General features: G+C 59.3%; 399 protein-coding genes, 5 tRNA genes, 1 other RNA gene, 2 pseudogenes and 1 riboswitch (1 of these 408 running past the window's edge). Of the genes and pseudogenes, 158 read left to right on the forward strand and 249 right to left on the reverse strand.

The features are described 5' to 3' along the window. Positions 1–1,291, forward strand: the end of a protein-coding gene (locus J2X66_RS02500; protein WP_310260434.1) for a DEAD/DEAH box helicase. 1,403 nt of this gene lie to the left of the window's left edge; 1,291 of the gene's 2,694 nt are visible here — the last part of the coding sequence; its start codon lies beyond the left edge, outside the window; its stop codon occupies positions 1,289–1,291. A 116-nt stretch (positions 1,292–1,407) separates the two neighbouring features. Here J2X66_RS02500 and J2X66_RS02505 read toward each other — a convergent pair whose 3' ends face one another. The 3 genes from J2X66_RS02505 to J2X66_RS02515 all read right to left on the reverse strand — a co-directional run bounded on the left by J2X66_RS02505 (position 1,408) and on the right by J2X66_RS02515 (position 4,034). Continuing rightward, entirely contained in the window at positions 1,408–2,145 is a 738-nt protein-coding gene (locus tag J2X66_RS02505) for an S-methyl-5'-thioinosine phosphorylase (protein WP_310260437.1), read from the reverse strand. A gap of 12 nt (positions 2,146–2,157) precedes the next feature. Further along, on the reverse strand, positions 2,158–3,168 hold the full coding sequence (gene nagZ / locus J2X66_RS02510) for a beta-N-acetylhexosaminidase (protein ID WP_310260441.1): 1,011 nt from the start codon (positions 3,166–3,168) through the stop codon (positions 2,158–2,160). A gap of 158 nt (positions 3,169–3,326) precedes the next feature. Continuing rightward, positions 3,327–4,034, reverse strand: coding sequence for a TetR/AcrR family transcriptional regulator (locus J2X66_RS02515; RefSeq protein ID WP_059181302.1), 708 nt, complete (start codon positions 4,032–4,034; stop codon positions 3,327–3,329). Between the two features lie 229 nt (positions 4,035–4,263). Here J2X66_RS02515 and lexA point away from each other — a divergent pair, with 229 nt between their 5' ends. After that, the gene (gene lexA / locus J2X66_RS02520; RefSeq protein ID WP_007944149.1) at positions 4,264–4,872 is read left to right on the forward strand and encodes a transcriptional repressor LexA; all 609 of its coding nucleotides are present in this window, start codon (positions 4,264–4,266) and stop codon (positions 4,870–4,872) included. Between the two features lie 10 nt (positions 4,873–4,882). Beyond that, entirely contained in the window at positions 4,883–5,356 is a 474-nt protein-coding gene (sulA, locus tag J2X66_RS02525; RefSeq protein WP_027921685.1) for an SOS-induced cell division inhibitor SulA, read from the forward strand. Between the two features lie 86 nt (positions 5,357–5,442). Here the strand turns inward: sulA and J2X66_RS02530 are convergent, their stop codons facing one another. The 7 genes from J2X66_RS02530 to J2X66_RS02560 form a co-directional block, all read right to left on the reverse strand. Beyond that, on the reverse strand, positions 5,443–5,676 hold the full coding sequence (locus J2X66_RS02530; RefSeq protein ID WP_027921686.1) for a hypothetical protein: 234 nt from the start codon (positions 5,674–5,676) through the stop codon (positions 5,443–5,445). Positions 5,677–5,828: 152 nt separating this feature from the next. Beyond that, the gene (locus tag J2X66_RS02535) at positions 5,829–6,353 is read right to left on the reverse strand and encodes a DUF6586 family protein (RefSeq protein WP_027921687.1); all 525 of its coding nucleotides are present in this window, start codon (positions 6,351–6,353) and stop codon (positions 5,829–5,831) included. Between the two features lie 141 nt (positions 6,354–6,494). Beyond that, entirely contained in the window at positions 6,495–9,122 is a 2,628-nt protein-coding gene (topA, locus tag J2X66_RS02540; RefSeq protein WP_310260452.1) for a type I DNA topoisomerase, read from the reverse strand. Positions 9,123–9,236: 114 nt separating this feature from the next. Continuing rightward, positions 9,237–9,473 (reverse strand): DUF1653 domain-containing protein, encoded by a 237-nt coding sequence (locus J2X66_RS02545; protein ID WP_007953059.1) that lies wholly within the window; start codon positions 9,471–9,473, stop codon positions 9,237–9,239. Between the two features lie 99 nt (positions 9,474–9,572). Beyond that, positions 9,573–10,748, reverse strand: coding sequence for an acetyl-CoA C-acyltransferase FadA (gene fadA / locus J2X66_RS02550; RefSeq protein ID WP_008007076.1), 1,176 nt, complete (start codon positions 10,746–10,748; stop codon positions 9,573–9,575). 32 nt (positions 10,749–10,780) lie between these two features. Then, on the reverse strand, positions 10,781–12,928 hold the full coding sequence (gene fadB, locus J2X66_RS02555; RefSeq protein WP_310260455.1) for a fatty acid oxidation complex subunit alpha FadB: 2,148 nt from the start codon (positions 12,926–12,928) through the stop codon (positions 10,781–10,783). Between the two features lie 538 nt (positions 12,929–13,466). Further along, complete coding sequence (locus tag J2X66_RS02560) at positions 13,467–13,904, reverse strand: hypothetical protein (protein ID WP_310260457.1); 438 nt, start codon at positions 13,902–13,904, stop codon at positions 13,467–13,469. 104 nt (positions 13,905–14,008) lie between these two features. On the opposite strand from J2X66_RS02560, the gene J2X66_RS02565 reads away from it, so the two are divergent. Continuing rightward, entirely contained in the window at positions 14,009–14,446 is a 438-nt protein-coding gene (locus tag J2X66_RS02565; RefSeq protein ID WP_310260459.1) for a universal stress protein, read from the forward strand. An 82-nt stretch (positions 14,447–14,528) separates the two neighbouring features. Here the strand turns inward: J2X66_RS02565 and J2X66_RS02570 are convergent, their stop codons facing one another. Beyond that, positions 14,529–16,448: an ATP-binding cassette domain-containing protein gene (locus tag J2X66_RS02570; protein WP_027921693.1), complete on the reverse strand. Its 1,920-nt coding sequence runs from the start codon at positions 16,446–16,448 to the stop codon at positions 14,529–14,531. 216 nt (positions 16,449–16,664) lie between these two features. On the opposite strand from J2X66_RS02570, the gene J2X66_RS02575 reads away from it, so the two are divergent. Further along, the gene (locus J2X66_RS02575) at positions 16,665–18,593 is read left to right on the forward strand and encodes a transglycosylase SLT domain-containing protein (protein ID WP_310260461.1); all 1,929 of its coding nucleotides are present in this window, start codon (positions 16,665–16,667) and stop codon (positions 18,591–18,593) included. A 69-nt stretch (positions 18,594–18,662) separates the two neighbouring features. Here the strand turns inward: J2X66_RS02575 and J2X66_RS02580 are convergent, their stop codons facing one another. After that, positions 18,663–20,447 (reverse strand): ABC transporter transmembrane domain-containing protein, encoded by a 1,785-nt coding sequence (locus tag J2X66_RS02580; RefSeq protein WP_310260463.1) that lies wholly within the window; start codon positions 20,445–20,447, stop codon positions 18,663–18,665. Positions 20,448–20,701: 254 nt separating this feature from the next. On the opposite strand from J2X66_RS02580, the gene J2X66_RS02585 reads away from it, so the two are divergent. Next, positions 20,702–20,881, forward strand: a complete 180-nt coding sequence (locus J2X66_RS02585) for a PA1571 family protein (protein ID WP_310260465.1) — start codon at positions 20,702–20,704, stop codon at positions 20,879–20,881. Positions 20,882–21,040: 159 nt separating this feature from the next. Here the strand turns inward: J2X66_RS02585 and pdxB are convergent, their stop codons facing one another. Then, positions 21,041–22,183: a 4-phosphoerythronate dehydrogenase PdxB gene (gene pdxB, locus J2X66_RS02590; protein ID WP_310260468.1), complete on the reverse strand. Its 1,143-nt coding sequence runs from the start codon at positions 22,181–22,183 to the stop codon at positions 21,041–21,043. Positions 22,184–22,370: 187 nt separating this feature from the next. Here pdxB and J2X66_RS02595 point away from each other — a divergent pair, with 187 nt between their 5' ends. Then, complete coding sequence (locus J2X66_RS02595) at positions 22,371–23,780, forward strand: MATE family efflux transporter (protein ID WP_310260470.1); 1,410 nt, start codon at positions 22,371–22,373, stop codon at positions 23,778–23,780. Here the strand turns inward: J2X66_RS02595 and tusA are convergent. Next, positions 23,777–24,028: a sulfurtransferase TusA gene (gene tusA, locus J2X66_RS02600; protein ID WP_310261433.1), complete on the reverse strand. Its 252-nt coding sequence runs from the start codon at positions 24,026–24,028 to the stop codon at positions 23,777–23,779. The genes J2X66_RS02595 and tusA overlap by 4 nt on opposite strands. Positions 24,029–24,148: 120 nt before the next feature. Continuing rightward, positions 24,149–25,222 carry a 23S rRNA (cytidine(2498)-2'-O)-methyltransferase RlmM gene (gene rlmM, locus J2X66_RS02605; protein WP_007945067.1) on the reverse strand — a complete coding sequence of 358 codons (1,074 nt, stop codon included), beginning with the start codon at positions 25,220–25,222 and terminating at the stop codon, positions 24,149–24,151. A 210-nt stretch (positions 25,223–25,432) separates the two neighbouring features. Here rlmM and acnA point away from each other — a divergent pair, with 210 nt between their 5' ends. From acnA to J2X66_RS02620, 3 genes are all read left to right on the forward strand, one after another. Continuing rightward, entirely contained in the window at positions 25,433–28,174 is a 2,742-nt protein-coding gene (acnA, locus tag J2X66_RS02610; protein ID WP_310260473.1) for an aconitate hydratase AcnA, read from the forward strand. Positions 28,175–28,315: 141 nt separating this feature from the next. Further along, on the forward strand, positions 28,316–29,107 hold the full coding sequence (locus tag J2X66_RS02615) for a CPBP family intramembrane glutamic endopeptidase (RefSeq protein ID WP_310260476.1): 792 nt from the start codon (positions 28,316–28,318) through the stop codon (positions 29,105–29,107). Between the two features lie 103 nt (positions 29,108–29,210). After that, complete coding sequence (locus J2X66_RS02620) at positions 29,211–30,776, forward strand: PAS domain-containing methyl-accepting chemotaxis protein (RefSeq protein WP_310260479.1); 1,566 nt, start codon at positions 29,211–29,213, stop codon at positions 30,774–30,776. 90 nt (positions 30,777–30,866) lie between these two features. Here J2X66_RS02620 and J2X66_RS02625 read toward each other — a convergent pair whose 3' ends face one another. After that, positions 30,867–31,544, reverse strand: a complete 678-nt coding sequence (locus tag J2X66_RS02625; protein ID WP_310260482.1) for an alpha/beta family hydrolase — start codon at positions 31,542–31,544, stop codon at positions 30,867–30,869. A 98-nt stretch (positions 31,545–31,642) separates the two neighbouring features. Here J2X66_RS02625 and ccoN (J2X66_RS02630) point away from each other — a divergent pair, with 98 nt between their 5' ends. The 16 genes from ccoN (J2X66_RS02630) to J2X66_RS02705 all read left to right on the forward strand — a co-directional run bounded on the left by ccoN (J2X66_RS02630) (position 31,643) and on the right by J2X66_RS02705 (position 47,427). Beyond that, on the forward strand, positions 31,643–33,067 hold the full coding sequence (gene ccoN / locus J2X66_RS02630; RefSeq protein WP_310260484.1) for a cytochrome-c oxidase, cbb3-type subunit I: 1,425 nt from the start codon (positions 31,643–31,645) through the stop codon (positions 33,065–33,067). 10 nt (positions 33,068–33,077) lie between these two features. After that, positions 33,078–33,686: a cytochrome-c oxidase, cbb3-type subunit II gene (ccoO, locus tag J2X66_RS02635; protein WP_027921705.1), complete on the forward strand. Its 609-nt coding sequence runs from the start codon at positions 33,078–33,080 to the stop codon at positions 33,684–33,686. A gap of 3 nt (positions 33,687–33,689) precedes the next feature. Continuing rightward, positions 33,690–33,890: a CcoQ/FixQ family Cbb3-type cytochrome c oxidase assembly chaperone gene (locus J2X66_RS02640; RefSeq protein WP_310260489.1), complete on the forward strand. Its 201-nt coding sequence runs from the start codon at positions 33,690–33,692 to the stop codon at positions 33,888–33,890. Beyond that, entirely contained in the window at positions 33,887–34,840 is a 954-nt protein-coding gene (gene ccoP / locus J2X66_RS02645) for a cytochrome-c oxidase, cbb3-type subunit III (protein WP_310260492.1), read from the forward strand. Before J2X66_RS02640 ends, ccoP (J2X66_RS02645) begins: the two co-directional genes overlap by 4 nt. A gap of 482 nt (positions 34,841–35,322) precedes the next feature. Next, positions 35,323–36,765, forward strand: a complete 1,443-nt coding sequence (ccoN, locus tag J2X66_RS02650; protein WP_027921708.1) for a cytochrome-c oxidase, cbb3-type subunit I — start codon at positions 35,323–35,325, stop codon at positions 36,763–36,765. Then, positions 36,765–37,373, forward strand: a complete 609-nt coding sequence (ccoO, locus tag J2X66_RS02655; RefSeq protein ID WP_027921709.1) for a cytochrome-c oxidase, cbb3-type subunit II — start codon at positions 36,765–36,767, stop codon at positions 37,371–37,373. The genes ccoN (J2X66_RS02650) and ccoO (J2X66_RS02655) overlap by 1 nt, the downstream gene beginning before the upstream one ends. 5 nt (positions 37,374–37,378) lie before the next feature. Next, on the forward strand, positions 37,379–37,564 hold the full coding sequence (locus J2X66_RS02660; RefSeq protein WP_003175465.1) for a CcoQ/FixQ family Cbb3-type cytochrome c oxidase assembly chaperone: 186 nt from the start codon (positions 37,379–37,381) through the stop codon (positions 37,562–37,564). Then, positions 37,561–38,544, forward strand: coding sequence for a cytochrome-c oxidase, cbb3-type subunit III (ccoP, locus tag J2X66_RS02665; RefSeq protein WP_027921710.1), 984 nt, complete (start codon positions 37,561–37,563; stop codon positions 38,542–38,544). The genes J2X66_RS02660 and ccoP (J2X66_RS02665) overlap by 4 nt, the downstream gene beginning before the upstream one ends. Before the next feature lie 342 nt (positions 38,545–38,886). Then, positions 38,887–40,302: a cytochrome c oxidase accessory protein CcoG gene (ccoG, locus tag J2X66_RS02670; protein ID WP_310260498.1), complete on the forward strand. Its 1,416-nt coding sequence runs from the start codon at positions 38,887–38,889 to the stop codon at positions 40,300–40,302. Between the two features lie 11 nt (positions 40,303–40,313). After that, positions 40,314–40,853 (forward strand): FixH family protein, encoded by a 540-nt coding sequence (locus J2X66_RS02675; RefSeq protein ID WP_310260502.1) that lies wholly within the window; start codon positions 40,314–40,316, stop codon positions 40,851–40,853. A 67-nt stretch (positions 40,854–40,920) separates the two neighbouring features. Beyond that, complete coding sequence (locus J2X66_RS02680; RefSeq protein ID WP_310260505.1) at positions 40,921–43,371, forward strand: heavy metal translocating P-type ATPase; 2,451 nt, start codon at positions 40,921–40,923, stop codon at positions 43,369–43,371. 24 nt (positions 43,372–43,395) lie between these two features. Further along, positions 43,396–43,614 carry a cbb3-type cytochrome oxidase assembly protein CcoS gene (gene ccoS / locus J2X66_RS02685; RefSeq protein WP_027921715.1) on the forward strand — a complete coding sequence of 73 codons (219 nt, stop codon included), beginning with the start codon at positions 43,396–43,398 and terminating at the stop codon, positions 43,612–43,614. After that, on the forward strand, positions 43,607–44,290 hold the full coding sequence (locus tag J2X66_RS02690) for a sulfite exporter TauE/SafE family protein (protein ID WP_027921716.1): 684 nt from the start codon (positions 43,607–43,609) through the stop codon (positions 44,288–44,290). Before ccoS ends, J2X66_RS02690 begins: the two co-directional genes overlap by 8 nt. A gap of 235 nt (positions 44,291–44,525) precedes the next feature. Then, the gene (gene hemN, locus J2X66_RS02695) at positions 44,526–45,908 is read left to right on the forward strand and encodes an oxygen-independent coproporphyrinogen III oxidase (protein ID WP_310261436.1); all 1,383 of its coding nucleotides are present in this window, start codon (positions 44,526–44,528) and stop codon (positions 45,906–45,908) included. 156 nt (positions 45,909–46,064) lie between these two features. Further along, positions 46,065–46,799, forward strand: coding sequence for a fumarate/nitrate reduction transcriptional regulator Fnr (gene fnr / locus J2X66_RS02700; protein WP_123434283.1), 735 nt, complete (start codon positions 46,065–46,067; stop codon positions 46,797–46,799). Between the two features lie 79 nt (positions 46,800–46,878). Next, complete coding sequence (locus J2X66_RS02705) at positions 46,879–47,427, forward strand: adenine phosphoribosyltransferase (protein WP_008057870.1); 549 nt, start codon at positions 46,879–46,881, stop codon at positions 47,425–47,427. A 140-nt stretch (positions 47,428–47,567) separates the two neighbouring features. On the opposite strand, the gene J2X66_RS02710 is transcribed toward J2X66_RS02705, so the two are convergent. From J2X66_RS02710 to dnaX, 5 genes are all read right to left on the reverse strand, one after another. Then, positions 47,568–48,716 carry an acyl-CoA dehydrogenase family protein gene (locus J2X66_RS02710; RefSeq protein ID WP_027921720.1) on the reverse strand — a complete coding sequence of 383 codons (1,149 nt, stop codon included), beginning with the start codon at positions 48,714–48,716 and terminating at the stop codon, positions 47,568–47,570. Positions 48,717–48,832: 116 nt separating this feature from the next. After that, positions 48,833–49,435: a recombination mediator RecR gene (recR, locus tag J2X66_RS02715; RefSeq protein ID WP_310260522.1), complete on the reverse strand. Its 603-nt coding sequence runs from the start codon at positions 49,433–49,435 to the stop codon at positions 48,833–48,835. Positions 49,436–49,500: 65 nt separating this feature from the next. Further along, positions 49,501–50,535 carry an NADP-dependent oxidoreductase gene (locus tag J2X66_RS02720; protein ID WP_310260525.1) on the reverse strand — a complete coding sequence of 345 codons (1,035 nt, stop codon included), beginning with the start codon at positions 50,533–50,535 and terminating at the stop codon, positions 49,501–49,503. 196 nt (positions 50,536–50,731) lie between these two features. Continuing rightward, a complete protein-coding gene (locus J2X66_RS02725) occupies positions 50,732–51,070 on the reverse strand; it encodes a YbaB/EbfC family nucleoid-associated protein (protein WP_027921723.1) in 339 nt (112 codons plus the stop codon). A 66-nt stretch (positions 51,071–51,136) separates the two neighbouring features. Then, positions 51,137–53,206: a DNA polymerase III subunit gamma/tau gene (dnaX, locus tag J2X66_RS02730; RefSeq protein WP_310260529.1), complete on the reverse strand. Its 2,070-nt coding sequence runs from the start codon at positions 53,204–53,206 to the stop codon at positions 51,137–51,139. 143 nt (positions 53,207–53,349) lie between these two features. On the opposite strand from dnaX, the gene J2X66_RS02735 reads away from it, so the two are divergent. After that, complete coding sequence (locus J2X66_RS02735) at positions 53,350–54,096, forward strand: transporter substrate-binding domain-containing protein (protein ID WP_310260532.1); 747 nt, start codon at positions 53,350–53,352, stop codon at positions 54,094–54,096. Positions 54,097–54,113: 17 nt separating this feature from the next. Here the strand turns inward: J2X66_RS02735 and J2X66_RS02740 are convergent, their stop codons facing one another. After that, positions 54,114–55,814 carry an EAL domain-containing protein gene (locus J2X66_RS02740; RefSeq protein WP_310260535.1) on the reverse strand — a complete coding sequence of 567 codons (1,701 nt, stop codon included), beginning with the start codon at positions 55,812–55,814 and terminating at the stop codon, positions 54,114–54,116. Positions 55,815–56,357: 543 nt separating this feature from the next. Between J2X66_RS02740 and J2X66_RS02745 the strand changes: the two genes are divergently transcribed. The 5 genes from J2X66_RS02745 to J2X66_RS02765 all read left to right on the forward strand — a co-directional run bounded on the left by J2X66_RS02745 (position 56,358) and on the right by J2X66_RS02765 (position 60,114). Continuing rightward, the gene (locus tag J2X66_RS02745; protein ID WP_310260538.1) at positions 56,358–57,671 is read left to right on the forward strand and encodes a site-specific integrase; all 1,314 of its coding nucleotides are present in this window, start codon (positions 56,358–56,360) and stop codon (positions 57,669–57,671) included. Between the two features lie 590 nt (positions 57,672–58,261). Beyond that, positions 58,262–58,510, forward strand: a complete 249-nt coding sequence (locus tag J2X66_RS02750) for a hypothetical protein (protein WP_310260540.1) — start codon at positions 58,262–58,264, stop codon at positions 58,508–58,510. A gap of 14 nt (positions 58,511–58,524) precedes the next feature. Next, positions 58,525–58,776: a hypothetical protein gene (locus J2X66_RS02755; protein ID WP_310260544.1), complete on the forward strand. Its 252-nt coding sequence runs from the start codon at positions 58,525–58,527 to the stop codon at positions 58,774–58,776. Between the two features lie 187 nt (positions 58,777–58,963). Beyond that, positions 58,964–59,701 carry a hypothetical protein gene (locus J2X66_RS02760; protein ID WP_310260546.1) on the forward strand — a complete coding sequence of 246 codons (738 nt, stop codon included), beginning with the start codon at positions 58,964–58,966 and terminating at the stop codon, positions 59,699–59,701. Positions 59,702–59,742: 41 nt separating this feature from the next. Beyond that, positions 59,743–60,114: a Rap1a/Tai family immunity protein gene (locus tag J2X66_RS02765; protein ID WP_310260550.1), complete on the forward strand. Its 372-nt coding sequence runs from the start codon at positions 59,743–59,745 to the stop codon at positions 60,112–60,114. Between the two features lie 342 nt (positions 60,115–60,456). Here the strand turns inward: J2X66_RS02765 and J2X66_RS02770 are convergent, their stop codons facing one another. The 3 genes from J2X66_RS02770 to J2X66_RS02780 form a co-directional block, all read right to left on the reverse strand. Next, a complete protein-coding gene (locus J2X66_RS02770; RefSeq protein ID WP_310260553.1) occupies positions 60,457–61,080 on the reverse strand; it encodes a recombinase family protein in 624 nt (207 codons plus the stop codon). Between the two features lie 133 nt (positions 61,081–61,213). Beyond that, the gene (locus tag J2X66_RS02775; protein WP_310260557.1) at positions 61,214–61,429 is read right to left on the reverse strand and encodes a hypothetical protein; all 216 of its coding nucleotides are present in this window, start codon (positions 61,427–61,429) and stop codon (positions 61,214–61,216) included. Between the two features lie 287 nt (positions 61,430–61,716). Then, positions 61,717–62,538 carry a hypothetical protein gene (locus tag J2X66_RS02780; RefSeq protein WP_310260559.1) on the reverse strand — a complete coding sequence of 274 codons (822 nt, stop codon included), beginning with the start codon at positions 62,536–62,538 and terminating at the stop codon, positions 61,717–61,719. A gap of 409 nt (positions 62,539–62,947) precedes the next feature. Here J2X66_RS02780 and J2X66_RS02785 point away from each other — a divergent pair, with 409 nt between their 5' ends. Beyond that, positions 62,948–63,127 carry a hypothetical protein gene (locus J2X66_RS02785; protein ID WP_310260562.1) on the forward strand — a complete coding sequence of 60 codons (180 nt, stop codon included), beginning with the start codon at positions 62,948–62,950 and terminating at the stop codon, positions 63,125–63,127. Positions 63,128–63,429: 302 nt separating this feature from the next. Here the strand turns inward: J2X66_RS02785 and J2X66_RS02790 are convergent, their stop codons facing one another. The 8 genes from J2X66_RS02790 to J2X66_RS02825 all read right to left on the reverse strand — a co-directional run bounded on the left by J2X66_RS02790 (position 63,430) and on the right by J2X66_RS02825 (position 74,462). Further along, positions 63,430–64,191, reverse strand: a complete 762-nt coding sequence (locus tag J2X66_RS02790) for a hypothetical protein (protein ID WP_310260565.1) — start codon at positions 64,189–64,191, stop codon at positions 63,430–63,432. A gap of 334 nt (positions 64,192–64,525) precedes the next feature. Further along, positions 64,526–64,834, reverse strand: a complete 309-nt coding sequence (locus J2X66_RS02795) for a hypothetical protein (RefSeq protein WP_310260568.1) — start codon at positions 64,832–64,834, stop codon at positions 64,526–64,528. Between the two features lie 309 nt (positions 64,835–65,143). Beyond that, positions 65,144–65,240: signal recognition particle sRNA small type (gene ffs / locus J2X66_RS02800), an RNA gene on the reverse strand. A 260-nt stretch (positions 65,241–65,500) separates the two neighbouring features. Further along, positions 65,501–66,667 carry a putative zinc-binding metallopeptidase gene (locus J2X66_RS02805; RefSeq protein WP_310260571.1) on the reverse strand — a complete coding sequence of 389 codons (1,167 nt, stop codon included), beginning with the start codon at positions 66,665–66,667 and terminating at the stop codon, positions 65,501–65,503. Positions 66,668–66,744: 77 nt separating this feature from the next. Beyond that, positions 66,745–69,108, reverse strand: coding sequence for an NAD-dependent DNA ligase LigA (gene ligA, locus J2X66_RS02810; RefSeq protein ID WP_310260573.1), 2,364 nt, complete (start codon positions 69,106–69,108; stop codon positions 66,745–66,747). Between the two features lie 90 nt (positions 69,109–69,198). Next, on the reverse strand, positions 69,199–70,053 hold the full coding sequence (gene zipA / locus J2X66_RS02815; RefSeq protein WP_027921742.1) for a cell division protein ZipA: 855 nt from the start codon (positions 70,051–70,053) through the stop codon (positions 69,199–69,201). A gap of 258 nt (positions 70,054–70,311) precedes the next feature. Further along, positions 70,312–73,800, reverse strand: a complete 3,489-nt coding sequence (gene smc / locus J2X66_RS02820) for a chromosome segregation protein SMC (protein WP_310260576.1) — start codon at positions 73,798–73,800, stop codon at positions 70,312–70,314. A gap of 2 nt (positions 73,801–73,802) precedes the next feature. Next, positions 73,803–74,462, reverse strand: coding sequence for a GntR family transcriptional regulator (locus tag J2X66_RS02825; RefSeq protein ID WP_027921744.1), 660 nt, complete (start codon positions 74,460–74,462; stop codon positions 73,803–73,805). A gap of 266 nt (positions 74,463–74,728) precedes the next feature. On the opposite strand from J2X66_RS02825, the gene xdhA reads away from it, so the two are divergent. The 4 genes from xdhA to guaD all read left to right on the forward strand — a co-directional run bounded on the left by xdhA (position 74,729) and on the right by guaD (position 80,850). Then, positions 74,729–76,183 (forward strand): xanthine dehydrogenase small subunit, encoded by a 1,455-nt coding sequence (xdhA, locus tag J2X66_RS02830; protein WP_310260578.1) that lies wholly within the window; start codon positions 74,729–74,731, stop codon positions 76,181–76,183. Continuing rightward, the gene (gene xdhB, locus J2X66_RS02835) at positions 76,176–78,575 is read left to right on the forward strand and encodes a xanthine dehydrogenase molybdopterin binding subunit (RefSeq protein ID WP_310260581.1); all 2,400 of its coding nucleotides are present in this window, start codon (positions 76,176–76,178) and stop codon (positions 78,573–78,575) included. The genes xdhA and xdhB overlap by 8 nt, the downstream gene beginning before the upstream one ends. Before the next feature lie 116 nt (positions 78,576–78,691). Beyond that, positions 78,692–79,537: a xanthine dehydrogenase accessory protein XdhC gene (gene xdhC, locus J2X66_RS02840; protein WP_310260584.1), complete on the forward strand. Its 846-nt coding sequence runs from the start codon at positions 78,692–78,694 to the stop codon at positions 79,535–79,537. 8 nt (positions 79,538–79,545) lie between these two features. After that, positions 79,546–80,850: a guanine deaminase gene (gene guaD, locus J2X66_RS02845; protein WP_310260587.1), complete on the forward strand. Its 1,305-nt coding sequence runs from the start codon at positions 79,546–79,548 to the stop codon at positions 80,848–80,850. A gap of 108 nt (positions 80,851–80,958) precedes the next feature. On the opposite strand, the gene J2X66_RS02850 is transcribed toward guaD, so the two are convergent. Continuing rightward, the gene (locus J2X66_RS02850) at positions 80,959–81,723 is read right to left on the reverse strand and encodes a GntR family transcriptional regulator (protein ID WP_010456474.1); all 765 of its coding nucleotides are present in this window, start codon (positions 81,721–81,723) and stop codon (positions 80,959–80,961) included. A gap of 293 nt (positions 81,724–82,016) precedes the next feature. Here J2X66_RS02850 and J2X66_RS02855 point away from each other — a divergent pair, with 293 nt between their 5' ends. Beyond that, on the forward strand, positions 82,017–83,207 hold the full coding sequence (locus J2X66_RS02855; RefSeq protein WP_310260591.1) for a benzoate/H(+) symporter BenE family transporter: 1,191 nt from the start codon (positions 82,017–82,019) through the stop codon (positions 83,205–83,207). 74 nt (positions 83,208–83,281) lie between these two features. Here J2X66_RS02855 and J2X66_RS02860 read toward each other — a convergent pair whose 3' ends face one another. Beyond that, positions 83,282–83,626, reverse strand: a complete 345-nt coding sequence (locus J2X66_RS02860) for a YggL family protein (protein ID WP_007896965.1) — start codon at positions 83,624–83,626, stop codon at positions 83,282–83,284. A gap of 234 nt (positions 83,627–83,860) precedes the next feature. On the opposite strand from J2X66_RS02860, the gene dacB reads away from it, so the two are divergent. Then, positions 83,861–85,321, forward strand: a complete 1,461-nt coding sequence (gene dacB, locus J2X66_RS02865; protein ID WP_027922570.1) for a D-alanyl-D-alanine carboxypeptidase/D-alanyl-D-alanine-endopeptidase — start codon at positions 83,861–83,863, stop codon at positions 85,319–85,321. A gap of 136 nt (positions 85,322–85,457) precedes the next feature. On the opposite strand, the gene J2X66_RS02870 is transcribed toward dacB, so the two are convergent. Next, positions 85,458–87,857: a diguanylate cyclase gene (locus J2X66_RS02870; RefSeq protein WP_310260595.1), complete on the reverse strand. Its 2,400-nt coding sequence runs from the start codon at positions 87,855–87,857 to the stop codon at positions 85,458–85,460. A 142-nt stretch (positions 87,858–87,999) separates the two neighbouring features. After that, on the reverse strand, positions 88,000–90,270 hold the full coding sequence (gene rlmKL, locus J2X66_RS02875; protein ID WP_310260598.1) for a bifunctional 23S rRNA (guanine(2069)-N(7))-methyltransferase RlmK/23S rRNA (guanine(2445)-N(2))-methyltransferase RlmL: 2,271 nt from the start codon (positions 90,268–90,270) through the stop codon (positions 88,000–88,002). A gap of 531 nt (positions 90,271–90,801) precedes the next feature. Here rlmKL and rmf point away from each other — a divergent pair. Then, positions 90,802–91,017 (forward strand): ribosome modulation factor, encoded by a 216-nt coding sequence (gene rmf / locus J2X66_RS02880; protein ID WP_003223300.1) that lies wholly within the window; start codon positions 90,802–90,804, stop codon positions 91,015–91,017. A 139-nt stretch (positions 91,018–91,156) separates the two neighbouring features. Here the strand turns inward: rmf and J2X66_RS02885 are convergent, their stop codons facing one another. Continuing rightward, complete coding sequence (locus J2X66_RS02885; protein WP_310260600.1) at positions 91,157–92,176, reverse strand: quinone-dependent dihydroorotate dehydrogenase; 1,020 nt, start codon at positions 92,174–92,176, stop codon at positions 91,157–91,159. Positions 92,177–92,405: 229 nt separating this feature from the next. On the opposite strand from J2X66_RS02885, the gene J2X66_RS02890 reads away from it, so the two are divergent. The 8 genes from J2X66_RS02890 to cobA all read left to right on the forward strand — a co-directional run bounded on the left by J2X66_RS02890 (position 92,406) and on the right by cobA (position 103,948). Next, complete coding sequence (locus J2X66_RS02890) at positions 92,406–93,617, forward strand: CmpA/NrtA family ABC transporter substrate-binding protein (protein WP_310260603.1); 1,212 nt, start codon at positions 92,406–92,408, stop codon at positions 93,615–93,617. A 15-nt stretch (positions 93,618–93,632) separates the two neighbouring features. After that, positions 93,633–94,208, forward strand: coding sequence for an ANTAR domain-containing protein (locus J2X66_RS02895; RefSeq protein ID WP_310260607.1), 576 nt, complete (start codon positions 93,633–93,635; stop codon positions 94,206–94,208). A gap of 249 nt (positions 94,209–94,457) precedes the next feature. After that, the gene (locus J2X66_RS02900; RefSeq protein WP_310260610.1) at positions 94,458–95,669 is read left to right on the forward strand and encodes a nitrate/nitrite transporter; all 1,212 of its coding nucleotides are present in this window, start codon (positions 94,458–94,460) and stop codon (positions 95,667–95,669) included. Positions 95,670–95,676: 7 nt separating this feature from the next. Beyond that, complete coding sequence (locus J2X66_RS02905) at positions 95,677–97,347, forward strand: bifunctional protein-serine/threonine kinase/phosphatase (protein ID WP_310260614.1); 1,671 nt, start codon at positions 95,677–95,679, stop codon at positions 97,345–97,347. A 332-nt stretch (positions 97,348–97,679) separates the two neighbouring features. Beyond that, positions 97,680–100,133: a nitrite reductase large subunit NirB gene (gene nirB, locus J2X66_RS02910; protein WP_310260617.1), complete on the forward strand. Its 2,454-nt coding sequence runs from the start codon at positions 97,680–97,682 to the stop codon at positions 100,131–100,133. After that, positions 100,130–100,447, forward strand: coding sequence for a nitrite reductase small subunit NirD (nirD, locus tag J2X66_RS02915; RefSeq protein WP_027922561.1), 318 nt, complete (start codon positions 100,130–100,132; stop codon positions 100,445–100,447). The genes nirB and nirD overlap by 4 nt, the downstream gene beginning before the upstream one ends. Continuing rightward, the gene (locus J2X66_RS02920; RefSeq protein ID WP_310260623.1) at positions 100,447–103,164 is read left to right on the forward strand and encodes a molybdopterin-dependent oxidoreductase; all 2,718 of its coding nucleotides are present in this window, start codon (positions 100,447–100,449) and stop codon (positions 103,162–103,164) included. The genes nirD and J2X66_RS02920 overlap by 1 nt, the downstream gene beginning before the upstream one ends. Before the next feature lie 10 nt (positions 103,165–103,174). Then, positions 103,175–103,948 (forward strand): uroporphyrinogen-III C-methyltransferase, encoded by a 774-nt coding sequence (gene cobA, locus J2X66_RS02925; RefSeq protein WP_310260626.1) that lies wholly within the window; start codon positions 103,175–103,177, stop codon positions 103,946–103,948. 74 nt (positions 103,949–104,022) lie between these two features. Here the strand turns inward: cobA and J2X66_RS02930 are convergent, their stop codons facing one another. The 8 genes from J2X66_RS02930 to ppsA form a co-directional block, all read right to left on the reverse strand. Further along, positions 104,023–105,066 carry an OmpA family protein gene (locus J2X66_RS02930; protein WP_310260628.1) on the reverse strand — a complete coding sequence of 348 codons (1,044 nt, stop codon included), beginning with the start codon at positions 105,064–105,066 and terminating at the stop codon, positions 104,023–104,025. A 107-nt stretch (positions 105,067–105,173) separates the two neighbouring features. After that, positions 105,174–105,764: an RNA polymerase sigma factor SigX gene (gene sigX / locus J2X66_RS02935; protein WP_008146300.1), complete on the reverse strand. Its 591-nt coding sequence runs from the start codon at positions 105,762–105,764 to the stop codon at positions 105,174–105,176. 87 nt (positions 105,765–105,851) lie between these two features. Next, positions 105,852–106,676, reverse strand: coding sequence for a mechanosensitive ion channel family protein (locus tag J2X66_RS02940; RefSeq protein ID WP_008048604.1), 825 nt, complete (start codon positions 106,674–106,676; stop codon positions 105,852–105,854). 2 nt (positions 106,677–106,678) lie between these two features. Next, positions 106,679–106,927 (reverse strand): hypothetical protein, encoded by a 249-nt coding sequence (locus J2X66_RS02945; RefSeq protein ID WP_027922557.1) that lies wholly within the window; start codon positions 106,925–106,927, stop codon positions 106,679–106,681. A gap of 63 nt (positions 106,928–106,990) precedes the next feature. Continuing rightward, positions 106,991–107,986 (reverse strand): zinc transporter ZntB, encoded by a 996-nt coding sequence (locus J2X66_RS02950; RefSeq protein WP_310260639.1) that lies wholly within the window; start codon positions 107,984–107,986, stop codon positions 106,991–106,993. Positions 107,987–108,010: 24 nt separating this feature from the next. After that, positions 108,011–108,502 carry a ribonuclease E activity regulator RraA gene (gene rraA, locus J2X66_RS02955; RefSeq protein WP_027922555.1) on the reverse strand — a complete coding sequence of 164 codons (492 nt, stop codon included), beginning with the start codon at positions 108,500–108,502 and terminating at the stop codon, positions 108,011–108,013. Positions 108,503–108,623: 121 nt separating this feature from the next. Next, entirely contained in the window at positions 108,624–109,613 is a 990-nt protein-coding gene (locus tag J2X66_RS02960; RefSeq protein ID WP_027922554.1) for an alpha/beta fold hydrolase, read from the reverse strand. 91 nt (positions 109,614–109,704) lie between these two features. After that, positions 109,705–112,080: a phosphoenolpyruvate synthase gene (gene ppsA / locus J2X66_RS02965; protein WP_027922553.1), complete on the reverse strand. Its 2,376-nt coding sequence runs from the start codon at positions 112,078–112,080 to the stop codon at positions 109,705–109,707. Between the two features lie 174 nt (positions 112,081–112,254). Between ppsA and J2X66_RS02970 the strand changes: the two genes are divergently transcribed. Next, a complete protein-coding gene (locus J2X66_RS02970; protein WP_027922552.1) occupies positions 112,255–113,073 on the forward strand; it encodes a pyruvate, water dikinase regulatory protein in 819 nt (272 codons plus the stop codon). Between the two features lie 124 nt (positions 113,074–113,197). Here the strand turns inward: J2X66_RS02970 and J2X66_RS02975 are convergent, their stop codons facing one another. Next, positions 113,198–114,607 (reverse strand): PLP-dependent aminotransferase family protein, encoded by a 1,410-nt coding sequence (locus tag J2X66_RS02975; RefSeq protein WP_310260647.1) that lies wholly within the window; start codon positions 114,605–114,607, stop codon positions 113,198–113,200. Positions 114,608–114,698: 91 nt separating this feature from the next. Between J2X66_RS02975 and J2X66_RS02980 the strand changes: the two genes are divergently transcribed. Then, complete coding sequence (locus J2X66_RS02980; RefSeq protein ID WP_310260651.1) at positions 114,699–115,652, forward strand: EamA family transporter; 954 nt, start codon at positions 114,699–114,701, stop codon at positions 115,650–115,652. On the opposite strand, the gene prpD is transcribed toward J2X66_RS02980, so the two are convergent. The 6 genes from prpD to J2X66_RS03010 form a co-directional block, all read right to left on the reverse strand. After that, positions 115,621–117,105: a 2-methylcitrate dehydratase gene (prpD, locus tag J2X66_RS02985; protein ID WP_310260653.1), complete on the reverse strand. Its 1,485-nt coding sequence runs from the start codon at positions 117,103–117,105 to the stop codon at positions 115,621–115,623. The two genes, J2X66_RS02980 and prpD, sit on opposite strands and share 32 nt — an antisense overlap. Before the next feature lie 185 nt (positions 117,106–117,290). Then, the gene (gene prpF, locus J2X66_RS02990; protein WP_310260656.1) at positions 117,291–118,481 is read right to left on the reverse strand and encodes a 2-methylaconitate cis-trans isomerase PrpF; all 1,191 of its coding nucleotides are present in this window, start codon (positions 118,479–118,481) and stop codon (positions 117,291–117,293) included. Between the two features lie 65 nt (positions 118,482–118,546). Then, positions 118,547–121,141 carry a Fe/S-dependent 2-methylisocitrate dehydratase AcnD gene (acnD, locus tag J2X66_RS02995; RefSeq protein WP_310260659.1) on the reverse strand — a complete coding sequence of 865 codons (2,595 nt, stop codon included), beginning with the start codon at positions 121,139–121,141 and terminating at the stop codon, positions 118,547–118,549. 183 nt (positions 121,142–121,324) lie between these two features. Beyond that, on the reverse strand, positions 121,325–122,452 hold the full coding sequence (gene prpC / locus J2X66_RS03000) for a 2-methylcitrate synthase (RefSeq protein WP_027922546.1): 1,128 nt from the start codon (positions 122,450–122,452) through the stop codon (positions 121,325–121,327). 42 nt (positions 122,453–122,494) lie between these two features. Then, positions 122,495–123,385 carry a methylisocitrate lyase gene (prpB, locus tag J2X66_RS03005; protein ID WP_027922545.1) on the reverse strand — a complete coding sequence of 297 codons (891 nt, stop codon included), beginning with the start codon at positions 123,383–123,385 and terminating at the stop codon, positions 122,495–122,497. Then, complete coding sequence (locus J2X66_RS03010) at positions 123,382–124,098, reverse strand: GntR family transcriptional regulator (protein WP_172825947.1); 717 nt, start codon at positions 124,096–124,098, stop codon at positions 123,382–123,384. Before J2X66_RS03010 ends, prpB begins: the two co-directional genes overlap by 4 nt. 302 nt (positions 124,099–124,400) lie before the next feature. Between J2X66_RS03010 and J2X66_RS03015 the strand changes: the two genes are divergently transcribed. The 4 genes from J2X66_RS03015 (at position 124,401) to pabB (ending at position 128,956) form a co-directional block, all read left to right on the forward strand. After that, positions 124,401–124,937: an ATP-dependent zinc protease gene (locus J2X66_RS03015; RefSeq protein ID WP_046047911.1), complete on the forward strand. Its 537-nt coding sequence runs from the start codon at positions 124,401–124,403 to the stop codon at positions 124,935–124,937. A gap of 5 nt (positions 124,938–124,942) precedes the next feature. Beyond that, positions 124,943–126,475, forward strand: a complete 1,533-nt coding sequence (locus J2X66_RS03020) for an inactive transglutaminase family protein (RefSeq protein WP_027922542.1) — start codon at positions 124,943–124,945, stop codon at positions 126,473–126,475. Next, positions 126,475–127,461: an alpha-L-glutamate ligase-like protein gene (locus tag J2X66_RS03025; protein ID WP_310260663.1), complete on the forward strand. Its 987-nt coding sequence runs from the start codon at positions 126,475–126,477 to the stop codon at positions 127,459–127,461. Before J2X66_RS03020 ends, J2X66_RS03025 begins: the two co-directional genes overlap by 1 nt. 157 nt (positions 127,462–127,618) lie before the next feature. After that, entirely contained in the window at positions 127,619–128,956 is a 1,338-nt protein-coding gene (gene pabB, locus J2X66_RS03030) for an aminodeoxychorismate synthase component I (protein ID WP_027922540.1), read from the forward strand. A gap of 95 nt (positions 128,957–129,051) precedes the next feature. Here the strand turns inward: pabB and thrH are convergent, their stop codons facing one another. After that, positions 129,052–129,669 (reverse strand): bifunctional phosphoserine phosphatase/homoserine phosphotransferase ThrH, encoded by a 618-nt coding sequence (thrH, locus tag J2X66_RS03035; protein ID WP_027922539.1) that lies wholly within the window; start codon positions 129,667–129,669, stop codon positions 129,052–129,054. 173 nt (positions 129,670–129,842) lie between these two features. Here thrH and J2X66_RS03040 point away from each other — a divergent pair, with 173 nt between their 5' ends. Beyond that, positions 129,843–130,583: a phosphoadenylyl-sulfate reductase gene (locus tag J2X66_RS03040; RefSeq protein WP_008027340.1), complete on the forward strand. Its 741-nt coding sequence runs from the start codon at positions 129,843–129,845 to the stop codon at positions 130,581–130,583. 154 nt (positions 130,584–130,737) lie between these two features. On the opposite strand, the gene J2X66_RS03045 is transcribed toward J2X66_RS03040, so the two are convergent. Next, positions 130,738–131,661: a LysR family transcriptional regulator gene (locus J2X66_RS03045; protein WP_310260669.1), complete on the reverse strand. Its 924-nt coding sequence runs from the start codon at positions 131,659–131,661 to the stop codon at positions 130,738–130,740. 125 nt (positions 131,662–131,786) lie between these two features. Here J2X66_RS03045 and J2X66_RS03050 point away from each other — a divergent pair, with 125 nt between their 5' ends. After that, positions 131,787–132,533 carry a 3-oxoacyl-ACP reductase family protein gene (locus J2X66_RS03050; protein WP_310260671.1) on the forward strand — a complete coding sequence of 249 codons (747 nt, stop codon included), beginning with the start codon at positions 131,787–131,789 and terminating at the stop codon, positions 132,531–132,533. A gap of 64 nt (positions 132,534–132,597) precedes the next feature. Here the strand turns inward: J2X66_RS03050 and J2X66_RS03055 are convergent, their stop codons facing one another. After that, complete coding sequence (locus tag J2X66_RS03055; protein ID WP_310260674.1) at positions 132,598–133,293, reverse strand: HAD-IA family hydrolase; 696 nt, start codon at positions 133,291–133,293, stop codon at positions 132,598–132,600. Between the two features lie 252 nt (positions 133,294–133,545). Between J2X66_RS03055 and J2X66_RS03060 the strand changes: the two genes are divergently transcribed. From J2X66_RS03060 to J2X66_RS03070, 3 genes are all read left to right on the forward strand, one after another. Beyond that, a complete protein-coding gene (locus J2X66_RS03060) occupies positions 133,546–138,408 on the forward strand; it encodes an RHS repeat-associated core domain-containing protein (RefSeq protein WP_310260677.1) in 4,863 nt (1,620 codons plus the stop codon). Beyond that, positions 138,395–138,817 carry a hypothetical protein gene (locus J2X66_RS03065; RefSeq protein WP_310260680.1) on the forward strand — a complete coding sequence of 141 codons (423 nt, stop codon included), beginning with the start codon at positions 138,395–138,397 and terminating at the stop codon, positions 138,815–138,817. The genes J2X66_RS03060 and J2X66_RS03065 overlap by 14 nt, the downstream gene beginning before the upstream one ends. A 63-nt stretch (positions 138,818–138,880) precedes the next feature. Further along, a complete protein-coding gene (locus tag J2X66_RS03070; protein WP_310260685.1) occupies positions 138,881–139,279 on the forward strand; it encodes a hypothetical protein in 399 nt (132 codons plus the stop codon). A gap of 575 nt (positions 139,280–139,854) precedes the next feature. Here J2X66_RS03070 and J2X66_RS03075 read toward each other — a convergent pair. The 10 genes and pseudogenes from J2X66_RS03075 to J2X66_RS03120 all read right to left on the reverse strand — a co-directional run bounded on the left by J2X66_RS03075 (position 139,855) and on the right by J2X66_RS03120 (position 143,602). Further along, the gene (locus J2X66_RS03075) at positions 139,855–140,067 is read right to left on the reverse strand and encodes a hypothetical protein (protein WP_310260688.1); all 213 of its coding nucleotides are present in this window, start codon (positions 140,065–140,067) and stop codon (positions 139,855–139,857) included. An 83-nt stretch (positions 140,068–140,150) separates the two neighbouring features. After that, positions 140,151–140,357: a hypothetical protein gene (locus J2X66_RS03080; protein WP_310260691.1), complete on the reverse strand. Its 207-nt coding sequence runs from the start codon at positions 140,355–140,357 to the stop codon at positions 140,151–140,153. A gap of 98 nt (positions 140,358–140,455) precedes the next feature. Next, entirely contained in the window at positions 140,456–140,626 is a 171-nt protein-coding gene (locus tag J2X66_RS03085; protein ID WP_310260694.1) for a hypothetical protein, read from the reverse strand. Between the two features lie 122 nt (positions 140,627–140,748). After that, the gene (locus J2X66_RS03090; RefSeq protein ID WP_050590149.1) at positions 140,749–141,222 is read right to left on the reverse strand and encodes a glycine zipper domain-containing protein; all 474 of its coding nucleotides are present in this window, start codon (positions 141,220–141,222) and stop codon (positions 140,749–140,751) included. Between the two features lie 113 nt (positions 141,223–141,335). Beyond that, entirely contained in the window at positions 141,336–141,707 is a 372-nt protein-coding gene (locus tag J2X66_RS03095) for a hypothetical protein (RefSeq protein WP_027922529.1), read from the reverse strand. A 336-nt stretch (positions 141,708–142,043) separates the two neighbouring features. Beyond that, complete coding sequence (locus J2X66_RS03100; RefSeq protein WP_027922528.1) at positions 142,044–142,232, reverse strand: hypothetical protein; 189 nt, start codon at positions 142,230–142,232, stop codon at positions 142,044–142,046. 177 nt (positions 142,233–142,409) lie between these two features. Continuing rightward, positions 142,410–142,730 (reverse strand): YbjQ family protein, encoded by a 321-nt coding sequence (locus J2X66_RS03105; RefSeq protein WP_027922527.1) that lies wholly within the window; start codon positions 142,728–142,730, stop codon positions 142,410–142,412. A 27-nt stretch (positions 142,731–142,757) separates the two neighbouring features. Beyond that, a pseudogene (locus J2X66_RS03110) lies at positions 142,758–143,072 on the reverse strand (hypothetical protein); the annotation flags it as partial. Beyond that, positions 143,071–143,439: pseudogene (locus J2X66_RS03115) on the reverse strand (SDR family NAD(P)-dependent oxidoreductase); the annotation flags it as partial. The pseudogenes J2X66_RS03110 and J2X66_RS03115, both read right to left, overlap by 2 nt. A 73-nt stretch (positions 143,440–143,512) precedes the next feature. Next, positions 143,513–143,602 (reverse strand) — tRNA-Ser (locus tag J2X66_RS03120). A 308-nt stretch (positions 143,603–143,910) separates the two neighbouring features. Between J2X66_RS03120 and J2X66_RS03125 the strand changes: the two genes are divergently transcribed. The 3 genes from J2X66_RS03125 to J2X66_RS03135 all read left to right on the forward strand — a co-directional run bounded on the left by J2X66_RS03125 (position 143,911) and on the right by J2X66_RS03135 (position 146,657). After that, on the forward strand, positions 143,911–144,600 hold the full coding sequence (locus J2X66_RS03125) for a crotonase/enoyl-CoA hydratase family protein (protein WP_027922523.1): 690 nt from the start codon (positions 143,911–143,913) through the stop codon (positions 144,598–144,600). A 214-nt stretch (positions 144,601–144,814) separates the two neighbouring features. Continuing rightward, the gene (locus J2X66_RS03130; protein WP_310260699.1) at positions 144,815–145,537 is read left to right on the forward strand and encodes a 1-acylglycerol-3-phosphate O-acyltransferase; all 723 of its coding nucleotides are present in this window, start codon (positions 144,815–144,817) and stop codon (positions 145,535–145,537) included. A 148-nt stretch (positions 145,538–145,685) separates the two neighbouring features. Continuing rightward, positions 145,686–146,657: a magnesium and cobalt transport protein CorA gene (locus J2X66_RS03135; protein ID WP_310260702.1), complete on the forward strand. Its 972-nt coding sequence runs from the start codon at positions 145,686–145,688 to the stop codon at positions 146,655–146,657. 84 nt (positions 146,658–146,741) lie between these two features. On the opposite strand, the gene J2X66_RS03140 is transcribed toward J2X66_RS03135, so the two are convergent. The 3 genes from J2X66_RS03140 to J2X66_RS03150 all read right to left on the reverse strand — a co-directional run bounded on the left by J2X66_RS03140 (position 146,742) and on the right by J2X66_RS03150 (position 150,937). Further along, a complete protein-coding gene (locus tag J2X66_RS03140) occupies positions 146,742–147,464 on the reverse strand; it encodes an amidotransferase (protein WP_310260705.1) in 723 nt (240 codons plus the stop codon). Between the two features lie 95 nt (positions 147,465–147,559). Further along, positions 147,560–149,704: a 3-hydroxyacyl-CoA dehydrogenase NAD-binding domain-containing protein gene (locus tag J2X66_RS03145; protein WP_310260709.1), complete on the reverse strand. Its 2,145-nt coding sequence runs from the start codon at positions 149,702–149,704 to the stop codon at positions 147,560–147,562. Positions 149,705–149,731: 27 nt separating this feature from the next. Continuing rightward, positions 149,732–150,937, reverse strand: coding sequence for an acetyl-CoA C-acetyltransferase (locus J2X66_RS03150; protein WP_310260711.1), 1,206 nt, complete (start codon positions 150,935–150,937; stop codon positions 149,732–149,734). 593 nt (positions 150,938–151,530) lie between these two features. Between J2X66_RS03150 and J2X66_RS03155 the strand changes: the two genes are divergently transcribed. Further along, positions 151,531–152,352 carry a cytochrome c gene (locus J2X66_RS03155; protein WP_310260714.1) on the forward strand — a complete coding sequence of 274 codons (822 nt, stop codon included), beginning with the start codon at positions 151,531–151,533 and terminating at the stop codon, positions 152,350–152,352. 130 nt (positions 152,353–152,482) lie between these two features. Here the strand turns inward: J2X66_RS03155 and J2X66_RS03160 are convergent, their stop codons facing one another. The 10 genes from J2X66_RS03160 to J2X66_RS03205 form a co-directional block, all read right to left on the reverse strand. Continuing rightward, positions 152,483–153,298 (reverse strand): transglutaminase family protein, encoded by an 816-nt coding sequence (locus tag J2X66_RS03160; protein WP_310260717.1) that lies wholly within the window; start codon positions 153,296–153,298, stop codon positions 152,483–152,485. Further along, positions 153,295–154,245 carry an alpha-E domain-containing protein gene (locus tag J2X66_RS03165; protein ID WP_310260720.1) on the reverse strand — a complete coding sequence of 317 codons (951 nt, stop codon included), beginning with the start codon at positions 154,243–154,245 and terminating at the stop codon, positions 153,295–153,297. Before J2X66_RS03165 ends, J2X66_RS03160 begins: the two co-directional genes overlap by 4 nt. 12 nt (positions 154,246–154,257) lie before the next feature. Further along, positions 154,258–155,667: a circularly permuted type 2 ATP-grasp protein gene (locus J2X66_RS03170; protein WP_027922514.1), complete on the reverse strand. Its 1,410-nt coding sequence runs from the start codon at positions 155,665–155,667 to the stop codon at positions 154,258–154,260. Positions 155,668–156,062: 395 nt separating this feature from the next. Continuing rightward, positions 156,063–156,404 carry a ribonuclease E inhibitor RraB gene (locus J2X66_RS03175; protein ID WP_027922513.1) on the reverse strand — a complete coding sequence of 114 codons (342 nt, stop codon included), beginning with the start codon at positions 156,402–156,404 and terminating at the stop codon, positions 156,063–156,065. A gap of 213 nt (positions 156,405–156,617) precedes the next feature. Next, the gene (locus J2X66_RS03180) at positions 156,618–156,851 is read right to left on the reverse strand and encodes a hypothetical protein (RefSeq protein ID WP_310260726.1); all 234 of its coding nucleotides are present in this window, start codon (positions 156,849–156,851) and stop codon (positions 156,618–156,620) included. A 217-nt stretch (positions 156,852–157,068) separates the two neighbouring features. Then, positions 157,069–157,944 carry a polyamine aminopropyltransferase gene (gene speE, locus J2X66_RS03185; protein WP_310260728.1) on the reverse strand — a complete coding sequence of 292 codons (876 nt, stop codon included), beginning with the start codon at positions 157,942–157,944 and terminating at the stop codon, positions 157,069–157,071. Between the two features lie 164 nt (positions 157,945–158,108). Next, positions 158,109–158,300 (reverse strand): PLD nuclease N-terminal domain-containing protein, encoded by a 192-nt coding sequence (locus J2X66_RS03190; RefSeq protein ID WP_310260732.1) that lies wholly within the window; start codon positions 158,298–158,300, stop codon positions 158,109–158,111. A gap of 64 nt (positions 158,301–158,364) precedes the next feature. After that, complete coding sequence (locus J2X66_RS03195) at positions 158,365–158,895, reverse strand: hypothetical protein (RefSeq protein WP_310260735.1); 531 nt, start codon at positions 158,893–158,895, stop codon at positions 158,365–158,367. Positions 158,896–159,009: 114 nt separating this feature from the next. Continuing rightward, a complete protein-coding gene (locus tag J2X66_RS03200; protein ID WP_027922508.1) occupies positions 159,010–159,528 on the reverse strand; it encodes an ankyrin repeat domain-containing protein in 519 nt (172 codons plus the stop codon). A gap of 96 nt (positions 159,529–159,624) precedes the next feature. Next, the gene (locus tag J2X66_RS03205) at positions 159,625–161,463 is read right to left on the reverse strand and encodes a long-chain-acyl-CoA synthetase (RefSeq protein WP_310260738.1); all 1,839 of its coding nucleotides are present in this window, start codon (positions 161,461–161,463) and stop codon (positions 159,625–159,627) included. A 341-nt stretch (positions 161,464–161,804) separates the two neighbouring features. On the opposite strand from J2X66_RS03205, the gene J2X66_RS03210 reads away from it, so the two are divergent. Then, a complete protein-coding gene (locus J2X66_RS03210; RefSeq protein WP_027922506.1) occupies positions 161,805–162,083 on the forward strand; it encodes a DUF3509 domain-containing protein in 279 nt (92 codons plus the stop codon). A gap of 71 nt (positions 162,084–162,154) precedes the next feature. Here the strand turns inward: J2X66_RS03210 and mtnC are convergent, their stop codons facing one another. Genes mtnC through aroC form a run of 5 tightly spaced genes read right to left on the reverse strand, consistent with a single transcriptional unit; the run spans position 162,155 to position 166,303 of the window. Further along, the gene (gene mtnC, locus J2X66_RS03215; protein WP_310260743.1) at positions 162,155–162,838 is read right to left on the reverse strand and encodes an acireductone synthase; all 684 of its coding nucleotides are present in this window, start codon (positions 162,836–162,838) and stop codon (positions 162,155–162,157) included. Positions 162,839–162,842: 4 nt separating this feature from the next. Beyond that, positions 162,843–163,388, reverse strand: coding sequence for an acireductone dioxygenase (locus J2X66_RS03220; RefSeq protein WP_310260746.1), 546 nt, complete (start codon positions 163,386–163,388; stop codon positions 162,843–162,845). 20 nt (positions 163,389–163,408) lie between these two features. Continuing rightward, positions 163,409–164,035, reverse strand: coding sequence for a methylthioribulose 1-phosphate dehydratase (locus J2X66_RS03225; RefSeq protein WP_310260749.1), 627 nt, complete (start codon positions 164,033–164,035; stop codon positions 163,409–163,411). Then, positions 164,032–165,177, reverse strand: a complete 1,146-nt coding sequence (locus tag J2X66_RS03230) for an MFS transporter (protein WP_310260752.1) — start codon at positions 165,175–165,177, stop codon at positions 164,032–164,034. The genes J2X66_RS03225 and J2X66_RS03230 overlap by 4 nt, the downstream gene beginning before the upstream one ends. Positions 165,178–165,211: 34 nt before the next feature. Beyond that, positions 165,212–166,303: a chorismate synthase gene (aroC, locus tag J2X66_RS03235; RefSeq protein WP_310260755.1), complete on the reverse strand. Its 1,092-nt coding sequence runs from the start codon at positions 166,301–166,303 to the stop codon at positions 165,212–165,214. 130 nt (positions 166,304–166,433) lie between these two features. On the opposite strand from aroC, the gene J2X66_RS03240 reads away from it, so the two are divergent. After that, positions 166,434–167,387 (forward strand): alpha/beta fold hydrolase, encoded by a 954-nt coding sequence (locus tag J2X66_RS03240; protein WP_310261440.1) that lies wholly within the window; start codon positions 166,434–166,436, stop codon positions 167,385–167,387. A gap of 95 nt (positions 167,388–167,482) precedes the next feature. Continuing rightward, entirely contained in the window at positions 167,483–168,274 is a 792-nt protein-coding gene (locus tag J2X66_RS03245; protein WP_310260758.1) for a hypothetical protein, read from the forward strand. A 42-nt stretch (positions 168,275–168,316) separates the two neighbouring features. On the opposite strand, the gene prmB is transcribed toward J2X66_RS03245, so the two are convergent. After that, positions 168,317–169,225 carry a 50S ribosomal protein L3 N(5)-glutamine methyltransferase gene (gene prmB / locus J2X66_RS03250; RefSeq protein WP_310260761.1) on the reverse strand — a complete coding sequence of 303 codons (909 nt, stop codon included), beginning with the start codon at positions 169,223–169,225 and terminating at the stop codon, positions 168,317–168,319. Between the two features lie 239 nt (positions 169,226–169,464). Here prmB and J2X66_RS03255 point away from each other — a divergent pair, with 239 nt between their 5' ends. The 5 genes from J2X66_RS03255 to J2X66_RS03275 all read left to right on the forward strand — a co-directional run bounded on the left by J2X66_RS03255 (position 169,465) and on the right by J2X66_RS03275 (position 172,249). Next, positions 169,465–170,055 (forward strand): cysteine hydrolase family protein, encoded by a 591-nt coding sequence (locus tag J2X66_RS03255; RefSeq protein WP_027922498.1) that lies wholly within the window; start codon positions 169,465–169,467, stop codon positions 170,053–170,055. A 131-nt stretch (positions 170,056–170,186) separates the two neighbouring features. Beyond that, positions 170,187–170,507 carry a hypothetical protein gene (locus J2X66_RS03260; protein ID WP_310260764.1) on the forward strand — a complete coding sequence of 107 codons (321 nt, stop codon included), beginning with the start codon at positions 170,187–170,189 and terminating at the stop codon, positions 170,505–170,507. Between the two features lie 85 nt (positions 170,508–170,592). After that, positions 170,593–171,150 carry a Smr/MutS family protein gene (locus tag J2X66_RS03265; RefSeq protein ID WP_123434159.1) on the forward strand — a complete coding sequence of 186 codons (558 nt, stop codon included), beginning with the start codon at positions 170,593–170,595 and terminating at the stop codon, positions 171,148–171,150. Between the two features lie 77 nt (positions 171,151–171,227). Beyond that, a complete protein-coding gene (folE, locus tag J2X66_RS03270) occupies positions 171,228–171,773 on the forward strand; it encodes a GTP cyclohydrolase I FolE (RefSeq protein WP_003204506.1) in 546 nt (181 codons plus the stop codon). A gap of 104 nt (positions 171,774–171,877) precedes the next feature. Next, positions 171,878–172,249, forward strand: coding sequence for a glutathione S-transferase N-terminal domain-containing protein (locus J2X66_RS03275; protein WP_310260799.1), 372 nt, complete (start codon positions 171,878–171,880; stop codon positions 172,247–172,249). A gap of 83 nt (positions 172,250–172,332) precedes the next feature. On the opposite strand, the gene J2X66_RS03280 is transcribed toward J2X66_RS03275, so the two are convergent. After that, positions 172,333–173,499, reverse strand: a complete 1,167-nt coding sequence (locus J2X66_RS03280; protein ID WP_310260802.1) for a PLP-dependent aminotransferase family protein — start codon at positions 173,497–173,499, stop codon at positions 172,333–172,335. An 81-nt stretch (positions 173,500–173,580) separates the two neighbouring features. Here J2X66_RS03280 and J2X66_RS03285 point away from each other — a divergent pair, with 81 nt between their 5' ends. The 6 genes from J2X66_RS03285 (at position 173,581) to J2X66_RS03310 (ending at position 184,286) form a co-directional block, all read left to right on the forward strand. Beyond that, on the forward strand, positions 173,581–174,027 hold the full coding sequence (locus J2X66_RS03285; RefSeq protein WP_310260804.1) for a MarR family transcriptional regulator: 447 nt from the start codon (positions 173,581–173,583) through the stop codon (positions 174,025–174,027). 306 nt (positions 174,028–174,333) lie between these two features. Beyond that, complete coding sequence (locus J2X66_RS03290) at positions 174,334–175,683, forward strand: NCS2 family permease (protein ID WP_310260807.1); 1,350 nt, start codon at positions 174,334–174,336, stop codon at positions 175,681–175,683. A gap of 75 nt (positions 175,684–175,758) precedes the next feature. Further along, positions 175,759–176,388 (forward strand): LysE family translocator, encoded by a 630-nt coding sequence (locus J2X66_RS03295; RefSeq protein WP_310260812.1) that lies wholly within the window; start codon positions 175,759–175,761, stop codon positions 176,386–176,388. 209 nt (positions 176,389–176,597) lie between these two features. Next, a complete protein-coding gene (locus J2X66_RS03300; RefSeq protein ID WP_310260814.1) occupies positions 176,598–180,197 on the forward strand; it encodes a calcium-binding protein in 3,600 nt (1,199 codons plus the stop codon). A 230-nt stretch (positions 180,198–180,427) separates the two neighbouring features. Beyond that, positions 180,428–182,317 carry a hypothetical protein gene (locus tag J2X66_RS03305; RefSeq protein ID WP_310260817.1) on the forward strand — a complete coding sequence of 630 codons (1,890 nt, stop codon included), beginning with the start codon at positions 180,428–180,430 and terminating at the stop codon, positions 182,315–182,317. Positions 182,318–182,426: 109 nt separating this feature from the next. Beyond that, a complete protein-coding gene (locus J2X66_RS03310) occupies positions 182,427–184,286 on the forward strand; it encodes a hypothetical protein (RefSeq protein ID WP_310260820.1) in 1,860 nt (619 codons plus the stop codon). Positions 184,287–184,441: 155 nt separating this feature from the next. On the opposite strand, the gene uraH is transcribed toward J2X66_RS03310, so the two are convergent. Then, positions 184,442–184,795 carry a hydroxyisourate hydrolase gene (gene uraH / locus J2X66_RS03315; RefSeq protein WP_007944445.1) on the reverse strand — a complete coding sequence of 118 codons (354 nt, stop codon included), beginning with the start codon at positions 184,793–184,795 and terminating at the stop codon, positions 184,442–184,444. 420 nt (positions 184,796–185,215) lie between these two features. Here uraH and puuE point away from each other — a divergent pair, with 420 nt between their 5' ends. The 7 genes from puuE to J2X66_RS03350 all read left to right on the forward strand — a co-directional run bounded on the left by puuE (position 185,216) and on the right by J2X66_RS03350 (position 192,547). Next, positions 185,216–186,142: an allantoinase PuuE gene (puuE, locus tag J2X66_RS03320; protein WP_310260823.1), complete on the forward strand. Its 927-nt coding sequence runs from the start codon at positions 185,216–185,218 to the stop codon at positions 186,140–186,142. Next, complete coding sequence (uraD, locus tag J2X66_RS03325; RefSeq protein WP_310260826.1) at positions 186,139–186,654, forward strand: 2-oxo-4-hydroxy-4-carboxy-5-ureidoimidazoline decarboxylase; 516 nt, start codon at positions 186,139–186,141, stop codon at positions 186,652–186,654. Before puuE ends, uraD begins: the two co-directional genes overlap by 4 nt. 92 nt (positions 186,655–186,746) lie before the next feature. Beyond that, complete coding sequence (gene alc / locus J2X66_RS03330; RefSeq protein WP_121733428.1) at positions 186,747–187,742, forward strand: allantoicase; 996 nt, start codon at positions 186,747–186,749, stop codon at positions 187,740–187,742. Between the two features lie 139 nt (positions 187,743–187,881). Further along, complete coding sequence (locus J2X66_RS03335) at positions 187,882–188,385, forward strand: ureidoglycolate lyase (protein ID WP_007988150.1); 504 nt, start codon at positions 187,882–187,884, stop codon at positions 188,383–188,385. A 50-nt stretch (positions 188,386–188,435) separates the two neighbouring features. Then, positions 188,436–189,737: a urate hydroxylase PuuD gene (locus tag J2X66_RS03340; RefSeq protein WP_310260829.1), complete on the forward strand. Its 1,302-nt coding sequence runs from the start codon at positions 188,436–188,438 to the stop codon at positions 189,735–189,737. A 165-nt stretch (positions 189,738–189,902) separates the two neighbouring features. Then, entirely contained in the window at positions 189,903–191,261 is a 1,359-nt protein-coding gene (locus J2X66_RS03345; protein WP_310260832.1) for a nucleobase:cation symporter-2 family protein, read from the forward strand. Positions 191,262–191,761: 500 nt separating this feature from the next. Continuing rightward, positions 191,762–192,547 carry an outer membrane protein OmpK gene (locus tag J2X66_RS03350; RefSeq protein WP_310260835.1) on the forward strand — a complete coding sequence of 262 codons (786 nt, stop codon included), beginning with the start codon at positions 191,762–191,764 and terminating at the stop codon, positions 192,545–192,547. Between the two features lie 140 nt (positions 192,548–192,687). On the opposite strand, the gene J2X66_RS03355 is transcribed toward J2X66_RS03350, so the two are convergent. Beyond that, on the reverse strand, positions 192,688–193,860 hold the full coding sequence (locus J2X66_RS03355) for a patatin-like phospholipase family protein (RefSeq protein ID WP_310260840.1): 1,173 nt from the start codon (positions 193,858–193,860) through the stop codon (positions 192,688–192,690). Positions 193,861–193,887: 27 nt separating this feature from the next. Further along, positions 193,888–194,820 carry a lipid A biosynthesis lauroyl acyltransferase gene (locus J2X66_RS03360; RefSeq protein ID WP_310260843.1) on the reverse strand — a complete coding sequence of 311 codons (933 nt, stop codon included), beginning with the start codon at positions 194,818–194,820 and terminating at the stop codon, positions 193,888–193,890. Positions 194,821–194,938: 118 nt separating this feature from the next. Here J2X66_RS03360 and minC point away from each other — a divergent pair, with 118 nt between their 5' ends. The 7 genes from minC (at position 194,939) to J2X66_RS03395 (ending at position 201,716) form a co-directional block, all read left to right on the forward strand. After that, positions 194,939–195,676: a septum site-determining protein MinC gene (minC, locus tag J2X66_RS03365; protein WP_310260845.1), complete on the forward strand. Its 738-nt coding sequence runs from the start codon at positions 194,939–194,941 to the stop codon at positions 195,674–195,676. 201 nt (positions 195,677–195,877) lie between these two features. Beyond that, complete coding sequence (gene minD / locus J2X66_RS03370) at positions 195,878–196,690, forward strand: septum site-determining protein MinD (protein ID WP_310260847.1); 813 nt, start codon at positions 195,878–195,880, stop codon at positions 196,688–196,690. Next, positions 196,690–196,944 (forward strand): cell division topological specificity factor MinE, encoded by a 255-nt coding sequence (gene minE / locus J2X66_RS03375; protein ID WP_007944431.1) that lies wholly within the window; start codon positions 196,690–196,692, stop codon positions 196,942–196,944. Before minD ends, minE begins: the two co-directional genes overlap by 1 nt. Before the next feature lie 90 nt (positions 196,945–197,034). After that, positions 197,035–197,670 carry an RluA family pseudouridine synthase gene (locus tag J2X66_RS03380; protein ID WP_027922481.1) on the forward strand — a complete coding sequence of 212 codons (636 nt, stop codon included), beginning with the start codon at positions 197,035–197,037 and terminating at the stop codon, positions 197,668–197,670. 188 nt (positions 197,671–197,858) lie between these two features. After that, on the forward strand, positions 197,859–199,148 hold the full coding sequence (locus J2X66_RS03385) for a M18 family aminopeptidase (protein WP_310260851.1): 1,290 nt from the start codon (positions 197,859–197,861) through the stop codon (positions 199,146–199,148). A gap of 157 nt (positions 199,149–199,305) precedes the next feature. Then, positions 199,306–199,482, forward strand: a complete 177-nt coding sequence (locus tag J2X66_RS03390; RefSeq protein WP_172825912.1) for a hypothetical protein — start codon at positions 199,306–199,308, stop codon at positions 199,480–199,482. A gap of 77 nt (positions 199,483–199,559) precedes the next feature. Further along, positions 199,560–201,716 carry a mechanosensitive ion channel family protein gene (locus tag J2X66_RS03395; protein ID WP_310260855.1) on the forward strand — a complete coding sequence of 719 codons (2,157 nt, stop codon included), beginning with the start codon at positions 199,560–199,562 and terminating at the stop codon, positions 201,714–201,716. 106 nt (positions 201,717–201,822) lie between these two features. Here J2X66_RS03395 and J2X66_RS03400 read toward each other — a convergent pair whose 3' ends face one another. Continuing rightward, positions 201,823–202,536: a UTRA domain-containing protein gene (locus tag J2X66_RS03400; RefSeq protein ID WP_027922478.1), complete on the reverse strand. Its 714-nt coding sequence runs from the start codon at positions 202,534–202,536 to the stop codon at positions 201,823–201,825. 361 nt (positions 202,537–202,897) lie between these two features. Between J2X66_RS03400 and J2X66_RS03405 the strand changes: the two genes are divergently transcribed. From J2X66_RS03405 to J2X66_RS03430, 6 genes are all read left to right on the forward strand, one after another. Further along, a complete protein-coding gene (locus tag J2X66_RS03405; protein ID WP_027922477.1) occupies positions 202,898–203,962 on the forward strand; it encodes an ABC transporter substrate-binding protein in 1,065 nt (354 codons plus the stop codon). Positions 203,963–204,144: 182 nt separating this feature from the next. Continuing rightward, positions 204,145–204,951, forward strand: a complete 807-nt coding sequence (locus J2X66_RS03410) for an alkaline phosphatase family protein (RefSeq protein WP_310260859.1) — start codon at positions 204,145–204,147, stop codon at positions 204,949–204,951. Next, entirely contained in the window at positions 204,948–205,793 is an 846-nt protein-coding gene (locus tag J2X66_RS03415) for an ABC transporter permease subunit (RefSeq protein ID WP_027922475.1), read from the forward strand. The genes J2X66_RS03410 and J2X66_RS03415 overlap by 4 nt, the downstream gene beginning before the upstream one ends. Next, positions 205,780–206,580: an ABC transporter permease gene (locus J2X66_RS03420; RefSeq protein ID WP_310260862.1), complete on the forward strand. Its 801-nt coding sequence runs from the start codon at positions 205,780–205,782 to the stop codon at positions 206,578–206,580. The genes J2X66_RS03415 and J2X66_RS03420 overlap by 14 nt, the downstream gene beginning before the upstream one ends. After that, positions 206,577–207,566 (forward strand): ABC transporter ATP-binding protein, encoded by a 990-nt coding sequence (locus tag J2X66_RS03425; protein WP_310260866.1) that lies wholly within the window; start codon positions 206,577–206,579, stop codon positions 207,564–207,566. The genes J2X66_RS03420 and J2X66_RS03425 overlap by 4 nt, the downstream gene beginning before the upstream one ends. 34 nt (positions 207,567–207,600) lie before the next feature. Further along, positions 207,601–208,254 (forward strand): HAD family hydrolase, encoded by a 654-nt coding sequence (locus J2X66_RS03430; RefSeq protein WP_310260869.1) that lies wholly within the window; start codon positions 207,601–207,603, stop codon positions 208,252–208,254. A 113-nt stretch (positions 208,255–208,367) separates the two neighbouring features. On the opposite strand, the gene J2X66_RS03435 is transcribed toward J2X66_RS03430, so the two are convergent. Then, positions 208,368–209,330, reverse strand: a complete 963-nt coding sequence (locus J2X66_RS03435) for a zinc-binding dehydrogenase (protein WP_310260871.1) — start codon at positions 209,328–209,330, stop codon at positions 208,368–208,370. 139 nt (positions 209,331–209,469) lie between these two features. On the opposite strand from J2X66_RS03435, the gene J2X66_RS03440 reads away from it, so the two are divergent. Both J2X66_RS03440 and J2X66_RS03445 read left to right on the forward strand, forming a co-directional pair. Beyond that, positions 209,470–211,551, forward strand: a complete 2,082-nt coding sequence (locus J2X66_RS03440; protein WP_310260874.1) for a carboxy terminal-processing peptidase — start codon at positions 209,470–209,472, stop codon at positions 211,549–211,551. A 146-nt stretch (positions 211,552–211,697) separates the two neighbouring features. Then, positions 211,698–213,488 (forward strand): bifunctional diguanylate cyclase/phosphodiesterase, encoded by a 1,791-nt coding sequence (locus tag J2X66_RS03445; protein WP_310260877.1) that lies wholly within the window; start codon positions 211,698–211,700, stop codon positions 213,486–213,488. 54 nt (positions 213,489–213,542) lie between these two features. Here J2X66_RS03445 and J2X66_RS03450 read toward each other — a convergent pair whose 3' ends face one another. From J2X66_RS03450 to J2X66_RS03485, 8 genes are all read right to left on the reverse strand, one after another. Beyond that, positions 213,543–213,866, reverse strand: coding sequence for a hypothetical protein (locus J2X66_RS03450; RefSeq protein WP_310260880.1), 324 nt, complete (start codon positions 213,864–213,866; stop codon positions 213,543–213,545). A 349-nt stretch (positions 213,867–214,215) separates the two neighbouring features. Then, positions 214,216–214,524 (reverse strand): contact-dependent growth inhibition system immunity protein, encoded by a 309-nt coding sequence (locus J2X66_RS03455; protein ID WP_310260883.1) that lies wholly within the window; start codon positions 214,522–214,524, stop codon positions 214,216–214,218. Further along, positions 214,521–219,179, reverse strand: coding sequence for an RHS repeat protein (locus J2X66_RS03460; RefSeq protein WP_310260886.1), 4,659 nt, complete (start codon positions 219,177–219,179; stop codon positions 214,521–214,523). Before J2X66_RS03460 ends, J2X66_RS03455 begins: the two co-directional genes overlap by 4 nt. 240 nt (positions 219,180–219,419) lie before the next feature. Next, a complete protein-coding gene (locus J2X66_RS03465; protein WP_310260889.1) occupies positions 219,420–219,827 on the reverse strand; it encodes a sel1 repeat family protein in 408 nt (135 codons plus the stop codon). Next, positions 219,828–220,199 carry a hypothetical protein gene (locus J2X66_RS03470; protein WP_007898892.1) on the reverse strand — a complete coding sequence of 124 codons (372 nt, stop codon included), beginning with the start codon at positions 220,197–220,199 and terminating at the stop codon, positions 219,828–219,830. It lies immediately after the preceding gene. Then, complete coding sequence (locus J2X66_RS03475; RefSeq protein ID WP_140667220.1) at positions 220,196–220,537, reverse strand: helix-turn-helix transcriptional regulator; 342 nt, start codon at positions 220,535–220,537, stop codon at positions 220,196–220,198. The genes J2X66_RS03470 and J2X66_RS03475 overlap by 4 nt, the downstream gene beginning before the upstream one ends. A gap of 104 nt (positions 220,538–220,641) precedes the next feature. After that, positions 220,642–221,106 carry a YkvA family protein gene (locus tag J2X66_RS03480; RefSeq protein WP_310260894.1) on the reverse strand — a complete coding sequence of 155 codons (465 nt, stop codon included), beginning with the start codon at positions 221,104–221,106 and terminating at the stop codon, positions 220,642–220,644. Positions 221,107–221,399: 293 nt separating this feature from the next. Further along, on the reverse strand, positions 221,400–222,113 hold the full coding sequence (locus J2X66_RS03485) for an FKBP-type peptidyl-prolyl cis-trans isomerase (RefSeq protein ID WP_027922465.1): 714 nt from the start codon (positions 222,111–222,113) through the stop codon (positions 221,400–221,402). 269 nt (positions 222,114–222,382) lie between these two features. Between J2X66_RS03485 and J2X66_RS03490 the strand changes: the two genes are divergently transcribed. After that, a complete protein-coding gene (locus J2X66_RS03490; RefSeq protein WP_310260897.1) occupies positions 222,383–224,191 on the forward strand; it encodes a di-heme-cytochrome C peroxidase in 1,809 nt (602 codons plus the stop codon). After that, entirely contained in the window at positions 224,188–225,321 is a 1,134-nt protein-coding gene (locus tag J2X66_RS03495; protein WP_310260900.1) for a catalase family protein, read from the forward strand. Before J2X66_RS03490 ends, J2X66_RS03495 begins: the two co-directional genes overlap by 4 nt. A gap of 144 nt (positions 225,322–225,465) precedes the next feature. On the opposite strand, the gene J2X66_RS03500 is transcribed toward J2X66_RS03495, so the two are convergent. From J2X66_RS03500 to J2X66_RS03515, 4 genes are all read right to left on the reverse strand, one after another. Next, a tRNA-Asp gene (locus J2X66_RS03500) sits at positions 225,466–225,542 on the reverse strand. A 15-nt stretch (positions 225,543–225,557) separates the two neighbouring features. Further along, positions 225,558–225,633: transfer RNA gene (locus tag J2X66_RS03505), tRNA-Val, on the reverse strand. Between the two features lie 199 nt (positions 225,634–225,832). Further along, positions 225,833–225,909 (reverse strand) — tRNA-Asp (locus tag J2X66_RS03510). A 19-nt stretch (positions 225,910–225,928) separates the two neighbouring features. Continuing rightward, positions 225,929–226,004, reverse strand: a tRNA-Val gene (locus J2X66_RS03515). A gap of 161 nt (positions 226,005–226,165) precedes the next feature. Here J2X66_RS03515 and rdgC point away from each other — a divergent pair. The 3 genes from rdgC (at position 226,166) to sugE (ending at position 228,602) form a co-directional block, all read left to right on the forward strand. Continuing rightward, positions 226,166–227,086: a recombination-associated protein RdgC gene (gene rdgC, locus J2X66_RS03520; protein WP_007945202.1), complete on the forward strand. Its 921-nt coding sequence runs from the start codon at positions 226,166–226,168 to the stop codon at positions 227,084–227,086. Between the two features lie 116 nt (positions 227,087–227,202). After that, positions 227,203–228,168 carry a bile acid:sodium symporter family protein gene (locus tag J2X66_RS03525; RefSeq protein WP_310260903.1) on the forward strand — a complete coding sequence of 322 codons (966 nt, stop codon included), beginning with the start codon at positions 227,203–227,205 and terminating at the stop codon, positions 228,166–228,168. A gap of 119 nt (positions 228,169–228,287) precedes the next feature. Then, positions 228,288–228,602 (forward strand): quaternary ammonium compound efflux SMR transporter SugE, encoded by a 315-nt coding sequence (sugE, locus tag J2X66_RS03530; RefSeq protein WP_027922462.1) that lies wholly within the window; start codon positions 228,288–228,290, stop codon positions 228,600–228,602. A 115-nt stretch (positions 228,603–228,717) separates the two neighbouring features. Here sugE and J2X66_RS03535 read toward each other — a convergent pair whose 3' ends face one another. The 4 genes from J2X66_RS03535 to J2X66_RS03550 form a co-directional block, all read right to left on the reverse strand. Next, on the reverse strand, positions 228,718–230,592 hold the full coding sequence (locus J2X66_RS03535) for an MFS transporter (protein WP_310260906.1): 1,875 nt from the start codon (positions 230,590–230,592) through the stop codon (positions 228,718–228,720). A gap of 98 nt (positions 230,593–230,690) precedes the next feature. Next, a complete protein-coding gene (locus J2X66_RS03540) occupies positions 230,691–231,842 on the reverse strand; it encodes a TDT family transporter (RefSeq protein ID WP_310260909.1) in 1,152 nt (383 codons plus the stop codon). Between the two features lie 105 nt (positions 231,843–231,947). After that, positions 231,948–232,259 (reverse strand): cupin, encoded by a 312-nt coding sequence (locus J2X66_RS03545; RefSeq protein ID WP_310260910.1) that lies wholly within the window; start codon positions 232,257–232,259, stop codon positions 231,948–231,950. Between the two features lie 42 nt (positions 232,260–232,301). Then, positions 232,302–233,495: an MFS transporter gene (locus J2X66_RS03550; RefSeq protein WP_310260913.1), complete on the reverse strand. Its 1,194-nt coding sequence runs from the start codon at positions 233,493–233,495 to the stop codon at positions 232,302–232,304. Positions 233,496–233,648: 153 nt separating this feature from the next. Here J2X66_RS03550 and J2X66_RS03555 point away from each other — a divergent pair, with 153 nt between their 5' ends. Together J2X66_RS03555 and J2X66_RS03560 are read left to right on the forward strand one after the other, a co-directional pair. Further along, positions 233,649–234,185, forward strand: a complete 537-nt coding sequence (locus J2X66_RS03555; RefSeq protein WP_310260916.1) for a TetR/AcrR family transcriptional regulator — start codon at positions 233,649–233,651, stop codon at positions 234,183–234,185. 149 nt (positions 234,186–234,334) lie between these two features. Continuing rightward, positions 234,335–237,805 (forward strand): NahK/ErcS family hybrid sensor histidine kinase/response regulator, encoded by a 3,471-nt coding sequence (locus J2X66_RS03560; protein WP_310260920.1) that lies wholly within the window; start codon positions 234,335–234,337, stop codon positions 237,803–237,805. A gap of 114 nt (positions 237,806–237,919) precedes the next feature. Here the strand turns inward: J2X66_RS03560 and rmuC are convergent, their stop codons facing one another. From rmuC to J2X66_RS03575, 3 genes are all read right to left on the reverse strand, one after another. After that, positions 237,920–239,284: a DNA recombination protein RmuC gene (gene rmuC / locus J2X66_RS03565; protein ID WP_310261443.1), complete on the reverse strand. Its 1,365-nt coding sequence runs from the start codon at positions 239,282–239,284 to the stop codon at positions 237,920–237,922. 175 nt (positions 239,285–239,459) lie between these two features. Next, positions 239,460–239,783, reverse strand: a complete 324-nt coding sequence (locus J2X66_RS03570) for a sel1 repeat family protein (protein ID WP_310260923.1) — start codon at positions 239,781–239,783, stop codon at positions 239,460–239,462. Between the two features lie 398 nt (positions 239,784–240,181). After that, positions 240,182–240,529, reverse strand: coding sequence for a hypothetical protein (locus J2X66_RS03575; RefSeq protein ID WP_310260925.1), 348 nt, complete (start codon positions 240,527–240,529; stop codon positions 240,182–240,184). A gap of 205 nt (positions 240,530–240,734) precedes the next feature. On the opposite strand from J2X66_RS03575, the gene J2X66_RS03580 reads away from it, so the two are divergent. The 3 genes from J2X66_RS03580 to J2X66_RS03590 all read left to right on the forward strand — a co-directional run bounded on the left by J2X66_RS03580 (position 240,735) and on the right by J2X66_RS03590 (position 243,135). Continuing rightward, a complete protein-coding gene (locus tag J2X66_RS03580) occupies positions 240,735–240,959 on the forward strand; it encodes a hypothetical protein (RefSeq protein ID WP_019407963.1) in 225 nt (74 codons plus the stop codon). 275 nt (positions 240,960–241,234) lie between these two features. Continuing rightward, complete coding sequence (locus tag J2X66_RS03585) at positions 241,235–241,717, forward strand: hypothetical protein (RefSeq protein WP_310260946.1); 483 nt, start codon at positions 241,235–241,237, stop codon at positions 241,715–241,717. 146 nt (positions 241,718–241,863) lie between these two features. Next, positions 241,864–243,135, forward strand: a complete 1,272-nt coding sequence (locus tag J2X66_RS03590) for an outer membrane protein transport protein (protein WP_310260951.1) — start codon at positions 241,864–241,866, stop codon at positions 243,133–243,135. A gap of 89 nt (positions 243,136–243,224) precedes the next feature. Here the strand turns inward: J2X66_RS03590 and J2X66_RS03595 are convergent, their stop codons facing one another. The 14 genes from J2X66_RS03595 to cobO form a co-directional block, all read right to left on the reverse strand. Next, entirely contained in the window at positions 243,225–243,773 is a 549-nt protein-coding gene (locus tag J2X66_RS03595) for a glutathione peroxidase (protein WP_310260954.1), read from the reverse strand. A gap of 54 nt (positions 243,774–243,827) precedes the next feature. Continuing rightward, positions 243,828–243,950, reverse strand: coding sequence for a hypothetical protein (locus J2X66_RS03600; protein ID WP_007977581.1), 123 nt, complete (start codon positions 243,948–243,950; stop codon positions 243,828–243,830). Next, positions 243,947–245,155, reverse strand: a complete 1,209-nt coding sequence (locus J2X66_RS03605; RefSeq protein ID WP_310260959.1) for an MFS transporter — start codon at positions 245,153–245,155, stop codon at positions 243,947–243,949. The genes J2X66_RS03600 and J2X66_RS03605 overlap by 4 nt, the downstream gene beginning before the upstream one ends. A gap of 52 nt (positions 245,156–245,207) precedes the next feature. After that, positions 245,208–245,612, reverse strand: a complete 405-nt coding sequence (locus tag J2X66_RS03610; protein WP_310260962.1) for a MarR family transcriptional regulator — start codon at positions 245,610–245,612, stop codon at positions 245,208–245,210. 109 nt (positions 245,613–245,721) lie between these two features. Further along, positions 245,722–246,453, reverse strand: coding sequence for an adenosylcobinamide-GDP ribazoletransferase (locus J2X66_RS03615; protein ID WP_310260965.1), 732 nt, complete (start codon positions 246,451–246,453; stop codon positions 245,722–245,724). 2 nt (positions 246,454–246,455) lie between these two features. After that, on the reverse strand, positions 246,456–247,031 hold the full coding sequence (gene cobC, locus J2X66_RS03620; protein ID WP_310260967.1) for an alpha-ribazole phosphatase family protein: 576 nt from the start codon (positions 247,029–247,031) through the stop codon (positions 246,456–246,458). Beyond that, the gene (gene cobT, locus J2X66_RS03625) at positions 247,028–248,083 is read right to left on the reverse strand and encodes a nicotinate-nucleotide--dimethylbenzimidazole phosphoribosyltransferase (protein ID WP_310260970.1); all 1,056 of its coding nucleotides are present in this window, start codon (positions 248,081–248,083) and stop codon (positions 247,028–247,030) included. Before cobT ends, cobC begins: the two co-directional genes overlap by 4 nt. After that, positions 248,080–248,601, reverse strand: coding sequence for a bifunctional adenosylcobinamide kinase/adenosylcobinamide-phosphate guanylyltransferase (gene cobU / locus J2X66_RS03630; RefSeq protein ID WP_310260973.1), 522 nt, complete (start codon positions 248,599–248,601; stop codon positions 248,080–248,082). The genes cobT and cobU overlap by 4 nt, the downstream gene beginning before the upstream one ends. Before the next feature lie 42 nt (positions 248,602–248,643). Next, entirely contained in the window at positions 248,644–250,095 is a 1,452-nt protein-coding gene (locus J2X66_RS03635) for a cobyric acid synthase (protein WP_310260976.1), read from the reverse strand. Further along, positions 250,092–251,084 (reverse strand): threonine-phosphate decarboxylase CobD, encoded by a 993-nt coding sequence (cobD, locus tag J2X66_RS03640; protein ID WP_310260979.1) that lies wholly within the window; start codon positions 251,082–251,084, stop codon positions 250,092–250,094. The genes J2X66_RS03635 and cobD overlap by 4 nt, the downstream gene beginning before the upstream one ends. Continuing rightward, complete coding sequence (gene cbiB / locus J2X66_RS03645) at positions 251,077–251,985, reverse strand: adenosylcobinamide-phosphate synthase CbiB (RefSeq protein WP_310260982.1); 909 nt, start codon at positions 251,983–251,985, stop codon at positions 251,077–251,079. The genes cobD and cbiB overlap by 8 nt, the downstream gene beginning before the upstream one ends. Further along, positions 251,982–252,632: a 5,6-dimethylbenzimidazole synthase gene (gene bluB / locus J2X66_RS03650; protein ID WP_310260985.1), complete on the reverse strand. Its 651-nt coding sequence runs from the start codon at positions 252,630–252,632 to the stop codon at positions 251,982–251,984. Before bluB ends, cbiB begins: the two co-directional genes overlap by 4 nt. After that, complete coding sequence (locus tag J2X66_RS03655) at positions 252,629–254,011, reverse strand: cobyrinate a,c-diamide synthase (RefSeq protein ID WP_310260988.1); 1,383 nt, start codon at positions 254,009–254,011, stop codon at positions 252,629–252,631. Before J2X66_RS03655 ends, bluB begins: the two co-directional genes overlap by 4 nt. Next, positions 254,008–254,619 (reverse strand): cob(I)yrinic acid a,c-diamide adenosyltransferase, encoded by a 612-nt coding sequence (cobO, locus tag J2X66_RS03660; RefSeq protein WP_140670593.1) that lies wholly within the window; start codon positions 254,617–254,619, stop codon positions 254,008–254,010. Before cobO ends, J2X66_RS03655 begins: the two co-directional genes overlap by 4 nt. 80 nt (positions 254,620–254,699) lie before the next feature. Beyond that, positions 254,700–254,933: riboswitch (cobalamin riboswitch) on the reverse strand. Positions 254,934–255,088: 155 nt separating this feature from the next. Here cobO and J2X66_RS03665 point away from each other — a divergent pair. Together J2X66_RS03665 and J2X66_RS03670 are read left to right on the forward strand one after the other, a co-directional pair. Beyond that, complete coding sequence (locus tag J2X66_RS03665) at positions 255,089–255,673, forward strand: hypothetical protein (RefSeq protein WP_310260993.1); 585 nt, start codon at positions 255,089–255,091, stop codon at positions 255,671–255,673. Between the two features lie 68 nt (positions 255,674–255,741). Continuing rightward, positions 255,742–257,055, forward strand: a complete 1,314-nt coding sequence (locus tag J2X66_RS03670; protein ID WP_310260996.1) for a sorbosone dehydrogenase family protein — start codon at positions 255,742–255,744, stop codon at positions 257,053–257,055. Between the two features lie 112 nt (positions 257,056–257,167). Here the strand turns inward: J2X66_RS03670 and J2X66_RS03675 are convergent, their stop codons facing one another. From J2X66_RS03675 to J2X66_RS03695, 5 genes are all read right to left on the reverse strand, one after another. Then, positions 257,168–257,704, reverse strand: a complete 537-nt coding sequence (locus J2X66_RS03675; protein ID WP_310260998.1) for a C40 family peptidase — start codon at positions 257,702–257,704, stop codon at positions 257,168–257,170. Between the two features lie 165 nt (positions 257,705–257,869). Continuing rightward, positions 257,870–258,496, reverse strand: coding sequence for a C40 family peptidase (locus J2X66_RS03680; protein ID WP_027922435.1), 627 nt, complete (start codon positions 258,494–258,496; stop codon positions 257,870–257,872). Between the two features lie 214 nt (positions 258,497–258,710). After that, positions 258,711–259,415, reverse strand: a complete 705-nt coding sequence (gene hda / locus J2X66_RS03685; RefSeq protein ID WP_010456804.1) for a DnaA regulatory inactivator Hda — start codon at positions 259,413–259,415, stop codon at positions 258,711–258,713. 230 nt (positions 259,416–259,645) lie between these two features. After that, a complete protein-coding gene (locus J2X66_RS03690) occupies positions 259,646–260,719 on the reverse strand; it encodes an AI-2E family transporter (RefSeq protein WP_027922434.1) in 1,074 nt (357 codons plus the stop codon). Positions 260,720–260,757: 38 nt separating this feature from the next. Continuing rightward, on the reverse strand, positions 260,758–261,819 hold the full coding sequence (locus tag J2X66_RS03695) for a DUF2066 domain-containing protein (protein ID WP_310261005.1): 1,062 nt from the start codon (positions 261,817–261,819) through the stop codon (positions 260,758–260,760). Positions 261,820–262,201: 382 nt separating this feature from the next. On the opposite strand from J2X66_RS03695, the gene purM reads away from it, so the two are divergent. Genes purM through J2X66_RS03710 form a run of 3 tightly spaced genes read left to right on the forward strand, consistent with a single transcriptional unit; the run spans position 262,202 to position 264,632 of the window. After that, a complete protein-coding gene (purM, locus tag J2X66_RS03700) occupies positions 262,202–263,260 on the forward strand; it encodes a phosphoribosylformylglycinamidine cyclo-ligase (protein WP_010456810.1) in 1,059 nt (352 codons plus the stop codon). Continuing rightward, entirely contained in the window at positions 263,260–263,910 is a 651-nt protein-coding gene (gene purN / locus J2X66_RS03705; protein WP_027922431.1) for a phosphoribosylglycinamide formyltransferase, read from the forward strand. Before purM ends, purN begins: the two co-directional genes overlap by 1 nt. A gap of 8 nt (positions 263,911–263,918) precedes the next feature. Continuing rightward, positions 263,919–264,632, forward strand: a complete 714-nt coding sequence (locus tag J2X66_RS03710) for a DUF3108 domain-containing protein (RefSeq protein ID WP_310261010.1) — start codon at positions 263,919–263,921, stop codon at positions 264,630–264,632. Between the two features lie 65 nt (positions 264,633–264,697). On the opposite strand, the gene J2X66_RS03715 is transcribed toward J2X66_RS03710, so the two are convergent. Next, complete coding sequence (locus J2X66_RS03715) at positions 264,698–265,873, reverse strand: PLP-dependent aspartate aminotransferase family protein (protein WP_310261014.1); 1,176 nt, start codon at positions 265,871–265,873, stop codon at positions 264,698–264,700. Further along, a complete protein-coding gene (locus J2X66_RS03720) occupies positions 265,870–267,246 on the reverse strand; it encodes a cystathionine beta-synthase (protein WP_310261017.1) in 1,377 nt (458 codons plus the stop codon). The genes J2X66_RS03715 and J2X66_RS03720 overlap by 4 nt, the downstream gene beginning before the upstream one ends. Positions 267,247–267,507: 261 nt before the next feature. Between J2X66_RS03720 and J2X66_RS03725 the strand changes: the two genes are divergently transcribed. Together J2X66_RS03725 and J2X66_RS03730 are read left to right on the forward strand one after the other, a co-directional pair. Beyond that, entirely contained in the window at positions 267,508–267,924 is a 417-nt protein-coding gene (locus J2X66_RS03725; protein WP_310261019.1) for an OsmC family protein, read from the forward strand. A 61-nt stretch (positions 267,925–267,985) separates the two neighbouring features. Beyond that, positions 267,986–268,858, forward strand: a complete 873-nt coding sequence (locus J2X66_RS03730; protein ID WP_310261022.1) for a pirin family protein — start codon at positions 267,986–267,988, stop codon at positions 268,856–268,858. A gap of 117 nt (positions 268,859–268,975) precedes the next feature. Here J2X66_RS03730 and J2X66_RS03735 read toward each other — a convergent pair whose 3' ends face one another. From J2X66_RS03735 to J2X66_RS03750, 4 genes are all read right to left on the reverse strand, one after another. Continuing rightward, positions 268,976–269,704 (reverse strand): dienelactone hydrolase family protein, encoded by a 729-nt coding sequence (locus J2X66_RS03735; RefSeq protein ID WP_310261025.1) that lies wholly within the window; start codon positions 269,702–269,704, stop codon positions 268,976–268,978. A gap of 68 nt (positions 269,705–269,772) precedes the next feature. After that, positions 269,773–271,677 (reverse strand): molecular chaperone HtpG, encoded by a 1,905-nt coding sequence (gene htpG, locus J2X66_RS03740; RefSeq protein WP_310261028.1) that lies wholly within the window; start codon positions 271,675–271,677, stop codon positions 269,773–269,775. A gap of 80 nt (positions 271,678–271,757) precedes the next feature. Further along, complete coding sequence (locus J2X66_RS03745) at positions 271,758–272,210, reverse strand: PaaI family thioesterase (protein WP_310261031.1); 453 nt, start codon at positions 272,208–272,210, stop codon at positions 271,758–271,760. Further along, positions 272,207–272,683, reverse strand: coding sequence for a PaaI family thioesterase (locus tag J2X66_RS03750; RefSeq protein ID WP_310261034.1), 477 nt, complete (start codon positions 272,681–272,683; stop codon positions 272,207–272,209). The genes J2X66_RS03745 and J2X66_RS03750 overlap by 4 nt, the downstream gene beginning before the upstream one ends. Before the next feature lie 156 nt (positions 272,684–272,839). On the opposite strand from J2X66_RS03750, the gene J2X66_RS03755 reads away from it, so the two are divergent. Beyond that, positions 272,840–273,073, forward strand: coding sequence for a hypothetical protein (locus J2X66_RS03755; protein WP_123434097.1), 234 nt, complete (start codon positions 272,840–272,842; stop codon positions 273,071–273,073). Positions 273,074–273,140: 67 nt separating this feature from the next. Here J2X66_RS03755 and J2X66_RS03760 read toward each other — a convergent pair whose 3' ends face one another. The 12 genes from J2X66_RS03760 to sdhC form a co-directional block, all read right to left on the reverse strand. Beyond that, positions 273,141–273,542, reverse strand: a complete 402-nt coding sequence (locus tag J2X66_RS03760; RefSeq protein ID WP_027922421.1) for an MAPEG family protein — start codon at positions 273,540–273,542, stop codon at positions 273,141–273,143. Beyond that, positions 273,542–274,279: a DUF599 domain-containing protein gene (locus J2X66_RS03765; protein WP_027922420.1), complete on the reverse strand. Its 738-nt coding sequence runs from the start codon at positions 274,277–274,279 to the stop codon at positions 273,542–273,544. The genes J2X66_RS03760 and J2X66_RS03765 overlap by 1 nt, the downstream gene beginning before the upstream one ends. A 226-nt stretch (positions 274,280–274,505) precedes the next feature. Continuing rightward, a complete protein-coding gene (gene brnQ / locus J2X66_RS03770; protein WP_310261040.1) occupies positions 274,506–275,819 on the reverse strand; it encodes a branched-chain amino acid transport system II carrier protein in 1,314 nt (437 codons plus the stop codon). Between the two features lie 322 nt (positions 275,820–276,141). Then, positions 276,142–277,023, reverse strand: a complete 882-nt coding sequence (sucD, locus tag J2X66_RS03775; protein ID WP_027922418.1) for a succinate--CoA ligase subunit alpha — start codon at positions 277,021–277,023, stop codon at positions 276,142–276,144. After that, on the reverse strand, positions 277,023–278,189 hold the full coding sequence (gene sucC / locus J2X66_RS03780) for an ADP-forming succinate--CoA ligase subunit beta (RefSeq protein ID WP_007898980.1): 1,167 nt from the start codon (positions 278,187–278,189) through the stop codon (positions 277,023–277,025). Before sucC ends, sucD begins: the two co-directional genes overlap by 1 nt. A gap of 195 nt (positions 278,190–278,384) precedes the next feature. Further along, complete coding sequence (lpdA, locus tag J2X66_RS03785) at positions 278,385–279,821, reverse strand: dihydrolipoyl dehydrogenase (RefSeq protein WP_310261045.1); 1,437 nt, start codon at positions 279,819–279,821, stop codon at positions 278,385–278,387. Positions 279,822–279,917: 96 nt separating this feature from the next. Beyond that, positions 279,918–281,138, reverse strand: coding sequence for a 2-oxoglutarate dehydrogenase complex dihydrolipoyllysine-residue succinyltransferase (gene odhB / locus J2X66_RS03790; RefSeq protein ID WP_033056077.1), 1,221 nt, complete (start codon positions 281,136–281,138; stop codon positions 279,918–279,920). 42 nt (positions 281,139–281,180) lie between these two features. Beyond that, positions 281,181–284,012: a 2-oxoglutarate dehydrogenase E1 component gene (locus J2X66_RS03795; protein ID WP_310261048.1), complete on the reverse strand. Its 2,832-nt coding sequence runs from the start codon at positions 284,010–284,012 to the stop codon at positions 281,181–281,183. Between the two features lie 261 nt (positions 284,013–284,273). Then, positions 284,274–284,978 carry a succinate dehydrogenase iron-sulfur subunit gene (locus tag J2X66_RS03800; RefSeq protein ID WP_010456852.1) on the reverse strand — a complete coding sequence of 235 codons (705 nt, stop codon included), beginning with the start codon at positions 284,976–284,978 and terminating at the stop codon, positions 284,274–284,276. 11 nt (positions 284,979–284,989) lie between these two features. Beyond that, positions 284,990–286,765 carry a succinate dehydrogenase flavoprotein subunit gene (sdhA, locus tag J2X66_RS03805; protein WP_027922415.1) on the reverse strand — a complete coding sequence of 592 codons (1,776 nt, stop codon included), beginning with the start codon at positions 286,763–286,765 and terminating at the stop codon, positions 284,990–284,992. Positions 286,766–286,768: 3 nt separating this feature from the next. Further along, entirely contained in the window at positions 286,769–287,137 is a 369-nt protein-coding gene (gene sdhD / locus J2X66_RS03810) for a succinate dehydrogenase, hydrophobic membrane anchor protein (protein WP_027922414.1), read from the reverse strand. Then, complete coding sequence (sdhC, locus tag J2X66_RS03815; RefSeq protein WP_027922413.1) at positions 287,131–287,505, reverse strand: succinate dehydrogenase, cytochrome b556 subunit; 375 nt, start codon at positions 287,503–287,505, stop codon at positions 287,131–287,133. Before sdhC ends, sdhD begins: the two co-directional genes overlap by 7 nt. A gap of 363 nt (positions 287,506–287,868) precedes the next feature. Between sdhC and gltA the strand changes: the two genes are divergently transcribed. Beyond that, positions 287,869–289,158, forward strand: a complete 1,290-nt coding sequence (gene gltA / locus J2X66_RS03820; protein WP_007945132.1) for a citrate synthase — start codon at positions 287,869–287,871, stop codon at positions 289,156–289,158. Between the two features lie 271 nt (positions 289,159–289,429). Here gltA and J2X66_RS03825 read toward each other — a convergent pair whose 3' ends face one another. The 3 genes from J2X66_RS03825 to J2X66_RS03835 all read right to left on the reverse strand — a co-directional run bounded on the left by J2X66_RS03825 (position 289,430) and on the right by J2X66_RS03835 (position 292,453). Next, on the reverse strand, positions 289,430–291,088 hold the full coding sequence (locus J2X66_RS03825) for a cation acetate symporter (protein ID WP_310261058.1): 1,659 nt from the start codon (positions 291,086–291,088) through the stop codon (positions 289,430–289,432). After that, positions 291,085–291,396, reverse strand: a complete 312-nt coding sequence (locus tag J2X66_RS03830) for a DUF485 domain-containing protein (protein WP_027922411.1) — start codon at positions 291,394–291,396, stop codon at positions 291,085–291,087. Before J2X66_RS03830 ends, J2X66_RS03825 begins: the two co-directional genes overlap by 4 nt. A gap of 205 nt (positions 291,397–291,601) precedes the next feature. After that, positions 291,602–292,453 carry a glycine betaine ABC transporter substrate-binding protein gene (locus tag J2X66_RS03835; protein WP_027922410.1) on the reverse strand — a complete coding sequence of 284 codons (852 nt, stop codon included), beginning with the start codon at positions 292,451–292,453 and terminating at the stop codon, positions 291,602–291,604. Between the two features lie 300 nt (positions 292,454–292,753). Between J2X66_RS03835 and J2X66_RS03840 the strand changes: the two genes are divergently transcribed. Then, complete coding sequence (locus tag J2X66_RS03840; RefSeq protein ID WP_310261064.1) at positions 292,754–294,349, forward strand: beta (1-6) glucans synthase; 1,596 nt, start codon at positions 292,754–292,756, stop codon at positions 294,347–294,349. 125 nt (positions 294,350–294,474) lie between these two features. Here J2X66_RS03840 and J2X66_RS03845 read toward each other — a convergent pair whose 3' ends face one another. Beyond that, positions 294,475–294,843, reverse strand: coding sequence for a hypothetical protein (locus J2X66_RS03845; RefSeq protein ID WP_310261067.1), 369 nt, complete (start codon positions 294,841–294,843; stop codon positions 294,475–294,477). A 223-nt stretch (positions 294,844–295,066) separates the two neighbouring features. On the opposite strand from J2X66_RS03845, the gene J2X66_RS03850 reads away from it, so the two are divergent. Continuing rightward, positions 295,067–296,365, forward strand: a complete 1,299-nt coding sequence (locus J2X66_RS03850) for a serine/threonine protein kinase (RefSeq protein WP_310261070.1) — start codon at positions 295,067–295,069, stop codon at positions 296,363–296,365. Next, positions 296,358–297,146 carry a VacJ family lipoprotein gene (locus J2X66_RS03855; RefSeq protein ID WP_310261073.1) on the forward strand — a complete coding sequence of 263 codons (789 nt, stop codon included), beginning with the start codon at positions 296,358–296,360 and terminating at the stop codon, positions 297,144–297,146. The genes J2X66_RS03850 and J2X66_RS03855 overlap by 8 nt, the downstream gene beginning before the upstream one ends. Positions 297,147–297,225: 79 nt before the next feature. Here the strand turns inward: J2X66_RS03855 and J2X66_RS03860 are convergent, their stop codons facing one another. Further along, positions 297,226–298,140 (reverse strand): DUF808 domain-containing protein, encoded by a 915-nt coding sequence (locus J2X66_RS03860; RefSeq protein ID WP_310261075.1) that lies wholly within the window; start codon positions 298,138–298,140, stop codon positions 297,226–297,228. Positions 298,141–298,274: 134 nt separating this feature from the next. On the opposite strand from J2X66_RS03860, the gene J2X66_RS03865 reads away from it, so the two are divergent. After that, positions 298,275–298,883, forward strand: a complete 609-nt coding sequence (locus tag J2X66_RS03865) for a TetR/AcrR family transcriptional regulator (RefSeq protein WP_310261078.1) — start codon at positions 298,275–298,277, stop codon at positions 298,881–298,883. A 131-nt stretch (positions 298,884–299,014) separates the two neighbouring features. Here J2X66_RS03865 and J2X66_RS03870 read toward each other — a convergent pair whose 3' ends face one another. Then, positions 299,015–299,455, reverse strand: coding sequence for a heme-binding protein (locus J2X66_RS03870; RefSeq protein ID WP_310261081.1), 441 nt, complete (start codon positions 299,453–299,455; stop codon positions 299,015–299,017). 267 nt (positions 299,456–299,722) lie between these two features. Between J2X66_RS03870 and gcl the strand changes: the two genes are divergently transcribed. From gcl to J2X66_RS03910, 8 genes are all read left to right on the forward strand, one after another. Then, complete coding sequence (gene gcl / locus J2X66_RS03875; protein ID WP_027922401.1) at positions 299,723–301,498, forward strand: glyoxylate carboligase; 1,776 nt, start codon at positions 299,723–299,725, stop codon at positions 301,496–301,498. 174 nt (positions 301,499–301,672) lie between these two features. Then, positions 301,673–302,455, forward strand: coding sequence for a hydroxypyruvate isomerase (gene hyi, locus J2X66_RS03880; RefSeq protein ID WP_310261085.1), 783 nt, complete (start codon positions 301,673–301,675; stop codon positions 302,453–302,455). Between the two features lie 157 nt (positions 302,456–302,612). After that, the gene (locus tag J2X66_RS03885; protein ID WP_310261087.1) at positions 302,613–303,503 is read left to right on the forward strand and encodes a 2-hydroxy-3-oxopropionate reductase; all 891 of its coding nucleotides are present in this window, start codon (positions 302,613–302,615) and stop codon (positions 303,501–303,503) included. 86 nt (positions 303,504–303,589) lie between these two features. Next, positions 303,590–304,870, forward strand: a complete 1,281-nt coding sequence (locus J2X66_RS03890; protein WP_310261091.1) for a glycerate kinase — start codon at positions 303,590–303,592, stop codon at positions 304,868–304,870. Beyond that, positions 304,860–306,275 (forward strand): pyruvate kinase, encoded by a 1,416-nt coding sequence (gene pyk / locus J2X66_RS03895; protein ID WP_310261094.1) that lies wholly within the window; start codon positions 304,860–304,862, stop codon positions 306,273–306,275. Before J2X66_RS03890 ends, pyk begins: the two co-directional genes overlap by 11 nt. A 138-nt stretch (positions 306,276–306,413) precedes the next feature. Continuing rightward, positions 306,414–307,328: an urea transporter gene (locus J2X66_RS03900; protein WP_310261097.1), complete on the forward strand. Its 915-nt coding sequence runs from the start codon at positions 306,414–306,416 to the stop codon at positions 307,326–307,328. Between the two features lie 21 nt (positions 307,329–307,349). Then, positions 307,350–308,174, forward strand: coding sequence for an ion transporter (locus J2X66_RS03905; protein ID WP_310261100.1), 825 nt, complete (start codon positions 307,350–307,352; stop codon positions 308,172–308,174). A gap of 93 nt (positions 308,175–308,267) precedes the next feature. Continuing rightward, entirely contained in the window at positions 308,268–309,266 is a 999-nt protein-coding gene (locus J2X66_RS03910) for a sulfate ABC transporter substrate-binding protein (protein WP_310261102.1), read from the forward strand. A gap of 101 nt (positions 309,267–309,367) precedes the next feature. Here the strand turns inward: J2X66_RS03910 and J2X66_RS03915 are convergent, their stop codons facing one another. Then, positions 309,368–309,997 (reverse strand): DUF5666 domain-containing protein, encoded by a 630-nt coding sequence (locus J2X66_RS03915; RefSeq protein ID WP_310261104.1) that lies wholly within the window; start codon positions 309,995–309,997, stop codon positions 309,368–309,370. A 236-nt stretch (positions 309,998–310,233) separates the two neighbouring features. Here J2X66_RS03915 and J2X66_RS03920 point away from each other — a divergent pair, with 236 nt between their 5' ends. From J2X66_RS03920 to J2X66_RS03930, 3 genes are all read left to right on the forward strand, one after another. Next, positions 310,234–311,439, forward strand: coding sequence for an MFS transporter (locus tag J2X66_RS03920; RefSeq protein ID WP_310261107.1), 1,206 nt, complete (start codon positions 310,234–310,236; stop codon positions 311,437–311,439). Between the two features lie 225 nt (positions 311,440–311,664). Then, a complete protein-coding gene (locus J2X66_RS03925; RefSeq protein ID WP_310261108.1) occupies positions 311,665–312,384 on the forward strand; it encodes an SDR family oxidoreductase in 720 nt (239 codons plus the stop codon). Between the two features lie 62 nt (positions 312,385–312,446). After that, positions 312,447–313,334, forward strand: a complete 888-nt coding sequence (locus J2X66_RS03930; protein WP_310261111.1) for a LysR family transcriptional regulator — start codon at positions 312,447–312,449, stop codon at positions 313,332–313,334. A 47-nt stretch (positions 313,335–313,381) separates the two neighbouring features. Here the strand turns inward: J2X66_RS03930 and J2X66_RS03935 are convergent, their stop codons facing one another. The 10 genes from J2X66_RS03935 to ccmA form a co-directional block, all read right to left on the reverse strand. Further along, positions 313,382–313,786, reverse strand: a complete 405-nt coding sequence (locus tag J2X66_RS03935; protein ID WP_310261115.1) for a hypothetical protein — start codon at positions 313,784–313,786, stop codon at positions 313,382–313,384. A 14-nt stretch (positions 313,787–313,800) separates the two neighbouring features. Further along, positions 313,801–315,003, reverse strand: a complete 1,203-nt coding sequence (ccmI, locus tag J2X66_RS03940) for a c-type cytochrome biogenesis protein CcmI (RefSeq protein ID WP_310261118.1) — start codon at positions 315,001–315,003, stop codon at positions 313,801–313,803. Further along, positions 315,000–315,470, reverse strand: a complete 471-nt coding sequence (locus J2X66_RS03945; RefSeq protein ID WP_310261120.1) for a cytochrome c-type biogenesis protein — start codon at positions 315,468–315,470, stop codon at positions 315,000–315,002. The genes ccmI and J2X66_RS03945 overlap by 4 nt, the downstream gene beginning before the upstream one ends. Continuing rightward, positions 315,467–316,003, reverse strand: a complete 537-nt coding sequence (locus J2X66_RS03950) for a DsbE family thiol:disulfide interchange protein (protein ID WP_310261121.1) — start codon at positions 316,001–316,003, stop codon at positions 315,467–315,469. Before J2X66_RS03950 ends, J2X66_RS03945 begins: the two co-directional genes overlap by 4 nt. Then, positions 316,000–317,988, reverse strand: a complete 1,989-nt coding sequence (locus tag J2X66_RS03955) for a heme lyase CcmF/NrfE family subunit (RefSeq protein WP_310261122.1) — start codon at positions 317,986–317,988, stop codon at positions 316,000–316,002. Before J2X66_RS03955 ends, J2X66_RS03950 begins: the two co-directional genes overlap by 4 nt. A 3-nt stretch (positions 317,989–317,991) precedes the next feature. Then, the gene (ccmE, locus tag J2X66_RS03960; RefSeq protein ID WP_123434059.1) at positions 317,992–318,447 is read right to left on the reverse strand and encodes a cytochrome c maturation protein CcmE; all 456 of its coding nucleotides are present in this window, start codon (positions 318,445–318,447) and stop codon (positions 317,992–317,994) included. Continuing rightward, entirely contained in the window at positions 318,444–318,620 is a 177-nt protein-coding gene (gene ccmD, locus J2X66_RS03965) for a heme exporter protein CcmD (RefSeq protein WP_008145547.1), read from the reverse strand. The genes ccmE and ccmD overlap by 4 nt, the downstream gene beginning before the upstream one ends. Further along, on the reverse strand, positions 318,617–319,372 hold the full coding sequence (locus J2X66_RS03970) for a heme ABC transporter permease (RefSeq protein WP_007946756.1): 756 nt from the start codon (positions 319,370–319,372) through the stop codon (positions 318,617–318,619). The genes ccmD and J2X66_RS03970 overlap by 4 nt, the downstream gene beginning before the upstream one ends. A gap of 72 nt (positions 319,373–319,444) precedes the next feature. After that, the gene (gene ccmB / locus J2X66_RS03975; RefSeq protein WP_310261127.1) at positions 319,445–320,113 is read right to left on the reverse strand and encodes a heme exporter protein CcmB; all 669 of its coding nucleotides are present in this window, start codon (positions 320,111–320,113) and stop codon (positions 319,445–319,447) included. Continuing rightward, positions 320,110–320,745: a cytochrome c biogenesis heme-transporting ATPase CcmA gene (gene ccmA, locus J2X66_RS03980; protein WP_027922382.1), complete on the reverse strand. Its 636-nt coding sequence runs from the start codon at positions 320,743–320,745 to the stop codon at positions 320,110–320,112. Before ccmA ends, ccmB begins: the two co-directional genes overlap by 4 nt. 197 nt (positions 320,746–320,942) lie before the next feature. Between ccmA and J2X66_RS03985 the strand changes: the two genes are divergently transcribed. Then, entirely contained in the window at positions 320,943–322,529 is a 1,587-nt protein-coding gene (locus J2X66_RS03985) for a flagellar hook-length control protein FliK (protein WP_310261131.1), read from the forward strand. Continuing rightward, positions 322,526–322,855, forward strand: coding sequence for an EscU/YscU/HrcU family type III secretion system export apparatus switch protein (locus J2X66_RS03990; RefSeq protein WP_310261134.1), 330 nt, complete (start codon positions 322,526–322,528; stop codon positions 322,853–322,855). Before J2X66_RS03985 ends, J2X66_RS03990 begins: the two co-directional genes overlap by 4 nt. A gap of 115 nt (positions 322,856–322,970) precedes the next feature. Here J2X66_RS03990 and J2X66_RS03995 read toward each other — a convergent pair whose 3' ends face one another. The 70 genes from J2X66_RS03995 to J2X66_RS04340 form a co-directional block, all read right to left on the reverse strand. After that, on the reverse strand, positions 322,971–323,363 hold the full coding sequence (locus tag J2X66_RS03995) for a DUF2802 domain-containing protein (protein WP_027922379.1): 393 nt from the start codon (positions 323,361–323,363) through the stop codon (positions 322,971–322,973). Further along, positions 323,364–323,849 carry a chemotaxis protein CheW gene (locus J2X66_RS04000; protein ID WP_007946765.1) on the reverse strand — a complete coding sequence of 162 codons (486 nt, stop codon included), beginning with the start codon at positions 323,847–323,849 and terminating at the stop codon, positions 323,364–323,366. Positions 323,850–323,922: 73 nt separating this feature from the next. Then, positions 323,923–324,795: a CheW domain-containing protein gene (locus tag J2X66_RS04005; RefSeq protein WP_310261138.1), complete on the reverse strand. Its 873-nt coding sequence runs from the start codon at positions 324,793–324,795 to the stop codon at positions 323,923–323,925. 27 nt (positions 324,796–324,822) lie between these two features. Beyond that, positions 324,823–325,611 carry a ParA family protein gene (locus J2X66_RS04010; protein WP_027922376.1) on the reverse strand — a complete coding sequence of 263 codons (789 nt, stop codon included), beginning with the start codon at positions 325,609–325,611 and terminating at the stop codon, positions 324,823–324,825. 43 nt (positions 325,612–325,654) lie between these two features. After that, a complete protein-coding gene (motD, locus tag J2X66_RS04015) occupies positions 325,655–326,545 on the reverse strand; it encodes a flagellar motor protein MotD (RefSeq protein WP_310261141.1) in 891 nt (296 codons plus the stop codon). Positions 326,546–326,560: 15 nt separating this feature from the next. Beyond that, complete coding sequence (locus tag J2X66_RS04020) at positions 326,561–327,301, reverse strand: flagellar motor protein (RefSeq protein WP_027922374.1); 741 nt, start codon at positions 327,299–327,301, stop codon at positions 326,561–326,563. Beyond that, positions 327,301–328,440, reverse strand: a complete 1,140-nt coding sequence (locus J2X66_RS04025; RefSeq protein WP_310261146.1) for a chemotaxis response regulator protein-glutamate methylesterase — start codon at positions 328,438–328,440, stop codon at positions 327,301–327,303. Before J2X66_RS04025 ends, J2X66_RS04020 begins: the two co-directional genes overlap by 1 nt. Before the next feature lie 49 nt (positions 328,441–328,489). Then, positions 328,490–330,730 (reverse strand): chemotaxis protein CheA, encoded by a 2,241-nt coding sequence (locus J2X66_RS04030; RefSeq protein ID WP_310261148.1) that lies wholly within the window; start codon positions 330,728–330,730, stop codon positions 328,490–328,492. Positions 330,731–330,784: 54 nt separating this feature from the next. Then, a complete protein-coding gene (locus J2X66_RS04035; protein ID WP_310261151.1) occupies positions 330,785–331,573 on the reverse strand; it encodes a protein phosphatase CheZ in 789 nt (262 codons plus the stop codon). A 22-nt stretch (positions 331,574–331,595) separates the two neighbouring features. After that, positions 331,596–331,967, reverse strand: coding sequence for a chemotaxis response regulator CheY (locus J2X66_RS04040; protein ID WP_003183998.1), 372 nt, complete (start codon positions 331,965–331,967; stop codon positions 331,596–331,598). Between the two features lie 167 nt (positions 331,968–332,134). Further along, positions 332,135–332,875, reverse strand: a complete 741-nt coding sequence (gene fliA, locus J2X66_RS04045) for an RNA polymerase sigma factor FliA (protein ID WP_007894214.1) — start codon at positions 332,873–332,875, stop codon at positions 332,135–332,137. Beyond that, positions 332,872–333,702 carry a flagellar synthesis regulator FleN gene (gene fleN, locus J2X66_RS04050; RefSeq protein ID WP_003222917.1) on the reverse strand — a complete coding sequence of 277 codons (831 nt, stop codon included), beginning with the start codon at positions 333,700–333,702 and terminating at the stop codon, positions 332,872–332,874. Before fleN ends, fliA begins: the two co-directional genes overlap by 4 nt. Positions 333,703–333,818: 116 nt before the next feature. Further along, positions 333,819–335,153 carry a flagellar biosynthesis protein FlhF gene (flhF, locus tag J2X66_RS04055; protein ID WP_059181376.1) on the reverse strand — a complete coding sequence of 445 codons (1,335 nt, stop codon included), beginning with the start codon at positions 335,151–335,153 and terminating at the stop codon, positions 333,819–333,821. 11 nt (positions 335,154–335,164) lie between these two features. Beyond that, positions 335,165–337,294 (reverse strand): flagellar biosynthesis protein FlhA, encoded by a 2,130-nt coding sequence (flhA, locus tag J2X66_RS04060; protein WP_027922369.1) that lies wholly within the window; start codon positions 337,292–337,294, stop codon positions 335,165–335,167. A gap of 154 nt (positions 337,295–337,448) precedes the next feature. Then, positions 337,449–338,588, reverse strand: a complete 1,140-nt coding sequence (flhB, locus tag J2X66_RS04065; protein WP_310261165.1) for a flagellar biosynthesis protein FlhB — start codon at positions 338,586–338,588, stop codon at positions 337,449–337,451. Between the two features lie 3 nt (positions 338,589–338,591). Continuing rightward, entirely contained in the window at positions 338,592–339,377 is a 786-nt protein-coding gene (fliR, locus tag J2X66_RS04070; protein ID WP_310261168.1) for a flagellar biosynthetic protein FliR, read from the reverse strand. A 3-nt stretch (positions 339,378–339,380) separates the two neighbouring features. Further along, a complete protein-coding gene (gene fliQ, locus J2X66_RS04075; RefSeq protein WP_007948918.1) occupies positions 339,381–339,650 on the reverse strand; it encodes a flagellar biosynthesis protein FliQ in 270 nt (89 codons plus the stop codon). Further along, the gene (gene fliP, locus J2X66_RS04080; protein WP_027922366.1) at positions 339,647–340,405 is read right to left on the reverse strand and encodes a flagellar type III secretion system pore protein FliP; all 759 of its coding nucleotides are present in this window, start codon (positions 340,403–340,405) and stop codon (positions 339,647–339,649) included. Before fliP ends, fliQ begins: the two co-directional genes overlap by 4 nt. Then, the gene (fliO, locus tag J2X66_RS04085; protein ID WP_059181378.1) at positions 340,405–340,851 is read right to left on the reverse strand and encodes a flagellar biosynthetic protein FliO; all 447 of its coding nucleotides are present in this window, start codon (positions 340,849–340,851) and stop codon (positions 340,405–340,407) included. Before fliO ends, fliP begins: the two co-directional genes overlap by 1 nt. Beyond that, on the reverse strand, positions 340,852–341,310 hold the full coding sequence (gene fliN / locus J2X66_RS04090; protein ID WP_027922364.1) for a flagellar motor switch protein FliN: 459 nt from the start codon (positions 341,308–341,310) through the stop codon (positions 340,852–340,854). Positions 341,311–341,378: 68 nt separating this feature from the next. Further along, positions 341,379–342,347 (reverse strand): flagellar motor switch protein FliM, encoded by a 969-nt coding sequence (gene fliM, locus J2X66_RS04095; RefSeq protein ID WP_027922363.1) that lies wholly within the window; start codon positions 342,345–342,347, stop codon positions 341,379–341,381. Between the two features lie 9 nt (positions 342,348–342,356). Further along, a complete protein-coding gene (gene fliL / locus J2X66_RS04100) occupies positions 342,357–342,854 on the reverse strand; it encodes a flagellar basal body-associated protein FliL (protein WP_310261175.1) in 498 nt (165 codons plus the stop codon). A gap of 225 nt (positions 342,855–343,079) precedes the next feature. Further along, complete coding sequence (locus J2X66_RS04105; RefSeq protein ID WP_310261178.1) at positions 343,080–344,462, reverse strand: flagellar hook-length control protein FliK; 1,383 nt, start codon at positions 344,460–344,462, stop codon at positions 343,080–343,082. Positions 344,463–344,567: 105 nt separating this feature from the next. Then, complete coding sequence (locus J2X66_RS04110) at positions 344,568–344,915, reverse strand: Hpt domain-containing protein (protein WP_310261181.1); 348 nt, start codon at positions 344,913–344,915, stop codon at positions 344,568–344,570. 30 nt (positions 344,916–344,945) lie between these two features. Then, positions 344,946–346,649, reverse strand: coding sequence for a fused response regulator/phosphatase (locus J2X66_RS04115; protein ID WP_310261184.1), 1,704 nt, complete (start codon positions 346,647–346,649; stop codon positions 344,946–344,948). Positions 346,650–346,654: 5 nt separating this feature from the next. Next, positions 346,655–346,954: an STAS domain-containing protein gene (locus tag J2X66_RS04120; RefSeq protein WP_310261188.1), complete on the reverse strand. Its 300-nt coding sequence runs from the start codon at positions 346,952–346,954 to the stop codon at positions 346,655–346,657. Positions 346,955–347,035: 81 nt separating this feature from the next. After that, on the reverse strand, positions 347,036–347,485 hold the full coding sequence (fliJ, locus tag J2X66_RS04125) for a flagellar export protein FliJ (protein WP_310261191.1): 450 nt from the start codon (positions 347,483–347,485) through the stop codon (positions 347,036–347,038). A 6-nt stretch (positions 347,486–347,491) separates the two neighbouring features. After that, entirely contained in the window at positions 347,492–348,850 is a 1,359-nt protein-coding gene (fliI, locus tag J2X66_RS04130) for a flagellar protein export ATPase FliI (RefSeq protein ID WP_027922356.1), read from the reverse strand. After that, on the reverse strand, positions 348,840–349,649 hold the full coding sequence (gene fliH, locus J2X66_RS04135) for a flagellar assembly protein FliH (protein WP_310261195.1): 810 nt from the start codon (positions 349,647–349,649) through the stop codon (positions 348,840–348,842). Before fliH ends, fliI begins: the two co-directional genes overlap by 11 nt. Before the next feature lie 7 nt (positions 349,650–349,656). Continuing rightward, on the reverse strand, positions 349,657–350,676 hold the full coding sequence (gene fliG, locus J2X66_RS04140) for a flagellar motor switch protein FliG (protein ID WP_007894195.1): 1,020 nt from the start codon (positions 350,674–350,676) through the stop codon (positions 349,657–349,659). Next, positions 350,669–352,456: a flagellar basal-body MS-ring/collar protein FliF gene (gene fliF / locus J2X66_RS04145; protein WP_310261200.1), complete on the reverse strand. Its 1,788-nt coding sequence runs from the start codon at positions 352,454–352,456 to the stop codon at positions 350,669–350,671. Before fliF ends, fliG begins: the two co-directional genes overlap by 8 nt. A 14-nt stretch (positions 352,457–352,470) precedes the next feature. Beyond that, a complete protein-coding gene (fliE, locus tag J2X66_RS04150; protein ID WP_008072611.1) occupies positions 352,471–352,800 on the reverse strand; it encodes a flagellar hook-basal body complex protein FliE in 330 nt (109 codons plus the stop codon). 171 nt (positions 352,801–352,971) lie between these two features. Further along, positions 352,972–354,357, reverse strand: coding sequence for a sigma-54-dependent response regulator transcription factor FleR (fleR, locus tag J2X66_RS04155; RefSeq protein WP_310261445.1), 1,386 nt, complete (start codon positions 354,355–354,357; stop codon positions 352,972–352,974). A 5-nt stretch (positions 354,358–354,362) separates the two neighbouring features. After that, positions 354,363–355,568: an ATP-binding protein gene (locus tag J2X66_RS04160; protein WP_310261448.1), complete on the reverse strand. Its 1,206-nt coding sequence runs from the start codon at positions 355,566–355,568 to the stop codon at positions 354,363–354,365. A gap of 128 nt (positions 355,569–355,696) precedes the next feature. Then, on the reverse strand, positions 355,697–357,172 hold the full coding sequence (locus J2X66_RS04165; RefSeq protein ID WP_027922351.1) for a sigma-54 dependent transcriptional regulator: 1,476 nt from the start codon (positions 357,170–357,172) through the stop codon (positions 355,697–355,699). Positions 357,173–357,346: 174 nt separating this feature from the next. Further along, a complete protein-coding gene (locus J2X66_RS04170; RefSeq protein ID WP_008044601.1) occupies positions 357,347–357,643 on the reverse strand; it encodes a hypothetical protein in 297 nt (98 codons plus the stop codon). A gap of 10 nt (positions 357,644–357,653) precedes the next feature. Beyond that, complete coding sequence (gene fliS / locus J2X66_RS04175; RefSeq protein WP_027922350.1) at positions 357,654–358,049, reverse strand: flagellar export chaperone FliS; 396 nt, start codon at positions 358,047–358,049, stop codon at positions 357,654–357,656. 128 nt (positions 358,050–358,177) lie between these two features. Beyond that, the gene (gene fliD / locus J2X66_RS04180) at positions 358,178–359,584 is read right to left on the reverse strand and encodes a flagellar filament capping protein FliD (RefSeq protein WP_310261208.1); all 1,407 of its coding nucleotides are present in this window, start codon (positions 359,582–359,584) and stop codon (positions 358,178–358,180) included. 82 nt (positions 359,585–359,666) lie between these two features. Next, positions 359,667–360,032, reverse strand: a complete 366-nt coding sequence (locus J2X66_RS04185) for a flagellar protein FlaG (RefSeq protein ID WP_140670833.1) — start codon at positions 360,030–360,032, stop codon at positions 359,667–359,669. A 74-nt stretch (positions 360,033–360,106) separates the two neighbouring features. Further along, positions 360,107–360,958, reverse strand: coding sequence for a flagellin domain-containing protein (locus J2X66_RS04190; RefSeq protein ID WP_310261213.1), 852 nt, complete (start codon positions 360,956–360,958; stop codon positions 360,107–360,109). Between the two features lie 254 nt (positions 360,959–361,212). Continuing rightward, positions 361,213–361,482 carry a hypothetical protein gene (locus J2X66_RS04195; protein ID WP_310261215.1) on the reverse strand — a complete coding sequence of 90 codons (270 nt, stop codon included), beginning with the start codon at positions 361,480–361,482 and terminating at the stop codon, positions 361,213–361,215. Further along, positions 361,479–362,771 (reverse strand): 6-hydroxymethylpterin diphosphokinase MptE-like protein, encoded by a 1,293-nt coding sequence (locus J2X66_RS04200; RefSeq protein ID WP_310261218.1) that lies wholly within the window; start codon positions 362,769–362,771, stop codon positions 361,479–361,481. The genes J2X66_RS04195 and J2X66_RS04200 overlap by 4 nt, the downstream gene beginning before the upstream one ends. Positions 362,772–362,867: 96 nt before the next feature. Further along, entirely contained in the window at positions 362,868–363,794 is a 927-nt protein-coding gene (locus J2X66_RS04205) for a ketoacyl-ACP synthase III (protein ID WP_310261221.1), read from the reverse strand. A gap of 227 nt (positions 363,795–364,021) precedes the next feature. Then, on the reverse strand, positions 364,022–365,074 hold the full coding sequence (gene pseI, locus J2X66_RS04210; RefSeq protein WP_310261224.1) for a pseudaminic acid synthase: 1,053 nt from the start codon (positions 365,072–365,074) through the stop codon (positions 364,022–364,024). Continuing rightward, the gene (gene pseG, locus J2X66_RS04215; RefSeq protein ID WP_310261227.1) at positions 365,067–366,572 is read right to left on the reverse strand and encodes a UDP-2,4-diacetamido-2,4,6-trideoxy-beta-L-altropyranose hydrolase; all 1,506 of its coding nucleotides are present in this window, start codon (positions 366,570–366,572) and stop codon (positions 365,067–365,069) included. Before pseG ends, pseI begins: the two co-directional genes overlap by 8 nt. After that, positions 366,569–367,264, reverse strand: a complete 696-nt coding sequence (gene pseF / locus J2X66_RS04220) for a pseudaminic acid cytidylyltransferase (RefSeq protein WP_310261230.1) — start codon at positions 367,262–367,264, stop codon at positions 366,569–366,571. The genes pseG and pseF overlap by 4 nt, the downstream gene beginning before the upstream one ends. Before the next feature lie 4 nt (positions 367,265–367,268). After that, a complete protein-coding gene (gene pseC, locus J2X66_RS04225; protein ID WP_310261233.1) occupies positions 367,269–368,432 on the reverse strand; it encodes a UDP-4-amino-4,6-dideoxy-N-acetyl-beta-L-altrosamine transaminase in 1,164 nt (387 codons plus the stop codon). Next, positions 368,429–369,430 (reverse strand): UDP-N-acetylglucosamine 4,6-dehydratase (inverting), encoded by a 1,002-nt coding sequence (pseB, locus tag J2X66_RS04230; RefSeq protein ID WP_310261236.1) that lies wholly within the window; start codon positions 369,428–369,430, stop codon positions 368,429–368,431. The genes pseC and pseB overlap by 4 nt, the downstream gene beginning before the upstream one ends. A 30-nt stretch (positions 369,431–369,460) precedes the next feature. Beyond that, a complete protein-coding gene (locus J2X66_RS04235) occupies positions 369,461–372,394 on the reverse strand; it encodes a TIGR00180 family glycosyltransferase (RefSeq protein WP_310261241.1) in 2,934 nt (977 codons plus the stop codon). Between the two features lie 56 nt (positions 372,395–372,450). After that, entirely contained in the window at positions 372,451–373,188 is a 738-nt protein-coding gene (locus J2X66_RS04240) for a cephalosporin hydroxylase family protein (RefSeq protein ID WP_027922337.1), read from the reverse strand. A 17-nt stretch (positions 373,189–373,205) separates the two neighbouring features. Further along, positions 373,206–374,276, reverse strand: a complete 1,071-nt coding sequence (locus J2X66_RS04245; protein WP_310261245.1) for a class I SAM-dependent methyltransferase — start codon at positions 374,274–374,276, stop codon at positions 373,206–373,208. Beyond that, a complete protein-coding gene (locus tag J2X66_RS04250) occupies positions 374,266–375,123 on the reverse strand; it encodes an NAD(P)-dependent oxidoreductase (RefSeq protein ID WP_310261248.1) in 858 nt (285 codons plus the stop codon). Before J2X66_RS04250 ends, J2X66_RS04245 begins: the two co-directional genes overlap by 11 nt. Beyond that, the gene (locus J2X66_RS04255) at positions 375,120–376,346 is read right to left on the reverse strand and encodes a class I SAM-dependent methyltransferase (protein ID WP_310261251.1); all 1,227 of its coding nucleotides are present in this window, start codon (positions 376,344–376,346) and stop codon (positions 375,120–375,122) included. The genes J2X66_RS04250 and J2X66_RS04255 overlap by 4 nt, the downstream gene beginning before the upstream one ends. Further along, entirely contained in the window at positions 376,343–376,903 is a 561-nt protein-coding gene (locus tag J2X66_RS04260; RefSeq protein ID WP_310261253.1) for a dTDP-4-dehydrorhamnose 3,5-epimerase family protein, read from the reverse strand. Before J2X66_RS04260 ends, J2X66_RS04255 begins: the two co-directional genes overlap by 4 nt. Further along, a complete protein-coding gene (rfbG, locus tag J2X66_RS04265; protein WP_310261256.1) occupies positions 376,900–377,982 on the reverse strand; it encodes a CDP-glucose 4,6-dehydratase in 1,083 nt (360 codons plus the stop codon). The genes J2X66_RS04260 and rfbG overlap by 4 nt, the downstream gene beginning before the upstream one ends. Continuing rightward, the gene (gene rfbF, locus J2X66_RS04270) at positions 377,964–378,737 is read right to left on the reverse strand and encodes a glucose-1-phosphate cytidylyltransferase (RefSeq protein ID WP_123434018.1); all 774 of its coding nucleotides are present in this window, start codon (positions 378,735–378,737) and stop codon (positions 377,964–377,966) included. Before rfbF ends, rfbG begins: the two co-directional genes overlap by 19 nt. 462 nt (positions 378,738–379,199) lie before the next feature. Then, on the reverse strand, positions 379,200–382,772 hold the full coding sequence (locus J2X66_RS04275) for a glycosyltransferase (protein WP_310261259.1): 3,573 nt from the start codon (positions 382,770–382,772) through the stop codon (positions 379,200–379,202). Between the two features lie 93 nt (positions 382,773–382,865). Continuing rightward, positions 382,866–384,431: a flagellar hook-associated protein 3 gene (locus tag J2X66_RS04280; RefSeq protein ID WP_310261262.1), complete on the reverse strand. Its 1,566-nt coding sequence runs from the start codon at positions 384,429–384,431 to the stop codon at positions 382,866–382,868. A gap of 13 nt (positions 384,432–384,444) precedes the next feature. Then, positions 384,445–386,511, reverse strand: a complete 2,067-nt coding sequence (gene flgK, locus J2X66_RS04285; protein WP_310261265.1) for a flagellar hook-associated protein FlgK — start codon at positions 386,509–386,511, stop codon at positions 384,445–384,447. 23 nt (positions 386,512–386,534) lie between these two features. Next, on the reverse strand, positions 386,535–387,830 hold the full coding sequence (gene flgJ / locus J2X66_RS04290) for a flagellar assembly peptidoglycan hydrolase FlgJ (protein ID WP_310261269.1): 1,296 nt from the start codon (positions 387,828–387,830) through the stop codon (positions 386,535–386,537). Between the two features lie 11 nt (positions 387,831–387,841). Continuing rightward, positions 387,842–388,930: a flagellar basal body P-ring protein FlgI gene (locus J2X66_RS04295; RefSeq protein WP_032833447.1), complete on the reverse strand. Its 1,089-nt coding sequence runs from the start codon at positions 388,928–388,930 to the stop codon at positions 387,842–387,844. A 27-nt stretch (positions 388,931–388,957) separates the two neighbouring features. Continuing rightward, entirely contained in the window at positions 388,958–389,653 is a 696-nt protein-coding gene (gene flgH, locus J2X66_RS04300) for a flagellar basal body L-ring protein FlgH (RefSeq protein WP_027922325.1), read from the reverse strand. 52 nt (positions 389,654–389,705) lie between these two features. Next, entirely contained in the window at positions 389,706–390,491 is a 786-nt protein-coding gene (gene flgG, locus J2X66_RS04305) for a flagellar basal-body rod protein FlgG (protein ID WP_027922324.1), read from the reverse strand. 45 nt (positions 390,492–390,536) lie between these two features. Further along, complete coding sequence (locus tag J2X66_RS04310) at positions 390,537–391,277, reverse strand: flagellar basal body rod protein FlgF (protein WP_059181392.1); 741 nt, start codon at positions 391,275–391,277, stop codon at positions 390,537–390,539. A gap of 212 nt (positions 391,278–391,489) precedes the next feature. Beyond that, complete coding sequence (locus J2X66_RS04315; RefSeq protein WP_310261278.1) at positions 391,490–392,086, reverse strand: cytochrome c3 family protein; 597 nt, start codon at positions 392,084–392,086, stop codon at positions 391,490–391,492. Positions 392,087–392,095: 9 nt separating this feature from the next. Then, the gene (locus tag J2X66_RS04320; RefSeq protein WP_310261281.1) at positions 392,096–392,587 is read right to left on the reverse strand and encodes a nitrate reductase cytochrome c-type subunit; all 492 of its coding nucleotides are present in this window, start codon (positions 392,585–392,587) and stop codon (positions 392,096–392,098) included. An 11-nt stretch (positions 392,588–392,598) separates the two neighbouring features. Continuing rightward, on the reverse strand, positions 392,599–395,103 hold the full coding sequence (gene napA, locus J2X66_RS04325; protein ID WP_310261284.1) for a nitrate reductase catalytic subunit NapA: 2,505 nt from the start codon (positions 395,101–395,103) through the stop codon (positions 392,599–392,601). Further along, a complete protein-coding gene (locus J2X66_RS04330) occupies positions 395,094–395,360 on the reverse strand; it encodes a chaperone NapD (RefSeq protein WP_310261285.1) in 267 nt (88 codons plus the stop codon). The genes napA and J2X66_RS04330 overlap by 10 nt, the downstream gene beginning before the upstream one ends. A 39-nt stretch (positions 395,361–395,399) precedes the next feature. Beyond that, a complete protein-coding gene (locus J2X66_RS04335) occupies positions 395,400–395,567 on the reverse strand; it encodes a periplasmic nitrate reductase, NapE protein (RefSeq protein WP_310261452.1) in 168 nt (55 codons plus the stop codon). Between the two features lie 175 nt (positions 395,568–395,742). Beyond that, complete coding sequence (locus J2X66_RS04340) at positions 395,743–397,296, reverse strand: sigma-54-dependent transcriptional regulator (protein WP_310261288.1); 1,554 nt, start codon at positions 397,294–397,296, stop codon at positions 395,743–395,745. A gap of 278 nt (positions 397,297–397,574) precedes the next feature. Between J2X66_RS04340 and phhA the strand changes: the two genes are divergently transcribed. The 6 genes from phhA (at position 397,575) to J2X66_RS04370 (ending at position 401,966) form a co-directional block, all read left to right on the forward strand. After that, on the forward strand, positions 397,575–398,360 hold the full coding sequence (gene phhA / locus J2X66_RS04345) for a phenylalanine 4-monooxygenase (RefSeq protein WP_027922317.1): 786 nt from the start codon (positions 397,575–397,577) through the stop codon (positions 398,358–398,360). A gap of 104 nt (positions 398,361–398,464) precedes the next feature. Then, the gene (locus J2X66_RS04350) at positions 398,465–398,821 is read left to right on the forward strand and encodes a 4a-hydroxytetrahydrobiopterin dehydratase (RefSeq protein ID WP_027922316.1); all 357 of its coding nucleotides are present in this window, start codon (positions 398,465–398,467) and stop codon (positions 398,819–398,821) included. Further along, on the forward strand, positions 398,821–400,014 hold the full coding sequence (locus J2X66_RS04355; RefSeq protein WP_405046760.1) for an amino acid aminotransferase: 1,194 nt from the start codon (positions 398,821–398,823) through the stop codon (positions 400,012–400,014). The genes J2X66_RS04350 and J2X66_RS04355 overlap by 1 nt, the downstream gene beginning before the upstream one ends. Positions 400,015–400,274: 260 nt before the next feature. After that, the gene (locus J2X66_RS04360; protein ID WP_010461912.1) at positions 400,275–400,406 is read left to right on the forward strand and encodes a hypothetical protein; all 132 of its coding nucleotides are present in this window, start codon (positions 400,275–400,277) and stop codon (positions 400,404–400,406) included. Positions 400,407–400,483: 77 nt separating this feature from the next. Then, positions 400,484–400,666, forward strand: a complete 183-nt coding sequence (locus J2X66_RS04365; RefSeq protein WP_027922314.1) for a hypothetical protein — start codon at positions 400,484–400,486, stop codon at positions 400,664–400,666. A 103-nt stretch (positions 400,667–400,769) separates the two neighbouring features. Then, complete coding sequence (locus J2X66_RS04370) at positions 400,770–401,966, forward strand: MFS transporter (RefSeq protein WP_310261296.1); 1,197 nt, start codon at positions 400,770–400,772, stop codon at positions 401,964–401,966. Here J2X66_RS04370 and arfB read toward each other — a convergent pair. Then, positions 401,963–402,376, reverse strand: coding sequence for an alternative ribosome rescue aminoacyl-tRNA hydrolase ArfB (arfB, locus tag J2X66_RS04375; RefSeq protein ID WP_017337147.1), 414 nt, complete (start codon positions 402,374–402,376; stop codon positions 401,963–401,965). The two genes, J2X66_RS04370 and arfB, sit on opposite strands and share 4 nt — an antisense overlap. Before the next feature lie 126 nt (positions 402,377–402,502). Then, entirely contained in the window at positions 402,503–403,915 is a 1,413-nt protein-coding gene (locus J2X66_RS04380) for an amino acid permease (RefSeq protein WP_027922312.1), read from the reverse strand. A gap of 809 nt (positions 403,916–404,724) precedes the next feature. On the opposite strand from J2X66_RS04380, the gene J2X66_RS04385 reads away from it, so the two are divergent. Continuing rightward, a complete protein-coding gene (locus J2X66_RS04385) occupies positions 404,725–404,862 on the forward strand; it encodes a hypothetical protein (protein WP_003178782.1) in 138 nt (45 codons plus the stop codon). A 69-nt stretch (positions 404,863–404,931) separates the two neighbouring features. After that, on the forward strand, positions 404,932–405,897 hold the full coding sequence (locus J2X66_RS04390) for a leucyl aminopeptidase (protein WP_310261329.1): 966 nt from the start codon (positions 404,932–404,934) through the stop codon (positions 405,895–405,897). A gap of 151 nt (positions 405,898–406,048) precedes the next feature. Here J2X66_RS04390 and rluB read toward each other — a convergent pair whose 3' ends face one another. The 5 genes from rluB to J2X66_RS04415 form a co-directional block, all read right to left on the reverse strand. Continuing rightward, a complete protein-coding gene (gene rluB, locus J2X66_RS04395; protein ID WP_310261332.1) occupies positions 406,049–407,335 on the reverse strand; it encodes a 23S rRNA pseudouridine(2605) synthase RluB in 1,287 nt (428 codons plus the stop codon). 230 nt (positions 407,336–407,565) lie between these two features. Next, positions 407,566–408,555 carry an SMC-Scp complex subunit ScpB gene (scpB, locus tag J2X66_RS04400; protein WP_310261335.1) on the reverse strand — a complete coding sequence of 330 codons (990 nt, stop codon included), beginning with the start codon at positions 408,553–408,555 and terminating at the stop codon, positions 407,566–407,568. Positions 408,556–408,566: 11 nt separating this feature from the next. Next, complete coding sequence (locus J2X66_RS04405) at positions 408,567–409,388, reverse strand: ScpA family protein (RefSeq protein ID WP_027922306.1); 822 nt, start codon at positions 409,386–409,388, stop codon at positions 408,567–408,569. Continuing rightward, positions 409,389–410,018, reverse strand: a complete 630-nt coding sequence (locus J2X66_RS04410) for an L-threonylcarbamoyladenylate synthase (protein ID WP_032833461.1) — start codon at positions 410,016–410,018, stop codon at positions 409,389–409,391. Positions 410,019–410,031: 13 nt separating this feature from the next. Further along, positions 410,032–410,895 (reverse strand): PHP domain-containing protein, encoded by an 864-nt coding sequence (locus J2X66_RS04415; protein WP_310261340.1) that lies wholly within the window; start codon positions 410,893–410,895, stop codon positions 410,032–410,034. An 87-nt stretch (positions 410,896–410,982) separates the two neighbouring features. Here J2X66_RS04415 and J2X66_RS04420 point away from each other — a divergent pair, with 87 nt between their 5' ends. From J2X66_RS04420 to J2X66_RS04445, 6 genes are all read left to right on the forward strand, one after another. After that, on the forward strand, positions 410,983–411,579 hold the full coding sequence (locus J2X66_RS04420; protein WP_027922303.1) for a septation protein A: 597 nt from the start codon (positions 410,983–410,985) through the stop codon (positions 411,577–411,579). A gap of 1 nt (position 411,580) precedes the next feature. Next, positions 411,581–411,880: a YciI family protein gene (locus tag J2X66_RS04425; RefSeq protein WP_310261345.1), complete on the forward strand. Its 300-nt coding sequence runs from the start codon at positions 411,581–411,583 to the stop codon at positions 411,878–411,880. 122 nt (positions 411,881–412,002) lie between these two features. Next, positions 412,003–412,416 carry a translation initiation factor 2 gene (locus J2X66_RS04430; RefSeq protein ID WP_310261347.1) on the forward strand — a complete coding sequence of 138 codons (414 nt, stop codon included), beginning with the start codon at positions 412,003–412,005 and terminating at the stop codon, positions 412,414–412,416. Between the two features lie 7 nt (positions 412,417–412,423). Next, entirely contained in the window at positions 412,424–413,101 is a 678-nt protein-coding gene (locus tag J2X66_RS04435) for a response regulator transcription factor (protein WP_027922300.1), read from the forward strand. A gap of 151 nt (positions 413,102–413,252) precedes the next feature. Continuing rightward, the gene (locus J2X66_RS04440; protein WP_310261351.1) at positions 413,253–413,702 is read left to right on the forward strand and encodes a Spy/CpxP family protein refolding chaperone; all 450 of its coding nucleotides are present in this window, start codon (positions 413,253–413,255) and stop codon (positions 413,700–413,702) included. Between the two features lie 89 nt (positions 413,703–413,791). Further along, entirely contained in the window at positions 413,792–415,132 is a 1,341-nt protein-coding gene (locus J2X66_RS04445) for a HAMP domain-containing sensor histidine kinase (protein WP_310261354.1), read from the forward strand. A gap of 97 nt (positions 415,133–415,229) precedes the next feature. Here J2X66_RS04445 and J2X66_RS04450 read toward each other — a convergent pair whose 3' ends face one another. After that, entirely contained in the window at positions 415,230–415,796 is a 567-nt protein-coding gene (locus J2X66_RS04450) for a nitroreductase family protein (RefSeq protein WP_310261357.1), read from the reverse strand. 121 nt (positions 415,797–415,917) lie between these two features. Between J2X66_RS04450 and J2X66_RS04455 the strand changes: the two genes are divergently transcribed. After that, on the forward strand, positions 415,918–417,372 hold the full coding sequence (locus J2X66_RS04455; RefSeq protein WP_310261360.1) for a TrkH family potassium uptake protein: 1,455 nt from the start codon (positions 415,918–415,920) through the stop codon (positions 417,370–417,372). On the opposite strand, the gene J2X66_RS04460 is transcribed toward J2X66_RS04455, so the two are convergent. Next, positions 417,329–418,390 (reverse strand): AraC family transcriptional regulator, encoded by a 1,062-nt coding sequence (locus J2X66_RS04460; protein WP_310261363.1) that lies wholly within the window; start codon positions 418,388–418,390, stop codon positions 417,329–417,331. The genes J2X66_RS04455 and J2X66_RS04460 overlap by 44 nt on opposite strands. Before the next feature lie 163 nt (positions 418,391–418,553). On the opposite strand from J2X66_RS04460, the gene J2X66_RS04465 reads away from it, so the two are divergent. Both J2X66_RS04465 and J2X66_RS04470 read left to right on the forward strand, forming a co-directional pair. After that, on the forward strand, positions 418,554–418,865 hold the full coding sequence (locus J2X66_RS04465; protein ID WP_310261364.1) for a DUF962 domain-containing protein: 312 nt from the start codon (positions 418,554–418,556) through the stop codon (positions 418,863–418,865). Positions 418,866–418,894: 29 nt separating this feature from the next. Next, complete coding sequence (locus J2X66_RS04470) at positions 418,895–419,485, forward strand: phosphohydrolase (protein ID WP_310261367.1); 591 nt, start codon at positions 418,895–418,897, stop codon at positions 419,483–419,485. A gap of 61 nt (positions 419,486–419,546) precedes the next feature. On the opposite strand, the gene J2X66_RS04475 is transcribed toward J2X66_RS04470, so the two are convergent. Next, on the reverse strand, positions 419,547–420,362 hold the full coding sequence (locus J2X66_RS04475) for a UDP-2,3-diacylglucosamine diphosphatase (protein WP_310261370.1): 816 nt from the start codon (positions 420,360–420,362) through the stop codon (positions 419,547–419,549). A gap of 129 nt (positions 420,363–420,491) precedes the next feature. Between J2X66_RS04475 and J2X66_RS04480 the strand changes: the two genes are divergently transcribed. Together J2X66_RS04480 and J2X66_RS04485 are read left to right on the forward strand one after the other, a co-directional pair. Continuing rightward, positions 420,492–421,250: an AraC family transcriptional regulator gene (locus tag J2X66_RS04480; protein WP_310261373.1), complete on the forward strand. Its 759-nt coding sequence runs from the start codon at positions 420,492–420,494 to the stop codon at positions 421,248–421,250. 78 nt (positions 421,251–421,328) lie between these two features. Next, on the forward strand, positions 421,329–422,222 hold the full coding sequence (locus tag J2X66_RS04485; protein ID WP_310261376.1) for a DMT family transporter: 894 nt from the start codon (positions 421,329–421,331) through the stop codon (positions 422,220–422,222). On the opposite strand, the gene J2X66_RS04490 is transcribed toward J2X66_RS04485, so the two are convergent. The 4 genes from J2X66_RS04490 to recQ all read right to left on the reverse strand — a co-directional run bounded on the left by J2X66_RS04490 (position 422,216) and on the right by recQ (position 427,092). Continuing rightward, positions 422,216–422,503 carry a SelT/SelW/SelH family protein gene (locus tag J2X66_RS04490; RefSeq protein WP_140666852.1) on the reverse strand — a complete coding sequence of 96 codons (288 nt, stop codon included), beginning with the start codon at positions 422,501–422,503 and terminating at the stop codon, positions 422,216–422,218. The genes J2X66_RS04485 and J2X66_RS04490 overlap by 7 nt on opposite strands. Positions 422,504–422,547: 44 nt before the next feature. Further along, a complete protein-coding gene (locus J2X66_RS04495; RefSeq protein WP_310261382.1) occupies positions 422,548–424,284 on the reverse strand; it encodes a FimV/HubP family polar landmark protein in 1,737 nt (578 codons plus the stop codon). Between the two features lie 127 nt (positions 424,285–424,411). Further along, the gene (locus J2X66_RS04500; protein WP_310261385.1) at positions 424,412–424,846 is read right to left on the reverse strand and encodes a MarR family transcriptional regulator; all 435 of its coding nucleotides are present in this window, start codon (positions 424,844–424,846) and stop codon (positions 424,412–424,414) included. 119 nt (positions 424,847–424,965) lie between these two features. Continuing rightward, the gene (gene recQ, locus J2X66_RS04505; protein ID WP_027922286.1) at positions 424,966–427,092 is read right to left on the reverse strand and encodes a DNA helicase RecQ; all 2,127 of its coding nucleotides are present in this window, start codon (positions 427,090–427,092) and stop codon (positions 424,966–424,968) included. Between the two features lie 328 nt (positions 427,093–427,420). Between recQ and J2X66_RS04510 the strand changes: the two genes are divergently transcribed. The 4 genes from J2X66_RS04510 (at position 427,421) to lapD (ending at position 431,205) form a co-directional block, all read left to right on the forward strand. Further along, complete coding sequence (locus J2X66_RS04510; RefSeq protein WP_027922285.1) at positions 427,421–428,008, forward strand: YecA family protein; 588 nt, start codon at positions 427,421–427,423, stop codon at positions 428,006–428,008. 10 nt (positions 428,009–428,018) lie between these two features. Next, a complete protein-coding gene (locus J2X66_RS04515; protein ID WP_310261391.1) occupies positions 428,019–428,423 on the forward strand; it encodes a YbaN family protein in 405 nt (134 codons plus the stop codon). A gap of 111 nt (positions 428,424–428,534) precedes the next feature. Beyond that, positions 428,535–429,242: a cysteine protease LapG gene (gene lapG, locus J2X66_RS04520; protein ID WP_310261394.1), complete on the forward strand. Its 708-nt coding sequence runs from the start codon at positions 428,535–428,537 to the stop codon at positions 429,240–429,242. Between the two features lie 22 nt (positions 429,243–429,264). Further along, positions 429,265–431,205 (forward strand): cyclic di-GMP receptor LapD, encoded by a 1,941-nt coding sequence (gene lapD, locus J2X66_RS04525; protein WP_310261395.1) that lies wholly within the window; start codon positions 429,265–429,267, stop codon positions 431,203–431,205. 454 nt (positions 431,206–431,659) lie between these two features. On the opposite strand, the gene J2X66_RS04530 is transcribed toward lapD, so the two are convergent. Continuing rightward, on the reverse strand, positions 431,660–437,149 hold a 5,490-nt coding region (locus J2X66_RS04530; RefSeq protein ID WP_310261398.1), incomplete at its 5' end, for an Ig-like domain-containing protein.

The following is a 437,149-nucleotide window of genomic DNA, read 5'->3' on the forward strand; positions in this document are numbered from 1 at the left end:
AAAAGCGGCTGGACGCCTCGATCGCCCCTGCATGGTGGTGATGCCCACCAGTCTGATCCCGAACTGGCTCGACGAAGCAGCGCACTTCACGCCGCAACTCAAAGTGCTGGCGCTGTACGGTGCCAGTCGCAAAAAGCATTTTGACCAGTTGGCCGACTACGACCTGATCCTGACCACGTATGCGCTGCTGCCCAAGGACGTCGAACGCCTGGCCGCGCAGCCGTTGCACGTGCTGGTGCTGGATGAAGCCCAGTACATCAAAAACCCCAATAGCAAGGCGGCCCAGGCAGCCCGCGAGCTGAACGCACGCCAGCGTTTGTGCCTGAGCGGCACGCCGCTGGAAAACCACCTCGGCGAGCTGTGGTCGCTGTTCCACTTTCTGCTGCCCGGTTGGCTGGGCGACGTGAAAAGCTTCAACCGCGATTACCGGGTGCCGATTGAAAAGCGTGCCAGTGAAGTCAGGCTTCAGCACCTCAATGGCCGGATCAAACCGTTCCTTTTACGCAGGACCAAGGAACAGGTCGCGACGGAATTGCCACCGAAGACCGAGATCATTCACTGGGTCGAACTCAACGAAGCCCAGCGCGATGTGTATGAAACCATGCGCCTGGCGATGGACAAGAAAGTTCGCGACGAGATCACCCGCAAAGGGGTGGCGCGCAGCCAGATCATCATTCTCGAGGCACTGCTGAAGCTGCGTCAGGTGTGTTGTGATTTGCGCCTGGTCAACGATGCCGCCCTGCCGACGCGTGGCAGCACATCAGGCAAGCTCGACAGCCTGATGGAAATGCTTGATGAATTGTTTGAAGAAGGTCGACGGATTCTGTTGTTCTCGCAGTTCACGTCGATGCTGGCGCTTATCGAAGTCGAACTGAAGAAACGTGGCGTCGAGTATGCCCTGCTAACGGGACAAACCCGCGACCGACGCGCACCCGTGAAGGACTTTCAGAGCGGCAAGCGTCAGATTTTTCTGATCAGCCTGAAGGCTGGCGGTGTTGGTTTGAACCTGACCGAAGCGGATACGGTGATTCACTACGATCCGTGGTGGAACCCGGCGACGGAAAACCAGGCGACTGACCGGGCATATCGTATCGGTCAGGAAAAACCGGTATTCGTCTACAAGATGATTGCCCGAGGCACGGTGGAAGAGAAGATTCAGCATCTGCAGAAAGAAAAATCCGACCTGGCGGCTGGCGTATTGGATGGACGCAAGACCGGGGACTGGAAGTTGCAGAGTGATGATATTGAAGCGTTGTTTGCGCCGTTGCCGGATAAGCTCGAAAAGCGCTGAAATTTGCGTTGCCAGTTTCATAGCCATCGCGGGCAAGCCACGCTCCCCCAGGAAATCACTGAATCTGTGGGAGCGTGGCTTGCCCGCGATTGAATCAACTCGGTGCAAAGGCTGACTTACCCCTTCAACACCCGCGCCAACGTCGACTTCACCTTCCCCATCCCGTCATGCAACGCCTGCTCGATCTCGGCCATGGTAATCACCGCCGTCGACTTACCTGCCGCCGGATTCACCACCAACGCCAGGCACGCGTAATCCAGCGCCAGCTCACGCGCGAGTGCCGCTTCCGGCATGCCGGTCATGCCGACAATGTCGCAGCCATCACGCTCAAGTCGCGCGATTTCAGCAACGGTTTCCAGCCGAGGGCCCTGGGTGCAGGCATACACGCCATGACTGCTGTAACCCACGCCTTCAGCCGCCAGCGCCGCGATCAACTGCTGACGCACCGGTTCGCTGTAGGGATAGCTGAAGTCGATGTGGGTGACGTGCTCAAGATCATCGGCGAAATAGGTGTGTTCACGACCACTGGTATAGTCGATCAGCTGATGCGGCACGCAAAAATGCCCGGTGCCCATCGCCGCATGAATGCCGCCCACGGCGTTGACCGCAAGAATCGCTTCGGCGCCCGCCTGCTTCAATGCCCAGAGGTTGGCGCGGTAGTTCACCTGATGCGGCGGCAAACGGTGCGGATGACCATGACGCGCGAGGAACAACACTTCCTTGCCGGCGTATTCGCCGATATGAACCTCGGCCGAAGGCGGACCATAAGGAGTGTCCACCGCCAGTGACTGACGAATGTTCAGGCCTTCGAGTTGAGTCAGGCCGGTGCCACCGATAATCGCGTAAACCGTCATAACGTAAAGTCCTTATTCAATCAGTTGAGCGTCTTTGAGCGCACCGACAGCCGCCAGCCAGCGCGGGTTCTGCCGGTATTCAGTATTGGCGTAGGACTGGCCGCGCATCCGCGCAATTCGCTCCGACGGTTTGACCTTCAGGCGCTGAGCAGCGCTCAGCGCCAATTCCGCAGCTGCGCGGTCGTTGCACACCAGGCCCATGTCGCAGCCAGCGGTCAACGCGGCTTCGATACGGCTGGCGGCGTCGCCCACCACATGGGCGCCGGCCATCGACAGGTCGTCGCTGAAGATCACGCCATCGAATTGCAACTCGCCACGCAGGATGTCCTGCAACCAGCGCCGAGAGAAGCCGGCAGGCTGGGAGTCGACTTGTGGATAAATCACGTGAGCCGGCATGACAGCGGCCAGTTGCTTGCTCAGTTTGGCGAACGGCACCAGGTCATTGGCGCGGATCTCGTCGAGGCTGCGCTCATCATTCGGAATGGCGACGTGGGAATCAGCTTCGGCCCAGCCATGACCGGGAAAATGCTTGCCGGTGGCCGCCATGCCGGCGCTGTTCATGCCGCGGATGAATGCGCCGGCCAGCAGTGCTGCGCGCTCGGGATCACCTTCAAATGAACGGGTGCCGACGACGGCACTGCGCTGATAATCCAGATCCAGCACCGGGGCAAAACTCAGGTCGAGGCCGACGGCCAGCACTTCGGTGGCCATGATCCAGCCACATTGCTCGGCCAGGTATTCCGCGTTCGGATTGTCGGCGATTGCACGCATGGCTGGCAGGCGCACGAACCCTTGGCGCAAACGTTGAACGCGACCGCCCTCCTGGTCCACCGCCAGCAGCAGATCGGGGCGAATGGCACGAATCGAAGCGCTCAACTCGCGCACTTGGCGCGGAGTTTCGATGTTACGTGCGAAAATGATCAGGCCGCCCACTTCGGGCTGGCGCAACAATTGGCGATCTTCCGCCGTCAGCCAAGTACCGGCGACGTCCACCATCAACGAGCCTTGCAGGCCAGCAGTCATAGAGATTCCTTGATAACGAGAAACCCGACCCGCACGTATTCGCCGCCATGGGCGATACCCGGCAGGTCGGCGATACGAATGGGGAACGGGTTCAGAACGAGAGTCGGCATGGGCGGCTAGCTTAGCGGATGTCAGCTGCCGCGCCCACCCGTGTGCGGTTAAACCTTGGCGCCAGCCGGGACTGATTTGCTACGTGGACGCAGCTGAGCGGTGGCCATGGCGGTGTCGGTCACGCCGGTTTCCGCACGCATGCCTGCGGCCAGGAACGGCACCATCAGACGCATCACTTGCTCAATGGAGGTGTTGACGCCGAAATCGGTCTCGGCAATCGCGCGCAAGGCCTTGATCCCCGACATGCTGAACGCCGCAGCGCCGAGCATGAAGTGCACGCGCCAGAACAGTTCGATCGGCGGAATGCGCGGCGCGGCTTCGTTGACCAGCATCATGTAGCGGCGGAACACCTTGCCGTACATGTCTTCCAGGTAACGGCGCAAGTGGCCTTGGCTCTGACTGAATGCCAGACCCAACAGACGCATGAAGATGGAGAGATCGTTGCCGCTGCGTGGCTGTACCACCAGGGCTTGCTCGACGAGGATTTCCAGCAGTTCTTCGAGGGTCGGCTTGTTTTCAGGCTTGGCCTGACGCCGCTCCAGCTCTTTATCAAGGCTCAGGCAGAACGGTCCGAGGAAGCGCGAAAAGACCGCCTGGATCAGCGCCTTCTTGGAGCCGAAGTGATAGTTCACCGCCGCCAGATTGACACCGGCCTTGCTGGTGATCAGACGCAATGAGGTTTCAGCGAAACCTTTTTCCGCGAACAACTGCTCGGCAGCATCAAGAATGCGTTCAACGGTTTCCGACTGGGCCATGGCTACTCCGCCTGACAAACACTTGTTTGAAACATACGTTTCAGCCTGTGTCTTGTCAAGCTTGGCCGTTCGTTTTGGGAATGGTCGGTCAGCTATTTAACCATACAACGGCGAAGCTTCAATCAGCGGGTGGCTCGACCGTCCGGCGGCCGATAAAAAAAGGGGCATTGCCAAGACGCTTTCACTGTATATAATCCCAGTCACTGTATAAAAAGACAGAGCGACCAAAATGCTAAAGCTGACGCCACGCCAAGCAGAGATTCTGGCCTTCATCAAACGCTGCCTCGAAGACAACGGCTACCCGCCGACTCGCGCGGAAATCGCTCAGGAACTGGGCTTCAAATCACCCAACGCAGCGGAAGAACACCTTAAGGCGCTGGCCCGCAAAGGCGCCATCGAGATGACCCCGGGCGCTTCCCGTGGCATTCGTATTCCAGGTTTCGAAGCCAAGGCCGACGAATCCACCCTGCCAATCATTGGTCGAGTGGCTGCCGGCGCCCCCATTCTGGCCCAGCAGCACATCGAAGAGTCCTGCAACATCAACCCTGCTTTCTTCCATCCGCGCGCCGACTATTTACTGCGCGTTCATGGCATGAGCATGAAGGACGTCGGTATTTTCGACGGCGACCTGCTGGCCGTACACACCACGCGTGAAGCCCGTAACGGCCAGATCGTGGTCGCACGTATCGGCGATGAAGTGACGGTCAAGCGCTTCAAGCGTGATGGCAGCAAGGTCTGGTTGATTGCCGAAAACCCTGAATTTGCCCCTATCGAAGTGAACCTGAAAGATCAGGAACTGGTGATTGAAGGCTTGAGTGTCGGCGTGATTCGCCGCTAAAGGAGGCTTTATGCAGTTCCCACACACATCACAGCAAGCCCAATTGCCACTGTTCGAGGCATTCATGGCGCAACCCCTGGCGCCGATCCTGAAAGACGTGGTCGAGTCGCCCTGGAGCGCCGAGCCCGAAGTCTTCAGTGAGCTGTCGCTACGTGGTGCAGCGGGAAACTGCCTGAACCTTCTGGCACCGATTCTCAGGGAGTTGAGCCAAGACCAGGACGCACGCTGGCTGACACTGATTGCCCCACCAGCGAGCCTGACCCAGGCTTGGCTGCGGGACGCCGGCCTCAATCGCGAACGCATTCTGCTGCTGCAACCTCGCGGCACTCAAAGCGCTCAGCAGTTGACCTGCGAAGCCTTGCGCCTGGGCCGCAGCCACACAGTGGTCAGCTGGCTCAACCCATTGAACACAACATCACGGCAACAGTTGATCAGCGCCGCCCGGACCGGGGACGCACAAAGCTTGAATATTCGACTGGGTTGAAACAACGGGCGCTTAGAACTGCGCAGGGCTTCTCCAAGGATAGAGAAGCCGACCTGTAGCGATACCCGTATTACCGACGGGCGGAATCAATGAAGGACGCGAGTCCCTTGATCCTTTTCAAATTCGCCTTCAACCAGACGCCCCGCCATCTGAACGCCGACGCTCAACATCGCCTTGGCGACTTCCACGTATTGGCCTTGCAGGAACGCCTTGGCATCCTCGGAGAAATCCAAAGTAACCAGAGAACCCTCGTCCTCGGCCCTGCGCAGCTCGATACGGCCGTCTGGTAACTCGACAATTTCTAGAAAGGACGTTGGCATAAAGGTCTGTTCTCCACGAAAGGCGGGGATTATATAGGCATCGGTCAGGCTTCGCTCAGCAAGTTGACCAGATGTCATTGCAGTGAAATATCTTTTTGCACTCATCCCTGAGCGGACACCCTGTCGGGGCATCCGTCTTTACGCTTAATCCTTCAGCACTCGTTCAATCCTTCGCGAAACCGGATCGCCAGACCTTTCAGGTTCTGACGCCAGCTTTCCAGCTCTTCCCGGCTCAATTCTTCAGGCGCCTCTTCTGCATCCAGGTTAACGGCCAGGATCAGCGGCTGAGTCACGTCGCCTTTAGGCTTGTGCGGCGCGCGGGGCGGTTGAAACAACGCCGCATGGGCCGCCAGCAATTTGGCCAACCAGGTTTCAGGATTTTGCGCGAGCTCGACCATCTCCGCCATTTCAGGAATCGCGATGGCTTCGAGGACCTCTCGAGTCAGCAACAACTCAGCCCGAGGCGCGTTGGCTTGTGGCAAGCGATAGAACCCGGCGATTTCATGGCACAGCCCCAGCAAGGCACCGTACAGGTGAAACAACGCCGATTCGCGCCCTGCCTGGATCAGCGCCAGCGAGTTCATTGCCCGCCCCTCTTCGGCCTTGGCGAGCGCTTCAAGCGACAGGCCGGCGAAATAAATCTTCTGATTGGTACGGGTATAAAGTTCGTGGGCCATGACGGCAGCCTCCACAACGAAATAATTGCTTCACGCAGGTCAGACAGTGTCGTGGATCACCCGCGGCGACCGCAAGCACAAAACAAAAAGGCCACATGAAAACCCGAGGGTTGTCATGCGGCCTTTTGTGTACAGCTGTATTTAAGCCTTGGCTGCCGGACGCTTGTCTTCAACCGTCCACTTGCCGCCGTCGTAGTACGCCTTCCAGCCAGTCGGCTTACCGTCGACTTCTGTCTGCACATACTGCTCTTTGGTCTTGCGGCTGTAACGAATCACGGAAGGGAGACCGTCCGGATCTTTCTTCGGCGCTTCACAGAGGAAGTGGTACTTCGGATCGATCTCATCTTTGTGCGGCACAATTTCCATAACCAGCGGAGCACGAGTTTCGCGGTTTTTCGGGAATTGGCTGGCCGCCAGGAACAGGCCGGAAGCACCGTCGCGCAGGATGTAGGTGTCGTTGACCTTTTCGCATTTCAGCTCAGGCATCTTCACCGGGTCCATCTTCGGCGGTGCCGCGTCACCGCTCTTCAGCAGCTTGCGGGTGTTCTTGCAGGTCGGGTTGGTGCAACCGAAGAACTTGCCGAACCGGCCGGTCTTGAGCTGCATCTCGCTGCCGCACTTGTCACATTCCAGGCTCGGACCTTCATAGCCTTTGATGCGATAGGTGCCCTCTTCGATTTCGTAGCCCGAGCAATCCGGATTGTTACCGCAGATGTGCAGCTTGCGCTTCTCATCGAGCAGGTAAGCGTCCATCGCCGTGCTGCAGATCGGGCATCGATGCTTGCCACGCAGCACCAGGGATTCCGACTCACCTTCGTCGTCCGCGGCGATTTCATCACCCGGCACCAGGTTGACGGTGGCCTTGCAGCGCTCTTTCGGTGGCAGGCTGTAACCCGAGCAGCCGAGGAACACGCCAGTCGACGCCGTACGAATCTGCATTGGACGGCCGCAGGTCAGGCACGGAATGTCGGTCATGACCGGCTGGTTGGCACGCATGCCGTTTTCGGCGCTTTCGGCTACTTCGAGTTTTTTCTTGAAGTCACCATAGAACTCGTCCAGAACGTTTTTCCAGTCACGTTCGCCCTGGGCCACGTCATCGAGGTTCTCTTCCATGCCGGCGGTGAAGCCGTAGTCCATGAGGTTGGAGAAGCTCTCGGACAGACGCTCGGTGACGATGTCACCCATCTTTTCCGAATAGAAACGACGGTTGTGCAGCGCGACGTAGCCGCGGTCCTGGATGGTCGAAATGATCGCCGCGTAGGTCGAAGGACGACCGATGCCGCGTTTTTCCATTTCTTTAACCAGGCTCGCTTCCGAGTAACGTGCAGGTGGCTTGGTGAAGTGCTGGGTCGGATCAAGCTTGATCAGCTTCATCGCATCGCCCTGAGCCATGTCTGGCAGCACGTCGTCATCGCCCGGCTTGGTAATTTGCGGCATCACGCGGGTGTAACCGTCGAACTTGAGGATGCGGCCCTTGGCACGCAGCTCGAAATCGCCGGCACCCACGGTGACGGTGGTCGACAGGTATTGCGCCGGCAGCATCTGGCAGGCGAGGAACTGGCGCCAGATCAGCTCGTAGAGCCGCTCTGCATCACGCTCCATGCCCGACAACTTGCTTGGCTCGGTGTTGGCGTCGGAGGGACGAATCGCTTCGTGAGCCTCTTGTGCGCCTTCCTTGCTGCTGTAGACGTTCGGGGTTTCCGGCAGGTACTTCTTGCCGAATTCGCCTTCGATATAACTGCGCGCCATCGTCACGGCATCGGCCGAGAGGTTGGTGGAGTCGGTACGCATGTAAGTGATGTAGCCGGCTTCGTACAGACGCTGGGCCATCATCATGGTTTTCTTCACGCCGAAGCCCAGGCGATTGCTCGCTGCCTGCTGCAGGGTGGACGTGATGAAAGGAGCCGACGGCTTGCTGCTGGTCGGTTTGTCTTCGCGCTTGACGATGCTGTAGCTGGAAGCCTTGAGCTTTTCCAGCGCGGCCATGGCCTGGGCTTCGTTAAGCGGCTTGAAGGCCTCGCCTTTCTCACGCGCCACGTCAAAGCGCACAGTTGCGCCTTTGGCGGTGCCGAGGTCAGCGTGAACTTCCCAGTATTCTTCCGGGTTGAACGCACGGATTTCGCGTTCGCGCTCAACCACCAGTTTTACCGCAACCGACTGCACGCGACCGGCGGACAGGCCACGGGCGATCTTGGCCCACAGCAGCGGCGAAACCATGTAACCCACCACGCGGTCGAGAAAACGACGTGCCTGTTGGGCATTTACACGATCAATGTCCAGCTCGCCCGGCTTGGAGAAGGCTTCCTGGATCGCCTTCTTGGTGATTTCGTTGAATACCACGCGCTTGTAGCGGCTGTCGTCACCACCGATGGCTTCGCGCAGGTGCCAGGCAATGGCTTCCCCCTCGCGGTCCAAGTCGGTTGCGAGATAGATGGTGTCAGCATCTTTGGCGAGCCGGCGCAGCTCTTCGATGACTTTTTCCTTGCCCGGGAGGATCTCGTACTTGGCTTTCCAGCCATGATCGGGATCGACACCCATGCGCGAGACCAGCTGCTTGCGCGCTTTCTCTTTCGGCGTGAGCACCGGACCTTCACCCGCGGCAGCCTTGCCGCGCTTGGCGGCTGGCTCTTTGCTGGCGCTAGCCGAACCGCTGGTGGGCAGGTCTCGGATATGGCCGATACTCGACTTCACCACGTATTGGTTACCCAGATACTTGTTGATGGTCTTGGCCTTAGCCGGGGATTCCACAATGACCAGCGATTTGCCCATGGATCAGAAAATTCCTGAATTCTAGAAGTGAAAGGCGGTTGGCGCCTGACGCGGCACCGCTATATATAGTGGCTACAAGGCGAGGTCAAGCGCAGGGTTTTGCGCGCACTCAGCTTATGGCTTCGAAAAAAGGCTCGGTTCGGCTTGCACCAAAGCAAAGCGTGGCACCTGTTCGCCGTCAACTTCGACCGACTCCAGGAACATGCTCAAGGGACGCACCCAAAAGCCGTAATCGCCATACAGGGCTTGGTAGAAGACCACTTCTTCTTCGGTTTCCGAATGCCGCGCAACACTGAATACGCGGTACTGCGGACCTTTGTAATGTTGGTAGAGCCCAGGTTGTATCGGCATGGTTTGGCCCTCACTCAAATCTTTTCAAAATAAAAACAAAAATAAATTCAGAAAAACAAAAACCGGGGCACTTGGCCCCGGCTTCCGTCAACGGAACGCTTAAACGCGTTCGAAGACGGTGGAGATGCCTTGGCCGAGACCAATGCACATGGTAGCCACCCCGAAGGTGCCGCCATTTTGCTTCATCACGTTCAACAGCGTGCCGGAGATACGTGCACCGGAGCAACCGAACGGGTGACCCAGGGCGATTGCGCCGCCGTGCAGGTTAACCTTCTCGTTCATCTTGTCGAGCACTTTCAGATCTTTCAGCACTGGCAGGGCCTGTGCGGCGAAAGCTTCGTTGAGCTCGAAGAAGTCGATATCGTTAATGCCAAGTCCCGCGCGCTTCAGTGCTTTTTGTGTAGCCGGTACTGGACCATAGCCCATGATTGCAGGATCCACACCTGCCACTGCCATCGAACGAATCACGGCCATAGGCTGGATGCCCAGGTCCTGAGCACGCTGCGCCGACATCACGATCATGCACGAAGCACCGTCAGTGATTTGCGACGAAGTACCCGCCGTCACGGTGCCGCCCTTCGGGTTAAACGCTGGCTTCAGTGCCGCCAGGCTTTCCAGGGTAGTTTCCGGACGAATGGTTTCGTCGTAATCGAACAGTTTCAGGAAACCGTTCTCGTCGTAGCCCTGCATCGGGATTATTTCGTCTTTGAACTTGCCTTCCAGGGTCGCCTTGTGGGCGAGCTGGTGGGAACGTACGCCGAAAGCGTCCTGTTGTTCGCGAGTGATGCCGTGCATTTTGCCCAGCATTTCAGCGGTCAGGCCCATCATGCCCGAGGCTTTCGCCGCGTACAGGGACATGTGCGGGTTCGGATCGACACCGTGCATCATGCTCACGTGGCCCATATGCTCGACGCCGCCGACGACAAACACGTCACCATTGCCGGTCATGATCGCTTGCGCTGCAGTGTGCAGTGCGCTCATCGACGAGCCACACAGGCGGCTGACGGTCTGACCGGCAGCAGTGTGCGGGATCTGAGTCATCAGGGACGCCATGCGCGCGATGTTCCAGCCCTGTTCCAGGGTCTGGTTTACGCAGCCCCAGATCACGTCTTCGACTTCGCTCGGGTCAACCTTGACGTTGCGTTCCAGCAATTTGCTGATCAGGTGCGCCGACATGTCTTCGGCGCGGGTGTTGCGGTGCATGCCGCCCTTGGAGCGGCCCATCGGAGTACGACCGAAGTCGACAATCACGACGTCTCTTGGATTCAAGCTCATAAAATTTCACTCTCGCTCAAGTGTTGGGACGCTTAACCGAAGAACCGTTGGCCGGTTTTGGCCATTTCACGCAGTTTTGCGGTCGGGTGGTACAGCGCGCCCAAATCAGCGTACTGGTCAGCCAGGGCAACGAACTCGGCAACACCGATCGAATCGATGTAGCGCAGCGCACCGCCACGGAATGGAGGGAAACCAATACCGTAGACCAGACCCATGTCGGCTTCGGCAGCGGTTTCGACGATGCCGTCTTCCAGGCAACGCACGGTTTCCAGGCACAGCGGGATCATCATCCAATTGATGATGTCTTCGTCAGTGACTTCGCGCTGCTCGTAAACGATCGGCTTGAGCACTTCCAGCACCGATGGGTCGGCGACTTTCTTCTGCTTGCCGCGCTTGTCAGTCTCGTAGGCGTAGAAGCCCTTGCCGTTCTTCTGGCCAAGGCGCTTGGCTTCGTAGAGCACGTCGATCGCGGTACGGCGGTCGTCCTTCATGCGGTCCGGGAAGCCTTCAGCCATCACGTCACGACCGTGGTGACCGGTGTCGATGCCGACCACGTCCATCAGGTACGCCGGGCCCATTGGCCAGCCGAATTTTTCCATGACCTTATCGATACGGACGAAGTCCACACCGGCGCTGACCAGTTTGGCGAAACCGCCGAAATACGGGAACAGTACGCGGTTGACCAGAAAGCCCGGGCAGTCATTGACGACGATCGGGTTCTTGCCCATTTTCTTGGCGTAGGCAACGGTGGTGGCAACAGCCAGCTCGCTGGACTTCTCGCCACGAATCACTTCAACCAGCGGCATCATGTGCACAGGGTTGAAGAAGTGCATGCCGACAAAATTTTCCGGACGCTTGAGAGCTTTGGCCAGCAAGGTGATGGAAATGGTCGAGGTGTTGGACGCGAGGATGGTGTCCTCTTTGACCTTGTCTTCGACTTCAGCCAGTACGGCTTGCTTGACCTTAGGGTTTTCGACGACCGCTTCAACCACCAGATCCACGTGACCGAAATCACCGTAGGACAGGGTCGGACGAATGCCGTTGAGCACTTCAGCCATTTTCGCGGCGGTCATGCGACCTTTATCAACGCGGCCGACCAGCAGCTTGGCGGCTTCAGCCAAGCCTTGCTCAATACCGTGCTCGTTGATGTCCTTCATCAGGATCGGCGTACCTTTGGAGGCCGACTGATAAGCGATACCGCCACCCATGATGCCGGCGCCCAATACGGCAGCCTGCTTCACGTCTTTGGCGATTTCGTCGTAGGCCTTGGCCTTTTTCTTCAGCTCCTGATCGTTCAGGAACAGACCGATCAAGCTCTGCGCGGCAGAGGTCTTGGCCAGTTTGACGAAACCGGCGGCTTCGACTTCCAGCGCTTTGTCACGACCGAAGTTCGCGGCTTTCTGGATGGTCTTGATCGCTTCAACCGGCGCCGGGTAGTTCGGGCCAGCCTGACCGGCCACGAAACCTTTGGCGGTTTCGAAAGCCATCATTTGTTCGATTGCGTTCAGCTTCAGCTTTTCCAGCTTCGGTTGACGCTTGGCCTTGTAGTCAAACTCGCCGGAGATGGCGCGCTTGATCAATTCAAGGGCCGCTTCCTGCAGCTTCTCAGGGGCAACCACTGCGTCCACTGCGCCGACTTTCAGCGCGTCTTCAGGACGGTTTTCTTTGCCTGCTGCAATCCACTCGATGGCGTTGTCGGCACCGATCAGGCGCGGCAGACGCACAGTGCCGCCGAAGCCCGGGTAGATGCCCAGCTTGACTTCCGGCAGGCCGATCTTGGCCTTGGTGGACATGACGCGGTAATCCGCTGCCAGGCACATTTCCAGACCGCCACCCAAGGCAATACCGTTGATTGCTGCGACAGTCGGGACGTTGAGGTCTTCGAAATCGCTGAAAATCTTGTTGGCTTCCAGATTGCCAGCAACAAGCTCGGCATCAGGCAGCTTGAAATTTTCGACAAATTCGGTGATGTCGGCGCCGACGATGAACACGTCCTTGCCACTGCTGACGATCACGCCCTTGATCGAAGCATCTGCCTTGATGGCGTCTACAGCCTGACGCAGTTCGTTCAGGGTTAGACGGTTGAACTTGTTGACGGACTCACCCTTGAGGTCGAATTTCAATTCGACGATGCCACTTTCAAGAGCCTTAACCGTGATGGCTTTACCTTCGTAAATCATCAACTGATCTCCACGATATGGAAGCTGAACAGTACACGTCGGACGCAGGCGAATGGCTCGGCAGGACGTTAAACGTCAATGCTACGCCAATCCACCCGGCACACCCTCCAACGCGATAGTCGGGATTCTGTAGGAGCGATCTGAAATACAAACGCTCAATTCATACGCCCGTTTGATTTGGGTACGCCACCTTCACGGAATTTCCGACAATTGTCAATCGCCCAAAATACGGGTTGAAACGCGACTTTGCGGTCACTTCCGTACTGCGAAGATCTTCAACACGCACATGCATGTGAACTCATTCATAGAATCAATAGTTAGAAAAGTCGCCCTAATTCGCTGCAGCCCGCGTTTAACAAGCTACGCTGGCATGAACCTGAAAAAAAAAGATGACCGCGCTTGGCGAATGTCTGGCGTAAGATCCGCCCTACAGCGAATTACCGGCCTGCCTGGCCAACCCCAGCCCGATGATGATGTCGGGCTTTTTATTGCCTGTCTGTCCGCATTGCGCCCCCTTGCAGAGCGCAATGCTCTCATTTCATGCCAGCGCTTTGAGCACCGAATCAATGTCCTGTAAAACGGCTGCCTCGCCCTTCTCGCCCCAATACAAGGTGATCATCTGTTTGTCCGCCTCGACCTTGTAGACATTGGCTGGCAATTTTTCGAAATGATTGAGCAACGCTCGATCCTCGCAAACCTCCTGCCACTGATTCACCCATACACCCGGTGATTTTTGCCAGTAGCTCCAGCATGCAGACTGATTGCCACGGCGTGGCCGATGGTACTGCGCACACGGGCTCGGCGGCTCCTGGCTTAGCCAGTGCGGCCACTCCTGAGGCGCCAGCTGCATGGCCAGGCCGATGCGTCGTGCCTCCATGCGCAGGGCCATGCGCCCGCTCTGACCACGCGACGGTCGCAACCATGCCAGTGGACTCAGCACCACCAGCAGGATTGACACCACTATCCAGACCGTCATATCTGTACTCCCGATTCTTGATGGGCGCTTTGGCTCACTGTGGAACCATTGCGCTTGAAACCAGCCATACTTACCAATATTGCAATCCTCAGGAGGAGCACCTCATGCCCTACAACCATATTCTGGTCGCTGTAGATCTAACCGAAGAGTGCGACCCTGTAATCCACCGCGCTCGCGAGCTGGCGGTAAGCAACGGGGCGAAGTTGTCCCTGGTGCACATTGTCGAGCCAATGGCCATGGCCTTTGGCGGCGACGTGCCGATGGACCTGTCACAACTGCAACAACAGCAGTTCGATCAGGCCAAGGAGCGACTGGACCGATTGATTGTGAAGTATCCGGAACTCTCCAAGGAATACAGCCACCTGACTTACGGCCAGCCGCGTCAAGAGATTCACCATCTGGCCAAGGAACAGACTTGCGACCTGATCGTGGTGGGCAGCCATGGGCGACACGGCCTAGCCTTGCTGCTGGGTTCGACCGCCAATGACGTGCTGCACGGCGCGCCATGCGATGTGCTCGCAGTGCACCTGATCAAACGCTGAAACATAGAACCTGCAGATCGCCTTTCATACGAAAAGCCCGACGCTCATCACTGAACGCCGGGCTTTTTTGTTACGGGATCAATCAGGCATCCAGCTCGGCCCAGCGCTCGACCATCACGTCCAGCTCGGCCTGCAACTGCTCCAGCTGCGCAATTACCGCAGCCGTCTCGGCAGCAGGACGTTGATAAAAACCTGCATCGGCCATTTGCGCTTCAACCGCCGCAATCTGCTGCTCCATGGCTTCGATCTGAGCCGGCAGCATTTCCAGCTCACGCTGATGCTTGTAGCTAAGCTTCTTCTTAGCCACCGGCGCTTCAGCAGCTGCAACGACAGGTGCTGCCTGCGCCGTTACAACCGCGGAGGTCAGGTCGGCCTTGCCGGATTTGCTTTCGGTCACGCCCAGCAGGCGCGGCGAACCGCCCTGACGCAGCCAGTCCTGATAACCACCGACGTACTCGCGAACCTTGCCTTCACCTTCGAAGACCAGAGTGCTGGTGACCACGTTGTCGAGGAATGCCCGGTCGTGACTGACCATCAGCACGGTGCCGTTGAAGGTCAGCAAGACCTCTTCCAGCAGTTCGAGGGTTTCCACATCGAGGTCGTTGGTCGGTTCGTCGAGGACCAGCAGGTTCGCCGGCTTGCTGAACAGTTTGGCCAGCAACAGACGGGCACGCTCACCACCGGACAGCGCCTTGACCGGCGTGCGGGCACGCTGCGGGCTGAACAGGAAATCGCCGAGGTAGCTCAGCACGTGACGGCTCTGACCATCGATATCGATGAAGTCGCGACCTTCGGCTACGTTGTCGATTACAGTCTTTTCCAGGTCCAGCTGATGGCGCAACTGGTCGAAGTAGGCCACGTCGATGCGCGTCCCCTCTTCCACTGTGCCGCTGGTTGGCTGTAGACCACTGAGCATCAGCTTCAGCAGTGTGGTCTTGCCGGTACCGTTGGCGCCGAGCAGACCGATACGGTCGCCACGCGTCAGGACCATCGAGAAATCCTTGATCAGGAACGGGCCACCCGGGTGAGCGAAGCTCACGTTCTCGAGGACCATCACCTGCTTGCCGGACTTGTCAGCGGTGTCCAGCTGAATGTTGGCCTTGCCGGTGCGCTCACGGCGCTCGCTGCGCTCGACACGCAAGGCTTTCAATGCGCGGACGCGGCCTTCGTTACGGGTGCGACGGGCCTTGATGCCCTGACGGATCCAGACTTCTTCCTGAGCCAGCTTCTTGTCGAACAGCGCGTTGGCGGTTTCTTCAGCCGCCAGCGAGGCTTCTTTGTGCACGAGGAAACTGGCGTAGTCGCCGTTCCAGTCGATCAGACCACCGCGATCCAGTTCGAGGATGCGGGTCGCGAGGTTTTGCAGGAATGAACGGTCGTGCGTGATGAACAGCACAGCGCCCTGGAAATCCTTCAGCGCTTCTTCGAGCCAGGCAATGGCACCGATGTCCAGGTGGTTGGTCGGTTCGTCGAGCAGCAGCAGGTCCGGTTCGGAGACGAGGGCCTGAGCCAGCAGGACGCGACGACGCCAGCCGCCGGACAATTCGGCGAGGGTCTTGTCGGCCGGCAACTGCAGACGGCTCAACGTACTGTCGACCAGTTGCTGCAAACGCCAGCCATCGCGGGCTTCGAGGTCATGCTGGACGTGCATCAGTTTGTCCAGGTCGGCGTCGGTGACGATGTTCTGGCTCAGGTGGTGATACTGCGCGAGCAGCTCGCCCACACCGTCCAGCCCCTCGGCAACCACGTCGAACACGGTCCGCTCGTCGGCTACCGGCAATTCTTGCGGCAATTCGCCAATCTTGAGGCCGGGTGCACGCCAAACGGAGCCCTCGTCGGGCTTCTGGTCGCCCTTGACGAGCTTCATCATGCTGGACTTGCCAGTGCCGTTGCGGCCGATGATGCACACCCGCTCACCACGGGCGATCTGCCAGGACACCTTGTCCAACAACGGCATAGCGCCGAAAGCAAGGGACACATCGCTGAATTTGAGCAGGGTCATGAGCTTCTCCAAAAACCGGGGGCGCATTCTACCTGACTTGAGGCTCCAGAAGTCCGGCAATTTCACTCTCGAAGCACTCTGAATAACAAATGTTACGAACTTGGGCTGACAGGCCTGCAAAGCTTTCGCCCATTGCTGGCAAAAGGCTAAGCTACAGACTATTCAGTGCGCGTAATCCCCCGCACTTGTCTCATGATTTCTCTGCCCGGACGTCTCATGCGCAGTCGCCTTTTCAGTCTTTTATCTTGCTTGCTACTTTCAGCTACTGCCGTTCAATCAGCGCAGGCAGTAGACCTGTCCACCCAGCGCCAATATTACGATGAAGCCAAGCGCGCCCTGGCCAAAGGCGATACCGGTCCTTACTTTCGCTACAGCCAGGCCCTCCGTGATTACCCACTGGAGCCGTACCTGGCCTATGACGAGTTGACCGCTCGCCTGAAAACCGCCAGCAATGCCGAAATCGAGAAATTCCTCGCCGACCACGGTGACCTGCCGCAAGCCAACTGGATGAAATTGCGCTGGCTGCGCTGGCTGGCCGACCGTGGCGACTGGGCCACCTTCGTCAAGTATTACGACCCCAAGCTCAATTTCACCGAACTGGACTGCCTGAATGCGCAGTATCAGATTGGTCACAACCAGAAGGCCGAAGGCTATGCCAACGCCAACAAGCTCTGGCTGACCGGCAAATCCCAGCCGTCTTCTTGCGATGCGCTGTTCGGGCAATGGGCTGCCGAAGGTCAACTGACCGAGCAAAAACGCTGGGAGCGCGCCAAGCTCGCCGCCCAGGCGCGCAATTATCCGCTGGCCAACAGCCTGGTTAACGGCCTGACCACCCTCGCCCCTCGCGGACGACTGCTGATCGATGTGGCGCAAAAGCCCGAGCTGCTCAACCAGCCTTCGCGCTTCACCCCGGCTGACGAACCAATGTCCGACGTGGTCAGCCTTGGCCTGCGCCGCCTGGCCAAGCAGGACCCGGACAAGGCCATGGACTTGCTCGACGGTTATGCCAGCAGCATGCACTTCTCTCGCGACGAAAAAGTGGCGATCGCCCGGGAAATCGGCCTGACGCTGGCGCGACGCTACGACCCTCGTGCGCTTGATGTCATGACCAAGTACGACCCGGAACTGCGCGACAACACTGTGTCCGAATGGCGTCTGCGCCTGCTGCTTCGCCTGGCTCGCTGGGACGACGCCTATCAGTTGTCTCGCCGCTTGCCACAGGACCTGGCGACCACAAACCGCTGGCGCTACTGGCAGGCCCGCGCCCTTGAGCTGGCGCAGCCACAAAACCCGGAAGCGCAGACGCTGTACAAGAGCCTTGCCCGTGAACGTGATTTTTATGGCTTCCTTGCCGCCGACCGTTCGCAGCAACCGTACTCGCTGCTCAACAAACCGCTGGTACTCAGCCAGGCCACCATCAACAAGGTGCGCAACACGCCGGGTATCCGTCGGGCACTGGAGTTCCACGCCCGCGGGCAGATCGTCGACGGTCGCCGCGAGTGGTATTACGTCAGTCGGCACTTCAACCGTGACGAGATGGTCGCCCAGGCGAAACTGGCCTATGACCTGAAATGGTATTTCCCGGCGATCCGCACCATCAGTCAGGCGCAGTACTGGGACGATCTGGACATCCGCTTCCCGATGGCCCACCGCGAAACCCTGGTCCGCGAAGCCAAGGTCCGTGGTTTGCACTCGAGCTGGGTGTTCGCCATCACGCGCCAGGAAAGCGCCTTCATGGACGACGCCCGCTCCGGCGTCGGCGCCAGCGGCCTGATGCAACTGATGCCCGGCACCGCCAAGGAAACCGCGCGCAAGTTCAGCATTCCGCTGGCCTCGCCGCAGCAAGTGATCGACCCGGACAAAAACATCCAGCTCGGCGCCGCGTACCTGAGCCAGGTCCATGCCCAGTTCAACGGCAACCGCGTCCTCGCCTCCGCTGCCTACAACGCCGGCCCCGGCCGCGTGCGCCAGTGGCTGCGCGGTGCAGACCACCTGAGCTTCGACGTCTGGGTGGAAAGCATCCCGTTCGACGAAACCCGTCAGTATGTGCAGAACGTGCTCTCGTATTCGGTGATCTACGGCCAGAAGCTCAACTCGCCACAGCCGCTGGTGGATTGGCATGAGCGGTATTTTGACGATCAGTGATCCCGCGTTGACCCACTGACAAAAAAAAGCCCGCATCGATTGATGCGGGCATTTTTTTGGGTCCTCGACTTAGTCGGTAACCGGGTCGGTCACCGTGTTGTGCCCATCACTAAACTGCAACGCCGCCAATCGTGCATACAGCGCATTGCTCGCAATCAACGCCTGATGCGTCCCCACCGCCACCAGTTTCCCTTGGTCCATGACCGCGATCCGATCAGCATTTTTCACCGTGGCCAAACGGTGAGCGATCACCAGCGTGGTGCGGTCTTTCATCAGGCTGGGCAGGGCTTGCTGGATCAGGTGTTCGCTCTGGGCATCGAGGGCGCTGGTGGCTTCGTCGAGCAACAGGATCGGCGCGTCCACCAGCAATGCGCGAGCAATGGCGAGGCGTTGGCGCTGGCCGCCAGACAGACCGAGGCCGCCGTCGCCAAGATGCGTCTGGTAACCGTGGGGCATTTGCTCAATGAAATCGTGGGCATAGGCGATTTTTGCTGCGTCCTGGACCTGGGCCAGGGTTGCCCCCGGATTACCGTAGCGGATGTTCTCTTCGATGCTGCCGAAGAACAGCGCAGGATTTTGCGAAACCAGCGCGAAGCAACGGCGCAGGTCGAGCGGATCGAGTTGGGTCAACGGCACGCCATCGAGCAGGATCTGTCCGGCGGCCGGATCGTAAAAGCGCAGCAGCAAGTCATACACCGTGGATTTTCCGGCCCCGGATGGCCCCACCAGCGCAAGGGTTTCGCCCGCGTTTATGGTCAGACTCAAGCCATCGACTGCGTAACTTTCGGGCCGCGACGGGTAGGAAAAATGCACGTCCTGTAGAACCAGATCGCCCTTCACCCGCTCCGGCAAGGTCACCAGGCCGGTGGTCGGTGGCTGGATGATATTTTCCGACCGCAGCAATTCGGCAATCCGCTCGGCCGCCCCCGCCGCGCGCTGCAACTCACCGATTACTTCGCTCAAGGTGCCAAAGGCACTGCCGACGATCAGGCTGTAGAAAACAAACGCCGCCAGTTCACCGGCCGAGATCCTCCCGGCGATCACGTCCATGCCACCGACCCACAGCATGACGCCGACGGCACCCAGTACCAGCACGATCACCAGCGTGATCAACCAGGCGCGCTGAAAGATGCGTTTACGCGCGGTGTCGAACGCCTGCTCCACGGTCAGGGCAAAGCGCTGCTCGTCCTGGACCTGATGGTTGTAAGCCTGCACGGTTTTGATCTGGCCGAGGGTTTCGGAGACATAGCTGCCGATATCGGCAATCCGGTCCTGGCTCAGGCGCGACAGGTTGCGCACCCGTCGGCCGAAAATCAGGATCGGGGCAATCACCAGCGGCAATGCGATCACCACGATGCTGGTGAGTTTGGGGTTAGTGATGAACAACAACACAATCCCGCCGATGACCATCAGCAGATTGCGCAGGAACAGCGACAACGACGAGCCGATCACCGATTGCAGCAATGTGGTGTCGGCGGTCAGCCGCGACTGGATTTCGGAACTGCGATTGTTTTCGTAGAACCCCGGATGCAGATAAACCAGGTGATTGAAGACCTGCCGACGGATGTCTGCGACCACACGCTCGCCGATCCACGACACCAGGTAAAAACGCGCAAAGGTGCCGATTGCCAGCCCAACCACCAATACCATGAACAAACCGATGGATTGATTGAGCAGGTGCGGTGACTGGGTCATGAACCCCTGATCCACCAGCAGGCGGATGCCCTGCCCCATCGACAAGGTAATGCCGGCGGTGACAATCAAGGCGAGCAAGGCGCCAAAGGCTTGCCAGCGATACGGCGCAAGAAAGCGAAGGGTCAGGCGGATCGCGCGGCGGTGACGGGCAGAGAGCATTGAGGGTTATCCAGTACGCCATTGATATCGCCAGCCTACACGGTCAGCGGGTGAACGCTGTAAATCACAATGAGTCAGGTTAATTATGACCGCGATGACTAGCCCCTAGACGCTATTGGTCTAAAGTCCGGGTGGCAACGTTTGTAAATTTCTGATGGACTGACATTGCCGTTCGGGAAAGATCGCAGGGAGTTGTCATAGCCCGGTCACCTGAAGGTTCTAAAGTAAGCACACACCTGAAGAGGAGACAGGCCATGTCCTTGCAAAACAGCAGCGAAGACAAGATTCAAGTGATCCGCACACAGCCAAACCAGTCTCTGGGGTGCTCGATTATCGAAGCCGATGGGCGTGAAGTACCGATCACTGAAGACATGATCCAGAAAGCGTGCAGCGAACTGGAAAAGCGATTGGTCAAGCCTGCCGAACAAGAGTGATATAGCCACCGTCTTCTTGACCCGGCCCTGGTTGGCCGGGTTTTTTATGGGTGCTTATCCGGTATTTGCGGGGCGGCTATCGCGAGCAGGCGCACTCCTACACTGGAAGGCGTACACCTGTGGGAGCGTGACTTGCCCGCGATGGGGCCAACTCGGTGCTCAAATGAGCGAAGCCCCCAACGCCACCACAATCTTCTGCAACTCGGGTGAATCCCCCTCAATCCGCACCTGCAACCCATCAATCTCGCGACGCGACGGGTAATGCTTACGCAATGCATCAAACGCCGCACGCTGTTCGCTCACACTGCCTACAAGACTGCGGCGAAAATCCGCATCGTCACGGCGCGGGTCGTACACACCACGGCACAGCATGGCCAGCGCCCACGCCGGATCAGCCTGCGCATGCAGGGTCACTTGCGACAACCACGGTGCCGGCAGCCAATCACTCAGGCTGACCTGAGCCGACTGTCCGAGAAACTCGCAATACGCCTGATAGATCTGCGACGTCCCACGCTGTTTGCCATCAAGGCTGTAACCGGCAATGTGCGGCGTCGCCAGCACGCACAACTCCGCCAGCGCCACGTCGACCTCAGGTTCACCTTCCCAAACGTCGAGCACCGCTTGCAGGTCTTCGCGCTCAAGCAGCACCTGGCGCAGGGCAGCGTTATCGACCACCGGGCCACGACTGGCGTTGATCAGCCAGGTGCCGGGTTTGAGCTGACCCAAGCGTCTTTTATCGAACAAATGCCAGGTCGACTGCGCGCCGTGCTTCTTCAAAGGCGTGTGCAGGCTGATGACGTCGCACTGCTCGATGATCTGTTCGAGGCTGACAAAGTCTGCGCCTTCAGACGCCTGCCGGGGCGGATCGCACACCAGCACGTTCCAGCCCAGACCTTGCAGGACCTTGACGAGACGACCGCCAACTTCGCCTGCACCGACCACGCCATACGTGCGCCGAGTCAGGTCAGCGCCTTCGATTTCAGCCAGGGTCAGCAGACTGCCGAGCACATAGTCGACCACACCCCGGGCATTGCAGCCGGGCGCGCTGGACCAGGTGATCCCGGCTTGCTGAAAGTAATCCAGGTCCAGGTGATCGGTGCCGATGGTGCACGTGCCGACAAAGCGCACGTTGCTGCCTTCGAGCAAGGCCCGATTGACGTTGGTCACCGAGCGGACCAGCAGCACATCGGCTTGTTCGACGGTGGCGCGGTCGATTGAACGTCCCGGTACCCGGCGGATGTCACCGAAACCGGAGAAGAAGGCATCGAGCAGCGGGATATTTTCGTCGGCAACAATCAGCATGGCAGGCTCCTTTGGCGGATCGGCAGTGTAGGCGGAGATGACCTTAGTGAGCCAGCAAGCATTGCGCAGGGAATCTCGCAACGTCCGAAATACGATTACAAATCCCTAACACAGGATTTTTCCTGACCACTGCGTCAGGGCGTAGAATGCATCGCCTTGCGCATCAACACCTTTGGACGTTTCGCCTTTGAATTCCGTGACTGACCGCCTTGCCGCTACCCCCCTCACCCGCCCGACCCGGGTTCGCCTGGAGCTGAGAAACCTGCTCACCCTGGCGCTGCCGATCATGATCGCGCAGCTGGCAACCACCGCCATGGGGTTCGTCGATGCGGTGATGGCGGGCCGGGTCGGGCCTCGGGATCTGGCGGCGGTCGCACTGGGCAACTCCATCTGGGTGCCGGTGTTTCTGCTGATGACCGGCACCTTGCTGGCCACCACGCCAAAAGTCGCCCAGCGCTTTGGCGCCGGCACCCACAATGAAATCGGCCCGATTGTGCGCCAGGCACTGTGGCTCGCCCTGGTGGTGGGTTTGATGGCCACCGGCATGCTGTTCAGCGCCGAGCCGATCCTGCACATGATGAAGGTTGATCCCGAATTGATCGACCCGTGCATGCAATACCTGCACGGCATCGCCAGCGGCTTGCCCGCCGTCGCCTTCTATCATGTGTTGCGCTGCTTCAGTGATGGCCTGGGGCGTACGCGTCCGGCGATGGTGCTGGGCCTGTGCGGGTTGGCGCTGAACATTCCACTCAATTACATCTTCATCTATGGCCACTTCGGTGTACCGGCGATGGGCGGTGTCGGCTGCGGCTGGGCCACGGCGATTGTGATGTGGGTAATGGCGCTGGGCATGGCCGGCTGGGAACGCTGGGCACCGGCGTATCAGTCGAGCCAGTTGTTCAGCCGTTTCGACTGGCCGCAATGGTCGGTGATCAAGCGCTTGCTGGGCATCGGCCTGCCGATCGGCATCGCGGTGTTCGCCGAATCGAGCATCTTTGCCGTCATTGCGCTGCTGATCGGCAGCCTCGGCGCCACTGTGGTCGCCGGCCATCAGATCGCCCTGAACTTCAGCTCGCTGGTGTTCATGATCCCTTACTCCCTCGGCATGGCCGTAACGGTGCGGGTCGGCCAGGCCCTCGGTCGACAGGAACCACGCGAGGCACGTTTCGCCGCCGGTGTCGGCATGGGCACGGCGCTGGCGTATGCCTGCCTGTCCGCGAGCATGATGCTGTTGCTGCGCGAGCACATTGCAGCGATCTACACCGCTGACCCGACGGTGATTCGAGTAGCCGCGATGCTGATCGTGTACTCGGCGCTGTTCCAGTTTTCCGATGCCATCCAGGTGACGGCAGCCGGTGCATTACGCGGTTACCAGGACACGCGGGTCACGATGATCCTGACCCTGTTCGCCTATTGGGGGATTGGTTTGCCGGTGGGTTACGCGCTGGGCCTGACCGATTGGCTGGGCGCGCCAAGCGGCCCGAGCGGGCTGTGGCAAGGTTTGATCGTGGGCTTGAGCTGCGCGGCGCTGATGCTGTCGATCCGCCTGGCGCGCAGCGCACGCAAGCGGATCCGCATCAGTCATTCAGCGGGTTAAGCGAGTTTCTTGCGGATCCAGTACAGGTAGGTGCCCGCCTCTTCGTGCTGCGCCACCAATTCGTGGTCAAGAAACACGCAGAACTTGGGGATGTCGCGACGGGTCGACGGATCGGTCGCGATCACCTTGAGCAGGCCGCCGGGCACCAGGTCACGGATGTGCTGGTGCAGCATCATGACGGGTTCCGGACAATTGAGGCCGGTGGCGTCGAGGGTGCCGTCTACCGGCTTATCAAGCATTTCATTCATGATTAACTCCTGAAACTGGCCGGCATTGTCGCGCATTGCCGGGTCTTCGGTCATCTGTGGCATACCGCCGCCCCGGTGGGGGCTCCCACAAAGCTCTTTCCCATAAATGGGTTGTGTGGATCAGCGGGATTTCGGTTTCTTTACGTCCAGCCGGCGCAGGTGGCACGTCACTTCTTCGCGGTCGTGGTACAGCTGCTTACAACCGATCTCGACCCGAATGCCGCGCTCCTTGAACCCATCGGCGATGCGTTCCAGCAAGCGCTTCACTTCGGCGTAACGCTGTTTCATCGGCAGTTTGAGGTTGACCACCGCTTCGCGGCAATGCCCCTCGCCAATCCACTCTTCCAGCATTGCGGCGTTGCGCGCTGGCTTCTCGACGATGTCGCACACCATCCAGTCCACCGGCTGCCGGGGCTTGAAGGTAAAACCGTCAGCCATCAGATGCTGAACCAGGCCAGTGTCCATCAGGCTTTCGGCCATCGGGCCGTTGTCGATGGCGGTCACCAGCATTCCGCGGTTAACCAGTTGCCAGGTCCACCCGCCGGGAGCTGCGCCCAAATCAACGCCGGTCATGTCACTGTGCAGACGCTCATCCCACTGATCGCGCGGGATGAAGTGATGCCAGGCCTCTTCCAGTTTCAGCGTCGAACGGCTTGGTGCCTCACGCGGGAACTTCAGGCGTGGAATGCCCATTGGCCACATCGCCGAGTTGTTCGACTCGGCCAGGCCCATGAACACTTCACGGCCACTCTTGAACGTCAGCAGCAGACGGGGTTTGTGCGCATCTTCCACCAGTTTGCCAGCGGCCATCAGCGCCTTGCGCAGGTGACCTTCAAACTTCTTGCAGAAGTTCGACAGCTCCTTGCCATCGTTGGTGTCGACCATTTCCAGCCACAGGCTGCCGCACAGCGGAAAGTCCGCCATGTGCGCGAGGATCACGCTGATGCGGTCGGTTTCCGGCAGATCAATAAAGATTCCACGCGCCCATTGGCGCGGGAAGATCAGCTCGGCGAAACGCTGACCACGCATCAGGCGCTCCGCGCCGTCTTCTTCGGTGCAGATGAATTCGGCGCAGGCGCTGGCGGTTTTGGCCTTGGCATAACCGGCCACGTTCAGGCGGGCTGCGTGTTCGGCAATCTCGGAACAGACTTCGCCTTCGAAGCCCGGCCGGCAATGCATAAAGAGGGTGTTCATTGAATCTCCTGGGCAATCGGCAATGAATCGATGCGCAAACTTGCCCTGTAGCAAAGCCTGTCACGAAAACCGGCGCATGATAGCCGAGTTCGGAACCTTGGACTTAACCATAGAGTCCAGTTATTAGCCTTAACATCCAAACAGGGCTAGGTTAAGAGCTCTGTCCGTCCCGCCAGTCCGACGCCGTGCGGACCCAAAGGAGTCATTTCAATGCCGTCCCTCGATAGCCTGAAAACCCTTAAAACCCTGCAAGTCGACGACAAGACCTACCATTATTTCAGTCTGCCCGACGCTGCCAAAAGCCTCGGTGATCTCGACAAGCTGCCCATGTCGTTGAAAGTGCTGCTGGAAAACCTGCTGCGCTGGGAAGACGAAAAAACCGTCACCGGCGCCGACCTCAAGGCGATTGCCGCGTGGCTCAAGGAACGTCGCTCCGATCGCGAAATCCAGTACCGCCCCGCCCGGGTGTTAATGCAGGACTTTACCGGCGTGCCCGCCGTGGTCGACCTGGCCGCCATGCGCGCCGCCATGGCCAAGGCCGGCGGCGACCCGCAGCGTATCAATCCGCTCTCCCCCGTGGATCTGGTGATCGACCACTCGGTGATGGTCGATAAATTCGCCAGTGCCAGCGCCTTCGAACAAAACGTCGACATCGAAATGCAGCGCAATGGCGAACGTTATGCGTTCCTGCGCTGGGGCCAAAGCGCCTTCCACAACTTCAGCGTGGTGCCGCCGGGCACCGGGATCTGCCACCAGGTCAACCTTGAATACCTCGGCCGCACGGTCTGGACCAAGGACGAGGATGGCCGCACCTACGCTTTCCCCGACACCCTGGTCGGCACCGACTCCCACACCACCATGATCAACGGCCTCGGGGTTCTCGGCTGGGGGGTTGGCGGGATCGAAGCGGAAGCGGCGATGCTCGGCCAACCGGTGTCGATGCTGATTCCCGAAGTCATCGGTTTCAAACTCACCGGCAAGCTCAAGGAAGGCATCACCGCCACCGACCTGGTGTTGACCGTCACCCAGATGCTGCGCAAGAAAGGCGTGGTCGGCAAGTTCGTCGAGTTCTACGGCGACGGCCTCGCCGACCTGCCGCTGGCCGACCGCGCGACCATCGCCAACATGGCCCCCGAGTACGGCGCCACCTGCGGCTTCTTCCCGGTGGACGATGTGACGCTGGAGTATTTGCGCCTGTCCGGCCGACCAGCGGAAACGGTGAAACTGGTCGAGGCCTACTGCAAGGCTCAAGGCCTGTGGCGCCTGTCGGGCAAGGAGCCGATATTCACCGACAGCCTGGCGCTGGACATGACCAGCGTCGAAGCCAGCCTCGCCGGCCCCAAACGTCCGCAGGACCGTGTTTCCCTGCCCGATGTCGCGCAGGCGTTCACGGACTTCATCGACCTGCAATTCAAACCCACCAGCAAAGAAGTAGGACGCCTGGAAAGTGAGGGCGGCGGCGGTGTCGCGGTGGGCAACGCGGACCTGGCCGGTGAAGCCGATTACGAACACGGCGGGCAGACCTACCGTCTGAAAAACGGCGCGGTGGTGATTGCCGCGATCACGTCCTGCACCAACACCTCCAACCCGAGCGTGATGATGGCGGCGGGTCTGGTGGCGAAAAAGGCTGTGGAGAAAGGCCTCAAGCGCAAACCGTGGGTCAAGAGTTCACTGGCGCCCGGTTCGAAAGTGGTCACCGACTACTACAAGGCAGCGGGCCTGACCCAATACCTTGATGAACTGGGTTTTGCGCTGGTCGGCTACGGTTGCACCACGTGCATCGGCAACTCCGGCCCATTGGCGGAGCCGATTGAAAAAGCCATCCAGGCCGCCGACCTGACCGTTGCTTCGGTGTTGTCGGGCAACCGCAACTTTGAGGGACGCGTGCATCCACTGGTGAAAACCAACTGGCTGGCCTCCCCGCCGCTGGTCGTTGCCTATGCGCTGGCCGGTACGGTGCGCATTGACATCAGCCGTGAGCCGCTGGGCGATGACAAGGACGGCAATCCGGTGTACTTGCGGGACATCTGGCCGAGCAGCAAGGAAATTGCCGATTCAGTGAGTCAGGTCAACACGGCGATGTTCCACAAGGAATACGCCGAAGTGTTTGCCGGCGACGAGCAATGGCAAGCCATCCAGGTGCCACAAGCGGCGACCTATGTGTGGCAGGACGATTCGACCTACATCCAGCATCCGCCGTTCTTTGACGACATCGGCGGCCCGCCGCCGGAAGTCAAGGACGTCGCCGGGGCGCGGGTACTGGCGCTGCTCGGCGACTCGGTGACCACCGACCACATCTCCCCCGCCGGCAATATCAAGGCCGACAGCCCGGCCGGTGAGTACTTGCGCGACAAAGGCGTGGAGCCGCGGGACTTCAACTCCTACGGTTCACGCCGCGGCAACCATGAAGTGATGATGCGCGGCACCTTCGCCAACATTCGTATCCGCAACGAAATGCTTGGCGGCGAGGAAGGCGGCAACACTTTCTATATTCCTACGATGGAGAAAATGCCGATCTACGACGCGGCCATGCGTTATCAAACGTCAGGCACGCCGCTGGTGGTAATTGCCGGTCAAGAATACGGCACCGGTTCAAGCCGCGACTGGGCGGCCAAGGGCACCAATCTGCTGGGCGTGAAAGCGGTCATCGCGGAAAGTTTCGAGCGAATTCACCGCTCCAACCTGGTAGGCATGGGCGTGTTGCCGTTGCAGTTCAAGCTGGATCAGAACCGCAAGAGCCTGAACCTGACCGGCAAGGAAACCCTGGATATCCTAGGGTTGACCGGTGTGGAGCTGACGCCGCGGATGAACCTGACGCTGGTGATCACCCGTGAAGATGGCAGTAAGGAAAAGATCGACGTGCTGTGCCGCATCGATACGCTCAATGAGGTCGAGTACTTCAAGTCCGGCGGGATTTTGCACTATGTGCTGCGCCAGTTGATTGCCTCATAAAGGCCTGCTGACAAAGACACCGCCTTCGGGCGGTGTTTTTGTTTGTGCCGCGAAGGTCCCATAATCCCCCGCTTTCACACCCCCAACTCCTACAGGGGGCCGGGGTATGCCGCAAATTTTTTTGCACATTAAGGATGCTCAATGATCGCCCTGCCATGGACCTACCTGGCCCTTCTTTCCCTTGGCTTCAGCCTCGCCTTGACCTTCGGCCAACTCAGCTGGCTGGCCTTGATCACCATCGCCTTGCTGATAGTGGCCGGTGTCGCCGTCCGCCAGCAAAAACTCCCGATCGTCCGTTACTTTGGTCACGGCCTGTTCATCTTCCTGGCCATGTCGCTGGCGATGCACTGGCTCCCCGGGTTCTTCAACGGTCGCGCGATAGCCCCTCAATACCTCACCACCGATGCTGTGCGGTTTTCCATGTACTTGAATCAGGACAAACCGCTGATCGGTTTCTGGCTGCTGCTGGTATGTCCATGGATTGTCGGCCAGCGCTCCTGGCGCCTGGGCGTTTACGCCACCGCCCAGGCCCTGACGCTGTGTGCCGTACTTGCGTTGGGGGGCGCGCTGTTGCTGGGCATGATCAGTTGGGCGCCGAAGTGGCCGGACCAGGCCTGGCTGTGGCTGCTGAACAATCTGTTGCTAGTCACGCTGGTTGAGGAAGCGCTGTTCCGAGGCTACATCCAGGGCGGCCTGAGCCGTAGTTTCAAACACCTGCCCTATGGCGAAAACCTCGCCCTGCTGCTCGCGTCGTTGCTGTTCGGCCTGGTGCATGTGGGTGCTGGTTGGCAATGGGTGCTGTTGGCGAGCCTCGCCGGTGCCGGCTATGGCCTGGCCTATCGTTTTGGCGGTTTGGGCGCAGCCATCGCCACCCATTTCGGCCTGAACCTGCTGCACTTCGCGCTGTTCACCTATCCGATGCTCGCAGGTTGAGGCAATGCTGGTTTTGCGACGCAGCGCTGATTATTGAAAAATAATTTCAACTAATTCCTGACACCGCCGACAACCTGTCAAAGCCTTGCGGATTGAAAAAGCCATGCGTAACAACCAGCCCATTACTCAGCGCGAACGGACCTTCCCGGCACAGCAGCGGTTGATTTCGACCACCGATGCCAAGGGAATGATCACCTACTGCAACGACGCGTTCGTCGAGATCAGCGGGTTTTCTCGTGAGGAACTGGTCCGCGCACCGCACAACCTGGTCCGTCACCCCGACGTCCCGGCCGCCGTGTTCGCGCACATGTGGGGCACTCTGAAACAAGGCTTGCCATGGATGGGTATCGTCAAGAATCGCTGCAAGAACGGTGATCACTATTGGGTTAACGCCTACGTGACACCGGTGTTCGAGGGCAACCAGGTGATCGGTTACGAGTCGGTGCGGATCAAACCCACCACCGAACAGATCCAGCGTGCCGAAGCGCTCTACCAACGCATCAACCAGGGCAAGTCCGCCATTCCATCGAGTGATAAGTGGCTGCCGGTGCTTCAGGACTGGCTGCCGTTCATTCTGGTCAGCCAATTGAGTTTCATGATCGGTGCGACGCTGAATTCCCATTGGGGCTTTGCATTGGCGGCCGGCCTCTCGGTGCCGTTGGGCCTGATGGGGTTGAGCTGGCAGCAGCGTGGTCTCAAGCGCCTGCTGGTCCTGGCCGGGCAAACCACGTCCGACCCGTTGATCGCACAGATGTACACCGACAGCCGCGGCGCCCAGGCGCGCCTGGAAATGTCGATCCTCAGCCAGGAAGCCCGTCTGAAAACCTGCCTGACCCGCCTGCAGGACACCGCCGAGCACCTGACCGAACAAGCGAAACAGTCCGATACCCTGGCGCACAACAGCTCCAGCGGCCTGGAACGTCAGCGCGTCGAAACCGAGCAAGTGGCCACCGCCGTCAACCAGATGGCCGCCACCACTCAGGAAGTCGCCAGCCATGTACAGCGCACCGCCGACGCCACCCAGGAGGCCAATCGCCTGACCGGTCGCGGTCGCGACATCGCCGGGGAAACCCGCGATGCCATCCAGCGTCTGTCGGTCGTGGTGGGTGAAACCGGCCTGACCGTGACGCAACTGGCCAAGGACAGTGACGAGATCGGCGGCGTGGTCGATGTGATCAAAGGCATCGCCGACCAGACCAACCTGCTGGCCTTGAACGCCGCCATCGAAGCCGCCCGCGCCGGGGAGATGGGCCGTGGTTTTGCGGTGGTGGCTGACGAAGTTCGCCAACTGGCGCAACGCACCAGCGAATCCACCGGGCAGATCCACGCCCTGATCGCCAAGCTGCAGCAAACGGCGAGCACTGCGGTACAAACCATGGAAGCCGGACATCGTCAGGCCGAAGAAGGGGTGGCACGGGTACTGGAGGCGGATCAGGCGCTAGTGGGGATCAGCGAAGCGGTAGCCAACATCACCGACATGACCACCCAGATTGCGGCGGCGACCGAAGAACAAAGTGCAGTAGCCGAAGAGATCAGCCGCAACATCAGCAACATTTCACAGCTGGCGGACCAGACCTCGGAACAAGCGCAGAACTCGGCGCTGTTGAGTGAAGAACTGACGAAAACCGCGAATACCCAGTATTCGTTGGTGGAGCGGTTTAACCGCTGATTGTTGCTGGAAGCGCAAAAGCCCGGGAGGTGAAACTCCCGGGTTTTTTATTGCCTGCTCGCGATGAGGCAATGTGCAGCGCCACAAAAATCACCGAAGGAATGAGGCGACCTTCTGCGCCGCAGCCGCCAAATGCTGCTCATGCGTAAACCCCGAAACCTTCAGCGGTTTCAAATCATGATCCCCCGCCACCAGCCAGAACACCTCGATCCCCCGCGCCAAGGTGTAAGCCTCGACCGCCTCCCGATTACCCAACGCATCGCGTTCGCCCTGCACAATCAACGTCCGCGTCTTCAGCCCGGCCAGATGCTCAACCCGAGGTTTCTCCGGTTTGCCCACCGCATAAAACGGATAACCCAGGCACACCAGCGCATCCGCACCGAGTTCATCAGCCAACAGACTGGCCATCCGCCCGCCCATGGACTTGCCGCCAATGGCCAGGTGCCCAGTGACATGGCGTCGCACCACGGCATACACCTCACGCCAGCATTCCAGCAGTTTTGGCGCCGGGTTTGGCGGTCGTTTGCCCCCATCAACACGCCGTAGCGCCATGTATGGAAACTCGAAGCGCAACACGTTGACGCCTTGATCGGCGAGGCGTGCCGCCATGTCGTTCATCCAGATACTGTCCATCGGCGCACCGGCACCGTGGGCGAGGATCAGGGTCGGCGACCCCGCTGTCGAGGCGGCATTCCACAGCCATCCATGTTCCCGCACGCACCGCGCCCATTGATCCCCGTCAATACCGGCTTTTTGCTGTTTGTCCATGCTTGCCTCGCTTTTAGTCTGCCTATAACTCCGGCCGAAGGGAGCGTCATTGCCTTGCGCAGACGACTTCACTTCAGCTGAACCGTGGATGGGGAACCATGAACACTTCTATCAGTACCGCCTACAACTACAAGGTGGTCCGCCAATTCGCCATTATGACGGTGGTGTGGGGCATCGTCGGCATGGGGCTCGGGGTTTTTCTCGCGGCCCAGTTGGTGTGGCCCGAACTCAACTTCAATTTGCCGTGGACCAGTTTCGGCCGGTTGCGCCCGCTGCACACCAACGCGGTGATCTTCGCGTTCGGCGGTTGCGCCCTGTTCGCCAGCTCGTTCTATTCGGTGCAACGCACCTGCCAGACGCAACTTTTCGCGCCGAAGATCGCCGCGTTCTGCTTCTGGGGCTGGCAACTGGTGATCCTGCTGGCGGCGATCAGCCTGCCGCTGGGTTACACCAGCTCCAAGGAATACGCCGAGCTGGAATGGCCGATCGACATTCTGATCACCATCGTCTGGGTCGCCTACGCCATTGTGTTCTTCGGTACGCTGGCCAAGCGCAAGACTAAACACATCTATGTCGGCAACTGGTTCTTCGGTGCGTTCATCATCACCGTGGCGATTCTGCATATCGTCAACAACCTTGAGTTGCCGGTGAGTTTCACCAAGTCCTACTCGGTGTATTCCGGTGCGACCGACGCCATGGTCCAGTGGTGGTATGGCCACAACGCGGTGGGCTTTTTCCTCACCGCCGGTTTCCTCGGGATGATGTATTACTTCGTGCCGAAACAGGCCGAGCGCCCGGTGTATTCCTATCGCTTGTCGATCGTGCACTTCTGGGCGCTGATCACCCTGTACATCTGGGCCGGCCCGCACCACTTGCACTACACCGCACTGCCGGACTGGGCACAGTCACTGGGCATGGTGATGTCGCTGATCCTGCTGGCGCCAAGCTGGGGCGGGATGATCAACGGCATGATGACGCTCTCGGGCGCCTGGCATAAGTTGCGCAGCGACCCGATCCTGCGCTTCCTCGTGGTGTCGCTGGCGTTCTACGGCATGTCGACCTTCGAAGGGCCGATGATGGCGATCAAGACGGTTAACGCCCTCTCCCACTACACCGACTGGACCATCGGCCACGTTCACGCCGGAGCACTCGGCTGGGTGGCGATGATTTCCATCGGCGCGCTGTACCACATGATCCCGAAAATCTTTGGCCGCGAGCAGATGCACAGCATCGGCCTGATCAACGCGCATTTCTGGCTCGCCACCATCGGCACCGTACTTTACATCGCCTCGATGTGGGTCAACGGCATCGCCCAGGGCCTGATGTGGCGCGCAGTCAACGAAGACGGCACGCTGACCTACTCCTTCGTCGAAACCCTGGTGGCCAGCCACCCAGGCTTCATCGTGAGACTGGTGGGCGGGGCGATCTTCCTCAGCGGCATGTTCCTGATGGCTTACAACACCTGGCGCACCGTACGGGCCTCGCAGCCTGCCGACGTCGCCGCTGCCGCGCAGATGGCTTGAGGAGTCCGCCATGAAACACGAAACAATCGAGAAAAACGTCGGCCTGCTGCTGTTGTTGATGGTGCTGGCCGTGAGCATCGGCGGCCTGACCCAGATCGTCCCGTTGTTCTTTCAGGACGTGACCAACAAACCGGTGGAAGGCATGAAGCCCTACACCGCCCTGCAACTGGAAGGTCGCGACATTTACATCCGCGAAGGGTGCGTGGGTTGTCACTCGCAGATGATCCGCCCGTTCCGGGCTGAGACCGAACGCTACGGCCACTACTCGGTCGCCGGCGAAAGCGTCTGGGATCACCCGTTCCTCTGGGGCTCGAAACGTACCGGGCCGGACCTGGCGCGGGTCGGCGGTCGCTACTCGGAAGACTGGCACCGCGCGCACTTGTATAACCCGCGCAACGTGGTGCCGGAATCGAAAATGCCTGCCTATCCATGGCTGGTGGCCAATCAGCTCGACAGCAGCCACACCGAAACCAAGATTCGCGCCATGCGCACCTTGGGCGTGCCGTACACCGACGATGACATCGCCGGGGCCACCGCTTCGCTCAAGGGCAAGACCGAAATGGACGCCTTGGTCGCTTACCTGCAAGTGCTCGGCACTGCCATCAAGAGCAAGAGGTGAGCCATGGTCATTGAATGGAGCAGTGGAATGATTCGCGGCCTGGGCACGGTCGTGGTGTTTGTGGCCTTCGTCGGCCTGACGCTGTGGGTGTTCAACAGCAAGCGCAACCCGGAATTCGCCGAAGCGCGCCTGTTGCCGTTCGCCGACGAACCGAAACCCGATGACGCCACCCAAGAACCTGAAACAAGGAGTACCCGGCCATGACCACCTTCTGGAGTACGTGGATCTGCGTACTGACTATCGGCAGCCTGATCGGCCTGACCTGGTTGCTGATCGGTACCCGCAAGGGCGAAACCAAGGGCAGCGTCGACCAGACCATGGGCCACAGCTTCGACGGCATCGAGGAGTACGACAACCCGCTGCCGCAGTGGTGGTTCATGCTGTTCGCCGGCACGCTGGTGTTTGCCGTGGGTTATTTGATTCTTTACCCGGGCCTGGGCAACTGGAAAGGCATTCTGCCGGGCTATGAAAACGGCTGGACTGGCGTGCACGAATGGGAAAAGGAGATGGACAAGGCCGACGCGAAGTTTGGGCCGATCTTCGCCAAGTTTGCCGCGATGCCCGTGGAAGAAGTGGCCAAGGATCCGCAAGCGCTGAAAATGGGCGGGCGCCTGTTTGCCTCCAATTGCTCGGTCTGCCACGGCTCGGACGCCAAGGGTGCATTTGGTTTCCCGAACCTGGCGGACAGCAATTGGCGCTGGGGGGGTACGGCCGACACGATCAAAACCACGATCATGGGCGGGCGTATGGCCGCGATGCCGGCCTGGGGTGAAATCCTCGGTGAGACCGGCGTGAAGAATGTCGCCGCTTATGTGCGTCACGACCTTGCCGGCCTGCCGTTGCCTGCCGACAGCGGTGCCGACCTGCAAGCCGGGCAGCAACTGTTCAGTACCACCTGCGTCGCCTGTCATGGGGCAAACGGCCAGGGCACAGAAGCCATGGGCGCGCCGAACCTGACGCACCCGGCGGGTTTTATTTACGGTACAAGCCTGGCGCAACTGCAACAGACCATTCGCCATGGTCGCCAAGGCCATATGCCAGCGCAGAACGAATTGCTCGGCAACGATAAGGTGCAATTGCTGGCCGCTTACGTGTACAGCTTGTCGCACGGTGCCGGCACCGAGCGTTTGCAGGCTGAAGGCAAGCAGGAATAATTCTCGACCGCTCTGCTGCCGCATTCTCCCGGATGCGGCAGTTCCCTGCCTCTTTGCGACCCATTGTCGCACCCTCCCCTTGGTCTTTCTTTCGGTTCACCAGATTCGGGTCTAAGCTTGCTCGGTGCGGACTGGCATGAGCCGGTTCCAGGTCGTTTTTAGCCGATGTGTTCGACGATTCTGCTCAATGGCAAGCCGCAAAGGCTGGTAGATACCGGCTGTCGCGCCAATTGCCATCGGTCACCCGATCGTTGCGTTTTAACACACCCCGTTACATCTGACCGGACCCCCTCCTCATTTTCGTCCGCTGCGACATTTTGCCCTTGGGTGATTTTGTCCTTACGCGGCGCATGGAAAGGCCGCAGAATCAGCTTTTGAAAGCATTGACCCAGGTCATGGCGCGTTGCAATGACCCCCTGCTTTCTCCATACTTGCGGCCGATTTTTACTCCTAATAAAACACCCAAACCGTGGAACCTTAGAATGAGCACAGCAATCAGTCCGACTGCTTATAACTATAAGGTAGTCCGCCAGTTCGCCATCATGACGGTGGTCTGGGGGATCCTTGGCATGGGGCTCGGTGTCTTCATCGCCTCACAGCTTGTATGGCCGGAATTGAACTTCGGTCTGCCGTGGACGACTTTTGGACGCTTACGCCCGTTGCACACCAACCTGGTGATTTTCGCCTTCGGTGGTTGTGCACTGTTTGCCACTTCTTATTACGTCGTGCAGCGAACCTGCCAAACGCGACTGATTTCCGACAGCCTCGCGGCCTTCCACTTCTGGGGATGGCAAGCGGTGATCGTCGGTGCCGGCATTACATTGCCGCTGGGTTACACCACGACCAAGGAATACGCGGAACTGGAATGGCCGCTGGCAATTTTGCTGGCTATTGTCTGGATCGTTTACGCACTGGTGTTCTTTGGCACCATCGTCAAGCGCAAGACCAAACACATCTATGTCGGTAACTGGTTCTACGGCGCGTTCATTGTCGTGACCGCGATGCTGCACATCGTCAACCACATGTCGCTGCCGGTCAGCCTGTTCAAGTCTTACTCCGCTTACTCCGGTGCGACTGACGCGATGATCCAGTGGTGGTACGGCCACAACGCCGTAGGTTTCTTCCTGACCACCGGCTTCCTGGGGATGATGTACTACTTCGTTCCGAAGCAGGCCGAGCGTCCGATCTACTCCTATCGCCTGTCGATCGTGCACTTCTGGGCGTTGATCACCCTGTACATCTGGGCCGGTCCGCACCACCTGCACTACACCGCGCTGCCGGACTGGGCTCAATCCCTGGGCATGGCGATGTCGATCATCCTGCTGGCTCCGAGCTGGGGCGGCATGATCAACGGCATGATGACCCTCTCGGGCGCCTGGCATAAGCTGCGCACCGACCCGATCCTGCGCTTCCTGGTCGTGTCGCTGGCGTTCTACGGCATGTCGACCTTTGAAGGCCCGATGATGGCCATCAAGACCGTCAACTCGCTGTCTCACTACACCGACTGGACCATTGGCCACGTACACGCCGGCGCCTTGGGCTGGGTAGCGATGATCTCGATCGGCGCGATCTACCACATGATCCCGAAACTGTTCGGTCGTGCGCAGATGCACAGCGTCGGCCTGATCAACACGCACTTCTGGCTCGCGACCATCGGTACCGTTCTGTACATCGCTTCGATGTGGGTCAACGGCATTACCCAGGGTCTGATGTGGCGCGCAATCAACGACGACGGCACCCTCACCTACTCGTTCGTCGAAGCGCTGCAAGCCAGCCATCCTGGTTTTATCGTTCGCGCCCTGGGCGGTGCGTTCTTCGCCAGCGGCATGCTGTTCATGGCCTACAACGTATGGCGTACCGTACGTGCCTCGAACCCGGCTGAAGCCAAAGCTGCTGAACAGATTGCTGTAGTTGGAGCTCACTGATGAAGCATGAAGCAGTCGAGAAGAATATTGGCCTGCTGGCCTTCTTCATGGTTATCGCCGTCAGCATCGGCGGCCTGACCCAGATCGTTCCGCTGTTTTTCCAGGACGTTACCAACAAGCCGGTCGAAGGCATGAAGCCCCGCCCTGCGCTTGAACTGGAAGGCCGCGACATTTACATCGCCAACGGTTGTGTCGGCTGCCACTCGCAGATGATCCGTCCGTTCCGCGCTGAAACCGAACGTTACGGCCACTACTCGGTTGCCGGTGAAAGCGTCTGGGACCACCCGTTCCTGTGGGGCTCCAAGCGTACCGGTCCGGACCTGGCCCGCGTCGGCGGTCGTTACTCCGATGACTGGCAGCGTGCGCACTTGTACAACCCGCGCAACGTAGTGCCTGAGTCGAAAATGCCGGCCTACCCGTTCCTCGTGGAAAACAAGCTCGACGGCAAAGACACCGCTAAGAAAATGGAAGTCTTGCGCACGCTCGGCGTCCCTTACACCGACGAAGATATCGCCGGCGCCAAGGATGCTGTGAAGGGCAAAACCGAAATGGACGCGCTGGTGGCCTATCTGCAAGGCCTGGGCACCATCATCAAAAGCAAACGGTGATTTAGATGGATATCGGGATGATTCGTGGCCTGGGCACCGTTGTAGTGATGGTTGCCTTCATCGGTCTGGCGTTGTGGGTGTTCAGCCCCAAGCGCAAGTCGGAGTTTGAAGACGCGACCTTGCTGCCTTTCGCGGATGATCCCGAAGCCATCAAGCACGTCGAGCAAGCTTCTAGGAGTAACAAAGAATGACTACGTTCTGGAGTCTGTACGTCACAGTCCTCAGTCTCGGCACCATCTTCGCCCTGACCTGGCTGCTGCTGTCCACCCGCAAGGGCCAGCGCGCCGAGCAGACGGAAGAAACGGTTGGCCACTCCTTCGACGGGATCGAGGAGTACGACAACCCACTGCCAAAATGGTGGTTCATGCTGTTCGTGGGCACCATCATTTTTGCCTTGGGCTATCTGGTGCTGTACCCGGGCCTGGGCAACTGGAAAGGCCTGCTGCCGGGTTACAACTACCTCGATAACGAGAAACAGACTGCGTTCGCCAACGGCCAGACCGGCTGGACCGGCGTTCACGAGTGGGAAAAGGAAATGGCCAAGTCGGACGCCAAGTTCGGTCCGATCTTCGCCAAGTTCGCCTCCATGCCAATCGAAGAAGTCGCCAAAGACCCACAAGCCCTGAAGATGGGTGGTCGCCTGTTCGCCTCCAACTGCTCGGTTTGCCACGGTTCCGACGCCAAAGGCGCTTACGGCTTCCCTAATCTGACCGACGCCGACTGGCGCTGGGGCGGCGAGCCTGCCACCATCAAGACCACCATCATGGGCGGCCGTCACGCCGTCATGCCGGCGTGGGCTGACGTGATCGGCGAGCAAGGCGTTTCCGATGTCGCTGCCTTTGTCCTGACCAACCTCGATGGCCGCAAACTGCCGGAAGGCACCAAGGCTGACCCGGTTGCCGGCCAGAAGTTGTTCGCCGCCAACTGCGTGGCTTGCCACGGTCCGGAAGGTAAAGGTACGCCAGCAATGGGCGCCCCTAACCTGACCCACCCGGCCGCGTTCATCTACGGTTCGAGCTTCGCTCAACTGCAGCAGACCATCCGTTACGGCCGTCAGGGCCAGATGCCTGCGCAAGAGCAACTGCAAGGCAACGACAAGGTTCACTTGCTGGCCGCTTACGTCTACAGCCTGTCTCACGGTGAGAAGGCTCCGGCGGCAGACGCTCAGTAAGACAAACGCTTGAAGCAACAAAAAAAGGCCCCGCCAATGAGAATTGGCGGGGCCATTTTGTTTGAATAGCACTATTCATTGGACTTGCACCTGGCGAGCTATTAAACATTCCCGATCATTCCATGAAACATGGATTGACGGCTCGGCCAGGAAAAGTCGTCCATAATTCACAAGTCAATTGATTCAAGTCATTACACCGTCCGTTGATTTCCACCAACGTGACCAAAGGTCGCACCCCTGTGCTAGAGCTTCAGGCGTATCATTGCGCCACTGCAACACCCTTTTTGACCGCGGTCGGCATGCACTGACCGAGGCATTTTTCCACTGCCGTGGGATGCAATGATGAGCAACCAGATTCCGGTACACGACGTCACGCCACCTGCCAAAGACGCGAAACAAACCGTCGACCTCTACGCTTCTAGAGAAAAGATCTACACCCGCGCCTTCACTGGCCTGTTCCGCAACCTGCGGATGATGGGCGGCGCGTTTTTGTTTCTGTTGTATTTCGGCACGGTGTGGCTGAACTGGGGCGGCCATCAAGCCGTCTGGTGGAACCTGCCGGAGCGTAAATTCTTTATTTTTGGCGCAACCTTCTGGCCGCAGGATTTCATCCTGCTGTCGGGGATTCTGATCATCAGTGCCTTCGGCCTGTTCTTCATTACGGTCTACGCCGGTCGCGTATGGTGCGGCTACACCTGCCCGCAGAGCGTCTGGACATGGATTTTCATGTGGTGCGAAAAGGTCACCGAAGGCGACCGCAACCAACGCATCAAGCTCGACAAAGCGTCCATGAGCGCCAACAAACTCCTGCGCAAGCTCAGCAAGCATTCGATGTGGCTCTTGATCGGTTTTGTCACCGGCCTGACCTTCGTCGGTTACTTCTCGCCGATCCGTGAACTGGTGTTCGACTTCTTCACCGGCGAAGCGGATGGCTGGTCGTATTTCTGGGTCGGTTTCTTCACCCTCGCCACCTACGGCAACGCCGGCTGGTTGCGCGAGCAGGTGTGCATTTACATGTGCCCGTACGCGCGTTTCCAAAGCGTGATGTTCGACAAGGACACGCTGATCGTTTCCTACGATCCACGCCGCGGCGAGTCCCGTGGGCCGCGCAAGAAAGGCATCGACTACAAGGCTCAAGGCCTGGGCGATTGCATCGATTGCACCATGTGCGTACAGGTTTGCCCGACCGGCATCGATATCCGCGATGGCCTGCAAATCGAGTGCATCGGCTGCGCCGCCTGTATCGACGCCTGCGACGCCATCATGGACAAGATGGATTACCCGCGCGGCCTGATCAGCTACACCACCGAGCACAACCTGTCCGGGCAAAAAACCCATAAACTGCGCCCGCGCCTGATCGGCTATGCCGTGGTGCTGCTGGTGATGATCTCGTTGTTGATCACCGCGTTCTTCATGCGCTCGCTGGTCGGTTTCGACGTCAGCAAAGACCGCGTGCTGTACCGCGAGAACGCCGAGGGCCGGATCGAAAACGTCTACAGCCTGAAGATCATGAACAAGGATCAACGCGACCACACCTACGTGCTGGAAGCCACCGGGCTGCCGGACCTCAAGCTGCAAGGCAAGCGCGAGATCAAAGTCGCCGCCGGGGAAATTTTCAGCCAGCCAGTGGAGCTGTCCAGTGCACCGGAACAACTGCCATCGAGCACCAACGAGGTGAAATTCATCCTCAAGGATGCCGATGACGACAGCGTTCATGTTGAAGCCAAGAGCCGATTCATCGGCCCACAAATTCGTTGAGAGAAGTGATCATGCCCGCAGCAACTGCCGCAAGTCCCTGGTACAAGCACCTTTGGCCATGGATCATCATCGGGATTCTGGCCTGCTCGGTGACCCTCACCTTGTCCATGGTGACCATCGCGGTGAACAACCCGGACAACTTGGTGAACGACAATTACTACGAGGCCGGCAAAGGCATCAACCGCTCCCTCGACCGTGAACTGCTGGCCCAGACCCTGCTGTTACGTGCCAGCGTGCATCTGGATGGCGTGACCGGTGAAGTCGACCTTCACTTGAGCGGCAACAGCCAACCGAAAACCCTCGAGCTGAACCTGATCTCGCCGACGCAACCGGAGAAGGACCGCAAGATCACCCTCGCTCACAGCGACACGGAACAGGGCCGCTACATCGGTCAACTGAGCGACAAGGTCGAAGGCCGTCGCTTTGTAGAATTGCTGGGCATCGAGGGCGACAAGACCTGGCGCCTGTTCGAAGAAGAACAGGTCAGCCATGACAAGGACCTGCTCCTGGGCGATGAGCCGCTGCAAGGCGCGGAAGACCTGAAAAAGTAAGCCCGACTCTGATCGTTCCCACGCTCTGCGTGGGAACGATCATCGGACAACCCCCTGTGAAAACCGAATGACCACTCCAACCCCCTGCTACCACTGTGCCCTGCCCGTCCCGGCTGGCAGCCGCTTCACCGCGGCGGTCCTGGGTGATACCCGCGAGTTCTGCTGCCCGGGTTGCCAGGCCGTCGCCGAGGCGATTGTGGCGGGCGGATTGGAAAGTTATTACCAGCATCGCAGCGAGTCATCGGCCAACCCCGAAGCCTTGCCGGTGCAGTTGGTGGACGAACTGGCGCTGTACGACCGCGCCGACGTGCAAGCGCCGTTCGTGCGCCACGACGGCGACCTCGCCGAAACCACCCTGCTGATGGAAGGCATCAGCTGCGCCGCGTGCGGCTGGTTGATCGAGAAACACCTGCGTGGCTTGCCGGCGGTGGCCGAAGCGCGCCTCAACCTGTCCAACCATCGCCTGCACGTACGCTGGGCCGACGCGCAATTTCCGTTGAGCAAAGTGCTCAGTGAGTTGCGCCATATCGGCTACGCCGCCCACCCCTATCAAGCCGACCGCGCCAGTGAACAACTGGCCAGTGAAAACCGCCTGGCCCTGCGCCAACTCGGCGTGGCCGGGCTGCTGTGGTTCCAGGCGATGATGGCGACGATGGCCACTTGGCCGGAATTCAACATCGACCTCAGCCCCGAACTGCACACCATCCTGCGTTGGGTCGCGCTGTTCCTGACCACGCCAATCGTGTTCTACAGCTGTGCGCCGTTCTTCAAAGGCGCGATGCGCGACCTGCGCACCCGCCACCTGACCATGGACGTGTCGGTGTCGCTGGCGATTGGCAGCGCCTACCTCGCCGGGATCTGGACGTCGATCAGCGGCGTTGGTGAGCTGTATTTCGATGCAGTCGGCATGTTTGCGCTGTTCCTGCTGGCCGGTCGTTATCTGGAACGCCGCGCCCGAGAGCGTACCGCTGCGGCCACGGCACAGCTTGTAAATCTATTGCCCGCTTCATGCCTGCGCCTGAGCGCGGATGGCCAGAGCGAGCGGATCCTGCTCAGCGAATTGCGCGTCGACGATCAAGTGCTGGTCCATCCGGGGGCGATTCTGCCGGCGGACGGCAAGATCCTCGACGGTCAGTCGAGCATCGATGAATCGTTGCTGACCGGTGAATACTTGCCGCAACCGCGAATGCCAGGCGATGCAGTCACCGCCGGCACGCTGAACGTTGAAGGCGCGCTGACCGTGCAAGTGTTGGCCCTGGGCCAGGACACACGACTGTCTGCCATCGTCCGTCTGCTGGATCGCGCGCAAGCCGAAAAGCCGCGTCTGGCGGAAATCGCCGACCGCGCCGCGCAGTGGTTTTTGCTCTTGTCGCTGATTGCCGCTGCCGCCATTGGCCTGTTGTGGTGGGAACTCGATTCATCCCGGGCCTTCTGGATTGTGCTGGCCATGCTCGTCGCCACTTGCCCGTGTGCCTTGTCCCTCGCGACGCCCACCGCGCTGACCGCCGCCACCGGTACGCTGCATAAACTCGGCCTGCTGTTGACGCGTGGACATGTTTTGGAAGGCCTGAATCAGATCGACACGGTAATCTTCGACAAGACCGGGACCCTGACTGAAGGGCGCCTCGCCTTGCGTTCAATCCGCCCGCTGGGCGCCCTCAACAGCGACCAATGCCTGAGCCTGGCGGCTGCGCTGGAAAACCGCTCCGAACACCCGATCGCCCGCGCCTTCGGCCGCGCGCCACTGGCCGCCGAAGAAGTCCACAGCACACCGGGTCTGGGGCTTGAAGGCCTGGTCGGCGTACAACGCCTGCGCATTGGCCAACCGGGGTTTGTCTGCGAACTCAGTGGTGCAGCCGTGCCTTGGATGCCCGATGAACCGGGCCAATGGCTGCTACTCGGCGACAGTCAGGGCCCTCTGGCGTGGTTTGTCCTCGACGACCGTTTGCGCGCAGATGCCCCTGCGTTGCTGCAAGCCTGCAAGGCGCGGGGATGGCGCACATTGCTGCTGTCCGGAGACAGCTCGCCGATGGTCGCCAGTGTTGCCGCCGAGTTGGGTATCGACGAGGCTCGTGGCGGTTTGCGTCCCGACGACAAATTGCAAGTCCTGCAACAACTGCACAAGGAAGGCCGCAAGGTGTTGATGCTCGGAGACGGGGTCAACGACGTGCCGGTGCTGGCCGCGGCCGACATCAGCGTGGCGATGGGTTCGGCCACCGACCTGGCGAAAACCAGTGCCGATGCCGTGTTACTGTCCAACCGCCTCGACGCACTGGTGCAAGCCTTCAGTCTGGCCCGGCGAACCCGTCGGGTAATCATCGAGAACCTGCTGTGGGCCGGGCTGTACAATGGCCTCATGTTGCCGTTCGCTGCCCTCGGCTGGATCACTCCGGTGTGGGCTGCAGTCGGCATGTCGATCAGTTCGTTGACCGTGGTGCTCAATGCCCTGCGCCTGACTCGCTTGCCGAGCTCGCCAGCCACCCGCGCCACGCCAGAAACCCGCCCGCTGCCGGCCTGAGCCGCGCGGGCATGGAGTCCACCCATGCCAGCTCTTTACGTGATGATTCCGGCCGCGCTACTGATCGTGGCCATCGCCGTCTACATCTTCTTCTGGGCGGTGGACAGCGGTCAGTACGATGACCTCGACGGCCCGGCCCACAGCATTCTGTTCGACGACCAGGACCCGGCCCACAAAGCTGCGGTCGACGAAGCCAGCGGCCATCCGGCCAAACCCGACGACAAGGCGCCGCCTCATGCTTGAATTGGCGCCACTGCTGGTGTCTGCGGTGATTCTCGGCTTGCTCGGCGGCGGCCATTGCCTGGGTATGTGCGGCGGCTTGATGGGCGCGTTGACCCTGGCGATTCCCAAGGAACAACGCAGCCGACGCTTTCGCTTGCTGCTGGCCTACAACCTGGGACGCATCCTCAGCTACGCCACCGCCGGCCTCTTGATCGGCCTTGCCGGCTGGGCCGTGGCCAACAGCCCGGCAGCGATGTTTATGCGGGTCATCGCCGGTCTGCTGCTGATTGCCATGGGCCTGTACCTCGCCGGTTGGTGGAGCGGCCTGACCCGCATCGAAAGCCTGGGTCGCGGCCTGTGGCGGCATATCCAGCCGATTGCCAACAAACTGCTGCCCGTGTCGAGCCTGCCCCGCGCCTTGCTGCTGGGTGCGCTCTGGGGCTGGTTGCCGTGCGGGTTGGTTTACAGCACTTTGCTGTGGTCGGCGAGTCAGGGGAATGCGCTGGACAGCGCTTTGTTGATGCTCGCGTTCGGCCTGGGCACCTGGCCGGTGTTGCTGGCCACAGGCCTGGCGGCTGAGCGGGTGACGGCGCTGTTGCGTAAACGCAGCGTACGCATGGCCGGTGGGCTGCTGGTGATGCTGTTCGGCCTCTGGACCTTGCCGGGGCCGCATCAGCATTGGTTGATGGGTCACTAGCCCGCCCTGTAGCAGCTGCCGCAGGCTGCGTTCGAGGACAAAGTCCTCGCCTATACAAAGCATGCAAATCCCCTGAGAGCCCGAGGTGAAAGGTTTACAACTGCTTAGCAGCCGGACGCAGCCTTCGGCAGCGGCTACACGTCCGTGCTCACCGTTGATGCAAATCAAGATGCCCCAACGCCTCCCCCCCTAGACTCGCCCACACTGCAAGCCTATCCGGGGGAATGCCCGCATGATGCTCGACGCCATTCGTTGGGACACCGATCTGATCCGCCGTTACGACTTGGCGGGACCGCGCTACACCTCTTACCCGACGGCTGTGCAATTCCACAGTCAAGTCGGCTCGTTCGACCTGTTCCACGCACTGCGCGACAGCCGCAAGGCCCTGCGCCCGTTGTCGCTGTACGTGCATGTGCCGTTCTGCGCGAACATTTGCTACTACTGCGCCTGCAACAAAGTCATCACCAAGGATCGCGGCCGCGCCCTGCCCTACTTGCAGCGTCTTGAGCAGGAAATCCAGCTGATCGCCTGTCACCTCGACCCGGCACAGAAGGTCGAACAGCTGCACTTCGGCGGCGGCACCCCGACGTTTCTCAGCCACGATGAACTGCGCCAGTTAATGGCTCAACTGCGCAAGAGCTTCAACTTGCTGGACGATGATTCCGGCGACTACGGCATTGAAATCGACCCTCGCGAAGCCGACTGGTCAACCATGGGCCTATTGCGCGAGCTGGGGTTCAATCGTGTCAGCATTGGCCTGCAAGACCTCGACCCGGCCGTGCAACGGGCGGTCAATCGTCTGCAAAGCCTGGAAGAAACCCGCGCGGTGATCGACGCGGCCCGGACCCTGCAATTTCGCTCGATCAACATCGACCTGATCTACGGCTTGCCCCGGCAGACGCCCGAAAACTTCGCCCGCACGGTGGATGAAGTGATCAACCTGCAACCGGATCGGCTCTCGGTGTTCAACTACGCGCACCTGCCCGAACGCTTCATGCCGCAGCGACGCATCAACAGCGACGAGCTGCCGACTCCGGCGCAGAAGCTGGAAATGCTCCAGCGCACCATCGAGCAACTGACCACGGCCGGGTACCGCTACATCGGCATGGACCACTTCGCCCTGCCCGACGACGAGCTGGCGATCGCCCAGGAAGAATCAACCCTGCAGCGCAATTTTCAAGGCTACACCACCCACGGCCATTGCGATTTGATCGGTTTGGGGGTGTCAGCCATCAGCCAGATCGGTGATCTGTACTGCCAGAACACCAGCGACCTGGCTCAATACCAGAACACCCTGGCCACGGGTCAACTGGCCACCAGCCGTGGCCTGGTGTGCAACGTCGATGACCGGTTGCGGCGGGCGGTGATACAGCAGCTGATCTGCAGGTTCAGCCTGGAATTCGTCGAGATCGAGCAAGCGTTCAACATCGACTTTCGCGGTTACTTCGGCCAGTTGTGGCCGCAGTTGCTGACCATGGCCGATGACGGTTTGATCAGCCTCGACAACGAGCGAATCACTGTACTGCCGGCCGGTCGCTTGCTGGTGCGCTCGGTGTGCATGGTGTTCGACGCTTATCTGCAGCAACTCAACCACCAACGTTTTTCCCGGGTGATCTAATTCTTCATCGTCATGGAGGCGGATTTCAGCGTTTACACAGGACCGCCTGCATCACGCGGTATCGTGGCGTGACAATATCTGCACAAACTGGCCGGAATACCATCCCGTGGGTTACCCTTACGTCTTATGTGTGATTTTCCCACAAGGATTGAAGAAATGTCCGAGCCAGTCAAACTGCGTGCTCATAACCAGGCCCATTGCAAGGATTGCAGCCTCGCCCCCCTGTGTTTACCGCTGTCTCTGAACCTGGAGGACATGGACGCGCTGGACGACATCGTCAAGCGTGGCCGTCCGCTGAAAAAAGGTGAGTTCCTGTTTCGCCAGGGCGACACCTTCGATTGCGTCTATGCGGTGCGCTCCGGCGCCCTCAAGACCTTCAGCCTGAGCGACGGCGGTGAAGAGCAGCTCACCGGTTTCCACTTACCGAGTGAACTGGTCGGCCTGTCGGGCATGGACACTGAAAAGCACCCCGTGTCCGCGCAAGCGCTGGAAACCACCTCAGTGTGCGAAATCCCTTTCGATCGCCTCGACGAACTGTCCGTGCAACTGCCACAACTGCGTCGCCAGCTGATGCGCGTCATGAGTCGCGAGATTCGCGACGATCAACAAATGATGTTGCTGTTGTCGAAAAAAACCGCCGACGAGCGCATCGCCACGTTCCTGGTCAACCTGTCGGCACGTTTCCGCGCCCGCGGTTTCTCGGCCAACCAGTTCCGCCTGAGCATGTCGCGCAACGAAATCGGCAATTACCTGGGGCTGGCGGTCGAAACCGTGTCCCGGGTGTTCACCCGTTTTCAGCAGAGCGAATTGATCGCCGCTGAAGGCAAGGAAATTCATATCCTCGACCCGATCCAGCTCTGCGCACTGGCTGGCGGCTCTCTCGAAGGCTGAATGTCACCCTTGCGGCTGAGCGAAACGGTTCAGCCGCCGTTATACTGCGACGTTTGCAGCCTGCCAGGACACCTCGACGATGGTCTTCGACTCCTTCGACATCAAATCCCTGATCCGCCCGGTAATAGACTTCCCCAAGCCGGGCGTGATCTTTCGTGATATCACGCCGTTGTTCCAGTCACCCACGGCGCTGCGCCTGGTGATGGACAGCTTCGCCCATCGCTACGTCGAAGCCGATTTCACCCACATCGGCGCGATGGATGCCCGTGGCTTCCTGATCGGTTCGGTGCTGGCGTATCAGTTGAACAAGCCACTGGTGCTGTTCCGCAAGCAAGGCAAACTGCCGGCCGACGTGTTGGCCGAGGGTTACGCGACCGAGTACGGTGAAGCGTTCCTCGAGGTCCACGCCGACAGCCTGTGCGAGGGCGATTCGGTGGTGATGTTCGATGACCTGATTGCCACGGGCGGCACGCTGATTGCGGCGGCGAACCTGATTCGACGCATGGGCGCACGGGTTCATGAAGCGGCGGCGATTATTGATCTGCCCGAACTGGGCGGGTCGCAGCGGTTGGAAGATATGGGGATTCCTACGTTCTGCCTGACGCAGTTTGCGTTGTCCGATAAGTAAGGCGGCGTCTGTACTGACGCCATCGCGGGCAAAGCCCGGCTCCCACAGTGATCTATGTCGAATACACGATGTGTGTCCGGTGACAGCCCCCTGTGGGAGCCGAGCTTTGCTCGCGATGACGTCAGCCGCTACCCCGCCAATCAAAGCCCCATCTGCTTACTGATAATCTCGTTCATCACTTCCCGCGTCCCGCCACCAATCGACAGAATCCGGTTATCCCGGTACAGCCGCTCCACAAGGCTGTCACGCATGTAACCCAAGCCTCCCAGAATCTGCACCGCATCATTGACGATCCGGTCCGCCGTGTCGGTGGCAAAGTTCTTGGCCATCGAAATTTCCTTGATCACACTCTGCCCCGCTGCCATCTTCGCCGCCTGGCGATAGGTAAATTCCCGGGACACTTCCAGCGCTGTCGCCATCTCGGCGAGGCGATGCTTGAGTACCTGGAACTTGCCGATGGGTTTACCGAAGGCTTCGCGCTGACGGGCCCATTTCAGGCTCTCCTCCAGCGCCAGCTGCGCAGTCATGTTGGCCATCAATGCCAACGCCAGCCGCTCACTCTGAAAGTTACCCATGATGCAGGCGAAACCCATGTTTTGCGCGCCAATCAGATTGCCCACCGGCACCCGACAGTCGTCGAAGAACAACTCTGCGGTGTCCGACGCCCACCAGCCCATTTTCTTCAACTGACGGCCGACGGTGAAACCGGGTGTGCCCTTCTCGATCAACAACAGGCTGATGCCGCCAAAACCGGGCTCGCCAGTGCGCACCGCGACGGTGTAGTAATCGGCACGAACGCCGCTGGTGATGAAGGTTTTGCTGCCGCTGACGCGATAGAAGTCGCCGTCACGCACGGCGCGGGTTTGCAGGTTGGCGACGTCGGAACCGCCGCTGGGTTCGGTGACTGCCAGGGCGCTGATCTTCTCGCCGGTCAGCACCTGCGGCACCACGCGATCACGCACTTCGGGCCGGGCCCACTTGAGGATCGGTGGCAAGCCGATATCCAGCGACCCCAAACCGGCCACCAGTCCACCCGAGCCACAGCGCATCAGCTCTTCGCTGGCAGCGACCTTGGCGAACAGATCACCTTCATGGCTGCCGCCCAGCGCTTCGGGATAGCCAATGCCCAGAATCCCGGCAGCACCGGCCTTGAGGTAGAGCTCACGGGGAAAGCTTTCAGCTTCCTCCCACTGATCAATGTCCGGAAGGATCTCCCGCTCGACGAAACGTCTGACGCTGTCACGGACCAATTGGTGGCTGGGATCGAAGTATTCCTGAAAGGCAGGCATCGGCGAACTCCACTGAAGGTTCAGCGACGTTAACCGAGCGCTTGCTTGGTTTTCAACAGGAATGTGTGAATCAGATGGACCGAGGCGCTTCCATCACGGGCAAGCCCGTTCAGCCACTACAAGGCTATCGGCTTACGCCCGGCAAACGAATGCGCCAACGTCCCGCCATCCACCAATTCCAGCTCCCCCCCCAACGGCACACCGTGAGCAATACGCGAAGCAATCAGCCCCTTATTGCTAAGCAACTGCGCAATGTAATGCGCCGTCGCCTCACCTTCCACCGTCGGGTTGGTCGCAAGAATGACTTCGGTAAAAGTCCCGGCCTCTTCAATCCGCGCCATCAACTGCGGAATACCAATCGCCTCAGGCCCAAGGCCATCAAGCGGCGACAAATGCCCCTTGAGCACGAAGTAGCGACCACGGAAACCGGTCTGCTCCACCGCATACACATCCATCGGCCCTTCCACCACGCACAGCAACGTGTCGTCACGGCGAGTATCCGCGCACTGCGGGCACAGGTCGTCCTCGGTCAGCGTGCGGCACAAACGGCAATGGCCCACCCCTTCCATGGCCTGACTCAAGGCCGACGCCAGTCGCGAACCACCGCTGCGATCACGTTCAAGCAGTTGCAGCGCCATGCGCTGGGCGGTTTTCTGACCCACACCCGGCAAAATTCGCAGGGCATCGATCAGTTGGCGAATCAAAGGGCTGAAGCTCATGGGGAAACGTCCGACAAAACAACGAGACGCGGTTTATACCCGCGCCTCTCTTTAGCGTCAAATACTCAGTCTTGCGCGACCCGCACCACCAGTTTGCCGAAGTTGCGCCCTTCAAGCAGACCAATGAATGCTTCGGGTGCCTGCTCGAGACCATCGACCACGTCTTCGCGGAATTTCACCTTGCCGTCGCGCACCCACGGCGCCATGGCACTGACGAATTCCGGCTGTCGATCGCCGTAGTCGTCGAACACGATGAAGCCCTGGATTCGCACGCGCCTGGTCAAAATCGTCCGCTGCAATTGCGGCAGACGATCCGGGCCGCTCGGGGCTTCGTGGGCGTTGTAGGAAGCGATCAGGCCGCACAGCGGAATTCGCGCCTTGGGGTTGAGCAGCGGCAATACCGCGTCGAACACCTTGCCACCGACGTTCTCGTAATAGATGTCGATGCCGTTGGGGCACGCCTTCGCCAGCTCTTGGGCGAAGTCCGGACTCTTGTGGTCGACGCAGGCATCAAAACCTAATTCGTCGACGACATAACGGCATTTTTCCGCGCCACCGGCGACGCCGACCGCGCGTAAACCCTTGATCTTCGCTACCTGACCGACCACGGACCCCACGGCACCGGATGCCGCCGCGACCACCAGGGTTTCGCCGGACTTCGGCTGGCCAATGTCCATCAGCCCCATATAGGCCGTCATGCCCGGCATCCCCAGCACGCCCAAGGCCATCGACGGGCTCGGCAACCCGGACGGCACCGGGATGATGTTGCGACCGTCGCTAATGCTGTGGCTCTGCCAGCCGGTGGAGCCGACGACCACATCACCTTCCTGGAATTTTGGATTCAACGAACGCTCGACCCGACTGACAGCGCCGCCGGTCATGACCTCTCCGATTTCGACCGGGGCGGCATAGGACGGCGCGTCACTCATGCGACCGCGCATGTACGGGTCCAGCGACAGGTAAAGGGTCTTGAGCAGGACCTGACCGTCAGCGAGCTCCGGCAACGCTTCCCTTTCCAGGCGAAAATTCTCCGGCGTCGGCGCGCCAACCGGGCGGGACGCCAGGACGATACGTTGGTTGAGGGTCAATGCTTGTGGCATGTGAGCGTCTCCTTTGGTCGAGAATCGAGTGGTATAGGGGAGCAGACCGTTAGGGTGGTGTGGCGTTCGAAGTTTCTGAACCCGATCGTTCCCACGCTCTGCGTGGGAACGATCAAAACTTCCAACAGGCAGAAACAAAAATGCCAGGCGCGATGCCTGGCATTTTTTTGTAGCTCATCCGATGCGCTTTAGCGAATCAGAATGGCAGCTTCATGCCCGGCGGCAGTTGCATGCCCGCGGTCATGCCGGACATTTTGTCCTGGCTGTTGGCTTCGATCTTGCGCACGGCATCGTTGACGGCGGCGGCGACGACGGCTTCCAGCATCTCTTTGTCGTCTTCGCTCAGGCCTTCAACCAGGCTTGGGTCGATGGTCACGCTCTTGACGTCGTGACGACCGGTCATCACCACGGTGACCATATCGCCGCCCGCTTTACCGATGACTTCGGCGTTGGCCAGCTCTTCCTGCATCTTGGCCATTTTTTCCTGCATCTGCTGTGCCTGCTTCATCAGGCCGGCCATGCCACCTTTCATCATGGGAATCACCTCAAAAGTACTTGGATTAAACAGCATCCGGCCCTGTTGACCGAACACCTTCAGTTATTAGCCCTGACTGACCAGAGCGTCGACAGGTTCAATAGTATCGTGACGGATCACCGCACCGAACTGTTGCATCATTTGCTGGATGAGCGGATCGCCGTGGATCGACTCCTCGGCCTCGCGCTGACGGTTGGCACGGCGCCGGGACGCCGCCTGGGCCGGAGTTTCCTGTTCAGGCTTGATCAGTTCCATGCTCAGGGTCAGCGTGCGCCCGTGAAACTGGTTCAGCGCATCGTTGAGACGACGTTGCTGGGTCGCATTGAACAAGGCGCTGTGGGCCGGGTCCAGGTGCATCAGCCAGTGATCGCCCTCGACGGATATCAGCGTGCAGTTGGCGGCAATACTGCCCGTCATGCCGGAGATCGGCAGTTTCGGGAACATTTCCAGCCATTGCAGCGCCAGACCGGTGGCCGGCATCGCAGCGGGTTCCGGCTCCGGTTCCGGCGCGGGTTCGGCGGTATGTTCGCTGGCCAGTTCATCAAGGTAACTGTAGGCCGAATCCATGTCCGGCTCGATGTAATCCTCGTCCAGCGGCGGTTCGTCGTCTTGGTCGATACCAGGGGTAGCGGCATCGACGTCGGCAACGGACGGTTCCGGGATCGGCGCAGCGGCCCACTCCGGCGCGTCTGGCACCACGCTGTCCGGCGTTGGCAACGGCATTGGCGGCAATTCGGGCTGCTCGCTGGCGGTTTCCAGTACCGGCTCGACGGCGGGTTGCTGGACGACCTCGGGAGCGACCGGGTCGTTCCACGGCAGGTCGACGACTTCCTCGACCGCTACGGGCTCAACCACGGGTTCACGCACGACTACGGGCGCAACCGGTTCAGGTTCCGGCGCGGGAACTGGAGCGGCAACAACGGGAGCCGGTGCAACTGCCGCAGCGACTACCGGCGCAACAACCGGCGCGGCAGCCACTGAATTTGCGGAATCAACTGTGGCCTGGCTGATCCCCACTGGCTTTAGCGGTTGCCTCGGGGCGTCCGCCGTGTCCGCAGGCCGGAAGGCCAGCATCCGCAGCAGGACCATTTCAAAGCCACCACGCGGGTCCGGTGCCAGCGGCAAATCACGCCGGCCGATCAGGCCCATCTGGTAATAAAACTGCACGTCTTCGGCCGGCAAGGCCTGGGCCAGCGCCAATACCCGGTCACGGTCGCCGTGACCGTTGTCGACGCCTTCAGGCAAGGCCTGGGCGATGGCGACACGGTGCAGCACGTTGAGAATTTCCGAGAGCACGCCGTTCCAGTCCGGGCCTTGTTCGGCCAGATGACGGACACCTTCGAGCAACGCCTTGGCGTCACCTTCGATCAATGCATGCAAAACGTCGTAGACCTGACCGTGATCCAGCGTACCGAGCATCGCTCGCACGTCGGCGGCCATGACATTGCCTTCACCGAAGGCGATGGCCTGGTCGGTGAGGCTCATGGCGTCACGCATCGAGCCATCGGCGGCACGGCCCAGCAGCCACAATGCGTCGTCTTCGAACGGCACGTTCTCGACACCCAGTACGTGGGTCAAATGCTCCACCACGCGTTCCGGCGTCATGTTCTTCAGGGAGAACTGCAGGCACCGCGACAGAATGGTTGCAGGAAGTTTCTGCGGATCGGTCGTCGCCAGGATGAACTTGACGTAGGGTGGCGGCTCTTCGAGGGTTTTCAGCAGCGCATTGAAGGAATGGCTGGAGAGCATGTGCACTTCGTCGATCAGGTAGACCTTGAAGCGCCCGCGGCTCGGGGCGTACTGCACGTTGTCGAGCAGTTCGCGGGTGTCTTCGACCTTGGTCCGGCTCGCGGCGTCGATCTCGATCAGGTCGACAAAGCGCCCTTCATCGATTTCGCGGCACACCGAGCACTCGCCGCACGGCGTCGAAGTGATACCTGTTTCACAGTTCAGGCATTTGGCGATGATCCGCGCAATGGTGGTCTTGCCCACCCCGCGCGTACCGGTAAACAGGTAGGCATGGTGCAGCCGCTGACTGTCCAAGGCATTGATCAGAGCCTTGAGCACATGGGTCTGGCCGACCATTTCGCGGAACGAGCGCGGACGCCATTTACGTGCAAGAACCTGATAACTCATCGAAAACCGTCGCAACGAAGGAACAGAAGCGGCTAATGCTAGCGGAGCAAGGCCAAAATTGCATCCGGTGTGCTCGTCTAATCTGGCTAAGCTGCACTTTGGGGGCTTTAATCGGCTCGGGTTTCAGCTGTACCGGAGCGTTTATGCGTTGTGCCTTGGGGGCATTGCTGTGGATAAGTGTGAGCGCCGCCGCTGCCGAAGCGCCGTTGCGATTTGTCGTGCCCGACAGTTGGGCGATGCCGATGGTGCAACTGGATCATGGCCGCCTGACCCAGGGCATCCTGTATGACGTGATGCTCAGCCTGGCCACTCAGGTGGGAGTGCCGGCGGAATTTCAGGTACTGCCCCGGGCGCGAGTGCAAAACGCCATGGAACACGGCGAGGTCGATGTGCGCTGCTATGCCGCGCAGTCATGGCTACCGAATCAGTCGGGCGACTACATCTGGAGCATCCCGCTGTGGTTTCAGCGTGACGTGCTGGTCAGTCAGCAAGACTCGCCCGCCCAGGTGTTACCTGCGAACCTGTCACGCCAACCCGTCGGCACAGTGCTCGGCTATTACTACTCGACGCTGCAACCGCTGTTCGATGCCGATCGCCTGCGCCGCGAAGACGCGCGCAATCAGGAACAAGTACTGGAAAAACTCAATGCCGGGCGTTATCGCTATGCCGTGAGCAATCAATGGACACTGGACTGGTTCAATCAGCGCCTGCTGCCCGACCGACAATTGAAAGCGGTCGCCGTGTTACAGGAACAGAATGTCGGTTGCTACGTGCGCAATGCCCCCAAGGTGCCGGTGCAGCGCATTCTGCGCACGTTGTTGCGGATGAAAATGTCCGGGGAGATTGATGACATTATCCGGCTCTATATCGGCAGCCCCGCAAACTTGTAGCAGCCGGACGCAGGCTGCTACAGGGACATGGTCACTGCCTGCCATTGCGGCGGCACTACAAACCCCGCCACCCAGCCTGGCACCGCTTCGGGCGGCATTGGTCGGGCGATGAAATAGCCTTGGGCGACCTCGCAACCCAGTTTCAGCAACAACTCACCGTGCTCGATGCTTTCCAGCCCTTCGGCAATCACCTGCCGGCCAAATGCGCGGGCCAGACCGATCACAGCGGTGGTCAGCGCCAGGTCATCGCGATCCTCCAGCATGTCGCGCACGAACGTCTTATCAATCTTGATGGTTTGCGTACGCAGACGCTTGAGATAGCTCAATGATGAATAACCGGTGCCAAAGTCGCCCAGCGAAAACTGCACCCCCAGCGCCTGACAAGCCTGTAAACAGACGCTGACATGGTGGATATTCTCGATGGCTACCGACTCGACGATTTCCAGGTCAAGCATCTGTGCAGGAACCTCGGCGTGCCGAGCGAGCATTTGCTTGAGCCGGTCAACAAAATCCGCCCGCTGAAAATGCCGTGCCGCGATGTTCAGACTGATCGGCCAGCACTGCCCCGCCTGCTGCCAGCGGTGCAATTGCGCCAGGACCTGATCCATCACCCACTCGCCGATGTCGACGATCAGGTCCGTCTCTTCCACCGCGGGCAAGAAATCCCTGGCCCGCATCAGGCCGTTTTGCGGATGCGCCCAGCGCAACAGCGCCTCGAAACCAACGACCCTACCCAGGCGCATGTTGACCTTGGGCTGAAAATGCAGACACAACTCACCGGCTGCCAACGCCTGACGCACGCGCTGGACGGTCTGGTGCGTCGCCTTGACCTCTTGATCCCGCGTCACGTCGAACAGGTGAAAACGGTTGCGTCCGCGCTGCTTGGCCACATACATGGCTTGGTCGGCGTGACGCAGCAGGGTTTCAGCATCTTCATTGTCGAGGGGAAACAGCGTGACCCCGATGCTGGCGAACACATGGACGTCCTTGCCATGCAGCACGTACGGCGCCGAAATCGCACCCAGCACCCGGTTCAGCGCCGCACGCAATTCGGGCAGATCACGCACATGACGCAACACCAGCACGAACTCGTCGCCTGCCAGGCGCGCCACCACATCTTCGCCCCGCACGATGCCACGTAAACGCCTGGCCACCTCCACCAGCAACACATCACCACTGGCATGGCCGTAGCCGTCGTTGACCGCTTTAAACCCGTCGAGATCGAGCATGCACACCGCCAGCGGGGTGTCTTCCAGCCGTGAGAACTCCAGCGCCTGATCCAGCAAGTCCGAGAGGTACGCGCGATTGGGCAGTCCGGTCAGCACGTCATGCCCGACCCGCCACTGCAAGGTATGCAGCAACTCGCGCTTTTCACTGATGTCGAACCGGATCGACAGGTATCGATCGATCCGCCCTGTGTGATCATCAAGCACCGGCACCATGGTGCTGTCGACCCAATACAGGCTGCCGTCCTTGGCGCGATTGCAGATCTCGCCTTTCCATACACTGCCCAGCGCAATGGTGCGCCACATCACAGAAAAGAATTCGGAAGAATGCACGCCGGAATTGAGCAGACGATGATTCTGGCCGACCAGCTCTTCACGGCTATAGCCGGACACGGCACAGAACTGGTCATTGACGTAGGTGATCCGGCCGTTCAGGTCGGTCTCGGAAAAAATCGCGGCGGCATCCACAGCCCTGCGGTACTTCTCATCCATGAATCAGGCTCGCTGTCGCTAGCGGAAGAATGGCGTGTCATCCCGGACGCGCATTTGATGGCCCTGCAAGACTGCAGATCAATCTGACTGAAACACCTCGCGCCAGTCTGACGAGGGTGCGCAATGCTCGCAGCTTGACCAGGCCTTGTCCAAGCCTTCGTGCAGCAGTGAATATCGGTGCATAAGTGAAATGTTCGTTCTGAAAAACCGCAAACGACGAGAAACCACCCTGGAGATGATCCATGGCAGAACGACAAAAATATTTTCAGAGAGAAAACGCGAAAGAGGATTCGCGGTGCGTTATGGAGGCAACCCTACCAGCCACACCCCGGCACACAATGTCACCGCTGCGGCTGCTCCCTTCCAGGCCTGACCGGGTGGCATGCCAGCATGCTCGGTAATCGTTGCGGGCCTTACAGGGCAAGGGTTTCAGGCTTTTTGGGGTGCAATATTTCTACCGTGCAAACTCGCTGCACGGGCAGTTAGAACTCGGGGTGTAGCCAGCACTGTCACACTTTGCTGTAACACTTTGGTGTCACACCCATGGCCTATCTGATCAAGCGCGGGGCGCTCTACTACCTGAATCTCAAGCTGCCCAAGCACCTCTTCCCGAGGTGTCACACTTTACGTTTGAGCCTGAACATTCGGCAGCGACAAAGCGCCCTGTTCCTTGCAGCCTCACTCGCCCAGCAAGTCCACAGCCACCTGAACGCACACCCTATGGCAGACCTTCAGACGCTGCGTAGGCTGTGTTCGGAGTGGCGAGACTCTGCCCCCTCACCAACGACCCAACCAGCTATGCGGAAGACGCCAACCAATGCAGTGATGCGGCACAGCGGCGGCCCTACGCTCGCTACCTTATCCAAGCTCTATATAGAAGAAGGGAAACGTGGTGGCACGTGGCGTGAGGTCAGCACGCATGAAGTTGAACGCTCATTACGAGATTTGTTTGAACTGATGGGCGACATGCCCGTTGAAGCCTTCGACGCTCAGCAAGCCCGCCTACTGAAAGATCGTCTGAGTCGCTGTCCGCAGTACTTCGGGCTACGCCCCGAATATGAAGGCAAGACCCTGAAGCAGGTCGTCGAGTCAGGCGCCACTTACAAGACCATCACCGCCGTTACCGTAAACAACCGACTACGCAAACTCTCGGCATTCATGAACTGGTGCAAGTCGAATGGGTACATCACGGACAACCCACTGGTAGGACTGAAGGTGATGACGGGATCAGCTAAGGAAGCACGACTGTCTTTCGATCCACATGATCTAACCACCCTGCTCAATCTGAACACTCTCGAAACAGAAGCCCGCAAGCATCCGTGGCGTTACTGGTTACCACTCCTGGGGCGTGCCACCGGGGCACGACTGGAAGAACTCTGCCAGCTCCGAGTAAATGACTTTATTCAACAACAGGACATCCCGTGCATCCGCATTGACGATAGTCAGAACGGCCAGAACCTGAAGAACTCAAGTAGCCGACGTGTGCTGCCCATCCATCCTGCCCTGATCAAACTGGGACTTCCGCTGTATGTTGAATCTGTGCGGGCGACTGGAGCAGATCGACTGTTCCCTGAACTCGAAGCAGTTCGCGGAAAGCTTGGGCATGCACCGTCGAAGTGGTTCGGACGCTACAAGATCAAGCAGGGGATCGCCGATCCGAAGAAAACCTTTCATAGCTTCCGCCACACCTTGATCGATGAGTTACGGGATGCAGGCGTGCAAGACTCCCTCATTAAACGGATCGCTGGCCACGAGGACGGCTCTGTGACGTTCGGCATCTACGGGAGTAGGACTCCGCTGAGAGCGATGATGGAAGCTCTCAGCAATGTACACCTTTTATTACATACAACCTCGTAACCAGTTCGACAGAACGTTGAACGAGTAACAAACGTTTAGATGTTCAACCGAAGTGATACTGGATGCATCCCCAATAGGCCCTCAAAAGGCCCTCAAATGGCCTCTAAGCGCTTCTTTGCCGTTAACGCTGACATAGAGTAGTGACGATGCTATCTACGCCCCTACGGACGTACAGGAGGTTCAATTCGAAAAAAAATAGCACATGCCGACGAACGGTATGATTCGCCAACATCCTTGATATAGAAGGGCTGCACGCAAGCCTAGATACAGTTATCCACAGGCTTATCCACAGAAAGACCAGTGTATATACACAGAATCGAGTTGCTATTTGACAGGACGCTCAAGTAGTCTTGGCACACAAACGCAAAAACGACCAGTTAAGGTCGTTTAGCTGAAGAATGCATGCAAGTAGTCACGTTTCTGTCGCCAAACGTAGCGCGACTACCTGCACCCTCTGACGCACGCATTTGTTAATGCACGTATCAAGAGAAGGTCGCCATTTAGCCCACTACTGACGATTTCGTCAATAGGTAGCCGATTGGTGGTCTCTGGATAAGTGCGCCCAAATCGCAATTATCAGGAAATCACCCATGTCAAAGAACACCAAGCAATCCTCTGCGAAGGTAGCCAAACTGGCTTCTGAAACCCTCCGCGATCCACAGTCCTCTGCAATTGCCAAAAGCCTAGCCGCGTCCGCGCTTTCCCAATCGTCTTCCACCAAAGAGACCGGCAAAGCAATGGAATCGAAAGCATCACAGGTACTCAAATCCGAAAAGTACAGCGAGATAACAAAGACTCTCGCAGCGTCCGTCCTATCTCAATCTGACAAGCAACGTTAACGAGGGAGATGAATATGGCCCTGTACTTCTTGGAATACGACCTGCGTAAACAACGCGACTACAAGCCCCTGTACGATGAGCTGGCTCGCTTCAAAGCGGTCCGCATCCTTGAGTCGCTATGGTGCTTCAATCGCTTCGAAACGAACGTAACCGGCCTACGGGACCACTTCAGGAAGCTGATTGATAGCGATGATGGCGTCATTGTGTCCGAGGTAAGTAACTGGGCGAGCTATGGCGCCCAAGGAACGCCAAGCGACCTAAAGTAGCGCGCTGGATCGAGCCTCATTATATGAGGCTCTATTTTCATGCGGAGGCGTTTAATAGTGTGGTCTTGCTCCGCAGAATCCATCCCCCCCGCCCCGGAAACAAGTGCAACTTTTGAAGCGATCAAATTCAGACTGACCAAATAAACTAGGGCGACACTGAGAGCCTGTGCGATGCAGGTTCCCTCATATGGGACTTCGTCTCGCTGAGTCCGCAGCGCCCACAATGAGCTCAACTCTTCAGTCATCAGGTGCCGCTTTGGACCCTCTGTTCAAGTACCTTCCTTCCAAATACCTGGATGCCTTCATCGGTAAGGGTGAAGTTCTCTTCCGCTCCCTGTCCTATTACAGCAACTACGAGGAAATGCAGGTTCGCGGTGATCCATACGAAGGTAAGCGCGTTTTCAAACCGGTGGGTGGCCTCGAACTGACGAACACGACAACTGGAAAAAAATCGCAATTCCACGGGACTTTCAAATCAACCGTCCAGGACCACGAAATCTTCGTCTTCTGCATGAGCAAAGTGCTCTCTCCCGAACTGGCAAGGGAGTTCAAATCTGATGTCTGTGTAGAGATTACGGAGCCTGCATACCTGATTGCTCAAATCCGCTCGGCACTACGGCTTCGCAAATGGGTGAAACAAGGTCGTTTGTTGCATGACTCAGTTGACTACTACTCGCCGGTAACAGAGCCGCTGGCTGAGTGGGCAGTACCTGAACGCATGGTTATGCGGAAGACCACCGATTACACCGATCAAGCGGAGTACCGACTTGCCTTCGCTCGCGGGAATGCGCTTCAGGTAGAGAACGTAGTGACCCAGATTAAGACAGACCAAGACATCACACTGCCCACGCTGGACGGACACCCTGAGCACGTACTCAAGCTGGGCAGCCTGAAGAAGCTGTGCAAGGTGCATCGCATCGAGTAGGGCCAGGTGCAATCTGCAAACTCACTCAGAGGGGATTCAAGATGAACGCATGGATTGGGGCGGTTGCACTGGCGGGGACTCTAGCAAGCGGCTCAGCAACAGCGGCGCCAGTGGCAACAGGGAATGAGCTGCTCCAATGGTGCAAGAAGGTGTTATCGGACAACGAGGCGGAATCCACCAGTTACACTGCCGGGTACTGCACCGCAGTCGTAGTGACTGTTGGCGATCTGGTTAAAAGCATTAACCACGACCTCGGGCCAAAACTCCAAATCTGTGTTCCCAGCGGAGTAAGCAATGGGCAAATGGTTCGGGTACTGGTGAAGTATCTGGAAGCGAACCCGGAGAAACTCCACATCAACGCTACCGCCCTAACTATCTTTGCAACCCAACAAGCATTCCCCTGCAAGGGCTGACCAAGGAACCCCCTACCGGGGAGACCGTTTTCCACAGAATCCATGTCCCGCCCCGAAAATTTCGGACCACTTCGAAGGCGGTTTGATAATCGGGCTGGAAATATAAGCTGGGGCACATATCCGTAAGAGTCACTCAGCCCTACCCGAACCTCTTAACCCAGTGCACCGTGCCTCACTAAAAAGCCAAGTGATTTTTAAATAAGAACAACCCTCAATTGAGATGAACCCAGACAGCCTACACCCCACTACCGACGACCTACAGCGGTACTTCCTCTTGGGTCAAAGCTGTGACGGATCATCACTAGAATGACCCTGTAGAACGTCCCAGAAGGCGTATCAGTCTCAACCCTTCATCTCACGTTTGATCCTGTACACAGTGGCAACGCCACACTCAGCGAGCTTAGCAACATCATCAGCAGACATGCCGGGATGCTTGGTCATGATGGTGGCAACCTTGTCCCACATCGCTGTGTTCTTGGACTTCCCGGCTGGCTTCCACTCAGGGTCAGCGAGTCTCTTGTTCTTCAATCCTTCATTGATACGCTCAACGCGCTTCACCTGATCCAGACGAGCCATCGTCGCCATCAGGTCGAGCAACATGTTGTTGATCACCTCCATGATTTGGCCTGTGATGCCCTTGTCCTCAACCATCATGTGGCTGGTGGGCAGGTCAGCAATCACCAGACGTAGGCCCTTGGCCTTGATCGTGGCCTTGAGTGTTTCCCAATCTTCTTGGGAAAGTCGCGAGAGCCTGTCTACGGATTCAACCAACAGCACTTCACCCTTCTCGGCTGTAGCCAGCAAACGCATTAGCTCAGGGCGGTTGAGCTTGGTGCCACTGATGTTCTCGCTATAGGTGCCAGCGAGGGCCAGGCTCTTGTCAGCCGCAAACGCCTCAAGCGATGCCTTGGCACGTAGTGCGTCTTGATCCTTGGTCGATGCTCTCAGATAGAGATGGGCGTTCATGGCTGACTATCCTTTAATATCTGTTTCGATAGATTAATGATAATACGATCATTAGCCTATCTGCAATAGATATTTGATAGTATCTTGAGGGCAATTATCGGACTACCGGAGAAGTAGACTTCTTTGATAGCGGCTATTGCCTCAGTTTGAGAATCCCAGCTGTGATGGCGGATGCGTTTGTGTCGAGGGTATTCAGCGCTGAGATGGCGTTGTCATGAGCCTCGGGCGAACCATTCGCCCTCACCCACAAGGCCAACTCTTCAATCGCTGCTGCAAGCGCGTGCTGGTTGTGAAGTAGCAGGGTAAGCACGTCGGCTGTGGCGATATTGACTTCGTTCTGGTCTGCCATGGGCGTTCATCCTTGAGGGTTGGAACCAGCAGCCTAGACCAGCTCAGGGCATCTGCGGATATCCAGTGTCTGACCAAGGCACAGGATGCAGATCTTCTTTCGCAATGCACGAATCCAACGACTCAGATCAGATATCGTCAGTCTGTTGCGAAAACCCAGCGACTAGCGCTCACACAAGGCCTTGCCTAGCTTCCAGCACCTACGTGCCCCACAAAATGCGGCCTCCAGTCATGGACACCCTCTCTGCTCCAGGTCAATCGTGTGAGGGAAGTAGAAGTTTTGGCAGGTTAAAGGAGGGTTTCCGAGGGAGTTCCATCTGGCTGACTGGATACAACCCGATAGCACAGCGCTGTGCCGACCTCGATTGGCTTGTGCCTGAGTACGTCGACGATGCCTTTTCTCTCGAACTCATTCAACACCGCCTTGGCTCCGGCATCACAGAGTCGAATCATTGCGTTGGCAAACGTCGCTGAACTATCGCTTGAGGCGTACAGGAATTTCATTTTGGGCGGCAGGTAACTTGTTGTGTAGTACGGCTCCTTCCCTGCGTTGATGTCGAGATGCATACCCAGTTCGCTATCAACGATTACCCCAATCCTCTCGTCTCTTATTAGCGGATGGATGCTCTGGGTAATCGCTAGGTGCCATCCAATGGGTTCGCTCTTGGCCTGATGGTCCGCATTCAAGATGAGGAAGGTGGCATGGTGGCCGTAGGGACTCTCGGCATTCAAAGAGCTGAGATGATCCTTCACTACGTAGATGCAACAAGCACTAACCCGATAACCCTGATGGATTTCGTCGAGCGTATTAGTGTCAACGGCCATCAGGTAATCGAAGCGAGCCTTGAGTTCTGCGACATGATCCAAGGACATCGAGAAGTCATCAGCCGGGGCTGAATAGAGCACCTTGTCATCCTTGTTCTGCCGCACATACGTAATCTGACGCCTGATACTGCTGGGATCAATCTCACGGATACTCAGCTGCTGGGTTACTGGGTCCATCTCTACAGTCAGCGATTTGACATTGCCGAGAGTGTGCCCGTAGACGTAGTGATCACGCGGAATCGTGACCTGACCTTTCCTGCGCCTCTTCTTACCATTCTTCGCCATGGGGCAGCTTCCTTGTTGGTGAGGTGGTGACATTGTAGCCGCACTGACTGGGCTGATCGCCCCTAGAAGGCTTGACCCTTTCCCTTGCCACTGTTGTGAACTGCCGCTCACGATCCTGAACAGCCTTTGATTGTCAGTCATCGGCTGTGCCCTGTTCGGGATGTTAGGCGTGAGTGGTCAGCTCCCTTCTACCACCCCACGTAATAGCTGACTCTCTTCCAAATGGGCGGATAATTGATAATTATCTATCCGCCAACTCCAAGAGAGATACACCGCTGTGAATGACGCTCACAGAAATACTGTTGTGAGCTAGGCTCACAGGGATGCTGTTTACAGCTCCGCTGTAAGGGTAGTCAACGCTCTTGCACAGTTAGTCTTTCCAGTAGCACTGGTAAGCGGAGCTTACGGCATGTCCACTTCGAGCGTCGCTCGCCGTTATTGCACGACCAAGCGTCAGCTTGAAGCTCAACCATTCCAGTTAGCTGGCGGATATATTGATATATATCAATCCGCCCACACCCATGAACTGCCGTTCATTGCAGGAAACACCGTAGACCTTCCGGTCTTGCACATACACAATAAAAAATAACCACAATCCAGCTTCGCTGTTGCCCTTGATCTTCTTTACTGTGCAAGACGAATGCGTGAGCATTCAGGGTGATCCCCTGTCAGCGTCGCTGACGATAGTAGCTACTCAAACGGAAGCTTACATTCTCACTTGCTGGGGATACTATGTATCAATATCCCAGCTACACCTTTAGGCTATCGCCTTTCTACAGAGTATACAGTCGTGAAGTCCCTTCACTGGAGTACTACTGTAAGCTGTCGCTTACCGTGCAAGGCAACGTCAACAGCGTCGTTCGCTTCGCTCTCTTATAGACCTTCGTTAATTCAAGCCGCTTGCTCGTAGTGATCGTAATCGTAGCCTTCAGGGTCACAACACACTGCAAAACCTGAAGCTGCACGTCCAGCGTCGTGAAACTCTACCTCGAACTTCAGGCGATTCCACTCAGCCTGGTTCTTTTCCAGATAGAGTTGGATACCTCCAAGTGCAATGCGTGCCGCTTCGATAATGTATTGGGCTGTTCGGACAATGATGGTTTCTCCGCTACGCTCCTCGACCATTGCAATGACCCCTGCTGTTGATAGCGTTTCCATGCACAGGGCCCAGTGGACATGGGTAGAGTTAACATTGAATCGGCCTTGGCTCCGTTTGGGACCAGCAGCACACCCACCAATCACGTAATCGTTAACCCAGCCCAACCGTTCGAACTCTGCAAGCCGAATCACGGAGGCCAATGGGTTATCGATTTGTTGTGCTGGACGACCCCGTTTCGGTTTGACCGGGAGCGTGACAACATTGCTAGTAGTTCCAATGTCAGCACGATCAAACAAAAAACTCAGGTTACGGTATTTGCCCGAGCGTCGCGGACGCACATCGTAGGCGCGTAGAAACTCATCGGTGGTTGCGATATCGTGATCTGCAAGATGCTTCTGGGCAACCGGGTAGTCATACGGGCCATGAACGCATTCAACATAGGTGTGGTGTGCGTAGATCTCGCCGGTGCTAGTATCGAACACCAGTGCATCCACGCCGTTGGAAATTCGAAAAGTGCTTTTGTTGGCGATTAGCGGGCGTACGTCGTTATTCAAGTTAATTCTCCTTGGCTAGTTCTGTTCAATAGGCAGTTCCTCACGGGTAGTGCCGGGTTAGGTTATCAAATCGCAGGCACGACAAAACCGCGCTCTGAGATCACCTTGGTTGGTGGCAGATGCGGTCTGGTTGTTGCGAAGAGGTGCCCATCATACTAGGGCGACCGAAAGAAGTCAAGTAGCAGCACTCTAAGAGCGTTCACAATGCGTTATGAGCAACGCTCTTCGTGGAGGCTGCTAGGTTCTAGCAATGCACTTATTGCAGCCCCTGTGCGACCTCAGAGGCCTTCCTGCCGGCTTTCAGATTGCCTACCATCTATTGAACTTCGTCTATTCACCGTAGTGCGAAGTAGACGAACACCACTGCAATGATGACGAATACAATTCTGATAGTCGCAAGATTGTTTGCACTGGTGTCCGTCTTCAGTTGTTGATAACTCTCGTTGTCATTCATTCCTTGTGACTTGTAGTGCATCAAACTGTTGATCTTGTGATCGATTCGAGCATTCTTGCCATGATTGACCGACGCAACAATGATCCAGACAATCGCCCAAAAACCGAGCGTTGGTATGCACAGTAACAAATGAAGCACGAGGTTCGTTTTCTTCTTCTGGCTGGTCAGAATAAAAAGCTGTTCGTTCATTATCCACACCCCTTTGAGCTGGAACTCGTCACATTACGATAGCGTATCGCCATCATCATTGCAGAACGAATAGGCTGCTACAAGAGAGTGATCGGCTTGGCGTAGTTACACAGCCTCATGTCGCTCGCTCAGCCAACAAGAACTCACCGAAGACAGGGGCACCCTGTACGGCTTTGATAGCGAGAGAAAAGTGATCAAGGTAAGATCGCCAGCACAGTGCACCACTTAGGTGTACCTACACGCTGTCACACTTCGAGATTTTTGACTGAGAAATCCTTGTGAAATCAAGGACTTAGAGAAAGGTGGTAACCCCACCAGCCACACCCCGGCACACAATGTTCCCGCTGTGGCTGCTTCCTTCCGGATCTGACCAGGTTCACGGGTAATCGTTGCGGGGGGACCGATGGGGTCACCATAACGACGCTCACCTGACGGCGAGCCGCGCCATTGTACCTATCTGAGACGAAGTTACAACCGTTGGGGCGGATTAAAAAACATGAACGGCTTCAAGGACATGCAATCCCCGTGAAACACCTCCCCCTGTAGCAGCTGACGAGCAGCGCGAGGCTGCGTCCGCGGTTCACCTGAAACACCGCGCTGGTAGATTTCACGACTGCTTCGCAGCCGGACGCAGCCTCGCGCTGCTCGTCGTCGGCTACAGGATGGTCAGAGATCCTGCAGCACTTCATCTGCCCTGCCGCCCTCTTGCTGGATCACCAGGTGGATAAAGTGCAGCTTGGCGATCACGGCCGGCGGCAGGACGAACGGGTAGAAATCCGGCTGGCCCATGCTGCGCGACAGCTCATTGAGCATGCCCGCCAACTCGATCCACGCATTGACGAACGACAGAAACGCCGCGCCGCCGGGATGCTGCGGGTCGTAGAGCGTGCTCGACGGGAATGGCTGGTAATCGAAATCCATTTCCCGCGCGCTCATGCCGAATCCCAGTGCGGTGTCCACCGCATCCATCATGTGCAGGTAATGCGCCCAGGTTTCCGCCCAGTCCTCCCACGGGTGCATGGTCGCGTAGGCGCTGACGCATTGCTGTTGCCAGTCGAGTGGCGCACCTTGCTGGTAATGCCGCTCCAGCGCCTCGGCGTAGCTGGCGCGCTCATCACCGAACAACCCACGAAAAGGCTCCAGCCAATGGCTGCTGGCGATCAACCGGTCCCAGTAATAATGCCCGACCTCATGCCGAAAATGCCCGAGCAATGTGCGATAGGGCTCGTGCATTTGCACCCGGACCTGCTCGCGGTGGGCGTCATCGGCTTCGTTGATGTCGAGGGTGATCAAGCCGTTGGCGTGACCGGTGGTCGGTGATTTGCCTTCGAGGTCGACACCGATAAAATCAAACGCCAGGCCGGTTTCTTCGTCGACGGTTTTGGGTATCACCTGCAAACCGAGGCTGACCAACTGCGCGACCAGTCGTCGCTTCGCCGTTTCGACCTTGCGCCAGCGTTCGTGGTTTTCGGGAATCGACAGGTCGGGAATGGTGTGATTCAGGCTGCAGGCGATGCAAAGCGCATCGTGGTCATTGGCCGGGAGCAGCCAGTTGCAGGCGGCCGGGGAATCGAGGTTGACGCAGCGGCGGAACACGCCGGCTTGCGGGTCGGCATCGAGCAGCCAGGTGTCGGCCTGCAGACCCGGTTGCAGCGAGGACAAGCGACTCTGCTCAGGCTGATAGCCCAGCGCTGCCGAACAGGCCAGACACTGGCTGTTGCGAAAGAACAGCGACTGCCCGCAGCGACATTGCCAGACCTTGCTGTTGCGCGAGTTGTCGCCCATCAAAGGCGCGGCGATGCGCGAGCTGAGCTGTTCGAAGAAGCGGTACATGGCGATCTCTCCCTGGGGCTTGCCAAGACTAGATCATCGCCACGCAACGATCGTTCCCACGCTCCGCGTGGGAACGATCACGACTCGACCGCTATACCGTGGTGTTTCAGGAATTCGACGAACGCCTCTTCATCGAGCACCTTCAACCCCAGTTCATTGGCCTTGGCCAACTTGGAACCCGCTCCCGGCCCCGCCACCACGCAATGAGTCTTGGCCGACACCGAGCCCGCTACCTTCGCCCCCAGGCTTTCAAGTTTTTCCTTGGCAACGTCGCGACTCATCAACTCCAGCGAACCGGTCAGCACCCAGGTCTGCCCGGCCAGCGGCAGCCCTTCGACGACCTTCTTCTCGCTCAGCCAGTGCATGCCGAAATCGCGCAACTGCTTCTCGGCAGCCTCAGCGAGCTGGCGATTGTCTTCGACCGCAAAAAACTCGCGAACCGAATTGGCCTGTTTCTCCGGCAGCGCCTGGCGCATGTCCAGCCAGTCGGCGCTCATCACCCCTTCCAGTGAACCAAACCGATCCGCCAGCTTCTGCGCCCCGCCCGGTCCGACCGAAGGGATGTGCAGCTTGTCGAGAAACCCGCCCAGCGTCGTGCTGGCCGCAAACTCGGCCCCAAGCTCGCCCTGATCCTGAATCTGCAGACCGTGCTTGAGCAGCTCCTTGATCACTTGCTGGTTATGCGCATCTTCAAAGAAGCTGTGAATTTCATGAGCCACTTCAAGGCCGACATCCGGCAAGTACGTGAGCACATGCGGCAACGCCTGCTGAACCCACTCCAGCGACCCCAGGGAACGCGCCAGCACCTTGGCCGTCTCTTCGCCGACATCGGGAATCCCGAGGGCATAGATAAACCGCGCCAGGCTTGGCTTTTTGCTGTCCTCGATGGCACTCAGCAACTTGTTACTCGAGACCTCGGCAAAGCCTTCCAGATCGACAATGTCGTCGAACTTCAGGGCATACAGATCGGCCGGCGAGCTCACCAGGCCTTCGTCGACCAGTTGCTCGACGCTCTTGTCCCCCAGGCCTTCGATGTCCATGGCACGGCGGGAAACGAAATGAATGATCGCCTGCTTGAGTTGCGCACCGCAGGCCAGACGACCGACGCAGCGGTACACCGCGCCTTCGCTGACGGTCTCGCGGCCCTTGCTGCGTTTGACCAGTTGCGTGCGCTCGACCTGCGAACCGCACACGGGGCACTGCTCGGGAATGTGTACCGGCCGGGCATTATCCGGACGACGCTCAAGCACCACTTGCACCACTTGCGGAATCACGTCGCCCGCGCGGCGGATGATGACGGTGTCGCCAATCATCAGGCCCAGTCGCGCGACCTCATCCATGTTGTGCAAGGTCGCGTTGGCCACAGTGACACCGGCGACCTTGACCGGTTTCAAACGCGCCACCGGCGTGACGGCGCCGGTGCGACCGACCTGGAACTCGACGTCGAGCAACTCAGTGAGTTCTTCCATGGCCGGGAATTTGTGCGCGATCGCCCATCGAGGTTCGCGAGCGCGGAAACCCAGCTCGCGCTGAGAGGCGATGCTGTTGACCTTGAACACCACACCGTCGATTTCATATGCCAGCCCGTTGCGGCGTTCGCCGATGTCGCGGTAGTAATCCAGGCATTCGTCGATGCCGTGCGCCAGCTTCAGCTCATGGCTGATCGGCAAGCCCCACACCTGAAGCTGCTTGAGATTACCAATGTGCGTGTCGGCAATATCGGCCGAAATCTGGCCGATGCCGTAGCAGCAGAATTCCAATGGGCGGTTGGCGGTGATTTTCGAATCGAGCTGGCGCAAGCTGCCGGCTGCCGCGTTACGCGGGTTGGCAAAGGTTTTACCGCCGACTTCCAGCTGGGTAGCGTTGAGTCGCTCGAAACCGGCCTTGGACATGAACACTTCGCCGCGCACTTCCAGGGTCGCCGGCCAGCCAGTGCCGTGCAGCTTGAGCGGAATGTTGCGCACAGTACGGACGTTGACGCTGATGTCTTCGCCAGTGGTACCGTCGCCGCGAGTCGCGCCGCGCACCAACACGCCGTCCTGATACAGCAGGCTGACCGCCAGGCCGTCGAGCTTGGGCTCGCAGCTGTATTCCACCGCCGCACCGCCGCCAAACAAGTCGCCAGCCGGCAAATCGAGGCCTTCCGTCACCCGGCGATCGAACTCGCGCATGTCGGTTTCTTCGAAGGCGTTGCCGAGGCTGAGCATCGGCACTTCATGACGCACCTGGGTGAACGCCGACAACGCCGCACTGCCGACGCGCTGGGTCGGTGAATCGCTGGTGATCAGTTCAGGATTAGCCGCTTCAAGGGCCTTGAGCTCGTGGAACAAACGATCGTATTCAGCATCCGGAATACTCGGCTCGTCCAGCACGTGATAGCGGTAGTTGTGCTGATCCAGCTCAGCGCGCAGCTCTAGAATGCGGTTTTTGACGGCGGTCATGGGTGTTCTCTCATAAAGCAAAAGAGCAGCCGAGGCTGCTCAATCTATTTTGCCGATCGTCCCGCGCACGGCGCGGGAGCAACCTTTGAATCAACGCTTCTGGGTCAACGCGCGGCGTTCGAACTCAACGATGCGCTGACGGTAATGCTCAATCGTCTGGGCGGTCAGCACGCTACGCTGGTCGTCTTTCAGTTCGCCGTTCAGCTCCTGGGACAGTTTGCGCGCCGCAGCCACCATCACGTCGAAGGCTTGCTTGGGATGACGCGGTCCAGGCAGACCGAGGAAGAAGCTCACGGCCGGGGTGCTGAAGTGGTCGATGTCGTCCAGATCAAAGATGCCCGGCTTGACCGCATTGGCCATGGAGAACAGGACTTCGCCATTACCGGCCATGCTTTCGTGACGGTGGAAGATGTCCATCTCGCCGAAACGCAAACCGCTTTCCAGAATGTTCTGCAACAACGCAGGGCCTTTGAAACCGGCGGCGTCGCGGCAGATCACGCTGATCACCAGCACTTCTTCAGCTTGTGGTTGATCTTTTTCAGTCACGGCTGGCGAGGCTTTGGTGTCATCCGGGAAATCGTCGTCACGACTGCTGAAGCTCGGGCCGCCATCCAGATCAAGGCTGAGGTTCATGTCGCCTTGCGACGGTTCGCCATGACCACGCTTGCCGCGCTTGGAACCCGACTCACGCGGTTCACGGGCAGGCATGCTCACCGACGGCAGATCGTGCTCATCCAGTTGCGGTTCCTTGTGTGTGTCCAGCACGCGGGGCGGGCCCAACAGCTCGGCGCTGGTGTCCTCGTCCGGCAGATTGGACAAACTTCGGTCAAGACGGAATTTCAGTTTTCCCTTGCCGCCGCGCATACGGCGCCAGCCATCAAAAAGAATACCGGCAATAACAATAATGCCGATGACGATCAGCCACTCGCGCAGACCGATTTCCATGTAATCCCGTGCCTCTATAAAAAATGCTGAAAAATAAGGGGTTTACAACTCGTAAACCGCTTTAAAACGTGGCGCCAACTCTATGTTCTGACAGGCGTTTTGCCCACGTATACGAAAAATTGACATTAAACTAGCACGACCAAAGGCAACTTTACACCGTCTGTCATCATGGCTTTAGCGAATATGTCGATTGGCCAGCAAGTCAGGGCCGGTTAAAACATCCTACAGCCTCGCAATACCTGCCCTACAGACGCCGACTCAGGCATCCACCATCGCCATTGCCTCCTCGACATCCACCGCCACCAGACGTGAGCAGCCCGGTTCGTGCATCGTCACCCCCATCAGTTGATCGGCCATTTCCATGGCGATCTTGTTGTGGGTGATGTAAATGAACTGCACCGTCTGCGACATTTCCTTGACCAGCCGTGCGTAGCGTCCAACGTTAGCGTCATCCAGTGGTGCGTCAACTTCATCGAGCATGCAGAACGGCGCCGGGTTCAACTTGAAGATCGCAAAAACCAGCGCCAATGCGGTCAGGGCTTTTTCGCCACCGGAGAGCAAATGGATGGTGCTGTTCTTCTTCCCTGGCGGCTGCGCCATGATCGTCACCCCTGTATCGAGTAGATCTTCGCCCGTCAGTTCCAAATACGCGCGTCCTCCACCGAAAACTTTTGGGAAAAGCGCCTGTAAACCACCATTGATCTGATCAAAGGTATCTTTGAAGCGGTTGCGGGTTTCCTTGTCGATCTTGCGAATCACGTTCTCGAGGGTGTCCAGCGCTTCCACCAGATCATCGTTCTGCGCATCCAGATAACGTTTACGCTCGGATTGTTGTTGGTATTCGTCGATGGCCGCGAGGTTGATCGCACCAAGACGCTGAATACGCGCGGCAATGCGTTCAAGTTCTTCTTCGGCGTCCTTCTCGCTGGCCTCGGCTGTCAGCGTGGCGAGCACGCCGTGCAGGTCGTAGCCGTCTTCCAGCAACTGATCTTCGAGGGTCTTGCGGCGTACGGTCAGGGCTTGCCATTCCATGCGCTGGGTTTCCATCTGGCCGCGAATCAACTGCGACTGCTGCTCGGCCTGGTTACGTCGTTTTTCCGCATCACGCAGTTCACGGTCAGCGTCTTCCAGAGCGATTTGTGCGGTCTTGAGTTCTTCGTCGACGGTCATGCGCTTGTCGAGCAATTCTTCCAGTTTCAGCCGCAGCTCTTCCAGCGGTGCCTCACCCTCCTCCAGATTGAGGCTGAGCTGTTCGCGTTTTTCGGTCAGGCGCTCGGACTGCATCTCCAGCCGTTCCAGCGCCTGACGCGTCGAGTCGTGTTGCGCCTTGAGCGAACCGAGACGCACCGCCAATTGATGCGCGTGATCCTTGTGCTGCCGGGCTTCCTGGCGCACCCGATCGAGGCGTTCGCGCAAGCTGTCGCGCTGGGCCAGCAGCAATTCACGCTGCTCGGTGTCGAGCGCCATGGCGTCGAGGGCTTCCTGCAATTGCAGGCGTGCCTCACCGATGTTTTCGTGTTCCAGCGCGCGCTGTTCGCTCAGTTCAGCGAGCTCTTCGTCGAGGCGCGTACGACGCAGCGTCAGCTGTTCAGCCTTGGCTTTGCCGGCGGACAGTTGAGCTTTCAATTCACCTTGCTGACGCGCTTCGTCTTGCAGCAGACGGCGCAGATGTTCGCGTCCGTTTTCCTGCTGGCGCTGTTGCGCCCTGAGCGTTTGAAGCTGGGTTTCCAGGGTTTCGACCGTGGCTTCGCGCTCTTCACGCTCCTCGGTCAACCGCTGGATTTCCTGACCGCGCGCCAGCACACCGCTTTCGGCTTCGCTGGCCCGTCGCACCCGTAAAAAGTGCCGACCGACCCAGTAACCATCACGGCTGATCAGACTCTGCCCCGCGGTCAATTGACTGCGCAACGCCAGCGCCTGTTCAAGGCTGTCGACCGGCTTGACCTGCCCCAGCCACGGCGACAGATCGATCTGCGCCTCGACCTTGTCGAGCAAACTGCCCGGCACGCGCACGCCATCAGTGGCCGGGCTGAGCAAGCGCAAATCGCCCTGAGCAAAACCGGCCAGATCGAAATCGCCGAAGTCGTCCACCAGCACCGCTTGCAGGTCGGCGCCGAGCACGGTTTCCACCGCCAGCTCCCAACCCGCTTCCACCTTCAGGCCTTCGGCCAGACGCGGGCGATCCGCCAGATGCTGCTCACGCAACCATTCGGCAGTGCCGGTGCCTGGATCGAGCGCGGCTTGCTGCAAGGCTTCAAGGGAAGCGAGACGACCGTTGAGGCGTTGCAAATCGCCTTGCGCCTGCTGCTGATTGTGCAACGCAAGCTGCAATTCCTGACGCAGGTGCTCAAGGCGTTCGACCTGGGCTTCTTCGCTGGCCTGCAAATCTTCAAGCGTGGCTTCACTGGCCGCCAGTTGCTCGCTGAGTTCCATGATCGCCGCGTCTTCCGGGTCCGCCGAGAGCAACGCGCGCTCTTCCCCGAGGCGCTTCTGACGATCGGCCAGACGCTCCATGCTGGTTTCCAGCTGCTGGATGCGTGACTGCTGCACTTCGGACTGGCGCCGCGGCTCGGCGGCGGTCAGGTTGAACGTGTCCCACTGCTCCTGCCAGCCGTGCATGGTGGTTTCGGATTCTTCCAGCGCGGCGGCCGCTTCTTCGGCGGCGGCGCTGGTGACTTCCTGCTCTGGCGTGAGCATGTCGAGCTCTTCGCCGAGGGTCAGCAACAGCGTGCGGTCGTGGCCCAGGTGCGATTCGGTTTCCAGACGTGCGCGCTCGGCTTCCTTCAGATCGTCCTGCAACTGACGCAGACGCTGCTGACCGTGCTGGATGCTCTGCTCGACCCGGGCGATGTCGCCGCCGACCGAATAGAAACGTCCTTGCACCAGATTGAAGCGCTCGGACAGGTCATGGTGCCCGTCCCGGAAGCGTTCGATGGCGGCATCGGCGTTGCGTTGCTCGGCGACCAGCGCTTCGAAGGTGACTTCCTGATTGCCGATCACCGCTTCGCGCTGACCGACCTGTTCGTTCAATGCCTGCCAGCGCAGGGCCGACAACTGGGCCTTGAGCTGACGCTCTTCGCCTTTGTATTCCTGATACTTCTTCGCGGCCTCGGCCTGGCGATGCAAACGCTCAAGTTGACGCTCGAGCTCCTCGCGCAGGTCGGTCAGGCGCGCAAGGTTTTCGTGGGTGCGGCGGATGCGGTTTTCGGTTTCGCGCCGCCGCTCCTTGTACTTGGAGATGCCCGCCGCTTCTTCAATAAAGTTGCGCAGGTCTTCGGGCTTGGACTCGATCAGCTTGGAGATCATCCCCTGCTCGATGATCGAGTAGCTGCGCGGGCCGAGGCCGGTGCCGAGGAAGATGTCGGTGATGTCGCGACGCCGGCATTTGGTGCCGTTGAGGTAATAAGTGGTCTGGCTGTCGCGGGTCACTTTGCGGCGAATGGAAATTTCCGCATAGGCGGCATATTCGCCGAGCAGCGTGCCGTCGGAGTTATCGAACACCAGCTCGATGCTGGCCTGACTCACCGGTTTACGACTGGTGGAGCCATTGAAGATGACGTCCGTCATCGACTCGCCGCGCAAGTTCTTGGCCGAGCTTTCGCCCATCACCCAGCGCACGGCGTCGATGATGTTCGACTTGCCGCAACCATTGGGCCCGACCACGGCCGCCATGTTGCTGGGGAAGTTCACCGTGGTCGGATCGACGAAGGACTTGAACCCCGCCAGCTTGATGCACTTGAGCCGCACGCTTAAGCGTCCGTCAGGGCAGAAACCACCAGATCGCAGCTGCGCTGGGCATACGCCGTCAGCACTTCGCGGATCTGCGGAAAGTCACGGGCCAGCACGGCAGCGAGCAGGCGCTCGAACAGTTCGAGGAATTCGCTCATCGACGCCTTGCGCTGGTCCAGGGCGAGGAAATACGCGCGGCTCATGGCCGGCTGCAGATTCTCGACGGTTTCCTGCAAGTACGGGTTGTTGGCGAACGGGTACGCAGCGCGCATCACATTGAAGCTGTCGTCGACGAAGGTGCGGATGTCCTGACGCTCGTAGCTGGCGGCCAGGCGTTGCTGGATCTGCACGAACGGCGCCATGTCAGCCTGGACTTTCCAGCCGCTGGCAACGGCGTTACCGAGCAGGATGTACAGCTCGCTCATCAGCGTGCACAGGCTCTGGACCTTGTGCGCCGTGAGTTCGGTGACATGGGCGCCCCGTCGCGGCAGGATCGCGATCAGGTGGCGACGTTCGAGGATCAGCAAGGCTTCACGGACCGAGCCGCGGCTGACATTGAGCGCCAGCGTGACCTTCTGTTCCTGAATGCGCTCCCCGGGCTTCATTTCGCCGCGAATGATGCGTTCGGCGAGGTGGTGAGCGATTTGCTCGGCGAGGCTGTCCGGCGCCTTGAACGTCATGGTTGTCCTTCAAACTCTTCGATCTGCACAAGCGGCGCAGTGTAACCCACTTGATAGGTCATGGCGCAGGGCCCACTCGGCGGTTTTGGCACGATTCAAGCAAAAAAGCAGGTGTGTGCGTGAGGGTCAATACTGAAGAAATGAGGTGTTTGTCGACAAAATGCTATTTCCTGACCTTTAAGTCAGAAAATCATTGACCGAAAAGTCAGACCTGCTAAATTCGGTTCAAGTCGGTTAACAACAATAATGAGTCTGCGAGGCCTTCCGTGATCCAGTTTTTACTTAACCAGGAACTCCGTAGCGAGCACGCCCTGGACCCAAACCTGACCGTGCTCAATTATCTGCGCGACCATGTGGGCAAACCCGGCACCAAAGAAGGCTGTGCCAGCGGTGACTGCGGCGCCTGCACTGTGGTGGTCGGCGAGCTACAAACGGATGACGACGGCCGCGAACACATTCGCTATCGCAGCCTCAACTCGTGCCTGACGTTCGTGTCGTCGTTGCACGGTAAACAATTGATCAGCGTCGAAGACCTCAAGCATCAGGGCGAACTGCACAGCGTGCAGAAAGCCATGGTCGAGTGCCACGGTTCGCAATGCGGCTTCTGCACCCCGGGTTTCGTGATGTCACTGTTCGCCCTGCAAAAGAACAGCGATGCACCCGACTCTCACAAGGCGCACGAAGCGCTGGCCGGCAATCTGTGCCGTTGCACCGGTTATCGGCCGATCCTGCAAGCCGCCGAACAGTCTTGCTGCGGCAAGCAACCGGACCAGTTCGATGCGCGTGAAGCCGACACCATCGCGCGCTTGAAAGCGATTGCCCCGACGTCCATCGGCGAGCTCAACAGTGGCGACAAGCGCTGCCTGGTGCCGCTGACCGTTGCCGATCTGGCTGACCTCTATGACGCTTATCCACAGGCTCGCCTGCTGGCCGGTGGTACAGACCTGGCCCTTGAAGTCACACAATTCCACCGCACCTTGCCGGTGATGATTTACGTCGGCAACGTGGCCGAGATGAAGCGCATCGAGCGTTTCGATGATCGCCTGGAAATCGGCGCCGCCACCGCCCTCTCCGACTGCTACGAAGCATTAAAGGCCGAGTACCCGGATTTCGGTGAGCTGCTGCAACGTTTTGCCTCGCTGCAGATCCGCAACCAGGGCACCCTCGGCGGCAACATCGGCAACGCCTCGCCCATCGGTGACTCGCCGCCCCTGCTGATCGCCCTGGGCGCGCAAATCGTCCTGTGCAAAGGCGAAACCCGGCGCACCCTGGCCCTGGAAGATTACTTCATCGATTACCGGGTCACCGCGCGTCAGGAAAGCGAGTTCATCGAGAAGATCATTGTGCCGCGGGCCCGCGCCGAACAACTGTTCCGTGCCTACAAGGTGTCCAAGCGTCTGGACGATGATATTTCCGCCGTGTGCGCCGCGTTCCAGATCCGTCTGGAAAACGGTGTGATCGCCGATGCCCGCGTCGCCTTCGGTGGCATGGCGGCCATCCCGAAACGCGCCGGCGCCTGCGAAAAAACATTGCTCGGTGCGCCGTTCAACAACGCCACCGTCGAACGCGCCTGCGCCGCACTGGCCGAAGATTTCACCCCGCTGTCGGACTTCCGCGCCAGCAAAGAGTACCGCCTGCTCAGCGCGCAAAACCTGCTGCGTAAATACTTCATCGAACTGCAAACACCGCACATCGAGACTCGGGTGACCGCTTATGTCTAATCATCACGCTGTAGAGAAGACCCAAGCCGAACTGGCTGAACTGTTCGCCAAGGACCTGACCACCGGTGTCGGCCGCAGCGTCAAGCACGACAGCGCCGCCAAGCACGTGTCCGGTGAAGCGCAGTACATCGACGACCGCCTGGAGTTTCCGAACCAGCTGCACGTATATGCACGCCTGTCGGACCGCGCCCACGCGAAAATCATCAGCATTGACACCAAGCCCTGCTACGCCTTCGAAGGCGTGCGCATCGCGATCACCCACGAAGACGTGCCGGGCCTGAAGGACATCGGGCCACTGTTGCCCGGCGACCCGCTACTGGCGATTGATGACGTACAATTTGTCGGTCAGCCGGTACTCGCCGTGGCGGCGAAAGACCTCGAAACCGCACGCAAGGCCGCGATGGCCGCGATCATCGAATACGAAGATCTCGAGCCGGTGCTGGACGTGGTCGAAGCCCTGCGCAAACGCCACTTCGTGCTCGACAGCCACACCCATCAGCGCGGCGATTCGGCCAATGCCTTGGCGACTGCCGAGCACCGCATCCAGGGCACGCTGCACATCGGCGGCCAGGAACATTTCTACCTCGAAACCCAGATCTCTTCGGTGATGCCGACGGAAGACGGCGGCATGATCGTCTACTGCTCGACGCAGAACCCGACGGAAGTGCAGAAGCTTGTCGCCGAAGTGCTTGATGTGTCGATGAACAAGATCGTGGTCGACATGCGCCGCATGGGCGGCGGTTTCGGTGGCAAGGAAACGCAAGCCGCCAGCCCGGCCTGTTTGTGCGCCGTGATCGCGCACCTCACCGGCCAGCCGACCAAAATGCGCCTGCCGCGCGTCGAAGACATGTTGATGACCGGCAAGCGTCACCCGTTTTACGTCGAGTACGACGTCGGCTTCGACAGCACCGGCCGCCTGCATGGCATCGCCCTGGAACTGGCCGGCAACTGCGGTTGTTCGCCGGACCTGTCGGCGTCGATTGTCGACCGCGCGATGTTTCACGCCGACAACTCATACTATCTGGGCGACGCGACCATCAACGGTCACCGCTGCAAAACCAACACCGCGTCGAACACCGCGTATCGTGGCTTCGGCGGCCCGCAAGGCATGGTCGCCATCGAAGAAGTGATGGACGCGATTGCCCGTCATCTGGCCCTCGATCCATTGGCGGTGCGCAAGGCCAACTACTATGGCAAGACCGAGCGCAACGTCACGCATTATTACCAGACCGTCGAGCACAACATGCTCGAAGAAATGACCGCCGAACTGGAAGAAAGCAGCCAGTACGCCGAGCGTCGTGAAGCGATTCGTCGCTACAACGCCAACAGCCCGATCCTGAAAAAAGGCCTGGCGCTGACCCCGGTCAAATTCGGCATTTCGTTTACCGCGAGCTTCCTCAACCAGGCCGGTGCGCTGATCCACGTCTACACCGACGGCAGCATCCACCTGAACCACGGCGGCACCGAAATGGGCCAGGGCTTGAACACCAAAGTCGCGCAAGTCGTGGCTGAAGTGTTCCAGGTGGAAATGGACCGTGTGCAGATCACCGCAACCAACACCGACAAGGTGCCAAACACCTCGCCGACGGCCGCTTCCAGCGGTGCTGACCTGAACGGTAAAGCGGCGCAGAACGCCGCAGAAATCATCAAGAAACGTTTGGTTGAATTCGCGGCCCGCCAGTACAAGGTCAGTGAAGAAGACGTCGAATTCCATAACGGCCACGTGCGGGTTCGTGATCACATCCTGACGTTTGAAGCGCTGATCCAGCAGGCGTATTTCGCCCAGGTGTCACTGTCGAGCACCGGGTTCTACAAAACCCCGAAAATCTTCTACGAACGCAGCCAGGCCCGTGGTCGTCCGTTCTACTACTACGCCTTCGGTGCAGCCTGTTGCGAGGTGATCATCGACACCCTCACCGGTGAGTACAAGATGCTGCGCACCGACATCCTCCACGACGTCGGCGCCTCGTTGAACCCGGCCATCGACATCGGCCAGGTCGAGGGTGGTTTCATCCAGGGCATGGGGTGGCTGACCATGGAAGAACTGGTGTGGAACAACAAGGGCAAGCTGATGACCAACGGCCCGGCCAGCTACAAGATCCCGGCCGTGGCGGACATGCCGCTGGACCTGCGGGTGAAGCTGGTGGAAAACCGCAAGAACCCGGAAGACACGGTGTTCCATTCCAAGGCCGTGGGTGAGCCGCCGTTCATGCTCGGCATCGCCTCGTGGTGTGCGATCAAGGACGCCGTGGCGAGCCTTGGCGACTACAAGCATCAACCGAAAATCGATGCGCCGGCGACCCCGGAGCGGGTGTTGTGGGGCTGTGAGCAGATGCGGCAGTTGAAGGCGGTGAAAACCTTGGAAGCTGAAACCGAACTGGCTTCGCTCTAAGACCGCGTCGCGGCCATCGCAGGCAAACCAGCTCCCACAGGTACGATGCAATCCTTGTGGGAGCGGGCTTGCCCGCGAAGAGGCCCGAACAGACAACAGAGATGTTGAGGTGAAACATGTACAACTGGATCGACGCCCTCGCCGACCTGCAATCCCGGGGTGAGCCCTGCGTGTTGGTGACCATCATCGAAGAGCTTGGCTCGACGCCGCGCAATGCCGGTTCGAAGATGGTCATCAGCGCCATCCAGGCCTTCGACACCATCGGTGGCGGGCATCTGGAATACAAGGCCATGCAGATCGCCCGCGACCTGCTGGCCAGCGGCAAACAGGACACACACCTGGAGCGCTTCAGCCTCGGCGCGAGCCTCGGCCAGTGCTGCGGTGGCGCGACCGTGTTGCTGTTCGAGCCGATGGGCCAGGTCCAGGCGCAGATCGCCGTGTTCGGTGCCGGTCATGTCGGCCGCGCCTTGGTGCCGCTGCTCGCCAGCCTGCCCTGCCGGGTGCGCTGGATCGATTCGCGGGACGACGAATTCCCGGAACAGATCCCTCACGGCGTGCGCAAGATTGTCAGCGAAGAACCGGTGGACGAAATCGACGACCTGCCCGCCGGCAGTTACTGCATCGTCATGACCCACAATCACCAGCTCGACCTCGAACTCACCGCCGCGATCCTCAAGCGCAACGACTTCGCCTACTTCGGCCTGATCGGTTCGAAGACCAAACGGGTGAAGTTCGAACACCGCCTGCGCGACCGCGGATTCGACAACAGCGTCGTGCAACGCATGCGCTGCCCGATGGGCATCGGCGAAGTCAAAGGCAAGTTGCCTGTGGAAATCGCCATCTCCATCGCCGGCGAAATCATCGCCACCTATAACGCGAATTTCGGCCAGCAGACCGCCAGCGCCGGATCATCGATTGCCAAACTGCTGCCCGCTTCACGCCGCAGCCAAGCCACCAATTGAGAACCCCCATGCCTTTGACTCGCAAAGCTTACCGCGCCGCCATCCTGCACAGCCTTGCCGACCCGGCCGAAGTCGGTATTGAAGCCTCGTACGAGTATTTCGAAGACGGCTTGCTGGTGGTCGACAACGGCCAGATCAGCGCGCTCGGTCACGCCAGCGACTTGCTGCCAACCCTGCCGGCCGACATCGAAATCACTCATTATCAGGACGCGCTGATTACCCCCGGCTTCATCGACACCCACATTCACTTGCCGCAAACCGGCATGGTCGGCGCCTACGGCGAGCAATTGCTGGACTGGCTGAACACCTATACCTTCCCGTGTGAAAGCCAGTTCGCCGACAAGAAACACGCCGACGAAGTCGCCGATATTTTCATCAAGGAACTGCTGCGCAATGGCACCACCACGGCGCTGGTGTTCGGCAGCGTGCATCCGCAATCGGTGAACTCGTTCTTTGAGGCTGCCGAACAGCTCGACCTGCGGATGATCGCCGGCAAGGTGATGATGGACCGCAACGCGCCGGACTACCTGACCGACACCGCCGAATCCAGCTACGTCGAAAGCAAGGCGCTGATCGAGCGCTGGCACGGCAAGGGTCGCTTGCACTACGCAGTCACCCCGCGTTTCGCCCCGACCAGCACCCCGGAACAACTGACCCTCGCCGGCCAGTTGCTCAGCGAATTCCCCGACCTGTACATGCAGACGCACATCAGCGAAAACCTGAAGGAAGTCGAATGGGTCAAGGAGCTGTTCCCGGAGCGTAAAGGCTACCTGGACGTCTACGATCACTATCAACTGCTCGGTGAGCGTTCGGTGTTTGCCCACGGCGTGCACCTGTGCGACGACGAGTGCGCGCGACTGGCGCAAACCGGTTCGGCCATCGCGTTCTGCCCGACGTCGAACTTCTTCCTTGGTAGCGGCCTGTTCAACCTGCCGATGGCCGAGAAGCACAAACTGAATGTCGGTGTGGGCACGGACGTTGGCGGTGGCACCAGCTTCTCGATCCTGCAAACCTTGAACGAAGCGTACAAAGTCATGCAGCTGCAAGGTGCGCGTCTGAGCCCATTCAAATCGCTGTACCTGGCGACACTCGGCGGTGCTCGCGCGTTGCGTCTGGAAGACAAGATCGGCACCTTGAAACCGGGCACCGATGCCGACTTCCTCGTGCTGGATTACAACGCCACGCCGTTGCTGAGCTATCGCTTGAAGCAGGCGAACAACATTGCCGAGACGTTGTTTGTGTTGATGACGCTGGGGGATGACCGGGCTGTTCTGCAGACGTATGCGGCGGGGAACCTGGTGCATCAGCGCTAAGGTATTCCGGGCATAAAAAATCCCCCGCAATCGATGGTTGCGGGGGATTTTTATTGCTCTTGAGACCGTCATCGCGGGCTTGCCCGCGATGGTTCGACTCGGCCTACCTTAGAGTTTGACCGCTGGTCGCCCAGGCTTCTTGGTCTGCAACAAATGCGAGAACACCGCATGCAAATCATCCGACGCACTTTCTTCGTCGAGGTTGAGTTTGCTGTCGATGTGGTCCATGTGATGCATCATCAAATTCACCGCCAGCTCACCGTTGCGCGCTTCGATGGCGTCGATCAGCTGGGTGTGTTCGTCGTAGGAACAGTGCGAACGGTTGCCACTTTCATACTGGGCAATGATCAACGACGTCTGCGACACCAGGCTGCGCTGGAAGCTGATCAGCGGCGCATTCTTCGCCGCTTCGGCGAGTTTCAGGTGAAATTCGCCCGACAGACGGATGCCGGCACCGCGGTCACCGCGCGAGAAGCTGTCGCGCTCGTCGTTGACCATCTGGCGCAATTCGGCGATTTGCTCGGCGGTTGCGTGCTGAACGGCCAGTTCGGTGATCGCTCGTTCCACCAGACGGCGCGCGAGGAACACCTGGCGGGCCTCTTCGACGCTCGGGCTGGCGACGACCGCGCCACGGTTCGGACGCAGCAGCACGACGCCTTCATGGGCCAGGCGCGAGAGCGCACGGCGGATGATGGTGCGACTGACCCCGAAAATTTCCCCCAGCGCTTCTTCGCTCAACTTGGTGCCGGGCGCCAGGCGCTGTTCGAGGATGGCCTCGAAGATATGCGCGTAGACAATATCGTCCTGGGTCCCGCTGCGGCCGGCTTTGCCTGCTCGCGGTTGTTTTTTGAGGGGCTGCAACTGTTCGTTCATGGGCACTCGAGTCGGGGAGAACTGCGGCGAATTGACGGTGACTGTAATACGGCACAGTGGGTCGCTGGCAAGTATCGCGTAAAAAACACCGCGATTGTACACAATGGAGGGTGGCAACACGACTGTACGGCTGTTTGTCGCTTCCGCTGTATTGCAACGATCCGCTACGTTTGAGTTTAGGCTTGAACCTGAAATCTGCCGCTCGAACACAATCCCTGTGGGAGCCGAGCTTGCTCGGCTCCCACAGGGTTCACCGGCGTTTCCGACATCTTTATAAAAGGAACACCGCTGTCATGAACGACGCCACGCACACGCAGCTCCGCCCTTTTGCCGATACGTCGCCTTCGGCCATCGTCGCCGGCTTCATCGCGATGATGACCGGTTACACCAGTTCCCTGGTCCTGATGTTCCAGGCCGGACAAGCGGCAGGCCTGACCAGCGGGCAGATTTCGTCGTGGATCTGGGCAATCTCGATTGGCATGGCGGTGTGCTCGATCGGCCTGTCGTTGCGGTATCGCACCCCGATCACCATCGCTTGGTCGACCCCCGGTGCGGCGTTGCTGATCACCAGCCTCGGCGGTGTGAGTTATGGCGAAGCCATCGGTGCCTACATCACCTGCGCAGTGCTGGTGACTATTTGCGGGCTGACCGGCAGCTTCGAACGACTGGTGAAAAAGATTCCGGCATCCTTGGCCGCTGCGTTGCTGGCGGGGATTCTGTTCAAGATCGGCAGCGAGATTTTCGTCGCTGCCCAACATCGTACCGGGCTGGTGCTGGGCATGTTCTTCACCTATCTGGTGATCAAGCGCCTGTCGCCGCGTTATGCCGTGCTGGCGGCGTTGTTGATCGGTACGGCATTGTCCGGGTTCATGGGGCTGCTGGATTTCAGTGGTTTTCACCTGGAAGTGGCGACGCCAGTCTGGACCACGCCGCACTTCTCACTGGCCGCAACCATCAGCATCGGCATACCGCTGTTCGTGGTGGCCATGACCTCGCAGAACATGCCAGGCATCGCCGTCCTGCGCGCCGACGGCTATACCGTGCCGGCCTCGCCGCTGATCACCACCACCGGTATCGCCTCGTTGCTGCTGGCACCGTTCGGCTCCCACGGCATAAACCTGGCAGCCATCAGCGCAGCGATCTGCACCGGGCCGCATGCCCATGAAGATCGCAACAAGCGCTACACGGCGGCGGTCTGGTGCGGGATTTTCTACGGGATTGCCGGGGTGTTCGGCGCGACATTGGCGGCGTTGTTTGCCGCGTTGCCTAAAGAGCTGGTGCTGTCGATTGCGGCGCTGGCGTTGTTCGGCTCGATCATCAATGGCTTGAGCATTGCCATGACCGAAGTGAAGGAACGGGAAGCGGCGTTGATCACCTTTATGGTCACCGCGTCGGGGCTGACGTTGTTTTCCATCGGTTCCGCATTTTGGGGGATTGTGGCGGGGGTGTTGACGCTGGTGATTTTGAATTGGCGTAAGGCCTGACAAGCAACGAGGCTGCGTGCTTTTAATCCGCGCATAAAAAAACGGCGACCCTTGGGCCGCCGTTTCTTATTACATCAAGCTACCGGATTGATCGGCTTTTCCGGGTACCAGACGTCGATCAGCGGGCTGACGGTTGCTTCGGTCAGTTCGCTGCGGCCTTTGAGCCAGGCTTCAACAGCAGCGCGCTGCTCTTCGGACACCGAGCCACGCTTCTGCAGGCAAACCAGACCGAAGTCGTCGCCGCCAACATAACCCAGACCGTTGGCTTCCATGGCTTCTTTCAGGAACGCGTCGAGGAAAGCATCAATGGCTTCATCAGCCAAATCTTCTTTGAAATCCAGGTTCAGTTCGAAACCCAGCTCTTGAAATTCATCGACGCACAGTTTTTTGCGCAGACGCTGGGAACGGTTAGTCGCCATTGGAACAATCCTCATAAGTAATAACGGGCGGCACTTTAGCAGTTTAAGCCGCTAATTGCCCGACTCTCTGGGGTGCATCGCTGACCGGCGGTAAAAAAATAGCAGATTAGAAGGCCATGGCACGGCACACACTTTCAAGCCTTGGGGCATAATGCCGACACTTTCATGACCACTGAGGGATTTTATCGCCATGCCCTCGTCTTTTTCCCCCTCGGCTGTAGGGTTTTATTACACATGATCAAGTCTTTGCGTCCATTGTTGCTGGCCAGTTTCATTCTTCCGCTGGCCCTCTCCGTCTCCGCCGCCCCGATCAACACTGCGCTCACGCCTAACGTCGAAAAAGCCCTCAAGGCCAGCAAGTTGCAGGACAGCGCCCTGTCACTGGTGATGATCCCGCTCACCGGGCCGGGCACGCCGACCGTTTACAACGCTGACGTTTCGGTCAACCCGGCCTCGACCATGAAGCTGGTCACCACCTATGCCGCGCTGGAAATGCTCGGCCCGAACCACCAGTGGAAAACCGAGTTCTACACCGACGGCACCCTTAGCGGCGGCATTCTCAATGGCAACCTCTACCTCAAGGGTGGCGGCGATCCAAAGCTGAACATGGAGAAGCTCTGGTTGCTGATGCGTGACCTGCGCGCCAACGGCGTGACGCAAATCACCGGCGACCTGGTGCTGGACCGCGGTTTCTTCGTACAACCGCAGCTGCCCGAATTCAATGACGACGGCAATGACGAGAACAAGCCGTTCCTGGTCAAACCCGACTCGCTGATGGTCAACCTCAAGGCCCTGCGTTTTGTCGCGCGTAACGACGGCGGTCGGGTATTGGTGTCGGTGGAACCGCCGATTGCCAGCATTCGCATCGAAAACCAGGTCAAGGCCGTCAATTCCAAGCAGTGCACTGGCGGTGTGCGCTACAACCCGGTGACCCAGCCCGATGGCAGCATGACCGTAACGGTCGGCGGCCAGTTGGGCGATGGCTGCAGCTCGCAGACCTATCTGTCGCTGCTTGACCACGCGACCTACACCGCCGGCGCCGTGCGCGCCATCTGGAAGGAGCTCGGTGGCAGCATTCAGGGCAAGGACGTGCTGGCGGCCACCCCGGGCAATGCAAAACTTCTGGCCCGGGCTTACTCGCCGGATCTGGCGGAAATCATCCGCGACATCAACAAATACAGTAACAACACCATGGCGCAGCAGCTGTTTCTGAGCCTGGGCCAGAAATTCCGTACCGATGCCGATGGTGACGATGCCAAGGCTGCCCAGCGCGTAGTACGTCAGTGGCTGGCGAAGAAAGGCATTACCGCGCCGCACCTGGTGATGGAGAACGGTTCCGGCCTGTCCCGCGCAGAACGCGTCAGCGCCCGTGAAATGGGAGCGATGCTGCAAGCCGCGTGGCATAGCCCGTATGCTGCCGAGTTCATCAGTTCGATGCCGATTGCCGGCACCGACGGCACCATGCGCAAACGCCTGAAGACCACCGCGATGCGCGGCGAAGCCCACGTCAAGACCGGCACCCTGAACACCGTACGCGCCATCTCCGGCTTCAGCCGCGACGTCAATGGCAACACGTGGGCAGTCGTGGCGATCCTCAATGACAAGGCACCGTTTGGCGCGTCGTCGGTACTGGATCAAGTGCTGCTGGACCTCTATCGCCAGCCGAAACTGCCAGACACGGCGTCGGTACTCTGACCCGATCCTCCAGACACTGGAGATCACCTGTAGGAGTGAGCCTGCTCGCGACAGCGGTCTAACATTCAACTCAGATGTTGACTGATAAACCGCTATCGCGAGCAGGCTCACTCCTACAAGGGTTGTGTGTCAGGCCTTAGGTTTTCTGGGCCTCGACCCGATCACGTCCCGCCTGCTTCGCCGCATATACCCCCGAATCCGCTCGAAGCAACAGCGCATCCGCGCCCTCCCCGACGCGCCAACTGGCGATCCCGAAACTCGCGGTAACGAACCCCACGCTGTCGATCGGTGAACTGCGCAGCCCTTGCCACAACTGCATGGCCAGCACGTACGCCTGCTCGCGGTCGGTGTCCGGGCAGAGCACCATGAACTCTTCCCCCCCAAGGCGACAGAACACGTCTGTGCGCCGCAGCCGATGACCAATGCGCTCGCACACGGCTTGCAACACCCGATCCCCCACGGCGTGGCCATGCTGGTCATTGATGCGTTTGAAGTGGTCGATGTCGAGCATGATCACCGACAACTCGCCCACGCCACGCTGGACCCTCGCCATTTCGGTGGTCAGGCGCTCCTGGAAATAACGGCGGTTGTGAATCCCGGTCAGCGAATCGGTAATCGACAGCGCCCGCAGTTCCTCTTCCACTCGTTTCAGGTCAGAGATGTCGGAAATGTAGCCATGCCAGAGCACCCCGCCACCGGGCAGCTCTTCGGGCGTTGCCTCACCGCGAACCCAACGCAGGCCGCGCATGGGCAGTTGCACGCGGTATTCCTCGCGCCACGGACTGAGGGTGTCCGCCGAGGCGCGGATCGAGGCACGGACCCGGGTCGTGTCCTGTGGGTGAATGCGCGTGAAGATCGCTTCGGCATTGAGCAGCAGCACGTCCGGTTCCAGCTCGTAGATCTCGCGAATACCGTCGCTGGCATAGATCACACTGAAGCGGCCGTCGAATTCCATCTTGAATTGGTAGATGCCACCAGGCACATGGGCGCTGAGTTTCTTCAACAACAGGTCCCGTGCCGCGAGCGCCTCATGCACACGCTTGCGCTCGGTAATGTCGATGCAGATCGCCAGATGACCGACCCACAACCCCTGCTCGTCGAGCACCGGGGTGGCGAGCATGTTCACCGCCAAATGGCTGCCGTCGCTGCGTACCAGCGTCCACTCCCGCGCCTCGCTACCGCCCTCTTCGTCCCCTTCGACCAACATCGCCTGACAGGTCGGAATCGGTTTGCCATACCGCGCACTCAACTCCGCTGCCCGCGCTACCAGTTCCCGGGGGAAGTGCAGGTTTTCCAGGGTCATACGCCCCACGACATCCACGCTGGCGTAACCCAGCATCTGCTCGGCACCGGCGTTGAACGTGCTGATGACCCCGCGCAGGTCGGTGGCGATGATCGCCACCTGAGTCGCCGCATTCAGCACGCCGCGCAACTGGCCGTGGGTGCCACGCAACTCTTGCTCACGGGCCCGCAGTTCCTGGGTGCGTTGCTCCACCATTTTCAGTGCGCGCTGACGCTGACTGACCAGCACATACAGCAACGCGCTGAGCAGCAGACTGAGCAAACCGCCCAGCACCATCAGGGGCGTCACCGAGGAATGATTGGCTTTTATAAAGACTTCGCTCGGCGTGATGTCAACCTGATAATCGTGATCGGCCAATCGCAACAGCCGGCTCGCGGACAAATCACTGGCCGCCGGTGGGTTGAAAGATTCGTAGAGCACTTCGTGCTGATCATCGATCGACAAATCGAGAATGCGCACCGAAAGATAGTCGTAGTTGGCGTCCGGCAATCCATCGGCCAGCAGCTGGCGCATGCTGATCACCGCCATCACATAACCGAAGGGTTTTACCCCCGAAGCGCTGGGTGAGTTACGCGGCATCACCGGGGCCACCAACAGCACGCCGCGCGCATAGGCCGGCTCGATGCTGACCAAATGCATGGGCTGCGACACCGCCATGGTGCCCAGTTTGTCCGCCCGTTCAAGGGTGGCGCGGCGCATCGGCTGGGCCAGCAAGTCGTAGCCCAGCGGCGAGCCCAGTCGACTTTGCGTCTGGCTGTACAGCACCGCCACGTATTCATCGCGCTCGGCAGCCAATTGCAGTTGACCGTTGCCGTCGAGCTCACGAAGGGTGAAATTGCTGAAGCCCTCGTCCCGCACCTTTTGTTCGAATGCCGCGCGCTCGGCACGAGTCACTCTGGCCGCGAAAGAATAGGCCTGGGTTCGGTGCAACAGGGGTTGGGTGTAACCGTCGAACTCCTCGCGGGAGACCGCGTCGGAATTGACGAAGAACCGGCGCAGACCGTCGAGGCGCTGCTCCTGGTCTTCGAAACGTTCTTCGATGCGGCTGTAACGCTCACTGGCCAGCAGTTGGAAGCGTTGTTTGAGTTGATGGTGAAACACATTGACCGTCGACCAGGCCAGTAAACCGGTGAGCACGCCGCCCATGAGCAATACCAGCAGCGCGACCAGCCAGGCCGACACATCTTCGCTGATAAAACCCAGGATTTTGGGGCGTACGGCCTGAAACGACATAAAGGCAACTCACAATGCCAGGCGCCGGAAAAGCCCATTGGCCATGAGTGAGTTATAGCCATTAGCCACTAATTTGGCCAGCACTGAAATGACCCAAGAGCCTTTAAAAATCAAGGCTCTGTGGATCCAATCAGCTCACGTGTCAACGCGCGGTGATTTTCCAGGCACGGTGGATCTTACCGTTACGGGCGAAATCCGGATCGATGGTCTGGGCGGTGATTTCTTCAACGGCGTAACGCTCGGCGAGGTTTTCCTCAAGGGTGAACTTGCGGAAGTTGTTGGAGAAGTACAACACCCCACCGGGTGCCAGACGCGCCATGGCCAGGTCGATCAACTGCACCTGATCGCGTTGCACGTCGAAGATCCCTTCCATACGCTTGGAGTTGGAGAACGTCGGCGGGTCGATGAAAATCAGGTCGTACTCGTCACGGCAGGCCTCGAGCCAGGCCATCACGTCGCCCTGCTCCAGACGGTTCTTGTCAGAGAAACCGTTCAGCGACAGGTTACGACGCGCCCAGTCGAGGTAGGTTTTCGACAGGTCAACGCTGGTGGTGGTGCGTGCGCCGCCCTTGGCCGCGTGAACACTGGCCGTTGCGGTGTAGCAGTACAGGTTGAGGAAGCGCTTGCCAGCCGCCTCTTTCTGAATGCGCATGCGCATTGGGCGGTGATCGAGGAACAGCCCGGTGTCGAGGTAGTCGGTGAGGTTGACCAGCAGCTTCACGCCACCTTCATTGACTTCGACGAACTTGCCCTGCGCAGCCTGACGCTCGTACTGCTTGGTGCCGCTCTGACGTTCGCGACGCTTGACCACCACACGGCTCTTGTCGATGTTCAAGGCCTGCGGAATCGCGGCCAGGGCATCGAACATGCGGGCCGAGGCTTTTTCCGGATCGATGGATTTCGGCGCGGCGTATTCCTGGACGTGGACCCAATCCTGATACAGGTCGATGGCCATGGAGTATTCCGGCATGTCGGCGTCATACACGCGATAGCAGTCGATGCCTTCACGCTTGACCCACTTGCCCAACGCCTTGAGGTTTTTCTGCAGGCGATTGGCAAACATCTGCCCGCCCTCGCTCAAGCGCGGTTGCTCGATCACCGGTGCCGGTGCTGGAGTCGGTTTGATCGGGTTGCCGTTTTTGTTGTATTTGCGTTCTTCTGGCTCGCTCGGGGCCTGATCATAGGCCGCCTGCTCGCGCTCGACCTGACGCTGCTCCGGGGTGCGACGCTCGCCAGTGACGAACTGGTCGGGCGTGACCTTGATCAGCAGCAGCTTGCACGGCAACGCGCCGTTCCAGAACGAATACTGTTTGTGGCTGCGAATACCCATGCGCTTGCCCAGGTCCGGGGCGCCGGTGAACACCGCAGCTTCCCAGTTCAGGCAGGCCTGACGCAGACGTTCGCCGAGGTTCTGGTAGAGGTAAAGCAAGCTCGCCTCATCGCCCAGACGCTCGCCGTACGGCGGGTTGCAGATGACCAGGCCTTTCTGGTTCTGGTCCGGTCGCGGCTCGAACGTACCGACTTCGCCCTGGTAGATCTTGATCCACTCGCTCAGGCCGGCACGCTCGACGTTGTTCCGGCCCGGTTGAATCAGGCGCGGGTCGGCCTCGTAACCGCGAATCCACAGCGGTGGCTTGGCCAGGCCGGCCGCACAGCGCTCGGTGGCTTCTTCGTGAAGTTTTTTCCACAACGCCGGGACGTGACCGAGCCAGGCGGTGAAGCCCCATTGCTCGCGACGCAGGTTCGGCGCCATGTCGGCGGCGATCATCGCCGCCTCGACGAGGAACGTACCGACACCGCACATCGGGTCAGCCAGCGCGCCGCCTTCGGCCGCAATGCGTGGCCAGCCGGAACGGATCAGGATCGCGGCCGCGAGGTTTTCCTTCAGCGGCGCCGCGCCTTGCTGCAAGCGATAACCGCGCTGGTGCAGGCTGTGGCCGGACAGGTCGAGGGAGAGAATCGCTTCGCCACGGTCCAGGCGCAGGTGAATGCGCAGGTCTGGATTGAGTTTGTCGATCGACGGACGGTCGCCTTGCGGGGTGCGCAGTTTGTCGACGATGGCATCTTTGACTTTCAAGGCGCCGAAGTGGGTGTTGTCGATGCCCGAGCCGTGGCCGCTGAACTCGACGGCCAGGGTGCCGTCGTTGAGCATGTGGTCTTGCCACTCGATATCCAGCACGCCGTGGTACAGGTCTTCGGCGTCCTTCATCGGGAAACGCTTGAGCACCAGCAGCACCCGGTTCGCCAGACGCGACCACAGGCACAGGCGATAAGCGGTTTCCATGGTCGCCATGCCGCGCACGGCAGAGGTGTGCTCACGTGCTTCTTCAAGGCCAAGCCCGACGGCTTCCTCGATCAGCAGGCCTTCAAGGCCTTTGGGGCAAGTGAGGAAGATTTCGAATTGATCGGACATTGGAATTTCAGAGCCTTTAGCTAAGTGAACCGACAACGCATTGCCGGTCCGGTTTTCAATCAGGCGCTTTTCTAAAAGAGCGCCCGCGTGGCACGAAGGTGTGCCGTCCCACCTGTGCTGCTCAGGTTAGAAGAGCTTAGATGCACAGGCAGATAAAAAAGTTGATGCAACAAAATGTCATAAGTCGACCCTTCGTCGAATAATGCTTCTGCGCAACAGAAGTCATTCTCACTAAAGGATTAACCCCGTCATCCTGCGGGGGGCCGATCATACAGGGCTTTGGCCAATAAACACGGGCAAACATCGTGTTACTTATGGCCATAGCATCTTTATGGTTACGTCCTTATGACAAAACGATCATTCCCTCGATGTGACGCATTGGTTAGAACTCAACACAGGTTGACGCCGCAACGACGTCAACACCTTGGCTCGCGACGCCGGCAGCGGGCCCCAACGGCAGAAGTTTTTTTCTGCCAGACCTCGATTGAAGTCTACGCGATAAATACAGTCAACAAGTGAGGGCAACACCCTATGAGAAGACTTAAGCGTGATCCGTTGGAAAGAGCATTTTTGCGCGGATATCAATATGGCGTTGGTGGCAAATCCCGTGAGCTTTGCCCATTTACTCTACCGTCAGTACGCCAAGCCTGGATTAACGGCTGGCGCGAGGGACGCGGCGACAACTGGGACGGTATGACCGGCACTGCGGGAATCCACAGACTCAACGAACTTCACGCCGTCGGCTAATTTACAGGGCCTAACACTCCGACACGACAATCTGATGACTGAATGAATTAACCACGCACGTCCCATCCGGACGGCGGGCTCCGGCCCAGGGGCTCCTTCGAGGAGCCCTTTTTTATGCCTGTCTTTCGCCTGTACACAATCAGCGCAAGGCAGCGATGGCGTCGACGGACTCACGAATCAACGCCGGGCCTTTGTAGATAAAGCCGGAGTAGATCTGCACCAGGCTCGCACCCGCGGCAATTTTCTCAGCCGCATGCTTGCCTTCGGTGATCCCGCCCACGGCGATGATCGGCAAGCGACCCGCCAGCTCAGCAGCCAGCACCTTGACAGTATGAGTGCTCTTGTCACGAACCGGTGCGCCGGACAGACCGCCCGCCTCGTCACCGTGCTCCATGCCTTCTACACCGACGCGGCTCAGGGTGGTGTTGGTGGCGATCACTGCGTCCATCCCGGTTTCAATCAGCGCTTGTGCGACCTGCGCGGTTTCTTCGTCGGTCATGTCCGGTGCGATCTTGATCGCCAGCGGGACATGTTTACCGTGACGCAACGCCAACTCGGCGCGGCGCGTGGCCAGGTCAGCGAGCAGTTGCTTGAGCGAATCGCCGAACTGCAGGCTGCGCAGGCCCGGGGTGTTCGGCGAGCTGACGTTGACCGTCACGTAGCTGGCGTGGGCGTAGACCTTGTCCAGGCAGATCAGGTAATCGTCGACCGCGCGCTCGACCGGGGTGTCGAAGTTCTTGCCGATGTTGATGCCCAGCACGCCCTTGTACTTGGCGGCTGCCACACGGGCCAGCAGGTGATCGACACCAAGGTTGTTGAACCCCATGCGGTTGATGATCGCCTCGGCTTCCGGCAGGCGGAAAATCCGTGGTTTCGGGTTACCCGGCTGTGGGCGTGGGGTGATAGTGCCGATTTCGACAAAACCAAAACCCAGTTGAGCGAAACCGTCGATGGCCGCGCCGTTCTTGTCCAGACCCGCCGCCAAGCCCACCGGGTTCGGGAAGTCCAGGCCCATGACCGACACCGGCATTTTCGCCGGGGCCTTGCACAGCAAGCCGTTGAGGCCCAAACGTCCGCCCGCGCCGATCAGGTCCAGGGACAGATCGTGGGAGGTTTCCGGGGAAAGTTTGAACAACAGCTGACGGGCCAGGGTGTACATGGGCGGGTTTGACTCTGGGCTACGAAAAGTGGCGGCAATTATAGCCGCGCATCGGGGCCGCAGGCGAGGCGCGCGACAAAATCAGCCAGCGATGGCATATGCCTTGCACCACCACCGGTATCAGCACTCATGCCAACGGCGGAATGGGTCGAAAGACAATGGCGTCGTCACTGGCCCTTGCTCTGGCAAGGCGCCCGGTACGGCGTTTTTTTATGCAAGGTGCTTAACGATGATTGAAGTTCCAGCCAACCCTCTGGCGTGGGTCAATGGCAGCGATGCTCCGGAAAAGACCGACATCAACCTCGGTTTCATGGCCCTGAGCGACTGTGCCTCGGTGGTGGTAGCCGCCACTCAGGGGTTCGCCCAGCCTTACGGCCTGACCCTGAACCTCAAGCGCCAGTCGTCCTGGGCCAACCTGCGGGACAAACTGGTCAGCGGCGAACTCGACGCCGCCCACAGCTTGTATGGTCTGATTTATGCCGTCCATCTGGGCATCGGCGGCGTGGCCTCGACCGACATGGCCGTGCTGATGGGCCTGAACCAGAATGGCCAGAGCATCAACCTCTCCCACGGTTTGCAGGCGCTGGGCGTGACCAGTCCTGAAGCACTCGAGCGCCACGTGCACCAAACTCGCCCGAAACTCACCTTCGCCCAGACCTTTCCGACCGGCACCCACGCCATGTGGCTGTATTACTGGCTGGCGAGTCAGGGCATCCACCCGCTGCAGGATGTCGACAGCGTAGTGGTGCCGCCGCCGCAAATGGTCGCGCACTTGCAAGCCGGGCGTATCGACGGTTTCTGCGTGGGTGAGCCGTGGTCCGCCAGCGCAGTGCAACAGAATTTCGGCTTTACCCTGGCGACGACCCAGACCATCTGGCCCGATCACCCGGAAAAAGTCCTCGGCTGCACCCGGGCGTTTATCGAGCAGTACCCCAACACCGCGCGGGCCTTGGTCATGGCGATCCTGGAGGCCAGCCGGTTCATTGAACAAAGCACGGAAAACCGCCGCAGCACCGCACAACTGTTGAGCGCACCGGATTACCTCGACGCCCCCCTCGACTGCATCGAACCGCGCCTGTTGGGCGACTACGCCGACGGGCTGGGCCATCGCTGGCAGGACCCGCACGCGTTGCGCTTCCATGCAGGCGGCGAGGTCAACATGCCGTACCTGTCCGACGGCATGTGGTTCATGACCCAGTTCCGCCGCTGGGGCTTGTTGCGCGACGATCCGGATTACCTCGGCGTGGCCCGTCAGGTCCAGCAACTGGATCTGTACCGCGAAGCCGCCAGTGGCGTCGATATCGATATCCGGGGGCAGGACATGCGCAGCAGCCAGTTGATCGACGGCAAAGTCTGGGACGGTTCTGACCCGGCCGGCTATGCCCGCAGCTTCAAGTTGCACGCCTTGAGCGACAGCTCGCACCGATTCGCCCAACGCTGACAGGAGACTGCGAACATGCTGCGTATCCTGCTGATCAACGACACCGCGAAGAAAGTCGGTCGACTGAAAGCCGCCCTGACCGAAGCCGGGTTCGAGGTAATCGACGAGTCGGGCCTGACCATCGACTTGCCCGAACGCGTCGAAACGGTGCGTCCGGACGTGATCCTGATCGATACCGAGTCACCGAGCCGCGATGTGCTGGAACAAGTGGTGCTGGTGACCCGTGACCAGCCACGACCGATTGTCATGTTTACCGATGAACACGACCCCGGCGTGATGCGTCAGGCGATCAAGTCCGGGGTCAGTGCCTACATCGTCGAAGGCATTCACGCACAGCGCCTGCAGCCAATTCTCGACGTGGCCATGGCGCGGTTTGAAAGTGACCAGGCCCTGCGCGCCCAGCTGCATGCACGCGATCAGCAACTGGCTGAACGCAAGCGCATTGAGCTGGCCAAGGGGCTGTTGATGAAGATGAAAAGTTGCAACGAGGAAGAGGCCTACACCCTGATGCGCCGACAGGCGATGAGCCGGCAACAGAAGTTGATTCAGGTTGCCGAGCAGATCATTGCCATGAGTGAGTTGCTCGGGTAACCAATCGTTCCCGCGTGGGAACGATCTCCTGAAATTGGCACAAATCTGGCTAAGTAATCACCACAGGTAACCAACGGCGGTTGCCCCACCTACGACAAAGACGTCGCTCACCTCATTTGCCCTTGGCGAATCCGGTAGCGGCGTTTTTTCGTTTTGGCCCCACAGCCCGGGGCCGGTGGTGCGGCCCACAGGCGCCCCACCTGCTAGCTCATGACTCCTTCTCGAGACTCTTCACAGCTGAGGTGCGCGATGAATTCAAGCTTCTGGAAATCCGGCCATACGCCGACACTGTTTGCGGCCTTCCTCTATTTCGACCTGAGCTTCATGGTCTGGTACCTGCTCGGCCCGTTGGCCGTGCAGATCGCCGTGGATCTGCACCTGACCACCCAACAACGCGGGCTGGTGGTGGCCACGCCGATCCTGGCCGGGGCCGTGCTGCGTTTTATCATGGGCATGCTGGCGGATCGACTGTCGCCCAAAACCGCCGGGCTGATAGGCCAGGTGATCGTCATCTGCGCGCTGTTCGGCGCCTGGAAACTCGGGATTCACAGCTACGAGCAAGCGCTGGTACTGGGCCTGTTCCTCGGCATGGCCGGGGCGTCCTTCGCCGTCGCCCTGCCGCTGGCCTCGCAGTGGTATCCGCCACAGCATCAAGGCAAAGCCATGGGCATCGCCGGGGCCGGTAACTCGGGCACCGTGCTTGCCGCACTGATTGCTCCGGTATTGGCCGCGGCGTTCGGCTGGAGCAACGTGTTCGGCTTCGCCCTGATCCCGCTGATCCTGACACTCATCGTTTTTGCCTGGCTGGCGAAAAACGCGCCGGAACGGCCGAACGCCAAGTCGATGGCCGACTACTTCAAGGCCCTGGGCGATCGCGACAGTTGGTGGTTCATGTTTTTCTACAGCGTGACCTTCGGCGGCTTCATCGGTCTGGCCAGCGCCCTGCCCGGCTATTTCAACGACCAGTACGGCCTGAGCCCGGTGACGGCCGGTTACTACACGGCAGCCTGTGTGTTCGGTGGCAGCCTGATGCGCCCATTGGGCGGTGCGCTGGCAGACCGTTTCGGTGGGATACGCACGTTGCTGGCGATGTACACGGTGGCGGCGCTCTGCATTGCGGCGGTGGGTTTCAATCTGCCGAGTTCCTACGCGGCGCTGGCGCTTTTCGTCTGCACCATGCTCGGTTTGGGCGCAGGTAACGGTGCAGTGTTCCAATTGGTGCCGCAGCGTTTTCGTCGCGAGATCGGTGTGATGACCGGTTTGATCGGCATGGCTGGCGGTATCGGTGGCTTTGCGCTGGCGGCAGGCATGGGGGCGATCAAACAGAGCACCGGCAGTTATCAACTGGCCCTGTGGTTGTTCGCCAGCCTCGGCGTCCTGGCTTGGTTCGGTCTGCACGGGGTGAAACGTCGCTGGAGAACCACTTGGGGTTCGGCCGCTGTGACGGCTGCGCGGGTCTGAGGCCTCAATGAGCCTGCAACTGAGCTTCGCCGAAGCCAGCGCCATTGGTCCGCGCGAGGAAAACCAGGACGCCCTGCGCCTCGTGACGCCCGCCCCGGCGCTGGCGGCCAGCAAAGGCTACTTATTCGCCATTGCCGACGGCGTCAGCCAATGCGCCGACGGCGGTCTCGCCGCTCGCTCGACCTTGCAGGCGCTGGCGCTGGACTATTACGCCACCCCGGAAACCTGGGGTGTCGCTCAGGCATTGGACCGTCTGCTGCTGGCGCAAAATCGCTGGCTGCAGGCCAATGGTGGCGGGCAACCGCTGCTGACCACGGTCAGTGCATTGGTCATGCGCGGCAGGCGATTTACCCTGGCCCATGTCGGCGATTGCCGAGTGTATCGCTGGCACGCGGATCAATTGCAGCGCGTCAGCGAGGATCATGTCTGGGACCAGCCGGGCATGCAGCATGTACTGAAACGAGCACTGGGACTGGATCAGCATCTGGTGCTGGACTTTCTCGATGGCGAATTGCGCCTGAATGAGAGTTTCGTGCTGCTCAGCGACGGCATCTGGGCCGTGCTGGGCGACACCGCGATTGCCGCCATTCTGCGAGATCAGCCCGATCTGGAGAGCGCGGCTCAGACCCTCGTCAACGCTGCGCACCTGGCCGGCAGCCAGGACAACGCAAGTGCCTTGCTGGTACGAGTCGATGCCTTGGGTGAAACGAGCATTGGTGATGCGCTGATTCATTTACAGCAATGGCCGTTGCCACCGGCGCTGAAACCCGGTCAATCCTTCGAAGGCTGGCACATTGACGGGATACTCGGCCAGAGCCAGCAATCGCTGCTCTATCGGGTTCGCGACGGACAACAGCAACCCTGGCTGTTGAAAACCTTGCCCGCCGCACTGCACGACGATCACCTGGCCGGGCAAGCGTTGCTGTCGGAGGAATGGTTTCTCAAGCGCGTGGCGGGAAGGCATTTTCCTGAAGTCCATGCCGCCAGTCAGCGTCAGCATTTGTACTACGTGATGCGCGAATATTCCGGAACGACGCTGGCAGCTCTGCACACCCGTGTCGGACCTCTGCCGTTGGCGCAATGGCAAGATTTGGCCGAGCGCTTGCTTCGCGCGGTTGGCCTCCTGCATCGACGGCAGATTCTGCACCGCGACATCAAGCCGGAAAACCTGCTGCTGGGTGACGACGGCGACTTACGCCTGCTGGATTTCGGCCTCGCGTATTGCCCAGGCTTGTCAGAGGATCAAACCTCTGCCCTGCCTGGAACGCCCAGTTACCTCGCACCGGAAGCCTTTCGCGGGGACATCCCGACGCCGCAACAAGACCTGTACGCGGTGGGCGTGACCCTGTATTTCCTGCTGACCGGGCATTATCCCTACGGTGAAATCGAAGCGTTCCAGCGACCACGGTTTGGTGTACCGGTCAGCGCCAGTCGCTATCGTCCGGATTTGCCGGAATGGATTGCGCAATGCCTGGAACGTGCCGTTGTGGCGGATCCGGGTCAGCGGTTTGAAACGGCGGAAGAATGGTTGCTGCTGCTGGAACAGGGCGAGCGGCGCAGCTTGAGCGTGCGGCCCAGGCCGTTGATGGAGCGTGAGCCGTTGAAGGTTTGGCGGACATTGGCGCTGATGTCGTTGCTGCTGAATCTGGTGCTGCTGGTTTTGGTATTTCATGGCTGACACAAATCCCCTGTAGCAGCTGGCGAAGCCGCTCCAATTGCGGGCATCGCGCATTGATTCGGTGCGAAATTGCTCTTTTCACACTCGTCATCTTCGACAGAACCCAATAAATCCGGCCACCTGAAGCACTTGGCACAACCACTGCATTACCCTTTCCACCACACATAAAGCCCAGCCTTCAACGATGAAGGCTGCGCTTCCCGAGAGAACGGGACCAGGACAAAGGCGTCCTCGCTAGGCAACTAGCGGGACGCCTTTTTTTGTTTGCGCAAAATTTGTCGAGCCAGACCTGAAGCCCTGATGAGGCGGGTCACCGCTCCCCGGAGAACCTGATGAAAAAATTAAAACTGGTGATGATCGGCAACGGCATGGCCGGGGTTCGCACCCTGGAAGAACTGCTCAAGCTGAGCAACGAGCTGTACGACATCACGGTCTTCGGCGCCGAACCCCACACCAACTACAACCGCATTCTGCTGTCGCCGGTACTGGCCGGCGAACAAACGTTCGAAGAGATCGTGCTCAACGACCTCGACTGGTACCTGGATAACAACATCAAGCTGCTGCTCAACCGCAAAGTAGTGGAGATCGATCGGGTCAAACGCCGGGTCATCGCCGAAGACGGCACCGAGGCCGAATACGATCGCCTGCTGATCGCCACCGGTTCGACCCCATTCATCCTGCCGATCCCGGGCAACACCTTGCAGGGCGTGATCGGTTACCGTGACATCGCCGACACCCAAGCCATGATCAACACCGCCAAGACCCACAAGCACGCCGTGGTCATCGGCGGTGGTTTGCTCGGCCTGGAAGCCGCAAACGGCTTGATGCTGCGCGGCATGCACGTGACCGTGGTGCACCTCGGTGAATGGTTGTTGGAACGGCAACTCGACAAGACCAGCGGCCAGTTGCTGCAAACCGCCCTTGAAGCGCGCGGCCTGCACTTTCGCCTCTGCGAACAAACCCAGGCCCTGCACGATGCCGGCAATGGCCGGGTCGGCTCGGTTGAATTCAAGAACGGCGACATCATTTCCGCCGACCTGGTGGTCATGGCCGCCGGCATCCGCCCCAACACCGAACTCGCGGAAAAAACCGGCATTCCCTGCAATCGCGGGATTCTGGTCAACGACACGATGCAAACCTACGACCCACGGGTCTACGCCATCGGCGAGTGCGCCAGCCATCGCGGCATCGCCTACGGCCTGGTTGCACCGCTGTTCGAGCAGGCCAAGGTTTGCGCCAATCATCTCGCCCAATTGGGTTTCGCCCGGTATCAAGGTTCGGTGACGTCGACCAAACTGAAAGTCACCGGCATTGACCTGTTCTCCGCCGGCGACTTCATGGGCGGCGAAGGCACGGAAACCATCACCCTCTCCGACCCGATCGGTGGCGTCTACAAAAAACTGGTGATCAAGGATGACGTGCTGGTCGGTGCCTGTCTGTACGGCGATACGGCAGATGGCGGTTGGTATTTCCGGCAGATTCGTGAGAATCACGCCATTGGCGAGATCCGCGATCACCTCATGTTTGGTGAAAACGCATTAGGCGACGTAGGACATCAGGGCCAGGACAAGGCCATGAGCATGGCCGATACCGCCGAAGTCTGCGGCTGCAACGGCGTGTGCAAAGGCACCATCGTCAAGGCGATTCAGGAACACGGGCTGTTCAGTGTCGACGAGGTGAAAAAACACACCAAGGCTGCCAGCTCTTGCGGTTCCTGCGCCGGCCTCGTCGAGCAGATCCTGATCAACACCGTGGGCGGCGCGGCAGACGTGAAGCCGAAAAGCGAAAAAGCCATCTGCGGGTGCAGCGACCTCAACCACGGGCAAATCCGCCAGGCCATTCGCGAACAACATCTGCTCACCATCGCCGGCACCCAGAGCTACCTGAACTGGCGCACTCCGAACGGCTGCGCCACCTGCCGCCCGGCGCTCAATTACTACCTGATTTCCACCTGGCCGGGCGAAGCCAAGGATGACCCGCAATCGCGTCTGATCAACGAACGCGCCCACGCCAACATTCAAAAAGACGGCACCTACTCGGTGGTCCCGCGGATGTGGGGTGGCGTGACCAACCCTTCGGAATTGCGCCGCATTGCCGACGTCGCCGACAAGTACAACGTGCCGATGGTCAAAGTCACCGGGGGCCAGCGCATCGACTTACTGGGGATCAGGAAGCAGGATCTGCCGGGCGTCTGGAAAGACCTCGACATGCCGTCCGGTCACGCCTACGGCAAATCCATCCGCACCGTGAAGACCTGCGTCGGCAGTGAGTTCTGCCGTTTCGGCACGCAGAATTCCACGCAGCTGGGCATCGAGCTGGAGCATGACCTGTTCAACATGTGGTCGCCGCACAAAGTGAAACTGGCCGTCTCCGGTTGCCCGCGCAACTGTTCGGAAGCGGGCATCAAGGACGTCGGCATCATCGGCGTGGACTCCGGTTGGGAGATGTACATCGGTGGCAACGGCGGGATCAAAACCGAAGTCGCCGAATTCTTCGTGAAACTGAAAACCGCTGAAGAGGTGCGCGAATACAACGGCGCGTTCTTGCAGCTCTATCGCGAAGAAGCCTTCTACCTCGAACGCACCGTGCATTACCTGCAACGGGTTGGCATGGACCACATCAAGAAAGCCGTACTGGAAGACCCGGAACGGCGCAAGGCGCTCAATGACCGGCTGCAATTCTCGCTGTCGTTCGAACAGGATCCGTGGAAAGAACGCCTGACGCAGCCACTGCTGAAAAAAGAATTCGACGTCATTCCCGTGAAGAACCTGGAGGTGCTGGCATGAACTGGCTGGATATCTGCGCACTGGAAGAAATCAACGCCCTGGGCTCGAGGATCATTGCCGGCCCCAAAGGTGACATCGCGATTTTTCGCACCAGCGATGATGAAGTGTTCGCCCTCGATGACCGGTGCCCACACAAGGGCGGACCGTTGTCCCAAGGTTTGATCTACGGCAAGCGAGTGGCCTGTCCGCTGCACAACTGGCAAATCGACCTGGAAAGCGGCGAAGCCCAGGCCCCGGACATCGGCTGCGCCCATCACCACCCGGCACGGGTCGAAAATGGCCGAGTGATGCTGGCCCTGCGGGACGCAGGCTGATGGACCGCCAGATCACCGCGTCCACCTGCTGTTATTGCGGGGTCGGCTGCGGGGTGCTGATCGAACATGACGGCGAGCGCATCCTCGGTGTCAGCGGCGATCCGGCGCACCCGGCAAACTTCGGCAAATTGTGCAGCAAGGGATCAACCCTGCATCTGACCGGCGACTTGACGGCACGGGCGCTGTACCCGGAACTGCGCCTGGGCAAAGGCCTGGCTCGCAGCCGCACCGACTGGGACACCGCCCTTGATCACGCCGCCAGCGTTTTCGCCAAAACCATTGCCGAACATGGCCCGGACAGCGTGGCGTTCTACATCTCCGGGCAGCTGCTGACTGAGGACTACTACGCCTTCAACAAACTGGCGCGAGCGCTGGTGGGCACCAATAACATCGACAGTAATTCGCGGCTGTGCATGTCGTCGGCGGTGGTCGGTTACAAACGCAGCCTGGGCGCCGATGCGCCACCGTGCAGCTATGAAGACCTGGAGTTGAGCGACTGCGTGATGATCGTCGGCAGCAACATGGCCTACGCCCACCCGGTACTGTTTCGCCGCCTCGAAGAAGCCAAATCCCGCCGACCACAGATGAAAGTCATCGTCATCGACCCGCGTCGTACGGATACCTGCGATTTGGCTGACCTGCACCTGGCGATTCTTCCGGGGACCGATGTCGCCTTGTTCCATGGGATTTTGCACCTGCTGCTGTGGGAAGACTGGATCGACCGCGACTACATCAAGGCCCACACCGAAGGCTTGCCCGAACTGAAGAACCTGGTGCGCGATTACACCCCGCAGATGGTGTCGCAACTGTGCGGAATCAGCGTTGAGCAACTGCAGCAATGCGCCGAATGGGTCGGTACTTCACCGAGTTTCCTGTCGTTGTGGTGCATGGGGCTGAACCAGTCCACCGCCGGCAGTGCAAAGAACAGCGCACTGATCAATTTGCACCTGGCGACCGGACAAATCGGCCGTCCTGGTGCAGGACCTTTCTCCTTGACCGGTCAGCCGAACGCCATGGGCGGCCGGGAGACCGGCAGTCTGTCGAACCTGTTGCCGGGCCATCGCGATGCTGCCAATGCCGAACACCGCGCTGACGTGGCGGCTTATTGGGGTGTCGATCAACTGCCGGAAAACCCGGGGCTGACGGCCATTGAGTTGTTTGAGCAGGTGGGCAGCGGAAAGATCAAAGCCTTGTGGATCGCCTGTACCAACCCCGCTCAGTCGCTTCCCGATCAGACGGCCGTGCGCGCGGCGCTGCAAGCCTGCCCGTTCGTGGTGTTGCAGGAGGCCTTCCGCACCACTGAAACCGCGAGGTTTGCCGACCTGTTGTTGCCCGCCGCCAGTTGGGGCGAGAAGGACGGTACGGTAACCAACTCCGAGCGGCGCATTTCCCACGTCCGCCAGGCAATCGTCGCACCGGGTGAAGCACGTCCGGACTGGGCGATCACCGTGGATTTCGCACAGCGTCTGGAAAAACGTCTACGCCCGGAAGCCACCAGCCTGTTCGCCTTTGAAACCCCGGCGCAGGTCTTCGACGAATACAAACAACTGACCCGTGGTCGGGATCTGGATTTGTCCGGGATCAGCCACGCATTGATCGACAAGCTCGGCCCGCAACAATGGCCCTTTCCTGCGGGCTCCAGCGCAGGCACTGCACGTCTCTATCTCGACGGTGTTTTCCCGACTTTCAGCGGTCGCGCGCAGTTCGTGGCTGATCCATATCGCGCCGCCAAGGAACAGCGCGACGCACGTTTCCCGCTGACGCTGATCACCGGTCGCCTGCGCGATCAATGGCACGGCATGAGCCGAACCGGCACTGCCGCGCAGCTGTTCGGTCATGTCAGCGAAGCCGTGTTGAGCCTGCACCCGGATGAACTGCGTCGACATCGCCTGCAATCCGGGGACTTGATCAGTCTGAAAAGCCGCCGCGGCGCGGTGATCGTGCCGGTCGCCAGTGACGACAGCGTGCGCCCCGGCCAAGCCTTTTTGCCGATGCATTTCGGTGACCGTTTCCTCAAGGGGGGTGTGAACAGCCTCACCCTGCCCGCCTTCGACCCGCTGTCGAAACAACCTGAGCTCAAACACAGTGGCGTGCGCCTCGAACCGGTGCAATTGCCCTGGCACCTTTTCGCGCTGGTAGAGGGTGATGTCCAACAGCATTTTGAGACGCTAAGACCCCTTTGCGAGGCGTTTTCCTACGTCAGCCTCAGCCTGACAGGCCGTGAGCGCCCTGCGCTGCTGATACGCGCTGCCAACGCCACCGCGCCAGATCCACAACTGCTGCGCGATATCGATCAAGGACTGGGGCTCAACGACGGTCCGGTGCTGGCCTACGACGATCCACGACGTTCCATCGGCAAACGCGTGCGGATCGAGAACGGCCGGATCACCGCCATCCGCTTGGCGGGTGAAACCCTTGCCCGGCACTGGCTGCAAAACCTCTGGCTCGAAGGTCGCGCCGACGAACAACTGCGACGCTGGCTGCTTGCGCCACTGAGTGCCCCGCCGGGCCAGGTCGACGCCGAAGCCATCGGCAACAAAACCCTGTGCAACTGCAAAAACGTCAGCCAAAACGCGGTCTGCGCCGGCATCCTCCGCGGCCTGGACTTGCAGGGTTTGAAACAGGAACTGGGTTGCGGCACGCAATGCGGTTCCTGCGTCCCGGAAATCAAGCGTTTGCTGGCCGCCACCGTGCAGCCGGTCGCCGTCATCTCGTGAGGAAAACACCATGAACGCAAAAGTCTGGCTGGTGGGCGCGGGCCCCGGTGACCCTGAATTGCTAACCCTCAAAGCTGTTCGGGCGTTGAGAGAAGCAGATGTGGTGCTGATCGACGACCTGGTCAACGACGCGGTGCTTGAGCACTGCCCCGGCGCGCGGATTATGCAGGTGGGTAAACGCGGTGGCTGCCGCTCTACGCCACAGGCGTTCATTCATCGCTTGATGCTGCGTTATGCCCGTCAAGGTAAATGCGTGGTGCGGCTCAAGGGGGGTGACCCGTGCATCTTCGGGCGTGGCGGTGAAGAAGCACAGTGGTTGCGTGAACGCGGGGTCGAGACCGAGCTGGTCAATGGCATCACCGCCGGCCTGGCTGGCGCGACTCAATGCGATATTCCGTTAACCCTGCGCGGTGTGGCGCGAGGCGTGACGCTGGTGACCGCCCACACTCAGGATGGCAGCAGCCTGAACTGGCAAGCGCTCGCTCAGGGTGGCACGACGCTGGTGATCTACATGGGTGTTGCGAAGCTCAGCGAGATCCGTGAGCAACTGCTGGCGGGCGCGATGTCAGCCGATACGCCAGTGGCGATGATCGAAAATGCATCGTTGCCGCACCAGCGGGAATGTCGGAGCAGCCTGATGGCGATGGAAAAAGATGCCTTGGCCTTCGAGTTGAAAAGCCCGGCCATCCTGGTGATTGGTGCAGTCGCCGCCAACTGTGCGAGCGAGCCTGCTCGCGAAGTGGCCCTGTCCGTTGACATTAACGTCGGATATCAACGCGCCTGACACGTCCCGGTTGACCAAATCGCAGACAAAGAAAAGCCCGGCCTAAGCCGGGCTTTTCTCAGAGCGGCGGGTAATTACTTACCTTGAGCTTCAACCTGCGCTTCTACGCGACGGTTTACAGCGCGGCCAGCTTCAGTTTTGTTGTCAGCAACTGGGCGAGTTTCGCCGTAGCCGATCGACTGAACGCGGGACGATTCAACACCGTACTGGTTGGTCAGAACTTGTTTAACGGCGTTTGCACGACGCTCGGACAGTTTCTGGTTGTAAGCGTCAGGACCGACGGAGTCAGTGTGACCTTCAACAGTAGTGGTGGTGGATGGGTACTGCTTCATGAAATCAGCCAGGTTCTTGATGTCGCCGTAGCTGTTTGGCTTGACTACCGACTTGTCGAAGTCGAATTTCACGTCCAGCTCAACACGAACAACTTCAGCAACTGCCGGGCAGCCATCAGCGTCAACAGTTACGTTGGCTGGGGTGTCTGGGCACTTGTCAACGTTGTCGCAAACGCCATCGTTGTCGCTGTCGGAGCAGACTTCTGGAGCTGGAGCAGCAGCGACTGGCTTGTTGCCGCCACCGAAGTTCACGCCCAGACCAACGGATGGGATGTAGTCCCAACGGCCGTTGTCCAGCTTGTAGTCAGCTTCTACGCCAGCACGAGCGTAGACGTTTTCCAGGAAGTAGTACTTCAGACCAGCGCCAGCAGTCAGGAAAGTCGACTGGTCACGACCGGTGTGGCCATCAGCGGCTACGTTGGTCATGCTGCCGTGCTTAACACCACCTTGAACGTAAGGACGCAGAGCGTCGCCAGCGTTGTTGAAGTGGTACTGAGCGTTCAGACCGAACTGATCGCCTTCAATTTTCTGAGAACCGGTACCGTTGTTCGAACGGGTGTGGTCGTCAGCATTGTAGGTCAGGTTCAACGATACGTCGTCGGTCAAGAAGTAACCGATGGAGGCGCCAGGAGTGTAGCCGTCTTCAACGTTGTTAACGCTGTCGTTGTACTTCTTCCCGTAGTTGAGCTCGCCTTCAACTGCGCCTTGGCCTTGTGCCAGAACGCCGAACGAAGTAGCGGCAATAAGAGTACCAATGGCCAAGCCCAAGGTGTTTTTCAGTTTCATCCGTTAAATCCCCATCTGGTGATTGTAAAGCAGTCCCTCAAACCGGGGGACAACTCGGCGGCTAGTCTATCAGAACTAGCCTACACGTAAGAGATATTTGCGCTGAACTAAGTTTCAGCAATGCCTGCAAATTTCTCACGCAATTTATCAAGAGCACGTTTGTACCGCATTTTTGTCGCACTCAAACCCATATGCATGATATCCGCGATCTCTTGAAATTCCAGCTCTGCGACAAAACGTAGCACCAGAATTTCACGGTCAATCGGGTTTACATACACCAGCCAGCGATCAAGTCCACCCTTATCCTCGGGTTTCGGCGCCTTTTCTTCAGACGCTTCCTCAAGGGGGTCAAGACTCAAAGCGTCCATCAAGCGACGCTTTCGCCGTTCCTTCCGATACTGTGTGATGCATTCGTTGTACGTGATGCTATATAGCCATGTCTTGAACTTCGATTTCCCCTCGAAGTTCTTCAAGCCGTACAGCACCTTCAACATCACTTCCTGACAGACATCGTCTGCGTCGCGATCGTTCCCAAGGTACCGGGCACAGACGTTAAATAATGTTCGCTGGTAACGCCGCATCAGTTCTTCATAGGCGCGCGTTACGTGAAACAGCTCGGTATGCGAGCGCGCGACCAACTCCTCATCAGAGAGCTCGCGGGGGTCGTAGCGCGTGGAGAGCGATTGAGCTTTATTCAAAACAAGTCGGGCCGACAGTCAGGTCAATGTCCGCCGCTGCCCTTTCGGGGCAATTCGCGGCGGCATACATTAGCAGGGTTTGCCGGGTTAGCGGCTACTCACATGCTGCTCCAGGAGAATCCGATTGGAGAGAGAGACTAGCTCACCCTCATCGGTCAGCAATGTGGTTTTAACCGTGCCGATCTCTTCGATCTGGCCTTCGACCTCGCCAACACGCACTTGTTGCCCAACCTGATATAGCTCACGCACATAGATTCCCGCAAGAATCTGACCGGCAATTTCCCGGCTTCCCAGCCCCATGGCCAACGCAACCGCCAGACCAACGGTGATCAATACGATGACAATTACATGGTTGAGCAGGTCTGTCTTGACCTCCAACTGGCTAATCGCTACCGAGATACTGATGATAATCACCAGGCCCTGAGCAATTCGTCCCAACCCCGAAGCATAGTCCAGCCCTACGCCCTCTGCCGCGCCGCGCACCAGCCCATTGGCCAATTGCGCCAGCAACACACCCACCAGCAATACCAGCGCTGCGCCAAATACCTTGGGCAGATACAGAGCCAGCATATCCAGCGTAGCTGAAACTCGTTCAAGTCCGAGGGATTCTGCTGCAGAAACCAGAAAAATCAGCAGAACGAACCAATAGACAATCTTGCCGATCAAGGTCGATATCGGTACTTGAAGACCAGCCCGGGACAGCAATTTAGTCAGACCGGTGCCACCCATCAGGCGATCGAGCCCCAGCTTGGCGAGCAGCTTGGACAATAAAGTGTCCAAAAGTTTCGCCACGACAAAACCCAACAGCAGCACAACCAGTGCGCCGAACAGATTCGGAATGAAGTTCGCAACCTTTGTCCATAACGCAGTCATTGCAGTGACGAGGCTCTGAGTCCAGAGATCAAGTTCCATATTCAATCAGCCTTATCAGCAGTGCGAACGGTAGGTTTACGGTGGCGGGAGACCGGCGCGACGTGGGCCGAGCCGTTGTTGAGGGCAATCATCAGCGCGGGCAACCAGCGGCCCAGCAGGCTGAACAGATCGCCAGCGCCGACCTGGCGATTGGCGGTTTTCAGTACACGCCCAAGGCACGCATCGTCGTCCCGGGTGGACGGTGATGCATTGAGCATGTCGCGCAAAGACTGTTCAAACGGATCGTGCATACGCACCTCTCGTGATGTCTGTGAAAGACGCGATCAAATTTGCCCGGGTCACATGACGCATGCTCACACCCAACGCAAACGTCGAAATAACCACCACTGCCCGAGCGCCACCGAGACCATCATCAGGCACGCAATCAGGAAGCCATACGGGCTCGCCGAGAACGGAATACCACCGACGTTGATCCCCAAAAGACCGGTCAGGAAACTCATCGGCAAAAAGATCCCGGTGATGATCCCGAAGCGGTACATCGTGCGGTTCATGCGCACGCTCAATCGTCTGTCTTCAGCCTCGAGGACCAGCCCCACCCGCTCCCGGGTCAATTCCAGCTCCTCAAGGTAACGGGTCAGGCTGTTGTTCAATTCGTTCCAGTAATCGCCATCGTCTTCGACAAACCAGGGCAATTTTATACGCGTCAATTGCCCGAAAATATCCCGCTGAGGCGCAAGAAAACGTTTCAGCGCCGCTGCCCTGCGACGGATCTGCAATATGGCGCCGTGCTCGGGAGTATACCGTTCGTCGGCATCCAGTTTTTCTTCTTCCTCATCGACCACTTCCGAGAGGCAACTGACCAGATCCTGCACTTTATTGGTGAGGTACTGCGCCATATACAGGACGAGTTCGGACGCGGTTTTCGGGCCTTTGCCGTCGGCGAGCTGCACCAACAATTCATCGGTGGCGCGCAATGGACGCAAGCGCAAGGAAATAACACGCTTGGCCGAGGCAAAAATACGCACCGAGACCATGTCTTCCGGTTCTGCGCCGGGATTCAAATTGACCCCACGCAAAAATAGCAGCAGTTCGCTGTCCGAAAGCTGTAGAAGACGCGGCCGGGTATTTTCTTCGAGCAGAAGGTCACAGCTGAATTCACTCAGACCGCTGGTGTTACGCAGCCAGGTCTGGGTTTGCGGATGACTGCGATCCCAGTGCAGCCACAGGCTCTCATGGGCCTGAAGCTGCAAGTCATCGAGTTCAGTCCGGGCTATCGAACGCGCACTGCCTTTACCGTCCAGCACCAGGGCATGCACCAGGCCCCACTGCGCGTTTTCTTCCTCGAACATCCGCATCCCTTTGTTGGTTTCTGGTTATTCAGGCATTTTCAGCGGGCTTGGCGAGATGATCACGCCGTTGTTGTCCGCGTAAATGTAATGGCCTGGATGGAACGTCACACCGGCAAAGGTTACCGCTACGTTCAGATCGCCAATGCCGCGCTTGTCGGTTTTCATCGGGTGGCTGGCCAGGGCCTGAACCCCCAGGTCGGTTTGTGCGATGACGTCGACGTCACGGATGCAACCGTAGATCACCAGTCCTTCCCAACCGTTTTTCGCGGCTTTCTCGGCGATCATGTCGCCCAGCAGCGCACGGCGCAGCGAACCACCACCGTCGACTACCAACACCTTGCCATTGCCCTTGAGCTCGGCTTGCTCCTTGACCAACGAGTTGTCTTCGAAGCACTTGATGGTCACGATTTCGCCGCCGAAAGAATCACGGCCACCGAAATTGCTGAACATCGGTTCCAGCACCTGCACCAGCTCCGGATAGGCGTCGCACAGGTCAGGCGTGAGGTAATGATTCATCGAGAAACTCCTGTAAAGAGGAAGACAATCGAGGGTGTCGAAACGTGACCAAAACTGCTCAATGCGTCATATCTTAGCCGCAAGCCGATCAGAGCGAAATGCCCTTGTCAGAGCATCAGGCTCAAACTGCCGTCGCCAGATCCGGCTTATCGCCCATCAAGGGCGTCTGTTGATCACCCAACCACCGCGCCACCAACGGCCAGACCTCGGCTTGAGCCGCTTTGCTGACCAGCATCTCTACGTGGCCAAAATTATCGCCAAAGCCCTGTTCGCGGCCAAGGTTGATGAACTGCTTGTGCTCGGAACCGATCTGCTCGAACAATTTGCGGCACGCCCACGCCGGGTCCTGATGATCGCCAACAGCGCTCACGGCCAACACTGGCATCGCCACATTGGCCAATCCGGCCCACCAGTCTTTGTCGGCATCGCCAAAACGACCGAACAGTCCGTACCAACGCATGCTTTCCAGGGCCAGGCCAATCGGCTCGTCCTCCGGTCCGCGCTTGAGCCGTGATCCCGACAGTTGTGCAAAACGCTTGAGAATAAAGCGCCCGCTCCACTCCACCGGGGGAATCTTCAACGGCCAATAGGTGCGGCTGACTTGCGTGCCAAAAAACGCCGCAGACGCCACCACAGGCTCACCGATGTACTCACCACCCAATGCCGCCGCGAGCGTAATCCCGCCCAGCGAATGACCGATCCAGTGCGGGACCTGGCCACTTTGCTCACGCACGAACGCGCCAATGGCGGGCAGATCGTAACGCGCGTAGTCGGCGACACGGTTCTTGCGATAGTTCTGGTTACGCTGGGACAGGCCATGGCCGCGCATTTCGGGAATCCACACATCGAATCCCAGGCGCGTCAGATAGGCGCCCAACCCCAACCCTTTCGGGGAAAACCAGAAGCGGCGATTGGAGAAGCTGCCGTGCAACAGGATCACCGGCACGCCACGTACCGCTGGCTCATCAGCCATGCCCAACCGGGTGACGGCCAGCTCGACGCTGACGTCGGGACTGTTTGCCGGCTTCAAACGGTAAACATCTTCGCTCAGATCACCGCGCCGTTCGGCGCTGATCAGGGCGACAGGAAATAGGTTGCTGCTGCTTTGCATAATGCTCTTGCACAAAAAAGGGCGGCATCCAGAGGAGCCCGCCCTACTCAATTCTTAAAGCCCCGGCCACTTGACCGGGGCTTCATTCACATCACGCCGAAGCCTGGCCTTCAGCCAGGAAGAACCAGGTTTCCAGTACGGAGTCCGGGTTCAACGAAACGCTTTCAATGCCCTGTTCCATCAGCCACTTGGCCAGGTCCGGGTGGTCCGAAGGACCCTGACCGCAGATACCGATGTACTTGCCCGCCTTGTTGCACGCAGCAATGGCGTTCGCCAGCAGCTTCTTGACCGCCGGATTACGCTCGTCGAACAGGTGCGCGATGATCCCGGAGTCACGGTCCAGGCCCAGCGTCAGCTGAGTCAGGTCGTTGGAACCGATCGAGAAGCCGTCGAAGAATTCGAGGAACTCTTCAGCGAGGATCGCGTTGGATGGCAGTTCGCACATCATGATGATGCGCAGACCGTTTTCGCCGCGAGCCAGACCGTTTTCGGCCAGCAGATCAATCACCTGGCTGGCTTCGCCCAACGTACGGACGAACGGCACCATGATTTCGACGTTGGTCAGGCCCATCTCGTTGCGCACGCGCTTGAGGGCACGGCATTCGAGTTCGAAGCAGTCACGGAACGATTCGCTGATGTAACGCGAAGCACCCCGGAAGCCCAGCATCGGGTTTTCTTCTTCCGGCTCGTAGAGCTTGCCGCCGATCAGGTTCGCGTATTCGTTGGACTTGAAGTCCGACAGACGCACGATGACCTTTTTCGGTGTAAACGCTGCAGCCAGGGTACTGATGCCTTCGACCAGTTTGTCGACGTAGAAGTCGACCGGGTCGTTGTAACCGGCAATGCGCTTGTCGACGCTGTCCTTGATGTCCTGCGGCAGACCGTCGTAGTTCAACAGCGCTTTGGGGTGAACACCGATCATGCGGTTGATGATGAACTCCAGACGGGCCAGGCCCACACCGGCGTTCGGCAGCTGCGCGAAATCGAAGGCGCGGTCCGGGTTGCCGACGTTCATCATGATCTTGAACGGCAGGTCCGGCATGGCGTCGACGGAGTTCTTCTTGATGTCGAAGCCCAGTTCGCCTTCGAAGATGTAGCCGGTGTCCCCTTCAGCGCAGGAAACGGTCACACCCTGGCCATCCTTCAACAACTGGGTGGCGTTGCCGCAACCGACCACGGCCGGAATGCCCAGCTCGCGAGCGATGATCGCCGCGTGGCAGGTACGACCGCCACGGTTGGTGACGATGGCGCTGGCGCGCTTCATGACCGGTTCCCAGTCCGGGTCAGTCATGTCGGAGACCAGCACGTCGCCTGGCTGGACTTTGTCCATCTCGGACACGTCCTTGATGATGCGGACCTTGCCGGCGCCGATGCGCTGGCCGATGGCGCGACCTTCAACCAGCACAGTGCCGGTTTCTTTCAGCAGGTAACGCTCCATGACGTTGGCCTGGGTGCGGCTCTTCACGGTTTCAGGACGGGCCTGAACGATGTAGAGCTTGCCGTCGTCACCATCTTTGGCCCATTCGATGTCCATCGGGCACTGGTAGTGCTTCTCGATGATCATCGCTTGCTTGGCCAGTTCGCTGACTTCGGCGTCAGTCAGGCAGAAACGTGCGCGATCGGCCTTGTCGACGTCGATGGTCTTGACCGATTTACCGGCCGTGGCGACTTCGCCGTAGATCATCTTGATGGCTTTGCTGCCCAGGTTGCGGCGCAGGATGGCTGGGCGACCAGCGGCCAGCGTGCCTTTGTGCACATAGAACTCATCCGGGTTCACCGCGCCTTGTACGACGGTTTCACCCAGGCCATAGGCGCCGGTGATGAACACCACGTCACGGAAACCCGATTCGGTATCGAGGGTGAACATCACGCCGGCGGTGCCGGTTTCGGAGCGGACCATGCGCTGAACGCCAGCAGACAGGGCCACCAGCTTGTGGTCAAAACCCTGGTGCACGCGGTAGGAAATCGCACGGTCGTTGAACAGCGAAGCGAACACCTCTTTGGCGGCGCGAATGACGTTTTCGACACCACGGATGTTCAGGAAGGTTTCCTGCTGACCGGCGAAGGAAGCGTCCGGCAAGTCTTCGGCGGTAGCGGAAGAGCGCACGGCCACGGCCATGTCAGGGTTGCCGGCCGACAGCGTGGCGAACGCGGTGCGGATTTCGGCGTTGAGCTTCTCGGGGAACTCGGCCTCCATGATCCATTGACGAATCTGGGCACCGGTTCGGGCCAGGGCGTTGACATCGTCGACATCCAGGGCGTCGAGGGCGGCATGGATCTGATCGTTGAGACCGCTCAGTTCCAGAAAATCACGATAAGCCTGAGCTGTCGTGGCGAAGCCACCGGGCACCGATACACCGGCACCTGCGAGGTTACTGATCATCTCGCCCAGGGATGCGTTCTTGCCCCCCACATGCTCAACATCGTGTTTGCCGAGCTTATCGAGGGAAACTACGTACTCTACCAAGGTGATCTCTCCACTAACTGTGTTGGAAAAGCTCAGAAGCCGGCTGCTCGGGGGAGCGTTTACCAGCTGTATGGCCTGGACCTGGAAAATAAGTGAGAATGCGGGCCACTGGCGGCCGACAAACCGCGCCTATCATATCCAAGATTCGTCATTAGCTTAAGGCCCAAGGTGCAAATGAAACGATCTGCTTTCTTTATTTCCGACGGTACCGGCATCACGGCCGAAACCCTGGGTCAAAGCCTCCTGGCGCAGTTCGAAAACATTACCTTCAGCAAATTCACGCGACCGTACATCGACAACGTGGATAAAGCGCGGGCCATGGTACAACAAATCAACAAAGCCGCCGAAACCGACGGCTTCCGGCCGATTATTTTCGACACGATCGTCAATCAGGACATTCGTGAGATCCTCGCGACTTCCAATGGTTTCATGATCGACATTTTCTCGACCTTCCTGGCACCGCTTGAGCAGGAACTGACCGAGCATTCTTCCTACACCGTCGGCAAGTCCCACTCCATCGGTGCCAACACCAATTACATGGAACGCATCGAGGCGGTGAACTTCGCCCTCGACAACGATGACGGCGCCCGCACGCACTACTACGACAAGGCCGATTTGATCCTGGTCGGTGTGTCGCGCTGCGGGAAAACCCCGACCTGCCTGTACATGGCGATGCAATTCGGTATTCGCGCGGCCAACTATCCGCTGACCGAAGACGACATGGAACGCCTGACCCTGCCCAGCGCGCTGCGCGCCCACCAGCACAAGCTGTTTGGCCTGACGATCGACCCTGACCGCCTCACCGCGATCCGCAACGAGCGCAAGCCCAACAGCCGCTATTCGAGCTATGCCCAGTGCGAGTTTGAAGTACGCGAGGTGGAGAATCTGTTCCGTCGCGAGAACATTCCGCACATCAACTCCACGCATTTTTCGGTGGAAGAGATTTCGGCGAAGATTCTTGTTGAGAAGGGTGTGGAGCGGCGGTTCAAGTAGCCCCCCAGTGCCTGTCCTGTAGCCATCGCGGGCAAGCCACACCCCACAGGGGATCTTTGTCGTGCACAAACGTTGTGTTCACTGAAGATCCACTGTGGGAGCGTGGCTTGCCCGCGAGGAACGATTACGCGGTCTCGGCCAGCGCCCCGGCCAATGCTTCAAACCCTCGCAGCAACAACCGATCATCCCCCGCCGAATTGCACACACTCGCCCGAATGAACTGCGGCACCGCCCCATGCCCCACCGCAAACGCCTCGGCAGTCGCCACCCGATAATTATTCTCCTTGAGTTCCGCTGCAATCTGCGACGCTCGCCATGGCTCGGGCACTTCGATCCAGAAGTGCGGGCTGTGGGAATGAGTCTTGTAAACCAACCCATCCAGCAATCCCGCAACCAGTGACTTACGTCGCCTGATCTCGACCCTCTGCTGCCCCAACAACTGCTCGGCAACGCCGTTTTCGATCCACTGACTCGCCACTTCCAGCGTTAGCGGACTGGCCATCCAGCACGTCCCGCGCACGGCTGCGCTCAAGCGTCCGATCAACGGTTGCGGCGCATGCAGATAACCGACGCGCAAACCCGCAGAAACAGCCTTGCTCAAGCTGCCAATCAACACCGAACGCTCCGGGGAAAAATGGCTCAGGGGCAGCGGTCGCTGCGGCGCCAAAACCGCGTGAGCTTCATCCTCGAAAATCAGCAGATTGTGCTGTCGGCAGACCGCCGCAATGGCCTCGCGCCGTGGAACGGACATCACCGCTGCCGTAGGATTCTGGATCGTCGGCGTGCAATACAACGCCGACACACGATGGTTACGGCAAACGTCCTCCAGCGCATCTGGCATCAGCCCGTCATCATCCATCGCGACACCGATCAACTTGATCCCGAGCATGCGCGCGGCACTGATCAAACCCGGATATGTCAAATGTTCCGTGACCACGGTATCGCCCGCTTTGAGCAACGCCATCAAGGCACACAACAGACCGTGCTGACCGCCGTTGACGCAAACGATCTGCTCGGCATTCGGCTCGAATGCCTGGTGCCGCAACCAGTGCGCACCCGCTGCACGATGGCGCGGCAAACCGGCTTCGGCGGTGTAGCCGCTGAGGTGCTGCAACACCTGCGGATCAAGGGCCAACGCTTGCAGACTCTGACTCAAAAACAGCGCCTCCTGCCCCGGTATCGGCTGATTGCGGCTCATGTCAAAAAAGTCCTGCGGTTCTTCGCTGACATTGCGAAAGCCACCGTCACGCGGACGCTCCATTCCGCGCTGACGCACATAGGTGCCGTCACCCACACGAGCGACGACCAGGCCCACGCGTTCAAGCTCGCCATACGCGCGACTGATGGTCCCGATGGTCACGCCGAGGCTGTCCGCCAACAACCGATGAGGCGGCAACTTGCTGCCGGGTTCGATCACCCCTTCGGCGATGGCTTTTTCCACGGCATCCGCCAGACGCTTGTACTTCACGCCGACCCCACTGGCGAGGCCATCGCGCAGGATTGACACCATGGCAATACTTGCTTTGACAGTCATTGCTTCCCCGAATAGCGTGCTGAAAACAGGTGCAATCAGGGATAGACCTTTTGCGGTTGCAGGTCAATTCCGACGACAAGGGAGCCGAGTCATGTCCATCGCCATCAGTGCCACTTCAAGTGTTCGAAAACCCTGGCTGACCGCGCTGGTCACCAGCGTGCTGTTCCTCATCGTGTGCCTGAGCTGGGGCACGACGTGGCTGGGGATCAAGATTGCCGTCGAAACTGTGCCGCCGCTGACGGCTGCCGGCCTGCGCTTTTTGATCGCGTTTCCGTTGTTCCTCGGCTTCGCCCTGATGCGGCGTGAACCGCTGTTGTTTCCCAAGGAAAGCCGTTGGTTTTTTGTGTTCGTCACCCTGTCGTATTTCAGCTTGCCGTATTACTTGCTCAACTATGGCGAGATGCACGTTTCGTCCGGGCTGACAGCGCTGCTGTTCAGCTGCATGCCGGTGTTCATCCTGCTGTTTTCGGCGCTGTTTCTGTGCGAGAAAATCTACCCGTCGCAAGTGCTCGGTATCGCCATCGGCTTTGGCAGTCTGTTCATGATTATCCGCAGCCAGGGACTGCATCTGGACCATGCCGAATTGTTCGGGGTGTTGGCGATTTTCTGCGCGGCGGTGATGCATGCGTTGTGTTACGTGGTGACCAAAAAACACGGCACCGCGATCAGCGTGATCACCTACAACACCTTGCCCATCGGCATCGCCGGGGTGATGTTGTTTCTCGCCGGTTTGCAGGTTGAGGCGCCGATTTTTACCGCCATCAGCGCGCGGTCGTGGAGTGCCCTGCTCTATCTGGGGCTGGTCGCATCGGTGGGCGGATTCATCGTTTATTTCCTGCTGCTCAAACGCCTGAGCCCGATCATTTTGTCCTTCGTGTTCATCATCTTTCCGGTGTTCGCCGTGATCATCGGCGCCTGGTACGAGAGGCAACCCTTGTCCCAGGAACTGATGACGTATTCGGCGATTTTGCTGACCGGGTTTGCGATCACAAAATTGCCGATGGAAAAGTGGCTCAGAGCACGAACAGGTCCACGAATCGATTGACCGGCGTGGCTTCAAGGGCCGCCTGATCCGTGCACAATGCAACAATCTGCGCACTGCGCTGGGCGGTAAAACGCGTGGCCAGGTTGGCCTTGAACTTGTCTTCCAGCAGCGGGATTCCGTCAGCGCGACGACGGCGATGACCGATCGGATATTCGACCACCACGTTCTCGGTGCTGGAGCCATCCTTGAAGAACACTTGCACCGCATTGGCGATGGAGCGCTTGTCGGCTTCGAGGTATTCGCGGGTGAAGCGCGGGTCTTCGACGATGACCATTTTGTCGCGCAGCACATCGATAATCGGATGCGCCGAGTGGAAGTCGTCTTCGTAGTACTCCGCCACCAGATTGCCGAACGCCAGCGGCACGGCGGTCATGTACTGGATGCAGTGATCGCGATCCGCCGCATTGGCCAGCGGACCGACTTTGGAAATGATGCGGATCGCCGACTCGTGAGTGGTGATGACGATGCGGTCGATTTCATGCAGCCGATTACGAACGTGCGGGTGTAATGTCACGGCTGCTTCGCAGGCGGTTTGCGCATGAAACTCTGCAGGAAAACTGATTTTGAACAGCACGTTTTCCATTACATAACTGCCGTACGGCCGCGAGAAACTGAAGGCCCGTTTGTCTTCGGGCTTGAGCGCCAGATCGTTGTTGGTGTGGCTGAACAAGACGTCGTAAAAACCCCACTGTCTGGCCGTCAGCACACCGGGAATGCCCATCTCGCCACGCATGGCGATGTCTGCCAAGCGTACGCCGCGACTGGTCGCATCGCCGGCGGCCCAGGATTTGCGCGAGCCGGCATTTGGCGCATGCCGATAGGTGCGCAGCGCCTGGCCGTCGGCGAACGCATGGGACAACGCCGACAGCAACTGCTCGCGACTGGCGCCCATGAGTTTGGCGGTGACCGCCGTCGAGGCTACTTTCACCAGCATGACGTGATCGAGGCCGACGCGATTGAAGGAGTTTTCCAGGGCAATCACGCCTTGAATTTCGTGGGCCATGATCATCGCTTCGAGCACCGTGCGAACGGTCAGCGGCACCTCGCCATTGGCCAGGCGTTTTTGCGACAGGTGATCGGCCACCGCGAGAATGGCGCCGAGGTTGTCCGACGGATGCCCCCACTCGGCGGCGAGCCAGGTGTCGTTGTAATCAAGCCAGCGCACGATGCAGCCGATGTCCCACGCGGCTTTGACCGGATCAAGGCGATAGCTGGTGCCGGGCACGCGGGCACCGAACGGCACGACGGTGCCTTCGACGAGGGGCCCCAGGTGTTTGGTGCATTCGGGAAAGCGCAGCGCCAGCAGACCGCAACCCAACGTGTCCATCAGGCAGTTGCGGGCGGTGTCGAGGGCTTCTAGGGATTGGATGTTGAAGGTCAGGACGTAGTCGGCAATGTCCTGCAGGACACGGTCGTACTCGGGGCGAATGTTCTGGTCGACGTTGGCACTCATGTTCGATTCACTCGTGAAGTGGTTCGTTGATGGGACCTCGGTTCAGGGTAAATCTCAGTCTGATCGTTGAAGCGCAAATCTGTAGGAGCCGAGCTTGCTCGCGATAGCGGTGCCTCAGTTGACATTCATGTTGAAAGTCATTGCATCATCGCGAGCAAGCTTTGCTCCTACAGGGGTATGCGGGGTTAGAAAGAATCACCCGGCACGCGAACGTAACCTTCCATCAACACCCGCGCACTGCGGCTCATGATGGCTTTGTTCACGGTCCACTCACCGTTGACCAGGCTGGCTTCCGCCCCCACACGCAGCGTGCCGGATGGATGGCCGAAACGTACTGCATTGCGTTCGACACCGCCCGCCGCGAGGTTCACCAACGTACCGGTAATCGCCGCTGCCGTGCCGATCGCCACCGCCGCCGTACCCATCATCGCGTGGTGCAATTTACCCATCGACAACGCCCGAACCAGCAGGTCAACGTCCGCTGCCGCAATGGCTTTGCCGCTGGACGACACGTAATCCGCTGGCTTGGCCACGAAGGCCACTTTCGGGGTGTGTTGACGTTTGGCCGCTTCGTCGATATTCGAGATCAGGCCCATGCGCAGTGCGCCGTAAGCACGGATGGTTTCGAACATCAGCAGCGCTTTCGGGTCGCCGTTGATCGCACCCTGCAACTCGGTGCCGGTGTAACCGATGTCTTCGGCATTGACGAAAATCGTCGGGATGCCGGCATTGATCATGGTCGCCTTGAAGGTGCCGACGCCGGGTACTTCGAGGTCGTCCACCAGGTTGCCGGTAGGGAACATCGAACCACCGCCACCCTCTTCTTCCGCCGCCGGCTCCATGAATTCGACCTGCACTTCGGCGGCCGGGAACGTCACGCCATCGAGTTCGAAATCACCGGTTTCCTGCACTTCACCGTTGGTGATCGGCACGTGGGCGATGATGGTCTTGCCGATGTTGGCCTGCCACACGCGAACCACGGCCACGCCGTTGTGCGGAATGCGGCTGGCGTCGACCAGACCGTTGCTGATCGCGAACGAACCGACCGCTGCCGACAGGTTGCCGCAGTTGCCGCTCCAATCCACGAAAGGCTTGTCGATGGACACCTGACCGAACAGGTAATCGACGTCGTGATCGGCCTTGAGGCTTTTCGACAGGATCACGGTTTTGCTGGTGCTGGAGGTCGCACCGCCCATGCCGTCGATTTGCTTGTCGTACGGGTCGGGGCTGCCGATCACGCGCAGCAACAAAGCGTCGCGGGCCGGACCTGGAATTTGTGCCGCTTCAGGCAAGTCTTTGAGGCTGAAAAACACGCCTTTGCTGGTGCCGCCACGCATGTAGGTGGCAGGGATTTTGATCTGAGCTGCGTGAGCCATGTGCTCGTTACTCCTTACCTTGAAACAGACACGGGACTTGAAGTCCCGTGCCTGTATAGCGTGTGTCAGACGGCGACTGCCGACTCTTCGAGGAAGTCCTGGGCGAAGCGTTGCAACACGCCGCCGGCTTCGTAGATCGACACTTCTTCGGCGGTGTCGAGACGGCACATCACCGGCACTTCGACGCGTTCGCCGTTCTTGCGATGGATCACCAGCGTCAGCTCGGCGCGCGGTGTGCGCTCGCCGATCACGTCGTAGGTTTCACTGCCGTCGATGGCCAGGGTATGACGGTTGGTGCCAGCCTTGAACTCCAGCGGCAACACGCCCATGCCCACCAGGTTGGTGCGGTGAATGCGCTCGAAACCTTCGGCGGCAATCGCTTCCACACCCGCCAGACGCACGCCCTTGGCCGCCCAGTCGCGGGATGAACCCTGACCGTAATCGGCGCCGGCAATGATGATCAGCGGCTGCTTGCGTTCCATGTAGGTTTCAATGGCTTCCCACATGCGCATCACTTTGCCTTCCGGCTCGACGCGCGCCAGCGAACCCTGTTTGACCTTGCCGTTTTCCAGAACCATTTCGTTGAACAGTTTCGGGTTGGCAAAGGTGGCGCGTTGTGCAGTCAGGTGGTCACCACGGTGAGTCGCGTAAGAGTTGAAGTCCTCTTCCGGCAGGCCCATTTTCGCCAGGTATTCGCCGGCGGCGCTGTCCAGCATGATCGCGTTCGATGGCGACAGGTGATCGGTGGTGATGTTGTCCGGCAGCACCGCCAACGGGCGCATACCCTTGAGCGGACGGGCCCCGGCCAACGCGCCTTCCCAGTACGGCGGACGGCGGATGTAGGTGCTCATCTCGCGCCAGTCGTACAGCGGCGCTACTTTCGGGCCGGTGTCTTCGTGGATGGCGAACATCGGGATGTAGACCTGACGGAACTGCTCAGGCTTCACCGAGGCCTTGACCACGGCGTCGATTTCTTCGTCGCTCGGCCAGATGTCTTTCAGGCGGATTTCCTTGCCATCGACCACGGCCAGCACATCTTTTTCGATGTCGAAACGGATGGTCCCGGCGATGGCGTAAGCGACCACCAGTGGCGGCGAAGCGAGGAACGCTTGCTTGGCGTACGGGTGAATCCGCCCGTCGAAGTTGCGGTTACCGGACAGCACGGCAGTGGCGTACAGGTCGCGGTCGATGATCTCTTGCTGGATCACCGGGTCCAGTGCGCCGGACATGCCGTTGCACGTGGTGCAGGCGAAGGCGACGACGCCGAAACCGAGCTGTTCCAGCTCATCGGTCAGACCGGCTTCATCCAGGTACAGCGCGACGGTTTTCGAACCCGGTGCCAGGGACGATTTGACCCATGGCTTGCGGGTCAGGCCGAGCTTGTTGGCGTTGCGCGCCAGCAGGCCCGCAGCGATCACGTTGCGCGGGTTGCTGGTGTTGGTGCAGCTGGTGATGGCAGCGATGATCACGGCGCCATCCGGCATTTGGCCAGGCACGTCATCCCACTTGCCGGAGATGCCTTTGGCGGCCAGATCGGAAACCGCGACACGGGCGTGCGGGTTGCTCGGGCCAGCCATGTTGCGCACCACGGTGGACAGGTCGAAGGTCAAGCCGCGCTCGTATTGCGCGCCCTTCAAGCTGTCGGCCCACAGGCCGGTGGTCTTGGCATATTGCTCCACAAGCTGCACTTGATCGTCTTCACGACCGGTGAGCTTGAGGTAGTCGATGGTCTGCTGGTCAATGTAGAACATCGCGGCAGTAGCGCCGTATTCCGGAGCCATGTTGGAGATGGTTGCGCGGTCCCCGAGGGTCAGCGCAGCGGCGCCTTCACCGAAGAACTCCAGCCATGCGCCCACCACTTTTTGCTTGCGCAGGAACTCGGTCAGCGCCAGCACCATGTCGGTGGCGGTGATGCCCGGTTGCAGCTTGCCGGTCAGTTCGACGCCGACGCTTTCTGGCAGACGCATCCAGGAAGCACGACCGAGCATCACGCTCTCGGCTTCGAGACCACCCACGCCGATGGCGATCACGCCCAATGCATCAACGTGCGGGGTGTGGCTGTCGGTGCCGACGCAGGTGTCGGGGAACGCCACGCCGTCACGGACCTGGATCACCGGAGACATTTTCTCCAGGTTGATCTGGTGCATGATGCCGTTGCCTGGCGGGATCACGTCGACGTTCTTGAACGCCTTCTTGGTCCAGTTGATGAAGTGGAAACGGTCTTCGTTGCGCCGGTCTTCGATGGCGCGGTTCTTCTCGAACGCCTCAGGATCAAAACCACCGCGTTCGACGGCCAGGGAGTGATCGACGATCAATTGCGTCGGCACCACCGGGTTCACTTGCGCCGGGTCGCCGCCTTGCAGGGCGATGGCGTCACGCAGGCCGGCGAGGTCGACCAGCGCGGTCTGACCGAGAATGTCGTGGCACACCACACGGGCCGGGAACCACGGGAAATCGAGGTCGCGTTTGCGTTCGATGAATTGCTTCAGGGATTCGGTGAGCGTGGCCGGGTCGCAGCGACGCACAAGGTTTTCCGCCAGCACCCGGGAGGTGTACGGCAGGGTGTCGTAGGCGCCAGGTTGAATGGCTTCGACAGCCGCGCGGACGTCGAAGTAATCCAGATGGCTGCCGGGCAGCTGTTTGCGAAATTCTGTGTTCATCGTCAGGACTCGGTCACGGTAATTACAAAGGATGGGGCCTGGCATTGCATTGAAACCGATCCCCTGTAGAAGCCGAGCTTGCTGGCGATGGCGGTGTATCAATCGACATCAAAGTTGAATGTCAGACCGTCATCGCGAGCAAGCTCGGCTCCTACAGGTTCCCGATTAGCCAGCCCCCACCATTCAGCGTTGTTCGATTGGCACGAACTTGCGCTGCTCAACGCCGACGTACTCGGCGCTCGGGCGGATGATGCGGTTGTTGGCGCGTTGTTCGAACACGTGGGCGGCCCAGCCGGTCAGGCGCGAGCAGACGAAAATCGGTGTGAACAACTTGGTCGGGATGCCCATGAAGTGGTACGCCGAGGCATGGTAGAAGTCGGCGTTCGGGAACAGTTTCTTTTGCTCCCACATGGTCTTGTCGATGGCTTCGGAAACCGGGAACAACACCTTGTCGCCCACTTCGTCAGCGAGTTTTTTCGACCAGCCCTTGATCACTTCATTGCGCGGATCGTTGTCTTTGTAGATCGCGTGACCGAAGCCCATGATCTTGTCTTTGCGCTCGAGCATGCCGAGGGTGCCTTCGATCGCCGCTTGCGGCGAGCTGAAGCGCTCGATCATTTCCATTGCCGCTTCGTTGGCGCCGCCGTGCAGTGGGCCGCGCAGCGAACCGATGGCAGCCGTGATGCAGGAGAACAGATCCGACAGCGTGGAGGCGCAAACACGTGCGGTGAAGGTCGACGCGTTGAACTCGTGCTCTGCGTAGAGGATCAGCGAAACGTTCATCACCTTGACGTGCAACTCGCTTGGCTTCTCGCCGTGCAGCAGGTGCAGGAAATGACCGCCGATGGTCGGCTCGTCAGTCACGCAGTTGATGCGCTTGCCGTCGTGGCTGAAGCGATACCAGTAGGTCATGATCGCCGGGAACGCGGCCAGCAGACGGTCGGTCTTGTCGTGTTGCTCGGAGAAGTTGTTCTCCGGCTCCAGGTTGCCCAGGAACGAGCAGCCGGTACGCATCACGTCCATCGGGTGGGCGTCGGCGGGGATGCGTTCCAGTACTTCTTTCAACGCTTGTGGCAGGTCACGCAGCTTGCTCAGCTTGCTGACGTAGGCATCCAGTTGCGCTTTGCTCGGCAGTTCGCCGTACAGCAGCAGGTAGGCGACTTCTTCGAACTGCGCGTCAGCCGCCAGTTCGCGAACGTCGTAGCCACGATAGGTCAGGCCTGCGCCCGATTGCCCCACGGTGGACAGTGCGGTTTGCCCGGCAACCTGACCACGGAGCCCGGCGCCACTGAGTACTTTTGCTTCGGCCATTTCTGCCTCCAGTTTCTTGAATTTATTAGGGAGTTATTCGACTTACTTTTTCGCGGCGAACAACGCATCGAGCTTCTGCTCGAAGGTGTGGTAGTCGATGCGATCGTAAAGCTCCATGCGGGTCTGCATGGTGTCGATGACGTTCTGTTGCGTGCCGTCGCGGCGGATGGCGGTGTAGACGTTTTCCGCGGCTTTGTTCATGGCGCGAAAAGCGGACAGCGGGTACAGCACCAGCGATACATCGGCACCGGCGAGTTGCTCGGTGGTGTACAGCGGTGTTGCGCCGAATTCGGTGATGTTGGCCAGGATCGGCGCTTTCACACGGCTGGCGAACAGCTTGTACATGTCCAGTTCAGTGATGGCTTCCGGGAAGATCATGTCGGCGCCGGCCTCGATGCACGCAGCGGCGCGATCCAGGGCAGATTCCAGACCTTCGACCGCCAGGGCGTCGGTACGCGCCATGATCACGAAGCTGTCATCGGTACGCGCATCCACCGCGGCTTTAATGCGGTCGACCATTTCCTGCAGCGAGACGATTTCTTTGTTCGGACGGTGGCCGCAACGCTTGGCGCCGACCTGGTCTTCGATGTGAACGGCGGCAGCGCCGAACTTGATCATCGATTTCACGGTACGGGCGACGTTGAACGCCGAGGAACCGAAACCGGTATCCACGTCCACCAGCAACGGCAGGTCGCAAACATCGGTAATGCGACGCACGTCGGTCAGCACGTCATCCAGGCCAGTGATGCCCAGGTCCGGCACGCCGAGGGAGCCCGCGGCCACACCGCCACCGGACAGGTAAATCGCCTTGAAACCGGCGCGCTTGGCCAGCAGCGCGTGGTTGGCGTTGATCGCGCCGACCACTTGCAATGGATGCTCGCTGGCGACCGCATCGCGGAAACGCTGGCCTGGAGTGCTCTTGTTCAAACTCATGACTCACCTCGTTTGGCTGTCGGGTTAGCGCCGTCCTGGTAATGACGGGCGATATTGCGTTTGGAGGCGCCGATGTGGCGGCGCATCAACAACTCGGCCAGTTCACCGTCACGGTCGGCGATGGCATCGAGAATTCGGTGGTGCTCGGCAAATGCCTGGTGTGGGCGATTGGGCGTGGTGGAAAACTGGATGCGGTACATGCGCACCAGTTGATACAGCTCGCCGCAAAGCATTTGCGTCAGGGTGCGGTTACCGCTGCCCTGGATAATCCGGTAGTGGAAGTCGAAATCACCTTCCTGCTGGTAGTAGCCTCGGCCAGCCTGGAACGCTTCGTCACGCTCGTGGGTTTCGAGGACGCGGCGCAGTTCGTCGATTTCTTCGAGCGTCATGCGCTCGGCGGCCAGGCGGCAGGCCATGCCTTCAAGGGATTCACGGATTTCGTAGAGCTCAAGCAGCTCGGCATGATTGAGCGAGACCACCCGTGCCCCGACATGCGGAATGCGCACCAGCAGGCGCTGACCTTCCAGGCGGTGGATCGCTTCACGCAGCGGCCCGCGGCTGATGCCGTAGGTGCGCGCCAGCTCTGGCTCGGAGATCTTGCTGCCCGGGGCGATCTCGCCCTTGACGATGGCCGCCTGAATACGCCGGAAGACGTTTTCGGAAAGTGTCTCCGAATCGTCTTGAGTAATGAGCGGGGGATCCAGTTGATCCAACATATTGTCGACACCTTGAAAGCTGATGCCGCAAAAACTAGCGAAAACAGGCGCCACAGTCAAAGGATAATTCGATATTGTCGACAATCGTCTAATAACCCGCCGCACCATAACAAAGCAGCACAGTGGTTTATAGCCGCCCGCCAGCGGTGGCGCCAGCAAACCACCGTGCTAGAATGCCGCCCGCATTTGTTTGTGACATCTGCACTGTTTGTCACAAATAGCTGATAGGCATACGAGGGAGCTTGCGCAGCAATGCCAGGGCCTTGAATCGACGTACGGACCGCTGCGCGCCAGGATTTATGAGACTCAAGCCCTTCCCGACATTCCTTTATCTACTGTGTCTGCCCGGTTTTGCCGCGGCGGGGGAAAAGACGGTGTACGGCCTCAACGAGTACGCCTCCCTGGATGGCATCGACCTGGAAGTCGCGGCCAAGCTCGACACCGGGGCGAAAACTGCCTCACTGAGTGCCCGCGACATCAAACGCTTCAAACGCAACGGCGAGTCCTGGGTACGCTTTTACCTGGCCATCGACGCCGCCCATTCGCACCCGATCGAACGGCCGCTGGCCCGTGTCAGCAAGATAAAGCGCCGGGCCGGTGACTACGACCCGGAAGAAGGCAAGAAGTACACGGCCCGCCCGGTAATCGAGCTGGACATCTGCATGGGCTCGGCATTACGCAGCATCGAAGTGAACCTGACCGACCGCAGCGCCTTCCAATACCCGCTGTTGATCGGCTCCGAAGCGCTCAAACGCTTCGACGCGCTGGTCGACCCCAGTCTTAAATACGCTGCTGGCAAACCCGCCTGCGCTACCGACGCTCATACCGCAGAGTAATTCCAATGCGCTCTCTTAACCTCCATCTGAAAATGCTGATCGCCATCCTGGTGGTGCTGGGCATTTCAGTTACGGCCTATCAGATCTTCGTGCTCGGCATTCCCGTGACCGAAGACGCCACCGACGACTTGTGGAACATCGACGCGAAGGTCGAGTTCGTCGCCAGTGCCAAGGACCCGGTCAAGATCCAGATGTTCGTGCCGCCACTGAGCCGCGACTTCGTCAGCCTCAACGAGAGTTTCATCTCCAATAACTACGGCGTGGCAGTGAATCGGGTCGACGGCAACCGCAAGGTCACCTGGTCGGCGCGTCGTGCCAAAGGCAATCAAACCCTTTATTACCGCCTGGTGCTGACCAAGCGTTACTCCGGCGAAAAATCCAAGGTCAAAGGCCCGACCTTCCGTGACAGTATCGCCGTCGAAGGCCCGGAAAAAATCGCCGCCGAAGCTCTGCTCGCACCGATTCGCCAGCACTCGGCTGACGTCGAGACCTTCATTGGCGAAGCGATCAAGCGGGTCAACAATCTAAGCGACGACAATGTGAAACTGTTGCTGGCCGGCGATCCGTCCACTGCGAACAAAGCCAAAATCGTCGAACTGGTCCTGTCCATCGCCCATGTGCCGGTGGAAAAGGTCCACACCATTCGTCTGGTGGCCGACCAGCCGCAACTGCCTGAACTCTGGTTGCGCAGTTTCAACGGCACTGACTGGCTGTACTTCAACCCGGAAACCGGTGAGCAAGGCCTGCCGACCGACCGCCTGCTGTGGTGGACCGGCGACGAAAACCTGATCACCGTCGATGGCGGCAAAAAAGCCAACGTGACCTTCAGCCTCAACAACAGCGAAATGAACGCCATTCGCCTGGCCAAGCTGACCGACGAAAACACCGACGCCAACTTCCTCGAATACTCGCTGTACGGCTTGCCGCTGCAAACCCAGCAGACGTTCATGATCATGGTGATGATCCCGATTGGCGTGCTGGTGATCCTGATCCTGCGCAACCTGATCGGCATCCAGACCCTCGGCACCTTCACCCCGGTGCTGATCGCCCTCGCCTTCCGCGAAACCGGGCTCGGCTTCGGCATCGTGCTGTTCACGATCATCACCGCGCTGGGGCTGTCGCTGCGTTCCTACCTTGAACACCTGAAGCTGCAAATGCTGCCAAGGCTGTCGGTGGTGCTGACCTTCGTGGTCGTGCTGATCGCGGCGATCAGCCTGTTCAGCCATAAACTTGGCCTCGAACGCGGGCTGTCGGTGGCGCTGTTCCCGATGGTGATCCTGACCATGACCATCGAACGCCTGTCGATTACCTGGGAAGAACGCGGTTCGGGCCATGCCATGAAAGTGGCGATCGGCACCCTGTTTGCCGCGTCCCTGGCGCACTTGATCATGACCGTGCCGGAGCTGGTGTACTTCGTGTTCACGTTCCCGGCGATCCTGTTGATCCTGGTGGGCTTCATGCTGGCGATGGGTCGCTATCGCGGCTACCGCCTGACCGAACTGGTACGATTCAAGGCGTTCCTGAAGGCTGACGTCTGATGTTCGGTTTCTGGAAGACCTGGAAGGCCTTGGAAGCCCGGGGCATCATGGGCATCAACCGGCGTAACGCCGACTACGTGCTCAAGTACAACAAGCGCAGCCTGTACCCGATTGTCGATGACAAGATCATCACCAAGGAGCGCGCCATTGCCGCCGGCATTCATGTGCCTGAATTGTATGGCGTGATCTCCACCGAGAAGGAAATCGACAACCTCGACTCCATCATCGGCGACCGTACCGACTTCGTGATAAAACCCGCGCAGGGCGCTGGCGGCGACGGCATCATTGTGGTCGCCGACCGTTTCGAGGGCCGCTATCGCACGGTGTCCGGCAAGATCATCAGCCATGAGGAAATCGAGCACCATGTCTCCAGTATCCTCACCGGCCTGTATTCCCTGGGTGGTCATCGCGACCGCGCGCTGATCGAATACCGGGTGATCCCGGACCAGATCTTCAAGAGCATCAGCTATGAAGGCGTGCCGGACATTCGCATCATCGTGCTGATGGGGTATCCAGTGATGGCCATGCTGCGCCTGCCGACCCGGCAATCCGGCGGCAAGGCCAACCTGCACCAGGGTGCCATCGGCGTCGGTGTCGACCTCGCGACCGGGGAAACATTGCGCGGCACCTGGCTGAACAACATCATCACCAAACACCCCGACACCACCAACGCCGTCGATGGCGTGCAACTGCCCTACTGGGACGGTTTCATGAAACTCGCGGCCGGCTGTTATGAGCTGTGCGGGTTGGGTTACATCGGCGTTGATATGGTCCTGGACCAGGAAAAAGGCCCGTTGATCCTCGAGCTCAATGCCCGGCCTGGGTTGAACATCCAGATCGCCAACGATTGCGGGCTGACCTTGCGTACACATGCGGTTGAAGCGCGGTTGGAAGAGTTGAAGGCTCGCGGGGTTACCGAGACGGTGAAAGAGCGCGTGGAGTTTGTTCAGGAGATGTTTGGGCATATTCCGGCGGTTGAGGGCTGATCTGAAACCGAGTCGCGGCCATCGCGAGCTTGCTCGCGATGGCGGACTGACAGTCACTAAAGCACTCAACTTGCCAATCCCCGACATCCCCTCTAGGAGCAAATCCTGCAGAGGACTACAATCGCCACCCCGCCTCGATGGCTGACCCGCCCCGCCCATGTTGACCTGTTCCGTACACCCGCTCCCTTATCGCGCCAACCCCGCCGACTACTTCGCGGCGATTCGTCACGCGCCCGGCGCCGTGCTGCTCGACAGTGGCCGGCCAAGTGCCGAGCGTGGGCGTTTTGATTTGCTCAGCGCCTGGCCGCTGGCGCAATTGGCTGTATTGCCCGACGAAAGCGGCAGCGATTTCCTGCAACGCCTGCGCGAAAACCTGACACGACTCGGTAAAGCGCAAGTGCCTGATGAACTGCCCTTCGCCGGCGGCCTGATCGGTTACCTGAGCTACGACTTCGGTCGGCACCTGGAAAACCTGCCGAGCCAGGCGCAAGACGACCTGCAATTGCCCGATGCGCGTTTCGGGTTATATGACTGGGCCTTGATCAGCGATCACCACGTGAAGACCAGCCAACTGGTGTTTCACCCATCATTGGTCAATAGCGAACGCCAACGTCTGATCACACTGTTCAGTCAGCCGCCGGCCGAAACCCTTGAACCTTTCACCCTGAAAGCGCCGATGCGTGCCGACCTGAGCGCCGACCAGTATCGCCAGGCGCTGGAACGCATTCAGAACTACATCCAGGCCGGTGACTGCTACCAGGTCAACTTCGCCCAGCGCTTCCGGGCGGAGTGCCAAGGCGATCCATGGGCAGCGTACGTCGCGTTGCGCGCCGCATGCCCGACGCCATTTTCCGGTTTCCAGAGCCTGCCCGAGGGCGGCGCGGTGCTGAGCCTGTCGCCGGAGCGCTTCGTCAAAGTCAGCGAACGGCAGGTGGAAACCCGTCCGATCAAAGGCACCCGCCCTCGCGGCCTGACCGCTGCCGAAGACGCGGCGAATGCCGCCGAACTGCTGGCCAGCCCCAAGGATCGCGCGGAAAACCTGATGATTGTCGACCTGCTGCGCAATGACCTCGGGCGCACCTGCCGCATTGGTTCGGTGCGAGTGCCGGAGTTGTTCAGCCTGGAAAGCTATCCGAACGTGCATCATCTGGTGAGCAGCGTGACCGGTGAACTGGCGGATGACCGCGATGCGCTGGACCTGATCGCCGGCAGCTTCCCCGGCGGCTCGATCACTGGTGCGCCGAAGATTCGGGCGATGCAGATTATTGATGAGCTGGAGCCGACCCGGCGCGGATTGTACTGCGGGTCATTGCTGTATCTGGATGTGCGCGGCGAGATGGACAGCTCCATCGCAATTCGCAGCTTGCTGGTCAAGGATGGGCAAGTGTGTTGTTGGGGCGGTGGCGGAATCGTCGCCGATTCCGAGTGGCAGGCCGAGTATCAGGAATCGATAACCAAGGTCAAAGTCCTGCTCGATACCCTGCAAAACCTTTAAAAGCATCGTTGGAACGCCGCCCGGACCAAGCCCGGCTCCCACAGGCTTAGTGCAATACCTGTAGGCGCCGGGCTTGCCCGCGATCTTCCAGACGACTAAAGGCTCAACGCCCGATTAGAAGCCTTGATGAACTCCTGCTTCAGCGCCTCAAACGTATGCACCGCCGGGAACTGTGGAAACTCGCGAATCACATTGTCCGGCGCATGGAACAGAATCCCCGCATCCGCCTCACCCAGCATCGTCGTGTCGTTGTACGAATCCCCCGCCGCGATCACCCGATAGTAGAGGCTCTTGAAGGACAGAACCGACTGACGCTTGGGGTCTTTCTGACGCAGCTGATAGCTGGTCACCCGACCGGAATCATCGGTAATCAAGCGATGGCACAGCAACGTCGGAAAACCCAGCTGGCGCATCAACGGCTGCGAAAACTCATAGAACGTGTCTGACAGGATCACCACCTGGAAGCGCTCGCGCAGCCAATTAACGAACTCGATGGCGCCATCGAGCGGCTTGAGCGTGGCAATCACTTCCTGGATGTCGGCGAGTTTCAGGCCGTGTTCATCGAGAATTCGCAGGCGTTGCTTCATCAGCACGTCATAGTCAGGAATGTCCCGGGTGGTAGCCCGCAGGGATTCGATCCCGGTTTTCTCGGCAAACGCGATCCATATTTCCGGGACCAGTACACCTTCAAGATCCAGACAGGCAATTTCCACAAGACACTCCCATTTGTATTGATTATTGAGTCGAGCGAGCAAAAAGACTGCCAAACTCTAGCGATTCGGGCTGACCGGCGCAACGCAGAGGGCGCGCCAGCGGCTGCAGGATTTTGTTACCATCGCAGCCATATAGAGCGCCCAGCGCCACCGACCTGTAGGAAGCCGCCCTGATGAGCCCAACGTTCGACGTCGTGGAACTCGCCACGACCTATGCCAATAAGTCCGCCCAGGACATCCTGAAACTCGCCTTCGCCGAGTTTGGCGATGACCTGTGGATATCTTTCAGCGGCGCCGAAGACGTGGTGCTGGTAGACATGGCCTGGAAGCTGAACAAGAACGTCAAGGTGTTCAGCCTCGATACCGGCCGCTTGCACCCGGAAACCTACCGTTTCATCGATCAGGTGCGCGAGCACTACAAGATCGACATCGAACTGGTGTCGCCGGACTACACGAAACTTGAACCCTTCGTGAAGGAAAAAGGCCTGTTCAGTTTCTACAAGGACGGCCATGGCGAATGCTGCGGCATCCGCAAGATCGAGCCGCTGCGCCGCAAGTTGTCCGGCGTCACCGCATGGGCCACCGGCCAGCGCCGGGACCAGAGCCCCGGCACCCGCAGCGCCGTCGCGGTGCTGGAAATCGACACCGCGTTCTCGACGCCCGAGCGCACCCTGTACAAATTCAATCCGCTGGCGCAAATGACCAGCGAAGAGATCTGGGGCTACATCCGCATGCTGGAGCTGCCCTACAACAGCCTGCATGAGCGAGGGTTCATCAGCATTGGCTGCGAACCGTGCACCCGTCCGGTGCTGCCGAACCAGCATGAGCGCGAAGGTCGCTGGTGGTGGGAAGAGGCGACGCAGAAAGAATGCGGGTTGCATGCGGGCAACATCATCAGCAAATCCAAGGCCTGATCCCGAGCCTTGTGAGATCCCCTGTGGGAGCGGCAGACCGCGTTATCGTTCATCGCGGGCAAGCCACGCTCCCACAATGGCTTGGCGGCGCTCACAAATCCCCGGTGGCAGCCGGGATTGCCCGCGATGGCAGCAACTCGGTCCCAAGCCGAACTCAAACCGCACTAAACCGCTGCCCCAGCCCCTGCTCCGCAAACTGCTCAATGATGAAATCCACAAACGCCCGGGTCTTGCCCGGCAACAGTTTGTGTTCCGCGTAATAGATCGAAATGTTGCCATCGTCGACAAACCAGTCCGGCAGCACCCGCTGTAGCTTCCCGTTCTCCAGAAACCCCGAGGCGAACGGCATGCTCACCAGCGCAATCCCCAGCCCCTGGGCTGCCGTCGCGCACGCGGCTTCCGAATCACTCATGGTCATCCGCGCCTTCAATGTCAGCGGACTGTGTTGCTGCGTGCGACTGGTCAACTGCCAGGAACGCACCCGGCCGGTCTGCGGCGAACGAATCAGAATGCCGTCGTGGTGCTTGAGATCATCGGGCTCGGCGATCGCATCATGCGCCTCCAGATAACCGGCTGACGCCACCAACACCCGATGCGCCGGCGCCAGTTTGCGCGCCACCACCCCTTGGGGCAGTTCGAAACCACCGCCAATGGCCGCATCGAACCCCTGTGCAATCAAATCGACCTGACGGTTATCGAAATGCCAGTCCGGGTTGATCGCGGGGAAGCGCCGCAAAAACTCCCCCAGCAACGGCACGACATACAAGCGCCCAAACACCGTGCCCATGCTGACCTTCAGTGTCCCCGCCGGGCGGCCTTCGGCGCTGGCCAGATTGGCCACCGCATTCTGGATCGTGTGCAGGCTGGAACTGACCTCGCCAAGGAACAGCTGACCGGCCTCGGTCAACGTCAGGCTGCGGGTGCTGCGCTGAAATAGCCGCACACCAAGCCGTGCCTCGAGCTTTGCCACACTCTTGCCTACCGCGGCCGGGGTCAAACTCAAGCGCCGCGCGGCTTCGGCAAAGCTGCCGACCTCGGCACTGCGCACGAAGCATTCGATACTGCTGAAGGTTTCCATAGGCGCCACTATAAACTTTTGGTTTACACAGACTATCGCAGTTGCCGGCTACTCAGCGCTTGATCCTCAATCGATACTAGGCTCCATCAACCGAGGCATCTCGCCTCGGGACTTTGGAGATCGATATGACTACTCAGAACCTCAGCGGCAAAGTGGCTTTGATTCAAGGCGGTTCCCGCGGTATCGGCGCCGCCATCGTCAAACGTCTGGCCGCTGAAGGCGCAACCGTTGCCTTCACCTACGTCAGCTCCACGGCCAAAGCCGAAGAATTGAAAAACAGCATCACCAGCAGCGGCGGAAAAGCCCTGGCCATCAAGGCGGACAGCGCCGACGCTGAAGCCATCCGCAACGCCGTGAGCGCTACGGTTAAAGCCTTCGGTCGCCTGGACATCCTGGTCAACAACGCCGGCGTACTGGCCGTTGCGCCACTGGAAGATTTCAAACTCGAAGACTTCGACCAAACCCTCGCCATCAACGTGCGCAGCGTGTTCATCGCAACCCAGGCCGCCGCCGCCCACATGACCGAAGGCGGTCGCATCATCAACATCGGCAGCACCAACGCCGACCGCATGCCCTTCGCCGGTGGTGGCCCTTACGCCATGAGCAAAGCCGCATTGGTCGGCCTGACCAAAGGCCTGGCCCGCGACCTCGGCCCACGCGGCATCACCATTAATAATGTGCAGCCCGGCCCGGTCGACACCGACATGAACCCGGCTGACGGTGACTTTGCGGAAAGCCTGATCCCGTTGATGGCAGTGGGTCGCTACGGCAAAGCCGAAGAGATCGCCAGCTTCGTGGCCTACCTAGTCGGTCCGGAAGCCGGTTACATCACTGGGGCCAGCCTGACCATCGACGGTGGTTTCGGCGCCTGATGCGCTAGACATAAACAATATGTGGGAGCGAGCCTGTTCGCTCCCACTTTTGCTTACGGGTGCGTTAAGCCCATTGGAGGGCGGGTAAACCACACGCGCTCGGTGTGAACGCTTTCAGCGTACGAAGAATGCCATCGGCATGTGCGTATTTCTCATCCGCCATGGCTGCATCCGGGATGGCTATCGCGGTCATCCCCGCCGCTTTCGCCGCGGTGACGCCAAACGGCGAATCCTCAAACACCAGGCAGTCCTCAGGCGCAACGCCCAGGCGCCGCGCTGCGGTGAGGAAAATATCCGGCGCCGGTTTGGCTGCGCCGACCTCCGGGTCATCGGCCGTCACAACGAAATCGAACAGCGCAAACCAGTCACGGTGCAACGTGGTCTTCTGCCCGAACGACTGACGCGAGGAACTGGTACCCACGGCAATCGGAATGTTGTTGGCCTTCAAGTGCCGCACCAGTTCCTCAGCACCCGGCATCGCCAGCGCGGCAGGAAAACGCTCGCGCATCAATGGTTCGCGGATCACCAGGAACTCTTCGGCAGTGATCGGCAAATCGAGCGCCTCGACCACGTATCTCGCCAGATCACCGGCCCCACGGCCAATGATGTTTTGCTTGATGCTCCAGTCGAAAACCCGACCGTAACGCGCGGCAATCAGCGATGTGACCTCGGTATAAATCCCCTCGGTGTCCAGCAACAAGCCGTCCATGTCGAAAATCACAGCTTTGATCGGGCCGAACTGATTGAGCGGTGCATTCATCGCATCGGGTCCGTTTTCTAATGACATCCCAGAGGCGGCGCAGGTGTGGCCGGGTCCGTGATCGATTAAAGGATTCAGCAGCATAGCGAGCGCGGCTGACATTGAGCAACGGGCAATGCCCGACCGTTACAAAAAGTGCTGGCCGTCATTTAGCGACTTTCCCTACATAAAACGCCTCTTTTCCCGACTTCTTTAGCCGCTGATCCCAAGCAAAGTCTCGCGCTCACATTTGATCTGCGCGAGGGACTGCGAATGTTCGAACCTGACAAGGTTCTGGCCTTGAACAACACTATCGGACTTCTGGTGGTCGCTGCCATGGACCCTGAGCAGCCGGATGTCGAAGGGTTGCTCGCTGACTTTCGACTGTGCCTCAACGACTACGATGCCTGGGCGGAGAGTTTCTGGACCGGCAAGGCGCTGGATATCGAGCAGGTGTTCAAGGTCGGCAACGAAGTCCGTCTGGTCGCGCCAAAGCATTCCACTGCGCCTGTCAGCGCCACCGTCGGGGCGTGCCCGGCCAGCGGCTCGTTGACGCTGGTACACATGTTCGACGCGGCGCGATTCGTACCCATCGGCAATACGCCGGTGATGCTCGAGCCGTTGAATGCTGATGGCACCTATGGCGAGCCGGTCAACCACGAGATCGGCCCCAGCGGCATTCTCGAAATCCCCAAGTGCGAACGCGGCCAACGATACCGCATTACCTTCTTTCCGAATGTTTCCACCGATCATGTCAAAGCACTCTACGCCTCCTATCAAGGCGTCATCGACGGCCTGGAAGACTGGCTGCGCAATGAGTGGACGACTGAATTCGAAGCACCATGGGCCGAGTACGCACAAGCCGGATTCCTCAAGCGCTACGGCCTGTTGCAACAAGCTGACTGGCTCGGTGTTGAGACGTCGCTGAACGGTTTGTGGGATGACGTGAAGCAGATTTACGAGCTGATCACCGACCTGCAGGCCAACAGCGAAAAACTCCTTGAGTACCTGACCGAAGTAGAACTTGAAACGCTGCTGCAGGCCTCGGCTGAATCGATTGCCAATCTGTTGCTGGTGTTGAGTGACGAGCCGTTGATGTTCATCCATCTGGCGGCGTTCACCAGTTGGCTGCGGATGATGCCACCGCAGCACATCGCCGAAGTTGTGGCAGAAATTCGTACGGGGGTATTGATTGGATTCCTGCTGGCACGCTTCACGGGGCCTGTAGGGCTGAGGTTCGGTATCAGTGCGAAGGTGCTGGGCAAAATCAAATCGGAGCGAGCGCGTAAATGGCTGGCAGCCGCGAGTTTGCGCCTGGCCGCTCTATCCGACTTGACGCCCCATACGGGCGTATTCAAACCCCTCGCGGTCAACATCCGCACTGTTCCGCTGAACCCTGCGCCTGCGGTGCCGCTACAGATCAGTGCAGGCTCGGCACCGGTTGTATGGGTGAACAACCCGGTCGCCATTGCTCGCAACAAATCCGCACCCAAGACTCGCCTGAGCCGGCACGAACAGCGCGACGACGCCCCCGAGCAGGCGAAAAACCCCAACGGCGACAGCGCCGATTGCGGGCCACTGACCTGCACCAATGGCTGCCCGGTGTCGATGGTCACCGGCGAAGAGCTGCTGACTCTGGACGATGGATCGCTCAACGGTTTGTTGCCGTTTGCGTTCACCCGGTTGTACCGAAGCAGCGCGGTGGAAATCGATTGCGGGCTGGGCTGGGGCTGGAGTCATTCGCTGGCGCATCGGCTGGTGCTGAACGCAGAGCACGTCGTCTGGATCGACCATGAAAACCGCCGCACGACATTTCCGCTGCCCAGCCAGAAACGCCCGGCCATTCACAACAGCCTGTCGCGGGCGGCGATTTATTCAGGGGATCAACCAGAAGAACTGGTGCTCGCCCTCGCTGGCGAAACCGCGCGGTTCTATCACTTTCGCAATGGCCGGCTGACCACGATCAGCGATGCCTATAACAACAGGCTGCACATCACCCGTGACCGGCAGGATCGCATTCAGCGCCTCGACAACGGCGCCGGTCGTTCGCTGCTGTTGCGCTACGAGCGCCGGCACATCGTCGCCGTCGAGTACCAGTCGTTTCACCCCGCCGATACGGCGGCTGACGCCTGGCGTACCGAGCAAACGCTGATTGCCTACCGCTACGACGCCCGACAGCGACTGATCGAAGCGACCAATGCCGCCGGGGAAAGCGAACGGTACGACTACGACGACCGACACGTGATTCTCCAGCGGCAATTGGCCGGTGGGGCCAGTTTTTTTTGGGAGTGGGAGCGGTCCGGCAAAGCGGCCCGATGCACAAGGCACTGGGCGACGTTCGCGCAAATGGATACGCGCTATGCCTGGGACGACAACGGCGCAGTGCTGGTTAAAAACGTCGATGGCAGCGAGGAGGTTTACGTCCATGACGATACGGCGCGGTTGGTGCGCCGGGTCGGGCCGGATGGCGCCGAGCACCTCAAGACTTATGACCACAAGGGTCAGCTGATTGCCGAACAGGGGCCGTTGGGGGCCATTACTCAATACCGCTACGATGATCTCGGGCGGCTGATTGCACTGATTCCACCTGAAGACGAGCCAACGTCCTACGAATACCGCAACGGTTTCCTGCATGCGCGCTATCGCGGTCAGGCGGTATGGAAATATCAACGCAATGCTCAGGGTGATGTCACCGAATCCATCGACCCCGACGGTCAGGTCACTCGCTACCACTACGACGCTCAAGGACGACTGGCATCGATCCGTTTTCCGGACAGCAGTCGTCATGTTTTCGTTCGGGATGCTATCGGGCAACTGATCGAGGAGACCCTGCCGGACGGCAGTCAGCGGCGGTTTTCCTACGACACTCTGGGACGGCAGATTACCCGTCAGGATGAACATGGCGCTGTCACTCACTACCAATGGGACGCCGTTGGCCGACTGCTCCAGACGACTCTTCCTACTGGTGCCAGCCGAGCTTTCAGCTACAACGCCTACGGCAAAATCACCGCCGAGCGCGATGAGTTGGGGCGTGTCACGCGCTTTGAGTACGACGATGACCTGCACCTGGTCAGCCGCCGGATCAACCCCGACGGCACGCATCTGCACTATCGCTATGACAACGCACGGCTTCTGCTGACCGAAATCGAGAACGAGTCCGGCGAACACTATCGACTGGACTACACAGCTAGTGGATTGATCCGACAGGAAGTCGGATTTGACGGTCGACGCACTGCGTATGCCTACGACCTCAATGGTCATCTGCTGGAAAAAATCGAGTTCGGCGATGACGGCTCGCAACTGATGACCCGTTACCAACGGGACTCAACCGGTCGCCTGCTGATCAAAAACCTGCCCGATGGCATCAACGTCGAATACCACTACGACAACCTGGGCCGCTTGGTCAGTGTCGACGACAACCACGATCACCCACTGGAATTCGAATACGACACTCAGAACCGGCTGATCACAGAACACCAGAGCTGGGCCACATTGCGCTATGGCTACGACGCTTGCGGCCGACTCAACCACCTGCGCCTGCCAGACAACAGCAAAATCGATTACCACCGCGCCAAGGGTGGTGCACTGACAGCCATCGACCTCAACGGCACCCGGCTTACCAGCCACACCTATCAATTCGGTCGCGAATTACAGCGCCAGCAAGGCTTGTTACACAGCCAGTACGACCACGACGAACAAGGTCGTCTGAAGGCCCATGCCGTCAGCCAACACCCGCAATCGTTGTATCGACGCGATTATGCCTACAGCGGCAACGGCAACCTCGACACCCTCGCGGACACCCGCCATGGCCAACGCAACTACCAATACGATCCGCTCAACCGCCTGATCCGCGTCCGTCACTCCCGCGACCAACAACCCGAAAGCTTCGCCCACGACCCCGCCGGTAACCTGCTGATGCAGGATCGCCCTGGCCCGGCCGCCGTCAAAGGCAATCGCCTGTTGATGCAAGGCGACCTCCACTTCGACTACGACGCCTTCGGCAACCTGATCCGCGAACGCCGCGGCACCGGGCAAAAACTCGTCACCGAATACCACTACGACTGCCAGCACCGGTTAATCAGCGCCACGCTGCCCAACGGCACCTGCGCGACCTACCGCTACGACGCCTTCGGTCGCCGCATCCGCAAAACCGTCGACGGCAAAACCACCGAGTTTTTCTGGCAAGGCGACCAGCTCATCGCCGAACACAGCCAGGACCACCACCGCAGCTACCTCTACGAACCCGGCACCTTCCGCCCACTCGCCATGCTCGACGGCAAAGGCCCACGCCAGGCCTGCCCGTTCTACTACCAACTCGACCACCTCGGCACCCCCCAAGAACTCACCGACTACAGCGGCGACATCATCTGGGCCGCGCAATACACCGCCTACGGCCGCCTGACCCGGTTGAATCGCGATACCCATCAGGTGCTGGATCAACCGTTGAGGTTTCAAGGGCAGTATTTCGACGCGGAGACGGGGCTGCATTACAACCGGCATCGTTATTACAACCCGGATCTGGGACGGTATTTGACGCCGGACCCGAGTGGGTTAGCGGGTGGGTTGAACGGGTATCAGTACACGCGGAACCCGACGGGATGGGTTGATCCGTTGGGGTTGAATGAGTGTCCTGGGGGGGATGGGTGTAAGAGGCCGGCGTTTGGGGAGGATCCGGCGGGGAGTGCAGAGGTAAAGGAGGGCGAACCCAGCACACCAAGACCTAAACAAGAGAACTACTATTTGTACCGGGGTGACGACCGAGAGCCTTGGGAAATTTTTGAGGCAGGATTTGAGCCTTGGGGGGACAGTACGGATCTCTACCTGCACACTTTAGACAATAAGACCCCGCCGAGTTACTTCGTCAGTACTTCAACCTCGGAGTATCAGGCTAAAAAATTTGCCACAGGCCACTTCATTGATGATGGATACGTATATATTCTAAAGAACATTCGTGGAATTGATGTAAACAAAGACCTAGGCATCATGTCACCGCATAGTCGCGAAGCGGAAATTGCATTTCCAGGAGGGATAAAAAATCACGACATAGTCGGAGTCACACCTGTATATGAAGATGGTAGCTACAAGGGCTACTCAACACCTAATCCTTTCAGGAAAAATAATCATGAAACCCATTGAAATATTCATAAAAACAAACGGAACTGTAGAGTCAGCGACAATTGAATGTGACCGACGAAAAATATCACTCTTATTCATAATGCAAAATGGATTCAAGAATACCTATACAGCCTCCGACCTTTTTATTTGTTTTGGCATGCTACGAGCCGAATTCCCTGAAATAACTTTTTTTTGCAAAGGTGCAAAGTTGAACGTGCACCCTTCAAGGATGACCTCCCAGATGTCTAGCGGATTAGTAGCTTACGAACTTGAGCTTGGGACACCTAGCGAAGAAGAAAACACAGTAAGAATTTTTGATTACGAGGACAAGAACTTAACCAGCGACATCAAAGAACAACAAACCTTCTATAAAAAATGGATCGAGTCACTCGCAGTCCCCACGCCGGACCAGCCTGAAAAAAAATGCTGACTAAAACAGACGACAACACGCCCTGTAGACATATAAAAATCACCTAGCACGAGAGAAATTTTTGTGAAACATAAAATAACACTTCAAGTCGGGCAGGAATTCGAAACTGCAATACTTAAATCTGGCAATAGCTCACTGACTTTCATAAGAAAAAATGGCTTCAGAAAAACTTACTTAGACGATGACTTATTCTTATGTCTGGCACAAATTAGACGAGAGTTTCCCGAGACAAAATTTCTTTGCAAAGGAGCAAAGCTAAATGTATTTCCTTCGCGAATGTGCTCACAAATGAGTAATGGAGCTGTTGCTTATGAGGTGACACTGGGAAAACAGGCGACACGTAAGGACATCGTCCACATTTTTGATTTCGAGGATAAAGACATCACCACCGATATTTCGGAGCAAATAGATTTTCACCGGCACTGGATAAGCTTTTTTGTTCACAAGCAAACCTCCCTATGAATGCCATTAAAATTTCGATATGCAAAAACGGTGAACGTCAAACCGCTATGCTTCTCTGTGACTCAAAGAGCCTGACCATCACCTTTACCATGGAAGACGGATACCAAAATTCATACGTAGGTAATAATTTTTACAAAAACCTTGGAAAGGTCAGAGCAGATCACCCCAATGTAATTTTCTTGTGAAAAGGCGCAAAAATAAACGTGCATCCTTCTACAATGTCCTCACAGATGTCACTTGGAGTAAAAGCGTACGAACTCACGCTTGGAAAACGAGCGTTATTAAGTGATATCGTCAATATCTTTGATTACGAAGAAAATAATCTAACTAATGACCCCAATCTTCAGGAAGAATTTTTCCTGCAATGGTTTTGGTCTAATCGCATCAACGAGTAGGCCCCTCCTCAGGAAAAGCCCAGTTCGACTACTGGGCTCTGACGTTTGGACAGTCAGCCTTAACTACCCGAGCCACTCGTCCTACCTCCGGAACCACCAGATTCTCCAGCCTCATCCCCACCACCACTCCCCATCGAATCCCCTCCACTCACAGCCCCGCTCCCCTTCCCCGGACTAGTACTACTCCCATTCGCATCCCCCCCCATTCCCACCATTAATACTCCCCGGCGGCAACGCATCACCATCGGCAGAATTCGCATTCATTTCAGTCGACGGAGGCATCCCCCCTTTATCCACAGGCGCATCATTCCCATTGGATTGAGCCAGCGCACTCGACGAGCCGACAGACAACAGCCCTGCAATGATCAGGGCTGTGAGTTTTGAACTGACCATGACGCATCTCCTTTAAAAAAGGTGCATACCTGATCTGGCAGCGCTCTGTTTTTAAAGGTGCAACACAATCGACGAGCGGCTTATCAGCTAGGCTCGCCCGAGTAATCCTCGCCGGCAATGTCCGGATCTTCAGGGTCCGCCTCGACATCACCACGCCTCACATCATCGTCAGGCACTTGCTCCACCGCCGTATCGTCATCCGGCGGACGTTGATCACGACTCAACGAATTGGTCGGTGACGGCAGCGGATATTCAGGTGTGTCGTCGGTGTCTTTCGGATCAGCGTTCATAAGCACCTCTCAAAGGGCCTGAAAAGCAGGCCCTGATAGTTCGAGGGGTGATGCAGGGTAGTGTTCGATCAGAGAGACGATCGGTCAAACAAAACACATCAATCTACGTCTTCATCTTCTTCGTACTCGAGGTTCCCCGCGTCATCAGAGTCGTTGAGGGGTACCGTGGCGTCGTCCATGAGTGAACCTGGATCTTCATTGCCAGGGTCGTTGATGAATGGAAGTCCGCTTGGGCCTTTTTGTTCTTTGCCTTCGGTTTCTGGCGTCATGGCATGCCTCGCATTATTGGGGGGTGTATGAAGTTCGAGACCGCCTGTGGTCAATCGTTCCGGTTTGCGAATTGCAGACACAAAAAACCCGGCACCAGGCCGGGTTTCTATTCGAGAGCGTATTAGTGATGCTTGTTTTTGTGCTTATGCTTGTGACCGTTCCCGTGGCCGGAATGTGAGCTGCCATTGTTGCCGTCGTCGCCCAGGTTGTTCCCGACTGCACCACCCGCGGCACCGCCAAGGCCCGCGCCGATGGTCGAACCGGTCGAGCCGCCGAGGCTGTTGCCAACCACTGACCCGCCTGCCGCACCCAAACCACCGCCAATAGCCGCCTCGTTGCGATTGCCTTTACTCGCCCCGACTGCGCTACCGGCCGCACCACCAACGCCCGCGCCAATAGCGGCGCCTGTGCTGCCGCCCAATTGTCCGCCGACGACGTTACCCAACGCACCACCCAGACCGCCGCCCACTGCAGCGGTGCCGTCGCCGGCCGCCATTGCACCTTGAGCCGCGAACAGTCCAACCACAAACGCAGACAGCACCAAACGTCGAGCAATGATGTTTCTACACTTTTTGCCGTTGTTAACCGGAGTCATGGGAAGCCTCTTATTCTACGGGGGTATACGACCTTTGAGGCTTGGGTCAAAGAATCGTTCATTAACAAAAAACCCGGCGTTTAGCCGGGCTCTTCGATGCTGATCGATCAGGATCAGTGACGCTTGTGACCGTTGGCCAGGTTGCTGCCAACGCCGCCGCCCAAAGCACCACCCAAACCAGCGCCGATGGTGGAACCGCTCTTGCCACCCAGGCTGTTGCCGATCACCGAACCGCCGGCCGCGCCAACGCCACCACCAATGGCAGCGGAAGTACGGTGGCCTTTGCGTGCTGTAACAGCACTGCCGGCTGCGCCCGCTACGCCCGCACCAATCGCTGCGCCGGTGCTGCCGCCCATGCTTTGGCCGACCACATTACCCAGCGCACCGCCCAGACCGCCGCCAATTGCCGCGGTGCCATCACTGGCAGCCATCGCACCTTGAGCAACCAGAAGCCCAAGAACCAGTGCAGGCAGAGTTAAACGCATGACGAAAACCTCAAAAATAGGGAGATAAATGAAAGGCGGGGATTGAATGCTTTAGCGCACGAAACGTCCACACAAAAACCTCCGCACCTCGCAATTAGCGACGGTTGGACAGCGTTTATGGAAAAGGTTTTATGGCAGGCAAAAAAAAGCCCGCTGGGGAACGGGCCAGGTACTGCTTTCTAACGGATGGTTTGAGCCTACGGGCGATGCTGTGAAAAGTTTGTGAAAAAACAAACGACCAACACTACCGAGCGTCTGCCGCCGGGTTTTCAACCGACAATGGGTGCTGCAACAACGAAAAACCCCGCTGAATGGCGGGGTTTGTGCGGTTAACGGTTACTTCCTGGAAGGCGCTGCCACTCTCGGTAGAAATTTCGACTTCGGCCCTCTGGGCACGGTGGATTTCACTTTGCCGACCTGGACCGGGTCTTCCCCGAAGCCCGCCACATACTCTGTCTGGCCGCATTTAACGCAATTGTTGATTGGAAATTCAGCCCCGTCGTCTTCGATATACGGATCAGCCATACCTCTTCCCCTCTCAAAAAGGGTCGACACCGGCAAAGCCATTTGCCTGAAAAATATCGACCACCAAGGCTTTTGAGACTAGTCGGTCATTACCGGACTTGTAATTCAGATTGTTGCGTGCCCGACGAATGGCCCGCGCTGCGACCGATAAAACACCTCGCGATCAAACAAATCGAATCACTTCAATCTGACCGCTGTCCCCGTCACAAACACCACGACCATCCCGCCCTTGCCAGCCGGCATGCTGATCTCAAAATCGAGCCCTACCACTGCGTCCGCCTGAAGCGCTCGCGCCCGCTCCTTGATCTCGTCAGTCGCCTGAATCCGCGCTTCCTTCAACGCCCGCTCCAACGTCTGGGAACGCCCACCGAAAAAATCCCGCATCCCGGCAAACACGTCGCGGATAACGTTCACGCCCTGCACTGACTCGGCACTGACGATGTCCAGGTAGGCGGTGATCTGACGGCCTTCGATGGCGTGGGTTGTGGTGGTGATCATAGGAATTCCTTCTTTATAAACAGCGAATCAAGGCAACTTGGACAAAAACGCGGCCAACGCATCAAACGCTGGCAGCGTCACCGGATCATTCGCCGAGTTACTGGCAACCGGGTGCGAGGCATAACGAACGGTCGCTCGGGCGATGATCCAGCCGAGGACGTCGGTGTTGACGGTCTTGTAGCCAAACGCGTTGCCGTGTTTGCCTTGCAGTTGAACGGTCTGCAAAAACTCGTAGTAACTCCGCGGCCCGGTGTAGTCCTTGGGCTTACGCAATGGACTGCCGGCCTTTGCGTGAGCCCGGACTTTGGCGTTCGGGTCAGCATAGTCTTCGCTGTATTTGATAGGCGATACCCGGCATTGTGATGGCGCCGCCCAAGGACGTGATATTGAGAATGTGACCGGCCCGACGCTTGCGAAAATAAGGCAGGAAGGCCTTGATCACCGCTACCGCGCCGAAGACATTGACGTCGAACTGATGACGCATCTCATCCAGCGGTGACTCCTCGAGGATGCCCTCATGTCCGTAGCCGGCATTGTTGACCAATACATCGACCGGGCCGTGGTTTGCTTCAACCTCCGCTATGACGCTGTCGATGCGATCAAAGTCCGTTGCATCCAGGATGACCCCATGAACACTGTCCGGGGAAAGAGCCTGAAAAGTTTGCAACGCGCGTTCACTGCGAACGGTGCCGATGACGCGATGGCCAGACTCTTTTTCAGCCCCCGGAAACCACAAAACCCCTGATTTCTCTCGAAATCAGGGGTTCTGGTTACATCGAATTTGGCGGTGAAGGAGAGATTCGAACTCTCGATACAATTTCTTGTATACACACTTTCCAGGCGTGCTCCTTAAGCCACTCGGACACTTCACCGTATCTCGTCAAACAAGTTCTGTCTGTCGAGGCGCGCTAATGTAGTCGAAACCTTTTCCGATGGCAAACTTTTTTTGCAGAATTTTCATGCGCTTAGCGATTTAGTCGTTCCATCGGGTTTGGGGTCATGGCAAACCTGCCAATCTCCGGCTTCGCGCCTGCTTCTATATAGAAGGGAACGCGCCGCGGATGTGGCGGGCTACGCTTGTGCGACGGGGAAAGGGTGACTGGCGGGTCAGTCACGGCGCTTTACCTGGCCTGTCGCGGTGGGTAACGTCTGCCCCAACTTTCATACAAGGAATAGCGTCATGAGTGAGTTGATTTCCTACCATCTCGAAGACGGTATCGCGACCCTGACCCTGAGCAATGGCAAGGTCAATGCCATTTCGCCCGACGTGATTGCCGCGTTTAACGCTGCGCTGGATCAGGCAGTGACTGATCGTGCGGTGGTGATCATTACCGGTACGCCGGGGATTCTGTCCGGTGGTTATGACTTGAAGGTGATGACGTCCGGTCCGAAAGAAGCCGTGGCATTGGTCACTGCCGGTTCGACGCTGGCCCGTCGCCTGCTGTCGCACCCGTTCCCGGTGATCGTGGCGTGCCCTGGGCATGCCGTGGCCAAGGGTGCGTTCCTGCTGTTGTCGGCGGATTACCGCATTGGGGTTGATGGCCCGTTCAGCATTGGTCTGAACGAAGTGCAGATCGGCATGACCATGCACCACGCCGGTATCGAGATTGCCCGTGATCGCTTGAGCAAGGCTGCGCTGCATCGCTCGGTGATCAATGGCGAGATGTTCACTCCGAAGAGCGCCGTAGACGCAGGTTTCCTCGACGTGGTGGTCTCGGCCGAAGAGCTGGAGGGCGCCGCGCTGGCAGCCGCTCGTCAATTGAAGAAGATCAACATGACCGCGCACAAGAACACCAAGTTGAAAGTACGCAAGGCGCTGCTGGAGACGCTGGATAACGCAATCATCCTCGATCAGCAACACTTGGGTTAAGCCCAGACTCGCAGCGTTGAAAAGCCCGACCGTCGAGTCGGGCTTTTTCTTGCCCATGATGTTGAAAAGTCTGTAACCGCTCTAGAACGCGTCTGACCCACAAGTCGGAAACATGCGCACAAACATCGCCTATCTCCCTCCTCTATAGCGGCAATTGCCGAAAACAGTGCACATCCGTACACTGCGCCACCTTTTGTCCCGGTGGGGCCTGTAAATGCTGTTTGTGTTTCGTATGTTCTTGATGGGCCTGCACTTTATTCTGGCCGGTGTGCTTGGGGTGATTCTGGGCCTGTGTCGCCCGTTCAACCCGGACAACAGCCGTTTGTGCGCACGTCTCTACGCATGGCCGGCGATGTGTATTTTGCGTTTACGGGTGAAGGCCGATGTCGGGCCGTTGATGAACAAGCCTGACAGCTGCGTGATCATCGCCAATCACCAATCCAACTACGACCTGTTTGTATTCGGCAACGTGGTGCCCCACCGTACCGTGTGCATCGGCAAAAAGAGCCTGAAGTGGGTACCGCTGTTCGGGCAGTTGTTCTGGCTGGCCGGCAACGTGTTGATCGATCGCGGCAATGCGCACAAGGCGCGCCAGTCGATGTTGACCACCACGCACACCTTGCAGCATGAAGACACGTCGATCTGGGTCTTTCCGGAAGGCACGCGCAACCTGGGCGAAGAGTTGCTGCCGTTCAAGAAAGGCGCGTTCCAGATGGCGATTGCTGCCGGCGTACCAATCGTGCCCGTGTGCGTCAGCAGTTACGTCAAACACATGCGATTGAACCGCTGGCGCAGTGGGAAAATTCTGATTCGCTCGCTGCCGGCGATTCCGACAGCAGGATTGAGTCTGGACGACATGCCCCTGCTGATGGCCCAGTGCCGCGAACAGATGCGCGAGTGCATCGCTTCGATGGATCGGCAACTGCAAGCCGCTTAAAAAAGAAACCCGCCTGGTGCGGGTTTTCTTTTGCCTTCGAACTTTCACCTTCGAACTCTGCAGAGTTCGCTCACTCTGAAGCATCAGACAAGGCTAAGCTGAAGATTGCCTGCCACTGCCACCTGCTAATAAGAAGTGAACCTGAATCATGGGTAGAGTTGTTGCTGCTGCGGTTTACAGCGCCGGTAAGAAAGTCACCAATATCACCCTCGACGAGGGCGCAGCCTGGGCCGCAAAACCCGGCCACTTTGTCTGGATCGGCCTCGAAGAGCCGGACGCCCAGGAGCTGGCCAACCTGCAACGCCAGTTCAACCTGCACGAACTGGCCATCGAAGATGCCCTGGAAAAACACAGCCGGCCGAAGCTCGAAACCTTTGGCGACGCATTGTTTATTGTCACTTACTCGCCCATTCGCAACGAGGGCAAACTGCAGTTCATCGAGACGCATATCTTTGCCGGTAACGGCTACATCATCACTGCTCGCAATGGTCATTCGGCGTCCTATGCCTATGTCCGGCAACGCTGTGAAGCGCGCCCGTTGTTGCTTGAACACGGGGAGGACTTCGTTCTCTATGCCCTCCTCGACTTCGTGATCGAAAACTACCAGCCCGTGGGCGAAGCGATCCACGCCGAGATCGATGAGCTGGAGCGCAACGTGTTGTGCAGTGCGTTGAATGAACATGACATCCAGAAACTTCACGGCCTGCGCCGGGACGTATTGCGTCTGCGTCGTTATGCGGCGCCAATGGTCGAGATCGGTGAAGAACTGCAGAAACTGAGCTTCCCGTTCATCGACAAGAACATGCGCCCGTACTTCCGGGATGTGCAGATTCACGTGACGCGGCAGATGGAAGACCTGACAACGTTGGCCGACATTGCCAGTCAGACGATTGAGGTGGGGGTATTACTTGAGGCTTCGCGTCAAAGCGTGGTGCAACGCAAGTTTGCCGCGTGGGCGGCGATTTTGGCGTTTCCGACGGCGGTGGCCGGGATTTACGGGATGAACTTTCAAAACATGCCGGAGCTGGCGTGGCAGTACGGATACTTCGGGGTGCTGGGGTTTATTGCGGTGGGATGCACAAGTTTGTGGGCGAGTTTCAAGAAGTCGGGGTGGTTGTAGCCACTACCGAGGTGCCTGTGACAATCGCGAGCAGGCTCGCCCCACAAGGGGATCTCCATTGTGGGTGCGAGCTTGTATCGGGTTTTAAGCCGTTTCTGGCTTGTGCGCCACAAACCGCATCATCCACTCCGCTACCGTAGCGCCATGATGCTCATGCTCAAGGCTCTTCACGCCTTTGGAGTAGATCTGCTCGCCCAGCGCTTCCTGACGAATTTCCAGCAGCGCTCGCGAATAGTCGTGAATGAACTCCGGATGCCCCTGGAAGCACAGCACTTGATCATTGATGTGATAAGCCGCGAACGGGCAGAAATCGCTGGAGGCGATGACCGTGGCGTTTTCCGGCAGCGACGTCACTTGATCCTGGTGGCTGATCAACAAGGTCAACTCTTCCCTGACCGGGCTCATCCACGGCGCCTTGGCCGCGAGTTTGTAACTGTGGGTGCCGACACCCCAGCCTTGGGTGGCACGTTCGCTTTTGCCGCCCAGCAACAACGCCAGCAACTGATGGCCGAAACACACGCCCAAGAGTTTGTCGCCGCGCTCGTAGCGGGTCAGCAGGTATTTCCTGAGGGTTTCGATCCACGGGTCGGTGCCGAAGGAATCGGCCTTGCTGCCGGTGACCAGATAAGCGTCGAAGGTCAGGTCATCGCTTGGGTATTCGCCCTGCATCACGTTGTAGACCGTGAACTCGGCCGCGATAGGTTGCTGCGAAAACAGGTGCTTGAACATCTGCCCGTAGCCCTGATATTGGTCGACCAATTCTGGACGCAGGATGTCGGTTTCCAGAATGCAGATGCGTAACGACATAAAAAATACCTGACACGTGATGGGAATAATGAACACCCCAGAGCCTGCCTCGAAACACCGTTCCAAGGCAAGCCCCGCGAGGCGTCACCGGTCCCTTAAAACGTCTCCCCTTTGGCGGCTTTATCCAGCAACAACGCTGGCGGATTGAAGCGTTCGCCATACTGCGCGGCCAGGTATTGGGCACGGGCGACAAAGTCTTGCACCCCGTACTGATTGATAAATTGCAGCGCGCCACCGGTCCAGGCCGCGAAACCGATGCCGAAGATCGAACCGACGTTAGCGTCCGCCGTCGACGTCAGCACACCCTCCTCCACACAGCGCACGGTTTCGATGGCTTGCACGAACAGCAGGCGATCACGCACATCTTTGGGCGAAATCTGCCCGTCAGGCTTTTCGAAACGGCTTTTCAGCTCTGGCCACAAATGCTTCTGGCCAGCGGCCGGGTATTCGTAAAAACCGCCTCCTGCCGCTTTACCGGGGCGTTTGTATTCGTTGAGCAGCAAGTCGATCACCGCAAAGGCCGGATGCTCTGTCAGCGGTTTCCCTTCGGCTTGCAGGTCTTTGGCCGTTTGCTGACGGATATGGCTCATGAGACTGAGGGAAACTTCATCAGAAATCGCCAACGGCCCGATGGGCATGCCGGCCTTGCGCGCTTCGGTTTCGATCATCGGCGCGCTGACGCCTTCGCCGAGCATGGCGATGCCTTCGTTGGTGAAGGTGCCAAACACCCGCGAGGTAAAGAAGCCGCGACTGTCGTTGACCACGATCGGGGTTTTCTTGATTTGCAGGACGAAATCGAAGCCTCGAGCCAGGGTTTCGTCGCTGGTATTGGCGCCTTTGATGATTTCCACCAGCGGCATTTTTTCCACGGGACTGAAGAAGTGCAGGCCGATGAATTTACTCTGATCCGGCACCGCGGTGGCCAGACCGCTGATCGGCAACGTCGAGGTGTTGGAAGCGATCACCGCATCCGGCCCGACGACTGATTGTGCAGCCGATGAGACCTTGGCTTTGAGCTCGCGATCTTCGTACACCGCTTCGATGATCAGGTCGCAACCGGCCAGGTCGGCATCGTTTTCCGTGGTACGGATCCGCGCCAGAATCGCCTCACGCTGCTCGGCAATCATCTGTCCGCGCGCGACTTTCTTGTCCAGCAACGCTGCCGAATGGGCCTTGCCCTTCTCCGCTGCCGCCAGCGTGATGTCTTTGAGCACCACCTCGATGCCTGCCGATGCGCTGACAAACGCGATGCCCGCGCCCATCATCCCGGCGCCGAGCACCCCGACTTTTTGCGTCATGTAAGGCGCAAAACCTTGCGGCCGCGAGCCGCCGGCATTGATCTCGTTGAGTTGGAACCAGAAAGTGCCAATCAGGTTTTTTGAGACCTGGCCGGTGGTCAGCTCTGTGAAGTAGCGGGTCTCGATCAGGTGCGCAGTGTCGAAATCCACCTGGGCGCCCTCAACCGCCGCGCAGAGGATTTTCTCCGGCGCAGGCATGCAGCCTTGGGTCTTGCTGCGCAGGATCGATGGCGCGATGGCGAGCATCTGCGCGACTTTCGGGCTGGACGGGGTGCCGCCGGGGATCTGATAACCCTTCACGTCCCAACGTTGTACCGCCGTCGGATTGGCCAGAATCCAGGCCCGCGCCTTTCTCAGCAGTTCATCAGGATCCTTCGCCAACTCGTCAATCAACCCGGCCTGCAACGCCTGTTGTGGCCGGATTTTTTTGCCCTCTAGCAGATAGGGCAAGGCTTTCTCGATACCCAGCATGCGCACCATGCGCACCACCCCGCCGCCGCCCGGCAGCAATCCGAGCGTGACTTCCGGCAGGCCGAGTTGCACGGATGGATTGTCCAGCGCCACGCGGTGATGACACGCCAGGCAGATTTCCCAACCGCCGCCCAATGCGGCGCCGTTGATCGCGGCCACCACTGGTTTGCCGAGGGTTTCCAGGGTGCGCAATTGACCCTTGAGGGTCAGCACCATGTCGTAGAACGCTTTGGCCTCGGGCTTGCCGACCTTGATCAGTTCATTGAGGTCGCCGCCGGCAAAGAACGTCTTCTTCGCCGAGGTGATGATCACCCCGGCGATGCTGTCTTTTTCAGCAACCAGCCGGGCGACGCAGGCGGCCATGGCTTCGCGGTAGACCGCGTTCATGGTGTTGGCGCTCTGGCCCGGCATGTCGATGGTCAGGACAACGATCTGGTCCTGACCCTTTTCGTAACGAATGGCTTCAGTCATGAACATGTTTCCTTGGAAGTCGGAGGCTCAGAGGCGTTCGATGATCGTGGCAATGCCCATGCCGCCACCGACACACAACGTCGCGAGGCCATAGCGCAAGCGTCGGGTTTCCAACTCATCGAGCAGCGTGCCGAGAATTGCGCAGCCTGTAGCACCCAGCGGATGGCCCATGGCGATGGAGCCGCCGTTGACGTTGACCTTGTCCGGATCGATGGCCATGTCCTTGATGAATTTGAGCACCACCGAGGCAAACGCTTCGTTGACCTCGAAGAGGTCGATGTCTTCCACCCGCAGCCCGGCCTTGGCCAGCGCTTTACGGGTGGCCGGCGCCGGGCCGGTGAGCATGATGGTCGGGTCGGTGCTGGTAACGGCGGTGGCGACAATCCGCGCCCGAGGCTGCAAACCCAGCGCCCGGCCCTTGGCTTCGGAACCAATCAACATCAGCGCCGCACCATCGACGATCCCGGAGCTGTTGCCCGGCGTGTGCACGTGATTAATCCGTTCGACATGGCTGTAGACGCGCAACGCCGTGGCGTCGAAGCCCATTTGCCCCATCATCTCGAAACTCGGCTTGAGCTTGCCCAGGCCTTCCAGGGTGGAGTCGGCGCGAATGAACTCATCGTGATCGAGCAGGATGATGCCGTTCTGATCCTGCACCGGCACCAGCGACTTGTTGAACGAACCGTTCGCCCGTGCCCGCGCCGCTTTCTGTTGCGAGTGCAGCGCGTAGGCATCCACGTCCTGACGGCTGAACCCTTCGAGGGTGGCAATCAGGTCGGCGCCCACGCCTTGCGGTGTGAAATGGCTGTGCAGGTTGGTTTCCGGGTCCAGCGCCCAGGCTCCACCGTCGCTGCCCATGGGCACGCGAGACATCGACTCGACACCGCCGACCACTACCAGGTCTTCGAAACCGGAGCGCACCTTCATCGCGCCGAGGTTCACCGCCTCAAGGCCCGACGCGCAGAAGCGGTTGATCTGCACGCCCGAGACGCTGACGTCCCAATCCGCCACTTGGGTCGCGGTTTTGGCGATATCGGAGCCTTGATCACCAATCGGCGTCACGCAGCCGAGCACCACATCATCGACCTGGCGGGTATCGAGCGACGTGCGCTGTTGCAGCGCCGTGAGCAAGCCGGCCACCAGATTGACCGGTTTGACGCTGTGCAAGGCGCCATCGGCCTTGCCTTTGCCACGGGGCGTGCGTAACGCGTCGAAAATCAAAGCTTGGGTCATGACGTCCTCGAACCTGGGCGGTGAGTAAATACTGAGTGCTCACTCTTATGCCGGGCCGCCGCGGATTCAATGACCGCAGTGCTCACCGACGTTGACTGACACGCTCAGACGGACGGTAGTGAGCGATGGGATTAACCGATTCAGGACACGGAGCTGTCTAGCAAAAGGGCGCCCAAGAAGCTGGCAATAGGCCTCATGCTTTTTTAAGAGTTTTTATCGACCATCCCATACGAAATGGATCTAAACCACGAGTGACGCGGGCTCTAAGGTGAAGTGTACGAAGTTGTCGTCGGGTTTTGCCGAGGCACTCGTCTGACAGGACGTGCAACGCTCTGCCGTCATGGAGATATGCAGGCAGGCATCAGGAAATAACAAAAAAGGCGGTCAAGCCATGTTCAAACATTCGAAAGTACGTCAAGCCGGGCTCATTCTTTTCGCCACCACGCTGTTGTTGATTTTGCCGAATCTGACCAAGGTGATTGGCTAGTCGGTAAATAAAACGGTGTCAGGTATTTATATCGTCATTCCAAAAATGTGACTGGCCCGCTACCCGGGCCAGCGTGGGTGTGCCAACCTTTGGGCACTTCCACGACATGGACGACGATCGATTGAAAACGCTCACTCTGTTCGGGGCCTTGCTGCTCAGCACGCCTCTGTTTGCCGCACAGCTGAACCTCGAGCTGGGCGCGACCACTCGCACCTGGCAGACCGAAGAACTGCTCAAGCACCCGCAAGTCCAGTCCCTCCATATTGCTGACGACGTTTCCTACAAACGGAACATGAGTTATCAAGCGGTGCCGCTGGCGGCGCTGTTGACCGGCATCAAGCCTGATGACCATGTGCAAGCCGTGGCGCTGGACGGATTTGCCGCCGAGTTGGCCGCAGCGCCTTTGCTCAATACCCAAGGTGCGCGGGCGTGGCTGGCGATTGAAGACCCGGCCAAACCGTGGCCAGCGTTGTCAGAAGGCAAGCCGAGTGCCGGGCCGTTTTATCTGGTCTGGACGGATCCGCAGGCTGGCAATATCAGCCCGGAACAATGGCCGTTTCAGGTGTCCAGCATCAAGCGCCTGGCGCCGGTGGCTACGCGTTTCCCTGCCCTGCTGCCTGATCCGGCGTTGAAGGCGGACGATCCGGTGAATCAAGGCTTTGCGTTGTTTCAGAAGAACTGCCTGGCGTGCCATCGATTGAACGGTGCCGGGGATGCGCAGTTCGGGCCGGATTTGAATATTCCGTTTAGCCCGACCGAGTATTTCGGGGCTGATTTTCTGAAGCGCTACATTCGAGATCCGCAGAGCTTGCGCCAGTGGCCTCAGGCGAAGATGCCGGGTTTTGCGCCGACGGTGTTGCCGGAGGCGGATCTGGAGATGCTGGTGGGGTATTTGAGGCATATGGCTGGGCGCAAAGCCAAGCCCTGATCCCATTCGATCGTTCCCACGCTCTGCGTGGGAATGCAGCCCGTGACGCTCTGCGTCACATCAAAAGCCGAACGCGGAGCGTCCGTTGAGACGTTCCCACGCGGAGCGTGGGAACGATCAGTGTGCCGGTTTACTGCTGTTGGACGGAGATAACCGGCGCAGGCATCGGCGTCGGCGACACAAACACCTTCGCATGCATCTGCTCACACCCGCCGCCCCGACGCATTCCGCGCACCGGACAAGCATCCAGGTAATCCAGGCCCACCGCCAGTTTCAAATGGCGCTCGGGCCGGTCCAATTCATTGGTCACATCGAAGCTGTACCACGCATCATCGAGCCAGGCTTCCGCCCAGGCGTGACTGGCCAGGTGTTCGCTGTTCTCACTGTACAGATAACCCGACACATACCGCGACGGAATGCCCAGGCTACGCGCGCACGCGAGAAACGCGTGGGTATGGTCCTGGCAGACACCGGAACGTCCGGCAAAGGCCTGGGCTGCGCTGGTGTCGACTTCGGTGGAGCCCGGCGTGTAGGTCATGTGCTGGTTCAGGCCATGCATCAAGTCGATCAGTGCGGTGCGATCCCGACGGGTCTTGCATTCCTTTTGCGCGAACGCTCGCAAGGCTTCGTCGGCTTCGGTCAGCCGGGTGAAACGCAGGAACGGCAGCGCCGACTGGCTCTCATGCTCGGCTTCGCGCAGCTCATCGATATCCACCTGACCACGGGCGCCGATGATGATCGCCTCGTGCGGCTCATCCATGGTCAGTACATGCAGGATGTTGCCGAACGGATCGAGTTGCGCGCGCACCGGGCGCGGCAGGTCGAGTTGCCAGCTGAGCACGTGCTGGCGCTCGCTGTCATGGGGTGTCAGTCGCAAATACTGGATGCTCGCCCGCACCTGATCTTCATAGTGATAGGTGGTTTCGTGGCTTATGGAAAGTCTCATGCAGCCTCCAGGTAAGAACTGTGAATGGCGTTGCCCAACTGGCGCACCAGCGGGATGAATTCGGTCAGCCAGGCGTGCAGGCCTTCGTCGAGAATTTCGTTGATACCGGTGTAGCGCAGGCGTGCGTCGATCTCGGCGGCCAGGCGCTGCGCGGGGCGGCCGTTGGCACCCGGCAGGCTGGCGAGAATCTGGTCGATTTCTTCGGTGCATGCGCGCAAGGAACGCGGTACATCGGCGCGCAGCAACAGCAACTCGGCCACATGCCGGGCACCGGGGGCGTCGCGGTAGATCTCGGTGTAAGCCTCGAACGACGACAGCGCTCGCAACAAGGCGCTCCACTGGTAATAAGCGTGCGCCGTGCTGTCACTGACCGCTTCGGCTTGATCACCGGCCATTTCGTAGCGTGCATCGAGCAGGCGTAGCGTGTTGTCGGCCCTTTCGATAAACGTCCCCAAACGAATGAAGCGGAACGCATCGTTACGCATGATGGTGCCGTAGGACGCACCCCGGAACAGGTGGGAACGCTCCTTGATCCACTCGCAAAAACGGCTCATGCCATAGCGACTCAAGCCCTGTTCGGCGATGCCGCGAATTTCCAGCCAGGTGGCGTTGATGTTTTCCCACATGTCGGCGGTGATTCGCCCACGTACCGCATGGGCACTGGCCCGCGCGGCGCCGAGGCAGCTGTAGATGCTTGCCGGGTTGGCCGCGTCCAGGGCGAAGAAATGCAGCAGCCGCTCAGCGTGCAATTCGCCGTGGCGCTCCAGGTAATCCTCCAGGGTGCCGGTGATCAGCAACGGCATGGCCAGTTCGTGCAGCCCGTTGCCGCGACCATCCTGCGGCATCAGCGACAGCGAATAACTGATGTCGAGCATCCGTGCGAGGTTTTCCGCCCGCTCCAGGTAACGCGACATCCAATACAAATCCGAGGCAGTTCTACTTAACATGGCAGGCTTCCTTCAATCCTCGACCACCCAGGTGTCCTTGGTTCCGCCACCCTGGGAGGAATTCACCACCAGGGAGCCTTCACGCAAAGCAACACGGGTCAAACCGCCGGGCACAACCCGGGTTTCGCGGCCAGACAATACAAACGGACGCAGGTCGATGTGGCGTGGCGCAATGCCGTTTTCGACAAAGGTCGGACAGGTCGACAGAGACAACGTCGGTTGCGCGATGTACGCGTGGGGCTTGGCTTTGATCCGTGCACGGAACGACTCGATTTCCGCCGCCGTCGCCGCCGGCCCCACCAGCATTCCATAACCGCCGGAGCCCTGGGTTTCCTTGACCACCAGATCCGGAAGATTGGCCAGTACGTGGGACAGTTCGGAGGGATTGCGACACTGGAACGTCGGAACGTTCTTCAGGATCGGTTCTTCGTCGAGGTAAAACCGGATCATGTCGGTGACAAACGGGTACACCGACTTGTCGTCCGCCACCCCGGTGCCGATGGCATTCGCCAACACGACGTTGCCGGAACGGTACGACGACAAGAGCCCCGGAACGCCCAGCATCGAATCCGGATTGAACGCCAGCGGATCGAGAAACGCGTCGTCGAGGCGCCGGTAGATCACGTCGACAGCCTTCGGACCGTCCGTGGTGCGCATGAACACCTTGTCATCGCGCACAAACAGGTCCGCGCCCTCCACCAGTTCGACCCCCATCTCCCGAGCCAGAAAGGCATGCTCGAAAAATGCGCTGTTGAAGCGACCCGGCGTCAGCACCACCACGCTCGGGTTATCGATCGGGCTGGAGCTTTTCAGGGTATCCAGCAGCAAATTCGGATAGTGATCGATAGGCGCAATGCGTTGCGCCGCGAACAGTTCGGGGAACAGGCGCATCATCATCTTGCGGTCTTCGAGCATGTAGCTCACGCCGCTTGGTGTACGCAGGTTGTCTTCGAGCACGTAGTACGTGCCGTCGCCGTCGCGCACCAGATCGACGCCAGAGATGTGCGAATAGATATCCCGGTGCAGATCCAGCCCTTGCATCGCCAACTGGTATTGCTCGTTGGCCAGCACTTGCTCGGCCGGGATGATGCCAGCCTTGATGATGCGCTGCTCGTGATAGAGGTCGGCAAGGAACATGTTCAGTGCCTTGACCCGCTGGATGCAGCCGCGCTCGACGACCCGCCATTCGCTGGCAGGAATGCTGCGGGGGATGGTGTCGAAGGGAATCAGGCGCTCTGTCCCCTGCTCGTCCCCGTAGAGCGTGAAGGTAATCCCGGCGCGATGAAATAGCAGATCGGCCTCGCGTCGCCGTTGTGCCAGAAGCTCGTCAGGCGTTTCGGCCAGCCAACGGGCAAACTCCCGATAATGCGGGCGGACCTGGCCGCCGGCATCGTACATTTCATCAAAATAGGTGCGGATCATGCCGTACTCCTTGTCACCCGGACATCTAGGCTTCGCAAGGCCCGTGCCAGCGGCAGAAACGCTTTTATATCAATCGGTTGGATAATCGCCCCGTTTGCACCGCACCATTCCTGTGCAGCAAACGCCCCAACCTGACAGCCCCCGCTTCATTGCAAGGCGACGTGGTCGCCTATCACCAGCATAGTCAGAGTTGATTTCACCGCCCTGCCGCCGTTGCGGATAATCCGCGCATTCGCTGGAAAAACAGCCCGAACTTCCCTTTAGCCGCCTGCTCTGGCGGTTTTTTTTTGCGCCGGATTCTTGTTTCAAGGTTTTGCCGTACCTGGTTTACCGCCCCACACACTAAAACGGCCAACCCGAAGGTCAGCCGTTAGTGCGTGTCACTGTTCATAGGATTATGCGAGTAGCCCTCGTACCTCCTGCTTGACGCCCCATCCTTCGATGATGCCGCCCAGAGGCTCGACCACCGCCTCGAAGCCTTGCTCGAAATCGCCGATGTCATCGTAAGTGGCGTACATGACTTTGCTCAGTTCGAGCGCCCATGCACCGTCGTCGCGCACACTGATTTGCGCATTCAGGGATTCGCCACGGTAATGACCTGCTGCTCTGCGGGCCCGCTCCTCGTCGGGAAAAATGGCGTAGAACTCGATGGGGTGGAATCTTGAAAAGTCGAAACCGCCTTCTTTCATGCGGCGCAGCACCGAGCTGCTGATGTCTTCTTGATAGGCTGTGCTCATGAAACGTCCCCCTCATAGTGATGGATAGACTTTCCGTATTCCCGGCACGCGCAACCGAGTGGTGCGCGCGATGCGGCAACCTCGTTGCCGGTGGGAAGCAAGCATGTAGCTGACAAGACCAGACCTTAGCGATCCGTTCGCTGATCTCGTTTGCAGAGTAGCCTCAAGAGAGAGCCGCTGCCAAGGCCTGGATGAGAATGAGACAGGCGAGGTTCAGATTGGCGTGATGCCGAGGATTTGTATGCTGTTCTGGGCTTTGAGGCTTTTGACGGTCGCATCGGGGGTTCGCCCTTCCAGATCGTTCAGATCCAGTTCGGCGGCGACAGGCAGGAGTCGGGCCTTGATGAGTTTGGCGGCGTGCTCATTGTCTGGGCACTCGTCGCACTCAAAGACTTCATCGACTGTTTCACCGTGATCATCCACGAAAGTGATTTTCCACTTTTGCATCAGTGCCTCCTCGATAAAGCCCATGGATGGGCTTACATGCATCTGGACTTTTGCGCTGACTGATCGTTCAAACGAATTGCGGTGTTCTGACAGGAAACCCGTTGCCTTTTTTGTAGGAGTGAGCCTGCTCGCGATAGCAATCCGTCAGTCAATAATCATGTGACTGATACACCGCTATCGCGAGCAGGCTCACTCCTACACCGGGGGTGTACAACCCTTAGTCGTTGCTTGGCTTGTTCACCGCTTGCAGTACGTATTGCGGCAAGGCGAACGCGCCGATGTGGATTTCCGGGTTGTAGTAGCGGGTGATGATGCCGCTGCCGGCGAAACGCTGTTGCAGGGTTTCACGGGACAATTTGCGATAAGCGGTATTGGTCGCACCCCAGGCGAATGTCATCGAGCCACCGATGTAGGTCGGCACGGCCGCCTGATAGAAGTGCCAATCCGGGAACAGGCTGCGCAGGCGCCCGGCGGTGGTTTTGACTTCTTCGATCTGCATGAACGGGGTGCCGTTCTGGGTGACCAGGATACCGCCCTCGTTCAGGCAGCGATGGCAGGCCTGGTAGAAGTTTTCCGAGAACAGTACTTCACCCGGACCGATCGGGTCGGTGGAGTCAGAAATGATCACGTCGAACTTTTCAGTCGTGGTCGCGACGAAACGCATGCCGTCATCGATCACCAGGTTCAGGCGAGGATCTTCGAACGCACCTTTGGAGTGGTTCGGCAGGAATTCCTTGCACATGTCGACCACGGTGCCGTCGATCTCGACCATGGTGATGTGTTCGATGCTGCGGTGCTTGGCCACTTCACGCAGCATGCCGCCGTCGCCGCCACCGATGATCAGCACGCGCTTGGCGCTGCCGTGCGCCAGGATCGGCACGTGGGTGAGCATTTCGTGGTAGATGAATTCGTCGGCTTCAGTGGTCTGGATCACGCCGTCCAGCGCCATCACCCGGCCCATGCGCGGGTTTTCGAAGATCACCAGGTGTTGGTGTTCGGTGCGCACTTCGTGCAGCAGTTTTTCCATGCGAAAACGCTGGCCATAGCCTTCGTAGAGGGTTTCCAGGTATTCGCTGGCAGGGGTAGTGCTCATGGGAAGTGCTCCGATGAATGCGGGTGGCAACGGACGGTTACCCGCCCATGATGGTCAATCGATCAGCTCGATTAACCAGGAAAGGCGCGCATTCTACGTCGCGGAAGATGACAGGTCGAACCTCACTTGATGAGTCGACACAATCCCCTGTGGAAAGTGTTGGGTCAGATCCGGACATTGCCCCGTGGCCCGGCGATGGCCCAGATGATCAGACCCAATACCGGCAGGAACGCGATTAGCAGCACCCAGAGGACTTTCATCCCGGTGGTGGCGCCACTTTTTATCACGTTGATGATGGCCCAGATATCCAGCACGAAAATGATCAAGGCGACCAGGCTGTTGAACGTAGAACCCATGGTGACGCTCCCTAAGAGTGATATGCACCCTTAGGATAGCCGGGCCTCGCGAGGGTTCCGCTTTTTAAACGTGAATCGCGATCTTTAGCGCTTCCAGCGACGGCGCAGCGGTGATGCCGACTTCGGCACACAGCTCCAGCACGCGCGGCACGTCATTGCCGTAGACCAGCACCACTTGCAGCTCGTCGTCGAGCAGCTGGCTGAAGTTCATCAGCGTGTAACCGCCGTTTTCCTTGTTCATGCTGCCCATTTGTACCTGAATGCGATTGAGTGCGGTCAGGGCTTCGGTCTTGGCCAGTTGCTTGGGTTTGATATTGAAATCAACGCCAGGGCCGAACGAGGCGACGATCTGGGCGAACAGGTCCATGTAGGTGTCGGCCTGGAACAGCACCGTCTCCGGCAGACTGCCGACCACCACCCATTCACCCAACGGGATCGGGAAGGTGTCGTCGTAGTTGATATCCGGGTTGGCCGTGAGGAAAGCCTGCGGATCGGCGTAGGCTTGAGCCGCTTCGTCAGCAACTTTCAGGATTTCATCATCGCTCATGCACCCGGAGCTGATTTTGCTGATGAGTTCGACGAGTGCGGCTTTCATGAGGCGGATCCTGTAGCGAGTGAATTTTGAGGGCGCGAAGGATAGCGCATTCGCAGAAAGTTACCGAGCGTGGGGAGACCTGTGGCGAGGGAGCATGCCCCTCACCACGAAGCATCAGCCCAGCAGTTTTTCCAGCTGCGCGGTGGTGTCGACGGCGCCCATCGTTTTCGCGGCATCGAGGGCCGACACGCCGTTGGCGTCCTTGGCTTTCGGATCGGCCCCTTTGCTGATCAGGTAGTCGACGATGGCGACGCGGTTGAACATCGCCGCCATCATCAGCGCCGTACGGCCATCAAACGATGAACCTTCCACTTGCGCGCCGCCCTCGACCAAGGCCGTGACCACCGCCAGGTCGCCCTTGAATGCGGCACCGGCAATCGGGCTTTGGCCGTTGTCGTTGCGGATTTCCGGGTCGGCCTTGTGTTCGAGCAAGACTTTCACGGTATCCACGTGGCCGTGGTAAGCGGCCAGCATCAGCAAGGTGTCGCCCTTGTGGTTACGCAGGTTGGGCGGCAGGCCTTTGGTCAGCAGTGCAGCCATCATGGCCGCATCGCCCTCGCGCGCCTTGTTGAATACCTGTTCGGCAAATTCAGCGGCTTCTTCGGGGGTCATCTGGCGGCTTTGATCTGACATCGGGGGCTCCCTGTTCGGTTATTCGCAAAGCCGACAGTTTCCCGAGCAGCCCCCGCGCTGTCACTTGTTTTTTCTCAAGGGCCACCATAGGCACATTCAATAGCGGTACTTGCCGCCGTGAATATCCGCCAGCACCTGCTCGGTGACCTGCACGTAAGTCTGGGTGCCGGGCAGCCAGGCGTAGATCGGGTCATCGCCGGTCTTGCCCGGGTCGAAGGCTTCGTCCTTGAGCCGGGTCTTCTGGTATTTGAAGGTCCCGGTGGTCTCCATTTTCACTTTCACCCGCAGAAACAACGGCACCGCATAGGTCGGCATTTGCTGGCGAGCAAACTCCAGCAGTTCGCTGAAGTCCAGGGTCGCCAGGGATTCGGCCGGAGTAATCGCCGCCATGCCGGCACGCCCGTTGGTGTTCTGGACTTCCACGCCATACGCCACAGCCTCCGCGATGTGCGGGTGTTGCAGGAGGATGTTTTCCACTTCCGTGGTCGAGACGTTCTCGCCCTTCCAGCGGTAGGTGTCGCCCAAGCGGTCGACGAACTGTGCATGGCCGAAACCAATGTTGCGCAGCAGGTCACCGGTGTTGAAGTAACGATCGCCCTTCTTGAACACGTCATGCAGCACGACTTTTTCGGTCTTTTGCGGATCGGTGTAGCCGTCCAGTGGCGCCTTGTCGTCGATTCTCGCCAGCAACAAACCTTGCGCGCCCTTGGGCACTTTGTTCATGAAACCCTTGTCGTTGCGAATCGGCTGGCCGCTGTCGTGGTCGTAGGCCACCAGCTCCCAGGCCATCAGCGAGAAGCCGATGGTGTGGTCAAAGTTGAGAATGTTGGTGAAGCCGATGTTGCCGTCGCTGGCCGCATACAGTTCACAGATATGCTCGACGCCGAAGCGGGTCTTGAAGGCGTCCCACGCGCCGGGGCGCAAACCGTTGCCGATCATCTTCGTCACGCCATGCTGGCTGTCTTCGGCGCTGGTAGGTTGATCCACCAGATAACGGCACAACTCGCCCACGTATCCGAGGGTGGTCGCGTGGTATTTGCGTACGTCATTCCAGAACTGGCTGGCGCTGAATTTGCGGCGGATGGCAAAGCCCGAAGCACCGTTGATCGCCGAGCCCCAGCACACGCAGAGCCCGGTGGCGTGATACAGCGGCAAGGTGCAATAGACGATGTCGTGCGGCTGCATGTCCAGGGCGATCAGGCCGAAACTGGCGGAACTGCGCATCCAGCGCCCGTGCTTGAAGACGCCGGCCTTGGGCAACCCGGTGGTGCCCGAGGTATAGATGTAGAAACAAGGATCGTCGAAAAAAACCTGCTGGCTGCTGACAGGGTTTTCCTCGGACGCGTCGGCACTCGCCGCCACCAGATTGATGAAACCGTCGGGGGCAACGCCTGGATGGTTGCAGGTGTCTTGATCGGCGACGAACCAGGTTCGCGCCGGCGCGATGGACACCCGCTCGCGGACCTGGGAAAACGCCGGGACCAGTTCGCCGCCGACAATGATCGCCACGGGAGCTACCAAATTCAGGCTGTGCGCGAGGGTATCGCGGGTTTGCGAGGTGTTAAGCAACGCGCTGATCGCGCCGACCTTGGCCACGGCCAGAATCGTCACCAGCAGTTCCGGACGGTTCTCGAGGAAGACCGCGACCACGTCACCCTTGCCGATGCCTTGGGCAATCAGATGATGAGCAATGCGATTCGCCCACAGGTTGACCTGCGTATAAGTCAGCGTCACGTCGCCCTGCAGTAACGCGGGGCCATCGGGATTACGCAACGTCGCCTGTTCGAAACACCAGCCCAGGCCACACGGTTGGGTCGGATCCTTGACGTTGGCGACTTTCAGGCCCTTCACCACGCGGGGAATGGCTCTGGCGATCGTTGGCAGTTTGCGGAGCATCATGCCCCAGGTAATCGTGTCGTTTGGCCTGCGTTTCATCTGTGCTCCCGCTGATTTTTTTATTGTCGGGCGGCGTTCCATGAGCTCGAAAATACGTCAGCGGTTCTTGGCCTGTACACGCGGTTTTTGCAATGTTTTGTATCCGCAACCCGGATAAACGAACGATGAACCTCGAGGTGCGGATTGGTTCCATCGAAGCAGCAACAATCTTTCAAAATGCAGGATGCACGATGGCCATTCATGCAGATTGCACGAAATCGAAAATCCGACAGAAAATTAACTCATTGATTTACATGGATTTTATTGAATTCAAATACTGGCACAATCACTGCAACTACCTCTCCATGCTTGCCAATCTCGTGCAAACGGAGCTGATAGACATGAGCCTGATCCAAGAAAAATTTACCTCCCTGTTCTCCAACTTCGAAGTCACTACCCAAGCGCGTCCTGACGGCGGAATTTTGCTGACCTTGCGCAGCAGCGAAGGCCGTGTGTTCAAGCGTTCGATTTCCTACCAGCAATTGCACGCGGGTGATCAGTTGACCTGGGTGATCAGTGCGATTCGCCGTGACCTTGCCGAACAGGCGAGTGAACTGCCGCAGATCTCCATGCTGCAAAGCCAGCAACGATTTGCCTTGCCGACTTATCACACGGCGTAAATCGTTGCAGTGCTGAAAACAAACAGGCCGTGAGCTTTCGCTTCACGGCCTGAGTTGTTATGTGGTGTGCTTTATAAGGTGGAGGGGTTGATGCGCGCGAAGCTGTCGACGGTCAGATGGCCTGCCAGTTCCCCACCCTCTCGCGCCAGCCCGCAGGTCGCCATCCCGGCCGTGCGTGCAGCGTCCAGCTCTTCGACGATGTCGGACAGAAACAGAATCTGCGTAGGCTCAAGCCCGATGGCCTGAGTGATGCGTTGGTAAGACTGCGTTTCCCGCTTGGGCCCCGACGTGGTGTCGAAATAGCCGCTGAACAGTGGCGTCAAATCCCCCGCCTCGGAACAGCCGAAAATCAGTTTTTGCGCCTGGATCGAACCCGAGGAATAAACAAACAGTAGATAGCCTTCCTGATGCCAGCGCTTGAGCGCTTCAACGGCGTCCGGGTAAACGTGGCCCTTCAACTGCCCGGCCTGATAACCCTGCTCCCAGACCATGCCTTGCAACGCCTTGAGAGGCGTGGCTTTGCGGTCTTCGGCGATCCAGCTCAGCAGAATGGCGATCACCCGCTCGACGTCGGCATCCGGCTCGGCGCTGTCGCGACGCACGGCCGACAGTTGCTCCGCCACATCGGCGCGCGCGGCGTGCTGACGGACAAACTCCGGCAGGTTTTTCGCGGCGTACGGAAACAGCACGTCGAACACAAAACTCACCGCGCTGGTGGTGCCTTCGATGTCGGTGAGAATCGCTTTGATCGGCATCGGTTCAGTCCTCAAGACGCGGGAAGCGGCTGGCGATGTCTTCGCCGGTGAAGTTGGCCACCCAGCCGTCAGGGTTGTTGAACAGGCGGATCGCGACGAAATGCGGATGCTCGCCCATGTCAAACCAGTGCGGCGTGCCGGCCGGCACCGAGATCAGGTCGTTCTTTTCGCACAGCACCGCGTAGACGTAATCGTTGATGTGCAAGGTAAACAGGCCACGACCCGCCACGAAAAATCGCACTTCATCTTCGCCATGACGGTGTTCGTCGAGGAACTTGGCGCGCAGTTCGGCTTTTTGCGGGTGATCGCTGTTCAGGCTGATGACGTCGACCGTGATGTAACCGCGCTCGGTCATCAGCTTGTCGATCTGCTCCTGATACGCGGCGATCACTTCTTCCTGACTGGCGCCGGGCTGGATCTTCGCCGCCGCTTGCCAGCGGTCGAAACGCACGCCCTGTTCGGCCAGGGTCGAGGCGATGTCTTCAAAATGGGTCAGCACCTTGTTCGGCAGGTCAGGGCTTGAGACGTGGTAAACGGACAGGCTGCTCATCAGGACAACTCCTTAACGGTTCATGCGTTACGGTTGAAGAGCGCGCGCATCTTCAACTCGCACTCGAACAAAAATTCAAAGGCCTCGATCTGCCGCAGCGCATCACTCATGCGCGCGCCCCAGGTGTAGAGGCCATGGCCGCGAATCAAGTAGCCGACGCAATCGGGATGGGCGTCCAGCCAAGGCTGAACCTTGGCGGCGAGGCGCGCAATATCCTGATCGTTGTCGAAAATCGGCACGCGCACCCGGGATTCGTGGGTCGATACGCCACTGAAGGCTTTTTGCAGTTCGTAGTCTTCGAACTCGATGAAATTTTCCGGGGTCAGGCGCGACAGCACCGTGGCGTTCACCGAATGGGTGTGCAGCACCGCGCCGATGTCCGCGCGCCAGCTATACAGCTGGGTGTGCAGCAGGGTTTCGGCGGACGGCTTTTTACCCGGTTCCAGGCTGTTGCCTGACAAATCGGTGGCGAGCACATCGTCGAGCCCCAACTGACCTTTGTGTTTGCCGGACACCGTCAGCAGCGCTTCGCTCGGCGACAGACGCGTCGAGTAGTTGCTGCTGGTGGCCGGTGACCAGCCACGGCCATACAGAAAACGCCCGGCGTCGATGATTTCCTGGGCGAGGTGTTCACGGGTAAGGCTCATAGCCTGTCCTCTTGCAGTCGTGTGGCAATGATAACGGCAGCCGCCAGGGCTGCGAGGCTTGCAATACTAAAGGTCAACGGTGCGCCGAGGGCATTCCAGCTGTAACCGGAATACAACGCGCCCAATGCGCCGCCGGTGCCGGCCAGCGCGGCGTAAAGCGCCTGGCCCTGCCCTTGCTGGCGTGCGCCGAAACTACGTTGCACGAACTGGATGGCAGCCGCGTGAAAGCTGCCGAACGTGGCCGCGTGCACCACCTGGGCAAACAGCAACACCCAGAGAAATTCGGCAAACGAACCAAGCAGCACCCAGCGCAGGGCGGCCAACAGGAAGCTCACCAGCAGCACCCGGCGTACCGAGAAGCGCGCGAGGATTTTGCTCATGGCCAAAAACATCAGCACTTCAGCAACCACGCCGACCGCCCAGAGCATGCCGATCACGCCGCGGCTGTAGCCCAACCGTTCAAGGTGCAGGGTCAAAAACGTGTAATACGGGCCATGGCTCATCTGCATCAGCGCCACGCAGACATAAAACGCCAACACGCCGGGGCTGCGCAATTGCTTGAGAAACCCGTCCCCCGCTTCACGAAGGCCCTGAACTGGTTGGGCATTCGGCACCCACAGGCTGCTGACGACGATACCGGCCATGATCAACACCAACGCCACCGGATAGATGTCGAGGCTGAGCCATTCGAACAATCGGCCCAGTAACACCACGGTGATGATGAAACCGATGGAGCCCCAAAGGCGAATCTGGCTGTAGCGAGAGGGCTGGCCTTTCAAGTGCGCCAGGGTTATGACTTCGAACTGCGGCAATACCGCGTGCCAGAAGAACGCATGCAACGCCATCACCATCGCCAGCCAGGCGTAGGTCTTGCTGACGAAAATCAGCGAAAACGTCAGCAGCGTACACACTGCGCCGAAGCGCACGATGGCCAGGCGCCGGCCCGTGTAATCACCCAGCCAGCCCCAGATGTTCGGCGCGACGCAGCGCATCAGCATGGGAATTGCCACCAGTTCGCCGATGCGCGCGCTGGAAAACCCCAGGTGATCGAAGTACAGCGCCAGAAACGGCGCCGTCGAACCGAGCAAGGCGAAATAGAACAGATAGAAACTGGAGAGCCGCCAGTACGGGAGCGCCGCCACGCTCGTCAGACCGCAGCGGCGTTAAGGTCAGCCATTAAAGCTGACCCAGCACCGGTGTGCTCACGCGCACATCGGCGTTCTGACCACGGTGACGCAACAGGTGATCCATCAACACGATGGCCATCATCGCTTCAGCGATGGGCGTCGCGCGGATGCCGACGCACGGGTCGTGACGGCCCTTGGTGATGACGTCCACCGGGTTGCCATGAATGTCGATGGAACGGCCCGGCGTGGTGATACTCGACGTTGGCTTCAGCGCCAGATGCGCGACGATCGGCTGACCGGACGAAATACCACCGAGAATGCCGCCGGCATTGTTGCTGAGGAAACCTTCCGGGGTCATTTCATCGCGGTGTTCAGTGCCGCGCTGGGCAACACTGGCGAAACCGGCGCCGATTTCCACACCTTTCACCGCGTTGATGCTCATCAGCGCATGGGCCAGCTCGGCATCGAGGCGGTCGAAAATCGGCTCGCCGAGGCCAGGCATCACGCCTTCAGCCACCACGGTGATTTTCGCGCCGACCGAATCCTGGTCGCGACGCAACTGGTCCATATAGGCTTCCAGCTCCGGGACTGTGTCCGGGTCAGGGCTGAAGAAAGCGTTCTCTTCCACCGAATCCCAGGTCTTGAACGGAATTTCAATCGGGCCGAGCTGGCTCATGTAGCCGCGAATGACGATGCCCTGGGTGGCCAGGTATTTCTTGGCAATTGCGCCAGCCGCTACGCGCATCGCGGTTTCCCGGGCCGAGCTGCGACCGCCGCCACGGTAATCACGCTCACCGTATTTATGGTGGTAGGTGTAGTCGGCGTGGGCCGGGCGAAACAGATCCTTGATCGCCGAGTAGTCCTTGGACTTCTGGTCGGTGTTGCGGATCAGCAGACCAATGGAGCACCCGGTGGTGCGACCTTCGAACACGCCAGAGAGGATTTCGACTTCGTCGGCTTCCTGGCGTTGCGTGGTGTGACGGCTGGTGCCGGGCTTGCGGCGATCCAGGTCACGCTGCAAATCCTCCAGAGAAATCTCCAGCCCCGGCGGGCAGCCGTCGACAATGGCGACCAACGCCGGACCATGGCTTTCGCCCGCGGTGGTGACAGTGAACAGCTTGCCGTAGGTATTGCCGGACATGCAGGACGCTCCGTGAAATAGAACCTGAATACGTAATGCGCGCCAGTATACGCAGGCTACCCAAGTAGTTCATCCTCGAACCTTATGGGTGCCCGCGAGTCCAACCGGCACCTTTGTGAATGATGGCGTGATGATGCTGCGAGTTTTAGCCTTGAGCCTGACCTTGTTTACCGGCTACGTGCAGGCCACCGTCCTGCAACGACCTATTACGCTGGATACCGGCACCGGTGAGCTTTTCGGCTCGCTGTTGCTCCCCAAATCCGACAATCCTGTGCCAGTCGTCCTGATCATTTCCGGCTCCGGCCCTACAGATCGTGACGGCAACAACACCGACGGCGGACGCAATGACAGCCTCAAACGGCTCGCCTGGGTGCTGGCCAAACACAACATCGCCAGCGTGCGTTACGACAAACGCGGTGTGGCAGCGAGCCTTGCCGCCACGCCGGATGAACGCAATCTTTCGGTTGAAGCCTATGTGGCCGATGCCGAAGCCTGGGGCCAGAAGCTGAAAAGTGATCCGCGTTTCGGCCCGCTGATTCTGCTCGGCCACAGCGAAGGCGCCTTGATCGCTACCCTGGCGGCGCCAAGTGTAAATGCCGCGGCGGTCATCTCGCTCTCCGGCAGCGCTCGCCCGGTCGATCAGGTGTTGCGTCAACAGTTGAGCAATCAACTGCCACCGGCGCTGATGCTGCGCAGCAATGAGCTGCTCGACAGCCTCAAGGCCGGTCATACCGACGACAACGTGCCGCCTCCCCTTCAGACGATTTTCCGGCCCAGTGTGCAGCCGTACCTGATTTCATTGTTCCGTCAGGACCCGGCGGCAGCGTTCGCCCGGTTGAAGATGCCGGCGTTGATCATCCAGGGTAGCAACGACATTCAGGTCGGTGTCGGCGACGCCAGGCTGCTGAAAGCCGCCAAACCGGACGCCGAGCTGGCGCTGATCGAAGGCATGAACCACGTCATGCGCATTGTGCCCAACGACGTCAAACGGCAATTGGCCTCTTATAAAGACCCGCAATTGCCACTGGCGGCCGAGCTTGGCACCCGCATCCTCGGGTTTATTGACGGACTTCGCCCCAGTTAAGCGCTGTTGGCCCTCCAGTCCTGTCAAAAACGGCCGATAAGCCTTTGTCGCCAGCGCAATGGCTGGCGGCAGGGCTTGGACAGGATCTCGCCGTTATGACTGATACCCAGACTTCACCCGACACCACCGCTGAAAAAGACGCACCGCCAGCGGTTGAGCTGCCGTGGGCGGACGTCCACGTCGAGCACCACAAGATGCTCCGTCTGGCGCCGCTGAAAACCGACCGCAACACCGGCGGGCGACCGCTGCGCTTTGTCGAATTCGGCTATGCCGAACGCAACAGCAAGGAGCGGAGCCTGATGCGCATGAGCATCTCCCTGCCCGGCCAGCGTGTGCGCAAAGAACAGAATCACCTCGACGTGTGGGTCGATCACACCACCAAGCGTGTGCATTTCGGCCCCGACAGCGGCTTGCAGATAGAACCGATGAACCGTGGCATCGGCCGCTTCATGGCCGCTCAAGGCATCACGTGGGCGAAGAAGCGCTGGTCCGGTTACACCGTCGACGGCACGGACCTGAACAATAAAGATGCGCTGAACGAAGACACCCGCCTGCGCCGCGATCACTTCCTCAAGGCCCATGGTTTTGAGGTGGTGTATGCCGATGCCCAGCATTTGAAGGGCAGCGTCAAAGACGTGCAGGTCGGTGACCTGTCGGGCGAGTGGAACACTGAAAAGCTGCAACTGGTGGAAATTCTCGAAGCGGCGCAGATGCTTCAGCAGGCCGAGCAGAACCTGGCCGAGCAGGAAGTGAAGCTGAAGACGCACGAGGAAAAAGTCAGCAAGTACAAGCGTGAAGACGCCGGGCTGCGCTTTACCATTACATGTCTGGTGGCGTTTGCGATGTTTCAGGCGGGGTTGTTGATCTGGATTGCTACGCACCGCTGACTCATCGTTCCCACGCTCTGCGTGGGAACGATCAGTGCGGAGTCAGACGCGAGAAGCGAACAGTGCCTGATGATCGCGGCACTGCTCAGCCGTCAACATGAACACGCCGTGTCCGCCGCGCTCGAAATCGAGCCAGGCGAAATCGACTTCCGGGTACAGTGCGTCGACGTGAACCTGGCTGTTGCCCACTTCGACAATCAGCAAGCCTTTCTCAGTCAGATGATCCGCCGCTTGCGCCAGCATGCGGCGCACCAGGTTCAAACCGTCATCGCCACAGGCCAGGCCCAGCTCCGGCTCGTGCTGATACTCATCCGGCATATCGGCGAAATCTTCCGCATCGACGTAAGGCGGGTTCGACACGATCAGGTCGAAACGTTGACCGGGCAAACCATCAAAGCCATCGCCCTGAACCGTGTACACGCGTTCATCGACACCGTGACGCTCGATGTTCTGATTGGCCACTTCCAGCGCTTCGAACGACAGGTCGGCCAGCACCACTTCGGCGTTCTGGAACTCGTAGGCGCAGGCGATACCGATGCAACCGGAACCGGTGCACAGGTCGAGAATGCGCGCAGGCTCGGCGCCCAACCAGGGCTCGAAGCGTTTTTCGATCAGCTCACCAATCGGTGAGCGCGGGATCAGCACGCGTTCGTCGACGATAAAGGACATGCCGCAAAACCACGCTTCGCCCAACAGGTAAGCGGTCGGAATGCGTTCTTCGATGCGGCGCTTGAGCATGCGTTGCAAATTGACCAGCTCATCGTCTTCCAGCGCGCAGTCGAGGTAGCTGTCGGCGATTTCCCACGGCAGGTGCAAGGCACCCAACACCAGTTGACGGGCTTCGTCCCAGGCGTTGTCGGTCCCATGGCCGAAAAACAGATCCTCCCCATGGAAGCGGCTGACGGCCCAACGGATATGGTCACGCAGGGTACGAAGGCGGGAAGTGATCACGGCGGCAAACTCCAGAAAAAACGACTGGCGATTCTAACAGCCAAAACGCGCCACGACGACGCAGGAAAAACACCGGGCCGAATGTAGGAACGATCCCTTTTTGTCGCTGGCTATTGAACAAAACCCGCAACTTGACAAGGCTGAGAGCCAGCAATGACGGCGCCTACGATAGTAGCGATTCACAGAACCGCTCAGCCAGAGGACAATGTCGCAAAAGCCCCACTCCAAGGAGCCCCAGAATGTCCGTTCCAAAAACGATGTTTCAACTCAGCGGCCGCGGTTACGCAGCAGCCAATCTGAGCCATGCGACCCTCGTCATCATCGATGCCCAGAAGGAATACCTCAGCGGTCCGCTGGCCCTGAGCGGCATGGACGCTGCCGTCGCGAACATCAAGCAATTGCTGGCAGCTGCCCGCGCAGCCGGCCGGCCCATCGTGCATGTACGCCACCTCGGCACGGTCGGCGGGTTGTTTGACCCACAAGGCGAGCGCGGTGAGTTCATCCCCGGCCTTGAGCCACAGGCCGACGAAACCATCCTCGGCAAATTGCTGCCAAGTGCGTTCCACGGCACCGAACTGGCCAAACGCCTGGAAGACCTCGGCGCCCTTGACCTGATCGTCTGCGGTTTCATGAGCCACTCCAGCGTCAGCACAACAGTGCGTGCCGCCAAGAACCTGGGTTTCCGTTGCACGCTGGTGGAAGACGCCTGCGCCACGCGCGACTTGCCTTACAAGGGCGGCGTACTGAGTGCCGAGCACGTTCAGCAGACAGAAATGGCGATCATGGCGGACAACTTCGCCACCCTCGCGCTCACTCACGATCTGATTTGATCGACCCGTGATGAGCGGCCAATAGCGCCGCTCATCTGCAAAAGCCTCTCGTTTGCCGCAATTGTCTTAGCCTCAGGAACATCCCGGTCAAGTCCCGGTCGAAGGGCCGATACCCATTGAGGAAGGTCGGAATGAAGTTATCCGATGGTTTTGACGCTCGCCGCTTGCGGCCCAAAGGCCAACGCAACTGGCGTTTTCGTATTGGCGCGGCGTTTGCCGCGTTGCTGGCAACGTGCGGTGTATTGCTCGCCATGGCCGCCGCCGCCAGCCTGCTCGGCCACGCACCTGCGCTGGGCGAACTGAATACCAGCCGCATCGGTGCGGCAATGGTCCTGGCGGTCGGCCTGTTCGTGCTGTACCTCGGCGTGTGGCTGTGGCGTCGCTGCCGGCGCCGCTCGCGTCAGTCGCGTGAGCTGAACATGTCCCCGCACCTGATGAAAAAACACGATTGAACCGAGGCCTGGCATCTGCCGGGCCTCAATTGTTATGGATAGCGCCTGGACTTGGGTAAACTGGCCGACCTTCGCGGAGGCTGACATGCAAGACGACGATTTTTCCCTGTTCAAAAGTGCGATCCAAGGCGTCAAGCCGATCAAGCACGATCGCGCCGAAACCGGCAAACCCAAGGCCGATCGCGCGCAAATCGCCAAGCTGCGTCAAGCCGCAACCATTCGTACCGATGCCACCACCGTGGATGGGCTGTCCGATCAGTTCGTCATCGATGTCGGCCCGGAAGACGAGTTGATGTGGGCCCGTGACGGTGTCCAGGAAAGCCAGATGCGCAAGCTCAAGATCGGGCAGATTCCGTTCGAGGGCAGCCTCGACCTGCACGGCATGAGCGTGGAAAAGGCCCGGGAAACCCTTTGGGCTTTTCTGGCCGAAGCGACCAAGTTCGAAATTCGCTGCGTGCGCGTCACCCACGGCAAAGCCGTGCGCCTGGACGGCAAGCGGCCGATGATCAAGAGTCACGTCAACACGTGGTTGCGCCAGCATTCACAGGTGCTCGGCTTCACCTCGTGCCAAGCTAAACATGGCGGCGCCGGAGCGGTTTATGTGATGCTCAAACGCACCATGATGGAAGGTCGCGACGAGTAAAGCTGTCGCGTCATGCTTGCAGCGCCGTGTTTGCCACCGTACCCTTGCCCTTTGCGAAAATCCCCACAGGTAGTTTCATGTCCCTGGAACAGAATTACACCGCGATTCTCGGCCAACTGGGCGAGGACGTCTCCCGCGAGGGCCTGCTCGACACGCCAAAACGTGCCGCCAAAGCCATGCAGTACCTCTGCCGCGGTTATGAACAGACGCTCGAAGAAGTCACCAACGGTGCCTTGTTCAGCTCCGATAACAGCGAAATGGTGCTGGTCAAGGACATCGAGTTGTACTCGTTGTGCGAACACCACCTGCTTCCGTTCATCGGCAAGGCACACGTCGCTTACATCCCGAGCGGCAAAGTATTGGGCCTGTCGAAAGTAGCGCGAATCGTCGACATGTACGCTCGCCGCCTGCAGATCCAGGAAAACCTCAGCCGCCAGATCGCCGATGCGGTCCAGCAAGTCACCGGTGCCCTGGGCGTTGCGGTGGTGATCGAGGCCAAGCACATGTGCATGATGATGCGCGGTGTGGAGAAGCAGAATTCATCAATGATCACGTCGGTGATGCTGGGTGAGTTCCGCGAAAACGCCGCGACACGCAGCGAGTTTCTCAGCCTGATCAAGTAATTCGTTACACGAAGAAAACCGGCATTCATCGCCGGTTTTTTTTCGTCTGCAAAAAATCAGGTAAGCTGCGCGCCCTTCTTCATTCGCACCGTGAGGCTTTCAACGTGTTCGTAAAAGCGCTTCGTGTCGGCCTTGGCCAACTGATCATCTTCATCGATTTCATCACCCGTCCGGGCAAGAAGCAGCGCCCTGCCGAGGCTCAGGCCAAGGTCAACTCCGCTGCCAAGGACCTGACCCTGTATCAATTCCACGCCTGCCCGTTCTGCGTGAAAACCCGCCGCAGCCTGCGTCGCCTGAATGTGCCGGTGGCGCTGCGTGATGCAAAGAACAACGAACAGGATCGCCAGACCCTGCTGGAGCAAGGTGGCAAGATCAAGGTGCCGTGCCTGCGCATTGAAGAGAATGGGCAGACGACCTGGATGTATGAGTCCAAGGTGATCATTGATTATCTGGACAAGCGGTTTGCGGCTGCTTGATGGTTTTGGTGGTGTTCTGACGGACGCCATCGCCTCAAAAATAAACCGGCCCAATGGCCGGTTTATTTGTTTATGACCTCCCTTCAGGCAGCTTCAGCCGCTTGCGCCTGACGCACCACTGTCGCCAATCGCTTCAATCCTTCATCCAGCCGCGCCGGTTCGATGTGGCTGAAGTTGAGCCGCAGATGCCCAAGGTGGTTATCCGGATCCGGAAAGAACGGCTCCCCCGGCATGAACGCCACATCATTGGCCAACGCCGCGTTGAGCAAGGTTCTCGTGTCCATCGGCTGTTTCAGCGTCAACCAGAAAAACAGCCCGCCCTGGGGCACATTCCAGTCGGCCAGGTCGGCAAAGTGTGTTTCAAGCGCCAACTGAAAGGCGTCCCGTCGCACCCGGTAAAAATCTCGCAGTTCACTCAGGTGAGCCTGGAATTTCTCGGTGCCGATCCATTGCAGCGCCTGCCATTGACCAACCCGATTGGTGTGCAGGTCCGCCGATTGCTTGAGTTTCAGCAAATGCGGGAACAGGTCCGGGCTGGCGATCAGGTAACCGACACGCAAACCCGGCAGCAGGGTTTTCGACACAGTGCCGGTGTAAATCCAGCTGGCTTTCTTCAAGCGACTGACGATTGGGGTCGCGCTGCCACCGTCAAACGTCAGCTCGCGGTACGGCTCGTCTTCGATCAGGGTGACACCGAACTCATCCAGCATCGCGGCCACAGCGTCGCGCTTGGCTTCGCTGTAGCGCACCGCCGACGGGTTCTGGAAAGTCGGGATCAGGTAGATGAACGCCGGGCGGTGTTTTTCCAGGCGGGCACGCAATTGCGCCAGATTCGGGCCATCGGCCTCTTGCGGGACAGTGATGCAGTCGGCGCCGAATAGTTGGAAAATCTGCAATGCCGCCAGATAAGTCGGCGCTTCCAGCAGGATCTCGGTGCCTTTGTCGATGTAAAGCTTGGCCGCCAAGTCGAGGGTTTGTTGAGAACCGCTGACCACCAATACCTGGCTCGCCTCACACGCCACGCCCAATGCCCTGGCTTGCGCCACCAAGGCTGCTCGTAATGCCGGTTCGCCTTCGCTCATGCCGTATTGGCCCATGGAGACAGGCATGTCAGCCCATTCGACGGTCGGCAGCATGACTTCGGCCGGCAAGCCGCCAGCGAACGACATCACTTGCGGACGCTGGGCTGCGGCGAGGATTTCACGGATCAAAGAACTTTTAAGGCGCGAGACACGTTCGGAAAAAGCCATGGGATCACCGGTAGCGAGGCTTGAGGGAATTGAGTCAAACTGGTTGACCGAAATTACGCCGCCCCGAACGGATACGTCAATATGCTTGACCTTAAAAGCCCGATTTCCCAGCAAGAAGCCATGGAAGCTTTTTTTTTCGGCTACCAGGCCTTCACCGCCAAGGCCGATGAAATGCTGGAGCGCCGGGGCTTGAGCCGGGTACACCAGCGCATCGTGTTTTTCATTGCCCGCTATCCGAATCTCAGCATGAAGGAGTTGTTGGCGTTGTTGGGCGTGACCAAGCAAGCGCTGAACATGCCGTTGCGTCAGTTGGTGGAGATGCATTTGGTGAACAGTGTTGCGGCGGAAACGGACAAGCGCAAACGCCTGCTGGAGTTGACTGAGGATGGCGCGCGGTTCGAGCAGTCGCTTCGACGTGAGCAGGTGAAATTGCTGGAGCGGGTGTTCGCCGAAGCCGGGGAAACGGCGGTGGATGGATGGTTGGCGGTGAATAAGGCGCTGGGGCAAACCCAGGTGCTTGCAGACTGAGTGTTCTGGTTGATGGATGTGTAGTGGCTGGTTTAGCAGGCTCACTCCTACCAGGGAATGCAGTCAACTGTGGGGCGTGGCTTGCCCGCGATGGCGTCCTTCCTGGCGATATATCCCTATCGCCAACATTTTCGTAAACAAAATCAAAAACATTATTTGCTTTCTTTGTATACAAAAGCATAATCCACTTCGTGCGAGTTTCTGACCGTACGGTCAACAAATTCGCAAGTGCCTCAAAGGACCGCTGCCACCCTCATGGGTTTCCGGTCCTGGAAATAACAATAAAACTCTTGAGGAGTACTCGCTGTGGAAAGCCGCAAATCCGAAGCATCGACGCTGGAACTCTCGCCGCCGTTACGCAATGGCTTGCTTGAGCGCATCTTCAAACTCAGCTTGCATGGCACCACGGTGAAGACCGAGCTGATCGCCGGTCTGACTACCTTCATCACCATGGCTTACATCATCTTCGTCAACCCCAACATCATGGCCGACGCCGGGATCGATCACGGCGCCGCATTTGTGGCGACCTGCATCGCCGCCGCACTGGGTTGCCTGTTGATGGGCCTCTACGCCAACTGGCCGGTCGGCCTGGCGCCGGGCATGGGCCTGAACGCTTTCTTTACCTATACCGTGGTCGGCACCATGGGCTACAACTGGGAAACCGCCCTCGGCGCGGTGTTTGTTTCCGGTGTGTTGTTCATGATCCTGACCTTTTCCAGGATTCGCGAATGGCTGCTCAACAGCATTCCAGTGAGCCTGCGCTTTGCCATGGGTGCCGGCGTCGGTCTGTTCCTGGGACTGATCGGCCTGAAAACCGCGGGCATTGTCGTCGACAGCCCGGCGACCCTCATCAAGCTCGGTTCCCTGCGCGAACCCGGCCCGCTGCTCGCCGCCATCTGCTTCCTGATGATCGCCATTCTCAGCTACCACAAAGTGTTCGGCGCGATCCTCATCAGCATCATCACCGTGACCCTGGCCGGTTGGGGCCTGGGGTTGGTGCACTACGAGGGCATCATGTCGGCCCCGCCGAGCCTGGCCCCGACCTGGATGGCGATGAACCTGGCCGGTGTGTTCAACGTCAGCATGATCAGCGTGGTCCTGGCGTTCCTCTTCGTGCACATGTTCGACACCGCCGGCACCTTGATGGGCGTGGCCCAGCGTGCCAACCTGGTCGGCGCCGACGGGCGGATCGAAAACCTCTCCCGCGCCATGAAAGCCGACAGTGCTTCCAGCGTCTTTGGTGCGATCGTCGGTGTTCCGCCGGTCACCAGTTATGTTGAAAGTGCCGCGGGTGTTGCCGCGGGTGGTCGGACAGGTCTTACCGCCGTGACCGTTGGTGTGCTATTTATTGCGGCGATGTTCTTCGCACCACTGGCCGGCATGATTCCCGCTTATGCCACCGCCGGCGCGCTGATTTATGTGGCGATGCTGATGATGGGCGGTATGAAGCACATTGAATGGGACGAAGCGACCGACAGCATTCCGGCCATCGTGACCGCGATCATGATGCCGCTGACCTTCTCTGTCGCTGACGGTATTGCGCTGGGTTTCATCACCTACGTGGCGTTGAAGGCCGGCACCGGCAAATACAAGGAAATCTCCGTCAGCTTGTGGGTGCTATGCGCGATCTTCATCGCCAAGTTCATTTTCTTGTAAGCCGCCTGCGTTTCACAAACAGTGTTTCAAAACAGCCTCACCCCAGTGGGGCTTTTGCACAAATGGAGGAAAGTGATGAGTCTGGAAACCTGGCTGCTGTTCAGCGGCGCTGCGCTGGTGGTAATCCTGATCCCTGGGCCCCTGTCATTGCTGATGATCAGCAACAGTCTGAATTATGGTTTGCGCCGTTCTTACCCCGCGTTCCTGGGTGGAGTGATTGCCTCGATCTGCTTGCTCAGTGCCTCGGCGCTAGGCCTGGGCGCCCTCCTGCTGGCATCGGAACAGTTGTTTAGCGCGCTGAAAATCGTTGGTGCGCTGTACCTGTTCTACCTCGCCTGGCAGAGCTGGCAGCAATCGCGCCAGCCATCGGTTGGCGCTGAAGTGCCCCAGGCGGCGCCGGTTCCGCGTTTTCGTGCTCTCTTCGGACGCGCATTCGTGTTGGGCGCGAGCAATCCGAAGGATATTTTGTTCTTTGCTGCATTCCTGCCGCAGTTTCTGAGCGCCGAACAACCGTTCCTGCCGCAGTTGCTGGTGATGATTGCGACCTGGACCGTGCTCGATCTGCTGTGCAAATTGACTTATGGGCTGAGCGCTCATGGCGCGGCCAGGTATTTACGCAGTGGCAAAGGACAAAGTTGGTTTAACCGGGTGAGCGCAGGACTTTTCAGTGGAGCGGGCGCGGCCTCCTTATTAAGTAATCACTGATCATATCACCCTATTACTTGAACACTTTATTTCATTAGATGTTATCAACACCAACGCACTAAGAAGTGCTTGCCAGGGATGGCAACACTTCAACCCCACCCCGCAACAAACAGCAACACGCAACCTACATATTTATAGTTGTCTTTCCAGAACTCCCCCTAACATGGCGCAGCGACTTCGCACACTACGCCTGAAAAAAGGAAGTTCTTATGGCAATTGTTTTCCAACCAGCCAACCCTGATCACTATAACGCCGTCGAAGTTACGGACATTGACCTGCAAGCCAATGAGTACTCGCCGACCACTATTGATATCGAAAAAGAAAACATCACCTCCACCCGGCATGAAACAAACGCCAATAGAAGCCAGCTAAGCGTTATAGATGAGCTGTTCGGCCCGATCAGGATAGGCTCCCATTCGATTACCCGATGCGCACTGGACGCACTGGGTGCGACATCCAATGGTCAGGGATTGAGCGGTCAAAACACATTTTTTCGCCATCCCAAACGGTCTTTCGTCAACTCGTTGCAGTTTGACTCTTTGCTCATTGAAGCCCGTATGCGCTCAACCGGTACAAAAGACGATTACGCACTTCCTTCATTGCTGTTCGAAATGGCGTCGCAACGCCCGTTAACAGCGCCGCCCCTGCTAAGTGACAAATCCGATACGCTTGCTGATCCTGAACAGTACCGACTCAAACTGGACAAACTACTGAAAGCGGCGCAGAAGCTTGATATACGCCACGCGCACTTGCCCAAAAGTACCCCTCCTTGGGTGAATCGGATCAAGAGCAGCAGCATGGTCAGTGTAGGGACCGGGCTTCAGGCCTTTGGCATTTACAGCGGATTACGTGGGCTTCAAGACGCCATCGCGCGCAAAGACCACGGCGAAGTTGTATTCAACAGTCTCAGTACATCAGCAGAAGTCACGTCATTAGCCGTGGAAGTTGCAGTAACCAAGCAAGCAAAATACATGATCGAAGCAGGGCAAAAAGCCTACAAGGATTTTGCCAAAACCAGCTTCGGCGTTCGGCTGGGACGTGGTGCCGGATTGATCGCAAGCGCACTGACGCTACCCTTCGATGTTATTTCCGCCGTTAAATCCTTTAACCATGCAGCGACGGCGACAGGCAAGGAAGCCATGGATCACTATGTCGCCGCAGGCTTGAGCGTGACCAGCGCGGCAATGACGTTGATGTTGGGTACCGCAGCGTTGGCAGGCTTCTCCTTTATCGGACCGGTCGGGCTGGCAGCCGGCCTTCTGCTGGTCGCTGGATCCCAAGTTTATGCCGCAGTACGCGTTGTCGACGATATTGATGATTACATCGAACTCACTACCCATGAGCGCCTGCGCACGGGCTGGTTCGCGTTTTGGGGAATCAGCCCCGACGAAAACATACAAACCCGCCACGCGATCGCCAAATCAACCGTTGAACATTCGAGGTTGTTACAGGCGACTGCCCGAAAACTACTGGAAGGCAGGTTAAAGGACAGTACCGAGGTCATTGTGAACGGCGGGTTTACGGTAGAACTGACGCCGACACGGGTGCCGAGCTTCGATTGGGATGCCCAACAGTACACGTATAAAACCGTCCGGAAACCGCATGTTATTGACAGTGACGACACCCTTGATGCGCGCAGCGGAGTGACTGCGGATATGCCGGGTGCAGCGTTTGGAGCTCCCGGAGCACACAAAGGAGTGGCGTGGTTTATTGGCGGCGGAAACGACACCATTCTTGGCATTGAAAAAAAGCCAAACAGGTTCTATTACGGCGCAGGTATCAAGAACCTGAGCGGGGGCGAGAATGATGATGAATTCGTCTTCGAGGGCGCTGCCGAACTCCTCAAAAATGGCCCAAAAGACCCTCTGCCCACTGCATTGAAAGGTGGTTTGGGCAACGACACATTAGTCGTCACCGGCAGCTACACCGGGCGCAACCCACAACGATTTGGATACTTCATCGATCTGGAGGATGGGCGGCTTTCTATCATTACCCGTGACCAGGCCAATGACAGTCGTTTTAACTATCGACACACACTTCTAGAGAGCATTGAGAACGTAGAAACCCTGGCGGGCGCGGAAAACAAGGTCATCGGTACCGACGGGCCGAACATTATCAAGTCTCGGGGTCGCGACACCATTGAGGCGGGCGCTGGGGATGACAAAATCTACCTGCTGAACAATCAAGGCTCAGCCACCGGAGGGCCCGGAAAGGATCACTTTGCAGTGGCCCATAAATCCGGCAGCGTATTTATTACTGAAGATGGTGTGGACGAGAGCGTCATTGCACTTGACTGGAGAATGGACCTGATTAAAGGCTGGAAGATCGAGGAACAGGAACTGGTCATCACCTCAGGATTTGATCTCGATGACATCAGCGAGAGGGATGTCTACATCAAGAACGTCTATAAAACAGTCAACAATCAACGACACCTGCAGAACAGTAAACTGACGTTTGTTACAAAGGACGGGTTCCATTTGATGCCTGAACTTCCTGACACGATTGAGACGACTGACCCGCTCGACATTAAAACCGTCGTTACCCAACAAGGAACAACACAAAACCCGGTCATACTTTACAACCGCAATTACACAATCGCACATGACAAAGACACGAGCTATTGCATTTCGAGAATCAATGAGCATACAACCCTTGCAGTAAAACAACGAAGCTCAAACACGCTGACAACCCTTTATATGGATTACGCCAGCCATGAGCTGACCCGGGCCGAGGCTTACTACAATGTAGACCTGATGCGCCAGCCTGATTTTGACCGCATCATGTATAAAGAAAGCGGCATGACCTTTCACTTTGACAGTAAGCGATTGACTATCAAGAACCTGGCCAGCTCTATCTGGAGCGGTGACCATAGAATCACGAGTCGGCTGACTCGCCCCACCAACGTGTTGAACCAACATTTTATTCTGATCATGAAGGATGGCGTTTCTTATAGAGTCAACCCGCCCTCCTTACCCGATACAGCATTTTCCAATGATCAGTTCGAAATAAACGGTCCGATGGAGCGCACCAGCGAAGTACCGCTGCCACTCGCGGCTAGAGACGGAAAGTATATTTTTCGTCAACCCCTGGACAACGAAAGTCATAAACTGGGCAACCGAGAGAAATGCGTCAAACTTATTGCTTACCCGGATCAAACAGCCATCGAACATTTGGACGGAGACGGCTCTACCTATCTTCTCCACCTCAGCGCCGAAATGACGTTAAGCATTTCAACGCCAGGTGCTCGGGCAAACGCCATCCTCAAATCACAATCGGCGTCTACTTGGGAGTTCGATGCAACGGGACTCGCCTACACCCGCATCAAGCGGGTGGATAACCATCTGCTGATCGGACACACCGTCATTCATCTCCCCCACTACGACGATCCCCAAGACTTGATCGATCAAATACGTGTCATCACTCCAGACGGGGTTGTCTACAAAGTCGATCTTGATTTCGACGAAATCTATATTGACTCGCTGGATGGCAGATACTTTAAAGGCCACGTTCTGAACGAAGGAGCCCTATTGGCAGAACTGACATCCTTGAAAATCGAAGACCTTGCCGTTCGAAATATAGCCATGAGAGACGGCACTGCCGGCAGCCTGTCTTACAACCTGTCAGATCGTCGCTGGATACTTGACACAGACAAGTTCCGCACTGTCCTTTACACCGACCTCGTACCGATAAACCGGTGTGCGCACCAACTCAAACACTGTTATGAACTAATGGAACTCGCCATCAAGTCCACCCCTCCTGCGAGCGCCGCCAATCTGCAGCTACTTTTAAACACCTGCAAGCTTTTATAGTGCCTGCTGAAGACATATATCACTATTAAGCTGAAGCCTTTTGTAGCAAAAATCGCCACACCCTATAACTATTTATAGCCTCTCGATATCTAATTCATTCAAAACTGACCACTGTAATGTCCAGGGCCGTGCACCTTCACGAGCCCTGCTTTTCACCCAACTAACTTTTCGTCCATTTCAGGTGCTTCCTGATTTAGACCTTCACCAGATTACTTATCGGATTTACGGTCATGGCTAAACCACCCAAGAAAGTTTCCAGCCCCAATACGCCAGGCACTTCATCGGCACTCCCCAGACCTTTCCCTGAGGACGACGTGGCCAGGGTCGGCCCATCCGGCCGAACTGATACGCCCGTGCGTGGAGGCGAACCCTCCACCGACACCCCAGCCTCCAATACGTTTCCAGGCGACACTACTCAGCAACAGCCCGTTGTTGTCACCCACATGCCTGCCCACACTTCCCGCCCCTTCGTGCAACACGAAAACCTGGTGTCCTGGCCCCTTGGACAGATTGATCAACTGATACGCGTCGGTGATACCGGGCTCTTCATGAGCAAGGAGCAACGGTTATATGCCAACCTTGAAAACGCAGGCATTGGCAGAGTCGAACCCAACGCCAACGGCGATTACCAAGTCTATTTCCCTTTCGCTCCTGAGCGTGCAGGACCGGTGCTACGAAAAGTCGAAGGCAAGCCCCTGTGGGCCGTTTTGCCATCAGTTCCAGGCTTGCCCGCAGGGAGGGCGCACGCGACCGTTTCGACCGTTGACAGGCCTGTCCAGCTCATCAGAAATCCGGTCGTGATTAAAAAACTGCCGACCGCCAACAAGCTCGGAATACGTTGGCACAACCTGCGAAGTTATGTCGAATTGCTGGACGAAGGCATTGTTCAAGTCGCCAGAAACGCAAATGGGGATTATCAAGCGACATTTGGCCAGGAATGGACACCTTCCGGCCCCATACTCGAGAGGATTGGACTGACACGATTCTGGCGACGTAAACCCCAGACGCAGGCCACTGATCAACAGGCGGTTCATCAACAGTCATCTACCGTCGAAGAGGCCGGTCCGAGCAAGCGTCTGCGCCTTGAGGAAAATGAAGAGCAGCCAAACATAACTGGACCCGCGCAACAGACAATTCCTCTCTACCCAACCCACCCGGTCAAAGCAAATCCGTACCTATGGGTATCATGGGGAAAGGTCAACAAGCCTCAAGCAAGTGAATCCATACAGATTGGTGAACTTCACTATCAAACGGTACCCGAGGTAAAAAACGTACAAAGAGTCTTGAACTACCTCCAGCATCCCGAATTCCCACCCTCACGCTTCGACCTGTTCGAACAGATGCTGCACGCAAAACCATGGTTGCAACCCGTACCGATAGTCTTGAATAGCGACGGCAAGTGGATTGTGAATAGTGCACGCCGATTGTTTGAAAAACCGATGACAGAATCCGTTTCGAATGTATTCCCGGACTTTTCACCGATCACCTCGCGGGCTGTCGCAAAGAAGCTGTTTGAACATTCGGGGAATTCCGAAGTGATCGCCCGGGAAGGTTTATACACCACCGCTCTCACTCTGGATCACTGGAAGGAACGGGTGGGCATCTTTGATGCAAAATTCGAGAACCCGATTGATTTATTGCCTGTCGCTTCGCGCGTGGATCATGAGGGGACAATCATTTCCATGGTGCCTGCGACATTTGGCGAACCGTTGCACAGACTGGACTTCCTTCCCGGACATTTCCAGATGGAATGGGACAACTTTGTGGCGGACCGCTCCGACTATAACCTCAAACGGTTAGCCAGCACCGTGCTGATCCGCAACGGGTATGAGGTATTTCCTTTACTGAATGAGCATCGCAATCCCAAGCTGATATTCAGACGCACGGGCCACGACAAGGTTTATTTCCTGAAACTCGGGATTGTTGAGAAAAATGCAATTGAACTAAACCCGTCTCCCATTCCCGAAATTGCCTCCCCGGCTTTAGTTTTACAGGTGGGTACTGAAGCCCAGCAAGCACTTATCACCGCCAATCAACAGAACAACATCGTCTGGCTATTAGGTGGATTTCAAACAACCCCGTCGGGATGGCAGTCCGTTTTCATTATCAGAGAGCGTTAATCACAGCCATCTTCATTCGCAGCCGAAAATCACTAAAGCTCCTTATCAGATCTTCGATCTTTATCGCTTGTATATCACCAACTCAACTAACTTTTAAGGAACACTACTCATGGCTAAACCGCCAAAAAGAGTTTCAACTTCCAATACATCTGATACTTCGACAACCCTTCCAAGGTCTTCGCCAGAAGATAGTCGGGTACGGGGCGGCGATCACGCCGCAGCGATCGGCGGACCACTGGGAGATGCCAATCCCGTTACCGACGCCAACGTGTCCAGTTCATCGCAAAGTACCTTGCCTCGTCAGCCGGTCGTCGTTACCGACTTACCTGTAAACGCTACCAGCGCCGCCGAAATCGCTGCCAAAATGATTTCCTGGCCTCGAAACAAGGTCGATGAACTGTACAAGATCGCCGACACCGGGCTGTTCATGAGCCGCCGGCAACAGCTTTACGCTGATATTGGCGAGGAAGGCATTTTTCTGATCAAGGCAAACGCGAGAGGCGAATATCAGGTTCCCCTCCCGTTTGCTCCGGATCAACCAGGCCCGATCCTCAAGAAAGTTCCTGACCGGCCACAGTGGCGAATCGTCCGGGAGGGCATGGTGCTTCCCACCGCAAGCGTACCAGCGAGGCCGGAAACGCTGGAGATCCTACCCCGGCACTTGGCTGACAAGCTGACGCCACCCGATGCCAACGGCCTTCGCTATGACAAGCTGAGAAGAACCTATGTCGACCTTGTGGAAGAAGGCACGGTCCTTGTTCGCAAAAATACGGACGGGAACTATCAGGCCTCCTCAACGAGCGAATTGACCCCTTCGGGCCCGGTACTTGAAGGCATTGACGGGATGACGCTTTGGCAGCGCAAAGCAATCAACACCACAGCCTCAGACACTGAAGATTCAGGTCCCACCCCAGGCAAACGCCCTCGCCTGGATGAAAATGCCGAGGCGTCCGATCCCGTAGCAGATAACGACCATCCTGCTGCCACCTTGAATGAAAACCCGTATTTGTGGGCCTCCTGGGGGAAAATCACCAAGCCTGATTCGGTGGAATCCATAAAGATCGGTCAGCTTCATTACCCGATCGTGCCGAAGGGGCCGATGGCCGATCAGCTACCCCTCGTTTTCATTCAACACCCGGGATTTGCGCCCTCCCGTTTCGAGGCATTCGAACGCATGCTGCACGAAGCACCTTCGTTGCAACCCGTCGCCACTAGCCACCAGGCCGGGACAAATACCCGAAAAGTCGACGGTGCGGCTCGCCTCTTTGAGAAATCACTGACGCAACAGGTCGCGGATGTCTACAAGGGGTTCACGGAGCAGACTTCTCGCGCCGTCGCCAAGCGATTATTTGAGCTTTCCAATGAGTCGGAGGTGTTCAATGGCACCGGATTGGCGCGAATGAAGCAAACCTTCCGCTACTGGGACGGCAAGTCGAATATCGGCGTGCCACGACTCGGCGACCCGTTGGATATGTTGCCTGTTGCGTCTGGCAGTGAAGGCGCCAGACGGATCGTCGAATTGCACGCTCCGGATTCCGTGGTGCCCCTGCAGCAGTTGAACTTCAGACCTGACAGCACGCACGCCTGGCAGTTTTACGCAGAGTTGCCCAACGGACCGGGCCGCCTTTCGTTATTCCTTGCTTCGATTCTGGGCCACAACGGCTACAAGGTCTTCCTTCCCGCAAGCGCTGAGAATGTCCAGCTCACTCCCCCAACGCTGGTATTCAAGAGGCCCAATCACAACAAGGTCTACTTTCTTAAACTGGGACGTGTGGAGACCGATGCGATTGAAATCATGCCGCCGTCCATACCAGAGCTTGCCGACCCTCATCTGAGGGCTCGCGTGGGTGCCGAAGCCCACCAGTTATTGCTCACCGCCGATGCGAAGGGTGATGTGGTTTGGCTGATAGGCGGCGTCCAGCACCTGCTCGCTGGAAATCCTTCGGTTTTCATCATCAAGGAACGCTGACAGAGAAACGTACGCACCTCGCCGTCCGTCGATGGGATGCCACCCAAAGGTACGAGGTCAAACTCGACGCAAAAAAAGCCCGCAGTGTGAGCGGGCGAAAGACCAAAGAAGCTATATGCGCAGTCGCTTCCAGGTTGAGGCAGCTGCTTGGGGGATCAGCTGCCGCGGTACGTGGAATAGCTGTAAGGCGAAATCAGCAACGGCACATGGTAGTGATCCTGTTCCGCAGAGATGCCGAAACGCAGCACCACTACATCCAGAAACGCCGGCTCCGGCAGCTGAACGCCACGGGCGCGGTAGTAATCGCCCGCATGAAACTGAACCTGATAGACCCCGGTGCGGTAGTCATCGCCTTGCAGCAGCGGTGCATCGACACGGCCGTCGCTGTTGGTTGTCGCGCTGGCGACCAATTCCAGGTGCGAACCTTCAACGCGGTACAGCTCGACCTTGATCGAGCTGCCCGGGCAACCGTGTGCAGCGTCTAAAACGTGTGTAGTCAAACGTCCCATTGATTCTGCGCGCCCGCCTGCGTAAAGCAGTCAGGCCTCGCGCCTCCCGAAGTCAGTTGAAAAGGAGACCGCACCGATTCGGAGCACGAATCACTGCGGCGAGCGACTGATTAAGACACTTTTCATAAAAATTGTACACAATAAAAACGACATATTTCCCACCATGTCCGCCAGTCGGGAATTCGCAGCGAATTTATGACTGCGCCATACGATCAGCGGACCTTCTATCCCATAACTGACCAGTCAGGCAGGTTTCTTGCAATACCAGCTATTCATGACAGTTCGCGAAAAATGCAAAAAATCAGGCTTACAAAGTGAATATAAAGTTGTATACAATCAGCCCATCGCTGTGACGCCAGCCTGACTTTCATCGCCAAGGCGCCACACAACCTGTCAACACGAATAAGAAGGAAGACTGCAGTGAGCGCTGACTACCCACGCGACCTGATCGGTTACGGCAGTAACCCTCCTCACCCACACTGGCCGGGCAATGCCCGTATCGCGCTGTCTTTCGTACTCAATTACGAAGAAGGCGGCGAGCGCAACATCCTGCACGGCGATAAAGAATCTGAAGCCTTCCTCTCCGAGATGGTTTCGGCGCAACCGCTGCAGGGCGCGCGCAACATGAGCATGGAATCCCTTTACGAGTATGGCAGCCGTGCCGGCGTCTGGCGGATTCTGAAACTGTTCAAGGAATTCGACATTCCGCTGACCATCTTCGCCGTCGCCATGGCCGCCCAGCGCCACCCGGACGTGATCCGCGCGATGGTCGATGCCGGCCACGAAATCTGCAGCCACGGTTACCGCTGGATCGACTACCAGTACATGGACGAAGCGCAGGAACGCGAGCACATGCTTGAAGCGATCCGCGTCCTGACCGAAATTACCGGTGAACGCCCGCTGGGCTGGTACACCGGCCGCACCGGTCCGAACACCCGTCGCCTGGTGATGGAAGAAGGCGGTTTCCTCTACGACTGCGACACCTACGACGACGACCTGCCCTACTGGGAACCGAACAACCCGACCGGCAAGCCGCACCTGGTGATCCCGTACACGCTGGACACCAACGACATGCGTTTCACCCAGGTCCAGGGTTTCAACAAGGGCGACGACTTTTTTGAATACCTCAAAGACGCCTTCGACGTTCTGTACGCTGAAGGCGCCGAAGCACCGAAGATGCTATCAATCGGCCTGCACTGCCGCCTGATCGGCCGTCCGGCGCGTCTGGCTTCGCTCAAGCGCTTTATCGAATACGCTAAAAGTCATGAACAGGTGTGGTTCAGCCGTCGCGTCGACATCGCTCGCCACTGGCACGAAACCCACCCGTACCAAGGGCCTGCCCAATGAGCACCTTTCAAACGCTGAAGCCATCGAGCCTGAACCGCGGTGCATTCGTCACCGCCTTCGCCGACATCTACGAACATTCGCCATGGGTGGCCGAAAAGGCCTTCGACCTGGGCCAGGACGCCTCGATCGACGAGATCGAAACCCTGCACCAGCGCATGAGCGACATCCTGTTGAGCGCCGATCATCAAAGCCAACTGGCCTTGATCAACGCTCACCCGGACCTGGCTGGCAAAGCCGCCGTCCAGGGCCAACTGACCGAAGCCAGCACCAACGAACAGGCTGGCGCCGGTATACACCAATGCACGGCCGAAGAGTTCCAGCGCTTCACCGAGCTGAACGACGCCTACAAAGCCAAGTTCAAGTTTCCCTTCATCATGGCGGTAAAAGGCAGCAACCGGCATCAGATCCTCGCGGCGTTCGAAACGCGCATTCACAACTCGGCAGATACCGAATTCAAATGCGCGCTGGCAGAGATCAACAAGATTGCGTTGTTCCGTTTACTGACCCTATAGCGAGCTTTGCCCGAGCGACACTGAACGCATACATACATCGCCCAGGGCACTGCAAGCATCCCAAGCCAACTTATTAAAGGCAGACAAGAAGAATGAAAGCTTACGCCGTACCTTTCGAGAAGTTCGTCAACCTGGCCGACGCCCGCCTGGGCACCAAAATCATCTCGGTCACCGATGACTGGTTCGCTGACGCCAACCGCCTGTTCCAGCCAACCCCGGCTGTGTGGAAAGAAGGCGTGTTCGATGACAACGGCAAGTGGATGGATGGCTGGGAGTCGCGCCGCAAGCGCTTCGAAGGCTACGACAGCGCCGTGATCCGCCTCGGTGTTCCAGGCTCGATCAAAGGCGTCGACATCGACACTTCATTCTTCACCGGCAACTTCCCGCCGTCGGCCTCCCTGGAAGCCTGTTTCCTGGCTGAAGGCGAGCCGACTGAAAACACCCAGTGGGTTGAAGTGCTGTCGGCCGTCGAGCTGCAAGGCAACAGCCACCACTTCCACGAAATCAACAACGATCAGGCGTTCAGCCACCTGCGCTTCAACATCTACCCGGATGGCGGCGTGGCCCGTCTGCGCGTGTACGGCGTGCCGCACCGCGACTGGTCTGCTGTGGGCGACAATGAACAAATCGACTTGGCCGCAGCCCTGAATGGTGGCCGCGCCCTCGCCTGCTCCGACGAACACTTCGGTCGCATGAGCAACATCCTCAACCCGGGCCGTGGCATCAACATGGGCGACGGCTGGGAAACTGCACGCCGTCGTACCCCTGGCAATGACTGGGTGATCGTCGCGTTGGGTCATGCCGGTGAAGTCGAGAAAGTCATCGTCGACACCCTGCACTTCAAGGGCAACTACCCCGACACCTGCTCGATCCAGGGCGCATTCGTGAAAGGCGGCACCGACAGCCAGATCGAAACCCAATCGTTGTTCTGGCGCGAACTGCTGCCGGCGCAGAAACTGGAAATGCACGCCGAACACACCTTCGCCGAGCAGATCAAGGCGCTGGGCCCGATCACCCACATTCGCCTGAACGTGTTCCCGGATGGGGGTGTGAGCCGCCTGCGCGTTCTTGGCAAGGTTGCTAAATAAGGTGTAGATGATCGTTCCCACGCTCGGCGTGGGAATGCATACCGTGACGCTCCGCGTCACAGTGGACGCGGAGCGTCCATGGCGGCGTTCCCACGCAGAGCGTGGGAACGATCAAATTCAAAAGATCAAGAAGACCAGCATGCGCACACTGACGATTGAACCTTTGACCAAAGAAGCCTTCGCCCCTTTCGGTGACGTGATCGAAACCGACGGCAGCGATCACTTCATGATCAACAACGGTTCGACCATGCGCTTTCACAAACTGGCGACGGTTGAAACCGCCACGCCAGAGGACAAGGCGATCATCAGCATTTTCCGCGCCGACGCGCAGGACATGCCGCTGACCGTCAGCATGCTGGAGCGTCACCCGCTGGGCAGCCAGGCTTTCATTCCGCTGCTCGGCAACCCTTTTCTGATCGTGGTCGCGCCACTTGGCGATGAACCTGTATCAGGCTTGGTCCGCGCCTTCGTCACCAACGGCAGGCAGGGCATTAATTACCATCGCGGCGTCTGGCACCACCCGGTGCTGACGATCGAAAAGCGGGATGACTTCCTGGTGGTTGATCGCAGTGGCACAGGCAATAACTGCGATGAGCATTTTTTCAAAGAGGATGAGCGTTTGATCCTCGCCCCCCACCAATAAGAGAAGGTCTGATCACTCGACAACAGAGTGACAGGCGAGAGGTAAAGACTGTGGAAGCACATCTGTTGGAATGGCTGAACCTGAGCGTGCGCTGGGTTCACATGATTACTGGCGTGGCCTGGATCGGTGCGTCGTTCTATTTCGTCTGGCTGGAAAACAACCTCAATCGGGTCAACCCGAAAAGTGGTCTGGCGGGCGATCTGTGGGCGATCCACGGCGGCGGTATCTATCACCTGGAAAAATACAAACTGGCTCCACCGACCATGCCGGACAACCTGCACTGGTTCAAATGGGAAGCCTACTTCACCTGGATGTCGGGGATCGCGCTGCTGTGCGTGGTGTTCTACTCCAACCCGACGCTGTACCTGCTGGCACCGGGCAGCAGCCTGACCGGCCCTGAAGGTGTCATGTTGGGCATCGGCTCGCTGTTCGTCGGCTGGTTCGTCTACTCCTTCCTCTGCGACTCGGCCCTGGGTAAACGCCCTGCCCTGCTCGGTTTCATCCTGTTCGTGCTGATCATTGGCGCCGCTTACGGCTTCAGCAAAGTGTTCAGCGGTCGTGGTGCGTACCTGCATGTCGGCGCGATCATCGGCACTATCATGGTCGGCAACGTGTTCCGCATCATCATGCCGGCGCAACGCGCACTGGTAGCGGCGATTGCCGAGAACCGCACGCCGGATCCGGCACTGCCGGCCAAAGGCTTGCTGCGTTCGCGTCACAACAACTACTTCACCTTGCCGGTGCTGTTCATCATGATCAGCAACCACTTCCCGAGCACCTACGGCAGCCAGTACAACTGGCTGATCCTGGCCGGGATCGCGGTGCTGGCGGTGTTGGTGCGTCACTACTTCAACACCCGTCATGACAGCCACAAGTTCGCCTGGACGCTGCCAGTAGCCGCCGTCGGCATGATCAGCCTGGCTTACGTCACCGGCCCTGCGCCGATGACCAGCCCGGACGTGGCCAATGCGCCTGCGAAGATCGAATACCAACCGCTGCCGGAAACGGCTGTGGGTGGTGGCCTGAAACCCGCTGAAGCCAAACCCGCAGAAACACCCGCCCCGGCACCGGCTCAGGCCTCTAACGCCGGCCCTGGTTTCGACAAGGTCCACAGTGTGATTCAGGAACGTTGCGCAGTTTGCCACTCGGCCAAACCGACCAGCCCGCTGTTCAGCGCCGCGCCTGCCGGTGTGATGTTCGATACCCCCGAGCAGATCCGCCAGAACGCACCGCGCATCCAGGCTCAGGCCGTCACCAGCCAGATCATGCCACTGGGCAACATCACGCAGATGACCCAGCAGGAACGTGACCTGATCGGTGCGTGGATTGTGCAGGGAGCTCAGACCAATTAAGTAGCAAAAGCATCGCGAGCAAGCTCGCTCCCACAGGTTTTGTATTGCCTGTGTGGGAGCTGGCTTGCCTGCGATTGGCCGCAACGCGGCCCACCTGATTCGAAAACAGCTGCCAGCAGCACCGCAGCTGTACATCACAAGAATAAAAAAGATCCGAGGTGTTGCATGTCCGAGCTATCCGAAGCGCGCATCCCCGACGCACCCGCCATTCAGCGCTTGCCCCTTTTGCAACTGATCCTGGTCGGTCTGCAACATGTTTTGCTGATGTACGGCGGCGCCATCGCGGTGCCGCTGATCATCGGACAGGCCGCTGGCCTGAGTCGTGAAGAAATCGCTTTTCTGATTAACGCCGACCTGCTGGTTGCCGGCATCGCCACCATCGTCCAGTCGCTGGGCATTGGCCCTATGGGTATCCGAATGCCGGTGATGATGGGCGCCAGTTTCGCCGCCGTCGGCAGCATGGTTGCCATGGCCGGCATGCCCGGGATCGGTCTGCAAGGGATCTTCGGCGCGACCATCGCCGCCGGGTTCTTCGGCCTGCTCATCGCGCCGTTCATGTCCAAAGTCGTACGCTTCTTCCCGCCTCTGGTGACCGGCACGGTCATCACCTCGATCGGTTTGTCGCTGTTTCCCGTGGCCGTGAATTGGGCCGGCGGCGGTGCCAGCGCCACACAATTCGGCTCGCCTATTTACCTGACCATCGCCGCGCTGGTGCTGGGCACCATTTTGCTGGTGCACCGTTTCATGCGCGGGTTCTGGGTCAATATTTCAGTGCTGATCGGCATGTGCCTGGGCTACGTGCTCTGCGGCCTGATCGGCATGGTCGACCTCAGCGGCATGGCGCAAGCGCCGTGGCTGCAATTCGTCACCCCACTGCATTTCGGCATGCCCAGGTTTGAACTCGCGCCGATTTTGTCGATGTGCCTGGTGGTGGTGATCATCTTTGTCGAGTCCACCGGGATGTTCCTCGCCCTTGGCAAGATTACCGGCCAGGAAGTCTGCCCACGGATGCTGCGTCGCGGCTTGCTGTGTGATGCCGGCGCCTCGTTCTTCGCCGGGTTCTTCAACACCTTCACCCACTCCTCTTTCGCGCAGAACATCGGCCTGGTGCAGATGACCGGCGTGCGCTGCCGTTCGGTGACCATCGTCGCCGGTGGTTTGTTGATCGTCTTGAGCCTGCTGCCCAAAGCCGCCTTCCTGGTGGCGTCGATTCCGCCAGCGGTCCTCGGCGGTGCGGCGATTGCGATGTTCGGCATGGTTGCCGCGACCGGGATCAAGATTCTTCAGGAAGCCGACATCGGTGACCGGCGGAATCAACTGTTGGTGGCCGTCAGCATCGGCATGGGCTTGATCCCGGTGGTACGCCCCGAATTTTTTGCACACCTGCCGGTATGGATGAGCCCGATTACCCACAGCGGTATCGCCATGGCTACGATCAGCGCCCTGACGCTGAACCTGCTGTTCAACATTCTGGGTGGCGCCGAGCGCGCGGCCATTAACGACTGCACTGCACACACGCACTGATCAACCCCCATGAACAGGGCTGCCTTCTGGCAGCCCATGGCTGACTGCGCCTCAACAATAAAAACAAGAGGAAGCAACAGATGGTTTTTAACGACTCAAGCCGCTCGTTTTGCGACGAGCGACCAACCTCCGCCAACCGTGCCCCACACCTGTCGTCGGTGCGCTGTCGCGGGGCACTTGAGACCTGTCCGAGTAGTCAGTATTCTCCGCGGCCGCCTGAATCCGCTTTAAAAAAAAGCCCGGATTTAATTCCTGACCAAAAAGCCAGCTTATTCCGGCTCTGGACGGTACCAAGGCACTCCACCCCTCCTCTCAATCGACTGTTTTTGAGCAGCCGAACGGGAGTTTTTATGCTTTTTGAAAGCCTTGGCGCAGCTCTTGCTAACAGCATTAAAGCTGACCGACTGGATGATTTTTTACCGCTACAGAAACAGGCGCCACACCAGAGCGCCGGTCTTAAAAAAATAACGTGGAACCACCTACTTTTTGGGAGCAACCGAATGAAACGTACGTGCACCAGCCTGATGCTCGCGGGATCTTTACTGGCCGGCGGCCAGGCCATGGCCGGCGACCTGTTGCAATGGCAGACCAACAGCCTGACTTACCTCTACGGCAAGGACTTCAAGGTCAACCCGGCCATTCAGCAAACCGTGACCTTCGAGCACGCTGACGCCTGGAAATACGGGGATAACTTCTTCTTCGTCGACAAGATTTTCTACAACGGTGGCAAGGACTTCAACAACGGTCCTAACACCTACTACGGCGAGTTCCAGCCACGCATTTCGCTGGGCAAGGTGCTCGATCAAAAGATCGAATTCGGCCCGATCAAAGACGTGCTGCTGGCGATGACCTACGAGTTTGGCGAGGGTGACAGCGAGTCGTACCTGATCGGTCCTGGCTTCGACCTGGCGATCCCCGGTTTCGACTACTTCCAGCTGAACTTCTACAATCGCCACAGCGAAGGCGATCGTCCCGGCGACAATGTCTGGCAGATCACTCCGGTCTGGTCCTATACCATCCCGGTCGGTGATTCGAGCATCCTGATCGACGGTTATATGGACTGGGTGGTCGACAACGACGTCAACAACAAGGGCGAATACCACGCCAACCTGCACTTCAACCCACAGGTCAAATACGACTTGGGCAAGGCGCTGAATGTCGGTGCGAAGCAGTTGTACGTAGGTATTGAGTATGACTACTGGAAAGACAAGTACGGGATCGAAGACTCCCACTCGTTCACTACCGACCAGAGCGCGACCAGCCTCCTGGTGAAGTTCCACTTCTAATCCGGTTGTAAGTGGCGTCTGAAAAGACGCCATCGCGGGCAAACCAAGCTCCCACAGGGTTTCAGGTCATTCTCAAATGATGTCAACGGCATCAAACCCCGTGGGAGCGTGGCTTGCCCGCGATGGCCGCGCCGCCGATCTCAAGCCGTAACCACAGACTCCGCCAACCCGAGAAACCGGCAAAGTGCTTCACGCTTGGCCAACGCATCCCGCCGCCCCAGATCAATCAATTCGCTGCAATACCCCGCCTCGAACAGCAGGTAACTCAACACCCCCGCCCCGCTCGTCTTCGTTGCCCCCGGCCCACGCAGAAACAGGCGCAACGCTGCCGGTAATTCCTGCCGATGCCGAGCCGCAATCTCATCGATTGGCTGACTCGGCGAAATCACCAACACCTCCACCGGCGCCACGCCCAGCGCACGGGTCGGCGTACCCGCAGGCATCAAGTGGCTGAACTGGTTCAGACGCTGCAACAACTCGATGTCGCTTTCCAGGCTGTCAATGAATGTACTGTTGAGCAGATGCCCGCCGATCTGCGCCAGCGTCGGCTGTTGCCCGGTGTAGGCGCGTTGCAGCGGCTGCTGCGGATCAACGCCGCGCGGGTTGCCGCTGACACCCACCACCAGCACGCGACTGGCGCCCAGGTGCAACGCCGGGCTGATGGGCGCGGATTGGCGCACCGCACCGTCGCCGAAATATTCCTCGCCGATTTTCACCGGGGCGAACAGCAAGGGAATGGCCGAACTGGCCAGCAAATGCTCGACACTCAATTGTGTCGGAATGCCGATACGCCGATGGCGCAGCCACGAATCGATGGTGCCGCCGCCCTGATAGAAGGTGACCGCCTGACCGGACTCGTAGCCGAACGCCGTCACCGCGACCGCCTGCAACTGTTTCTGGGCAATGGCTTCAGCGATGCCGGCCATGTCCAGTTTGTCATTGAGCAAACCGCGCAGCGGCGAACTGTTGAGCAACGCCACCGGCACATGAGCGCCCAGCCCGAGCAAACTGTGACTGACAAACCGGCTGGCCTGATGGATGACGCCGGGCCAGTCACTGCGCAACACCAGATGGCTGCGAAAGCCCTGCCAGAACGCGGTCAAACGCTCGATGGCACCGCGAAAATCCATCGCGCCACTGGCGAGGCTGACCGCGTTGATCGCGCCAGCCGAAGTACCGACGATCACGGGAAACGGGTTCGCCGCGCCCATCGGCAGCAACTCGGCAATCGCCGCCAGCACGCCTACCTGATACGCCGCCCGAGCCCCGCCGCCGGAAAGAATCAACCCTGTAACCGGTTCAGCAGGACTCATCGCAACACTCCATGACGCTTAAAGGGGTCAACCGCGTTTTTTGTACAACTTGGGCTCGCCGGGTGGCCGACTCTTGAAGCGGCGATGGGCCCAGAGGTACTGCTCCGGGCATTCACGCAAGGCACCTTCGACCCACTGATTGATGCGGATGCAATCGGCCTCTTCGGTCTCGCCGGGGAAACCTTCGAGCGGTGCATGGATCACTAGTCGATAGCCGCTGCCGTCCGCCAGACGCTCCTGAGTGAACGGCACCACCAAAGCCTTGCCCAGCCGCGCAAACTTGCTGGTAGCGGTCACTGTGGCTGCCTGAATGCCGAACAGCGGCACGAAAATACTTTGCTTGGCGCCGTAGTCCTGATCGGGTGCGTACCAGATCGCGCGGCCGGCGCGCAGCAGCTTGAGCATGCCGCGCACATCGTCGCGCTCGACCGCCAGCGAATCAAGGTTGTGCCGTTCGCGACCCCGACGCTGGACGTAGTCGAACAGCGGGTTCTTGTGCTCGCGGTACATGCCGTCGATGGTGTGCTGCTGCCCCAACAGCGCCGCGCCGATTTCCAGGGTGGTGAAATGCAACGCCATCAGGATCACGCCCTTGCCGTCGCGCTGGGCCTTCTTGAGGTGCTCCAGGCCTTCGACATGGGCCAATTTGGCCAAACGCTGACGCGACCACCACCAGCTCATGGCCATTTCGAAGAAGGCGATGCCGGTGGAGGCAAAGTTTTCCTTGAGCAGGCGCTTGCGCTCGGCAACCGACTTTTCAGGGAAACACAGCTCAAGGTTGCGTTTGGCGATGCGCCGTCGGTCGCCGGCCACCCGATACATCAAGGCACCGAGCAGGCGACCGATAAACAGCAACGCCGGATATGGCAATTGAACAATCAGCCACAACAGCCCCAAGCCACACCACAGCGGCCAGAAACGCGGCATTAGAAATGTTTTTCGAAAACGCGGGCGATCCATTAAAGGTTCCGGAAAGACAATGGCCGCGCATTCTACATCGTTCGACCCGGCTTGCGGCTTGCGGGCGTTCTCGTTATAAGTCTCGGCACTTTTAGTGACAAGCCGTTGTATGCCGACCATGAGCCAAACCGAATCGCAAGACCAGGATCCCGTGTTCCAGTTGAAGGGCAGCATGCTCGCCATTACGGTGCTGGAACTGGCCCGCAACGACCTCGAGAACCTTGATCGGCAATTGGCCGCCAAGGTCGCACAGGCGCCTAACTTTTTCAGCAATGCCCCGCTGGTGCTGGCCCTGGACAAGCTCCCGGCCAGCGAAGGCTCGGTGGATTTGCCGGGGCTGATGCGTGTCTGTCGCCAGCATGGCTTGCGCACCCTGGCCATCCGCGCCAGTCGCATCGAGGACATCGCGGCCGCCATTGCCGTCGATCTGCCGGTGCTGCCGCCGTCCGGTGCCCGTGAGCGTGCGCTCGATCCCCTTGAAGGTCAGGTGAAGAAAAAACCGGAAAAACCGCCGGAACCGACCATCAAACCGACGAAAATCATTACGTCGCCAGTACGGGGTGGCCAGCAGATTTATGCCCAGGGTTGCGATTTGGTGGTGATCTCCTCGGTCAGCCCGGGCGCGGAACTTCTCGCCGATGGGAACATCCATGTATACGGCCCGATGCGCGGTCGAGTGCTGGCCGGCGTCAAGGGCGACACGAAAGCCAGGATTTTCTGTCAGCAAATGAGCGCTGAACTGGTGTCCATCGCAGGCCACTACAAGGTCTCCGAGGATCTGCGTCGCGACCCGTTGTGGGGCGCGGGTGTACAAGTCAGCCTGTCCGGCGACGTGTTGAACATCATTCGGCTTTAACGGATACTGCCGCATTTTCCAAGCATCTCTAAAACGTAGCGAAAACGGCTCAAACGAAGTAGGAAAACGGCCAAAAGCAGTGTTTACCGGAGGTAAGCCCCGCCCAGGACCGGATTCCAGCCAAGGCTGTCCGACTGCAGTAGTTTTTCAAGAGATGTTTTTCAGGGGCTAAAAGTCCTTTTTCCTTAGGGGTGAAACACCTTGGCCAAGATTCTCGTGGTTACATCCGGCAAGGGTGGTGTGGGTAAGACCACCACCAGCGCCGCTATCGGTACCGGCCTCGCTCTGCGTGGTCACAAAACAGTGATCGTCGACTTCGACGTCGGCCTGCGTAACCTCGACCTGATCATGGGTTGCGAGCGTCGCGTGGTGTATGACTTCGTCAACGTGGTGAACGGCGAAGCCAACCTGCAACAGGCCCTGATCAAAGACAAGCGCCTGGAAAACCTCTACGTCCTGGCCGCCAGCCAGACTCGCGACAAAGACGCGCTGACGGTGGAAGGCGTGGAAAAAGTCCTGATGGAGCTCAAGGAACAATTTGAGTTCGTGGTCTGCGACTCCCCGGCGGGCATCGAGAAAGGCGCCCACCTGGCCATGTACTTCGCTGATGAAGCGATTGTCGTGACCAACCCGGAAGTGTCCTCGGTACGTGACTCGGACCGTATGCTTGGCCTGCTGGCCAGCAAATCCCGTCGCGCCGAACGTGGCGAAGAGCAGATCAAGGAACACCTGCTGATTACCCGCTACCACCCGGAGCGTGTCGAGAAAGGCGAGATGCTCAGCGTTGAAGACGTCAAGGAAATCCTCTCGATCAAATTGCTCGGCGTGATCCCGGAATCCCAGGCGGTCCTCAAAGCCTCCAACCAGGGCGTGCCAGTGATTCTCGACGACCAAAGCGACGCGGGCCAGGCTTATAGCGATACGGTTGATCGCCTCCTGGGCAAAGAAAAGGAACATCGTTTCCTCGATGTCACGAAGAAGGGATTCTTCGAGCGCCTGTTTGGAGGTAGGTAATGAACATTTTTGACTTCTTTCGTGCCAACAAGAAGCCAAGTACCGCATCGGTAGCGAAAGAGCGTCTACAGATCATCGTGGCGCATGAACGCGGCCAACGCAGTACGCCGGACTACCTGCCAGCCTTGCAGAAGGAACTGGTCGAAGTGATCCGCAAATACGTCAATATCGGGTCCGATGACGTGCACGTCGCTCTGGAAAACCAGGGCAGCTGCTCGATTCTGGAGCTCAATATCACCCTGCCGGATCGTTAATCGATCCGGTCGGAGCCACGGCGGCTCAGGGCCCTTCTATCACTGGAAGGGACTTGAGCCGCCGTTGGCGTTTGTTACGAGGCTGTTTTAATGCCGTTGTCCAATGTCCACATTCTTCATCAGGACGCCGCCGTACTGGTGGTGAACAAACCGACTCTGTTGCTCTCCGTCCCTGGCCGGGCTGACGACAACAAGGATTGCCTGATTACTCGCCTGCAAGAAAACGGCTACCCGGAAGCGCGAATCGTCCATCGCCTGGACTGGGAAACCTCCGGCATCATCCTGCTGGCCCGTGACCCGGACACTCATCGGGAGTTATCTCGGCAATTTCACGACCGCGAAACCGAAAAAGCCTACACGGCGCTGTGCTGGGGCCAGCCGGAACTGGACAGCGGCAGCATCGACCTGCCCTTGCGCTATGACCCGCCGACCAAGCCACGCCATGTGGTCGACCACGAATTCGGCAAGCACGCCCTGACGTTCTGGCGGGTGCTGGAACGCTGTGGCGACTGGTGCCGTGTCGAGCTGACGCCGATCACCGGCCGCTCGCACCAACTGCGCGTGCACATGCTTTCCATCGGCCACCCGCTGCTGGGTGACGGGCTCTACGCCCACGAGCAGGCCCTGGCCGCCTGGCCGCGCCTTTGCCTGCACGCCAGCATGCTCAGCTTCACCCACCCGCAAACCGGTGAGCGCCTGCGCTTCGAGTGCCCTGCCCCGTTCTGACAGCCAATGCTTGACCTGTAGGAGCTGAGCTTGCTCGCGATAGCGGTCTGTCAACCGACATCCACGTTGAATGTGGCATCGTCATCGCGAGCAAGCTCGGCTCCTACATGTGATTTCCACACCCGCAGCCGACCGCCAATTCCCCGACCAATACGTTAAACTGGCGCCATTGCTGTCTGGAGCTTCTTATGCGCGAAGAGTTGAACCAAGGCCTGATCGACTTCCTCAAGGCCTCCCCTACCCCGTTCCATGCCACTGCCAGCCTCGTCCAGCGCCTGGAAGCGGCCGGTTTCGTGCGACTCGATGAGCGCGACCCCTGGACCACCGAAGCCAATGGCCGTTACTACGTCACCCGTAACGACTCCTCCATCGTCGCGATCAAGATGGGCCGTCATTCGCCGCTGCATGGCGGTATTCGCCTGGTGGGCGCACACACAGACAGCCCGTGCTTGCGGGTCAAGCCGCAGCCTGAGCTGCAGCGTCAGGGTTTCTGGCAATTGGGCGTCGAAGTCTACGGCGGTGCATTGTTGGCGCCGTGGTTCGACCGTGACTTGTCCCTCGCCGGCCGCGTGACCTTCCGCCGTGATGGCAAGGTCGAGAGCCAGTTGATCGACTTCAAGGCACCCATCGCGACCATTCCCAACCTGGCGATTCACCTTAACCGTGAAGCCAACATGGGCTGGGCGATCAATGCACAGACCGAATTGCCGCCGATCCTCGCGCAATTCGCCGGTGACGAGCGCGTGGATTTCCGCGCCGTGCTCACCAACCAGTTGGCGCTGGAACATGGTTTGAACGCCGACGTCGTGCTGGATTACGAACTGAGTTTCTACGACACCCAAAGCGCTGCGATCATCGGCCTCCACGGTGACTTCATCGCCGGTGCGCGCCTGGACAACCTGCTGTCGTGCTACGCCGGCCTGCAAGCGTTGCTGAGCGCAGAAACCGACGAAACCTGCGTGCTGGTGTGCAACGACCACGAAGAAGTCGGCTCCTGTTCGGCGTGCGGCGCTGATGGCCCCATGCTCGAGCAGACGCTGCGCCGCCTGTTGCCTGAAGGTGACGAGTTCGTGCGCACCATCCAGAAATCCCTGTTGGTTTCCGCCGACAACGCCCACGGCGTGCACCCCAACTACGCGGAAAAACATGACGCCAACCACGGCCCGAAACTCAACGCCGGCCCGGTGATCAAGGTCAACAGCAACCAGCGCTACGCCACCAACAGCGAAACCGCCGGCTTCTTCCGCCATCTGTGCATGGCTGAAGAAGTACCGGTGCAGAGCTTTGTCGTGCGCAGCGACATGGGCTGCGGCTCGACCATCGGCCCGATCACCGCCAGCCACTTGGGCGTGCGCACCGTGGACATCGGCTTGCCGACGTTTGCCATGCACTCGATCCGTGAACTGTGCGGCAGTCATGACCTGGCGCATCTGGTCAAAGTGCTGAGCGCGTTTTACGCCTGCCAGGAATTGCCGTAATCCTCAAAAGCTTCGCGAGCAGGCTCGCTCCTACAGTTGGAACGCATTTCAATTATAGGAGTGAGCCTGCTCGCGATGTACTTTGCTTGATTCACATCACTCTCGGTCACCCAAAGCCACCTAAACTTTAATTATTCCTTTCGACAAGGCAGTCTCCATGATCTCGATGTCTTCGTTTCACGCCATGCTGATCCCGATCCTCGTCGGGATGATCATGCTGGCCATCGGCTTTAACTTTCGCGACAAAAACGCCGGTGTATTTGCCATGTGGATTGGCATGCTGATCATTTTCGGCACCGTGGTTTTCAAGATCCTCGCCAAACTCAACGAATAAATCCGCCCTGCGACTCGCATTGATTTAGACGGGCTCGTACACTCGGTCGATCCGCTCATCCCGAGGTTGACCGCCTAGTGCTCGCCCGTCTATTCGCCCTGCCGTGTTTCTTCCTTGTCTGCCTCATGACGCTGCTGCCGATGGCGCCTGCCCAGGCAGCCGGTTTGCCGAGCTTGCTCAGCGGCTCGACGAAAGCCCAGCCAGAGGCGCAAGAACCGTTGGGGCAATCGCTGGATGAAGTGATCAAGTCGCTGGAAAACGACCAGCAGCGCAGCAAACTGCTGGCCGACCTGAAGAAGCTGCGCGACGCCACCAAAAAGGCTCAGCCGGCCGCCGAAGAAGGCGTGCTCGGCTTGATCGGTGGCACGCTGGCCTCGTTCGAAAAACAATTCTCCGGGGCCGACAGCCCGATCAATCGCTGGTCTGAAGAGTTTGGCCTGGCGAAAGACGAACTGTCAGCCTTGATAATGCCGGCCAGCGAGTGGCTGCCGATCATCTTCGCGTTCGCCATGATCCTGATGGTCTGGAGCCTGCTGGCAGCGGCGCTGATCTGGGTCAGTCATCGGGTGCGCATGCGCTTTGGCCTGACCGAAGAACTGCCGCAACACCCCAAGGCCGTGGACATGTTGCGCTTCGCCCTGCGCAAGCTCGGGCCCTGGCTGATCGCCCTGGTGATCACGGTCTATATGAGCTACGCCCTGCCCTCGTCGCTGGGCAAAAGCCTGGCGATGGTGCTGGCTTACGCGCTGGTGGTCGGCACGTGCTTCTCGGCGATCTGCGTGATCGCGTTCTCCCTGCTGGATGGTCCGCATCGTCACCGCGCCTTGTATATCCTGCGTCACCAGGCGTTTCGGCCATTGTGGCTGATCGGCAGTTTCGCCGCGTTTGGTGAAGCACTGAGCGATCCGCGACTGGTCGCCGGGCTTGGCAGTCACCTGGCACATACGGCGGCGACGGCGGCCAATGTGCTGGCGGCGATTTCTACCGGGTTGTTCATCCTGCGATTCCGCCGGCCGATCGCGCACTTGATCCGCAATCAGCCGTTGTCCCGGCGCCTGACCCGCCGCGCCCTCAGCGACACCATCGAAATTCTCGGCACCTATTGGTACGTCCCGGCACTGGTGCTGGTGGGCGTCTCGCTGTTCGCCACGTTCGTTTCGGCCGGCGACACCAGCACTGCCCTGCGACAGTCGCTGATCTGCACTGTGTTGCTGGTGTTATGCATGGTCATCAACGGACTGGTCCGCCGTCACGCCCTCAAACCGCAACGCGGTGTGAAGCGCCATGCGCTGTACTCGGAACGCCTGAAAAACTTTTTCTACACCCTCGCTCACTTGCTGGTGTGGCTGGCGTTCATCGAGCTCGGCCTGAGGGTCTGGGGCATGTCGCTGATCACCTTCACCGAAGGCGAAGGCCATGAAGTCAGCGTCAAACTGTTCAGCCTCGCTGGCACACTGATTTTCGCCTGGCTGATCTGGATCCTCAGCGACACCGCGGTACACCACGCGCTCACCCGCTCGCGCAAAGGCCTGGCCAATGCCCGCGCGCAGACGATGATGCCGCTGATCCGCAACGTGCTGTTCGTGGCGATTTTCATTGTCGCGCTGATCGTCGCGCTGGCGAACATGGGCATGAACGTCACGCCATTGCTGGCCGGTGCCGGCGTGATCGGTCTTGCCATCGGTTTCGGTGCGCAGTCGCTGGTGGCGGACTTGATCACCGGGCTGTTCATCATCATCGAAGACTCACTGGCCATCGACGACTACGTGGACGTCGGCGGCCACCTGGGCACCGTCGAAGGATTGACCATCCGCACCGTGCGCCTGCGGGACATCGACGGCATCGTCCATACCATCCCGTTCAGCGAAATCAAAAGCATCAAGAACTACTCCCGGGAATTCGGCTACGCGATCTTCCGGGTGGCGGTGCCGTCCGACATGGACATTGATAGCGCGATCAAATTGATGCGCGAAGTTGGGCAGAAAATGCGCACCGATCCGCTGCAACGACGCAATATCTGGTCGCCGCTGGAGATCCAGGGAGTCGAGAGTTTCGAGTCCGGCAATGCGATCCTGCGCGCGCGGTTCAAGACCGCACCAATCAAGCAGTGGGAAGTTTCGCGGGCGTTCAACCTGTCGCTGAAGCGGCATCTGGACGAGGCGGGACTGGACCTGGCAATGCCCCGCATGAGTGTTCAGGTGGCTACGGCTACCGGGGGGCAGCAGACGGAATAGCCTTGGCTGTCAGGCCGCCTTCGCGAGCAGGCTCGCTACAGTTGGAACGCATTTCAATTGTAGGAGTGAGCCTGCTCGCGATAGGGTCAACCCGGTTTCCCGCGAACTAAACCACATCCACCCCGACATGAATCGCATCATGCCGCCAGAACTCCAGGTCACAGTCGATCAGCCGCTCATGCTGATCATAATTGACCCGGGCAATGCGTAACCCCGGGCTACCCACCGACACTCGCAGCGCCGCAGCCGCATCCACCGACAGCGACGTCGGCACAATTTCGAACCGCACCCGCCCGTAATGCAAATCGTAATGCCGTGCGTACAGCTCGGTAATCGACTGATTCAAATCAAACTCGAGAATCCCCGGAAAATACTGCGGGTTCAAATAGTGCTCCACGTACAACACCAGTCGCTCATCAATGCGCCGCGCGCGGCAGATCTGGATCACGCTCGATAACGCCGGCAACTGCAACCACGCGCACACCGCTGCCGAGGCGGGTTGCAACCGCGCTGAAATCACCTCGGTGGACGGCACTCGGCCCTGCGCGCTGACCATCGCGTGAAAGTGACTGCGTTGCATCAGGTTGTAGGCCAGGCGCGGTGGCGAAACGAACCAGCCGCGGCGCTCTTCGCGATAAATCTGCCCCTGCGCTTCCAGCTGCAACAACGCCTCGCGCACGGTGATCCGGGTGGTCCCGAACAACTCACTGAGCTTGCGCTCGGCCGGTAGCTTGCTGCCAGGCGCCAACAGACCGTGGTCGAGCTGTTCCTGCAGGACCTGACCGATGGCTGTCACCGCTTTCGTTGCCTCATCACGCATCAACGTTACCTATCTGGACTAGACCAGCACTGTTTCGGGGCAGAACCACGCTGAAAGCCGGCTCATTTTTCATCCTGCAAGCGTAGGCAGTGCAGATGACTGATAGATGACAAAGCTACCCAACGGTCATCCGATCGTCCGCCTCAACCCCTGCAATACATCGGCCAAGTCCCTTGTGTGCCGGGCCTTTGCCCATGGTCTACGCTTACCGGGCACCTGCCAATACCGGGCAAATAATTGTGCTGCCGGGCGACGACCGACATGAAAGTGTCATCGAGCCCGCCTAAATTGGCTCAGGTATTGCTGACCTAGACCAACACAACCGCAATCGCAGCGTTGAAAACGCCCAAAGGAGCTTCGGATGAAAAAGCTTTTCCTGGCATCACTGTTAGGCTCGACCATTGCCATGTGCACCGCCGCCATGGCGGCTGATGATTTGAAAACCCTCGAAGCCGCTGCGAAAGCGGAAGGCGCAGTCAACAGCGTCGGCATGCCCGATGACTGGGCCAACTGGAAAGGCACCTGGGAAGATCTGGCTAAAACCTACGGCCTCAAGCACATCGACACCGACATGAGCTCGGCCCAGGAAATCGCCAAGTTCGCCGCTGAAAAAGACAACGCCAGCGCTGACATCGGCGACGTGGGCGCAGCCTTCGGCCCGATCGCCGTCAAGCAAGGCGTGGTGCAACCGTACAAGCCGACGACCTGGGCGCAAGTGCCAGACTGGGCTAAAGACAAGGACGGCAACTGGGCTTTGGCCTACACCGGCACCATCGCGTTTATCGTCAACAAAAAGCTGCTGCACGGTTCGGAAGCACCGACCAAGTGGGCTGACCTCAAGACCGGTAAATACAAGGTGTCCATCGGTGACGTGAGCACCGCGGCCCAGGCGGCCAACGGCGTACTGGCGGCGGCCCTGGCCAATGGCGGCGACGAGAAAAACCTGCAACCGGCCCTGCTGCTGTTCGCAGACATCGCCAAACAGGGGCGCCTGTCCATGGCCAACCCGACGATTGCCACCATGGAAAAGGGTGAAATCGAAGTCGGCGTGGTCTGGGACTTCAACGGTCTGAGCTACAAAGCGAAGATGGCCAATCCGGATGACTACGTCGTGCTGATTCCATCCGATGGTTCGGTGATCTCCGGCTACACCACCATCATCAACAAGTACGCGAAAAACCCGAACGCCGCCAAGCTGACCCGCGAATACATCTTCAGCGACGCCGGCCAGATCAACCTGGCAAAAGGCAACGCGCGTCCGATCCGTGCAGAGCACATCAAACTGCCAGAAGACGTGAAGGCCAAGCTGCTGCCTAACGAGCAGTACAAAAAAGTCACGCCGATCAAAGACGCCGATGCATGGGAAAAGACCTCCAAGGCCCTTCCTCAGAAGTGGAACGAAGAAGTCATCGTCAACATGCAGTAACCCGGTAGAACCCTACATTGGATAACCCAACGGAAATCCAATGCAGGAGTGAGCCTGCTCGCGATAGCGGTTGAGCATTCAGCATCAATGTTGACTGGCCCACCGCTATCGCGAGCAGGCTCACTCCTACAAGGGGGAATGGGTTTGTATTTGTAATAACTGTTCGCGGAGTTTTTGCCCCTATGAAGCACAACGTCATCCTTGTCGTGCTCGACGGCCTCAATTACGAGGTCGCGCGCCACACCATGGGGCACCTGCAGGCCTACGTCGGCGCAGGACGCGCGGCACTCTACAAACTGGAGTGCGAACTGCCGTCCCTGTCCCGTCCCCTTTATGAATGCATTCTCACCGGCGTCCCGCCCATCGAGAGCGGCATCGTTCACAACAACGTCTCGCGCCTGTCCAATCAGCGCAGCATTTATCACTACGCCACGGACGCCGGCCTGAAAACCGCTGCGGCGGCGTATCACTGGGTCAGCGAGCTGTACAACCGTTCGCCGTTCGTGGCAGCCCGGGATCGCCACACCGACGATGAAGCCTTGCCGATCCAGCACGGTCACTTCTACTGGAACGACCACTACCCGGATTCACACCTGTTCGCCGACGCCGAAAGCCTGCGCCTGCGGCATGCGCCGAATTTTCTGTTGATCCACCCGATGAACATCGATGACGCCGGGCACAAGCACGGTCTCGACACCCCGCAATACCGCAACAGCGCGCGCTCGGCCGACATCATCCTCGCCGATTACCTGCGCACCTGGCTCGACGCCGGTTATCAGGTGCTGGTGACTGCCGACCACGGCATGAACAACGACCGCTCCCACAACGGCCTGTTGCCGGAAGAACGCGAAGTGCCGTTGTTTGTCCTCGGTGACGCGTTCAGCTTCAACGCCAGCGCTGCGCCGAAACAGATTGAAATCTGCGGCACGGTCTGCGAACTGCTAGGCGTGGCCCACGACAAACCTGTGTGCCGGGAGCTGCTCAAGTGAATGCCAATACCCGTAGCAAGTGGCTGGCAGCCTTGTGCCTCGTACCGTTCGCCCTGTTCTTTATCGTGTTCGAAATCGCCCCCCTAGTCTGGGTGATGATCAACAGCCTGCAATCGGAAGAGTTCGGGTGGGGGTTGGCCAACTTCACCAAAATCTTCAATTCGAAGTTCTACTTGCAGGCGATCCAGTACAGCCTCGAGATCAGTTTCTGGTCCAGTGTATTCGGGATCATTATTGCGGTGCTCGGCGCTTACTCCTTGCGCCGCGTCGACTCGAAACTGCGCAACTTCGTCAACGCCTTCGCCAACATGACCAGCAACTTTGCCGGCGTGCCCCTGGCCTTCGCGTTCATCATCCTGCTGGGCTTCAACGGCAGCTTCACCATCATGCTCAAGCAGGCCGGGATCATTCAGGATTTCAACCTGTACTCGAAGACCGGGCTGATCATTCTCTATACGTACTTCCAGATTCCACTTGGCGTGTTGCTGCTCTACCCCGCCTTCGACGCCCTGCGCGAAGACTGGCGCGAGTCTGCCGAGCTGCTCGGTGCCAACGGCTGGCAGTTCTGGCGGCACATCGGTTTGCCGGTGCTGACACCGGCGTTGCTCGGTACGTTCGTGATCCTGCTGGCCAACGCCCTTGGCGCCTACGCGACGGTGTATGCGTTGACCACCGGCAACTTCAACGTGCTGCCGATCCGCATCGCGGCGATGGTGTCCGGTGATATTTCCCTCGACCCGAACCTCGCCAGTGCCCTGGCCGTGGTGCTGGTGGCGTTGATGACCCTGGTGACCATCGTGCATCAGCTGCTGTTGAAGAGGAGCTACCATGTCTCGCGCTGAACTGGGCCCCGTCGGTGTCTACCACCGCGTCGTGGTGTACCTGCTGTTTGCCATTCTGTTGTTGCCACTGTTCGGGACGTTGATCTACTCGATCGCCAGCAGTTGGTCGGCGACCATCCTGCCCAGCGGCTTTACCTTCAAGTGGTACATCCAGCTGTGGAGCGATCCGCGCTTTCTCAACGCGTTTGGCCAGTCACTGCTGGTCTGCGTCGGCGCATTGATTTTGTCGGTAGTGCTGATTCTGCCGCTGCTGTTTGTGGTGCATTACCACTTCCCGAAACTCGATGCGCTGATGAATATCCTGATCTTGCTGCCCTTTGCGGTGCCGCCGGTGGTGTCGTCGGTGGGGCTGTTGCAGCTCTACGGTTCCGGACCGTTCGCGATGGTCGGCACGCCGTGGATTCTGATTGGTTGCTACTTCACCATTGCGCTGCCGTTCATGTACCGGGCAATCACCAACAACCTGCAAGCGATCAACCTGCGCGACCTGATGGACGCCGCCCAACTGCTCGGCGCCAGCACCTTTCAAGCAGCGTTCCTGGTGGTGCTGCCGAACCTGCGCAAGGGTTTGATGGTGGCGCTGCTGCTGTCGTTTTCGTTCCTGTTCGGGGAGTTCGTGTTCGCCAACATCCTCGTCGGCACCCGCTACGAAACCCTGCAGGTCTACCTCAACAACATGCGTAACAGCAGCGGCCACTTCACCAGTGCGCTGGTGATTTCCTATTTCTTCTTTGTGCTGGTTCTGACCTGGGCGGCCAATATCTTGAACAAGGACAAAAGCGAATGAGCTATGTCAGCGTCCAACATCTGCAAAAAAATTACGCGGGTACAACAGTATTCAGCGACATCAACTGCGAGATCCAGAAGGGCGAATTCGTCACCCTGCTCGGCCCGTCCGGTTGCGGTAAATCCACGCTGCTGCGCTGCATTGCCGGCTTGACCTCGGTCGATGGCGGCAAGATCCTGCTGGATGGCCAGGACCTCGTGCCGCTGAGTCCGCAGAAACGCGGGATCGGCATGGTGTTCCAGAGCTACGCGCTGTTCCCGAACATGACCGTGGAACAAAACGTCGCTTTCGGCCTGCGGATGCAGAAGGTCAACGCCGACGACAGCCAGAAGCGCGTCGCCGAAGTGCTCAAACTGGTGGAGCTCAATGACTTCGCCGCACGTTACCCCCATCAACTGTCGGGCGGCCAGTGCCAGCGTGTCGCCCTCGCCCGTTCCTTGGTGACCCGGCCACGCTTGTTGTTGCTGGACGAACCGTTGTCGGCCCTGGATGCGCGGATTCGCAAGCATCTGCGCGAACAGATCCGTCAGATCCAGCGTGAACTGGGCCTGACCACGATCTTCGTCACACACGATCAGGAAGAAGCGCTGACCATGTCTGACCGGATTTTCCTGATGAATCAGGGAAAAATCGTACAGAGTGGCGACGCCGAAACCCTGTACACCGCGCCAGTCGACGTGTTTGCCGCAGGCTTTATCGGCAACTACAACCTGCTGGATGCCGACAGCGCTTCGAAGCTGCTGCAACGGCCTATCAGCCACCGCATCGCGATTCGCCCGGAAGCCATCGAGCTGAGCCTCAACGGCCAGCTCGACGCGCAAATCCGCAGCCACAGCCTGTTGGGTAACGTGATTCGCTACCGGGTCGAAGCCCGCGGCGTGGAATTGGTGGTGGATGTGCTCAACCGCTCGGCGGCCGACCTGCACCCCGATGGTCAGCGTCTGGCGCTTTCCATCGATCCGACGGCCCTCTGTGAGGTAGCCTGATGCCTTTGCTGATGTTGAAGAGAGAACTGCACTAATGGCCCTGGCAATTTTTGATCTGGACGAAACCCTGATCCACGGCGACTGCGCCACCCTCTGGAGCGAGCAAATGGGCCGCCTGGGCTGGGTCGACCCTGAGTCGTTCATGCGTCAGAACAACGAACTGATGGACGCCTACAGTCACGGCAAGCTGCGGATGGAGGAGTACATGACCTTCAGCCTGGAGCCGATGATCGGGCGCACACCGGAAGAGATCGAGCATTTGGTCGGGCCTTGGGTTGAAGATTTCATCGAGCCGATCATCTTCAGTGACGCCACCAAAGCCATCGCCGCCCATCGCAAGGCCGGCGACCGGATTCTGGTGATCTCGGCATCGGGCACGCACCTGGTCAAGCCGATTGCCGACCGTCTGGGCATCGACGAGATTCTCGGCATCGAACTGGAAGTGATGCACGGCGTTTATAGCGGTCAGACCGTCGGCACCCTGACCTACCGCGAAGGCAAGATTGTCCGGTTGCTGGAATGGCTGGATGCGGAAGAGGAAAACCTCGAAGGCGCGAGTTTTTATTCCGACTCACGCAATGATCTGCCGTTGTTGCTGAAGGTGGATTTCCCACACGTGGTGAACCCGGATCCGGTGCTGCTAGAGCACGCCGAAAAGGCCGGCTGGCCGGTCCATCTCTGGAAGTAACGCATTGCCCCTGTAGGCGCATGGCTTGCCCGCGATGAACGATGACGCGGTCTGACTGATACACCGCGTCGCCTGAATCGCGGGCAAGCCACGCTCCCACAGGTTTTGTGTTGTCAGATCAGGCTTTCATCAATCACCAACACCAATTTCCCCGCCACGGTATTGCTCGCCAACTCGGCAAACGCCGCTTCGGCATCCTTGACCGGGAACGCCTTGGCCAACTGCGGGCTCAGTCGCCCCTCGGCAAACAGCGGCCAGACGTGCTGGCTCAAATCACTGAACAAATCCGCCTTGAACTGATCGTCGCGACTGCGCAAGGTCGAACCCAATAGCTGCACGCGCTTGGCCAGCACCTGCGCCAGGTCCAACTGTGCCTCACGGCCGCCCATCAGGCCGATCAGCACCCAACGACCATCAGGGGCCAGCAACTTCAGATTCAACGCGGCGTACTGACCGCCCACCGGGTCGAGGATCACATCGAATGGCCCAAGGTCATTCAAACTGTCCAGATCGCCCTTGCGCACCACCCCACCCTGCGCGCCCAGCGCTTCACAGTAAGCCAATCGCTCGGCGGAACCGACGCTGACCCAGCACGGGTTGCCAAACGCCTTGCACAGCTGAATGGCAGCTGAACCAATTCCACTTGCTCCGGCGTGCAGAAGAACTTTCTCACCCGGTTTGAGCGCAGCGAGTTGAAACACATTCAGCCAGACGGTCGCATACACTTCCGGCAGCGCTGCCGCCTCGACCAGCGACAAACCTTCGGGAACCGCCAGCACATGCCGTCCGTCGACAACTACCTCTTCGGCCATCCCGCCCCCAGCCAGCAAGGCGCAAACCCGATCGCCGACCTGCCAGGAAGACCCCGCGCCTACTTCGCTGATAACCCCTGAACACTCAAGACCCAGTACGTGACTGGCTCCCGGCGGTGGCGGATAGAGGCCCGCTTTCTGTAATAAATCGGCGCGATTGAGCCCTGCTGCCGCCACTCGGATACGCACTTGTCCTACATCACATGTAGGACTGGGCTCTTCAAGCCACTCCACTTGACCTTCAACGCCTTGCAATGCTTTCACAGTGCCTCCATAGTGAGTCTGGACTGAGCCCGTAGCTGTAGCGCCGGGCTTTCTTGCATTATGCGACCGGCCCTCGTGGATCCGGCGACTTCAAAGACGGCCTAATATGCGTGATCAATTGTCCCCGCGTCGAATCAGCATGAAGCATTTTTTTCCTGGCACCGCCCTAGCCCTTTTCATCGGTATCGGTCTGTTACCGATATCGACCAATACGTTTGCCGCCAATAGCTGGGACAAGCTTCAGCCTGATCGTGACGAAGTAATCGCCAGTCTGAACGTCGTCGAATTGCTCAAGCGCCATCACTACAGCAAGCCGCCGCTCGATGACGCGCGCTCCGTGATCATCTACGACAGCTACCTCAAGCTGCTGGACCCGTCGCGCAGCTATTTCATGGCCAGCGACATTGCGGAATTCGACAAGTGGAAAACCCAGTTTGACGACTTCCTCAAAAGCGGCGACCTGAACGCCGGGTTCACCATCTACAAGCGCTACCTGGACCGCGTCAAGGCGCGTCTGGACTTCGCCCTTGCCGAGTTGAACAAAGGCGTCGACAAGATCGACTTCACCACCAAGGAAACCTTGCTGATCGATCGCAAGGACGCCCCTTGGCTCAAATCCACCGCTGAACTCGACGACCTGTGGCGCAAACGCGTCAAGGACGAAGTGTTGCGGCAGAAGATTGCGGGCAAGGATTCCAAGCAGATCCAGGAAACCCTGACCAAGCGCTACAAGAACCAGTTGGCGCGCCTGGACCAGACCCGTGCGGAAGATATCTTCCAGGCGTACATCAACACCTTCGCCATGTCCTACGACCCGCATACCAACTATCTGTCGCCAGATAACGCGGAAAACTTCGACATCAACATGAGCCTGTCCCTGGAGGGCATCGGCGCCGTGTTGCAGAGCGATAACGACCAGGTGAAAGTCGTGCGTCTGGTGCCGGCAGGCCCGGCCGACAAGACCAAACAGGTTGCCCCGGCCGACAAGATCATCGGCGTTGCCCAAGGCAACAAAGAGATGGTTGACGTGGTCGGCTGGCGCCTGGACGAAGTGGTCAAGCTGATCCGCGGTCCGAAAGGCACCGTGGTGCGCCTGGAAGTGATTCCGGCCAGCAATGCGCCAAACGACCAGACCACCAAGATCGTGCCGATCACCCGCGAAGCGGTGAAGCTTGAAGATCAGGCGGTGAAGAAGTCGGTTCTCAACCTGAAACAGGATGGCAAGGACTACAAGCTCGGCGTCATCGAGATCCCGGCCTTCTACCTCGACTTCAAGGCATTCCGTGCCGGCGATCCGGACTACAAGAGCACCACGCGTGACGTCAAAAAGCTGCTGACCGAGTTGCAGAAAGACAAGGTCGACGGCGTGGTCATCGACCTGCGCAACAACGGCGGCGGCTCCTTGCAGGAAGCCACCGAGCTGACCAGTCTGTTCATCGACAAGGGCCCTACCGTTCTCGTGCGTAACGCCGATGGCCGGGTTGATGTGCTGGAAGATGAAAACCCTGGCGCGTTCTACAAAGGCCCGATGGCGTTGCTGGTCAACCGCCTGTCCGCCTCGGCTTCGGAGATTTTTGCCGGCGCCATGCAGGACTACCACCGTGCGTTGATCATCGGCGGCCAGACCTTCGGTAAAGGCACCGTGCAAACCATTCAGCCGCTGAACCACGGCGAACTGAAACTGACCCTGGCCAAGTTCTACCGGGTTTCCGGCCAGAGCACCCAGCATCAAGGCGTACTACCGGACATCGATTACCCGTCGATCATCGACACCAAGGAAATCGGCGAAAGCGCCCTGCCTGAAGCCATGCCATGGGACACCATCCATGCGGCCATCAAGCCTGCGGTGGATCCGTTCAAACCGTACCTGGCGCAGCTCAAGTCAGAACACGATACGCGCTCGGCCAAGGATGCGGAGTTCGTGTTCATCCGCGACAAGCTGGCCCTGGCACAGAAACTGATGGAAGAAAAAACCGTCAGCCTCAATGAAGCTGACCGTCGGGCGCAGCACACCGACATCGAAGCCAAGCAGCTGGTGATGGAAAACATCCGTCGCAAAGCCAAAGGCGAAGAGCCGCTCAAAGAGCTGAAGAAAGAAGACGAAGACGCCATCGCGGCCGAGCCGGACAAGACCAAGCCAGAAGACGACGCTTACCTGAGCGAGACCGGTCGGATTCTGCTGGACTACCTGAAACTCAACACCGCGGTTGCCAAGCACTAAGTGGTGACACGCAACATGATGGCAATTTAATGCTGACGCTCCCCGGAGCGTCATCAAACAGTCATCATCCTGTCGTGAAATAAGGGACTGGGAGCACCTCTGACAAGAGGCTGCTCCCAGTCCTTTTTTATCGCCCCGAGATTGCCATGACCACGACAGAACAGCTGAGTGCCTTGAGTTCCATACTGGCTCAAAGCGGCTTGCACAGTCTGTTCCAGCCGATCATTTCCCTCTCCGAGCGACGCATTGTCGGCTATGAAGCCCTCACCCGCGGCCCGTCAAACAGTCCGCTGCACTCCCCTATCGCATTGTTCTCCGTGGCCCGCCAGGCCGGTCGCTTGAGCGAGCTGGAAATAGCTTGCCGCGAAAGCGCTTGCCGACGTTTCAACGAACAGCAACTGCCGGGCAAACTATTCCTCAATGTCTCCCCGGAATCCCTGCTTGAAGCGGCCCATCAACCTGGCCGCACCCTGCAACTGCTGCAGGATTTCGGCATTCCGCCGAGCCAGGTGGTGATCGAACTCACCGAACACACCCCGACCGACGACTTCCAGTTGCTGCAAAACGCGCTGCATCACTATCGGGCGATGGGATTTTCCATTGCGCTGGATGATCTGGGCGCGGGATATTCCAGCTTGCGGTTGTGGTCGGAGCTGCGCCCGGATTACGTGAAGATTGATCGTCACTTCATCGACGGTATTCACCAGGACGCACTCAAGCGAGAGTTTGTCGGTTCCATCCTGCAGATCGCCAAAGCCTCACGAGCTCAAGTGATTGCCGAAGGCATTGAATTGCAGGAAGAGCTCGCGGTGCTGACCGAGATGGGCGTTGATCTGGTCCAGGGCTATCTGCTGTGCCGTCCTCAGGAACATCCGCCCCGGGATGCTCGCGCCCTGATGCCCAAACACGACAGCACCGCCGTTGCGCTGAATGACGAAGGCAGCGACCTCTGCCCCCTGCTCAACGACCAACCGGCCGTTGCGCACGACACACCGACCGCCACCGTGCTCGAAGCGTTCCGCCGCCAGGCCAATCTGAACTCTCTGGCAGTGCTCGACAATCAAGGTCACCCCTGCGGCATCGTTCACCGGCATTCGCTGTCGGATGCACTGCTGAAACCGTTTGCCACCGACCTGTTTGCCCGCAAACCGATCAGTCGCTTGATGAACGATGACTTTCTCGCCGTGGAAATGAGCCAGTCGCTGCAACAGGTCAGCCGCCTGATCACCAGCCGCGCGCGCCAACGCATTGAAGAAGACTTCATCATCACCCTCAATGGCAGCTATCTGGGACTGGGTCGGGTGATTGATGTTCTCAAGCTGATTACCGAGCTGAAAATCCAGCAAGCCCGCTACGCCAACCCGTTGACCCTGTTGCCCGGTAACGTACCGATCCAGCAATGCCTGACACGTTTGCTGCAACAGGAACGGGAGTCGGTAATCTGCTACGTCGACATTGACAGCTTTAAACCCTTTAACGACATCTACGGCTACGGCCGTGGGGATGAAGTCCTGCTCTGTCTGGCGCAATGCCTGAACGACCGCATCGATCCGTCCCGCGACTTCGTCGGCCACATCGGCGGCGACGACTTCCTGCTGGTGCTCGGCCCGGAAGACTGGCGCAAACGCTTGAACCAGCTATTGGACGATTTCCATAGCCAATGCCGACGGTTCTACCGCAGCGAACACCTGGAAGCCGGGTGCTTTGTCGCGCCGAATCGTCAGGGTGTGCGACAGGAGTTTGCGTTGTTGTCATTGTCGATCGGCGTAGTGCATTTGCATCCACAGGCCTGTGGACAACTCGATGCGAGCCAGTTGGCGGAGATGGCATCGCAGGCTAAACACCATGCGAAGAATGTGCAGGGGTATAGCTTGCATGTGATTGATAGTCTGGCGGTGCCAGAGAAAGGAGATTCATTATTCGCCGGCCACCGCTAATCTTGCTTTATGGCGAGGGGGCAAGCTCCCTCGCCATAAAAATAGCGTTAGACGCTACGCCGAAGGCATTGCCCGCAACCGCCGCCCGATCACATCCAGCACATCACAGCCATCGCGCAACGGGATGGCGCACAGCAAGGCAAAATCGCTGAGGATGAAGGATTCACACTCGACCGAACCGCGCATCGACATGTTCTCCAGCACTTGCGTGACGGCGCGGATTCGATAGTTGGCGGCGTCGTATAAAACATCGAGCGGCGCGTGGGTATCGACGAACAGCGTGGGCATGTCGGTGCAGTTGCTGGTGAGGGCCATGAAGCGGTTTTTTGGGTGGGGGATTGGTTTTTCGTAGGGTGGATCAGGATGTAGTGTTGGCATTTGAGACCTTCCGATGAAAATAGGAGCTGCCAAAAGCCTTCCTACAGGCTTGGGTGGCAGCTATACGCGGGGTAGGAATACCGAGCATCGGAAACTCGACCACGCCGAAACGTGCCCGCGCACAGCCGCCGTAACAGATGTTACGGACGTACATTGACGGCCGCAAATCAAGTTTCGAACGCTTACGCGCTACCGATGCTATGAAGGGTTCCTACACCCCACCACTGAATTTTCAGTGACCATCAAAGGCTATCGGTTGAATTCGATTCACACCAGTTCATGGAAACCGATACGAGTTGAAGGAAAATTCCGACGGGCTTGCCCGGAAATTTCGCTAAACACCAATCGATCAAAATTGACCAAGCTGCTTGGTCAACCTGCTCGCAATGTGGCGCAACCACGCCTCTCCTGACGGCCATGCATTCCAGTAGCAGTAGTAACAACTCAATTCTTTCAATAGATACTCTTTCAGTACCAGCTCATCTTTCCTCAGATTAAGCAGTGCATTGAGTTCCTTTAGGACCACGATTAAATCGTCGACATGAGACTCGGTTAAAAAGGAGTCGAGCACCTGCTCTGCAGTTTCGTGTTCAACCAACCAATCTTGATGAAAGTACGCACCAAAAAAGTCGTGCAACTCCGGAAATTCAACATTCATAGCTCTGGAAACCCTGTCAGCAAAAAATACCCCTCAGGAAGTCGAACATCCTTTATCAATACCAACAAGACCTTCGAAGCCGGCACATATTCGGTACTACCATTGGGCAAGCTGATTCCAACCGGTTCATCGAATTTATGCGTGATACTCGTCTTACCCTTCGTACTTTTTAAGAATTTGTCGATTCGCTTTTTATTTTCAGCCAATGCCCTAGCGACAAACGATTCAGCACTAGCTCTATCCGAGAATGTTGAGGCCGCTGGGATATTGGGCTCTGCCTCAAGTCTTTGAGCTAACTGCAACTTCGTTCTCCCTACATGCTTGGCAATAAGATGTCCCCCTTGCGCCTCATGCGCAGCTAAACCTCCGCCTGGAACAATTTCGCTAAACGGCCCTTCAGGCTCACCGGGACAAGGCAGACATGCCAACCCCAACGGATCAACCCACCCCGTCGGATTCGGCGTGTATTGATACGAGTTCAGCCCACCCGCCAACTTGATCGGGTCCGGCGTCAGGTAGCGGCCAACCTCCGGATCATAGTACCGATGCCGGTTGTAGTGCAGACCGCTCTCGGCGTCGAAGTACTGCCCCTGAAAGCGTAGCGGCTGCTCAAGCTGCTCGCCCCCACCCAGCGCCAAATGCGTGACTTTGCCGTAACCGTTGTACTTCGCCGACCAGACTATCTCACCCCCAAAATCGGTCAGCTCCTGCGGCGTACCGAGGTGGTCGAGTTGGTAGTAGAACGGGCAGGCTTTGCGTGGGCCTTTGCCGTCGAGCATGGCCAACGGGCGGAAGCTGCCGGGTTCGTAGAGGTAGCTGCGGTAGTGTTCGCGGCTGCTTTCGGCGACGAGGTTGTCGCCTTGCCAGAAGAATTCGGTGGTGTGGCCGTCGACGGTTTTGCTGATGCGACGGCCGAAGGCGTCGTAGCGGTAGCTGGCGCTGCGACCGTCCGGGGTGGTGACGCCGATCAGGCGGTGCTGGCAGTCGTAGCGGTAGTCGGTGACGAGTTTTTGCGCGGTGCCGCGGCGTTCGCGGATGAGGTTGCCGAAGGTGTCGTAGTCGTAGTGGCGGTCGCCTTGCAGTAGCAGGCGGTTGCCCCGCACTTTCGCGGCGCCGGGACGGTCCTGCATCAACAGGTTACCGGCCGGGTCGTGGGCGAAGCTTTCCGCTGGGGTGTCGCGGGTATGGCGGACGCGGGTCAGGCGGTTGAGCGGGTCGTAGGTATAGTTGCGTTGGCCGTGGCGGGTGTCGGCAATGCTGTCGAGATTGCCGTTGGCGCTGTAGGCATAGTCGCGCCGATACAGCGGTTGTTGGTTTTGGCTGACGGCGTGGGCCTGCAGACGGCCCTGATCGTCGTAGGCATAGTCGCTGAGCAACTGGCCCTGCTGGCGTTGTTGTTCGCGACCGAAGGCAAATTGGTGGCCGGTGAGCCGCGCGCCGTTGAGGTCGATGGCGGTGAGCGCGCCGCCCTTGGCATGGTGGTAATCGAGTTTGCTACCGTCCGGCAGACGCAGGCGATTGAGTTGACCGCAGGCGTCGTAGCCATAACGCAGCGTGCCCCAGCCCTGATGCTCGGTGATCAGTCGGTCTTGTGGGTCGTATTCGAATTCCAGCGGATGGTCGTGGCCATCGTCGACCCCGATCAGCCGGCCGAGACTGTCGTAGCGGTATTCGACCTTGAGGCCGTCGGGCAGGGTTTTGACCAGCAGTCGCCCGGCCGAATCTCGCTCGTAAGCGGTGATCAGCTGCGAGCCGTCAGCGCCGAACTCGGTTTTCTCCAGCAGATGGCCATTGAGGTCATAGGCGTACGCCGTGCGTTGGCCGTCGAATCCGGTTTCCTGTCGGATCAATCCGCCGGGGGTGTAATCCAGCTGATATTTGTCGCCGGATTCGTTTTCGATTTCCGTGAGCAACAGCTGCGCATTGTCGTAGCGATACTTCAGCTCGGTGCCGTCGGCGTTGAGACGGCGGCTGACCAGGTGCAGGTCGTCGAGGTATTCGTAGCGCGTGACGCGGCCGAGTTCGTCGCGTTCGGCGGTGATTTTTCCGTAGGCGTTGTAGCTGTAGGCGCGGCTGGCACCGGTAGGAAGAATCGTCTGGATCAGTCGGCCAACGGCATCCCATTGCGACTTCGTGATCGCACCGTGTTCGTCCTGCCGGGTAATCTGCCGCCCCAGCGCATCGTAGGAAAAGCGCCGCACGCCACCGTCGGGCAGCGTTTCCTCGACCAGTTGCCCCAAACCGTTCCAGACGAACACATGCCGACTGGTGTCCGGGTAGCGGATCGACAGCAGCTGACCTTTGTCGTCGTAGTGATAGTGGGTGATCTGGCCGTCAGGATCGGTCGCTTCGGTGATGTCGCCCTGGGCATTGCGCCGATACTTCCACACGGCTTTACCGCGATAGCGGGCGTGCAGGAAACCGTTGCGGTATTCGTAGGCCGTTGGCTCGTCTTCCGGCGGAATCAGCGCCACCAGGCGTCCGACTTCGTCGTATCGGTATTCGGTGACGGCGCCGAGCGGGTCCTGCTCGGCAATCAGCCGGCCTTTTTCGTCATAGGCCTTGAGCTGTTCACCGCCATCCAGTTCGACCTTGCGCACCAGCCGCGCCCGCTCGTCGTGGACGTAAACCTCTTCGCTGCCGTCGACGTTGTGCACGGTGACGCTGCCGGCGTCATCCCACACGTAGCGCGCATCCATCTGTGCGAATGAGGCCCAGTGGCGGACACAGCGTGCCGCTTTGCCGGACCTTTCCCACGCCCAGAAGAAACTCGCCCCACCGGCCAGTTGCCGCTGAAGGATGACGTGCTGGCCGTCGTAGTCGTAGCGTTCGCTTTCGCCGACGGCGTTGCTGGCTTCGATCAGTTGTGCGCGTTCGTCGTAGGTGTAACTGACCAGGGTTTGCTCGGTCTGCCAGCACTCATCGAGCGTCTGCGCCGGGATAAACACCTGGTAGTCGACGGCGACCAGATGGCTGCGTTCATAACGCAAACGCAAGGCGCGGCCGGCGCCGTTGTCGAGGCGCTGGATGCGCTCTTGGCGGTCGCGGGTGATGCGCAGGCGGTTGCCGTAAGCGTCGCTGATCGCGGTCAAAAAACCATTTCGAAAGTGATAAAACCGCGTGTCGTCACCGGCCTGGGCGAGGATCAGTTCTTCGGGTTCAGCCCCGAGATAAATCGCCGCGCGCGACAGGCTGTTGTGAATCGCCGGGCGTTCAGCGGTCGGCAGCGGGAACGTGGTGCGACGGTTTTCGTGGTCGATCCAGATGACGCGGTCGCCGTCGATGTTCAGGCGATGGGAGAGCGAATGGCTCCAGCCGAAACCGAGGCCGCAATCGATCTCGGCAGCGCTGGTGCGATAGAGCCGGGTGAACTCGAACGGCAGGAGGCCGTCCAGCGAACCGTCGGTGAGGGTCAGCAGTTCTTCGCCGGTGACCATCGACACCGGGCATTTGTTGGTGGCGGTTTTGTTGGCGAAATCGGCGGCGTCGCCGTTGGGGTTTTTCGCCTGATCCGGGGCGTTGTCGTGGTGTTCGTTTTGCTTGAGGGTGGTGTTGCGCTTGGCATCCCAGCGCAGATGCATGCGGCCTTGTTTTAGACCTGCCGCGACACCGCGTGCGGCGACTGTCTTGTAGCGGTCTACATACGCCATAAAGTTGTCGATGATCGTGACCATCGACTTCACGAAGCCCATTACGGCCTGAAAAATCTGCGCGTTGTACTTGGCCAAGCGCACTGTCAGCCAGGCAATACCGACGCCGACCACGCTCAACACCAAGCCAATCAACAAGTCGATAACCAAGCCAACCACGACTTTGGAAATGGCCTCAGCCGAGGTCCCGGCCAGTTGCGATGGTGGCAATGCTTCGAGCCATAACATTGTGGTGCGCATCAGCAAACACAGCGCCGCCTCATCGCTGGCCAGCAACATGGCTTTTTCCATTTTGTCTGGGGCGCTGACTGCGAGACGTGCCAGTTCTCCTGCGCTTTCACCCAGTTTCTCGGCAAAGGCGTCCGGGTCTTTCAGGATGTCGGAAATTTCACCAATGCCATCCCAAACCTCCTGAATCGCCGCCCAACCTCCTGCAAGCATTCCATTGCCCACGGCGGCCAACGATGCCGACGCCGATTGCTGCGACCACTGCGGTTTAAATCCCTCCCACTCTTTGCGCAGCCAGCTCTCCAGCTCTGTGGTCAGGCCGTCGTAAGAGGAAAAAAGATCATCAATTTGCTCTGGAGTGACTTCACTCTGGACATGAACGCGATAGAACTTGCCGGGCGTGCCTTTGAACTGTCCTTTACCGTTCTCATCGAGCTTGACCGGTGTGATCTCGCCGCCATCCCGAGCAATCACATCAACCGAAATATTCCCCAACGGAATGTCATAAACCGATTCGAACTTGCTCTCGATCTCCAGAATCCCACTGGCCGGACACTGCGCAACACCCGAGAAAAAATCATCATCGCCGCTACTTACTGTGGTGATGGCGTTGCCGAATCGGATGACCCGCTCCATACCCATCAACGAAGGCAAATCAGCAACGCGACTGGCCTGGTCCGCCACCTGGCTAAACCAGTGTTTCAGCTGTTCACGGTAGAGAGACAGGGTGTCCGGAAAACGGTCGAGTTCCTGCTCGATGCGGGCGATGTGCGCCATCAACGCAGCGATCGGTATGAGGTGGAGTGGAAAATCGGGTCGAACATAAGCAATCCCTCGCGCAGAAAATTGAGCGCGCGAGACTTTGCAGGGGATCAATCCGGAAAGAAGTCAGGCAAGTAGGTGATGACTGTAGGATAAATCCGTAATTAACCACCACTGAACAACGGACAAGCAGAAACGCAAACGTGGCAGGAGGTTTCCCTCACGCCACGTTTGTTTATCGGACAATGTTGGGAGTTACCGCGTAGGCCCCCGAGCCGCCAACTCTTTCAGCTTAAGCTCAGCCAACGGATGCCCGGCCTTCGCAGCCATGCCCCACCAGCGCGCAGCTTCAACCGGATCCGGCGCTTTGCTCGGCGTTCCCGCCAGACTGATCACCCCAACCTGATACGCAGCCTTGCCATCACCCGCCAACGCCGCCAGGCGCAGCAATCGCACGCCCTCCTCGCGTGCCCCAAGGCCGACGCCGCGAAAGGTCAGAATGTGGCCATAGAAGCTCTGGGCGCCGACGTCACCCAGGTTTGCCATGCGGGCGAACTGGCCTTCGAGCCAGCTCCAGCCTCGCGGCTGGCGCACAAACCATGACCAATGAAACAACCGGCGGGCCAGCCAGTAACCGGCTTGGGCCTTGAGCTTTAAAAACACTCAGGCCTCGGCCGATTCGGGGTATTCGTATTCAAACACGCGCACCACTTCCGAAGCGTGCCAGGATGCAGCAGCGACACCATCGGACGGCCCGGAGAAACGCCCCAACCGCTCGACACATTCAAAGAAGCCGGTGCGCGGCAGACGGCTGGCACCCTGGCTGATCACCAGCGAGCTACGCAGGGGTTGCTCAGCCCTGGCATCCAGCGCAGCCAGATGTTCGAGTGCCGCAGTGAGGGTTTGCATCGCCGGCGTGGGCAATTGCAAACGCTCCAGCAACGCTCGATAGGTCAGAAGATGGCGCTGACGACGCGCCTGATCCAGCTCACCCAGCAACCCGTCCCAATGTTGACGACTGATGCGTACGCTCACGATTCATCCCTCCACCCTGGCACCGTCAATTCCCAGGCCAGGCTGCGGCGAATCGCAGCGTCAGGCAGACGCTCGCCGCTTTCGATCAAGGCCAGATAAGACGGGCTGATGCCTACCGTGCGGGCCAGCGCCTCGATGGCGATGCCCTTCCCTTCGCGCAAACTGCGTAGTTGATCCAGACCTGGAAGAATCTGGTCTGGTGTTGCCGTGCGATGCACTGGCGCGTCTGGCGCCGGTTGCTCGTTGATGCCTGCTGCTTTCAGTAGAGCCTGGTACTGAGCCCACGGTAAAACTGCATACTCGGGCTCGCCTTCGCGTGTGATTATCTGAATATCCATGACTTCCCCGTAGGACAACGACACTTTGCGAGTCGGCACTTTTCCCTAGAAGTGTAATCCTAACAGCGGCCAAGGTCGCGCGGGGGTATCAATAAATTGGATCCTCAGTCGCCACGTTTTTTTGGGGGGGCCTGAAGCTGAAGTTTCTCCGGGGTATCGGGCAGGCGTTCGACCACCGCCAGTTTCTCCGGCACCTGTCGCCTGCGCCAGGCGCGGAAGGCATTGAGTTCGTCGTCGAGGACTTTCATCAGCCAGGCCAGTACGGCGATGTCATCGAGCATGCCGAACACCGGAATGAAATCCGGGATGGCATCCACCGGGCTGAGGAAATACATCAGGCCGGCGACCACCGAGACCAACGCCTTCGGGCTGATGGCACGGTACTCCCCACGCCAGTAGGCCAGGCACAGCGCCTGCAACAGGCGCAGATCGTCTTTGACCTTGCCCAGGCGATTGCCTTGGCTGGCACCTTTGCTGGCGACGGCGAACAGCAACGTCGGCAAGCGCCCGCGCGCGAGCAGGCGCCCGGCGAGGGGCAAGAATCGAGCGAAATTCCAGGGTGCTTTCATCATTCCTCCCACTGAAATGTTATCCACACAAATTGTGGATAACCTTGTGAACAGAGCTGCTTTTCACCGCTGAAAGCCCCGTTTCATAAGGGTCCGGCTCAGATCGGGCGTTTTTTACTCACATAAAAAAACCCAAGATTTCATTGACTTGGCGCTCCGGCGCGGCTAGCACGGGCGTCTTCAATGGCTATGACTCCAGCCTACAGCAACCGTTCGCTTTGTTTACCTGTGCCGAACCCCGGATGCAACAACGCCCCGCATAAGCGAGGCGTTGTTGTCAAAGCAGACGCTGACTACTTGGCGGCGTCTTCTTTGGCTGGATCTTTGATACCCAGAAGTTCCAGGTCGAATACCAGCACCGAGTTGGCTGGAATCGCCGGGCTTGGGCTTTGGGCGCCATAAGCCAGTTCGCTAGGGATGTACAACTTGTACTTCTCACCAACGTGCATCAGTTGCAGGCCTTCGACCCAACCCGGAATCACACCGCTGACCGGCAGATCAATCGGGCTGCCGCGCTCTACGGAGCTGTCGAAGACGGTGCCGTTGGTCAGCTTGCCGGTGTAGTGAACAGTCACTACGTCGGTCGGCTTAGGCTGTGGGCCATCGGCTTTCTTTTCCACTTCGTATTGCAAGCCCGAGGCAGTGGTCACTACGCCGGCTTTCTTGGCGTTTTCTTCGAGGAATTTCTTGCCGGCAGCCGCCGACTCTTCACTCATCTTGGCCATACGCTCTTCCGCACGCTTCTGCAGTGCGGCGAAGGCTTCGACCAGCTCCTCGTCTTTGAGCTTCTGCTCTTTCTTGCCAACGGCATCTTCGATGCCTTGGGCTACGGCTTTGGAATCCAGATCATCCATGCCTTCCTGAGCCAGGCTTTTGCCCATGTTCAGGCCAATGCCGTAGGAAGCTTTTTGCGCCGGAGTTTTCAGCTCTACACTGGTCTGCGAATCACAACCCGCAAGTACCAGGCTAACCAGGGCTACCGCCGCCGCCAACCGATGCTGTTTCATGCTATTTCCTTGTTCATGCGCCTAAAGGGCAATCGAGTAAAGCCGCGAGCTTATCAGGCGGCCACGACCAATGGCTACCGGCATGAGAGCTGGAAACTTCTGATAAGTTCAGGTGTTTTAACGCATTTCAGGATTGGCATCATGAAGCATCTGTCATCTGGCACCTACAGCAGCTGATCCCATATCCCACAACATCTGGCGTAATGGCCACTTGCCGCACCCCGTCCCCTGCGGCATAAGAGAGCCACAACTCGACAAGGATGTTTATCTTGCGCCTCTTATTTCGCCTGCTGATGCTGGTGGCTGTGCTGCTGGGACTCGGCCTGGCCGTGGTTCTGTATTACGTCGCCAATCCGAAACTGCCGACCTGGTCGCCCGCGCAACAGGTGCATTACCTGGAACAATGGAGCGCCGAAGATCGCCAGACTTACTACTTCACGCCTCAGGGAACCCAGGTCAAAGGCTTGCGCTATGACTGGTTCAACGCCCTCGAACTGCCTTTCTCGCAGCAACGATTCGCTTCGCCCGAATACCTCGCCCGCTTTGGTTTCCTGATCGATCCAGGTCAAAAAGCCACGCCAAACAATCCGGGCAATTTGCCAGTAGGCTTTGCCCGCCACCAAAACCCCGGTAGCCTGGACGAGTTTCTCGACATCACGTGTGCCGCTTGTCACACCGGTGAGTTGCGTTTCAACGGCCAGGCGATCCGCATTGACGGCGGTTCGGCGCAGCATGTTTTGCCTTCCAGCGTTCCTACGCTGAAAGGGGGCAGTTTCGGACAAGCGTTGGTCGCCAGCCTGACCTCGACTTACCTCAACCCATGGAAATTCGAACGCTTTGCCCACAACGTGTTGGGCGAAGACTATGACGCCCGGCACCAACAATTGCGCGAAGACTTCAAAGCATCGCTCGATACCTTCGTCAAAGTCGCCTGGAACGATACCCATCGCGGACTCTATCCCACCGAAGAAGGACCGGGTCGTACCGACGCCTTCGGACGCATCGCCAACGCCACGTTCGGTGACGCGATTTCACCTGACAACTACCGTGTGGCCAATGCCCCGGTGGATTACCCGCAATTGTGGGACATGTGGACGTTCGACTGGGTGCAGTGGAACGGTTCGGCGCAACAGCCCATGGCCCGTAACATTGGCGAATCCCTGGGCGTGGGCGCCACGCTGAATTTTTTCGACGCCACCGGTCAACCGCTCAAAGGTGAAGGGCGCTATCCGTCGAGTGTGCGGTTACGCGATCTGCACCAGATCGAAGAAACCCTGCAACGGCTCAAACCACCCGACTGGCCTGAAAAGTTACTCGGCGCTGTCGACAAGCCGTTGGCAGCCCAAGGTCGCAAGTTGTTCAGCGAAAACTGCGCCGGTTGCCATTTGCCACGCACTGTCGAGAGTGACGGGCGCTGGGTGCAACATTTGAAAATGTTGCCGGTGGATTTCATTGGCACAGACCCGGGGGCCGCCAACAACATTGCCGACCATCGCTTCGACCTCTCCGCCTTGCAATGGAATCTGACGGAACTCCAGCAGCTGGATGTGCACTTACAGCCACCACCCACTGAACCACTGGACCTGAGCAAACTGTCTTCGGCCAAAGGGCTGGCCTACATCACCGCTTTCGTCGGAAACCGCGCCTACCGTGACGCGAACATTCCTGCCGCTGAACAACCCGCCATGAATGGCTTCGGCCTGCCGATTGGCGTACGTGAGCTGCGCGCCTACAAGGCACGGCCTTTGGCAGGCGTCTGGGCAACGGCGCCGTTTCTGCACAATGGTTCGGTACCGAGCATTTATCAGCTGCTCTCACCTCAAGATGAACGCGCAACGACCTTCTATAAAGGTACGCTCGAGTACGACCCGCAACATCTTGGCTATCGCACCGAGGCCTTCACCAATGGCTTCGTGTTCGACACGCGCATCACCGGTAATCACAACAGCGGACACGAGTTCCGTGCCGGACAGCGCGGCAACGGCGTGATTGGCCGCTTGCTGCAACCGCAGGAGCGCTGGGCGCTGCTGGAATACCTGAAGGTATTGGGCGGTCCACTGGAGGCGCAATTGCCATGAGCAGACTCTGGATGCGCCTGGGCGCTTTTCTCGGCAAGACCCTTCTGTGGTTGATCGGCCTTGGCATGCTCGGTTATGCGCTGGCCATGGCGTGGTTCGCCTGGCAGCACAGCGGTCCCGTTTCAGCACAAGAAGTGATACCGGATGGCGAAGCAGCCATGACTCAGGACGTCATTCAGACGGCGGTGCGCATCGTCGATCAACACCGTGAAAGCACCCGCTACCTGCGCGATGCCCATGCCAAGGCCCACGGTTGCGTGAAAGCCGAAGTTCAAGTATTGCCGGATCTGACCTCTGAACTGCGCCAAGGCGTTTTCAGTGAACCCGGCAAAACCTGGCAAGCGACGATGCGCCTGTCCAACGGCAACGCATATCCGCAATTCGACAGTATTCGCGACGCACGGGGCATGGCGATCAAATTGCTCGATGTGCCCGGCAAACAGCTGCTCGCCGATCAACAGCCTCGTGGCGAACAGGATTTTGTGATGTTCAGCCATCCGAATTTCTTCGTCAGCGATGTCGCCGAGTACCGTCAGAATGTGGCGGCCCAGGCTGACGGCAAAAAGCTGATGGCGTTTTTCCCCGCCTGGGACCCACGCACCTGGCAAATTCGCCATCTGTTTATTGCCTTGGCGACACTCTCGCCAGCCCCTGAAAGCCCGACACAGACAACTTACTTTTCGGTTTCTCCGTACAAGTTTGGTGAAGCCAATGCCAAGTTCCGGGTGATACCGGACCCGGATAGCTGCCCGACCTACGCCCTGCCCTCGCAGAACCAGAAGTTGCCAAACTTCCTGCGTCATGCGCTGAACCAGCAATTGTCGACCGACCGGGTGCCGGCCTGCTTCGTCCTGCAGATTCAACGTCAGGACCCGGCCAAGTACATGCCCATCGAAGACACCAGCATCGAGTGGAGCGAAAGCGATGCACCGTTCGAGACCGTGGCGCGGATCAAACTGCCGGCTCAGGACTTCGATACCCCGGCGCTGAACCTGAAATGCGACAACCAGTCGTTCAACCCGTGGTTTGGCCTGGAAACTCATCGACCGATTGGTGGCATCAACCGACTTCGCAAAGCGGTGTATGAAGCCGTGAGCGACTACCGACACAGTCGCAATGCCGAACAATAAGCAGACAGAAACAAGAAAAGCGGCCCGAACAGATCGTTTTTTCAGTGAATGGCGGGTAATTGCCAAACGCCAGACAGCAAAAAGCCCGCATTAAGCGGGCTTTCTGTGTGGTACCTGGCGTTCAGCATTCCAGGTAACCGAATATGGCGCAGCGGACGGGACTCGAACCCGCGACCCCCGGCGTGACAGGCCGGTATTCTAACCGACTGAACTACCGCTGCGCGTAGCGTTGAAAGTGGTGGGTGATGACGGGATCGAACCGCCGACATTCTGCTTGTAAGGCAGACGCTCTCCCAGCTGAGCTAATCACCCTTTACCTTCGTTGCGGGGCACATTATGCCACAGGTTTTTATAAAGTGTTGATTTAATTGAATATTTTTTCAAATAAATCCAAAAACCGGTGAAACGATGCAACCTGCAGGAACAACAGACAATCTACAGACAGAAAAAAACCCGCGTGAGCGGGCTTTTCCGTGGTGACCTGGCGTTCAGCGTTCCAGGTAACCGAATATGGCGCAGCGGACGGGACTCGAACCCGCGACCCCCGGCGTGACAGGCCGGTATTCTAACCGACTGAACTACCGCTGCGCGTAACACTGAATGCGAATGGTGGGTGATGACGGGATCGAACCGCCGACATTCTGCTTGTAAGGCAGACGCTCTCCCAGCTGAGCTAATCACCCTTCACGTTCGGTGTGGCGCGCATTCTACGGAGCGACCTCACCTCTGGCAAGCACTTTTTTAAATAATTTTCTCAGGCCTTCCAAAGGCTTAGCGAAGGGTTGGCCTATGGCGCCGCTAAGAGAATAATGCCCCCCTTTGTATATAAGGAGAGACTTACCCCATGTGGTTCAAAAACCTGCTTATCTATCGCCTGACCCAAGATCTGCCTGTTGATGCCGAGGCGTTGGAAACTGCACTGGCCACCAAACTGGCGCGTCCATGTGCAAGCCAGGAGTTGACCACCTACGGTTTCGTCGCGCCATTCGGCAAAGGCGAAGATGCACCGCTGGTCCACGTCAGCGGCGACTTCCTGCTGATTTCTGCGCGTAAAGAAGAGCGCATCCTGCCAGGCAGCGTCGTGCGTGACGCCGTGAAGGAAAAGGTCGACGAGATCGAAGCCGAGCAAATGCGCAAGGTCTATAAGAAGGAACGCGACCAGATCAAGGATGAAATCATCCAGGCGTTCCTGCCGCGCGCCTTTATTCGTCGCTCGTCGACCTTCGCCGCCATTGCGCCGAAACAAGGCCTGATCCTCGTCAACTCGGCCAGCCCGAAACGTGCCGAAGACCTGCTGTCCACCCTGCGTGAAGTGATCGGCACCCTGCCGGTACGTCCACTGACCGTAAAAATGTCGCCAACCGCCACCATGACCGAATGGGTCACCACCCAGAAAGCCGCGGACGACTTCTTTGTGCTGGACGAATGCGAGCTGCGCGATACCCACGAAGACGGCGGCATCGTGCGTTGCAAACGTCAGGACCTGACCAGCGAAGAAATCCAGCTGCACCTGAGCACCGGCAAAGTGGTCACTCAGCTGTCCTTGGCCTGGCAAGACAAACTGTCTTTCGTCCTCGACGACAAGATGGTGGTCAAGCGTCTGAAGTTCGAAGACCTGCTGCAAGATCAGGCGGAACAGGACGGCGGCGAAGAGGCCCTGGGCCAACTGGACGCCAGCTTCACCCTGATGATGCTGACCTTCGGCGACTTCCTGCCGGCGTTGGTTGAAGCGCTGGGTGGCGAAGAGACTCCGCAGGGGATCTAAAACAAAACCGATTTGCCCCTGAAGAAACCGGATCAATGTGGGAGCCGGGCTTGCCCCGGCTCCCACATTGATTGGATTCCACCCTAGGATCGCTACTCAATAATAAGGATCAGGCCATGCGCGCACTCGCTGCATTAAGCCGCTTTGTCGGCAACACTTTCGCTTACTGGGTACTGATTTTCGCGGTCGTGGCGTTTCTGCAACCGGCGTGGTTCATCGGTCTCAAAAGCGCGATCGTACCGCTGCTGGGGCTGGTGATGTTCGGCATGGGCCTGACCCTAAAACTCCAAGATTTCGCCGAAGTCGCCCGCCATCCGTGGCGCGTGGCCCTTGGCGTGGTTGCCCATTTCGTGATCATGCCCGGCGTGGCGTGGTTACTCTGCCAGGCGTTTCACCTGCCGCCGGAAATCGCCGTCGGCGTGATTCTGGTCGGGTGCTGCCCAAGCGGCACCTCGTCGAACGTGATGACCTGGCTGGCACGCGGCGATCTGGCGCTGTCGGTGGCCATCGCCGCCGTCACCACCCTCCTCGCTCCGCTGCTGACCCCGGCGCTGATCTGGCTGCTGGCCTCGGCATGGTTGCCGGTGTCCTTCATGGAGCTGTTCTGGTCGATTCTGCAAGTGGTGCTGTTGCCGATCATCCTGGGTGTGGTTGCGCAACGCGTCCTTGGCGCCAGGGTTCGCCATGCGGTGGAAGTGTTGCCACTGATTTCGGTGGTGAGCATCGTGATCATCGTCACCGCCGTGGTTGCTGCCAGCCAGGCGAAGATTGCCGAGTCCGGCCTGCTGATCATGGCCGTAGTGATGTTGCACAACAGCTTCGGTTATCTGCTGGGCTACTTCACCGGGCGCCTGTTCAAGCTGCCATTGGCCCAACGCAAATCGCTGGCGCTGGAAGTCGGCATGCAGAATTCCGGGCTGGGCGCCGCGTTGGCCAGTGCACACTTCTCGCCGCTGGCGGCGGTGCCGAGTGCGTTGTTCAGCGTGTGGCACAATATTTCCGGGGCGCTACTCTCGACGTATTTCCGTCGAATGAGCGAGAAAGAAGACCGCGAAACCGCTGCGCGACAGGCCACCGAATAAGCCGAAAACTTGATCCCCGGATTAATGATGGGCACTCTATGGCGCAACGCGAGGACGACCTCGCGGCTCGATCGAGTCATTAATCTGGGGACGACCCCGTCAATCGATGGAGGTCTTTCATGTCCTGGATCATCCTGTTTTTCGCCGGCCTGTTCGAAGTCGGCTGGGCCGTTGGCCTGAAGTACACCGACGGTTTCAGCCGTCCCTTGCCCACCGCACTGACCGTTGCAGCCATGGCCATCAGCCTTGGCTTGCTGGGCCTTGCGATGAAGGAATTGCCGCTGGGCACGGCATATGCGATCTGGACGGGGGTGGGTGCAGTCGGCACGGTGATTGCCGGGATCATCCTGTTTGGTGAATCGATGGCGTTGTTTCGGCTGGCCAGTGTGGCGCTGATCATTGCCGGGCTGGTTGGGCTCAAGGTTAGCGCCTAGACCACTACCGCTTTCGCGAGCAGGCTCGCTCCCACACTCGCTCGAGTTCCTCCAGATGGAATGCGATCAAATGTGGGAGCGAACCTGCTCGCGAAGAGGCCCGCACAGTCACCGACTATCTAACGGTGCCGCGCAACTCGCCTACCTTCGCTTGCAATGCCGCCGGCTCCGCCGCTTCTACAGCCACCGCCGGCCCGGCCACTAACGTCACCCGCGACCACAACCGGCGAAACAATCCCTTGCCCGGATCGCGGCTGAAGAAACTCCCCCACAACCCCTGCAACGCCATCGGAATCACCGGCACCGGTGTCTCTTCAAGAATCCGCGTCAAGCCACCCTTGAATTCGTTTATCTCGCCATCAGCGGTCAATTTTCCTTCCGGGAAGATGCACACCAACTCGCCATCCTTCAGATACTGCGCAATCCGTTTGAAGGCTCTTTCGTAGATTTGAATGTCTTCCTGACGCCCCGCGATCGGAATCGTCCCGGCCGTGCGAAAGATAAAGTTCAGCACCGGCAGGTTGTAGATTTTGTAGTACATCACAAAGCGAATCGGCCGACGCACCGCGCCGCCAATCAGCAGCGCATCGACAAAGGACACGTGATTGCACACCAGCAGCGCCGCGCCTTCATCGGGAATCAGGTCCAGATTGCGATGCTCCACGCGGTACATGGAGTGGCTGAGCAACCAGATCATGAAGCGCATGCTGAATTCGGGGACGATCTTGAAGATGTAGGCATTGACGCCGATGTTCAGCAGCGACACCACCAGGAACAGCTGCGGAATCGACAGTTTGACCAGGCTCAACAAGATGATCGAGACAATCGCCGACACCACCATGAACAACGCATTGAGAATGTTGTTGGCGGCAATCACCCGCGCCCGCTCGTTCTCGGCGGTGCGCGACTGGATCAGCGCATACAGCGGCACGATGTAGAAACCACCGAAGATCCCCAGGCCAAGGATGTCGATCAACACCAGCCAGGTGTGACCAAAGCCGAGAATTTCAACCCAGCCGTGGCCTGTCGCGCTGTCCGGAATACCGCCCGAATGCCACCACAGCAGCAAGCCAAACACCGTCAGACCGAACGAGCCGAACGGTACCAGGCCAATCTCGACTTTGCGTCCGGAGAGCTTTTCACAGAGCATCGAGCCGAGCGCGATTCCCACCGAGAACACCGTCAGAATCAGGGTCACCACGGTTTCGTCGCCGTGCATCCACTCTTTGGCATACGCAGGAATCTGCGTCAGGTAAATCGCCCCGACAAACCAGAACCACGAGTTACCGACGATCGAACGCGATACGGCGGGCGTCTGTCCAAGACCCAACTTCAACGTGGCCCAGGACTGGCTGAAAATGTTCCAGTTCAGGCGCATTTCCGGCGAAGCGGCCGCCGCCCGTGGAATGCTGCGACTGGCCAGGTAGCCGAGCACGGCAACGCCGATGATCGCGCTGGAAACGACAGGCGCGTAGTGACTGGACGACATCATGATCCCGGCACCAATGGTCCCGGCGAGAATCGCCAGGAAGGTGCCCATTTCCACCAGCCCGTTACCGCCGACCAGCTCTTCTTCACGCAGGGCCTGGGGCAGGATCGAGTATTTCACCGGCCCGAACAGCGCCGAATGTGTGCCCATGGCGAACAACGCCACCAGCATCAACGACAGATGATCAAAGACGAAACCCACCGCACCGACCGCCATGATGACGATTTCGCCGAGCTTGATCAGGCGGATCAGGCGGTCCTTGGCGAACTTCTCGCCGAACTGCCCGGCCAGCGCCGAGAACAGAAAGAACGGCAGGATGAACAGCAGCGCACAGAGGTTGACGTAGATCGAGCGGTCACCGTCGATGGTCAACTTGTACAAAATGGCGAGAATCAACGACTGCTTGAAGATGTTGTCGTTGAACGCCCCGAGGGACTGGGTCACGAAAAACGGCAGGAAGCGCCGGGTGCGGAGCAAGGTGAACTGCGAGGGGTGACTCATCTTCCATGTGTCCCTGATGTTAGGTAGCGAGTGGCGTGGATACGGTTATTGGAATGCCGAACGTCGATCCAGGCCACACATTACCTAATCTTTGCAGGTTATTTCTTTAATCCTGCAATGCACGGCGAGACAAACAGTTCACCGCGCCACGCCCCTTGCAACGTGCGCCGGGCAACGATCAGCCACATCACCGCCAGCATCGCCACCAGCATGCAGCCAAACACACTGAAAAACGTCAGGTTCAAGGTGCTGGCCAGTTTCAACGTTGCCAGCGAGTAGACACCCAACGGGAAGGTAAACCCCCACCAGCCGAGGTTGAACGGGATGCCGGCGCGCAGGTAACGCAAGGTAATCAGCACTGCGATCAGCATCCACCACAATCCGAAGCCCCACAGGGTGATCCCGGCTACCAGCCCCAGGCCGGCGGCGATTTCACCCATGCCCGGCAGACCATTGGCGGCGAAGATGGCCGGTGCGTCCGCTCCCAGCAGCAACATGCCCAGCGCCCCGGTGCCAATCGGCCCCAACGCGAGCCAGCTGGAAGCGGCCATATTTTCGTGGGGCAATTTATGCAGCGCCATGCGCAGCAACAGGATGGTCAGAATGCTGAAGGCGACCGGCAGGGAAAACGCCCAGAGCACGTAACTCGTCACCAGCACCACCAGTTGCGAATGCGCATCCGCCAGGTGCGGTGCCAGCAGGCCACCGCTGGCCGCCGCGACTTCCGCGGCCACCACCGGCAACAGCCAGACGGCGGTCATCTGGTCGATGCTGTGTTCCTGACGGGTGAACATCATGTAGGGAATCAGCACGCCGCACGCCAGCGACATCGCCACATCCAGCCACCAGAGCATTTCGGCGACAGGAATCACGCCGTCACCCCAACGTGGCAAGCCGAACACCAGAAAGCCGTTGATGATGGTCGCCAGGCCCATGGGAATGGTGCCGAAGAACATCGAGACCGTGGAATGACCGAAAATCCGCCGCGCTTCGTCGAAGAACAGCACCCAACGCGCGGTGTACACGGCGGTGAAGACGGCGAACAGGAAAATATTGAACAGCCACAACCCTTCGGCGAACGCGCGCAAACCGGGAATGGCGAGGGGCAATTGCGCCAGCGCCAGCGCGAGCACCCCGGTGCCCATGGTCGCGGCGAACCAGTTGGGCGTGAATTGACGGATGACTTCACGCGGGTGCTGCAAATGGCTGAACGGTTTGATACCGGTTGTGACGCTGTTAGGGCATGTCATGGCGAACTCCTGTCCTCTGGTGAGGTGGAGCCCATGGTAGAACCGAATCGAATATCTATATAACGGGTAATATCTCTATAACTTATCTGTTTCGCAGATATAGATTCAGACACTGCCTTGCGATTCGATCACCAGAATTCGCGCCGCCCCCTGCGGATGCGCCACATGCTCGGTGCCGACGGAGGCATAAAAGATGTCACCGACGTCCAGAAGCGCTGCCTTCTCGATGCCCTCTTCGCGATAACGCATCTGCACCTGCCCATCCAGCACCACGAACACTTCCTGGCCATCGTTGACGTGCCATTTATAAGGCTGGTCCGTCCAGTGCAAACGGGTGGTGATGCCGTTCATGTTGGCAATGTCCAACGCGCCCCAGGCACGTTCAGCGGTGAAGGATTTGCTGCGGATGATCTTCATGGGGCGGTCCGTGGAAATGAATGGCGAAGCCAAGGCTAGCGATCAACGCACATCAGCGCCACAGACTTTCAATGAGCGCTGACGCATCAACGCCAACAAAGCGCCGATGGAGAGCACGATCAGCACGGCGCCATAGCCGTCGGTGGTCGCGACCAGGCCGAAGGTTCGCGTCAGGTTCCCGGCCAACAGCGATGGCAGACAGAACGCCAGGTAACTGAGTACATAAAAGGCTGACATCAGACCCGCACGTTCATGGGGTAAAGCCAGCGGCACCAGACTGCGCACGGCACCCAGAAAACCGGCACCGAATCCACAACCAGCGACGAGCGTGCCAAGGAAAAACAATGGCAGGCTGGCGCTGTGCACGCCCAGTAAAACCAGGACGATACCGCTCGGCAGCAGGCTGGCTCCTAAATGCAGCGCCAGAGTGGCGGGACGATTGCGCAGGGTGAAAATCATCAGGGCACCCGTTACCGTCAGCGCGGCGACGGTCGACCCGGCAATCAGGTTCGAGGTGGAACCGGTGGCCGTGCGCACCAACGAGGGTGCCAGGGACGCATAAAAACCGCCGAGCGCCCACGTTGCCGTATTCAGCGGCAGTACCCGCCATAAGGTCGAGCGCGCTTGAACCGGCACATGCAAGGTCGGCCGCAGCGAAGCCCAAGCCCCCGGCTGAGACGACACACTTTCCGGCAAACGCCAGATATAGAGCGCCTGCAACGCAAACAGGACGAACAGCAGCCAATACGTCAGGTGCAACGGCGCGGGTGCGAATTCGGCCAGCAAACCACAGCCCAATCCGCCCAGGGCCATGCCAAGCAGCGGCGCAACGCTGTTGATCAACGGCCCCTGTTGGCGGTCGGTGTCCAGCAGCGTGGCGCTCAGCACGGCGGTCGCCATGCCGGTGGCAAACCCTTGCAGCACTCGAGCACTGATCAGCCAGGCGACGCTGTCAGCATTGATAAACAGCAACATCGCCAGGGCATTCAACACCACGGCGGTGAAAATCACCGGCTTGCGCCCAAGGTGATCCGACAGCGAACCAACCGTCAGCAGCGCCGCCAGCAGGCTGAAGGCGTAGACACCGAAAATCAGGGTCAGGGTCGCGGCCGAGAAGTGCATCTGCTCTTGGTACAAGCGATACAACGGCGTCGGCGCCGTGGAAGCCGCGAGAAAACTGAGTAAAGTGATTGCCAGAAACCACAGGCTTGCACGATTCGAACGAGAACTGGACATTGGCACACTCCGCAAAAGCTAATTTTTCGCTTTTGCGGAGTGTGCTACTGACTGACGCTTAAAGCAAATTCTTTGTGTTAAGGTCCGATACATGGCTTTAAGAGCCAAGACGTTTGCCTGACGGCAAGTCTCGGCGAGAACAGGAAACAGGTAATGACAGGCCCCACCTTACGTCCCGGCGGCCGCAGTGCCCGGGTGCAGGAATCGATTCACAAGGCCGTGCGCGAATTGCTCGAAGAGCAGGAACGCGCCAGCGTGACCGTCCCGCAAATCGCTGCGCGTGCAGGAGTTACACCGTCGACGATCTATCGGCGCTGGGGCGATTTATCGGCATTGTTGGCGGATGTCGCCCTCGCCCGCATGCAGCCGGAAACCGCATCGGCCGATACCGGCAGCCTGCGCGGTGATGTGCAGGCCTGGGCGGAACAGTATCTGGACGAGATGAGCTCCGAACCCGGCCGCAATATGCTGCGCGATGTGCAAGCGAGCCTCAAGCCGAGCTACTGCGCGACGATCATTGGCGGACAGTTGCAGATGATTCTGGATCGTTATCCGAATGAGCCGAAACCGGGTGTCGATCGGCTGATCAACATGGTGGCGGCGCCTATCGTATTTCGCATCCTGTTTTCCGAGGCGCCGTTGGAGGTTGAGGAGTTGCATCGGTTGATCGGGATTGCGTTGAATCAGTAAGGGCCGGCACAGACAACCAACATCCGCCTGACACACCGCCTGCGACACCCCGCCACGCCACGACCTTGGTCGACACTGACTAACCGGGGCGGTCGTGCGAGACTGTCTGACCGGGCGGGAGTCCCGGGTGTCTTTCGTCGGGAGTTCCCATGTCGCTGTCCAGCGGGCTGATCGCCGCCGTTGCCCTGGCCTATATGGCCATCATGTTCGCCATTGCCTTCTACGGTGACCGTCGCAGCACGCCGTTGCCACCGCGCGTACGCGCGTGGGTGTACAGCCTGTCGCTGGCGGTCTACTGCACGAGCTGGACATTCTTTGGCGCCGTGGGCCAGGCGGCGGAACAGCTCTGGTCGTTCCTGCCGATCTACCTCGGACCGATCCTGCTGCTGGTGGGCGCGCCTTGGGTCCTGCAAAAAATGGTGATGATCAGCAAGCAGGAAAACATCACCTCCATCGCCGACTTCATCGCCGCCCGATACGGTAAATCCCAGTCACTGGCGATTGTGGTGGCGCTGATCTGCCTGGTCGGCGTATTGCCCTACATCGCCTTGCAGCTCAAGGGCATTGTGCTCGGGGTAAACCTGTTGATTGGCGCGGGCGCCGACGCGATGGGGGTTCGCGCCCAAGACACCGCATTGATTGTGTCGCTGGTGCTGGCGCTGTTCACCATTGTCTTCGGTACCCGCAACCTTGATGCCACAGAACACCACCGTGGCATGGTGCTGGCCATCGCGTTTGAGTCACTGGTCAAGCTGTTCGCGTTTCTCGCCGTCGGTGCGTTCGTGACCTTTGGGCTGTACGACGGTTTCGACGACCTGTTCAACCAGGCCATGCTCGCCCCGCGCCTCGAAGAATACTGGAAGGAAACCATCAACTGGCCGTCGATGGTGGTGCAGACGGGCGTCGCGATGATGGCGATCATCTGCCTGCCCCGGCAGTTCCACGTGACGGTGGTGGAGAACATTGATCCTCAGGATTTGCGTCTGGCCAAATGGGTATTTCCGGCCTACCTGGCATTGGCCGCGCTGTTTGTCGTCCCGATCGCCCTCGCCGGTCAGATGATGCTGCCCAGTTCGGTGTTGCCGGACTCGTTCGTCATCAGCCTGCCGCTGGCCCAGGCGCACCCTGCCCTCGCCTTGCTGGCGTTTATCGGCGGCGCCTCAGCGGCGACCGGCATGGTGATTGTCGCCAGCGTGGCGCTGTCTACCATGGTGTCCAACGACATGCTGTTGCCGTGGTTGCTACGCCGAAACAACGCCGAGCGGCCGTTCGAAGTGTTTCGCCAGTGGATGCTCTCGGTGCGCCGCGTGAGCATCGTGGTGATTTTGCTCCTGGCCTACGTCAGCTATCGCCTGCTGGGCTCGACCGCCAGCCTGGCAACCATCGGCCAGATCGCCTTCGCCGCCGTGACGCAACTGGCCCCAGCCATGCTCGGCGCGCTGTACTGGAAGCAGGCCAACCGTCGCGGCGTATTCGCTGGCCTCGCCGCCGGGACATTCCTGTGGTTCTACACGCTGATACTGCCGATTGCGGCGCGTAGCCTCGGCTGGCCGCTGGAGAGCTTCCCGGGCCTGGCCTGGCTGCACAGCAACCCGATGAACCTGCCGATCACCCCACTGACCCAAGGCGTGGTGCTGTCGCTGGCCGGAAATTTCACGTTGTTTGCCTGGGTCTCGGTGTTGTCCCGGACGCGGGTTTCCGAGCACTGGCAGGCGGGTCGCTTCATCGGCCAGGAAATCAGCGCACGCCCCAGCGCCCGTTCGATGCTCGCCGTGCAGATCGATGATTTGCTGCAACTGGCCGCCCGTTTCGTCGGCGAAGAACGGGCGCGTCAGAGCTTCATCCGTTTCGCCTACCGCCAAGGCAAAGGTTTCAACCCGAATCAGAACGCCGACGGTGAATGGATCGCCCACACCGAACGCCTGCTGGCGGGTGTACTCGGTGCTTCCTCGACGCGGGCGGTGGTAAAAGCCGCCATCGAAGGCCGGGAAATGCAGCTGGAAGACGTCGTGCGCATCGCCGACGAAGCGTCGGAAGTGTTGCAGTTCAACCGCGCCCTGCTGCAAGGCGCGATCGAAAACATCACCCAGGGCATCAGCGTGGTCGACCAGTCACTGAAACTGGTGGCCTGGAACCGGCGTTATCTGGAGCTGTTCAACTACCCGGACGGCCTGATCAGCGTCGGTCGACCGATTGCCGACATCATTCGCCACAATGCCGAACGCGGCCTGTGCGGCCCCGGTGAAGCCGAAGTGCATGTCGCCCGACGCCTGCACTGGATGCGTCAGGGCCGCGCCCACACCTCGGAACGACTGTTCCCCAACGGACGGGTGATCGAGCTGATCGGCAATCCGATGCCCGGTGGTGGTTTCGTCATGAGCTTCACCGACATCACCGCGTTCCGCGAAGCCGAACAAGCGCTGACCGAAGCCAACGAAGGCCTGGAGCAGCGGGTGGCGGAGCGCACCCACGAGTTGTCGCAACTCAACGTTGCATTGACAGAAGCCAAGAGCACTGCCGAATCTGCCAACCAGTCGAAAACTCGCTTTCTGGCGGCCGTCAGCCATGACTTGATGCAACCGCTGAACGCTGCGCGCCTGTTCTCCGCCGCGTTGTCTCACCAGGACGATGGTCTGTCGGGCGAGGCGCAAAAACTGGTCCATCACCTGGACAGTTCGTTGCGTTCGGCCGAGGACTTGATCAGCGACCTGCTGGATATTTCCCGCCTGGAAAATGGCAAGATCAACCCCGACCCGAAGCCCTTCGCACTCAACGAATTGTTCGACACCCTTGGCGCCGAATTCAAGGCGCAGGCTCAGGAACAGGGGCTGAGCTTCCGGGTTCGGAGCAGCACGTTGCGGGTCGACAGCGACATCAAACTGCTGCGACGGATCCTGCAAAATTTCCTGACCAATGCGTTCCGCTACGCCAAGGGGCCGGTGCTGCTCGGCGTTCGCCGGCGCAAGGATGAATTGTGCCTGGAGGTCTGGGACCGCGGGCCGGGCATTGCGCAGGACAAACTGCAGGTGATCTTCGAAGAATTCAAACGCCTCGACAGTCACCAGACCCGCGCAGAGAAAGGCCTGGGATTGGGCCTGGCGATTGCCGATGGGCTGTGTCGCGTCTTGGGGCATACGCTGCAAGTTCGCTCCTGGCCGGGGCGCGGCAGTGTGTTCAGCGTCAGCGTGCCGCTGGCTCGGGCACAAACCGTGGTGGCGCCCAAGAACGCTGAACTCAACGGCCACGTATTGAGCGGCGCACAGGTGCTGTGCATCGACAATGAAGACAGCATTCTGATCGGCATGAACAGCCTGCTGACGCGCTGGGGTTGTCAGGTCTGGACAGCGCGTAACCGAGAGGAATGTGCAGCGCTGCTCAACGACGGGGTTCGTCCGCAACTGGCGCTGGTGGATTACCACCTGGACCATGGCGAAACCGGGACCGAGCTGATGGCGTGGCTGCGCACTCAACTGGGGGAACCGGTGCCGGGGGTGGTGATCAGCGCCGATGGTCGGCCAGAGACGGTGGCGCAAGTGCATGCGGCGGGGCTGGATTATCTGGCCAAGCCGGTGAAGCCGGCGGCGTTGAGGGCGTTGTTGAGTCGGCATTTGCCGTTGTAGCGTAGCGTTTTTTAGCTTTGCAGGGAGGCTTCTGTCGCCATCGCGAGCAAGCTCGCTCCCACAGGGTTTAGCGCTGTTCCTGCAGGAGTGAGCCTGCTCGCAATGCTTTACCGGTTATTCCGGTAACTCGGCCAAGCCATCCACATCGGTCATCGCCCGCTCCAGCAAGTCCGCCGGCAAGCTCTTGCTGGCTCGCGCGCCGAGCAATTTCAGCTGCTCGCTGCGACTGACCAGATTCCCTCGGCCTTCTGTCAGCTTGTTGCGCGCAGAGCTGTAGGCTTTGTCCAGTTGCTGCAAGCGATTGCCGACCTCGTCCAGATCCTGGATGAACAACACGAACTTGTCGTACAGCCACCCGGCACGCTCGGCAATTTCCCGGGCGTTCTGGCTCTGGCGCTCTTGCTTCCACAGGCTGTCGATCACGCGCAAAGTCGCCAGCAACGTGGTGGGGCTGACGATCACGATGTTGCGGTCAAAGGCTTCCTGGAACAGCGTCGGCTCTGCCTGCAACGCTGCGGAAAACGCGGCTTCGATCGGCACGAAAAGCAAGACGAAATCCAGGCTGTGCAAGCCGTCGAGCCGCTTGTAATCCTTGCCGGACAGGCCTTTGACGTGATTGCGCAGCGACAGCACGTGTTGCTTGATGGCGATCTGGCCGATGGCGTCGTCTTCGGCCGCCACGTATTGCTGATAGGCCGTCAGGCTGACCTTGGAGTCGACCACCACTTGCTTGTCGCCTGGCAGGTAAATAATCACATCCGGTTGGAAGCGCTCGCCATCCGGGCCTTTGAGAGTGACCTGGGTCTGATACTCGCGGCCCTTCTCCAGCCCCGCGTGTTCAAGCACTCGCTCGAGAATCAGTTCGCCCCAATTGCCTTGGGTTTTCTGCCCTTTCAAGGCGCGAGTGAGGTTGGTGGCTTCGTCGCTCAGGCGCAGGTTCAGCTGTTGCAGGCGTTCCAGTTCCTTGGCCAGCGAGAAACGCTCGCGCGCTTCGGCCTGATAACTTTCCTCGACGCGTTTTTCGAAGGACTGAATGCGCTCTTTCAACGGATCGAGCAACTGGCCCAACCGCTGTTGACTGGTTTCGGCGAAGCGCTGCTCACGCTCATCGAAAATCTTGCCCGCCAGTTCGGCGAACTGCGCTCGCAACTCGTCTCGCGACCCCTGCAGGTCACTGAGGCGTTGCTGATGGCTTTCCTGTTGCTCGCGTAGCTCGGCGTTGAGTGACGCCGCCAGCGTGTCCAGGCGACGTAGTTCTGCTTCTTTACCGGCACGTTCGATGTTCCAGGCGTGAGAGGCATCGCGAGCGTCGTCGCGCTCGATTTGCAGCAGTTCGACTTCACGGCGCGTGGCAGCGAGGTCCGCTTGCTTGTCGGCGTTGGCCTGGCTCAGGTCACCGATTTCATCGCGACAGGCGTCGAGTTGGGCATTCAGGCCGTCCTGCGCCAGCTGGGCCATGGCCAGGCGCTCTTCCAGCAGAGCCGCCTCGGCTTGCGAGCCGCTCGCACGGCGTTGAATTTGCCAGGCCAGTACCAGCAATGGCAGGCCCGCGCCTGCCAGACCGAGTAATAGGCTGGTCAAGTCCATAGCCATAAAGATTCCTGCCGATGAGATAAAGCTTGAAGGTTAACCAAGGCCACCTGACTTGGACAGCTCAGTCTTCGATCAGACCCAGTTCCTGCTGGGCCCGCGTATCGCCTGCCCGTGCGGCCTGACGCAGCAGGTCCTGACCGATACGGCGATCACGGGCATTGCCACATTCACGGCACATCAATTGCCCGAGGCGACTTTGCGCAGCCACCACGCCTTCACGGGCAGGTTGCTTGAGCAAGCGCCCGGCGAAGTGCTTGACGTTGGGGTTATCCCCAAGACGCGGACTGTCCAGCAGCCATTCGGCCACACGCATCGAAAAACGCTTGGGTGGGGTAACACGTGAAGGTGTGGAGGTAGCGGAGATTGATACTGAGCGAAACTTCATAAAGCACTGTGGGACAGATCGGAAGGCGCGCAACTGTACTCTTTTTTTCTTACAGGTAAAGCCTAAAAAAACCCGGCACGCCCGTGCTAGAGCAAGCGCTCGGGACAATCCACAGAAGCTGTGGATAACTCAGTGGACAACCGCCCTTGAACTCGCGCAAAGCCCTGTGGAATGGGGCTCGCAGTCAAACTGACGATTTTTTCACCAGTAAAAAAAAGCGATGTTTTTCATTGACTTAAATTTTCAATACAGGCACCCACTACGGGTGGGGCCTGGATGACAGTGGGGTTACAGTCTGCGCAACTTATGTGCACAAGTACCTTGACGGCGGTTATATGGATGCACTTTTTCGGCGCGTTTTTGCATGGCCTCTGGGGATAAATCGGCAAAACCCTTGATCAAGGCAGATCGCGAGCCGATGAGTGACAGCCACCACCGGTCGGAATGTGAGCGATTGCGGCGCGCGCTGGCCAGGCCATCGATCTTTTTTGGTAACACACTTCCATTCTCAATTTCAATCCGTTACTATCCGCGGCGTTAGTACCAAGCTGAAAGTCAATTCTGGTCGAACAAATCCTCGCGGTCAGCCTTCCCTCAAGAGAAGCCTCCACCGACAAAACAGGATCGACCACCTCGATGGTTTCCAGGTAAACCTTGCGCCAACACAGCCTTCGAACAAAGCGAAGGGTGTTGCGAAGCTCACTTACTCTGACCGAACCAGCCTGCAAATTGATCAGGATCTTCACCCCGGGCCCAGAACCTTTGCCCTTGATGTGTTGCCTGCCCTCCTAAGTACCTACCTGCCAGCCCAAGCGCGCCAATTATCAGCGCTTCAAACTGGCTGCTTTGTTCCAGTCGGGGTTCTTCGTTCGACCAATGGTGGTCGTCGTCACTGGAACGTTTTAATTTTGCACGGCTCTTATCCGTGTCGCTTGTAGGAACACCAACACTATGTCTACTCAAATCCACACTCAGGATGCCATTCGCACCCTAACCAACGCTTTTGCTCCAATGAACTGCCTGATCATGGCGGCTCGCAAAGGCTGCTTCAGTTTCACTCTGGTCAACGAACACGGCATCGCTCGTCACAGCGAACGCCTGTACCCCGATCAATACTCCAGCGCAGAGCCGCTGCAGGCCGTGATCGAGCGTACCCGCCAGGCATTGATTGCCTGAGACGCCAGAAAGACTGAAAAACCAAAAGCCCTGCTCAAAAAGCGGGGCTTTTTATTGCCTGATATTTCCCTTTCCGCTGCAACTGGTTAAGCACAAAGCGATATAACGGTTATAACTCGAAGCTGGAAATATTTTAAAAACAGTCCTTTACAGCGCGAATATGACACTACACTTCAACTCAAGCGGCTTGATCCGCTTCCGGCGAGCCTGATTCGATCCACCGCTGCCAAGGCCCCCTTCAGGTATCGCCGCCCACTTCGTGTTTCGAGGGCTTTATGGGTATCGCTGCCAGCGAACTGTGCCGTTATGTGATTCGTCCGACCTTGATCTACCTCGGACGCCATAGCGCAACTGCCGAATCCTTGCTGCTGGGCATCGCCGCCAGTCAGTCAGCCCTTGGTTCCGCCCTGCATGACCGCCGTGGACACGGCCTGTACCGAATCGCCGAACCCCGCCACCAGGCACTCTGGGATCACTATCTGGCGCTGGACCCGGAACGGGCAAGTCTTGTCCGCGGCCTGGCCAGCCAACATGCGTTTCTCAGTGGGCCGCATCTGGAATTGACCGTTAACCTGCGTTACGCCACCGCCATTGCCTGGCTGTTGATCGAAGAACAAAACACCCCCCTCCCCGCCGCCGATGATGTGTTGGGCATGGCCCGAATCTGGCGCCAGACCTTTCAGCCTCAGGGACGCCTGCGCGATTTCACTTGCGCCTGGCAAACCTGTGTTTCACCGCTGAATCAGGTCGCCTGCTGACCCATCGGTTTCACAAGTTCGTGCATCCGACCGCGAACCTGGTCGGATTGTCCTACAAAACCGCTCTAACTCAAGCCATACAGCCTATAGCGCTGGGACGAAAATGTTGGTAATTTTCGCCCCGGTGATCACCAGGAGTTCTAATAATGAAAAAAGTAATGCTCAAAACCACCCTTAGCCTCGCCGTTACCCTGGCATCCACCCAGCTCTTTGCAAGTGGCTTTGCCCTGAACGAACAAAGCATCAGCGGGATGGGTACAGGTTTTGCCGGGCGATCTTCTTCTGCCGACGACGCATCCACAATTGTTGGCAACCCTGCCGGTATGTCCCGCATCAAGCGCGAACAAGTGACCGGCGGTGTTGCATTCATCGACGCACACACCGACATCAGCAACGCCAGCTCCAGCCCGAATGGCGGCACCAACAAAGGTGACATGGTCCCTTTCATGGGCGTGCCGATGGGCTACTACGTCAAGCCAATCGATGACCACTGGGCATTCGGTATCGGTGTGTACGCACCGTTCGGTCTGGTAACCGACTACGAAAACGGCTTTGCCGGTCGTTACTTCGGCAGCAAGAGCGAAGTTAAGATCGTCACCCTGCAACCGACTGTCAGCTACGCCTTCAACGACAAGGTGTCCATCGGTTTCGGCCCGACCATCAACCGCATCGACGGCACCCTGGAATCGAACCTGTCGATCACCCAGGCCGCGCCAGACGGCAAGGTCAAGATCAAGGGTGACGACACCGCGCTGGGCTACAACATCGGCGTACTGGTTCAAGCCACCGACAGCACCCGCGTCGGCCTGACCTACCACTCGAAAGTGAAGTACAAGCTCGACGGCGACACCAAGGTCAACTACAACGTGCTGGGCCTGATTGGCCAGAACCCAAGCCAGAAATACGACGCGTCGCTGGACCTGACCACGCCTGAATCGGTGGACTTCTCGGTCACTCACCAGCTCGACGACAAGTGGACTCTTTACGCTGGCAGCACCTGGACTCGCTGGAGCCGCCTGAAAGACATCACCGTCGAAAGCAAAGGTGTTCCGGCTGTACTGAACGGTCAGTTCGGTACCATCACCGAAGAACAGAACTGGCACGACACCTGGGCTCACGCCATCGGCGCGTCTTACCAGCTGAACAAGGAATGGGTACTGCGCACCGGTTTGTCCTTTGACCAAGCGCCGACCAACAACGCCGACCGTTCCCCACGCATCCCGACTGGCGATCGCAAGATTTTCAGCCTGGGCGCTGGCTGGAGCCCGACAGACGACCTGACCATCGACCTGGCGTATTCGTACCTGCGCGAAGAGTCGGTCAAGGTCAACAACGTCAACGACCGTGGCCAAACCTACAACGCCAAGTATGAAAACTGGGCGAACGGTTTCGGCGTCGGCGCGACCTACCGCTTCTGATGATTCAAGGCGAGGCTGAACCGCTCGCCTGCTGAATCAAAAAAGCCCCGCTCTCTTATACAGAGGCGGGGCTTTTTGGTGGGCGCGAATCAGGGTTGGGAAGCCAGGGCTTTCTGCACCGCGGCAATGAACTCGGGATCATCGGGTTTGGTCAGGCTGGAGAAACTGGCGACCACCTGGCCTTTGCGATCGACCACGTATTTGTAGAAATTCCACTTCGGTGCGCTGCTCTGCGCGGCCAGGACCTTGAACAGGTGCGTCGCGTCCTCACCTCGCACGGCCTGCGGTTCGGTCATGGTGAAAGTCACGCCGTAATTCACGTAACAGACCTTGGCCGTCTCGGCGGTGTCCTTGGATTCTTGCTTGAAATCGTTCGACGGAACGCCAATCACCTCCAGCCCCTCTTCCTTGAAACGCTGATTGAGCGCCTCAAGGCTTTTGAACTGGGGGGCGAAACCGCAGTGGCTCGCGGTATTGACCACTACCAGCGGTTTACCTTCGAACCGTTGGCACAGGTCGATCGATTCCTTGGCCCGCAGTTTTTGCAATGAGCCTTGTAACAGTTCAGGGCACTCAGCCTGAGCCAGTCCGGTCATTGCCGTCAGCAACGCGGGGACTGTAATCCAGCGCATCAGCATGTCGTGCATCCTTGATAAGTCGTCAAAAACGAAGTTACTCGCCCTCGCCGCTCCCTAGCAAGCACCCATGCCCAATTGCATCAGCGCCAGACCGCCCTGATGCCAGCCCCACCATGACAATGCCAGCAGCAAGGCGCAGACAGCTGCTACAGCGATTCGCGGCCAAAGACTGTTCATATCGCACTCATCTGTGTCTGCAGGCGCGCCACCGGCCGCTCACGCACCGGCCAGTTCAGGGCGGCAGCCAACAGGCTCAAGAGAATTGCCACTTGCCAGATCAAGTCATAGCTCCCGGTCCGGTCATACACCACTCCGCCCAGCCAGCCGCCAAGAAACGAACCGAGCTGATGAAACAGGAACACAATCCCGCCGAGCATGGACAGGTTGCGCACTCCGAACAGGGTCGCCACGGTGCCGTTGGTCAGCGGTACGGTCGACAGCCACAAAAACCCCATGGCCATGCCGAACAGGTACGCCGTGGTCGTCGTGACCGGGGCCCACAGGAACAGCGCGATCACCACCGCCCGCAACAGGTACAAACCGGTGAGCAAACGCGGTTTGGACATGCGCCCGCCGAGCCATCCGGCGGTGTACGTGCCGAAGATGTTGAACAAGCCGATCAGCGCCAGCACCGTGGTGCCGACCGTGGCCGGAAGGTGTTGATCCACCAGATACGCCGGCAAATGCACGCCGATGAATACCACTTGGAAACCGCAGACGAAAAAGCCGAACGCCAACAGCCAGAATCCCGAATGGGAGCAGGCTTCACGCAGCGCTTCGGAGAGGGTTTGCTCGTGACCGAGCGTCGGCAGAGGTTTGTCCTTGAGCATGCTCACCAGCGGCACGATCAACGCCACCAACAGCCCCAGCACCAGCAAGGCGGCGGACCAGCCGAGCCAACCGATCAAGCCCAACGTGCCCGGCAGCATCGCGAACTGGCCGAACGAGCCGGCTGCACTGGCGATGCCCATGCCCATGCTGCGCTTCTCCGGCGGCACCGCACGGCCGACCACACCGAGGATCACCGAGAACGAAGTACCGGACAGACCGATGCCAATCAACAGGCCGGCGCTCAGGGACAATGTCACCGCGGAGTCAGACAACCCCATGAACACCAGGCCCAGCGCATACAGCACACCACCGACCAGCACCACTTTCGCCGCGCCGAAGCGATCGGCCAGTGCGCCGGTGAAGGGCTGCGCCAGGCCCCAGATCAGATTCTGCAGGGCGATGGCAAACGCAAAGGTCTCACGTCCCCAGCCGAACTCCGCACTCATCGGCGCCAGAAACAGCCCGAAGCCGTGACGCACGCCCAATGACAACGCAAGGATCAGCGCACTCCCCACCAATACCCAACCGCACGTACGCCACATCGATGTCATTCTTATTCTCCGGTAGCGGGTATATACCCGCTTAAGATCGGAAAAACTGGCTTCAGGCCAGTTCGTCCAGCAGTCGCAGCAAGGTTTCGCGTTTCTCTGCGCCCAGTCGGTCAATCAACCGTTGTTGAGCCGCTTCCCAGGCCGGCAGGGCCGCCGCCAAGCGTTCAGCACCCGTCTCGGTCAGTCGGACGATGCGATTGCGCATGTCTTCGCCCTCGACCAGCATCACCAGCCCTTCACCCTCCAGCACCCGCAAATTGCGCCCGAGGGTGCTGCGGTCCAGGCCCATGGCTTCGGCCAGACTTGAAATACTCGGCTGATCCAGGCGCTGCAAATTACACAGCAAAGAATACTGGGCAACGTTTATCCCGAAGCCGTCGAGAGCGCCGTCGTAATGCCTGCTGACGCCACGGGCGGCGCGACGCAGGTTGATGCATAAACATTGGGAGTCGAGCATGGTGCGTGTATATACCCGCGGTTGAGTTAAATCAAGATATCGATGTGCCTGGTGGACCGTCTTCGCGAGCAGGTTTGCGAAGAGGCAGGCATTGTTGCCACAGAAACCGTCAGGCCAACGCCAATCCTACCAGCACCACCATCTCCAGCAACTCCAGCAACGCCCCTGCCGTGTCCCCCGTCGTCCCTCCCAATCGACGCACCATCACCTGGCGCAACCACACAAAAACCACTGCCGCCAGCACCAGCGCCCAACCACCGCTGAGCCCCGCAATCAGCACACACGCCATCGCACTGACCGCCAACACCTGCTGACCCGCCAATCGCGGCAGATGATCCGCCAACGCCTGCCCCAGCCCGCCTGCACGCACATACGGCGTGGTCAGGAACAAGCCCAGCATCGCGCTGCGACCGATCAGCGGAACGATGATCAGGAAAAGATTGTGCTGTTGCTCGATCAACGCCAACAACGCGACGAACTTCAGTAACAACACCAACACCAGCGTCACCACGGCAATCGGCCCACTGCGTGGGTCTTTCATGATCGTCAGCGTACGTTCCCGGTCGCCAAATCCGCCGAGCCACGCATCGGCGCTATCGGCCAGACCGTCCAGATGCAACGCGCCGCTGAGCAAGACCCAAGCCGTCAGCAACAACGCCGCATGCAGCAACACTGGCGTGCCCAGCAACAGCCAGTTCAGCGCCCACAGAATCGCGCCGAACAGCACTCCCACCAGCGGATAAAACAGCAGCGACCGGCCCAGTTCCTGAGACGTCGGCATGCCGGGCAGGCGAATCGGCAAACTGCTCAGAAATTGCAGGGCGATCCAGAATGGCAGCATGGTCAGATCGCTTCCTTGAGAATGACGCCGGGTTCGACGCGCAACGAAAACAACGATCCATGAGCGACTTCGACATTAAGCAACTGCTCACGCGGCAACCCCCGCGCTTGAGCCAGCAATAAGCGCATGACCCCGCCATGGCTGATCAACAGGACCCGCTGGCCAGCGTAAGCAATAACCAGTCGCTCAATGGCCGCCAGCACCCGAACGGAAAAGTCTGCCACCCGCTCGCCGCCCGGCGGCGTAAACGAATAGGGATCAGCCCAGAACAGCCCCAATGCCTCGGCATCGGTGTCCATCAACGCCGCTGCGCTCTGCCCTTCCCAGGCACCGAAGTGCAGTTCTTGCAGGTCTTTGTCCAACTGCACCGGCAAACCCAGTTGCACACCGAGCTCCTCGGCGAAGCGCGCACAACGCTGCAACGGCGAACTGACCAACCGGTCCCACGGCCCCTGTTCGATCACCGCCGCGCGCATCTGCGCCCAGCCTTTTTCGGTCAGCGCATCATCGAGACTGCCGCGCAATCCGCCACCGAGCTCGGTCTCGCCATGGCGCAACAGGTCCAGGTGCAACGTCATGCCGGACGGTCCGCAACCGCCGCTTCGGCGAAGGTTGCCATCTGCCCGTGAAGGTCGCAGGCCAGTCGCAACAACGGCACGGCCAACGCGGCACCGCTGCCCTCGCCCAGTCGCAAACCAAGGTCCAGCAACGGCTCCGCGTTCAGGGTTTCCAGCACATGACGATGCCCCGGCTCGGCACCGCGATGGCCGAACAGCAGCCACGCGCGGCATTCAGGATTCAAGCGCACCGCCACCACTGCCGCGACGCTGCAAATAAACCCGTCGACCAGCACCGCCACACCTTCCTGCGCACACGCCAGATAGGCACCCACCAGCGCGGCAATTTCAAAACCACCGAGATTGAACAATGTCTGCAACGCGTCCCCGTGCTGAGCATCGTGCAGCGCCAACGCCCGCTCGATGACCTGAGCCTTGTGGCTGACACCCGCTGCATCCAGCCCGGTACCCGGCCCGGTCAGATGCACCACCGGACAATCGAGCAAGGCACAGGCCAATGCACTGGCGGCGGTGGTGTTGCCGATGCCCATTTCACCGCCGATGAACATCTGCGCCCCGGCCGCGATGGCACGCTGCACACTGTCGCGACCGGCCTGCAGGGCGAGTTCGCCCTGGGCCGCCGTCATGGCCGGACCTTTTACGAAATTCGCCGTACCGGGGCCAATGTTCAAGTGGCGCACGCCCGGCAGATTCAAGGTCGGGGTCACCGTGCCCAGATCCACCACTTCAAGGGAAGCGCCCAACTGCCGCGCCAGCACGCTTATCGCCGCGCCGCCGGTGACGAAGTTGTGCAGCATTTGCCCGGTGACTTCCTGAGGAAACGCCGACACACCTTCGGCCACGACACCGTGATCACCGGCAAAAATCGCGATCCACAGGTGCTCCAGGCTCGGCTTGACCTGCCCCTGCAACCCGGCCAGTTGCACCGCCACCGATTCCAGTCGACCGAGGGAACCGGCCGGTTTGGTCAGTTGCTGCTGACGCGCCTGCGCCTGTTCGAGGGTTTGCGCATCAATCGGCTTGCACGGGTTCAACCACCAGGATTGAGTCATAACGCAGTTCCTTTCAAAGTCAGGGGCAGGCCGGCGACGGTCAGGACGACACGTTGGCAGCGCTCGGCCAAGGCTTGATGCAGCCAACCGGCTTCATCGACATAGCGGCGAGTCAATTCGCCCAGCGGCACGACACCCATTCCGGTCTCGTTGCTGACAAAAATGATTTCACCCGGCAACGCGGCCAGGCAGTCCAGCAGGGCTTCGCGTTCAGCGTTCAGACGTCCGGCGTCGTCGAGCATCAGCAGATTGGTCATCCACAGCGTAAGGCAATCCACCAGCAGGCAACGGTCGGCGCTGGCGGTTTCACGCAGGGCGCGGGCGAGTTCGACCGGTTCTTCGATCAATGCCCATTCGGCGGGACGACGGGCGCGGTGATGAGCGACGCGGTCGTTCATTTCGCCGTCCAGCGGTTGGCTGGTGGCGATGTAGGTCACGGCCAGTTGGCTGTCGGTGGCGAGTTTTTCGGCCAGTCGACTTTTGCCGGAGCGGGCGCCGCCGAGGATTAGTTGGAGCATGGTGACATCCTATAAATGTGCGAAGAGGCCAGCAAAACCACCCTAAATACCGCAGAGCTGACGCAACAACCGGGTATCCAGATGCTGTTCCACCAGATCCGCCAGCCGTTCGATATCCCGCTCGCGCAACGCGTGGTAATCGACCTCCTGCACATCCTGCAACCCAGCCCAGCGCAGCAATGCACTGCACGCCGCCGGCGATTCAAACAAGCCATGCAGGTACGTGACGAAAATTTGCCCATCCACACTTTGCGCGCCATCGCAGCGACCATCGTCCAACTGCACAGCGGCGTTTTCCAGCGCCGGCCCGGTGGTCACGCCGGCATGAATTTCGTAGCCGCTGACAGCCGCATCTTCCAGCGCCAGACGACCGCGCACATTGCGCAATTGCTTCTCTTCTTCGAGCTGCGTTTCAAACGCCAGCAACCCCAGACCTGCGCTTGAACCCGGTGCACCCTCCAGGCCCAACGGGTCGTGTACGTGCTCGCCCAGCATTTGCAAACCGCCGCAAATCCCGAGGACTTTGCCGCCGTAGCGCAGATGACGACTGATCGCCGAATCCCAGCCATTGGCCCGCAGATACGCGAGGTCGCTGCGTACACTTTTCGAGCCGGGAAGAATGATCAGATCGGCCGGCGGGATCGCCTGGCCAGGGCCGATGAATTGCAGATCGACTTGTGGATGCAAACGCAGCGGATCGAAATCGGTGTGATTGCTGATGCGCGGCAGCACCGGCACCACGACTTTGAGCACCTGGTCGGCCTTGTCGGTCTGGCGCTGATCGATGCCGTCTTCGGCTTCCAGATGCAAGTCCATCACGTACGGTAGAACGCCGATCACCGGTTTACCGGTGCGTTCTTCAAGCCAATCGAGACCAGGCTGCAGCAAGGCGATGTCGCCACGAAAACGATTGATGATGAAACCTTTGATCCGCGCCTGTTCGGTCGGCGACAGCAATTCCAGCGTGCCCACCAAATGCGCGAAAACCCCACCGCGATTGATGTCGGCGATCAACACCACCGGGCAATCCACCGCTTCGGCAAAGCCCATGTTGGCGATATCGCCGGCCCGCAGATTGATCTCGGCGGGTGAGCCCGCGCCTTCGACCATCACCACCGGATACGCCGCGCTCAAGCGTTCGTGAGAGGCCAGCACCGCTTGCATGGCGATGGCTTTGTAGTCGTGATAGGCGACGGCGTTCATGGTCGTGACCGCGCGCCCGTGAATGATCACTTGGGCACCGGTGTCGCTGTTGGGCTTGAGCAGCACCGGGTTCATGTCGGTATGGGGTTCAAGGTTCGCGGCCTGGGCTTGCACGGCTTGCGCGCGACCGATCTCACCACCGCCCGCCGTCACCGCGCTGTTGAGCGCCATGTTCTGCGGCTTGAACGGCACGACACGAACACCCTGGCGCACCACCCAGCGACACAACGCCGTCACCAGTGTGCTTTTACCGGCGTCGGACGTGGTGCCCTGCACCATCAATGTGCTCATTGGGCTTCCTTGGCATAGGTTTCAAAGGCTTGCGTCAGGCGTGTCCAGTCGGTTTCATCGGCGGGCAGGCCAAATCGCAGGCTGCTGTTATGTGAGAACAGGCGCAGCAAAATGCCTTGCCGGGCCATGAACTCGTGCAGTTGCTCGGCTTGATCAATGATGAGCCACTGGAACAAGGCGCATCCGCCCTGTGGCTTGAACCCGAACCGCTCAAGCAATCGTGCCAGACGCTCACTGGCTTCTTCACTGCGCTCACGTTGGCGAACGTGACCTTCGGTGTCTCGAAGACAGGCCTGACCAATCGCTCGGGTCGGCCCACTGACCGCCCACGGCCCGACTTGCTCGGCGAGCAGTTTGAGCAGCTTGCGCTCCGCCAGCACGAAACCCAGCCGTACGCCGGCCAGACCAAAAAACTTGCCGAACGAACGCAACACGATCAAGCCGACCAGATGGGTAAACGGCGCCACACTCAGTTGCGGCGTGTTGTCCATGAACGCCTCGTCCACCACCAGCCAACCACCGCGCGAGGCCAGGCGGGTGTGCCAGTCGAGCAGGCGGCTTGGGGTCAGGCTCAGCCCGGTCGGGTTGTTCGGGTTGACCACCACCAGCACGTCGAGGCTGTCGATAAAGAAGTCGACTTCCTGCTCCAGCACTTCACGCACGATGTAGCCGCAGCGCCGCCAGGCTTCGGCGTGCTCGGCATAACACGGCGACAGCACGCCGACCTTGCCGGCACGGCGCAAGCGCGGCAGCAACTGGATGGCCATTTGCGAACCGGCCACCGGCAGCACTTGTGCCGCGTTGTAATAGTCGCAGGCCGCCTGCTCCAGGCCGTCATCGGTTTCCGGCAAGCGCGCCCAGGCGCGCAGCGGGATGTCCGGGACCGGAAATGGCCAGGGCGCCAGGCCGCTGGACAGGTCGAGCCAATCAGCTTCTGCAATGCCGTATTGGAGCGCCGCCTTGCGCAACCGGCCACCGTGCTCAAGCATAGAATTCAGCCCCCACGCAGAGAATCAGCAACCATAACCATACCCCGCGCTGGACCAATTGCCAGCCGCGATCAATGGAGTCGGCATCCGCCGGCACACCTTCGCCCAGTTGCGGACGCTGATGCAGTTCGCCGTGATAAATCGCCGCCCCGCCCAACTCGACGCCCAATGCACCGGCGCCTGCCGCCATCACCGGGCCCGCATTCGGGCTGTCCCAGGTCGGGCCTTGGGTCCGCCAGCATTTCAACGCCAGGCGGGTTTTTCCCAGCAGCGCGTAGGTCAACGCCACCAGCCGTGCAGGAATGTAATTGAGGACGTCGTCGATCTTCGCCGCGGCCCAGCCGAAACGTTCGAAGCGTTCGTTGCGATAACCCCACATCGCATCCAACGTGTTGCTCAATCGGTAAAGCACCACGCCGGGCGCGCCGGCCACGGCAAACCAGAACAGTGCGGCGAACACTGCATCGCTGCCGTTCTCCAGCACCGACTCGGTGGCCGCGCGGGCGACTTCGGTTTTATCCAGTTCGCTGGTCTGGCGACTGACCAGATAACCGACACGCTTGCGCGCCTCGTCCAGGTCATCACTGCGCAGCGCTTTGGCCACCGGCTCAATATGTTCGCCGAGGCTGCGCATGCCGAGGGCGCAGTACAGTGCGAGGATCTCGACAACCCAACCGACATAAGGCGCCCAGGACAATGCCGTGGCGAGCAAGGTCAGCGGCACGACCACCATCACCCACGCGGTGACACCATGGCTGCGCCAGCCGCGCCCTTCCCCATTGAAACGTTGCTCGATGCGCTCGGCAAAACGACCGAACGCCACCAGCGGATGCCAGCGTTTGGGCTCACCCAGCAGCGCGTCCAGCGCCACTGCGGCGACACTCAATAACGCCACGCTCATTGACTCACTCCCCAATAATTTTCGTACAGCAACTCACTGAGTGGACGCGCTTGCGCCCAGCCTTCGAGTACCAGCATCGGCGCCGGGTAGAATTCCTTGACCGCTCCCAGACAAAGAACCGCCAACGGCTTGGCCCCGGCCGGCAAACCCAGCAGGTCCGCCAGCGCTTGCGGCTCGAACAGCGACACCCAGCCCATGCCCAGACCTTCGGCGCGGGAGGCCAGCCAGAGGTTCTGGATCGCGCAGGACAACGAGGCCATGTCCATTTCCGGCAAGGTGCGACGGCCAAAGATGTGACGCTCGCGATCATCCATCAGCGCGGCGACCAGCACCTCGGCGCAGTCGTTGATGCCTTCGACCTTGAGCTTCATGAATTCGTCGGTGCGCTCGCCGAGGGCTTTGGCGGTACGGATGCGTTCCTCCTCCACCAGCGACTGGATCTTGCCGCGCAGGGCTCGGTCGCTGATGCGAATGAAACGCCAGGGCTGCATCAGGCCGACGCTCGGCGCCTGGTGCGCGGCTTCGAGCAGGCGTCGCAACAGCTCGGGCTCGACCGTGCCGCCGCTGAAGTGACGCATGTCGCGGCGCTCGCCGATGGCGCGGTAGACCGCTGCGCGTTCGGCTTCGGAGAATGCGTTGTCAGTCATGGCCTCTTCGCGAGCAAGCTCGCTCCCACAGGGTTGAGGTGATCCAATGCAGGAGTGGGCCTGCTCGCGATGGCGTCCTGATGATCAGGCACGAACAGCGCGGCAACCGCCGATGGATTGGACGGAAAATAAAAGTGCACATAAGAAGCCGTCATCCGCCCCTCACGATAAACCGCCTCCGCCCCGCGCCCGCCATTCGGGCTCAGGCCACGCGCAATCGGCTCAAGCTCGGTACTGGTCAGCGAATGGTGATACGTGTGCCCGCGCAACGAACCTTCCGGCAATTCCACCGCTTGCAACGCCAACGCCGCCAGACGCTTTTGCATCACTGCGTCGCCTTTGAGCAAACCCACCAGTTCGGCGCGAGTGCCGTCGACATCCGTCAGCGATTCGAGCAAATACAACATACCGCCACACTCGGCCAACAGTGGTTTACCGGCCGCATGATGTGCCCGTATCGCGTCGAGCATCGTGGTGTTCTGCGACAGTGCTACATGGTGCAATTCCGGATAACCGCCCGGCAGATACAAGCTGTCTGCCTCTGGAATTCGGCTGTCACGAATCGGTGAGAAAAACCGCAACTCGGCGCCCATGGCTCGCAGCAAATCCAGGCTCGCGCCGTAGGTGAACGCAAACGCTTCATCACGGGCCACGGCAATTCGTACACCCGCGAGCAACGGCTCGGCAGGGATCACATCCGGGGCGGCAAATTCCACCGCAGGTGGTAGCGCCACCTCGCAACTGTTGGCCAACGCATCGGCCGCCGCATCCAGGCGCAGATCGAGGTCATTCAGCTCACTGGCCTGAACCAGGCCCAGATGACGGCTCGGCAATTCGATTCCGGTTTCCCGTGACAACGCGCCGTACCAGCGCAAGCCTTCGGTGAGGCTGCCTTCGAGCAGTTGCGCATGACGCAGCGTGCCGACGCGATTGGCCAACACGCCGGCAAACGGCAAGTCCGGCTGATACTTGGCCAGGCCCAACGCCAGCGCACCGAAGGTCTGCGCCATGGCGGTGCCGTCGATCACCGCGAGCACCGGCACACCAAAGTGCCGCGCCAGATCGGCGCTGGATGGCGTGCCATCGAACAAGCCCATGACGCCCTCGATGATGATCAAGTCGGCTTCAGCGGCGGCTTCCCACAACAGTCGACGACTCTCCTGCTCGCCGACCATCCACATGTCCAGTTGATACACCGGCGCACCGCTGGCGCGCTCGAGAATCATCGGGTCGAGAAAGTCCGGGCCGCATTTAAATACGCGCACCTTGCGCCCCTGATTGCGATGCAAACGGGCCAGCGCGGCGGTGACGGTGGTCTTGCCCTGACCGGAGGCCGGCGCGGCAATCAGTACCGCCGGGCAATGACGAGGCTCACTCACAACTCGACGCCCTTTTGCGCTTTGATCCCGGCCTGGAACGCGTGCTTGATCACGCCCATTTCGGTGACGGTGTCGGCGAGCTCGATCATTTCCGGCTTGGCGCCGCGACCGGTCACCACCACGTGCTGCATCGGCGGGCGCGCCTGCAAATCGCTGAGCACCTGATCGAGGTCGAGGTAGCCGTGCTTGAGGGCGATGTTCAACTCATCCAGCACCACCAGGCCAATGGACGGATCGTTGAGCAATTCACGGGACACCGCCCAGGCGGCTTCGGCGGCGGCAATGTCACGCTGGCGGTCCTGGGTTTCCCAGGTGAAGCCCTCGCCCATGACATGGAAACGCACTTGCTCCGGGAAGCGACGGAAGAACAGTTCCTCGCCGGTGCTGTTACGGCCCTTGATGAATTGCACCACACCGCACTGCATGCCGTGGCCCATGGAGCGAGCGAGCATGCCGAACGCCGAACTGCTTTTGCCTTTGCCGTTGCCGGTCAGCACCAGCAACAGGCCGCACTCGTTCGGGGAATTGGCAATGCGTTCGTCGATCACGGCTTTTTTGCGCTGCATGCGCGCCAAATGGCGTTCGTCACGATCAGGGGTATCGGTCATGGGGGAGCTCTCCGTTGAGGCTGGATAACGGCGGGCAGGCACAAGAATAGACGGCAAGAAGCCTGGCATCGCCCACCGTGATGCCGCTGGATGAATCAGGCCGGTCTCCGGGCTCATGAGCGGCTTTGGCCGGACTGCGCGCCTTCCCATGTCGGCTTCGACACAGTGGCTCAAGGCGCAGTCTTCACTCATTTACCGTTGCGGGGGCAGCGCCGGGATCGTAACGTTTCGTCGCTTGACGATAGTCACTCACCGGCTTCCCTGTTTCACTCTGTCGACCACCGCCACAGAGCACCTGAAACAAGCCGCGAAGGTTAGAGGGTTGGGGGTGGAGCGTCAAATAAAGACAAAGCCCCGGCGAGCGATATACTGCCGCCGCTCAATTTACTGATGCCAATCTTGCACCACACGGTCAGCAGTGATATCAAAGAGCCACAAACCCAACAACACAATTACAAGGGTGGGCAACATGCAAGGCATGATTATCAGCAATCCGAAGCTGGAATTCCTGCGACCGGTGCTGGAACGCTGGTTTGACTGTATCGACCGCTACAACTCGGTTCGCGGCGATAACGAAGCGCCTTACTGGCATGACGAAAGGGCTAACCTTGGCCTGCTCAATGCTGCTGCGTGGATGGCGGAAATGGTCACTCTGCAAAATACAACGACGCGTAAACAGAACGAAGAAGGCGAGCGCAATGCCCGTGCCGATCTGTTTATAGCGACTGCTGAAGAGCGCGCCTACTTTCAGGCCACTCAACGCTGGCCCAAGGTCAACAGCCTGAACCTGACCCAGGCGCTGCAAGACATCACCAGCGATGCCAAACGCATCAGCTACGCCAGTGACCTGAAACTCGGCTGCCTGTTCGTGGCTCCGCAAAAAGCCCAGCAGAGCGCGACCCCCGAAGAACTTCAGGACATGGTCGACGACCTGCAAAAGGAACACTGCTGCGCCGTGGCCTGGTACTTCCCTTACGCCTACCGCAAATTGCGCAATGAAGCCGGCAACTATCACCCCGGCATTGCGGTGCTGCTCAAGGAAGCTCGCGGCTGACCGGTTGAACCATCGCTCTGTTTATCTTCTCTATGAATTAAGACACTGCATTCATAGGGAAGACCAGTATGCGCAAGCCCCCGCTCGTTCTCGTCATCGTGCTCGCCGGAGGGCTTGCCGCCTGTGGTGAAACCTCCAGTCTGCAAGTCTCCGACGGCACCGGCCCGTCACCCAAGTTGCCCGAACCGAATAAAACCCTGATCCCGACGGTGAACATCGCCCCCGCGATCGGCTGGCCGGACGGCGCGAAACCCATCGCTACCGCCGGCACCCAAGTGGCGGCCTTCGCTGAAGGCCTCGATCACCCACGCTGGCTCTACGTACTGCCCAACGGCGACGTGCTGGCGGCCGAAACCAACGCGCCCCCCAAACCCGATGACGGCAAGGGGATTCGTGGCTGGGTCATGAAGAAAACCATGGGCCGCGCGGGCGCCGCCGTCCCCAGCCCGAATCGCATCACGCTACTGCGCGACAAGGACCATGACGGTATCGCCGAAACCCGCACGGTGTTCCTGGAAAATCTCAACTCGCCGTTTGGCATGACGCTGGTCGGCAATGACCTGTACGTGGCCGACACTGATCGCTTGTTGCGTTTTCACTATGAAACCGGTGACACCGCGATCAAGTCGCCGCCGATCAAGGTGGTCGATCTGCCGGGGGGAACGCTGAATCATCACTGGACCAAAAACGTCATCGCCAGCAAGGATGGCAGCAAGCTGTACGTCACGGTGGGCTCAAACAGCAACGTCGGTGAAAACGGCCTGGACAAGGAAGAAGGCCGCGCGGCGATCTGGGAAGTGGACCGCGCCACCGGTAATCACCGGATATTCGCCTCAGGCATTCGCAACCCCAACGGCCTGGCTTGGGAGCCTCGCAGCGGCGCGCTGTGGACCGCAGTCAACGAGCGCGACGAGATCGGCAGCGACCTGGTGCCGGACTACATTACTTCGGTCAAGGATGGCGCGTTCTACGGCTGGCCATTCAGCTATTACGGCCAGCACGTCGACATTCGCGTCGAACCGCAAAACCCGGACCTGGTGGCCAAGGCCATTGCACCGGACTACGCGGTCGGCCCGCACACCGCTTCGCTGGGCCTGACGTTCGCTGAAGGCAACACCTTGCCCGCGCAATTCAAGGAAGGCGCCTTCATCGGCCAGCACGGCTCGTGGAACCGAAATCCGCATAGTGGCTATAAGGTGATTTTCGTGCCGTTTTCGGGTGGCAAACCGACCGGGCAACCGGTGGATGTGCTGACCGGATTCCTCAATAAAGACGAGGACGCCATGGGCCGGCCGGTGGGCGTAGTGATTGATCAGCAGGGAGCCTTGCTGGTGGCGGACGATGTCGGCAACAAGGTGTGGCGGGTGTCTGCCGCAAAATAACCGCAACCCTTGTAGGAGTGAGCCTGCTCGCGATAGCGCTGGATCTGTCACGTCGATGTTGACTGACTCACCGCTATCGCGAGCAGGCTCACTCCAGGAGGACAGCTGTGTATCAGGGATTACGTGCCAGGTGCTCAGGCTGCAGAACGCGCTTGGCGCTCAGGTACGCCTTCTGCCAATAAGCCTTGGACAGACTGTCGAGCTTTACCGTGCCGCCCGTGGCTGGGGCATGAACGAAGCGCCCTTCGCCGACGTAAATCCCGGCATGGCTGACCTGAGAGCCGCCATTAGTGGCGAAGAAAATCAGGTCACCGGTTTGCAAACCTTCCTTGCCCACGCTGGCCGCTTGCATGCTGATCATTTCGCGCGTGGTGCGCGGCAGGGAAATGCCAGCGGCATCCCGATAGACGTAACCGATCAGCCCACTGCAATCGAATCCCGAATCGGGAGTATTGCCGCCCCAGCGGTAAGGTGTGCCCACGAGCCCCAACGCACGGAACAATACCTCTTCCGCTTCGGGCGAGAATGCTTGAGAAGAACCAAAGACGATGGGCGCGCGAACCACCGGCGCAGGAGGCGGTGTGCGGCTGGCGCAGGCGCTGAGCAGCGCTGCGAAGAACATGAGTGCGAGGCGGGCCGACATCGTCATAAGCAGAACATCCTGATCTGGCTGCGGCTTTTTCTGCCAGGAAGACAGAAAAGAAAACCGCCTGCGTTGGACGCAGGCGGTTTGCCATCAATATTAGATCAGGATTCTAGCGGCTATGCGGCAAAGTTCAAGTAAGACTTTAACTTCACCTTACAAGTTGTGGGCTTACTTGCGAGCGGTGACCACGGTCGGGGCCATTGCAAGAGCGCGCTTGGCCTCGATGAAGGTTTTGCTCCAGTAGCTGTCGCCCAGGCTATCGACCCGGACACCACCGCTTTTGCGGCTGCTGGAGTGAATGAACTGGTTGTCACCCAGGTAGATCCCGGCGTGACTGACGCGACCACGACGACCGTTGGTGGCGAAGAACAGCAGGTCGCCCGGCTTCAGCGCGCTGCGAGCTACCAGGGGTGCGTCCACGTTGATCATTTCACGAGTGGAGCGTGGCAGGTTCATGCCCGCCTCTTCACGGAACAGATAACCGATGAAGCCGCTGCAATCGAAACCGGCTTCAGAGGTACCGCCGAAACGGTAACGGGTACCGATCAGGGACATGCCACGTTCGAGGATGCTGTCGGCCAGAACCGGAAGCTGGTACGACTTGCCGTCGGCAAAGTCAGCCAGTTCTTTATCGGTAGCCAGCTCTTCCTGGAAAAGAACGGAAGAGGATTGCGCGGTAACTGAATTTTTAACCTGCTGTTGTTGCTCTTGCTGGGACACTGGAGAGTGAGCAGCGCAACCGAACAACAGGGTGACGAGTGCGAGAGGCACGAGGGGTGCGAAGCGCTTTAGCATGGGCACGACCGTGGCTGATAGTTGTAAAGAAGTCGAGACTATGCCCGCTATCATCCTCATTTGCAAATTCAATCGAACTTTATGTGACTTATCGGTTTCTCGTTAACATCTAAGCGCTTAAGCCCACTTTAGACACTTGCGCCGCCTGCAACCCTGTAGGAAAGCGCATTTCCTGGCGCCTGAAATATGCCGAAACCCCTGCCAGGCTTAGGTTTTACCAGCCTAGAGTTTCTTTCAGGAAGGGAATGGTCAGCTTGCGCTGAGCTTGAAGAGAGGCCTGATCGAGACGCTCTAGCAGTTCGAACAGCGCACTCATGCTGCGAGTACCGCGGGTCAAAATAAAATGCCCGACTTCATCGGTCAGGTGCAGGCCACGACGCGACGCACGCAACTGCAAGGCACGCAATTTGTCTTCGTCGGAGAGCGGCCGCATCTGAAAGATCAGGGCCAGGGTCAAGCGCGATTTCAAGTCCGCCAGCTTCACCGGCAGTTCACGCGGCGAGGTCGACGCAGCGATCAGCAGGCGCCGACCGCTATCGCGCAGGCGATTGAACAGATGGAACAGCGCCTCTTCCCAATCCGCCCGGCCGGCAACCGCCTGCAAATCATCCAGACAGACCAGTTCGTATTGTTCGAGGTTATCGAGAATCGAGATGCCACGGTCCAGCAGTTCGGCCAATGGCAGGTAAACCGCCGGCTCCCCCAACTGCTCGAAGCGCAGGCAGGCCGCCTGCAACAAGTGCGTACGCCCTACCCCGTCCTTGCCCCAGAGATAAATCAGGCTTTCGGTCCACCCGGCGTCGGCTTCGCATAGCCGCTCGACATAGCCGAGTGCAGCGGCATTGGCGCCTGGGTAGTAATTGATAAAGGTAGCGTCGTCACGCAGACGCACACCTAGGGGCAGCTGAATCGGTTTCATGCTGACTGAACAGTTCCAAAGGAACCGTTAGTGGCCTCTGTGTAAAGTTTGCGAAGTTTATACCCGTGACGCTGGTCGCACAATGCGACAGACCACAAGCAAAATCAAAGGTTTGCGTTAACGCACTGGTTTTATGACAGTTTTGTTGGCGGTGCATGTGACAGTCATGCGAGGGATGAAGGCCAACCCGGCGATGATCCGGGTTAGCCGCGACGACCTTTCAGCGGACCTTACAACTGCGGCTCATCCTCACCGCTGTACATCTCAGAATCTTTATACAAATCATGCACATGGCGCACCAGCACCATGATTACGGCCGCCACCGGCAACGCCAGCAACACGCCGGTGAAACCGAACAGCTCGCCGCCCGCCAGAATGGCGAAAATCACCGCCACCGGGTGCAGGCCGATCCGGTCCCCGACCAACAATGGCGTCAGCACCATCCCTTCGAGTGCCTGCCCGACCATGAACACCGCGACAATACCCAACATTGGATAAAGGTCGCCGCCGAACTGAAACAGACCGGCAATCAGCGCCGCGCCTATCCCGATGACGAAGCCCATATACGGCACGATCGCGGCCAAACCGGCAATCAGGCCGATCAACAGTCCCAATTCCAACCCGACCAGCATCAGGCCCGACGCATAGATCACGCCCAGCGCCACCATCACCAGTAATTGACCACGTACAAACGCACCGAGCACTTCATGACATTCACCGGCGAGCTCGACCACGCGTTCTTCGCGATCACGTGGCAGCAGGCTGCGGATCTTCGCCATCATCAGGTCCCAGTCCCGCAACAGGTAAAAACTCACCACCGGGATCAATACCAGATTCGCCAGCCAGCCAATCAACGCAAGACCGGACGCCGTGGCCTGACTCAACACCACTCCGACAATGTCGCTGGTCTGGCCCATGTGCTCACTGATCGCAGCCTTGAGCTTGTCGAACTTCCAGAAGCCCTCGGACAACCCGAATTTCGATTGTGCCCACGGCAATGCGGTGTGCTGCAGCCAGTCGAGCATCTGTGGTGCCAGCTCATATAAACGAAACAACTGCCTGGCCAGCAGCGGCACCAACACCAGCATCAGCGTGGTGAAAATCAGGGTGAACAGCGCAAACACCGCCACCACGCCCCACGTCCTTGAAAGCCCGGCCTTCTCCAGCCGATCCACCAGCGGATCGAACAGATAGGCCAGCAGCAGCGCCACCAGAAATGGCGTCAGGATCGGATGCAACAGCCAGACAAACGCGCAGAGCAGAACCACTCCACCCAACCAGAACCAACGGCGCGTATCGGCCATGTACCACTCCATATGCATCTATATAAAGAAAGAAAACCTTACCAGCGGAATCGCAACTGCGGCGTCGGTGCCACGGCTGGCGCCACGGCAGTTGTCGAACCTTGCGCCACCGGCTGAACCGGGGAGACGGGCGCAGGCGCCTCACCGGCCGGCACTTCCTGCAACTTGGCCAGGGACAACTGCGAGCGCAACTGCTCGGCGCTGCCGTTCACCCGATAAAGGATGCGATCACCGTCAACACTTTGCAGACGCGCGCCAAATGGGTCGAGCAAGCGCCCCAGCGCCGCGTAGCGCTCCAGGTTCATGCCCTGAACTTCCAGCAATTGCTCGCTCGAAGCCCCGGCCTTGACGACGAACCGCGGCGCCAGTCGCTCGCTGACCGCCAGCATCACGGCATCGGCCACGGCGGCTTGATCCGCGCCTTGCACGCTGCCCGCTTCCTTCTTGTCGCCCAACCACAAATTCCACTTGGCCTGCCACTGTCCACCCTCTTCCTTGGCATGCACCGCGAGCAAGGCGTCAGCGTTGTAACGTTCCGAGGCATTGTGCAGCGGCGTCGCATCCGCGCCTTCAAGCGTCGGCGCGGTCGCCACCAACTGCTCACTCAAATCCGCCAGCGGCAAGCGCAACGGCAAACCACGGTGCTGCGCCGCACGACGCAGCGGTGCCGCGCTGGCCTGACCATCACCCACCAGGCTCGAACCTTCGGTGGAGTCGTTCAACCACCAGCCGAGGATCGACGGCCGATTCACGCCCCACAACGACAACCCCGCCCGACGCAGCGCCTGCTCGGTGGTGGCCGGGTCGAAATCGACCTTCAACACTTCCGGCGGCCCGGCATCAAAGCCGTACTGACTGATGATCTGCTGAGGATCTTTGCGCAAGGCCGCCAACCCCGGGCTCTGCACGGCCTTCGGATCGCCGGTCAGGCGCAGCACCAGCGTGTCCAGCGCCCGCTGGGTCGCTTGATCACGTTCCTCGGTCGACTGACTGGTGACAGGCTCGCGCACCTGATAAAGACCTTTCACGTTCTCGGCATGGCTCGCGAGGCTGAAAAGGGAAAAACAGCTCAGACACAAAAATTTAGAAAGAAAACGCATGGAAGATTCCTGACGACAAGAGCGGCTGGAACAGACCGCATGAAGACGATCGAACAGGGCTGTGACCACATCCCTGCGCAAAACATTCACACGGCCGCGATAAGTTTTCGCACTGTCATAACGATAGACGGTTAATAGCGATACCTTATACAGCCATGCAGGACGCTGCTAATACGCTCAATATCAATTTTTTTAATGGGATATGCCCCTGCCGTCGGCGTGAGGATGGCCGCTGCCCCTCAAGCCTGATAAAATCGCGCGCCTTCGCAGACCGGCAACAGCCGGGCGGCTCGAATTTCGCGTGAGGCAATCGCCCCCGTCGAATTCGGCGTCCCCGCTGGACTCGGTCGTTACCCCTGAATCCCCCCTAAAGGCCTGGATCATGAGCAAGCAACCCTCCCTGAGCTACAAGGACGCCGGTGTAGACATCGACGCCGGTGAAGCATTGGTCGAACGCATCAAGAGCGTCGCCAAGCGCACTGCGCGCCCGGAAGTCATGGGCGGCCTGGGCGGTTTCGGCGCCCTCTGCGAAATCCCGGCTGGCTACAAGCAGCCTGTGCTGGTTTCCGGCACCGACGGCGTGGGCACCAAGCTGCGCCTGGCCCTGAACCTGAACAAGCACGACAGCATCGGCATCGACCTGGTGGCCATGTGCGTGAACGACCTGGTGGTCTGCGGCGCTGAACCGCTGTTCTTCCTCGACTACTACGCCACCGGCAAGCTCAATGTCGAAACCGCGACCCAGGTCGTGACCGGCATCGGCGCGGGCTGCGAACTGTCCGGCTGCTCCCTGGTCGGCGGCGAAACCGCTGAAATGCCTGGCATGTACGAAGGCGAAGACTACGACCTGGCCGGCTTCTGCGTTGGCGTCGTGGAAAAATCAGAAATCATCGACGGTTCGAAAGTCGCTGCCGGCGATGCCCTGCTCGCCCTGCCGTCTTCCGGCCCGCACTCCAACGGCTACTCGCTGATCCGCAAGATCATCGAAGTGTCGGGTGCCGACATCGAAAACATCCAGCTCGACGGCAAACCGCTGACCGACCTGCTGATGGCCCCGACCCGTATCTACGTGAAGCCGCTGCTCAAGCTGATCAAGGACACCGGCGCGGTCAAGGCCATGGCGCACATCACCGGTGGTGGCCTGCTGGACAACATCCCGCGTGTTCTGCCAAAAGGCGCCCAAGCCGTGGTTGACGTAGCGAGCTGGACCCGCCCTGCCGTGTTCGACTGGCTGCAAGAGAAGGGCAACGTCGACGAAAACGAAATGCACCGCGTGCTGAACTGCGGTGTCGGCATGGTCATCTGCGTGGCTCAAGAGCACGTTGAAACCGCGCTGAATGTATTGCGTGAAGCAGGCGAGCAGCCTTGGGTCATCGGTCAGATCGCCACCGCTGCCGAAGGCGCGGCCCAGGTTGAACTGAAGAACCTCAAGGCTCACTGATGTCAAAGACCTGTGATGTCGTGGTGCTGTTGTCCGGCACCGGCAGTAACTTGCAGGCCTTGATCGACAGCACGCGGACCGGCGACAGCCCGGTCCGCATTGCTGCGGTGATTTCCAACCGTGCCGACGCCTACGGCCTGCAACGCGCCAGGGACGCGGGTATCGATACCCGCTCCCTGGATCACAAGGCTTTCGAAGGCCGCGAGGCCTTTGACGCCGCGCTGATCGAACTGATCGACGCCTTCAATCCCAAACTCGTGGTACTGGCCGGTTTCATGCGCATTCTCAGCGCTGACTTCGTGCGCCATTACGCCGGTCGCCTGCTCAATATCCACCCTTCGCTGCTACCCAAATACAAAGGGTTACACACTCATCAGCGCGCGCTGGAGGCCGGTGACACCGAGCACGGCTGCTCCGTGCACTTTGTCACCGAGGAACTCGATGGCGGACCACTGGTCGTACAGGCAGTAATACCGGTAGAGTTGCACGATTCGCCGCAAAGTCTGGCGCAGCGAGTCCATGCCCAGGAACACCTGATCTACCCGCTGGCTGTACGCTGGTTTGCCGAAGGTCGTTTATCACTCGGCGAACAAGGTGCTTTACTGGATGGGAAGTTACTCGCGGCCAGCGGCCACTTGATTCGAAACTAGGAGATATTATGCGTCGCGCCCTGCTCTTCGCTTGCGCTCTGATTGCCTTGCCTCTGGCACAGGCTTCGGAACTTCAACCTTTCTCCGCCAGCTACACCGCCGACTGGAAACAGCTGCCCATGAGCGGCACGGCTGAACGCAGCCTGACCAAGGAAGCCAACGGCGTCTGGAAACTCAGTTTCAAGGCATCGATGATGATCGCCAGTCTGACTGAAGAAAGCACCCTGACCCTGGACAAGGACACCCTGCTGCCTCAGTCCTATCACTTTGAACGTGGCGGCCTGGGGAAAGCGAAAAAGGCTGACCTGGATTTCGACTGGACCACCAAAATGGTCACCGGCACCGATCGCGGTGACCCGGTCAAGGTGCCGCTGAACCGTGGCATGGTCGACAAGTCCACGTATCAATTGGCCCTGCAGCACGATGTGGCTGCAGGCAAAAAAAGCATGAGCTATCAGGTTGTCGACGGTGGTGAAGTCGATACCTATGACTTCCGCGTACTGGGTTCGGAAAAAGTCGACACCAAGGCCGGCCAGATCGATGCGATCAAGGTCGAGCGCGTGCGCGACCCGACACAAAGCAAGCGCATCACCGTCCTGTGGTTCGCCAAGGACTGGGATTACCTGCTGGTCCGCCTGCAACAAGTTGAAACCGACGGCAAGGAGTACAACATCATGCTCCTCGACGGTACGGTCAACGGTAAGTCTGTCAAAGGCAGCTGATCCGCGATCGAAATGAAAATCCGGAATCCACTAAGGGTTCCGGATTTTTTTTGCCTGCTGAACCGTCAGATCCGCGCCAGCGCCTGCGCCAGATCGGCGCGCAGGTCTTCGACGTCCTCGACTCCCACGGACAACCGCACCAGCGCATCACCGATGCCGAGCTCCGCACGGGTATCGGCGGGAATCGTCGCGTGGGTCATGATCGCCGGGTGCTCGATCAGGCTTTCCACCCCGCCCAGGCTTTCTGCCAGCGCAAAGATCTGCACGCCTTCCAGAAAGCGCTTGGCGCCCGCCAGATCTGTGTTCAGATCGAGTGAGATCATCCCGCCGAAACCACGCATCTGCTGCCGCGCCAGTTCATGTTGTGGATGCGACGGCAATCCCGGGTAGTAGACCCGCGCGACCTGCGACTGCTGTTCCAGCCATTGCGCCAGCGCCAGTGCGTTGCTGCAATGACGCTCCATGCGCAATGCCAGGGTCTTCACACCACGCAGGGTGAGGAAGGCGTCAAACGGCCCGGCGATAGCCCCCACCGCGTTTTGCAGAAAGCCCAGGCGTTCGGCCAATTCGGCGTTCTGCCCAACCACCGCGATGCCGCCGATGACATCGGAGTGCCCGTTCAAATACTTGGTGGTCGAGTGCACCACGACATCGAAGCCCAGTTCCAGCGGTCGCTGAATCCACGGGCTGGCGAAGGTGTTGTCGGCCACGCAGATGATGCCGCGCTGGCGGCAGATGCGCGCGATGGCGGCAAGGTCCGTGAGGCGCAACAACGGATTGCTCGGCGTCTCGACGCAAACCATGCGCGTATCGTCCTGCAGCGCCGCTTCGAAGGCCGACAGGTCCGTCAGGTCGACAAAGCTGAAGCGGTGCCCGGCGCTGCGCCGACGCACCTTGTCGAACAGGCGAAATGTGCCGCCATACAAATCATTGCCCGAGACGATATGCGAATCGGCATCGAGCAGTTCGAGCACCGTGGAAATCGCCGCCAGCCCCGACGCAAACGCAAACGCCTGGGTGCCGCCTTCAAGATCCGCCACGCAACGCTCCAGCGCAAAGCGCGTCGGGTTGTGCGAGCGACCGTAGTCGAGGCCTTTGTGCACGCCCGGGCTTTGCTGCAAATAGGTGGAGTTGGCGTAAATCGGCGGCATCAACGCGCCGGTGGAAGGGTCCGGCGCCTGTCCGGCATGGATCACGCGAGTGGCGAAGCCATGGGGCGCAGCATCTTTATCGTGACTCATGCCAGGGATCTCCGTAGATGATTGAGTAGGTCGACGCGGGTAATCAGGCCATGGAAGCCCGAGGCATCGGCAATGATCGCCACCAGCCCACGATCAAGTTCCGCCTGCAGCTCAGCCAGGCTGGCAGCGGCCGGCAGGGTTTGCAGTTTGTCGGTCATCGCGCTGGCCACCGTCAAGCGAAAGTGCGAGGCGTCCTGATGCACCCGCAGCAGAATGTCGGACTCGTCGATCACCCCGACCAACTGCTGGCCGTCCACCAGCACCGGCAGTTGCGACACGTCCGCCAGACGCATGCGCTGGAAAGCGGTCAGTAACGTGTCGTCCGGGCCGACGCTGATCACCCGGCCATCCTCGAAACGGCGCGAGATCAGGTCGCGAAGATCGCCATAGCGTTTGTATTGCAGCAGACCCTGATCGTTCATCCACTGGTCGTTGTACACCTTCGACAGGTAGCGGGTGCCGGTGTCGCAGACAAAACTCACAACCCGTTTCGGCTCGGTTTGCTCGCGGCAATAGCGCAGCGCCGCCGCCAGCAAGGTGCCGGTCGAGGACCCGCCGAGAATGCCCTCGGCGCGCAGCAGTTGGCGCGCATGATCGAAGCTTTCTTCGTCGCTGATCGAATACGCGTGGCGCACGCTGGACAGGTCGGCAATCGAGGGAATGAAGTCTTCGCCAATGCCTTCCACCGCCCACGAGCCGGGCGTTCCGAGAGTGCCGCTGCGACTGTATTCGGCCATCACCGAGCCGACCGGGTCAGCCAGCACCATCGCCAGGTTCGGTTGCACGCGTTTGAAAAACCGGGTCAAGCCCGTCAGCGTCCCGGCCGAACCGACACCGACGACGATGGCATCGACATCATGCTGGGTTTGCGCCCAGATCTCCGGCGCGGTGCTGCATTCGTGGGCCAGCGGGTTGGCCGGGTTGTTGAACTGATCGGCAAAAAACGCGTCGGGAATTTCCCTGGCCAGCCGCGCGGCGACGTCCTGGTAGTACTCGGGATGACCCTTGCCGACATCGGAGCGGGTGATATGCACCTCGGCACCCATCGCCTTGAGGTGCAGGACTTTTTCGGTGGACATCTTGTCGGGCACCACCAACACCACGCGATAACCTTTGGCCCGGCCGACCAACGCCAGACCGAGGCCGGTGTTGCCAGCCGTGGCCTCGACGATGGTGCCGCCGGGTTGCAGGCGACCGTCGCGCTCGGCGGCGTCGATCATGGCCAGACCGATGCGGTCCTTGATCGAACCGCCGGGGTTTTGTGATTCAAGTTTGAGGAACAGCGTGCACGGGCCGGTATCGAAGCGGCTGACACGCACCAGTGGCGTGTTGCCGATCAGTTCGAGTACGGCGGGGCGGGAGTCGTTTGGCATGTCTTCACCTTGCTATGGTTTTCGCACTGGATGGACACCAACCTGCGGCGCGTCATTGTGTGACAGTCGCAGGCAATACCTCGCTTGGACCATAGGCCGCGATCGGCTCATTCGCAACCGCGCACGGCCGGCCGGTAATCCGGTTTTCATTCAGCAAACGGTGATCAACCCACAATAAAGTGGAACGCGACCGCGGAGGAGTGCTCTATAACTTCAAGGTCTTTTTTGATCGAACGACTTTTCCAGCCTGGGAGGCTTTCCATGACCGTTACCGTCAATACCGTTTCCGCCGAAGGTTTTCGCCACAGCGTTCAAATCGATGACCACGAACTGTTTGCCGATGTGCCGACCGCATCCGGCGGCGAGGGCTCGGCGCCAGAGCCCCACGATTATTTCGATGCGGCCCTGGGCGCATGCAAAGCCTTGACCCTGAAGCTGTATGCGAAGAAAAAGGACATCCCGCTGACCGGTGTCACCGTCGAGGTCAAACGCGATAACAGCGAAGAGCAGAAAGGCAAATACGCCCTGCACGTCAAATTGACCCTCAAGGGTGTGCTCACCGATGCGCAGCGCGATGAATTGCACCGCGTAGCCGACCGCTGCCCGGTCCACAAACTGATGACCACCACCGACGTCAGCATCGAGACCCACTTGTCCGAAGGTGCATTCAGCCAATAGCGGCAACGGTGGCGCAAGCGGGTTATGCTCCACGCATCGCCCGCTCAGCCTGGAATGCAGCATGAACACTCCGCTCGTGATTCGCCCCCGCGCCGAAGATGTTGAAGGCCAGCCGATTTTTCGCCCGTTGCCGTCTGCCAAATGCCGCAGCGTCGGGCCTTTTGTGTTCTTCGACCACATGCTGAAAACCCGCTATCCGGCGGGCAAAGGCATGAACATCCGTCAGCATCCGCACATCGGCCTGTCGACCCTCACCTATCTGTTTGAAGGGCAAATCCAGCACAAGGACAGCCTCGGTTCCGATCAGGTGGTCAATGCCGGCGATGTCAGCTGGATGACCGCCGGCAGCGCGATTGCCCATGTCGAGCGCACACCCGAAGCGTTGAAAGACAGTGGCTTTACGATGCACGGCTTGCAGATCTGGCTGGCCTCGCCCAAGGAACATGAACAGGGTCCGGGGCACTACAGCCATCATCCGGCGAGCACCTTGCCGGTCAGCGATAACCTTGGCGTGAAGATCCGCATGATTGCCGGGTCAGGCTTTTGCCTGGAATCGCCGGTGCCGGTGCTTTCTCCTACGTTGTACGCGGAATTAAACCTGCAGACGGCGACCACGCTGCTGATTCCCACCGAGCATGAAGAGCGCGCGTTGTATGTCCTGAGCGGTGAAGCGCAGCTGGATGGCGAGGCGCTGGAACCGAATGCGCTGGTGGTGTTGCCAGCGGGGGAAGAGATGATGCTGTTTGCCGAGAGCGACTGTCACGCCGTGTTGTTTGGCGGCGCGCCACTGGACGGGCCACGGCGGATCAACTGGAATTTTGTCGCGAGTGATCCGGCGGTTATCGATGAGGCGCGGCGGCGCTGGGCGGCCGGGGATTGGCCGACGGTGCCGGGGGAAAGTGAGCGGATCGAACTGCCTTCAATGCCTCGGTGATCGATGCACTGCCTTCGCGAGCAGGCTCGCTTTCACATTGGAACGCATTTCCCTGTGCGAGCCTGCTCGCGAAGAGTCCTGCACTAACAACGAGATGTTCAGTGCAGAAAGCAGTAATCAGCCTTTAAACACTTCATCCAGCAAATTGTGCATCGACGTAAACGCCCGCGCCGCTATCTTCGCGTCATACATCATCATGCCTGGGACATTGGCATGCGGATCGGTAAAGGAATGCACCGCCCCGCCGTAGCTCAGCAATTGCCAATCCACGCCCGCCGCATTCATTTCCGCTTCGAAGGCCGGCAGTTGCTCTTCAGGCACCAGCGGATCGGCCGCGCCGTGCAGCACCAACACCGAGCCCTTGATGTTTTTCGCATCCGCCGGGTCAGGTGAATCAAGTGTGCCGTGGAACGAGACTGCCGCTTTCAATGGTGCACCCGTGCGGGCCAGGTCCAGCGCGCAGCAACCACCAAAACAGAAACCGAATGCCGCCAGTTTCGAGGTATCGACCTCTGCTTCAGCTTGGCTTTGCAGCTGCTCGAACGCTACTTGCAGGCGTTTGCGCAACAACGCACGGTCATGTTTCAACGGCATCATTGCAGCACCCGCCTCATCGCCATTCTGCGGACGAACCGATTGACCGTACACGTCCGCAACCAGCACCACATAGCCCTTGGATGCCACGGACTTGGCAATCACTTCGGCGCCGGCGCTGACCCCCATCCAGTTCGGCGCCATCAGCAAGCCCGGACGCGGGCCTTGGTGGTCAGCATCGAACGCCAGGCGGCCTTCATAGGGCTGACCATCAATCTGATAAACGACAGAACGAACAGTAATTTGGTTCATGACTCACTCCTGCTTAAAGACACCAGAATGAAAAAAACCCGCCGAAGCGGGTTTTTTTTACAACGCAGTTAAACCGACAGTTCAACCAGCAGCTTATTCAGACGGCGCACATACGCGGCCGGGTCCTTCAAGCTGTCACCGGCAGCCAGTGCCGCCTGATCGAAGAGAATGTGCGACAGGTCGCCGAAACGCTCCTCGCTCTGCTCGTTGTCGAGCTTCTCGATCAGCGGGTGAGCCGGGTTGAATTCGAAGATCGGCTTCGAATCCGGAACCTTCTGACCGCTGGCTTCGAGGATCTGACGCATCTGCAGGCCCAGGTCCTGCTCGCCGATCGCCAGGATCGCCGGGGAATCGGTCAGACGGTGGGAAACCCGCACTTCAGCAACGGAGTCGCCCAGTGCAGTTTTCAGACGCTCAACCAGACCTTCTTTGGACTTGGCGACTTCTTCCGCAGCTTTCTTGTCCTCTTCCGAGTCCAGATTGCCCAGGTCCAGGTCACCGCGTGCCACGTCGACAAAGCTCTTGCCGTCGAAGTCGTTGAGGTAGCTCATCAGCCACTCGTCGATACGATCAGTCAGCAGCAGCACTTCGATGCCTTTCTTGCGGAAGACTTCCAGGTGCGGGCTGTTCTTGACTTGCGCGTAGGTTTCGCCGGTCAGGTAGTAGATCTTGTCCTGACCTTCCTTGGCACGAGCCAGGTATTCGGCCAGGCCAACCACTTGCTCGCCTTCCTCACCGTTGGTCGATGCGAAACGCAGCAGGCCAGCGATTTTCTCTTTGTTGGCGAAGTCTTCTGCCGGGCCTTCTTTCATGACCTGACCGAAGTTCTTCCAGAAGCTCTTGTATTGCTCAGGCTCGTTCTTCGCCAGTTTTTCCAGCATGTCCAGAACGCGCTTGGTCAGCGCCGACTTCATCGAATCGATGATCGGATCTTTCTGCAGGATTTCCCGCGACACGTTCAGCGACAGGTCGTTGGAATCGACCACGCCTTTGATGAAGCGCAGGTACAGCGGCAGGAACGACTCGGCCTGATCCATCACGAACACGCGCTGCACGTACAGTTTCAGGCCTTTCGGCGCTTCACGCTGGTACAGGTCGAATGGAGCACGGGCCGGCACGTACAGCAGCGAGCTGTATTCAAGCTTGCCTTCGACCTTGTTGTGGCTCCAGCTCAGCGGGTTCTCGAAGTCATGAGCGACGTGTTTGTAGAACTCCTGGTATTCCTCGTCCTTGATCTCGGTACGCGGACGGGTCCACAGGGCACTGGCACGGTTGACGGTTTCCCATTCAACGGCCGGTTGCTCTTCGCCTTCAACAGCTGCCACTTCTTTGGGCAACTCGATCGGCAGAGCGATATGGTCGGAGTACTTCTTGATGATGTTGCGCAGACGCCAGCCATCGGCGAATTCGTCTTCACCGGCTTTCAGGTGCAGGACGATGCGAGTGCCGCGCTCGGCTTTATCAACGGTGGCAACTTCAAAATCGCCTTCACCCTTGGACGACCAGTGCACGCCTTCGCTGGCAGCAGCACCAGCACGACGGCTGAACACGTCGACTTTATCGGCGACGATGAATGCAGAATAGAAACCCACACCGAATTGACCGATCAGGTGCGAGTCTTTTTTCTGATCGCCGGAGAGATGTTTCATGAAATCGGCAGTGCCGGATTTGGCGATGGTCCCCAGGTGGGTGATCGCATCTTCACGGCTCATGCCGATGCCGTTGTCTTCGAGGGTGACGGTTTTGGCGTCCTTGTCGAAGCTCACACGGATTTTCAGTTCGGCGCCACCTTCCAGCAACTCAGGCTTGGACAGGGCTTCGAAACGTAATTTGTCGACAGCGTCAGAGGCGTTCGAGATCAATTCGCGAAGGAAAATTTCCTTGTTGGAATAAAGCGAATGGATCATGAGGTGCAGCAATTGCTTCACCTCGGTCTGGAAGCCCAGGGTTTCCTTTTGAGTTTCCACACTCATGGTCATCAAACTCCAATCAGATGGCTAAACCGCGACCTTGAGGGTCGGCGGCGGGATGTCATCAAAGTTGGGGGCTGTGTTCAGGATTTCAAGGGCTCTTCGATTTTGAAATGGGCGCGAGCCGTCGCAATGGGCTCGGCTTCGGTGCTTTGCCAGGCGGTAACGGCCACGTTGGCGACCCGGCGCCCCTGGCGGCACACCTGACATTTGGCCCAGGTATCGCGAAACTGCCCGGCGCGCAGGTAGTCCAGGGAGAAGTCGATGATTTTCGGCACGCCCGGTGAACCGGTGAAGATCAGCAGGTGCAGCGCCGCCGAGAGCTCCATGAACCCGGCGATCACACCGCCATGAATTGCCGGCAGTAAAGGGTTACCAATGTTGTCCTTGTTGGCTGGCAGGCGAAACAGCAGATCATCCCCCACCCGCGAACATTCGACGCCGATCAGTTTGGCGTAGGGAATCAGGTGCAACAGCGAGGCGTAATCGCCCTTCTCGTGAGCCTGCTGCAGTTGTTCCTTGAAAGAATCAGTCATTGCGCACCTCCGCCGATGACGCCGCCAAAGCCTTTGGTGCCTTTGATGGCTTTGCCCATGCGCATGAACGTGCCGACGACGTGGGCGATGGGGTGCTCGGGATCGTCCTGATAGGCAAAACCACGGGCGAAAATCACATCAGTGGTCACTCGATAGCATTGGGCGAAGCCATAGACGTCCTTATGCGGCTCGGCGGCGTGCATGTAATCGATGCGCAAATCAAGGGTCGGGCAAACCTCGAATTCGGGCAGCACGCACAGGGTCGACATGCCGCACGCGGTATCCATGAGCGATGTCAGCGCACCGCCATGAATGACGCCGGTTTGCGGGTCGCCGACGATTTGCGGGCTGTAGGGCAAGATGACCGTTAGTCCGTCATTACTGGCGCTGTGAACTCGCAGCCCGAGGACCTGACAATGACGCAACGCCGACATGAATCGCGTCGCACGCTCAAAAACGGGGTTTTCGGCCATTTTAAAAAACTCTTCTTAGTGCTCGATCAAAGTAGCTCGCCTGCGGGCAAAAGTTCCACTGCATCACAAACTTATATATCTGAACGAATTGAGGAACTTAACGCTGTGGGCTGTGCTCGAAAGGCCAGTAGTTATATCCATAAGGAGAAACACCCCATGCGTAAGACTTTAGCTATTGCCTTGATGTTGACCGCTTCCCTCGGTCTCGCTGCTTGCGATAAAAAATCCGAGGACAAAGCTCAAGATGCGACTAAACATGCTGAGCAAGCTCAGCAAGACATGAACAAAGCTCAGGATAAAGTGAACGACGCTGCGAAAGAAAACGCCGAAGCTGCCAAAGCTCAGGCTGAATCGAACGAAGCCGCCGCAAAAGAAGCACCTAAGAACTAAATCAGTTTTTAGCGTGATAAAGAAAACCCGCCAAGTGCGGGTTTTCTTTTGCCTGCGATTCGCACCGCTAGAGCAAAACGGTTCTAAAAGTCGGACTAATCATCAATAACAATGAACAGACGAAACCGACAACCCAGACGAGACTGCGCTGCCAGGGCAAATCGCCCCAGTAACACAGCAAGTAAATAACCCGTGTGATCACAAAGATGATCGCCAGCAGGTCGATCAGCCACCCCGCCGTTTGCGTGGTGTGCGCCATCAACACCCCCACGGCAAACAATATAAAGGCCTCGAAACAGTTCTGATGCGCGGCCACGGCACGGGCGCCGAAACCAGTGAGGTGCGCCTGTTGCTCGCGCGGGGCGTGGTTGTTGTAACCGCCCTGCTCTTTCATCGCCTTCGCCACCGGGATGCGGGCCACGTAAATCAGTAATGCGCTGATAAACACACACCAGAACGGAATACTCATCAAACAGCCTCTCTGTTCGCCTCGGGCAAGGGTGCCTCTGTAGGGGTATAGACCATCACGTCGAGAACGTCGGAATGAAACTCCCGGCGATACAACACCAGCACTACGCCGGCACTCATCAGCATGAACAGCCACGGGCTGACAAACCAGGCCAGCATGGTCATGCCGAAATAATAGGAACGCAGGCCGAAGTTGAACTGGTTGGCCGCCATCGAGATGACCCGAGCCGCACGAGCCGCAAAGGCTTTGCGTTCCTGTTCGGACACGTGGCGCTCACCCACCATCGGCGCGGAGCCCACCAGAATCGCCGCGAAGTTGTACTGGCGCATGCACCAGCTGAACGTGAAGAACGCATAGACAAACACCAGCGCCAGGCACAGCAACTTGATCTCGGACATGCCCTGGGACGCCTGTTGCACCATCGGAATATCTGCCAGCAACGACACCGCCCTTTCGGAAGCGCCGAGCACGGTGAGGATGCCAGCCAGGATGATCAAGGTGCTGGAAGCGAAAAACGAGGCGTTGCGCTCCAGGTTGCCGATCACACTGGCGTCAGCGATGCGGTTATCGCGCAGCAGCATGCGGCGCATCCAGTCTTCGCGGTACAGGTGCAACACGCTGGCCAGGCACGCTGTGTCGCGCCCCTTCCATGAGGCGTACCGGGTATAACCGCCCCAGCAGATGACAAACCAGAGCGCGGCGAGGATGTGGATCAGGTTGGCGTGGATGAACGACATGCAGGTCCTTGTGAGACGTTGATTAAACCCGTAGGAGCAAGGCTCGCCCGCGATGGCGTCTTGGAGATCGTCATCGCGGGCAAGCCTTGCTCCTACAAGTTAGATGTTCGACGTTAGCTTAAGGAAAAAGACACTGCACCCCCTCCAAAAAAAATGCCCCGTATCGATTGATACGGGGCATTTCCATGTGTGCTTGAGGCCCGCTTGTGGCGAGCCATGAAGCGGCTTAAGCCAGCGCTTCTTCGCGCTTGCCCAGCAGACGATCGCAAACCACCGCGACCACCAGGGTCATGACCGAAGGCACCAGCCACGCCAGGCCCTGCTCGCTCAGCGGCAGGTGCGACAACTGAGTCGGCATCCAGTCCGCCAGACCTGCGCCCTTGAGCGCGTCGATCAGGCCGAAGATGAACGACACCAGCATCACTGGACCGACAATGCGGCCCTGCTCATGCCAGAAGTCCTTGCAAAAGCTCAGGGCTACCAGGGCAATGCAGGGCGGGTAAATCGCGGTCAGTACCGGGATCGAGAACGCAATCAGCTTGGTCAGGCCCAGGTTGGACACAAACAAGGAGAAAACCGCCAGGATGATCACCAAGGTCTTGTAGGACAGTGGCAGCACGCGGCTGAAGTACTCGGCGCAGGCGCAGGTCAGGCCGACCGCCGTCACCAGGCAGGCCAGCGAGATCAATACCGCAAGGAAACCGCTGCCCAACGAACCGAAGGTGTGTTGAACGTAGGCGTGCAATACCGCCGCACCGTTGGTTGCACCGGCGGCCACTTCATGGCTGCCCGAACCGAGACGGAACAGGCTGACGTAAACCAGCGCAAGGCCTACGCCGGCAATCAGCCCGGCGATGATCGCGTAGCGGGTGATGAGCACCGGCGATTCCACGCCTCGGGAGCGGATCGCGTTGACAATGACGATGCCGAACACCAAGGCGCCCAAGGTATCCATGGTCAGGTAACCATTAATGAAACCTTGGGAAAACGGTGCTGCTATGTATTCAGGCGTGGCCTGGCCAATATCACCGGCCGGCAACGCGAACGCGGCGATGCCGAGCGCGGCCAGGGCGATGATCTTCATCGGTGCGAGGAAACGCCCTACGGTATCCAGCAAACGGCCCGGATACAGCGAGATGAAGAACACCAGCAGGAAGTACACCGAACTGTAGAGGAACAGCGCCAATGGGCTCTCGCCGGTCAACGGCGCCAGGCCTACTTCGAACGATACGGTCGCGGTGCGCGGGGTGGCGAACAGCGGGCCGACAGCGAGGTAGCACGCGGCAGCCAGCAGGCCCCCGGCGATTTTACCGATCGGGCTGCTCAGGGCATCCATCGCACCACCGACTTTCGCCAGCGCGACAACCGTGATCACCGGCAAACCGACCGCGGTGATCAAAAAGCCCAGCGCCGCCATCCAGACATTAGGCCCGGACTGCAAACCGACAATAGGCGGGAAGATGATGTTGCCAGCCCCGACAAACAGGGCAAACGTCATAAAACCAAGTGCCAGGATGTCCTGGCCTTTCAACACTTTCATTAAGGAAATACCACACTACTGAATCGGAATTTAGAGAGGGATTTCCCTGTGGGGTGAGGGAAATGCTGTCGGTCCGTATGAGACTGACCCTTTAGCGCGTAGCAACCTTGTGGGTCGCGCACGCAAAAATGGCGGCTAGCCTAACGAATTTGACTTGAAAGCGCACTGTTAGAGGGCGAACTATCCGATACGCGACGTTTCTGTGTCGCGTTTACATATCTAATTTACCTAAGCAGAGCCCGCTCGCCACAAAAGCCCCGGAAACGACAAAGGCCACCCGAAGGTGGCCTTTGTTTGGTGAAGCGTGAATTAAGCGCGAGGCTTACTTCATCGCCCAACCGGTCAGCTCGGACAAAGCCTTGCCGATGTCTGCCAGCGAACGCACGGTTTTAACGCCTGCGTCTTCCAGGGCAGCAAACTTCTCGTCTGCAGTGCCCTTGCCGCCAGAGATGATTGCGCCAGCATGGCCCATGCGCTTGCCTGCAGGGGCAGTCACACCAGCGATGTAGGAAACAACCGGCTTGGTCACGTGTGCCTTGATGTAGGCAGCCGCTTCTTCTTCGGCCGAACCGCCGATCTCACCGATCATCACGATCGCTTCGGTCTTCGGGTCTTCCTGGAACAGCTTCAGGATGTCGATGAAGTTCGAACCCGGGATCGGGTCACCGCCGATGCCGACGCAAGTCGACTGACCGAAACCGGCGTCAGTAGTCTGCTTAACAGCTTCGTAGGTCAGGGTGCCGGAACGGGAAACGATACCGACCTTGCCTGGCAAGTGAATGTGACCTGGCATGATGCCGATCTTGCATTCGCCTGGAGTGATCACGCCTGGGCAGTTAGGGCCGATCAGGACTACACCCAGCTCGTCGCACTTAACTTTAGCGTCCAGCATGTCCAGGGTAGGAATGCCTTCAGTGATGCAAACGATCAGCTTGATGCCGCCGAAGGCTGCTTCCAGGATCGAGTCCTTGCAGAAAGGAGCCGGAACGTAGATCACGCTGGCGGTGGCGCCAGTGGCAGCTACAGCGTCTTTAACGGTGTTGAACACTGGCAGACCCAGGTGCTCGGTGCCGCCTTTGCCCGGAGTTACGCCGCCAACCATCTTGGTGCCGTATTCCAGAGCTTGCTGGGTGTGGAAACTACCTTGCGAACCGGTAATACCCTGGCAGATAACTTTGGTGTCTTTATTGATCAGGACGCTCATTATTTGCCCTCCGCAGCTTTAACGACTTGTTGAGCAGCGTCGGTCAGGCTGGTAGCAGCGATGATGTTCAAACCGCTTTCTGCCAGTACTTTAGCGCCCAGCTCAGCGTTGTTGCCTTCAAGGCGAACAACAACCGGGATTTTCACGCCGACTTCTTTCACTGCGCCGATGATGCCTTCGGCAATCATGTCGCAACGAACGATGCCGCCGAAGATGTTGACCAATACTGCAGCGACGTTAGTGTCGGACAGGATGATCTTGAACGCTTCGGTAACGCGTTCTTTGGTAGCACCGCCGCCCACGTCGAGGAAGTTGGCTGGTTTGCCGCCATGCAGGTTGACGATGTCCATGGTACCCATGGCCAGGCCAGCACCGTTGACCATGCAACCAATGTTGCCTTCCAGTGCTACGTAGTTCAGTTCGAACTTGGCAGCATGCGCTTCGCGCGGATCGTCTTGCGACGGATCGTGGAAAGTCTTCAGCTTAGGCTGACGGTACATGGCGTTGGCGTCGATGTTGATCTTGGCGTCGAGGCAATGCAGATCGCCGTCAGCCTTGATCACCAGCGGGTTCACTTCCAGCAGAGCCAGGTCGTGATCCTTGAACAGCTTGGCCAGACCTACGAAGATCTTGGCGAACTGAGCAACTTGCTTGCCTTCCAGACCCAACTGGAATGCCAGCTCGCGACCCTGGAATGGCTGAGCGCCAACCAGTGGATCGATAGTGGCTTTCAGAATTTTTTCTGGAGTGTCGTGAGCGATTTTTTCGATGTCCACGCCACCTTCGGTGGAAGCCATGAACACGATACGACGGCTCGAACGGTCAACGACAGCGCCCAGGTACAGCTCTTTAGCGATATCAGTGCACGATTCAACCAGGATCTTGGTGACTGGCTGACCATTGGCGTCAGTCTGGTAAGTCACCAGACGCTTGCCCAGCCACTGCTGTGCGAATGCCTTAGCGTCTTCTTTGCTGCGAACCAGCTTAACGCCGCCCGCTTTACCGCGACCACCAGCGTGGACCTGGGCTTTGACAACCCACTCGGTGCCGCCGATTTTGTCGCAAGCTTCTGCTGCTGCTTCCGGGGTGTCTACTGCGTAACCGGTGGAAACTGGCAGGCCGTATTCAGCGAACAGCTGCTTACCCTGATACTCGTGAAGATTCATGCTTATTACCGTCTTCGTTAGGTACTGCGCATTCGGTGCTGCACTTGTTCAAGTGCCGCACCACCTGTGACTGCTGCTTGCGTAGCCTTCCGGACAACCGGTGCAGCTACGCAAGACTGCGTCCAGCGGATATTCCGCGGTGAGTCTTGCATGCAAGGCTCACGACGGGCCATACCGCCGTGGTTTCTTATTGTCTTAACGCTTCTTGCGGTTGGCGATGTGAATGGCGCCGCCATTCACTGCCAGAGCAGCTTCGTGCAAGGCTTCAGACAGGGTCGGATGGGAGAAAACCATCATGCCCAGGTCTTCAGCGCTGGTACCGAATTCCATACCGATCGCGCCCTGCTGAACCAGTTCTGCAGCGCTCGGGCCAATCACGTGGACGCCCAATACGCGGTCAGTCTTGGCATCGGCGATGACTTTGACGAAACCACCGGTATCGTTGGCGGCCATGGCACGGCCAGAGGCTGCGAACGGGAAGGTGCCGACGTTAACTTCTACGCCTTCAGCTTTCAAGGCCTGCTCGGTTTTACCGACCCACGCGATTTCCGGGTGAGTATAAATAACCGAAGGGATCAGGTCATAGTTCATCTGGGCTTTATGGCCCTTGATGCGCTCGACAACCATGATGCCCTCTTCCGAGGCTTTGTGAGCCAGCATCATGCCGCGAACCACGTCACCGATGGCGTAAACGCCCGGTACGGTGGTGGCGCAGTGATCGTCAACGTGCACGAAACCGCGCTCGTCCAGAGTCACGCCGCAATCGGCAGCCAGCAGATCAGTGGTCACCGGACGGCGACCAACGGCTACGATCAGCTTGTCGAAAGTGATGTTCTGTTCACCGTTGGCATCGGTGTAGTTCACAACGACTTCGTCGCCGTTCACTTTGGAACCGGTCACGCGAGCGCCCAGCTTGATGTCCAGACCCTGTTTGGTCAGGGTTTTCAGCGCTTCCTTGGAAACGGCAGCGTCGGCGGCCATCAGGAAGGTGTCCAGCGCTTCAAGAACGGTCACTTCTGCGCCCAGACGGGACCAGACCGAACCCAGTTCCAGACCGATCACGCCAGCGCCAATCACGCCCAGACGCTTAGGTACAGACTGGAATTCCAGCGCGCCAGTCGAATCGACGATCACATTCTGGTCAACCGGAGCGGGTGGAATGTCGATCGGACGCGAACCTGGAGCCAGAATCACGTTCTCGGCTTCAATGATTTCTACCGAACCATCAGGCTTGGTGACTTCGACTTTCTTGCCGGCCAGCAGTTTGCCATGGCCCTGGATCGAGGTCACGCCGTTAGCCTTGAACAGGGTGGCAACACCCGAAGTCAGGCCTTTGACGATGTTGGCTTTACGGCCGACCATTGCTGGCACGTCCATGGTCACGCCAGCGTGGTTGATACCGTGGATCGCGAAGCCGTCTTGGGCTTCGTGGAACTTCCAGGAGCTGTCCAGCAGCGCCTTGGATGGAATGCAGCCGACGTTCAGGCAAGTACCGCCGAGGGCCAGCTTGCCCTCTTTGTCGGTGTACTTCTCGATGCAGGCGGTGGTGAGACCCAGCTGAGCTGCTTTGATGGCAGCTACGTAGCCGCCAGGGCCCGCGCCGATCACTACTACGTCAAATTTCTGCGACATTCAAAAAATCCTCTTTTTTGCAAGCTTGAAGCCGCAAGCCTCAAGTCAGACTGCCCTTTCGTGCAGACTGGAGCTTGAAACCTGCGGCCGCTTCTATCAGATATCCAGCAACAAACGAGCCGGGTCTTCCAGCAGGTTCTTGATGGTAACCAGGAAGGTCACAGCTTCTTTGCCATCGATCAGACGGTGATCGTAGGACAGAGCCAGGTACATCATCGGACGGATAACGACCTGACCGTTGATCGCCATCGGACGCTGCAGAATGTTGTGCATGCCCAGGATAGCCGCTTGCGGCGGGTTGACGATCGGGGTCGACATCATCGAACCGAAGGTACCACCGTTGGTGATGGTGAACGTGCCGCCGGTCATTTCGTCCATCGACAGTTTGCCGTCACGGGCTTTCTTACCGAAGGTAGCGATGCCGCCTTCGATTTCAGCCAGGCTCATCAGTTCGGCGTTACGCAGAACCGGTACAACCAGACCACGGTCGCTGGAAACAGCAACACCAACGTCGGCGTAGCCGTGGTAAACGATGTCAGCGCCGTCGATCGAAGCGTTGACAGCCGGGAAGCGTTTCAGCGCTTCGGTGGCCGCTTTCACGAAGAACGACATGAAGCCCAGGCGTACGCCGTTGTGGGACTTCTCGAACAGGTCCTTGTACTTCGAACGCAGGGCCATGACTTCGGTCATGTCGACTTCGTTGAAAGTGGTCAGCATCGCCATGTTCGACTGAGCTTCTACCAGACGCTTGGCCACGGTAGCGCGAACGCGGGTCATCGGAACGCGCTTCTCGATGCGGTCGCCAGCGGCGAACACAGGAGCGGCGGCAGCAGGAGCAGCAGCCTTGGCAGGCGCCGCAGCCGGAGCGGCTTTCTTGGCAGCAACCGCTGCAACCACGTCTTCCTTGGTCACACGACCGCCTTTGCCGGTACCGGCAACGGAAGCGATGTTGATGCCGTTTTCTTCAGCCAGCTTGCGAGCAGCCGGTGCAGCAACAGGATCGTCTTCGCCTTCAGCGGCTGGAGCAGCAGCTTGGGCAGCGGCCGGAGCAGCAGCGGCAGCCGGGGCAGCAGCAGCGCCGCCCGCTTCGATGGAGCCCAGGACTTCGTCGGACAGAACGGTGTCGCCTTCGTTCTTGACGATAGCGCCCAGTACGCCGTCAGCAGTCGCCAACACTTCCAGCACAACCTTGTCGGTTTCGATGTCGACGATCAGGTCGTCACGCTTTACAGCGTCACCCGGTTGTTTGTGCCAGGTGGCAACGGTGCCATCGGCAACCGATTCCGGGAAGGTGGGGGCTTTGATTTCGATAGCCATTATCTGTGAGTCCTTAAATTCGGTTTCAGGTGCGCGAAGGCGTTAAACAGTAAAGGCGTCTTGCAGCAGTTTTTCCTGCTGCTCAGCGTGCATCGACGCATAACCACAAGCAGGTGCAGCAGAAGCCTCACGGCCCGCGTACTCGAGTACGAGAGACTTGTTGAGATTGCTGACGCTGCGACGCAAGTGGTGTTGGCTGCAGTACCAGGCACCCTGGTTCATCGGCTCTTCCTGACACCAGACGGCATGTTTGGCGTTGGTGTAAGGAGCCAGGACTTCTTTCAAGTCGTCCTCAGGGAATGGGTACAGCTGCTCGATACGCACGATGGCGATGTCGTCACGACCTTCGGCACGGCGTTTTTCCAGCAGGTCGTAGTAGACCTTGCCGCTACACAGAACAATGCGCTCGACCTTGGACGGGTCCAGGGCGTCGATTTCCGGGATCACGGTCTGGAACGAACCTTCGGCCAGATCTTCCAGGGTCGAAATAGCCAATTTGTGACGCAGCAGCGACTTCGGAGTCAGAACGATCAATGGCTTGCGCAGCGGGCGAATCACCTGACGGCGCAGCAAGTGGTAGATCTGAGCCGGCGTGGTCGGTACGGCTACCTGAATGTTGTGCTCGGCGCACAGCTGCAGGTAACGCTCCAGACGAGCCGACGAGTGCTCCGGCCCCTGACCTTCATAACCGTGCGGCAGCAGCATGGTCAGACCGCAGAGACGGCCCCACTTGTGCTCGCCACTGGTGATGAACTGGTCGATAACCACCTGGGCACCGTTGGCGAAGTCGCCGAATTGCGCTTCCCAGATCACCAGCGCCTCAGGCGTGGTGGTCGAGTAACCGTATTCGAACGCCAGCACGGCTTCTTCGGACAGGAACGAATCGTACAGGTCGAAACGTGGCTGGCCCTTGTACAGGTTTTGCAGCGGGATGTAGGTGCCCGCGTCTTTCTGGTTGTGCAAGACAGCGTGACGGTGCGAGAACGTACCGCGACCGATGTCCTGACCCGTCATGCGAATCGGGTGACCTTCGAACGCCAGGGTCGCGTACGCCATGGTTTCGGCGTAACCCCAGTTGATCGGCAAGCCGCCGGCTTGCATTTTCTGACGGTCTTCGTAGATTTTCGAGACCTGGCGCTGAACCACGAAGCCTTCCGGAATTTCCAGCAGCTTGGCGGACAGTTCCTGCAAGGTTTTCAGATCGAAACGCGTGTCGTGACGCGCGGTCCAGGCGTGGCCCAGATACGGACGCCAGTCCACGAACAACTCTTTGTTCGGCTCTTTGACCAGGCTTTTTACAACATGCAGACCGTTGTCCAGCGCGTTGCGGTATTCGTCGACTTTCGCCTGAACACGCTCAACGTCCAGCACGCCGGCCTGGGTCAGACGATCGGCATACAGCTCACGGGTGGTGCGCTGTTTGGTGATCTGCTGATACATGATTGGCTGGGTGCCACTTGGCTCGTCGGCCTCGTTGTGGCCACGACGACGGTAGCAGACCAGGTCGATCACCACGTCACGCTTGAATTGCATGCGGTAGTCGATGGCCAGCTGGGTCACGAACAATACGGCTTCCGGATCATCACCATTCACATGGAGGATCGGCGCCTGGATCATTTTCGCAACGTCGGTCGCGTACTCGGTGGAGCGCGAATCCAGCGGATTGCTGATGGTGAAACCGACCTGGTTGTTGATCACGATGTGAACAGTACCGCCGGTCTTGAAACCGCGGGTCTGCGACATCTGGAAGGTTTCCATGACCACGCCCTGACCTGCGAATGCAGCGTCACCGTGGATGGAGATCGGCAGAACCTTCTCACCGGTAGGGTCGTTACGACGATCCTGACGGGCGCGAACCGAACCTTCAACCACCGGGGAAACGATTTCCAGGTGGGACGGGTTGAACGCCATGGCCAGGTGAACTTCACCGCCGGCGGTCATCACGTTGGACGAGAAGCCCTGGTGGTATTTAACGTCACCGGAACCCAGCTCGACCTTCTTCTTGCCTTCGAACTCGTCGAACAGCTCCCGCGGGTTCTTGCCGAAGGTGTTGACCAATACGTTCAGACGACCACGGTGGGCCATGCCGATGACGATTTCCTTGGTGCCGTAGGAACCGGAACGCTGGATCAACTCGTCGAGCATTGGAATCAGGCTCTCGCCGCCTTCCAGGCCGAAACGCTTGGTACCCGGGTATTTGGTGCCCAGGTATTTTTCCAGACCTTCGCCGGCGGTGACGCGCTCGAGCAGGTGGCTCTTGATGTCGGCGGAGTAAGTCGGACGGCCGCGTACGCTTTCCAGACGCTGCTGGAACCACTGGCGCTGCTCGGAATCGGTGATATGCGTAAATTCAGCGCCGATGGTGCGGCAATATGTCTGCTGCAACGCTTCGTGAATTTCGCGTAGGCTCGCCTCCTCTTTGCCGATGAACAGGTCGCCGGCACGGTAGGTCGTATCAAGATCGGCATTGGTCAAGCCGTAATGATTGATTGACAGGTCTGCAGGTGCAGGACGCTGCCACAGCCCCAGCGGATCAAGCTGGGCTGCCTGGTGGCCACGCATACGGTAGGCCTGGATCAATCGCAGCACTTCAACTTGCTTCTTCTCGTGCTCACTGCTCACGCTGCCGGCGGAAACCGGTTGTGCGCGGCGCTGGTTCTTTGCCAGCAAGACGAAATGATCGCGAATTGTGGAGTGCGAAACATCGGTGGCAGTGTTGCCGTCAGCCGGCAACTTCTGGAAGTAGGTGCGCCACTCTTCTGGCACAGCGTTAGGGTCGTGCAGGTAGAGCTCGTAGAGCTCTTCCACATAGGCAGCGTTACTACCGGATAGGTAGGCGCTGTTCCACATGCGCTGCATCACGCTTTCTTGCATGCTTGGTCACCCTCGGTTAGGGGAACACCACCGGCGTCGACACCGAGCAAACTTGCAGAAGTCCGAATGCAGCGACCAAAACAAGCCACTTAGGATCACGCTGATAGTCCGGGTACCAGCCCGGATGCCCCTGCTTGTCTCATTTCTTCAAAATAAGAGCCGCAGCTTTATGGGCTGCTGCTCAGGTTAAGACTACGGCGCCGGTTGAAGCCTGCGCCGTAGCATCTTCGGTACAACGGTCTTGCAGTTACAGCAGCTGAATCACACGCCGCTTTGCAGCAGCATGTTACGTACGTGACCGATGGCCTTAGTCGGGTTCAGGCCTTTCGGACAGACGTTGACGCAGTTCATGATCCCGCGGCAGCGGAATACGCTGAACGGGTCATCCAGCGAAGCCAGACGCTCGGCAGTCTTGGTGTCGCGGCTGTCTGCCAGGAAGCGATACGCTTGCAGCAGAGCAGCTGGACCCAGGAACTTGTCCGGGTTCCACCAGAAGGACGGGCAAGAAGTCGAGCAGCAAGCGCACAGGATGCACTCGTACAGACCGTCAAGCTTTTCACGCTCTTCAGGGGTCTGCAGACGTTCGATGGCCGGAGCCGGCGTGTCGTTCTGCAGGTATGGCTTAACCTTCTCGTATTGCTTGTAGAAGATGCTCATATCGACGACCAGGTCACGGATAACCGGCAAACCTGGCAGCGGACGAACGATCAGCTTGTTACCTTTTACGACAGAAGACAGCGGCGTGACGCAGGCCAGACCGTTTTTGCCGTTGATGTTCATGCCGTCGGAACCGCAAACACCTTCACGGCAAGAGCGACGATAGGAGAAACCTTCGTCCTGCTCTTTGATCAGGGCCAGCACGTCCAGCACCATCAGGTCTTTACCACCGGTATCGACCTGGAATTCCTGCATGAACGGCGCGGCGTCCTGATCAGGGTTGTAGCGATAAACACTGACTTGCAACATGGCGGCCACCCTTAATAAGTCCGAATCTTAGGTTCAAAAGTCGGAACAGTCTTCGGCGAGAAGTTCACAGCACGCTTGGTTACGCGCTTGTCACCCGGGAAGTACAGGGTGTGGCACAGCCAGTTTTCGTCGTCGCGGTCTTCGTAGTCTTCACGGGCGTGAGCGCCGCGGGACTCTTTGCGGATCTCTGCAGCGATGGCAGTAGCTTCGGCCACTTCCAGCAGGTTCTGCAGCTCCAGCGCTTCGATACGAGCGGTGTTGAACGCCTGGCTCTTGTCGTTGATCTTGACGTTGGCGATACGGCCACGCAGGTCAGCGAGCTGGGCGATACCCTTCTGCATGTATTCGCCGGTACGGAACACACCGAAGTAGTTCTGCATGCAGCTTTGCAGTTCTTTACGCAGGGTAGCGACGTCTTCACCTTCGGTACGCGAGTTCAGGCCATCGAGACGCGCCAGGGCTGCGTCGATGTCGGACTGGCGAGGGCGCGCGTAGTCGACGCCTTCTTTCAGGGTCTGTTCCAGGAACAGGCCGGCGGCACGGCCGAATACCACCAGGTCGAGCAGCGAGTTGCCGCCCAGACGGTTGGCACCGTGAACCGATACGCACGCCACTTCGCCTACAGCGAACAGGCCAGGAATGATCTGGTCCTTGCCGTCAGCGTCTTGAGTGATTGCCTGGCCATGAATGTTGGTGGCCACGCCGCCCATCATATAGTGGCAGGTTGGAACGACCGGAATCGGCGCCACGGCTGGATCGACGTGGGCGAAGGTCTTGGACAGTTCCATGATGCCTGGCAGACGGCTGTGCAGAACTTCTTCACCGAGGTGATCGAGTTTCAGCATTACGTGGTCGCCATCCGGACCGCAACCGTTGCCGGCGATGATTTCTTTAACCATCGAACGGGCAACTACGTCACGACCCGCCAGGTCTTTGGCGTTCGGAGCATAACGCTCCATGAAACGCTCGCCGTGCTTGTTGATCAGGTAACCGCCTTCACCGCGGCAGCCTTCAGTCACCAGTACACCGGCGCCGGCGATGCCGGTTGGGTGGAACTGCCACATTTCGATGTCTTGTACCGGCACGCCAGCACGCAGAGCCATGCCGACGCCGTCACCGGTGTTGATCAGGGCGTTGGTGGTGGACGAGTAGATACGGCCTGCACCGCCAGTCGCCAGAACGGTGGCGTTAGCGCGGACGTAGGAGGTTTCGCCGGTTTCGATGCAGATGACGATCATGCCGACAAAGGCACCGTCTTCGTTCTTCACCAGGTCGACGCCGTAGTATTCGTTGAGGAATACGGTGCCGGCCTTCAGGTTGGCCTGGTACAGGGTGTGCAGCAGCGCGTGACCGGTACGGTCGGCAGCGGCGCACGTACGGGCAGCCTGGCCACCTTTACCGAAGTCTTTCGACTGACCGCCGAACGGACGCTGATAGATGCGACCCTGTTCGGTACGGGAGAACGGCAGACCCATGTGCTCGAGCTCGAAAACTGCTTCCGGGCCTACGGAACACATGTATTCGATAGCGTCCTGGTCACCGATATAGTCGGAACCCTTGACGGTATCGTACATGTGCCAGCGCCAGTCATCGTTCGGATCTGCCGAGGCGATGGCGCAGGTGATGCCACCCTGGGCGGATACAGTGTGCGAACGAGTCGGGAAAACCTTGGTAACGACGGCAGTCTTGTGACCACCTTGTGCCAGCTGCAGCGCAGCGCGCATGCCAGCACCGCCGCCGCCAATAATGATGGCGTCGAACGAAAGCGTATTAACTGTAGTAGACATGAATCAGATACCCCAAAGAATCTGCACACCCCAGACGAAGTACGCGAACATCGCGACGCCGCATACTGCCTGGAAGAGGAAACGTATTGCAGTCGCGGACTTGCCGAACGCCATTGGCGTCAGGTAGTCGGTCGCGATGGTCCACATGCCGACCCAGGCGTGAGCGCCGAGGGCAACAAGAGCCAGGAGACTGAAAATACGCATCCAGTTGCTTGCGAACAGTTCATGCCATTGGGCGTAGCCGATGCCTGGATGGGCAACGACGTATCCGATCAGGAAAATGAAATAAGCCGCGAGAACGACCGCAGACACACGTTGTGCCATCCAGTCATAGAGGCCCGAACGCGACAGGTTCGTGACGTTAGTTACCATATCCAAACTCCTGCCAGAACGATTACCACCACGGAAACGGCGATAACGATTTTCGAGCCCAGTTTGCCGCCTTCAAGCGACTCGCCGATGCCCATGTCCATGATCAAATGGCGCACACCGGCTACCAGGTGATACAGCAAGGCGGACAGGATTCCCCAAATCACTAGCTTGGCTAGCGGACTGGTCAGACACGCTTTCACCTGACCGAAGCCTTCCTCGGAGCTCAGCGACTTGTCCAATGCATAAAGCATGATGGCCAGGCTGACAAAGAGGATGACACCGGAGATTCGGTGAAGAATGGACGTGTAAGCAGTGACTGGGAGTTTGATGGTCCTTAGGTCTAGGTTTACAGGTCGTTGGCTATTCACGGCTTTTTTTCACACTGAAGAGCCCCTAACAATCAGGGCAAAGTTGTTGGGGAGTGCACTGGTCAGGTACCCACCACCCAGGGAGTGCGACCCCCAATAAAGCAGGCCCAAAAGCCCCTGGCGGTCGGAGGCCGAGTATAGACAGTTAGGCTACTAATGACAACGCGTTCACCTCCCCCTAATAGCTGATTGCACAAGTTGGATAAAAGGCGTAAATGGCAGTCAATTTCGAGGAAAAAGTCCGGTTAAAGCCTTCTGGAGCAAGACTTTAGGCAAATTGACATTCGAATTTATCTCACTATAGTGGTGCGGGCCCTGCGTGGGGGGTCTGTCTGATGATTTCAAGCATAAATAGGAGGCCACATGGCTGACAAAAAAGCGCAGTTGATCATCGAGGGCGCAGCCCCCGTCGAGCTGCCCATTTTAACCGGCACCGTTGGTCCCGATGTTATCGACGTTCGGGGCCTGACGGCCACGGGCCGTTTCACCTTTGACCCTGGTTTCATGTCGACAGCTTCCTGCGAGTCGAAGATCACCTATATCGACGGCGACAACGGCATTCTGTTGCACCGCGGCTACCCGATCGAACAGCTGGCTGAAAAGTCGGACTACCTGGAAACCTGCTACCTGCTGCTCAATGGCGAACTGCCGACCGCAGAACAGAAGGCCCAGTTCGTCAGCACCGTGAAGAACCACACCATGGTTCACGAGCAGCTGAAGACCTTCTTCAACGGCTTCCGTCGCGACGCCCACCCGATGGCCGTCATGTGCGGCGTAGTCGGCGCCCTCTCGGCCTTCTACCACGACTCCCTCGACATCAATAACCCGCAGCATCGCGAAATCTCCGCGATCCGCCTGGTTGCCAAGATGCCGACCCTGGCAGCGATGGTTTACAAGTACTCCATGGGTCAACCCATGATGTACCCGCGCAACGACCTGACGTACGCGGAAAACTTCCTGCACATGATGTTCAACACCCCGTGCGAGATCAAACCGATCAGCCCGGTGCTCGCCAAGGCTATGGACCGGATCTTCATCCTCCATGCCGACCACGAGCAAAACGCATCGACATCTACCGTTCGTCTGGCCGGCTCTTCGGGTGCCAACCCGTTCGCCTGTATCGCCGCCGGCATCGCTGCTCTGTGGGGCCCTGCCCACGGCGGTGCGAACGAAGCCGTTCTGACCATGCTCGATGAAATTGGCGATGTCTCGAACATCGACAAGTACATCGCCAAGGCCAAGGACAAGAACGATCCGTTCAAACTGATGGGCTTCGGTCACCGGGTTTACAAAAACCGCGACCCACGCGCTACCGTCATGAAGCAGACTTGCGACGAAGTACTGAAAGAACTGGGTATCAAGAACGACAAGCAACTCGAACTGGCCATGCGCCTGGAAGAGATCGCCCTGACCGACCCGTACTTCATCGAACGCTCGCTGTACCCGAACGTCGACTTCTACTCGGGGATCATCCTCAAGGCGATCGGCATTCCAACCAGCATGTTCACCGTGATCTTCGCCCTGGCGCGGACTGTCGGCTGGATCTCCCACTGGAAAGAAATGCTCTCCAGCCCGTACAAGATTGGCCGCCCGCGCCAGCTGTACACCGGCTACGAGTCGCGTGACATCACCAAGCTGGAAGACCGCAAATAAGACCTGTCTTGCGATAACGTCTTAAGTTGTACCGGGAACGGCCTCTATTTATATAGAGGCCGTTTTTGTTTGTGCCTGCACTATCGCCATCGCGAGCAGGCTCACTCCTACAGGAATTAGGTGTCGTACACACACCCTGTAGGAGCGAGCCTGCTCGCGAAGGTGTCAGCCCTGACACCACACCTCCCAACCTGCGGACAAACAGAAATGCCCCGATCTCTCGACCGGGGCATTTCTGTTTAACGCAACTTACATAGCCCAACCTGAAGCCTTAGTGGGAAACCGCCCCGCTCGACCCCAAGCCTGTCTGCGAACGCACAAACTGAGGGAAGAACAGCGCGCGCTCGTTATCAGCCGCGGTCGACTTGTCAGTGATCGAGAAGAACCAGATACCGACAAAGGCAATCGCCATCGAGAACAGCGCCGGGTATTCATACGGGAAGATTGCCTTCTCGTGATGCAGGATCTGCACCCAGATGGTCGGCCCAAGCACCATCAAGCCAACAGCACTCACCAGGCCCAGCCAGCCGCCGATCATCGCACCGCGCGTGGTCAGTTTCTTCCAGTACATGGAAAGCAGCAGCACCGGGAAGTTACAGCTCGCCGCGATGGAGAACGCCAGGCCCACCATGAACGCGATGTTCTGGCTTTCGAACAGAATGCCCAGGCCGATCGCCAACACGCCCAGGGCGATGGTGGTGATCTTCGAGACGCGGATTTCATCCTTGTCGTTAGCCTTGCCCTTCTTGATCACACTGGCGTACAGGTCGTGAGACACCGCCGTAGCACCTGCCAGCGTCAGGCCAGCCACGACCGCCAGGATGGTTGCAAACGCGACCGCGGAGATGAAGCCCAGGAAAATACTGCCGCCCACCGCGTTGGCCAGGTGCACCGCCGCCATGTTGTTGCCGCCCAACAGCGCGCCCGCCGCATCTTTGAAGGCCGGGTTGGTGCTGACCAGCAGGATCGCGCCGAAGCCGATGATGAAAGTCAGGATGTAGAAGTAACCGATGAAGCCGGTTGCATACAGCACGCTCTTGCGCGCTTCTTTTGCGTCACTCACGGTGAAGAAGCGCATCAGAATGTGCGGCAGGCCAGCGGTACCGAACATCAGTGCCAGCCCTAAGGAGAACGCCGAGATCGGGTCTTTCACCAGTCCGCCGGGGCTCATGATCGCTTCACCTTTAGGGTGAACCTTGATCGCCTCGGAAAACAGCACGTTGAAGTCGAAGTTGACGTGTTTCATCACCATCAGAGCCATGAACGAGGCACCGGACAGCAACAAGACAGCCTTGATGATCTGCACCCAGGTGGTTGCCAGCATGCCGCCGAACAACACATACATGCACATCAGGATACCGACCAGGATCACCGCGACGTAGTAGTCGAGACCGAACAGCAGCTGGATCAGCTTGCCGGCACCAACCATTTGCGCGATCAGGTAGAACGCCACCACCACCAGCGAACCACACGCGGACAGCGTGCGAATCTGGGTTTGCCCGAGGCGGTAGGACGCTACGTCGGCAAAGGTATATTTGCCCAGATTACGCAGGCGCTCGGCGATCAGGAACAGAATGATCGGCCAGCCCACCAGGAAGCCGATCGAGTAGATCAGCCCATCGTAGCCGGAGGTGAACACCAGGGCGGAAATACCCAGGAAGGACGCCGCGGACATGTAGTCACCGGCAATCGCCAGGCCGTTCTGGAAACCGGTGATCTTGCCGCCCGCCGCATAGTAGTCAGCGGCCGAGTTGTTGCGCTTGGAAGCCCAATAAGTGATGCACAGGGTCAAGCCGACAAACGCCACAAACATCAGGATCGCGGAAACGTTGAGCGGTTGTTTGTGCACTTCACCCGTCAGGGCTTCAGCCGCCCACGCACCCGGCGCAAACGCCGCAATGCTCAATAGAGCCATCAGACGCCGGATCATTGCTGAGCCTCCTTGAGAATCGCATTGTTCAGGTCGTCGAATTCGCCATTGGCGCGTCGTACGTAGATTGCAGTCAGGATAAAGGCCGAGAGAATCAGCCCGACACCAATCGGTATCCCCCAGGTAATCGAAGACTCAGGGCCGATTTTCGCCCCCAGCACATGCGGCCCGTAAGCAATCAAAAGGATGAATCCGGAGTAAAGCCCAAGCATGATCGCCGAAAGAATCCAGGCGAACTTTTCTCGCTTGCTAACCAGCTCCTTGAAACGCGGGCTGTTTTGAATCGAGAGGTAAATGCTGTCGTTCATTGTTTTTATCCTCGCAGCACAGATTAAAGTTGGAACGTTATCCACTCTATGCGGCTGCGGAACAGGTTCCAGACGACCTTAGTATTAGAACGACATGACAGAATCGCCATTTTCCAGCAGACACGCCCGCAGAGAAACGCAAAAGGCCGCTTGGCGGTGATGCCAAGCGGCCTTCAGAGGTGCTGACCAGACACGTCAGCTCAAATCATTTGGTCCACTCGGCCACACGCTCCGGGTGTTTGGCTACCCAATCTTTCGCCGCGGCTTCCGGCTTGGCGCCATCCTGGATCGCCAACATGACTTCGCCGATTTCGTCTTTCGACGCCCACTGGAAGTTCTTCAGGAACTTGGCCACTTCCGGTGCCTTGGTGGCGAGTTCTTTGCTGCCGATGCTGTTTACAGTTTCAGCAGCGCCATAAACGCCTTTCGGATCGTCGAGGAAGCGCAGTTTCCACTTCGCGAACATCCAGTGCGGCACCCAACCGGTCACGGCAATGGATTCGTTTTTCTTCTCGGCACGGGTCAGCTCGGCAATCATGCCGGCGCCGGAACTGGCCTTGAGTTGATACCCGGTCAGGTCGTAATCCTTGATGGCCTGTTCGGTCTTGAGCATCACGCCTGAACCGGCGTCGATGCCGACGATGCGTTTTTTGAAGCTGTCGTCGGTTTTCAGATCGTCGATGGTCTTGGCTTTCACGTACTCAGGCACGATCAAACCGATTTTTGCATCTTTGAAGTTCGGACCGTAATCGACGACCTGGTCCTTGTTCTTGGCCCAGTATTCACCGTGCGTCACTGGCAGCCAAGCCGACAGCATGGCGTCGAGTTTGCCGGTGGCCACGCCTTGCCACATGATCCCGGTGGCGACGGCTTGCAGCTTCACGTCATAACCGAGTTTCTGTTTGATCACTTCGGCCGCTACGTGAGTGGTCGCAACGCTGTCGGACCAACCGTCAACGTAACCGATGCTCAGGGTCTTGCTCTCGGCACTGGCCATGGTGGAGCCAATCGCAAGCACCAGTGCGGCACCTGCGCCTAAAAGTCGTCGCATCTTCATCGTTACTTCCCCGAAAGTGCTGCGCTCGACGGATGCCGAGTCGCGTCAACGTATTGTTATGGTGCACAGCGCCCCCATCACGCCCACCGCAAACTCGTCCGACCATCAGCGTGATTTATCTATGGGTGCACTGATGCGTCGATCATCAACCTGACGACAACCGCGACCTGCTCTGTCAGCGACCTCAAGGCATCGAGAAACGACATCAGAACGCCATTAATCTTGAGCAGCGGAAACGCCCCGGCCAGTCCGCCCGAACTTTGCATGTCAAAATTATGCAGGTCTCCTGACCCGGGACAAATGCAGGTAACATGCGCGGCTTTGCTCCCAGACGGCCTGACCATGCCCGCGACATCACGCTTTCCTTTTTTTGCTTATCTATTCGCCTGTCTTCTGGGGGTGTTTGCCTTTGGCGGCTTCTGGTACGGCCTCGGCAAACCGGTGATCCTGCCGGACGTGGCCAGCGCGACGCACAAGCTGCAATGTGCCTCCTACACCCCGTTCGACAAGGACCAATCGCCGTTCGACCAGCCGTTCAAATTGCGCCCCGAGCGCATGGACGCCGACCTCGCGTTGCTGGCCAAAAGCTTCGAATGCATCCGCACCTACTCCATGACCGGCCTGGAGGCGCTGCCAGACCTGGCGCGCAAGCATGGTTTGAAGTTGATGATCGGTGCCTGGATTAACAGCAACCCGGTCGATACCCAAAAAGAAGTCGACCTGTTGATCGCCTCGGCAAATGCCAACGCTGACGTGGTGACCGCCGTCATCGTCGGCAACGAGACCTTGCTGCGCAAGGAAGTCACCGGCGCGCAGCTGGCCAAGCTTATTAACAAGGTCAAGAGCCAGGTCAAACAGCCTGTCACTTACGCCGACGTCTGGGAGTTCTGGCTCAAGCACCCGGAAATCGCCCCGGCAGTGGATTTCCTGACCATCCATTTGCTGCCGTACTGGGAAGATGATCCCTCGAACATCGACGCAGCCTTGCAACATGTGGCGCAAGTGCGTCAGGTGTTCGGCAACAAATTCGCGCCCAAAGACGTGATGATTGGCGAAACCGGCTGGCCGAGCGAAGGCCGTCAACGTGAAACCGCCCTGCCGAGCCGGGTCAATGAAGCCAAGTTCATTCGTTCTTTTGTGATCATGGCCGAGCAACAAGGCTGGCACTACAACTTGATCGAAGCGTTCGATCAGCCGTGGAAACGTGCCAGCGAAGGTGCGGTCGGCGGTTACTGGGGGCTGTTTGACGCGGATCGTCAGGACAAAGGCGTGCTGGCCGGGCCGGTGTCGAACGTGCCGTACTGGTCGCAATGGCTGGCCGTGGGCGGCGTGATCTTTCTCGTGACGCTGATGCTCGGCGGCCGCGTGCGCAGCACTCGCGCGGCACTGGTGTTGCCACTGCTCGGCGCATTGGCGGCGTGCTCGATTGGCGCCTGGGGTGACCTGGCTCGCGTCACCACGCGGTTTACCAGCGAATGGTTGTGGGTGGTGCTGCTGACGGCGTTGAACCTGTTGGTGCTGGCCCACGCCGCACTGACGTTGAGCGCTCGCACCGGTTGGCGTGAGTGGGCATTCAATAGGCTGGAACGTCAGGCGGGCTGGTTGCTCGCGACGGCAGGGTTTGCCGCGGCGGTGATGATGCTGGAGCTGGTGTTCGATCCGCGTTACCGCAGCTTTCCGAGCGTGGCATTCATCCTGCCGGCACTGGTTTACCTGTGCCGTCCGGTGAGCGTGCCACGCCGGGAGATTGCGTTGCTGACCTTCATCATCGGTGCAGGCATTGCACCGCAGCTGTTCCGTGAAGGCTTGCAGAACCAGCAGGCCTGGGGCTGGGCGCTGGTGAGTGTGCTGATGGTTGCGGCGTTGTGGCGCAGCTTGCGGGTTCGCAAGGCTTAATCTTCAGAGAAGCTACTGGCCCCATCGCGGGCACGCCACGCCCCCACAGGGTTTTCTGTCGTATACAAATACTGTATTGGCCGGAGAACCCTGTGGGAGCGTGGCGTGCCCGCAATGACCATTAATCAGGCGCTACGAGACGCCCGGACCAATCGAAGCCCCGCAATCACCACCGCAAAAACCGCCAAAGTCGTGTTGTACAACGCCAACGCCGGAAACCCGAACACCAGCGCCAGCACCGCCAGCCACCACCCGGCCCGGCCCGGCAGTACGAAGCCGAGCACCGCCGCTGCAATCGCCGCCCAACCCAACACGGCGAAGTGAATCATCAAGCCCAGGTTCGAACGCACCCCACATTCCCAACGGCTCGCCTCATCCGCGCAGATGCCGACCCACTGCGCATCCTCCATGAAGCCATAACGCGCGCCGTAACTGGCGGCCAGCCATAACGGCAGCAAAACGAGCAGTAAAACCACGGGCAGACGGCGGGACATGAAACACTCCAATAAGCGAAAACGGCGGCCAGCTTAATCCCCCGCCAGCGGGATGCAAACGCGGGTAACAGAAAACTGGTAACGAAATGGCTGCAAAGTGTATCGTCCAGCAACTATTATCCGGAAATACGCCTCTTTGGTGCCGCTGCGTGGCACTTTGGCGCAACACCGATGGTCATAGCCTGCGAACTTCATTCGGCACCTTCCTCTAAGGGATCTAGTCATGCTCCGCTTCTTGCGCTTCGCCGCCCTCTTTGGCGGCCTTATTTTGAGTGCGTCCGCACTGGCGGTCGACATCGATGCCGCCAGCTATGGCTACCCCTTGACCAATCCGTTCGAGGCGACCATCGCCACGACGCCTCCGGACCTGCGTCCGAAATTACCGCTGGACGAGGACATCAATCAGAGCGACCGCAGCATCACGCTGCGCCCGGAGCGTGCATTCGAACTGCCAGACAATTTCTGGCCTGTGAAGAAACTCACCTATCGCATCGCCACACAAGACAAAGCTGCACCGCTGATCTTCCTGATTGCCGGTACCGGAGCGCGCTATGACAGCAGCCTCAACGAGTACCTGAAAAAGCTCTACTACCAGGCCGGCTACCACGTGGTGCAACTGTCGTCGCCGACCAGTTTCGACTTCATCAGCGCCGCTTCGCGCTTCGCCACACCGGGCATCACCAAGGAAGACGCCGAAGACATGTACCGGGTGATGCAGGCCGTGCGGGCACAAAACCCGAAAGTGCCGGTCACCGACTACTACCTGACCGGCTACAGCCTCGGTGCACTGGACGCTGCCTTCGTCGCGCACCTGGACGAGACCCGCCGCAGCTTCAACTTCAAGAAAGTCCTGCTGCTCAACCCGCCGGTCAACCTGTACACCTCGATCACCAACCTGGACAAGCTGGTCCAGACCGAGGTCAAGGGCATCACCAGCAGCACCACGTTCTATGAGTTGGTACTGAACAAACTGACCCGCTACTTCCAGCAAAAAGGCTACATCGACCTCAACGATGCCCTGCTCTATGACTTCCAGCAGTCCAAGCAGCACCTGACCAATGAACAGATGGCCATGCTGATCGGCACCTCGTTCCGCTTCTCGGCGGCCGACATTGCCTTCACCTCGGACCTGATCAACCGTCGCGGCCTGATCACCCCGCCGAAATTCCCGATCACCGAAGGCACCAGCCTCACGCCGTTCCTCAAGCGTGCGCTGCAGTGCGACTTCGACTGCTACATCACCGAACAGGTCATCCCGATGTGGCGCGCCCGCACCGACGGCGGCAGCCTGCTGCAACTGATCGACCAGGTCAGTCTTTATGCACTCAAGGACTACCTGCACGACAGCCCGAAAATCGCTGTGATGCACAACGCCGACGACGTGATCCTGGGCCCTGGCGACCTCGGTTTCCTGCGCAAGACCTTCGGCGATCGCTTGACTGTTTATCCACTCGGCGGCCATTGCGGCAACCTTAACTACCGCGTCAACAGCGACGCCATGCTGGAGTTCTTCCGTGGCTAAATATCTCCTGCTCATCGCTGCGTTACTCTGTGCAGGCGTCGCCAATGCCGACAACAGCAAGGCCAACGCACCTGTTGTGATCGACAATGACGGCTTCAAGGAGCCGCTGAGCAAACTCAAGTTCAACCCGGGGCTGGACCAGCGCGAGTTCGAACGCTCGACGCTCAATGCACTGGCCGTCTATGACCCGCTGGAAGAGTGGAACCGCCGGGTTTATCACTTCAACTACCGCTTCGACCAATGGGTGTTCCTGCCCGTAGTCGATGGCTATCGCTACGTCACGCCAAGCTTCCTGCGTACCGGCGTGAGCAACTTCTTCAACAACCTCGGCGATGTGCCTAACCTGGTGAACAGCCTGCTGCAGCTCAAGGGCAAGCGCTCGATGGAAACCTCCGCGCGCCTGCTGCTCAACACCACCATCGGCATCGCCGGCCTGTGGGACCCGGCCACCGCCATGGGCCTGCCGCGCCAGAACGAGGACTTCGGCCAAACCCTGGGCTTTTACGGCGTCCCCGGCGGCGCCTACTTCGTCCTGCCCATCCTCGGGCCGTCGAACATCCGCGACACCGGTGGCCTGGCGGTCGACTTCACCGTCGAGTCGGCGATCAACTACCTGAACGTCTCTGAAGTCAGCTCCAACCATCCAGAAGTCTGGATCCTGCGCGGCATCGATAAACGCAACCAGACCAACTTCCGTTATGGCCAGCTGAACTCGCCATTCGAGTACGAGAAAGTGCGGTTCGTGTACACCGAGGCGCGCAAGTTGCAGATCGCCGAGTAAATCCTGCGGCAATAAAAAAGGCCATTCGATGCGAGTCGAATGGCCTTTTTCATACCTCCCACATGGACGGTGCCCGGCTTTAGCCTTTCAGCGCTTTCCAGACCTTGCTGGCACCCATCACGCCCGCCAACACCACCGCACCCGCGACAATCCCCGCCACTGCGTTCAGCAACGTTGGCACAATAAACCCGGCACCACCCGCCCCGGCGCTGACGCTTTCGATCCAGTGATGAACCACCGGTACGCCGTGGGTCAGGATCCCGCCGCCGACCAGGAACATCGCCGCCGTACCGATCACCGACAGGCTTTTCATCATGTAAGGCGCGGCTCGCAAAATGCCGCCGCCGATGCTTTTCGCCATCTGCCCAGGCTTTTGGGTCAACCACAAACCGAGGTCGTCGAGTTTGACGATGCCCGCCACCAGGCCATACACACCGATGGTCATGACGATGGCAATGCCCGAGAGCACGATCACTTGCTGGGTCAGCGAGGCATCTGCCACTGTACCAAGGGTGATGGCGATGATTTCTGCCGACAGGATGAAATCGGTGCGTACCGCACCTTTGATCTTGTCCTGTTCGAACGCCACCAGATCGACCGCCGGATCAGCGACAGCCTCGACCAGTTCCGCGTGTCCGGCCTGGTCTTCAGCCTTGCTGTGCAGGAATTTGTGCGCGAGTTTCTCAAAGCCTTCAAAACACAGGTAAGCGCCGCCGATCATCAACAACGGCGTCACCAGCCATGGAATGAACGCGCTGATGGCCAGGGCCGACGGCACCAGGATCAGTTTGTTGCGAAACGAGCCCTTGGCCACGGCCCAGACCACCGGGATTTCCCGCTCGGCCCGCACACCGCTGACCTGCTGGGCATTGAGCGCCAGATCGTCGCCGAGCACGCCGGCGGTCTTCTTGGCGGCCATTTTGGTCATCAATGCCACATCATCGAGTACCGCGGCGATGTCATCGATCAGCACCAGCAAACTGCTTCCTGCCATGAATCAGGTTTCCTTCTTGAATGAATGCCGCGCAGCATAGCGCGGCCGAGTGCCACACGGGGCATTCTTGAGCGCCGCGCGAGGCCGGTGATACCATGCGCAACCGCCAGAACAGGCAAGGAACCCCCTGGTTTATGAGCACTATCCGCGAGCGCAACAAAGAACTGATCCTACGTGCCGCCAGTGAAGAATTTGCCGACAAGGGCTTCGCTGCGACCAAAACCAGTGACATTGCAGCCAAGGCGGGATTGCCCAAGCCCAACGTCTACTACTACTTCAAATCCAAGGAAAACCTCTACCGCGAGGTCCTGGAAAGTATCATCGAGCCGATTCTGCAGGCCTCGACACCGTTCAATCCTGACGGCGAGCCCAGCGAAGTGCTGAGCGGCTACATTCGCTCGAAAATTCGCATCTCCCGTGACTTGCCGTTCGCCTCGAAAGTGTTCGCCAGCGAAATCATGCACGGCGCCCCGCACCTGAGCGCCGACCTGGTGGAACAGCTCAACAGCCAGGCCAAGCACAACATCGACTGCATCCAGACCTGGATCGACCGCGGCCAGATCGCCGCCATCGACCCCAACCACCTGATGTTCAGCATCTGGGCCGCGACCCAGACGTATGCCGACTTTGACTGGCAGATCACGGCGATTACTGGCAAGGCCAAGCTCGATGAGGCGGATTATGAAGCGGCGGCGCAGACGATAATTCGGCTGGTGCTGAAGGGGTGTGAGCCGGATCAGTGAGACTGCACTGCGGCTATCAGCAGCAGGCTCACTCCTATAGGGGGATTTGCGGCGTTCAGACATTTTGTGTCCAACCCCGATCCTTGTAAGAGTGAGCCTGCTCGCGATAGCGATTAATCAGTCCCCCCAAATCAAGCAGTAACCCCCGCATCCGCCCTCAACCCCACCGCCTCGATCGCACTGATCGCGCACTGCTCGTCAACATCCGACAGATCCCCGCTGATCCCTACCGCCCCCAGCACATTCCCGTCCTGATCCCGAATCAGCACGCCGCCCGGTGCCGGCACGACGCTGCCCTGCCCCAGGCTGTTCAGCGCGGCGAAGAAGGCCGGGCGTTGTTGCGCATCCAGCGCCAGCAGGCGTGAGCCTTTGCCGAGGGCGATGGCGCCCCAGGCTTTGCCGATGGCGACCTGCGGGCGTAGCAGGCTGGCGCCGTCTTCTCGTTGCAGGGTGATCAGGTGCCCGCCGGCATCCAATACCGCGATGCTCAAGGGTGCTGCCGAGATTGCACGCCCTGCAGAGATGGCCTGGTTAATCAGGTTGACTGCAACTTTCAAGGTTAAAGCGCTCATGGTGCCGTCCTCATTTTGTTTTTCGGAAAGGCGTTGGGCTGCGCCGTTGTGCCGCAGGCCGATGCAACAAATAGAACACAATGAGTTATTTTTTTGTATACAATAATTATCGAAAAGCGCCACATGCGACGAAAAGCCACACTAGATAAGGCTTTCGACGAATGAAACGGTCGCTTGAGAAAATGGATTGACCTGCGCCGTCCGCCGTGAATACACTCTGCGCAAAGCCACTTGTATACAATTACAAAACGTAAGAGGCACAAAACCATGAGCAAAATGAGAGCAATCGAAGCCGCCGTTCTGGTGATGCGCCGTGAAGGGGTTGATACCGCTTTTGGCATCCCGGGCGCCGCGATCAACCCGCTGTACTCCGCCTTGCAGAAGGTCGGTGGCATCGATCACGTCCTCGCTCGCCACGTTGAAGGCGCCTCGCACATGGCCGAGGGTTACACCCGCACCAAGGCCGGCAACATCGGCGTGTGCATCGGCACCTCCGGCCCTGCCGGTACGGACATGGTCACCGGGCTCTACAGCGCCTCGGCCGACTCGATCCCGATTCTCTGCATCACCGGCCAGGCCCCCCGCGCCCGTATGCACAAGGAAGACTTCCAGGCCGTAGACATCACCACCATCGTCAAGCCAGTGACCAAATGGGCAACCACCGTCATGGAACCGGGCCAGGTGCCTTACGCGTTCCAGAAAGCCTTCTACGAAATGCGCTCCGGCCGTCCAGGCCCGGTGCTGATCGACCTGCCGTTCGACGTGCAGATGGCGGAAATCGAATTCGATATCGACGCTTACCAACCGCTGCCGCTGGCCAAGCCCACCGCTAACCGCGTGCAAATCGAGAAGGCCCTGGCCATGCTCGATCAGGCTGAGCGCCCATTGCTGGTGGCCGGTGGCGGCATCATCAATGCCGACGCCAGCGACTTGCTGGTCGAATTCGCCGAGCTGACCGGCATTCCAGTGATCCCGACGCTGATGGGCTGGGGCACCATTCCGGACGATCACCCATTGATGGTCGGCATGGTTGGCCTGCAAACCTCGCACCGCTACGGCAACGCGACGATGCTCAAATCCGACGTGGTGCTGGGCGTGGGTAACCGTTGGGCCAACCGTCACACCGGTTCGATCGACGTCTACACCGAAGGCCGCAAGTTCATTCACGTTGATATCGAACCGACCCAGATCGGCCGCGTGTTCAATCCTGACCTGGGCATCGTCTCCGACGCCGCTGCCGCGCTGACCGTGTTCATCGAAGTCGCCCGTGAATGGCAAGCCGCCGGCAAGCTGAAAAACCGCAGTGCCTGGCTGCAAGACTGCCAGCAGCGCAAGGCCAGCCTTCAGCGCAAGACGCACTTCGACAACGTACCGGTCAAGCCGCAGCGCGTTTACGAAGAGATGAACCAGGTGTTCGGCAAGGACACTTGCTACGTCAGCACCATCGGTCTGTCGCAGATTGCCGGCGCGCAGTTCCTGCACGTCTACAAGCCGCGTCACTGGATCAACTGCGGCCAGGCCGGCCCGTTGGGCTGGACCATTCCGGCGGCACTGGGCGTGGTCAAGGCTGATCCGACCCGCAAGGTCGTGGCGCTGTCGGGCGACTATGATTTCCAGTTCATGATCGAAGAGTTGGCGGTGGGCGCGCAATTCAAGCTGCCGTACATCCACGTTGTGGTCAACAATTCGTACCTGGGGCTGATTCGTCAGGCCCAGCGCGGTTTCGACATGGACTACTGCGTGCAGCTGTCCTTCGATAACCTGAACGCTCCGGAACTCAACGGTTACGGTGTCGATCACGTCGCGGTCGCCGAAGGCCTCGGCTGCAAGGCATTGCGAGTGTTTGAACCGGGTCAGATCCAGCCTGCCCTGCGCAAGGCTCAGGAACTGATCGAAGAGTTCAAGGTGCCGGTAATTGTCGAGATTATTCTGGAGCGTGTGACCAACATTTCCATGGGCACCGAGATCAACGCCGTCAACGAATTCGAAGACCTGGCGCTGGTCGGCAACGACGCACCGACGGCGATTTCGTTGCTTGATTAACAGCTGACCGCTCTCCCTATGGGAGTGGGCTTGTGTGGCGAGGGAGCTTGCTCCCGCTCGGCTGCGAAGCAGTCGTAAAGCTTTTGGGGCCGCTTCGCGCCCCAGCGGGAGCAAGCTCCCTCGCCACACAAGCCCGCTCCCACAAGGGACCTCATACATATACGGGAGACCACCATGCCGCGTTTCGCAGCCAACCTGTCCATGCTGTTCACTGAGCAGGATTTTCTTGCCCGTTTTGAAGCGGCCGCCAAGGTCGGTTTCAGCGGTGTCGAGTACCTGTTCCCTTACGATTTCAGCTCCGCCGAGATCAAGGCCAAGCTCGATGCCAACGGTCTGACCCAGGTGCTGTTCAACCTGCCGGCCGGTGACTGGGCCAAGGGCGAACGCGGTATCGCGTGCCTGCCGGACCGCGTTGAAGAATTCCGCGCCGGTGTCACCCTGGCTATCGCCTACGCGCAAGTGCTGGGCAACACCCAGGTCAACTGCCTGGCCGGTATTCGTCCACAAGGTGTCGACGATGCCACCGTGGAAAAAACCTTCGTCGCCAACCTCAAGTACGCGGCCGACAAGCTGCAAGCGGCGGGTATCAAACTGGTCATGGAAGCGATTAACACCCGCGACATCCCGGGCTTCTACCTGAACAACACGGCGCAAGCCCTGTCGATCCGCGAACAAGTGGGCAGCGCCAACCTGTTCCTGCAATACGACATCTATCACATGCAAATCATGGAGGGCGACTTGGCCCGCACCATGGCCGCGCACCTGGGTGAGATCAATCATATCCAGTTGGCCGACAACCCAGGTCGCAACGAACCGGGCACCGGTGAAATCAACTACCGCTTCCTGTTCGAACACCTGGACCGCATTGGTTATCAGGGTTGGGTTGGCTGCGAATACAAGCCACTGACCACCACTGAAGCGGGTTTGGGCTGGCTCAAAACCCACAACGCAATCTGACGCAGATCCCCGGTAGGAGCGAGCCTGCTCGCGATGAGGCCAGCACATTCGACATTGATGTTGCCTCACAAACCGCTATCGCAAGCAGGCTCACTCCTACAAAAAGCAACACTCCCCTATTTGCTTGCGAGCAATACAAAAACAAGAGGATTTTCTCATGGCTAAAATCGGATTTATCGGCACCGGCATCATGGGCCACCCAATGGCGTTGAACCTGCAGAAAGCCGGTCACAGCCTGTTCCTGTCGGCGCACCACGACGCCGCGCCTGCCGACCTGATTGCCGCTGGCGCCATCGCCCTGGCCAACCCGAAAGAAGTCGCGCAAGAAGCCGAATTCATCATCGTCATGGTGCCGGATACCCCACAGGTAGACGACGTGTTGTTCCGCGCCGACGGCGTTGCAGCCGGCGTGGGCAAAGGCAAAATCGTTATCGACATGAGCTCGATCTCGCCGACTGCTACCAAAGCATTCGCGGCCAAGATCAACGAAAAAGGCGCGCAGTACCTCGACGCACCGGTATCCGGCGGTGAAGTCGGCGCCAAGGCCGCGACCTTGAGCATCATGGTCGGCGGCGATGCCGATGCCTTTGAACGTGCCCTGCCGCTGTTCCAGGCCATGGGCAAGAACATCACCCTGGTCGGTGGTAACGGCGACGGTCAAACCGCGAAAGTGGCGAACCAGATCATCGTGGCCCTGAACATTCAGGCGGTGGCCGAAGCCCTGCTGTTTGCCTCGAAAAACGGCGCCGATCCAGCCAAGGTTCGTGAAGCACTGATGGGCGGTTTCGCGTCGTCGAAAATCCTGGAAGTACACGGCGAGCGCATGATCAAAGGCACCTTCGACCCGGGTTTCCGCATCAGCCTGCACCAGAAGGACTTGAACCTGGCCCTGCAAGGCGCCAAGGAACTGGGCATCAACCTGCCGAACACCGCCAACACCCAGCAAGTGTTCAGCACCTGCGCGGCCATTGGTGGCAGCAACTGGGACCACTCGGCATTGATCAAGGGCCTGGAACACATGGCGAATTTCTCGATTCGCGATAAGTAAGCCCTGCCCCGGCACTGATCGTTCCCACGCTCTGCGTGGGAACGATCATCTGCGTAAACCAAGAATAATAAGATTGGGAGCCCGCCATGTCGGTCGATCCGCAACAATTTCTGCGCGAACTGTTCGCCACAGCCATCGACGCTGCCCATCCGCAGCAAGTCCTCGAAGCCCATTTGCCCAAAGATCGCAGCGGTCGGGTGATCGTCATCGGCGCCGGCAAAGCCGCGGCCGCCATGGCCCAAGTGGTCGAGCGTTGCTGGCAGGGTGAAGTGTCCGGTCTGGTGGTGACGCGTTACGGTCACGGCGCCCCGTGCGAAAAAATCGAAGTGGTCGAAGCGGCCCATCCGGTGCCGGACGCTGCCGGCCAGGCTGTCGCCAAGCGAGTCTTTGAGCTGGTCAGCAACCTGACCGAAGACGACCGCGTGATCTTCCTGCTCTCGGGTGGCGGCTCCGCCCTGCTCGCATTGCCCGCCGCCGGTATCACCCTCGCCGACAAGCAATCGATCAACAAAGCCCTGCTCAAATCCGGCGCCACCATCGGCGAGATGAACTGCGTGCGCAAGCACCTCTCGGCGATCAAGGGCGGCCGCCTCGGCAAAGCCTGCTGGCCGGCCACTGTGTATACCTATGCGATTTCCGATGTGCCGGGCGACCTCGCCACGGTCATCGCTTCCGGCCCGACCGTGGCCGACCCGAGCACCTCCGCTGAAGCGCTGGCGATCCTCAAGCGCTACGGCATCGACGTCCCTGGCTCCGTGCGCAACTGGCTGCAATGCCCGGAATCGGAGACGGTCAAACCCGGTGATCCGAGCCTGGCGCGCAGTCATTTCCAGTTGATCGCCCGTCCACAGCAGTCGCTTGAAGCCGCCGCCGTGAAAGCGCGACAGGCCGGTTTCAGCCCGCTGATTCTCGGCGATCTGGAAGGCGAATCCCGCGACGTGGCCAAGGTCCACGCTGGCATCGCCCGTCAGGTCGTGCTGCACAGTCAGCCGCTGGCAGCGCCCTGCGTGATCCTTTCGGGCGGTGAAACCACCGTGACCGTACGCGGCAATGGCCGTGGCGGGCGCAACGCCGAATTTCTGCTGAGCCTGACCGACAGCCTCAAAGGCCTGCCCGGCGTCTATGCCCTGGCCGGGGACACCGACGGCATCGACGGCTCCGAAGACAACGCCGGCGCAATCATGACCCCGGACAGCTACGCCCGTGCCGCCGCCCTCGGTTTGAGCGCCAGCGACGAACTCGACAACAACAATGGCTACGGTTATTTCGAGGCGCTGGACGCACTGATCGTCACCGAGCCTACCCGCACCAACGTCAACGACTTCCGCGCCATCCTGATTCTCGAGAGCCCTAAACATGACGCCTGACAAGAAGGTTAAGATCCTCGCCACCCTCGGCCCTGCCATCGACGGGATCGACGACATCCGCGAACTGGTGCAGGCCGGGGTCAATATTTTCCGCCTGAACTTCAGCCACGGTGATCACGCCGACCACGCTCAGCGCTACCACTGGATTCGGGAAGTCGAGCGCCAACTGAATTACCCGCTGGGCATTCTGATGGACCTGCAAGGCCCGAAACTGCGGGTCGGCAAATTCGCCGAAGGCAAGGTGCAACTGCATCGCGGCCAGGCCCTGCGCCTGGACCTGGAGCCGACGCCGGGCGACGAGCGCCGCGTCAACCTGCCCCATCCGGAAATCATCGCTGCGCTCGAGCCGGGCATGGACCTGCTGCTGGATGACGGCAAATTGCGTCTGCGCGTGGTGACCAAGTACGCCGACGCCATCGACACCACCGTACTCAATGGCGGCGAACTGTCGGACCGCAAAGGCGTGAACGTGCCGCAAGCGGTTCTGGAACTGAGCCCGCTGACCGCCAAGGATCGCCGTGATTTGAGCTTCGGCCTGGAGCTGGGTGTGGACTGGGTCGCGCTGTCGTTTGTGCAGCGTCCGGAAGACATCCGTGAAGCCCGCGAGTTGATCGGCGACAAAGCATTTTTGATGGCCAAGATCGAGAAACCATCGGCGGTGACTCATCTGCGCGAAATCGCTGAATTGAGCGACGCGATCATGGTCGCTCGCGGTGATCTGGGCGTGGAAGTGCCAGCCGAAAACGTGCCGCAGATTCAGAAAAACATCATCAGCCTCTGCCGTGAGCTCGGCAAACCGGTGGTGGTGGCGACGCAGATGCTTGAGTCGATGCGTTTCTCTCCGGCCCCGACCCGCGCCGAGGTCACCGATGTGGCCAACGCCGTGGCCGAAGGGGCGGACGCGGTGATGCTGTCGGCGGAAACCGCGTCCGGTGAGTACCCGCTGGAAGCGGTGCAGATGATGAGCAAGATTATCCGCCAGGTGGAAAACGGTCCGGACTATCAGGCGCAGCTGGACGTGAGCCGGCCGAAAGCCGAGGCGACGGTGTCTGATGCGATCAGCTGTGCGATTCGTCGAATCAGCAATGTGCTGCCAGTGGCGGTGCTGGTGAACTACAGCGAGTCCGGAACCTCGAGTTTGCGCGCGGCGCGGGAACGGCCGACGGTGCCGATCCTCAACCTCACGCCGAACCTGCAGACCGCTCGCCGCTTGACCGTGGCGTGGGGCGTGCACTCAGTGGTCAATGACCGGCTGCGGCAAGTGGATGAAGTGTGTTCGACGGCGCTGGAGATTGCCCAGGCCCAGGGCATGGCGCAGCGGGGCGATACGTTATTGATCACCGCGGGTGTGCCGTTTGGGCAGCCGGGATCGACTAACTCATTGCGCATCGAAACCCTGATTTAACCCCATACCATGATCGTTCCCACGCTCTGCGTGGGAATGCGGCCCGGGACGCTCTGCGTCCCAAGAGCAGACGCAGAGCGTCCATCGAGGCATTCCCGCGCAGAGCGTGGGAACGATCTGTACTGAATGACCCTTAAAATGCCTGCCAATCACTTCAACACCCACTGCCCCGACTGGGCGACGGCCCTGCTCAACGGTTTCAGTCAGATCTTCCTTCAGCGAAATCCGCTGTGCGGCCTGCTGTGCCTGTTGGCGATTCTGTTTACCGCGCCCACTCTGCTTGGCGGTGCGCTGCTGGGCGGTGTCGCCGGGTTGCTCACCGCGCAACGTCGCAACTATGCCAAGGAAGATCGTCAGGCCGGACTGTTCAGCTACAACGGCGTTTTGCTCGGCTTGCTGCTGAGCCTCTACTTCCCCTGGTCCGCCCTGCTGCCGCTGATGATCATCGCCTGCGGTGGCTTGAGCGCGATGCTGACTCAACAGTGGCTAAAACGCTCCCGGGTCAGCCAATACCTGCCCGCCTACACTGCGCCCTTCGTGGGACTGGGCTGGTTGCTGCTGTGCTTCGCCACGCCGTCGACCCAGGCGCACCTGATCGAAATCAACACCCTGAACATGCTCGCCGCCCCCCTCAAAGGCCTCGGCCAGGTGATGTTTCTCGGTCATCCGCTGGCCGGTGCGCTGATTGCCGCCGGATTGCTGATCGCTGACCGCCGCGCCTTTTGCTGGGCGATGTTCGCGTCTGTCGCGGGCATGGGCTGGAGTCTGCTGAACCATGACTTCTACACCGCCCTGATCGGCCTTGGTGGCTATAACGCCGTGCTTGCCGCCCTCGCCTTCAGCTCGCAACGCCAGCAACTGTGGCTGCCTCCGCTCGCTATTGCACTCGCGTTGCTGCTGACACCCATGTTTGCCGCGATCGGCCTGCCCACGCTGACCGCGCCGTTCATCCTCGGTTGCTGGCTGATCCGTACGATTGTTCAAGTGCTCGGCAAAGCCACGGTGACCACTGCGCCTTGCGCTCCTGGGGAGAATCAACCTAGGCTGCGTTGATCATTGGTTCAGGCGGTATCCATGGACAGCAGCAAACACTGGCGTGAAGAACTTTCCGTCATGGTATTCCAGAGCGACACCAAGGCGGGGCGGCGCTTCGACGGCATCCTGCTGTTGATCATCCTCGCCAGCATCGTCATCGTGATGCTCGACAGCATCGACGCAGTTCACCAGAACTACGCCGATCTGCTGGCGTATATCGAGTGGGGCTTCACCTTCGTTTTCGCCGTTGAATACATCCTGCGGCTGTACTGCTCGCCCAAGCCGTTGCGCTACGCGTTCAGCTTTTATGGGCTGGTGGACTTGCTGGCCATCGTGCCCGGCATCCTCGCGCTGTATTACGCCGATGCGCAGTACCTGTTGATCATCCGGATCATTCGGATGCTGCGGATTTTCCGCGTGCTCAAGCTCAGCCCGTATCTCAAGCAAGCCAATTACCTGATGTCAGCGCTGCGCGGCAGCAAACAGAAAATCGTGGTGTTTCTGGTCAGCGTCTGCACATTGGTGACGGTGTTCGGCACCTTGATGTACGTGATCGAAGGTCCGGAACACGGCTTCACCAGCATTCCCAAAGGCATCTATTGGGCGATCGTTACGCTGACCACCGTGGGCTTCGGCGACATCGTGCCAAAGACGCCGTTGGGCCAGGTGATTTCGTCGTTGGTGATGATCACCGGTTACTCGATCATCGCCGTACCCACCGGGATTTTCACCGCCGAACTGGCCAACGCCATGCGTGGCGAACAACTGCAACACGATTGCCCGGTGTGCAAGAAAAACAGCCACGAACACGGCGCGGCATTCTGCTCGCGATGCGGCAACGCATTGTTTAAGAAACTGGAATAAGCAAAGAGCTTTTTAATCTTTAAAGGCCTATGCGAGCCCGGCTATAGTCGCTGGCAAATTGCCTCACTTTTAAATTAGAACAAGGACTGCGCAGTGAAAAAACTCTTTGGCGCCTCACTTCTGGCCGCTGGCCTGGCATTGACCAGCGTGGCTCAGGCCGCACCGACCCTGCTCAACGTTTCCTACGACGTGATGCGCGATTTCTACAAGGACTACAACACTGCCTTCCAGAAACACTGGCAAGCCGAGCACAACGAAAACATCACCCTGCAGATGTCCTTCGGCGGCTCCAGCAAACAGGCTCGTTCGGTCATCGACGGTCTGCCGGCTGACGTCATCACCATGAACATGGCGACCGACATCAATGCCCTGGCGGACAACGGCAAACTGGTGCCGGACAATTGGGTTACCCGCCTGCCGAACAACAGCGCACCGTTTACTTCCGCCACGGTATTCATCGTGCGTAAAGGCAACCCGAAAGCCCTGAAAGACTGGCCGGACCTGCTCAAGGATGGCGTTCAGGTGATCGTGCCGAACCCGAAAACCTCGGGCAACGGTCGCTACACCTACCTGTCGGCCTGGGGCTATGTGTTGAAGAATGGCGGTGACGAGAACAAGGCCAAAGAATTCGTTGGCAAGCTGTTCAAACAAGCCCCTGTACTGGACACCGGCGGCCGCGCAGCCACCACCACATTCATGACCAACCAGATCGGCGACGTGCTGGTGACCTTCGAAAACGAAGCGGAAATGATTGCCCGCGAGTTTGGTCGTGACCAGTTTGAAGTGATCTACCCGAGCGTTTCCGCCGAAGCTGAACCGCCGGTGACGGTGGTCGACAAAGTCGTCGACAAAAAAGGCACTCGCGCGGCGGCCGAGGAATACCTGAAGTACCTGTGGTCGCCGGAAGGTCAGGAGATTGCCGCGGCGAACTACCTGCGTCCGCGTGACCCGGCGGTGTTGGCCAAGTACACCGATCGTTTCCCGAAAGTGGATTTCCTGTCGGTCGAGAAGACCTTTGGTGACTGGCGCACGGTGCAAAAGACCCACTTCAACGATGGCGGGATCTTTGATCAGATTTACACCGGTCAGTAATTCCTGAGTGCAATGAAAAAGGCGACTTGAGCAGGTCGCCTTTTTTGTGCCCGCTGACTGATCGTTCCTACGCTCTGCGTGGGAACGATCGGTTGCGGTCATTACATCGGTGGGGTCACGCCATCCTTGCCCGCCGAGATCGATTGCGCCGTCAGCGTCCCGTCCGCACTCTGCGTCACAAACGTCACGATCTTCACCCCCACCCTCAGCAAACTGCGATCCCCCGGCATCAGGTTCACGATCGGCACGTCCATCGGCACCAGGATTTTCTGCTGCCCGCCCTTGTAGTTGACCGTCAACACCCGGCCATTGCTGACCACCAGATCACCGACGCTGCCATTGGTCATGCTACTGCCCTTGACCAGGTCGAAGGGCCGATGCCCGTCACCGCTACCGGCCAGTTCAGGCGGGAAGACGTGGACTTCCAGCGCCTTGAGGGTCCCATCTTCCTGAGGAATCGCCGCCGAGCCGATGTAGCTGCCGGGTTTGATGTCTTCGATGTTAGCCAAGGTGACGGCGCGGATTTTGGTGTCGTTGGTCAGGTGGATGACCACGTTTTCACCGCTGTTAACGTGGACGTTCAAGGCGTCGGAGCTGACTCCGGTGATCTCGCCGCGAACACCGATGCGCAAGCCCGGCGCGTCGGCGGCCTCGGCCAGGCCAGTGGTCAACAAGGTCATCAGTGTCAGGGCTGAAGCGCCGCGAATCAGGTGGCGAATCATCGCATTCATGGCAGTGCCTTCCGGTTAAGAAACGAGAGAGAGAACATAAGCACGCTATCGAACAGGATGTAAGTGAATGTATCATCGGACCTCACATTTTGGGACGCAAGGTGCATCGGCAAACAGCACATGGCCAGCGTCACTCATTCCGCAATGGAATGATTACTATCACTTCAACCTCTCTTCCGCCGTTTGGGCTTGCCGCTTAGCCTTCGCGCATTCCCTTTTGTCCAGCGAGACCCGTTATGAACCCAGCGACCCAGGCGCCCCACGGTGCCGCGACAATGACCAAAGGCATGGTGCTGCTCTTCGCCTTCTGCTGCGGCGCCATCGTCGCCAATATTTACTATGCCCAGCCGATCATTGGCCTGATCGCGCCGGACATCGGCCTGACCAGCACCATGGCCAGCTTCATCGTTTCGTTGACGCAAATTGGCTACGCGCTGGGGTTGTTCTTCCTGGTGCCGCTGGGCGATCTGCTGGAGAACCGTAGATTGATGATCATCACCACCGTGGTGGCGATTGCCAGTTTGCTGGGCGCTGCGTTCACCGATCAGCCCAATGTGTTTTTGCTGATCTCGTTGCTGGTGGGGTTCAGTTCAGTATCGGTGCAGATCCTGATTCCACTGGCCGCGCATCTTGCACCGGAAGAATCTCGCGGCCGGGTGGTCGGCGGAATCATGGGCGGTTTGCTGCTGGGTATTCTGCTGGCACGACCGGTGTCCAGCGTGGTGGCTGACCACTTCGGCTGGCGCGCGATGTTCATGATTGCGGCCGCGTTGATGGCGGCGATCAGCATCGTGCTTGCGCTGACCATTCCCAAGCGCCAGCCTGATCACAGTGCGTCTTACGGGCAGTTGCTGGGGTCGCTGTGGACGCTGTTGCGCCAACAACCGGTCTTGCGTCAGCGGGCGTTTTATCAGGGTTGCATGTTCGCCACGTTCAGCCTGTTCTGGACCGCCGTGCCGCTGGAACTTGCCCGCAATCATGGCCTGTCGCAAACCCAGATCGCGATCTTCGCCCTGGTCGGTGCCATCGGCGCCATCGCCGCGCCCATCGCCGGTCGCCTGGCCGATGCCGGCCACACCCGCATCGCGTCTTTGCTGGCCCTGGTATTCGCCAGCCTGAGCTTCCTGCCGGCGTTCATTCATCCGCTCTACAGCGTCATCGGCCTCGCCGTAACCGGCGTGGTGCTCGACTTCTGCGTACAGATGAACATGGTCCTCGGCCAACGCGCGGTCTACGCCCTTGACGCCAAAAGCCGCAGCCGCCTGAATGCGCTGTACATGACCAGCATCTTCATCGGCGGCGCGTTTGGTTCCTCGGTGGCGAGCGCGGTGTATGAACACGGTGGCTGGTTGTGGATCGTGATGGTGGGTAGCGCGTTTCCGCTGTTGGCGTTGCTGCGGTTTTTGAGTGCTTCGCAAAAGGCTTCGTTGGCGACGGCTTAAGCCTTTAAAACATCGTCGGATCACCACTCAGAGCCCCGTTCTCTGCCTGCGAATTCCGGGTGATCCCGATGCGTCTTCACTGGTCAGGATGGCGTGATTCGTTACGCCGAGGTCAACCCGGATTACACTCAGCGTCCTGAGCCTGAAGCGATGCTGGATGCGATTCGCGGCTGACCCTTTCACTGCCGCCCGCCCCGGCGGCAGGTTCTTTTCAAGGAGTGTGAAATGACCCGTCGTACTTTTCTCATCACTGGCGCCAGCAAAGGCATCGGTCGCGCGGTGGCCGAGCATCTGGATCGCGCCGGGCACCGGGTGGTCGGGATCGCTCGAACCCCTGACCTGACGTTCCCCGGCATTCTGTTTCCGCTGGATTTGAGCGACCGGGCGCTGACGCAGGAAGTCCTGGCGGATCTGGCCAGGACCTACGAGTTTGATGGGCTGGTGAATAACGTCGGTCTGGTACGCCCGCAAGTGCTGGGTGAAATTGATCTGGATACGTTCGACGATGTGATGCGGGTCAACCTCCATTCGGCGTTGCAGGCCACCCAGGCACTGTTGCCGAACATGCGCGCCAAGGGCTGGGGTCGGGTGGTAAACATTTCCAGTTTGACTGTACTGGGGATCACCCAACGCACCGCTTATGCGGCGGCGAAAGCGGCGCTGATCAGCTTCACGCGATCGTGGGCGCTGGAGCTGGCGAAAACTGGCGTGACAGTGAATGCCGTGGCACCGGGGCCGACTGAAACCGAATTGTTCCGCAGCAACAATCCGCCAGGCAGCGAAGGCGAAGCGCGGTATCTGGCGGGCGTGCCGATGGGGCGGTTGGGGCAGCCGCAGGAGATTGCGGCGGCGATCGCGTTTTTGCTGTCCGAGCAGAGCGGGTTTATCACCGGCCAGACATTGTTTGTGGACGGTGGTGCGTCCATCGGCAAAGCCGCGTTCTAAGCAACAACACAACCCTCCTACAGGGGATTTCCTAAAGGCATCAGACCGCACAAGGGCTTCAAATGGACCGCCTCGCCGCAATGGAAACCTTCGTCTATGTCGTGGAAACCGGCTCGTTTTCCGCCGCCGCCCGGCGCCTGAATATCGGCCAGCCCGCCGTGTCGAAAGCCATTGCGCAACTCGAATCACGCCTGGCCGTGCGACTGCTGTTGCGCTCGACCCGAGGCCTGACGCCCACCGAGGCCGGCCTGGCGTTTTTCGAACGTGCCAAGCGTGCCATCGAAGAATCCGACGAGGCCGACAACGCCGCGCGCGGTGCCGCCAGCGGGCTGAGCGGCAACCTGCGCATTTGCGCCGCCGTGACCTTCGGCCGAATACATATCGTGCCGCACCTCGGGCCTTTCCTCGATCAGAATCCAGACCTGAACATCGACTTGCTGCTCGACGACCGCAACCTCAATCTGGTCGAAGAAGGCGTCGATGTCGCCCTGCGCATGGGCGCCCTGAGCGATTCCGGCCTCACTGCCCGCAAGATCGCCGAATGCCGACGTGTAGTACTCGGCACGCCGGCCTACTTCGAAAAATACGGCGAACCCACCTGCCCCGCTGACCTGTGCAAACACCAGGCAGTGGTCTACGCCCTGGGCGGCGGCGCCAACTGGCAATTTCGCAACGCAAGCGAAGAACAGTCCGTGATCATCAACGGCCGAATTCGCGTCAGCGCCGCCGAAGGTTTGCGTGAAGCGGTCCTCGCCCACCTGGGACTGACCATGGCCTCCGAATGGATGTTTGCCCCGGAACTGGCCAGTGGTGCCGTCAGGGAAGTGATAACGGGCTGGACGTTGCCCAGCCAGGATTTGTGGGCCGTGTTTCCTACCGGAAGAATGGCCAGCGCCAAGGCTCGGGCGTTTGTAGAGTATGTGCAGGGGTTGTTGGCGAAAGAGAACTGAGCAAAGTTTGGAAATCAAAACGGCGATCCTGAGATCGCCGTTTCCATTTACTGCCCGAATTGCCGTCCCAACCCGCCCGGCACGCCATGAATATCCGTATCTTCCCACGGCCCGTCGGGGCTGACCGAACGGCTCCAGCCGTTGCTCCAGCGGTAGTAGGTGCGCTGGCGGTAGAAGGTGTTGGTCTGATCCTCCAGCACATAGACGCCAAGCTTGGCGTCCCAATGGCTATTACCACCCGGTGGCGGTGCGAAGCTGGCGGAGGTGCGCGGCATCGGTTTGGCCGGCTTGGCCGGGATACCCGGTTTGCCAGGCGCAGGTGTCGTGGACGGTGTCGGCCTTGGCTGCGACGGCGGGATCGGTGGTGGCGTCGTCGGCTCTGGCCGCTGGACCGCGCATGCACTCAACCCCAAAACCAGACTGAGCAGGGTGATACGAGCAATAGCGGTCATGGCGGTGCTTCCTGTTATTTGTCCGGGCTGTCGATGGTCAGTGTCTGCGTCGCGGTGGTGCTGCTGGCCAGAGGCTGGCTGCGACCGACCCATTCACCGGCAGTCGGTTGGCCGGCACGGGAGACGCGCGCAACCAGTTGGACTTCAGGGAAGTTCGACAGTTTCAACTGCGGCATCATTGCGTCGGCATCACCCAGTTCGACAGTCACCGGCAAGTCGGCCACGGTCAGGCGTTTGGCGGCCAGCGGTGCGGGTGGACCGGAGGTGGCGCGGGCGAAGATGAAGACACTGTCACCCGGCTGGACCTTGGCTTTGAGCGCTGGCGCCAGGTCTACGGTGACTTTCAGCAACGCTGCCGCCTTCGCTGCAGGAGCCTGGACAACCTTGCCGCCGCCGGCTTCCAGCTTCTCGGTGGCCCGGGCAATACCGCCTTGAAGCGCAGCGCGGGAGCTGTCCTCGGGCGGCAGTTGCGCCAGCAGGCGATTCCAATAGTCGATAGCGTCCTGATAACGCTGGGCTTCGAAAGCTGCGATGCCAAGCAGTCCAAGGCTGGTGACTTCTTTTGGATCGGCTTTCAGCGCTTCATCAGTCAGGGCCTGAATCTTGTCCGACCACTTCTTGCCATCGGCAAAGTATTGGGCCTGCGCCCATTGGCCGAGCAGTTCCGGTTGACGCCCGGCCACGTTCACCGTGCGCTCAAAGATCTTCGCCGCGTCACCAGGACGGTCCTGGGCCATGTAGGTGCGACCGAGGAAATACAGGCCTTCAGCCGATTCCGGCTGAGCGGCGACGGCGCGCTCCAGGCGACGGGTCATCTCTTCCATCGACTGCGGTGCCTGGGAAAATTCACGGGTCAGTTCGACTTTGTCGCTGGCACCGAAATGCAGGTACAAGCCAAGACCGAGCACCGGAACCAGCACGGCCGCCAACAACGGCAACGGCTTGCCCAGGCGACCCACGCGAGGCGCCGCAACGCCTTCGGTATCGGCGAGCAGCTCACGGGCCGCTTCGGCGCGGCCGGCGTCCATTTGCCCGGCGTCGAGCACGCCCTCTTCCTGCTGAGTCTGCAACTCAGCCACGCGCTCTTGGTACAGCGCGACGTTCAGGGCGGTACGATCCTCTTCGAGTTGTGCGCGACGACCACGCAAAACCGGGATCAACAGAAAACTCAGGGCAACCAGAAGCAGCAGACCTGCAGCGAGCCAGAAATCAATCATTCTTGGTTTTTATCCAACAGGTGGTCGAGGCGCTCACGCTCCTCGGCAGAAAGCGCGTCTGGGGTATCGGCGCGTTGTACGCGACGACGGCGGACGATCACGGCGATGATCACGAAACCGCCCAGCAGCAGGCCGGCCGGGCCGAACCAGAGCAGTGCAGTCTTGGCGTTGAGAGCCGGTTTGTAGCGGACGAAGTCACCGTAGCGATCAACCATGAAGTCGATGATCTGCTGGTTGTCCTTGCCCTCGCCGAGCATCCGAAAAATCTCTTTGCGCAAGTCGGCGGCAATCGGTGCGTTGGAATCGGCGATGTCCTGATTCTGGCACTTGGGGCAACGCAGTTCTTTGGTCAGCTCGCGAAAACGCTCGCGATCACCTTCTTTGGCGAACTCGTAGGTATCGATGGCGGCGTGCGCCACGCCGGCCATGCTCAAGCCCAATACCGCTGCAGCTATCCAGCGCTTCATGGCTTGGCCTCATCGACCAGCGCCTGATACTTGGCCGCCAGTTTCTCGCGCCAGACCTGCTCGTCGATCACGCCGACGAACTTGTCGCGGATGATGCCCTTGGCGTCGATGAAAAAGGTTTCAGGCGCGCCGTAGACACCGAGGTTCAGGCCCAAGGTGCCGGCATCGTCACGGATGTCCAGTTGATACGGGTTGTGGAATTCCACCAGCCACTTCAAGGCGTCGGCGTTGACGTCCTTGTAGTTGATGCCATAGATCACCACGCCCTGCTGGGCCAGTTTGTTCAGCACCGGGTGTTCGACCCGGCAGGAAATGCACCAGGTGCCCCAGACGTTGACCAGCGCCGGTTTACCCACGATGTCAGCCTTGGTCAGGGTCTTGTCGCCCTGAACGTTCGGCAGGGAAAACTCCGGGAACGGCTTGTTGATCATTGCCGAAGGCAACTCGGCCGGGTCGAGGTACAACCCGCGATACAGGAAAACAGCCACCACCAGAAAAATAATCAGTGGCAACAGCATCAACCAACGTCTCATGCAGTGGCTCCCGTCATGCCCAGTGCTTCACGCACCCGGCTTTTCACCTTGACCCGATAACGCCGATCCAGCGCCGCCAGCAACCCGCCGAAGCCGGTCAGCAGGCCACCGAACCAGATCCAGCGCACGAATGGTTTGACGTGAACGCGCACAGCCCAGGCGCCATCACCCAGCGGTTCGCCAAGGGCGACGTAGAGGTCGCGGGTGAAACCTGCGTCGATCCCGGCTTCGGTCATCACCGAGTTCTGTACGGTGTACAGGCGTTTTTCCGGGTGCAGCACGCTGACTTCCTTGCCATCACGGATCACCCGAACGGTGCCCTTGTCGGAGGTGAAATTCGGGCCTTCGAAGTGTTTGGCGCCTTCGAACACGAAGTGATAACCGGCCAGGTCCATGGACTCGCCCGGTGCCAGGCGCAAGTCGCGTTCGGCACTGTTCTGGCTCGACAACACGACGCCCAGCGCACACACGGCGATGCCGAGGTGGGCGATCTGCATGCCCCAATAGCTGCGGGTCAGAGTCGGCAGGCCTTTGATCAGGCCTTTGTGACGGGTCTTGTCGAGGATATCCCGGACACCGGCGAGCAATACCCACGCTGCCAGCATGAAGGTTGCAATCACGGCCCAGTTGAAATCGCCGTAAGCGACGCCGGCCACAACCGCCAGCGCAGCACTGCCGAGCAGTACCGGGGTCAGCATGCTCATCAACCATTTCACCGGGGTGTCTTTCCAGCGCACCAGCATCCCGACCGCCATCACCACCATCAACAACGCCATCAACGGAATGAACAGCGCATTGAAGTACGGCGGGCCGACCGACAGTTTGGCGCCGGTCATCGCATCGAGAATCAGCGGGTACAAGGTGCCAAGCAGGATCATCGAAGCCGCCACCACCAACACCAGGTTGTTACCCAGCAGCAGGGTTTCCCGGGACCAGAGGTTGAAGCCGACCTGGCTCTTGACCACCGGCGCGCGCAGGGCGAACAGCGTCAGCGAACCGCCGACCACGAACAGCAGGAAAATCAGGATGAACACACCGCGCTCAGGGTCGGACGCAAACGCGTGAACCGAGGTCAGTACGCCGGAACGCACGAGGAACGTCCCGAGCAAGCTCAGCGAGAACGCGGCGATGGCCAGCAGCACGGTCCAGCTCTTGAACACGCCACGTTTTTCCGTGACGGCCAGGGAGTGAATCAGTGCCGTACCGACCAGCCAAGGCATGAAGGACGCGTTTTCCACCGGGTCCCAGAACCACCAGCCGCCCCAGCCGAGTTCGTAATACGCCCACCACGAACCGAGGGTGATGCCGATACCGAGGAAGGCCCAGGCAACGATGGTCCACGGACGCGACCAGCGCGCCCACGCCGCATCAAGGCGACCGCCCATCAGCGCCGCAATGGCGAAAGCGAAGGCCACCGAAAAACCGACATAACCCATGTACAACATTGGCGGGTGAACGATCAGACCGATGTCTTGCAGCAGCGGATTGAGGTCGGCGCCATCGCTGGGCACTTGTGGCAGGATGCGTTTGAACGGATTGGACGTGAGGATCAGGAACAGCAGGAAACCGGTGCTGATCATGCCCATCACCGCCAGCACGCGGGCCAGCATGTCCCGCGGCAGCTGCCGGGAGAACACCGACACCGCGAAGGTCCAGCCACCGAGGATTAACGCCCACAACAGCAATGACCCTTCATGTGCGCCCCACACAGCGCTGAATTTGTAGTACCACGGCAAGGCACTGTTGGAGTTGTTCGCGACGTAGCCGACCGAGAAGTCGTCAGTCATGAACGCGTAGGTCAGGCAACCAAAAGCGAACACCAGGAAAGTGAACTGCCCCCAGGCGGCTGGCTGCGCGAGGCTCATCCACAAACGGTCGCCGCGCCAGGCACCGAGCAACGGCACCACGGCCTGCACCAGCGCGAAACACAGCGCCAGAATCATGGCCAGGTGGCCAAGCTCAGGGATAAAGATTCCGGATGTCATCAATTAACCCTCTTTGGCTTGTGTGGGTGCCGACTGGCCGCTGTCTTTCAGGGCCTTGGTCACTTCCGGCGGCATGTATTTCTCATCGTGTTTGGCCAGCACTTCGTCAGCCACCACCACGCCGTCGGCGTTGATTTTGCCCAGGGCAACGATGCCCTGCCCTTCGCGGAACAGGTCCGGAAGAATGCCGCGATAGGCGATGGTCACGGATTTGTTGAAATCGGTGACGACGAATTTGACGTCCAGCGAATCTCCGGAACGTTGCAACGAACCTTTCTCGACCATGCCGCCCGCCCGAATACGCGTGTCTTGCGGCGCTTCGCCGTTAGCGATCTGGGTCGGGGTGTAAAACAGATTGATGTTCTGCTGCAAGGCGCTCAGGGCCAGGCCGACGGCAGCGCCGACACCCACCAGGATCGCGAGAATGATGATAAGACGCTTTTTGCGCAGCGGATTCACTTGCCGTTCTCCCGGCGCAGACGACGCGCCTCTTGTTGCAGATACCGCTTGCGGGCCAGGATCGGCGCCGCCACGTTGAGGGCCAGCACTGCCAGGCAGATGCCATAGGCGGACCAGACATACAGGGCATGATGGCCCATGGCGAGGAAATCGCCGAATGAAGCAAAACTCATCGAGCGGCCTCCAGACTGTTCTGTACTTCGGCCTTGACCCAGCTGGCCCGCGCTTCGCGCTTGAGCACTTCAAGGCGCATGCGCAGCAACAGGACCGCGCCGAAGAAACAGTAGAATCCCAGCACCGTCAGCAGCAACGGCAGCCACATCTCGGCCGGCATCGCTGGTTTTTCGGTGAGGGTGAAGGTCGCGCCCTGGTGCAGGGTGTTCCACCACTCCACCGAGTACTTGATGATCGGGATGTTGATCACGCCGACAATCGCCAACACAGCACAGGCCTTGGCGGCGCTGTCACGATTACTGATGGCGTTGCCCAGCGCAATAAGACCGAAGTACAGAAACAGCAGGATCAGCATGGACGTCAGTCGCGCATCCCAGACCCACCACGAACCCCAGGTCGGTTTGCCCCAGATCGCGCCGGTGACCAGCGCCACGGCGGTCATCCAGGCACCGATGGGCGCCGCGCATTGCAGGGCGACGTCGGCCAGTTTCATCTTCCAGACCAGCCCGACGATGCCGCACACGGCCAGCATCACATAGCAGGACTGCGCCAGCATGGCGGCCGGAACATGGATATAGATGATGCGAAAGCTGTTGCCTTGCTGGTAATCAGGCGGCGCGAAGGCCAGGCCCCAAACGACACCGACACCGATCAGCAGCAACGCTGCGACGCTCAGCCAGGGCAGCAGTTTGCCGCTGATGCCGTAAAACCATTTGGGCGAGCCAAGCTTGTGAAACCACGTCCAGTTCATACTGTTTCCATCACGGTTGCCCTTCGCTGTGAAGGGCTGGGTCTTTACTGGTTAAATTTTAACCAGACCTCATTATTCGCCGACGCTGATCTTCAGGCCAGCAGCTATTGCAAAAGGTGTCAGGGTTATCGCCAGGGCGGTCAGGCTACCAAGCCATAGGAGATAACCGGTCGCCGGCATGCCCTGCAAGGCAGCCTGCAAGGCGCCACTGCCGAGAATCAACACCGGGATGTACAGCGGCAGAATCAGCAATGCCAGCAACAGGCCACCGCGCTTCAATCCAACCGTCAGGGCTGCGCCCACCGCACCGAGCAGGCTCAGCACCGGTGTACCCAGCAATAAGGAAAGCAGCAACACCGGCAGACAAGCGGCAGGTAAACCGAGCATCAACGCCAGCAGTGGCGCGAGCAAAACCAGTGCCAGGCCGGAGAAGGCCCAGTGTGCCAGTACCTTGGCCAATACCAGAAGAGGCAGGGGGTGCGACGAAAGGACCCACTGTTCGAGGGAACCGTCTTCGAAATCACTGCGGAAAAGCCCGTCCAGCGAGAGCAGAACCGCTAAAAGCGCTGCCACCCAGACCAGTCCCGGAGACAAGGTTTGCAACAATTGAGCCTCGGGGCCGACCGCCAGCGGGAACAGCGCCACCACGATGGCGAAGAACACCAGCGGATTAGCCAGCTCCGCAGGACGGCGGAACAATAAACGGGCCTCACGGGCGACCAACAGGCCGAAAACACTCATACGGCCCAATTCCCCAGGTCAATGTCGCGATAGCCGGCCGGCATCCGGGTCAGCGTGTGGTGCGTGGTCAACACGACCATGCCGCCCCGCTCGCAGTGCGCGGCCAGGTGTTCTTCGAGTTGCGCCACGCCTTGTTTATCGAGCGCGGTGAACGGTTCATCGAGAATCCACAGCGGCGGGCTGTCCAGGTACAACCGCGCCAACGCCACGCGACGATGCTGGCCAGCAGACAGGGTGTGGCAGGGAACATCCTCGAAACCGCGCAGTCCGACAGCCGCCAGGGCTTGCCAGATGGCCTCATGGGACGCCGGGTGATGCAAGGCGCAAAGCCAGCTGAGGTTTTCCTCGGGGGTCAGCAGTTCCTTGATGCCGGCGGCATGACCGATCCACAGCAGGTTGCGCGCCAGCTCAAGACGTTGCTCATTGAGCGGCTGGCCGTTGAGCAGCACCTGACCGGCGGTCGGCTGCATCAGCCCGCACAGCAGACGCAACAGGCTGGTCTTGCCACTGCCGTTGGGGCCGCTGATTTGCACCATTTCGCCACTGGCCAGTCTCAAATCGAGATTTTCGAAGAGCAGCCGAAGGTCTCGCTCACAAGCGAGGGCAACGGTTTGCAGGACTGGGCTGGTCAAGGGATCACGGGCCTTTTGCGGTTCAAGTCGGCGGCGAAGCGGCCGCTAAAGAGATGCAGCATAGATGCATTGGCGGCCTGTTCTAGAGAGCTGCGTCAAACAATTGCAATGTTTTCGCCACTCCCCGAAAGACGGGCGGCATTATACATGCCATGCCCTACTCTAAAGAGTGCATTTTCCTCAGGTTGTGACCGCGTATGACAGGCGAAATGAACATCCTCCCGCTGCCCCAGACCACGCCCGCGACTTCGCGGCCGCTGGTGGTGAGTGGCGACCTGCTGCAGTTGCTTAAGCCAATGGAGGGCCTGATCGACGTCGGACAGACCGCCAAGGCTGAAGTGCTGTCGCTCAAGCAGACGGATCAGACTTTTCAACTGTTGCTCAAAGTCACCCTCGACAGCGGTCGCCAGACCACGGTGCAGGCCACCAGCACCCAACCGTTGCCTCAAGGCACCAGCCTGGCGATCACACAGCCGTCGGCGAGCAATCTGGCAATCACTGTGCAACAGGCCATCGCTTCCAGCATTGCCACCCTTACCCGCATCGACACGGCGCAGCTGCCGGTCGGCACCTTGCTACAAGGCAAAGTACTGACCTCGCAAATGCTGCCGCAGGTGCCAGGGCAACCGACGGTGTTTCGCTCGATGGTGAGCGTGTTGAACACCGTGCTGAGCGGTAGCACCTTGAGTATCGACAGCCCGACGCCGCTGCGCATCGGCACGTTGTTGAGCGCCATGGTGCAAGACACCCAGACGCTGAAATTCGTCCCGCTGAGCAGCCGCCAGGAACAATTGGCGGTGACCCAGCAACTGGTCAGCCAACAAAGCCGCCAAGGCTCGCTGGATGGCTTGATCAAAGTCCTGCAAAACCTGCCGTTGCCTCCACCATCGTCGGATCCGACTTCCAACGACCTGCGTGTTGCCGTGGAAATACTCCTCGCTGGCCTCCCGGACGTTCAGCAATTGAGCACGCCAAAGGGGCTTGCTCAAGCGTTGGCCAACAGCGGCCTGTTCCTCGAAGCGAAATTGCTGACCGGACAGAATCCGACGCTGGCTCCAGACATGAAGGGCGATTTGCTCAAGCTGATCGCACAACTGACACCGGGGCTGCCGGCCAACACCAACCTCAATGCACTGATCGCCGCCAACACATTGGTGCAGGCGATGCCGAGTTTTGTGCGCAGCGCCCTCGGCATGCTCGGCCAGGTCAGCGCCAAACCGTTGCCGACCAGTTTCCCGCTGCCCGAGCGCCTGCTGCAAAGCCAGCACGGTGAAGGTGATCTGGAGCACTTGCTGCGTTTGGCAGCGGCGGCGGTTTCGCGCCTGCAAAGCCATCAACTGTCGAGCCTGGAACAAACCGGTCTGACGGACGATGGGCGGCTGGTCAGCACCTGGCAGCTGGAAATCCCCATGCGCAACCTGCAGGACATCGTGCCATTGCAGGTCAAGTTCCAGCGCGAAGAAGCCCCAGAGAAAGAACAGCCGCACGAACGTCGCGACGAACGTGAGCCCAAGCAACCATTGTGGCGCGTCGACCTGGCGTTCGACATGGAACCGCTAGGCCCGTTGCAGATTCAGGCGCAGCTGATCCAGGGCAGCCTGTCCAGCCAACTCTGGGCCGAACGCCCGTACACCGCGAGCCTGATCGAAAACAACCTGGCCGGGCTGCGCGAACGCCTGCTGGCGTCGGGACTGAACGTCGGCGATCTGGATTGCCACCTCGGCAAACCGCCACAAGGCCCGCAAACCCGTCTTGAACAACGCTGGGTCGACGAAACCGCATGAGAAACCCCAACGCCCCACGCCAGGCCATCGCCCTCAAATACGACGGCAGCCACGCCCCTACCCTCACGGCCAAGGGTGACGAAGCGCTGGCGGAAGAGATTTTGCGGATCGCTCGCGACTACGAAGTGCCGATCTACGAAAACGCCGAGCTGGTGAAGCTGCTGGCGCGGATGGAGCTGGGGGAGAGTATTCCGGAGGAGTTGTACCGCACGATTGCCGAGATTATTGCGTTTGCATGGAATCTGAAGGGCAAGTTTCCGGCGGGGCATGATCCCGATGCAGTCATGCTGGAGAAGGACATCACTGATCGCGGGGATGATTACTGAGGCTTCAAGGACGCCATCGCGGGCAAGCCCGGCTCCCACAGGGTTCGGCGGCGTTCACATACGTTGTGCGCGACCGCCATAGATGTAGGGGTGAGCCTGCTCGCGATTGGCTATCTCAGTTCTTGTGCAGCTTGCGCATCAACTCCGCCTCTGCCTGGGTCAAACCGCAGGACTGAGTGAGTTCATCCACCGTAGCGCCCATCCCGACCAGTCGCGCCGCCTGGGCAAACGACAGGCTCGACGGGTCGCGCTGTTCCAGTTGCGCCAGTTTGTCCGGCAGCGGGCCGACCACCGCGCGCAGCTCGTGCAGGTCTTCACCCATGCGCACATTGCCGCGCTGGTAGTCGTCCACGCGTTTGGCCAGGTCCTTGATGCGCTGATCCCGCAGCGCATCGCCCTGAGCCTGTTGCGCGGCGATCAATCGTTGACCGCGTATGTACGCCAGAAACATCGCCAGCGTGCCTGCCCAGAAAAGGAACAGGACAATGACCGCTACCTCAAGAATCAATCAGATGTTCTCCAGGTCCGACCATTCTTCTTCGCTCATCATCTTGTCCAGCTCGACCAGGATCAGCAGTTCGTTGTTCTTGTTGCATACGCCTTGGATGAACTTGGCGGATTCTTCGTTACCGACGTTTGGCGCGGTTTCGATTTCCGACTGACGCAGGTAAACCACTTCGGCCACGCTGTCGACCATGATCCCGACTACCTGCTTGTCGGCTTCAATGATGACGATACGGGTGTTGTCGCTGATCTCGGCATTCATCAAGCCGAAGCGCTGACGGGTGTCGATCACGGTGACCACGTTACCGCGCAGGTTGATGATGCCCAGCACGTAGGACGGAGCACCCGGGACCGGGGCGATTTCGGTGTAGCGCAGGACTTCCTGAACGCGCATCACGTTGATGCCGTAGGTTTCATTATCCAGCTTGAAGGTTACCCATTGCAGGATCGGATCTTCGGAACCCTTTGCAGCCGTCGCCTTATCATTCATACCCTGACCCCTCGAAAAACCGCCCTGGCGGTGTGTGTTCTGTGCATCGGCAGTGACTGCCGAAGCGTGTTTGTTATGTCGGTTTGTGAGCCGGTTTCTTGATGCTGCTCAGGTGCTTTGCCCCGCCACTGGCGATCAGTTCGGCCAGTGCGGAAACGTCGAGCAAGGCACACATGTGTTCAATCACGGTGCCCGCCAGCCAGGGTCGTTGACCCCGGTGGCTGCGCCATTTGATTTCGTTGGGGTCCAGGCGCAACGAGCGGCTGACCTGATGCACAGCCAGCCCCCACTCATAGCCCTGAACCGAAATGACGTATTGCAGGCCTTGGCGGAAGTCATCGCGGTAGCGGTCGGGCATGACCCAACGCGCGGTATCGAGGACTTTCAGGTTGCCAGCCTGGCTCGGGAGAATCCCGAGGAACCACTCCGGCTGACCGAACAGCGGCGTCAGCTCGTGACCGGCCAACGAATAAATCGAACCGAGGCACACCAGCGGCACCGCCAGCGTCAGGCCGGCGACGTCGAACAACAGGCATTCGAAAGGCTCGGCGGCCCACGATGGACGCCCGTCAGTTTCGACCGGAGGCGGCGTGTTGCTCGGCGGAAGATGAACTTCGACAACCGGTGGCACCAGCGTTTGCAGCATTGGTGCAATGGTCGATACCGGCGCGAGGATCGGTGCCGGTGCGTCCATGACAGGTGCTGGCGCCTTCACGACTGGCGCAACGACAGGGGCAACCACAGGGGCCACAACCACCGCCGCATCACGCGCCTGTTCTTCGAGCACCGCCAACTGAAACTCGTCGAGGGTGCTTTCAGGCTCGGTCACTTCGACGGGCGCTTCGATGACGGGCGACAGCTCCTCGGTCGCGTCCTGCAGCAAGCTGTCCAGATAGCTCTGGAGCGCCAGTTGCGGGCGAGAGGTGATTTTCACCGGCCGATTCATTTAAGCACCACGCAAGGAAGGTTCATCTCACGCCACCTGCGCAACGGATTGCTGCGCCAGCAAATGCTTGAGCAGCGCGCGGTAAGCCAGAACGCCGCGGCTCTTGCCGTCGAACTGCGAAGGCGTGAGCCCGGCCCGGCTTGCATCACGCAGACGCGTGTCGACCGGAATGTAGCCTTGCCAGATTTCTTCCGGGTACAAGTCGCGCAGCACCCGCAGGGTCCCAAGGGAAGCCTGCGTGCGGCGGTCGAACAAGGTCGGGATAATGGTGAACGGCAGCGCCTGTTTGCGTGAGCGGTTGATCATCGCCAGGGTGTTGACCATGCGTTCAAGGCCTTTGACGGCGAGGTGCTCGGTCTGCACCGGGATCACCAACTGCTGGCTCGCCGCCAAGGCATTGACCATCAGCACGCCGAGCAACGGCGGGCTGTCGATCACCGCGTAATCGAAGTCCTGCCACAACTGCGCCAGGCTCTTGGCGATCACCAGACCCAAACCACTCTGCCCCGGCGACTGACGCTCAAGGGTGGCCAGCGCGGTGCTTGAGGGCAACAGGGAAATGCTTTCGTGGCTGGTGGGCAACAGCAACTGACCGGGCAAGCCTTGCGGCACGCTGCCCTTGTGCAGGAACAAGTCGTAGCTGCTGTGTTCCAGGGTGTCGGGATCGTAGCCGAAGTAACTGGTCATGGAGCCGTGCGGGTCGAGATCGACCACAACCACGCGCTTGCCCGCCTCGGCCAGCAAACCGGCTAAAGCGATAGAGGAAGTGGTTTTACCAACACCACCCTTTTGATTGGCAACTGCCCAGACTCTCATTCGAAGGGTTCCGCCCGGTCGACAGAGTCAACCGAGAAATAGCTCAACGTGTTAATACGGGTGACGGAGAATTGACGGCGCTCTCTCGTACCGGCGACTTGACCGGGGTCGGTGCAGTTTGTGTGCCAGCACGCTTCAACGCGGCGTCCGGTTGTGCATGAGCGGTACCGGTGCCGGTCAGGCTGCGGCGGACATCGAGGTTGCGCGACACTACCAGCACCACACGACGGTTGCGTGCGCGGCCTTCGGCAGTGGCGTTGTTGGCCACTGGCTGGAACTCGCCGTAGCCGACGGACGCCAGGCGGCTGGGGTTCACACCCTGCATCGCCAGCATGCGCACGATGCTCGCGGAACGGGCCGAGGACAGCTCCCAGTTGGTCGGGTACTGCGCGGTGCGAATCGGTTGATCATCCGTAAAACCTTCGACGTGGATCGGGTTGTCGAAAGGCTTCAGAATCCCGGCGACCTTGTCGATGATGTTGAACGCGACGTCGCTGGGCATGGCATCGCCACTGCCGAACAACAGGCTGGAATTGAGTTCGATCTCGACCCACAACTCGTTGCCGCGCACGGTCATCTGGTTGGAGCTGATCAAGTCACCAAACGCGGCACTGATGTCATCGGCGATGCTCTTGAGCGGATCGTTGGAACCGGCTACACCTGCATCGACCTGCTCGCTGTCTTTCACCAACGGTTTTGCCGGCGTCACGGTCATCGGCCGCTCTTCGCCGACCGGAATCGGCTTGAGCGAGCGATCGGCGTCGGTGAAGACCCCGATCAACGCTTGCGAGATGACTTTGTACTTGCCTTCGTTGATCGAAGAGATCGAGTACATGACCACGAAGAACGCGAACAGCAGCGTAATGAAGTCGGCATAGGAAACGAGCCAGCGTTCATGGTTTACATGTTCTTCAGGTTGCCGACGACGTGCCATGATCCATGTCTCCCATCAATCCATGAAGCCCTGAAGCTTCAACTCAATAGAGCGAGGGTTTTCACCCTCGGCGATCGACAGGATCCCTTCCAGCAACATTTCGCGATAACGCGACTGACGCAAGGCCACGGACTTGAGCTTGGAGGCAATTGGCAGCAACACCAGGTTGGCACTGGCCACGCCGTAGATGGTCGCGACGAAGGCCACGGCAATGCCGCTGCCCAGTTGGGTCGGATCGGCGAGGTTGCCCATGACATGGATCAGGCCCATCACTGCCCCGATAATCCCGATGGTCGGCGCGTAGCCGCCCATGCTTTCAAAGACTTTGGCGGCCTCGATGTCGCGGCTTTCTTGGGTATAGAAATCCACTTCCAGGATGCTGCGAATTGCTTCCGGTTCGGCACCGTCAACCAGCAGTTGCAGGCCTTTGCGCGAGTAGCTGTCAGGTTCGGCATCGGCCACCCCTTCAAGACCGAGCAGGCCTTCCTTGCGGGCGGTCAGGCTCCAGTTCACCACGCGATCAATGCCACCGGCGAGATCAACGCGCGGCGGAAACAGAATCCAGCCAAGAATTTGCATGGCGCGCTTGAAGGCGCTCATTGGCGATTGCAACAAGGCTGCGCCGATGGTCCCACCCAATACGATCAACGCTGCCGGACCATTGGCCAGCGCGCCGAGGTGACCACCTTCAAGGTAGTTCCCGCCAATGATGGCGACGAACGCCATGATGATGCCAATCAGGCTTAAAACATCCATCAGATACACGCCTCGACCAGGTGCTTGCCAATATCTTCCAGCCCGTAGATCGCATCGGCGAGATCGGCTTTGACGATGGCCATCGGCATGCCGTAGATCACGCAACTGGCTTCATCCTGAGCCCAGATCGCGCTGCCGCTCTGTTTGAGCAGGCGAGCCCCTTCACGACCGTCGGCGCCCATGCCGGTCAGCACGACCGCCAGAACTTTGTCGCCGTAGGACTTGGCGGCAGAACCGAAGGTGATGTCCACGCTTGGTTTGTAATTCAGACGCTCGTCGCCTGGCAGGATTTTCACCGCGCCACGGCCATCGATCATCATTTGCTTGCCACCCGGTGCCAGCAACGCCAGGCCAGGACGCAGGATGTCGCCATCCTCGGCTTCCTTGACGCTGATGCGGCAGAGCTTGTCCAGGCGTTCGGCGAAGGCCTTGGTGAACGCCGCCGGCATGTGCTGGATCAATACCAGCGGCGCCGGGAAGTTGGCCGGCAACTGGGTCAGGACCCGTTGCAGTGCAACCGGACCGCCCGTGGACGTGCCGATGGCCACCAGTTTGTAGGCTTTGCGTTTCGGTGCAGGCGACGATGGGCCGGACGACACAGGCGCATGGGTGCGTGCCGGAATCGGAGCGGGCGCTGGACGCGACGGTGTGTGGCTGCCGTAGCTGCTGACGCTTGCAGGCGCAGGTGTTGGGACAGGTGCGGCGACCGGGGCCGGTGCACTGTAGGTATTGGCGCGACGGTTACTGCGCGAAATGCTCAGGATCTTCTCGCACAGCAGTTGCTTGACCTTCTCCGGATTACGGGAGATGTCTTCGAAATTCTTCGGCAGGAAATCCACTGCGCCGGCGTCCAGCGCATCAAGGGTGACCCGGGCGCCTTCGTGCGTCAGCGAGGAGAACATCAACACCGGCGTCGGGCAGCGCTGCATGATGTGCCGCACGGCCGTGATGCCGTCCATCATGGGCATTTCGTAGTCCATCGTGATCACGTCCGGCTTGAGGGCCAGGGCCTGATCGATCGCCTCTTTTCCGTTGGTCGCCGTTCCGACGACCTGGATATTCGAATCCGCTGAAAGAATTTCCGAGACGCGGCGGCGGAAAAACCCCGAATCGTCCACCACCAGGACTTTGACTGCCATAAACACTCCGTTAGACGGAGCGAGGCTCAGTCGCCCCGCCCCACCAGAATCAAATACGCCGCGTGGCGTAACGCTTGAGCATGCTCGGAACATCGAGAATCAGCGCAATGCGGCCGTCACCGGTGATGGTGGCGCCCGACATGCCCGGAGTTCCCTGGAGCATTTTGCCCAATGGCTTGATGACCACTTCTTCCTGGCCCACCAACTGATCGACGACAAAGCCGATCCGCTGCGTGCCCACCGAAAGGATCACCACATGGCCTTCGCGCTGCTCTTCGTGAGCGGCGGAGCTGACCAGCCAGCGCTTGAGGTAAAACAGTGGCAGCGCCTTGTCGCGGACAATCACCACTTCCTGGCCGTCCACCACGTTGGTGGTCGACAGGTCGAGGTGGAAGATCTCGTTGACGTTCACCAGCGGGAACGCAAACGCCTGGTTGCCAAGCATGACCATCAGCGTCGGCATGATCGCCAGGGTCAACGGGACCTTGATGACGATCTTCGAGCCCTGGCCCTTGGTCGAGTAGATGTTGATCGAACCGTTGAGCTGGGAAATCTTGGTTTTCACCACGTCCATGCCCACGCCACGACCCGACACGTCGGAGATCTCGGTCTTGGTCGAGAACCCTGGCGCGAAAATCAGGTTGTAGCACTCGGTATCGCTCAGGCGATCCGCCGCGTCCTTGTCCATCACACCGCGTTTTACCGCGATGGAACGCAGGACGTGCGGGTCCATGCCTTTGCCGTCATCGGAGATCGACAGCAGGATGTGGTCGCCTTCCTGTTCCGCCGCAAGGACGACTCGACCGCCACGGGACTTGCCCGAGGCTTCGCGTTCTTCCGGCGACTCGATGCCGTGGTCGACCGCGTTGCGCACCAAGTGGACCAGCGGGTCGGCCAGGGCCTCGACGAGGTTCTTGTCGAGGTCGGTTTCTTCGCCGACCAGTTCCAGGTTGATCTCTTTCTTGAGCTGGCGAGCCAGGTCGCGAACCAGGCGCGGGAAGCGCCCGAAGACTTTCTTGATCGGTTGCATCCGGGTCTTCATGACCGCGGTTTGCAGGTCAGCCGTGACCACGTCGAGGTTCGACACCGCCTTGGACATGGCTTCGTCGGCACTGTTGGCCCCCAGGCGAACCAGGCGGTTACGCACCAGTACCAGTTCGCCGACCATGTTCATGATTTCGTCGAGACGCGCGGTATCGACCCGCACGGTGGTCTCGGCTTCGCTCGCCGGTTTTTCCGGTGGCGGCGCAGCCGGAGCACGGGCCGGGGCCGGTGCAGCAGCGGCAGCCGGTTTCGGTGCCTCGGCTTTCGGTTCTGGTGCTTTGGCCACCGGTGCCGCTGCCTTGGCAGCGGGCGCCGGGGCAGTGACGACAGTGCCTGTCGCCACATCGGTGAACTTGCCTTTACCGTGCAATTCGTCGAGCAGCGATTCGAACTCGTGATCGGAGATCAGATCCCCACCCACCGCGGCTGCGGATGGCGTAGGTGAAGCCGGTACCGAAGCAATGGCCGACTCCAGCGCATCCACCGCAAAGTTGCCTTTGCCGTGCAGCTGGTCGAGCAGTGCTTCAAATTCGTCGTCGGTAATGTCGGAGCTGTCACCTGCCGCTTTCGGCGCAGCCGGTGCGGCGGGCGCAGGGGCCACGGCATCCACGGCGAACTGGCCTTTACCGTGCAATTGATCGAGCAACGACTCGAACTCGGCATCGGTGATTTCGTCGCTGGCAGCGGCATCGCTGGCAGGCGTCGGTGCTGCAGCCACGGGTGCTTCGGCCTGAGCCTTGACGGCGTTCAGCGAGTCCAGCAGTTGTTCGAATTCGTTATCGGTGATGTCGCCCGATTCGCTTTCGGCGGCAGGCGCTTCAGCCACGTGAGCCACCGGAGCAGCTTCATCTGCTGTTTGCGGCTCGGCCAGACGGGCCAGGGCCTCCAGCAATTCAGGTGTCGCCGCCGTCACGGGGCTGCGCTCGCGGACTTCGCCGAACATGCTGTTCACCGCGTCGAGCGCTTCGAGGACCACGTCCATCAGTTCCGAATCGACGCGACGCTCACCCTTGCGCAGGATGTCGAACACGTTCTCGGCGATGTGGCAGCACTCCACCAGCTCGTTGAGCTGGAGGAAGCCGGCGCCCCCTTTTACAGTGTGAAAACCGCGAAAAATTGCATTGAGCAAGTCCGCATCATCCGGTCGGCTTTCCAGCTCGACCAGTTGTTCGGACAGTTGCTCTAGAATCTCGCCGGCCTCAACCAGGAAATCCTGAAGGATCTCTTCATCGGCGCCGAAGCTCATTAAGGGGGTGCTCCTACAGGTCTAAAAACCTAAAAAACCTAGAATGCTGAAACGCTAAAATCCCAGGCTGGATAGCAAATCGTCCACATCGTCCTGACCGGACACAACGTCTTCTCTTTTATCGGCATGAATCTGCGGACCTTCACCCTGAGAGAGATGTTTTTGTGGATCTTTTTCGGCGAGCATCGATTCACGGTCATGTTCGATACCCGCAAAGCGGTCTACCTGGCTGGCCATGAGGACGAGCTTGAGCAAATTGCTTTCAACTTCGGTGACCAACTGGGTCACGCGCTTGATCACCTGACCGGTGAGGTCCTGGTAATCCTGAGCCAGCAGGATGTCGTTGAGGTTGCTCGACACCGTGCGGTTGTCCTCGGTGCTGCGTGTCAGGAAACCGTCGACGCGGCGGGCCAGCTCACGGAACTCTTCAGCCCCGACTTCGCGACGCATGAACCGGCCCCAGTCCGTGCTCAACGCCTGGGCTTCTTCGCTCAGGCTGTTGACCAGCGGCGTGGCGCTTTCCACCAGGTCCATGGTGCGGTTGGCCGCGGCCTCGGTCAGCTTGACCACATACCCCAGGCGCTCGGTGGCGTCCGTGATCTGCGACACTTCCTCGGCTTGCGGCATGTTCGGGTCAATCTGGAAATTGACGATCGCGCTGTGCAGCTCGCGAGTGAGCTTGCCCACTTCCTGATACAGGCCACGGTCACGGGTCTGATTGAGCTCATGGATCAGTTGCACAGCCTCGCCGAACCTGCCTTTTTCAAGGCTGGCGACCAGTTCGACGGCATGTTTTTTCAGGGTCGATTCAAAATCGCCCTGTGAAGATTCTTTATGCTCCATAGCTCCCCCGTGGCGCAGTGGATCAACCGATGCGTTCGAAAATCTTCTCGATTTTTTCTTTCAACGCCTGGGCCGTGAAGGGTTTGACCACATAGCCGTTTACACCGGCCTGGGCCGCTTCGATGATCTGCTCGCGCTTGGCTTCAGCGGTCACCATCAACACCGGCAGGTGCTTGAGCTTTTCATCGGCGCGCACGTGGCGCAGCAGATCGATACCGGTCATGCCAGGCATGTTCCAGTCCGTTACCAGAAAGTCGATGCTCCCGCTGTTGAGAACCGGAATGGCGGTAGTGCCATCGTCAGCCTCGACCGTGTTGGTGAACCCAAGGTCACGCAACAGGTTTTTTATGATCCGCCGCATCGTTGAGAAGTCATCAACGATGAGGATTTTCATGTTCTTGTCCAATTCGACCTCCAAGCAGTCTTAAACGCGCCCAGCACCTGGACGCGCCATTTCAATCAATCCGGCAATTCACTCGATGACTGTCTGGAGCACAACAGATCGCGACCGGTGCCGTTCAAATCCGCACCAGCCCCGTTCGCAGTGTCCCCACACTGCCTTCAGCGCGCTCGCCACTCCCCCAAACGCCCCCGCAAACGGGCCGCGCACTGGCTGTGTAACTGGCTGACCCGCGATTCGCTGACCCCCAGGACCTCACCGATTTCCTTGAGATTCAACTCTTCGTCGTAGTACAGCGCCAACACCAGTCGCTCACGCTCCGGCAAATTGGCAATCGCGTCCGCCAGCGCCGCCTGGAAGCGTTCATCTTCCAGATCGCGTGACGGCTCCAGATGTGCACTCGCGCCATCCTCGTGCAGCCCTTCGTGTTCGCCGTCCTGCAACAGATCGTCGAAACTGAATAAGCGGCTGCCCAGGGTGTCGTTCAAAATCCCGTAATAATCGTCGAGACTCAATTGGAGTTCGGCCGCAACCTCGTGATCTTTAGCGTCACGGCCGGTTTTAGCTTCAATAGAGCGAATTGCGTCACTGACCATACGGGTATTTCGGTGGACCGAACGTGGCGCCCAGTCCCCCTTGCGTACTTCATCAAGCATGGCGCCGCGGATTCGTATGCCCGCGTACGTCTCGAAACTGGCGCCTTTGCTGGCGTCGTATTTGGTCGACACTTCAAGCAGGCCGATCATCCCGGCCTGGATCAGGTCTTCAACCTGGACACTGGCCGGCAGACGGGCCAGCAAGTGGTAAGCAATGCGTTTGACCAGTGGCGCGTAACGCTCGATCAGCTCGTACTGCGCGTCACGTGCCGACTTCTTGTAGAGGTTGTAGCCACTGGCTGTCATAGAACGGGTCCTGCGGTCTGTTGCACGAGGCGCTCGACGAAAAACTCAAGGTGCCCGCGCGGGTTGGCAGGCAGCGGCCAGGTATCAACTTTCTGCGCGATGGCCTTGAACGCCAGGGCGCACTTGGAACGCGGGAAGGCTTCATACACGGCACGTTGTTTCTGCACAGCCTTGCGCACGCTTTCGTCGTAAGGCACCGCGCCGACGTATTGCAAGGCAACGTCGAGAAAGCGGTCGGTGACCTTGGTCAACTTGGCGAACAGGTTGCGACCTTCTTGCGGGCTCTGGGCCATGTTGGCCAGGACACGGAAGCGGTTCATGCCGTAGTCGCGGTTAAGCAGTTTGATCAACGCGTAGGCGTCGGTGATCGAGGTCGGCTCGTCGCAGACCACGAGCAAGACTTCTTGCGCTGCGCGAACAAAACTGACTACCGAGTCACCTATGCCCGCAGCGGTGTCGATCACCAATACGTCGAGGTTGTCGCCGATGTCGCTGAACGCCTGGATCAGGCCGGCGTGTTGAGCCGGGCTCAAATGAACCATGCTCTGGGTGCCGGATGCGGCCGGAACAATTCGAATACCGCCCGGGCCCTGCAACAGAACGTCGCGCAGCTCGCAGCGGCCTTCGATCACGTCGGCCAGGGTACGTTTGGGTGTCAGTCCCAACAGGACGTCGACGTTCGCCAGGCCCAGGTCAGCGTCCAACAGCATGACGCGACGGCCGAGTTCAGCCAGGGCCAGCGACAAATTCACTGACACGTTAGTCTTGCCGACGCCACCTTTGCCGCCGGTCACCGCGATCACCTGTACGGGATGCATGCTGCCCATGTTATTTCTTTACCTTGTCTTGCATAGACGGAGGCCACATTACTGGCTGCGCGTTCACAAATGGAACAATGCATGGCAGACCATCGATGTAGGTACAAAAACTGTTCATGACTACCTTAGCCAACCTGCTTGGTCGGGCTGTGGTAAATATCAGCGAACATATCAGCCATGGCTTCTTCGCTGGGTTCTTCCTGCATTTGCACGCTCACGGCGCGACTGACCAATTGATGACGGCGCGGCAGATGCAAATCATCCGGAATCCGCGGGCCATCGGTCAGGTACGCCACCGGCAATTCATGACTGATCGCCAGGCTCAGCACCTCGCCCAGACTTGCCGTTTCATCCAGTTTAGTCAGGATGCAGCCAGCGAGCCCGCAGCGCTTGTAACTGTGATAAGCGGCTGTTAGAACCTGTTTTTGGCTGGTGGTTGCGAGCACCAGGTAATTTTTTGATTTGATGCCACGCCCGGCCAGGCTTTCGAGCTGCATGCGCAGGGCCGGATCGCTGGCCTGAAGGCCTGCGGTATCGATCAGCACCACGCGTTTGCGCAGCAGTGGCTCCAGCGCCTGAACCAGCGACTGGCCCGGATCGACGTGGGTCACCGACACATTGAGAATGCGCCCCAGCGTCTTGAGCTGCTCCTGGGCGCCAATGCGAAAGCTGTCCATGCTCACCAGCGCGATGTTCTGCGCGCCGTACTTGAGCACGTAACGGGCCGCGAGCTTGGCCAGGGTGGTGGTCTTGCCCATGCCGGCAGGGCCGACCATGGCAATCACGCCGCCCTCTTCCAGTGGCTCGACTTCCGGTGTGGCAATCATCCGCGCCAGATGCGCCAGCAACATGCGCCAGGCCTGACGAGGCTCATCGATATCACCGATCATGGCCAGCAGATCGCGCGACAACGGGCCGGACAGGCCGATGCGTTGCAGGCGACGCCAAAGGTTGGCCTGGGCCGGCCGGCTGCCTTGCAGCTGATTCCAGGCCAGCGAACCGAGCTGTACTTCCATCAGTTCACGCAGGCTGTTGAGTTCGAAGCGCATCGAGTCGAACGCACGTGGATCAACGCCGCCGGCAGCCGGTGCCGGGGCAGGCGCCGAGCGACGCGGTTCGGCGTAGGTCGGCTCGATCAGTGGCTCGGCAGCGGTCAGTGGCAGGCCGGCGAACAACTGGCGATTGGTGGTCTTGTCGCCTTCGGTCTCGCCATCGCCACGCAGGCTCAATTCGGCCTGGGCAGTGACGATGCGCGATTGGGTCTTGCGCAGCTCATCCTCGAGTTCCATGTTCGGAACACGCGGGGCCAGCGCCGACAATTTGTAATCCAGCGCAGCCGTCAGCTCGACACCACCGGCAATCCGGCGATTGCCAATAATGGCGGCATCGGCGCCCAGCTCATCACGAACCAGTTTCATGGCCTGACGCATATCGGCGGCGAAAAAACGCTTAACTTGCATAAACCACTACCTCAGCCGTTGGGCCCTACTGTCGCAACGATGGTCACTTGCTTGTTGTCAGGGATTTCCTGATAAGCCAACACATGCAAACCCGGCACTGCCAGTCGGCCAAATCGCGACAACATGGCGCGAACCGGGCCGGCCACCAGCAGAATCACCGGTTGACCTTGCATTTCCTGACGCTGCGCTGCATCGATCAACGAGCGCTGCAGCTTCTCCGCCATGCTTGGCTCCAGCAGAACGCCCTCTTCCGAGCCTTGTCCTGCCTTCTGAAGACTATTGAGCAATATCTGTTCCAACCTTGGCTCCAGAGTGATAACTGGTAGCTCGGAGTCAGTGCCTACAATGCTTTGGACGATTGCGCGGGATACGCCGACCCGCACAGCAGCCACCAAAGCGGCAGTATCTTGACTCTTGGCGGCGTTATTGGCGATCGCCTCGGCGATGCTGCGAATGTCTCGCACAGGCACCTGTTCGGCCAGCAGCGCTTGCAACACTTTGAGTAGTTGCGACAGCGAAACCACCCCCGGTACCAATTCCTCAGCCAGTTTAGGCGAGCTTTTGGCCAGCAATTGCATGAGTTGCTGGACTTCTTCGTGACCGATCAGTTCGCTGGAGTGTTTGTAGAGAATCTGGTTCAAGTGCGTGGCAACCACGGTACTCGCATCGACCACCGTGTAACCGAGCGATTGTGCCTGGGCGCGCTGGCTGATTTCGATCCAGACCGCTTCCAGGCCAAAAGCCGGATCTTTGGCGGTTATGCCATTAAGCGTGCCGTAGACCTGCCCCGGGTTGATCGCCAGTTCGCGATCCGGGTAAATCTCCGCTTCCGCCAGGATCACGCCCATCAGCGTGAGGCGATAGGCACTCGGCGCCAGGTCGAGGTTGTCACGGATATGCACCGTCGGCATCAGGAAGCCCAGGTCCTGGGACAGCTTTTTGCGCACGCCCTTGATCCGCGCCAGCAGTTGACCACCCTGATTGCGGTCCACCAGCGGGATCAGGCGATAGCCGACTTCCAGGCCAATCATGTCAATTGGGGTGACGTCATCCCAGCCAAGTTCCTTGGTCTCCATGGCGCGAGCCGGCGAAGGCAGCAGTTCCTGCTGACGCTTCACTTCTTGCAGGGCCTGGACCTTGACCACGTTCTGCTTCTTCCAGAACAGGTAAGCACCACCGGCAGCGAGAGCAGCCATGCTCAGGAAGGAAAAGTGCGGCATGCCGGGCACCAGGCCCATCACTGCCATCAGTCCCGCCGCGACAGCCAACGCTTTCGGCGAGGCGAACATCTGGCGATTGATTTGCTTGCCCATGTCTTCCGAACCGGAAGCACGAGTCACCATGATCGCGGCGGCCGTGGACAACAGCAGTGATGGCAATTGCGCCACCAAACCGTCACCGATGGTCAACAGCGCGTACACCCGACCAGCATCGCCAAAGGTCATGCCGTGCTGGAAGATACCGACCGCCATGCCGCCGATCAGGTTGATGAACAGAATCAACAGGCCGGCAATGGCGTCACCGCGCACGAATTTGCTGGCACCGTCCATGGAACCGTAGAACTCGGCCTCCTGGGCGACTTCCATCCGGCGCAGCTTGGCCTGGTTCTGATCAATCAGGCCGGCGTTCAAATCGGCGTCAATTGCCATTTGTTTGCCGGGCATCGCATCGAGGGTGAAGCGCGCGCTCACCTCGGAAATCCGCCCGGCACCCTTGGTCACCACGACGAAGTTGATGATCATCAAAATCGCGAAGACCACGATACCGACCACGTAGTTACCGCCGATCACCACCTCACCGAAGGCCTGGATCACCTTACCGGCGGCGGCGTGACCGTCCTGACCGTGGAGCATCACCACCCGCGTGGAGGCCACGTTCAGCGCCAGTCGCAGCAACGTCGCGACCAGCAGAATGGTCGGGAACACCGCGAAGTCCAACGGCCGCAAGGCGTAGACGCAGACCAGCAAAACGACGATCGACAGTGCGATGTTGAACGTGAAGAACACGTCCAGCAGGAACGGCGGCACCGGCAGCATCATCATGGCCAGCATGACCAGCAGCAACAACGGCACGCCCAGATTGCCCCGACTTAAGTCGGCAACGTTTGTGCGAGCACTGTTGAATAACTGAGAGCGATCCACGGTTTTCCCCGTTCCTTTAAAGCAAACTTTTGACGCCTGAAGCTGGCGCAAAGCGGCTATTGCAAGAAGCCTTCCAACTTTTGCAGAGGATTGAAATAGAAGGGCTTACCGGGATTTGGCTGCCCCCTCCTGTAGGAGTGAGCCTGTGTACGAATCAGGAATCGCGGCGCAGATCCGGCGGGATTGGCAGGTCGTCCTTGAGCGGTTCAGGCGGCTTGCCTTTGCCGGCGCGGTGCTGGCGGATCTGGTAGACGTAAGCCAATACCTGGGCGACCGCCAGGTACAGGCCACCGGGGATTTCCTGCTCCAGCTCGGTGGAGTAATAGATTGAACGCGCCAGGGCGGGCGATTCGAGCAGCAGCACATTGTTGGCCACGGCGATTTCGCGGATTTTCAAGGCCAGGAAGTCACTGCCCTTGGCCAGCAGCACCGGCGCGTTGCCTTTGTCCGGGTCGTACTTGAGCGCCACGGCGTAGTGCGTCGGGTTGGTGATGACCACATCCGCCTCCGGAATCGCCGCCATCATCCGCCGCTGCGACATCTCGCGCTGCAACTGGCGGATGCGCTGCTTGACCTCCGGCCGCCCTTCCTGATCCTTGTGCTCGTCGCGCACTTCCTGCTTGGTCATCAGCAGTTTCTTGTGGCTTTCCCACAACTGCACCGGCACGTCGACGGCGGCGATGATGATCAGCCCGCAGGCCATCCACAAGGTGCTCCAGCCCACCACTTGCAGGCTGTGAATGACCGCCATCTCCAACGGCTCGTGCGCGATGCGCATCAGGTCGTCGATGTCGGAAGACAACACCGCCAGCGCCACGAACAGCACGATCAGAAATTTCGCCAGCGCCTTGAGCAGCTCGACGATTGCCTTGGCCGAAAACATCCGCTTGAGCCCTGCGCCGGGATTCATGCGACTGAACTTCGGCGCCATGGAACCCGCAGCGAACAACCAGCCACCCAGGGAAATCGGACCGATCAACGCGGCCAGCAGCAAGGTGATCATCAATGGCTGAATCGCCACCAGCGCAATCTGCCCCGAATGCAGGAGGAAGGTGCCCATGTTGCGCTGATCCAGAATCACTTCCCGCGAGAGCGTGAAGTTCATCCGCATCAGCTCCATCATTTCCTGCGCGAGGGCACCGCCGAAAACCAGCAGGCCGCCGGCGCCAGCGAGCATGATCGCCAGGGTGTTGAGCTCCTTGGAGCGCGCAATCTCACCCTTGTCCCGAGAGTCTTTTTTGCGCTTCTCCGTGGGGTCTTCTGTTTTGTCCTGACCGCTTTCGCTCTCAGCCATGACTCAGCGCGCCCGTGCCAGTTCGCGTAAAAACTGCAAGGCTTCGGTGGCCAGCGGTTGATACTGATTGATGATGTCCGCCAGCCCGACCCAGACGATGAACAGCCCGAGCACCAGGGTCAGCGGAAAACCGATAGAGAAGATATTCAGCTGCGGCGCGGCCCGAGTCATCACGCCGAACGCGATGTTGACCACCAGCAGCGCCGTGATCGCCGGCAACACCAACAACAACGCCGCACCGAGGACCCAGCCGAGCTTGCCGGCCAGTTCCCAGAAATGATTGACCAGCAACCCGCTGCCAACCGGCATGGTGGTGAAGCTTTCCGTCAGGACTTCGAACACCACCAGATGCCCGTTCATAGACAAGAACAGCAACGTCACCAGCATGGTGAAGAACTGCCCGATCACCGCCACCGAAACGCCGTTGGTGGGGTCAACCATCGACGCGAAGCCCATGCCCATCTGAATGGAAACGATCTGCCCGGCGACCACGAAGGCCTGAAAGAACAGCTGCAGGGAAAACCCCAGAATCGCGCCGATCAGGATCTGCTCGGCGATCAGCAGCAGCCCGCTCAAGTCCAGCGCATTGACCGGCGGCATCGGTGGCAGGCCCGGCGCAATCACCACGGTGATCGCCAGCGCGAAGTACAAACGAACGCGCTTGGGCACCAGCGTCGTGCCGAACACCGGCATGACCATCAGCAAGGCGCCGATGCGAAACAGCGGCAACATGAACGTCGCCACCCAGGTACTGATCTGGGTGTCGGTCAGCTGCAACAGCGACGGCATGGTTTAGCCAATGACCTGAGGAATGCTGCCGTACAACTGCAGGATGTATTCCATGAACGTCTGCACCAGCCATGGGCCGGCAACGATCAGCGTGACCAGCATGACCAGCAAGCGCGGGAGGAAGCTCAGAGTCTGTTCGTTGATCTGCGTGGCAGCCTGGAACATGGCCACCAACAGGCCGACCAGCAGACTCGGGATCACCAGCACGGCAACCATCATCGTGGTCAGCCACAGCGCTTCGCGAAAGATGTCTACCGCGACTTCCGGCGTCATGGCGAGACACCGCCGAAGCTGCTCGCCAACGTACCGATGATCAACGCCCAGCCATCCACCAGCACGAACAGCATGATCTTGAACGGCAGGGAAATGATCAGCGGCGAGAGCATCATCATACCCATCGCCATCAGCACACTGGCGACGACCAGGTCGATGATCAGAAACGGAATGAAGATCATGAAGCCGATCTGGAACGCGGTTTTCAGCTCCGACGTGACAAACGCCGGCACCAGAATGGTCAGCGGTGCCTGGTCCGGCGACGCGATGTCGGTGCGCTTGGACAGGCGCATGAACAATTCAAGATCGCTGCTGCGCGTCTGCGCCAGCATGAAGTCCTTGATCGGCACCTGGGCCTTGGCGACGGCATCCTGAGCGGTGAGTTTTTCCGCCAGATACGGTTGCAAGGCGTCCTGATTCACCCGGTCAAACACTGGCGCCATGATGAACAGCGTCAGAAACAGCGCCATGCCCGTGAGGATCTGGTTCGACGGTGTCTGTTGCAGGCCCAGGGCCTGACGCAGGATCGAGAAGACGATGATGATCCGCGTGAAGCTGGTCATCAACATGACGAACGCCGGGATGAAACTCAGCGCGGTCATGATCAGCAGGATTTGCAGGCTGACCGAGTATTCCTGAGCGCCATTGGCGTTGGTGCCCAGGGTGATCGCCGGGATCGACAACGGATCGGCGGCGAACGCCAGCGGCGCAGCCAGCATCAGGGCCAGCGTCAAGACGATGCGTAACGCACCCATTACTTCTTATCCTTTTGATCCTTGCCGAGCATCTCCAATAGACGCTGGGCAAACTCCGGGGTCGCTTTTTCAGTCACGCCTGGCACTTGCACCGGCTCCTTGAGCACATGCAACGCGGTGATGGTGCCGGGACTGAGACCAAGCAGGATCTGCTCGTTGCCGACCTGCACCAGCATCAAACGGTCACGGGGACCGAGAGCGCGGGAACCGATCAGCTCGATCACCTGCCCTTTGCCGGCCGGCCCGGCCTGCTGGACCCGGCGCAACAGCCAGGCGAGGAAGAAGATCAACCCCAGCACCAGCAGCAAGCCGAACACCAACTGCGTCAATTGCCCGGCCACGCCACTGCTGACCGCCGGCGCGGCCGCCGTCGTAGCGGTCGCTACCGTCTCGGCAGCCAGCGCACTGAAGGGCATCGCCAGTACACACCCCAGAACTTTTTTCAATTAGCGCAGCTTCTTGATGCGTTCGCTTGGACTGATCACGTCCGTCAGGCGAATGCCGAACTTCTCGTTGACCACGACCACTTCGCCGTGAGCGATCAGCGTGCCGTTGACCAGTACGTCCAGCGGCTCACCGGCCAGACGATCGAGCTCGATCACCGACCCCTGGTTGAGTTGCAGCAGGTTACGGATGTTGATGTCGGTGCTGCCCACTTCCATGGAAATCGATACCGGGATATCAAGGATCACGTCCAGATTCGGACCTTCCAGGCTCACCGGATCGTTGTTCTTCGCCACGCTGCCGAACTCTTCCATCGGCAGACGGTTGGACGACGAGCCAGCGGTATCGGCGGCCAGCAAGGCGTCGATATCGTCCTGACCGGCGTCACCGGTTTCTTCCAGGGCCGCAGCCCATTCATCAGCCAGCGCCTGGTCGTCCTGCGCGTTCATATCGTCGTTCATCATTTGTCCTCGGCGGGCAAAAATTCGGTTAGTAGCAGTCTGTTAAAACAAGGAGGTTTGAGCGCCGGTCAGCGGCGCTCGATCGGCTCGATCACCTGCAACGCAAGGTTGCCTTTGTGCGAGCCCATCTTGACCTTGAACGCAGGCACGCCATTGGCGCGCATGATCATTTCTTCCGGCATCTCGACCGGGATGATGTCCCCCGGCTGCATGTGCAGGATGTCGCGCAAGCGCAACTGGCGACGAGCAACCGTGGCGCCGATCGGCACGTCGACATCCAGCACGTCCTGACGCAGGGCGTTGACCCAGCGCTCGTCCTGATCGTCGAGGTCCGACTGGAAACCGGCGTCGAGCATTTCGCGCACCGGCTCGATCATCGAATACGGCATGGTCACGTGCAGGTCACCGCCACCGCCATCGAGTTCGATGTGGAAGGTCGACACCACCACCGCTTCGCTGGGGCCGACGATGTTGGCCATGGCCGGGTTCACTTCCGAGTTGATGTACTCGAAGTTCACTTCCATGATCGCCTGCCAGGCTTCCTTCAAATCGACGAAGGCCTGCTCCAGCACCATGCGCACCACGCGCAGTTCGGTCGGGGTGAATTCACGCCCTTCGATCTTGGCGTGACGGCCATCGCCGCCGAAGAAGTTGTCCACCAGCTTGAACACAAGTTTGGCGTCGAGGATGAACAGCGCAGTGCCGCGCAACGGCTTGATCTTGACCAGGTTGAGGCTGGTCGGTACGTACAGCGAGTGCACGTATTCGCCGAACTTCATCACCTGCACGCCACCGACGGCAACGTCCGCCGAGCGGCGCAGCATGTTGAACATGCTGATGCGGGTGTAGCGGGCGAAACGCTCGTTGATCATTTCCAGGGTCGGCATGCGTCCGCGGACGATGCGATCCTGGCTGGTCAGGTCGTAGCTTTTGACGCTGCCGGGCTCAGCAACGTTATCGGTCTGTACCAGACCATCGTCGACGCCATGCAACAGCGCATCGATCTCATCCTGGGACAGCAGGTCCTGCACGGCCATGTCGTGTTCCTACTGCAGTACGAAATTAGTGAAAAGCAACTGTTCGATAACCACTTTGCCGAGTTCTTTCTGCGCCACTTCCTGCACGCTGGCCGTGGCCTTCTGACGCAACATTTCCTGGCCAACCGGCGTGGCCAGGGCGGTAAAATCCTGGCCGGAGAACAGCATGACCAGGTTGTTGCGGATCACCGGCATGTGCACTTTGAGCGCGTCGAGATCGGCCTGATTGCGACCCTGCATGGTGATGCTCACCTGCATGTAGCGCTGACGACCATTCTGGTTGTAGTTGGCCACGAAGGCCGGGGCCATGGGCTCGAAAATCGCGGGCTGCTTGCCGACCATGGCGGTTTCCACCACGGCAGGCTTGCTCTGGGCGCTGTGCATGAAGAACCAGGTCGCCCCCACGGACATGCCGATCGCCAGCAGCAAGGCCACCACGATCAAAACAATCAGCTTGATCTTGCCTTTGGTTGCGGGGTCTTTTACTACTGTTTCGCTCTTCGCCATGCCAATAATCCGTCACTATTCGGGTTTTCACAGTCGCACGGCAAGGCAAGAGCAAGTGTTATGCCAGAAGTGTCGGGAGGGCGCAGGGCGGGGATTTCAGGGACAACACAAAAACAAATGTGGGAGCGAACCTGCTCGCGATGAGGCAGTAACATTCAACCTCCTCGTTGACTGTTACACCGCTATCGCGAGCAGGCTCACTCCTACAAGGGGTTTGCGTTTTTATCAGGCGTAGTAGTCGACCGCGCTGGAGCCAATCACGCTGGTAGCGGTTTGCGCCACTTCAGCCACCGTCGGCGCAAGCTCTTCATCCATTGAGTCGAGGCGACCACCACTGGCATGGGTGCGACCACCCTGCCCCTGTTGCGCCTGCTCCTGGCCCTGTCCCTGCCAGCCTCGGGACTGGTCGGACACGTTGACGTCGACTTGCCCCATGCCCTGCTGGGTGAACATGTCACGCAGGCGATGCATCTGGCTGTCCAGCGCTTCACGAACGCTAGGATGGGCGCTCATGAAAGTGACCTGAGTCTGTTGATCCGGGACCATGTTCACCCGAATGTCCAGACGCCCCAGTTCGGCCGGTTGCAACTGAATGTCGGCCGCCTTGAGATTGGCGCTGGAGAGGTACATGACCCGATTGACCACTTCTTCGGTCCAGCCACTCTGGTGCATGGCAATCGACTGATTAACCGGCAAGGCGTTGGCTGTTTTCGGCGTGGCCGCTTGAGTCAATGCCGCCAGACGGTTGGCGAAGTCATCGACACGGGTATCGCTGCTGGCGGATTTCAAGTCTTTCAGGCCGTCATCGATCAGACCGCTGAACGCCTTCTCGCCACCCTGACTGGTGCTGTCCTTGTCGGCTTGCACGTCGAGCATGCTCGCCATCCCGGCGGCGAAGTTCTGCGCCGAAGTCAGTTCGCCGTCAGCCTGGGCCGGGGACGATTTGGGCTGGGACTGGCTGGACGCGGAAACGTGACCACTTTGCTCCATGGCCAGACGCACTGCTGGCAGGGCATCGAGTGGATCGGCGTCAGGATCGAAATCACTGTCGACGGTTGCAGCGACCGGCGCGAGAACCGTTTGCGCAGGGGCGGCAGCCGTGGTCGCCGCAACGGGTGATGCGACAGCCGGTTGTGCGGTAACGGCCACCGGCGCAGGGGGCTCGACGGGTGCCGCGATCACCGGCTGCACGACCGCCATCAAGGCCGGATCAAGGGACGGATCGAGGCTTGGGTCGATGGGTGCGGTGTCGGCCACCGGGGTCTCGGAGGTATCCGGCGCGACATCATCGGCAACCGCCTCCTCGGCCGGCGCCGGTTTTTCGGCGGGCAAGGAATTGCCGCTATCGGCAACCGCAGGTTCCGGGGCGGCAGCCTTGTCACTGCTGACGTCTGTTTTTGCAGTGCCTTGCGGCGCATTGTCCGTCGCCGGCTTGGCCGGTTTATCAACGGCCGCGACAGGCTTGTCCTGAGCCTGATTGGCGTAGACCTCAGCAAAGCTGGACGCCTTGTCCCCTGGCTCGGCAGCCACCGCCGGGGTATTGGCGGACGCGGCAAGCGTCTTGGCCGTTGGGCTGGCCTGAAGAAGTGAATTAGGGGTAACGGGCATAAAACGGTCTCCGCTGCACTGGGATCGTAGGTACAGTTGAGCGAGATGACTGCAAGGGTCGAGCCAGGTTTGACCATCCGGCGCCAAAAGCGCCGGGTGGTCAGGTTACTCGGAGAGAGAACGCTGTTTTTCCGCCTCGTAAAGCGGTCGGACGATGGCGAATTCGCCGTCGATTTCCCGCACCAGTTTTTCAATGCCCGCGAGACTTTTTTGCTTGGCGCGCTGTTCCAGCTCATGGCACAGATGAGCCAGGCGAACGGCGCCCATGTTGCTGCTGCTGCCTTTAAAACTGTGGGCAGCATTCATGAGTTGCGTGGCATCTTCAGGCTTTCGCAAGACGCGCAAACGCTCCTCGGAGTCAGCAATGAAAGTATCCAACAGCTCCGGATACCCATCCTCCATCACTTCCTGCAACGCGCTCAGCACCTTTGGGTCCAGATGTTTGTCAGCCACTTGCTCACTCCTTGATCAAGAATGGGTGAATTATGCCAGAGCCTCCCAGGAAAACTCCACGCGCGCACTTCGACCATCGTCAGACCAACTCGCGTTACGACTCAACTGACGGACGAGACTGATACCACGCCCCGACAGACGGACGCCGTCAAGGGAGCGTTCAAGCACACGCGCTGCGTCAAATCCCTTGCCGCTGTCTTCAACTCGAACGACCAGGCAACCGCCCTTGCCTTCTGGCGTCACCTGCAAATGCACCCGCACAAAACCGTCCCGCAATCCCTCCAACCGCTCATTGCGCAGTTGGTAATAGCGTGCAAAACCCGACGCATCGCGCTTGAGGCTTGAGTCCAGTCCCAGCACGCCGTGCTCAAGCGCATTGGAATACAGCTCGGCGAGCACACTGTAGAGCGCGCCGCTTTGAGCCCGCAACCCGTGGACCTCAAGCAGTAACTGCAAAAGGTACGGCAGCGGATTGAAGCGCTTGAGGGTCTCGGCGCGAAACTCGAAATTCACCGACCAGTCCAGTGGGCAGGACTGGCCACTGTCGGAGTACACCAGCGCCGGCGGCGTCAGTTGCGTCGCCTCCAGCAGGCTGACCTCGACCATGCTCACATCATCGCGGGCCTTACCGCCAAAATCGCGCAGCGCCTGCTTGATCTCCCCAAACAATGCGTCAGGTTGACGATTGGCTGCAAACACCTGCTGCAACCGGTCCACGCCAAACAACTGCTCATTGCCATCGCACGTATCGATGACCCCGTCGGACAACAGGAACACTCGATCTCCGACAGCCATCGGGAACACTTCGGTGCGGTCATTGAAGGTTTGCGGGCTCAGCACGCCCAGTGGCAAGTGACGGGGCGTCAGCGGCTTGCGTTCACCCGTGGCGATGGAATGCAGATACCCATCCGGCATTCCGCCATTCCAGACCTCCACCGAGCGTCGCTGGAAGCTCAGGCACAGCAACGTTGCGCAGCAGAACATGTCCACCGGCAGGATGCGTTTGAGCTTGGCATTCATCTCACGCAGGGTTTCGGACAAACCGTAGCCCTTGGCGGTCATGCCATAGAAGACTTCGGCCAAGGGCATGGCGCCCACCGCCGCGGGCAAACCATGCCCGGTAAAATCCCCCAGCAGCACGTGCATGTCGCCCGCCGGGGTAAAGGCAGCCAACAGCAGATCACCGTTGAACAGCGCATAAGGCGATTGCAGGTAGCGGATGTTCGGCGCACTCAGGCAGCCCGAATGCGCGACCTTGTCGAAAACCGCCTTGGCCACCCGCTGCTCATTGAGCAGATAGTCATGATGCCTGGCGATCAGGTCGCGTTGCTGCAACACCGTGGCTTGCAAGCGGCGCAAACGATCCATCGCCTTGATCTTGGCGGCGAGGATCACTGGGTTATAAGGCTTTGCCAGAAAGTCGTCGCCGCCAGCCTCCAGGCATCGGGCCAGGGCTTCGCTTTCGGTGAGCGAGGTCAGGAAGATGATCGGCACCAGGTTTTCCCCGGCGAGCAGCTTGATTTGCCGCGCCGCCTCGAAACCGTCCATCACCGGCATCATCGCGTCCATCAACACCAGGTGCGGTGACTGCTGACGAAACGATTCCACCGCCTCGGCACCATTGGCGGCCGTCAGCACGTTATGACCCTGGCGGCGAACGATGCTCGACAGCAGCATGCGATCGGCCGCACTGTCTTCGGCGATGAGGATCGTCAGGGGGTCGAGTGACTGCATGGCAGTCAAGTGATGTCGAACAGCTTGTCGAAATTGGAGATCGCGAGGATTTTCCTCACATCCGAACTGCTGTTGACCACGCGAATATCGGAGTTGTCACCCCCGGCGTGATCCCGCAACAGGAGCAACATGCCCAGCGCCGAGCTGTCGAGGTAGGTCGCTTCTTTCAAGTCGACCACGACCGCCGAGAGCGCCTTGTTCTCGTAGGACTCACGAAATTCCTGATGCTTGGCGAAATCGAATCGCCCCTTGACCGAAATCGTGAGTTTTTTCCCATCCTGGGATACTTCTGCATTGACTGACATTTAACGGCTTCCTTGTCATTGGCTAACGTGCTGTACAAGGTTTAGCACTTGGTTGGAAGGGGAGCAAGGCCGGACGATTGTTCAATACGGATCCTGTCTGGGCAAGCGCTGCGACAACTCATCGAGCAATTTCTGCTCGCGCTTGTCTTCCAGCTGCCGTGCCTCGTCCATGTAGCGCTGTACAAGTTTTCGCAGGCCTTCGACACGGGCAAACGCCTGCTGCCAGGTATCGCGCGCCTTGTTCAGGTTGTTTTGGTGCCAGTTCAGGCTCTGTCGCTGCTGATCGATGGCCGTGCCGAGTTGCGCCAGGAAGCCCTGATACCCCAGCAACCACTGGCCGGAAACGCCACTGCTGCCGCGCACAATCCATTGCTCCTGGTATTCGAGGCGGAAGGCTTCAAGGTCGGCGAGCTTGCTTTCCGCCACTCGCACCTGGCCCTGAAAATGCCCGAGGCGCATGACTGCGGCTTTCTCGGCCTTTTCGGCCATCTCCACCACGGGTGCCAGGCGCGCGGCTCGGCTCAGTGCCATGGCCGGTTAGCCGCCTGCTGCAGGGGCGAAGATGGAAGCGAGATGATTGACGCTGGCGCCCATGCCGATGTTGTCGTTCAAACCCTGACGCAGGTAAGTGACCATGGCTGGCTGGAGGGAGATCGCGGTGTCGGTTTCACGATCACCGCCCGGCACGTAAGCGCCGACGCTGATCAAATCGCGGCTCTGCTGATAGCGTGACCAGTACTGCTTGAACATCTGCGCTCGGGCCATGTGCTCAGGGCTGACCACCGACGGCATGACCCGGCTGATGGACGCTTCGATATCGATGGCCGGGTAATGACCTTCTTCCGCCAGGCGCCGGGACAACACGATGTGGCCGTCGAGTACGCCTCGCGCGGCATCGGCAATCGGGTCCTGCTGGTCATCGCCTTCGGACAACACAGTGTAGAACGCCGTGATCGAACCGCCGCCCTTCTCGGCGTTACCGGCGCGCTCCACCAGTCTGGGCAACTTGGCGAATACCGACGGCGGGTAGCCCTTGGTGGCGGGCGGTTCGCCGATGGCCAGAGCGATTTCCCGCTGGGCCTGGGCAAAACGGGTCAGGGAATCCATGAGCAACAGGACGTTCTTGCCCTTGTCGCGAAAATATTCGGCGATACGTGTGCAGTACATCGCCGCGCGCAGACGCATCAGCGGCGCATCGTCCGCCGGCGACGCCACGACCACGGAACGCTTGAGCCCTTCTTCACCGAGAATGTGCTCGATGAATTCTTTAACTTCTCGACCACGCTCACCGATCAGCCCGACGACGATAATGTCGGCTTCGGTGAAGCGCGTCATCATGCCCAGCAGCACCGATTTACCGACGCCGGTACCGGCGAACAGCCCGAGCCGCTGACCGCGACCAACCGTCAACAACCCGTTGATCGTACGAATGCCGACGTCCAACGGCTCACTGATCGGTTCACGCTTGAGCGGGTTGATGGTGGGGCCGTCCATCGGCACCCAGTCTTCGGCTTTCATCCCGCCCTTGCCGTCCAGCGCACGACCGGCGCCATCGAGCACTCGACCGAGCATGCTCATGCCCATTGGCAAGCGGCCGGTATCGGCGAGCGGAACCACACGGGCACCGGGTGCAATACCCGCGACACTGCCGACGGGCATCAGGAAGACTTTGCTGCCGGAGAAGCCCATCACCTCGGCTTCGACCTGCACCGGATGGTAGCTGTCGTCGTTGATGACCATGCAGCGACTGCCCATGGCGGCGCGCAAGCCTTCGGCTTCGAGGGTCAGGCCGACCATGCGCAGCAAGCGCCCTTCAAGGATCGGCGCGCCAGCCAGTTCAGTGGCCTCGGCGTAACCGCCCAGGCGTTTGGCGAAGCTGGTGCGGTCAAGGCGCATCCGGGACATCCAGTTCCGCGTCGACCGGCGCGACAGCAGGCTTTTCGTCGACCGGCAATTCCAGATGCAGATCCGGCGCAGCCGGATGCAACGCCTGATCGTGCAACTGATCGAACAGTTTGGCCATGACCTGGGCGACACGGGTTTCGACGGTGGCGTCGATACGGCTGTGTTCGGTTTCAACCCGGCAACCGCCAGGTAACAGCGACTCGTCTTCGACGATGCGCCAGGTTTCTTCGTGGCGCTCGCGCAGGGCTTTGACTTGTTCGAAGTCCTGCGGATTGATGTACAGGCGCACATTGCCCACGCCCAACGGCAGCAGCTTGAGCGCTTCACGCATGACGTGTTCGATCTGCGTCGAGTCGATGGCCAGTTCGCGCTGAATCACTTGTTTGGTGATGTGCTGCACGAGGTCGACCAGGGACTTCTCAATGAAGGTGTCCTGCTCGGCGATAGGCTCGAACAGGTTGACCATCAGTTGCTCAAGACCGGCAATCTTCGGCGCCAGCGCCGCTTCGGCTTCCTGACGAACCTTGAGCGTGGTGCTGTGGAATCCTTCTTTCTCGCCCACCGCGAAGCCTTCGTTGTAGGCTTCCTGACGAATCGCTTCGAGTTCTTCGAGGGTCAGTGGCTGGACTTCGTCCAGCGGCACTTCTTCCATCTCCGGCGGCTCGGGCTCAGGTTCCGGCTCGGGCTCCGGGACGAAAGGGTCGAAACTGGGCAGCGCCCAGACGTCGAAACCGGCAACGTGCTTGCCGCGAATCAGGTCGGTCTGGGACTCATCATGTTTGGACGACATAGTGACCTTAGATCATCTCTTCGCCGCCCTTCCCGCCGAGAACGATTTCTCCGGCTTCGGCCATACGGCGGGCAATGGTGAGGATTTCTTTCTGCGCGGTTTCCACGTCGCTGACGCGCACCGGGCCTTTGGCCTCGAGGTCGTCGCGCAACAGTTCGGCCGCCCGCTTGGACATGTTCTTGAAGATCTTTTCCTTGACGCCTTCGTCCGAACCCTTGAGGGCCAGCACCAGCACGTCGGAAGACACTTCGCGCAGCAACGCCTGAATCCCGCGGTCGTCGACATCGGACAGGTTGTTGAACACGAACATGAGGTCTTCGATCTGACCGGACAGGTCTTCGTCGACTTCGCGGATCGAGTCCATCAGCTGACCTTCGATCGAGCTGTCGAGGAAGTTCATGATGTCGGCCGCGCGCTTGATGCCACCCAGGGTGGTGCGCGAGGCATTCGAGTTGCCGGAGAACTGCTTCTCGAGAATCTGGTTGAGTTCTTTCAGGGCCGCTGGCTGCACAGTATTCAGCGAGGAGACTCGCAAAATGATGTCCAGGCGTACCTTGTGGTCGAAGTTGCCGAGCACTTCGCCGGCCTGATCCGGGTCAAGGTACGCGACCACGATGGCCTGGATCTGTGGGTGCTCGTAACGGATCACGTCGGCGACGGCGCGCGGTTCCATCCACTTCAGGCTGTCGAGGCCACTGGTGTTGCCCCCCAGCAGAATGCGGTCGATCAGGCCGTTGGCCTTGTCTTCACCCAATGCCTGGGTCAGCATTTTGCGTACGTAGTCGTCGGAGCCGACGCCCAGGCTGGTCTGGTCGCCGACGATGTCGACGAACTCGCTCATGACCTGTTCGACCTGCTCGCGATGGACGTTGCCCATCTGGGCCATCGCTACCCCCACGCGCTGGACCTCTTTAGGCCCCATGTGGCGCAACACCTGGGCAGCATCGGTCGAACCGAGGGACAGCAGCAGGATCGCGGCTTTGTCGACCTTGGTCAGTTTGGCGGCAACGGCTCGGTTATCACTCATCTGCGTTAATCCACTCTTTCACGACCTGGGCCACGCGACCCGGGTCTTCTGCCACCAGACTCTTGATTGCATTCAACTGTGCGTCATAGCCTTCGCTCGGGCTCGGCAGCAGGATGCTTTGCGGGCCGCCGAGGCTGACGCGGTCGTTGGCCAGTTCGCCGTCCAGGCCGCCCATGCCACCCAACTCGACGTCGCTGCCGATGCCGGCCAGTTGCTTGCCTTTGCCGCCACCGGTGATGTTGTTGAGCACCGGACGCAGCACACCGAACACCAGCACCAGGATGAACAACACGCCCAGCACTTGCTTGACGATGTCCCAGAACCACGGCTGCGAGTAGAACGGAATGTCGGCAATCACTTCACCGCGTTCTGCGGAGAACGGCATGTTGATCACGCTGACGCTGTCGCCACGGCTGGCGTCGAAACCGACCGCGTCCTGCACCAGGCGAGTGAAGCGCGCCAATTCGTCGGCGCTCCACGGCGCACGGGTGGTTTCGCCGTTAGCCGCGTTGACCTTGACCTGATCGTCGACCACCACCGACACCGACAGGCGATTCAATCGTCCCTGCTGTTGCTTGGTGTGGCTGATGGAACGGTCGAGTTCGAAGTTCTTGGTGGATTGTTGACGCTTGTCCGCCGGGTACGGCGCCAGCATTGGCTGACCGGTGGCCGGGTCCATGATTTGCTGACCGTTGGCATCGATCAACGGCTGGCCTGGCTGAACCATGCCGGCTGCTGCGGTGCTGCCACCGGTGGTCTGCGGCGCGGAAGCTGGCGATGGCGGCTGGTTGCTCAGGGCACCCGGCACACCTTGCGGGCCATTGCTGGCAGTGCGTTGTTCGTTGACCGACTGCTCGCTGCGCAACGCCGGTTGATCCGGGTTGAACTGCTCAGAAGTTGACTCGACAGCGCTGAAGTCCACGTCAGCCGAGACTTCGGCTTTATAGCGATCGTTGCCCAGCACCGGTTGCAGGATGTTGTGCACGCGCTGGGTCAGCATGGTTTCCATACGGCGGCTGTAGTCGAATTGCTTGCCGGCCATGGTCAGTTCGGAGTTCTCCGCCTGATCCGACAGCAGGTTGCCCTTCTGGTCGACGACGGTGATCTGCGATTTGCTCAGTTCAGGAACACTGGTCGCGACCAGGTTGATGATCGCGATCACCTGACCCGGTTCCAGCGAACGACCGGAATACAGCTCGACCAGTACCGAAGCGCTTGGCTTGCGTTCGTCACGCACGAACACCGAGCTTTTCGGAATCGCCAGGTGCACGCGCGCACCCTTGACGTTGTTCAGGCTGGAAATGGTCCGCGCCAGTTCGCCTTCGAGGCCGCGACGATAACGGGTCGCTTCCATGAACTGGCTGGTCCCCAGACCCTGGTCCTTGTCGAGGATTTCAAAACCGATGTTGCCGTCGCTGGGAGTGACACCAGCCGCCGCGAGTTTCAGCCGCGCACGGGACAAATCATCGGCCTTGACCAGCAAGGCACCGGAGTTCGGTTCAACGGTGTAGGGAATATCGGCGGAGGCCAGGGTGTCCATGACCTGCTTGGCGTCCATACCGGCAAGGCTGCCGTACAGAGGCCGGTAGTCCGGCTGCTGCGACCACAGCACCACGGCAAAACCAATCGCCACGCTCGCAGCCAGGCCGACCAACAGGCCTACCTGACGCAACATGGTCATCTCGGAGAGGTTTTCCAGGAAGGACAACCCGAACAGCGGCGGTTTGCCGTCTATTGGGGTGGCCTTGGCCGGAACGTTATCGGCGACTGCTTCTGCCATGACTCAATTCGTCCTTAAACCGGCATCTGCATGATGTCTTGGTAAGCCTGAACCAGTTTGTTGCGCACTTGCGTCAACGCCTGGAAAGACACGCTGGCCTTCTGCGAGGAAATCATCACGTCCGTCAGGTCGACGCCGCTTTTGCCGATTTCGAAGGCACTGGCCAGCTGATTGGATGCCTGCTGAGTGTCGTTCACTTTATTGACGGCTTGACCGAGCATGTCGGAAAAGCTGCTGCCACCCAATTCAGGGACTGCGGCAGTCGATTTCGGCGCAGACATGGCATCCATTTGCATGGAGCGCATATCCAGCATCAACCGATTAAATTCAATACCTTGGCTCATGATCTACTCTCGTTGGCGACCCGCAATTTTTTGACACTCACTCGGCGGGTACTGAGGTGTTAGCAACAAGGGTGCCAGCTCCGTGGCCACTGCAAACAAAAGCGCTCCCCTATTCAAGCCATAACGCACTATTTAGCAGCTGGCGAAGCCTGCGTCCGGCTGCTACAGGGGTCAGGTAGCGAACAGGTACGCTTCCACGTCCATGCCGGCGTCGCGCATCTGCGCCAGCTTGTAGCGCAAGGTACGCGGGCTGATGCCCAGGCGCTCGGCGGCCTCTTTGCGTCGACCGCGCTCGGAACGCAGGGTATCGATAATCATCTGGAATTCCCGACGCCGCAGGTCATCGCCCAGTGCACCAGCCGACTCAGCATCCACCTCGACCGCTCGCAACGGTGCGGCTGCCAACGCCGGCAACGGCGCACAGGCTACCGGCCCCGACAGACAGAAGTCCTGCGGCTGGATCAGTCCACCCTGCTGCAGAATCAAGGCTCGCTGGATCGCATTGTCCAGCTCACGCACATTGCCCGGCCACGGATAGCCGATCAGGCACGACTGCGCCTCAGGCGACAGTTTCGCCGCCGCGTGCTTCATTTTATTGACGTGCTTGGTCAGCAGTCGCTCGGCCAGCGGCAGGATGTCGGCGGTGCGCTCGCGCAGCGGACGCCAGGCCAGCGGAAACACCGACAGTCGATAGTAAAGGTCTTCACGAAAACGCCCCGCCGCTACTTCACCGGCCAGATCACGGTTGGTCGTGGCAACGACCCGAATGTCCAGGGTGATGGTTTTGCGTGCGCCAACGCGCTCGACTTCACGCTCCTGCAAAACCCGCAGCAGCTTGGCCTGCAGCCCAAGGGGCATTTCGGAAATTTCGTCTAGCAGAATCGTGCCGCCGTCGGCTTGCTCGAACTTGCCCGCCTGCGCTGCGATAGCGCCGGTAAAAGAGCCTTTTTCGTGACCGAACAACGTGGCTTCGAGCATGTTGTCGGGGATCGCGGCGCAGTTGATCGCAATAAACGGCTGACTGGCGCGGTGGGAATGCTGGTGAATGTAGCGGGCCAGCACTTCCTTACCAGTGCCGGACTCGCCAGAGATCAATACCGTGGAATCACTGCGCGCCACTCGGGCGGCTAACTCCAGCAATTGCGCGCTGGCCGGCTCGAACGCCACCGGACCTTCGCCCTCGGCCGTACCGAGATTGCCCAATGCGTGACGCGCGACCAAATCCAGCAAGGCCTTCGGTTCGAACGGCTTGACCAGATAGTCCGCAGCGCCCTGGCGCATCGCATCGACTGCGCGCTCGACGGCGCCATGAGCGGTCATCAGCAATACCGGCAGTTGCGGCTGACGCGATCGCAGCAAGCCAAGCAACTGATGCCCGTCCATGCCCGGCATATTGACGTCGCTGATCACCAGATTGAACGCCTCGACGGCGACTGCCGCCAGCGCGTCCTCGGCCGAACCGACTGCCTTGAAATCGTGCCCCGCCAGCATCAGCGTATCGGCCAGCGCCTCGCGTAGCGCGCGGTCATCCTCGACCAGTAGAACCTTGATTGCCATGCCTTTCATTCCGCTCCCTGAGCGCCGGGCTTGTCACCCGAAAAAAGCGGCAGGGACACCAGCGCACAGGTGCCGCGCCCCGGCCGCGAGCGCAGTTGCAATTCGCCCTGATGCGCACGGGCCACGGCCTTGACCACGGTCAGGCCCAGGCCGGTTCCGGTGGTCTTGGTGGTAAAAAACGGCTCACCCAGACGCGCCAGCACCGTGCTGTCGATACCACTGCCGCTGTCGCTGACGCACACGCGCAGGCTGTCCTCGCGGGTATACAAGTGAACCTTCAAACGGACATCACCGGCACTCGCCTGAATCGCATTTTCGATCAGGTTGAGGATCGCCCCGATCAGCGTGTCGCGATTGCACAGCAACTCGCCAGCATGACTGTCGCACTGCCAACGCACGGGCAGGTCCTGGACCTGCGTCAGTGCCGCCGCTTGCAGCGATTGCATCAGTTGCCTGGGCGTGACGCGATCGGTCAGCGGCAGCTCGCCACGAGCGAACACCAGCATGTCGCGAACCTGATGCTCCAGCTCATGCAGACGCTCTTTCAGGCGACCGGCAAAACGCTGCTGCGTGGCGACCGGCAGTTCCTGCTCGGTCAAGTGACTGGCGTACAGCAAAGCGGCCGACAATGGCGTGCGAATCTGATGCGCCAGCGAGGCGACCATGCGCCCCAGGGAAGACAAGCGTTCGTGGCGAGCCAGTTGATCTTGCAGATGACGGGTTTCAGTCAGGTCGTTAAGCAGCACCAATTGACCCGGCTCGGCGTCCAGCGAGCGAGTGGCGATCGACAGACGCCGACCGTCCTTGAGCGAGATTTCGTGACCGTCGTCCTTGCGAGGCGCGAAGCAGCGGGCGATGACGTGACGCCAGAGTTCGCCTTCGAGCGGCAGCCCGAGCAATTCACACGCTGCCGGATTGGCTTCACGCACGATGCCTTGGGCATCGATGACGATGACACCACCAGGCAACAGGTCGAGGAGATTTTGCAAACGATTGGCCAGGCGTTCTTTTTCCGCCAGCTCTTGCATGCGCTGGGCACTGACCACCGCCAACTCACCCTTGAGCTCGGTGACCCGGGCTTCAAGCATGCTGTAGGAATCGGTCAGTTGACTCGACATCTGGCTGAACAGCGCAAACGCCTGCTCAAGGCCAAGCCGGCTTGCCTGCTCTACGGACGACGGTTGTCCCGAAGCGTCAGGGACAGGAGACATCTGGGCGGCTTGGGGCATCGTGCTCTCTCGCTTGGCTGACCGTCAGTTAAACGGAACGTTGCGAGGGACTTAGCAATACCCGTGCCTAAAAAAAACCGCCCATAAATGAAGGACTTGAAAAACAGGCGTCAATCCTCCGCCTGTTCATCTCCATCGCGACGACTCATGCCGTACTTGCGCATCTTTTCCACCAGCGTGGTGCGACGAATCCGCAGCCGTTCAGCGGCGCGTGCGACGATGCCATTGGCATCATCCAGCGCTTGCTGAATCAGGCCCTGTTCCAGACCACCGAGGTAGTCCTTCAGATCCAGGCCTTCGGGCGGCAGCATGGCGTTGGCGGTGAAGTCCGGGGTGTGACCGTTGATGGCCACCCGTTCTTCCAGATCGCTGCGCAGGCTGTCGACCAGTTGCTCGTCTTCGTCGTCAACGTAGCGGAATTTCTTCGGCAACTCGACCACGCCGATCACCCCGTACGGGTGCATGATCGCCATGCGCTCCACCAGATTGGCGAGTTCGCGAACGTTACCCGGCCAGCCGTGACGGCACAGCGACATGATCGCTGCCGAGTTGAAACGGATCGAACCGCGCTTCTCGTGCTCCATGCGCGAGATCAACTCGTTCATCAGCAACGGGATGTCTTCGACGCGCTCGCGCAGTGGCGCCATCTCGATCGGGAACACGTTCAGGCGGTAGTACAAGTCTTCGCGGAAGGTGCCGATCTCGATCATGCTTTCGAGATTCTTGTGCGTCGCTGCAATGATGCGCACGTCGACGCTCTGGGTCTTGTTGCTGCCCACGCGCTCGAAGGTGCGCTCCTGCAGCACGCGCAGCAGCTTGACCTGCATCGGCAGCGGCATGTCGCCGATCTCATCGAGAAACAGCGTACCGCCATTGGCCAGTTCGAAACGCCCGGCACGGCTGGTGATCGCCCCGGTGAAGGCGCCCTTCTCGTGGCCGAACAATTCGCTTTCCAGCAACTCGGCCGGGATCGCCCCGCAGTTGACCGGAACGAACGGCGCGTCACGACGCTTGGAGTGGTAGTGCAAGTTGCGCGCAACCACTTCCTTGCCAGTACCGGACTCGCCAAGGATCAGGACGCTGGCGTCGGTGTCGGCCACTTGCTGCATCATCTGACGGACGTGTTGAATCGCCCGGCTGGTGCCGACAAGGCTGCGGAACAGATTGGGTTCACGGTGACGACCGCGCTCGCGGGCCTGGTCGTACATCTCGCGATAGACCTGGGCACGATGCAGGGAGTCGAGCAATTTGCTGTAGCTGGGCGGCATTTCGAGGGTCGAAAGCACCCGGCGACGCTGGTCTTCTGGCAGGTCAACGGAAGAATTATCGCCCATTAACAAAACCGGAAGGAACTCATCCCAGGTTGCGAGTGTCTTTAACAAGCCCGTAAGTGCGCCAGGAGCATTGACCGTCCCGATCAGGACACAGATTACTTCACGACTTGATGACAAAGAGCCGACAGCCTGCTGCCAGTCATGGCTTCCGCAGGGTAAATTTTCTTCACCGAGAAAATTTAAAATCACCGCCAGGTCGCGGCGGCGGACGCTATCGTCATCAATCAGCAGAATTTTGGTTTCACGCCACATGCAATAGCAACTTCCCTAGTCAACTCAATGCCCAAAAATGATGGGGCAAGCTAGACGCTTGCAGACACATTCTGCCTGTACACGCCTGAAATCTGTAACCAGCCACTAGTTAAGTCAAAAAACCGTGCACAGTCAAATTTATGGCGCACTATGTTTGGATTAACCGAGGATTAATTAACCAAACAGATGGTAAACCTTTGCCGCGTTCTGTGCTTGATGGATCTGCGACATCTCGTCGACTATCGCTTGCCTCTCCCCCGTCGCGGCTTCAAGCAGCTGCTTGTACACCCCCAGCAACTCCTCAAGGTTGTCGCGCAACGCGGCCTCGTCCACCGAAGCCTCACTCAAAACGTCTTCCATGCAGGATCGGCACGCCAGATCCAACTCACCGATGGCTTCCCAGTTGCGCTCGGCCAATGCACCGACCAAGGCATCGCGGGTGTGTTCGATTCGCTGCAATACAAGACTCATGGTGATCTCCTTAAAACTGCGGACCCGGTGCGGCAATACCATCCCAACCGTCTTTGACTGTACGAAGCAAATCAGCGACTTCGTCGAGAATCTTCGGGTCAGTCTTGATGTTGGCTTCAGCCAGGCGCTTCATCATGTAGGCGTAGAGATTGTCGAGCTCACCGACGGTTTCGATAGAGTTCTCAAGGTCCAGACCTTCACGCAAACCACCGATGATGCCGATGGCCTTGCCGATCAATACACCCTTGTTCGGAATGTCTTTACGCTCCATGGCGCCTTTGGCCTGGGCAATACGGTCCAGACCACCTTCCATCAGCATCTGTACCAGTCGATGAGGGCTGGCTTCGGAAGTTTGCGCTTGAGCGCCAATCTTCTGGTATTGGCGAAGGGCTAACATTGGATTCATGTTGTACCTCATCAAAATTCTGTAGTTCGTCTAACCAGTGTATCGACAACGCGTCAAAAAACTTTAGATTCAAATGCAAAAAGCCCGGAGCGCTTGAAAACGCTGCCGGGCTTTTGGCGTTATGCGTGTTACGAGTTCTTCTGCTGCGCGGCCATGGCCTCGAACATCCCGGTGATGTTGCTGGCGGTTGCCTTCAACTTACCGACCAGGGTATCCATGTCGTTGTACTTTTTGGTCAGTACAGCGGTCAGGGTTTCGACCCGACGATCCAGGGCAGCCTGATCAGCCGTCAGCTTGGTTTTGGTTACATTCAGGTTGGTGGTGCGAGTGTCGAGAATGCCACCGGTATCGGTGTACGGCTTGATCACATTGTTCATGCGTTCGAGCAAACCGTTGGTGCCGGTAAACAGAGTCTGGACTTCGCCACCGAGCTTCTTGTCGTTCATCGCAGCAGTGAACTTGGTGCCGTCGAAGTTCAACGCACCGGTCTTCTGGTCCGTGGTGATGCCCAACTGCGAGAGCACGGTCAGCTTGTCGCCCGCGCCGGTCTGGGACAACGGGCCACGAATGGCGGCCAGCAGCGAACGGGGCAGCGGGTCACCGGTCAGCGCAGCCGAGACAGTCGGCTTGCCATCGTCGTCCAGGGACGGCTTGGTCAAGGACGTCACAGCGTTGGCAACAGCGTTGTAGGCGTCGACAAACTTCTGGATCGATGCCTTCAGACCATCGTTGTTGGTCGCAACGTTAACGGTCGATGTACCGGCGCCGGTCAGGACCAGGCTCAGACCGGAGATCGTCTTGTCGACGGTGTTGGACTTGCTGGTCATCGCCAGGCCATCCACCGAGAACACCGCATCCGCCGCCAGGCCGCCAATCGCACCTGAAGAAGTCGCGGTCGGTACGGCGGCCATGGCGGCAGTGCCGTCGATGGTCAGCTCAGGGATACCGGTGGCGGAGATATCGGAACCTGCACCGGTCGTGGTCGAACCCAACACCAGGCGCGAACCGAAGCTGTCGGTCACGATGTTGGCACTCAGGCCGCTGGCCTGGTACTGGCTGTTGATCGAATCACGCACCGATTGCAACGTGGCGCCCGCACCGACGGTCACCGGATAGCTGGTGCCGTTCTGGGTGATGGTCAGCGTGCCTGCCGTGATCGGACTGGTCGCGCCGCCAGCAAAGGCCGCAGAGGCCACTTTCGAGGAGGTAGCCAGACTGGTGACTTTGACCACGTAATTGCCGGCAACAGCGGTGTTGCTGGACGTGGAAGTCAGTACTTTGGGGTCGGAGGACGTTGCCGAATAACCCGTGAACTGAGGGGTGGTCGTGCTGCCCAGATCGGTGAGTGCTTTCTGGAACGTCGCCAGCAGCGACTTCAGCGTACCAATCCCGGAGATGCTCGCCGTGTTGGTCGTGGTCCCACGGTCGATCTGACCTTGTTTGGCCGCTTTGTCAGCGTTGACCAAGGCTTTGACGATAGCACCGGTATCAAGGCCTGAACCTAAACCCGTGCCCGGTAAAATTGGACTTGCCATGTGGAACTCCCTTCAGTGTGTCGCCGGCCTTTTGACCACTACAACGCCCAAAAGAACATAGCAACAAAATTCGTGCCAGCTGTCAGGCTTTCGCGCTGAACAACAAGCTGCTTGCATCATTCAAACTATTGGCCAGTTTCAAGACTTCTTCGTTGGGGATCTGGCGAACCACCTCACCCGACTCACTGGCAATGACTTTCACCACGACTTGCCCTGAAGGCTCATCGATCGAGAACTCCAGGTTACGCTTGACCGACTGAACGAATTTTTCAATTTCCTGGACTGCCATTTTCAGCTTGTCCTGTTCAGTTTGTGCAGTCTTGCGCGCTTCCTTGACGTCGACCACTTTCGCGGGCGCCGCTTGAGGCTTTTCCGCAGCCTTGTCGGCAACCGGAGTCGCGTGCTTGGCCGCCGGATAAGACAAGTTCAGCTTCACGCTCATATCCATGTCCATCACCTCTAAAAGTAAAAAAGCGAGAGGGCACGACCAGCGCACACCCCTCGCCAAAACTCAATCAGCTATTACTGAAGCAGTTTCAGTACAGCGGATGGCAGTTGGTTGGCCTGAGCCAGAACTGCGGTGGAAGCTTGTTGCAGAGTTTGTTGCTTGGTCAGCTGTGCAGTTTCAGCAGCGAAGTCGGTATCTTGTACGCGACCCAGTGCAGCGGCGGCGTTTTCGTTGATGTTCTGCAGGTTGGAAATGGTGCTGGTCAGACGGTTTTGTGCAGCACCCAAGTCGGCGCGGCTGGAGTTGATTGTCTGCAGAGCCAGGTCGATCTTGGTGATTGCAGCAGAGAACGAAGCCTGAGCAGTCGCCGAGCTGTTACCAGTGATTTGCAGGGTAGCCGAGTCAACGGACAGGGTTACGGCGTCGAAGCCGGAAGCCAGAGTCAGAGTGATCTGGTTAGCCGAACCGGTGTTGGAACCAACCTGGAAGGTCATGGTGCCAGCAGTACCGTCGATCAGGTTTTTACCGTTCAGGTTGGTCGACTTGGCGATACGAGTCAGCTCGTCCGACATTGCCGAGAATTCTTTGTTCAGAGCGACGCGGTCTTGAGTACCGTTCGAGTCGTTTCGTGCCTGAACAGCCAGTTCACGCATACGCTGCAGAATGTTGGTCGATTCCTGCATCGCGCCTTCAGCGGTCTGAGCAATCGAGATACCGTCGTTGGCGTTTTTGATCGCCATGGTCTGACCGCGGATTTGCGAGGTCATACGGGTAGCGATTTGCAGGCCGGCGGCGTCGTCTTTAGCGCTGTTGATTTTCAGGCCGGAAGACAGGCGAGACATCGAAGTCGACAGAGCGTCGGAAGCACGGTTGAGGTTCTTCTGAACGTTCAACGATGTGACGTTGGTGTTTACTGTTAAAGCCATGACGAATTCCTCGTTGGTTGGGTACTGCGGCTTCCGGCCCTGGCAACCGCCGGGTATGGCCTAGAGAACCTTCGTAATAGTTATCGTCGCCAATGCAACTTGCTTTAGGGGATTTTCAAAAATATTTGCCATCACGTTGCCACCCCCTGTAAATCAAGGGGTTGGCAGCGTGATAACAACGAAAAGCTGACGTCAGGGAACTGTCGGCGACGGGATTGGCGAGGACTCGCCTGCACCGACAGAAGAAAAATTGCTTAAAGGGACAGGCTGTCGGTCAGCAACTCGACCAGTTCGTACTCCAGATAATCTGCCAGGGCGAGCCAGTTCTGTGCTTCCTGACACGCAAACATCTGACCGAGCACAAACGCCCATTGCTGCTGTACGTCCTGCGTCCTTGAATCGAACGTGGGGTGAACCGCACCAACCAGCTCGGTCATCGCCAGCCCCGCTTCTACATCGCGCCCCAGACGGAACAAGGTGGCGCAGTGCTGCGCTTCGGCAATAAAAGATTCACGAGCACTCATGAGGCGAACTCCGGATGAAAAACGGTTCCGGCGATCATCGCCCCTGCCCGACTGCTGTTATAGAAGCGCACCTGCGGATGGACGGTGATAAACCGCTCCAGTTCACACAGATAGCTGCGGAAATTGAGCTGAGTCTTGATGCGCTGCCCGCGACCATCCAGCACCCAGTGTCTGGCGGCACCCAGTTGCGGTCCCAGGTCGCCGTCGTTCCAGCCTGCGTGGGTCTTGTCGCCAGGGAAGGCGAAGTCGGCACCGAACAAAGTGATTTGCGTTGCGCCCATCTTCACCGCCAGGTCGGCGGCCGGGTGAATCACGCTACCGCCGACATACAACTCGCCCCTGGGCAATTGCGCACGCAACGACTGGTAGATCGGACTGGCGGAATAACTGCAATGACGCGTCCCTTGCCAGGCTTCGAGCACCAATGGATCGAGCATGGGCATGTACACCAGCGTGATGTCGGCCGTGTCTTCCGGCGGCAAGTGCCGGGCTGAAATGCGCTGATCGATGCTGACCACCACGTCGGGACGGATACCATGCTTGAGCAACGGGCGAAAAGCGGTGTCGACGCAGATGAACAACGGCCGCTCAGCCTGGCTGCGAATGACGCGCAAAGTCTCGAAATGCTGTTCCAGGCTAGGGCCGGTGGCAATGACGAACACCTCCTGGCCGGGACGGGTACCGAACAATTCGGTCACGTCAGGATCGGTTTGCACCAGCGCCAGACACGCTTGCAAGCGCTCGATAATCTCGGGCGACTGCGGGTCGAACTCTCGGTTGTTGAAGGCCAGGTGAGTTTCGCTGATCAGGCGATCACGAATCTTCGCGCTGAAGTCATCGGCCAGGACCAGTTCAGACGGCAAGGCAAAATACGGCAGCTTGATTTCCGCAAGATCACCGGCATACAGCAGCTCGACTCGCGGATCGCTGAGCCACGGCTGCTGATCAAGCAATTGCAGCACCAGGTTGAACACCGCACCGTTGAGGATGTGCACGTACAATCGCTCAAGCCCGACGCGCTCAAGCAAGGCGGTTTGCAGATCGCCAAGACCGGTGCCGTAAACATGCAGCACAGGGCTGTCGAGCGGCAAGCTGTCGGCCTGGACCCTGGCCTCGCGGCTGCGATCATGGCGGCTGGTCAACTGAATGCCGTTGATGCTCAACGTTGAGCCCAGGCCTTCCACCAGATCCGCCTGCAACAGGCTCGTGTCTTCCACCAGCAAGCGCACAGCCAATGCCGGCCAGCGCTGCTGGATGACATCGACGTTGTGCTCAAAGAACTCGCTCATGCCGCCTCGCTTATTGTCCGGGCAAAAAAATAGCGCTCAAGATTACACCTTGAGCGCTTTTTTTGTGTCTGGTTTTCTTTGACTGAAACGTCGCCGTCAAGGGCGATAGATGATCGCCGAACCCCACGACAAGCCAACGCCGAAACCACTCAGCGCTACACGCCTCCAGCTGGAATCCAGTACATGTTTTTCCAGCAGCAGCGGAATGCTCGACGACACGGTATTACCGGTCTCGACCATGTCCTTGAGGAACTTCTCCGGCTCGCCTTCGAAGCGCCGTGCCACGGCATCGACAATCGCCGCGCTGCCCTGGTGAATGCAGAAGGCATCGACATCGTCAGCCGTCAGTTGCGAATCGGCCAGCAGTTCATGCAAATGCGCCGGGACTTTGAGCAACGCAAAGTTGAATACCTGACGACCGTTCATGAAGAACACGCCATCGGTCACTTTCAGGTGTGGCGCGCCGGAACCGTCGGTGCCGAACTTGGCCTTGCCCAACTGCCATGGAGCGTTTTCGCCCATCCAGGTGGCGGTAGCGGCATCGCCGAACAGCATGGTGGTGTTGCGGTCTTCGGGGTCAACGATCTTGGAATACGGATCGGCGGTGATCAGCAGGCCATTCTTCAGGCCGGCGGCTTCCATGAAGCCCTTGATCGCGTAGATGCCATAGACGTAGCCGGAGCAGCCCAGGGAAATATCGAACGCCGCCACGGTGGTGGGCAGACCGAGTTTGTCCTGAACGATGGCCGCGGTGTGTGGCAGGCCTTCTTCGTCACCGTTCTGGGTGACCACGATCAGCACATCGACCGCTTCACGTTTCAAATCAGGGTTATTGGCGAACAGCGCATTGGCTGCTTCGACGCACAGGTCCGAGGTTTCTTGCCCATCGTCTTTGCGCGGCAGGAAAGCGGAACCGATCTTGCCGAGGATGAATTCTTCATCCTTCTCGAATTTTGCACCTTGTGCGTAATTGTCTATGCCGGCTACAGGAACGTAGCTCGCAATGCTTTTTATGCCAATCATTACGGCTTCCCAATAATAAACAGCCCAATACCACCGCTCGCAAGGATTCGAGGGCGCCGACAAACAGAGAAAAACGTCGCCTCGAAGCCGCGACGGCGGGAAGAATAAAAGGCTATCACTGGGCCAGAAACAGGCCAGGCGCCATCTTCCCGATTAATACAATACAGTGAAGATGCGCGTTATGACTCACAGGTCACTCTATTTTGCCGAATCAAACCGATAAGGTGTTATTCGACCAAGGACCAGTCCACAGGGGTTCCACGCGTGATAGCGTGGCGGGCGCGGCGGCCCAGAAGGGTTTCAGCGTGCTTGGGGGCCAGACCCAGCCCTGGACGGATGGCGCGCAGATTGGCCGTGGTGAAGGGCTCGCCGGCGGCCATGTCCTGGGTGACATAGAGCGAGCGACGGTAAACAAGGGATTTGCGCTCGGCTTCTGTCACGCCGTAATGCACCTGGCCCATCGCCTGCCAGGCACGCTCGGTCTCGACGACCAGACTGGCCAGTTCCGCCGGTTCCAGCGAAAAACTGGCATCCACGCCACCGGCCGCGCGGTCGAGGGTGAAGTGCTTCTCCACCACCGTCGCCCCCAGCGCCACCGCGGCCACGGAAACGCCAACACCCATGGAGTGATCGGACAAACCGACCTGGCAACCGAACAATTCACGCAGATGAGGAATCGTGCGCACATTGCTGTTGGCCGGAGTTGCGGGATAGGTGCTGGTGCACTTGAGCAGCACCAGGTCCTTGCAACCGGCCTCACGGGCCGCGCGCACGGTTTCGTCGAGCTCGGCGATGCTGGCCATGCCAGTGGAGATGATCAACGGCTTGCCCGTGCCGGCGACCCGGCGAATCAGCGGCAAGTCGGTGTTCTCGAAACTGGCTATCTTGTAGGCCGGCACATCGAGGCTTTCGAGGAAGTCGACGGCGCTGTCGTCGAACGGTGTGGAAAATGCCAGCATCCCCAGTTCCTTGGCCCGGGCAAAAATCGGTGCATGCCACTCCCACGGTGTATGCGCTTTTTCGTACAGAGCATACAGCGAGGTGCCCGCCCACAGACTGTTGGGGTCCTTGATGAAGAACTCACCTTCGGACAGGTCCAGGGTCATGGTCTCGGCCGTGTAGGTTTGCAGTTTCAAGGCGTGGGCGCCGGCCTTGGCCGCCGCTTCGACGATTTGCAGCGCCATGTCCAGCGACTGGTTATGGTTGCCACTCATCTCGGCGATGATGAAGGGCGGCGCGTCAGCACCGATCAAGCGGTTGCCGATCTTGAAACTAGTCATTGCGGTGATCCTTCAATACGCGCGTGAACGCGCAGGCACTCTGAGTGAAACCGGCTTCGCGAAAGACCTTCAGCGACGGCTGGTTGGACGGCAAAACCTGAGCGGTGATGGCGGTCAGTTGTGGCCAATGACGGGTGACGAAGGCCTCGCCCCGCGCCAGCAGCGCCCTGCCCCAGCCCAGCCCGAAACGGCCTTCGAACAGATAAATCGACACTTCGGCTTCAACGCCACGCCGGTCATAACGCAGCACACCGACCGGGCCGTCATCCGCCTCGGCGATCAATAACAAGCGCTGGTCATTGCTCAGGCTGGCGGTTAGCCAGTTTTGATGGGCTTGCCGGTCAATGACACCGGTCTCCAGCGACCAGCGCCTCACGGCCTGCGCGTTGCGCCCCTCGAACAACAACGTCGAATCGCCCAGGGTCGCCGGGCGTATCTGTAAAACCGCACCGGCCAATGCAGCCGCCACACGCTGCGCACCTCGGCCATCGACCAACCGCCGGGAGTGTTCGGCGAGGCTCTGGCGCAAGCCCTGATTGTCCGCGACAAATCCCACGGCCTGACGCAGCTGTTCAACACTGACCTGCTCACGCGGCCCCAGGTAGACATGAGCCCCCGCTGCCGCCATGACTTCGCCATTGGCCTGCTGATTATTCGACACGGCGATGCAAATCGTCGGTAGCGCCAGCGCCGCCCGCTCCCAGCTGGTACCGCCGCCAGCGCCGACAAACAAATCAGCCTCGGTCATCAATCGGTAGAAGTCGCTGACAAAACTGTGCAAACGCCAATTCGGACGATCCGCCGCCAACGCCAGCATCTGTTCCCAGGCCGGATTATCGGCACCGGCCACGAAATCGACTTCCAGTTCACGCAAGTCCGCCAGCGCCAACATCGCATGGTGCGTCTGCATCGCTGCGTCAAAACCCCCGAAGTTCACCAACACCCGTTTGGCCCGGGGTTTGATCTCAATGGCCGCACAGCTGAACTCATCACGCAGCATCGCAAAGCGCGGGCCGAGCAAGGTCTGGCACCTCTCCGGCAGCAGCGAGGCATAAGCCTCAGGTGTACCGGACAGGTTCTGATTGAGCAGCAGATCGACGCTATAGATGCGCGTCGCAAGGTCATCCACCGCTGCGATACGGGGTGCCCAGCGTCGGGCTGCGGTTTGCCAGTGATGATCGAGGCCATAGTGGTCGACAATGATCCAGTCGAACGCCGGCTGGTCTTCCAGCACCTGTGCCAATGCGTCAATGTCCGCTTGCCACGGCAGCATCGATTCGATGGCTTGTTGCGGATCTTCATCGGGATAACGATCCGGCAGCGCAAAGGTTTCAAAGCCCTCACCCGCCAAAGCATCCAGTCGATGGCCCGGCAGCAGACGACAGGCGAACGCCACGTGCGAACCCTGCTTGCGCAAGGTTCTGGCCAGTGGCAACAGGCGCGCGATATGGCCGCTGCCAATCGTCGGCGAAGCGTCGGAACGAATCAGCACTCTCATTGCACTTCACCGCCGGCTTTCAATGCCGCGTAAAGGTATTCGGCACGCTTCCAGTCTTCAACGGTGTCGATGTCTTGCACCAGATACCGCGGCAAAATCACTGGCAGGCTCGCCGGGGAAAACAATACATCGCCGCGCAACCAGGCTTCGCGACGCCCCCAATAAAACTGGCCGGCGTCCTGAAAGGCTTCAGGCAAATCCTGGGAACGGATCGTGCGAAACTCCGGGTACAGCGAGGTCAAGGCGCCCTCTTCGTCGAGGGTCAAGGCACGCTGCACCGGGAAGCCGAAACCGGCGACGGAAAATGCAAACGATTTGTCCGGATGCTGTTCCAGCACGTCCAGCCCCTGGCGCAGATACCGTGCTTGCAACAGCGGCGCGGTCGCGTAGATGCAACAGGCAAAGTCGAACGCGGGCAGTTCAGTCAAGGCATGAACCATCACCGCCGCCGTGCCGGTGAAATCATCCGCCAACGACGCCGGACGCATGAACGGCACGTGAGCCCCATGCGCCCGGGCAACCTCGGCAATTTCTTCATCGTCGGTGCTGACAACCACCTGATCGAACAGCACCGAATCCAGCGCCGTACGAATCGAGCGAACGATCATCGGCACGCCGTCGAACGGCTTGAGGTTCTTGCGGGGAATACGCTTGCTGCCACCTCGGGCCGGAATGATCGCAACGCTGCTCAAGGTATTACTCCTCAAGGACCAGCCGTCGCAACTGCTCGACCACATAATCCTGTTGTTCATCGCTCAGTAAAGGAAACAGCGGCAGGCTGATGGCCTCGGCGTAGTAACGCTCCGCGTGAGGGAAGTCCCCCTCGGAAAATCCCAGGTCACGATAGTACGGCTGCAAATGCACCGGAATATAGTGCAGATTCACCCCGACCCCGGCCGCTCGCAAACCTTCAAACACCTGCCGATGACTGAGGTTGATGCGCTCCGTCTGCAGGCGCACCACGTACAGGTGCCACGCCGACTCGGCCTCGGGCTGAATGCTCGGCAGGGTCACCGGCAAGTACGCCAGCAACCGCTCATAACGCGCCACCAGTTCACGACGACGTTCGATAAACCCGTCGAGTTTACCCAGCTGTGACAACCCAAGGGCTGCTTGCAAGTCAGTGATGCGATAATTGAAGCCCAGTTCCACTTGCTGGTAATACCACGGGCCGTGGCTGGGTTCGGTCATGTGCTGCGGGTCGCGGGTCATGCCGTGACTGCGCAGACGTTGCAAGCGTTCAGCCAGCTGCGGGCGATTGGTCAGCACCATGCCACCTTCGGCACTGGTGATGATCTTGACCGGGTGGAAACTGAACACCGTCATGGCGGCGAATTCGCCACAGCCCACCGGGCGACCGGCGTAGGACGCGCCAACCGCATGGGATGCGTCTTCGATGACCGTGAAGCCATAGCGCTCGGCCAGTCCGGCGATCATGCGCATGTCGCAGCTTTGTCCGGAGAAGGCCACCGCCACCAGGACTTTGGGCAGCGTGCCGCTGTCTTCGGCTGCTTGCAGCTTCGCTTTCAAGGCATAGGCATCGAGGTTCCAGGTCAACGGATCGATGTCGACGAAATCCACCTCGGCGCCACAATAACGGCCGCAGTTGGCCGAGGCCAAAAAGGTATTCGGCGTGGTCCACAAGCGATCACCCGGCCCGAGACCAGCAGCCAGGCAAGCGATGTGCAGCGCCGCCGTGGCGTTGCATACCGCCACCGCAAAACCGGCCTGGCAACGTTCGGCCATGGCCTGTTCGAAACGCTCGATGGTCGGCCCTTGCGTGAGCCAGTCAGACTGCAACACGGCAACCACCGCATCGATGTCTGCCTGATCGAGGCTTTGCCGACCGTAAGGAATCATGCCGACAACTCAGCGTGCAGGTCAGCGATTTGACCCACCGACAGGAAGTGCGGGTTAGTGTCGGAGCGGTATTCGAAGTCCTCGCTCACGGCATTCCCCTGTTCGCCCAGATTGTCCACGGCAAAATCCACGTCGACACTGGTGAAGCGGATCGACGGCTGAATCGTGTAGTGATCGGCGAACTCCAGGGTCATCCGCGCATCGTCCAGCGGCACCATCAATTCATGGAGTTTTTCGCCCGGGCGAATCCCGACGTTCTTGTGCGGCAGGTGTTCAGCCATGCCCTGCGCCAGATCAACGATGCGAATCGATGGAATCTTCGGCACAAACACTTCACCGCCGTGCATGCGCGCAAAGCTGTCGAGCACGAATTGCACGCCGTGATCGAGGGTGATCCAGAAACGCGTCATGCGCTCATCGGTGATCGGCAGTTCGGTTGCGCCTTCGTTGATCAGCTTGCTGAAAAACGGCACCACCGACCCCCGCGAACCGGCTACGTTGCCGTAGCGGACCACGGCAAACCGGGTCTGCTGCTCACCGGCAATGTTGTTGGCAGCGACAAACAGTTTGTCCGACAGCAACTTGGTCGCGCCGTACAGGTTGATCGGGCTGGCCGCTTTGTCAGTGGACAGCGCCACGACTTTTTTCACACCGTTGTCGATGGCCGCGGCGATGATGTTCTCGGCGCCATTGACGTTGGTGCGGATGCATTCAGTCGGGTTGTATTCCGCCGCCGGCACTTGCTTCAGGGCGGCGGCATGCACCACGTAATCGATGCCGCGCATGGCCTGGCGCAAACGGTCTGCGTCGCGCACGTCACCCAGGAAGTAACGCATGCACGGCGCATTGAACGTCTGCTGCATTTCGTATTGCTTGAGCTCGTCGCGCGAGAACACGACGACGCGCTTGGGCTGGTACTGCTCCAGCAGCCGACGAATGAAATTGCGCCCGAAGGAGCCTGTGCCGCCGGAGATGAAAATCGATTTACCGTTAAACATGCCTTGAGTCCTTGTACCTGTCAGCCAGGCTTAAGCGAGCAACTGCGTCCAGTTCACACTGGAGGCTGCGCCGAGGGTAAAGCCCTTGCCGGTCAAGGCCAGGTTCTGGTTGTACGCCGCGTCTTGGGTGAAGCGCGCGCTCCACTTGTCTTGCAGGGCCGCGGCCGTTTGCGGTGCATCCGGCAACAGGCCCGGGTGCAGCATCTGCGCTTGTGGGCACCAGACGATCAGGTAACCGGCGTCGGCGGCTTTCAGGCACAGGTCGATGTCGGCGAATGCTTCGTCGAAATGCTCTTCGTCCAGACCGCCAACGGCCTCGTACAACTCCTTGCGCACCATCATGCAAGCGCCGGACACCGCCGAGTAATTCTGTTCGACCTGGTGAGCGTTCATGTAGCCCTTGGCATCTTTGCGCTCATCGACAAACACCGAACCGACCACGCCGTTGAAGCCCAGCACCAGACCCGCTTGTGTGGTCGCTCCACGGATGTTCATCAGCTTGCCGCCGACAATCCCGACTTCCGGACGCTGGGCCTGATTGAGCAGGCTGTCGAGCCAGTTGGAATTGACCACTTCAGCTTCGGCCGACATCAACACCACGTAGGCGCCCTTGGCTTCGCTGACCGCGAAGTTATGCAGTGCAGAGGCGCTCAAGCGTTTACCGGTGCGCAGGACGCGCAGGCGATCGCCCTTGCCTTCCAGGCTGGTCAGCCAGGTCGCCAGTTCTTCGGACTGGCTGTGGTTATCGGCGATGAGGATTTCATGCTGCTGGTAACGGGTACGTTGCAGCACGCTGACCACCGCGCGTTGCAGGTGCTCCAGATTGTCCTGACTGTGCAGGATGATCGAGACCTTTGGCCGCGCGGCGTGCTGGTAATCGATCTGCCAGGTTTGAGGCAGCTCGGAGCTGACCTGACCGCGATAGCCGCGGGCGGTCAGGTGACGGGTCAGGGTTTGACGCTCGTGAGGGTTTTCCTCGACGGACGCTGCATTGCAGATCAGCAGCGGCTCGGCCAGATGCGCCAGGCCACCCAGGCCGCCGTCTTCGATCAGACGCAGCAACAGGTCGAACTCCAGCGCCGACAGGTATTCAGCCGAGTAGCCTCCCGCGTTCACCAACACGTCACGCTGGATCAACCAGTGGCGGGCCATCAGCGACGGCACGGTTTGCAGCAGATCAAGGTTGACGCCCGGACGGAACACATCCGCCAGTGAGCCGCTTTCCTGACGCTGGATTTCATCCATCGCCACGGCACGAATACCTTCGGCGCCCATCAGTTCGAGGCTGGCGCGCAGCAGGCCGCTGGCGGTGAACTGATCACCGGCTTCGGCCAGTACCAGCCAGTCGGCGGTGGATTGGTTGACGCTCTGGTTGATGCGCTCGACGTAATTAGTGGCGGTGACTTTGACGAAATGCACGGTGTCACGCGGTGTGGTGGTCGCCGGCAAATCACCGGTGGTGAACACCACGACCTTGAACGCCTTGCAGTGACCAGCGACCAGGCTGTCGAAGGTGGCCTGCAACTTGACCATGTCGGCGTCGAGATCCAACAGCATGATGCCGAACTGCGGGCCGCCATTGCGTTTACGCAGCTGCGCCTCAATCACCTTGAGCTGCTTGGCATCCGGGTTGCGTGCATCGAGCCAGTTCAGCAAGCGCCCGGACGGCATGTTCTCGAACAACGATTGCTCGTCCTGTGCCGGCACCGACGCCAGGCGTTCGGCCCAGGCTTGCAGCTTGTGGCCTTCTTCGGGCTCATCGGAATCCTTCAACGACTCGACCAGACGCGACACCACCGTGCGGTTGAACGCATACAGGCTCAGGGCTTCCCACAAACGACTGCGCAAGGTGCGCTCGTTGTCGTTGGGGTGCACGCGCAGCAGTTCATGCTGCTTGAGCAAGAGGCCTTCCAGTTCCTGCAGCTGCAACTTGCCGGCCGGCATGGTGTGCAGCAGGAATTCGAACTCGGTCAGCAAATCGAAAACCGGCTGGTTGTAGAACGGCATCTCGACAAACTGCATCTGACCAAACAGACGCGAAGGGTCGTTGCCAGCCTGTAGCCAGGTCGAGGTGAAAATCATCGTGCCCTGCAACGAACGCATGTTGGTCAGGCAGTCGGCCATGGTGGCGAAACTGTCCAGCGCGACCTGCTTGCCTTCGGCCAGTGTCTTGTGGGACATACCGGTTGGCAGCGACGCCAGAAACTCGGCAAAGCGCTCGCGGTCGGCCACGGTTTTTGCGTCCTTGAGCGTCAACACCGTCAGCACGTTGGTGTTGTGCTCCGAGGCACCGTAAGGGATTTCCCGCACGGCGAACGGGATCGGCAAGATCCGCGCCTTGGCGCGCGCGAGCATGTAATAGGCATGGCCGATTTCCTGCCATTCGAAGCTGGTGCCCGGCAGCAACGCGTTGTGCCAGTCCTGCAGCAACTCGGTACGGCTGACCGCGTAGAACGGCGGCAGGAAGTGCCCCATGAATTGCGTCAGGCGTTCTTCGGCCGACTCCGAGCAATAGTCTTCCGGCCCCTTGCGGTCGCGGCGGAAGTAATTCACTTCCGTGGCGCGCGCCAGGTACATGATCCCGTAGCCGTGGCACATGCCGTAGTCGGCGTTGTCTTCAAGAAACTCCAGCGACTCGGTGACCGCATCGTGCAGCAGGAAATCGTCATCGGCGGCCAGCACCATGTACGGCGTGGTCACCTGATTCACGCCATAGGCGAGTTTGTCCTGCAACCCGGTGTAGGTGAATTGCGGCAGGTGCCGGTAATCGACCATCGGGTAATCGCGGGCGATGTTCTCGTCGCTTTTCAGCGAAGAGTCCAGGACCAGAATCGTGCAGGGATAGCTGCTGTAATACTGCAAGGTGCGCCGCAGGTAAGCGTTGCGGTTGTGGGAAATCACCACCACCGTCAACCGTTCATTCAGCGGTGCCACATCGTTTCGAGCAGTGTTTTGAACGCGCATATTTCTATCCCCACAACCGGCCAGAGGCCGAGAACCTACATTCAATTCAAGAGTGATTAACGAACGCGACGCAGATAGCCATCCGGCGCCACGGTGATCAGCAGCTTGTTCTGCAACTGACGGTCGATTTCGAAGTCAGCGTTTTCTTCCAGGTATTTCCACACGGCGGTCTTCGGGTTGTCGCCCGGCCCCCATGGACGGTCCGGGAAGAAATCGGCCGGCATGTCTTCAACCACGGTGTCCATGACCACGCAGTAGCTGTCCACCGACACCAGCGGTGCGTACAGACGCAGCTCTTCCAGCACGTGATCGTGGGTGTGGTTGGAGTCGAGTACGAGGATGACTTTCTTGCCTTCGGCGGCAGCGCGCACTTGTGCGGCGATGGCCTCGTCGATGCTCGACCCTTCGATCATCTTGATGCGCTTGCTCATCGGGTGGCTTTCGATGGCTTCGCGGTTGTGCGGGCGAATGTCGAGGTCGATGCCCAGCACTTCGCCGTGGCCTTGCAGCTCCAGCAACGAGGCGTAGTAGATGATCGAACCGCCGTGGGCGATGCCGCATTCAATCACCAGGTCGGGTTTGACCTGCCAGATGATTTCCTGCATCGCCATCATGTCTTGCGGCAGCTGGATGATCGGACGGCCCATCCACGAGAAGTGGTAGCTGTACTTGTGCTTGGCCGACTGGTTGAAGAAATCCTGGGCCAGACCGGTGAGTTTCTGGTCGTCGCCCTGAGCGGCGATTTGTTCTGCGCATTCTGCTTCGAAGGCTTTATTGATGGTGTTGTCAGTCATTTTTCTAATCTCAATAGTCACTGGAACGAAGCGCTGTCGACGGCGTGATAGACGTAGCGTCCATCGGTCATCCGCTTGATTTCTTCGAGGTAGTTGGAATTCATTACAAACAGGTTGGCGCCTTCGGGTAGCGCGTCCATGGCCTCTTGCGGCGAGGACACACGCACGCCGCTCAGGGGGAGGTAACGCCCCTGCTTCGCCGGGTTGATGTCCACCACGCGATCCACCGCCACACCGGCCCTTTGCAGGAACAGCGAATAGATCACGCCTTTGGACGACGCGCCCCAGATCGCCGAACCGTGCTCGGGTGCGTCCTGGATAATCTGTACCGCACGCGCAAGGCTTGCGGTGAAACCGTCAGGCAGCGCCAGGCGTGGCACCGGTTGTTCCGGGGTCAGGCGCAAGGTCGCCAGGTCGGCAACGATGTACAGGTACTGGCCGCCGAACAGGTGCCCGGCCTCGTGCACGGTGCCGAACATCCGGCGCAGGTCATCGAGGCGGAAGTAATTGACGTGCTCGTAGAACAGGTCGAACCAGGCTTTGTGCTCGAGGATCCAGTCGAAGCACGGCACTTCGATGTAGATCTGCCCGCCCTGATTGGCGTCGGCAATCTCGGCGAGAAAACTCACCGGGTCCTGAATGTGTTCCAGCACATGGCGCAGCACGATGGCGTCCGCCGCCAGGCCGAGGCCACGGGTGAACGGCGCCTTGATCACGTCGGCGTTGTTCCCTTCGTAGGCCGGGTCGATGCCGGTGATGGCGTAGCCCAGGCCTTTGAGCAGTTCGAGGAAGTAGCCCTTGCCGCAGCCGACTTCGATCAGTTCCCGGCCCTTGAAGTGGCGGGCAATGATGCCTTCGACATCGCCCAGGTGCTTCTGGAACTGGCCCGAATGCGCCTGCTCGTTCTGGTAGTCGGCGTCATAGCTGAGCTTGTCGGCATCGAAGGCCTGGTTGAAGATCAACCCGCTCTGTTCATCCTGCACCAGGACCATGTCGGCACACGCCGAAGCCCTGGCCGACTCGGGGTCGGCAAAGGTGCGATTTTGCAACACCGGCAGGTCGGCGACCCGATACAACTCATGCCTCATGCGATGCTCCCAGTAACTTTTGCAAACGGTCCGCCACGCCCCAGAACGCCATCGGTTCGTGGGTCGGGTACGGGTAGTGGCCGAGGTTCAAATGGATCGACGCGCCGCGCTCACGCAGTCGCTGCTCGACCAGCGCCCGCACCGAAACTGGTTGACCGCTGGCGCAATTGATCACGCCATCGAAGTCACGCTGTTGCACGATGGCGGCGAGGTAACCGGCCGCGGTTTCAATCGCCAGGTAATCACGCAATTGCTCGCCGGCCGACATGTTGAAGCTGTCATCGCCAGCGTCGACGGCGCGGTCCAGCGCGGCGAGCAAACTGCTCGGGTTTTGCCCTTCGCCATGCAGGTAAAACAACCGCGCCCATTGCAGGGTGAACGGTTGAACCTGCTGCAGGTTTTGCAGAAACAGCCGCAGTGTATTTTTTGCCAACCCATACGGGTTGCTCGGCTGCGGCGCGGTGTGCTCGCTGAGCGGGCCGCTTTGCAGGCCGTATTCGAAACAGGTACCGGTGACCAGGACTTGGGAGACGCCCACCTCGACCGCGCCCTTGATGAACCGGTAGTCGGCCATCAAGTTATGCTCGAAGTGGAACAGCGCCCGATAGTTCGGCAACCCTGGCCAGGCCAGATGCACCAACGCGTCGACGCCATCGGTCAATGCAGCGATGTTCAAATCGTCGGCGTGAATATCCGCCGCGATGAATTCCACGGCATTGATCCACGGCATGGTCGCGGCAGTCTCGGCGTTGCGCGCCACGGCGCGGACTTCGCAGCCACGGGCAAGCAAGGCGTCGACCAGATGACGGCCGACAAACCCGGTGGCACCGGTCACGAGCACTTTCACAGTACGGTCAACTCAGGCACGGCGATCACGAAACGGCCATCCCACTGACGCACCTGAGCTAATTGCTGACTGACTTCGGTCAGCAGGTTCCACGGCAGCACCAGGACGTAATCGGGTTTCTCGATGTCGATCTGCGCTGGCGACACAATCGGAATGCGGCTGCCCGGCAAATACTTGCCCTGCTTGTGTGGGTTGGCATCGGCCACCCACGCCAGCAAATCCGGTTTGACTCCGGCGTAGTTGAGCAAGGTGTTGCCCTTGGCCGCAGCGCCGTAACCGACTACACGCTTGCCGTCGGCCTTGGCCTGCAGCAGGAAGCGCAGCAGTTCGTGTTTGATGCGTTCGGCGGCGGGTGCGAGGGTCGAGTAGTACTCGGCGGTTTTTACCCCGGCGGCGAGTTCGGCTTGCAGTTGCTTGGCAACCGTTGGTTGCACGTCGCGGCCTACACCGTCGGCACGCTGAACGAAAACCCGCAGCGAGCCGCCATGGGTCGGCAACTGAGCGACGTCGAACACTTGAAGACCGTTGCGCTCGCACAAGGTCTGCACAGCAGTCAGCGACAGGTAGGAATAATGCTCGTGATACAGCGTGTCGAACTGCTGGCCGGCCATCAGCGTCAACAGTTGCGGAAACTCGAACGTCGCCACGCCGGTCGGCTTGAGCAAGGTGGCAAAACCACCCAGGAAATCATTGATGTCCGGAACGTGAGCCAACACGTTGTTGGCAGCCATCAGGTCGGCGGACCAGCCTTCGCTGACCAATTGCGCGGCGGTATCGCGACCGAAAAACAGTTCACGAATCTCCAGGCCTTTGTCCCGTGCCGCTTGTGCGGTGCTGCGGGTCGGCTCGACGCCCAGGCACGGAATGCCGCGCCCGGCGACGTACTGCAACAGGTAACCGTCGTTGGCAGCGATTTCCACCACGCGGCTGTCAGCGGTCAGGCCGAAGCGCTCGGTCATTTCGGCGACGTAACGCTCGGCATGGGCCAGCCAGGTGCTGGAGAACGAACTGAAATACGCATACTCGGCGTCGAACAGGCTGTCGGCGCTGGTGTAATCCTCGGTCTGCACCAGCCAGCATTGCTGACACACCACCACCTTGAGCGGCACCCATTGCTCGGCTTGCTCCAGCTGATCGGCGCGCACATAAGCGTTGGACGGCGGCGAGGTGCCGAGGTCGATCAGCGGCAAAGCCAGGGAAGTCCCGCAACCACGGCAATTCATACACGCACTCCAGCGAAGCGGTCATCGAGCAAGGGATGGCTGGAATCCCGCGCCGACAGATTATTGACAGCCAACGGCCAGGCAATCGCCAGCCGTGGATCGTTCACGCTCAAACCACCCTCGTGCACCGGCGTGTAATCCGCGCTGTGCAGGTAGAGCAATTCGGCGTCGTCGCTCAGGGCCTGGAAACCGTGGGCGAACCCGGCCGGGATCAACAGGCTGTGACCGTCACCGGCGCGCAGATGCTCGGCGTGCCACTGCAGGAAGGTCTCGGAATCAGGGCGCAAATCCACCGCCACATCCCAGACTTCGCCGCGCAGGCAGGTGATCAATTTGGCTTCCGGCGCGCTCGCGTTTTGATAATGCAGGCCACGCACACTGCCCCGCTCACGGGTGCAGGAATGGTTGATCTGACGGATATGAAACGGTTCGCCGAAGGCGCTCAGGCTGCCTTCGCAGAACAGGCGCGCGAAATGCCCGCGCTCATCTTCGAAGCGTTTGTGCTGCACGCTGAACAGTCCGGCCAGTGGCAACGGCTTTATCGAAAACTCGCTCACAGCGCGCCTCGGTACAGGTTCAACTGGCCCAAGGTGATGGCGCGCATGTCGTCGCCGTTTTGCCAGGCCAGGTGCCAGTCCAGCGTCTGGGTCAGGCACTGCTGCAACGACCAGCGCGGCTGCCAGGCCAACAACTGACGGGCGCGACTGCTGTCCAGGCGCAACAGGCCGGCTTCATGCAACTCACTCGGTTCGATGCGCAAGCCACGGGCTTGTGGCCAGCGGTTGGCGAGCAATTCGACGACTTCGCCCACGCTGCACATGTCCGCTTCACTCGGGCCGAAGTTCCACGCACCGGCAAACTCGGGGCCTTGCTCATAGAGACCGGCCGCCAGTTGCAGGTAACCGGCGAGCGGTTCCAGCGCGTGCTGCCAAGGGCGCACGGCCTGCGGGTAGCGCAAGGTCACCGGTTCGTCGGCAGACCAGGCCCTGAGCACATCGGGAATCAATCGCTCAGGTGCAAAATCACCGCCGCCCAACACGTTGCCGGCGCGGGCGGTGGCCAGGGCCAGACCATGCTCGGCATACTTTTCAGCCGGGAAGAACGACGCCGCGTAAGACTGTGCGAGCAACTCGCAGCAGGCTTTGCTGCTGCTGTAAGGATCGTGGCCACCGAGGGCTTCGTTTTCGCGGTACGGCCACAGCCATTCCTGATTGGCGTAAACCTTGTCGGTGGTCACCAGCACGCAGGCGCGCACGCCGCCGACCTGGCGGATGGCTTCGAGCAGATTGAGGGTGCCCATGACGTTGCTGGAATAAGTCCCCAACGGGTCGCGATAACCTTCACGCACCAACGGCTGGGCCGCCAGGTGCAGGACGATTTCCGGCTGGGTCTCGGCGATCAGCTCCAGCAATGCGCCAAGGTCACGCAAATCACCGCGCTGATCGTTGATGCCTTCGTGCACGCGCGCCAGTTCAAACAGGCTCGGTTCGGTGGACGGGTCCAGCGAAAAACCGCTGACCTTGGCACCGAGGCTTTGCAGCCACAACGTCAACCAACTGCCCTTGAAGCCGGTATGGCCGGTCAGCAGAACCCGCTTGCCGCGCCAGAACTCCTGGCTCAGTCCCATTGCTTCCATGGGGCCTCCCCGCTCAGCCAAAGCTGCTCAAGGTGGTTTTTGTCGCGCAGGGTGTCCATCGGGTGCCAGAAGCCGTCGTGCTGGAAGGCTTGCAACTGCTGCTCGTTGGCCAGCGCGGCCAATGGCTCGGCTTCCCAGGACGTTTGGTCGTCGGCAATGTAGGGCAGGACTTTGGGCGACAGCACGAAGAAGCCGCCATTGATCCAGCCGCCGTCACCGCGTGGTTTTTCAATGAAACCTTTGACGCTGTCACCATCGCGCTCCAGGGCGCCATAACGTCCCGGTGGCTGCACGGCGGTCACGGTCGCGAGTTTGCCGTGGGTCAGGTGGAAGTCCACCAACGCGCCGATGTTCAGGTCCGAGACGCCGTCGCCGTAGGTGAAGCAGAACGCCTGTTCGCCTTCCAGGTAACGGGCGGCGCGACGCAGGCGGCCACCGGTCATGGTGTCTTCGCCGGTGTCGATCAGGGTCACGCGCCACGGTTCGCTGTAGTTCTGATGAACGTCCATGCGGTTGTTGGACATGTCGAACGTGACGTCGGAGGTGTGCAGGAAGTAGTTGGCGAAGAAATCCTTGATCGCATAGCCCTTGTAGCCAAGGCAGATCACGAAGTCGTGAATGCCGTGGGCGGAGTACTGTTTCATGATGTGCCAAAGAATTGGCTTGCCGCCGATTTCGATCATTGGCTTGGGCTTGAGGTGTGACTCTTCGCTGATCCGCGTGCCGAGACCACCCGCCAGAATTACTGCCTTCATCGCTGTCCTCTTGCTCTTCGCGCGGTTTGACCAGCCCCGTCAGGGTTGGCGAACCGTCAGATGCACATCATTAACCCGCAGCCACTGGGGCCTTCACGCCTGTTGAGGTGAAGGATTTATGGCGATATACGGGGGACTTGCAGGAAGTGAGCCAATTGCTTGGGGTGGGCGACTGATGGGGGGTTGGGTTCTGTGGTTAGGGATTTGCGTACATATCCATTTCTGCGGTAACGGCTGGTGGCGGTTTCGCTCTTACAGCGAGTCACTTTTCCAAACGCCGAAAAGTAAGCAAAAGGCTTTGCCCCTCCATTCGGTGCCTCGCTGTGGCTCGGCACCGAACGAAAGGGGCAAACGCGTTTTGGTTACTTTGGTCTGGGCCGGCATTCCGGATTTTCCAAAGTGACTCGCTGTAAAAGCGAAACCGCCAGCAGCCATCACAAAAAAACGGATATACACACAGAGTCAGTCCGGCAACCAACCCCATAACCAGTGCTGAAGATTATCCCCGCGTAACATGAAATCCCGATGCACCGCCTCACGCAACTGATCCCCCATGCGATAACTCGCATCCGGATCCGCCAGGTGCATGCGAATCGCCTGCAACCACTCCTCGGTGCTATTGCTCAGAATCTTGGTGCAAGGCAAAAACCCGTCATACGCACGGGTATCCGTGCAAATCACCGGATACCCACAAGCCCCATACTCCAGCAACCGCAAATTACTCTTGCAGTCGTTGAAGATATGAAACTCCAACGGTGCCAACGCCAAATCAAGGTTCAGGCTCGCCAGCTTGTACGGATAACTCTGCAGATCGATCGTGCCATGGAACTCATGAATGTACGGACGCAAGGCATCCGGACACATACCAAAGAACACCCACTCCACCTCATTGGCCAGCTCACGCACCACATCGGCAATGATCTCCAGGTCACCGGTGTGACTCGTCCCACCACCCCAACCAACCCGTGGCTTTTTCGAGGTACGGCGCTGACTGGTCAACGTCGCCCACGGCTCCGGTGGCAGCATGTTTGGCACCACACGAATCTCGCTGTGCATGCTCGACAACACATCAGCCAGCGCTTGAGTGGTCACCACCACGCGATCACACAAACCAATACCCTCACGCAACATCTGCTCAGTGTTGGCCGGCTTGTTGCGGGCGTGGCTGTTCTTTTTCGGCGTGCTGACAATGTAGTCATCCAGCTCGAAAATCCGCAGCGCATTGGAGTACTTCTTCATGCGCAGAATGTCGGCCGCCGAACCTTCGCTGTAGCGCCCCTGCAAAATAATGGTGTCCGGCGACAGACGCTCGATTTCCACCGTCGAAGGCGACTCGTAAGCCACCCGCGAAATGACCCGCCCGGCCGCCTCAAGCTCCGCCAGCGGCGCGGTCACGCGGTAATGCCCGATCGCCGATTCGTTGACCGGCAAGCCGAGAATCAGCGGCAGGTCGCGGTGGCAGAACGGATTCCAGTTGTGACGCAGCGAAGGCTCCAGGCTGAAGCTCGCGACGCCGAGTGTCAGGGCCGGGTTATACGCCGGATCACGGGAAATCTTCGGCAGCCACTTCAGGTAGAAGCTTTCTTGCTCAGCCTGCTGCGCCTGCACATCAACCTGCGTCAGGGCCGGCGCGCAGTCTTCGCCAATCATCACGGTCGCGAACGGCGTCCAGACGATCAGGTACCCGTTTTTATCCGCCTTCAGGCACAGGTCAACCCCCCCGAGCCCGAGGTTGAATTCAGCCTCATCCAGCTGACCAAGGCTGTCGAAAACCTCTTTGCGCACCATCAGGCAATCACTGCTGACCGCGCTCCAGTTCTGCGCCACTTGCAGACGCTGCATGTAGCCACGCGAACTGACGTGCTCGCCGAGAAACGGCGAAGTCGCAGGTCCGGCCATGCCCAGGATCAAACCGGCAGAGACAATCGCGCCGCTGGCGCTCATCTGCCGTGCGCCGACCACGCCGACTTCCGGACGCTGAGCATGATTGAGCATTTCGGCCAGCCAGTCGCCCGCGTAAATCACACTTCGCGGGCTGAGCAGCAACAGGTACTCGCCCCGCGCATGGCTGGCAGCGAAGTTGACCAACGCCGCCTCGCCGGTGCACCCGTCAAAACGCAGGACGCGCAGCATCGCGGCGCCCAGCTGAGACATCGCGCCCAGCCACTCGGCCATCGCCGCATCACCGCGTCCTTCATCGACAATCAGGATTTCGTACTCGGTGTACGAGGTCTGCTCGATCAGGCTTTCGGTGCAACGCTGCAAAGCGCCCAGCGAGGAGCCCGCGCCTATGATGATCGAGACCACCGGCCGGTGCGCGTGCAGGTAATCGATGCGCTTGAGCAGCGGCAACTCGCCATCGCGAATCCGGTGTTCAAGACCGATGCGGTCGAGGTGCGCGCTGACCACCGCTTCGCTGCCCTCGATCACCTCAGGCAACGACAGCCAATCGGCGTAGGTCTGCGTCGACTCCACCTGAATCTCGGCAATGTGCTCGATGGTGTGCAACCCGGCCTCTTCCACCAGACGCCAGAGCACATCATGCGGGGCCAATTCGCCGTGAGCCGAATCGAAACCGCCCACCGCCAAAAAGCGCTGACGCTCGAATGCCAGGGTCCGGCCAACGTAAGGATAGGAGCGCATGAGATCGAGGTTGAAGCCAGGCTTGAACACCGGCTCGGCGGACTCACCTTCCACCAGTGCGCCTTCATCGCTGTAGGCGCAGAGCATGCCCGGCGTGCCGGCAATGCGCTCGGCCAACACCAGCAACGACGACTCGCGCAAGGTATCGCCCGCACGCAGCAGGTAGAACCAATGCGCGCCTTCCAGTTGCGGTATCACGCCATTGAGCTGGTGCGCCCAGCTGTCTTCAAGCGGCAATTGCAGCACGTTATCGGCGCCATCGCAGTCCGCGTTCGACAGCACCACCACCGCTTGCGGGGCGTACAGTTGCGTGGCGAGGCTGGCCAGCGTGGCGTTCAGGGCGGCGCTGTCAGACTCGGTGTCGATGATGATCGGCACCAGTTTCGGGCGCACGGTCCAGCGGCTGATCGTTCCCGGCATGTGCCGGGTTTCCGCCGGAGTGAATTGGCGGCTCGCCAGCCACTCGCGATAGAACTCGGCATAGCTGTCGCTGTTTCCGCCCACACGGCCGTTGACCACAGTGTTGCGGCTGCCCAGCACGCGCACCACGCACAACTCTTCCCACTGGCGCGGCTCTTCAAGGGCCTTTCTCAGTTCAACGCAGCGCACCCATCCTGACGCTGGGGCCGATTCGCCACCGCGCGAGGTCAGCATTTGCATCAGCCATTCCCATTCCTGCACGGCGGCCCGGGTCATTTCCGTGGTCTTGCTCAGGCGTTCCGGGTACAGGCGTTCGGTGCTCAGCACGGTGTTCAGCACCGCCATGTTGCCGCGGCGCAGCAGGCACACGAACAAGGCGAAATCAAGCATTGCGACAAAACCCGTACCGTCCTGGGTCAGCGCCGGCAACAGTTCCAGCACATCGGCACGGCGCATCAGGGTCGAGCTGAAGTTGCCGATGAAGTTCTTCGGCGTGTTCTCGAAAATCGCCAGCATGTCATCGCCCTTGAGCAACGCATCAAGGGGCGAAAAACGGCAGTTATCGATGCGTGGCGGCAAGATGAAATTGTTCGCGTCGCTCATCATGCGCAGGCCGCACACCAGGGTGGCCTCGGGATAGTCGATCAGCGCCTGGGCTTGCATCGCGATGCTCGGCGTGAACAGCCGGTCGTCATCGCACAGCACTTTGATGAACTCGCCGCGCGCTTCGTTGACGCAACGCAGTACGTTTTTGGCCAAGCCTAGACGCTTGGGGTTACGCAGGTAACGAACAGGGTGCGCAGGGTCGGCGAACGAATTGACGATCTTGTGGATCTCGTCGGAGGACGAATCGTCACAGATGACGATTTCAACGTTCTCATAGCTTTGAGCGAGCGAGCTTTCCAGCGCCTGACTGAAGAAGCGCGGGTTGAAGGCGGGGATGACAATGCTGACTAGAGGGCGTTGGTTCACGACAGAACTCTCGAGCGGCGAGCCTCTGCCCTTTCAGGCAGAGGCTGCGGAACCGCTTAGGAAAAGACGGTTGGTAGCTCGACAGACACAGACTCAGATCTTGTTGAACAAGCCCAGCTGAGCAATCTTGCTGAAGGCCAGTTGCGACGCTTGCAACATGGTTTGCTGCAAGGTCAGGCGGGTCATCACTTCGGCAGGATCGGAATCGCGGATTGCCGACTGGGTCTGGGTGTTGGCCAGGACCAGGCTCTGGTTGGTTTCGCTCTGGGTGTCCAGGGCTGAACCGCGACCACCCACCGAACTCAGAGAGGTCGACAACTGATCGGCGCCGCTCGCCAGGTTGCCGATGCCCGAAGCCAGTGCGGCCTGAAACTTCTGGATCGCGATCGGGTTGCCACTGATTGGTGTGTTCAGTGCGGTTTTCAGCTGGTTCACGGTGTCCAGAATGTTCTGGGTTTCGTGGGTGTTGACCGCCACGCTGAACTGATCACCCGCGCCCGGCGTACCGGCCAGGGTGAAGCTCACGCCCGAGGCCGTGGCGACGCCGGCAACCACAGTGCCGGAAGACACCGGCTGGCTGTTAGGCGTCAACGGTGCGGCATACAGGTCGAACGCGGTGGCGCTGGTGAATTTCATCACCGCCGAACCGGTCGGGAAACTGGCGTGGTAATTGGCCGGGTTGGTGATGTTGCTGGCAGTGACCTGAGTCGCGGTCGGGTTGCCCGGGCTGCGCGTCGCGGTGAAGGTGTCAGGCTTGGCCGCCAGGGTAAAGGTGTGCCCCGGCAGCACGGCGGCAGCGGTATCACCGGCCGCCAGGTTGATGTTCAGGTTCAGGTCGACACCACGGAACGACACGGTCTGGCCGGTTTTCGTGGTCGGGTCGAACGCACCGCCCTGACTTGCTTCAGCGGTCACATCGTTGCCGCCCGAATCGGTGATTTTCAACTGGGTGCCGCTGACGAAATCGACGGTGTACGGCTCGCCTGCGCGGAACTTGTTGTTGTAGGTGACGCCCGACGACACCTGACCATTGGACAGGACCACACGACCGTCATCCACCGCCGGTGCGGTCATGGTGACCTGGCTGCGGCTGGTGTTGATCGCCTGCTGGAACACTTCCCAACCGGTGCTGTTGGTGGCCATCGACATGGTGTCGCCGACTGCCAGGTCGAGCGTTACCTGATCACCGTTGTAGCTGTAGGTGCCATCGGCGTTTTGCGTGAACGGGGCGGTGTCGCCCTTGGAACCGGCGAAGATGTACTTGCCGTTCTCGTCCTTGCTGTTCATCAGGCTCAGCAACTGGCCTTCGATCTGTCCCAGCTCCGAAGCGTTGGCCTGACGGTCGGCGTCGGTGTAACCGGCGTTGCCGGCACCGATGGCCAGTTCCTGGGCGCGCTGCAGCACGTTGGTGATGCTGGTCATGACCGACTCGGTCTGGCCCAGCGTCGCCTTGAGGGTATTGGTGTTGGCTTTGTACTGATCAAGCATCGAAGCCTGTTGGCCCAATTGCAGCAGGCGCGAGGCACCGACAGGATCATCGGCGGCGGTATTGACGCGAACCAGGCTGCTCGCCTCTTCGCTGCTCTTGACCACGTTGGAGAAGTTCTTCTGATAGTTGGCAGCAGAGGACTCGTAAAACTGGGCGGTAGAAATGCGCATGGGCTACGACTCCTTAAAGACTGTTGATCAGTGTGCTGAAGATTTCTTGCGCAGCCTTGATGATCTGCGAAGAGGCGGTGTAGTACTGCTGGTACTTGACCAGGTTGCCGGTTTCCTCATCGAGGTCGACACCGGACAGCGAGTCACGGGCATTTTTCGCATTGTCGAGAATCGCGCCGGTCGCCGCGCTGTCGAGCTTGCCCTGGGCCGCCTTGGCGCCCACGCCCTCGACCAGTTTGCCGTAGGCGTCGGTCAGGGAAATGCCTTTGCTGGCGGTACCGGTGTCTATCACCTGCTTGGTCTGCAAGCCGGCCAGTGCGGTGCCGTTACGGTTGTCCAGAGTACCTGGCTGCGCGATGTTGATATCGATCGCGGTGCCCGTGCCTGGTGAGCCGGCCACGGTCATGTCGAAGCTGACGGTACGCTGCACGGCGGGCGGGCCCGGGTCCATGATCGGCGCACCCGTGCCGTCCTTAAGAGGCACGGTCAGGCTCATGGTGTTGTTCTGGTTCGGCTTGATGGTGCCGGTGCTGATCTGCACGCCTTTGGCGTCAAGCAACTGGTAAGGCTGGCTGGAACCATCGGCCGCTGCGGCACCGAACACCACTTTGACCGGCATGGAGGTGTTCATGCCGTTCTGGATCAGCGTGGTGGTGGCGGTGTCGTAGATATCGAACTTCGTGGTCAGGGTTGGCTGACCGCTGGACGAGATGGTCAGGGTACCGCTGCCGCCCGGCGCAATCGCCGCGCTCAACGGTGCCGCGATGGCCAGACGCTTGGAGTCGGTCATCTCGGTCTTGATGTTCGTCGCTGCGTTGCGGGTCGGCGTGATCTTGAACGTGTCACCGGCCGCAGCCCCACCACCGCTGAGCTTCAAGGAGAAACCGTCAATCACCGGCGGCGGCGTGGTCAGGGTGCTGAAAGCGCCCATCGCTGTACCTTCCGGCAGGCGTTGCACGGTGTAGTTGGTGGCGCTGGTGAAGGTGACTTTGTAATCGTTGATGGTCAGCTTGCCGCTGTCCTCGATGCTGACATCGAAGTTGCCGGAACCGGCGCTGTTGCCGACGGTGGCCACACTGCGGTCGGCCATCTGTGCGGCGCTGTTGATGCTGTTGAACAGGTTCGAACCGAACGCACCGTTCTTGTCGATACCTTGGGCCTGAAGGCTGTTCATCTGGTCGGCAACGACCAGGGCCACACGGCCCAGTTCGTTCATGGCCGGGTCCAGCACGGTGCTGCGATAGCGCAGCAGACCGCCCATCTCGCCACCGGTCATTACCGAAGTAATGTCGACGGTGCTCGAACCACGGTTGAGCTGAATGCCCATGCGCGATGGATCGGCCTGGCTCGGCACCACTTGCAGAGTGCTGGCGGTGCCGCCCATGACCAGCGGCTGCCCGCTGCCCAGGTACACATCAAGGTTACCGTCGCGCTCGATGACTTGTGCGCCGGTGAACGTGGAGAGCTGACGCACGGTTTCGTTGCGCGCGTCGAGCAGCTCGTTCGGCATGCCGCCGGCCTTGGAAACTTCGGAAATCTTCTGGTTCAACTGCGCCACGGTGGCGGCGAGTTTGTTGACCTGATCGGCCATGTTCGTCAGGTTGCCGTTGATGTTCGCGTTCTGCGCGGTCAACTGGGCGGACACTGAGTTGAAACGGTTGCTCAAGGCCTGGGCATCGCTGAGCAGCAACTGACGGGACGCATCGTCACCCGGCTTGGCGTTGACGTTCTGCACCGAGGCGAAGAACTTGGTCAGCGCGCCGTTGAGGCCGGTGCCGCTGTCCGACAGCAAGGCGTCGAGCGGGCTGATCTGCCCGGCGTAGGCGGCCGCGTCGCTGTTGAGCGAGGTGGTGGTCTGCAATTGCGCATCGAGGTAGCTGTTGTAGACACGACGCACATCGGCCAGGGTCGTACCGGTGCCGATGTAGACGTTGCCGAACTGATTCGAGGCTTTGGTGCCCTGCACGGTTTGCTGGCGTGAATAACCGGCGGTGTCGGCGTTGGCAATGTTATTGCCGGTAGTCATCAACGAGGATTGGCCAGCGGCCAGACCCGACATCCCGATATTGAGCAAACTCATGGTTCAGACCTTATGCCTTGTGCCTATAGAGGCGTGGTGGAAGCGCCCGCCGCAGCGTAGTTTTGGTAACTCGTCATCTGTTTGGCTATCTGCGAGATCTTGCTTGCGTATTCCGGGTCGGTTGCATACCCGGCTTTCTGCAACTCGCGTACAAACTGTTCTGGGTTATCGGCCGACTTCACAACATCTTGATAGCGATTATTGGTTTGCAGCAACGTCACAAGGTCGTGGAAGCTGTCTTTGTACGAATCGTAGGAACGGAACTCGGCCGTCTCCTTGACCATCTCGCCGTTGCGGAATTCGCTGGTGATGGCCCGCGCCGAATCGCCCTTCCAACTGGTGCCGGCCTTGATACCGAACAGGTTGTGGCTACTGCTGCCATCCTGGGCACGCATGACCGATTTACCCCAACCGGTTTCCAGTGCAGCCTGAGCCACCAGGTAGCGAGGATCGACACCAATGCGCTCGGCGGCTTCCTTGGCCATCGGCAGCATGGTGTTGACGAATTCGTCGGCGGAGCTGAAGGCTTTCTTCGGCGGCGCGAGAGGAATCTGCGCCATCGCACGTCCGTAAATCTGCATCTGCCCGCTGGACTTATTGTCCGTTTGCGAAGCCAGCCAATCGCCGTTGAACAGCGGGCCGGCACCGGTCGTGGCCGTCGTCGTGGCACGCTCTGGCAACAGGGTTTTGTTCGGCGTCGCAGCGGCAGTCGTGGTGGCTGAAGGCACCAGACCGGCGAGCAGGCGATCCGCCAGTTTCGGCGGCAAGGCGAGACGGCGCTGATTAATCAGCTCCATGTCATTGCGATGCGTGCCCTCGCCTGTCGGCGCTTTCACAGAACGCGAAGCCCACAACGGACGCTGGCCATTGAGCCGCGACAGCGGACCGTCAGTGGCCACGGTGCCGGCCGCAATCGGCGTTGGCACGGCGGCTTTCGCCGCTTCCTGCTTGGCCGCGGACAGGGCCGCCGCCTCGCCCGGCGCCAGCGGTTTGTTCTTCGACATCTGCCGCATCAGCACGTCCGCCAGACCAATACCACCGCCTTCGCGGGACATGGAAATGGCCAGCTGCTGGTCGTACATTTCCTGGTACTGTTTGGCCGCCGGCGTGTTGAGCGGGTTGTCCTTGCCCAGCGCTTCGGTGGCCGAACGCATGGACTTGAGCATCTCACCGAGGAACAGCGATTCGAACTCCTGCGCCACCTTGCGCATGTTGCCGTCGCTGTTCTTGTCGCCCACCTTGAGCTGGTTCAAGCGATTCAAGTCCGAATAGGACCCGGAGTCGCTGCTGCTGACCAGACCGCTCTTGCGCATATCCATGACAGCCGTCCTCAGATCACGATCAGGTCGGCTTGCAATGCGCCAGCCTGTTTCAGTGCTTCGAGGATCGCCATCAAGTCGCCCGGCGCCGCGCCGACCTGGTTCACCGCACGGACGATTTCGTCGAGGGTGGTGCCCGGACCGAATTTGAACATCGGCTTGGCTTCTTGCTGCGCGTTAACCCGCGAGCGCGGCACGACGGCCGTCTGACCGTTGGACAGAGGGCCGGGCTGGCTGACAATCGGGTCTTCGGTGATGGTCACGGTCAGGCTGCCGTGGGTCACGGCCGCTGGCGACACTTTGACGTTCTGGCCAATCACGATGGTGCCGGTGCGCGAGTTGATGATGACTTTCGCCACCGCCTGACCCGGGTCGACTTCAAGGTTTTCCAGGATTGACAGGTAGTCGACACGCTGGCTCGGATCAAGCGGTGCGCTGACGCGAATCGAACCGCCGTCAATGGCCTGGGCAACGCCAGGACCGAGCATATTGTTGATCTTGTCGACGATGCGCTTGGCGGTGGTGAAGTCCGAACGGTTGAGGTTCAGCGTCAGGCTGTTGCCCTGGTTGAAACCGCTCGGCACCGAACGCTCGACCGACGCACCGCCAGGGATACGACCGGCCGACGGAACGTTGACGGTGATCTTCGAACCGTCACGACCTTCGGCATCAAAACCACCCACCACCAGGTTGCCCTGAGCGACGGCGTAGACGTTGCCATCGATACCTTTGAGCGGGGTCAACAGCAAGGTGCCGCCGCGCAGGCTCTTGGAGTTACCGATGGAGGACACGGTGATATCGACCTGCTGACCCGGCTTGGCAAACGCCGGCAAATCGGCACTGATCGAGACCGCTGCGACGTTCTTCAACTGCACGTTGCCCGAACCCGGCGGCACCTTGATGCCGAACTGCGAGAGCATGTTATTGAAGGTCTGCAGGGTGAAAGGCGTCTGCGTCGTCTGGTCACCGGTGCCGTTAAGCCCGACCACCAGGCCGTAGCCGATCAATTGGTTGGAACGCACGCCGGAAATACTGGCGATATCCTTCAGCCGCTCGGCCTGCGCGTTGAACGCGGCAGACAGCATCAGGGCGGCCACCATGAGGTGTTTAAGATTCAAACTGGCCACCTAGAAAGGGAACAGCGGGCTGAGGAAGAAACGGTCGAACCAGCCTGGCTGACTCGCATCGGCAAACGAACCGGTGCCCGAGTAGGTGATGCGTGCATCGGCGACGCGGGTCGAGGACACGGTGTTATCGGTGGCGATGTCATCGGCGCGCACCAGGCCGGCAATCCGCACCAGCTCATCGCCGGTGTTGAGGGTCATCCACTTCTCGCCGCGTACGGCGATGATGCCGTTGGGCAGCACATCCGCGACAGTGACGGTGATCGAGCCGGTCAGGGTGTTGCCCTGCGCGGCCTTGCTGTCGCCCTTGGTCGCGCGGTCGCCTTCATAGCTGGCGCTCAGGTTCAGGTCGCCACTGCCAAACGGGTTGTTGGTGTTGGGCGAGGAGCCGAACAACGAGGTCAGGCCGATGCCTGTCTTGCTGTTCTTGTCGATTTGCGAGTTGGCGTTTTTGCTCGCCTGGGTCTTCTCGTTCAGGGTAATGGTGATGATGTCACCGATCCGGAACGCCTTGCGGTCGCTGTAGAGGTTCTGTTCAAAACCGGCCTGATAAATCGAGCCATTGTTCGCGGCGGCCGGCAACGGCGTGCGCGGCAACACCGGCGCGTAATACGGGTCATTGGGCTTGGGCGTCGTTGGGACGCAGCCGGCGAGCACAACAGCCCCACTCAGTGCCAGAACAGATACAAAGCGATTCATGACCCTACCTCACGGTGTTGCAGGCGACCTCATGGTCGCCTCATAGACTTGATTACAGATTCTGCGTTACGAACGAGAGCATCTGGTCGGCGGTGGAGATCACCTTGGAGTTCATTTCGTAGGCGCGCTGAGTGGTGATCATGTTGACCATCTCTTCAACGGTGCTGACGTTGGACGTTTCCAGGGTGTTCTGCAGCGTGGTGCCGAAACCGTTCAGGCCCGGGGTACCGACTTGCGGTGCGCCGGAAGCAGCGGTTTCCAGGAACAGGTTGTTGCCCACGGCCTGCAGACCGGCCGGGTTGATGAAGTCGGCTGTTTGCAGGTTGCCGATCACCTGGTTGGCCGGGTTACCCGGTACGGTGATGGACACGGTGCCGTCGCGACCGACCGTGAAGGTCTGCGCGTCGTTCGGAATCACAATGGCCGGCTCCAGGGCGAAGCCGCTGGCATTCACGATCTGTCCGTTGGAGTCGAGGTGGAAGGTACCGTCACGGGTGTAGGACGTGGTGCCGTCCGGCTGCAGGATCTGGAAGAAACCGCGACCGTCGACCGCCAGGTCAAGCGGCTGTTCGGTGGTTTGCAGGCTGCCGGCGGTGAAGTTTTTCTGGGTGCCGACGATGCGCACACCAGTACCCACTTGCAGACCCGACGGCAATTCGCTGTCCTGGGTCGACTGGGCGCCTGGCTGGCGCTTGATCTGATAGAGCAAGTCCTGGAACTCGGCGCGGTCACGTTTGAACCCCGTGGTCGACACGTTGGCCAGGTTGTTGGAAATAGTGGTCAGGTTGGTGTCCTGGGCGGACAGACCTGTTTTGGCAACCCATAGAGCCGGAAGCATTCGATTCTCCTCGTGCGCCTGTTTTACGGCGCGACGTTCTGATAATTAGCTGATCTGCAAGACCCGAGCCATGGCCTGGTCATCGTCTTTGGCGGTGTTCATCATTTTGATGTGCAGCTCGAACTGCTTCGACAAAGCCAACACCGAAGTCATTTCTTCCACGGCGTTGACGTTGCTCGACTCAAGGAACCCGGACACCAGTTTGACGCCGGCGTCGGCTTGCGCCGGCTTGCCGTCCTTGGTGTGGATCGAACCATCCAGGCCTTTGGTCATGTTCTTCAGGTCAGGGTTGACCAGTTTGATGCGGTCGACTTCAGCCATCACACGCGGGCCTTCGCCCATCGCACGGATGCTGATGGTGCCGTCTTCGCCGACTTCGATTTGCTGCTCGGGCGGCACGGCGATCGGACCGCCATTGCCCATCACCGGCATGCCGTTGCCGGCGCGCAGTACGCCGAGGGCGTCCACGTTCAGGCTGCCGGTGCGCACATAGCTTTCAGCGCCATCAGGCGTCTGCACAGCGATCCAGCCGCTGCCTTGAACCGCGACATCGAGGTCACGACCGGTTTCAACCAGCGAACCAGGGGAGAAGTCGGTGGCCGGGCGTTCGGTCATCGCAAACGCACGCGCCGGAAAGCTGTCACCAAACACCGGCATCGAACGGGCCTGTTCCAGGTCCTTCTGAAAACCGTTGGTGGAGATGTTTGCCAGGTTGTTGGCATGAGCCTTCTGCGCCAGTGCATTCTGGCTGGCGCCGGTCATTGCCACATAAAGGTACTTGTCCACACTCTTTCCTCTGCATGCCGGACGTTTGCCGCCCACCGCTGTACTGATGAGCGATAAGCAATTTGCAGACCAACTTTTTTCTGGCGACGCCGGGCCCGGCAAACAAAGGACTTGAGGGGATTCAGAGGGGAATGGGGGATTGGGTCAAAGTCGAAAAACCGGCGCGGATATGCCGCCAGGCGGCAACGGAGTGAAAGCCTGGGCTGATTCGACTACCAGCCTTTGACCCCGCTCATGTCGGGTAACTTATGGGCGATGCCCTTGTGACAGTCGATACAGGTCGCCTGGCCGGTAGCCAGCGACGTGGAGTGCATATTGGCGGCGCGCTTGCCTTGACGGGTGAAGTCCATGAATTCGAAGTTATGGCAATTGCGGCACTCTCGGGAGTCGTTTGCCTTGAGCCGCCCCCACTCGTGCTCGGCCAGTTCACGCCGCATATCGAGAAACTTGTCCCGGGTATCGATCGTGCCAAACACCTTTCCCCACACTTCTTTGGACGCCTGCATCTTGCGGGCAATCTTGTGCGTCCACTCATGGGGGACGTGACAGTCCGGGCAGGTGGCGCGTACGCCGGAGCGATTGGTGTAGTGAATGGTGTCCTGCAACTCGACAAAAACGTTATCGCGCATTTCATGACAGGAAATGCAGAATTTCTCGGTGTTGGTCGCTTCCAGCGCAGTGTTGAACCCTCCCCAGAAAATCACCCCGGCGATAAACCCGCCGAGCGTCAGAAAGCCCAGGCTGTAATGAACACTGGGCCGACGCAAAACCCTCCAATAGTCTCTGAACAGGGCGAGCAAGGATTTCATGGCCTCTCCTTATCGTTTCTGCTGGCCGTTGATTTCGTCTTGCAGCACCTGGTCAATGTTCTTGAAGCTGTTGTTCACCAGTGGCTTAACGTCTGTTTGTGGCACATGACACTGATTGCAGAAATACCGGCGCGGCGAAACCGCGGCCAGCGCCTGACCGTCACGGTCCATGTAGTGGGTGATGCTGATCATTGGCGCCTGGGTACGTGCGCTGTTGGCTCGACTGTGACAGGACAGACACTTATTACTGTTCTTGTCGATGTGATACCCCGCAATGCTGTGGGGAATGGTGGGTGGCTGTTCGGGATAATTGCGCTCACGCTTGAGGTCCTTGTTCTCTTCATCAGCAATCGGCGGCGCCGGCAACTCCTGGGTCAGCGTCCCTCCGATTCGCCGACCATCCGGCGCAGGCGCATCCAGCGGGTAACCGGGCTCTGCCGGGAATGCCGCTGACATCCATAGCAGCAGCGCGGCAAGCAAGGACAGCGAACGACGCTTCATCTGAGCTCTCCTTATGCCGTCTTGATCAACTCAATCCTGATCGCGCATTTTTTGTAATCAGTTTGTTTGGAGATAGGGTCCGTCGCATCAAGCGTGACTTTGTTGATGAGCCGGTTGGCATCGAAGAACGGTACAAACACCAAGCCTTGCGGCGGTTTGTTGCGTCCTCGGGTTTCAATGCGCGCACGCATCTCACCTCGTCGGCTGATCAGCTTCACTTCGCTGCCGCGACGGGCATTCAAGGCCTTGGCATCGGCCGGATGCATGTAGACCAACGCGTCGGGGACGGCCTTATAGAGTTCCTCGACCCGCTGAGTCATCGTGCCGGTGTGCCAATGTTCAAGCACCCGACCGGTACTCAACCAGAATGGAAATTCCGCGTCGGGGGATTCCGCCGGTGGCTCGTAGGGAAGCGCGAAGATGATGGCCTTCTTGTCGGGATAGCCATAAAACTGCACACCACTGCCCTTCTCAACGTAAGGGTCATACCCTTCCCGGAAACGCCAGCGTGTTTCCTTGCCCTCCACGACGGGCCATCGCAACCCGCGCTCGGTGTGGTAACGATCAAACGGGGCGAGGTCATGACCGTGACCACGTCCGAATTGGGCATATTCTTCGAACAGCCCTTTTTGCAGGTAAAAACCAAAATCCCGGGCCTCATCGTTTTGATAGCCCGCCTCCATCTGTTCAAGCGGGAACTGATCGACCTGGCCGTTCTTGAACAACACCTCGTACAGGGTCTTGCCCTTGTACTCCGGTGAGGCGGACAACAACTGCGCAGACCACACCTCGTCCGTTTTGAAGCGCTTGGAAAACTCGACCAACTGCCAGAGATCCGATTTGGCGTCGCCCGGCGCCGAGACCAACTGATGCCAGAACTGTGTACGGCGCTCAGCATTGCCGTAGGCGCCCTCTTTCTCCACCCACATGGCGGTGGGCAGAATCAGATCGGCCGCCTGGGCAGAGACAGTGGGGTAAACATCCGAAACCACCACAAAATTCTCGGGGTTGCGCCAACCCGGCAACACTTCCTGCATGATGTTGGGGCCGGCCTGCATGTTGTTGCTGGCCATCGTCCAATACACATTGAGCACGCCATCCTTGAGCATGCGGCTCTGCTGCACGGCGTGGAAACCGACCTTCTCATTGACGGTGCCCGGAGGCACTTTCCAGATTTGCTCTGCCTTGGCGCGATGTGCCGGGTTGGTGACCACCAGGTCGGCAGGCAAGCGATGGGAGAATGTTCCCACTTCGCGTGCCGTCCCGCAGGCTGAGGGTTGGCCCGTCAGGGAGAAAGGGCTGTTGCCCGGCTCACTGATTTTTCCGGTCAGCAGGTGGATGTTGTAAATCAGGTTATTGGCCCATACGCCGCGCGTGTGCTGGTTAAAACCCATGGTCCAGAATGAAACCACCTTGCGCTTGGGGTCGGCATACAACTCGGCCAACGCCTTGAGGCGCTCGGCTGGCACGCCGGTTTCCTTGGCGGTACGTTCAAGGGTGTAGGGTTTTACGAAAGCGGCGTACTGCTCAAAGTCGATATCGCTCCAGGTGTTCGCCTTGGCGGCATTGCGGGCCTTCATCTCCAGCGGGTTATCGGGACGCAAGCCATAGCCGATGTCATCCGTCCCTTTGGCGAAGCGGGTGTATTTGCTGACAAAGTCTTTGTTGACCGAGCCACTTTCGATGATGTGGTTGGCAATGTAGTTGAGGATAAACAGGTCCGTCTGGGGCTTGAACACCATGGGGATGTCGGCTAACTCAAAACTGCGATGCTCGAAAGTCGACAGCACCGCAACCTTGACGCTGGGCTGGCTTAACCGGCGATCTGCGACCCGACTCCAAAGAATCGGATGCATCTCCGCCATGTTTGAACCCCACAGCACAAACGCATCAGTAACCTCAATATCGTCATAACACCCCATCGGCTCATCGATACCGAACGTACGCATAAACCCCATGACCGCAGAGGCCATGCAATGACGCGCATTAGGATCAATGTTATTGGAGCGAAATCCCGCCTTCATCAACTTGTTGGCCGCGTACCCTTCCCAAATGGTCCACTGACCGGAACCGAACATGGCGACAGACTCGGAACCCTTGTTTTTTATCGCCTCCTTAAACTTTAACTCCATGACATCAAACGCCTGGCTCCAGGACACCGGCTGAAACTCGCCCTGTTTGTCATAGTGCCCGTTAGTCATGCGCAAAAGCGGCTGAGTCAGTCGATCAACGCCATACATGATCTTCGACAAGAAGTAACCCTTGACGCAGTTCAGCCCGCGATTGACCTCGGCTTTCACATCACCGTGAGTCGCGACCACTCGATTGTCCTTGGTCGCCACCATGACGCTGCACCCGGTACCGCAGAAGCGGCAAGGGGCTTTATTCCAGTCCATGGAGACGAGGTCTTCTTCAGTGATCAGGTTGCTGGCAGACGTAAATACCGGGAGCCCCGCCGCCGCCGCGGCAATCCCGGCCGCCTGGGCTTTGACAAACTCGCGCCGAGTCATTGGCATGTACTTTCTCCCGTCACATCGAGAATCTCGTGATAAACGAGGGCTGCATTGAGTACTCCAGGCAAGCCGTTGATCTGATCGATTCGCTTGGAAATTTCGCTTTCTTCTTCCATTTCCAGCACAACCACCAGCTTGCCGGCGGGGCTTTCCTGATGCAGTTCAACGCCTGTGAGTAAACGCAAGTTGGCTTTCACCGCCTCGAACAACTCAGGACGGGCCAGTACCACGAGACTGGCAATATGGAGCGTTTCTGCCATGACCTGTACTCCTCTTCTGATGCTGAAGATGGACCGCGATCAATGAGGTGAACCAGGAGGGCCGAGCAGCATTTGCAGAAACCAGACAAAAAATCCGTACCCCCCCACTATCGCCACCGAGAGCAATGGAAAGAGGACAACAATCAGGAAAAAGAACAGGCGAGTTTCTTTGCGGACTTGCTGGGTAATGTCATCCGTTGATGGCATGGTTATCGCTCCTGCCAAACTTTGAAATGAGCCTAGATCGCTTGTCTGGCAAATTCCATGATTCAGATCAACGGCATGACGGTAGCGCTTCAAGTGGCATCTCGAAGCGCCAGGGAATGGCTAACAACAACGCATTATTCGTGATTATTAGTTTGGCGCTGGATGAAATGAACGCTCACGGTTTACCAATTTCATAGTCACGCAACTTATTGGCAATGGTGGTGTGAGAGACCCCCAGGCGCTTACCTAACAGCCGACTACTGGCATGCTCGGAATACAGCCGCTCCAACACCGCTTTCTCAAACCGTCCGACGATCTCGTCAAGCCCTCCTTCCAGTGAGAAATCGCCAAGCGGCTGACGCACACCGTAGTCCGGCAGACGAATATGTTCGGCCTTGACCGTCCCGCCTTCGCACAACGAAACCGCCTGGAACAACACATTTTCCAATTGCCGGACATTGCCCGGCCAATGGTAATGACTGAGCCGCTCCATCGCCGCCGGCGCCAGCTTCGGCAGCGGGCAACCGATCTGCCGGCTGGCCTGATCGAGGAAGTGCTCCACCAACGGCGTCAACCCATCGAGGCATTCACGCAGCGGCGGAATGTGCAGCGAGAGCACGTTCAAGCGGTGATACAAATCCTGGCGAAACTCGCCCCGCGCGCACAGTTCGGACAGATCCACCTGGGTGGCGCAGATCACCCGCACATCCAGATACACCTCTTCATCACTGCCGACACGACGGAAGCAACCGTCCTGCAAAAAGCGCAGCAACTTCACCTGCAAGCGCGGGCTCATTTCGCCCACGCCATCGAGAAACAACGTACCGCCCGATGTCAGTTCCAGCAGACCAAGCTTGCCTTCGGCGCGAGCACCTTCGAAGGCGCCGGGGCCGTAGCCGAACAATTCGGTCTCGGCCATCGACTCCGGTAAACCGGCACAATTGAGCGCCATCAACGGCGACTGCCCGCGTGGGCTGGCGAGGTGGCAGGCGCGGGCCAGCAATTCTTTACCCGTGCCGGTTTCGCCTTCTATTAATAGCGGTGCATCCAGCGGTGCCATGCGCCGCGCTTCGCGCACCACCGCGGCCATGACCTTCGAACTTTGGAAGATGCTGTCGAACCCACGCAGTTCCTGCTTGCGCACGTTATAGATACGCTCTCCCACCCGATCAGCACGGTGCAACGTCAGGACGGCACCGGCCATGGCTTCGCTGTCGTCATGCTCGGATTGCAGCGGCGCGATGTCAGCCAGAAACACGTCACCCTTAACCTTGACCCGCAGCCCGTTGATGCGCGACTTGTTGGCGCGCACCAGTTCCGGCAAATCAAAATCCTCGGCGTAACGCGACAGCGGAATCCCCGGCACTTCATCCACCCGCACCCCGAGCAACTGCGCCGCCGCCCGGTTAGCCGCGACGATGGAGCCGCCCATGTCGATCGACAGCACCGGAAACTCCAGGGCGCCGAGCAAGGCATTGAGCTCCATATGCCGACGCTCGCTGGGCATCAGCCCTACCCGCTTGACGCCGAATACACCGGCAATCGATTCGAATTTCGGGCGCAGGGCCTGGAACTGAATGTTGATCAGGTTCGGGCAATGCAGGTAGATCGCATTGCCATGCTCACCGCCGACCTCACCACGGGCGACGTTGATCCCGTACTCCACCAGCAAGTTGAGAATGTCACGCAGGATGCCGATGCGGTTCTGGCAGTGGACTTTGATACGCATATAAAGGCCCGAAGAAAGGGGAGTCGAGGTGCCATGCGCGAATTTTCTGCGCGGGCACCAAGTTAGTCGTCAAGATTATGTGACACCTGGACGCCATTTCAAACCCGCAAATCTCAACAACTGCGCCATAGCCGCCAAAGCGTAACGAATACTTTACGAAAAACGGCGAATTTTCCTACACGGAGTGCCAAACACTTGCTGCAACGCCACACGCCTTGGGGTATTTCTAGGTCCATAGCAGCACATAACAAGAACGAAATCCCTCGCAGGAGAGCAGCATGAAGCAGACGCAGTACGTGGCTCGCGAGCCCGATGCGCAAGGTTTTATCGACTACCCCGCTGAAGAACATGCGGTGTGGAACACGCTGATCACTCGTCAACTGAAAGTGATCGAGGGCCGTGCGTGCCAGGAATACCTGGACGGTATCGAAAAACTCGGTCTGCCCCACGACCGCATTCCGCAACTTGGTGAAATCAACAAAGTCCTCGGTGAAACCACCGGTTGGCAAGTGGCCCGTGTCCCGGCGCTGATCCCCTTCCAGACGTTTTTCGAATTGCTGGCGAACAAGCAGTTTCCAGTGGCAACGTTTATTCGTACCCGCGAAGAGCTGGATTACCTGCAAGAGCCGGACATTTTTCACGAGATCTTTGGTCACTGCCCTCTGCTGACCAACCCCTGGTTCGCTGAATTCACCCACACCTACGGCAAACTTGGCCTGCAAGCGACCAAGGAAGAACGTGTATACCTGGCGCGCCTGTACTGGATGACCATCGAGTTCGGCCTGGTCGATACCGCCGAAGGCCTGCGCATTTACGGCGGCGGCATTCTTTCTTCACCAAAAGAAACCGTTTACTGCCTGTCAAACGAACCTGAGCATCAGGCGTTCGATCCGCTGGAATGCATGCGCACGCCTTATCGCATCGACATCCTGCAACCGCTGTACTTTGTCTTGCCGAACCTCAAGCGTCTGTTTGATGTGGCCCATGAAGACATCATGAGCATGGTCAAACAAGGCATGCAGCTGGGCTTGCACACCCCGAAATTTCCGCCAAAGGCAGCGTGATCCGCTGCTTTTAGAAACAAGTGAGCCTGTCAGGAACCGACGCTTTGGTTTAGCGTGGAGTGACTGACGGCCGATTTCCAATTATTTGATTTCAGGAATTCAACATGTCCACATTGAACCAAGCCCACTGCGAAGCCTGCCGCGCCGACGCCCCTCAGGTCAGCGACGAGGAATTGCCGATCCTGATCAAGCAGATCCCGGACTGGAACATCGAAGTCCGCGACGGCGTCATGCAGCTGGAAAAGCTGTTCCTGTTCAAAAACTTCAAGCACGCGCTGGCGTTCACCAACGCCGTCGGTGAAATCTCCGAGGCCGAAGGTCACCACCCGGGCCTGCTGACCGAATGGGGCAAAGTCACCGTCACCTGGTGGAGCCACTCCATCAAGGGCTTGCACCGCAACGACTTCATCATGGCCGCGCGCACTGACGAAGTGGCCAAGGACGCCGAGGGCCGTAAATAATGCATTTCGACGCCATAGGTCGAGTACCCGGCGATCCGATTCTCGGCTTGATGGAGGCTTATGCGCAGGACCCGAACCCGCGCAAATTCGACCTCGGCGTGGGCGTCTATAAAGATGCCCAGGGCCTGACGCCGATTCCGCAGTCGGTGAAGCTGGCCGAGCAGCGTCTGGTGGATCGCCAGACCACCAAGACCTACATCGGTGGTCACGGCGAACCGGCCTTCGGCAAAGCCATCAGTGAACTGGTGCTCGGCGCGGACTCCGCGCTGATTGCCGGTCAACGCGCCGGGGCGACCCAGACGCCAGGCGGCACCGGCGCACTGCGTTTGAGTGCCGACTTCATCGCCCAGTGCCTGCCGGGCCGTGGTGTGTGGCTGAGCAACCCGACCTGGCCAATCCACGAAACCATTTTCGCGGCGGCCGGGGTCAAGGTCAGTCATTACCCGTACGTGGGCAGCGACAACCGCCTCGACGTCGAGGCGATGCTCGCGGTACTGAGCGAAGCGCCGAAGGGCGACGTGGTGCTGCTGCATGCCTGCTGTCACAACCCGACCGGTTTCGATCTGTCCCGTGACGACTGGCGCCGAGTGCTGGACGTGGTGCGCAGTCGCGATCTGCTGCCGCTGATCGACTTCGCCTACCAGGGTTTCGGCGATGGCCTGGAGCAGGATGCCTGGTCGACCCGTCTGTTCGCCGACGCGTTGCCGGAAGTGCTGATCACCAGTTCCTGCTCGAAGAACTTCGGCTTGTACCGCGACCGCACCGGCGCACTGATTGTCTGCGCGCAAACCGCTGACAAGCTGGTGGACATCCGCAGCCAGCTGGCCAACATCGCCCGTAACCTGTGGTCGACCCCGCCGGATCACGGTGCCGCCGTGGTCGCAACGATTCTTGGCGACCCGGAGCTGAAAAGCCTCTGGGCCGACGAAGTGGAAGCCATGCGCTTGCGCATTGCCCAGTTGCGCAGTGGCCTGGTTGAAGCATTGGAACCCTATGGTTTGCGCGAGCGTTTTGCGCACATTGGCGTGCAGCGCGGAATGTTCTCGTACACCGGTTTGACGGCGGCGCAGGTTAAACAGCTGCGCGATCATCACAGCGTGTACATGGTCAACTCCGGCCGGGCCAACGTAGCGGGGATTGATGCGACACGTTTGGATTTGCTGGCTGAAGCGATTGCTGAAGTCTGCAAGTAACCCCCTGTAGGAGCGAGCCTGCTCGCGATAGCGGTCTATCCGTCACATTGGTGTCGGATGCACCACCGCTTGCGCGAGCAGGCTCACTCCTACAGTTACTTTGTGGTACCCCCTCTTGCAGACCTGTCTAGACAACCCCATCCGTCGAAACAAATGGATATAAAAGTCTATTTGTCATTTTCAGTGCTGTATCCTGCCCAAGCTTTGTATAAGCGCGGATCTACCAGATCTATCAACAGACTTTGCGAGGAGCGCGAAACATGCACGAGATCCCTAATCTCCCCTTCCCAAGCCTGCACGAAACTGAGCAGACAACCACGCAACAAGCCGGCGCCCAACAGCCCGAGCCCAAAGAAGCCACTGAACGCCGCCAGGCCGACAGCGAAGACTGAAACACCTGCAATGCCAGACCGTGTGGAAAGCGCTAACATGCGCTTTCCACACCGCCTGAACCCTTGAGCTCCACACCATGACCGACGAATTCAATGAGAGTCAGGCCAGCGTCCTGATCGGCACCGCCGAGAAAATGATCGAGATCTGGAATCGTCTCTCCCCCGAGAAACAAGCCGCACTGCTCGCCCGCTTCGGCACTCAAGAAAACGCCTTGGCCGCCCTGGTCACGACGCAGCTGGTTGCCCCCGCCAAGCCCTGATTCAGCCCGCCGGCAAATAGTTTTACTTTTTCCACGACCCGCGAACGCTCGCGCCGTTATCATAAGCAGCCTATCTATCCTGCTTTCCCGTGGACCTTTACCCATGTCTGAAAACCAGCGCCCCCTGGCGGTCACGCTGCAAGTCGTTTCCATCGTTCTGTTTACCTTCATCGGCTATTTGAATATCGGCATTCCCCTGGCGGTATTGCCCGGCTACGTCCACAGTGACCTGGGTTTCGGCGCGGTGATCGCCGGCCTGGTAATCAGCGTTCAATACCTGGCCACCCTGCTCAGCCGGCCTTATGCCGGGAAAATCATCGACAACAAGGGCAGCAAACTGGCGGTGATGTACGGACTGGCCGGCTGCGGCTTGAGCGGTGTGTTCATGCTGATTTCGGCCTGGACGCAGAGCCTGCCGACCGTGAGCCTGATCAGCCTGTTGATTGGCCGTCTGGTGCTCGGCAGCGCGGAAAGCCTGGTCGGCTCCGGATCGATTGGCTGGGGCATCGGCCGGGTCGGCGCGGCCAACACTGCCAAGGTGATTTCCTGGAACGGCATCGCCAGTTACGGCGCACTGGCCGTCGGCGCGCCGCTGGGGGTGCTGTTGGTTCATCAGTTGGGCTTGTGGAGCATGGGCGTGAGCATCATGCTGTTGGCCGTGCTGGGCCTGGCACTGGCCTGGCCAAAAACGGCCGCGCCAATTGTGGTCGGTGAACGCTTGCCGTTCATGCATGTGCTGGGTCGGGTGCTGCCACACGGTTGCGGCCTGGCGCTGGGTTCCATCGGGTTCGGCACCATTGCCACCTTCATCACCTTGTATTACGCCACGCAACACTGGGACAACGCGGTGTTGTGCCTGAGCCTGTTCGGCGCCAGCTTCATCGGCGCGCGCCTGTTGTTCGGCAATCTGATTAACCGCCTCGGCGGATTCCGCGTGGCGATCGCCTGTCTGTCGGTGGAAACTTTGGGGTTGCTGCTGCTGTGGCTGGCGCCAGATGCCCATTGGGCACTGGCCGGTGCGGCGCTGAGCGGTTTCGGATTTTCGCTGGTGTTCCCGGCGCTCGGCGTGGAAGCGGTCAACCTGGTGCCAGCTTCCAGTCGTGGTGCCGCGGTCGGGGCCTATTCGTTGTTCATTGATTTGTCGCTGGGGATTACCGGGCCATTGGCCGGAGCCATTGCGGCCGGGTTTGGTTTTGCTTCGATCTTCCTGTTTGCCGCGATGGCCGCGCTGAGCGGTTTGGCATTGAGCGTGTACTTGTACCGGCAAGCCCCGAAGCAACGCGAAGCGCGGCCGCGTTAAAAATCGACCTTGCCGCGCCCGGCCTTGATGCTGCCGCGCTTGGTCTTGGATTCGAGCCGACGTTTTTTTGAACCCAGTGTTGGCTTGGTCGGGCGACGCTTCTTTTCGACCTTGGTCGCGCTGAGGATCAGCTCGATCAAGCGCTCGAGCGCATCGGCGCGATTGGCCTCCTGCGTACGGTACTGCTGGGCCTTGATGATCAACACCCCTTCGCTGGTGATGCGACTGTCGCGCAGCGCCAGCAACCGCTCCTTGTAGAACTCGGGCAAGGACGAGGCCGGAATGTCGAAGCGCAGGTGCACGGCGCTGGAGACCTTGTTGACGTTCTGCCCGCCGGCGCCTTGCGCGCGAATGGCCGTCAACTCAATCTCGGCATCCGGCAGATGCACGTTGTTGGAAATCACCAGCATGGAAAACGTCCGTATTCAGAGTGCGCAGGATACCGCGAATGGAAAGAAGGAATACGCTCCCACAGGTTTTATAGCGCGCACAAAAAACCCGGCACTTGGCCGGGTTTGTTGTTTTTGCGTACCGCGTTACTTCACTGAAGCCTGCAACGCATGCTGCGCACTGCGCTTGTTCTTGATGCCGTAGCAGATCCACATGAACACGACCCACACCGGAATCGCGTACACCGAGATCTGGATCCCCGGAATCAGCAGCATCACGCACAGGATGAACACCACGAACGCCAGGCAGATGTAGTTCCCGTACGGGTACCACAGCGCCTTGAACAGCGGCGTTTGCTTGGTCTTGTTCATGTGCTGGCGGAATTTGAAGTGCGAGAAGCTGATCATCGCCCAGTTGATCACCAGGGTCGCAACCACCAGCGACATCAGCAGCTCCAGCGCGTTTTGCGGGATCAGGTAGTTCAACAGCACGGCAATCAGCGTCACCGCCGCCGAAGCGAGGATCGAACGCACCGGCACGCCGCGCTTGTCGATCTTCGACAAAGCCTTTGGCGCATCGCCTTGCTCGGCCATGCCCAACAGCATGCGGCTGTTGCAGTAGGTGCCGCTGTTGTACACCGACAACGCCGCAGTCAGTACCACGAAGTTGAGGATGTGCGCGGCGGTGTTGCTGCCGAGCATCGAGAACACTTGCACGAACGGGCTGCCACTGTAGGAATCACCCGACGCGTTCAAGGTCGCCAGCAGGCTGTCCCATGGCGTCAGCGACAACAGAATGACCAGCGCGCCGATGTAGAAAATCAGGATCCGGTAGATCACCTGGTTGATGGCTTTCGGGATCACGGTTTTCGGCTTGTCGGCTTCTGCAGCGGTGAAACCGAGCATTTCCAGACCGCCGAAAGAGAACATGATGATCGCCATGGCCATCACCAGACCACTGACACCGTTCGGGAAGAAACCACCGTGGGACCACAGGTTGCTGACCGATGCTTGCGGGCCGCCGTTACCGCTGACCAGCAAATAGCTGCCCAGGGCAATCATGCCGACGATGGCCACAACCTTGATGATCGCAAACCAGAACTCGGCCTCGCCAAAGACTTTGACGTTGGCCAGGTTGATCAGGTTGATCAAGACGAAGAACCCGGCAGCCGAGACCCAGGTCGGGATGTCCGGCGCCCAGTAGTGGATGTACTTGCCGACCGCGGTCAGCTCCGACATGCCCACCAGGATGTACAGGATCCAGCAGTTCCAGCCCGACAGGAAGCCGGCGAAACCGCCCCAGTATTTGTGCGCGAAGTGGCTGAACGAACCGGCGACCGGCTCTTCAACGATCATTTCGCCGAGCTGGCGCATGATCATGAACGCGATGAAGCCGCAGATGGCGTAGCCGAGGATCATCGACGGGCCAGCGGATTTCAGGACCCCGGCCGAGCCGAGGAACAAACCGGTACCGATCGCGCCACCGAGGGCGATCAATTGAATGTGGCGATTTTTCAGGCCGCGCTTCAGCTCGCCTGACTGCGAGTTTTGTCCACTCATGAAAAGGGTCTCACGTTCTGCATCGTTACAACGTTCATGCGTCACCTGTTTGTTTTTATCTGTGACGAAATCGAACCCGGCACACTCGTGGCGTGGCGGAGTGAACAAGGCGGATAGCCTTGAGGTTTGCGCATTTGCGCAGGAGGTCACAGGTAAAACGCGGCGCATTGTACACCGCTAACCCCCTGCTGCCAGACCCGCTGGATCAGCGTGTTGTAAGCCGGGATTGCCGGTGTCCGCCCCGGGTGTCCCGGGCGGCTGCAAATAGAGAGTCAGACCCTTGCGGGCCATCGACGGGAACGATTGAAAAATCGCCCCACGGGGAGAGATGGGTTTGAATCACGGCGTACATTGCGCCTCCTTCTTGTTATGCACCTGCACGACAGGCATCGGACGCATCTGACCCTTCCTGCGTCGCTGAAACAAGCGGGCCAGAGCCTTGGGCGATGGTCGAGCGGACTGATTTCGGCAGCTTTTCCTTACACCCGCTCCGTAAGCGTCAACCCACAGGGTTTCAGGCGAAATTTCGTCAATATTTCTTTACAAGGCGTAACGATTATTTTCCGAATCGGATTTATCTGTAGGACGACTGCAAATTGACGATAGGAAGCTTCCTAAGGAAAAAGCCGAGTTAGTTTTTGTTTTTTATTAATAAATAATGATTAAAAAACAAACCAAACAGTTCAATGAAAATCTTATTTGATTATTTTTTTGCATTCTAAATACCCCTCAACTAGGTTTGCAGCGACTTGCCGAGCCGCATCGACCGGCAAGTTGTTTCTACTCAAAAGTCATTAAGGAGTTTCACCATGCAAGCACTGGACAAAGACTTGGAAACTGAACTTCAACTGGACGAATGGTTTGAAGCACCGACCCATGAAGCCGCCGTAGAAATGATGCAAGCCGACGCGGTCGTTCCGTTCGGCACGGCGATGTGGCCTCTGTAAGACCTCACGGCAGGCGTAATCCGGCCGGTTGTGCCTGCCACTTTTCCCCGGTTCGTCACGGAGGACACCATGGACAAGCATCGCGCCATTACCCATTTTCTTTACTACCTCGAACAGCATCCGGCCCTTGTCGGCATCAATGCGGCGAAGGTCTTGCTTGGCCACACTGCCGATTACGAGGCGCTGGCCGGCGCCATTACCGAACACGCCGATGGCCGCCAACCCTTCCTTTTCAACACCCTGCGCCTTGATCTGGAACCCACTGCCATGCTGGCCCAGGCCATAGCCGAGAGCGATCTGTACATTTTTTTCTACGACTCTTCCACGCTGCCCAACCCACGCCCCGAAGGCCCTGAATTTGTCCGCGCATTGCACGGCGTGATGGCCGAGAACTGGAAGAAGTCGCTGCTGTTCAAGGATTACGGCGATTACTTCTACGACACCTTCAGCGTCACCCCGCAACGCATTGCAGGGTTGAACAGCCACTTGATCCAGCGCCTGTCCCAGGCCAAGACGTTAAGTTTCAAAGATGAGCACGGTTCCTGGTTTGACACTCCGCTACATAGCATTAAAAAGTGGACTGACATCAACGGTGTCGGCAACTTTGATCTGGCACCCGGTGAAATCGCCACGCACAGCGAAGCGATTAATGGGCGAGTGAAGTTCGTGGGGACTTTTCTCAGTACGATTCCGTTTGCGCGCAAATATGGCGTATTGGAATCGCCGCTGGAGTTATGGATCGAGAACTCGACCATTAGCAAAATCGCCACCGACGTGCCGGGACTGGAACATGACTTCAACAAATATCTGGAGGCCAACCCGTCGAATCGAAGGATTGAAGAACTGGGGATTGGCACCAATGAGGGGGTGAAAGCCTTGTATGCGCGCAATGCCGGGTTCGAGGAGCGCCATTGCGGGCTGCACCTTGGGTTGGGCGGTGGCGCCAAGGGCAGCCATCATCTGGATTTGATCTTCTCCGGTGGCGTGTTGGCGCTGGATGATGAGCCGGTGTTTGATGGGCGGTTTGTGTTCTAAATGATCGTTCCCACGCTCCACGTGGGAATGCAGCCGGGGACGCCCCGCGTCCTTTCGAAGCGGAAGCAAAGCGTCCATCGAGGCATTGCGATCAGTCAGGCAAAAAAAACGCCATCCCGAGGGATGGCGTTTTTTATAGGGCGCTTACCGATTACTCAGGCTTGCGACGACCAAAGCCCGGACGCTGGCCCGAACCGGCTGGCGCGCCGCGACGCTTGCCCGATGGCGCGTCCTTGTCGACCAGGACGATGCCTGGGCGTTTCTTCGGCGCGGGCTTGATCGGGCGCTTGGTATCAGCAGGACGGTCCGCCACTGGCGTACCGCGACCCGACTCACCGCGACCTGCCGGAGCACCGCGATCACTGCGACCGCCGCTTGGCGCACCACGGCCTTCGCCGCGCTCGGTGCGACCATTGGCCGGACGTGGCGTGCGTGGACCGCGCTCGCCATCAGCACGAGGTGCTGCTGGCTTGCGGGCTGGACGTTCACCTTCGAAATGCGGCTCACGGGAATCACGCGGAGCAACCGTTGGCTGTGCACCGGCCGCTGGGCGCAGGGTACGCACGCGCTCGGTCTTGCCCATCGGACGCGACGATTTACGCTGCATACGCTCGAGCTTGTCTTTGCTCTTCGCGTTCATCTGCGGCATTGCAACCGGCGTCAGGCCGACTTCAGCACTCAGAATGTCGACTTCGTACTGGCTCATTTCGCGCCAGCGGCCCATCGGCAGGTCGGAGTTGAGGAACACCGGACCGAAACGCACGCGCTTCAGTCGGCTGACCACCAGCCCCTGGGATTCCCACAGACGACGAACTTCGCGGTTGCGACCTTCCATCACCACGCAGTGGTACCAGTGGTTGAAACCTTCGCCGCCTGGCGCCTGCTTGATGTCGGTGAACTTGGCTGGGCCGTCTTCGAGGACGACGCCTGCTTTCAGACGCTCAATCATCTCGTCATCGACTTCGCCACGTACACGTACCGCGTATTCACGGTCCATTTCGTAGGAAGGGTGCATCAGGCGGTTAGCCAGCTCACCGTCGGTGGTGAACATCAGCAGACCGGTGGTGTTGATGTCCAGACGGCCGATGTTGATCCAGCGACCTTCTTTCGGTTTTGGCATCTTGTCGAATACGGTCGGACGGCCTTCCGGGTCGAGGCGGGTGCAGATTTCACCGTCGGGCTTGTTGTACATGATCACGCGGCGTACCGACTCGGCGGCTTCTTCGCGCTTGATCACGCGACCATCAATGGTGATGGCGTCATGCATGTCGACACGCTGACCGAGCGTGGCGTCTTTGCCATTGACCTTGATGCGGCCGTGGCTGATCCAGGCTTCTACGTCACGGCGCGAGCCGACGCCGATACGGGCGAGGACTTTCTGCAGTTTTTCGCCTGCTGGGCCGATTTCCTGGTCGTCTTTCTGGTCGTTGATACTCATCTGGGCACCTCCCGGTGTGGTCTGTTCAGGCTTGGCCTGAAGCGATGTAAATCTGGGTACTTTTTTGAAGAGCTAGGGCAAAGGGATCGCCGAAGGGTCGCGAATCATACGCTCATGGGAGCGTTTGCGCATCAGAGACTAGCTGATCAATGGAGACTTACCTGTTTTTCCGCCGACCGGCTCCTACAGTTTTTGAAGATCGCCCCCACTCGGGGGGACGATCAGTCGGGTTAATCGTCTTCGAATGCGCGGCGTTCGGCCTCGATCGCTTCGGCGAGGGCTCGGGCTTCGGCTTCTTCGTCAGTCAATTCGGGCTCGGGCTTGTGTTGTTCAAGGGCAGCGACAGCGGCCAGGAGTTTCTCGCGAGCTTCGGCAACGCCAAGCACATCATCTTCCTGCTCTTCCTCCTGCTCTACTTCGACCGTGGCTTCGGGCTCGACCTGAAGTTCGACTTCGATCACAGGCTCGGGCAGGTCAAGAATCTCTACGGTCCCGCTCACCTCGCCATCGCGCAACAGATCGTCGAAGTCGGTCTTGAGCCCCTCCTCCATGGTGTCCAGTTCCAGCAACAACGTGTGGAAACTGGTTTCTTCTTTCGGCTCTTCCGGCTCGGCGCTGGCGTCGGCCAACGCTTGCAGGCTGGCAGGCACGGGCGCGTCGTCGAAGTCGAGTACCGGGTCCGGTTCCAGCTCGCGCAGCTCGGCCAGCGGCGGCAGATCGTCGAGGTTTTTCAGGTTGAAGTGATCGAGAAACGCCTTGGTGGTCGCGAACATCGCCGGTTTGCCGGGCACATCGCGGTAGCCGACGATGCGGATCCACTCGCGTTCCATCAGCGTCTTGACGATCTGACTGTTGACCGCCACGCCCCGCACGTCTTCGATCTCGCCCCGGGTGATCGGCTGGCGATAGGCGATCAGCGCGATGGTTTCGAGCATGGCGCGGGAATATCGTTGCGGCCGCTCTTCCCACAAACGCCCAACCCACGGCGAGAATTTTTCGCGGATTTGCAGGCGATAGCCGGAGGCGACCTCTTTCAGCTCGAACGCCCGACCTTCACAGGACTTGCCCAGGATCGCCAGCGCTTTCTTGAAAACCGGCGGCTCCGGCCTCTCGCCCTCTTCAAAGAGTTCGAACAGGCGTTCAAGCGATTGCGGTTTTCCCGAGGCCAACAGAAAGGCTTCAAGCAGTGGCGCCAGCTCGCGGGGTTCAGTCAGGTTCATGATTCAACTCGTTATTCGGCTCGGGCCCGCACGTGGATCGCTGCGAACGGCTCATTCTGCACCAGCTCGACCAAGGATTCCTTGACCAGTTCGAGGATCGCCATAAAGGTCACCACTACACCGAGTCGCCCCTCTTCTGCCGTGAACAGCTCGACAAAGGGCACGAAACCGCCGCCCTTGAGCCGGTCCAGCACATCGCTCATGCGTTCGCGGGTGGACAGCGCTTCGCGGCTGACCTGGTGACTTTCGAACATGTCGCCACGGCGCAAGACCTCGGCCATGGACAACAGCAATTCAGACAGGCGCACATCCGGCAACAGTTTGCGCGCCCGGGCTTCCGGGGCATCCAGCTTGGGCACCACCACGTCACGCCCGACACGGGTCAGGCCATCGATGCCTTCGGCGGCCGCCTTGAAACGCTCGTATTCCTGCAAGCGGCGAATCAGCTCGGCGCGCGGATCCTCTTCTTCGTCTTCGATGGTTTCGGCGCGGGGCAACAGCATCCGCGACTTGATCTCGGCCAGCATCGCGGCCATCACCAGGTACTCGGCGGCCAGTTCCAGGCGCACCGACTGCATCAACTCGACATAGCCCATGTACTGGCGAGTGATTTCCGCCACCGGGATGTCGAGAATGTTGATGTTCTGTTTGCGAATCAGGTACAGCAGCAAGTCGAGCGGGCCTTCGAAGGCCTCGAGAAAGACCTCGAGCGCATCCGGCGGGATGTACAGGTCCAGCGGCATTTCCAGCACCGCCTGGCCGTACACCATCGCGAAGGGCAGCTCTTGCTGGGCTCCGGCCTGACTGTCGACTGCGGGTTCTACTGCAGACATCTACGCCTCGGCCATGAACGGCGCAGGGTCGCCGCAACCGACACGGATCACTTCCGGGTCATCGCCGGTCAGGTCGATCACGGTGGACGCCTTGATCCCGCCGAAGCCGCCGTCGATGATCAAGTCCACCTGATGCTCAAGCAATTGACGCATTTCGTACGGATCGCTCAACGGGTCTTCGTCGCCGGGCATGATCAGGGTCACGCTCATCAGCGGTTCGCCGAGTTCGGCCAGCAAGGCCAGCGCAATCGGATGGCTTGGTACTCGCAGGCCGATGGTGCGCTTTTTCGGATGCAGCAGCAGACGCGGCACTTCGCGGGTGGCGTTGAGAATAAAGGTGTAAGGCCCGGGCAGGTGCGCCTTGAGCAGACGGAACGTGCCGGTATCGATCTTTGCGAACAGCCCCAGCTGCGACAGGTCGCTGCAAATCAGCGCAAAGTTGTGTTTGTCATCCAGTCCGCGCAAACGGCGTACGCGGTCCACGGCATTTTTGTCGCCGATCTGGCAACCGATGGCGTAGGACGAGTCTGTGGGATAAATCACCACGCCGCCTTTGCGGATGATCTCGACCGCCTGTTTGATCAGGCGCGCTTGCGGGTTTTCCGGATGAATCTGGAAAAATTGACTCACATTCTCTACCTGTTCAGACGGCGGCAATAATTGGGTCATGTTTGAATCGACACCACAGTGGTGGCAGATCCTCCGGGAGCGGGCGATATTCGCCGATCTCGGACCAGCCTCCAGGGCCATGAAAATCACTGCCGGCGCTGACCAGCAGACCGAACTCACGGGCAAGAATGGCCAGGCTGCCCACTTGCTCGGCGGGCTGATGGCCATTGACCACTTCCATCGCGTGGCCCCCGGCTTGAATATAGTCAGAAATCAGGCGGCGACGCTTGCTGCGAGTGAAATCGTAGTGCCAGGGATGCGCCAGGCTGACCCAGGCCTTCGCCGCGCGCAGGGTTTCGACGGTCTCTTCCAGGGTCGGCCAGTGTTGCTTGACGTCGCCCAGCTTGCCGGCGCCCAGCCATTTGCGGAACGCTTCGGCGCGATCCTTTACAAACCCTTCTCGTACCATCCAGTCGGCGAAGTGCGGACGGGCCGGCGCGTTGCCGCTGTCGCCCAGTTCCTGTTGCATGGCCCGGGCACCTTCCAGCGCTCCCGGCATGCCTTTCAACGCCAGCTTGCGGCTTATCTCTTCGGACCGTAGCCAACGGCCATCGTGCAATTTTGCAATCGCCTCGACCAACGGCGGCGCCGTCACATCAAATCCATAACCCAGAACATGAATGGTCGCGCCGCCCCAGGTGCAGGACAATTCGACGCCATTGACCAGTTGCATCCCCAGCGCCGTCGCGGCTGTGCGGGCCTCATCAAGGCCCTCAAGGGTGTCGTGATCGGTCAAGGCCAGGACTCGCACGCCTTTCTCGAACGCACGCGCAACCAGTACCGCAGGCGCCAGGGCGCCGTCGGAGGCCGTGCTATGGCAGTGCAAATCAACATTCACAGGACTTTGTTACCTCAAATCAGCTGGCGCTATCACGCGCCCATATGTTTGTTATTATGCCGCCACATCCTGCTTCTGGCTGCCACTGTGAAACAATTCATCGATTTCATCCCGCTTCTGCTGTTTTTCATCGTCTTCAAACTGGACCCACGGGTCGTCGACATCGGCGGTCATGAGTTGACTGTAGGCGGTATCTACAGCGCCACCGCGATGTTGATCATCAGCTCGCTGGTGGTTTACGGCGCGCTGTTCATCAAGCAGCGCAAGCTTGAGAAGAGCCAGTGGCTGACCCTCATTGCCTGCCTGGTCTTCGGTAGCCTGACCCTGGCGTTCCACAGCGAAACCTTCCTCAAGTGGAAAGCGCCGGTAGTGAACTGGTTGTTTGCCCTCGCGTTCATTGGCAGCCACTTCGTCGGTGACAGCCTGTTGATCAAGCGCATCATGGGCCATGCACTGACCCTGCCAGAGCCCGTCTGGACACGCCTGAACATCGCCTGGATCGCTTTTTTCCTGTTTTGCGGCGCCGCCAACCTGTTCGTCGCGTTCACCTTTCAGGACTACTGGGTCGACTTCAAAGTCTTCGGCAGCCTGGGCATGACGCTGCTGTTCCTGGTCGGCCAGGGCATTTACCTGTCCCGCCACCTGCACGACACCGACACCACTACGCCAAAAACCGAGGACTGACATGCTCTACGCAATCATTGCCACAGACGTCGCCAACTCGCTGCAAGCCCGACTGTCCGCGCGCCCTGCCCACCTTGAGCGCCTGCAAGTGCTCCAGGGCGAAGGCCGCATCGTATTGGCCGGTCCGCACCCGGCGGTCGACAGCAATGATCCCGGCGCTGCGGGTTTCACCGGCAGCCTGATCGTCGCCGAATTCGATTCCCTGAGCGCCGCACAAGCCTGGGCCGACGCTGATCCGTATATCGCCGCAGGCGTCTACGCCAACGTTTCAGTCAAGCCGTTCAAGCAAGTCCTGCCGTAACTTTTCCCCTCAAATGCCCCCCGCGCGGTGAACCTTGTTGGTTCATCGCGCTCTCAACGCTCATTATTCTTGTTTGCCTGCCGACAACCTGCCCAATCACTCGATTGGAATCAGGAGTCGCGATGCGCAAGGGTCCGTTGTGTCTGTTGTTGGTGACGTTGTCGATCATGGCCCCGGCCCACGGTGAAGAAAGCGCCGAGGGCGCTAATTCGACGCCTTTGTCCCTGAGCGCCGGCAGCCAGATTAGCGAGTTGCAGCAACGCTTGAAGGTCAGCGAGCAGCAACGGGAAGAATTGAGCAAGCAACTGCAAAATACCGATGCCGAACGCGAAAGCGCTCAACTGAGCCGGTTGCGCCAAGAGAATCAGCGCCTCAAGCTGCAACTCAAGGAAGCGCAGGCCAGTAGCCCGTCGCCACGTCTGCTGACTGATCAGCAGCAATGGTTTGTTATCGGCGGTGGAGTAGCGCTATTGGCCCTGCTCTGCGGTATCTTCGCCAGTGGTGCCACCAGAAAACGTCGGCAATGGCTAAATTGAGTGATTCATGAGCGAGCTGTTACTAATTGATGATGACCAGGAGCTGTGCGAGCTCCTGAGCAGTTGGTTGAGCCAGGAAGGCTTTCAGGTCCGTGCCTGCCACGATGGCCAGAGTGCCCGCCGCGCGTTGGCCGAAACCTCTCCCGCCGCCGTGGTGCTGGACGTGATGCTGCCCGACGGCAGCGGTCTGGAGCTGCTCAAGCAATTGCGCAGCGATCACCCGGACCTGCCGGTGCTGATGCTGTCGGCACGCGGCGAGCCACTGGACCGCATCCTCGGCCTGGAACTGGGCGCCGACGATTACCTGGCCAAACCCTGCGACCCACGGGAACTGACAGCTCGCCTGCGCGCGGTGTTACGTCGCAGCCATCCGGCGGCAGTGTCCAGCCAGCTGGAGCTGGGCGACCTGTGTTTCAGCCCGGTGCGCGGCGTGGTCAGCATCGATGAACAGGAATTTACCCTCACCGTCTCCGAAAGCCGCCTGCTTGAAGCCCTGCTCAAGCAACCCGGCGAGCCGCTGGACAAACAGGAACTGGCGCAAATCGCCCTCGGCCGCAAGCTGACCCTGTACGACCGCAGCCTGGACATGCACGTCAGCAACCTGCGCAAGAAAATCGGCCCGCACCCCGACGGCCGCCCGCGCATCGTTGCACTGCGTAGCCGTGGTTACTACTACAGCCTCTAACCCGGGCGTGTGTCCAAAAGGTGGTGGAAGTGTCAGGTCGGCGGGACATCGTCTTTACCCAAGCTTTACGCTCCGCTGACCGCCGCTGACCTTGATCTGCGTAATCTGTACTCATCCGGAACGTACCGGGAACGAGACAAGGAGATTCACCATGCGCAAGACTCTCATCGCCCTGATGTTCGCCGCCGCTTTGCCGACCGTTGCCATGGCCATGCCTGAGGGCTCCGGCCCGATGGGTGGGCCGATGGACGACTCGCACCACGGCGGCCAGATGCACGGCATGCACGGTAAAGGCCCGTACAGTCAACTTGACCTGAGCCGCGAACAGCGCGAGCAGATCCGCAAGATCATGGGCGAGCAGATGCACGAGCGTAAGCAACTGGTCGACAAGTACCTGGAGAAACTCTCGCCAGCCGACCAGAAAGCCCTGAAAGACGAAATGACCGCCAAGCATCAGAAAGCCGAAGCCGATGTGCGCGCCGTGCTGAAACCGGATCAACAGAAGAAATTCGACGAGATCCAGAAAAAGCAGGCTGAGCGTCGCGCCGAGTGGGCCGAGTTCAAGGCCTGGAAAGCGCAACAACCGCAAAAAGCGCAATAATGCGCTGACCCCGGACCCGACGGCCAACCCCGTTGGGTCTGCTCCCCCCCCCGCTCCCACAGGGATTTGTGTTTGTTCGAGGATTTTCTGTGCGTTCATTGTTCTGGCGTATCCTGGCCAGCTTCTGGCTGGCCATCGCTCTGGTGGCAGGGCTATCCATTCTGCTGGGGCACATGCTCAACCAGGACGCGTGGATCCTCAGCCGCCATCCGGGCCTCAATACCCTGGCACAAGAGTGGACGCAAACCTACGAATCCCAAGGTGAAGAAGCCGCCCAGGACATTCTCGAACAACGAAAACGTCAATATCACATCGACGTTCAGGTGCTGAACGAAAGCGGCGACCCGGTCGTCCGTGGGACCTTCCCGCGTCGCGCGGCCGCGTTCGAAGCCCGGCAGAACAACGATGACCGGCGCCTGCCATGGCGTCGTTTGACCGCCGAATACACCAGCGAAAAAACCGGCGACACCTACCTGCTGATTTATCGCATTCCGCACCCGGAACTGGATTCCTGGCACCGCGAAAGCCTGCTGTGGCCGTTGAGTGCGCTGGGCATTGCGTTGGTGGTACTGACGTTGTTCAGCCTGTTCGTCACCCTTTCGATTACCCGCCCGCTAAGCCGTTTGCGCGGTGCCGTGCATGACCTGGGACAAACCACTTACCAGCAAAACAGTCTGGTGAAACTGGCCAACCGGCGCGATGAGTTCGGCGTGCTGGCCAACGATTTCAACCGCATGGGCTCACGCCTGCAAAGCTTGATCGGCAGTCAGCGACAGTTGCTGCGCGATGTGTCGCATGAACTGCGCTCCCCGCTCGCTCGACTGCGCATTGCCCTGGCATTGGCGGAACGGGCCACCCCTGAAGAACGGGAAAAACTCTGGCCGCGCCTGACCCGCGAATGCGACCGGCTGGAAGCGTTGATCAGCGAAATCCTCGTACTGGCGCGGGTCGACGCCGACAACGCCAGTGCCGAAGAGGTCGACCTGAACGCGTTGCTTCATACGCTGCAAAAGGATGCGCAACTGGGTTCACCGGAACAGAACGTCAGTCTTGAGGTAGAACCGCAACTGAACCTCAAGGGCTGGCCGACGATGATCGAGCGCGCCGTCGACAATCTGCTGCGCAACGCCCAGCGCTTTAATCCGGTGGGGCAGTCGATTGAAATGAAGGCCGTGCGCCAGGGTGAGCGCATTGTGGTCAGCGTGCGTGACCATGGACCAGGCGTGAACGCCGAGCATTTGAATCAGTTGGGTGAGCCGTTTTATCGAGCTCCAGGGCAAACGGCCGCCGGGCATGGCCTGGGCTTGGCGATCGCGCGCCGCGCGGCAGAACGTCATGGCGGGATTCTGGTGCTGGCCAATCATCCGCAGGGCGGGTTTGTGGCCAGTCTGGAGTTGCCGCTGGTGCCAGGGGCGGTCTTTCAACCGTAAAAAGCACACAGCCTGGTTTCACTCGACAGCTGCTACAGAGGTCCGGGTGCACCTGTGGCAGCTGTCGAGTGAAACCAGGCTGCGATTCTTTTGATCTTCAGGACTTGGCGGGCCACGCGCTGACGAACTCGGCGAGGTCGACTTTCTCGGCCAAACGCGGTTCTTTTTGCGGTGTGCCCAGGTAAAGGAACGCAATCACCTCTTCCCCTTCCGCCAACCCCAGCCCTTTGGCCACATGCGCCGAGTAGGCCAGTTCACCGGTACGCCATACCGCGCCAATCCCTTGCGCATACGCCGCCAGCAAAATTCCGTGCGCTGCACAGCCTGCAGCCAGCAGTTGCTCGGATTTCGGGTACTTGACGTGATCCTGCACCCGCGCAATCACCACCACCACCAACGGTGCGCGCAGCGGACCGTTGCGCGCTTTGTCCAGTGCCGCTTCCGACACCTCGCTGTCTTGCAACTTCGCCGCTTCGGCCAGCAGCTCGCCCAATTGCTCTCGTGCCGCGCCCTCGACGGTCAGGAAGCGCCAAGGCTGCAAATGACCATGGTCCGGGGCACGCATGGCGGCGCCAAACAGGACTTCGCGTTGCGCCGCAGTCGGTGCCGGGTCAAGCAGTCGTGGAACGGAAACACGGTTGAGCAAAGCGTCGAGAGCCTGCATCGGCCACCTCCTGAAAAAATGTTTGGCTATTCTAGCTGCAAGTGCGCAAGCGGCGTCGGTTTACATGCCCTGTCCCGCAGGTAGAATGGCGCCCACTCCCACCACAGCCCGAGCGGATTTCATGGCGTTGCCGACCTTACGGATTATTGGTTTTATCATCGGCATCTTCCTGATTACGCTGGCCATTGCCATGGTCGTGCCCATGGCGACCCTGGTGATTTTCGAGCGCACCCACGAGCTCCCCTCGTTCCTGTGGTCGAGCATGATTACCTTTGTCGCCGGCCTGGCGATGGTTATCCCTGGCCGTCCCGAACACATCCACTTGCGTCCACGGGACATGTACCTGTTGACGGTCAGCAGTTGGCTGGTGGTCTGCCTCTTCGCCTCGCTGCCTTTTATGCTGGCTCAACACGTCAGTTTCACCGACGCGATCTTTGAAAGCATGTCCGGCATCACCGCCACCGGTTCCACGGTCCTCAGCGGCCTGGACACCATGTCACCCGGCATCCTGATCTGGCGTTCGCTGCTGCACTGGCTCGGCGGCATCGGTTTTATCGGCATGGCGGTGGCGATTCTGCCGTTGCTGCGCATCGGTGGCATGCGCCTGTTTCAGACCGAGTCCTCGGACCGTTCGGAAAAGGTCATGCCTCGCTCGCACATGGTGGCGCGCCTGATCGTGGCGGCCTATGTCGGGATCACCATTATCGGCAGCCTGGCGCTCTGGTGGGCCGGGATGAGCCTGTTTGATGCGATCAACCACGCGATGTCAGCGATCTCCACCGGCGGCTTTTCCACCTCGGACCAGTCGCTGGCCAAATGGACGCAGCCGGCGGTGCACTGGGTGGCGATTGTCATCATGATTCTCGGCAGCCTGCCCTTCACCCTGTACGTCGCAACCTTGCGCGGCAACCGTCGGGCCTTGATCAAGGATCAACAGGTTCAAGGGATGCTTGGCATGTTGCTGGTGACCTGGCTGGTGCTCGGCACCTGGTACTGGTGGACCACCCAACTGCATTGGCTCGAAACCTTGCGGCACGTGGCGTTTAACGTGACATCGGTGGTCACCACCACCGGTTTCGCGCTGGGGGATTACAGCCTGTGGGGCAATTTCTCGCTGATGCTGTTCTTTTACCTGGGCTTTGTCGGCGGCTGCTCTGGCTCGACGGCCGGCGGCATCAAGATATTCCGCTTCCAGGTTGCCTACATCCTGCTCAAGGCCAACCTTAACCAATTGATTCACCCGCGCGCGGTGATCAAGCAGAAGTACAACGGTCACCGTCTCGACGAAGAAATCGTGCGTTCGATCCTGACCTTTTCGTTCTTCTTCGCCATCACCATCTGCGTCATCGCGTTGCTGCTCTCACTGCTCGGCGTGGACTGGATGACTGCCCTGACCGGCGCGGCCAGTACCGTGTCCGGTGTCGGGCCGGGGTTGGGTCCGACCATCGGGCCGTCGGGCAACTTTTCGTCGTTGCCGGACGCCGCCAAGTGGATTCTGTCGTTTGGCATGCTGCTCGGCCGACTGGAGATCATTACGGTGTTTGTTCTGTGCATTCCTGCGTTCTGGCGCCACTGACCTGCGCTGCTGCTTCGGTCATGTGCGCCCGGTACTCGCCAGGGGTGGCATCGAACCAGCGGCGGAACGCGCGGAAAAAATTGCTCGGGTCAGCGAACCCCAGCAGGTAGGCAATTTCCAGCAGGGTCATGGTCGGCTGGGCCAGGTACTGCTCGGCCAATTCGCGCCGGGTGTCATCGAGCAAGGCCTGGAAACTGGTGCCCTCTTCCTGCAAGCGTCGCTGCAAGGTGCGTTGTGAAAGGTGCAGCGTCTGCGCCACGGTATCGCGCTTGGGTTCGCCCTGGGGCAGCAAACGGCACAACACCTGTCGCGCCTTGTGCGTCACGCGGCTCTCGGAAAACCGCGCCAGGTACTCGCCGGCAAACCGGTCATGCAGCAACGCCATTGCTTCATTGGCGGTCGGCAATGGTGCTTCCATGTCGGCACGTTCGAAGATCAAGGCGTCGTAAGGTGCGTTGAACAGCAACGGCGCATGAAAGGCTTGTTTATAGGGTTCGAGGTCGACAGGTTGATCGCCCTGTATCAGCACCTTGCGCGGTTGCAAGGTCCGCCCGGTCAACCAGCCGCACAACGCCAGCGCGCAGGCCAGTGACGCCTCGGCACTTTGCCGGGTCGGCGGCAAGTGATCGCCGTGGACCGTCAGAATCAGCGCATAACCTTCATCCAGCAGACGGAAACTCAGGTCGGCACTTTCGGCAATGATCCGCTGATAGCGCACCAGCCGCTGAAAGCCTTCGGCCAGGGTCTGACTGGACATCAGGGCGTAGCCGGCGACATGGAAGGACGCCGGTCGCACCACCTTGCCCATGTTCAGGCCGATCGCCGGGTTGCCGGACAGCTCGACCGCACGCTGCCATAGGCGCGTCATGGAATCTTGTGGGAAACGCGCATCCGGATCATCCAGTGAGGCGTAGTCGAGCCCTAGCTGCTTGAACAGTGCCCGGCAATCCAGGCCGTCCATCTCCAGTGCTTTGACAATCCCCATCGCCCAGCTTGCAGAAGTCGTTCGTTCGCTCATGGCGTTTGCTTACTGTTCAGTGAGCCGTCTGACGCGGCTAGTTTTCGAAGGATACTAAAGTGGCGCCTATTGTCACTGGCTGATGCCAATGATCACTCTAGACTCAAATAAGCTACCCGCAGAACATCTTGCAATCAGAACAATAACCACAGAGATCGCAGTCGTGGAAAACATCAAACGTTTCAACAGCTTTGCTGAGTTCTACCCGTATTACCTCAGCGAGCACAGTGACAGCACTTGCCGACGACTGCACTTTATCGGTACGACACTGGTCATCTTCATTATCGCCCTGACCATCGGCAAAGGCGCGTGGCTGCTGCTGTGGGCCCTGCCGCTGGCGGGTTACAGCTTCGCCTGGGCCGGGCATTTCTTCTTCGAGAAGAATCGACCTGCGACCTTCCAACATCCTCTTTATAGCCTGCTCGGCGACTTTGTCATGTACCGAGACATGATCCTGGGTCGCGTGCCGTTCTAAGCACCGTGAACACGAAGAGAGAAGAGTCGATGAACGCCAACGCCCGTTTCACCCACATGAAGGATGGCACGCAGGAAGACTGGGCGATCATCGCCGCCGACTTCAGTGCCTACGCGAAACAATTGCCTTCAAGGATTGTGGCGCACCTGAAGTTGCTGGAGGGCGACTTTGGTGGTTTCCCGGTGGACCGTCTCACCCACTCCCTGCAAACCGCCAGCCGCGCCTGGCGCGATGGCCGTGATGAAGAATATGTGGTCTGCGCGTTGCTGCATGACATCGGCGACACTTTGGGTTCCTACAACCATCCGGACATTGCCGCGGCGATTCTCAAGCCGTTCGTCAGCGCCGAGAATCTGTGGATGGTGGAGAAACACGGGATTTTCCAGGGCTATTACTTTTTCCATCATTTGGGCATGGATCGGCACCTGCGTGAGCAGTTCAAGGACCATGCGCAGTACCAGGCGACCATCGAGTTCTGTGCCAAATACGATGCGGCGGCGTTTGACCCGGCGTATGACACGCTGCCGTTGAGTTTCTTTATACCAATGATGGAACGGTTGTTTGCGCAGCCGAAGAACTCGATCTACAAGGCGGCGATGGAAGAATATTCGCCGGCCTGATACACCTCAGGGGACCGCTGCGCGGTCCATCGCGAGCAGGCCAGCCCAGTCACCGCACATTTCAGGCCGGCTCGGCAACCTTCAACACCTTCAACTCCGCCTCACGCGCCTGCGCATCCGCCAGCCGATACAACTCGATCGACCCGTCCCAATGCTCGATCAGCGCCGTACACGACTCCACCCAATCCCCGCAATTGAGGTAATCCACCTCGCCGACCTTGCGAATCTCGGCATGGTGGATGTGGCCGCACACCACGCCATGCAACTCGCGCTTCACGCATTCGTGTGCGATGGCTTCCTCGAAGTCGCTGATGAAGCTGACCGCGGTCTTTACCTTGTGCTTGAGATACGCCGACAACGACCAATAGCCGTAGCCATAACGGGCGCGCCAGTGGTTGAGCCAGCGGTTGAGGGTCAGGGTGAATTCATAGGCCGAGTCCCCGAGAAACGCCAGCCAGCGGTGATAACGGGTAATGACATCGAACTGATCGCCGTGGATCACCAGCAGATGCCGGCCGTCGGCGGTGACGTGCACGGCTTCGTCGACCAACTGGATGTTGCCCAGGATCAGCTTGGAGTAACGACGCAGGAACTCGTCGTGATTGCCGGTGACGTAGATGACTTCGGTGCCGCGCTTGCTCATGGTCAGCAAGCGACGAATGACGTTGGTGTGCGCCTGGGGCCAGTACATGCCGCCACGCAGTTTCCAGCCATCGATGATGTCGCCGACCAGGTAAATCTTGTCCGCGTGGTAGCCCTTGAGAAACTGCGACAGGTGCTCGGCCTGGCAGTCTCGAGTGCCCAGATGCACATCTGAAATCCACAAGGTCCGCACACGTTGCTTACGACTGGGTTTGGCGAGCTCGGCGCTGGTCATGGGCAACCCTCTGCGATTGTTTTTCCAAGCTTGCGCCGGTTGGGTTAATCGGTCATGACAGGGGTGAGTCATTCCTGTGACAGCGACGGGCCGGTGTAAACTGGCCGCATCTTGCCCAGGAGAGCGGTGATGCGCCCGATCCTCACACTACGCCAGTACACCCACGACCTGATCGTCCACAGCCACGACCACGCCCAACTGGTGTTCGGGCTGTCGGGCGCGCTGGATTTCGAAGTCGACGGGCATGGCAGTCAGGTGGTGCAGCAGAGCTTCGTGGTAGTGCCGTCCGGATTCCATCACGCCTGCGGCAGCAGCAACGGCAGCCGCTGCCTGGTGCTGGATGTGCCGAGCGATCAATGGGTTTCACAGTCGCTGGGCGAACATGCCGAGGCCAGTCGTCGTCTGCTCGACAACGCCGGACGCCTGCCATTGGATGCAGGGCAAAGCCAATTGGTCAGCTGGCTGGCGGGCAGCCAGGTCAACGATCCGTTGATCGCACAACAAGGCGCGGTGCTGTTATTGGCCAGTCTCAACAACGCCAAACCAGCCAGCGTGGGCGGACGACGCCTGCCGTATGCGGCGATGAATGCACACATCGATCAGCATGCAGCTTACCCGTTGCAAGTGGCGGACCTGGCCGGTGTCGCCGGATTGTCCAGCGCCCGGTTGCACGCTCGGTTTGTGGCTGAATGCGGGCAGACGCCGATGGACTACATCCGCAGTCGGCGGCTGCATATTGCGGTGGGATTGCTGCGCGATTCGCCATTGTCCATCGGCGAGATTGCCAGTCGAGTCGGCTACAGCTCACAGAGCGCCTTCGCCGCCGCGGTGTTGCGTGAGTTTGGCACCTCCCCCGGTAAGCTTCGGCGCGAGGCTGGCGACAAATGAGGCGAGTCTGACGACAGACAGGTGCACTACCAGCGCTCTAGACTTCACCTCTGTTGGTTGTATTGATCAAGGATTGCAATGACTCCCCGTACCGCCCTTGGCGCCCTGCATATCGGCGCATTGATGTTTGGCCTGACCGGTGTGTTCGGCAAACTCGCCGCCGCCTCCCCCGCTGTCATCGTCTTTGGCCGTGCTGCGTTTGCGGTGCTGGCACTCGCGGTTTTTGCGCGCTTCGCCAGCAATACCCGTTGGCAGAAGCTTGCAGCCGTGGACTGGCGCCGCCTGCTGCTCAGTGGCTTGTTGCTGGCCGGGCACTGGGTGAGCTTCTTTATTGCGGTGAAGGTCGCGGGCGTGGCGATTGCGACCCTGGGTTTTGCCAGTTTCCCGGCGTTTACCGTGATCCTCGAAGGGCTGATCTTCCGTGAGCGGATTCGCGCCAATGAAATCCTGCTGGTGGTGTTGGTGAGTGTCGGACTGGTATTGGTCACTCCGGACTTCGATCTGGCGAGTGGCGCCACCACCGGCCTGCTATGGGCCGTCGGCTCCGGGTTGTTGTTTGCCCTGCTGTCGCTGACCAACCGGGCCAGTTCCGGACGGATCCCGCCGGTACAGGCCGCGCTGTGTCAAAACGTGGTGGTCGCGCTGTGCCTGCTGCCCGTGGCGGCACCGCAGTTGAGCGAAGTGCGTGGCATCGATTGGCTGTGGATCAGTCTGCTCGGGGTGTTCTGTACCGGCGTCGCACACAGTCTGTTCGTCGCCAGCCTGGCGGTAATCAAGGCCCGCACGGCGGCGGTGGTGTTCGCCCTGGAACCGGTTTACGGGATCACCATGGCCTGGCTGCTGTTCAATGAAAATCCGACGCTGCGGATGCTGATCGGCGGCGCGCTGATCATCGTCGCGATCGTGGTCTCCAGCCGGCTCTCCGGTGGTTCAAGCAAAAAGACTGTGGCGGCGGAAGCGGCGTCTCACTGAGTGCGGTCGTTGTGGCCCAGGTCGCGGTCCGGATCGATCTGATCGCGGACTCGCTGCTTGAGCACCTTGGCCTCGGGAAAACCGCCATCGGCCTTACGCTCCCAGAGTTGCACGTCGTCGCAAAAAATATGGAACACCCCACCGGTGCCGGGCACCAGCGACACTTTGCCAAGGTCATCACCGAAGGTGCTGAGCAGTTCCTGAGCCAGCCAGGCGGCACGCAACAGCCATTGGCATTGCGTGCAATAGGTGATGACGATTTCCGGTTTGTGCGCGGTCATGACAGGCAAGTCTCTGAGTCTGGGAGCGCAGCCATCATAGAGCCTCAGCCGATACCGGCCAACAGACTGCGGGCGGTCTGCTTGAGCGGTTCGTCGCCGTCCTTGAGCAATTCGTTGAGCAGCTTGATTGCGCGCTCCAGGTCGCCATCGTCGATGCAGGTCTGGGCTTGTTCCAGTTTGCCGGCGTTGGATGGCGCCGGGGCCAGGCTCAGCGGTTCAAGTTGCAGCGGCTGAGGCGCATCGTTGAATTCGTCGAGGAAGTCATCATCCAGTGATGGCGTGTCAGGTACGGGGTCCCATTCCAGTTCGGACACTGGCTGCGACGACTCGTCAGGCAGTTCATACACGTCGGGCATCACGTGCAGGTTCGAGGTGAAGGTCAGCTCGTCAGAAGGTTTAGCGGCGGGTGGCGGGGTGTCGAAAGGGCTGACCAGATCCCAATTTGAATCCATCGACAATTCATCCAGGTTCAACTGGAATTCATCGTTGGACACAGGTTCCACCGGTGCGACTACGGGCGCGGCCGCCAGGGGTGCGGTGCCGCTCAGTTTCGGGTGGCTGGCGCGTATATCCCGAAGCTTTTGCGGGTCGAACCCGGCGTCTCGCAGGCTGCTTTCCTGCGCATCATAAGCCGTTACATCGCCTTGCTTGCCGAGCACCTCCAGCAGTTGCACCGCCAGATCCGTGCGCTGAGGTTCCTTGATCAGCGCATCTCGCAACATGGCAGCGGCTTCGGCAAATCGGCCATAAGTCAGGTAGATGCCGACCCCTTCTAGCACATCGCCCGGTGAGGTTTCGTCACGATGATCGGACACGGGTTTGAGCTGGGTCTTTTGGACCAATGGCGTCACAGGATCAAACATCGACTCCTGCCGTGACGACAAATCGGGGGAGGCCTCGGGCAAGGCCGCAACCTGCTGACGTCGATGACGAAGGAACAACCCGAGCAGCACCGCAGCCACCAGTGCCAGCAGCCCGATAACCAATTGCCAGTTGATTGCTTCCTCGACAACCACAGGCGCGGGCACGACAGCTACCGGCGCAGCAGGCTCGACTGGCGTTTGTTTGACTTCAGCCAATTGGGTTTGCAGTTCGGTGATCTGTTTTTTCTGACCGGCTATCTGCTCGTCCTGAGCCGCCAGCTTGGCATTCAACTCATCGACCGTTTTTTGCAGTTGCTGGTTTTGCAGGACAGCTGCGGCCAGTTGCTCGGCCACAACGGGATCACTCGCAGGCGCGACGACAGGTTGCGGGGGAGCGGGTTTCTTCGCAGGCGCTGCTGGCACACTGGCCGGTTTGACCGCCGGAAATGCAGAAGACTGGGGTTCGGCAACCGGCTCATCCGCGGCGGGTTCAATTCCCGGAGTGCCCGGCGGATCGATCAGTACCGTGTATTCGCGCAGCAAGCGCCCGTTGGGCTGATTGAGCTGCACCACGAAATTCAGGAAAGGTTCTTTGACCGCTTTGCTGGAGGTCACCCGGATCAGGTTGCGATTGCCACGCAGGATCGGGGTGAACTTCAGATTATTGAGGAAGAACACCCGCTCGACGCCAGCGCGGCTGAATTCATCCGCCGTCGCCAGGCTGACGGACAACTCGCCCTCCTCCAGACCACCGACATCCACCAGGGCGATGTCGGCACTCAACGGCTGATTCAGCGCGGAATGGAGAGTGATGTCCCCCAAGCCCAGCGCGGGCGCCAATGCCGAGTAGGTGATAGCGCCACAGACCAGAATCGACCTGACGCCACACCGTAAAACCAACCGCCAACTCTCGAGCATGAGCATCCCTTAGATAACAGAACCAACCTATGCGTGTTTGCACATCCGGTACGAACACGATATTGCCTAGTAGTTCTTTATAGTCTGCCCAACGGGGTATCTCAAAAGTCCGGCGTGCGATTCTGCCTCAAGATTTTTCCAGGTTGCCCAGAATATGTCCGTGAACCCGCATGCACACCTTCAGATCCGCCTCATCGACGCCCGCGAACAGCTCGAGACGCAGTTGCGTGGCGATGGTTTCAATTTGTTCAATCAGAGGACGGGCCGGCGCACAAAGGACAATTTTTTTCGCCCGGCGGTCTTCCAGTACGGCTTGGCGCTGAACCAAGCCTTGGGTTTCAAGGCTGTCGAGCAAACGGGCAAGGGTCGGCCCTTCTACACCCACGCTTTGTGCCAGCTCACGTTGGGTCGGGGCTTCCTCGAAACGGGCCAGGTGCAGCAGCACCAGCCAGCGCGCCTGGGACAGTCCCAGACCGGCGAGACGGCGGTCCAGTTCGGCACGCCAGCCACGCGACATCTGGGCCAGTTGCATGCCAAAGCGGTGTTGATCGGTTAACGGCATAAAACACTCATGATTAGACTGAAATTAATTAAAACTAATTATTAGTCAGCTAAGCATGGCCGTTGGCTTGAGGCAAGGTTTGGTCTGTAGTGAATCGTTACATCAACCTACAGCGCTGCTTAAACCTCAAACTCCGATTGCAGGGCGGCACGCACGCAGTACAAAACGCCTTCCGGCACTCGCCCGGCGAACAGGGCGGCAATCTCAGAAACCGCTGGCAATTCACCTTCGCCGTCGAGGAACGCATCCTGGACTTCGCCCATCAATTCTTCCGGCAAGTCCAGCGCTTGTTCCAAAGACAGCTGCTGCTTGCCAATCGCTTCGGCGAGCATGGTGTAGACGTTCTTTTCCGAGCACTGAAGCTGACCGGCGATTTGCACCGGAGTCATGCCGGCGCGAGCCAGGGTGATCAGTTCGTGGCGCACGTCGGCCACGACTTTCGGTGCCTCGACCTGACCGCCCAGCACTTCGAGGAAGGCCTCGCCGTAACGCTCGAGCTTGCGTGCACCGACACCGCTGACGGTGGCCATTTCTGCCAGCGACGTCGGCTGGCTGCGGAGCATTTCCAGCAACGTCGAATCGGGGAAGATGACGTACGGCGGCACGCCATGTTCTTCGGCGAGTTTGCGCCGCAAGGCCCGAAGCGCCTCCCACTGCTCGCGCTCTTCGCCACGCACCAGTTGGCTCGCCTGGCTCTTGCTGCTTTTCGCGGTGGTTTGCGGCTTGAGGTCGCGGCGCAGCTCCAGGGTCACCTCACCCTTGAGCAGCGGCCGGCAGGTGTCGCTCAAGCGCAGGCCGCCGTAGCCTTCGAGGTCAATGTCGGCCAGCCCACGGGCCACCAGCTGCCGGAACAGGGAGCGCCATTCGCTCTCGCCCATCGCCTTGCCGACCCCAAACACTGAAAGATGCTGATGACCAATGCTGCGGATTTTTTCGTTGTCCTTACCCAGCAACACGTCGACCAAATGCCCGACGCCATAACGCTGGCCCGTGCGATAAATCGCCGAGAGTGCCTGTCGGGCCGGCTCGGTGGCGTCCCAGGTCTGCACGCCGTCGACACAGTTGTCGCAATGGCCACACGGCTCAGGCATGTCTTCGTCGAAGTAGGCCAGCAACGTCTGGCGACGGCAGCGGGTTTCTTCACAGAGCGAGAGCATCGCGTCGAGCTTGTGCTGCTCCAGACGCTTGTGACGCTCGTCGCCTTCGGAGTTCTGCAACATTTGCTTGAGCATCACCACGTCTTGCAGGCCGTAGGCCATCCAGGCGTCTGCTGGCAGACCGTCGCGGCCACCTCGACCGGTTTCCTGGTAATAAGCCTCAAGGGATTTCGGCAAATCGAGGTGAGCGACAAAGCGCACGTTGGGTTTGTCGATGCCCATGCCGAACGCCACGGTGGCAACCATGATCAGGCCTTCCTCGTTAAGGAAGCGCTTCTGGTGATGGGCCCGGGTTTCGTTGGGCAAACCCGCGTGATACGGCAGCGCCGGGAAGCCTTGTTCGCTGAGGAACACCGCCACTTCGTCAACTTTCTTGCGCGACAGGCAGTAAACGATGCCGGCATCGCTACGACGCTCGGCGAGGAAGGCCAGCAACTGCTTGCGTGGCTGCTCCTTGGGCACGATGCGGTAGAAAATATTTGGGCGGTCGAAACTCGACAGGAAGCGTTCGGCGTCTTGCAGATGCAGGCGCTCGACGATTTCTTCGCGGGTACGCTTGTCGGCCGTGGCGGTCAGAGCGATGCGCGGAACGTTCGGGAATAACTCCGCCAACTGCCCCAGTTGCAGGTATTCGCGACGGAAGTCATGGCCCCATTGCGACACGCAGTGCGCTTCGTCGATGGCAAACAGGGCGATTTCAAGGCTTTGCAGGAAGGCCAGCATGCGCGGCTGGACCAGACGCTCGGGCGCGAGGTAGAGCATCTTCACTTCGCCGCGCTTGATGCGGGCCGCCAGATCGCGCTGTTGTTCGGCGCTCAGCGTCGAGTTCAAGGCTGCGGCCGCGACACCCAGCTCTTCGAGGGTGGCGACCTGGTCGTCCATCAGTGCGATCAGCGGCGACACCACCACGGCCAGGCCTTCGCGCAACAGCGCCGGCACCTGGAAACACAAGGATTTGCCGCCACCGGTAGGCATCAGTACCAGGGCGTCGCCACCACTGGCCACGCGCTCAATGATTGCACCCTGACGGCCACGAAAACTGTCGTAGCCGAAGATGTCCTTGAGGACGCGTTGAGCCTGTTCGAGCATAAAAACTCCAAAAATCACAAAAACATCCCTGCAAGGCTGGTTCAGAACCACGCACGCTGCACTGACAAATCGTAAGTGCGCGTTGCATGACGCTTCACATTCCAGCCGCGATGCCAGCAGGGCATCACAAAACGCGCGAGTATACCCGAGGCCTCCCTTGCGCAGGGCACCGCTGATAAGACACATCAACCCAATGCAACAAAGAATCCGGTCTCACTCCTACAGGGAATGCGGTGTTCTGAGGCTGCAAATATGCCGCGCGGCTGGCCTGAGCGCTCAAGAAGGCCTAGAATTCCCGCATCTGTTTATTTCCCAAGGTAGCCCTTTAATGTCCTTCGCTGAGCAACTAACCCGTTTGCAAGTCTTCCTCGACGCCGACGAACTGCATGACGAGGCGCTGGACTACGTGGCCGCCCACGGCTACCTCACTGCGCTGTCGATCTGTTCCGAAGAAGTTCCGGACCGTGAATGGATCGACGCCCTCTTCGCCGAAGAGCCGCACTACGCCGACGACACCGAACGAGAAGCCATCGAATCCACCCTGCTGGCCCTCAAGGCTCACATCGCCCGCCAACTGGCGTCCGATGAAGAGTTCGAGCTGCCGTGCGAGCTGGACCTGGGCGAAGATCCGGATGACTCCGACCTGCGCGGCTGGTGCATCGGTTTCATGGAAGGCGTGTTCCTGCGCGAAGCCGCCTGGTTCGAAACCGCCGAAGACGAAGTCAGCGAAATGCTCCTGCCGATCATGGTCGGTTCGGGCCTGTTCGACGAACAGCCAGAGTTCGAAGACATCGCCAAAGATGCCAACCTGATGGACGACATGATCGTACAGATCCCGGAAGCCCTGACCGCGCTGTACCTGCTGTGCAACGCGCCAGACGAAAAACCGGCGATCCTCAAGCCACGTCATCACTAAGGTCTTGCCTATGGACAACCCCATAGGCAACCGCTCCCTGATGTTGCGTTACGTGCTGCTGGCCATCGGCTGGCTGAGCGTAGCGCTGGGGGTGATCGGGATTTTCCTGCCGGTTTTGCCCACCACGCCCTTTCTGTTGCTGGCCGCTGCGTGCTTCGCCCGCAGTTCGCCGCGCTTTTATCAGTGGCTGGTGGAGCATCCATGGCTGGGCCCGTGGATTCGCGACTACCTCGACGGTAACGGTATTCCCCTCAAAGGCAAGGTCTACGCCATCGGGCTGATGTGGGTGAGCATCCTGTTCTCCTGCTACCTGGTGCCCCTGCCGTGGGCGCGCGGCTTCATGCTGACCAGCGCCGTGCTCGTCACGTTCTACATCCTCAAGCAAAAAACCCTGAAAACACCTCGATCCCTGTAGCAGCAGGCTGCTACAGGTCCGTGTGCAGGTCCGTGTACTCACCCGACAATTTGTCCATCCTCGCCCAAAACACCGCCTAGACTTCAGTCATCTGCACGCGAGCAGCCAGACATGTCACGTCGTCCGCGTAGTCCAGGATGGTCAACGCTCCGACTTCGGCTCGGCGGCTGGCTGCTGTTGGCCAGTTTTCTGCTGACGGGGTTGGGCAGTGTCCTTGCCGACTGGGACTTTACGCAGATTCTGCAAACCGCCGAAAAGCGCTATGGCCCTCTCGGCCCCGCCAAGGGAAGAGTCGAGGCCTGGAGTCAAATGCTCAAAAGCGAACTCAAGCAACCCGAGCGCGAGCAACTGAATGCGGTCAATCAGTTCTTCAATCAGCAGCTGAATTTTCAGGATGACATGCGCATCTGGCATCAGACCGATTACTGGGCCACGCCGGAAGAATCGCTGATCAAGGGCGCCGCCGACTGTGAAGACTACGCGCTGGCGAAGTATTTCAGCCTGCGCCAACTCGGTGTTCCCAGCGAAAAACTGCGCATCACCTACGTCAAGGCCCTGGCCCAAAACCAGGCGCACATGGTGTTGACCTTCTACAGCAGCCCCACGGCCGAACCGCTGGTGCTGGATAACCTGATCGGCGAAATCCGCCCCGCGTCCCAGCGTAAAGACCTGTTGCCGGTGTACGCCTTCAACGCCGAAGGCCTGTACTTGCCCGGTGCCAACGGCGGCAAACGCAGCGGCGACACAAAAAAGCTGTCGCGCTGGCAAGACGTGTTGAAAAAGATGCAAGCCGAAGGATTCGCCGTGGGCGACGGCTAGCCGTCATAGCAAGGAGCGTTTTATGTCACTGCGCAAACAGTTGTTTCTCGCCATTTGCCTGTTCCTGCTGGTGGCCTTCAGCGGCAGTTTTTTTGTCAGCCTGGAAAGCTCCCGCGAACAGATGCTCGGCCAGTTGCGCTCGCATGCCCAGGACGCCGCCACCGCACTGGGTTTGTCCCTGACCGCGCAGATCGACGACCCGGTCATGACCGAGTTGATGGTCAGCTCGATTTTCGACAGTGGCTATTTCCGCAGCATCCGCGTCGTCAACATCGTCGACGATCAGGTGTTGGTGGAACGCAGCGTCCCTGAAAAAATCGACGGCGTTCCAGGCTGGTTCGTGAGGCTCGTCAACCTGCGCCCCGAAGGCGGCGACGCGCTGATCATGCGCGGCTGGGAACAGGTGGCACGGGTGGAAGTGTTGAGCAATCCGCAATTTGCCCTGGCCAAACTCTGGGACAGCACCCTCGGCAGTCTGCTCTGGCTGTTGGTCTGCGGGTTGCTCAGCGCGATATTCGGCGGTTGGCTGTTGCGTCGGCAATTGCGCCCACTCGACAAAATGGTCAAACAAGCCGAGGCCATCAGCAAACGCGAGTTCCTGAGCCTGCCAAAACTGCCGCGCACTCCGGAATTGCGCCGCGTGGTACTGGCCATGAACCAGATGGTCGAGAAGCTCAAGGCGCTGTTCGCCGAAGAAGCCACGCGCAGTGAAAAACTACGGGCCGAGTCCTATCAGGACAGCCTCACGGGCCTGGCCAATCGCCGTTTGCTGGATGAACAACTGGCCGATCATCTGCTGATCAGCGAACAGAGCAGCGCCGGCCATTTGCTGATGCTGCGGATCAACGACCTGATCGGCCTCAACCAGCGTCTGGGTGGTCAGCGCACCGATGCGTTGATCAGCGCCGTCGGCGAGCTGCTCAAGCGCCTGACGCATTTGCCGGAACGTCGGGCCTGGCTGGCGGCACGCAACCGCGGCGGCGAGTTCAGCCTGTTGACGCCGGGCCTGGATGGCGCCGACGCCGAACGCCTGGCCTCGGAAATCAGTGCAACGTTGGAGAACCTGCGCCTGACCGGCGCCAGTGATTGCATGCCGGTGGCGCATTTGGGCATCGTCCCCTATCACCCCGGCGAACCGGCCAGCGACGTGCTGCTGCGTCTCGATCAGGCGCTGACGCAAGCCCGGCAACATCCCGAGCGACCATGGGTGCATCTGGCCGACACAGCCACCGCGAACAACCACTCCCAACATGACTGGCGCGCCTGGATCGACGACGCCCTGACCCACGGCAAACTGCAGCTATATTTCCAACCCGTCGTGCAATGCGCCGATACCAGCCAGGTGCTGCATCACAAAGTCCTTGCGCGCCTGCTCGACCCCACCGGCGAAGCCATTGCCGCCGGGCATTTCCTGCCATGGATCGAGCGCCTCGGCTGGTCCGCCCGGTTCGATCTGGTGATGCTCGAAGCCACCCTCGATTACCTCGTTATCAACCGCTGGCCCTTGGCGTTGAGCCTGTCCGGCAGCACCCTGCGCGATCCGGCGCAACTGCGACAAATCATCGACTTGCTCGACTCGCTGCCGGAACTGGCACCGCTGCTGACCCTGGAAATCGACGAACGCCAGTTGCCGCCGTCCGAAGAATTGCAGCGCCTGAGTCATAGCCTGCTCGATACCGGTTATCGCCTCGGCTTGCAGCACTTTGGTGGCTGCTTCAGCCAGATCGGCAACCTTACGCAACTCGGGTTGGCGTATCTGAAAATCGATGGCGCGTACATCCGCAGCATTGATGTACAGCCTGACAAGCGGCTGTTTATCGACGCGATTTTCCGCGCGACCAACAGCATTGATCTGCCGTTGATTGCGGAGATGGTCGAGACGCAGGGGGAGTTGGAGGTGATTCGGGAACTGGGGTTGTTTGGGGTGATGGGACGGTTGATAGGGCCGCCGGAGCCGATGTAGCCGGACGCGATGATTGGGCAGTAAACACCGGTGTTTAAAAGACACCTCCAGACACTCACTCAGGCTACATATTCTTGCGCCGTTACCTACGACTGCGCCAGAATCCGCCGGCTTGTGCGCTTTTACCCTGATCTTTATCGTTTCCGCATCGCTGCCAATCAGCGATCGGGTTTAGCGACCCGAACAGGTATAAGCGCAAAACTCCAGTCTTAACTGCAGGCCAAAGTCTGCAGTCGCTGCTGGGGATTCAACACTCGGTCATGCTGGGTGAGTTGGTGGTGAATAGGATGCTGGATAACGTCGATCCGCACGGCTAACTCTCCGTCCCCTTGCCACAATGACCGGGTTGGTAGTAGAGATTTGTGGTGGTTGCTCGCGATTGCTTTCTCCCAGACAACAAAAACCCGCCACTCCTTACCCAGGAATGGCGGGTTTTGTCGTTTCAGCCTTCAGGTCACACGGTATCCACCTTCAACGAATGGTCGTTCAACATGCCATTGATGATGGTCGCCGTATCGTGCCCGCCCGCCACCACACCGCCCGCCCCCGGCGTGACGCCATAGTGGCTGGCGAGGTTGACGCCGGCCAGGTCGATGGTCTGGTTCGGCGTGGCGCCGGCCATGGCGCTGACGTCGATGCTGGTGACGAGTGAAGCGCCGCTGCCGGTGACTTTGAAGTGCAGGTAGTCATCCAGCGACGCTGACGTACCGTTTTCACCTTGCAGCAGTTGCGACAAATCGAGTTTGTCGGTGCCAGGAGTGAAGTCGGTGACGACGTCGTGGCCGCTGTTGCCTTTGAGCCACTGGAAGGTGTCTGCCCCTGCCCCGCCGGTGAGGGTGTTGTTGCCCAGACCGCCGATCAGGAAGTCGTCCCCCCCGCCACCGTTGAGGATGTCATCGCCCAGACCGCCGTTGATGACGTTGCTGTTGTTATCGCCCGTGAGGGAGTCGTTGAAGTTGGAACCGACCAAGTTTTCGATCCCGGTGAGGGTGTCGGTGCCGGCGCCTCCGGTGTTTTGCGGGGTGAGCAGATTCAGGTCGACGGTGACCCCGGCGGTGGCGTGGGCGTAGCTCACAGTGTCGATGCCGGTGCCGCCGTCGAGCAGATCGTTACCGGTGCCGCTGAACAGCAAGTCATTGCCGGCGCCGCCGTGCAGTTCGTTGTTGCCGGAACCGGCGGTGAGTACATCGTTGCCGTCGCCGGCATTGATGACGTTGTTGCCGGTGCCGGCTATCAATGTGTCATCGCCCGCCGTGCCGGTGAGGGTGTGGCCATCCTGATAGCTGATGGTCACGCCCGCGCTGTCGCTGCCGCCGTGGTTGTCGCTGGCGGTGTAGGTGCCGTGGGCGTCCGGTGCGATGTCGTGGGCGCCGGCGTAGTTGACGGTCATAGTCAACTGGTAGCTTTCGGATCCTTTGGCGTTGCCTCCACTGGTGTTTTCGATGTTGGTGATGTGGATCTGATAGGTCGCATCCGACGTCGCGGTGATCGTCTGACCGTCTGCGATGCTGATGAAGGCGCCGCCATTGACGGAGTACTCCATGGTGATATGCCCGGCCGCCAGATTGTGATCCAGGTTGAGGGTCTCACCTTCTTTCAGTTTCACGGTGATGAGGTCTTCATCATTGGCGTTGTTGGCAGCCACCTGGCCCAGATACCCGCTGACCACCAGTAGCGCCGTCATCGCGGCGGTGTTGGCCGCAAAGGCACTGCGCACGTCTGCCAAGGACTGGTTGGCCGCGGTGTCATTGGTGCCTTTGAAACTGATCGCGCCCGTCCCGGTGAAATCCGCGCCCTTCGCCACCCAGCCGGTGGTGAAGTTGGTCGGTGATGCGGTCAGCGGATCCTTGTCGGCATCGGTGTCGTTGGCCAGCAACAACTCGCCAGGTACCACGATGTTGTTCGACAGCACGTTGGTGATGATGTGGTCATCGACCGCCACCGGTGCCGCGTTCGGTATGACTTTGACCGTCAGCGTGGAGCTGGCCAGGTCGCCGTCGTTGTCGCTGACGGTGAAGCCGATGTTTTCAGTGATGACCACCGCGGTGGTTTTTTGCGAGGTGTAGTTGTACTCGCCAGTGTCGAGGTTCACCACCAGGGTGCCGCCGTTGTTGGTGGCGATGCTGAGGCTGTTGTTCACCGTGTCGAACGTGCCGTGGTTAACGCCGCCACTGAAGTTCAGCGAACCCTGGTTAGCGTTGCCTTTCGGGTCGAAGGTATACGTGGTGCCGTCGACCGTGAGGGTTTTGATGAAGCCGCCATCGGCGCCGAATGTGCCGTTCTCCAGCAAGGTGCCGGTGACCGGCGCCCCTGCCACAGTGCCCGAGAGCACTGAGTTGAGCTGGGTGAGATCGGTCACCACCACTGCATTGGTGTCGGTGTGGGTGCTGCCATCGTAGGCCAACGGGTTGAGGTTGGCGTTACTCACGCCGCTGCCCAAGCCAATTGCGTAGTTCTTGATGCCGTTGGCGTCGAGGAAGGCTTTGAGTGCAGCCTCGTCGGCAGTGCCGATATCGCCTTCGTTGGGTTTGCCGTCGGAGAAAAAGTAGCCGACGTTCTGCGCACCGGTGAGTTTGCCGGACGTATTGAACGCCGTCTGCATCGTGGCCACAGCGGCATCGTAGTTAGTACCACCGCCCGCGGACAGCCCGGCGAGCAGCGTCTTCGCGGTCGCCACGTCGACCCACACCGTGGTCCGGTCAGTGGCGTTGCTGCTGAAGGTGACGAGTTGCACTTTCACATCGCCAAGGTCGTCGTACTTGTCGAGCAAGGCGCTGATGGCCTGTTTGGCCAGGTCCAGCCGCGACAGCCCACCCACCCCAGAGGGGTCGATCATGCTGCCGGAGATGTCGAGCACGATCAGTATGTTGGAGTCGATTTCCACCGCGGCCACCGAGCGATCGGAGGCCACTGCTTTCGGCACGTCATCGACAATGTTGACGACGATCGTGCTGGTGGTGCTGTTGCCCAGGGCATCGGTGGCTTTGTAGGTGAAGCTTTCGCTCAGGGTGTTGGGCCCGTCGTTGGCGTTCGGCGAGGTTTTCGGTGCCGACGTCAGGGTGTAGGTGTACGTGCCGTTGGGGTTGAGCAGGATTTGCCCGTACGTGCCAGTGGCGCTGCCGACCAGGCTGTAAGTGAGCACGCCGCTGCCACCGGTGACCGAACCGACCAGCGTCCCGGTGGCGGTTTCCCCGGTGTTGCCCGGATCGCTGCCGGTGACGGTGCCCGGCGCCAGGTCCTGACCATCCTGGTTCAGGTCGAGGGCTTTTTCGTAGACCGTCACGTCCTGGTCCACCACGGCTTTGAGGCCGGTGTCGGAGACGTTGATGGTGATGGTCGTGGTGCTTTCGTCGCCGTCGGAATCGCGAATGGTGTAGGTGAACGTGTCGGTAGCGCCCTCTGGCCCCACCGAGTTCGGGTTGCTGTGGTACACGGCATTGCCGGCTGCATCCAGGGTCAGGTAGCCGTAGGTGCCATTGATATTGGTGCCGAGGCCACCGACCGCCGAGGTCGACGTGTTGCTGCCGGCACGCACACCAATCACCGCGCCATCGACTGCCGGACCGTCCGCACCAAACACGTCGTTGCCCAGCACGCTGATGTTGACCGTTGCGCCTTCGGCCGCACTCGCCGTATTCGGTGCGGCGGTAGGCAGGTCATCGACGATGTTGACGTTGATCTGACCCGACGCGGTGCTGCCATCGGTGTCCGTCGCCACCACATTGAAGTTCTCGGTGAGGCTGTTGGCGCCATTGGCGGTTGGATGGGTTTCGTTATCCACCAGGGTGTAGCTGTAGCTGATTACACCTGTAGCCGGGTTGTAGCCGGTGATGGTCAGCGTGTTGCCCAATGCGGTGACGATGGTTTGCGGAAAGCCCGCCGTCACGCCACCGGCCACCACATGGATGCCGCCAACGTCGAGGGTTTGCAGGCCGTCGAGTGCGGTCACCGTAAAAGTGCCGCTCTGGGTCAGTGCCGGAGTGTTGGGGCTGGTGCCGTCGCTGAGGTTTTTCTCGTAGACCGTCAGTTCGCCGCCACTGACGTCGAGGCCGTTGAGGGTCACTGGATCGTTGGCGTTCTGGATGTTCAGCACCAGCGTGGCGGTGCTGGTGTCGCCGTCGGCATCGGTGAGGGTGTAGGTGAAGGTTTCGGTGCCATTGCCGCCGCCGTGCAGGTTTTTGAAGTCGGCATCGTTGGTGTCAAGCGTGTAGGTGTAGGTGCCATTGGCGTTGAGCACGAGGGTGCCGTAAGTGCCATTCAGCGTGGCGGGTGTGATCGGCCCGGCATTCGGTCCGGTCGCGACGTGGTCCGCGCCTTGAATGTCGTTGGTCAGGACGTTGCCGGTGAGGGTCAGCGCGTTCTCCGTCGCGGTGGCCGCATTCGTGTCGTTCACCGCTTTCGGCACGTCATCGACGATGCTCACCACGATGGTGCTGGTGGTGCTGTTGCCCAGCGAATCGGTGGCCTGGTAGGTGAAGCTTTCGGTCAGGGTATTGGCGCCGTCGTTCGCGTGCGGCGTGGTGGTCGCCGGTGACGTCAGGGTGTAGGTGTACGTGCCGTTGGGGTTGAGCTGGATCTGACCATAGTTGCCCGTGGCGCTGCCGACCAGGGTGTAGGTGATCGCGCCGACCGCGCCGGTGACCGAACCCACCAGTGTGCCCTTGGCGGTTTCGCCGGTGCTGGTCGGGTCGCTGCCGGTGACGGTGCCAGCGGCCAGGTCCTGCCCATCCTGGGTCAGGTCCAGGGCTTTTTCGTAGACCGTCACGTCGGTATCGCGGGCCGCGACGATGCAGCTGTTCGAGACGTCGATGGTGATGGTGGTGGTGCTTTCATCGCCGTCGGCATCGCGCACGGTGTAGGTGAACACGTCGGTGGCGCCCGCTGGGCCGACGCTGTTCGGATTACTGTGATAAACCGCGTTGCCATTGGCATCCAACGTCAGGTAACCGTAAGTGCCATTGATGTTCGAGCCCAGGCCACCGATGGCTGAGGTCGAGGTGTCGCTGCCGGCCCGCACACCGATCACCGCGCCACTGGCCGCCGGGCCATCGGCGCCGCCGATGTCGTTATCCAGCACGTTGCCGGTAACTGTTGCGCCTTCCGCCACCGAAGTGTGATCCGGGTTGGCCTTGGGCAGGTCATCGACGATGTTGACGTTGAGCTGGTTGCTCGCGGTGCTGCCGTCGGTGTCTGTGGCCACCACATTGAAGTTTTCGGTGATGCTGTTGGCACCGTTGGCGTTTGGATGGGTTTCGTTATCCACCAGGGTGTAGCTGTAGCTGACCACGCCGGTGACCGGGTCAAACCCGGTGATGGTCAGCGTGCTGCCCAGCGGGGTGGTGATGGATTGCGGGAAGCCAGACGACACACCGCCGACCACCACGTTGATCCCGCCGACGCTCAGGGTCTGCACGCCATCGAGGGCGGTGATGGTGAAGGTGCCGCTTTGGGTCAGCGCCGGAGCATCGGGGCTGCTGCCGTCGCCGAGGTTTTTCTCGTAGACGGTGAGTTCGCCGCCGTTGACGGTGAGGCCGTCGATGGTCACCGGATCGTCGTTGTTGTGGATCTGCAGCACCAGGTTGGCGGTGCTGGTGTCGCCGTCCGAATCGGTAATCGTGTAGGTGAAATTCTCGGTGCCGTTGCCGCCGCCGTGCAGCGCTTTGAAATCGGCGTCGCTGGTGTTCAGGGTGTAGGTGTAGGTGCCGTTGGCGTTCAGCACCAACGTGCCGTAAGTCCCGGCGAACGTGCCCGGAGTGATCGGGCCGGCATTTTCGCCGACGGTCACGCGGTCAGCGCCTTGCACGTCGTTGGTCAGCACGTTGCCGTTGAGGGTCAGCAGGGTTTCCGACGCGGTGCCGGCGTTGCTGTCGTCCACGCCTTTGGGCAGGTCGTCGACGATGTTCACATCGAGCGTGCCGTTGGCGGTGGTGCCGTTGTCGTCGAC

The sequence above is a fragment of the Pseudomonas sp. 3296 genome (genome assembly GCF_031456615.1).
GTDB lineage: Bacteria > Pseudomonadota > Gammaproteobacteria > Pseudomonadales > Pseudomonadaceae > Aquipseudomonas > Aquipseudomonas mucoides.

What these genes read in the sequence shown, in the direction of transcription:
- J2X66_RS02505 (WP_310260437.1), bottom strand. Translation starts at nt 2,145, where the DNA reads ATGACGGTTTACGCGATTATCGGTGGCACCGGCCTGACTCAACTCGAA.
- nagZ (WP_310260441.1), bottom strand. Translation starts at nt 3,168, where the DNA reads ATGACTGCTGGCCTGCAAGGCTCGTTGATGGTGGACGTCGCCGGTACT.
- J2X66_RS02515 (WP_059181302.1), bottom strand. Translation starts at nt 4,034, where the DNA reads ATGGCCCAGTCGGAAACCGTTGAACGCATTCTTGATGCTGCCGAGCAG.
- lexA (WP_007944149.1), top strand. Translation starts at nt 4,264, where the DNA reads ATGCTAAAGCTGACGCCACGCCAAGCAGAGATTCTGGCCTTCATCAAA.
- sulA (WP_027921685.1), top strand. Translation starts at nt 4,883, where the DNA reads ATGCAGTTCCCACACACATCACAGCAAGCCCAATTGCCACTGTTCGAG.
- J2X66_RS02530 (WP_027921686.1), bottom strand. Translation starts at nt 5,676, where the DNA reads ATGCCAACGTCCTTTCTAGAAATTGTCGAGTTACCAGACGGCCGTATC.
- J2X66_RS02535 (WP_027921687.1), bottom strand. Translation starts at nt 6,353, where the DNA reads ATGGCCCACGAACTTTATACCCGTACCAATCAGAAGATTTATTTCGCC.
- topA (WP_310260452.1), bottom strand. Translation starts at nt 9,122, where the DNA reads ATGGGCAAATCGCTGGTCATTGTGGAATCCCCGGCTAAGGCCAAGACC.
- J2X66_RS02545 (WP_007953059.1), bottom strand. Translation starts at nt 9,473, where the DNA reads ATGCCGATACAACCTGGGCTCTACCAACATTACAAAGGTCCGCAGTAC.
- fadA (WP_008007076.1), bottom strand. Translation starts at nt 10,748, where the DNA reads ATGAGCTTGAATCCAAGAGACGTCGTGATTGTCGACTTCGGTCGTACT.
- fadB (WP_310260455.1), bottom strand. Translation starts at nt 12,928, where the DNA reads ATGATTTACGAAGGTAAAGCCATCACGGTTAAGGCTCTTGAAAGTGGC.
- J2X66_RS02560 (WP_310260457.1), bottom strand. Translation starts at nt 13,904, where the DNA reads ATGACGGTCTGGATAGTGGTGTCAATCCTGCTGGTGGTGCTGAGTCCA.
- J2X66_RS02565 (WP_310260459.1), top strand. Translation starts at nt 14,009, where the DNA reads ATGCCCTACAACCATATTCTGGTCGCTGTAGATCTAACCGAAGAGTGC.
- J2X66_RS02570 (WP_027921693.1), bottom strand. Translation starts at nt 16,448, where the DNA reads ATGACCCTGCTCAAATTCAGCGATGTGTCCCTTGCTTTCGGCGCTATG.
- J2X66_RS02575 (WP_310260461.1), top strand. Translation starts at nt 16,665, where the DNA reads ATGCGCAGTCGCCTTTTCAGTCTTTTATCTTGCTTGCTACTTTCAGCT.
- J2X66_RS02580 (WP_310260463.1), bottom strand. Translation starts at nt 20,447, where the DNA reads ATGCTCTCTGCCCGTCACCGCCGCGCGATCCGCCTGACCCTTCGCTTT.
- J2X66_RS02585 (WP_310260465.1), top strand. Translation starts at nt 20,702, where the DNA reads ATGTCCTTGCAAAACAGCAGCGAAGACAAGATTCAAGTGATCCGCACA.
- pdxB (WP_310260468.1), bottom strand. Translation starts at nt 22,183, where the DNA reads ATGCTGATTGTTGCCGACGAAAATATCCCGCTGCTCGATGCCTTCTTC.
- tusA (WP_310261433.1), bottom strand. Translation starts at nt 24,028, where the DNA reads ATGAATGAAATGCTTGATAAGCCGGTAGACGGCACCCTCGACGCCACC.
- rlmM (WP_007945067.1), bottom strand. Translation starts at nt 25,222, where the DNA reads ATGAACACCCTCTTTATGCATTGCCGGCCGGGCTTCGAAGGCGAAGTC.
- acnA (WP_310260473.1), top strand. Translation starts at nt 25,433, where the DNA reads ATGCCGTCCCTCGATAGCCTGAAAACCCTTAAAACCCTGCAAGTCGAC.
- J2X66_RS02615 (WP_310260476.1), top strand. Translation starts at nt 28,316, where the DNA reads ATGATCGCCCTGCCATGGACCTACCTGGCCCTTCTTTCCCTTGGCTTC.
- J2X66_RS02620 (WP_310260479.1), top strand. Translation starts at nt 29,211, where the DNA reads ATGCGTAACAACCAGCCCATTACTCAGCGCGAACGGACCTTCCCGGCA.
- J2X66_RS02625 (WP_310260482.1), bottom strand. Translation starts at nt 31,544, where the DNA reads ATGGACAAACAGCAAAAAGCCGGTATTGACGGGGATCAATGGGCGCGG.
- ccoN (WP_310260484.1), top strand. Translation starts at nt 31,643, where the DNA reads ATGAACACTTCTATCAGTACCGCCTACAACTACAAGGTGGTCCGCCAA.
- ccoO (WP_027921705.1), top strand. Translation starts at nt 33,078, where the DNA reads ATGAAACACGAAACAATCGAGAAAAACGTCGGCCTGCTGCTGTTGTTG.
- J2X66_RS02640 (WP_310260489.1), top strand. Translation starts at nt 33,690, where the DNA reads ATGGTCATTGAATGGAGCAGTGGAATGATTCGCGGCCTGGGCACGGTC.
- ccoP (WP_310260492.1), top strand. Translation starts at nt 33,887, where the DNA reads ATGACCACCTTCTGGAGTACGTGGATCTGCGTACTGACTATCGGCAGC.
- ccoN (WP_027921708.1), top strand. Translation starts at nt 35,323, where the DNA reads ATGAGCACAGCAATCAGTCCGACTGCTTATAACTATAAGGTAGTCCGC.
- ccoO (WP_027921709.1), top strand. Translation starts at nt 36,765, where the DNA reads ATGAAGCATGAAGCAGTCGAGAAGAATATTGGCCTGCTGGCCTTCTTC.
- J2X66_RS02660 (WP_003175465.1), top strand. Translation starts at nt 37,379, where the DNA reads ATGGATATCGGGATGATTCGTGGCCTGGGCACCGTTGTAGTGATGGTT.
- ccoP (WP_027921710.1), top strand. Translation starts at nt 37,561, where the DNA reads ATGACTACGTTCTGGAGTCTGTACGTCACAGTCCTCAGTCTCGGCACC.
- ccoG (WP_310260498.1), top strand. Translation starts at nt 38,887, where the DNA reads ATGAGCAACCAGATTCCGGTACACGACGTCACGCCACCTGCCAAAGAC.
- J2X66_RS02675 (WP_310260502.1), top strand. Translation starts at nt 40,314, where the DNA reads ATGCCCGCAGCAACTGCCGCAAGTCCCTGGTACAAGCACCTTTGGCCA.
- J2X66_RS02680 (WP_310260505.1), top strand. Translation starts at nt 40,921, where the DNA reads ATGACCACTCCAACCCCCTGCTACCACTGTGCCCTGCCCGTCCCGGCT.
- ccoS (WP_027921715.1), top strand. Translation starts at nt 43,396, where the DNA reads ATGCCAGCTCTTTACGTGATGATTCCGGCCGCGCTACTGATCGTGGCC.
- J2X66_RS02690 (WP_027921716.1), top strand. Translation starts at nt 43,607, where the DNA reads ATGCTTGAATTGGCGCCACTGCTGGTGTCTGCGGTGATTCTCGGCTTG.
- hemN (WP_310261436.1), top strand. Translation starts at nt 44,526, where the DNA reads ATGCTCGACGCCATTCGTTGGGACACCGATCTGATCCGCCGTTACGAC.
- fnr (WP_123434283.1), top strand. Translation starts at nt 46,065, where the DNA reads ATGTCCGAGCCAGTCAAACTGCGTGCTCATAACCAGGCCCATTGCAAG.
- J2X66_RS02705 (WP_008057870.1), top strand. Translation starts at nt 46,879, where the DNA reads ATGGTCTTCGACTCCTTCGACATCAAATCCCTGATCCGCCCGGTAATA.
- J2X66_RS02710 (WP_027921720.1), bottom strand. Translation starts at nt 48,716, where the DNA reads ATGCCTGCCTTTCAGGAATACTTCGATCCCAGCCACCAATTGGTCCGT.
- recR (WP_310260522.1), bottom strand. Translation starts at nt 49,435, where the DNA reads ATGAGCTTCAGCCCTTTGATTCGCCAACTGATCGATGCCCTGCGAATT.
- J2X66_RS02720 (WP_310260525.1), bottom strand. Translation starts at nt 50,535, where the DNA reads ATGCCACAAGCATTGACCCTCAACCAACGTATCGTCCTGGCGTCCCGC.
- J2X66_RS02725 (WP_027921723.1), bottom strand. Translation starts at nt 51,070, where the DNA reads ATGATGAAAGGTGGCATGGCCGGCCTGATGAAGCAGGCACAGCAGATG.
- dnaX (WP_310260529.1), bottom strand. Translation starts at nt 53,206, where the DNA reads ATGAGTTATCAGGTTCTTGCACGTAAATGGCGTCCGCGCTCGTTCCGC.
- J2X66_RS02735 (WP_310260532.1), top strand. Translation starts at nt 53,350, where the DNA reads ATGCGTTGTGCCTTGGGGGCATTGCTGTGGATAAGTGTGAGCGCCGCC.
- J2X66_RS02740 (WP_310260535.1), bottom strand. Translation starts at nt 55,814, where the DNA reads ATGGATGAGAAGTACCGCAGGGCTGTGGATGCCGCCGCGATTTTTTCC.
- J2X66_RS02745 (WP_310260538.1), top strand. Translation starts at nt 56,358, where the DNA reads ATGGCCTATCTGATCAAGCGCGGGGCGCTCTACTACCTGAATCTCAAG.
- J2X66_RS02750 (WP_310260540.1), top strand. Translation starts at nt 58,262, where the DNA reads ATGTCAAAGAACACCAAGCAATCCTCTGCGAAGGTAGCCAAACTGGCT.
- J2X66_RS02755 (WP_310260544.1), top strand. Translation starts at nt 58,525, where the DNA reads ATGGCCCTGTACTTCTTGGAATACGACCTGCGTAAACAACGCGACTAC.
- J2X66_RS02760 (WP_310260546.1), top strand. Translation starts at nt 58,964, where the DNA reads ATGGGACTTCGTCTCGCTGAGTCCGCAGCGCCCACAATGAGCTCAACT.
- J2X66_RS02765 (WP_310260550.1), top strand. Translation starts at nt 59,743, where the DNA reads ATGAACGCATGGATTGGGGCGGTTGCACTGGCGGGGACTCTAGCAAGC.
- J2X66_RS02770 (WP_310260553.1), bottom strand. Translation starts at nt 61,080, where the DNA reads ATGAACGCCCATCTCTATCTGAGAGCATCGACCAAGGATCAAGACGCA.
- J2X66_RS02775 (WP_310260557.1), bottom strand. Translation starts at nt 61,429, where the DNA reads ATGGCAGACCAGAACGAAGTCAATATCGCCACAGCCGACGTGCTTACC.
- J2X66_RS02780 (WP_310260559.1), bottom strand. Translation starts at nt 62,538, where the DNA reads ATGGCGAAGAATGGTAAGAAGAGGCGCAGGAAAGGTCAGGTCACGATT.
- J2X66_RS02785 (WP_310260562.1), top strand. Translation starts at nt 62,948, where the DNA reads ATGTCCACTTCGAGCGTCGCTCGCCGTTATTGCACGACCAAGCGTCAG.
- J2X66_RS02795 (WP_310260568.1), bottom strand. Translation starts at nt 64,834, where the DNA reads ATGAACGAACAGCTTTTTATTCTGACCAGCCAGAAGAAGAAAACGAAC.
- J2X66_RS02805 (WP_310260571.1), bottom strand. Translation starts at nt 66,667, where the DNA reads ATGTACCGCTTCTTCGAACAGCTCAGCTCGCGCATCGCCGCGCCTTTG.
- ligA (WP_310260573.1), bottom strand. Translation starts at nt 69,108, where the DNA reads ATGACCGCCGTCAAAAACCGCATTCTAGAGCTGCGCGCTGAGCTGGAT.
- zipA (WP_027921742.1), bottom strand. Translation starts at nt 70,053, where the DNA reads ATGGAAATCGGTCTGCGCGAGTGGCTGATCGTCATCGGCATTATTGTT.
- J2X66_RS02825 (WP_027921744.1), bottom strand. Translation starts at nt 74,462, where the DNA reads ATGACGTTCAAGGCGCCGGACAGCCTCGCCGAGCAAATCGCTCACCAC.
- xdhB (WP_310260581.1), top strand. Translation starts at nt 76,176, where the DNA reads ATGTCTAATCATCACGCTGTAGAGAAGACCCAAGCCGAACTGGCTGAA.
- xdhC (WP_310260584.1), top strand. Translation starts at nt 78,692, where the DNA reads ATGTACAACTGGATCGACGCCCTCGCCGACCTGCAATCCCGGGGTGAG.
- guaD (WP_310260587.1), top strand. Translation starts at nt 79,546, where the DNA reads ATGCCTTTGACTCGCAAAGCTTACCGCGCCGCCATCCTGCACAGCCTT.
- J2X66_RS02850 (WP_010456474.1), bottom strand. Translation starts at nt 81,723, where the DNA reads ATGAACGAACAGTTGCAGCCCCTCAAAAAACAACCGCGAGCAGGCAAA.
- J2X66_RS02855 (WP_310260591.1), top strand. Translation starts at nt 82,017, where the DNA reads ATGAACGACGCCACGCACACGCAGCTCCGCCCTTTTGCCGATACGTCG.
- J2X66_RS02860 (WP_007896965.1), bottom strand. Translation starts at nt 83,626, where the DNA reads ATGGCGACTAACCGTTCCCAGCGTCTGCGCAAAAAACTGTGCGTCGAT.
- dacB (WP_027922570.1), top strand. Translation starts at nt 83,861, where the DNA reads ATGATCAAGTCTTTGCGTCCATTGTTGCTGGCCAGTTTCATTCTTCCG.
- J2X66_RS02870 (WP_310260595.1), bottom strand. Translation starts at nt 87,857, where the DNA reads ATGTCGTTTCAGGCCGTACGCCCCAAAATCCTGGGTTTTATCAGCGAA.
- rlmKL (WP_310260598.1), bottom strand. Translation starts at nt 90,270, where the DNA reads ATGTCCGATCAATTCGAAATCTTCCTCACTTGCCCCAAAGGCCTTGAA.
- rmf (WP_003223300.1), top strand. Translation starts at nt 90,802, where the DNA reads ATGAGAAGACTTAAGCGTGATCCGTTGGAAAGAGCATTTTTGCGCGGA.
- J2X66_RS02885 (WP_310260600.1), bottom strand. Translation starts at nt 92,176, where the DNA reads ATGTACACCCTGGCCCGTCAGCTGTTGTTCAAACTTTCCCCGGAAACC.
- J2X66_RS02890 (WP_310260603.1), top strand. Translation starts at nt 92,406, where the DNA reads ATGATTGAAGTTCCAGCCAACCCTCTGGCGTGGGTCAATGGCAGCGAT.
- J2X66_RS02895 (WP_310260607.1), top strand. Translation starts at nt 93,633, where the DNA reads ATGCTGCGTATCCTGCTGATCAACGACACCGCGAAGAAAGTCGGTCGA.
- J2X66_RS02900 (WP_310260610.1), top strand. Translation starts at nt 94,458, where the DNA reads ATGAATTCAAGCTTCTGGAAATCCGGCCATACGCCGACACTGTTTGCG.
- J2X66_RS02905 (WP_310260614.1), top strand. Translation starts at nt 95,677, where the DNA reads ATGAGCCTGCAACTGAGCTTCGCCGAAGCCAGCGCCATTGGTCCGCGC.
- nirB (WP_310260617.1), top strand. Translation starts at nt 97,680, where the DNA reads ATGAAAAAATTAAAACTGGTGATGATCGGCAACGGCATGGCCGGGGTT.
- nirD (WP_027922561.1), top strand. Translation starts at nt 100,130, where the DNA reads ATGAACTGGCTGGATATCTGCGCACTGGAAGAAATCAACGCCCTGGGC.
- J2X66_RS02920 (WP_310260623.1), top strand. Translation starts at nt 100,447, where the DNA reads ATGGACCGCCAGATCACCGCGTCCACCTGCTGTTATTGCGGGGTCGGC.
- cobA (WP_310260626.1), top strand. Translation starts at nt 103,175, where the DNA reads ATGAACGCAAAAGTCTGGCTGGTGGGCGCGGGCCCCGGTGACCCTGAA.
- J2X66_RS02930 (WP_310260628.1), bottom strand. Translation starts at nt 105,066, where the DNA reads ATGAAACTGAAAAACACCTTGGGCTTGGCCATTGGTACTCTTATTGCC.
- J2X66_RS02940 (WP_008048604.1), bottom strand. Translation starts at nt 106,676, where the DNA reads ATGGAACTTGATCTCTGGACTCAGAGCCTCGTCACTGCAATGACTGCG.
- J2X66_RS02945 (WP_027922557.1), bottom strand. Translation starts at nt 106,927, where the DNA reads ATGCACGATCCGTTTGAACAGTCTTTGCGCGACATGCTCAATGCATCA.
- J2X66_RS02950 (WP_310260639.1), bottom strand. Translation starts at nt 107,986, where the DNA reads ATGTTCGAGGAAGAAAACGCGCAGTGGGGCCTGGTGCATGCCCTGGTG.
- rraA (WP_027922555.1), bottom strand. Translation starts at nt 108,502, where the DNA reads ATGAATCATTACCTCACGCCTGACCTGTGCGACGCCTATCCGGAGCTG.
- J2X66_RS02960 (WP_027922554.1), bottom strand. Translation starts at nt 109,613, where the DNA reads ATGCAAAGCAGCAGCAACCTATTTCCTGTCGCCCTGATCAGCGCCGAA.
- J2X66_RS02970 (WP_027922552.1), top strand. Translation starts at nt 112,255, where the DNA reads ATGAAACGATCTGCTTTCTTTATTTCCGACGGTACCGGCATCACGGCC.
- J2X66_RS02975 (WP_310260647.1), bottom strand. Translation starts at nt 114,607, where the DNA reads ATGACTGTCAAAGCAAGTATTGCCATGGTGTCAATCCTGCGCGATGGC.
- J2X66_RS02980 (WP_310260651.1), top strand. Translation starts at nt 114,699, where the DNA reads ATGTCCATCGCCATCAGTGCCACTTCAAGTGTTCGAAAACCCTGGCTG.
- prpD (WP_310260653.1), bottom strand. Translation starts at nt 117,105, where the DNA reads ATGAGTGCCAACGTCGACCAGAACATTCGCCCCGAGTACGACCGTGTC.
- prpF (WP_310260656.1), bottom strand. Translation starts at nt 118,481, where the DNA reads ATGGCTCACGCAGCTCAGATCAAAATCCCTGCCACCTACATGCGTGGC.
- acnD (WP_310260659.1), bottom strand. Translation starts at nt 121,141, where the DNA reads ATGAACACAGAATTTCGCAAACAGCTGCCCGGCAGCCATCTGGATTAC.
- prpC (WP_027922546.1), bottom strand. Translation starts at nt 122,452, where the DNA reads ATGGCCGAAGCAAAAGTACTCAGTGGCGCCGGGCTCCGTGGTCAGGTT.
- prpB (WP_027922545.1), bottom strand. Translation starts at nt 123,385, where the DNA reads ATGAGTTTGAACAAGAGCACTCCAGGCCAGCGTTTCCGCGATGCGGTC.
- J2X66_RS03015 (WP_046047911.1), top strand. Translation starts at nt 124,401, where the DNA reads ATGAGACTCAAGCCCTTCCCGACATTCCTTTATCTACTGTGTCTGCCC.
- J2X66_RS03020 (WP_027922542.1), top strand. Translation starts at nt 124,943, where the DNA reads ATGCGCTCTCTTAACCTCCATCTGAAAATGCTGATCGCCATCCTGGTG.
- J2X66_RS03025 (WP_310260663.1), top strand. Translation starts at nt 126,475, where the DNA reads ATGTTCGGTTTCTGGAAGACCTGGAAGGCCTTGGAAGCCCGGGGCATC.
- pabB (WP_027922540.1), top strand. Translation starts at nt 127,619, where the DNA reads ATGTTGACCTGTTCCGTACACCCGCTCCCTTATCGCGCCAACCCCGCC.
- J2X66_RS03040 (WP_008027340.1), top strand. Translation starts at nt 129,843, where the DNA reads ATGAGCCCAACGTTCGACGTCGTGGAACTCGCCACGACCTATGCCAAT.
- J2X66_RS03045 (WP_310260669.1), bottom strand. Translation starts at nt 131,661, where the DNA reads ATGGAAACCTTCAGCAGTATCGAATGCTTCGTGCGCAGTGCCGAGGTC.
- J2X66_RS03050 (WP_310260671.1), top strand. Translation starts at nt 131,787, where the DNA reads ATGACTACTCAGAACCTCAGCGGCAAAGTGGCTTTGATTCAAGGCGGT.
- J2X66_RS03055 (WP_310260674.1), bottom strand. Translation starts at nt 133,293, where the DNA reads ATGAATGCACCGCTCAATCAGTTCGGCCCGATCAAAGCTGTGATTTTC.
- J2X66_RS03060 (WP_310260677.1), top strand. Translation starts at nt 133,546, where the DNA reads ATGTTCGAACCTGACAAGGTTCTGGCCTTGAACAACACTATCGGACTT.
- J2X66_RS03065 (WP_310260680.1), top strand. Translation starts at nt 138,395, where the DNA reads ATGAAACCCATTGAAATATTCATAAAAACAAACGGAACTGTAGAGTCA.
- J2X66_RS03075 (WP_310260688.1), bottom strand. Translation starts at nt 140,067, where the DNA reads ATGGTCAGTTCAAAACTCACAGCCCTGATCATTGCAGGGCTGTTGTCT.
- J2X66_RS03080 (WP_310260691.1), bottom strand. Translation starts at nt 140,357, where the DNA reads ATGAACGCTGATCCGAAAGACACCGACGACACACCTGAATATCCGCTG.
- J2X66_RS03085 (WP_310260694.1), bottom strand. Translation starts at nt 140,626, where the DNA reads ATGACGCCAGAAACCGAAGGCAAAGAACAAAAAGGCCCAAGCGGACTT.
- J2X66_RS03090 (WP_050590149.1), bottom strand. Translation starts at nt 141,222, where the DNA reads ATGACTCCGGTTAACAACGGCAAAAAGTGTAGAAACATCATTGCTCGA.
- J2X66_RS03095 (WP_027922529.1), bottom strand. Translation starts at nt 141,707, where the DNA reads ATGCGTTTAACTCTGCCTGCACTGGTTCTTGGGCTTCTGGTTGCTCAA.
- J2X66_RS03100 (WP_027922528.1), bottom strand. Translation starts at nt 142,232, where the DNA reads ATGGCTGATCCGTATATCGAAGACGACGGGGCTGAATTTCCAATCAAC.
- J2X66_RS03105 (WP_027922527.1), bottom strand. Translation starts at nt 142,730, where the DNA reads ATGATCACCACCACAACCCACGCCATCGAAGGCCGTCAGATCACCGCC.
- J2X66_RS03125 (WP_027922523.1), top strand. Translation starts at nt 143,911, where the DNA reads ATGAGTGAGTTGATTTCCTACCATCTCGAAGACGGTATCGCGACCCTG.
- J2X66_RS03130 (WP_310260699.1), top strand. Translation starts at nt 144,815, where the DNA reads ATGCTGTTTGTGTTTCGTATGTTCTTGATGGGCCTGCACTTTATTCTG.
- J2X66_RS03135 (WP_310260702.1), top strand. Translation starts at nt 145,686, where the DNA reads ATGGGTAGAGTTGTTGCTGCTGCGGTTTACAGCGCCGGTAAGAAAGTC.
- J2X66_RS03140 (WP_310260705.1), bottom strand. Translation starts at nt 147,464, where the DNA reads ATGTCGTTACGCATCTGCATTCTGGAAACCGACATCCTGCGTCCAGAA.
- J2X66_RS03145 (WP_310260709.1), bottom strand. Translation starts at nt 149,704, where the DNA reads ATGACTGAAGCCATTCGTTACGAAAAGGGTCAGGACCAGATCGTTGTC.
- J2X66_RS03150 (WP_310260711.1), bottom strand. Translation starts at nt 150,937, where the DNA reads ATGACCCAAGCTTTGATTTTCGACGCGTTACGCACGCCCCGTGGCAAA.
- J2X66_RS03155 (WP_310260714.1), top strand. Translation starts at nt 151,531, where the DNA reads ATGGACGACGATCGATTGAAAACGCTCACTCTGTTCGGGGCCTTGCTG.
- J2X66_RS03160 (WP_310260717.1), bottom strand. Translation starts at nt 153,298, where the DNA reads ATGAGACTTTCCATAAGCCACGAAACCACCTATCACTATGAAGATCAG.
- J2X66_RS03165 (WP_310260720.1), bottom strand. Translation starts at nt 154,245, where the DNA reads ATGTTAAGTAGAACTGCCTCGGATTTGTATTGGATGTCGCGTTACCTG.
- J2X66_RS03170 (WP_027922514.1), bottom strand. Translation starts at nt 155,667, where the DNA reads ATGATCCGCACCTATTTTGATGAAATGTACGATGCCGGCGGCCAGGTC.
- J2X66_RS03175 (WP_027922513.1), bottom strand. Translation starts at nt 156,404, where the DNA reads ATGAGCACAGCCTATCAAGAAGACATCAGCAGCTCGGTGCTGCGCCGC.
- J2X66_RS03180 (WP_310260726.1), bottom strand. Translation starts at nt 156,851, where the DNA reads ATGCAAAAGTGGAAAATCACTTTCGTGGATGATCACGGTGAAACAGTC.
- speE (WP_310260728.1), bottom strand. Translation starts at nt 157,944, where the DNA reads ATGAGCACTACCCCTGCCAGCGAATACCTGGAAACCCTCTACGAAGGC.
- J2X66_RS03190 (WP_310260732.1), bottom strand. Translation starts at nt 158,300, where the DNA reads ATGGGTTCTACGTTCAACAGCCTGGTCGCCTTGATCATTTTCGTGCTG.
- J2X66_RS03195 (WP_310260735.1), bottom strand. Translation starts at nt 158,895, where the DNA reads ATGAAAGCCGCACTCGTCGAACTCATCAGCAAAATCAGCTCCGGGTGC.
- J2X66_RS03200 (WP_027922508.1), bottom strand. Translation starts at nt 159,528, where the DNA reads ATGTCAGATCAAAGCCGCCAGATGACCCCCGAAGAAGCCGCTGAATTT.
- J2X66_RS03205 (WP_310260738.1), bottom strand. Translation starts at nt 161,463, where the DNA reads ATGAAACGCAGGCCAAACGACACGATTACCTGGGGCATGATGCTCCGC.
- J2X66_RS03210 (WP_027922506.1), top strand. Translation starts at nt 161,805, where the DNA reads ATGAGCCTGATCCAAGAAAAATTTACCTCCCTGTTCTCCAACTTCGAA.
- mtnC (WP_310260743.1), bottom strand. Translation starts at nt 162,838, where the DNA reads ATGCCGATCAAAGCGATTCTCACCGACATCGAAGGCACCACCAGCGCG.
- J2X66_RS03220 (WP_310260746.1), bottom strand. Translation starts at nt 163,388, where the DNA reads ATGAGCAGCCTGTCCGTTTACCACGTCTCAAGCCCTGACCTGCCGAAC.
- J2X66_RS03225 (WP_310260749.1), bottom strand. Translation starts at nt 164,035, where the DNA reads ATGAGCCTTACCCGTGAACACCTCGCCCAGGAAATCATCGACGCCGGG.
- aroC (WP_310260755.1), bottom strand. Translation starts at nt 166,303, where the DNA reads ATGTCCGGCAATACCTACGGCAAGCTGTTCACTGTCACCACCGCGGGC.
- J2X66_RS03240 (WP_310261440.1), top strand. Translation starts at nt 166,434, where the DNA reads ATGATGCTGCGAGTTTTAGCCTTGAGCCTGACCTTGTTTACCGGCTAC.
- J2X66_RS03245 (WP_310260758.1), top strand. Translation starts at nt 167,483, where the DNA reads ATGACTGATACCCAGACTTCACCCGACACCACCGCTGAAAAAGACGCA.
- J2X66_RS03255 (WP_027922498.1), top strand. Translation starts at nt 169,465, where the DNA reads ATGTCCGTTCCAAAAACGATGTTTCAACTCAGCGGCCGCGGTTACGCA.
- J2X66_RS03260 (WP_310260764.1), top strand. Translation starts at nt 170,187, where the DNA reads ATGAAGTTATCCGATGGTTTTGACGCTCGCCGCTTGCGGCCCAAAGGC.
- J2X66_RS03265 (WP_123434159.1), top strand. Translation starts at nt 170,593, where the DNA reads ATGCAAGACGACGATTTTTCCCTGTTCAAAAGTGCGATCCAAGGCGTC.
- folE (WP_003204506.1), top strand. Translation starts at nt 171,228, where the DNA reads ATGTCCCTGGAACAGAATTACACCGCGATTCTCGGCCAACTGGGCGAG.
- J2X66_RS03280 (WP_310260802.1), bottom strand. Translation starts at nt 173,499, where the DNA reads ATGGCTTTTTCCGAACGTGTCTCGCGCCTTAAAAGTTCTTTGATCCGT.
- J2X66_RS03285 (WP_310260804.1), top strand. Translation starts at nt 173,581, where the DNA reads ATGCTTGACCTTAAAAGCCCGATTTCCCAGCAAGAAGCCATGGAAGCT.
- J2X66_RS03295 (WP_310260812.1), top strand. Translation starts at nt 175,759, where the DNA reads ATGAGTCTGGAAACCTGGCTGCTGTTCAGCGGCGCTGCGCTGGTGGTA.
- J2X66_RS03300 (WP_310260814.1), top strand. Translation starts at nt 176,598, where the DNA reads ATGGCAATTGTTTTCCAACCAGCCAACCCTGATCACTATAACGCCGTC.
- J2X66_RS03305 (WP_310260817.1), top strand. Translation starts at nt 180,428, where the DNA reads ATGGCTAAACCACCCAAGAAAGTTTCCAGCCCCAATACGCCAGGCACT.
- J2X66_RS03310 (WP_310260820.1), top strand. Translation starts at nt 182,427, where the DNA reads ATGGCTAAACCGCCAAAAAGAGTTTCAACTTCCAATACATCTGATACT.
- uraH (WP_007944445.1), bottom strand. Translation starts at nt 184,795, where the DNA reads ATGGGACGTTTGACTACACACGTTTTAGACGCTGCACACGGTTGCCCG.
- uraD (WP_310260826.1), top strand. Translation starts at nt 186,139, where the DNA reads ATGAGCACCTTTCAAACGCTGAAGCCATCGAGCCTGAACCGCGGTGCA.
- alc (WP_121733428.1), top strand. Translation starts at nt 186,747, where the DNA reads ATGAAAGCTTACGCCGTACCTTTCGAGAAGTTCGTCAACCTGGCCGAC.
- J2X66_RS03335 (WP_007988150.1), top strand. Translation starts at nt 187,882, where the DNA reads ATGCGCACACTGACGATTGAACCTTTGACCAAAGAAGCCTTCGCCCCT.
- J2X66_RS03345 (WP_310260832.1), top strand. Translation starts at nt 189,903, where the DNA reads ATGTCCGAGCTATCCGAAGCGCGCATCCCCGACGCACCCGCCATTCAG.
- J2X66_RS03350 (WP_310260835.1), top strand. Translation starts at nt 191,762, where the DNA reads ATGAAACGTACGTGCACCAGCCTGATGCTCGCGGGATCTTTACTGGCC.
- J2X66_RS03355 (WP_310260840.1), bottom strand. Translation starts at nt 193,860, where the DNA reads ATGAGTCCTGCTGAACCGGTTACAGGGTTGATTCTTTCCGGCGGCGGG.
- J2X66_RS03360 (WP_310260843.1), bottom strand. Translation starts at nt 194,820, where the DNA reads ATGGATCGCCCGCGTTTTCGAAAAACATTTCTAATGCCGCGTTTCTGG.
- minC (WP_310260845.1), top strand. Translation starts at nt 194,939, where the DNA reads ATGAGCCAAACCGAATCGCAAGACCAGGATCCCGTGTTCCAGTTGAAG.
- minE (WP_007944431.1), top strand. Translation starts at nt 196,690, where the DNA reads ATGAACATTTTTGACTTCTTTCGTGCCAACAAGAAGCCAAGTACCGCA.
- J2X66_RS03380 (WP_027922481.1), top strand. Translation starts at nt 197,035, where the DNA reads ATGCCGTTGTCCAATGTCCACATTCTTCATCAGGACGCCGCCGTACTG.
- J2X66_RS03385 (WP_310260851.1), top strand. Translation starts at nt 197,859, where the DNA reads ATGCGCGAAGAGTTGAACCAAGGCCTGATCGACTTCCTCAAGGCCTCC.
- J2X66_RS03390 (WP_172825912.1), top strand. Translation starts at nt 199,306, where the DNA reads ATGATCTCGATGTCTTCGTTTCACGCCATGCTGATCCCGATCCTCGTC.
- J2X66_RS03400 (WP_027922478.1), bottom strand. Translation starts at nt 202,536, where the DNA reads ATGCGTGATGAGGCAACGAAAGCGGTGACAGCCATCGGTCAGGTCCTG.
- J2X66_RS03405 (WP_027922477.1), top strand. Translation starts at nt 202,898, where the DNA reads ATGAAAAAGCTTTTCCTGGCATCACTGTTAGGCTCGACCATTGCCATG.
- J2X66_RS03410 (WP_310260859.1), top strand. Translation starts at nt 204,145, where the DNA reads ATGAAGCACAACGTCATCCTTGTCGTGCTCGACGGCCTCAATTACGAG.
- J2X66_RS03420 (WP_310260862.1), top strand. Translation starts at nt 205,780, where the DNA reads ATGTCTCGCGCTGAACTGGGCCCCGTCGGTGTCTACCACCGCGTCGTG.
- J2X66_RS03425 (WP_310260866.1), top strand. Translation starts at nt 206,577, where the DNA reads ATGAGCTATGTCAGCGTCCAACATCTGCAAAAAAATTACGCGGGTACA.
- J2X66_RS03430 (WP_310260869.1), top strand. Translation starts at nt 207,601, where the DNA reads ATGGCCCTGGCAATTTTTGATCTGGACGAAACCCTGATCCACGGCGAC.
- J2X66_RS03440 (WP_310260874.1), top strand. Translation starts at nt 209,470, where the DNA reads ATGAAGCATTTTTTTCCTGGCACCGCCCTAGCCCTTTTCATCGGTATC.
- J2X66_RS03445 (WP_310260877.1), top strand. Translation starts at nt 211,698, where the DNA reads ATGACCACGACAGAACAGCTGAGTGCCTTGAGTTCCATACTGGCTCAA.
- J2X66_RS03450 (WP_310260880.1), bottom strand. Translation starts at nt 213,866, where the DNA reads ATGCCAACACTACATCCTGATCCACCCTACGAAAAACCAATCCCCCAC.
- J2X66_RS03455 (WP_310260883.1), bottom strand. Translation starts at nt 214,524, where the DNA reads ATGAATGTTGAATTTCCGGAGTTGCACGACTTTTTTGGTGCGTACTTT.
- J2X66_RS03460 (WP_310260886.1), bottom strand. Translation starts at nt 219,179, where the DNA reads ATGGCGCACATCGCCCGCATCGAGCAGGAACTCGACCGTTTTCCGGAC.
- J2X66_RS03475 (WP_140667220.1), bottom strand. Translation starts at nt 220,537, where the DNA reads ATGGATATTCAGATAATCACACGCGAAGGCGAGCCCGAGTATGCAGTT.
- J2X66_RS03480 (WP_310260894.1), bottom strand. Translation starts at nt 221,106, where the DNA reads ATGAAAGCACCCTGGAATTTCGCTCGATTCTTGCCCCTCGCCGGGCGC.
- J2X66_RS03485 (WP_027922465.1), bottom strand. Translation starts at nt 222,113, where the DNA reads ATGAAACAGCATCGGTTGGCGGCGGCGGTAGCCCTGGTTAGCCTGGTA.
- J2X66_RS03495 (WP_310260900.1), top strand. Translation starts at nt 224,188, where the DNA reads ATGAGCAGACTCTGGATGCGCCTGGGCGCTTTTCTCGGCAAGACCCTT.
- rdgC (WP_007945202.1), top strand. Translation starts at nt 226,166, where the DNA reads ATGTGGTTCAAAAACCTGCTTATCTATCGCCTGACCCAAGATCTGCCT.
- J2X66_RS03525 (WP_310260903.1), top strand. Translation starts at nt 227,203, where the DNA reads ATGCGCGCACTCGCTGCATTAAGCCGCTTTGTCGGCAACACTTTCGCT.
- sugE (WP_027922462.1), top strand. Translation starts at nt 228,288, where the DNA reads ATGTCCTGGATCATCCTGTTTTTCGCCGGCCTGTTCGAAGTCGGCTGG.
- J2X66_RS03535 (WP_310260906.1), bottom strand. Translation starts at nt 230,592, where the DNA reads ATGAGTCACCCCTCGCAGTTCACCTTGCTCCGCACCCGGCGCTTCCTG.
- J2X66_RS03540 (WP_310260909.1), bottom strand. Translation starts at nt 231,842, where the DNA reads ATGACATGCCCTAACAGCGTCACAACCGGTATCAAACCGTTCAGCCAT.
- J2X66_RS03545 (WP_310260910.1), bottom strand. Translation starts at nt 232,259, where the DNA reads ATGAAGATCATCCGCAGCAAATCCTTCACCGCTGAACGTGCCTGGGGC.
- J2X66_RS03550 (WP_310260913.1), bottom strand. Translation starts at nt 233,495, where the DNA reads ATGTCCAGTTCTCGTTCGAATCGTGCAAGCCTGTGGTTTCTGGCAATC.
- J2X66_RS03555 (WP_310260916.1), top strand. Translation starts at nt 233,649, where the DNA reads ATGACAGGCCCCACCTTACGTCCCGGCGGCCGCAGTGCCCGGGTGCAG.
- J2X66_RS03560 (WP_310260920.1), top strand. Translation starts at nt 234,335, where the DNA reads ATGTCGCTGTCCAGCGGGCTGATCGCCGCCGTTGCCCTGGCCTATATG.
- J2X66_RS03570 (WP_310260923.1), bottom strand. Translation starts at nt 239,783, where the DNA reads ATGAAGTTTCGCTCAGTATCAATCTCCGCTACCTCCACACCTTCACGT.
- J2X66_RS03580 (WP_019407963.1), top strand. Translation starts at nt 240,735, where the DNA reads ATGTCTACTCAAATCCACACTCAGGATGCCATTCGCACCCTAACCAAC.
- J2X66_RS03585 (WP_310260946.1), top strand. Translation starts at nt 241,235, where the DNA reads ATGGGTATCGCTGCCAGCGAACTGTGCCGTTATGTGATTCGTCCGACC.
- J2X66_RS03590 (WP_310260951.1), top strand. Translation starts at nt 241,864, where the DNA reads ATGAAAAAAGTAATGCTCAAAACCACCCTTAGCCTCGCCGTTACCCTG.
- J2X66_RS03595 (WP_310260954.1), bottom strand. Translation starts at nt 243,773, where the DNA reads ATGCTGATGCGCTGGATTACAGTCCCCGCGTTGCTGACGGCAATGACC.
- J2X66_RS03600 (WP_007977581.1), bottom strand. Translation starts at nt 243,950, where the DNA reads ATGAACAGTCTTTGGCCGCGAATCGCTGTAGCAGCTGTCTGCGCCTTG.
- J2X66_RS03605 (WP_310260959.1), bottom strand. Translation starts at nt 245,155, where the DNA reads ATGACATCGATGTGGCGTACGTGCGGTTGGGTATTGGTGGGGAGTGCG.
- J2X66_RS03610 (WP_310260962.1), bottom strand. Translation starts at nt 245,612, where the DNA reads ATGCTCGACTCCCAATGTTTATGCATCAACCTGCGTCGCGCCGCCCGT.
- J2X66_RS03615 (WP_310260965.1), bottom strand. Translation starts at nt 246,453, where the DNA reads ATGCTGCCATTCTGGATCGCCCTGCAATTTCTGAGCAGTTTGCCGATT.
- cobC (WP_310260967.1), bottom strand. Translation starts at nt 247,031, where the DNA reads ATGACGTTGCACCTGGACCTGTTGCGCCATGGCGAGACCGAGCTCGGT.
- cobT (WP_310260970.1), bottom strand. Translation starts at nt 248,083, where the DNA reads ATGACTCAATCCTGGTGGTTGAACCCGTGCAAGCCGATTGATGCGCAA.
- cobU (WP_310260973.1), bottom strand. Translation starts at nt 248,601, where the DNA reads ATGCTCCAACTAATCCTCGGCGGCGCCCGCTCCGGCAAAAGTCGACTG.
- J2X66_RS03635 (WP_310260976.1), bottom strand. Translation starts at nt 250,095, where the DNA reads ATGAGCACATTGATGGTGCAGGGCACCACGTCCGACGCCGGTAAAAGC.
- cobD (WP_310260979.1), bottom strand. Translation starts at nt 251,084, where the DNA reads ATGCTTGAGCACGGTGGCCGGTTGCGCAAGGCGGCGCTCCAATACGGC.
- cbiB (WP_310260982.1), bottom strand. Translation starts at nt 251,985, where the DNA reads ATGAGCGTGGCGTTATTGAGTGTCGCCGCAGTGGCGCTGGACGCGCTG.
- bluB (WP_310260985.1), bottom strand. Translation starts at nt 252,632, where the DNA reads ATGACTGACAACGCATTCTCCGAAGCCGAACGCGCAGCGGTCTACCGC.
- cobO (WP_140670593.1), bottom strand. Translation starts at nt 254,619, where the DNA reads ATGACCGATACCCCTGATCGTGACGAACGCCATTTGGCGCGCATGCAG.
- J2X66_RS03665 (WP_310260993.1), top strand. Translation starts at nt 255,089, where the DNA reads ATGCAAGGCATGATTATCAGCAATCCGAAGCTGGAATTCCTGCGACCG.
- J2X66_RS03670 (WP_310260996.1), top strand. Translation starts at nt 255,742, where the DNA reads ATGCGCAAGCCCCCGCTCGTTCTCGTCATCGTGCTCGCCGGAGGGCTT.
- J2X66_RS03675 (WP_310260998.1), bottom strand. Translation starts at nt 257,704, where the DNA reads ATGACGATGTCGGCCCGCCTCGCACTCATGTTCTTCGCAGCGCTGCTC.
- J2X66_RS03680 (WP_027922435.1), bottom strand. Translation starts at nt 258,496, where the DNA reads ATGCTAAAGCGCTTCGCACCCCTCGTGCCTCTCGCACTCGTCACCCTG.
- hda (WP_010456804.1), bottom strand. Translation starts at nt 259,415, where the DNA reads ATGAAACCGATTCAGCTGCCCCTAGGTGTGCGTCTGCGTGACGACGCT.
- J2X66_RS03690 (WP_027922434.1), bottom strand. Translation starts at nt 260,719, where the DNA reads ATGGCCGATACGCGCCGTTGGTTCTGGTTGGGTGGAGTGGTTCTGCTC.
- J2X66_RS03695 (WP_310261005.1), bottom strand. Translation starts at nt 261,819, where the DNA reads ATGCGTTTTCTTTCTAAATTTTTGTGTCTGAGCTGTTTTTCCCTTTTC.
- purM (WP_010456810.1), top strand. Translation starts at nt 262,202, where the DNA reads ATGAGCAAGCAACCCTCCCTGAGCTACAAGGACGCCGGTGTAGACATC.
- purN (WP_027922431.1), top strand. Translation starts at nt 263,260, where the DNA reads ATGTCAAAGACCTGTGATGTCGTGGTGCTGTTGTCCGGCACCGGCAGT.
- J2X66_RS03710 (WP_310261010.1), top strand. Translation starts at nt 263,919, where the DNA reads ATGCGTCGCGCCCTGCTCTTCGCTTGCGCTCTGATTGCCTTGCCTCTG.
- J2X66_RS03715 (WP_310261014.1), bottom strand. Translation starts at nt 265,873, where the DNA reads ATGAGTCACGATAAAGATGCTGCGCCCCATGGCTTCGCCACTCGCGTG.
- J2X66_RS03720 (WP_310261017.1), bottom strand. Translation starts at nt 267,246, where the DNA reads ATGCCAAACGACTCCCGCCCCGCCGTACTCGAACTGATCGGCAACACG.
- J2X66_RS03725 (WP_310261019.1), top strand. Translation starts at nt 267,508, where the DNA reads ATGACCGTTACCGTCAATACCGTTTCCGCCGAAGGTTTTCGCCACAGC.
- J2X66_RS03730 (WP_310261022.1), top strand. Translation starts at nt 267,986, where the DNA reads ATGAACACTCCGCTCGTGATTCGCCCCCGCGCCGAAGATGTTGAAGGC.
- J2X66_RS03735 (WP_310261025.1), bottom strand. Translation starts at nt 269,704, where the DNA reads ATGAACCAAATTACTGTTCGTTCTGTCGTTTATCAGATTGATGGTCAG.
- htpG (WP_310261028.1), bottom strand. Translation starts at nt 271,677, where the DNA reads ATGAGTGTGGAAACTCAAAAGGAAACCCTGGGCTTCCAGACCGAGGTG.
- J2X66_RS03745 (WP_310261031.1), bottom strand. Translation starts at nt 272,210, where the DNA reads ATGACTGATTCTTTCAAGGAACAACTGCAGCAGGCTCACGAGAAGGGC.
- J2X66_RS03750 (WP_310261034.1), bottom strand. Translation starts at nt 272,683, where the DNA reads ATGGCCGAAAACCCCGTTTTTGAGCGTGCGACGCGATTCATGTCGGCG.
- J2X66_RS03755 (WP_123434097.1), top strand. Translation starts at nt 272,840, where the DNA reads ATGCGTAAGACTTTAGCTATTGCCTTGATGTTGACCGCTTCCCTCGGT.
- J2X66_RS03760 (WP_027922421.1), bottom strand. Translation starts at nt 273,542, where the DNA reads ATGAGTATTCCGTTCTGGTGTGTGTTTATCAGCGCATTACTGATTTAC.
- J2X66_RS03765 (WP_027922420.1), bottom strand. Translation starts at nt 274,279, where the DNA reads ATGTCGTTCATCCACGCCAACCTGATCCACATCCTCGCCGCGCTCTGG.
- brnQ (WP_310261040.1), bottom strand. Translation starts at nt 275,819, where the DNA reads ATGAAAGTGTTGAAAGGCCAGGACATCCTGGCACTTGGTTTTATGACG.
- sucD (WP_027922418.1), bottom strand. Translation starts at nt 277,023, where the DNA reads ATGAGCGTCCTGATCAATAAAGACACCAAAGTTATCTGCCAGGGTATT.
- sucC (WP_007898980.1), bottom strand. Translation starts at nt 278,189, where the DNA reads ATGAATCTTCACGAGTATCAGGGTAAGCAGCTGTTCGCTGAATACGGC.
- lpdA (WP_310261045.1), bottom strand. Translation starts at nt 279,821, where the DNA reads ATGTCGCAGAAATTTGACGTAGTAGTGATCGGCGCGGGCCCTGGCGGC.
- odhB (WP_033056077.1), bottom strand. Translation starts at nt 281,138, where the DNA reads ATGGCTATCGAAATCAAAGCCCCCACCTTCCCGGAATCGGTTGCCGAT.
- J2X66_RS03795 (WP_310261048.1), bottom strand. Translation starts at nt 284,012, where the DNA reads ATGCAAGAAAGCGTGATGCAGCGCATGTGGAACAGCGCCTACCTATCC.
- J2X66_RS03800 (WP_010456852.1), bottom strand. Translation starts at nt 284,978, where the DNA reads ATGTTGCAAGTCAGTGTTTATCGCTACAACCCTGATCAGGACGCCGCG.
- sdhA (WP_027922415.1), bottom strand. Translation starts at nt 286,765, where the DNA reads ATGTCTACTACAGTTAATACGCTTTCGTTCGACGCCATCATTATTGGC.
- sdhD (WP_027922414.1), bottom strand. Translation starts at nt 287,137, where the DNA reads ATGGTAACTAACGTCACGAACCTGTCGCGTTCGGGCCTCTATGACTGG.
- gltA (WP_007945132.1), top strand. Translation starts at nt 287,869, where the DNA reads ATGGCTGACAAAAAAGCGCAGTTGATCATCGAGGGCGCAGCCCCCGTC.
- J2X66_RS03825 (WP_310261058.1), bottom strand. Translation starts at nt 291,088, where the DNA reads ATGATCCGGCGTCTGATGGCTCTATTGAGCATTGCGGCGTTTGCGCCG.
- J2X66_RS03830 (WP_027922411.1), bottom strand. Translation starts at nt 291,396, where the DNA reads ATGAACGACAGCATTTACCTCTCGATTCAAAACAGCCCGCGTTTCAAG.
- J2X66_RS03835 (WP_027922410.1), bottom strand. Translation starts at nt 292,453, where the DNA reads ATGAAGATGCGACGACTTTTAGGCGCAGGTGCCGCACTGGTGCTTGCG.
- J2X66_RS03840 (WP_310261064.1), top strand. Translation starts at nt 292,754, where the DNA reads ATGCAGGTAACATGCGCGGCTTTGCTCCCAGACGGCCTGACCATGCCC.
- J2X66_RS03845 (WP_310261067.1), bottom strand. Translation starts at nt 294,843, where the DNA reads ATGTCCCGCCGTCTGCCCGTGGTTTTACTGCTCGTTTTGCTGCCGTTA.
- J2X66_RS03850 (WP_310261070.1), top strand. Translation starts at nt 295,067, where the DNA reads ATGCTCCGCTTCTTGCGCTTCGCCGCCCTCTTTGGCGGCCTTATTTTG.
- J2X66_RS03860 (WP_310261075.1), bottom strand. Translation starts at nt 298,140, where the DNA reads ATGGCAGGAAGCAGTTTGCTGGTGCTGATCGATGACATCGCCGCGGTA.
- J2X66_RS03865 (WP_310261078.1), top strand. Translation starts at nt 298,275, where the DNA reads ATGAGCACTATCCGCGAGCGCAACAAAGAACTGATCCTACGTGCCGCC.
- J2X66_RS03870 (WP_310261081.1), bottom strand. Translation starts at nt 299,455, where the DNA reads ATGAGCGCTTTAACCTTGAAAGTTGCAGTCAACCTGATTAACCAGGCC.
- gcl (WP_027922401.1), top strand. Translation starts at nt 299,723, where the DNA reads ATGAGCAAAATGAGAGCAATCGAAGCCGCCGTTCTGGTGATGCGCCGT.
- hyi (WP_310261085.1), top strand. Translation starts at nt 301,673, where the DNA reads ATGCCGCGTTTCGCAGCCAACCTGTCCATGCTGTTCACTGAGCAGGAT.
- J2X66_RS03885 (WP_310261087.1), top strand. Translation starts at nt 302,613, where the DNA reads ATGGCTAAAATCGGATTTATCGGCACCGGCATCATGGGCCACCCAATG.
- J2X66_RS03890 (WP_310261091.1), top strand. Translation starts at nt 303,590, where the DNA reads ATGTCGGTCGATCCGCAACAATTTCTGCGCGAACTGTTCGCCACAGCC.
- pyk (WP_310261094.1), top strand. Translation starts at nt 304,860, where the DNA reads ATGACGCCTGACAAGAAGGTTAAGATCCTCGCCACCCTCGGCCCTGCC.
- J2X66_RS03900 (WP_310261097.1), top strand. Translation starts at nt 306,414, where the DNA reads ATGCCTGCCAATCACTTCAACACCCACTGCCCCGACTGGGCGACGGCC.
- J2X66_RS03905 (WP_310261100.1), top strand. Translation starts at nt 307,350, where the DNA reads ATGGACAGCAGCAAACACTGGCGTGAAGAACTTTCCGTCATGGTATTC.
- J2X66_RS03915 (WP_310261104.1), bottom strand. Translation starts at nt 309,997, where the DNA reads ATGAATGCGATGATTCGCCACCTGATTCGCGGCGCTTCAGCCCTGACA.
- J2X66_RS03920 (WP_310261107.1), top strand. Translation starts at nt 310,234, where the DNA reads ATGAACCCAGCGACCCAGGCGCCCCACGGTGCCGCGACAATGACCAAA.
- J2X66_RS03925 (WP_310261108.1), top strand. Translation starts at nt 311,665, where the DNA reads ATGACCCGTCGTACTTTTCTCATCACTGGCGCCAGCAAAGGCATCGGT.
- J2X66_RS03930 (WP_310261111.1), top strand. Translation starts at nt 312,447, where the DNA reads ATGGACCGCCTCGCCGCAATGGAAACCTTCGTCTATGTCGTGGAAACC.
- J2X66_RS03935 (WP_310261115.1), bottom strand. Translation starts at nt 313,786, where the DNA reads ATGACCGCTATTGCTCGTATCACCCTGCTCAGTCTGGTTTTGGGGTTG.
- ccmI (WP_310261118.1), bottom strand. Translation starts at nt 315,003, where the DNA reads ATGATTGATTTCTGGCTCGCTGCAGGTCTGCTGCTTCTGGTTGCCCTG.
- J2X66_RS03945 (WP_310261120.1), bottom strand. Translation starts at nt 315,470, where the DNA reads ATGAAGCGCTGGATAGCTGCAGCGGTATTGGGCTTGAGCATGGCCGGC.
- J2X66_RS03950 (WP_310261121.1), bottom strand. Translation starts at nt 316,003, where the DNA reads ATGAGACGTTGGTTGATGCTGTTGCCACTGATTATTTTTCTGGTGGTG.
- J2X66_RS03955 (WP_310261122.1), bottom strand. Translation starts at nt 317,988, where the DNA reads ATGACATCCGGAATCTTTATCCCTGAGCTTGGCCACCTGGCCATGATT.
- ccmD (WP_008145547.1), bottom strand. Translation starts at nt 318,620, where the DNA reads ATGAGTTTTGCTTCATTCGGCGATTTCCTCGCCATGGGCCATCATGCC.
- J2X66_RS03970 (WP_007946756.1), bottom strand. Translation starts at nt 319,372, where the DNA reads ATGAACTGGACGTGGTTTCACAAGCTTGGCTCGCCCAAATGGTTTTAC.
- ccmB (WP_310261127.1), bottom strand. Translation starts at nt 320,113, where the DNA reads ATGAGTGTTTTCGGCCTGTTGGTCGCCCGTGAGGCCCGTTTATTGTTC.
- J2X66_RS03985 (WP_310261131.1), top strand. Translation starts at nt 320,943, where the DNA reads ATGACAGGCGAAATGAACATCCTCCCGCTGCCCCAGACCACGCCCGCG.
- J2X66_RS03990 (WP_310261134.1), top strand. Translation starts at nt 322,526, where the DNA reads ATGAGAAACCCCAACGCCCCACGCCAGGCCATCGCCCTCAAATACGAC.
- J2X66_RS04000 (WP_007946765.1), bottom strand. Translation starts at nt 323,849, where the DNA reads ATGAATGATAAGGCGACGGCTGCAAAGGGTTCCGAAGATCCGATCCTG.
- J2X66_RS04005 (WP_310261138.1), bottom strand. Translation starts at nt 324,795, where the DNA reads ATGAATCGGCCGGTGAAAATCACCTCTCGCCCGCAACTGGCGCTCCAG.
- J2X66_RS04010 (WP_027922376.1), bottom strand. Translation starts at nt 325,611, where the DNA reads ATGAGAGTCTGGGCAGTTGCCAATCAAAAGGGTGGTGTTGGTAAAACC.
- motD (WP_310261141.1), bottom strand. Translation starts at nt 326,545, where the DNA reads ATGGCACGTCGTCGGCAACCTGAAGAACATGTAAACCATGAACGCTGG.
- J2X66_RS04020 (WP_027922374.1), bottom strand. Translation starts at nt 327,301, where the DNA reads ATGGATGTTTTAAGCCTGATTGGCATCATCATGGCGTTCGTCGCCATC.
- J2X66_RS04025 (WP_310261146.1), bottom strand. Translation starts at nt 328,440, where the DNA reads ATGGCAGTCAAAGTCCTGGTGGTGGACGATTCGGGGTTTTTCCGCCGC.
- J2X66_RS04030 (WP_310261148.1), bottom strand. Translation starts at nt 330,730, where the DNA reads ATGAGCTTCGGCGCCGATGAAGAGATCCTTCAGGATTTCCTGGTTGAG.
- J2X66_RS04035 (WP_310261151.1), bottom strand. Translation starts at nt 331,573, where the DNA reads ATGGAGCATAAAGAATCTTCACAGGGCGATTTTGAATCGACCCTGAAA.
- J2X66_RS04040 (WP_003183998.1), bottom strand. Translation starts at nt 331,967, where the DNA reads ATGAAAATCCTCATCGTTGATGACTTCTCAACGATGCGGCGGATCATA.
- fliA (WP_007894214.1), bottom strand. Translation starts at nt 332,875, where the DNA reads ATGACAGCCAGTGGCTACAACCTCTACAAGAAGTCGGCACGTGACGCG.
- fleN (WP_003222917.1), bottom strand. Translation starts at nt 333,702, where the DNA reads ATGGGCAGCATGCATCCCGTACAGGTGATCGCGGTGACCGGCGGCAAA.
- flhF (WP_059181376.1), bottom strand. Translation starts at nt 335,153, where the DNA reads ATGCAAGTTAAGCGTTTTTTCGCCGCCGATATGCGTCAGGCCATGAAA.
- flhB (WP_310261165.1), bottom strand. Translation starts at nt 338,588, where the DNA reads ATGGCTGAGAGCGAAAGCGGTCAGGACAAAACAGAAGACCCCACGGAG.
- fliR (WP_310261168.1), bottom strand. Translation starts at nt 339,377, where the DNA reads ATGCCGTCGCTGTTGCAGCTGACCGACACCCAGATCAGTACCTGGGTG.
- fliQ (WP_007948918.1), bottom strand. Translation starts at nt 339,650, where the DNA reads ATGACGCCGGAAGTCGCGGTAGACATCTTTCGCGAAGCGCTGTGGCTG.
- fliP (WP_027922366.1), bottom strand. Translation starts at nt 340,405, where the DNA reads ATGGGTGCGTTACGCATCGTCTTGACGCTGGCCCTGATGCTGGCTGCG.
- fliN (WP_027922364.1), bottom strand. Translation starts at nt 341,310, where the DNA reads ATGAACGACGATATGAACGCGCAGGACGACCAGGCGCTGGCTGATGAA.
- fliM (WP_027922363.1), bottom strand. Translation starts at nt 342,347, where the DNA reads ATGGCCGTGCAGGACCTGCTGTCCCAGGATGAGATCGATGCGCTGTTG.
- fliL (WP_310261175.1), bottom strand. Translation starts at nt 342,854, where the DNA reads ATGGCGAAGAGCGAAACAGTAGTAAAAGACCCCGCAACCAAAGGCAAG.
- J2X66_RS04105 (WP_310261178.1), bottom strand. Translation starts at nt 344,462, where the DNA reads ATGCCCGTTACCCCTAATTCACTTCTTCAGGCCAGCCCAACGGCCAAG.
- J2X66_RS04115 (WP_310261184.1), bottom strand. Translation starts at nt 346,649, where the DNA reads ATGCAGTCACTCGACCCCCTGACGATCCTCATCGCCGAAGACAGTGCG.
- J2X66_RS04120 (WP_310261188.1), bottom strand. Translation starts at nt 346,954, where the DNA reads ATGTCAGTCAATGCAGAAGTATCCCAGGATGGGAAAAAACTCACGATT.
- fliJ (WP_310261191.1), bottom strand. Translation starts at nt 347,485, where the DNA reads ATGGCACTGAGCCGAGCCGCGCGCCTGGCACCCGTGGTGGAGATGGCC.
- fliI (WP_027922356.1), bottom strand. Translation starts at nt 348,850, where the DNA reads ATGCGCCTTGACCGCACCAGCTTCGCCAAACGCCTGGGCGGTTACGCC.
- fliH (WP_310261195.1), bottom strand. Translation starts at nt 349,649, where the DNA reads ATGTCGTCCAAACATGATGAGTCCCAGACCGACCTGATTCGCGGCAAG.
- fliG (WP_007894195.1), bottom strand. Translation starts at nt 350,676, where the DNA reads ATGAGTGATAACCGAGCCGTTGCCGCCAAACTGACCAAGGTCGACAAA.
- fliF (WP_310261200.1), bottom strand. Translation starts at nt 352,456, where the DNA reads ATGGCAGAAGCAGTCGCCGATAACGTTCCGGCCAAGGCCACCCCAATA.
- fliE (WP_008072611.1), bottom strand. Translation starts at nt 352,800, where the DNA reads ATGAGCCAAGGTATTGAATTTAATCGGTTGATGCTGGATATGCGCTCC.
- fleR (WP_310261445.1), bottom strand. Translation starts at nt 354,357, where the DNA reads ATGGCAATCAAGGTTCTACTGGTCGAGGATGACCGCGCGCTACGCGAG.
- J2X66_RS04160 (WP_310261448.1), bottom strand. Translation starts at nt 355,568, where the DNA reads ATGTCTCCTGTCCCTGACGCTTCGGGACAACCGTCGTCCGTAGAGCAG.
- J2X66_RS04165 (WP_027922351.1), bottom strand. Translation starts at nt 357,172, where the DNA reads ATGTGGCGTGAAACCAAAATTCTGCTGATTGATGACGATAGCGTCCGC.
- J2X66_RS04170 (WP_008044601.1), bottom strand. Translation starts at nt 357,643, where the DNA reads ATGAGTCTTGTATTGCAGCGAATCGAACACACCCGCGATGCCTTGGTC.
- fliS (WP_027922350.1), bottom strand. Translation starts at nt 358,049, where the DNA reads ATGAATCCAATGTTAGCCCTTCGCCAATACCAGAAGATTGGCGCTCAA.
- fliD (WP_310261208.1), bottom strand. Translation starts at nt 359,584, where the DNA reads ATGGCAAGTCCAATTTTACCGGGCACGGGTTTAGGTTCAGGCCTTGAT.
- J2X66_RS04185 (WP_140670833.1), bottom strand. Translation starts at nt 360,032, where the DNA reads ATGGATATGAGCGTGAAGCTGAACTTGTCTTATCCGGCGGCCAAGCAC.
- J2X66_RS04190 (WP_310261213.1), bottom strand. Translation starts at nt 360,958, where the DNA reads ATGGCTTTAACAGTAAACACCAACGTCACATCGTTGAACGTTCAGAAG.
- J2X66_RS04195 (WP_310261215.1), bottom strand. Translation starts at nt 361,482, where the DNA reads ATGAGTGCTCGTGAATCTTTTATTGCCGAAGCGCAGCACTGCGCCACC.
- J2X66_RS04200 (WP_310261218.1), bottom strand. Translation starts at nt 362,771, where the DNA reads ATGAGCGAGTTCTTTGAGCACAACGTCGATGTCATCCAGCAGCGCTGG.
- J2X66_RS04205 (WP_310261221.1), bottom strand. Translation starts at nt 363,794, where the DNA reads ATGATTGGCATAAAAAGCATTGCGAGCTACGTTCCTGTAGCCGGCATA.
- pseI (WP_310261224.1), bottom strand. Translation starts at nt 365,074, where the DNA reads ATGACTAGTTTCAAGATCGGCAACCGCTTGATCGGTGCTGACGCGCCG.
- pseG (WP_310261227.1), bottom strand. Translation starts at nt 366,572, where the DNA reads ATGAGAGTGCTGATTCGTTCCGACGCTTCGCCGACGATTGGCAGCGGC.
- pseC (WP_310261233.1), bottom strand. Translation starts at nt 368,432, where the DNA reads ATGATTCCTTACGGTCGGCAAAGCCTCGATCAGGCAGACATCGATGCG.
- pseB (WP_310261236.1), bottom strand. Translation starts at nt 369,430, where the DNA reads ATGTTTAACGGTAAATCGATTTTCATCTCCGGCGGCACAGGCTCCTTC.
- J2X66_RS04235 (WP_310261241.1), bottom strand. Translation starts at nt 372,394, where the DNA reads ATGCGCGTTCAAAACACTGCTCGAAACGATGTGGCACCGCTGAATGAA.
- J2X66_RS04240 (WP_027922337.1), bottom strand. Translation starts at nt 373,188, where the DNA reads ATGACTGACAACACCATCAATAAAGCCTTCGAAGCAGAATGCGCAGAA.
- J2X66_RS04245 (WP_310261245.1), bottom strand. Translation starts at nt 374,276, where the DNA reads ATGAGGCATGAGTTGTATCGGGTCGCCGACCTGCCGGTGTTGCAAAAT.
- J2X66_RS04255 (WP_310261251.1), bottom strand. Translation starts at nt 376,346, where the DNA reads ATGAATTGCCGTGGTTGCGGGACTTCCCTGGCTTTGCCGCTGATCGAC.
- rfbG (WP_310261256.1), bottom strand. Translation starts at nt 377,982, where the DNA reads ATGGAAGCAATGGGACTGAGCCAGGAGTTCTGGCGCGGCAAGCGGGTT.
- rfbF (WP_123434018.1), bottom strand. Translation starts at nt 378,737, where the DNA reads ATGAAGGCAGTAATTCTGGCGGGTGGTCTCGGCACGCGGATCAGCGAA.
- J2X66_RS04280 (WP_310261262.1), bottom strand. Translation starts at nt 384,431, where the DNA reads ATGCGCATTTCTACCGCCCAGTTTTACGAGTCCTCTGCTGCCAACTAT.
- flgK (WP_310261265.1), bottom strand. Translation starts at nt 386,511, where the DNA reads ATGAGTTTGCTCAATATCGGGATGTCGGGTCTGGCCGCTGGCCAATCC.
- flgJ (WP_310261269.1), bottom strand. Translation starts at nt 387,830, where the DNA reads ATGGATATGCGCAAGAGCGGTCTGGTCAGCAGCAGCGACTCCGGGTCC.
- J2X66_RS04295 (WP_032833447.1), bottom strand. Translation starts at nt 388,930, where the DNA reads ATGGTGGCCGCCCTGATGCTGTCTGCCGCGTTCAACGCGCAGGCCGAG.
- flgH (WP_027922325.1), bottom strand. Translation starts at nt 389,653, where the DNA reads ATGAATCGCTTTGTATCTGTTCTGGCACTGAGTGGGGCTGTTGTGCTC.
- flgG (WP_027922324.1), bottom strand. Translation starts at nt 390,491, where the DNA reads ATGCTTCCGGCTCTATGGGTTGCCAAAACAGGTCTGTCCGCCCAGGAC.
- J2X66_RS04315 (WP_310261278.1), bottom strand. Translation starts at nt 392,086, where the DNA reads ATGAAATCCTTGCTCGCCCTGTTCAGAGACTATTGGAGGGTTTTGCGT.
- J2X66_RS04320 (WP_310261281.1), bottom strand. Translation starts at nt 392,587, where the DNA reads ATGAAGCGTCGTTCGCTGTCCTTGCTTGCCGCGCTGCTGCTATGGATG.
- napA (WP_310261284.1), bottom strand. Translation starts at nt 395,103, where the DNA reads ATGCCAATGACTCGGCGCGAGTTTGTCAAAGCCCAGGCGGCCGGGATT.
- J2X66_RS04330 (WP_310261285.1), bottom strand. Translation starts at nt 395,360, where the DNA reads ATGGCAGAAACGCTCCATATTGCCAGTCTCGTGGTACTGGCCCGTCCT.
- J2X66_RS04335 (WP_310261452.1), bottom strand. Translation starts at nt 395,567, where the DNA reads ATGCCATCAACGGATGACATTACCCAGCAAGTCCGCAAAGAAACTCGC.
- J2X66_RS04340 (WP_310261288.1), bottom strand. Translation starts at nt 397,296, where the DNA reads ATGCGTATCAAAGTCCACTGCCAGAACCGCATCGGCATCCTGCGTGAC.
- phhA (WP_027922317.1), top strand. Translation starts at nt 397,575, where the DNA reads ATGAAGCAGACGCAGTACGTGGCTCGCGAGCCCGATGCGCAAGGTTTT.
- J2X66_RS04350 (WP_027922316.1), top strand. Translation starts at nt 398,465, where the DNA reads ATGTCCACATTGAACCAAGCCCACTGCGAAGCCTGCCGCGCCGACGCC.
- J2X66_RS04355 (WP_405046760.1), top strand. Translation starts at nt 398,821, where the DNA reads ATGCATTTCGACGCCATAGGTCGAGTACCCGGCGATCCGATTCTCGGC.
- J2X66_RS04360 (WP_010461912.1), top strand. Translation starts at nt 400,275, where the DNA reads ATGCACGAGATCCCTAATCTCCCCTTCCCAAGCCTGCACGAAACTGAG.
- J2X66_RS04365 (WP_027922314.1), top strand. Translation starts at nt 400,484, where the DNA reads ATGACCGACGAATTCAATGAGAGTCAGGCCAGCGTCCTGATCGGCACC.
- J2X66_RS04370 (WP_310261296.1), top strand. Translation starts at nt 400,770, where the DNA reads ATGTCTGAAAACCAGCGCCCCCTGGCGGTCACGCTGCAAGTCGTTTCC.
- arfB (WP_017337147.1), bottom strand. Translation starts at nt 402,376, where the DNA reads ATGCTGGTGATTTCCAACAACGTGCATCTGCCGGATGCCGAGATTGAG.
- J2X66_RS04380 (WP_027922312.1), bottom strand. Translation starts at nt 403,915, where the DNA reads ATGAGTGGACAAAACTCGCAGTCAGGCGAGCTGAAGCGCGGCCTGAAA.
- J2X66_RS04385 (WP_003178782.1), top strand. Translation starts at nt 404,725, where the DNA reads ATGCAAGCACTGGACAAAGACTTGGAAACTGAACTTCAACTGGACGAA.
- J2X66_RS04390 (WP_310261329.1), top strand. Translation starts at nt 404,932, where the DNA reads ATGGACAAGCATCGCGCCATTACCCATTTTCTTTACTACCTCGAACAG.
- rluB (WP_310261332.1), bottom strand. Translation starts at nt 407,335, where the DNA reads ATGAGTATCAACGACCAGAAAGACGACCAGGAAATCGGCCCAGCAGGC.
- scpB (WP_310261335.1), bottom strand. Translation starts at nt 408,555, where the DNA reads ATGAACCTGACTGAACCCCGCGAGCTGGCGCCACTGCTTGAAGCCTTT.
- J2X66_RS04405 (WP_027922306.1), bottom strand. Translation starts at nt 409,388, where the DNA reads ATGTCTGCAGTAGAACCCGCAGTCGACAGTCAGGCCGGAGCCCAGCAA.
- J2X66_RS04425 (WP_310261345.1), top strand. Translation starts at nt 411,581, where the DNA reads ATGCTCTACGCAATCATTGCCACAGACGTCGCCAACTCGCTGCAAGCC.
- J2X66_RS04430 (WP_310261347.1), top strand. Translation starts at nt 412,003, where the DNA reads ATGCGCAAGGGTCCGTTGTGTCTGTTGTTGGTGACGTTGTCGATCATG.
- J2X66_RS04435 (WP_027922300.1), top strand. Translation starts at nt 412,424, where the DNA reads ATGAGCGAGCTGTTACTAATTGATGATGACCAGGAGCTGTGCGAGCTC.
- J2X66_RS04440 (WP_310261351.1), top strand. Translation starts at nt 413,253, where the DNA reads ATGCGCAAGACTCTCATCGCCCTGATGTTCGCCGCCGCTTTGCCGACC.
- J2X66_RS04450 (WP_310261357.1), bottom strand. Translation starts at nt 415,796, where the DNA reads ATGCAGGCTCTCGACGCTTTGCTCAACCGTGTTTCCGTTCCACGACTG.
- J2X66_RS04455 (WP_310261360.1), top strand. Translation starts at nt 415,918, where the DNA reads ATGGCGTTGCCGACCTTACGGATTATTGGTTTTATCATCGGCATCTTC.
- J2X66_RS04460 (WP_310261363.1), bottom strand. Translation starts at nt 418,390, where the DNA reads ATGAGCGAACGAACGACTTCTGCAAGCTGGGCGATGGGGATTGTCAAA.
- J2X66_RS04470 (WP_310261367.1), top strand. Translation starts at nt 418,895, where the DNA reads ATGAACGCCAACGCCCGTTTCACCCACATGAAGGATGGCACGCAGGAA.
- J2X66_RS04475 (WP_310261370.1), bottom strand. Translation starts at nt 420,362, where the DNA reads ATGACCAGCGCCGAGCTCGCCAAACCCAGTCGTAAGCAACGTGTGCGG.
- J2X66_RS04480 (WP_310261373.1), top strand. Translation starts at nt 420,492, where the DNA reads ATGCGCCCGATCCTCACACTACGCCAGTACACCCACGACCTGATCGTC.
- J2X66_RS04485 (WP_310261376.1), top strand. Translation starts at nt 421,329, where the DNA reads ATGACTCCCCGTACCGCCCTTGGCGCCCTGCATATCGGCGCATTGATG.
- J2X66_RS04490 (WP_140666852.1), bottom strand. Translation starts at nt 422,503, where the DNA reads ATGACCGCGCACAAACCGGAAATCGTCATCACCTATTGCACGCAATGC.
- J2X66_RS04495 (WP_310261382.1), bottom strand. Translation starts at nt 424,284, where the DNA reads ATGCTCGAGAGTTGGCGGTTGGTTTTACGGTGTGGCGTCAGGTCGATT.
- J2X66_RS04500 (WP_310261385.1), bottom strand. Translation starts at nt 424,846, where the DNA reads ATGCCGTTAACCGATCAACACCGCTTTGGCATGCAACTGGCCCAGATG.
- recQ (WP_027922286.1), bottom strand. Translation starts at nt 427,092, where the DNA reads ATGCTCGAACAGGCTCAACGCGTCCTCAAGGACATCTTCGGCTACGAC.
- J2X66_RS04510 (WP_027922285.1), top strand. Translation starts at nt 427,421, where the DNA reads ATGTCCTTCGCTGAGCAACTAACCCGTTTGCAAGTCTTCCTCGACGCC.
- J2X66_RS04515 (WP_310261391.1), top strand. Translation starts at nt 428,019, where the DNA reads ATGGACAACCCCATAGGCAACCGCTCCCTGATGTTGCGTTACGTGCTG.
- lapG (WP_310261394.1), top strand. Translation starts at nt 428,535, where the DNA reads ATGTCACGTCGTCCGCGTAGTCCAGGATGGTCAACGCTCCGACTTCGG.
- lapD (WP_310261395.1), top strand. Translation starts at nt 429,265, where the DNA reads ATGTCACTGCGCAAACAGTTGTTTCTCGCCATTTGCCTGTTCCTGCTG.